At 58.4% G+C, this 458,396-nt stretch carries 426 protein-coding genes, 10 tRNA genes, 3 rRNA genes and 10 pseudogenes (2 of these 449 cut by a window edge); 233 read left to right on the top strand and 216 right to left on the bottom strand.

Going from position 1 to position 458,396, the window contains the following annotated elements; genetic code table 11:
• The 3 genes from P5706_RS20855 to P5706_RS20865 form a co-directional block, all read left to right on the top strand.
• A protein-coding gene (locus P5706_RS20855) for a PAS domain S-box protein (RefSeq protein WP_285681461.1) crosses the window boundary here: on the top strand, positions 1-1,124 show its 3' portion. Its footprint begins 373 nt before the window's first position; the window shows 1,124 of its 1,497 coding nt (coding positions 374-1,497); its start codon lies off the left edge, out of view; it ends in the stop codon at positions 1,122-1,124.
• Positions 1,125-1,256: 132 nt separating this feature from the next.
• Positions 1,257-1,508, top strand: a complete 252-nt coding sequence (locus tag P5706_RS20860) for a CsbD family protein (protein ID WP_285681464.1) — start codon at positions 1,257-1,259, stop codon at positions 1,506-1,508.
• 14 nt (positions 1,509-1,522) lie between these two features.
• The gene (locus tag P5706_RS20865) at positions 1,523-1,795 is read left to right on the top strand and encodes a DUF1652 domain-containing protein (protein ID WP_200434111.1); all 273 of its coding nucleotides are present in this window, start codon (positions 1,523-1,525) and stop codon (positions 1,793-1,795) included.
• 119 nt (positions 1,796-1,914) lie between these two features.
• Here the strand turns inward: P5706_RS20865 and P5706_RS20870 are convergent, their stop codons facing one another.
• Positions 1,915-2,223, bottom strand: coding sequence for an RcnB family protein (locus P5706_RS20870; RefSeq protein ID WP_200434110.1), 309 nt, complete (start codon positions 2,221-2,223; stop codon positions 1,915-1,917).
• A 221-nt stretch (positions 2,224-2,444) separates the two neighbouring features.
• A complete protein-coding gene (locus P5706_RS20875) occupies positions 2,445-2,903 on the bottom strand; it encodes an REP-associated tyrosine transposase (protein ID WP_200434118.1) in 459 nt (152 codons plus the stop codon).
• Between the two features lie 1,162 nt (positions 2,904-4,065).
• Between P5706_RS20875 and P5706_RS20880 the strand changes: the two genes are divergently transcribed.
• From P5706_RS20880 to P5706_RS20895, 4 genes are all read left to right on the top strand, one after another.
• Entirely contained in the window at positions 4,066-4,623 is a 558-nt protein-coding gene (locus P5706_RS20880; RefSeq protein WP_285681467.1) for a helix-turn-helix domain-containing protein, read from the top strand.
• 11 nt (positions 4,624-4,634) lie between these two features.
• Positions 4,635-5,981, top strand: coding sequence for a glutamine synthetase family protein (locus tag P5706_RS20885; protein ID WP_285681470.1), 1,347 nt, complete (start codon positions 4,635-4,637; stop codon positions 5,979-5,981).
• Between the two features lie 14 nt (positions 5,982-5,995).
• On the top strand, positions 5,996-7,096 hold the full coding sequence (locus tag P5706_RS20890; protein WP_285681472.1) for a DNA alkylation repair protein: 1,101 nt from the start codon (positions 5,996-5,998) through the stop codon (positions 7,094-7,096).
• Positions 7,097-7,252: 156 nt separating this feature from the next.
• Positions 7,253-9,112 (top strand): DUF3857 domain-containing transglutaminase family protein, encoded by a 1,860-nt coding sequence (locus P5706_RS20895; protein WP_285682793.1) that lies wholly within the window; start codon positions 7,253-7,255, stop codon positions 9,110-9,112.
• A gap of 135 nt (positions 9,113-9,247) precedes the next feature.
• On the opposite strand, the gene P5706_RS20900 is transcribed toward P5706_RS20895, so the two are convergent.
• Positions 9,248-10,141, bottom strand: a complete 894-nt coding sequence (locus P5706_RS20900; protein WP_285681473.1) for a LysR family transcriptional regulator — start codon at positions 10,139-10,141, stop codon at positions 9,248-9,250.
• 315 nt (positions 10,142-10,456) lie between these two features.
• On the opposite strand from P5706_RS20900, the gene P5706_RS20905 reads away from it, so the two are divergent.
• From P5706_RS20905 to P5706_RS20930, 6 genes are all read left to right on the top strand, one after another.
• Positions 10,457-12,103 carry a GMC family oxidoreductase gene (locus tag P5706_RS20905; RefSeq protein ID WP_285681474.1) on the top strand — a complete coding sequence of 549 codons (1,647 nt, stop codon included), beginning with the start codon at positions 10,457-10,459 and terminating at the stop codon, positions 12,101-12,103.
• 65 nt (positions 12,104-12,168) lie between these two features.
• Complete coding sequence (locus tag P5706_RS20910; RefSeq protein WP_017135018.1) at positions 12,169-13,791, top strand: MFS transporter; 1,623 nt, start codon at positions 12,169-12,171, stop codon at positions 13,789-13,791.
• A 221-nt stretch (positions 13,792-14,012) separates the two neighbouring features.
• A complete protein-coding gene (locus tag P5706_RS20915; protein WP_285681477.1) occupies positions 14,013-15,962 on the top strand; it encodes a DNA topoisomerase III in 1,950 nt (649 codons plus the stop codon).
• A gap of 132 nt (positions 15,963-16,094) precedes the next feature.
• Complete coding sequence (locus tag P5706_RS20920; RefSeq protein WP_285681479.1) at positions 16,095-16,535, top strand: CBS domain-containing protein; 441 nt, start codon at positions 16,095-16,097, stop codon at positions 16,533-16,535.
• Positions 16,536-16,543: 8 nt separating this feature from the next.
• Positions 16,544-17,392 (top strand): NAD-dependent protein deacetylase, encoded by an 849-nt coding sequence (locus P5706_RS20925; RefSeq protein WP_200434104.1) that lies wholly within the window; start codon positions 16,544-16,546, stop codon positions 17,390-17,392.
• Positions 17,393-17,994: 602 nt separating this feature from the next.
• Positions 17,995-18,324, top strand: coding sequence for a hypothetical protein (locus P5706_RS20930; RefSeq protein WP_138815508.1), 330 nt, complete (start codon positions 17,995-17,997; stop codon positions 18,322-18,324).
• Positions 18,325-18,446: 122 nt separating this feature from the next.
• On the opposite strand, the gene P5706_RS20935 is transcribed toward P5706_RS20930, so the two are convergent.
• Positions 18,447-19,349, bottom strand: coding sequence for a LysR family transcriptional regulator (locus P5706_RS20935; RefSeq protein WP_285681482.1), 903 nt, complete (start codon positions 19,347-19,349; stop codon positions 18,447-18,449).
• Between the two features lie 133 nt (positions 19,350-19,482).
• Here P5706_RS20935 and P5706_RS20940 point away from each other — a divergent pair, with 133 nt between their 5' ends.
• From P5706_RS20940 to P5706_RS20950, 3 genes are read left to right on the top strand one after another with little or no spacing between them, the layout of a single operon-like run.
• Positions 19,483-20,181, top strand: a complete 699-nt coding sequence (locus tag P5706_RS20940) for a CoA transferase subunit A (RefSeq protein WP_058420641.1) — start codon at positions 19,483-19,485, stop codon at positions 20,179-20,181.
• A 31-nt stretch (positions 20,182-20,212) separates the two neighbouring features.
• The gene (locus P5706_RS20945; RefSeq protein ID WP_017135011.1) at positions 20,213-20,872 is read left to right on the top strand and encodes a CoA transferase subunit B; all 660 of its coding nucleotides are present in this window, start codon (positions 20,213-20,215) and stop codon (positions 20,870-20,872) included.
• Between the two features lie 11 nt (positions 20,873-20,883).
• Entirely contained in the window at positions 20,884-22,065 is a 1,182-nt protein-coding gene (locus tag P5706_RS20950) for an acetyl-CoA C-acetyltransferase (RefSeq protein ID WP_285681485.1), read from the top strand.
• Positions 22,066-22,318: 253 nt separating this feature from the next.
• Here the strand turns inward: P5706_RS20950 and P5706_RS20955 are convergent, their stop codons facing one another.
• Complete coding sequence (locus P5706_RS20955; RefSeq protein ID WP_285681487.1) at positions 22,319-22,738, bottom strand: PaaI family thioesterase; 420 nt, start codon at positions 22,736-22,738, stop codon at positions 22,319-22,321.
• Between the two features lie 89 nt (positions 22,739-22,827).
• Positions 22,828-23,913 carry a DUF1615 domain-containing protein gene (locus tag P5706_RS20960; protein ID WP_285681489.1) on the bottom strand — a complete coding sequence of 362 codons (1,086 nt, stop codon included), beginning with the start codon at positions 23,911-23,913 and terminating at the stop codon, positions 22,828-22,830.
• Positions 23,914-24,249: 336 nt separating this feature from the next.
• On the opposite strand from P5706_RS20960, the gene P5706_RS20965 reads away from it, so the two are divergent.
• Together P5706_RS20965 and P5706_RS20970 are read left to right on the top strand one after the other, a co-directional pair.
• On the top strand, positions 24,250-28,902 hold the full coding sequence (locus P5706_RS20965) for an RHS repeat-associated core domain-containing protein (protein ID WP_285682795.1): 4,653 nt from the start codon (positions 24,250-24,252) through the stop codon (positions 28,900-28,902).
• On the top strand, positions 28,899-29,228 hold the full coding sequence (locus tag P5706_RS20970; RefSeq protein ID WP_200431671.1) for a hypothetical protein: 330 nt from the start codon (positions 28,899-28,901) through the stop codon (positions 29,226-29,228). The genes P5706_RS20965 and P5706_RS20970 overlap by 4 nt, the downstream gene beginning before the upstream one ends.
• 79 nt (positions 29,229-29,307) lie before the next feature.
• Here P5706_RS20970 and hemB read toward each other — a convergent pair whose 3' ends face one another.
• The 3 genes from hemB to P5706_RS20985 all read right to left on the bottom strand — a co-directional run bounded on the left by hemB (position 29,308) and on the right by P5706_RS20985 (position 31,944).
• On the bottom strand, positions 29,308-30,282 hold the full coding sequence (gene hemB, locus P5706_RS20975; RefSeq protein WP_069786976.1) for a porphobilinogen synthase: 975 nt from the start codon (positions 30,280-30,282) through the stop codon (positions 29,308-29,310).
• Positions 30,283-30,399: 117 nt separating this feature from the next.
• The gene (locus P5706_RS20980; RefSeq protein ID WP_285681493.1) at positions 30,400-31,242 is read right to left on the bottom strand and encodes a PhzF family phenazine biosynthesis protein; all 843 of its coding nucleotides are present in this window, start codon (positions 31,240-31,242) and stop codon (positions 30,400-30,402) included.
• 3 nt (positions 31,243-31,245) lie between these two features.
• Positions 31,246-31,944, bottom strand: coding sequence for a glutathione S-transferase N-terminal domain-containing protein (locus tag P5706_RS20985; RefSeq protein ID WP_017137779.1), 699 nt, complete (start codon positions 31,942-31,944; stop codon positions 31,246-31,248).
• 251 nt (positions 31,945-32,195) lie between these two features.
• Between P5706_RS20985 and P5706_RS20990 the strand changes: the two genes are divergently transcribed.
• The 3 genes and pseudogenes from P5706_RS20990 to P5706_RS21000 all read left to right on the top strand — a co-directional run bounded on the left by P5706_RS20990 (position 32,196) and on the right by P5706_RS21000 (position 35,503).
• Positions 32,196-32,897, top strand: coding sequence for a histidine phosphatase family protein (locus P5706_RS20990; RefSeq protein WP_200431669.1), 702 nt, complete (start codon positions 32,196-32,198; stop codon positions 32,895-32,897).
• Between the two features lie 199 nt (positions 32,898-33,096).
• Entirely contained in the window at positions 33,097-34,152 is a 1,056-nt protein-coding gene (locus P5706_RS20995) for a permease (protein ID WP_285681496.1), read from the top strand.
• 91 nt (positions 34,153-34,243) lie between these two features.
• Positions 34,244-35,503 (top strand): annotated as a pseudogene (locus P5706_RS21000) (IS256 family transposase).
• 148 nt (positions 35,504-35,651) lie between these two features.
• On the opposite strand, the gene mnmH reads toward P5706_RS21000, so the two are convergent.
• The 4 genes from mnmH to P5706_RS21020 form a co-directional block, all read right to left on the bottom strand.
• Positions 35,652-36,755, bottom strand: coding sequence for a tRNA 2-selenouridine(34) synthase MnmH (gene mnmH, locus P5706_RS21005; protein ID WP_285681498.1), 1,104 nt, complete (start codon positions 36,753-36,755; stop codon positions 35,652-35,654).
• A complete protein-coding gene (gene selD, locus P5706_RS21010) occupies positions 36,755-37,789 on the bottom strand; it encodes a selenide, water dikinase SelD (RefSeq protein WP_285681500.1) in 1,035 nt (344 codons plus the stop codon). Before selD ends, mnmH begins: the two co-directional genes overlap by 1 nt.
• A gap of 93 nt (positions 37,790-37,882) precedes the next feature.
• Positions 37,883-38,632: a TerC family protein gene (locus P5706_RS21015; protein ID WP_285681502.1), complete on the bottom strand. Its 750-nt coding sequence runs from the start codon at positions 38,630-38,632 to the stop codon at positions 37,883-37,885.
• Between the two features lie 28 nt (positions 38,633-38,660).
• On the bottom strand, positions 38,661-38,912 hold the full coding sequence (locus P5706_RS21020) for a hypothetical protein (protein WP_285682797.1): 252 nt from the start codon (positions 38,910-38,912) through the stop codon (positions 38,661-38,663).
• Positions 38,913-39,046: 134 nt separating this feature from the next.
• Between P5706_RS21020 and nhaR the strand changes: the two genes are divergently transcribed.
• The gene (gene nhaR, locus P5706_RS21025; protein WP_138815492.1) at positions 39,047-39,949 is read left to right on the top strand and encodes a transcriptional activator NhaR; all 903 of its coding nucleotides are present in this window, start codon (positions 39,047-39,049) and stop codon (positions 39,947-39,949) included.
• Positions 39,950-40,075: 126 nt separating this feature from the next.
• Here nhaR and P5706_RS21030 read toward each other — a convergent pair whose 3' ends face one another.
• Positions 40,076-41,233 (bottom strand): MFS transporter, encoded by a 1,158-nt coding sequence (locus P5706_RS21030; protein ID WP_200431664.1) that lies wholly within the window; start codon positions 41,231-41,233, stop codon positions 40,076-40,078.
• 242 nt (positions 41,234-41,475) lie between these two features.
• Between P5706_RS21030 and sstT the strand changes: the two genes are divergently transcribed.
• Positions 41,476-42,696: a serine/threonine transporter SstT gene (gene sstT / locus P5706_RS21035; protein ID WP_200431663.1), complete on the top strand. Its 1,221-nt coding sequence runs from the start codon at positions 41,476-41,478 to the stop codon at positions 42,694-42,696.
• 68 nt (positions 42,697-42,764) lie between these two features.
• Here sstT and P5706_RS21040 read toward each other — a convergent pair whose 3' ends face one another.
• A complete protein-coding gene (locus tag P5706_RS21040; RefSeq protein ID WP_083359185.1) occupies positions 42,765-43,274 on the bottom strand; it encodes a DUF1993 domain-containing protein in 510 nt (169 codons plus the stop codon).
• 117 nt (positions 43,275-43,391) lie between these two features.
• On the opposite strand from P5706_RS21040, the gene P5706_RS21045 reads away from it, so the two are divergent.
• Positions 43,392-44,042 (top strand): YceH family protein, encoded by a 651-nt coding sequence (locus P5706_RS21045; RefSeq protein WP_200431661.1) that lies wholly within the window; start codon positions 43,392-43,394, stop codon positions 44,040-44,042.
• A 120-nt stretch (positions 44,043-44,162) separates the two neighbouring features.
• Here P5706_RS21045 and P5706_RS21050 read toward each other — a convergent pair whose 3' ends face one another.
• On the bottom strand, positions 44,163-44,981 hold the full coding sequence (locus tag P5706_RS21050; RefSeq protein WP_285681508.1) for a shikimate 5-dehydrogenase: 819 nt from the start codon (positions 44,979-44,981) through the stop codon (positions 44,163-44,165).
• Positions 44,982-45,137: 156 nt separating this feature from the next.
• On the opposite strand from P5706_RS21050, the gene P5706_RS21055 reads away from it, so the two are divergent.
• The 3 genes from P5706_RS21055 (at position 45,138) to P5706_RS21065 (ending at position 46,232) form a co-directional block, all read left to right on the top strand.
• Entirely contained in the window at positions 45,138-45,491 is a 354-nt protein-coding gene (locus tag P5706_RS21055) for a hypothetical protein (RefSeq protein WP_078741781.1), read from the top strand.
• A 272-nt stretch (positions 45,492-45,763) separates the two neighbouring features.
• Positions 45,764-45,958, top strand: a complete 195-nt coding sequence (locus tag P5706_RS21060; protein WP_010211349.1) for a hypothetical protein — start codon at positions 45,764-45,766, stop codon at positions 45,956-45,958.
• Positions 45,959-46,049: 91 nt separating this feature from the next.
• The gene (locus P5706_RS21065) at positions 46,050-46,232 is read left to right on the top strand and encodes a hypothetical protein (protein WP_017135285.1); all 183 of its coding nucleotides are present in this window, start codon (positions 46,050-46,052) and stop codon (positions 46,230-46,232) included.
• A 17-nt stretch (positions 46,233-46,249) separates the two neighbouring features.
• Here the strand turns inward: P5706_RS21065 and P5706_RS21070 are convergent, their stop codons facing one another.
• Together P5706_RS21070 and P5706_RS21075 are read right to left on the bottom strand one after the other, a co-directional pair.
• Positions 46,250-47,317: an AI-2E family transporter gene (locus tag P5706_RS21070; protein ID WP_138815487.1), complete on the bottom strand. Its 1,068-nt coding sequence runs from the start codon at positions 47,315-47,317 to the stop codon at positions 46,250-46,252.
• A gap of 93 nt (positions 47,318-47,410) precedes the next feature.
• Positions 47,411-47,860 (bottom strand): annotated as a pseudogene (locus P5706_RS21075) (thioredoxin family protein); the annotation flags it as partial.
• Positions 47,861-48,135: 275 nt separating this feature from the next.
• Between P5706_RS21075 and trhP the strand changes: the two are divergent.
• On the top strand, positions 48,136-49,449 hold the full coding sequence (trhP, locus tag P5706_RS21080) for a prephenate-dependent tRNA uridine(34) hydroxylase TrhP (protein ID WP_285681513.1): 1,314 nt from the start codon (positions 48,136-48,138) through the stop codon (positions 49,447-49,449).
• Between the two features lie 26 nt (positions 49,450-49,475).
• Here trhP and P5706_RS21085 read toward each other — a convergent pair whose 3' ends face one another.
• From P5706_RS21085 to P5706_RS21105, 5 genes are all read right to left on the bottom strand, one after another.
• Entirely contained in the window at positions 49,476-50,849 is a 1,374-nt protein-coding gene (locus tag P5706_RS21085; RefSeq protein WP_285681515.1) for a pyridoxal phosphate-dependent aminotransferase, read from the bottom strand.
• A complete protein-coding gene (locus tag P5706_RS21090; RefSeq protein WP_285681517.1) occupies positions 50,846-51,505 on the bottom strand; it encodes an RraA family protein in 660 nt (219 codons plus the stop codon). Before P5706_RS21090 ends, P5706_RS21085 begins: the two co-directional genes overlap by 4 nt.
• Positions 51,502-52,170 (bottom strand): RraA family protein, encoded by a 669-nt coding sequence (locus tag P5706_RS21095; RefSeq protein WP_285681519.1) that lies wholly within the window; start codon positions 52,168-52,170, stop codon positions 51,502-51,504. The genes P5706_RS21090 and P5706_RS21095 overlap by 4 nt, the downstream gene beginning before the upstream one ends.
• Before the next feature lie 103 nt (positions 52,171-52,273).
• Positions 52,274-53,953: a methyl-accepting chemotaxis protein CtpM gene (gene ctpM / locus P5706_RS21100; RefSeq protein WP_200431655.1), complete on the bottom strand. Its 1,680-nt coding sequence runs from the start codon at positions 53,951-53,953 to the stop codon at positions 52,274-52,276.
• A gap of 247 nt (positions 53,954-54,200) precedes the next feature.
• Entirely contained in the window at positions 54,201-55,520 is a 1,320-nt protein-coding gene (locus tag P5706_RS21105; protein ID WP_285682798.1) for a Na+/H+ antiporter family protein, read from the bottom strand.
• Positions 55,521-55,853: 333 nt separating this feature from the next.
• Between P5706_RS21105 and P5706_RS21110 the strand changes: the two genes are divergently transcribed.
• Positions 55,854-58,001: a methyl-accepting chemotaxis protein gene (locus P5706_RS21110; RefSeq protein ID WP_285681521.1), complete on the top strand. Its 2,148-nt coding sequence runs from the start codon at positions 55,854-55,856 to the stop codon at positions 57,999-58,001.
• A 52-nt stretch (positions 58,002-58,053) separates the two neighbouring features.
• Here the strand turns inward: P5706_RS21110 and P5706_RS21115 are convergent, their stop codons facing one another.
• Genes P5706_RS21115 through P5706_RS21125 form a run of 3 tightly spaced genes read right to left on the bottom strand, consistent with a single transcriptional unit; the run spans position 58,054 to position 60,349 of the window.
• Entirely contained in the window at positions 58,054-59,361 is a 1,308-nt protein-coding gene (locus tag P5706_RS21115) for a sensor histidine kinase (protein WP_285681523.1), read from the bottom strand.
• Positions 59,358-60,026, bottom strand: a complete 669-nt coding sequence (locus tag P5706_RS21120) for a response regulator transcription factor (protein ID WP_017135293.1) — start codon at positions 60,024-60,026, stop codon at positions 59,358-59,360. Before P5706_RS21120 ends, P5706_RS21115 begins: the two co-directional genes overlap by 4 nt.
• A complete protein-coding gene (locus P5706_RS21125) occupies positions 60,026-60,349 on the bottom strand; it encodes a PepSY domain-containing protein (protein WP_138815476.1) in 324 nt (107 codons plus the stop codon). The genes P5706_RS21120 and P5706_RS21125 overlap by 1 nt, the downstream gene beginning before the upstream one ends.
• A gap of 171 nt (positions 60,350-60,520) precedes the next feature.
• Between P5706_RS21125 and P5706_RS21130 the strand changes: the two genes are divergently transcribed.
• From P5706_RS21130 to P5706_RS21140, 3 genes are all read left to right on the top strand, one after another.
• Positions 60,521-61,600, top strand: coding sequence for a patatin-like phospholipase domain-containing protein (locus tag P5706_RS21130; protein WP_200431652.1), 1,080 nt, complete (start codon positions 60,521-60,523; stop codon positions 61,598-61,600).
• Positions 61,601-61,858: 258 nt separating this feature from the next.
• Positions 61,859-63,043: a tyrosine-type recombinase/integrase gene (locus P5706_RS21135; RefSeq protein WP_285681526.1), complete on the top strand. Its 1,185-nt coding sequence runs from the start codon at positions 61,859-61,861 to the stop codon at positions 63,041-63,043.
• 79 nt (positions 63,044-63,122) lie between these two features.
• Positions 63,123-63,485: a hypothetical protein gene (locus tag P5706_RS21140; protein WP_285681528.1), complete on the top strand. Its 363-nt coding sequence runs from the start codon at positions 63,123-63,125 to the stop codon at positions 63,483-63,485.
• Here P5706_RS21140 and P5706_RS21145 read toward each other — a convergent pair.
• Both P5706_RS21145 and P5706_RS21150 read right to left on the bottom strand, forming a co-directional pair.
• Complete coding sequence (locus P5706_RS21145; RefSeq protein ID WP_285681529.1) at positions 63,466-63,993, bottom strand: lysis system i-spanin subunit Rz; 528 nt, start codon at positions 63,991-63,993, stop codon at positions 63,466-63,468. The two genes, P5706_RS21140 and P5706_RS21145, sit on opposite strands and share 20 nt — an antisense overlap.
• Entirely contained in the window at positions 63,990-64,523 is a 534-nt protein-coding gene (locus P5706_RS21150) for a glycoside hydrolase family 19 protein (protein ID WP_285681531.1), read from the bottom strand. The genes P5706_RS21145 and P5706_RS21150 overlap by 4 nt, the downstream gene beginning before the upstream one ends.
• Before the next feature lie 89 nt (positions 64,524-64,612).
• On the opposite strand from P5706_RS21150, the gene P5706_RS21155 reads away from it, so the two are divergent.
• Positions 64,613-65,836: an acyltransferase family protein gene (locus tag P5706_RS21155; RefSeq protein ID WP_285681533.1), complete on the top strand. Its 1,224-nt coding sequence runs from the start codon at positions 64,613-64,615 to the stop codon at positions 65,834-65,836.
• A gap of 2 nt (positions 65,837-65,838) precedes the next feature.
• Positions 65,839-66,318, top strand: a complete 480-nt coding sequence (locus tag P5706_RS21160) for a hypothetical protein (RefSeq protein WP_285681535.1) — start codon at positions 65,839-65,841, stop codon at positions 66,316-66,318.
• Between the two features lie 45 nt (positions 66,319-66,363).
• Here P5706_RS21160 and P5706_RS21165 read toward each other — a convergent pair whose 3' ends face one another.
• The 14 genes from P5706_RS21165 to P5706_RS21230 all read right to left on the bottom strand — a co-directional run bounded on the left by P5706_RS21165 (position 66,364) and on the right by P5706_RS21230 (position 80,738).
• A complete protein-coding gene (locus P5706_RS21165; RefSeq protein ID WP_285681537.1) occupies positions 66,364-68,802 on the bottom strand; it encodes an SGNH/GDSL hydrolase family protein in 2,439 nt (812 codons plus the stop codon).
• Positions 68,803-68,859: 57 nt separating this feature from the next.
• On the bottom strand, positions 68,860-71,871 hold the full coding sequence (locus tag P5706_RS21170; protein ID WP_285681539.1) for a host specificity factor TipJ family phage tail protein: 3,012 nt from the start codon (positions 71,869-71,871) through the stop codon (positions 68,860-68,862).
• A complete protein-coding gene (locus P5706_RS21175) occupies positions 71,868-72,248 on the bottom strand; it encodes a nitrite transporter (RefSeq protein WP_285681541.1) in 381 nt (126 codons plus the stop codon). Before P5706_RS21175 ends, P5706_RS21170 begins: the two co-directional genes overlap by 4 nt.
• Positions 72,248-72,730, bottom strand: a complete 483-nt coding sequence (locus P5706_RS21180; protein WP_285681543.1) for a DUF1833 family protein — start codon at positions 72,728-72,730, stop codon at positions 72,248-72,250. The genes P5706_RS21175 and P5706_RS21180 overlap by 1 nt, the downstream gene beginning before the upstream one ends.
• Positions 72,727-73,179, bottom strand: a complete 453-nt coding sequence (locus P5706_RS21185) for a hypothetical protein (RefSeq protein ID WP_285681545.1) — start codon at positions 73,177-73,179, stop codon at positions 72,727-72,729. Before P5706_RS21185 ends, P5706_RS21180 begins: the two co-directional genes overlap by 4 nt.
• Entirely contained in the window at positions 73,176-76,367 is a 3,192-nt protein-coding gene (locus P5706_RS21190; RefSeq protein ID WP_285681547.1) for a phage tail length tape measure family protein, read from the bottom strand. Before P5706_RS21190 ends, P5706_RS21185 begins: the two co-directional genes overlap by 4 nt.
• A gap of 35 nt (positions 76,368-76,402) precedes the next feature.
• On the bottom strand, positions 76,403-76,642 hold the full coding sequence (locus tag P5706_RS21195; RefSeq protein WP_047711305.1) for a hypothetical protein: 240 nt from the start codon (positions 76,640-76,642) through the stop codon (positions 76,403-76,405).
• 71 nt (positions 76,643-76,713) lie between these two features.
• Positions 76,714-77,127: a phage-derived protein YdaY family protein gene (locus P5706_RS21200; RefSeq protein ID WP_285681551.1), complete on the bottom strand. Its 414-nt coding sequence runs from the start codon at positions 77,125-77,127 to the stop codon at positions 76,714-76,716.
• A 79-nt stretch (positions 77,128-77,206) separates the two neighbouring features.
• Positions 77,207-78,370 (bottom strand): phage tail tube protein, encoded by a 1,164-nt coding sequence (locus P5706_RS21205; protein ID WP_285681553.1) that lies wholly within the window; start codon positions 78,368-78,370, stop codon positions 77,207-77,209.
• Between the two features lie 65 nt (positions 78,371-78,435).
• On the bottom strand, positions 78,436-78,831 hold the full coding sequence (locus P5706_RS21210) for a phage tail terminator-like protein (RefSeq protein ID WP_285681555.1): 396 nt from the start codon (positions 78,829-78,831) through the stop codon (positions 78,436-78,438).
• Positions 78,828-79,397 carry an HK97 gp10 family phage protein gene (locus P5706_RS21215; protein ID WP_285681557.1) on the bottom strand — a complete coding sequence of 190 codons (570 nt, stop codon included), beginning with the start codon at positions 79,395-79,397 and terminating at the stop codon, positions 78,828-78,830. The genes P5706_RS21210 and P5706_RS21215 overlap by 4 nt, the downstream gene beginning before the upstream one ends.
• The gene (locus P5706_RS21220; protein WP_285681559.1) at positions 79,397-79,756 is read right to left on the bottom strand and encodes a hypothetical protein; all 360 of its coding nucleotides are present in this window, start codon (positions 79,754-79,756) and stop codon (positions 79,397-79,399) included. Before P5706_RS21220 ends, P5706_RS21215 begins: the two co-directional genes overlap by 1 nt.
• Positions 79,757-79,759: 3 nt before the next feature.
• Positions 79,760-80,152 carry a protein singed gene (locus tag P5706_RS21225; RefSeq protein ID WP_285681561.1) on the bottom strand — a complete coding sequence of 131 codons (393 nt, stop codon included), beginning with the start codon at positions 80,150-80,152 and terminating at the stop codon, positions 79,760-79,762.
• Between the two features lie 40 nt (positions 80,153-80,192).
• Positions 80,193-80,738, bottom strand: a complete 546-nt coding sequence (locus tag P5706_RS21230; RefSeq protein ID WP_285681564.1) for a hypothetical protein — start codon at positions 80,736-80,738, stop codon at positions 80,193-80,195.
• 63 nt (positions 80,739-80,801) lie between these two features.
• Here P5706_RS21230 and P5706_RS21235 point away from each other — a divergent pair, with 63 nt between their 5' ends.
• Positions 80,802-80,975 (top strand): hypothetical protein, encoded by a 174-nt coding sequence (locus P5706_RS21235; protein WP_285681566.1) that lies wholly within the window; start codon positions 80,802-80,804, stop codon positions 80,973-80,975.
• Between the two features lie 54 nt (positions 80,976-81,029).
• Here the strand turns inward: P5706_RS21235 and P5706_RS21240 are convergent, their stop codons facing one another.
• The 8 genes from P5706_RS21240 to P5706_RS21270 all read right to left on the bottom strand — a co-directional run bounded on the left by P5706_RS21240 (position 81,030) and on the right by P5706_RS21270 (position 88,000).
• Positions 81,030-82,046, bottom strand: coding sequence for a hypothetical protein (locus P5706_RS21240; RefSeq protein WP_285681568.1), 1,017 nt, complete (start codon positions 82,044-82,046; stop codon positions 81,030-81,032).
• A 14-nt stretch (positions 82,047-82,060) separates the two neighbouring features.
• Positions 82,061-82,756: a hypothetical protein gene (locus tag P5706_RS21245; RefSeq protein WP_285681570.1), complete on the bottom strand. Its 696-nt coding sequence runs from the start codon at positions 82,754-82,756 to the stop codon at positions 82,061-82,063.
• A gap of 87 nt (positions 82,757-82,843) precedes the next feature.
• Positions 82,844-83,053, bottom strand: a complete 210-nt coding sequence (locus tag P5706_RS37045) for a Lar family restriction alleviation protein (protein WP_352231411.1) — start codon at positions 83,051-83,053, stop codon at positions 82,844-82,846.
• Positions 83,054-83,085: 32 nt separating this feature from the next.
• Positions 83,086-84,129 carry a putative phage head morphogenesis protein gene (locus P5706_RS21250; RefSeq protein WP_285681572.1) on the bottom strand — a complete coding sequence of 348 codons (1,044 nt, stop codon included), beginning with the start codon at positions 84,127-84,129 and terminating at the stop codon, positions 83,086-83,088.
• Complete coding sequence (locus tag P5706_RS21255; protein WP_285681573.1) at positions 84,122-85,588, bottom strand: DUF4055 domain-containing protein; 1,467 nt, start codon at positions 85,586-85,588, stop codon at positions 84,122-84,124. The genes P5706_RS21250 and P5706_RS21255 overlap by 8 nt, the downstream gene beginning before the upstream one ends.
• A 7-nt stretch (positions 85,589-85,595) precedes the next feature.
• Entirely contained in the window at positions 85,596-86,897 is a 1,302-nt protein-coding gene (locus tag P5706_RS21260) for a terminase large subunit domain-containing protein (protein ID WP_064453172.1), read from the bottom strand.
• Positions 86,884-87,345, bottom strand: coding sequence for a DUF2280 domain-containing protein (locus P5706_RS21265; RefSeq protein WP_285681576.1), 462 nt, complete (start codon positions 87,343-87,345; stop codon positions 86,884-86,886). Before P5706_RS21265 ends, P5706_RS21260 begins: the two co-directional genes overlap by 14 nt.
• Before the next feature lie 31 nt (positions 87,346-87,376).
• The gene (locus P5706_RS21270) at positions 87,377-88,000 is read right to left on the bottom strand and encodes a putative metallopeptidase (protein ID WP_285681578.1); all 624 of its coding nucleotides are present in this window, start codon (positions 87,998-88,000) and stop codon (positions 87,377-87,379) included.
• Between the two features lie 104 nt (positions 88,001-88,104).
• Here P5706_RS21270 and P5706_RS21275 point away from each other — a divergent pair, with 104 nt between their 5' ends.
• Complete coding sequence (locus P5706_RS21275) at positions 88,105-88,359, top strand: helix-hairpin-helix domain-containing protein (protein WP_169901785.1); 255 nt, start codon at positions 88,105-88,107, stop codon at positions 88,357-88,359.
• Between the two features lie 50 nt (positions 88,360-88,409).
• Here P5706_RS21275 and P5706_RS21280 read toward each other — a convergent pair whose 3' ends face one another.
• The 5 genes from P5706_RS21280 to P5706_RS21300 are packed head-to-tail and all read right to left on the bottom strand — an operon-like array spanning position 88,410 to position 89,939.
• A complete protein-coding gene (locus P5706_RS21280) occupies positions 88,410-88,661 on the bottom strand; it encodes a hypothetical protein (protein ID WP_008431846.1) in 252 nt (83 codons plus the stop codon).
• Entirely contained in the window at positions 88,658-88,849 is a 192-nt protein-coding gene (locus P5706_RS21285; RefSeq protein WP_285681581.1) for a hypothetical protein, read from the bottom strand. Before P5706_RS21285 ends, P5706_RS21280 begins: the two co-directional genes overlap by 4 nt.
• Positions 88,850-88,856: 7 nt before the next feature.
• On the bottom strand, positions 88,857-89,204 hold the full coding sequence (locus tag P5706_RS21290) for a crAss001_48 related protein (protein ID WP_285681583.1): 348 nt from the start codon (positions 89,202-89,204) through the stop codon (positions 88,857-88,859).
• Between the two features lie 55 nt (positions 89,205-89,259).
• Positions 89,260-89,604, bottom strand: coding sequence for a hypothetical protein (locus P5706_RS21295; RefSeq protein WP_285681585.1), 345 nt, complete (start codon positions 89,602-89,604; stop codon positions 89,260-89,262).
• On the bottom strand, positions 89,601-89,939 hold the full coding sequence (locus tag P5706_RS21300; protein ID WP_003175039.1) for a hypothetical protein: 339 nt from the start codon (positions 89,937-89,939) through the stop codon (positions 89,601-89,603). The genes P5706_RS21295 and P5706_RS21300 overlap by 4 nt, the downstream gene beginning before the upstream one ends.
• A 186-nt stretch (positions 89,940-90,125) precedes the next feature.
• Here P5706_RS21300 and P5706_RS21305 point away from each other — a divergent pair, with 186 nt between their 5' ends.
• Positions 90,126-90,308 carry a type II toxin-antitoxin system HicA family toxin gene (locus P5706_RS21305; protein WP_177026686.1) on the top strand — a complete coding sequence of 61 codons (183 nt, stop codon included), beginning with the start codon at positions 90,126-90,128 and terminating at the stop codon, positions 90,306-90,308.
• A 48-nt stretch (positions 90,309-90,356) separates the two neighbouring features.
• Positions 90,357-90,818 (top strand): type II toxin-antitoxin system HicB family antitoxin, encoded by a 462-nt coding sequence (locus P5706_RS21310; RefSeq protein ID WP_177026687.1) that lies wholly within the window; start codon positions 90,357-90,359, stop codon positions 90,816-90,818.
• Between the two features lie 115 nt (positions 90,819-90,933).
• Here the strand turns inward: P5706_RS21310 and P5706_RS21315 are convergent, their stop codons facing one another.
• The 12 genes from P5706_RS21315 to P5706_RS21370 all read right to left on the bottom strand — a co-directional run bounded on the left by P5706_RS21315 (position 90,934) and on the right by P5706_RS21370 (position 96,734).
• The gene (locus P5706_RS21315; protein WP_285681590.1) at positions 90,934-91,515 is read right to left on the bottom strand and encodes a hypothetical protein; all 582 of its coding nucleotides are present in this window, start codon (positions 91,513-91,515) and stop codon (positions 90,934-90,936) included.
• Entirely contained in the window at positions 91,512-92,096 is a 585-nt protein-coding gene (locus tag P5706_RS21320) for a recombination protein NinG (RefSeq protein ID WP_285681592.1), read from the bottom strand. Before P5706_RS21320 ends, P5706_RS21315 begins: the two co-directional genes overlap by 4 nt.
• The gene (locus tag P5706_RS21325; protein ID WP_285681594.1) at positions 92,093-92,260 is read right to left on the bottom strand and encodes a Z-ring associated ZapG family protein; all 168 of its coding nucleotides are present in this window, start codon (positions 92,258-92,260) and stop codon (positions 92,093-92,095) included. The genes P5706_RS21320 and P5706_RS21325 overlap by 4 nt, the downstream gene beginning before the upstream one ends.
• Complete coding sequence (locus tag P5706_RS21330; protein WP_285681596.1) at positions 92,260-92,676, bottom strand: recombination protein NinB; 417 nt, start codon at positions 92,674-92,676, stop codon at positions 92,260-92,262. The genes P5706_RS21325 and P5706_RS21330 overlap by 1 nt, the downstream gene beginning before the upstream one ends.
• Positions 92,673-93,413, bottom strand: coding sequence for a hypothetical protein (locus P5706_RS21335; protein WP_285681598.1), 741 nt, complete (start codon positions 93,411-93,413; stop codon positions 92,673-92,675). The genes P5706_RS21330 and P5706_RS21335 overlap by 4 nt, the downstream gene beginning before the upstream one ends.
• Positions 93,410-93,646 (bottom strand): hypothetical protein, encoded by a 237-nt coding sequence (locus tag P5706_RS21340; RefSeq protein ID WP_285681600.1) that lies wholly within the window; start codon positions 93,644-93,646, stop codon positions 93,410-93,412. Before P5706_RS21340 ends, P5706_RS21335 begins: the two co-directional genes overlap by 4 nt.
• On the bottom strand, positions 93,643-94,419 hold the full coding sequence (locus tag P5706_RS21345; protein WP_285681602.1) for a hypothetical protein: 777 nt from the start codon (positions 94,417-94,419) through the stop codon (positions 93,643-93,645). The genes P5706_RS21340 and P5706_RS21345 overlap by 4 nt, the downstream gene beginning before the upstream one ends.
• Entirely contained in the window at positions 94,394-95,314 is a 921-nt protein-coding gene (locus P5706_RS21350) for a hypothetical protein (RefSeq protein WP_285681604.1), read from the bottom strand. Before P5706_RS21350 ends, P5706_RS21345 begins: the two co-directional genes overlap by 26 nt.
• A complete protein-coding gene (locus tag P5706_RS21355; RefSeq protein ID WP_285681606.1) occupies positions 95,314-95,985 on the bottom strand; it encodes a GIY-YIG nuclease family protein in 672 nt (223 codons plus the stop codon). Before P5706_RS21355 ends, P5706_RS21350 begins: the two co-directional genes overlap by 1 nt.
• An 82-nt stretch (positions 95,986-96,067) precedes the next feature.
• Complete coding sequence (locus P5706_RS21360) at positions 96,068-96,280, bottom strand: hypothetical protein (RefSeq protein WP_047711330.1); 213 nt, start codon at positions 96,278-96,280, stop codon at positions 96,068-96,070.
• Between the two features lie 19 nt (positions 96,281-96,299).
• Positions 96,300-96,500: a hypothetical protein gene (locus P5706_RS21365; RefSeq protein ID WP_034120602.1), complete on the bottom strand. Its 201-nt coding sequence runs from the start codon at positions 96,498-96,500 to the stop codon at positions 96,300-96,302.
• A gap of 30 nt (positions 96,501-96,530) precedes the next feature.
• Positions 96,531-96,734: a helix-turn-helix domain-containing protein gene (locus tag P5706_RS21370; RefSeq protein WP_285681609.1), complete on the bottom strand. Its 204-nt coding sequence runs from the start codon at positions 96,732-96,734 to the stop codon at positions 96,531-96,533.
• A 99-nt stretch (positions 96,735-96,833) separates the two neighbouring features.
• Between P5706_RS21370 and P5706_RS21375 the strand changes: the two genes are divergently transcribed.
• The 14 genes from P5706_RS21375 to P5706_RS21440 all read left to right on the top strand — a co-directional run bounded on the left by P5706_RS21375 (position 96,834) and on the right by P5706_RS21440 (position 104,894).
• Positions 96,834-97,490, top strand: coding sequence for a LexA family protein (locus tag P5706_RS21375; protein WP_285681611.1), 657 nt, complete (start codon positions 96,834-96,836; stop codon positions 97,488-97,490).
• Positions 97,491-97,955: 465 nt separating this feature from the next.
• Positions 97,956-98,234 carry a hypothetical protein gene (locus tag P5706_RS21380; protein ID WP_285681613.1) on the top strand — a complete coding sequence of 93 codons (279 nt, stop codon included), beginning with the start codon at positions 97,956-97,958 and terminating at the stop codon, positions 98,232-98,234.
• Between the two features lie 684 nt (positions 98,235-98,918).
• Positions 98,919-99,155 (top strand): hypothetical protein, encoded by a 237-nt coding sequence (locus tag P5706_RS21385; RefSeq protein ID WP_285681615.1) that lies wholly within the window; start codon positions 98,919-98,921, stop codon positions 99,153-99,155.
• A gap of 21 nt (positions 99,156-99,176) precedes the next feature.
• Positions 99,177-99,428, top strand: a complete 252-nt coding sequence (locus tag P5706_RS21390; protein ID WP_285681616.1) for a DUF551 domain-containing protein — start codon at positions 99,177-99,179, stop codon at positions 99,426-99,428.
• Between the two features lie 19 nt (positions 99,429-99,447).
• Positions 99,448-99,870: a hypothetical protein gene (locus P5706_RS21395; RefSeq protein WP_285681618.1), complete on the top strand. Its 423-nt coding sequence runs from the start codon at positions 99,448-99,450 to the stop codon at positions 99,868-99,870.
• A complete protein-coding gene (locus tag P5706_RS21400) occupies positions 99,867-100,082 on the top strand; it encodes a hypothetical protein (protein WP_073842603.1) in 216 nt (71 codons plus the stop codon). Before P5706_RS21395 ends, P5706_RS21400 begins: the two co-directional genes overlap by 4 nt.
• Positions 100,079-100,249 carry a hypothetical protein gene (locus tag P5706_RS21405; protein ID WP_220382026.1) on the top strand — a complete coding sequence of 57 codons (171 nt, stop codon included), beginning with the start codon at positions 100,079-100,081 and terminating at the stop codon, positions 100,247-100,249. Before P5706_RS21400 ends, P5706_RS21405 begins: the two co-directional genes overlap by 4 nt.
• Positions 100,250-100,405: 156 nt before the next feature.
• A complete protein-coding gene (locus P5706_RS21410; protein WP_285681622.1) occupies positions 100,406-101,563 on the top strand; it encodes a coiled-coil domain-containing protein in 1,158 nt (385 codons plus the stop codon).
• Between the two features lie 7 nt (positions 101,564-101,570).
• Positions 101,571-102,515, top strand: coding sequence for a recombinase RecT (locus P5706_RS21415; RefSeq protein ID WP_285681624.1), 945 nt, complete (start codon positions 101,571-101,573; stop codon positions 102,513-102,515).
• The gene (locus P5706_RS21420; protein WP_285681626.1) at positions 102,502-103,131 is read left to right on the top strand and encodes a lambda exonuclease family protein; all 630 of its coding nucleotides are present in this window, start codon (positions 102,502-102,504) and stop codon (positions 103,129-103,131) included. Before P5706_RS21415 ends, P5706_RS21420 begins: the two co-directional genes overlap by 14 nt.
• Positions 103,128-103,727 (top strand): hypothetical protein, encoded by a 600-nt coding sequence (locus tag P5706_RS21425; RefSeq protein ID WP_285681628.1) that lies wholly within the window; start codon positions 103,128-103,130, stop codon positions 103,725-103,727. The genes P5706_RS21420 and P5706_RS21425 overlap by 4 nt, the downstream gene beginning before the upstream one ends.
• Before the next feature lie 69 nt (positions 103,728-103,796).
• Positions 103,797-104,108 (top strand): hypothetical protein, encoded by a 312-nt coding sequence (locus tag P5706_RS21430; protein ID WP_285681630.1) that lies wholly within the window; start codon positions 103,797-103,799, stop codon positions 104,106-104,108.
• 118 nt (positions 104,109-104,226) lie between these two features.
• The gene (locus P5706_RS21435) at positions 104,227-104,538 is read left to right on the top strand and encodes a DUF4406 domain-containing protein (protein ID WP_285681632.1); all 312 of its coding nucleotides are present in this window, start codon (positions 104,227-104,229) and stop codon (positions 104,536-104,538) included.
• Entirely contained in the window at positions 104,535-104,894 is a 360-nt protein-coding gene (locus P5706_RS21440) for a hypothetical protein (RefSeq protein WP_285681633.1), read from the top strand. The genes P5706_RS21435 and P5706_RS21440 overlap by 4 nt, the downstream gene beginning before the upstream one ends.
• Before the next feature lie 213 nt (positions 104,895-105,107).
• Here P5706_RS21440 and P5706_RS21445 read toward each other — a convergent pair whose 3' ends face one another.
• Positions 105,108-105,329 (bottom strand): hypothetical protein, encoded by a 222-nt coding sequence (locus P5706_RS21445; RefSeq protein ID WP_126588742.1) that lies wholly within the window; start codon positions 105,327-105,329, stop codon positions 105,108-105,110.
• 88 nt (positions 105,330-105,417) lie between these two features.
• On the opposite strand from P5706_RS21445, the gene P5706_RS21450 reads away from it, so the two are divergent.
• The 13 genes from P5706_RS21450 (at position 105,418) to codA (ending at position 113,463) form a co-directional block, all read left to right on the top strand.
• Complete coding sequence (locus P5706_RS21450; RefSeq protein WP_285681636.1) at positions 105,418-105,864, top strand: hypothetical protein; 447 nt, start codon at positions 105,418-105,420, stop codon at positions 105,862-105,864.
• Entirely contained in the window at positions 105,864-106,445 is a 582-nt protein-coding gene (locus tag P5706_RS21455) for a hypothetical protein (protein WP_285681638.1), read from the top strand. The genes P5706_RS21450 and P5706_RS21455 overlap by 1 nt, the downstream gene beginning before the upstream one ends.
• Positions 106,442-107,191, top strand: a complete 750-nt coding sequence (locus P5706_RS21460; RefSeq protein ID WP_285681640.1) for a hypothetical protein — start codon at positions 106,442-106,444, stop codon at positions 107,189-107,191. The genes P5706_RS21455 and P5706_RS21460 overlap by 4 nt, the downstream gene beginning before the upstream one ends.
• A gap of 49 nt (positions 107,192-107,240) precedes the next feature.
• Complete coding sequence (locus tag P5706_RS21465) at positions 107,241-107,699, top strand: hypothetical protein (protein ID WP_161547932.1); 459 nt, start codon at positions 107,241-107,243, stop codon at positions 107,697-107,699.
• 49 nt (positions 107,700-107,748) lie between these two features.
• A complete protein-coding gene (locus P5706_RS21470; protein WP_285681643.1) occupies positions 107,749-108,219 on the top strand; it encodes a class I SAM-dependent methyltransferase in 471 nt (156 codons plus the stop codon).
• Positions 108,220-108,281: 62 nt separating this feature from the next.
• Positions 108,282-108,494: a helix-turn-helix transcriptional regulator gene (locus P5706_RS21475; protein WP_081609232.1), complete on the top strand. Its 213-nt coding sequence runs from the start codon at positions 108,282-108,284 to the stop codon at positions 108,492-108,494.
• 63 nt (positions 108,495-108,557) lie between these two features.
• Complete coding sequence (gene queD, locus P5706_RS21480) at positions 108,558-108,914, top strand: 6-carboxytetrahydropterin synthase QueD (protein WP_003237990.1); 357 nt, start codon at positions 108,558-108,560, stop codon at positions 108,912-108,914.
• A 126-nt stretch (positions 108,915-109,040) separates the two neighbouring features.
• On the top strand, positions 109,041-109,415 hold the full coding sequence (locus tag P5706_RS21485; RefSeq protein WP_200431586.1) for a hypothetical protein: 375 nt from the start codon (positions 109,041-109,043) through the stop codon (positions 109,413-109,415).
• Complete coding sequence (locus P5706_RS21490; RefSeq protein WP_017135296.1) at positions 109,412-109,609, top strand: helix-turn-helix transcriptional regulator; 198 nt, start codon at positions 109,412-109,414, stop codon at positions 109,607-109,609. Before P5706_RS21485 ends, P5706_RS21490 begins: the two co-directional genes overlap by 4 nt.
• Positions 109,610-109,634: 25 nt before the next feature.
• Positions 109,635-110,075: a GNAT family N-acetyltransferase gene (locus tag P5706_RS21495; protein ID WP_200431585.1), complete on the top strand. Its 441-nt coding sequence runs from the start codon at positions 109,635-109,637 to the stop codon at positions 110,073-110,075.
• A 9-nt stretch (positions 110,076-110,084) separates the two neighbouring features.
• Positions 110,085-110,708, top strand: a complete 624-nt coding sequence (locus P5706_RS21500; protein WP_065912337.1) for an NUDIX hydrolase — start codon at positions 110,085-110,087, stop codon at positions 110,706-110,708.
• 152 nt (positions 110,709-110,860) lie between these two features.
• Positions 110,861-112,129 carry a cytosine permease gene (gene codB, locus P5706_RS21505; RefSeq protein ID WP_285681647.1) on the top strand — a complete coding sequence of 423 codons (1,269 nt, stop codon included), beginning with the start codon at positions 110,861-110,863 and terminating at the stop codon, positions 112,127-112,129.
• Between the two features lie 98 nt (positions 112,130-112,227).
• Positions 112,228-113,463: a cytosine deaminase gene (codA, locus tag P5706_RS21510; RefSeq protein WP_200431583.1), complete on the top strand. Its 1,236-nt coding sequence runs from the start codon at positions 112,228-112,230 to the stop codon at positions 113,461-113,463.
• Positions 113,464-113,487: 24 nt separating this feature from the next.
• Here codA and P5706_RS21515 read toward each other — a convergent pair whose 3' ends face one another.
• The 5 genes from P5706_RS21515 to P5706_RS21535 all read right to left on the bottom strand — a co-directional run bounded on the left by P5706_RS21515 (position 113,488) and on the right by P5706_RS21535 (position 120,580).
• Positions 113,488-115,644, bottom strand: coding sequence for a lipase family protein (locus P5706_RS21515; RefSeq protein WP_285681648.1), 2,157 nt, complete (start codon positions 115,642-115,644; stop codon positions 113,488-113,490).
• A gap of 14 nt (positions 115,645-115,658) precedes the next feature.
• Positions 115,659-116,444: a hypothetical protein gene (locus tag P5706_RS21520; RefSeq protein ID WP_285681649.1), complete on the bottom strand. Its 786-nt coding sequence runs from the start codon at positions 116,442-116,444 to the stop codon at positions 115,659-115,661.
• Positions 116,437-117,273, bottom strand: coding sequence for a DUF4123 domain-containing protein (locus P5706_RS21525; protein ID WP_285681650.1), 837 nt, complete (start codon positions 117,271-117,273; stop codon positions 116,437-116,439). The genes P5706_RS21520 and P5706_RS21525 overlap by 8 nt, the downstream gene beginning before the upstream one ends.
• Entirely contained in the window at positions 117,273-119,291 is a 2,019-nt protein-coding gene (gene tssI, locus P5706_RS21530) for a type VI secretion system tip protein TssI/VgrG (RefSeq protein WP_285681652.1), read from the bottom strand. Before tssI ends, P5706_RS21525 begins: the two co-directional genes overlap by 1 nt.
• A 302-nt stretch (positions 119,292-119,593) precedes the next feature.
• Positions 119,594-120,580: a diaminopimelate epimerase gene (locus P5706_RS21535; protein ID WP_285681653.1), complete on the bottom strand. Its 987-nt coding sequence runs from the start codon at positions 120,578-120,580 to the stop codon at positions 119,594-119,596.
• A gap of 357 nt (positions 120,581-120,937) precedes the next feature.
• On the opposite strand from P5706_RS21535, the gene P5706_RS21540 reads away from it, so the two are divergent.
• Positions 120,938-122,089, top strand: a complete 1,152-nt coding sequence (locus tag P5706_RS21540; RefSeq protein ID WP_285681655.1) for an MFS transporter — start codon at positions 120,938-120,940, stop codon at positions 122,087-122,089.
• Between the two features lie 26 nt (positions 122,090-122,115).
• Here the strand turns inward: P5706_RS21540 and P5706_RS21545 are convergent, their stop codons facing one another.
• The 15 genes from P5706_RS21545 to P5706_RS21615 all read right to left on the bottom strand — a co-directional run bounded on the left by P5706_RS21545 (position 122,116) and on the right by P5706_RS21615 (position 135,709).
• Positions 122,116-122,664 (bottom strand): type III secretion effector protein, encoded by a 549-nt coding sequence (locus P5706_RS21545; RefSeq protein WP_285681657.1) that lies wholly within the window; start codon positions 122,662-122,664, stop codon positions 122,116-122,118.
• A 1-nt stretch (position 122,665) separates the two neighbouring features.
• Positions 122,666-122,869 (bottom strand): hypothetical protein, encoded by a 204-nt coding sequence (locus P5706_RS21550; RefSeq protein WP_285681659.1) that lies wholly within the window; start codon positions 122,867-122,869, stop codon positions 122,666-122,668.
• 322 nt (positions 122,870-123,191) lie between these two features.
• Positions 123,192-123,518 carry a hypothetical protein gene (locus P5706_RS21555; RefSeq protein WP_285681661.1) on the bottom strand — a complete coding sequence of 109 codons (327 nt, stop codon included), beginning with the start codon at positions 123,516-123,518 and terminating at the stop codon, positions 123,192-123,194.
• Between the two features lie 178 nt (positions 123,519-123,696).
• On the bottom strand, positions 123,697-126,102 hold the full coding sequence (locus P5706_RS21560) for a TonB-dependent siderophore receptor (RefSeq protein ID WP_200431576.1): 2,406 nt from the start codon (positions 126,100-126,102) through the stop codon (positions 123,697-123,699).
• A 97-nt stretch (positions 126,103-126,199) separates the two neighbouring features.
• Positions 126,200-127,150: a FecR family protein gene (locus P5706_RS21565; protein WP_285681663.1), complete on the bottom strand. Its 951-nt coding sequence runs from the start codon at positions 127,148-127,150 to the stop codon at positions 126,200-126,202.
• A 32-nt stretch (positions 127,151-127,182) separates the two neighbouring features.
• Positions 127,183-127,683: a sigma-70 family RNA polymerase sigma factor gene (locus tag P5706_RS21570; RefSeq protein ID WP_200431574.1), complete on the bottom strand. Its 501-nt coding sequence runs from the start codon at positions 127,681-127,683 to the stop codon at positions 127,183-127,185.
• Positions 127,684-127,773: 90 nt separating this feature from the next.
• Entirely contained in the window at positions 127,774-128,418 is a 645-nt protein-coding gene (locus tag P5706_RS21575; RefSeq protein WP_285681666.1) for a CGNR zinc finger domain-containing protein, read from the bottom strand.
• Positions 128,419-128,513: 95 nt separating this feature from the next.
• Complete coding sequence (cysC, locus tag P5706_RS21580; RefSeq protein WP_285681668.1) at positions 128,514-129,128, bottom strand: adenylyl-sulfate kinase; 615 nt, start codon at positions 129,126-129,128, stop codon at positions 128,514-128,516.
• Entirely contained in the window at positions 129,125-130,354 is a 1,230-nt protein-coding gene (locus tag P5706_RS21585; protein ID WP_285682799.1) for an MFS transporter, read from the bottom strand. The genes cysC and P5706_RS21585 overlap by 4 nt, the downstream gene beginning before the upstream one ends.
• A gap of 10 nt (positions 130,355-130,364) precedes the next feature.
• On the bottom strand, positions 130,365-131,135 hold the full coding sequence (locus P5706_RS21590; protein ID WP_285681670.1) for a class I SAM-dependent methyltransferase: 771 nt from the start codon (positions 131,133-131,135) through the stop codon (positions 130,365-130,367).
• Positions 131,132-132,286, bottom strand: coding sequence for an SDR family oxidoreductase (locus tag P5706_RS21595; protein WP_285681702.1), 1,155 nt, complete (start codon positions 132,284-132,286; stop codon positions 131,132-131,134). Before P5706_RS21595 ends, P5706_RS21590 begins: the two co-directional genes overlap by 4 nt.
• The gene (locus P5706_RS21600; protein ID WP_285681704.1) at positions 132,283-133,008 is read right to left on the bottom strand and encodes an SDR family oxidoreductase; all 726 of its coding nucleotides are present in this window, start codon (positions 133,006-133,008) and stop codon (positions 132,283-132,285) included. Before P5706_RS21600 ends, P5706_RS21595 begins: the two co-directional genes overlap by 4 nt.
• 10 nt (positions 133,009-133,018) lie before the next feature.
• Entirely contained in the window at positions 133,019-133,747 is a 729-nt protein-coding gene (locus P5706_RS21605) for a sulfotransferase-like domain-containing protein (protein WP_285681706.1), read from the bottom strand.
• Complete coding sequence (locus tag P5706_RS21610) at positions 133,744-134,820, bottom strand: transaldolase family protein (protein WP_502945512.1); 1,077 nt, start codon at positions 134,818-134,820, stop codon at positions 133,744-133,746. Before P5706_RS21610 ends, P5706_RS21605 begins: the two co-directional genes overlap by 4 nt.
• A gap of 172 nt (positions 134,821-134,992) precedes the next feature.
• Entirely contained in the window at positions 134,993-135,709 is a 717-nt protein-coding gene (locus tag P5706_RS21615; protein ID WP_285681710.1) for an HAD family hydrolase, read from the bottom strand.
• Between the two features lie 256 nt (positions 135,710-135,965).
• On the opposite strand from P5706_RS21615, the gene P5706_RS21620 reads away from it, so the two are divergent.
• The 8 genes and pseudogenes from P5706_RS21620 to P5706_RS21655 all read left to right on the top strand — a co-directional run bounded on the left by P5706_RS21620 (position 135,966) and on the right by P5706_RS21655 (position 141,812).
• Positions 135,966-136,766, top strand: coding sequence for a glucose 1-dehydrogenase (locus tag P5706_RS21620; protein ID WP_285681712.1), 801 nt, complete (start codon positions 135,966-135,968; stop codon positions 136,764-136,766).
• Positions 136,759-138,585 (top strand): glycoside hydrolase family 15 protein, encoded by a 1,827-nt coding sequence (locus tag P5706_RS21625; RefSeq protein WP_285681714.1) that lies wholly within the window; start codon positions 136,759-136,761, stop codon positions 138,583-138,585. Before P5706_RS21620 ends, P5706_RS21625 begins: the two co-directional genes overlap by 8 nt.
• 63 nt (positions 138,586-138,648) lie before the next feature.
• Positions 138,649-138,768: pseudogene (locus P5706_RS21630) on the top strand (hydrolase); the annotation flags it as partial.
• Positions 138,725-139,216, top strand: a complete 492-nt coding sequence (locus P5706_RS21635; RefSeq protein ID WP_285681716.1) for a GNAT family N-acetyltransferase — start codon at positions 138,725-138,727, stop codon at positions 139,214-139,216. The pseudogene P5706_RS21630 and the gene P5706_RS21635, both read left to right, overlap by 44 nt.
• A 56-nt stretch (positions 139,217-139,272) precedes the next feature.
• On the top strand, positions 139,273-139,662 hold the full coding sequence (locus P5706_RS21640) for a hypothetical protein (protein WP_285681718.1): 390 nt from the start codon (positions 139,273-139,275) through the stop codon (positions 139,660-139,662).
• 12 nt (positions 139,663-139,674) lie between these two features.
• Entirely contained in the window at positions 139,675-140,307 is a 633-nt protein-coding gene (locus P5706_RS21645; RefSeq protein WP_285681720.1) for a BRCT domain-containing protein, read from the top strand.
• Entirely contained in the window at positions 140,304-140,657 is a 354-nt protein-coding gene (locus tag P5706_RS21650; RefSeq protein WP_200431560.1) for a VOC family protein, read from the top strand. Before P5706_RS21645 ends, P5706_RS21650 begins: the two co-directional genes overlap by 4 nt.
• Before the next feature lie 228 nt (positions 140,658-140,885).
• Positions 140,886-141,812 carry an alpha/beta fold hydrolase gene (locus P5706_RS21655; protein ID WP_200431559.1) on the top strand — a complete coding sequence of 309 codons (927 nt, stop codon included), beginning with the start codon at positions 140,886-140,888 and terminating at the stop codon, positions 141,810-141,812.
• Here P5706_RS21655 and P5706_RS21660 read toward each other — a convergent pair.
• Complete coding sequence (locus P5706_RS21660; RefSeq protein WP_285681722.1) at positions 141,782-142,750, bottom strand: GlxA family transcriptional regulator; 969 nt, start codon at positions 142,748-142,750, stop codon at positions 141,782-141,784. The genes P5706_RS21655 and P5706_RS21660 overlap by 31 nt on opposite strands.
• 90 nt (positions 142,751-142,840) lie before the next feature.
• Between P5706_RS21660 and inhA the strand changes: the two genes are divergently transcribed.
• The gene (inhA, locus tag P5706_RS21665; protein ID WP_285681724.1) at positions 142,841-143,521 is read left to right on the top strand and encodes an isonitrile hydratase; all 681 of its coding nucleotides are present in this window, start codon (positions 142,841-142,843) and stop codon (positions 143,519-143,521) included.
• Between the two features lie 50 nt (positions 143,522-143,571).
• On the opposite strand, the gene P5706_RS21670 is transcribed toward inhA, so the two are convergent.
• Positions 143,572-144,201 carry a LysE family translocator gene (locus P5706_RS21670; RefSeq protein ID WP_285681726.1) on the bottom strand — a complete coding sequence of 210 codons (630 nt, stop codon included), beginning with the start codon at positions 144,199-144,201 and terminating at the stop codon, positions 143,572-143,574.
• Between the two features lie 165 nt (positions 144,202-144,366).
• Between P5706_RS21670 and P5706_RS21675 the strand changes: the two genes are divergently transcribed.
• The 15 genes from P5706_RS21675 to P5706_RS21745 all read left to right on the top strand — a co-directional run bounded on the left by P5706_RS21675 (position 144,367) and on the right by P5706_RS21745 (position 164,211).
• Positions 144,367-144,888, top strand: a complete 522-nt coding sequence (locus P5706_RS21675) for a sigma-70 family RNA polymerase sigma factor (RefSeq protein ID WP_425540568.1) — start codon at positions 144,367-144,369, stop codon at positions 144,886-144,888.
• Positions 144,875-145,825, top strand: a complete 951-nt coding sequence (locus P5706_RS21680; RefSeq protein ID WP_285681728.1) for a FecR domain-containing protein — start codon at positions 144,875-144,877, stop codon at positions 145,823-145,825. Before P5706_RS21675 ends, P5706_RS21680 begins: the two co-directional genes overlap by 14 nt.
• A gap of 106 nt (positions 145,826-145,931) precedes the next feature.
• Positions 145,932-148,418 carry a TonB-dependent siderophore receptor gene (locus tag P5706_RS21685; RefSeq protein WP_285681730.1) on the top strand — a complete coding sequence of 829 codons (2,487 nt, stop codon included), beginning with the start codon at positions 145,932-145,934 and terminating at the stop codon, positions 148,416-148,418.
• 420 nt (positions 148,419-148,838) lie between these two features.
• Complete coding sequence (locus P5706_RS21690) at positions 148,839-150,278, top strand: undecaprenyl-phosphate glucose phosphotransferase (RefSeq protein ID WP_200431553.1); 1,440 nt, start codon at positions 148,839-148,841, stop codon at positions 150,276-150,278.
• On the top strand, positions 150,278-151,738 hold the full coding sequence (locus P5706_RS21695) for a mannose-1-phosphate guanylyltransferase/mannose-6-phosphate isomerase (protein WP_200431552.1): 1,461 nt from the start codon (positions 150,278-150,280) through the stop codon (positions 151,736-151,738). The genes P5706_RS21690 and P5706_RS21695 overlap by 1 nt, the downstream gene beginning before the upstream one ends.
• A gap of 1 nt (position 151,739) precedes the next feature.
• Entirely contained in the window at positions 151,740-152,651 is a 912-nt protein-coding gene (locus tag P5706_RS21700) for a glycosyltransferase family 2 protein (RefSeq protein ID WP_285681733.1), read from the top strand.
• Positions 152,652-152,680: 29 nt separating this feature from the next.
• The gene (locus tag P5706_RS21705) at positions 152,681-153,457 is read left to right on the top strand and encodes a polysaccharide biosynthesis/export family protein (RefSeq protein WP_058420822.1); all 777 of its coding nucleotides are present in this window, start codon (positions 152,681-152,683) and stop codon (positions 153,455-153,457) included.
• 14 nt (positions 153,458-153,471) lie between these two features.
• Positions 153,472-155,463, top strand: a complete 1,992-nt coding sequence (locus P5706_RS21710; RefSeq protein WP_285681736.1) for a GumC family protein — start codon at positions 153,472-153,474, stop codon at positions 155,461-155,463.
• Entirely contained in the window at positions 155,463-156,653 is a 1,191-nt protein-coding gene (locus P5706_RS21715) for a glycosyltransferase (RefSeq protein WP_285681737.1), read from the top strand. The genes P5706_RS21710 and P5706_RS21715 overlap by 1 nt, the downstream gene beginning before the upstream one ends.
• Positions 156,643-157,971 (top strand): GH39 family glycosyl hydrolase, encoded by a 1,329-nt coding sequence (locus P5706_RS21720; protein ID WP_285681739.1) that lies wholly within the window; start codon positions 156,643-156,645, stop codon positions 157,969-157,971. Before P5706_RS21715 ends, P5706_RS21720 begins: the two co-directional genes overlap by 11 nt.
• A gap of 8 nt (positions 157,972-157,979) precedes the next feature.
• Positions 157,980-159,197: a glycosyltransferase family 4 protein gene (locus P5706_RS21725; protein ID WP_200431547.1), complete on the top strand. Its 1,218-nt coding sequence runs from the start codon at positions 157,980-157,982 to the stop codon at positions 159,195-159,197.
• A complete protein-coding gene (locus P5706_RS21730; RefSeq protein WP_285681741.1) occupies positions 159,188-160,291 on the top strand; it encodes a glycosyltransferase family 4 protein in 1,104 nt (367 codons plus the stop codon). The genes P5706_RS21725 and P5706_RS21730 overlap by 10 nt, the downstream gene beginning before the upstream one ends.
• Entirely contained in the window at positions 160,288-161,721 is a 1,434-nt protein-coding gene (locus tag P5706_RS21735; protein WP_285681743.1) for an O-antigen ligase family protein, read from the top strand. The genes P5706_RS21730 and P5706_RS21735 overlap by 4 nt, the downstream gene beginning before the upstream one ends.
• A 2-nt stretch (positions 161,722-161,723) precedes the next feature.
• Positions 161,724-163,133 (top strand): lipid II flippase MurJ, encoded by a 1,410-nt coding sequence (locus P5706_RS21740; protein ID WP_285681745.1) that lies wholly within the window; start codon positions 161,724-161,726, stop codon positions 163,131-163,133.
• A gap of 22 nt (positions 163,134-163,155) precedes the next feature.
• Positions 163,156-164,211, top strand: coding sequence for an acyltransferase family protein (locus P5706_RS21745; RefSeq protein ID WP_200431543.1), 1,056 nt, complete (start codon positions 163,156-163,158; stop codon positions 164,209-164,211).
• Between the two features lie 153 nt (positions 164,212-164,364).
• Here P5706_RS21745 and P5706_RS21750 read toward each other — a convergent pair whose 3' ends face one another.
• The 6 genes from P5706_RS21750 to P5706_RS21775 form a co-directional block, all read right to left on the bottom strand.
• Positions 164,365-165,489 (bottom strand): IS481 family transposase, encoded by a 1,125-nt coding sequence (locus tag P5706_RS21750; protein WP_285679088.1) that lies wholly within the window; start codon positions 165,487-165,489, stop codon positions 164,365-164,367.
• A gap of 225 nt (positions 165,490-165,714) precedes the next feature.
• A complete protein-coding gene (locus P5706_RS21755; RefSeq protein WP_285681747.1) occupies positions 165,715-165,906 on the bottom strand; it encodes a hypothetical protein in 192 nt (63 codons plus the stop codon).
• Between the two features lie 576 nt (positions 165,907-166,482).
• Positions 166,483-167,070, bottom strand: coding sequence for a DUF4174 domain-containing protein (locus tag P5706_RS21760; RefSeq protein WP_200431542.1), 588 nt, complete (start codon positions 167,068-167,070; stop codon positions 166,483-166,485).
• A gap of 176 nt (positions 167,071-167,246) precedes the next feature.
• Positions 167,247-167,867 (bottom strand): glutathione S-transferase N-terminal domain-containing protein, encoded by a 621-nt coding sequence (locus P5706_RS21765; protein ID WP_200431541.1) that lies wholly within the window; start codon positions 167,865-167,867, stop codon positions 167,247-167,249.
• A gap of 13 nt (positions 167,868-167,880) precedes the next feature.
• Complete coding sequence (locus P5706_RS21770; RefSeq protein WP_285681750.1) at positions 167,881-168,459, bottom strand: GNAT family N-acetyltransferase; 579 nt, start codon at positions 168,457-168,459, stop codon at positions 167,881-167,883.
• Positions 168,460-168,532: 73 nt separating this feature from the next.
• On the bottom strand, positions 168,533-170,890 hold the full coding sequence (locus P5706_RS21775) for a DNA polymerase II (protein WP_285681751.1): 2,358 nt from the start codon (positions 170,888-170,890) through the stop codon (positions 168,533-168,535).
• A gap of 193 nt (positions 170,891-171,083) precedes the next feature.
• On the opposite strand from P5706_RS21775, the gene P5706_RS21780 reads away from it, so the two are divergent.
• Positions 171,084-171,956: an MBL fold metallo-hydrolase gene (locus tag P5706_RS21780; RefSeq protein WP_285681753.1), complete on the top strand. Its 873-nt coding sequence runs from the start codon at positions 171,084-171,086 to the stop codon at positions 171,954-171,956.
• Between the two features lies 1 nt (position 171,957).
• Here the strand turns inward: P5706_RS21780 and P5706_RS21785 are convergent, their stop codons facing one another.
• Positions 171,958-172,863 (bottom strand): LysR family transcriptional regulator, encoded by a 906-nt coding sequence (locus P5706_RS21785; RefSeq protein WP_200431537.1) that lies wholly within the window; start codon positions 172,861-172,863, stop codon positions 171,958-171,960.
• A gap of 217 nt (positions 172,864-173,080) precedes the next feature.
• On the opposite strand from P5706_RS21785, the gene P5706_RS21790 reads away from it, so the two are divergent.
• Both P5706_RS21790 and P5706_RS21795 read left to right on the top strand, forming a co-directional pair.
• Entirely contained in the window at positions 173,081-175,285 is a 2,205-nt protein-coding gene (locus tag P5706_RS21790; protein WP_285681755.1) for a TonB-dependent receptor, read from the top strand.
• Positions 175,286-175,372: 87 nt separating this feature from the next.
• Complete coding sequence (locus P5706_RS21795; protein ID WP_285681757.1) at positions 175,373-175,960, top strand: hypothetical protein; 588 nt, start codon at positions 175,373-175,375, stop codon at positions 175,958-175,960.
• Between the two features lie 39 nt (positions 175,961-175,999).
• On the opposite strand, the gene P5706_RS21800 is transcribed toward P5706_RS21795, so the two are convergent.
• Entirely contained in the window at positions 176,000-176,467 is a 468-nt protein-coding gene (locus P5706_RS21800; protein WP_200431534.1) for an SRPBCC family protein, read from the bottom strand.
• 100 nt (positions 176,468-176,567) lie between these two features.
• Here P5706_RS21800 and P5706_RS21805 point away from each other — a divergent pair, with 100 nt between their 5' ends.
• A complete protein-coding gene (locus P5706_RS21805) occupies positions 176,568-176,969 on the top strand; it encodes a GFA family protein (protein ID WP_200431533.1) in 402 nt (133 codons plus the stop codon).
• On the opposite strand, the gene mrdA is transcribed toward P5706_RS21805, so the two are convergent.
• The 6 genes from mrdA to P5706_RS21835 all read right to left on the bottom strand — a co-directional run bounded on the left by mrdA (position 176,970) and on the right by P5706_RS21835 (position 184,505).
• On the bottom strand, positions 176,970-178,862 hold the full coding sequence (gene mrdA / locus P5706_RS21810) for a penicillin-binding protein 2 (RefSeq protein ID WP_056858820.1): 1,893 nt from the start codon (positions 178,860-178,862) through the stop codon (positions 176,970-176,972). It abuts the gene before it with no gap.
• A 353-nt stretch (positions 178,863-179,215) separates the two neighbouring features.
• Positions 179,216-179,331 (bottom strand): 5S ribosomal RNA (gene rrf / locus P5706_RS21815).
• A gap of 156 nt (positions 179,332-179,487) precedes the next feature.
• Positions 179,488-182,378, bottom strand: a 23S ribosomal RNA gene (locus tag P5706_RS21820).
• Between the two features lie 247 nt (positions 182,379-182,625).
• Positions 182,626-182,701, bottom strand: a tRNA-Ala gene (locus P5706_RS21825).
• A gap of 30 nt (positions 182,702-182,731) precedes the next feature.
• Positions 182,732-182,808 (bottom strand) — tRNA-Ile (locus tag P5706_RS21830).
• Positions 182,809-182,969: 161 nt separating this feature from the next.
• A 16S ribosomal RNA gene (locus P5706_RS21835) occupies positions 182,970-184,505 on the bottom strand.
• The 16S, 23S and 5S rRNA genes sit together here with 2 tRNA genes alongside, the layout of an rRNA operon.
• Positions 184,506-185,141: 636 nt before the next feature.
• Between P5706_RS21835 and rhtA the strand changes: the two genes are divergently transcribed.
• The 4 genes from rhtA to P5706_RS21855 all read left to right on the top strand — a co-directional run bounded on the left by rhtA (position 185,142) and on the right by P5706_RS21855 (position 187,945).
• Positions 185,142-186,029, top strand: coding sequence for a threonine/homoserine exporter RhtA (gene rhtA / locus P5706_RS21840; protein ID WP_200434630.1), 888 nt, complete (start codon positions 185,142-185,144; stop codon positions 186,027-186,029).
• Positions 186,030-186,193: 164 nt separating this feature from the next.
• The gene (locus P5706_RS21845; protein WP_017136337.1) at positions 186,194-186,475 is read left to right on the top strand and encodes a hypothetical protein; all 282 of its coding nucleotides are present in this window, start codon (positions 186,194-186,196) and stop codon (positions 186,473-186,475) included.
• A gap of 99 nt (positions 186,476-186,574) precedes the next feature.
• The gene (locus P5706_RS21850; protein ID WP_285681762.1) at positions 186,575-187,306 is read left to right on the top strand and encodes an SDR family oxidoreductase; all 732 of its coding nucleotides are present in this window, start codon (positions 186,575-186,577) and stop codon (positions 187,304-187,306) included.
• Positions 187,307-187,354: 48 nt separating this feature from the next.
• Positions 187,355-187,945 (top strand): 2-hydroxychromene-2-carboxylate isomerase, encoded by a 591-nt coding sequence (locus P5706_RS21855; protein WP_200434628.1) that lies wholly within the window; start codon positions 187,355-187,357, stop codon positions 187,943-187,945.
• Here P5706_RS21855 and P5706_RS21860 read toward each other — a convergent pair.
• Positions 187,942-188,919 (bottom strand): zinc-dependent alcohol dehydrogenase family protein, encoded by a 978-nt coding sequence (locus P5706_RS21860; protein ID WP_285682801.1) that lies wholly within the window; start codon positions 188,917-188,919, stop codon positions 187,942-187,944. The genes P5706_RS21855 and P5706_RS21860 overlap by 4 nt on opposite strands.
• Positions 188,920-189,042: 123 nt before the next feature.
• Between P5706_RS21860 and P5706_RS21865 the strand changes: the two genes are divergently transcribed.
• On the top strand, positions 189,043-189,951 hold the full coding sequence (locus tag P5706_RS21865; protein WP_285681764.1) for a LysR family transcriptional regulator: 909 nt from the start codon (positions 189,043-189,045) through the stop codon (positions 189,949-189,951).
• Here the strand turns inward: P5706_RS21865 and P5706_RS21870 are convergent.
• From P5706_RS21870 to P5706_RS21880, 3 genes are all read right to left on the bottom strand, one after another.
• Positions 189,944-191,752 (bottom strand): aminopeptidase P family protein, encoded by a 1,809-nt coding sequence (locus tag P5706_RS21870; RefSeq protein WP_285681766.1) that lies wholly within the window; start codon positions 191,750-191,752, stop codon positions 189,944-189,946. The two genes, P5706_RS21865 and P5706_RS21870, sit on opposite strands and share 8 nt — an antisense overlap.
• Before the next feature lie 49 nt (positions 191,753-191,801).
• Positions 191,802-192,962, bottom strand: a complete 1,161-nt coding sequence (locus P5706_RS21875; RefSeq protein ID WP_200434625.1) for a cysteine desulfurase family protein — start codon at positions 192,960-192,962, stop codon at positions 191,802-191,804.
• A gap of 232 nt (positions 192,963-193,194) precedes the next feature.
• Positions 193,195-193,464 (bottom strand): hypothetical protein, encoded by a 270-nt coding sequence (locus P5706_RS21880; protein ID WP_200434624.1) that lies wholly within the window; start codon positions 193,462-193,464, stop codon positions 193,195-193,197.
• A 399-nt stretch (positions 193,465-193,863) separates the two neighbouring features.
• Here P5706_RS21880 and msuE point away from each other — a divergent pair, with 399 nt between their 5' ends.
• From msuE to P5706_RS21900, 4 genes are all read left to right on the top strand, one after another.
• Positions 193,864-194,427 (top strand): FMN reductase, encoded by a 564-nt coding sequence (gene msuE, locus P5706_RS21885; RefSeq protein WP_285681769.1) that lies wholly within the window; start codon positions 193,864-193,866, stop codon positions 194,425-194,427.
• 9 nt (positions 194,428-194,436) lie between these two features.
• Positions 194,437-195,579 (top strand): FMNH2-dependent alkanesulfonate monooxygenase, encoded by a 1,143-nt coding sequence (gene ssuD / locus P5706_RS21890; protein WP_285681771.1) that lies wholly within the window; start codon positions 194,437-194,439, stop codon positions 195,577-195,579.
• A 183-nt stretch (positions 195,580-195,762) separates the two neighbouring features.
• Positions 195,763-196,950 carry an acyl-CoA dehydrogenase family protein gene (locus P5706_RS21895; RefSeq protein WP_285681773.1) on the top strand — a complete coding sequence of 396 codons (1,188 nt, stop codon included), beginning with the start codon at positions 195,763-195,765 and terminating at the stop codon, positions 196,948-196,950.
• Positions 196,951-196,961: 11 nt separating this feature from the next.
• Positions 196,962-198,065 carry a sigma-54 interaction domain-containing protein gene (locus tag P5706_RS21900; protein WP_285681775.1) on the top strand — a complete coding sequence of 368 codons (1,104 nt, stop codon included), beginning with the start codon at positions 196,962-196,964 and terminating at the stop codon, positions 198,063-198,065.
• Here P5706_RS21900 and P5706_RS21905 read toward each other — a convergent pair.
• Positions 198,054-198,419: an antibiotic biosynthesis monooxygenase gene (locus tag P5706_RS21905; protein ID WP_056859702.1), complete on the bottom strand. Its 366-nt coding sequence runs from the start codon at positions 198,417-198,419 to the stop codon at positions 198,054-198,056. The genes P5706_RS21900 and P5706_RS21905 overlap by 12 nt on opposite strands.
• 100 nt (positions 198,420-198,519) lie before the next feature.
• On the opposite strand from P5706_RS21905, the gene soxR reads away from it, so the two are divergent.
• The 5 genes from soxR (at position 198,520) to P5706_RS21930 (ending at position 204,019) form a co-directional block, all read left to right on the top strand.
• Positions 198,520-198,969, top strand: coding sequence for a redox-sensitive transcriptional activator SoxR (gene soxR, locus P5706_RS21910; RefSeq protein ID WP_056859688.1), 450 nt, complete (start codon positions 198,520-198,522; stop codon positions 198,967-198,969).
• 165 nt (positions 198,970-199,134) lie between these two features.
• Positions 199,135-199,593: a VOC family protein gene (locus tag P5706_RS21915; RefSeq protein WP_200434619.1), complete on the top strand. Its 459-nt coding sequence runs from the start codon at positions 199,135-199,137 to the stop codon at positions 199,591-199,593.
• Between the two features lie 1,078 nt (positions 199,594-200,671).
• Positions 200,672-201,547: an alpha/beta fold hydrolase gene (locus tag P5706_RS21920; protein WP_200434541.1), complete on the top strand. Its 876-nt coding sequence runs from the start codon at positions 200,672-200,674 to the stop codon at positions 201,545-201,547.
• A 96-nt stretch (positions 201,548-201,643) separates the two neighbouring features.
• Complete coding sequence (locus tag P5706_RS21925; protein ID WP_200434543.1) at positions 201,644-202,948, top strand: dicarboxylate/amino acid:cation symporter; 1,305 nt, start codon at positions 201,644-201,646, stop codon at positions 202,946-202,948.
• Positions 202,949-203,104: 156 nt separating this feature from the next.
• Complete coding sequence (locus P5706_RS21930) at positions 203,105-204,019, top strand: LysR substrate-binding domain-containing protein (protein WP_285681780.1); 915 nt, start codon at positions 203,105-203,107, stop codon at positions 204,017-204,019.
• On the opposite strand, the gene P5706_RS21935 is transcribed toward P5706_RS21930, so the two are convergent.
• The 6 genes from P5706_RS21935 to leuC form a co-directional block, all read right to left on the bottom strand.
• Positions 204,000-205,232: an MFS transporter gene (locus P5706_RS21935; RefSeq protein ID WP_285681782.1), complete on the bottom strand. Its 1,233-nt coding sequence runs from the start codon at positions 205,230-205,232 to the stop codon at positions 204,000-204,002. The genes P5706_RS21930 and P5706_RS21935 overlap by 20 nt on opposite strands.
• Positions 205,229-205,969 (bottom strand): 2OG-Fe dioxygenase family protein, encoded by a 741-nt coding sequence (locus P5706_RS21940; protein WP_285681784.1) that lies wholly within the window; start codon positions 205,967-205,969, stop codon positions 205,229-205,231. The genes P5706_RS21935 and P5706_RS21940 overlap by 4 nt, the downstream gene beginning before the upstream one ends.
• Positions 205,970-205,973: 4 nt before the next feature.
• Positions 205,974-207,335: an ATP-grasp domain-containing protein gene (locus P5706_RS21945; protein WP_285681786.1), complete on the bottom strand. Its 1,362-nt coding sequence runs from the start codon at positions 207,333-207,335 to the stop codon at positions 205,974-205,976.
• Between the two features lie 29 nt (positions 207,336-207,364).
• Positions 207,365-208,519, bottom strand: coding sequence for a KamA family radical SAM protein (locus tag P5706_RS21950; RefSeq protein WP_285681788.1), 1,155 nt, complete (start codon positions 208,517-208,519; stop codon positions 207,365-207,367).
• 441 nt (positions 208,520-208,960) lie between these two features.
• Positions 208,961-209,575 carry a 3-isopropylmalate dehydratase small subunit gene (leuD, locus tag P5706_RS21955; protein WP_200434551.1) on the bottom strand — a complete coding sequence of 205 codons (615 nt, stop codon included), beginning with the start codon at positions 209,573-209,575 and terminating at the stop codon, positions 208,961-208,963.
• On the bottom strand, positions 209,572-210,990 hold the full coding sequence (gene leuC / locus P5706_RS21960; RefSeq protein WP_285681790.1) for a 3-isopropylmalate dehydratase large subunit: 1,419 nt from the start codon (positions 210,988-210,990) through the stop codon (positions 209,572-209,574). The genes leuD and leuC overlap by 4 nt, the downstream gene beginning before the upstream one ends.
• Before the next feature lie 268 nt (positions 210,991-211,258).
• Here leuC and P5706_RS21965 point away from each other — a divergent pair, with 268 nt between their 5' ends.
• From P5706_RS21965 to P5706_RS22000, 8 genes are read left to right on the top strand one after another with little or no spacing between them, the layout of a single operon-like run.
• Positions 211,259-212,458, top strand: a complete 1,200-nt coding sequence (locus P5706_RS21965) for a PepSY-associated TM helix domain-containing protein (RefSeq protein ID WP_285681792.1) — start codon at positions 211,259-211,261, stop codon at positions 212,456-212,458.
• Positions 212,458-212,997: a PA2404 family protein gene (locus tag P5706_RS21970; RefSeq protein WP_138815958.1), complete on the top strand. Its 540-nt coding sequence runs from the start codon at positions 212,458-212,460 to the stop codon at positions 212,995-212,997. The genes P5706_RS21965 and P5706_RS21970 overlap by 1 nt, the downstream gene beginning before the upstream one ends.
• Positions 212,994-213,317 carry a hypothetical protein gene (locus P5706_RS21975; RefSeq protein WP_099547881.1) on the top strand — a complete coding sequence of 108 codons (324 nt, stop codon included), beginning with the start codon at positions 212,994-212,996 and terminating at the stop codon, positions 213,315-213,317. Before P5706_RS21970 ends, P5706_RS21975 begins: the two co-directional genes overlap by 4 nt.
• The gene (locus tag P5706_RS21980; protein WP_138815959.1) at positions 213,314-213,874 is read left to right on the top strand and encodes a DUF6162 family protein; all 561 of its coding nucleotides are present in this window, start codon (positions 213,314-213,316) and stop codon (positions 213,872-213,874) included. The genes P5706_RS21975 and P5706_RS21980 overlap by 4 nt, the downstream gene beginning before the upstream one ends.
• A gap of 19 nt (positions 213,875-213,893) precedes the next feature.
• Positions 213,894-214,814 (top strand): metal ABC transporter substrate-binding protein, encoded by a 921-nt coding sequence (locus tag P5706_RS21985; protein ID WP_017136362.1) that lies wholly within the window; start codon positions 213,894-213,896, stop codon positions 214,812-214,814.
• Positions 214,811-215,554 carry a metal ABC transporter ATP-binding protein gene (locus P5706_RS21990; protein ID WP_285681798.1) on the top strand — a complete coding sequence of 248 codons (744 nt, stop codon included), beginning with the start codon at positions 214,811-214,813 and terminating at the stop codon, positions 215,552-215,554. Before P5706_RS21985 ends, P5706_RS21990 begins: the two co-directional genes overlap by 4 nt.
• Positions 215,554-216,453 (top strand): metal ABC transporter permease, encoded by a 900-nt coding sequence (locus P5706_RS21995; protein ID WP_056859671.1) that lies wholly within the window; start codon positions 215,554-215,556, stop codon positions 216,451-216,453. The genes P5706_RS21990 and P5706_RS21995 overlap by 1 nt, the downstream gene beginning before the upstream one ends.
• Positions 216,453-217,367 (top strand): metal ABC transporter solute-binding protein, Zn/Mn family, encoded by a 915-nt coding sequence (locus tag P5706_RS22000; RefSeq protein ID WP_285681800.1) that lies wholly within the window; start codon positions 216,453-216,455, stop codon positions 217,365-217,367. Before P5706_RS21995 ends, P5706_RS22000 begins: the two co-directional genes overlap by 1 nt.
• A gap of 1,067 nt (positions 217,368-218,434) precedes the next feature.
• Here P5706_RS22000 and P5706_RS22005 read toward each other — a convergent pair.
• Positions 218,435-219,148, bottom strand: a complete 714-nt coding sequence (locus P5706_RS22005) for a UTRA domain-containing protein (protein ID WP_138815962.1) — start codon at positions 219,146-219,148, stop codon at positions 218,435-218,437.
• Positions 219,149-219,499: 351 nt separating this feature from the next.
• Between P5706_RS22005 and P5706_RS22010 the strand changes: the two genes are divergently transcribed.
• The 6 genes from P5706_RS22010 to P5706_RS22035 all read left to right on the top strand — a co-directional run bounded on the left by P5706_RS22010 (position 219,500) and on the right by P5706_RS22035 (position 224,880).
• Positions 219,500-220,567: an ABC transporter substrate-binding protein gene (locus P5706_RS22010; protein WP_285681803.1), complete on the top strand. Its 1,068-nt coding sequence runs from the start codon at positions 219,500-219,502 to the stop codon at positions 220,565-220,567.
• Between the two features lie 207 nt (positions 220,568-220,774).
• Complete coding sequence (locus tag P5706_RS22015) at positions 220,775-221,581, top strand: alkaline phosphatase family protein (RefSeq protein ID WP_285681805.1); 807 nt, start codon at positions 220,775-220,777, stop codon at positions 221,579-221,581.
• A complete protein-coding gene (locus P5706_RS22020; protein WP_207161298.1) occupies positions 221,560-222,423 on the top strand; it encodes an ABC transporter permease in 864 nt (287 codons plus the stop codon). The genes P5706_RS22015 and P5706_RS22020 overlap by 22 nt, the downstream gene beginning before the upstream one ends.
• Positions 222,410-223,210, top strand: a complete 801-nt coding sequence (locus P5706_RS22025; protein ID WP_170040023.1) for an ABC transporter permease — start codon at positions 222,410-222,412, stop codon at positions 223,208-223,210. Before P5706_RS22020 ends, P5706_RS22025 begins: the two co-directional genes overlap by 14 nt.
• Positions 223,207-224,196: an ABC transporter ATP-binding protein gene (locus P5706_RS22030; RefSeq protein ID WP_200434498.1), complete on the top strand. Its 990-nt coding sequence runs from the start codon at positions 223,207-223,209 to the stop codon at positions 224,194-224,196. The genes P5706_RS22025 and P5706_RS22030 overlap by 4 nt, the downstream gene beginning before the upstream one ends.
• A 30-nt stretch (positions 224,197-224,226) precedes the next feature.
• Positions 224,227-224,880 carry an HAD family hydrolase gene (locus P5706_RS22035; RefSeq protein ID WP_285681810.1) on the top strand — a complete coding sequence of 218 codons (654 nt, stop codon included), beginning with the start codon at positions 224,227-224,229 and terminating at the stop codon, positions 224,878-224,880.
• A gap of 136 nt (positions 224,881-225,016) precedes the next feature.
• On the opposite strand, the gene P5706_RS22040 is transcribed toward P5706_RS22035, so the two are convergent.
• Positions 225,017-225,979: a zinc-binding dehydrogenase gene (locus P5706_RS22040; protein ID WP_200434500.1), complete on the bottom strand. Its 963-nt coding sequence runs from the start codon at positions 225,977-225,979 to the stop codon at positions 225,017-225,019.
• A 138-nt stretch (positions 225,980-226,117) separates the two neighbouring features.
• Here P5706_RS22040 and P5706_RS22045 point away from each other — a divergent pair, with 138 nt between their 5' ends.
• The 6 genes and pseudogenes from P5706_RS22045 to P5706_RS22070 form a co-directional block, all read left to right on the top strand.
• Positions 226,118-228,199, top strand: coding sequence for a carboxy terminal-processing peptidase (locus P5706_RS22045; protein ID WP_244657916.1), 2,082 nt, complete (start codon positions 226,118-226,120; stop codon positions 228,197-228,199).
• Positions 228,200-228,318: 119 nt separating this feature from the next.
• Positions 228,319-229,818: a GGDEF domain-containing protein gene (locus P5706_RS22050; protein ID WP_285681813.1), complete on the top strand. Its 1,500-nt coding sequence runs from the start codon at positions 228,319-228,321 to the stop codon at positions 229,816-229,818.
• A gap of 243 nt (positions 229,819-230,061) precedes the next feature.
• Positions 230,062-231,273, top strand: coding sequence for a hypothetical protein (locus tag P5706_RS22055; RefSeq protein WP_102618350.1), 1,212 nt, complete (start codon positions 230,062-230,064; stop codon positions 231,271-231,273).
• Entirely contained in the window at positions 231,260-233,035 is a 1,776-nt protein-coding gene (locus P5706_RS22060) for an ATP-binding protein (protein ID WP_102618351.1), read from the top strand. Before P5706_RS22055 ends, P5706_RS22060 begins: the two co-directional genes overlap by 14 nt.
• A 283-nt stretch (positions 233,036-233,318) precedes the next feature.
• Positions 233,319-234,281: an IS30-like element ISPsme1 family transposase gene (locus P5706_RS22065; RefSeq protein WP_017846754.1), complete on the top strand. Its 963-nt coding sequence runs from the start codon at positions 233,319-233,321 to the stop codon at positions 234,279-234,281.
• A gap of 76 nt (positions 234,282-234,357) precedes the next feature.
• Positions 234,358-234,801: pseudogene (locus P5706_RS22070) on the top strand (diguanylate cyclase domain-containing protein); the annotation flags it as partial.
• Here P5706_RS22070 and P5706_RS22075 read toward each other — a convergent pair.
• From P5706_RS22075 to bamJ, 4 genes are all read right to left on the bottom strand, one after another.
• The gene (locus P5706_RS22075; RefSeq protein ID WP_005786715.1) at positions 234,798-235,169 is read right to left on the bottom strand and encodes a hypothetical protein; all 372 of its coding nucleotides are present in this window, start codon (positions 235,167-235,169) and stop codon (positions 234,798-234,800) included. The pseudogene P5706_RS22070 and the gene P5706_RS22075 overlap by 4 nt on opposite strands.
• Entirely contained in the window at positions 235,166-235,504 is a 339-nt protein-coding gene (locus P5706_RS22080; RefSeq protein ID WP_285681819.1) for a helix-turn-helix domain-containing protein, read from the bottom strand. Before P5706_RS22080 ends, P5706_RS22075 begins: the two co-directional genes overlap by 4 nt.
• 96 nt (positions 235,505-235,600) lie before the next feature.
• Positions 235,601-236,056 carry a YkvA family protein gene (locus tag P5706_RS22085; protein WP_285681821.1) on the bottom strand — a complete coding sequence of 152 codons (456 nt, stop codon included), beginning with the start codon at positions 236,054-236,056 and terminating at the stop codon, positions 235,601-235,603.
• A gap of 447 nt (positions 236,057-236,503) precedes the next feature.
• On the bottom strand, positions 236,504-237,244 hold the full coding sequence (gene bamJ / locus P5706_RS22090; protein WP_017136377.1) for a BamJ family beta-barrel-assembly machinery protein: 741 nt from the start codon (positions 237,242-237,244) through the stop codon (positions 236,504-236,506).
• A gap of 258 nt (positions 237,245-237,502) precedes the next feature.
• Between bamJ and P5706_RS22095 the strand changes: the two genes are divergently transcribed.
• The 9 genes from P5706_RS22095 to P5706_RS22135 all read left to right on the top strand — a co-directional run bounded on the left by P5706_RS22095 (position 237,503) and on the right by P5706_RS22135 (position 251,670).
• The gene (locus P5706_RS22095; protein WP_285681824.1) at positions 237,503-239,314 is read left to right on the top strand and encodes a di-heme-cytochrome C peroxidase; all 1,812 of its coding nucleotides are present in this window, start codon (positions 237,503-237,505) and stop codon (positions 239,312-239,314) included.
• Complete coding sequence (locus tag P5706_RS22100) at positions 239,311-240,474, top strand: catalase family protein (RefSeq protein WP_285681826.1); 1,164 nt, start codon at positions 239,311-239,313, stop codon at positions 240,472-240,474. Before P5706_RS22095 ends, P5706_RS22100 begins: the two co-directional genes overlap by 4 nt.
• A gap of 1,499 nt (positions 240,475-241,973) precedes the next feature.
• A complete protein-coding gene (gene kdpF / locus P5706_RS22105) occupies positions 241,974-242,048 on the top strand; it encodes a K(+)-transporting ATPase subunit F (protein WP_256666301.1) in 75 nt (24 codons plus the stop codon).
• Positions 242,049-242,155: 107 nt separating this feature from the next.
• Positions 242,156-243,862, top strand: coding sequence for a potassium-transporting ATPase subunit KdpA (gene kdpA, locus P5706_RS22110; protein WP_285681828.1), 1,707 nt, complete (start codon positions 242,156-242,158; stop codon positions 243,860-243,862).
• 10 nt (positions 243,863-243,872) lie between these two features.
• Positions 243,873-244,520, top strand: coding sequence for a potassium-transporting ATPase subunit KdpC (gene kdpC / locus P5706_RS22115; protein WP_285681830.1), 648 nt, complete (start codon positions 243,873-243,875; stop codon positions 244,518-244,520).
• Positions 244,521-244,531: 11 nt separating this feature from the next.
• Positions 244,532-246,601 carry a potassium-transporting ATPase subunit KdpB gene (gene kdpB / locus P5706_RS22120; protein ID WP_285681832.1) on the top strand — a complete coding sequence of 690 codons (2,070 nt, stop codon included), beginning with the start codon at positions 244,532-244,534 and terminating at the stop codon, positions 246,599-246,601.
• A gap of 133 nt (positions 246,602-246,734) precedes the next feature.
• Positions 246,735-249,386, top strand: a complete 2,652-nt coding sequence (locus P5706_RS22125) for a DUF4118 domain-containing protein (RefSeq protein WP_285681834.1) — start codon at positions 246,735-246,737, stop codon at positions 249,384-249,386.
• Positions 249,383-250,078: a response regulator gene (locus tag P5706_RS22130; protein ID WP_200434597.1), complete on the top strand. Its 696-nt coding sequence runs from the start codon at positions 249,383-249,385 to the stop codon at positions 250,076-250,078. Before P5706_RS22125 ends, P5706_RS22130 begins: the two co-directional genes overlap by 4 nt.
• Positions 250,079-250,338: 260 nt before the next feature.
• Entirely contained in the window at positions 250,339-251,670 is a 1,332-nt protein-coding gene (locus tag P5706_RS22135; protein ID WP_285681836.1) for a M10 family metallopeptidase C-terminal domain-containing protein, read from the top strand.
• A 161-nt stretch (positions 251,671-251,831) separates the two neighbouring features.
• Here the strand turns inward: P5706_RS22135 and P5706_RS22140 are convergent.
• Both P5706_RS22140 and P5706_RS22145 read right to left on the bottom strand, forming a co-directional pair.
• Positions 251,832-251,908, bottom strand: a tRNA-Asp gene (locus tag P5706_RS22140).
• Positions 251,909-251,927: 19 nt separating this feature from the next.
• Positions 251,928-252,003, bottom strand: a tRNA-Val gene (locus P5706_RS22145).
• 200 nt (positions 252,004-252,203) lie between these two features.
• Here P5706_RS22145 and P5706_RS22150 point away from each other — a divergent pair.
• The 10 genes from P5706_RS22150 (at position 252,204) to P5706_RS22195 (ending at position 262,787) form a co-directional block, all read left to right on the top strand.
• Positions 252,204-252,722, top strand: a complete 519-nt coding sequence (locus tag P5706_RS22150; protein WP_285681838.1) for a sigma-70 family RNA polymerase sigma factor — start codon at positions 252,204-252,206, stop codon at positions 252,720-252,722.
• A gap of 7 nt (positions 252,723-252,729) precedes the next feature.
• On the top strand, positions 252,730-253,713 hold the full coding sequence (locus P5706_RS22155; protein ID WP_285681840.1) for a FecR family protein: 984 nt from the start codon (positions 252,730-252,732) through the stop codon (positions 253,711-253,713).
• A gap of 78 nt (positions 253,714-253,791) precedes the next feature.
• Positions 253,792-256,224 (top strand): TonB-dependent siderophore receptor, encoded by a 2,433-nt coding sequence (locus P5706_RS22160; protein ID WP_285681842.1) that lies wholly within the window; start codon positions 253,792-253,794, stop codon positions 256,222-256,224.
• A gap of 945 nt (positions 256,225-257,169) precedes the next feature.
• Positions 257,170-258,018, top strand: a complete 849-nt coding sequence (locus P5706_RS22165) for a transporter substrate-binding domain-containing protein (RefSeq protein ID WP_042558395.1) — start codon at positions 257,170-257,172, stop codon at positions 258,016-258,018.
• A 7-nt stretch (positions 258,019-258,025) separates the two neighbouring features.
• The gene (locus P5706_RS22170) at positions 258,026-258,685 is read left to right on the top strand and encodes an amino acid ABC transporter permease (protein WP_155717084.1); all 660 of its coding nucleotides are present in this window, start codon (positions 258,026-258,028) and stop codon (positions 258,683-258,685) included.
• Entirely contained in the window at positions 258,685-259,332 is a 648-nt protein-coding gene (locus P5706_RS22175; RefSeq protein ID WP_060766796.1) for an amino acid ABC transporter permease, read from the top strand. Before P5706_RS22170 ends, P5706_RS22175 begins: the two co-directional genes overlap by 1 nt.
• A 4-nt stretch (positions 259,333-259,336) precedes the next feature.
• Positions 259,337-260,143, top strand: coding sequence for an amino acid ABC transporter ATP-binding protein (locus P5706_RS22180; protein ID WP_060766795.1), 807 nt, complete (start codon positions 259,337-259,339; stop codon positions 260,141-260,143).
• Complete coding sequence (locus P5706_RS22185) at positions 260,140-261,372, top strand: M20 family metallo-hydrolase (protein ID WP_060766794.1); 1,233 nt, start codon at positions 260,140-260,142, stop codon at positions 261,370-261,372. Before P5706_RS22180 ends, P5706_RS22185 begins: the two co-directional genes overlap by 4 nt.
• A gap of 16 nt (positions 261,373-261,388) precedes the next feature.
• Complete coding sequence (locus tag P5706_RS22190) at positions 261,389-262,099, top strand: DUF1989 domain-containing protein (protein ID WP_060766793.1); 711 nt, start codon at positions 261,389-261,391, stop codon at positions 262,097-262,099.
• 82 nt (positions 262,100-262,181) lie between these two features.
• Positions 262,182-262,787 (top strand): cupin domain-containing protein, encoded by a 606-nt coding sequence (locus P5706_RS22195; RefSeq protein ID WP_060766792.1) that lies wholly within the window; start codon positions 262,182-262,184, stop codon positions 262,785-262,787.
• Between the two features lie 463 nt (positions 262,788-263,250).
• On the opposite strand, the gene P5706_RS22200 is transcribed toward P5706_RS22195, so the two are convergent.
• The 10 genes and pseudogenes from P5706_RS22200 to glyA form a co-directional block, all read right to left on the bottom strand.
• A complete protein-coding gene (locus P5706_RS22200; protein ID WP_060766791.1) occupies positions 263,251-264,243 on the bottom strand; it encodes a GlxA family transcriptional regulator in 993 nt (330 codons plus the stop codon).
• 25 nt (positions 264,244-264,268) lie between these two features.
• The gene (locus P5706_RS22205) at positions 264,269-265,645 is read right to left on the bottom strand and encodes an L-serine ammonia-lyase (RefSeq protein ID WP_060766790.1); all 1,377 of its coding nucleotides are present in this window, start codon (positions 265,643-265,645) and stop codon (positions 264,269-264,271) included.
• A 394-nt stretch (positions 265,646-266,039) separates the two neighbouring features.
• Positions 266,040-266,233, bottom strand: a pseudogene (locus P5706_RS22210) (hypothetical protein); the annotation flags it as partial.
• Between the two features lie 158 nt (positions 266,234-266,391).
• Complete coding sequence (locus P5706_RS22215; RefSeq protein ID WP_196492685.1) at positions 266,392-267,075, bottom strand: carboxyltransferase domain-containing protein; 684 nt, start codon at positions 267,073-267,075, stop codon at positions 266,392-266,394.
• A 24-nt stretch (positions 267,076-267,099) separates the two neighbouring features.
• Positions 267,100-267,957 carry a formyltetrahydrofolate deformylase gene (gene purU, locus P5706_RS22220; RefSeq protein WP_060766788.1) on the bottom strand — a complete coding sequence of 286 codons (858 nt, stop codon included), beginning with the start codon at positions 267,955-267,957 and terminating at the stop codon, positions 267,100-267,102.
• Positions 267,958-268,145: 188 nt separating this feature from the next.
• A complete protein-coding gene (locus P5706_RS22225) occupies positions 268,146-268,778 on the bottom strand; it encodes a sarcosine oxidase subunit gamma (protein WP_060766787.1) in 633 nt (210 codons plus the stop codon).
• Between the two features lie 136 nt (positions 268,779-268,914).
• Positions 268,915-271,932 carry a sarcosine oxidase subunit alpha gene (locus tag P5706_RS22230; RefSeq protein WP_060766786.1) on the bottom strand — a complete coding sequence of 1,006 codons (3,018 nt, stop codon included), beginning with the start codon at positions 271,930-271,932 and terminating at the stop codon, positions 268,915-268,917.
• A complete protein-coding gene (locus tag P5706_RS22235) occupies positions 271,929-272,255 on the bottom strand; it encodes a sarcosine oxidase subunit delta (RefSeq protein ID WP_060766785.1) in 327 nt (108 codons plus the stop codon). The genes P5706_RS22230 and P5706_RS22235 overlap by 4 nt, the downstream gene beginning before the upstream one ends.
• Positions 272,256-272,269: 14 nt before the next feature.
• Entirely contained in the window at positions 272,270-273,520 is a 1,251-nt protein-coding gene (locus P5706_RS22240; RefSeq protein ID WP_060766784.1) for a sarcosine oxidase subunit beta family protein, read from the bottom strand.
• A gap of 23 nt (positions 273,521-273,543) precedes the next feature.
• The gene (gene glyA, locus P5706_RS22245) at positions 273,544-274,797 is read right to left on the bottom strand and encodes a serine hydroxymethyltransferase (RefSeq protein ID WP_060766783.1); all 1,254 of its coding nucleotides are present in this window, start codon (positions 274,795-274,797) and stop codon (positions 273,544-273,546) included.
• Positions 274,798-275,101: 304 nt separating this feature from the next.
• Between glyA and cahR (P5706_RS22250) the strand changes: the two genes are divergently transcribed.
• Positions 275,102-276,121, top strand: coding sequence for a transcriptional regulator CahA (gene cahR / locus P5706_RS22250; RefSeq protein ID WP_285681856.1), 1,020 nt, complete (start codon positions 275,102-275,104; stop codon positions 276,119-276,121).
• A gap of 400 nt (positions 276,122-276,521) precedes the next feature.
• Here cahR (P5706_RS22250) and P5706_RS22255 read toward each other — a convergent pair whose 3' ends face one another.
• Positions 276,522-277,535 (bottom strand): GlxA family transcriptional regulator, encoded by a 1,014-nt coding sequence (locus tag P5706_RS22255; RefSeq protein ID WP_081088282.1) that lies wholly within the window; start codon positions 277,533-277,535, stop codon positions 276,522-276,524.
• A gap of 536 nt (positions 277,536-278,071) precedes the next feature.
• Entirely contained in the window at positions 278,072-278,284 is a 213-nt protein-coding gene (locus P5706_RS22260) for a HAMP domain-containing protein (RefSeq protein WP_060766780.1), read from the bottom strand.
• Between the two features lie 731 nt (positions 278,285-279,015).
• Between P5706_RS22260 and cahR (P5706_RS22265) the strand changes: the two genes are divergently transcribed.
• Entirely contained in the window at positions 279,016-280,035 is a 1,020-nt protein-coding gene (gene cahR, locus P5706_RS22265) for a transcriptional regulator CahA (protein ID WP_060766779.1), read from the top strand.
• Positions 280,036-280,121: 86 nt separating this feature from the next.
• Here the strand turns inward: cahR (P5706_RS22265) and P5706_RS22270 are convergent, their stop codons facing one another.
• The 4 genes and pseudogenes from P5706_RS22270 to P5706_RS22285 form a co-directional block, all read right to left on the bottom strand.
• The gene (locus tag P5706_RS22270) at positions 280,122-281,462 is read right to left on the bottom strand and encodes an MFS transporter (RefSeq protein ID WP_060766778.1); all 1,341 of its coding nucleotides are present in this window, start codon (positions 281,460-281,462) and stop codon (positions 280,122-280,124) included.
• Between the two features lie 297 nt (positions 281,463-281,759).
• On the bottom strand, positions 281,760-282,971 hold the full coding sequence (gene creA / locus P5706_RS22275; protein WP_060766777.1) for a creatinase: 1,212 nt from the start codon (positions 282,969-282,971) through the stop codon (positions 281,760-281,762).
• 506 nt (positions 282,972-283,477) lie between these two features.
• Positions 283,478-283,737, bottom strand: a pseudogene (locus P5706_RS22280) (type 1 glutamine amidotransferase family protein); the annotation flags it as partial.
• 252 nt (positions 283,738-283,989) lie between these two features.
• The gene (locus tag P5706_RS22285; protein WP_060766776.1) at positions 283,990-284,679 is read right to left on the bottom strand and encodes an isochorismatase family protein; all 690 of its coding nucleotides are present in this window, start codon (positions 284,677-284,679) and stop codon (positions 283,990-283,992) included.
• 120 nt (positions 284,680-284,799) lie between these two features.
• Here P5706_RS22285 and P5706_RS22290 point away from each other — a divergent pair, with 120 nt between their 5' ends.
• Positions 284,800-285,699 carry a LysR family transcriptional regulator gene (locus P5706_RS22290; protein WP_060766775.1) on the top strand — a complete coding sequence of 300 codons (900 nt, stop codon included), beginning with the start codon at positions 284,800-284,802 and terminating at the stop codon, positions 285,697-285,699.
• 147 nt (positions 285,700-285,846) lie between these two features.
• Here P5706_RS22290 and P5706_RS22295 read toward each other — a convergent pair whose 3' ends face one another.
• Complete coding sequence (locus P5706_RS22295) at positions 285,847-287,181, bottom strand: MFS transporter (RefSeq protein WP_060766774.1); 1,335 nt, start codon at positions 287,179-287,181, stop codon at positions 285,847-285,849.
• 162 nt (positions 287,182-287,343) lie between these two features.
• A complete protein-coding gene (locus tag P5706_RS22300; RefSeq protein WP_060766962.1) occupies positions 287,344-288,561 on the bottom strand; it encodes a beta-ketoacyl synthase N-terminal-like domain-containing protein in 1,218 nt (405 codons plus the stop codon).
• Positions 288,562-289,293: 732 nt separating this feature from the next.
• On the opposite strand from P5706_RS22300, the gene tnpB reads away from it, so the two are divergent.
• Both tnpB and tnpC read left to right on the top strand, forming a co-directional pair.
• Entirely contained in the window at positions 289,294-289,653 is a 360-nt protein-coding gene (tnpB, locus tag P5706_RS22305) for an IS66 family insertion sequence element accessory protein TnpB (RefSeq protein ID WP_060766773.1), read from the top strand.
• An 18-nt stretch (positions 289,654-289,671) separates the two neighbouring features.
• Entirely contained in the window at positions 289,672-291,204 is a 1,533-nt protein-coding gene (gene tnpC / locus P5706_RS22310; RefSeq protein ID WP_060766772.1) for an IS66 family transposase, read from the top strand.
• 260 nt (positions 291,205-291,464) lie between these two features.
• Here the strand turns inward: tnpC and P5706_RS22315 are convergent, their stop codons facing one another.
• The 5 genes from P5706_RS22315 to P5706_RS22335 form a co-directional block, all read right to left on the bottom strand.
• A complete protein-coding gene (locus P5706_RS22315; protein ID WP_155717083.1) occupies positions 291,465-292,097 on the bottom strand; it encodes a type 1 glutamine amidotransferase family protein in 633 nt (210 codons plus the stop codon).
• Between the two features lie 138 nt (positions 292,098-292,235).
• Positions 292,236-293,033, bottom strand: a complete 798-nt coding sequence (locus tag P5706_RS22320; protein ID WP_060766771.1) for an amino acid ABC transporter ATP-binding protein — start codon at positions 293,031-293,033, stop codon at positions 292,236-292,238.
• 8 nt (positions 293,034-293,041) lie between these two features.
• Positions 293,042-293,701, bottom strand: coding sequence for an amino acid ABC transporter permease (locus P5706_RS22325; protein ID WP_060766770.1), 660 nt, complete (start codon positions 293,699-293,701; stop codon positions 293,042-293,044).
• A gap of 9 nt (positions 293,702-293,710) precedes the next feature.
• Positions 293,711-294,361: an amino acid ABC transporter permease gene (locus P5706_RS22330; protein WP_060766769.1), complete on the bottom strand. Its 651-nt coding sequence runs from the start codon at positions 294,359-294,361 to the stop codon at positions 293,711-293,713.
• 30 nt (positions 294,362-294,391) lie between these two features.
• Positions 294,392-295,243, bottom strand: a complete 852-nt coding sequence (locus tag P5706_RS22335; RefSeq protein ID WP_155717082.1) for a transporter substrate-binding domain-containing protein — start codon at positions 295,241-295,243, stop codon at positions 294,392-294,394.
• Positions 295,244-295,421: 178 nt separating this feature from the next.
• On the opposite strand from P5706_RS22335, the gene P5706_RS22340 reads away from it, so the two are divergent.
• The 13 genes and pseudogenes from P5706_RS22340 (at position 295,422) to P5706_RS22395 (ending at position 307,703) form a co-directional block, all read left to right on the top strand.
• Complete coding sequence (locus P5706_RS22340) at positions 295,422-296,348, top strand: LysR substrate-binding domain-containing protein (RefSeq protein WP_060766768.1); 927 nt, start codon at positions 295,422-295,424, stop codon at positions 296,346-296,348.
• 114 nt (positions 296,349-296,462) lie between these two features.
• Positions 296,463-297,677, top strand: coding sequence for an aminopeptidase P family protein (locus tag P5706_RS22345; protein ID WP_060766767.1), 1,215 nt, complete (start codon positions 296,463-296,465; stop codon positions 297,675-297,677).
• Between the two features lie 319 nt (positions 297,678-297,996).
• Positions 297,997-298,746 (top strand): caspase family protein, encoded by a 750-nt coding sequence (locus P5706_RS22350; RefSeq protein ID WP_060766766.1) that lies wholly within the window; start codon positions 297,997-297,999, stop codon positions 298,744-298,746.
• Between the two features lie 115 nt (positions 298,747-298,861).
• The gene (locus P5706_RS22355; protein WP_042558377.1) at positions 298,862-299,086 is read left to right on the top strand and encodes an AlpA family transcriptional regulator; all 225 of its coding nucleotides are present in this window, start codon (positions 298,862-298,864) and stop codon (positions 299,084-299,086) included.
• Positions 299,087-299,091: 5 nt separating this feature from the next.
• Positions 299,092-299,937 (top strand): ParA family protein, encoded by an 846-nt coding sequence (locus P5706_RS22360; RefSeq protein ID WP_060766765.1) that lies wholly within the window; start codon positions 299,092-299,094, stop codon positions 299,935-299,937.
• 85 nt (positions 299,938-300,022) lie between these two features.
• Positions 300,023-300,232 carry a hypothetical protein gene (locus P5706_RS37050; protein ID WP_042558375.1) on the top strand — a complete coding sequence of 70 codons (210 nt, stop codon included), beginning with the start codon at positions 300,023-300,025 and terminating at the stop codon, positions 300,230-300,232.
• Between the two features lie 14 nt (positions 300,233-300,246).
• On the top strand, positions 300,247-301,833 hold the full coding sequence (locus P5706_RS22365; protein WP_285681871.1) for a ParB family protein: 1,587 nt from the start codon (positions 300,247-300,249) through the stop codon (positions 301,831-301,833).
• On the top strand, positions 301,830-302,378 hold the full coding sequence (locus P5706_RS22370) for a DUF2857 domain-containing protein (RefSeq protein WP_285681873.1): 549 nt from the start codon (positions 301,830-301,832) through the stop codon (positions 302,376-302,378). Before P5706_RS22365 ends, P5706_RS22370 begins: the two co-directional genes overlap by 4 nt.
• Positions 302,375-303,562 (top strand): STY4528 family pathogenicity island replication protein, encoded by a 1,188-nt coding sequence (locus P5706_RS22375; RefSeq protein WP_060766762.1) that lies wholly within the window; start codon positions 302,375-302,377, stop codon positions 303,560-303,562. Before P5706_RS22370 ends, P5706_RS22375 begins: the two co-directional genes overlap by 4 nt.
• A gap of 222 nt (positions 303,563-303,784) precedes the next feature.
• Positions 303,785-304,540 (top strand): annotated as a pseudogene (locus P5706_RS22380) (PFL_4669 family integrating conjugative element protein).
• Positions 304,537-305,055 carry a DUF3158 family protein gene (locus P5706_RS22385; protein WP_060766760.1) on the top strand — a complete coding sequence of 173 codons (519 nt, stop codon included), beginning with the start codon at positions 304,537-304,539 and terminating at the stop codon, positions 305,053-305,055. The pseudogene P5706_RS22380 and the gene P5706_RS22385 overlap by 4 nt, the downstream one beginning before the upstream one ends.
• Positions 305,052-305,507 (top strand): single-stranded DNA-binding protein, encoded by a 456-nt coding sequence (locus tag P5706_RS22390; RefSeq protein WP_060766759.1) that lies wholly within the window; start codon positions 305,052-305,054, stop codon positions 305,505-305,507. Before P5706_RS22385 ends, P5706_RS22390 begins: the two co-directional genes overlap by 4 nt.
• Positions 305,508-305,735: 228 nt before the next feature.
• Entirely contained in the window at positions 305,736-307,703 is a 1,968-nt protein-coding gene (locus P5706_RS22395) for a DNA topoisomerase III (protein WP_060766758.1), read from the top strand.
• A gap of 42 nt (positions 307,704-307,745) precedes the next feature.
• Here the strand turns inward: P5706_RS22395 and P5706_RS22400 are convergent, their stop codons facing one another.
• A complete protein-coding gene (locus P5706_RS22400) occupies positions 307,746-308,003 on the bottom strand; it encodes a hypothetical protein (RefSeq protein ID WP_060766757.1) in 258 nt (85 codons plus the stop codon).
• Positions 308,004-308,211: 208 nt separating this feature from the next.
• Here P5706_RS22400 and P5706_RS22405 point away from each other — a divergent pair, with 208 nt between their 5' ends.
• The 12 genes and pseudogenes from P5706_RS22405 to P5706_RS22460 all read left to right on the top strand — a co-directional run bounded on the left by P5706_RS22405 (position 308,212) and on the right by P5706_RS22460 (position 317,785).
• A complete protein-coding gene (locus P5706_RS22405) occupies positions 308,212-308,553 on the top strand; it encodes a helix-turn-helix domain-containing protein (protein ID WP_003235829.1) in 342 nt (113 codons plus the stop codon).
• A 902-nt stretch (positions 308,554-309,455) separates the two neighbouring features.
• The gene (locus tag P5706_RS22410) at positions 309,456-310,037 is read left to right on the top strand and encodes an STY4534 family ICE replication protein (RefSeq protein ID WP_060766756.1); all 582 of its coding nucleotides are present in this window, start codon (positions 309,456-309,458) and stop codon (positions 310,035-310,037) included.
• Positions 310,038-310,108: 71 nt separating this feature from the next.
• On the top strand, positions 310,109-310,366 hold the full coding sequence (locus P5706_RS22415; protein WP_080896004.1) for a hypothetical protein: 258 nt from the start codon (positions 310,109-310,111) through the stop codon (positions 310,364-310,366).
• A gap of 100 nt (positions 310,367-310,466) precedes the next feature.
• Positions 310,467-310,961, top strand: a complete 495-nt coding sequence (radC, locus tag P5706_RS22420; RefSeq protein ID WP_042558368.1) for a RadC family protein — start codon at positions 310,467-310,469, stop codon at positions 310,959-310,961.
• 52 nt (positions 310,962-311,013) lie between these two features.
• Positions 311,014-311,772: pseudogene (locus P5706_RS22425) on the top strand (DUF5983 family protein).
• Between the two features lie 93 nt (positions 311,773-311,865).
• A complete protein-coding gene (gene pilL2 / locus P5706_RS22430) occupies positions 311,866-312,408 on the top strand; it encodes a PFGI-1 class ICE element type IV pilus protein PilL2 (RefSeq protein ID WP_060766755.1) in 543 nt (180 codons plus the stop codon).
• A complete protein-coding gene (locus P5706_RS22435; protein ID WP_042558366.1) occupies positions 312,405-313,076 on the top strand; it encodes a tropomyosin in 672 nt (223 codons plus the stop codon). Before pilL2 ends, P5706_RS22435 begins: the two co-directional genes overlap by 4 nt.
• Before the next feature lie 9 nt (positions 313,077-313,085).
• Complete coding sequence (locus tag P5706_RS22440; protein WP_060766754.1) at positions 313,086-313,805, top strand: TIGR03759 family integrating conjugative element protein; 720 nt, start codon at positions 313,086-313,088, stop codon at positions 313,803-313,805.
• The gene (locus tag P5706_RS22445; protein WP_081088269.1) at positions 313,787-314,335 is read left to right on the top strand and encodes a lysozyme family protein; all 549 of its coding nucleotides are present in this window, start codon (positions 313,787-313,789) and stop codon (positions 314,333-314,335) included. The genes P5706_RS22440 and P5706_RS22445 overlap by 19 nt, the downstream gene beginning before the upstream one ends.
• Complete coding sequence (locus P5706_RS22450) at positions 314,332-314,847, top strand: integrating conjugative element protein (protein WP_060766753.1); 516 nt, start codon at positions 314,332-314,334, stop codon at positions 314,845-314,847. The genes P5706_RS22445 and P5706_RS22450 overlap by 4 nt, the downstream gene beginning before the upstream one ends.
• Positions 314,848-314,855: 8 nt before the next feature.
• Positions 314,856-316,961, top strand: a complete 2,106-nt coding sequence (gene traD, locus P5706_RS22455) for a type IV conjugative transfer system coupling protein TraD (protein ID WP_060766752.1) — start codon at positions 314,856-314,858, stop codon at positions 316,959-316,961.
• A gap of 92 nt (positions 316,962-317,053) precedes the next feature.
• Positions 317,054-317,785, top strand: coding sequence for a TIGR03747 family integrating conjugative element membrane protein (locus P5706_RS22460; RefSeq protein WP_060766751.1), 732 nt, complete (start codon positions 317,054-317,056; stop codon positions 317,783-317,785).
• A 78-nt stretch (positions 317,786-317,863) separates the two neighbouring features.
• On the opposite strand, the gene P5706_RS22465 is transcribed toward P5706_RS22460, so the two are convergent.
• On the bottom strand, positions 317,864-319,033 hold the full coding sequence (locus P5706_RS22465; protein ID WP_060766750.1) for a hypothetical protein: 1,170 nt from the start codon (positions 319,031-319,033) through the stop codon (positions 317,864-317,866).
• A gap of 210 nt (positions 319,034-319,243) precedes the next feature.
• Here P5706_RS22465 and P5706_RS22470 point away from each other — a divergent pair, with 210 nt between their 5' ends.
• The 9 genes from P5706_RS22470 to P5706_RS22510 are packed head-to-tail and all read left to right on the top strand — an operon-like array spanning position 319,244 to position 326,711.
• Entirely contained in the window at positions 319,244-319,579 is a 336-nt protein-coding gene (locus P5706_RS22470; protein WP_060766749.1) for an integrative conjugative element protein, RAQPRD family, read from the top strand.
• On the top strand, positions 319,576-319,815 hold the full coding sequence (locus tag P5706_RS22475) for a TIGR03758 family integrating conjugative element protein (RefSeq protein ID WP_060766748.1): 240 nt from the start codon (positions 319,576-319,578) through the stop codon (positions 319,813-319,815). Before P5706_RS22470 ends, P5706_RS22475 begins: the two co-directional genes overlap by 4 nt.
• Positions 319,816-319,832: 17 nt before the next feature.
• Complete coding sequence (locus P5706_RS22480) at positions 319,833-320,204, top strand: TIGR03745 family integrating conjugative element membrane protein (RefSeq protein ID WP_058426013.1); 372 nt, start codon at positions 319,833-319,835, stop codon at positions 320,202-320,204.
• A 7-nt stretch (positions 320,205-320,211) separates the two neighbouring features.
• Complete coding sequence (locus P5706_RS22485; RefSeq protein ID WP_285681885.1) at positions 320,212-320,625, top strand: TIGR03750 family conjugal transfer protein; 414 nt, start codon at positions 320,212-320,214, stop codon at positions 320,623-320,625.
• Positions 320,622-321,263: a PFL_4703 family integrating conjugative element protein gene (locus P5706_RS22490; protein ID WP_285681887.1), complete on the top strand. Its 642-nt coding sequence runs from the start codon at positions 320,622-320,624 to the stop codon at positions 321,261-321,263. Before P5706_RS22485 ends, P5706_RS22490 begins: the two co-directional genes overlap by 4 nt.
• The gene (locus P5706_RS22495) at positions 321,260-322,072 is read left to right on the top strand and encodes a TIGR03749 family integrating conjugative element protein (RefSeq protein ID WP_285681889.1); all 813 of its coding nucleotides are present in this window, start codon (positions 321,260-321,262) and stop codon (positions 322,070-322,072) included. The genes P5706_RS22490 and P5706_RS22495 overlap by 4 nt, the downstream gene beginning before the upstream one ends.
• Positions 322,062-323,579, top strand: a complete 1,518-nt coding sequence (locus P5706_RS22500) for a TIGR03752 family integrating conjugative element protein (protein WP_285681891.1) — start codon at positions 322,062-322,064, stop codon at positions 323,577-323,579. Before P5706_RS22495 ends, P5706_RS22500 begins: the two co-directional genes overlap by 11 nt.
• On the top strand, positions 323,542-323,958 hold the full coding sequence (locus tag P5706_RS22505; protein ID WP_285681893.1) for a TIGR03751 family conjugal transfer lipoprotein: 417 nt from the start codon (positions 323,542-323,544) through the stop codon (positions 323,956-323,958). The genes P5706_RS22500 and P5706_RS22505 overlap by 38 nt, the downstream gene beginning before the upstream one ends.
• Positions 323,958-326,711: a conjugative transfer ATPase gene (locus P5706_RS22510; RefSeq protein ID WP_150788071.1), complete on the top strand. Its 2,754-nt coding sequence runs from the start codon at positions 323,958-323,960 to the stop codon at positions 326,709-326,711. The genes P5706_RS22505 and P5706_RS22510 overlap by 1 nt, the downstream gene beginning before the upstream one ends.
• Before the next feature lie 37 nt (positions 326,712-326,748).
• On the opposite strand, the gene P5706_RS22515 is transcribed toward P5706_RS22510, so the two are convergent.
• Positions 326,749-327,006 (bottom strand): LasR-specific antiactivator QslA, encoded by a 258-nt coding sequence (locus P5706_RS22515; protein ID WP_150788070.1) that lies wholly within the window; start codon positions 327,004-327,006, stop codon positions 326,749-326,751.
• Positions 327,007-327,175: 169 nt separating this feature from the next.
• Here P5706_RS22515 and P5706_RS22520 point away from each other — a divergent pair, with 169 nt between their 5' ends.
• The 5 genes from P5706_RS22520 (at position 327,176) to P5706_RS22540 (ending at position 331,735) form a co-directional block, all read left to right on the top strand.
• Entirely contained in the window at positions 327,176-327,430 is a 255-nt protein-coding gene (locus P5706_RS22520; protein ID WP_150788069.1) for a helix-turn-helix domain-containing protein, read from the top strand.
• A gap of 105 nt (positions 327,431-327,535) precedes the next feature.
• A complete protein-coding gene (locus P5706_RS22525; RefSeq protein ID WP_285681898.1) occupies positions 327,536-328,492 on the top strand; it encodes a TIGR03756 family integrating conjugative element protein in 957 nt (318 codons plus the stop codon).
• Entirely contained in the window at positions 328,489-329,871 is a 1,383-nt protein-coding gene (locus tag P5706_RS22530; RefSeq protein ID WP_060766739.1) for an integrating conjugative element protein, read from the top strand. The genes P5706_RS22525 and P5706_RS22530 overlap by 4 nt, the downstream gene beginning before the upstream one ends.
• A gap of 3 nt (positions 329,872-329,874) precedes the next feature.
• Complete coding sequence (locus P5706_RS22535) at positions 329,875-330,183, top strand: hypothetical protein (protein WP_060766738.1); 309 nt, start codon at positions 329,875-329,877, stop codon at positions 330,181-330,183.
• A 10-nt stretch (positions 330,184-330,193) separates the two neighbouring features.
• The gene (locus tag P5706_RS22540) at positions 330,194-331,735 is read left to right on the top strand and encodes a conjugal transfer protein TraG N-terminal domain-containing protein (RefSeq protein ID WP_060766737.1); all 1,542 of its coding nucleotides are present in this window, start codon (positions 330,194-330,196) and stop codon (positions 331,733-331,735) included.
• Here P5706_RS22540 and P5706_RS22545 read toward each other — a convergent pair.
• Entirely contained in the window at positions 331,724-332,122 is a 399-nt protein-coding gene (locus P5706_RS22545; protein WP_060766736.1) for a DUF3742 family protein, read from the bottom strand. The two genes, P5706_RS22540 and P5706_RS22545, sit on opposite strands and share 12 nt — an antisense overlap.
• Before the next feature lie 455 nt (positions 332,123-332,577).
• On the opposite strand from P5706_RS22545, the gene P5706_RS22550 reads away from it, so the two are divergent.
• Complete coding sequence (locus tag P5706_RS22550; protein ID WP_060766735.1) at positions 332,578-332,907, top strand: hypothetical protein; 330 nt, start codon at positions 332,578-332,580, stop codon at positions 332,905-332,907.
• Positions 332,908-333,038: 131 nt separating this feature from the next.
• Positions 333,039-333,998 carry an ArdC family protein gene (locus P5706_RS22555; RefSeq protein WP_060766734.1) on the top strand — a complete coding sequence of 320 codons (960 nt, stop codon included), beginning with the start codon at positions 333,039-333,041 and terminating at the stop codon, positions 333,996-333,998.
• A 131-nt stretch (positions 333,999-334,129) separates the two neighbouring features.
• On the opposite strand, the gene P5706_RS22560 is transcribed toward P5706_RS22555, so the two are convergent.
• The gene (locus P5706_RS22560; RefSeq protein ID WP_046035945.1) at positions 334,130-334,327 is read right to left on the bottom strand and encodes a DUF7740 domain-containing protein; all 198 of its coding nucleotides are present in this window, start codon (positions 334,325-334,327) and stop codon (positions 334,130-334,132) included.
• A 221-nt stretch (positions 334,328-334,548) separates the two neighbouring features.
• Here P5706_RS22560 and mobH point away from each other — a divergent pair, with 221 nt between their 5' ends.
• Positions 334,549-336,273: a MobH family relaxase gene (mobH, locus tag P5706_RS22565; RefSeq protein ID WP_060766733.1), complete on the top strand. Its 1,725-nt coding sequence runs from the start codon at positions 334,549-334,551 to the stop codon at positions 336,271-336,273.
• 350 nt (positions 336,274-336,623) lie between these two features.
• Here mobH and P5706_RS22570 read toward each other — a convergent pair whose 3' ends face one another.
• Positions 336,624-339,599, bottom strand: coding sequence for a TrlF family AAA-like ATPase (locus P5706_RS22570; protein ID WP_060766732.1), 2,976 nt, complete (start codon positions 339,597-339,599; stop codon positions 336,624-336,626).
• Between the two features lie 601 nt (positions 339,600-340,200).
• On the opposite strand from P5706_RS22570, the gene P5706_RS22575 reads away from it, so the two are divergent.
• Both P5706_RS22575 and P5706_RS22580 read left to right on the top strand, forming a co-directional pair.
• Positions 340,201-341,361 carry an RNA-binding domain-containing protein gene (locus tag P5706_RS22575; RefSeq protein WP_060766731.1) on the top strand — a complete coding sequence of 387 codons (1,161 nt, stop codon included), beginning with the start codon at positions 340,201-340,203 and terminating at the stop codon, positions 341,359-341,361.
• A gap of 78 nt (positions 341,362-341,439) precedes the next feature.
• On the top strand, positions 341,440-342,837 hold the full coding sequence (locus P5706_RS22580) for a Shedu immune nuclease family protein (RefSeq protein WP_060766730.1): 1,398 nt from the start codon (positions 341,440-341,442) through the stop codon (positions 342,835-342,837).
• 395 nt (positions 342,838-343,232) lie between these two features.
• Here P5706_RS22580 and P5706_RS22585 read toward each other — a convergent pair whose 3' ends face one another.
• A complete protein-coding gene (locus P5706_RS22585) occupies positions 343,233-344,663 on the bottom strand; it encodes a UvrD-helicase domain-containing protein (RefSeq protein WP_060766728.1) in 1,431 nt (476 codons plus the stop codon).
• Complete coding sequence (locus P5706_RS22590) at positions 344,656-346,362, bottom strand: ATP-dependent nuclease (RefSeq protein WP_060766727.1); 1,707 nt, start codon at positions 346,360-346,362, stop codon at positions 344,656-344,658. Before P5706_RS22590 ends, P5706_RS22585 begins: the two co-directional genes overlap by 8 nt.
• A 766-nt stretch (positions 346,363-347,128) precedes the next feature.
• On the opposite strand from P5706_RS22590, the gene P5706_RS22595 reads away from it, so the two are divergent.
• The 3 genes from P5706_RS22595 to P5706_RS22605 all read left to right on the top strand — a co-directional run bounded on the left by P5706_RS22595 (position 347,129) and on the right by P5706_RS22605 (position 350,244).
• A complete protein-coding gene (locus P5706_RS22595; RefSeq protein WP_285681908.1) occupies positions 347,129-348,382 on the top strand; it encodes an IS256 family transposase in 1,254 nt (417 codons plus the stop codon).
• Positions 348,383-348,519: 137 nt separating this feature from the next.
• A complete protein-coding gene (locus tag P5706_RS22600) occupies positions 348,520-349,005 on the top strand; it encodes a hypothetical protein (protein WP_060766725.1) in 486 nt (161 codons plus the stop codon).
• 81 nt (positions 349,006-349,086) lie between these two features.
• Positions 349,087-350,244, top strand: a complete 1,158-nt coding sequence (locus P5706_RS22605; RefSeq protein WP_060766724.1) for a DUF3800 domain-containing protein — start codon at positions 349,087-349,089, stop codon at positions 350,242-350,244.
• A 428-nt stretch (positions 350,245-350,672) separates the two neighbouring features.
• Here the strand turns inward: P5706_RS22605 and P5706_RS22615 are convergent, their stop codons facing one another.
• From P5706_RS22615 to P5706_RS22625, 3 genes are all read right to left on the bottom strand, one after another.
• Positions 350,673-352,025 carry a tyrosine-type recombinase/integrase gene (locus P5706_RS22615; RefSeq protein ID WP_060766723.1) on the bottom strand — a complete coding sequence of 451 codons (1,353 nt, stop codon included), beginning with the start codon at positions 352,023-352,025 and terminating at the stop codon, positions 350,673-350,675.
• 233 nt (positions 352,026-352,258) lie between these two features.
• A tRNA-Asp gene (locus P5706_RS22620) sits at positions 352,259-352,335 on the bottom strand.
• Positions 352,336-352,354: 19 nt separating this feature from the next.
• Positions 352,355-352,430, bottom strand: a tRNA-Val gene (locus P5706_RS22625).
• 159 nt (positions 352,431-352,589) lie between these two features.
• Between P5706_RS22625 and rdgC the strand changes: the two genes are divergently transcribed.
• From rdgC to sugE, 3 genes are all read left to right on the top strand, one after another.
• A complete protein-coding gene (rdgC, locus tag P5706_RS22630) occupies positions 352,590-353,510 on the top strand; it encodes a recombination-associated protein RdgC (protein WP_003172886.1) in 921 nt (306 codons plus the stop codon).
• A gap of 165 nt (positions 353,511-353,675) precedes the next feature.
• Complete coding sequence (locus P5706_RS22635; protein WP_285681912.1) at positions 353,676-354,641, top strand: bile acid:sodium symporter family protein; 966 nt, start codon at positions 353,676-353,678, stop codon at positions 354,639-354,641.
• Between the two features lie 106 nt (positions 354,642-354,747).
• On the top strand, positions 354,748-355,062 hold the full coding sequence (gene sugE, locus P5706_RS22640) for a quaternary ammonium compound efflux SMR transporter SugE (protein WP_017136389.1): 315 nt from the start codon (positions 354,748-354,750) through the stop codon (positions 355,060-355,062).
• 151 nt (positions 355,063-355,213) lie between these two features.
• Here the strand turns inward: sugE and P5706_RS22645 are convergent, their stop codons facing one another.
• The 3 genes from P5706_RS22645 to P5706_RS22655 all read right to left on the bottom strand — a co-directional run bounded on the left by P5706_RS22645 (position 355,214) and on the right by P5706_RS22655 (position 359,617).
• Positions 355,214-357,088, bottom strand: a complete 1,875-nt coding sequence (locus tag P5706_RS22645) for an MFS transporter (RefSeq protein WP_285681915.1) — start codon at positions 357,086-357,088, stop codon at positions 355,214-355,216.
• A 65-nt stretch (positions 357,089-357,153) separates the two neighbouring features.
• The gene (locus P5706_RS22650; protein WP_200434844.1) at positions 357,154-358,317 is read right to left on the bottom strand and encodes a TDT family transporter; all 1,164 of its coding nucleotides are present in this window, start codon (positions 358,315-358,317) and stop codon (positions 357,154-357,156) included.
• Positions 358,318-358,426: 109 nt separating this feature from the next.
• Complete coding sequence (locus tag P5706_RS22655; RefSeq protein WP_200434845.1) at positions 358,427-359,617, bottom strand: MFS transporter; 1,191 nt, start codon at positions 359,615-359,617, stop codon at positions 358,427-358,429.
• Positions 359,618-359,708: 91 nt separating this feature from the next.
• Between P5706_RS22655 and P5706_RS22660 the strand changes: the two genes are divergently transcribed.
• Positions 359,709-360,248, top strand: coding sequence for a TetR/AcrR family transcriptional regulator (locus P5706_RS22660; RefSeq protein WP_200434846.1), 540 nt, complete (start codon positions 359,709-359,711; stop codon positions 360,246-360,248).
• Positions 360,249-361,269: 1,021 nt separating this feature from the next.
• Here the strand turns inward: P5706_RS22660 and P5706_RS22665 are convergent.
• The 4 genes from P5706_RS22665 to P5706_RS22680 form a co-directional block, all read right to left on the bottom strand.
• On the bottom strand, positions 361,270-362,049 hold the full coding sequence (locus tag P5706_RS22665; RefSeq protein WP_058420148.1) for an ABC transporter permease: 780 nt from the start codon (positions 362,047-362,049) through the stop codon (positions 361,270-361,272).
• Complete coding sequence (locus tag P5706_RS22670; RefSeq protein ID WP_056859647.1) at positions 362,046-362,978, bottom strand: ABC transporter ATP-binding protein; 933 nt, start codon at positions 362,976-362,978, stop codon at positions 362,046-362,048. The genes P5706_RS22665 and P5706_RS22670 overlap by 4 nt, the downstream gene beginning before the upstream one ends.
• A 134-nt stretch (positions 362,979-363,112) precedes the next feature.
• Positions 363,113-363,730: a glutathione S-transferase family protein gene (locus P5706_RS22675; RefSeq protein WP_285681919.1), complete on the bottom strand. Its 618-nt coding sequence runs from the start codon at positions 363,728-363,730 to the stop codon at positions 363,113-363,115.
• A gap of 56 nt (positions 363,731-363,786) precedes the next feature.
• Positions 363,787-364,458, bottom strand: a complete 672-nt coding sequence (locus P5706_RS22680; protein ID WP_285681921.1) for a transglutaminase-like domain-containing protein — start codon at positions 364,456-364,458, stop codon at positions 363,787-363,789.
• 178 nt (positions 364,459-364,636) lie between these two features.
• Between P5706_RS22680 and P5706_RS22685 the strand changes: the two genes are divergently transcribed.
• The gene (locus P5706_RS22685; RefSeq protein WP_058420152.1) at positions 364,637-367,084 is read left to right on the top strand and encodes an acyl-CoA dehydrogenase; all 2,448 of its coding nucleotides are present in this window, start codon (positions 364,637-364,639) and stop codon (positions 367,082-367,084) included.
• 75 nt (positions 367,085-367,159) lie between these two features.
• On the top strand, positions 367,160-367,567 hold the full coding sequence (locus P5706_RS22690) for a PA2817 family protein (protein WP_200434853.1): 408 nt from the start codon (positions 367,160-367,162) through the stop codon (positions 367,565-367,567).
• 1,006 nt (positions 367,568-368,573) lie between these two features.
• Here P5706_RS22690 and P5706_RS22695 read toward each other — a convergent pair.
• Entirely contained in the window at positions 368,574-369,506 is a 933-nt protein-coding gene (locus P5706_RS22695; protein WP_285681926.1) for a LysR family transcriptional regulator, read from the bottom strand.
• An 89-nt stretch (positions 369,507-369,595) separates the two neighbouring features.
• On the opposite strand from P5706_RS22695, the gene P5706_RS22700 reads away from it, so the two are divergent.
• Positions 369,596-370,222, top strand: coding sequence for an alanyl-tRNA editing protein (locus tag P5706_RS22700; RefSeq protein WP_285681928.1), 627 nt, complete (start codon positions 369,596-369,598; stop codon positions 370,220-370,222).
• Here the strand turns inward: P5706_RS22700 and P5706_RS22705 are convergent.
• From P5706_RS22705 to P5706_RS22715, 3 genes are all read right to left on the bottom strand, one after another.
• The gene (locus P5706_RS22705) at positions 370,207-371,592 is read right to left on the bottom strand and encodes an MATE family efflux transporter (protein ID WP_200434508.1); all 1,386 of its coding nucleotides are present in this window, start codon (positions 371,590-371,592) and stop codon (positions 370,207-370,209) included. The genes P5706_RS22700 and P5706_RS22705 overlap by 16 nt on opposite strands.
• Before the next feature lie 104 nt (positions 371,593-371,696).
• A complete protein-coding gene (locus tag P5706_RS22710) occupies positions 371,697-373,271 on the bottom strand; it encodes an alkaline phosphatase D family protein (RefSeq protein WP_285681930.1) in 1,575 nt (524 codons plus the stop codon).
• Positions 373,268-373,822: a GNAT family N-acetyltransferase gene (locus P5706_RS22715; RefSeq protein WP_285681932.1), complete on the bottom strand. Its 555-nt coding sequence runs from the start codon at positions 373,820-373,822 to the stop codon at positions 373,268-373,270. The genes P5706_RS22710 and P5706_RS22715 overlap by 4 nt, the downstream gene beginning before the upstream one ends.
• A 190-nt stretch (positions 373,823-374,012) precedes the next feature.
• Between P5706_RS22715 and P5706_RS22720 the strand changes: the two genes are divergently transcribed.
• From P5706_RS22720 to P5706_RS22745, 6 genes are all read left to right on the top strand, one after another.
• Positions 374,013-374,420, top strand: a complete 408-nt coding sequence (locus P5706_RS22720) for an ExbD/TolR family protein (protein ID WP_200434511.1) — start codon at positions 374,013-374,015, stop codon at positions 374,418-374,420.
• Between the two features lie 2 nt (positions 374,421-374,422).
• Entirely contained in the window at positions 374,423-375,157 is a 735-nt protein-coding gene (locus tag P5706_RS22725) for an energy transducer TonB family protein (protein WP_285681934.1), read from the top strand.
• A 24-nt stretch (positions 375,158-375,181) separates the two neighbouring features.
• A complete protein-coding gene (locus P5706_RS22730; RefSeq protein ID WP_285681936.1) occupies positions 375,182-377,467 on the top strand; it encodes a TonB-dependent receptor in 2,286 nt (761 codons plus the stop codon).
• Positions 377,468-377,492: 25 nt separating this feature from the next.
• Complete coding sequence (locus tag P5706_RS22735) at positions 377,493-378,140, top strand: MotA/TolQ/ExbB proton channel family protein (protein WP_285681938.1); 648 nt, start codon at positions 377,493-377,495, stop codon at positions 378,138-378,140.
• Between the two features lie 56 nt (positions 378,141-378,196).
• Entirely contained in the window at positions 378,197-379,414 is a 1,218-nt protein-coding gene (locus tag P5706_RS22740; protein WP_285681940.1) for a phospholipase D-like domain-containing protein, read from the top strand.
• Positions 379,415-379,699: 285 nt separating this feature from the next.
• Positions 379,700-381,439: a dipeptidase gene (locus tag P5706_RS22745; RefSeq protein ID WP_285681942.1), complete on the top strand. Its 1,740-nt coding sequence runs from the start codon at positions 379,700-379,702 to the stop codon at positions 381,437-381,439.
• Positions 381,440-381,511: 72 nt separating this feature from the next.
• On the opposite strand, the gene P5706_RS22750 is transcribed toward P5706_RS22745, so the two are convergent.
• The 3 genes from P5706_RS22750 to P5706_RS22760 all read right to left on the bottom strand — a co-directional run bounded on the left by P5706_RS22750 (position 381,512) and on the right by P5706_RS22760 (position 384,111).
• Positions 381,512-382,048 carry a hypothetical protein gene (locus P5706_RS22750; RefSeq protein WP_285681944.1) on the bottom strand — a complete coding sequence of 179 codons (537 nt, stop codon included), beginning with the start codon at positions 382,046-382,048 and terminating at the stop codon, positions 381,512-381,514.
• 20 nt (positions 382,049-382,068) lie between these two features.
• Positions 382,069-382,323 (bottom strand): hypothetical protein, encoded by a 255-nt coding sequence (locus P5706_RS22755; protein WP_285681946.1) that lies wholly within the window; start codon positions 382,321-382,323, stop codon positions 382,069-382,071.
• A gap of 126 nt (positions 382,324-382,449) precedes the next feature.
• Complete coding sequence (locus P5706_RS22760; RefSeq protein ID WP_285681947.1) at positions 382,450-384,111, bottom strand: NAD(P)H dependent flavin oxidoreductase family protein; 1,662 nt, start codon at positions 384,109-384,111, stop codon at positions 382,450-382,452.
• Positions 384,112-384,188: 77 nt separating this feature from the next.
• Here P5706_RS22760 and pdxR point away from each other — a divergent pair, with 77 nt between their 5' ends.
• Positions 384,189-385,670 (top strand): MocR-like pyridoxine biosynthesis transcription factor PdxR, encoded by a 1,482-nt coding sequence (pdxR, locus tag P5706_RS22765; RefSeq protein WP_285681949.1) that lies wholly within the window; start codon positions 384,189-384,191, stop codon positions 385,668-385,670.
• A gap of 947 nt (positions 385,671-386,617) precedes the next feature.
• Here the strand turns inward: pdxR and P5706_RS22770 are convergent.
• Entirely contained in the window at positions 386,618-386,869 is a 252-nt protein-coding gene (locus P5706_RS22770; protein WP_017136288.1) for a hypothetical protein, read from the bottom strand.
• Between the two features lie 55 nt (positions 386,870-386,924).
• On the bottom strand, positions 386,925-388,028 hold the full coding sequence (locus P5706_RS22775) for a polyamine ABC transporter substrate-binding protein (protein ID WP_200434847.1): 1,104 nt from the start codon (positions 388,026-388,028) through the stop codon (positions 386,925-386,927).
• A 138-nt stretch (positions 388,029-388,166) separates the two neighbouring features.
• Here P5706_RS22775 and P5706_RS22780 point away from each other — a divergent pair, with 138 nt between their 5' ends.
• Entirely contained in the window at positions 388,167-388,958 is a 792-nt protein-coding gene (locus P5706_RS22780; protein ID WP_200434848.1) for a response regulator transcription factor, read from the top strand.
• Between the two features lie 10 nt (positions 388,959-388,968).
• Here the strand turns inward: P5706_RS22780 and gltS are convergent, their stop codons facing one another.
• Complete coding sequence (gltS, locus tag P5706_RS22785) at positions 388,969-390,180, bottom strand: sodium/glutamate symporter (protein WP_200434849.1); 1,212 nt, start codon at positions 390,178-390,180, stop codon at positions 388,969-388,971.
• A 309-nt stretch (positions 390,181-390,489) separates the two neighbouring features.
• On the opposite strand from gltS, the gene P5706_RS22790 reads away from it, so the two are divergent.
• Positions 390,490-391,833 carry an MFS transporter gene (locus P5706_RS22790; protein ID WP_285681953.1) on the top strand — a complete coding sequence of 448 codons (1,344 nt, stop codon included), beginning with the start codon at positions 390,490-390,492 and terminating at the stop codon, positions 391,831-391,833.
• Positions 391,834-392,039: 206 nt separating this feature from the next.
• Here P5706_RS22790 and P5706_RS22795 read toward each other — a convergent pair.
• From P5706_RS22795 to P5706_RS22810, 4 genes are all read right to left on the bottom strand, one after another.
• A tRNA-Gly gene (locus P5706_RS22795) sits at positions 392,040-392,115 on the bottom strand.
• 4 nt (positions 392,116-392,119) lie between these two features.
• Positions 392,120-392,195 (bottom strand) — tRNA-Glu (locus P5706_RS22800).
• A 105-nt stretch (positions 392,196-392,300) separates the two neighbouring features.
• Positions 392,301-392,376: transfer RNA gene (locus tag P5706_RS22805), tRNA-Gly, on the bottom strand.
• Between the two features lie 3 nt (positions 392,377-392,379).
• Positions 392,380-392,455 (bottom strand) — tRNA-Glu (locus P5706_RS22810).
• Between the two features lie 371 nt (positions 392,456-392,826).
• On the opposite strand from P5706_RS22810, the gene P5706_RS22815 reads away from it, so the two are divergent.
• Both P5706_RS22815 and P5706_RS22820 read left to right on the top strand, forming a co-directional pair.
• The gene (locus P5706_RS22815) at positions 392,827-393,597 is read left to right on the top strand and encodes a hypothetical protein (RefSeq protein ID WP_200434852.1); all 771 of its coding nucleotides are present in this window, start codon (positions 392,827-392,829) and stop codon (positions 393,595-393,597) included.
• A 1,026-nt stretch (positions 393,598-394,623) separates the two neighbouring features.
• Positions 394,624-395,436 carry an alpha/beta fold hydrolase gene (locus P5706_RS22820; protein WP_200434248.1) on the top strand — a complete coding sequence of 271 codons (813 nt, stop codon included), beginning with the start codon at positions 394,624-394,626 and terminating at the stop codon, positions 395,434-395,436.
• Positions 395,437-395,463: 27 nt separating this feature from the next.
• Here P5706_RS22820 and P5706_RS37245 read toward each other — a convergent pair whose 3' ends face one another.
• From P5706_RS37245 to P5706_RS22835, 4 genes and pseudogenes are all read right to left on the bottom strand, one after another.
• Complete coding sequence (locus P5706_RS37245; RefSeq protein ID WP_425540636.1) at positions 395,464-396,345, bottom strand: methyl-accepting chemotaxis protein; 882 nt, start codon at positions 396,343-396,345, stop codon at positions 395,464-395,466.
• Positions 396,322-397,431 (bottom strand): annotated as a pseudogene (locus tag P5706_RS37250) (HAMP domain-containing protein); the annotation flags it as partial. The gene P5706_RS37245 and the pseudogene P5706_RS37250, both read right to left, overlap by 24 nt.
• 114 nt (positions 397,432-397,545) lie before the next feature.
• Positions 397,546-398,958 carry an aminotransferase-like domain-containing protein gene (locus P5706_RS22830; protein WP_285681957.1) on the bottom strand — a complete coding sequence of 471 codons (1,413 nt, stop codon included), beginning with the start codon at positions 398,956-398,958 and terminating at the stop codon, positions 397,546-397,548.
• A 203-nt stretch (positions 398,959-399,161) separates the two neighbouring features.
• Positions 399,162-399,923, bottom strand: coding sequence for an SDR family oxidoreductase (locus P5706_RS22835; protein ID WP_200434251.1), 762 nt, complete (start codon positions 399,921-399,923; stop codon positions 399,162-399,164).
• Between the two features lie 228 nt (positions 399,924-400,151).
• Between P5706_RS22835 and P5706_RS22840 the strand changes: the two genes are divergently transcribed.
• The gene (locus P5706_RS22840) at positions 400,152-401,159 is read left to right on the top strand and encodes an NADP-dependent oxidoreductase (protein WP_285681960.1); all 1,008 of its coding nucleotides are present in this window, start codon (positions 400,152-400,154) and stop codon (positions 401,157-401,159) included.
• Positions 401,160-401,282: 123 nt separating this feature from the next.
• Here the strand turns inward: P5706_RS22840 and pyrF are convergent, their stop codons facing one another.
• Positions 401,283-401,981, bottom strand: a complete 699-nt coding sequence (gene pyrF / locus P5706_RS22845) for an orotidine-5'-phosphate decarboxylase (RefSeq protein WP_200434253.1) — start codon at positions 401,979-401,981, stop codon at positions 401,283-401,285.
• Between the two features lie 261 nt (positions 401,982-402,242).
• Between pyrF and P5706_RS22850 the strand changes: the two genes are divergently transcribed.
• Both P5706_RS22850 and P5706_RS22855 read left to right on the top strand, forming a co-directional pair.
• Positions 402,243-403,007, top strand: a complete 765-nt coding sequence (locus tag P5706_RS22850; protein WP_056859738.1) for a response regulator — start codon at positions 402,243-402,245, stop codon at positions 403,005-403,007.
• A complete protein-coding gene (locus P5706_RS22855) occupies positions 403,007-404,041 on the top strand; it encodes a sensor histidine kinase (RefSeq protein ID WP_138449182.1) in 1,035 nt (344 codons plus the stop codon). Before P5706_RS22850 ends, P5706_RS22855 begins: the two co-directional genes overlap by 1 nt.
• On the opposite strand, the gene P5706_RS22860 is transcribed toward P5706_RS22855, so the two are convergent.
• The 9 genes from P5706_RS22860 to P5706_RS22900 form a co-directional block, all read right to left on the bottom strand.
• Positions 404,038-405,099 carry an AI-2E family transporter gene (locus P5706_RS22860; RefSeq protein WP_138816015.1) on the bottom strand — a complete coding sequence of 354 codons (1,062 nt, stop codon included), beginning with the start codon at positions 405,097-405,099 and terminating at the stop codon, positions 404,038-404,040. The genes P5706_RS22855 and P5706_RS22860 overlap by 4 nt on opposite strands.
• Before the next feature lie 73 nt (positions 405,100-405,172).
• Entirely contained in the window at positions 405,173-405,991 is an 819-nt protein-coding gene (locus P5706_RS22865; protein ID WP_200434254.1) for a DUF4892 domain-containing protein, read from the bottom strand.
• Between the two features lie 102 nt (positions 405,992-406,093).
• Positions 406,094-406,948: an alpha/beta hydrolase gene (locus P5706_RS22870; protein ID WP_200434255.1), complete on the bottom strand. Its 855-nt coding sequence runs from the start codon at positions 406,946-406,948 to the stop codon at positions 406,094-406,096.
• Positions 406,945-407,748 carry an alpha/beta fold hydrolase gene (locus tag P5706_RS22875; RefSeq protein ID WP_065929511.1) on the bottom strand — a complete coding sequence of 268 codons (804 nt, stop codon included), beginning with the start codon at positions 407,746-407,748 and terminating at the stop codon, positions 406,945-406,947. Before P5706_RS22875 ends, P5706_RS22870 begins: the two co-directional genes overlap by 4 nt.
• Positions 407,749-407,845: 97 nt before the next feature.
• Entirely contained in the window at positions 407,846-408,289 is a 444-nt protein-coding gene (locus P5706_RS22880; RefSeq protein WP_169985755.1) for a hotdog fold thioesterase, read from the bottom strand.
• Between the two features lie 30 nt (positions 408,290-408,319).
• The gene (locus P5706_RS22885) at positions 408,320-409,969 is read right to left on the bottom strand and encodes an AMP-binding protein (RefSeq protein WP_285681970.1); all 1,650 of its coding nucleotides are present in this window, start codon (positions 409,967-409,969) and stop codon (positions 408,320-408,322) included.
• Between the two features lie 86 nt (positions 409,970-410,055).
• A complete protein-coding gene (gene sixA, locus P5706_RS22890; RefSeq protein ID WP_176991173.1) occupies positions 410,056-410,505 on the bottom strand; it encodes a phosphohistidine phosphatase SixA in 450 nt (149 codons plus the stop codon).
• The gene (locus tag P5706_RS22895) at positions 410,502-410,849 is read right to left on the bottom strand and encodes a DUF4389 domain-containing protein (protein ID WP_200434257.1); all 348 of its coding nucleotides are present in this window, start codon (positions 410,847-410,849) and stop codon (positions 410,502-410,504) included. Before P5706_RS22895 ends, sixA begins: the two co-directional genes overlap by 4 nt.
• 11 nt (positions 410,850-410,860) lie before the next feature.
• A complete protein-coding gene (locus P5706_RS22900) occupies positions 410,861-411,886 on the bottom strand; it encodes an NAD(P)H-dependent glycerol-3-phosphate dehydrogenase (protein ID WP_200434258.1) in 1,026 nt (341 codons plus the stop codon).
• Positions 411,887-412,079: 193 nt separating this feature from the next.
• Between P5706_RS22900 and P5706_RS22905 the strand changes: the two genes are divergently transcribed.
• From P5706_RS22905 to fabB, 5 genes are all read left to right on the top strand, one after another.
• Positions 412,080-414,200 (top strand): TonB-dependent receptor plug domain-containing protein, encoded by a 2,121-nt coding sequence (locus P5706_RS22905; RefSeq protein WP_352231415.1) that lies wholly within the window; start codon positions 412,080-412,082, stop codon positions 414,198-414,200.
• A gap of 1 nt (position 414,201) precedes the next feature.
• A complete protein-coding gene (locus P5706_RS22910; protein ID WP_285681974.1) occupies positions 414,202-415,131 on the top strand; it encodes an ABC transporter substrate-binding protein in 930 nt (309 codons plus the stop codon).
• Positions 415,128-417,029: an ATP-binding protein gene (locus tag P5706_RS22915; protein WP_200434260.1), complete on the top strand. Its 1,902-nt coding sequence runs from the start codon at positions 415,128-415,130 to the stop codon at positions 417,027-417,029. Before P5706_RS22910 ends, P5706_RS22915 begins: the two co-directional genes overlap by 4 nt.
• Before the next feature lie 249 nt (positions 417,030-417,278).
• The gene (gene fabA, locus P5706_RS22920) at positions 417,279-417,794 is read left to right on the top strand and encodes a 3-hydroxyacyl-[acyl-carrier-protein] dehydratase FabA (RefSeq protein WP_003210552.1); all 516 of its coding nucleotides are present in this window, start codon (positions 417,279-417,281) and stop codon (positions 417,792-417,794) included.
• An 11-nt stretch (positions 417,795-417,805) separates the two neighbouring features.
• Entirely contained in the window at positions 417,806-419,026 is a 1,221-nt protein-coding gene (gene fabB / locus P5706_RS22925) for a beta-ketoacyl-ACP synthase I (RefSeq protein ID WP_012723103.1), read from the top strand.
• Positions 419,027-420,135: 1,109 nt separating this feature from the next.
• On the opposite strand, the gene P5706_RS37255 is transcribed toward fabB, so the two are convergent.
• Both P5706_RS37255 and P5706_RS37260 read right to left on the bottom strand, forming a co-directional pair.
• Positions 420,136-420,999, bottom strand: coding sequence for a methyl-accepting chemotaxis protein (locus P5706_RS37255; RefSeq protein WP_425540635.1), 864 nt, complete (start codon positions 420,997-420,999; stop codon positions 420,136-420,138).
• Positions 420,991-421,761 (bottom strand): annotated as a pseudogene (locus P5706_RS37260) (MCP four helix bundle domain-containing protein); the annotation flags it as partial. The gene P5706_RS37255 and the pseudogene P5706_RS37260, both read right to left, overlap by 9 nt.
• Positions 421,762-421,966: 205 nt before the next feature.
• Between P5706_RS37260 and P5706_RS22935 the strand changes: the two are divergent.
• Entirely contained in the window at positions 421,967-422,383 is a 417-nt protein-coding gene (locus tag P5706_RS22935) for an OsmC family protein (RefSeq protein ID WP_200433561.1), read from the top strand.
• A gap of 63 nt (positions 422,384-422,446) precedes the next feature.
• Positions 422,447-423,313 carry a pirin family protein gene (locus tag P5706_RS22940; protein ID WP_285681985.1) on the top strand — a complete coding sequence of 289 codons (867 nt, stop codon included), beginning with the start codon at positions 422,447-422,449 and terminating at the stop codon, positions 423,311-423,313.
• Between the two features lie 99 nt (positions 423,314-423,412).
• Here the strand turns inward: P5706_RS22940 and P5706_RS22945 are convergent, their stop codons facing one another.
• The 4 genes from P5706_RS22945 to P5706_RS22960 all read right to left on the bottom strand — a co-directional run bounded on the left by P5706_RS22945 (position 423,413) and on the right by P5706_RS22960 (position 427,127).
• The gene (locus P5706_RS22945; protein WP_200433559.1) at positions 423,413-424,141 is read right to left on the bottom strand and encodes a dienelactone hydrolase family protein; all 729 of its coding nucleotides are present in this window, start codon (positions 424,139-424,141) and stop codon (positions 423,413-423,415) included.
• Positions 424,142-424,207: 66 nt separating this feature from the next.
• Positions 424,208-426,112, bottom strand: coding sequence for a molecular chaperone HtpG (htpG, locus tag P5706_RS22950; protein ID WP_138816029.1), 1,905 nt, complete (start codon positions 426,110-426,112; stop codon positions 424,208-424,210).
• Between the two features lie 89 nt (positions 426,113-426,201).
• Positions 426,202-426,654, bottom strand: coding sequence for a PaaI family thioesterase (locus tag P5706_RS22955; RefSeq protein ID WP_285681988.1), 453 nt, complete (start codon positions 426,652-426,654; stop codon positions 426,202-426,204).
• The gene (locus P5706_RS22960) at positions 426,651-427,127 is read right to left on the bottom strand and encodes a PaaI family thioesterase (protein WP_285681990.1); all 477 of its coding nucleotides are present in this window, start codon (positions 427,125-427,127) and stop codon (positions 426,651-426,653) included. Before P5706_RS22960 ends, P5706_RS22955 begins: the two co-directional genes overlap by 4 nt.
• 157 nt (positions 427,128-427,284) lie before the next feature.
• Between P5706_RS22960 and P5706_RS22965 the strand changes: the two genes are divergently transcribed.
• Positions 427,285-427,542, top strand: coding sequence for a hypothetical protein (locus P5706_RS22965; protein ID WP_056859728.1), 258 nt, complete (start codon positions 427,285-427,287; stop codon positions 427,540-427,542).
• Positions 427,543-427,639: 97 nt separating this feature from the next.
• On the opposite strand, the gene P5706_RS22970 is transcribed toward P5706_RS22965, so the two are convergent.
• The 11 genes from P5706_RS22970 to sdhC all read right to left on the bottom strand — a co-directional run bounded on the left by P5706_RS22970 (position 427,640) and on the right by sdhC (position 441,732).
• Positions 427,640-428,380 carry a DUF599 domain-containing protein gene (locus P5706_RS22970; protein ID WP_200433556.1) on the bottom strand — a complete coding sequence of 247 codons (741 nt, stop codon included), beginning with the start codon at positions 428,378-428,380 and terminating at the stop codon, positions 427,640-427,642.
• Between the two features lie 233 nt (positions 428,381-428,613).
• Complete coding sequence (brnQ, locus tag P5706_RS22975; protein ID WP_285681993.1) at positions 428,614-429,927, bottom strand: branched-chain amino acid transport system II carrier protein; 1,314 nt, start codon at positions 429,925-429,927, stop codon at positions 428,614-428,616.
• A gap of 427 nt (positions 429,928-430,354) precedes the next feature.
• A complete protein-coding gene (gene sucD / locus P5706_RS22980) occupies positions 430,355-431,236 on the bottom strand; it encodes a succinate--CoA ligase subunit alpha (RefSeq protein ID WP_017134448.1) in 882 nt (293 codons plus the stop codon).
• Positions 431,236-432,402: an ADP-forming succinate--CoA ligase subunit beta gene (gene sucC / locus P5706_RS22985; RefSeq protein ID WP_016979559.1), complete on the bottom strand. Its 1,167-nt coding sequence runs from the start codon at positions 432,400-432,402 to the stop codon at positions 431,236-431,238. The genes sucD and sucC overlap by 1 nt, the downstream gene beginning before the upstream one ends.
• 204 nt (positions 432,403-432,606) lie before the next feature.
• On the bottom strand, positions 432,607-434,043 hold the full coding sequence (gene lpdA / locus P5706_RS22990) for a dihydrolipoyl dehydrogenase (RefSeq protein WP_056859732.1): 1,437 nt from the start codon (positions 434,041-434,043) through the stop codon (positions 432,607-432,609).
• Between the two features lie 99 nt (positions 434,044-434,142).
• Positions 434,143-435,366 (bottom strand): 2-oxoglutarate dehydrogenase complex dihydrolipoyllysine-residue succinyltransferase, encoded by a 1,224-nt coding sequence (gene odhB, locus P5706_RS22995; RefSeq protein ID WP_017134446.1) that lies wholly within the window; start codon positions 435,364-435,366, stop codon positions 434,143-434,145.
• Positions 435,367-435,410: 44 nt separating this feature from the next.
• Positions 435,411-438,242, bottom strand: a complete 2,832-nt coding sequence (locus P5706_RS23000) for a 2-oxoglutarate dehydrogenase E1 component (RefSeq protein WP_200433554.1) — start codon at positions 438,240-438,242, stop codon at positions 435,411-435,413.
• A gap of 261 nt (positions 438,243-438,503) precedes the next feature.
• On the bottom strand, positions 438,504-439,208 hold the full coding sequence (locus P5706_RS23005) for a succinate dehydrogenase iron-sulfur subunit (RefSeq protein ID WP_003172807.1): 705 nt from the start codon (positions 439,206-439,208) through the stop codon (positions 438,504-438,506).
• Between the two features lie 11 nt (positions 439,209-439,219).
• Positions 439,220-440,992 carry a succinate dehydrogenase flavoprotein subunit gene (gene sdhA, locus P5706_RS23010; RefSeq protein WP_017134444.1) on the bottom strand — a complete coding sequence of 591 codons (1,773 nt, stop codon included), beginning with the start codon at positions 440,990-440,992 and terminating at the stop codon, positions 439,220-439,222.
• A gap of 3 nt (positions 440,993-440,995) precedes the next feature.
• On the bottom strand, positions 440,996-441,364 hold the full coding sequence (gene sdhD, locus P5706_RS23015) for a succinate dehydrogenase, hydrophobic membrane anchor protein (protein ID WP_003172805.1): 369 nt from the start codon (positions 441,362-441,364) through the stop codon (positions 440,996-440,998).
• Entirely contained in the window at positions 441,358-441,732 is a 375-nt protein-coding gene (gene sdhC, locus P5706_RS23020) for a succinate dehydrogenase, cytochrome b556 subunit (protein WP_016979564.1), read from the bottom strand. Before sdhC ends, sdhD begins: the two co-directional genes overlap by 7 nt.
• A 364-nt stretch (positions 441,733-442,096) precedes the next feature.
• Here sdhC and gltA point away from each other — a divergent pair, with 364 nt between their 5' ends.
• The gene (gltA, locus tag P5706_RS23025; protein WP_003210575.1) at positions 442,097-443,386 is read left to right on the top strand and encodes a citrate synthase; all 1,290 of its coding nucleotides are present in this window, start codon (positions 442,097-442,099) and stop codon (positions 443,384-443,386) included.
• Positions 443,387-443,710: 324 nt separating this feature from the next.
• Here gltA and P5706_RS23030 read toward each other — a convergent pair whose 3' ends face one another.
• The 3 genes from P5706_RS23030 to P5706_RS23040 form a co-directional block, all read right to left on the bottom strand.
• The gene (locus tag P5706_RS23030) at positions 443,711-445,369 is read right to left on the bottom strand and encodes a cation acetate symporter (protein ID WP_200433553.1); all 1,659 of its coding nucleotides are present in this window, start codon (positions 445,367-445,369) and stop codon (positions 443,711-443,713) included.
• The gene (locus P5706_RS23035) at positions 445,366-445,677 is read right to left on the bottom strand and encodes a DUF485 domain-containing protein (RefSeq protein WP_110624991.1); all 312 of its coding nucleotides are present in this window, start codon (positions 445,675-445,677) and stop codon (positions 445,366-445,368) included. Before P5706_RS23035 ends, P5706_RS23030 begins: the two co-directional genes overlap by 4 nt.
• A gap of 324 nt (positions 445,678-446,001) precedes the next feature.
• Complete coding sequence (locus P5706_RS23040) at positions 446,002-446,853, bottom strand: glycine betaine ABC transporter substrate-binding protein (RefSeq protein ID WP_200433552.1); 852 nt, start codon at positions 446,851-446,853, stop codon at positions 446,002-446,004.
• A 332-nt stretch (positions 446,854-447,185) separates the two neighbouring features.
• Here P5706_RS23040 and P5706_RS23045 point away from each other — a divergent pair, with 332 nt between their 5' ends.
• The gene (locus P5706_RS23045; RefSeq protein WP_285682002.1) at positions 447,186-448,739 is read left to right on the top strand and encodes a glycoside hydrolase family 17 protein; all 1,554 of its coding nucleotides are present in this window, start codon (positions 447,186-447,188) and stop codon (positions 448,737-448,739) included.
• A 98-nt stretch (positions 448,740-448,837) separates the two neighbouring features.
• Here the strand turns inward: P5706_RS23045 and P5706_RS23050 are convergent, their stop codons facing one another.
• Positions 448,838-449,206, bottom strand: coding sequence for a hypothetical protein (locus P5706_RS23050; RefSeq protein ID WP_285682004.1), 369 nt, complete (start codon positions 449,204-449,206; stop codon positions 448,838-448,840).
• Positions 449,207-449,441: 235 nt separating this feature from the next.
• On the opposite strand from P5706_RS23050, the gene mlaY reads away from it, so the two are divergent.
• Both mlaY and P5706_RS23060 read left to right on the top strand, forming a co-directional pair.
• Positions 449,442-450,740, top strand: coding sequence for a lipid asymmetry maintenance lipase MlaY (gene mlaY, locus P5706_RS23055; protein WP_138816042.1), 1,299 nt, complete (start codon positions 449,442-449,444; stop codon positions 450,738-450,740).
• Complete coding sequence (locus P5706_RS23060) at positions 450,733-451,521, top strand: MlaA family lipoprotein (protein ID WP_056857109.1); 789 nt, start codon at positions 450,733-450,735, stop codon at positions 451,519-451,521. The genes mlaY and P5706_RS23060 overlap by 8 nt, the downstream gene beginning before the upstream one ends.
• A 35-nt stretch (positions 451,522-451,556) precedes the next feature.
• On the opposite strand, the gene P5706_RS23065 is transcribed toward P5706_RS23060, so the two are convergent.
• Positions 451,557-453,548: an FUSC family protein gene (locus tag P5706_RS23065; RefSeq protein WP_285682008.1), complete on the bottom strand. Its 1,992-nt coding sequence runs from the start codon at positions 453,546-453,548 to the stop codon at positions 451,557-451,559.
• A 221-nt stretch (positions 453,549-453,769) separates the two neighbouring features.
• Here P5706_RS23065 and P5706_RS23070 point away from each other — a divergent pair, with 221 nt between their 5' ends.
• Complete coding sequence (locus P5706_RS23070) at positions 453,770-454,729, top strand: hypothetical protein (protein WP_285682010.1); 960 nt, start codon at positions 453,770-453,772, stop codon at positions 454,727-454,729.
• A gap of 16 nt (positions 454,730-454,745) precedes the next feature.
• On the opposite strand, the gene P5706_RS23075 is transcribed toward P5706_RS23070, so the two are convergent.
• Together P5706_RS23075 and P5706_RS23080 are read right to left on the bottom strand one after the other, a co-directional pair.
• The gene (locus P5706_RS23075) at positions 454,746-456,167 is read right to left on the bottom strand and encodes an efflux transporter outer membrane subunit (RefSeq protein ID WP_200433547.1); all 1,422 of its coding nucleotides are present in this window, start codon (positions 456,165-456,167) and stop codon (positions 454,746-454,748) included.
• A protein-coding gene (locus P5706_RS23080) for an efflux RND transporter permease subunit (protein WP_285682012.1) crosses the window boundary here: on the bottom strand, positions 456,164-458,396 show its 3' portion. Its footprint extends 893 nt past the window's final position; the window shows 2,233 of its 3,126 coding nt (coding positions 894-3,126); the start codon falls outside the window, past its right edge; its stop codon occupies positions 456,164-456,166. The genes P5706_RS23075 and P5706_RS23080 overlap by 4 nt, the downstream gene beginning before the upstream one ends.

A 458,396-nucleotide genomic window follows, 5' to 3' on the forward strand; every position in this document is an offset into this window, starting at 1 on the left:
AGCTGTTGGTGCTGATCCTCAGCGACGCCACCGAATGGGCCAGCGCCGAGCAGCGCTTCGAAAAAACCTTCAACGCCAACCCGGCGCCTGCGGTGATCTGTCGCCTCAGCGACCTGCGCTACATCAAGGTCAACCAGGGCTTTTTGGAGATGACCGGCTACAACCGCGACCAGGTCATCGGCAAATCCGTGTATGAACTGGACGTGCTGGAACAGGCCGAACGCAAGGATCTGGCCATCCAGCGCTTGGGCGAAGGCGCAACCATCCCGCAGATGCAGGCCGAACTGCGCCTGCCCGAAGGCGGCAGCAAACTGGTGATCGTCGCCGGGCAGCCGTTGGACATGAACGAAGAAGACTGCATGCTGTTTTCCTTTACCGACCTTGAGCCACGGCGCAAGGCAGAAACCGCCCTGCGCCAGAGCGAAGAACGGTTCGCCAAATCTTTTCGCCTGACGCCGGTGCCGACCCTGGTGTGCAACGCCGCCAACCGGCAAGTGGTGGACATCAACGAAGCGTTCATGAGCATCACCGGCTACACGAGCGAAGAACTGATCGGCAAAAACATTGAGGACATCAACTTCATCGACAGCGCCCCGGCTGCAGCGCAGTTGTTCGCCACCCTGGAGAAGGCCGGCAACCTCGAAGGCCAGGACCTCAAGGTGCGCAAAAAAGGTAAAGAGGTGATCGACTGTGTGGTCTCCGCCGACACGGTGATCATCGAGGACGTGCCCTGCTACCTGCTGGTGCTGATGAACATCACCGAACGCAAACGCTCGGAGCTGGAACTGGTGGCGGCCATCGAGGAAGTGATGCAGGACGCCTCCTGGTTCAGCCAGACCCTGATCGAAAAACTGGCCAACGCCAAGAGCGTCAACAGCCCCAACCTGCCGAACGTGGCCTTCACCGACCTCACCGCCCGTGAGCGTGATGTACTGGGTTTGATCTGCGAAGGCCTGGCCGACAAGGAGATTGCCTCGCGCCTGAAGCTTGCACCCAACACCGTGCGTAACCATGTGGCCACGGTGTACTCCAAACTCGGTGTGCACAGCCGCAGCGCGGCCATTGTATGGGCCAGGGAGCGTGGCTTGTTTGCCGGCGAACTGCGCGTCAAAAGCAAACCGTAGAGTGCAAATGCACTAGTGCGACCAGTGCAAATTCGCCTTATTGCACGGGTGCATGCTGCTTAACCTTGAGGAGTGGGCGCAGGGCCTTTGGTCCCGCGCCGTAATGGTTTGATCTCTTCCAAGGAAAGCACGATGAAAAGCGAACAAGTCAAAGGCGCCGTAGAAAAGGTTGCCGGCAAGGCCCAGGGCTTTATCGGCGACCTCACCGGCGATGAACAATTACACGCTGAAGGTGTGGCGCGTCAGGCCGCAGGTCAACTGCAGCAAACGTACGGCGACGCGCTGGAGACTGTCGGTGATTTCGCCAAAAACAAACCTCTGACTACCGTGGCTGTCGTCGCCGGTATCGGACTGCTGATGGGCCTGTTGCTGCGTCGTCGTTGAGGAGGCAGAGGCCCATGTTTACCCTCTCTCAATTGCGCAATTGCATCGAAGAAGGTTTGTCACCGCTGACCTGCGAGTTCACCCTGTGCCGGGACGCGTCCCTGACCCTCAAGGTCTACGACGCCGAAACCGGCCGAGTTGATCTGGTGGTGACAGGCATCAGCACCAACCGTCTGCAAACCGCGCAAGAAGTGGCCAAGATGGTTGAAGAGTTGCGCTACGAACTGCAAAGCAACAACGTCGGCAAGCTCACGCTGGATGATTTGCCTTCAACAACGCCACAATGAATAGGAAAGCAGGCTGATATCCAAGCCGACCTGGGTGACGTCGAGGCCAAAGTGATGGGTGAGGTAACGCGACCGCTGTGGCCGCTTACCTCAACGCAGGCGCGAGGAAAACAGAGCGGTTATCGCTTGACGGGGGTGATCTCGAGAATGGTGCCGTTGGTGGTTTTGAGCAGCACAAACTTGTCACCCACCCGCGCCCATTGGCTGTCCGCCTCCGGCTGCTTGAGGCCGCGTTTTTTCCAATCGCTGACCGCTGATTCCTTGCGCATCAGGATATCCGGGGCGCGATCACCTTCTTTCAGATCCCGCGTATTGATGCTCGAAGGCTGCACGGTTTCCTGGGGTGTATCACCGGCCTGCACGACAAAGCTGGCGGTGGACAGGCCAGCGGTGAGCAGCAGGCAAGCGGCAAAAGTCTTGGACTTCATGGGTGCTCCTTCAATGAATGATGCGTACCCAGGTTCCGACCGCAGGCGCATGGAATCATTCAAGTTTGTATCTTTCCTGTGGCGAGGGAGCTTGCTCCCGCTGGGCTGCGCAGCAGCCCCAAAAAGGCTGGCCAAGTCATACCTGAACGAACGCGATGGATCGATTGGGGCCGCTTCGCTGCCCAGCGGGAGCAAGCTCCCTCGCCACAAGGGCTCTGAGCCTATAACCAGGCTGCGTCCCAGAGCGGATAATCGCCGATATGTTCCACCAGTCCCGCTCGCAGTGGGTTGCCAATGATGTAGCGTGCGATCTTAATAAGATCCTCCTCGGCGCGCGCCGCACGATCATGGTATCCGCTTTGCCAGAAAGCGCCCCGTGCATGGCAGGCTCGATTGATGGTCAACGTGCTGCGCGACTTCACCCGCTTCACCACTTGTGGCAACGTTGCGGTTCTTAGTTCAAACAACCAATGAAAATGGTCTGGCATGATGACCCAAGCCAAAGAATTGACCAGTTCGAGGTCATGAGCCTGTTTGAACTCTGCCACTAACAACCGCCCCAAGCGAAAATTGGCAAACACCGGGCGGCGCTGATAAACCACGGCAGTTACCAAATAAGCTCGGCCCGCCTCGGAATAACGACCACGTCGCAATAGATGAGAATTGGGTTTCTGAAGCAATCCTTTGCCCCCGATTGAATGAATGATCCATTCAATCTAGCAATCCACAGCAATACCTCCGTTCAATTCAGTTTCCCAATATGTCCCCCCTGTGGCGAGGGAGCTTGCTCCCGCTGGGCTGCGCAGCGGCCCCAAAAAGGCTGGCCGAGTACCACCTGAACCAACGCGGTGGGTCGATTGGGGCCGCTTCGCTGCCCAGCGGGAGCAAGCTCCCTCGCCACAAAAGCTTAGGCAGCGGGTGTGCCCTGATGAAACACACTTTGCCACTCGCCTAGGCCATTGAGTTTCCCAATATGTCACGCGCCCCTGTGGCGAGGGAGCTTGCTCCCGCTGGGCTGCGCAGCAGCCCCAAAAAGGCTGGCCGAGTACCACCTGAACCAACGCGGTGGGTCGATCGGGCCGCTTCGCTGCCCAGCGGAGCAAGCTCCCTCGCCACAAAAGCTTAGGCAGCGGGTGTGCCCTGATGAAACACACTTTGCCACTCGCCTGGGCCATTGAGTTTCCGAATATGTCACGCCCCCCTGTGGCGAGGGAGCTTGCTCCCGCTGGGCTGCGCAGCAGCCCCAAAAAGGCTGGCCGAGTACCACATGAACCAACGCGGTGGGTCGATTGGGGCCGCTTCGCAGCCCAGCGGGAGCAAGCTCCCTCGCCACAAAAGCTTAGGCTGCGTGTGTGCCCTGATGAAACACACTTTGCCACTCGCCTGGGCCATTGAGTCTCCCAATATGTCACGCGCCCCTGTGGCGAGGGAGCTTGCTCCCGCTGGGCTGCGCAGCAGCCCCAAAAAGGCTGGTCAAGTAATACCTGAAGGAACGCGGTGAATCGATTGGGGCCGCTTCGCTGCCCAGCGGGAGCAAGCTCCCTCGCCACAAAAGCTTAGGCAGCGTGTGGGCCCTGATGAAACACACTTTGCCACTCGCCTGGGCCATTGAGTTTCCCAATATGTCACGCGCCCCTGTGGCGAGGGAGCTTGCTCCCGCTGGGCTGCGCAGCAGCCCCAAAAAGGCTGGCCGAGTACCACCTGAACCAACGCGGTGGGTCGATTGGGGCCGCTTCGCTGCCCAGCGGGAGCAAGCTCCCTCGCCACAGAAGCTGTGCCACATCCATTGCCAGCGTGAAATAAATCCTGTAATTTTTCATGAAATTTCTCGACATAAATTTCATGAATCAACAACAAGAACTCGACGCCCTGGCCGTGCTCATCCACGATCTGCGCAAGCACAAGAAACTCACCCTCGCCCAACTCGCGCAAAAAATCGAGCGCTCGGTGGGCTTTTTGTCTCAAGTCGAACGCGGCTTGTCGCGCCCTACCGTGGCCGATCTCACTGCCATCAGCCACGCCCTCGATGTGCCCACCACCTACTTTTACAGCCTGCCCAAACCCAAGGCCGTCGACTGGGTCACGCGCCCCAATGAGCGGCGCACGGTGTATTACGCCAACGGCATCACCGACGTTCTGGTTTCGCCAAGCATGCACGGCGCCTTTTCGATGCTCGACAGCCTGTTGGCGCCCGGTGCCAACAGCGGCGAGCAGACCATGAGCGACCGCGCCGAGCAGGCCGGTTTTGTGCTGGAGGGCGAGTTGACGCTGTGGGTTGAAGGTGAGACTGACCCGGTCACCCTCGGCCCCGGCGACAGCTTCCACCTGGCCAGTTTTGCCCATTGCCGCTACGCCAACCTGACTGATCTGCCCGCCCGCGTATTGTGGGTTTACAACTAGGAGCAACACCCGTGAAAAGCCAATCCTCCACGTTGCTGGCCGAAGTACGGACCTTTCGCCAGAACCACCCCGAGGTGCGTTACGTCGACCTGATCGCCCTGGACATTCCCGGGCACTTCTACGGCAAGCGCTACCCGGTGGAGATGCTCGAAAAAGTCGCCGCCGGCAGCCCGCTGAAGCTGCCGCAAAATGCCGTGCTGCTGGGCGCTCAGGGCGGGCTGTTCAAGATTGGTGACTATTGCTTTCACGACGGCGACCCGGATGCCAACCGCCGCCTGGTGCCGGGCACGCTCAAGCCGGTGAGCTGGGAAGCGCAGCCGCTGGGGCAAATGCTGATCACCTCGGATGGCACTGACGCGCCCATCGAGTTTGAACCGCGTGAAGTGCTGGCCAAGGTGCTGGAGCGCCTGCAGCACAAGGGCATTCACCCGGTGGTAGCGTTTGAGCTGGAGTTTTACCTGTTCGATAAAAAACTCGACGATGGCCTGCCGCAATTCGCCCGCGACCCGTTGAATGATGACGCTGACGACCAGCCCAACCTGCACATCGAGCGGTTGTCGCGCTTCAGCGAAGTGCTCGACGACATGGCGCAAACCGCCCAGGCCCAAGGCATCGACATCACGGTAATCACCGCCGAACTCGGCCCTGGCCAGTTCGAGATCAACTTCGGCCACTGCGACGACGGCCTGCGCGCCGCCGACTGGGCCGCGCTGTTCTGCCGCAGCACGCGTGGCGTGGCACTCAAGCACGGCTACCGCGCCAGCTTTATGGCCAAGCCTTACCTGCAATTTCCCGGCAGCGGCATGCATGTGCATGTCAGCCTGTATGACGGCGCGGGCAATAATTTACTCGCGGCGCACCAGCAGCAACCGCTGCGCCATGCGGTGGCCGGTTGCCTGGAATTGTTGCCGCACTGCATGCCGATCTTCTCGCCCAACCACAACGCTTTCCGCCGCTTGGGTGGCACCGTGAACGCGGCTACTCGCGCCAGCTGGGGCTTTGAAGACCGCGACGCCTGCGTGCGTATTCCCGAGTCCGACCCGCGCAACCTACGCATCGAACACCGCCTGGCCAGTGCCGACGCCAACCCCTACCTGGTGCTGGCAGCGATCCTGGCAGGCTTGGAGCATGGCCTAGAAGCCAGGCAAGAACCCATCGCCCCGCTGAACGAGGACCGTAACAGCGGCGCCGACTTCCCCCTGGAAATGCTCGACGCCGTGCGTGCCATGCAGCATCAAGCGGTATTGCGCGATAAGCTGGGCGCCGAATTTATCGACGTGTACTGCGAAAACAAACGCCAGGACCACCTGGCCTTTCAACAAGAGATCAACGCGCGGGAATACCGCTGGTTTCTCTAGCCATGGAATCACCGATGACCGACCAAAGCGTCCCGGCCCTCAAGGAAATCTTCAACGTCGAACGCCTGCAACACATCGCCAGTGAAATGACGGCGGTGTACCCGGCGTTCGACGCCAAAGGCTTTCTAAAGCATGCCAAAGCCGGGCTGGCCGAGTTGTCGGTGATGCAGCGCATGGCGCGGGTCAGTGAGAGCCTGCATGCGGTAATCCCACTGGATTACGCGCAAACCCTCAAGCTGCTGCATGCGCTGGCTCCGCGCCTGAACAGTGCATTTGTGTGCCTGTTTCTGCCCCACTACGTGGCCAGTTACGGGCAAAGTGACTTCAAGCGCTCCATGGCCGCGCTCAAATACTTCACCCCATTCGGCTCGGCCGAATTCGCCATTCGCCCGTTCTTGTTGAACGACTTTGAACGCACCCTGGCCGTGATGCAGCAGTGGTCGCTGGACGCCAACGAACATGTGCGTCGCCTCGCCAGTGAAGGCTCGCGCCCTCGCCTGCCCTGGTCCTTTCGCTTGGCGGCGGTGCAGGCCAACCCGCAGCTGTGCGCCTCGATCCTGGATAACCTCAAGGCCGACAGTAGCCTGTACGTGCGCAAGTCGGTGGCCAACCACCTCAACGACATCACCAAGGACCACCCGGACTGGGTGCTCAGCCTGATCGAAGGCTGGAACCTGGACAACCCGCACACGGCCTGGATCGCCCGGCATGCCTTGCGCAGCCTGATCAAGCAAGGCAATACCCGCGCACTGACGCTCATGGGCGCCGGCGCCAAGGCCGAGGTGAGCATTAACCACTTCAACGTCACGCCCGCGGTGATCAACCTGGGCGAGCGGATCAACCTGTCGTTCAGCCTGCAATCCACTGGCGCCACTGCGCAGAAGCTGGTGGTCGACTACGCGATCGACTACGTAAAAAGCGCCGGCCACAGCGCGGCGAAAGTGTTCAAGCTCATGGCCTTTACCCTCGGCGCAGGCGAACATCAGACCCTGCGCCGCGAACAACATATCCGTGAGCTGACCACGCGCAAGCATTACGCGGGCAAGCATTGGGTGCATGTGCTGGTGAACGGCGAAAAGCTCGCGAGTGCCGAATTTGAACTGCTAAAACCCTGACACAAATCAAACAAAAGGCTCTAGTACGGGCCTTTCAGCCGCATTAATTGTCAGACAATCCTGGCTTTTGTTGTTGCGATCCATTATCATCCAGCGCCTTCTCACTACCCATCGGGTAGTTGTTCCACTGTGTCACCCGAGGCGCCCATGCACCGTTTGTATCGTTTTTCGTTTCACCGCCCCTTGCTTGCCCTGAGCCTGGGGCTGGTTTCCCACGGTGTCAGTGCCGCCCTGCAACCCTTGGCCGAAGCGCCGCTGGCCAGCGACACCGAGCTGCACTGCCACTTCAACCGCGACGCCAGCACCGACTGCACCACCACCCAGCACTACACCATCCTCAAGCCCAACGGGCGCGAAATGCTCTCGCGCATCGACTTCGATTACTCCGAAGGCGACACCTTTGAAGTGATCAGCGCGCAATCCATCCAACCAGGCGCCAAGCCGGTCGCGCTGGACGCCGCACAGATCGACACGCGCACCGCGCCCAACCCGGACCAGGGCTTCAGCCGCGACAAGCAAACTTCGCTGGCCTTCCCGAACCTGCGCGTAGGCACGCAAATTCGCTACACCGTGCGCGAACGTCGCGCCGCCAAACCGCTGGTGACCCAGTTTCACTATGCAATCATGTTCGGCCCCAGCGCGTTCCGGCGCGACCACGTCAAGGTGCGCTTCACCGCCGAGCGCCCGATCCAGTGGCGCAGCGAGTTGTTCGACGGCTTCAACGTGAAGGCATCCGCCAACGGCAAGACCCTGGACGTGGTGCAAAAAAAGCCGACCTATCTCAATTACATCAACGAATCCTCCAGCGCCGCGCTGCAACGCATCCCGCGCCTGGAAGTGGGCAGCGCCCTGGACCGCCAGGCGTATTTCGGTGATTTCGCCCAGCGTTACAATCAGATCCTCGGCGCCAACCTGCCGGCGCAAGCGGCCGCTGCCGTAGCCGCCGCACGCAACCTGGCGCCGGCACAACAGGTCGAAGCGCTGATGCAGCACATCAACGACCACTACCGCTACCTGGGCGATTGGCGCGCTACCGAGCGCGGTTATGTGCCGTTCAACCTGGCGGAAATCGAGCAGCATGGTTATGGCGATTGCAAAGACCTGGCGATCCTGCTGACCGCCATGCTCAAGGCCAGCGGCATCAAGGCCGAAACCGCCTGGGTCAGCCGTGGCGACGTGGCGTTCGCATTGCTGATCCCCGGCACCAATGCAGCGAACCACGCCATCGTGCGTGCCGAAGTCGATGGCCAGGTCTGGTGGCTCGACCCGACCAACCCGGTGTTCGCCCCCGGCCAGACCCTGCCCGACATCCAGGACCGCTGGGTACTGGTCAATGATGCTCAGGGCCAGGTACGCGAAGAACAGATCCCGCTGGAACGCCCGGAAACCACCCTGCGCCTGGACAAAAAAGTGCACTTCGACAAGCAAGGCAATGGCGCCACCCAGGCCACCATCACCTTCAGCCGCTTGCCGCTGATGCAAATGAGCGTCGCCGACCGCCAACAAGGCACCACCGCCAGCGACCAGAACATCTGCGGCAATTTCGGCAATGACATCAGCGACTGCAAAATCACCCGCCAACCCACCGCATTCGTGGTACACGACGGCTACACCGTCAACGCCAGCATGAACGACCAGCGTGCGTTGGAAAAGCTCGCGAACGACTACGTCTACACCGACGAGTCACTCAAAGGCCGCTGGGATGGTTTCATCAACTATCGCCGCCATGCTCAACAAGCCGATCTTTACCTGGGCAACCCGGAAACCTACGACTACCGCTTCACGCTGACCGGTGGGCAAATGGAAAAAGCCATTCCCGGCTGCCAGGTGCGTTCGCCCTGGTATGACCTGGATCTGGACGGCAAACGCACGGATGACGGCCTGCAGTATCACTATCGCCTGAGCCAGAAAATACGCTGGCTGACCCATGCGGAAGTTGCCAGTGAAGCGTTTGGCAAGATGATTGACGAGGCACGGGCGTGTGCTGAGCAGGTGCATCAGGTGGTGAAGCTCTAACCCCTGACTGACACAACACAAACCCAATGTGGGAGCTGGCTTGCCTGCGATTGCAGTGTGTCATTCAACAAATAAGTTGACTGACAGGGACTCATCGCAGGCAAGCCAGCTCCCACATTTTTTTATCCGGTTTCTTCAGTGGGGTTCGCCGAGCAGCAAGCCTTGCTCCCGCGCGCACAACTCCACCACATAATCCCACAACACCCGCAACCGCACCGACTTGTGCAGCTCCCGGCGCGAGCTGATCCAGTAGCTGCGCTGGATGCTTTCTGCCGGCAGCAATGGCACCAGGTCCGGGTCGCCAGCGGCCATGAAGCACGGTAGCACCGCAATGCCCAATCCCGAACGCGCCGCCTGGTGTTGAGCAATCACGCTGGTGCTGTGGAATACCACTTTGGGGTTGCGACAAAAGCTGCTGAGGAACTTGAGTTCCTGGCTGAACAACAGGTCATCCACGTAATCGATCCAGGCATGAGCGGCGAGGTCTTCGCGCTTTTCGATTGGCGGGTTGCGCGCAAGGTAGGCCCGGCTGGCGTAGAGCGCCAGGCGGTAGTCGGTGAGTTTGCGCGTGACGAGTTGGTCGACGCTGGGGCGTTCGAGGTGGATGCTGATTTCCGCTTCGCGGTTGAGAATGCTCACAAAGCGCGGCACCGCTACCAGTTCCACTTCCAGCCCCGGATAACGCTCGAACAGCCCGCCCATGCGGCTGGCGAGGAACATCACGCCCAAACCCTCGGCCACGCCAAGGCGAATCTTGCCCAGCGGCGCAGCGGAGTGGGTAAGTTCGTCTTCGGCCAGCAACGCGACGTTTTCCATGGCCTCGGCGTGCTTAAGCAGCGCTTCACCGGAAGGTGTCAACTCGTAGCCCTGGGCGTGCTGCACGAACAGCGCGGTGCCGAGGCTTTTCTCAATGGCCTCGATATGCCGGGCCACCGTGGCATGCGTGGTTTTCAGGCGCTGCGCAGCGGTGAGCAAGCGGCCGCTGCGTTGCAACTCAAGAAAAAACCGCAGGTCATTCCAGTCGAACATGTCGCCTCCCTTGGACAAAAGTACCTTCTAATGCCTGGCCTGGCACCTGTGGCTGGCGCTTACTGTGGCGAGCGAGCTTGCTCGCGCCGGGCTGTGCAGCGGGCCCAATGCCTGCCACTACACTTCATCTGAACCATCGCGCTTACTCTGATGGGGCCGCTTCGCGGCCCAGCGCGAGCAAGCTCGCTCGCCACATGCTTCGAGGTTTAAGTGCCGCTGTTTAAAAACGCACAGCAGCTGGGTAAAAACTAACATTTTTAAGACGAAAACTAACAACTAGGATGGGCCCAATAAGAAAAACAAGCGAGACCTCAGATGCCCATTGCAACTGCTGAATACGATTACATCGTCGTAGGCGCCGGCCCCGCAGGCTGCCTGCTGGCTAATCGATTGTCCGCCAACCCCGCCCACCGCGTGCTGCTGCTCGAAGCCGGTGGCCGCGACAATTACCCCTGGATCCACATCCCCGTCGGTTACCTGTTCTGCATCGGCAACCCGCGCACCGACTGGTGCTTCAAGACCGAAGCCCAGGAAGGCCTGCAAGGCCGTGCACTGAGTTACCCACGCGGCAAAGTGCTGGGAGGCTGCTCCTCCATCAACGGCATGATCTATATGCGTGGCCAAGCCCAGGACTACGACGGCTGGGCAGCGGCAGGCAACGCAGGTTGGGCCTGGAAAGACGTGCTGCCACTGTTTAAACAGAGCGAAAACCATTTTGCCGGCGGCTCGGAGTTTCACAGCGACGGCGGTGAATGGCGCGTGGAGCAACAGCGCCTGCACTGGCCGATCCTCGACGCCTTTCGCGATGCGGCGGCGCAGAGTGGTATCGCGCCGATCAGCGATTTCAACCAGGGCGACAATCAAGGCTGCGGCTACTTCCAGGTCAACCAAAAGGCCGGGGTGCGCTGGAACGCGGCGAAGGCGTTTCTCAAGCCGATCCGCCAGCGCCCCAACCTCACCGTGCTGACCGAAGTGGAAGTCGACCGTGTAGTGCTGGAAAACGGTCGCGCTTCGGCCGTGGTCGGGCGTCAACATGGGCAACAACTGAGCTGGAAGGCACGCAAGGAAATCGTCCTGTGCGCCGGTTCTGTTGGTTCGCCCGGTATTCTGCAGCGTTCGGGGATTGGCCCGTCCGCTGTGCTCAAGCCATTAGGCATCAACGTGCTGCATGAGCTGCCGGGTGTTGGCGGCAACCTGCAGGATCACCTGCAACTGCGCCTGATCTACAAGCTCGAAAACGCACGCACCTTGAACCAGATCGCCGGCACGCTGTGGGGCAAGATGGGCATGGGCCTGCGCTACCTGTATGACCGCAGCGGCCCATTGTCGATGGCCCCCAGCCAGCTCGGCGCCTTCGCCCGCTCCGGCCCGGAACAGACGTCGGCCAACCTTGAATACCATGTGCAACCGCTGTCATTGGAACGTTTTGGCGAGCCATTGCATGCGTTCCCGGCGTTTACCGCGTCGGTGTGCGACCTGCGCCCGCAAAGCCGTGGCCGCATTGATATTCGCTCCGCCAACCCGGCGGATGCACCCCTGATACGGCCCAACTACCTCAGCCATCCCGAAGATTTGCGCGTGGCCGCCGACGCGATCCGCCTGACCCGCCGAATCGTCGCCGCACCGGCCTTGAGCCAGTTCAAGCCGGTGGAATACCTGCCCGGCGATTCGCTGCAAACCGAAGAACAACTGCATGAAGCCGCCGCGCGTATCGGCACGACGATTTTTCACCCAGTGGGCACTTGCCGCATGGGCGATGACCAAGATGCAGTGGTCGATGCGCAACTGCGCGTACATGGCGTGCCGGGCCTGCGTATTGCCGATGCCTCGGTGATGCCACGCATTACATCCGGCAACACCTGCTCACCTACACTGATGATTGCGGAAAAGGCAGCGCAACTGATGCTTTCGCCGAACACAAGGAGTCTCGCCCCGCAGAGAGAAACGGTTCATGCAATCTGAATAGCGGCGCCGCACCCGGCGCCGACAGTGGAACAACAATAAATAATCACTGTGAGGGATACCCGATGTCAGAACATGCTCAACCCCTGGGCTCGGCCGTCAAGGCGAGCACCGGCAGCGAATCCAGAAAAGTCATCTTCGCCTCGTCTTTAGGGACGGTGTTCGAGTGGTACGACTTTTTCCTCTACGGCGCCCTGGCGGCGGTGATCAGCAAGCAATTCTTTGCCGGGGTGAATGACACCACGGCGTTTATCTTTGCCTTGATGGCCTTTGCCGCAGGCTTTGTGGTGCGGCCGTTCGGCGCGTTGGTGTTCGGCCGCCTGGGCGACATGATCGGGCGCAAGTACACGTTTTTGGTCACCATCATCCTGATGGGTGTCGCGACCTTCTGTGTCGGGCTATTGCCGACCTATGCCAGCATCGGCATTGCGGCGCCGATCATTCTGATCGTGCTGCGCATGCTGCAAGGCCTGGCGTTGGGCGGTGAATATGGCGGCGCAGCCACTTATGTGGCCGAGCACGCACCGGCCGGCAAACGCGGCCTGCACACCAGCTGGATTCAATCCACCGCCACCCTGGGCCTGCTGCTGTCGCTGCTGGTGGTGCTGGCGTGCCGTTACTTCACCGGCGACCAGTTCGAGGTGTGGGGCTGGCGCATTCCGTTCCTGTTCTCGATTGTGCTGCTGGGCATTTCCACCTGGATCCGCATGAGCCTGCATGAGTCGCCGGCATTCCTGAAGATGAAAGAGGAAGGCAAGGCGAGCAAGTCGCCGATCCGCGAATCCTTCGGCAAATGGGAAAACCTCAAGGTGGTGCTGATTGCGCTGTTCAGCATCAACGGCGGGCAGGCAGTGACCTTCTATGCGGCGCAGTTCTATGTGCTGTTCTTCCTCACGCAGTTCCTGAAGATGGACCCGGCCCTGGCCAATATGCTGTTGATTATCAGCGTAGTGATCGGCGCGCCGTTCTTCATCCTGTTTGGCTGGCTGTCGGACAAGGTTGGGCGCAAACCGGTGCTGATGCTCGGCTTGCTGCTGGCCACCGCGCTGTACTTTCCGATCTTCAAAGGGCTGGCGCACTACACCAACCCGGCGATGGACCAGGCCAGCCACCAGGCGCCGATTACCGTATTGGCCGACCCGGCCACCTGCACCTTCCAGTTCGACCCAGTGGGCAAGGCGCGTTTTGACAGCCCGTGCGACAAGGTCAAGACCTTCCTGGTCAAGCAAGGTCTGCCATACAGCAGCGCCGCCGCGCCAGCCGGCAGCCCGGTGCAGGTGAGCGTGGGTGATGTGCGCATCGACGGTTACGACGAAGCGGCCCTGCGCGGCGCGGTGACCCTCGCCGGCTACCCGACTTCGGCGGACGTGGCCCAGGTCAACAAGGTGATGGTGGTGGTGCTGATCGTGGTGCTGATTCTGATCGCCGCGATGTGCTACGGCCCGTTGGCAGCGCTGATGGTGGAACTGTTCCCGACGCGTATTCGCTACACCTCGATGTCGCTGCCCTACCACATCGGTAATGGCTGGTTTGGCGGGTTCCTGCCGACCGTGTCGTTTGCCTTGGTGGTGTACACCGGCGATATCTTCTACGGCTTGTGGTACCCGGTGGTGGTGACCGGCGTGAGCTTGATTGTGGGATTGTTCTGCCTGAAGGAAACCAAGAACGTAGACATCAATAACAACTGATCTTCAAAACGCTGCAGCCACCTGTGGGAGCTGGCTTGCCTGCGATTGCGTCACCTCGGCGTGTCAGATGTACCGAGTTGTGCGTATCGCAGGCAGGCCAGTGCTCTCATTTTGCTGAGTGCTGCCCACACAAATTGCTGTACATCCATACAGATAATGGTTGCTCAATTGCCTTTGACTGAGCATCCTGCAAGGCATCAACCCGATCTGATGTGATGACCATGCGGCTGTACCTCTGTGAAAAACCCTCCCAGGCCAAGGATATCGCGGCCGTACTCGGCGCCAGTCGGCGTGGCGACGGGTGCTGGCTGGGTAATGGGGTCACAGTCACCTGGTGCATCGGCCACCTGCTGGAAACCGCCCCACCCGACGCCTACGACGCTAAATACAAGCGCTGGGTGCTGGCCGACCTGCCAATCGTGCCGGAAAAATGGAAGATGCTGGTCAAGCCCAAGACCGCCAGCCAATTCAAGGCCGTCAAGCGTTTGCTCGGGGAAGCCCAGGAACTGGTGATCGCCACCGACGCCGACCGCGAAGGCGAGATGATCGCCCGTGAGTTGGTGGAGCATTGCCGCTATCGCGGACCGATCCAGCGCTTGTGGCTGTCGGCACTGGATGAAGCCTCCATTCGCAAAGCCCTCGCAGCCCTCAAACCCGGCGCCGAAACCTTCAGCCTTTACCACTCGGCCCTCGGCCGCTCACGCGCCGACTGGCTGATCGGCATGAACATGAGTCGCTTGTTTACCTTGCTCGGGCGTCAATCCGGGTATCAAGGCGTATTGCCGGTGGGCCGCGTGCAAACGCCGACCTTGCGCCTGGTGGTGGACCGCGACCGCAGCATCGCCGACTTTGTGCCAGTGGCTTACTGGGCCATTGATGTCGACTTGCGGCATGACCGCATGACCTTCACGGCTCAATGGCGCGCCGCTGAGGATGCCTGCGACGATCAAGGCCGCTGTCTTAACCCGCAACTGGCTCGCGATGCGGCCGATGCGATGACCAACGCCGCCAGCGCCCGGCTGGTCAAACTGCGTACCGAGCGCATGCGCGAAGTCGCGCCCCTGCCCTTCGACCTCGGCACGTTGCAGGAAATCTGTTCCAAGAAGCTCGGCCTGGGTGCCCAGGAAACCCTCGACATCGCGCAGTCCCTTTACGAAACCCACAAAGTCATCACCTACCCTCGCAGTGATTGCGGCTACCTGCCGCTCAGCCAACACAGTGATGCACCGAAGATCTTGGCCGCGCTGGCCCGCGCGGATACGGCAGTCAATGAGCTGATGCCGCACATCGACCCGCAACGCCGCTCGCGGGCCTGGAACGACGCCAAGGTCAGCGCGCACCACGGCATCATTCCTACGGGTGCCGGTAAGGACGTCGCGCAACTGGCCGGCAAACACCGTGCGGTCTACACGCTGATTCGCGCGCGCTACCTGGCGCAGTTCCTGCCCAACCATGAATACGACCGCACCCAGGCTGATTTCGACTGCGCCGGCCAAGCCTTGCGCGCGGTAGGCAAAGTCATCATCGAGCCGGGCTGGAAACGCGCCCTGCCCGAGGCGCTGGCGCCCGCCAAAGGCCGTGAAGCTCCCGCTCCGCAGGCCTTGCCGACCTTGGTGCAAGGCCAGGATTACGCGGTGGCCAAGGTCAACCTCAAGGACCTGTGGACCCAGCCGCCCAAGCCCTTCACCGAGGGCGACCTGATCAAGGCGATGAAAAACGTCGCCAAACTGGTGGAAGACCCGCTGCTCAAGCAAAAGCTCAAGGACACCACCGGCATCGGCACTGAAGCCACCCGTGCCGGAATTATCCAGGGCTTGCTCGACCGGGGTTATCTGGTCAAAAACGGCAAGGCACTGTCAGCCACTCCGGCGGCGTTCAGCCTGATCGACGCGGTGCCTCGGGCGATTGCCGACCCAGGCACCACCGCGATCTGGGAGCAGGCACTGGACATGGTGCAAAGCGGTGAAATGAGCCTGGAAGAATTCGTCGCCAAGCAGGCGGCCTGGATGAGCAAACAAGTGGCACGCTGCAATGGCATGCGCATGACCATCACCGGCCCAGCCAGCCCGGCAGGCCGAGGGGCTACGCCGTGGAAAAACAAACGCAAGGCCGCACCACGCAAGACAACAGGCGCTACAAAGCGGGCGAAAAAACCGAAAAGTGCCGGCTAAATCGCGAAATAATCCGGCGAATGACGTTTTTCGACGGGTTTAACGCCGCTTTGGGCCTTGCGGCGCTGTAGCCCGTCTAGGATTCTGTAGGGGACTCGCTGACTTCCTAACAACAACACCGGAGTGGCCGCCATGAAAACCGTTGCACAACTGCTCAAAGCCAAGGACCAGAAGAACCAGGACGTCCATACCATTCAATGGGACCACACGGTATTTGAGGCGCTGGTGCGGATGTCAGAGAAAAACGTCGGTGCCTTGCCGGTGGTCAAGGAAGGTTCGGTTGTCGGGATCATCAGCGAACGTGATTACGCGCGCAAACTCATCCTCAAGGGGCTCTCTTCGGTCACCACAAAAGTTCATGAGGTGATGAGTTCGCCGGTCATCACCGTGGATACCCATAAAAGTGTCGAAGAATGCATGAACATCATGACCGACAGTCACCTGCGCCACCTGCCCGTGGTCGAAGACGGCAAACTGCTGGGCCTGCTGTCCATCGGTGACTTGGTAAAAGAGGCCATTTCCGAACAGGCCGACCTGATCAAACAGCTGGAGCAATACATCCGCGGCGAATAGGGGAACCCATGCTCGATACGCTGGACCATCAAGAAGACCATCTCGACACCCTGTACCGGGCCATGGCTGAACGACGCTTTTTGGTCTTGACCGGTGCAGGTATCAGCACGTCATCGGGTATCCCGGACTATCGCGACAGCGAAGGCGTGCGCCGTGGCAAGGCACCGATGATGTACCAGGAATTCCTCGCCACCGCGCAAGCGCGTCGCCGCTATTGGGCACGCGCCATGCTGGGTTGGCCACGGGTGCGTATTGCGCAGCCGAACCAGGCTCATCTGGCACTGGCCACGCTGCAGCAGCGCGGCCGTATCAGCGGGCTGATCACGCAAAACGTCGACACCCTGCATGATCAGGCCGGCAGCCATGATGTAATCGAACTGCATGGCAGCCTGCATCGTGTGCTGTGCCTGGACTGCCAGCAGCGCAGTACCCGCGATGTGATTCAGCGGCAGATGGAAATCGACAATCCTTACCTGGTGCAGGTCCACGCGGTGCAGGCGCCCGACGGTGACACGCTGCTCGATCCGACCTTTGAAGAACGCTTCCAGGTGCCGCGCTGCCCCCATTGCAATGGCGAGCGCCTGAAGCCAGACGTTGTGTTTTTTGGCGAGAACGTGGCGCCGGCGACAGCAGCCAGGGCCATGGCCGCCGTGAAGCATGCAGACGGGCTGCTGGTGGTGGGTTCTTCACTGATGGCCTATTCGGCGTTTCGCCTGTGCAAAGCGATGGTGGAGCAAGGCAAGCCGGTAATAGCCATCAACCTGGGCAAGACCCGTGGGGATGAGCTGTTGCAGGTGAAGATCCAGGCGTCATGCGAGCGGTTGTTGCCTTTGCTGGCCGAGCGATTGCGTCAGTAGGCACACTGCAAATTCAATTGTGGAAGCTGGCTTGCCTGCGATAGCGGAGTATCAGTTAACAACGCTTTGGCTGACACACCGCTATCGCAGGCAAGCCAGCTCCCACAGGGTTTTCGCGTTGTATTGACTACCTGCCCACCGAGACCCACCGCACAAAAAATGACGCCCAAGTCACGTTCTCCCGCATTCTCCCGTCCCCACAGCAATTTATGTAGTGACTAAAAATAATCACTACATAACCGTTGACGTAACCTTTTTGTCCTTGCATTATCGAGACGTCTCCCGGATCGGGAGCGTTGGTAACACGCGTTTTGAACAAGCTCGTCTGACCGCCGAGCTGTTTTTTCCGGATGTGCACTGCCCACAAGGCAGATTGATGAAGCTGACCAGCCCGCAAGGATCGGTACAAGGAGCTCAAACGCTGCTTGTCTTCGTGATGAAACCATTACGTAGCCGCTCATCAGCAAGACTACATGCATCAGGTTCAAGACCCTGCCCGTATTCGGCAGACCGTTACTGACGCCCGGTTTTCGCAACCGGAGACAACTAAGCAGTTTTAACGAACCAACTGATAGATCGCCAACTGGTCAAGGGGCTTACACATGAATCTGAACAACCAACCAACTATCGATGAATTGGCTGAGATGTTCGCAGCGCAAAAAGACAAACTCGACGACCATATCCTGTGGATTGGCAAATCGGGCGAAGTCAAAATTGACTGCCTGGCGCCCCACACCGAAGAAGCCGAGTTCGACCGCACCCACCGTGAACTGGCGGCGCGCCTGAAGATGTACCGCCGCGGCCAGGGTTATGTCGGCAAGAAAGCGGCGGCCGATCGAAACTTTATTGAGCAAGTTTTCGACACACTTAACAATGCCTGGGCATCTTTCAAGGATAACTCGCAAGTTAAAGTGATCGACCGCTACTACTAAGTAAAGCTTGCCCACTGTGGGAGCTGGCTTGCCGGCGATAACGGTTTAACTGCCAACACTTTTGTTGAATGTTAACTGGCTATCGCCGGCAAGCCAGCTCCCACATTTGTTTTGTGGCACGCTCAAAAAGTCGGGAAACGTCCCTTCGCCGCTTCGTCGCGAAAAATATCAAATAACACCTGCGCCGCCGCCGAGAGTTCATGACCGGGCTTGGTGAGTACACCAATCGGCCGCTCGATGACCGGGGCACTCAAGGTGATGCAATGGGCGCCCGCCTCCTCCATCTGACGCGCGCACAGCGCAGGCACGGCGCTGACACCCAGGCCACTGGCAACCATCTTGCCGACCGTGGCCAATTGATGACTTTCCAACGCTACCGGCAATTTCATCTGCAAGGCCCCGAGATGCTCCTCCAGCATCACGCGCACCGTCGAGGGCCGTTGCAGGGTGATGAACGGGTGTTCCAACAGGGTTTTCCAGTCGACTTCGGTACATTGCGCCAAGGGCGAATCACCGGGCACCACCGCAATAAACCGGTCCAGGTATAAAGGCGTGAAGGCCAGTGACGAGCCTTCGGACGGCTCGAACGCCACGCCCAGTTCCACTTGGCGATCACGGACCATTTCCAGCACCTGTTCATTGATCAGGTCGTGCACCGTCACATTCACCTGCGGGTAACGTGCGCGGAATATCTTCAGGATCGGTGGCAGCAGGTTGCCCGCAAACGACGGCATCGCCGCCACCGTGACGCGACCACGCTGCAGGGTGAAACGCTGACGCAGTTCGTCTTCGGCATTGTCCCAATCGGCAATCAGCCGGCGCGCCAACGGCAGCAGCGATTCACCTTCAGGCGTCAGCGCAACGTTGCGGGTATTGCGGCTGAACAGGCGCCCACCCAGGCCCTCCTCCAAGCCCTTGATGGTCAGGCTCAGCGCCGACTGGGAAAGGTGCAGGCGCTCGCAGGCCGCGGCAAAACTCAGGCTTTGGGCCACGGCGAGAAAGGCACGCATCTGTTTGACGGTCATGAGGCTGCTCCGGGCGGCGATTGGACTATGCTGTTTTCTAAATCAATCAACCTTAAAAAACAACTTAACAAATCAATCCGTCGGCGCAACACTCAGTTCATTGGCTGGCCCACAAACAATAAAAGAGGTGCATATGGCAGGTTTCGATAAACGCGTGGCGTCCTATGAAGAAGCACTGGCAGGCCTGGAAGACGGCATGACCGTGCTCTCAGGTGGTTTTGGCCTGTGCGGCATTCCAGAAAACCTCATCGCCGAGATCAAGCGCAAAGGCACCCGCGACCTGACCGTGGTTTCCAACAACTGCGGCGTCGACGGGTTTGGCCTGGGCGTGTTGCTGGAAGAAAAGCAGATCAGCAAGGTAATCGCCTCCTACGTCGGTGAAAACGCCCTGTTCGAGAAGCAACTGCTCAGCGGCGAAATCGAAGTGGTGCTCACGCCCCAAGGCACCCTGGCCGAAAAAATGCGCGCAGGCGGCGCCGGCATCCCGGCGTTCTTCACCGCCACCGGCGTCGGCACTCCGGTCGCCGAAGGCAAGGAAACCCGCGAGTTCAACGGTCGCCCGTACCTGATGGAAGAGTCCATCACCGGCGACTTCGCCATTGTCAAAGGCTGGAAAGCCGACCACTTCGGCAACGTCATCTACCGCCATACCGCGCAGAACTTCAACCCGCTGGCGGCTACTGCGGGCAAGATCACCGTGGTCGAAGTGGAAGAAATCGTCGAACCGGGCGAGCTGGACCCGGCGCAGATCCACACCCCAGGCATCTACGTCGACCGAGTCATTTGCGGCACCTTCGAGAAGCGCATCGAACAGCGCACCGTCCGCAAATAATCCGCCAGCCCAAATAATAAGGAGACAACACATGGCTCTTACCCGCGAACAAATGGCTCAACGCGTCGCCCGCGAAATGCAGGACGGTTTCTACGTCAACCTCGGTATCGGTATCCCGACCCTGGTGGCCAACTACATCCCCGAAGGCATGGAAGTGATGCTGCAATCGGAAAACGGCCTGCTCGGCATGGGACCGTTTCCGACCGAAGAAACCATCGATGCCGACATGATCAACGCCGGCAAACAAACCGTGACCGCACGCATCGGCGCCTCGATCTTCTCCTCTGCCGAGTCCTTCGCAATGATTCGCGGCGGGCATGTCGACCTCACCGTGCTCGGCGCATTTGAAGTGGACGTGCAAGGCAACATCGCGTCGTGGATGATCCCCGGCAAGCTGGTCAAAGGCATGGGCGGCGCCATGGACCTGGTGGCCGGTGCAGAAAACATCATCGTGATCATGACCCACGCGTCCAAGGACGGTGAGTCCAAACTGCTCAGCCAATGCAGCCTGCCGCTGACCGGCGCCAAGTGCATCAAGCGCGTGCTGACAGACCTTGCGTACCTGGAAATCGAAAATGGCGCTTTTGTCCTCAAGGAACGCGCACCTGGCGTCAGCGTTGAAGAGATTGTGAGCAAGACCGCCGGTAAACTGATCGTCCCGGACCACGTTCCAGAAATGCACTTCCAGTGAGGACAGATTCCATGCAAGACGTCGTGATTGTTGCTGCCACCCGCACCGCCGTGGGCAGCTTTCAAGGAGCGCTGGCCAGCATTCCGGCACCGGAGTTGGGCGCGGCCGTGATCCGTCGCCTGCTGGAGCAGACCGGCCTGGATCCGGCTCAGGTCGATGAAGTGATCCTCGGCCAGGTACTGACCGCAGGCAGCGGCCAGAACCCGGCGCGCCAGGCCTCTATTCTGGCGGGTCTGCCCCATGCGGTGCCGGCTTTGACCCTGAACAAGGTCTGCGGCTCGGGCCTCAAAGCCCTGCACCTGGGCGCCCAAGCCATCCGTTGTGGCGACGCTGATGTGATCATCGCCGGCGGCATGGAGAACATGAGCCTGGCGCCGTACGTATTACCCGCTGCGCGCACCGGCTTGCGCATGGGCCACGCCAAGATGCTCGACAGCATGATCACTGACGGCCTGTGGGACGCGTTCAACGACTACCACATGGGCATCACCGCCGAGAACCTGGTGGACAAGTACGGCATCAGCCGTGAAGCCCAGGACGCCTTCGCCGCCGCCTCCCAGCAGAAAGCCGCCGCCGCTATCGAAGCCGGCCGGTTTGTCGATGAGATCACCCCGGTCCTGATCCCGCAGCGCAAGGGCGACCCGGTGGCCTTCGCCGTGGATGAGCAACCGCGCGTTGGTACCACAGCCGAGTCGCTGGCCAAGCTCAAGCCCGCGTTCAAGAAAGACGGCAGCGTGACCGCCGGCAACGCCTCCAGCCTCAATGACGGCGCCGCCGCCGTCTTGTTGATGAGCGCCGAAAAAGCCAAGGCCCTCGGCCTGCCGGTGCTAGCGCGTATCGCCAGCTACGCCAACGCTGGCGTGGACCCTGCGATCATGGGCATCGGCCCGGTCTCGGCGACCCGCCGCTGCCTGGACAAAGCCGGTTGGAGCCTGGGCGACCTGGACCTGATCGAAGCCAACGAAGCCTTCGCCGCGCAGTCTCTGGCGGTGGGCAAAGAGCTGGAATGGGATGCGAACAAGGTCAACGTCAACGGCGGCGCCATCGCCATCGGCCATCCGATCGGCGCCTCAGGCTGCCGCGTGCTGGTGACCCTGCTGCATGAAATGATCAAGCGCGACGCCAAGAAAGGCCTGGCCACCTTGTGCATCGGCGGCGGCCAAGGCGTAGCCCTGGCGCTCGAGCGCAGTTGATCTAAAGAGCAACAGGCTAATTGTGGCGAGGGAGCCTGCTCCCGTTGGGCTGCGCAGCAGCCCCAGTCAACAAGAGCAACACGAGAAAAGGCTCGATTCCACGAAAATCGGGCCTTTTCTTTGCCCGGGTTTCCGGAAAAAACACGATCTACATGTGGGAGCTGGCTTGCCTGCGATAGCGGCGTGTCAGCCAAGCAGTTGTTACCTGATACACCGCTATCGCAGGCAAGCCAGCTCCCACAGTTGATCGCGGTCATCCGTCGGTATGAGGCATCGCAAACACTGCATTCGCCCTTGCCACCACCTTGTCTCCCACTTGCAGGCTCACGGTGGCAAACGCCATCTGCCGGCCACGCTTGTGGTGCTCCAACCGCACCACAACCCACTCCCCCACCTGCACGGCACCCAGGTAATCCAGCGTCATGCTCGCGGTTATCAACGGTAACGGCGGCTCACTGGAAAACGCCATCGCATAGCCCATGCCGACATCCGCCAGGGTTGCCAACACACCACCGTGCACCGTGCCGCGTCCATTGGCGTGGCGGTTGTCGGCACGCAGGCCGATTTCCAGTTGCAACCCTTCACCCCGGCAATACGCCGGACCTAACAGGTCGAGCAACGGGCTGCTGCGTGGCAGCGAGACAAAGCCTTCGGGCACTGTGTGACTGATCATGGCAGTTCTTCCTTGGCCAAAACACGAGGTGTACCCCAGCCTCCCCAAGACCGCCATCAAGATCAGCCAAGCCAATGATCAACAATCAGCTAACGCTTCATGCAACGCTGATAGCGCTCATCCACACGCTTGGCAAACCACGCGGTGGTGAGGTTGCGGGTGATCTTCGGACTCTTGAGCACGATGCCCGGCAAAATCGCGCGCGGCACCGGCTTGCCGGCGGCCTTGTCGGCCAGGGCAAAGACGCGTTTGTAGAGGGTGGTGTCCTCGAAATCGAACTGCTCACCTTTTTCCAGCTGACTGCGGATGCTGGGGTTGCGCATATCCAGTTTCGCGCCCAGGGAACGCACCGCCAACTCGGTGGTGCCGGGCAGCAGTGAACCATAACGAATCAGATCCCCATCCAGTGCCAGCTCGGTGCCGCTGACTCGGCTGACAGCCGCCTGGAACGCGGCATTGCGGCTGGCATACCAGCCCGCGTTGAAATCGGCAAAGCGGTACAACGGCTGGTCGTAGCTCACCGGGTAACCAAGCAAATGCGTAATGCCAAAGTACATGCCGCCACGACGGGTGAAGACTTCGCGACGAATCGTGCCATCCACGGTGTAGGGATAATCGCGGGCGTGTTGCTGCGCAAAGTCGATGCTGACCTGCATGGGGCCCGCGGTGTGTACCGGGTTGAAGCCGCCGAACAAGGTATTACCCAAGGGCACCATGCTGATGAAATCGTCAAAAATGCCGCTCAAGTCCTTCTCCGTGCGTGCGGCACTGAGGCGCTCGGCGTAGGTCTTGCCGGTGGGCGAACGCAATTGCAGCGTGGTGCGCACCACAAAGGCCGGCACATGGACCTTGCCGGCGCGGCGCAGGATTTCATCCTGGGCGATCTTGCCCATGTTCGGCACGGGCGGGTCTACCTGATAGGTGGACTCTTGCTCGGTCACCGCCAGCACGGCGCAAATATTTTCGCTGCTGGGGTAGATTTTCTGAGTGTCGAAGGCGGTGTAAATGTCTTTGGCCCAGCCGTTGCGGTCCGCTACCGTGGCCGGCAACAGCCGCACAATTTGCGCCTTCACCTCGGCCTCGCTGCGCTCAGGCTGCTGCGGGCTGCGTGGGGTGGAGCAACCGGCCAGCACCAGCAACGTGGTGAGGCACAGGATCAGGCGGCTTGAATACATAAGGCTTCCTTGAATAACGACGGGCCGGGTTGTGCAAATATCGACAGGTAAGTCTAACCGGGGTTCGCCGACCTGCTGCATTTGTCAGTTACGACCAAACGTGACTGCCTGCTGTACGACAATCACATCACCACACCCGCCCGAACAGACGACAAAAACTACGGAAACATCCTACCAATCCGCCGGATAAGCACTGCTGCGCGCGTCTTAAAACCGCTGCAAAGTCCTTCGCCTGATCACACAGTGCGAGGGATTGCAGATGGTTTTGTTTGTTAGAGCCCGGGCCAAAGGGGCCAGCGCTTGAACCCGGCCATTGGCAGGCTGGCCCTGACCCCAATGGACATGAAGACGGTCGATGTTGAAAGCGTCTTCCGTGATTTTCGCGAATGCCTGAATACCTTTGACGACTGGGCGTCGAGCTTCTGGAGCTTCTCGGCGCTGGATATCGAGCAGGTGTTCAAGGTCGGGGATGAGGTGGCGCTGGTCGCCCCGATCAACCGCTCCATCATTCCCAGTAGCACCGTTGCCACGTGCCAGGCCAATGGCACGTTGACCCTGGTGCATATGTTCCAAAGCAAGCGCTTCGTGCCTATCGGCAATACGCCGGTGGTGCTGCAACGCGTCGATCCCAGCGGCGGCCCATTGGGCGAGCCGATCCACCACTCCATCGGCCCCAGCGGCATTCTCGAAATCACCGGGTGTGATCGTAATCAATCGTACCGAATCAGTTTTTACCCCGATGTTTCCAACGATCACGTCAAGGCACTGTACGCGTCTTATCAGACAGTGATTGCGGGGTTGGAAGAGCGCCTGCGTAAAGAGTGGAACGACACCTTCCAAGCGCAGTGGAGAATTTATACCGACGCCAAACCGCTTGACCAACGCAGGATGCTGGAGAAGGCGGCTCTCAATGGCATGGGCACGGCACTTTACGCCCTTTGGGACAACTTAACGCAGCTGTTTGACCTGTTGGCGGACATCAAGCCCAACAGCGAGAAGTTGCTCAAGTACATCTCCCAAGCCGAGCTTGATGAGCTGCTGACACTCAGCAACGACGCGATCGCCAACGGCCTGCTGGTCCTCAGCGATGAACCGCTGTTGTTCATTTACGTGTCGGTGATGGTCAGTTGGATGCGCCTGCTGCCGCCGCAAGACATGCAGGAGCTGATGGGCGAAATAACCGGCGAGGTGTTGATCAACTTGCTGTTGATTAGGGCAACGGCAGGCATGGGCGTGGCGGTACGCCTGGGCACTCAAGTCCTCGGGCACATCAAGTCCGGACGGGCGCGGAGTTTGCTCGAGTTGCTGGCCAAACAGCTCGTGGGGCCGACGTTGGAGCCACATGTAGCGGCGGTTAAACCTCTGTTGCTGGGCAGTGCCCCGACGCCGATCAAGACCGTACCGGTTGCGACGTTGAAGGCTGGGGATCAATTGGTTGCCAATCCCGTGCCGGCGGTGCGCGGCAAGACGCAGCAGACCGCGTTGGTGCGCCAGGAACACGTTGATGATGCGCCGGCTTCGGGCAAAAACCTCAATGGCGATGCAGCGGCACCTGCGGACAAAACCGTTACCAACGGTTGCCCTGTGTCGATGGTCACCGGCGAGGAATTGCTGACCCTTACCGATGGCACGCTGGACGGGGTTTTGCCGTTTGAGTGGACGCGGCTGTATCGCACCAGTGCGGTGGAAGTGGATGGCGGGTTGGGGTTTGGCTGGAGCCATTCGCTGGCGCATAGGCTTTGTGTTTACGGTGATTCGGTGGTGTGGACGGATCATGAGAATCGCCGTACCGAGTTTGTGCTGCCTACCGCTGCTCGACCGGCGATTACCAATAGCTTGGCCGAAGCGGCGATCTATTTGGGCGACTTGCCCGATGAACTGGTGCTGGCCCAGGCGTCGCGCTTTTATCACTTTCACGATGGCGTGCTGGTTGCCATCAGCGATGCGTATGACAACCGGCTGCGAGTTTTTCACGATCGTTTGGGGCGGGTTGAGCGGCTGGATAATGGTGTAGGTCGCTCCCTGTTTTTACGGTACGAGTCGGGCCGCATTGTGGCGCTGGACTATCAGGTTCATCGCGCCAAGGGGCACGAGCCGTTTGAATGGGTCACCGAGCAGAAGGTTGTTTCCTACGCCTATGACGACCTTGGCCGACTGGTTTCTGCGACCAATGCTGTAGGTGAAAGCGAGGTATATCGGTACGACGAGCAGCACGTCATTCTTGAACGCGGGTTGGCCGGTGGGGCGAGCTTCTTTTGGGAATGGGAACGGCCTGGCAAGGCGGCGCGGTGTGTTCGGCATTGGGCCAGCTTTTCGCAGATGGATACGCGGTATGCCTGGGGTGACGACGGCCGTGTCACGGTTAATAACGCTGATGGCAGCCGGGAAGTGTATGTCCACGATGACCGCGCACGCTTGGTGCAGCGCATTGATCCGGACGGTGCTGAACACTTCAAATCCTATGACGACAAGGGCCGGCTGACGGTCGAGCAGGATCCGCTTGGAGCGGTGACGGCGTACCAGTACGACGAAGCCGGACGCTTGGTGGCGTTGTTTCCGGGGGATGACGAGCCGACGTCCTACGAGCATGACAACGGGTTCGTACGGGTCGTAAGGCGTGGTCTCGCCGTCTGGAAATATGAGCGCAATGATCAGGGCGACGTCACGCGCAAGGCCGATCCTGACGGCAATATCACGGACTATAGCTACAACAAATATGGGCAACTGACGGGGGTTTGGTTTCCCGACAACAGTTGCCATCGGCTGGTCTGGAATGAGCTTGGGCAGTTGCTTGAGGAGCTGCTGCCTAATGGGGGTAGCAAGCGTTATCGCTATGACGACCTCGGACGACAGGTTGCCCGCGAGGATGAGCACGGCGGGCTCACGCAGTACCAATGGGACGCTGCCGGGCGCCTGCGAAAACTAACCCTTCCAGGCGGCGCGACGCGCGAATACAGCTACAACGCCTACGGAAAAATCACCGCCGAACACGACGAACTTGGCCACGTCACCCGCTACGAATACGCCGACGGCCTGCACCTGATCAGCCGCCGTATCAACGCCGATGGCACCTACGTTAAATACCGCTACGACAATGCGCGCCTGCTGCTGACCTCTATCGAAAACGAGGCAGGCGAAACCTACCAACTCGATTACCACCCCAACGGCCTGATCCAGCAGGAAATCGGCTTTGACGGCCAGCGCACCACTTACATGTATGACCTCAACGGCAACCTGGCGGAAAAAACCGAACACGGCGACGACGGCAGCCAGTTCGTTACACGCTATAAGCGAGACCACGCCGGGCGCCTAGTAAGAAAAACCCTGCCAGACGGCAATGTTGTCGACTATGCCTACGACCGCCAAGGCAATCTCCTTAGCGTCGACGACGGCCACTGGGCGCTGGCCTACGAATACGCCCCACAAAACCGCCTCACTGCCGAACACCAGGGCTGGGGTACCTTGCGTTACGGCTACGACGCCTGCGGCCAACTTAAAAACCTGCGCCTCCCGGACAACAACCGCCTCACCTTCAACCACGACAAAGGCGGCCACCTTTCCACCGTCGAGCTGAACGGCGAAACCCTCACCTCCCACCTGTTCAAAACCGGCCGCGAACACCAACGCCAGCAGGGCCAACTCCTCAGCCACTACCACTACGACGACCAGAACCGCCTGCACGCCCACGCCGTCAGCCAACAGCAACACACGCTTTACCAACGCCAATACGACTACGACACCGCCGGCAACCTCACCCGCCTGCTCGACACCCGCAAAGGCGAACACCACTACCACTACGACCCCCTCGCCCGCCTGACCCGCGCCGATCACTCACAAGACCTACAGGAACGCTTCGGCCACGACCCGGCTGGCAACCTGCTCGTGCAAGACCGCCCAGGCCCGGACATCGTGGCGGGGAACCGGTTGATGATCCAAGGCGATCATCACTACGACTACGACGCCTTCGGCAATTTGATCCGCCAGCGGCGTGGCAAGGGGCATAAGCTCGTTACCGAATACCGCTACGACTGCCAGCATCGGTTGATTGGGATCACACAACCGAACGGGCAAACCGCCAGCTATCGCTATGACCCGTTTGGGCGGCGGATCAGCAAGACGGTGGATGGGAAAACCACGGAGTTTTTCTGGCAAGGCGACAAGCTGGTGGCCGAACACCACGCGGATCGGCATCGCAGCTATATCTACGAGCCAGACAGTTTTAGGCCGCTGGCACTGCTGGAAGGTTTTGGCCCTCAAGACACCAAACCCTTCCACTACCAACTCGACCACCTGGGCACACCGCAGGAACTCACAAATCCCGAAGGCGAAATCGTCTGGTCCGCGCACTACCGCGCCTACGGAGAAATCGCCCGCCTAGACAAAAGAAAAATCGACAACCCGTTGCGTTTTCAGGGCCAATATTTCGATGCGGAAAGCGGGCTGCACTACAACCGCCATCGCTACTACAATCCAGATATTGGTCGTTACCTGACGCCGGATCCGGTGAGGCTGGCGGGTGGGATTAATGCGTACCGGTATGTGCCGAACCCTACGGGGTGGGTGGATCCGCTAGGACTCAGTAAATGTCCTGGTGAATGCGGTCCCTTTGAGGGCGTCGAAGATCCGGCTAGCAGTGCAATAGTAAAAGGCAGCCAGCCGACGCTGCCTGCGCCTGAAGAAATTGAGTGGACAGCTCATGGTTATAAACACAGCCCTTCAAAGAAAATGCCTTGGAAAGATATTCTGGCAACAACCAAGTCCGGTCCAGCCAAGTACAAGCCAGGCATAAATATTGAAAATCTGGAAAGAGAAGCCTATAAAAACGGCAGAGCGGCTACTAATGGAAAACCGTGGAAAGTGATGGAGTACCCTGAGAGCATTGGCGCCAGCGAGGGCGTATCCAGCCGTTGGATACGCATAGAATTGAGCGCAAAAACAATCCACGGCCATCCCATTTCAGAGCAAGAATTTCGGAGATTAACTAAATGATCTCGTTAGATTTCCTACAAGGCAAAGTTACTTACGACGAGCTCTCGATGTTGCAGGATTCAGGGATTGAGCATCAAGCCCATAACCTGAAAGAGGACATGCTTCAGGTGGAGTATCCGCACGGTTTCCTCATTGATGTAGGTTGGTATCCTTCATTCGACGCCAAAGGACACTTCCAAGTTAAGGTCGTTAAAGACTATGAATGGGAATCTCCCGCTCTAACGCTTACCGCGCAGTCAATTGGTACGCTAAGAGAACAAATGCTGCTCGCTCAAGTTTCGATTAACGCAGAACTTCAAAAAGCCGCCAATTCATTGATCACTTGATAGCATCTAATGGAGCGTGCTTCCCCAAACTCACACCTGTGACGAGCTAACTCGCTCGCCACAGAGTTACCCGATACCCTTAGATCCCAGCCAACGCCAAATCCATCGCAAAATACGTAAAAATCAAATCAGCGCCCGCCCGCTTGATCGACCCCAACGTCTCGCGCACCACCCGGGCCTCATCAATTGCGCCTGCCTGGGCGCCAAACTTGATCATCGCGTATTCGCCACTCACCTGATACGCCGCCACCGGCAAGCGCGAGGCTTCGCGAATGTCGCGGATGATGTCGAGGTAGGCGCCAGCCGGTTTGACCATCAGCGCATCGGCGCCTTCCTGTTCGTCGAGCAGGGACTCGCGTACGGCTTCGCGGCGGTTCATTGGGTTCATCTGGTAGCTTTTGCGGTCGCCTTTGAGGGCGCTGCCGCCGGCTTCGCGGAATGGGCCGTAGAGGGCCGAGGCAAATTTGGTCGAGTAGGCCATGATCGGGATATGGGTGAAGCCCGCGTCGTCCAAGGCGCGGCGGATGGCCTGGACCTGGCCGTCCATCGCGGCCGACGGTGCGATGACATCGGCGCCGGCACGGGCGGCGGCCACGGCTTGTTTGCCGAGGTTGACCAGGGTCGCGTCGTTGTCGACGTGGGCGCCGTGCATCACGCCGCAGTGGCCGTGGTCGGTGTATTCGCAGAAGCAAGTGTCGGACATCACGATCATGTCCGGCACGGCGTCCTTGATGATCGAGGACATGCGCGAGACCAGGCCGCGCTCTTTCCAGGTGTCGCTGCCGTTGGCGTCCAGGTGGTGGGACACGCCGAAGGTCATTACCGACTTGATCCCGGCACGGGCATAACGCTCGATTTCACCGGCCAGTTTTTTCTCAGGAATACGCACCACGCCCGGCATGCTGGTGATCGGCACGAAGTCGTCGATTTCTTCTTCGACGAAAATCGGCAGTACCAGGTCGTTGAGGGTGAATTCGGTTTCCTGGAACAGGCCACGCAGCTCCGGGGAGCGGCGCAGGCGGCGAGGACGGGCTTGGGGGAACTGGCTGGTCATGGCTTTCCTGGATAGCGAAAGAAAATAATTGGGGCAAAAGCTTATGCCCCTTGGCCCCCGCAGCACAAACGCCCAGGGACCAATAGTGTATTGCGTGGGCCGTAACAATATATTGATCTAGAGCTGGACTCGCCCTTCGATGCACGCCGCCACTGCGCCGCCCACCCAGATTTCATCGCCCTGGCGCTCTACGTGAATTCGCCCGGCACGCCCAATCGCGGTGCCCTGGCTGACCACATACCGCTCGGGCGCAAGGCCTTCGGCCAGCAACCATTGGGCAACACCGGCATTCAAACTGCCGGTGGCCGGGTCTTCCTGGGCGCCGTCACCGGCGATAAAAGCGCGCACTTCAAAGTGGCTGTCCACCTCGTCACGCGCCGGGTCACAGGGTGCGATGACGCCAATGGCCAAGCCATACAATTGCGCGTAATCGGGCTGCAAGGCCAACACTTGATCGCGGTCGGCCAGCATCAGCGCCAGCCAGCCAGCGCCATTATCCACCCACTGGCTGCGCACAATGGCCTCAGGTGCCAGGCCCAACCCCAGGCGCACGCGCTCCAGCAGGGGCGCTTCCACCGGCCCCGTGCGCAGCAACGGCGGTGCAATAAACGCCAGTTCATCGCCTTGGCGACGGACACGCACCAGGCCGATCTCGCACTCCTGGATAATCTCCTCACCCTTGGGCACGCCGCCTGCCTGCAGCCACGCATGGCAACTGCCCAGGGTCGGGTGTCCGGCGAACGGCAGCTCTTTAAGCGTGGTGAAAATTCTTACCCGATAATCCGCCCGAGGGTCACGCGGCGTCAGCAAAAACGTGGTCTCGCTGAGGTTGGTCCAGTTGGCGAAGTCGGCCATTTGCTGGTCGGTGAGGCTATCGGCGCCGAGCACGACCGCCAGGGGGTTGCCCTTGAGCGAAACCCGGCTGAACACATCCAGTTGCTTGAAATCGAAAGTCGGCATGTCTTAGCTCGGAATACTCAGGCCACGAATCACCGCCGGGCGGGCGACAAAACCGTCCAGTGCGCGCAACACATTAGGGAAATCAGCAATACCGACCAAGTCGCCGGACTCGTAGAAACCGATCAAGTTGCGGATCCACGGGAAGGTGGCAATGTCGGCGATGCTGTATTCATCACCCATGATCCAGGTGCGACCCAGCAAGTGTTTTTCCAGCACGCCGAGCAAACGCCGAGATTCGGCGGCGTAGCGATCACGTGGGCGTTTGTCTTCGTATGCTTTGCCGGCGAACTTGTTGAAGAACCCGACCTGGCCAAACATCGGGCCGATACCGGCCATCTGAAACATCAGCCACTGCAGGGTTTCGTAACGGGTGGCCGGGTCTTCGGAGAGTAACTGGCTGGTTTTTTCCGCCAGGTAAATCAGGATCGCGCCGGACTCGAACAACGCCAACGGTTGGCCGCTCGGGCCATTGGGGTCGATGATCGCGGGGATTTTGTTGTTGGGGTTCAGGGACATGAACTCCGGTGACAACTGGTCCTGGGTCTCGAAACTGACCTTATGTGCTTCATAAGGCAGGCCCAGTTCCTCCAGCATGATCGACACTTTGACCCCATTGGGCGTGGGCAGCGAATACAGCTGCAAGCGCTCCGGGTGCTGGGCGGGCCATTTGCTGTTGATCGGGAAAGCGGCAAGTGCGTTCATCGGGAAGTCCCCAGGCTCAAAGACCCCATGATAGCCACCTGCACGCCGTCCTGCATGGGTCATCATTGCGCAACATAGCCGCGCTATGGTGCGCACAGGCGAACCAAAGAGCCGATTCACACTCTTAACTGCGCCATGACGGTGAAAGGAGATACGCCGTAACAATCACAGGTTAAACCGCAGCACGCCGGATGCGTCGCTGGGGCCAGGCTTGCCCGCCTTAATCGCCGCACTGAAGACTCGAACCTCTAATGACAATCAAGCCTCTGTGCCTTGCGCAACGTCTTAAACGTTATGCCTACATCATGTTGCCGCTGTTGCTGGTGGGCGGCGCCGTCGGTCTGACCCTGGAGTCGCGAATCAGCCGCGCCGCGCCGGTGGACGGTGTGCAAACCCTGGTGTTCCTGCGCCACGGCGAAAAACCCGTCGGCGGCCTCGGCCAGCTCAATTGCCAGGGTTTGAACCGCGCGATGAACCTGGCCACCGTGCTGCCGGAAAAATTCGGCAAGGCCAACTACGTATTTGCGCCCAACCCGACGCGCAATGTCGAGGAAGGCGAGCACGACAACTCCTACAGCTACATTCGGCCCCTGATGACCATCAGCCCCAGCGCCATCAAGCTCGGCCTGCCGGTGAACATCAAGTTCTCCGCCAATGATACCCACGACCTCGCCGATGAGCTGGTGGAAGACAAGTACCACAACTCCATCATCTACACCGCCTGGTCCCACGGTTATCTGCCGGAGCTGATCAACCGGGTGGCCAGTGAAGCCTCGGGCGAAAAACACACCATCACCGACGATTGGTCCGGTGGCGACTATGACACCCTGTATGTGCTGACATTGACCTGGCACAACGGCAAGGCCTCGCTGCTGAGCCGCAACTACAAGCAAGGCCTGGATAACGGCGAGCAGACATGCCCGGCAGCAACCCAAGTGAGCGCGGATATCTGAAGCCCTGCAGATAGAACCCGCGCTCCCGCGTAGGAATTCACTCCGTAACGCTCAATTTTCACCCTGCACGAGGTTCAGGTGCTGGGGCCAGCGTCGCGACGCAGAGCGTCTCAGCCTGCATTCCCACGCAGGAGCGTGGGAACGATCGGTGGTAGGCGCGTATGATGCCCCGCTATTGAATCCTCTGCGGACCTGCACCATGCCCAACCTCATCTCCACCCAGCCCAACCGGGGCTGGTCGTTTTGGTGGAAACCAGCGCTGTTCATATTGGTGGCCTGCATCGGCCTCTATTACGTGAAGTGGTCGCCCTACTACCTCAAAGCCTTTGTCGCTGCGGATAACCACAGCATTGGCGCCTCGATTCTCAACGATCAGCAAAGCTCGCCCCTAGCCGCCGCGCTGGCGTATGCCCAGGTGTATTTTCTGGCGATCTGGAAAGCCGCCGTACTGGCGGTGATTCTGGGATCGCTGCTGCAAGTGCTGATCCCCCGTGACTGGCTGTTGCGCCTGTTTGGCCGCGCAGGGCTGGGTTCGACCGTGCGTGGCGGGCTGTTCGCCTTGCCGGGGATGATGTGCAGTTGCTGCGCGGCCCCGGTGGCAGCGGGCATGCGCCGTCAGCAGGTATCGGTGGGCGCGGCGCTGGCCTTCTGGATCGCCAACCCGGTGCTGAACCCGGCAACCTTAGTGTTCATGGGCTTTGTGCTGGGTTGGGGCTTTACTGCGCTGCGGCTGGTGGCGGGGATTGTGCTGGTGGTGGGCGTGTCGCTGGTCGCACAACGCATTGCCCGTCCCGATCACGTGCCGGAAGCGGCATTGGATGCCGTGGCTGACGTGAGTCAGACCGAGTCGCAGCCATTTTTGAGCCGGTGGCTGCGGACTCTGTGGCAGCTGTTCTGGAGTACGATCCCGATCTATATCGTCGCCGTGCTGATTCTGGGCGCCGCGCGGGTGTGGCTGTTTCCCCATGTCGACGGCGCCATGGCCAATAGCCTGGTGTGGCTGGTACCGCTGGCCATCGTCGGCACCCTGTTCGTCATTCCTACGGCAGCCGAGATTCCTATCGTACAAACCATGATGACATTGGGCATGGGCATCGGCCCGGCCGTGGCGTTGCTAATGACCTTGCCCAGCGTGAGCCTGCCGTCGCTGTTGATGCTGCGCAAGGACTTCGACGCGCGGGTGCTGGTGACGGTGGCCGGGCTGACCATGTTGGTGGGGGTGGTGTGTGGGCTGATCGGGGCGGTGATTCTTTAGGCTTTGTTGTGGGGCTTAGGGCCTAATCGCAGGCAAGCGGGACTGTCATAAATTTTGTGTTCGGGCATAACATGTTGATAGAGGTGCATGTATGCCGACCAAAAAGAAACCGGCCCGTGAGGCCCCGCGAGACCTTCCATCCATTCCCAGAGAGCTGATCGACCAGTTCGTCAGCGGCCCGATGAGTGCCGAAGCCATTCAGGATGCCTCGATGGCGTTCAAAAAAGCACTCATCGAGCGAGCCCTTGGTGCTGAGTTGAGCCACCATCTTGGCTACCCTCAGGGCGCGGAGCGCCCTGAGGAATCGAGCAACCAACGCAACGGCAAGAGTGGCAAAACGGTGCTGACCGATGACGGCCCGTTGCGTCTGGACATTCCCAGAGATCGCGATGGAAGCTTTGCCCCGATCTTGATCCCTAAGCATGAGCGCCGTTTTACCGGCTTTGATGACAAGATCATCGCGATGTATGCACGAGGTATGACGGTTCGCGAAATCCGTGCGTTTCTCTCTGAACAGTACGGAACAGACGTCTCCCACGACTTCATCAGTTCTGTCACTGACGCAGTTTTGGAGGAGGCTACCGCCTGGCAACAGCGACCGCTTGAACCGATGTACCCGGTAATTTTCTTCGATGCATTGCGAGTCAAAATTCGCGACGAAGGCCTGGTGCGCAACAAAGCGATCTACCTGGCACTGGGCGTATTGCCGGACGGAACCCGAGATATCCTGGGCATTTGGATTGAAACAACCGAAGGCGCCAAGTTTTGGATGAAGGTCTTTAACGACCTGAAAACCCGAGGCGTCGAAGACGTCTTGATCGCCGTAACTGACGGTCTCAAAGGCATGCCCGAAGCGCTGAGTGCTGTGTTTCCTGAAACGACGTTGCAGACCTGTATCGTCCACCTGATCCGTAACAGCCTCGATTACGCCCCGTGGGATAAGCGCCGTGAGCTAGCCAAGGCACTGAAGCCGATCTATCAAGCACTCAATGCTGACGCCGCAGAACAAGCGCTACTGGCTTTCGAAGCCGGGCCTTGGGGTAAGCAATATCCGACAGTCGTATCGGCTTGGAAACGTGCTTGAGATCGAGTTATACCGTTCTTCGTGTTCCCCCCGGCGATACGCAAAGTGATCTACACAACCAATGCCATCGAGAGTATCAATGCCCAGTTGCGCAAGGTCATCAAGACGCGAGGCCACTTCCCAACGGATGAGGCCGCGACAAAACTAATCTGGCTGGCATTACGAAATATCACCGCGAACTGGGGCAGTGCAGCTCATGATTGGAAGAGCGCGATGAATCAATTTGCGATTCTGTACGGAGATCGATTTATCAGGCCGACCTGGTAAAAATAAGGCCTGCCTGACGGCAGGCCGTAACCGGCCCGAACACAAAAAATCTGACACTCTCGGCAAGCCAGCTCCCACATGTTGATCTGTGAATGCAGTCAAATGTGGGAGCTGGCTTGCCTGCGATTAGGCCCTCTAACCCACTGCATTAACCCCGCCTGGCAACCCGCTCGCGCAAGTACTCCACCACCGCGCCCTGCTCCCCGGCAAACTCGATCCGCGCGCCTTTGCTTTCACGCTGGAACGCATACATCGGGTCGTAATACTCGCGCAACAAGCCTTCGATCCAGCCCCGGTGTAAATCCACAGCACCGCTGCGTGCCTGTTCCGTCAAAGCTTCCTGCAAGATCGCTTGCAAGCGCTGGAAGCGTTCGCCACCCAGGCGCTTGTGGATGTTGGCCAGGCTCTGGGTCAAGCGCTCGGCAAACAACGCCTGCCCGCCTTCGCCAAACACCGCGATAAATTCGGCGCAAAGATCCACCACGTAATCGCGCAGAATCCGTTCGACGCGGCCTTCAACACTGTCTTGCAGCCACACCATCGGGAAGGTCTGCATGCTCTTATGCAACGGCAACGGCAAAGCACAGCTGCCGATCATGCGGCTTTCGTCCTCGACCACAAACTGTTCGATACCGCCCGCGCGTTTCTTCAGCAGGTCCACCGCCAGGCGGTTTTCAAAGTCGATGTTCGACGGTTGCGCCGTGGCGCGCTTGCCGAAGCTGGAGCCGCGATGGTTGGCGTGCCCTTCAAGGTCCAAAGCATTGCGCAACTGGCTCAACACCTCGGTCTTGCCGGTCCCGGTCATGCCGCCGAGCAAGACGAAATCACACTCGGCCGTCGCTTGCTCCAGGGTTTCCAGCAGAAAGGTGCGCATGGCCTTGTAACCACCGCCGACGCGGGGATACTCGATACCCGCTTCGGTCTTCAACCATTGCTGCACGATCTGCGACCGCAGCCCGCCGCGAAAGCAGTACAGGTAGCCGTCGGGGTTGGCCTGGGCGAATTGCGCCCAATGCTCGATGCGCTCGGCCTTGATTGCCCCGGACACCAACGCATGCCCCAGCACGATGGCCGCTTGCTGGCCCTGCTGTTTGTAGCAGGTGCCGACCCGCTGGCGTTCGTCGTCGGTCATCAGCGGCAGGTTGACCACGCCGGGAAACGCGCCCTTGGTGAACTCGATCGGCGCGCGGGTATCCATCATCGGCCGGTCGTTGAGGAAGATGTCGCGGTAGTTGGTGATGTCAGTTGCCATCAAAACACCTCTACCGCGTGGGTCTGTCGCTCAACCAGTGCGCCGATTGGCTCAAGGCTCAGGCCCAGTTCTGCGGCCACAGTGTGAAACTCGGCGTCGCCCTCTGGGGTGACGGCAATCAACAGGCCGCCACTGGTCTGTGGGTCGCACAGCACACGCTTGTGCAGTTCCTGCAGACGCCCCAGCTTGCTTGAATAGCTGTCGAAATTGCGCAAGGTACCACCGGGCATGCAGCCCTGGTCCAGGTAGTCCTCGATCCCAGGCAGGAGTGGGACTCTGGCGTATTCGATGTGGGCCGTGAGACCACTGCCGTCAGCCATTTCCACCAGATGGCCCAACAGGCCGAAACCGGTGACATCGGTCATCGCGGTTACGCCGGCCAACTTGCCAAAACGACTGCCAGGCTTGTTGAGCGTACACATCCAGTCACGGGCCAGGCCGATATCCGCCTCGCGCAATTTACCCTTCTTCTCGGCGGTGGTAAGGATGCCGATGCCCAGCGGTTTGGTCAGGTACAGCTTGCAACCGGCGGTGGCGGTGTCGTTGCGCTTCATATGGCGCTTTTGCACGATGCCGGTCACGGCCAGGCCAAAAATCGGCTCCGGCGCGTCGATAGAGTGCCCGCCAGCCAGCGGTATGCCGGCGGCGTCACACACCGAGCGGCCGCCACGGATCACTTCGCGGGCGACTTCCGGCGCGAGCACATTCACTGGCCAGCCCAGAATCGCAATGGCCATCAGCGGGTCGCCGCCCATGGCGTAGATATCGCTGATCGCGTTGGTGGCGGCAATACGGCCGAAGTCGAAGGGGTCATCGACAATCGGCATGAAAAAGTCGGTGGTCGAGACCACGCCACGCTCGTCGTCGATGGCGTACACCGCCGCATCGTCACGCGAGGCGTTGCCCACCCACAGGTTGGGGTCGAGGTTCTGTGCGCCGCTGCCGGCGAGGATCACTTCCAGCACCTGGGGCGAAATCTTGCAGCCGCAACCCGCGCCGTGGCTGTACTGGGTGAGGCGAATCGGCTCGTTCATGGTGGACCTCAAGGTAACAAGTGGGCCGATTCTAACAGACAGCAAAAAGCCGGCTGGGCTCTTGTGAGCACAGCCGGCTTTTTGCTTCAGCGCTTACGGGCGGGCTGCGAGCAAGCGTTTGTGACGGTTACGCCGGGCAATGTTCAGGCATTCGATCACCGCCGAGAACGCCATGGCCGCATACACATAGCCTTTTGGCACATGGGCGCCGAAACCTTCGGCGATCAGCGTCATGCCGATCATGATCAAGAAGCCCAGGGCCAGCATCACCACCGTCGGGTTGTCGTTGATGAACTTGGCCAACGGTTCAGCCGCCACCAGCATCACGATCACCGAGACGACTACGGCGATGATCATGATCGGCAAGTGCTCGGTCATACCCACGGCGGTAATGATGCTGTCGATGGAGAATACCAGGTCGAGCAACAGGATCTGCCCAATCGCGGCGGCAAAGCCGATGGCCACGGTGTTGCTGACGCTGGCCTTCTCCTCGGGCTCCGGGTCCATGCTGTGGTGGATCTCGGTGGTGGCCTTCCACACCAGGAACAGGCCACCGGCGATCAGGATCATGTCCTTCCAGGAAAACGCCTGGCCAAGGATTTCAAATACCGGCGCGGTCAGCTGCACGATAAACGCGATGGTACTCAACAGGCCGAGGCGCAGGATCAATGCCATGCTGATGCCGATACGTCGCGCTTTGGCCCGGTGTTTTTCGGGCAATTTATTGGTAAGGATCGAGATGAAGATCAGGTTGTCGATGCCCAGCACGATTTCCATGACGATCAAGGTGGCCAGTGCGACCCAGGCGGTCGGGCTGGCGGCCAGTTGTAAAAGGTAGTCCATAGGTCAGTCCTGACGTTGTGCTGGGAAATTAAGCTTCTTTACGCTGGGTTTCAGATTCTTTTTCGGCCTGCTCAGCGTCTTTTTCAGGCTGGATCAAACCTTGGGTCGCTTCACTCAATGCCTGCTCGGCGGCCTTGTGGGTGTCATCGATGGCTTGTTTGGCCGATTCGGTGGCTTTGCCCAGCACCTGCTGCGCGCTCTTTTCGACTTGATCACAACCGCTGATCACCACCAATGAAAGCGCAAGGACGGACGCCGCGCCCAGGGAATTGAGTTTCATCATGTATTCCTCGTTAGAACCATTGGGTCCAAGTAGTGGCCCCTCGATAGCGAGGCATTCTATGCAGCTGAACAGTTCAGTAAAATTCGTATTTTTCTCACGTATACTTCGGTTTTTACGAAGTGTAGACCGCCATGCTCAATTATCGACAATTGCATTACTTCTGGGTGGTGGCCAAGACCGGCAGTATTGTGCGCGCCTGTGAGCAACTGAACCTCACACCGCAGACCATCAGCGGCCAGATCAGCCTGCTGGAGCAGACCTTTGGTATCGCGCTGTTTCAACGCGTCGGTCGCCAATTGGAACTCACCGAAGCCGGGCGACGGGCCTTGCCCTACGCCGAGCAGATGTTCCAGACCGGTAACGAGTTGGAAGCCATGTTGCGTGCAGCACCCGACGAACAGCAGATCCTGTTTCGGGTCGGCGTGGCGGATGTGGTGCCCAAATCCATCGTTTACCGGCTGATCGCGCCGACCATGGAACTGAGCGAGCCAATCCGCATCACCTGCCGCGAAGACAAACTCGAACGGTTATTGGCCGACCTGGCGATCCAGCGCCTGGACCTGGTGATCTCCGACAGCCCGATGCCCACGCACCTGGACATCAAAGGCTACAGCCAGAAACTGGGGGAATGCGGCATCAGCTTTTTCGCCACCCAGGCGTTGGCTGACCAGTATGGCGGCGATTTCCCACACTGCCTGCAGGGTGCGCCGTTGTTGATTCCGGGCGCAGAGACGGTGGTGCGCAGCCGCTTGCAGCGCTGGTTTGCCGAGCAGCAGATTCAGCCGAAGATCATCGGCGAGTTCGACGACAGCGCGTTGATGCAGGCGTTTGGGCAGTCGGGCAGCGGGATATTTATCGCCCCCAGCGTGATCGCCGATGAGGTGGTGCGCCAATATGGTGTGGCGCTGATCGGCCAGACCGATGCGGTCACCGAGTCGTTCTACGCGATCTCGGTGGAGCGCAAGATCAAACACCCCGGCATCGTGGCGATTACCGAAGGGGCGCGGCGCGAGCTGTTTACCGCCCTGCCCTGACGGCAAGGTGTGGGAGCTGGCTTGCCTGCGATAGCATCACCTCGGTCTCACTGATTCACTGAGGTGCCTGCATCGCGGGCAAGCCCGGCTCCCACATAAGCCTGATCCCGTCCAATCCAGACTGACTCAGGCGCTGGAAGCCATCGGCTGCTTGGCGGTCATCAACCACAGCGCCAGCAAAATCGACGCCAGAATAAACCCGGACGCCGCAAAGCCCAGGCTGGCAAGCCCCAAGGTGTCAATCACGTGCCCACCCACCATTGCCCCCAGGCCAATCCCCAGGTTGGCCCCGGCGATGTTCAACGACGCCGCAAAAGCCGGGGCGTGGGGCGCCGCTTTCATCAGGCGCACATGGCTGACCAGAAACATCGCCGCCTGGGTCACGCCCCACACCGCCATCGCCGCTGCCAAGCCGAGGGTGGAGTGAATTGCCGGAACCACCGCAACCATGCCGGCGATCATGAACCCGCAGAACACCATGGACGCTATCAACGGATGACGGTCCACCGCACGCCCGCCGAGGGCGTTGCCGATCAGGCCCACCGCGCCAAAACCCATCAGGCACCAGCCCACCAGCGTGCCGTCGAAGCCGGCCAGGCGCTCAAGGATGTCCGCCAGGTAGGTGTAAGCCGTAAACATGCCGCTGAACACCAGAATCGACAGCAGGATATGGCCCTGCATCAGCGGGTTGCGCAGGAGCTTGAACTGCGAGCGCAGGCTCACCTGATCGTTCTTCGGTGTGGTCACCGGCAAGTAGATAAACAGCAGCAAGGCCTTGGCCAACGCCACCACGGCGAGAATCGCAAACGCTGTGCGCCAGCCGAACATATCGGAGATCAAGGTGCCAACCGGAATGCCGAACACCGTGGCGCAGACAATCCCGAAACCGATTTTTTCAATGGCCCGGCCGGCAAACTCCGGCCCGACAATATCCACCGCTGTTTCACTCGCCAAGGCCCAAAACACCGGCAAACCCAGCGCCGGGATCAAGCGCGCCAAGGCCATGACCCAGATATTCGGCGCCAATGCCGCCACGGTATTAGCCACCGCGAACATGATCAGGATGCTGATAAACAGGCGTTTGCGCTGGAACCGAGCGAAGTACGCGGTCAGGAACGGCCCGAACGCCGCCACGGTAAACGCAAACAACGTCACCAGCAGCCCGGCCTGGGACACGCTGACATTCAGGTCCCGGGCGATCGACGGCAGCAGCCCGACAATGATGAATTCTGTAGTCAGCACGGTAAAACCGGCGGCCGACAGCAGCAGGATAGGGAACAACATGAAAACTCCAGAAACGACGACATCAACGACAGCCCGAAGGGCTCGCTGACGGAGAGAAAAAATAAGAGGTGGCTAGCTTAACAGAATAGGTCTGGGCCTGGCCAAACCCTACAGGTGCGGGTGACGGAATGCCGCACCGAAACGGGACGCTTCCTACAGCATGTTAGACTTTGGACCTGCTTCCTACGGCGCTATCTGCCTGCAATGCTGCGTCCTACTAAAAAAACTAGAGACAACTGTTTATGACTGCTGCCCCTTCCCTGCTGCAACGACTGATGCGCGTCAGCCTGGTCACCCAAATTGTCATCGGCCTGGTGGCCGGTATCCTGCTCGCCCTGTTCTTGCCCGAGGCCGCACGCGCCAGCGGGTTTATCGGCAAGGTATTTGTCACCGCACTGAAAGCCGTGGCGCCGATTCTGGTGTTTGTATTGGTCATGGCGTCTATCGCCAACCATAAACATGGCCAGGAAACCCATATCAAGCCGATCCTGTTCCTGTACCTGCTCGGCACCTTTGCCGCTGCCGTCGTCGCGGTGGTTGCCAGCATGCTGTTCCCGTCGTCTTTGGTGCTGGTCACCCATGACGTCGCCGTCAGCGCCCCCGGTGGCATCGGCGAGGTCCTGCAAAGCCTGCTGCTGAGCGTGGTGGATAACCCGGTGAGCGCGCTGATGAATGCCAACTTCATCGGTATCCTGGCCTGGGCCATCGGCATGGGCATCGCGATTCGCCATGCCGGTGCTACCACTCGCACGGTGCTGGATGACCTGTCCAATGGCGTCACGCTGATCGTGCGCGTGGTGATTCGCTTTGCCCCGCTGGGCATCTTCGGCCTGGTGGCCTCGACCCTGGCCACCTCCGGTTTCGGCGCCCTGCTCGGCTATGCCCACCTGCTGGTGGTGCTGATCGGCTGCATGCTGTTCGTCGCGCTGGTGATCAACCCGGCCATCGTGTTCTGGAAACTGCGCCGCAACCCTTACCCGCTGGTGCTGATGTGCTTGCGCGAAAGCGGCATCACCGCGTTCTTCACCCGCAGCTCGGCCGCGAATATTCCGGTGAACCTGGCGCTGAGCAAACGCCTGGGCCTGCATGAAGACACTTATTCGGTGTCGATCCCGCTGGGCGCCACCATCAATATGGCCGGCGCGGCGATTACCATCACCGTGTTGACCCTGGCCGCCGTGCACACGCTCGGTATTGCCGTGGACATGCCCACCGCCGTGCTGCTCAGCGTGGTCGCGGCGGTATGTGCCTGCGGCGCATCGGGTGTGGCCGGTGGCTCGTTGCTGCTGATTCCCTTGGCGTGCAGCCTGTTCGGCATTCCCAGCGAGATCGCCATGCAGGTGGTGGCGGTGGGTTTCATCATCGGTGTGCTGCAGGACTCGGCGGAAACCGCGCTCAACTCGTCCACTGATGTGCTGTTCACGGCAGCCGCCTGCCTGGGCAAGGAAGAGCAAACGGCTTAAACATGAGGCGTAAAAAAAGCCCGGGGCGTTCGACAAGAACGACCCCGGGCTTTTTTGTATCTGGATGCTTAGAAAGCGCCCATGTAATCGCGCTTGCCCACTTCCACACCGTTGTGGCGCAGCAAAGCGTAAGCGGTAGTGACGTGGAAGAAGAACTGCGGCAGGCCGTAGGTCAGCAGGTAGGACTGGCCGCTGAAGCGCTTCTCTTTCGGCGTGCCTGGACGGGTGATGATTTCGATGCCTTCCTTGCCGTCGACTTGCTCAGGCTTGATGGTGTCGACAAACGCCAGCACCTTGGCGATCAGCGCTTGCAGGTCGGCGAAAGTCACTTCGCTGTCTTCGTACTTGGGTACTTCGATTTCGGCCAGGCGCGCAGAAACGCCCTTGGCGAAGTCGACGGCGATCTGCACCTGGCGCACCAGCTGGAACATGTCCGGGAACAGACGCGCTTGCAGCAAGGCGTTGGGTTCGATGTTCTTGGCGGTGGCGTGGGCTTCGGCTTTGTTCAGTACATCACTCAGGGCGTTGAGCATTTGCTTGAAGACCGGGATGGAGGCGGCGTACAGGGAAATAGTCATGACAGTCTCACGGTAATGGCAGGGTTTGGAACCAGCGGCGATTATAGCCATGCCTGCAGCTTGTCTTTTATTTTTTCAGGATTAGGCTAGTGAGCTTCACTGCATAGGGAAAGCGCGATGACCGCCGAGCACGACACCGACACCCCTGAGCCGCGCCTGAACAGCACGGAAATCCGCGTCCTGGGCTGCCTGATCGAAAAACAGGCGACCAATCCGGAAACCTACCCCCTGACGCTCAATGCGCTGGTGCTGGCCTGCAACCAGAAGACCAGCCGGGAGCCGGTGACCAACTTGAGCCAGGGCCAGGTCGGCCAGAGCCTGCGGGTGCTCGAAGGCCAAGGCTTTACCCGCCTGGTGATGGGCAGCCGCGCCGACCGCTGGGAACATCGGGTGGACAAGGCGCTGGAGTTGGTGCCGGCCCAGGTGATCCTGATCGGGCTGCTGTTTCTGCGCGGGCCGCAGACCGTCAACGAACTGTTGACCCGTAGCGGGCGCATGCATGATTTTGAAGATGCCGAACAGGTCGTACACCAGCTCGAACGCCTGATTGCGCGCGGGCTGGCAGTACTGGTGCCGCGCCAGGCCGGGCAACGGGAAGACCGTTATACCCATTCGCTGGGGGATCCGGCGGATATTGAGGCGATTATCGCGGCGCGCGGCAGCCCGGTGGAGCGCTCGGCCGGTGGGGTTTCGGTGGAGCGTATTGAAGAGCTTGAAGCCCGAATTGCAGCATTGGAAGAGCGTTTGGCCCAACTGGAACAGGCTTAACTCGATTAAAAATGTGGGAGCGGGCTTGCCCGCGATTACGGTGGGTCAGTGACGTATAAGGCGGCTGACACGCCCTCATCGCGGGCAAGCCCGCTCCCACATTTGGATCTGCGCAGCGCTTCAGGTTCGGGCAAAGGCCACCGCCGCCTCAAACTGCTCTTGCGTCGGCCGCACACCGGTGTACAGCACAAACTGCTCCAATGCCTGGATTGCGATCACTTCCAACCCGGTAATCACCCGTTTGCCCTGGGCACGCCCGCGCACGATCAATGGCGTTTCGGCGGGGATCGCCACCACATCGAATACAGTGTCAGCGGCGTTCACAGCGTCAGCCGCAAAGGCCAACTGGTCCGCCTCTGCCCCACCGGTCATGCCGATTGGCGTCACGTTGACCAGCATCTGTGGGCGCAACTCGCCCAGCTCTGCTTGCCACTCATACCCCAGGCTCTGCGCCAACGCCCGGCCCGCCGCTTCATTGCGCGCCACAATCACGCCGTTGGCATAACCGCCGTCACGCAGGGCACTGGCCACCGCCTTGCCCATGCCACCGCTGCCACGCAGGGCAAAGGTCGAGTCTTTGGGCACCGCATGTTTTTTCAGCAGTTGTTCCACCGCAATGTAGTCGGTGTTGTAAGCCTTGAGATGGCCGTCGGTGTTAACGATGGTGTTGAGCGAAGTAATGGCCTTGACCGAGGCATCCAACTCATCGACCAGGGCGATGGCAGCTTCCTTGAACGGCATGGACACCCCGCAACCACGGATGCCCAGCGCTCGGATACCGCCGATCGCGCCGGGCAAATCCTGGCTGCTGAAGGCTTTATAGTAGAAGTTCAGCCCCAGCTGTTCGTACAGATGGTTGTGAAATCGCAAGCCAAAATTCCCGGGACGCGCCGACAATGACATGCACAGTTGGGTGTCCTTGTTGGGGTGCATCTGCATGAAAAACTCCTTTGAGTAAGCAAATCGGTACAGACCTTACACAACCTTTACCTAGCGGCTGTGCTGTTTTTCAGAAATACGTTGTCTTAAAAGTATCCCCGCGACAATCCTTGAGTCTATTGATTGCAGACCACAAGCGCAGGGGCTAACCGAGGAATGACCATGATTCGTAAAATCCCCAAAATCGCCTTGCTTATCGGCGCACTCGCTATGGCAGGCCAAGCCTCCGCCCACGGTGGTGGTTGGGGTGGCCCGGCCATATTGGGTGGTTTGATCGGCGCAGCCGTTGTTGGCTCCGTAGTTGCCAGCCAATCGCAACCGGTCTACGTGCAGCAACCGGTATATGTCCAGCCGCAACCGGTGTATGCCGCGCCGCCGCCGGTCTACTACGCACCGCCGCCACCGGTGTATGTGCAACAGCAGGTTTACTACCGCCCGGCGCCGGTCTATTACGGCCCACCGCGCGGCTACTACGGCCCTCCCCACGGTTATTATGGCCGCGGCTGGTAACAGGCAATCACGCTGTAAATGAACAGGCCCCGCCCACACGCGGGGTCTTTTTTTTAAGTGGCTTTTTTGCCTGACTTTTTTGTCTGAGTTTTTGTCAACAAGCCCGGTTTTATCATGCCAAGGTCGTTATGAGGACAATGCCCGAGCCGCAATCCCACATCATGACGATCAAATGTCCACTTGCTTGACTTGGGCCTGCGCTGTCATGTTTACGTCACCCAACAGTCTCACTATCGAGCGGTCCACCCAATAACAATTAAGGACGACTGACCATGCCCACGCAAAACCCGCACCGCACTGCTGGCCTGTGCACGTCCAGCAAGGTCTACAGCGCACTTACCGAACTCAAGCACCTTGAGGGCCACCGCAGCGCAAAGTTTCTCGCGTTGCTGGCAGAAAACCTGGTGCGCAAAGGCCTGCTCAGTGAACAGGAAGTGGTGAACATGCTCGATCAAGTGGTGGATTGACGCCTGGCGTTAATGTTGACTATCGAGATGGGTGATTTTTCCTACGCGCCATCAGCCCGTAAGGTGACCCCCATAGCAATTGGAGGTCCCTATGCCTACTGTTCAAATCATGTCCGTTGTCGGCAGTGCCGTCCCCGCCCCACTCCGGGAGCTTGGGTTGTTGGCCTGCTGGTATGTGGTACGCGATGGCGAAACCATCAGCGGCCCGCTCACCTCACTGTCCGCTGCGCAACAACAGCAACAGCAGGTGTCGAACTTCAGGCTCCATGCCTGAAGCCTCACGCCTAAAATCTAGGGCAATGGCAGCTTGACCCTTGGCTTGCTTTCAACAAACAACGCCCAGCTGGACATAAACAGCGCCGCCACCAGTGGCCCGATCACAAAGCCATTCAAGCCAAACACCGACAGACCGCCCAAGGTCGAGATCAGGATCAGGTAATCCGGCATCTTGGTGTCCTTGCCCACCAGGATCGGGCGCAGCACATTGTCCACCAGCCCGATCACGAACACGCCGAACAAGCCCAGCACCACGCCCTGCCAGATCGAACCGCTCAACAGGAAATAGGCGGCCACCGGCCCCCACACAATCCCCGCGCCGACCGCCGGCAACAACGACAGAAACGCCATCAGCACCGCCCAGAGCAACGCGCTGGGAATGTCCAGGAACCAGAAGATCAAACCGCCCAGCGCACCCTGGGTCACGGCGACCAGCACGTTGCCCTTGACGGTGGCGCGCACCACCCGATTGAACTTGAGTTGCAACCGGCGCTTTTGCGGCTCGGCCAACGGCACCGCCGTGCGTACCTTGCGCACCAGTTCCGGGCCGTCACGCAGCAGAAAAAACAGCAGGTACAGCATGATGAAAAAGCTCACCAGGAAATCAAACGTGCCCTGGCCGAAGCTGAACGCCTGGGTAGCAAAAAACTGGCTGCCCTGCATCGCGCTCTTGACGATCTTTTCGCGCAGGCCTTCCAGGTTGCCCATGCCGAAACGGTCGAGCAGGTGCTGGAAGTACGGTGGCAGGAAGTTCTTGAACTGTTCGATATACCCCGCCACGTCCAATTTGCCGCTTTCGATATTTTTGTAGAGGGTGGCGCCCTCTTGCACCAGCAGCACGCTGGTGATGATCACCGGCAAAATCGCAATCACCAGGCACACCGTCAGAGTCGCCAGCGATGTCAGGTTGCGGTTATAGCCAAAACGCAGCTGCAAGCGCCGTTGCATCGGGGCGAAGATAATGCCGAGGATGACTGCCCAGAACACCGCGCCGTAGAACGGCAGCAATATCCAGATAAAGGCGATGGTCACCAGGACCAGCAATAACAGCAAGGTTTTGAATTGAAGGTTGGTTTGGTTCATGTCCGGTCCATGTCAGAAAAGCAGAGGGCCTTCAGCGGCCCTGTTGCTTAGTCCGCGGCAAAACCTGGGAGTGCCCTCCAAGCATAGACCGCGTTATTGAATCGCCTTGACCTCACTCAGTAATGCCTCGATCACCTGCTCCTGGGCCTCGTAACGCCCCTCGCCGAAATGGCTGTAGCGCACTTGGCCTTTGGCATCGATCAAGTAGTGGGCTGGCCAATATTGGTTATCGAAGCTGCGCCAGATCGCGTAGTTATTGTCGATGGCCACCGGGTAACCAATGCCGAGCTTGCGCACCTGCTCTTTGACGTTGGCCGGAATGTGCTCAAACGCGTATTCGGGTGTGTGTACGCCAATCACCACCAAACCGTCTTTTTCGTAGCGTTTGGCCCAGCTATTGACGTAGGGCAGCGCGCGCCGGCAGTTGATGCAGTCATAGGTCCAGAAATCCACCAGCACCACTTTGCCTTTGAGCGCTTCAAGGCTCAGGGGCGGCGAATTGAGCCATTCAACCGCCCCCGCCAGCGACGGCATAGCGCCCGCAGGCTGTTTACTTTCGCCGCTGGCCGCCAGGCTTACGGTCAGGCTAGCGGTCAGGGCAAAAGCCAGCAGCAGGCTGGCAAACAGGAACGTGATAGGTCGCATGGGGATTACCTTGTCGAGTCGCAGAGTGCCTATTGGAACCCTTTGAGGTATCCCGCCTGTGTCGAGCAGCCTCCGCCGATACACGTCGATACAAAACCGGCAAAAGCCCGACCTGGATCAATAAATACCCGCGCCCACTGCTTTACCCTCGCGACCTTTTGCGACCTGAGCCCATGCCTCCCGTGATTGCCCCTGAATTGCTCGCCCCCGCCGGCACCCTGAAAAACATGCGTTACGCCTTTGCCTACGGCGCCGATGCGGTCTACGCCGGCCAGCCACGCTACAGCCTGCGGGTGCGCAATAACGAGTTCGACCACGCCAACCTCGCGCTCGGCATCCAGGAGGCGCATGCACTGGGCAAGCGCTTTTACGTGGTGGTCAATATTGCCCCGCACAATGCCAAGCTCAAGACCTTCCTCAAGGATTTAGCCCCGGTGATCGCCATGGGCCCGGACGCGTTGATCATGTCCGACCCAGGCTTGATCATGCTGGTACGCCGTCACTTCCCGTGCATGCCGATTCATTTATCGGTGCAGGCCAATACAGTGAACTGGGCCAGCGTCGAGTTCTGGCAGCAGCAAGGTATCGGCCGGGTGATTCTGTCGCGAGAGTTGTCACTGGAAGAAATCGGCGAAATCCGCCAACAGGTGCCCGCCATGGAGCTGGAAGTGTTTGTGCATGGCGCCCTGTGCATGGCCTATTCCGGGCGCTGCTTGTTGTCCGGCTATATGAACAAGCGCGATGCCAACCAAGGCACCTGCACCAACGCCTGCCGCTGGAAATACTCGGCCACGCCGGCGGTGGAGAACGCCACGGGCGACATCGTCCAGCACTGTGAACCGACCTTGGGGATCGGCGCGCCGACCGACCAGGTGTTTTTGCTGCAGGAAGCCAACCGCCCGGACGAGCAAATGCCAGCCTTCGAAGACGAACACGGCACCTACATCATGAACGCCAAGGACCTGCGCGCCGTGCAGCACGTGGAGCGCCTGACGCACATGGGCGTGCATTCGCTGAAGATCGAAGGCCGCACCAAGTCACACTTCTATTGCGCGCGCACCACCCAGGTGTATCGCCAGGCCATTGACGATGCGGTGGCTGGCCGGGCGTTTGACCGTAACCTGATGACTAACCTTGAGTCCCTGGCCCAACGCGGCTACACCGAAGGTTTCCTGCGTCGCCATGTACACGACGAATACCAGAACTACCAGAACGGCAGCTCGGTGTCGGAGCGCCAGCAGTTTGTCGGCGAATTGACCGGCGAACGCCGGGGCGAGCTGGCCGAGGTCAAGGTGAAGAACCGCTTTGCCGTGGGTAATCATCTGGAATTGATGACACCGGCCGGCAACTTTCACTTTGACCTGGCCAACCTGCACAACGCCAAGGGCGAGGCCATAGACGTGGCGCCGGGGGATGGACACACCGTGTATCTACCCCTGCCCGCGGAGATGGACCTGCGCTTCGGCCTGTTGATGCGTGACGTCTGACACGGCGCCGCACAAACAATCGCGCCTCACACCTGATCTCCAGGTCCAGCAATAAAACAGGCCAATGCAACCTGTGGCGAGGGAGCTTGCTCCCGTTGGACTGCGTAGCAGTCCCATTCTTTTAAAGCCAAGAGCGGGGCAGCTTCGCAGCCCAACGCAGGGCAAGCCTGCTCGCCACAGTGACAGTGTTCGTCGTTACAACGCGTCGCCGCACAGAACTGGCGGATCGCCTCGCACGCCTGTAACAGCGAGTCGTCGTCCAAGGCGTAGGCAATACGCAGGTACGGCGCCAAGCCAAATGCGCTGCCGTGTACCACGGCCACATTGGCTTCCTCGAGCAAGGCGTGGGCCACGTCTTCGTCGGTTTGCAGCAGTTTGCCGCCAGGCGTGGTGCGCCCCAGCAAACCCGCGCAGTTGGCGAAGGCGTAAAACGCGCCGGATGGGTTCGCGCATGCAAGGCCTGGGGTTTTATTGAGCAACGCCACCACCTGATCGCGGCGCTTCTCGAACACGGCACGCGACTGCCGGATAAAATCCTGCGGCCCGCGCAAGGCGGCGATGGCGGCGTGCTGGGAAATCGCACTGGCCCCCGATGTCTGCTGGCCCTGAAGTTTTTCCATCGCCTCCAGCAACCAGCGCGGTCCGGTGGCAAAACCGATGCGCCAGCCGGTCATGGCGTAGGCTTTGGAGACGCCGTTCATGGTCAGCACCCGTGGCGCCAGGCGCGGCTCGACTTGCGCCAGGGTATGAAAGGTTTGCCCGTCGAACAGCAGGTGTTCGTAAATATCGTCCGCCAGCACCAGCACCTGCGGATGCTCCAGCAGCACATTCGCCAGCGCCTGCAACTCTTGCCGGCTATACACCGCGCCGGTCGGGTTGGACGGTGAATTGAGGATCAGCCAGCGCGTGTTCGGCGTGATCGCCGCCGCCAGCGCCTCCGGCGTCAGCTTGAAACCCTGCTCGGCACTGCACGCCACAACCCTGGCGGTGCCACCGCACAGTTCCACCATCTCCGGGTAACTGACCCAGTACGGTGCGGGCACAATCACCTCGTCGCCTTCATTCAGGGTGGCGGCCAGGGCGTTGGAGATCACATGCTTGCCGCCGTTGCTCACCAGCGTGTCCTGCCAGGTCACGTCCAGGCCATTTTCGCGGCGGAATTTCTGCGCCACGGCCTCACGCAAGGCCCGTATACCCGCGACTTGGGTGTAGCGCGTGTGGCCGTTGCGGATCGCGTCGATACCGGCCTGGCGGATATGGTCCGGGGTGTCGAAATCCGGCTCGCCGGCACACAGCGAAATGATCTTCGCACCTTCGGCACGGCGTGCGGCCACGCGGTCGATGATGCGGTAAGTGGCCGAGGGCTTGGCCTGGGCCAGGCGCTTGTTCAGCGTATTCACGAGGTTTTCCTTTGCAGCGTGTGATAACCCAGGGCTTCACGCGCTTGTTTCAAGGTCTTGCCGGCCTCGAGCTGCGTACGGATCTGCGATTCCACTTCCTCAATCTGGCGTGCGGTACGCGCCACTTCTTCGGCACGGGCGCGCGGCACCACCAGCACGCCATTCGCGTCGGCCACCACAATGTCCCGCGAGCACACGCGGGCACCACTGATGGCCACCGGCTGGTTCACCGACGCTACCTGCACGCGGTCCTTGCCGGTGCGCATGTAACGGCCCTTGCTGAACATCGGGTAACCGTCGCCCAGCGCTTTGCTGACGTCGCGGCACACGCCGTCGATGACCGTCGCGGCGATCCCTCGACTGCCGGCGTACTGGGTCATGATGTCGCCCCACACGGTGCAATCGGTGCGACCGGCATTGGCGAGCACCACCACATCGCCCGGCAGCACGTCTTCGATAAAATCACCGACTGAACCCGGCGGCATGCTGGCCGGCATGTATTGCACGGTAAACGCCGGGCCGACCACGGTGCCACGGTAGTTATCCAGCGGCGCTATACCCAGGCACTGGCCGGCAATGCCCAGCTTGTCCATGGCATCCGAGACGCCGGGCGTGTCGAGCCCTGCAAACAGGGCCACCAGTTGTTGGTCATTCATTGGGCTGTCTCCACGCGGATGGCTTCAAATTGGCTGTCGTGCATCACATCAGCGACCGAGCGGCCACTGCGCACCGCATCGACCATGCCGGCTTCACGGGCGGCGATGCGCTCGCCCAGGTCCAGCACCTGTTCGATCACCGCTGCCGGGATAAACACGCTGCCGCAACGGTCGGCAATAACGAAGTCGTCTTGCGACACCTTCACGCCCGCCACATCAATGGTGACGCCGGAGGCGACCTGCACCACCCGATTGCGCGCGCTGATCATGGTCACGCCACGGCCATACACCGGGTAACCAATGGTCGCACTGCCGTCGATGTCACGGCTGAAGCCGTCGATCACCGAACCACGAATATTCTTGGCCACGGCGGCATTGGCGATGATGTCACCCCAGCACGAAATACCGTCGATGCCGCCGGCAATCACCAGCACGCGGTCGTCGGTGGTGATGGCGTCGATTACTGGGGAAATCAGATGCACGCCAGGCGCGGCGTCAGTCTTGGGCGCCAGTTGGATGGTGCTGGCCCGACCGACGATTTTGGGGCAGGCCCACAACGGGCGAATGCCGACGACGGCGCCGGGCAGCTGCAAGAAGTCCAGAGCGTCGGAAACCGTGTTGGTATCGAGTTCAGCCAGGCGCTGAAGCGGGTCGAGCAGTGGCATGGAGGTGAGCCCCTGTTGTAGTTGGGGCTCAAGTCTCACGCAGGGGCAGTGATCGGTATATTCGTATTAGCGTTAGGCACACATACGCTGAAGCTATGGCTGATCAGATCCTGAACTGCCCCACCAACTGCCCCAGGCGCTGGCCCAGGTCCGCCAGGCTGCGCGAGGTTTGCGCGCCCAACTGGGTTTCATCCGCCACGCTGTCCACCGCCACGGCAATCTGATGCACGCTGCGGTTGATCTCTTCGGCCACGGCGGTCTGCTCTTCGGCGGCGCTGGCGATTTGCGCGTTCATTGAGTTAATGGTGCCGATCAACTGTGCCATGGTGTCGAGCGAGGCGCCGGCTTGGTTGGCCTGGGCCGACGTGCCGTCACCGGCATCACTGGAGCGGCGCATGGCATCTACAGCAGCGACCGTGCCCTTTTGCAGGCGGTCGATCATGCCCTGGATTTCCTGCGTACTGGTTTGCGTGCGACTGGCCAGCGCGCGCACCTCGTCGGCGACCACCGCAAAACCGCGCCCGGCCTCGCCTGCCCGTGCGGCTTCGATGGCGGCGTTGAGGGCCAGCAGGTTGGTCTGCTCGGCAATTGAGCGGATCACGCCGAGCACGCTGACAATCGACGACACGTCCTGCTGCAAGCTGTCGAGGGACACACCGCTGCTGCGGATATCGTTCACCAGTGCATGGATCTGCGCGATGCTGCCATCCACCACCCGCTTGGCTGCCTGGCCTTCGGCGTCGGTCTGTTGCGCGGCGACGGCGGCGCCCTGGGCACTGCGCGCCACTTCGTGGGCCGCCGAGGACATTTGGTTGATGGCCGTCGCCACCTGATCGGTCTCGTGACGCTGGCGTTCCATGGCGGTTTCCGAGCGCTGGGCTTGCTCGGACACCTGGCTGACCAGCCCGGTGAGTTGCGCGGTCATCTCGGTGATCTGGCGCACCAGCCCGTGGATCTTGTCGACAAAGCGGTTGAACGCGCCAGCCAAGTCCCCCAGCTCATCCTGGCTGGTGATGGCCAGACGCCGGGTCAAGTCGCCCTCGCCCGCCGCGATATCGTCGAGGTTGGCTTTCATCAGGTTCAGTGGGCGCAAGATGGTATTGGCCACCAGCATGCCCACCGCAGCGATCACCAGCAGCACCACCACCGCCACGCCGAGGATGCTCAGCAGCACGCCTTCCATGCGTTTCTCGACCTTGGCCTCGACCACCGCCACCTGGGCTTCGATGCCATCGAGGTTAACCGACGTACCAATCACCATGTCCCACTTGGGCAGGTATTCGGTGTAGCCGAGCTTGGGCACCAACTCGGTCTGGCCGGGCTGGGTCGAGCTGTATTGCAGGTAGTGGGTGCCGTCCTTGCCGACCTTGACCAGGTCGCGGTTGACGTAGACACCGTTGGGGTCGCGGTTGTCCTTGAAGCTCTTGCCTACACCGTCCGGGCTGTTGCCCTTGAACAGGCGGATGGTCTCGGAGTCGTAGCCGAAGAAGTAGCCGTCCTTGCCATACGCCGTATTGGACAGCAGCTTGACCACCTGCGCGCGCGCCGCTGTATCGCCGGGAGCGGCCGCGTCGTAGAGCGGCTTGATGGTGGTCATCGCCACTTCCACATAACTTTGCAGCGTGGCCTTGGCGTCATTGAGCAGGCGCTGGCGGGTTTCATCCACCTCATTGCGCGCCTGGCCCTGCAGGATCCACACGGTGGTCAGGCTGATGACCACGGCAAACAACAACACCGGCACGACGGCCAGGGACAGGACTTTGGCCTTTAAACTCAGACGCATGGCTTTTCTCTCTTATTCGTGGCGACTTGAGAGGTTAACGGCCAGTGGCGAAATATCTGTAGGACACCTGAACTTAGTGGAGACTGGGACTGTTGTGGCGAGCAGGCTTGCCCTGCGTTGGGCTGCGTAGCAGCCCCCTTTTCAGGCGCCGTAACACGCCAGGTAGATCGAGGTGTCTGGATTCAGGACCGCTTCGCGCTCCAACGCAGGGCAAGCCTGCTCGCCACAATTGAGCCTGTTGCAGAGACTAGAGGGTCATCGCGGCAATCCAGCCAAACGCCAGCAACGGAATGTTGTAGTGCAGGAAGGTCGGCACCACGGTGTCCCAGATATGGTGATGCTGGCCGTCAATATTCAGGCCGGAAGTCGGGCCGAGCGTGGAGTCCGACGCTGGCGAACCGGCATCGCCCAATGCACCCGCCGTACCCACGATGCACACAATCGCCAACGGGCTGAAGCCCAACTGCACACACAACGGCACAAAAATCGCCGCCAGAATCGGCACGGTGGAAAATGACGAACCAATGCCCATGGTCACCAACAGCCCCACCAGTAACATCAGCAACGCGCCCACACCACGGCTGTGACCAATGAATGCCGCCGAGGCTTGCACCAGTGAGCGCACGTCACCGGTGGCCTTGAGCACTTCGGCAAACCCCGAGGAGGCGATCATGATGAAGCCGATCATCGCCATCATCTTCATGCCTTCGGTGAACAGGTCGTCGGTCTCGCGCCAGCGCACAATGCCCGACACCGAGAAGATCAGAAAGCCAGCCAGGGCGCCGATGATCATCGAATCCAGCCACAGCTGAATGATAAACGCCGAGGCAATTGCCAGGCCGGCCACCAGCAGGGTCAGTGGGTTGTATTGCACGGCTACTTGCTCGACGCGCTCGATTTTCTCCAGGTCATACACCCGCTTTTTGCGATAGCTGATAAACACCGCCACCAGCAGGCCGACCACCATGCCCAACGCGGGCAGGCCCATGGCATGGGTCACGTTGACCTGGCTGATGTCCACGCCGCTCTTGGCGACGTTGGCCAGCAGGATCTGATTAAGGAAAATATTGCCGAAGCCCACCGGCAGGAACATATACGGTGTGATCAGGCCGAAGGTCATCACGCAGGCGATCAGGCGGCGATCCAGTTGCAGCTTGGTCAGCACATAAAGCAGTGGCGGCACCAGCAGCGGAATAAACGCGATATGGATCGGCAGGATATTCTGCGAAGCAATCGCCACCACCCACAACAGGCCGATCAGCAGCCATTTGACATGACTGCCGCCGGTGGCTTCCTGGCGATCGACCAATAGCAGCGCCTTGTCCGCCAAGGCATGCGCCAGGCCGGACTTGGCAATCGCCACCGCGAACGCGCCGAGCAAGGCGTAGGACAACGCCACGGTCGCGCCGCCGCCCAAGCCTCCGTTAAAGGCCTTGAGCGTGGCCTCGATGCCCAACCCGCCGGTCAAGCCCCCGACCAGGGCGCCGACGATGATGGCGATGACCACATGCACACGGGACAAACTGAGCACCAGCATGGTGCCGACCGCGGCGATGACTGCGTTAATCATGGTTACCTCAAGCAAAAAACATAAAAAACAGACAGGCCTGCGACCGGGCGGCCATCAAGTGGCGTCCGTGTGCAGGCTTTAAGAGGTCTTATTAGAGGGCGCGCACTTTGCAGCAGGCGGGCGCGCATGTCAAAAACGGTGGCGAGGGAGCTTGCTCCCGCTGGGCTGCGCAGCAGCCCCAAAAAGCGCGACCAGGGCGCCTGCTTGGCAGTCGAACGGGAGCAAGCTACCTCTCCACAAAAGCAGCTTTAAATTGAACGTTTGAATAAAGAAATATCCGGGCGCGCCGATAACGAGGGTCTCTCTGTGTTTTCAGGTAAGGATGTCCCGATGTCGCTTAGACAGCTCTCCATTCAATGGAAAATCACCCTGCTCGCGGGCCTGTGCCTGCTGGGGATCGTGACCCTGCTGGTGGGTCTGTCGCTGTATCGCATGGAGCAGAGTTCACAGCAGGTCAAAGCCTCCAGCATGCAGATGCTCGACGCGTCCGCCCAGGCGCGCATCGAGGCCCAAGGTGAAGTGCAGGCGCTGGGCATTCGCCAGCAATTCATGGACGCCTATCAGTACGGCCATGGTTTTTCGCGCCAAGTGTTGTTTTTGCGTGAGCAGGCGGAAAAACGCTTCCTCGACGCCTTCGATACCCGCGAAGACCTGACCCGCCAAGTCAAGGCCGCCCTGCAAGCCAACCCCGATCTGCTCGGCCTGTCGTTGGTGTTTGAAGCCAATGCGCTGGACGGCAAGGACGAGTTGTTCGCCAATCAGGCAGAACTGGGCAGCAACGACAAAGGCCGCTTCGCCCTCTACTGGTCGCAGCCCACACCCGGCAAACTCACCTCCATGTCGCTGCCCGAAAGCGACATGGCCGACATCAGCGTCGGCCCCAGCGGCGAGAAGGCTAACGCCTGGTTCACCTGCCCACGTACCACGCTGAAACCCTGCGTGATCGAACCGTACTTTTATGTAATCGACGGGCAAAACGTGCTGATGACCAGCATCGTCTTCCCGCTGATGGTCAACGGCAAAGTCATCGCCTCGCTGTCGGTGGACATCAACCTCAACAGCTTGCAGGCCGTGAGCCAACAGGCCAGCCAGAAGCTGTATGACGGCCAGACCCAAGTCAGCATCCTCAGCCCCACCGGTTTGCTCGCCGGCTATAGCCCGGACGCCAGCAAACTCAGCCAGCGCCTGGATCAGGTCGACACCACCAGCGGCGCGCAATTGATCAGCGTGCTGGCCAGTAACCCCCAGACCAGCAGCCTGCGTACCGATCACCAACTCAAGGTGCTGGCGCCATTCGCGCCGATTCCCGGCGGCAAGCCGTGGGGCGTGTTGCTGGACGTGCCGGAAAAAGTCCTGGTTGGCCCCGCCGAAACGCTCAAGGCGCAGTTGGACGCGGACAACGCCCGCGGCACGCTGCTGGAGTTGAGCCTGGGCCTGCTGGCCGCCGTGGTCGGCTTGATACTGGTGTGGCTGATGGCCCGCAGCGTGACCCGGCCGATCCTTGGCGTAGCACGCATGCTTGAAGACATTGCCAGCGGCGAAGGCGACCTCACTCGCCGCCTGGCCTATGACAAACACGATGAGCTGGGCCAGTTGGCCGGCTGGTTCAACCGCTTCCTCGACAAGCTGCAACCGATCATTGCCCAAGTGAAACGCTCGGTGCAGGACGCCCGTGGCACTGCCGACCAGTCCGCCGCGATCGCCACGCAAACCAGCGCCGGCATGGAGCAGCAGTACCGCCAGGTCGATCAAGTGGCCACCGCCTCCCACGAAATGAGCGCCACCGCTCAGGACGTGGCGCGTAGCGCTGCCCAAGCAGCACACGCCGCACGCGATGCCGACCAGGCCACCCGCGACGGCTTGAGTGTGATCGACCGCACCACCACCAACATCGGCAACCTGGCAGCGGACATGAGTACGGCCATGGCCCAGGTCGAAGGCTTGGCGGCCAATAGCGAGAAGATCGGCTCAGTGCTGGAAGTGATTCGCGGCATCGCCGAGCAGACCAACTTGCTGGCGCTTAATGCCGCCATCGAAGCCGCCCGCGCCGGTGAGGCCGGGCGTGGCTTTGCGGTGGTCGCCGATGAAGTGCGCAACCTGGCGCGGCGCACCCAGGAATCGGTGGAAGAAACCCGCCTGGTGATCGAGCACCTGCAAAGTGGCACCACCGACGTGGTCGATTCCATGGGTAACAGCTATCGCCAGGCCCAGGGCAGTGTCGAGCAGGTTGGCCAGGCGGTCACCGCCCTGCGCCAGATCGGCGAAGCGGTCACGGTGATCAGCGACATGAACCTGCAAATCGCCAGCGCCGCCGAACAGCAAAGCGCCGTGGCCGAAGAGATCAACAGCAATGTGGCGACGATTCGGGATGTGACTGAATCGCTGTCGGAGCAAGCGAATGAATCGGCGCGGGTGAGCCAGGCGTTGAACAGCCAGGCGAATCAGCAGCAGGGGTTGATGGATCAGTTTAGGGTGTAACGGGACGCGGAGCGTCCAGGGCGGCGTTACCACGCAGAGCGTGGGAACGATCTTAACGCTTGGGTAATTCGATCAGCACCTTGAGCCCGCCCAGTTCGCTGTCCTGCAACTGCAACGTACCGCCCCACACCTCGACGATATCCCGCACGATCCCCAGCCCCAGGCCATGGCCGTGAATCTGCTCATCCAGCCGCGCACCGCGGCTGAGCACTTGCTCACGCTGGGCCTGCGGGATGCCGGGGCCGTCGTCTTCGACTGCCAGCAGAAAGCTGCCCGGGGTTTCGCTGACGGTCAAGCGCACGTCGGCATCCGCCCATTTGCAGGCGTTATCCAGCAGGTTGCCGAGCAGTTCCAGCAGGTCTTCGCGGTCCCAGGGCAATTGCAGACCGGGGTCGACGTGGTAGCTCAAGTCCAGGTGTTCACCGTGGATCATGCGCAAGGTGGCCAGCAGGCCGGGCAGTTCTTTTTCACAGTCGAACAGCGAACCCGGCAGGGTTTCGCCAGCCAGCCGGGCGCGGTTGAGTTCACGGTTGAGGCGTTGCTGCACCTGATCGAGTTGCTCGCGCAGCAGCTTGCCAAGTTCTGGGTGGTCCTTGAGCGCTTCGCTGGAGGCCGCACTCAATAGCACCGCCAGCGGGGTTTTCAGCGCATGGCCAAGGTTGCCCAAGGCATTGCGTGAGCGCTTGAGGCTGTCTTCGGTATGGGCCAACAGATGGTTGATCTGTGCCACCAGCGGCTCCAGTTCCAACGGCACTTGGGTATCGAGTTGCGAGCGCCGGCCCTGTTGCAGTTGGGCGATCTGGTTGCGTGCCGTCTCCAGCGGGCGCAAGGCGCGGCGCACGGTAACGCGTTGCAGAATCAGCACCAGCAACAGCGCCGCCAAGCCGATGATCAGACCAATCTGACGCATCAGGCGAAAGCTTTCGCGCACGGGCGTGTAATCCTGGGCCACGCTGATGGAGATCGACTGGCCGAAACGTTTGTAGTCCGAACGCAACACCAGCAGTTGCTGGCGTTCCGGCCCCAGTTGCAGGTTGCCCTTAAGCCCAGGTTCGGTCAGGCGCGGCAGTTCCTGGTCCCACAGCGAGCGGGAGCGCCAGTGGACGTCGGCAAAATCGATGCGGAAATAATGCCCGGAAAACGGCCGCTGGTAGGCCGGTGACAGACGCTGCTCATCCAACTGAACACCCTCAGGCCCGCGCACCAGTGCCACCAACAGGTTCTCGCTGTCGTTGCGCAGCCCGGCTTCCAGGTAGCGCTGCAAACCGGCCTCGAACAACCACAAACTGGTTTGCGCCAGCACCACGCCGACCACCACCATGACGCTGATCAGCCCCAGGCGCCGTTGAATCGACCTCATGCCGGAGCGGCGCCAAACCGGTAACCTTGGCCGCGCCGGGTTTCAATCACACTGCGCCCCAGCTTGCGGCGCAGGTGGTTGACGTGTACTTCCAGCACATTGGAGTCGCGCTCGGTCTCGCCGTCATACAGATGCTCGGCCAGATGGCTTTTCGACAGGATCTGTTCCGGATGCAGCATGAAGTAGCGCAGCAGGCGGAATTCGGCGGCGGTCAGTTGGATCTCGTCGCCATCGCGCAACACGCACTGGCGCCCTTCATCCAGGTGCAGGCCGGCGGCTTGCAGCGTCGGCTGGTTGGCCTGGCCGTGGGAACGACGCAACAGTGCCTGGATGCGCAGGTAGAGTTCTTCGGGGTGAAAGGGTTTGCTCAGGTAATCGTCGGCGCCGGCCTTGAGCCCTTCGATACGTTCGGCCCAGGAATCGCGTGCGGTCAGCACCAACACGGGCGTGGCCAAGGCCGCCGCGCGCCATTGCGCCAGCACCTCCAGACCGGGCAGGCCCGGCAAGCCAAGGTCGAGGATGATCAGGTCATAGGGTTCGCTGCGGCCTTGATACGCGGCATCGCGCCCATCGGCCAGCCAGTCGACCGCGTAGCCCTGGCGCTGCAGGCCGGCCAGCAATTCGTCAGCCAGCGGTACGTTGTCTTCCACCAGAAGCAGGCGCATCAATCGTCTTCCTTATCTTTGAGCAGCTTACCGGTACTGGCGTCGAGCTCGATTTCGCGCACCACACCCTCGACGGTCAACAACTCGATCTCGTAGATATAGCGCACCGGCCGATCCTTGTGCTCTTCAAGTTCGGCATCCAGCAACTTGGCACCCGGGTAGCGCTCCAGCGCCGGACCCAGCAACTGTTCCAACGGCGCGATGACACCTTCCTGACGCAGACGCAGGGCCTCATCCTGCCCAAGGTCATGGGCCGACAGGCTGGCGCTGCTCAGTAGCAACACCAGCGCCACCTGACTGCCTGCGCGTAGATTTACCTTCATTACGTATCCTGATGTTCCTTGAGGGCGGCCCGATGAGGGACATGGGCCACCACGGTACCCGTGACAACTTAACTGAAACTGAATTGCCACCATGGCAATTTTCAATCGGCATCCTTACCCATCGCTGCAAGAATTCTCTTATATTGCCTGTTCGCTGCAACCGAGACCTGTATGACTGCCATCCACATCAAATTTCCCGCCCTGACCCTCAAGGCCGGCAAACGCGCGTTCACCCGCATTCGCGAGCAAGGCCTTGCGCCCGCGGATGTCGGTATCCTACCCGGTGCGGCCGGTGGCCCCAAGGCACTGGGCATTCAAGGCCTGGACCTGGCGCTGTTCGGCGATTGGCTGCCGCGCGCGCCGCGTGCGCGCGCATTGATCGGCGCGTCCATCGGCTCCTGGCGCTTTGCCAGTGCGTGCCTGCCCGACCCGGTGCAAGGCCTGCTGGACCTCGGCCGCCTGTATAACGAGCAACGCTTCGCCAAGGGCGTGACCATGGCTGAAGTCAGCCACAGCTGCCAGCGCATGCTCGACGACCTGCTGGCTGGCCGTGATGCGCGGGTGTTGGACAACCCCGACTATCGCCTGAATATCATGGTGGTCAAGAGCCACGGCCTGCTCGCCGATGACCACCGTGGGCGACTGGGACTGGGCCTGTCGTCGGTGATTGCCGACAACCTGCGTGGTCGTGCGCGACTGTCGCGGCATTTTGAGCGGTTGATTATCCACGACCCGCGCCAAGCGCCACCGGTGCATGCCCTGACGGACTTTCCCTCGCGCTTCCTCGACCTGCAGGTGGGCAACCTGCGCCAGGCACTGTTGGCCTCAGGTTCCATCCCCATGGTGATGCAAGGCGTGCGCGACCTGCCCGGCGCAGGCACGGGCACTTACCGAGACGGTGGCCTGCTGGACTACCACCTCGACCTGCCCTACCACGGCGACGACATCGTGCTGTACCCGCACTTCACCGACCGGGTGATCCCCGGCTGGTTCGACAAGGGCTTGCCGTGGCGGCGCAGTAACCCGCAAGGCTTGCAGGATGTGCTGCTACTGGCGCCCTCCAAGGACTACCTGGCCCGCCTGCCCCACGGCAAATTGCCGGACCGCAGCGACTTCAAGCGCTATATGGGCGATGACTCGAGCCGCAACAAATACTGGCAAACCGCGATGAGCGAAAGCCGGCGGCTGGGGGATGAGTTTCTGCAATTAGCCGATAACGGCGAACTGGGCGAGCGACTGCAAGCTCTGTGACCCAGCGGTATGCGCGGCAAGGGGTCAAGCTGTTAAACTTGCCGCCTGCCAGATACCTGACCGAGCTGAAAATACTGTGGAAATCTTCAAAGATTCCACGGTAGCCTCCCGCCTGAAACCACCCCTTCCCAATTCCCTCCGTACAACCCAACAAACAAATGCATTTGAGTATCACCGCGTACCACACGATACCTTCCCAATGGCAATTAGTTAGTACATCATCCAGTACATTGAAAATGATTTTGAGAGGATGTACTAGTGGCACTCACGGACACAGCGGCCAGACAGGCCAAGCCGAAGGAAAAGGCATACACCCTCCCCGACTCCCTGGGTCTTTCGCTTTACGTGGCGAACAGTGGAATCAAAAGCTGGCACTTTCGGTTCACATGGCTTGGAAAACAGGCAAGGATTTCTTTTGGAACATACCCGGAAACGGGCCTGAAGGAAGCGCGCTCTCGCAGAGATGAGGCGCGGGAAGACATTGCGCGCGGCGTAGACCCGCGCGAATCAAGGAAGGAAAAGAAGGCAGGATTGATTGAGGCTGGCGGCCGGACATTCCGCCGCGTGTACGATGAGTGGCTGGCATTCAGGAAGGGCAGCATATCGCCGGGCACCTACCGGATCATCAGCAATTTGATGGAACTGGATGTGCTTCCAACATTTGGCGGGCGGCAGATCGAGGCCATCAAGCGCGCCGACGTGATCGGCCTGATACGGCGCATCGAAAAGCGCGGCTCTATAGTCACGGCGGTAAAGGTTCGGCAGCGGATGGGCCAGGTGTTCAGTTATGCGATCGCCACTGGACTGATTGAATCGAACCCTACAGCTGAGATGCACGCCGTCACCGAGAAAGGCGCGCAGAACAGGCCGCATCCATTCTTGCCGTTCAGCGAACTACCCAGGACCATCGCCACCATTCAGCAGTGCGTGTCAGGCCACCAGTTGCGGTCGGCGATTATGCTGATGATTTACACCGCATCACGCCCGGGCGAGGTCAGGCACGCAGAATGGTCGGAGATCGATCTTGACGCAGCCATTTGGACAACCCCGGCGCAAAAGATGAAGGCGCGACGTGAGCATGCCGTGCCGCTGCCGGACCAGGCCGTTGAGCTGCTGAAAAGCATGCTACCCATCACTGGCGGCCTTCGCTATGTGTTCACGAACCGCAGTGATCCAACGATGCCGATTGGCACGAACTACGCGAACAACGTCATGGATATCTGCGGGCTCACCGGCAAGCAGTCGCCACACGGCTTCAGGCATCTATTCTCAACTGAGATGAACGGGCGCGGTTACAACCGTGACTGGATCGAACGGCAACTCGCCCACGCGGACAGCAGTTTTATCCGCGACGTGTACAACCATGCCGCTTACCTTGAGCAGCGTCGAGAAATGATGCAGGAGTGGGCAGACCTCGTATCTGCTGGACCATCTTGCGAATAGATACAGCTCGTCGGCTCAAATCGCGCCAAGCTCAAACCTCGATTACTGTACGCACATACAGTATTTGAGTTTACCCACCATGCGCCCAATCGACAAAGACACCTGCGAGTGGCTTGGATGCCCTACGCCCCTGGAAATGTACCAGCACCAGTGCGCACTGCTCGAGGACGAGCTGACCGCGACCCAGAAGCGGCTGACCGAGGCGCGCCGCAACATTGCCGGACTGGTGCAGATGTGCGACCTGCTGGCCACCGGCAAGGCCTCAGCCGAGGCAGAACTCAAGAAGGCACTCGACAACATTGCGCGACTGAATCATGAAACGTGGGAATTGGACGGCAAGGTCCGTGCGCTCGATTCGGTTGCCGGCCAGCGGGATGACCTGTTCAGGGAGAATCAGCGGCTCTTGCTGGAACTGAGCGTGCTTAGGGGGCCACAGCCCTGACATACGCCTGGCACGCCCGCAAAGCGATTACGGCATTATCCCCGTCGTCGGTGATGGCGATAATTCTTTGAGCATGCGCTGGGTCAAGTTGGGCTCGACGGGCTGCATGAACCACGCTGGCGGCGCCGGGGGCGGCAGGCACGTTGCAGCCACTGGCTGGGTCCTCGGCAAGGAGGACTGACAGCCGGACATCAGCAGTAGCAAGCTGGTCACGCAGGCGAGCCTGGTTACGCTGGGCATCGGATAATTCCTTTGTGTGTTGTTGGTCGGCTGCGCTCGCTCTCTGCTCGGCGGCCAGGCGCTTGTCCTGCTCGGCCCGCTGCTGACCCCAAGCCTCGCCCGTGATTGCGTCCAGGTCTTTCTGGTGACTGGCGGATTGCTCTGACAGCTGCTCGGCGAGCCTCTTGCCCATGCGCCAGTCCTGCACCTCCCAGGCAACTCCGGCGGCGCCCGCCATCAGCACCAGGACCAGCAACACAAGCCCACCCAGCTTTTGCACCGGCGTCATGCCAGCACCTTCAGCGCCCTGTCGTACAGCGCCTGTCGATCGGCCTGGCCGGTGAGTCCGCCATTGATGCGCTTGGTGATCTTCGCGAATTCCTTCTGGTCTGCCAGCGTGTTCAGCCCACGCGTGGACCAGAACCACGCCGCCGACATTGCGGCGTGCTGTGGCTGCTCGAGCAGTTCAGGTTGGTTGATCAGGTCCAGGCCCAGCGCCTCGCCGCACGCAGCATAGTTCGCCCGGCCGGTGATCTGGATCAGGCCACGGCCACGGAACTTGGAGCCATCCCCCTTTACGGTGTTGCCCAGGTCGGCACGGCCTTCATAGCCGAGTTGCTGCGCCGTCGGCCCCCAGATCTCGCGCACGTAACGCAACTGTCCCGACTCATGCCCGACCTGGGCGATGAACGCAGACACGCGCGGCGTACCGACAATGCCATAGCGGCCCATGGCCGTATTCAGCGCAGAAACAAAAACGCCAGCGTTGCGGCCGGCGTTCGGGAGGATCTGCAGCAACTGCTGCTCAGTGATCGGCATGCTTTTCTCCAGGCACAAAAAAGCCCGCGCAGTGGCGGGCGGTACTCGGGCGGGTTACGATACGCGCCCCTTGAATTCAGGAATGAATCGTGATTGAAAAACGACAACTGGATGCGCTGACATCTCTCCGCTTTTTTGCGGCAGCGATGATAGTTCTGACGCATGCCCACCCTATATTTGGTTCTTTCGGATTAGCAGAAGCCGCTCCACTTGGTCAGGGGGTATCATTCTTTTTTGTTTTAAGCGGTTTTATTCTTGCTTATAACTACCGTGGCTTCTCAAAGGACGGCTCAATCGCGAGGTTTTTGGTTGCGCGCTTCGCCCGCGTATGGCCTCTACACTTCGTGACCTGCTTAATATGGATAGGACTAATATTCCACTTTGACAGGTATACTTATTTCGGCGGCGTAGTTGGCATGGAAAGGCTTTTAGCTAACCTAACGCTCGTTCAGTCATGGATACCACTTAAGCTATGGGCCTTATCATTCAACGGAGTAGCTTGGAGTATATCTAACGAGATGTTCTTCTACCTTCTGTTCCCGGTTTTTATTGGGCTGTGGAGCAAGCATTGGGCGAAAATGTTTTTCGCTGCAACGCTGGTAGTTATTGGCTTTATCTGGGCAGGTAACTCACTAGAGCTTAAATCGGCAGACTCATTTAACGGTGTTAGTTTGCTGGGCACGATTTACTTCAACCCACTTGTTCGTGTATTTGAGTTCATGTTCGGCATTTTCCTGGCTAAGGTTTTCATGACGCCACTGGTTCATGACTTCAAAACCAGCAAGCTGGGATGGTTTTACCTTGAGCTTATGGCGCTTGCACTGGTTGTCGCAGGCATGTTGCTAGCAGGAAACCCTGGTCGCATCGCCGACACATTCGGAACTGCTGCCGGATACTACTTTCAGCGTGAAGGAATATGGTTGCTGTGGGGTCTTTTGATCTTGGTTTTTGCTCTGAGCAAGGGACCAATCGGCGCTATTCTTTCTACCAAGCCGTTGGTTTTCTTGGGTGAGATAAGCTTTTCTCTGTATTTGGTACACGCAATTATCATTACGTTTATTGAGCCTCATGCTGAAGCGATCAAGCTTTACGGACTGACAGGTTATGCAGTTTTCTGGGCTGTCGCATTGATATCATCTGCTTTGCTTTACAAAGGCGTCGAAGATCCATGCAGACACCTGATCATGAACGCATGGGATCGTCGCCATAAATCACACATCGAAAACTTCAAGGCTAGCTACAAACCTGTAGCTATAGTAAGCGCATCTCTAATTGTAATTGCTGTTGCAATGATTCATCTAAACAGGATTTAAAAATGAAAAAGTATTGGCCAATTCCAGCTATTGCAGTGGCAGCAATTGCAACCATCATGATTTACTCGATGGCAAGCATTGAAAAACCGAGGGTTGTCGATGGCCGTGCAGTTTTTGCAGACGGCACAACCATTTCTCAGATTAAATTTGAGTCGTCTGACGCAGAGGACAAGCACAAGGTAGCGATACTGACTATCAAGCCAGGCGCAGAGAAAGGCCTGAGCTTTGCTGTTCACCTGAATGACTCTAGCAAAAAGATTTATTCAAATGTCGGTGACTTCCCTCTGGCGAAATACTGCAAGGGCGACACGACATTGGAATGCTCCATTCCTATTTCTCGCGAGGAATTCGATAAATCAGTAACCATGGGGATTGCTGCATACGTCACGCCAGGCCAGTTGATCGCGGTTACTGAAGGTCAGTCTGACTGGGACGGTCACCGCGCACTATTCCAGACCCTAGCTTATCACGGCGTTTATTGACTAACAGCTCGAATAGGCCCGCCGGTTGGCGGGCCTTTTTTTTGACTAACTTTTGAGTGCCCACTGTAGCGCGCTCATGTTGATGTAGACCAGATTGGCTACGGGTGCCTGAGTGTATACTGAGCCGTCAGGGTCAACTCTTAGAAGAACCTGCAGGCTGTAGCTCAAGCTCCCAGGGGTTCCGGAAGGCGCTCCAGCACACCAAGCGAATATTTGCTGCTGCGGCGCGTAGCACGTCGGCAATTTGAAAAGAACGGTGCCCAGGGGTGGACTGGCAGGTACGTTGAAATCATTGCCCATGTAAAACTGGTCCCCGCGAATACCGAACGCAGAATTTGCCAGGTTGCCGTAAGTCGATTGTTGCGCGGCAGGCGTCCAATCGCGATTGATTGAGCGGAAATCAATGTCCTTTCGAACTCTGGCAAAATATAAACCAGCAACAGCCTTGGCCCACCCCATACCAACCTGCTCACTACCAAAGTTGGAAAAATGAACGTTGTCATCTAGAACTGGGTTCAAGCGTGGGCTCGCAAGAGACGAGGGGAGGATTGCACCCATATCTTCAATGGTGAAGAAGTTCGACTGTAGACCCAGCTCGGAAAGTTTGCGAACCAGCTGAGTCCGGTAAGGAGCACCTCGGTCTTCATATGCGGAATCAAGCCCTATCTGCCCAAAAGGCGCAGCACTCGCACGACTGTAGTACATCGAGTGAAGTGCAAAAATTGGGATCATCCCGAAGAACTGGCAGCGAGCGTTGATATCAATGATTGCCTGGATGTAATCGGCTGGCAGAACGTTACCACCCTGATCATTGATGCCGGTAGCAATAAGGCAGATGTCCGCGCCACCCAATGCTTGAATATCTGTCTGGTTAAGGATGTCACGTTGCTGCAATGTAGTCTGACCAGCAACGGCCAAATTTATCATAGTCTTGATTTGGATCCCGCCAATGCCCGCGACAGCGCGCTCAAAGTGGTTTACAAATGAAAAGGAGTTGTTGAAATCAGCTGTCGAGTCGCCCAGGATTACGACTCGTCGCGGGGCAACACCGTAACTGCGCTTTGCGCGGACCCGATAGGGATATGAAACATAAGCAGTGCCTGCGGTAGAGTTTCCACCAGCACCCCAGCCAGCGCGCAAGATGTCGGATGTGAGGTTGTCCGGATCCATTCGGAAAATCTCGACATGGTTCAAAAGCAGGGAGAACGAACGCGGGCCGTGCACCTTGATGCCAATTTCGGACGCGGCCATTTTGTAAGCTGGGGCATCCGAAAACGGATCGCCAAGGGATACTGTCTGGATAGGGAAGCCCTTCAGGTATACGTAACGAGTGAAAGTCCCTCCTGAACCGTTTTGGGCGAACATCACCCAGCCCCCCTCGGTTTCGATATACGCCACGGAATTGATCTGCCCCGCTGTAAAGCCGGTCGACGTAACCTGCGCGTGCACTTCTTGACCGGGCCGGATGGGCGAGGATGCAACCACGTAGGTGCTCGCAGTCATACTGGAAAAGCTTGCAATGTTGCCGTCAGTGTTGGCGGTTGTGGAGGTCTTTGACCCGTCCGTCAAACTGATGCTCTGGAAGGACATCTGCAAAGCAGTAGAAGTTATGATGCGCTCGGTGATCGGGCTCTCGCCGTCATTGGCGCTCATTTTAACCGGCTTTCCTGCCAGAGGGCCGTAGCTCTGACTGCTGAAACGGCGCGTGAAGCCATCGAGGCTCATTCGCATGGAAACTGGCTTGTCGAACTTTAATCCTTTTCCCATTAGCGGGGAGCTTGTGCCAATTAGGTGAAAGCTCACGCCCTCGTCGAATTTGAATGTGAATCGGGACATATCAGCATCGCCGATGGTGCCATTGATCATGAACACGCCGGTGCCACCGACTGACTTTTTAAACCAAACGGTAGTGGTTCCAGTGAAATCCGCACGAATGCTGTTCAGGGGGCCAAAGTTATTGGTTCCTGAAGTTCCGTTCCAGTCGTCCTTACCGCCATAATCACTGAATAAAACTGTCTGCGCGTTAATGTCGTGCTGAGTCTGAAGTACGGCGCTTGGCGTTGACTTCTTTTCGCCAACCATGGATGCGCCTGCAGCCGTAAGAAGCGCTGCCCTCACGGATGCATCCCCTACAGCTGTGAGTTTCGGGGCGTCCGTTGCCCAGGTGCCGGTGAGCGAAAGCGGCAGGACGGCCTGATCGGTTACCCGAAAAAGTTCGCCGTTGCGCTGAACCAGTTGAGTGGCGCGATTTACCACAACGCCTGCGCCATATTGCAAGTAGACGGACTCAAACCCTGAGCGTAGCAGCAGGTCGGAGAAATCTTTTTCCATCCCCGCCCAGGTTTTGATGATCTTGCCAATTCTCCCTGCCCAGGTGAGCTCTGAGCCATTCACCAGCTTGTCGATGATTTGCGCGTTATCTTTGAGGTCGCGCGGGTCGGAGGAACCATTCGGTTCTACAGGATTTCCGGTGTTATAGGCCATGGTTTTCCCCGAGGCAAAAAAGCCCGCTCAGTGGCGGGCATTGAAAGGTTTTAATGTTCACGCCGCAGCGGGCGGATAGTTGTCATCGTCTGCGTAAAATACAGGCGAATATTCGGTCGCGGTGACGGCGCAGGACCCGTCCTGATTCGGGGTTATCTCGGTGATCATCGCCGGGTAGCCGACTTGCTCGCTTGGGCCGAACAGGAACCTTGCGGGCTCAATGCTCAGGTCGGTGACGATATCGAAGTCGATTGCAGTGAGTGGCACCAGCACCTGGTGAAAGCCAGCATCCTTCGGTTCAAAAAGGCTCGTGACTGTGCCGTCGTGCCGCCGGATAACGGCACGCGGCGCGGCCATCGACCAATCCATCTCTTCGCTAAGCGTGAGTAGGTACTGGCCTTCAAACGCTTCCACATCGGTGATGAGCGCGCTGCTGGTTGTGTTCGGGATGTCATCGGCCAGAGTGATGTGGTCGATATCGTCAAACACCAAAGCGTCCATCTCGGTGTCAACGCTGTAGCCCCAGCGCGAGAACTGATATTTGCGTAACTGCCTCATACCGATGCGCCAGGCGCGCGTCCTGTCCGATACTCCATCGAGTTGGATCTTGTCCACCTTGAGCCCAAGGCTTCCTTCTAACCGACATTTCACCGTTTCCTTACGGTTGGTGTATTGGTCGACGTACTCAACGTCCACCCCGTCGAAGTCGTCAGGGCTTGGCGCCGTAAAGCTGGACGTCAGTTCGCTGGTCATTTCGTGCGGAGTGATAACCCCGCGCGGCGGCTGTAGGCCTTCGCGCTTGACGCTGAGCAATCCATTGCCGCTGGAAAGGTGCGACATACCGGCGGTGAAAATGCCCTGCAAGACCTCCCTGACCGCCGCAGGCTTCTCATGTGACATGTCGTAGAGCTCGCTGCGCGGCGTCCAGTAGTCCTGGTCCACCGCATTTAGCGCGTCCATGTCGATCAGCGATTCATCGATCCCGAGCCCCTGACAAACGTGCAGCGCTGCCCCTTTGATGGAGCGCGCCGGAGCATTGTCGTAGATACGCGTGGGGACACAGTTGATCTGCCGTTCAGACTGGGCGCTGAGGCGGTCACCACCACGGATATCCATGGTGATGACAGTGATCCCCTCGTAAGAGCCTGGATCAGGTAACAGCGTGCGCAGACCGTACCATTGGATCGCGTCACGCACCTGGCCGCCCTCTACCGGCTGAACCCGTCGCATTTGAAACTCAGGGCGCAGCGGGTAAGGGAACACCACCCCATGGGTGAATCCGATCTGGTCTGGGGTTGCGTCGGTATATGTGTGGGTGATCGTCGTCCACGCACCGCCTACGGCTGAATCCCTCCACCGTACCTCGATGGACTTGGTGAGCATTTTTATATTGCCGGACTTGCTGTAGTAGCAGAGTCCCTGGCTCAGGAAGACATCGTATTCAGCCTGTGTTGCCAGTTCGTATTCTGGGCAGCCCATGAAGGAGCCGATCCAGTTACCGGCCCCGCCGCTACCCGACAACGAGAAATCGAGCAGGGTTCTGGCGGTGAATCCAGCCCAGGTATTGTCGACCACGCCCGCGTCAGTGAGTCGTTTAACCGTGGCGGTTAGGCCTGAGACCGATACGATCTGATACCTGTAGCCTCGGTAGGCAAGGGAAAGCCGTTGCTGGCCGGCAGCGACACCAGAGAAAGGCGTGCCGTTGTCAAAGCTCAGCGTGACGCTCGCAAGCTGTTCCGGCGTGCCACCGGTAGAGGCAGTACCGACGGTATAAGTCGGCCCGGTGCCAAAAATCGGTACCGGCGCACTGGTTTGCGAGATCGTGCCGCCTTTATAAGGACTGAGCGGCTCAATCAGGCGAAGTCGGCCGGAACTGTCTTGCGCCACAAGACCGGTGCCCGACAACTGGGACGTGATCGTCGATACAAGCCCGCTCATGTTCACATAGTTGGTGTTCAGGGATATGGTCTTGGTGACGCCCTGGAAGGTCACAGACCACACCACTGCGCCCGAAGTGAAGTCGTAGCCGGACGGCGACGCGCTGCCTGTAACCATAGACGGAGATCCACCAACTCCTGGGATTGGCGCGACATAAGGAGTCACGCTTGCCACCGTCAAATCGATCTCCGAATCGCTGCCCAGCGTCACCTTCATGCCTACGAACGGTGCAAGGTCGGACAAGGCGCCGGCGATTCGACTGTACGCGCCTGCGGTCGTTACCGTGAATGTGTCAGGCGTGACCAGTCGAACGACGGTGCCGGTGTCCCACGCATCAGGGAAGCTAGGGCTATTACCCAGCAGCGAAACGGTATTGCCGCTGATCAGCATTGAATCTGCCAACGCTGCCGACTCCGAGGGCGCGGTACTGGAAAGGTCAAGCCCGGCAGTGCCGGCATTCGTGCCGCCGACCTCAGTTACCGGATACCAGTTTCTGGCGCGCGAATCCCCAAAAAGTGATGCGCCCGGCTCGTAAATTTTGTAATTCAGGTCGGAACCAAACGCCGCGAATGGCGTGTCGCCAACCTTAAGCGTGCTTGGGGGAATAGAATTCCGCCCTCGGCCAACGGACATGGCCAGGGTTGTCACCATCGTCCTCTTGTTTACGAAGCGCGATACGGGCGGCACCAGCAGGTCTGGATAGACCTTTGCCATACCCAACACTTCACGAATGGGCGAGTTTAGCTTTGCGTGGTTGCCTGTTGCCGTAGCGGCATCAAGATTGTCGCCCTGCTGCTGCTTTGCATTGGCAGCCTTGGGCATCGTTAGGATCATGACAATCGAAATTGCAGCCAGGGCAATTGCAATGTACCCGATCGCCCCACCGACAAGACCAGCCACTGGGAATATCCTGACTTCGCTACTTTCCTTTATATCCGTTTCCCACCAGAAACTTGAATCAATGGCTATGCCATCGACCTCAATGCAAATTGGATGATGCTCACTCAAGCTAAAACCCTGAACATTGGCATATAGCCATTCCACCACGGTGATAGGCTGGTGGATCTGGTGGGTTTCGAGTGGGAGACAATCTGGAAACAGCTTAGGGGAGGATGGATAAATATTGATCACTTGTAATACTCCACCCGCACGAAGCGGCGCTTGAGCCTGTGCAAAGGCAGGCAGATTGTGCGTTGCTTTGGAGTGATCTCCATTGCCTCAAGCGATGCGCCGCAGCGAACCACGACGCCTACGTGACGCATCTCGCTGCCCTGGTAAAGCGCAATCAGCGCACCCTCTTCAGGCTCGCACGGCGTGAGCGTTGGGAACCACTTGCCAGCCACCTCGACCATTGAACCGTCGCCGGCGCGGATGTCCGCCCACTCCGGCCAATCCGGCAGGCCGAGGTCACGACGGACCTCTAAGACCAGCCCATAGCAGTCAACAAACGGCCATACTCTCCCGCCCTCGAGGTACCGGCCCGCGAGGTATTTGTCGTGATCGATCATTATTGGTACCGCATGCCAGGGAAAAGGGTGCCGGTGTAGTTGTAGCGAAGCCAGAGAGTTTCGAGCAGGTTGAAGTAGCCCGCCACGATCTGAGCCTCGGTTGCCGTTGCTGAGCCACTTTTGACGCTGTAGCGAAGGATTTTAGATGGGTAGGCAAAGTCGGTACTGACGTACTCCCTGTACACCATATTTATCTCTCGCCTGTCCTTCAGCGCCGCACGTAGAAAGCCAGAAACGCTGCCGTCGATATTGCACAAAGCAAACTTCAGATCTTGCTTTCCATCACTTCCGCGCTTTGGCAAAGCTACCGATATGCTGCAAGCGATAAATCGGGCCGGAACTCCGTTTTCGAGATAAACCTCTAAGTCCTCATAACCGTTGGTTAGGAAATGTCGAGCAGACCCGTCGGTAATCTCCAGTGTCGGGTGAATAATTTCCGTGCCGCCGCTCGAATAAAGACGATTGAGTAGTGGGCTCGTCATGATGGCCAATCCTTGTTCACAGCCAGGTCGATCAAGTTCATGTTCAGCAGATATTCAGGCGCGTAAATGGCCCAGCCGCCGGTGAGAATTGGTCGCTCCCACAACTGCAGCGTCGCGGTGAACATGAAGCGATCGACGCCAAAAAGTATTGGCCCTTCGTAGATGTCCTTGAAGTGGGCCTTGTAAGGGAGCAAGCCCTGAGGTGTTCTGAGCTCCACCTCAAACCACTGCGAGCCAGAGATCAGGACTTCTTCGAACCATGCCTCAAAGGCCTGAGCCTCCTGATCGCTCATGTTCCAGGTTGCTTTGACGTCCGTTGGCACCGAGGAATATTTCCTTCGGTACCGCGTGCGCCCGGTCTGCATGGCGGTTGACTTGAGGGGGCTGACAGGACTGAAGCCGTAGCCGTCTCGCAACGGATACGGCAGCCCAGCTGGATATTGGATCATCGTGCAGCCCTTCCCATGCCGAACATCTGCTGAATGGCTTTAGCGCCCTTTCCGTTGTCATTGATGTTTGCAACGAACTGATCAATGACCCAGCGCCCATCAACTTCGTGCGACTGGCTTTGGCCGGCCTTGCTGGCGTCTTCGATCACGTTGACGACTGGTGCCGCACCCACCTGCGAGCGGCTTGCATCAGGGCCTGTGCCTTTGGCGCCCGGGCGGATTGGCGAGACGTTGCCTTTGCGCAGCGCCTCAACTGCCGCCACGCCACCGTAGCGCTGGATGTCCTTCTGGCTCCACACCACTTCCCCCTTGTGCACCGTGCCAGCGGCCTCGTTAACCCCGCCCGAGCCGGTGTAGCCACCTGCGGAGAAGCCAATGCCTGCAATGTTCGCCACGTTGGCAGCAGTGGCCACGCCGACGGCGGCGGCTGCTGCGAAGTTGAAAGGCGGAGGAAATGCAGACAGAGCCTTCTGCACGGCAAGATAGCCGTCCATGGTGGCCTGGATGATTGCCGCCGCCTTGCCGATCGCGGCGAGCTTCTTGTTTCCGGACTGGCTGAGGCTGGCCATGTTGCCGAAGAAATCGGAAGCGCCCACCAGCAAAGCCTGGTTCTTGGCCTCTTCGATCTTTTGGCGGTTTTGCGTGGCCTGTTGATCGATGTTCGCCACGCGCGCGGCGTAGGTCTCTTCGTTGATTGCCTTCAGGTCGAGGTATGCAGCCTGCTTTTCAAGCTCGGTTGCGCGCCAGACCTCCAGCTTCTTCGCCGCCTCGTCGAGCCGGTCGATCTCACTGACCGGCCCGCCAACAGATGCGTCGAGGCCGGGGGCCGTTGGTGCCTGAGTGACACCCTCAACAGTCCCTGGCTTCTGTGCAGCCTTCAGGTTTATGTCGCGGATCTTGATCATCGTCTCAAGCCGCTTGGCGGCCTCGACGTTGCCCTGGCGCTCGTACTCGGCCATTTGCGCGGCATCATCCAAGGATGACTTCAGGCTGTTGGCTTCGCGGAGTTGCCCGGTGAGCGTAAGCAGCTGCACCTGATCCTTCTGCGCCTGCTGGATGCCTTTGCTGATCTCCGCTTCACGCTCAAGCGCAACGTTCTTCTTGAGCTGGGCGGTGATCAGGTCCTGGCTGGCCAGCAGCGACTTTTGATCGGCGGTGAGCGTCTTCTTGCCTTTGATGTCGGCGAGTTGCTGCTCCCACTTGATCAATGCCTGAGCCTGGACACCGACCTTCTCGGTGGCGATGCCCTGGGCGTTCAGCGAAGCGTTCTGCTGGAGCAGCACGGCCTGAGTTTGGCGCGCCGCGTCCAGCATCTTCATGCCTGCGTCTTCGGTGTAGGCTTTCGGTTTGGCTTGGCTCTTATCGAACTTGGCCTGAATGTTGGCGACTTCTTTGTCGATATCGGCCTGCGACTTACCGGCTTCAAGGCCTAGCTTTTTTGCCTCCTTGATGTCGTCCTCAAGCTTCGCTTGATCAAACAAGTTTTTCTTGTGGAGTTCATCCCACTTGCTTAGCGCTGCGATCCTTGATTGCTCCGCCTGACCAGCAGCACCGTCTGCCGTAGCAGACTGTTGTGATACAGCCAAACGTTCTTTTATCAGAGCAAGCTTTTTCTCAAGCGCTTCAGTCGAGTCCGTGTCCTTGATGCCCAGGGCTGAGTCAAACGCTGTGCTCGCCTTTCCCAGACCCGTGGACAGCGATCCGAGGATTCCACCATCCTTGCGAGTCTTGAGTACTCGCTCAATGAGGTCAGCCTCTTTCTGTAGGTCAGGAAAAAGCTCCGACTTTACCTTGCTGTATGCATTGCTTATCGCGGTACCGATCGCAATCCAGTCTCTCTGGACCTGAGAAAGAGATTCTCTATATTTTTCAAGCCTATGCTGGGCATTCTCATTTAGGGAGGAGCTCAGAACATCAAGTGCTTCTTGCTTCTTACCCTGGCGATCAAGCGCAGCAATTACTTCGTATTGAGCGCTTGTTAATAGCCCGTATTGGGAACTGATTTTCTCGGCCGCTTTTGTAGCGCTGTCTCCAACACTTGCGAGATCCTTAGCCACTTCTGCCGAACCCTTTCCGGTGTAGGCGGAAATGGCCGATGCTGCCTGCGCCAGATCAACAAACTGTGCCTTGCTAAGCTTGCTGCTCCCTGCAAGTGATATCACGGCATCGTTTGCTGATGAGATACTTCCGCTTAAGGCTGCTGCCGACTTCGCAATAGCTGCAAGCGACGATACAGTTTGGCCAGAGTTCGCGGCGCCCGAGAAGAGAGCCTGGTTAAAAGCACTTACCTGCTTCTCCGCGTCGTAAAATGCAAATCCAAGCCCTGCAAGCGCGGCAGCACCTAGCGCAACTGGATTTAGTACAGCGGACGCCATTCCTCCAAGCATTTTCAAGGCATTTCCAGTGCCGCCAGCGCTCACGCTGATCTGCTGGAAATTGCGAGTCACACCAGCCCAATCACCCGACTTTAGCGCATTCAAAAGCTGCGCAACGTCTCGCTGTGAGCCCTTGGTTGCAGTGCTGAAATTATTCAGCGCTGAGGCGTTATCGCCAATGATCGCAGAGAAGCGCTTGTAACCAGCTTCGTCGAGGTCGCCCTTCTTGAACGCCGCCGCCAGTTGCTTCTGCTGATTGACTAGGTCGAGTTGCTTAGCGCGAACTGGGTCCAGTTTTGCAAGGAGCTTTTCCAGTTCTTCGGAATAGGTCCCCATCGCTGAAGAAGTTTTCTTAACGGAATCTGCCTGTTTTGAATTGGAGCCGACATTCGCGTCAGACTCTTCGCGAAGGCGCTTTGCCAGATCCGCAAGACTCTTGGCTTTTCCGGCTGCTTCGTCGAAAGACCCGCCGGCCTTCACCGTGCTGGTGGACAGCGAGTTCAGGTAAGTGCTGGCGTCGAGAGACGACTTGGCTATCGCCTCAATTCGCGCGCGGGCTTCGGCATACGATTCACCGGCCTTCTTGCTTGACGCGCCAGCCTTGCTGGTGCTTTCAGACAGATCATCAACTGAGCCGACAGTTTTTGAAGAGCTCTTGCCGACGTCATCAATGCCGGAAGCGGCCTTCTTCATTGAGTTTTGCGTGGGTATCCCAGCCGACTCCAGCGCTTCAAGAGCCTTGCGGACGTCTGCCGCCTTCTGCTCAGCGTCGCGGCTGTCGATCTCAAGGACCAGACGTGAAGTTTGAGTCATGTTGCCTCCGGGCAAAATTGCCGCAGGGCGGCGGATCAGTCGTCTTCTTCGCTCAGGCAAATCACATCCAGCGCAAACATCACCTCATCCACCTCCCGACGATCCAGGGGGGATGGGTGAGCATCGAGCCAGTCGGAGATTTCGCGGGCAGACAGCGGCAGCGGGAAGGCTCCCACCATGGTTGTGATAAAGCGGCGGCCCCGGCAGACGCCGAAGAACGTGGCGAGCAGGTGCTTGGTGATGGGGTCGGTCGGCGGCTCTTCGGGAATTTCCATGCGCAGGCGCTCATAGATGGCCCGACGCTTGTCGGCCTGGCCGCCCCACTCCCTTTCCCACTCGAACCGGGTTACTGCTTTTCCACGGTTTCAGCCAGTTCTGCCCCGGCCTCGATCGTGGACTTGCTGCCTTCCTGCAAAACGAACAGGAAAAAGTCGATATTGGCTTCGAGCAGTTCGGTGCAGACGCCAACATCAAACTTGAGCGGGTTCCCTTGATCGTCCTGCACACCGTCCCAGTCCTTCACGATGAACTGTGCCAGGAGAGCGCAATGGCTCTGGTGCTCAGTCATCTCGCCAGCAACCACTCCAATTTCGTCTTGAGCGAAGGTCGCGTCGTTGCGCTGGATGCGCCGGCGGACTCGTTCAAGGGCAACCAGGTATTCCGGGTTATCGATGCCGCCCAGCTGAATCTTGGTTTCTTCGTCGAACTTGGCCCAGCGCAGATTGGTGACCGGGGCCTTCTTTCTCAGTGTAAGAGCCATGTTAAATCCTCAACGCCGCGCCATAAAAAAGGCCACCCAGGCAGGCGTTAGAGCCTGGGCAGCCAAAGGGGGAATCGTCTTACGCGGTGACCGTGATGGTCGACGTGCTGGTTTTGGTGCCGTCCGCAACGCTGGTGGCGGTGATGACGGATGTGCCAGTGGCAACGCCCGTGACCAGACCTGAACTGTTGACGGTGGCAACCGATGGGGTTGCACTGGTCCAGGTCACAGCCTGATTCGCTCCAGCCGGTGCGACGGTCGCCGTCAACTGGCGGGTGGCCGCGACAGCAATCGAGGCGGTGCCCGGCGCGACGGTCACGCCAGTAACCGCGGTCGGCGATGCCAGTCGGGTGATGGTCGGGCTGATCTTGGCGACGGTGTAGTTCAGCGTCACTTCGATCAGGTCACGCTTGCCGCCGCTCGGCAGTTCCCCGTCCACTTCCACCGCAGGGAAGTTGAAGGTGTACTTGTTGCCCAGTGCGTCGGTGATCGGGAACACCACGGAGATTGGCAGCCGGGTGAAGGTCTTCTTCCAAATCTCCCAGGCGCGCTTGGACCAGGCCAGCGTGATGGTGCCGGTGATGGCCGCCTCTGTAGCGATCTGCGCGCCCGGGCCAAGCTTGGTGTTGCCGATGCAGCGCTGGGCTTGAAGGCTGTTGTCCAGGCTGATGGTCATGGCCGATACGCAGGCCACGCCTTCGAGTGACTCGCCGTCTATCGAGATGGTGCCGACGTTGTTGTTCGACAGGAACGGCGTGGTGGTTGGTGCATTGGGCGACACCACAATCGGCGTATCGCTGTCAGCGTAATCCAGGCACGCCATGTTGAAGGTGGCCGTCACCTTGCCGTCGGACGGAATGTCGAGGGCAAACGTGGATACGTGGGCGCCCTTGAACACGCTGTACACGCCAACATCGCTGTAGCCCTTGGCGATGCTGAAGGTATTGCGCGTATCGCCCACAGACAGCACGTCGCCGGTCCAGGCGCCGTAGAAAGCGGCTTCCAACAGCTGATCGAACGAGCCGAACGAGAATTCAGCAGTCAGGTCGCCGCCGATGTCGGTGCTTGTGGCCACCGAGCCCTGGCTGATACGGGAATCGGTGATCTCGTCACTGACTGCGGTGTTAACGGTTGGGGTCAATGCGTTGCCGGTCAGGCGCAGCGTGTCCCAGGTGCCGGTGGGGGTAACGCCGGGCGTCACCTCCTTGATGATGTGCGAAACGACTTTTGCGCCGGAACTCATGGGTGAGTCTCCTATCTGCGGGCATAAAAAAACCCGCTCAATGCGGGTGGATGGTGTTGCCTGGCTCAGCCGGCGCGGAACCGGATGTTCACGTTGATCTGGTAGAAGCCTTCGAACTCACCGGCTACAACCTGGCTGGCCTCCATGCATTCGAGGCCGCCGGACAACCAGTAGGCGAAGTGCGCTTCGAGCGCGTCGGCCAGTTCGTTGATGGCCTTTGTGCCGGTATTGAGGCGAGCGAAGCACTGGATGCTGACTTGTCCGGGCTTGCGCGTGTAGGGCTTGTCGGCCATGCCAGCCATGAAGGCGGTGGCGTACTGCAAGTTGAAGCGGCACCAAAGACCGGCGGCTGGTGGCGTGAATACGGTCGGCTGGTTGGGGTAGTCAATCCGCGCTTGGTCAATGCCGGTGAAAGCGGCCATCCGCGCAGTGAGCGCCGCCCTGATTTGCTCGTAGGTCATTTGTAGGCCTCGCTCACGCCGATAAAGGCCAGTCCGTATACGCCACTGGGGGCCTGGGTCGAATGCCCATTCTCCAGCGCCTCTGCATACGGCAGGTTGGTCTGGATATAGATAACCGGGAACAGCCCGGCCGACTGGATGGCGCTTGTGCCATCCGAAATAGTTGCAGTTCCGTCTGCGTCGACGCGATCCGTCACGGTGAAATCTGGCGCCCCAATGGAAACGATGTGGCTGCCCCGGAATGTCCCGCCAATGTAGCCCTTGCCAGTGGCTCGATCATCAACGTAGAAATTTTCCTTCCTTTCCCGCTGCGTGAGCTTCTTGAACTTTTTACCTGCTTTTGACGCATTGCGCGCATCGACATTGGCGTCATAAGCGTCTGCCAGCGAGACATTCTTCGCCTTGCGCTGGATGTTTGCCTGCCACAGGTCAGGCCTGCCAACAGGTGACCGAACCACCACTTCCTGCAGCATGGCCTGGGCAATTACCCTGGCCATCTGGCTGATGTCTTCTGAGGCTTTATCCACGAAGTCGGTGAGGTTGGTACTCCATCCAGTCGTTGCCATCAGACTTTCCTCAGCTGGATCTCGTAGTGAGCGATCGCCGGGTCAGTCTGCACGTTGATCACGTCGAAATCGTTGATCTTGTGGCCGATGTCCGGCGTGCCCCCGATTGTTTCGTTGGTCAGCGCGATCAGCAGTTGGTCGGTGGCGCGGATGTTTACGCCGTCCACCCTGTCCACCTTGAAGGCGTCGAAAACGCCTCGGCCGGTGTAAGCAATGACCACTGGCGGGCCAGCAGCCTCTGTAACGGGGTCCCAGGTGCCGGGCAGCGTCACGCCGCCGGCGAATGGCTGCACAGCATCAGCCAGGTCAGTGTCGAACGCCTCGGCCAAGTCCTTCTGGATATCTTCGCGAAGGCCCATGGGTCACCCCCTGTCTACGCGGAAAGAAAACGGGCTTGAGCGCCAGGGAGAAAGCATCGCCAGCGCGAACTGCACGTCGCCGGGCTGGGCAATGATCTTGCTACTGTCCAGCGAGGCAAACGTCTTGCTGGTGCTGACCGATCCGGCCTTGACCGTCTTGGCCTCAAGAGACCCCTCGGTCTGCTGCTGGTACAGCTTGCCCTGGGCAGCGACTGACGCCAGTTCGGCGCCTGCCTGCTTAACCTCATCAGGGATGTCGTTCATATCGACGCCAACGAGGTTCAGGGAGGTCAGATAGGCATTCGCCTGCAACACTGCGCGGGCTTTCTTGTCATCTGGCGCCCAGTTGGTGCCGAGGATGGCGTCAACGTCCGCCACGGTGATGTAGGTAGCCATCCGGCCTCCGCTTGAATGAGTGGGGCAGAAGCCCCGGGTGTTACTGAGCTGCTTTCAGCAGTGCCAGCAGTTCAGACTTCAGATCGCCCGACTTGTAGGTGATGCCCTTGGCGTCCAGCTGCTCCTTGAGTTGGGCGGCGGTCAATTCGGCGAGCGGATCGGACGCAGCGACCAGTCGATCTTTCTCGGCCTGAGCCAGCAGGTCGTCGACCTGTTTTTGCAGTTGGGCGGCTTTATCGACCGCCTCATCGCGGCTTTGGGCCAGTCGCTGATTGCTTTCCTGAATGCCACTCAGGGCTGCATGAAGCCGTGCGGCAGCGCCATCACCTTCAACCGGATTCAGTACGCCCGATTCCAGGCCGGCGGCGAGAAGGTTCACGGCGTCGAGTTCGAGCGCCTGGCGAGTCGCTTCAGCGCCGCCACCATTGTTGTGGGCGGCACCCCCTTCGACTCGCGAGAGTGCGTGCTCAACACCACCGGTTTCACCGACAGTCTCGGCACCCACGGTGACATTGCCAGGCGCTCCAGAAAATCCCCAGCGGGCCTTCAGATTAGGGTCAATGTGGTTGTCTTTTTGGATAGTCATGTTTTCTCCTACGCCCCAGGAACGGTAAGCGTAAATGTCGTGTTATCGACACGAGTGAAAGTGATGACGTTACCAGCAATGGTCGCGCCCTTGATGGCCGTGGTCAGCCTGGCGTCGTTGCCAGCCGTCGCGGTGACAGCGGTGGTGCCGACGGTCGGCGGGAAAGTTGTAGGCTTCCCAGTGATGGCCGGCCACGCCACCGCAGCGGCGCCCACATTGGCATCGAGCCAGTCGTAAAGCTTCTTGAGCGTAAAGCGCAAGTTATCCCGTGGTGATGGCATGGAGCCCCCGTTAAGCCGATACGGTGGAAGTGATGAACGCCAGCGGAACCTGCTTGCGAGCGAACTTGCGCTCCCAGTTGGTTGCCAGCGCCAGGTCCGCCCAGTTCGCCGAGATAGGGCGAGTGGTGGTCGGCGTGCCGGTGATGGTCGCCGACAGGAAGCTGTAGCCCAGCGGATGCACAACAAAGTTGCGACGGGTCCACAGGGTTTCAGCACCACCACCATTGCCGCGATCCGGTGCGCGCTCGTATTCCAGGCCGTCTTCGCCTTCTGGTTGCTGCTCGGCATAACCGATAGCGCCTGGGCCGAAGATAACGGACAGGTACTTGTTCGGCGTGCCAGTGATCACCGGCATGGAGTCGTCGACCACAACGCGCATGCCCTGGAAGCGACCAAACTCTGGGATCTGGTCAGCCAGCGGGGTGAAGTCGATCAGGTTGAGGATCTGCAGTTCAGCCTGAACGGCCGAGTGCATTGCAATAACGCTCAGACCGCCCAACTGACCGGAGTAGTCACCCATGGTCGCCTTGGCGCGGATGATGGCCGCTGCGTTGATGGTGCCGCCCGCGTCTACCACCATGTCGCTGCCGTTGCTGGCAACGTTGTCGTTGTAGATGCCGATCGTGGTTGCGATGGTGCGGCGCTGTGCCACTCGCTGCCAGTAGGAGATCAGGCGACCTGCTACAAACTCCAGCGGGTCCTGCTTGGTGATGTTCTTCACCAAGTTCATAGCGTTCCAGCCTTCGTTGAGGTAGGCGGCGCGAGCCTGCATGCTGGCGGTGTGCACGGACAGCGGCACTGCGATATCGGTGTACACGTCGTTCGAGTAGTTCGACTCGATGGACGCATCCAGGTCAACCCACCACGGAATGGTGAAGGTGTTGGATGGGCTGGCCAGCAACTGGGTCATGTCCGAGTTGGTGGTCAGGATGCCCGACTCGAAGAACGCGGTGCGCTCGACGGTGTTTACGCTGATGTAGTCGCGCAGTTCGTCGCGGAAGACGACATCGGAGAGAATGGTAGGCATTGCGGTAGTTCCTTTTACTTGGCCTCAGCAGCGGCTTTCATGCGCGCATGCTCGGCGGGGTTGGTTCGGCGGAGCTCAACGCGCTCCATACCGGTCATTTGGTCCCACGTTTTGGTGGCCCCGCCACCCTTACCCCCGGCAGCCCCGCCGCCGTTCGCTTGCGTGCCGCGTACCAGTGAGGCGTAGCGCGGCGCTTGCTGGAATTCTTTTGCCAGGTCATCGAGTGTTGCGATGGTCAGGTTGCCGGAGGCGTCCGTGACCTTGACCTGGCCTTCTACGATCTTCAGGCGGCGCTGGACGAACTCAGCCAGGATCTCGGCGTTCTCGCCGTCGGCGATACCGGTGGCGATCTTGCTGGCCGCTGAGGTTAGGTCGCGCCGTTCGATGCTGGTGGTCAGTTCAGCCAGGCGAGCGCGCTCAGCCGCAAGGGCCTGCTCGCTGCTGGCATACAGCTGTTCGAAGTCGCCCTTTGCCTTGGCAGCGTCGAGCTTTTCGCGCTCGAGCTTCTCGTCAGCCTCGCGGCGCAGGCGCTTTGCCTCCTTGGCTTCATCCAGAAGCGTCTGGTTCTGGCGCTTCAGGCCTTCCAGGTCTTCGCTACCACTCGGCAGCCCTTCCACGGCCAGGACATAGCTTTCGCCCTGGGCCTTGTAGAAGGCTTGCAGGGAGGGTTCGAGTGCGTCGTATGCAGCCTTGTCGATCAGGTATTTCATGTCATCCCCCGGATGATTTGCCGTTGGCTCAGCCGCGGGCGTAAAAAAACCCCGCATGTGCGAGGCTGTTCAGATTCAGTGGAAATGCTATGTAGACGTATTTCGTCGGTTCCAGGCAGTCATTGCCTCCATTTTGTAATCCGGATTACCCCAGTCCGCGAAGGATGGCCCCCTTGCCTTGCATGAGCACTCCACGTAGGCATAGATGATGCCTGAGCCAGGCATTCCACCATCCTCCTTTTCGATGAGCCTTGGCTTGTCGGCCGAACCGCAAAAAGGGCAACTCTGAATGTCCATGGCTTATCTCGCAATCTACTGATAAAGGCGGATCATAATCCTGCACGCTCGAAGGCCAGCGGTTCAAGGTCTTTCAGTTGCTGAAGGGTCAGGGTTTTGCCGTTGTCGTCGACGAACTTGTCGAGGGTCAGCTCTCCCTTGCTGAATAGCGCGTAGCGGTTCGGTCCAAGGATATCCCGCTGGAAGGCTGCCGGCTGGCGTGACAGCCAGTCCTGATAGCTCGTCTTGCTCGACACCATGGCAACACCGTCAGGGCCGATTGAGGGCCGGGTAGAGCCTGGTATCTCGCGGGCAAACTCATCTTTGAGGACCGGCACCAGCGTTGTGCGGCACCCCCAGTGATACGGAGGCTTTGGCCCATCCAGCGGGATGATCGTCTGATCTATGCCCATGCAGTACAGCGTGGTGCTGGAGTCGAGCGTGGCGATCCGCCGCATCCCCTTGAGGATGTCGTCGTTGGCCTTGAGCGTTTCCACGCGCGCCGTGCTGGCAATGTGGTTGGTCATGGTGCGGACCAGCGACGTAGCCTGATCCTGGTGTAGCTGGTGGATGCTGGTGAGGCGCCGCCCTATCTGCTGGCTGGTCTCGCCCAGGCTTGAGCCAATCTGGATCTCACCGATGATCTCGGCCGCCTTCTTGGTGCCGAACTGGTCGAGCGCGCCGCTGATGCTGATGCGCTGAATGCCCTTGCGAGCCTCCAGCAGCAGAGGGTCAGCCAGCGCCGCAGCGCTCACCATCTCCGCCGACGGCACGTTGAGCTGAACAATGGCCTTGATGACCTTGCCCAGCATCTTCCCGTTGAATTCAGCCTCATAGGCGGCGAACTCGCCAAGGTCCAGCTGTGCGCGGCCCTTCAAGTCGTCGTAGATGCCTCTCAAATCGCCCTGGAGCGTTTCTATCTGCGATGTGTAACGGCGAGTGCCGTAATCACTCAGCCCGCCCGTGACTCGATCCTTGGCAGTTTTGATGGCCTTGCTGATGAATGCCGCCACCCGCTTCAGGTTCCCGCCCGCGTATCGCTGGACGTAGATCTGGTGCCTAGTGGTGGCGTCCGTCAGATAGCCTTCGCTACTCATCGATCACCTCGGGCTTCTTGTAGGGCGGCACAACCGGCTCTGGCTCACTGCCAACCACCGGCGCCTCATCCTCGCGGTCGCCGTCGATATCGTCGTCAGTCCGATCCGAATCCAGCACGCCGGACTGGCGCAGATTGATGCGGAAGTCTTTCTTGGCGATGATTCCCTGCTGCCACAACTGCATCTGGGCCAGGATCATCTGCGCATCCATGACTTCATCGAAGAACTCTTGGTTGAGCCAGAAGACAGTGCCCTTTTCGTCAACCTTGTCCGCCATGAAGCGCTGGGCGTCGAAAAGAGCGTTGCGCATGGCCTCCGACACGTTACCGGCGATGGTGCCCAGCACGCTGTTGTCGGAGCTGTACCGAATGCGCACGGCTTCGGCAGTCTCGGCGCCGCTGCCCTGCTGGACGATGCGGGCGCCGATCATGAGCATCTGCTGCTCTTTGTCCTTCATCAGCTCGCGGGCCAGCTGGGTTTCCTTAGCCTGCACAAGCGTTGCCGAGCCTTGGGCGCCAAGGTTGTGCCCCCGGCGTGATCCGATATGCATGCCGTTCGGGTTGAGCTTGACGAACTCGTCAGGGCTGATACTGGTGGTGATGAACAGACTTGGCTGCGACGTGATGAAGCCCGCCTCTTCCACCGTGGCACTGTTGCCGTAGTGGAGGATGTTCACCTCAGCCAGGTCTTCCAGCGGCGCCTTGTCGATGCTGGCGTCGTTGTTCTCAGAGCCGAAGAAGTGGAACGGGATGTGGTCGAATGGCTTGCCTGCCTTGTCGGTCGGCTCGGTTTCCTTACCTTCAGGGTCGTCAGCGCTGTACACGGCCTGCACATACCGGCCGCCGCGCATCATCAGCGCCCGGTATTGATCCTTGGCCGTGAACTCGAAACCGTCCTCCGAAGGCTGATTGATCTTTTCGTGCAGCACCACCAGCGTGAGTCGGCGCACACCATCGATCACGTCTTCACGCCAGTTAACGATGCTCTCTGCGCAGTAGAGGTGGATGTAGGCCCGCGCATTGGCGGCCTGGGCAACCGTCAGTGCCGTCTGGCCTTCTGGAAGCTCAACCTTAGGGAAGTCCGTCAGGAAGCCGCCGCGCCCTGTGTCCAGGCACTCGCCTGTCGATTCCTTGCTGACCTGCTCCAGACTGGCACCGTTGCCGCTGAGGTTCTCGATCAGGTACTCAATGGCCGACGGCAACTCGATCTCCGCCGTCTTACGGAACACCGCGCCGAGCAATCCAGTGCGAGTGCGGCCCACCACGTTCAAGAACATGGCGCGCTTCTTGAGCTGCTCATACCGCGCCAGGTTCTCTGCCGACAGGTTGAGCGGGTCAGGCATTGGCAGGTATTCGTTATGCTTGCGGATCTCTCGCGGGCCGGCTACGCAACGCTTGACCAGCTGCCAACCGGGCAAGGCATCGCTGTACTCCTGCCTGATGGCGCTGTAGTTGGGCATATGGGCCTCAGAATGTGAATGTGACGGGGATGTGGGTCATCGGCTTGATGATCGGGTAGTCGTGGTGGATGAAATAGCCACCGGCGTCGTTCGCGTGGTCTACCCCTGACTTCTTGTCTGGCTCGCCATTGGGCGCCCACACCTGCTGCTCAAGGCCGTCCGCGTATGTCGGGCAACGCAGGGGGTTGATCAGATATCGGCGCTCGCCAAGTGCGTTGCAGAACATCGCGTTCATGGCGTTGATGCGGTCTTTCACTGGCGGGTTCGCATCCGGCGCGATGACACTGAACCCGGCCTGTCGAAGGATGGCGATATCCGTCTCGCTGGCATTCACCGACTTGCGAGATCCCCCCGAGGCGTCCGGATAAATACGGATCTCGCAGGTTTTCTCGTAGTCCTTGCCGTTGTAGCGCCAGTAGCGCTCCTTGATACGCCGGATCATGTCGGGGGTGTCGAAGCCATCGATAAGTTCGTCGACCGCCCGAGGCTTGTCATCGGCGCGCTTGACGTGCGTGATAGCCGCCATCTTGCCGACGTTGAAGTCCATGCCGATGAAGAGCGGTTCGCCTGGCTCAACCGCGTCGAAGCAGCCATTCAGCTTTCGGTCATACGCGTGGTAGATCGAACCGGCATTCAGGTTTACGAACTGCCCATTGAGGTAGGCAAGGATCAACTGAGGCGGGTAGGACTCCATCAGCGACGGAATGTAGTCTGGCGGAAGGTTAAGCTCGTTATCGAACGTGCTGGCCTGCACCAAGCCGTACATACCTTGCATGCCGGGCTTTTCGCGCAATTGCTTCACGAACTGCTGGTAGACGAACTTGAAGCCCTCAGGTGTCGTGGTCACGTCCACGCCGTTCTTCAGCCCGGGCGCGTTGTAACGCATCCGCGCGATGATCTTGCGCCAAGCGTGCTCAGCCTTGAGCGCGGGCAACACATCCAGCTCATCCACCAGCGCGTGACCGATCTTGAAGCCGACGATGGTCTGGGGCTTCTCCATCGATCGGCAGATGGTGGTGCTGCGGTACTGCCCGCCGCTGTAGAACTCGACCTCCTTGTCGCTTTCCTTGGTCTTGACCTTCAGCCCCCAATCAAAGGCCACCTCTTCAATCGTCGGGAAGAAGATGTCGCGGATCTGCGGATAAGTCGGGGCGAAGTATCCAGAGTTGATTCGAGGCCATTCCCACACATGCTTGCAGATGCCAGCACAGCCCACCCAAGTCTTGCCAGAGCCAAACCCAGCCACAAAGCCGCGGAACTTGTTATCCATTTGGAGGAACTTGGCCTGGGGGACGTTAAGCGTCGGCATCAGGCTTCCTCGCGTCCACCACGTCTACCTGCACCCGAGTAGGCGCAAGATTGTCGTGTGGGTTTTCATTCTTGGTCTGTCGGTTGACGTAAACGTCGCCAACCTCTTTGGCCGCCTGCTCCAGCAACTGAGCAGTAAGGGCCATGTTCTTTGAGTTCTCGGCCTTTACAGCCATGCGTCCAAGCGCGCGCAAGCGATAGGCGCGGTTGGCGATTGGTATCTCAGCAGTATCTTCGCGGAACCGCTTGCGGGTGTCATGGAACAGCGTCACCCACTTGACCGCCAAGTTCACCCCGGCGCGCTTGGTGGGATCGTGCGACTCACACAGTTGGCGAGATATCTCAACGCCGAATTCCTGTTTGACCTGCTCCACCACCTGGGAGGGAGTGTCAAAACACGCCAACGCCTGAACGATGAAGCCTTTCACCTCATTTTTCAGGGCTGCCATAGGTTGAATTCCGTCTAATGCCTGTCAAAAATCAGGCCGACTTGAGCAGACAGGTTCCGCAGGCCCTCGATATGTTCAATTTCCCCACCTCAGCAGGACTGTTTGCAGCATCCACCAACGCTTGAACGTCAGGGCTTGCACCGTAGCGGCGGACCACACCGACGAACTCCTCGACGTCGTGGCCGCGCATCTCAAGCTTTGGTGCGCCGTCCTTAGTGAAGGCTGGCTGGCCGTACTTATCAGTGGCGTGGGCGATGTGGTACAGCTCGTGCTCTACCAGGGCGCAGAAGTCGGTGTCACTGCACTCGGCGCAGTAGTCGGCAGCCAACGTGATGATGAAGGCCGGCACATCGCCGAACCAATCCAGCATCTGTTGCTCCATCCGGGCCTTCTGCCAACCACCGGCGCGGAACGCTACCTGTTCGGCCTGGCCCAGGACTGTCCTGCCCTGCTTCTCGAAGCTCGACGACGCCCACATGATCCGGATGTCTGCATCCAGCAGGTGAGCATGGTCTTCGTTGTGAATGGTTCCGGTGTCGGCGAGGATCTCGGCCTGAAGCCACTCCCACACCTCTGGCGCTGGAGTCAGGCGCATACCGAAGTCGGAAAGCTCAGACAGCTCAAGCAGTGATGCCGGCGGCACTGGTCTGTTCACAGGCCCTCCTTGGAAATTCTCAAAACGAGCACGCCGGGCTATTGAGGCACGCTCTAGCGTCGGGCACACTTACGTGGACTCATCGCCAAAAAAAGGAATTTACGATGCCGTTTTCATCAGATGAAAGAACCGCTTTGCTCGCGCTCAAAGGTGTAGGGCCAACCGTCATTACTCGGCTTGAGCAAATGGGCATCGAATCGCTCGTAGAACTCCGAAAATCAGATGTTGGCGACATCCTGACTCAAGCATCCGCGGCGTTAGGCTCGACTTGCTGGAAGAACAGCCCTCAGGCCAGAGCGGCCATCACCGCTGCAGTGGAGCTTGCGAAGAGCTCTGCAGAGCAAACCCCGGCCCGGTAGGCACGTTCGATCGCCTCCAAGTCGGGTTGCTTGGTCGTCATAGGGAATCCTTAGTCTTGGCTGTCCAGCAGCACATCAATCAGCTTCTGCTCGCCCAGGCGCATGGCACCGAGGCATTGCAGGTCGTCGCACTTGGGCCCGAGACCGAACACGGTCACCTCTCCCTTCGCGCCGATCAGGGTCAAGGCGCCTACAGTGCACTCGGGGTGCTCGCCCGCGTCGAGGTCATCGGCGATCTTGCGCAGGGTCTTGGCGGCATCGCGCCAGTCTTCCCGCTTGAACTCCAGAACCTTGACGGTCATTCGGTCACCATTTGGTGCGTCTGTGCATGGGCGTGGCCGTGGAGCAGTCCAACGATCAGGCCCTGAGGCAGCCCGGCAGCCTTGGCGGCGTCCACGGCATCGGCAATGGCCTTGTCGAGAGCGCTTACCGCGGCGTTGATATCCTGACTCAATGGAAGCGCATGGCGCAGTCGGGTGACGTTGCTCATGCGTTCCTCAAAGAGCGATGCGCTCGGCCAGAATTTCGGATAGCTCACCCATCGCACCGGCTTGAGTCGTCAGCAACTCTTGCGACTTGGAACTCAGCTCGCGGAAGCCTGGGGTTTTGATGAAGGCGGTCAGCTTGGCCAGGCGATCATCGTTCTGCGCCTTCTCGCCGATCATCCGCTGGACGTGCGGCGGAAGCTGCTTAACTTGGCCGATCCCGATGTAGGCCTTCTCGAAGACATCCTTCGGGCTCCAACTGGTGTAGCCGTCTTCATACTGAACCTTGTAGCCTTCCTCCCCGTCTTTCGGGAATGGCCAGCCAGTGATCTGCTTGGTGCCAATGTATTCTTGGGACATGCCGATTCCTCATGATTGCGCGCCACGATTTGGCGCATTCGAAAACGTGGCGCGGTTACTGCTTGCCTTGGTCGATTCCTTCAGGCGCCTTCGGGCAACCCATGCAGTGCTCGCAGTTCAAGGCACGGCACAGCCAAGCCTTAACCCGCTGCCAGTACGTGACCATGAAGATGTGGCGGGCACCAGCCAGGGCCAGGGACACATGCAGCGTCAGCCCGGCACTGCTCGGGCCGAAGAAGATGTTCTGGCTGCGCGCCATAACGACAAAACCGCTGATGGCGATGGCCGAGTAGATCAGCTTCCCGAGGATGCCGTCCCTCACCTTCCCGCTCAGTACACACCAGGCAGCCCACAGCGCGATAAGGCCGCAGGCGATGGAGTTGATCAGTTCAAGATTCATGGTGGATTGCCTCCCCCGAACCGCTGGCGAATGAGCGCCCAGAGGTCAGCGGCTTTGATGGCTCGGTTGATTGCTGCCAGGAGCGAGCCGCCGAAGGTACCCAGGAGGAAACCAATCCCGGCGACGATCTTTGGCTCAGTGACATTCAGGTAGGCGCTCACCATGCTCGTCAGGTACAGCGAGCAGGCAACGCCGGTAACCAAAAACACCATCCAGGCGCGCCAGTCGGACAAGTCATCCTTGTGCCACCAGCTCGCAACAACGGCCCCAATGAGGCCCGCAATCAATAATTCGAACCTGTCGATCTTGTCGAGCAGGCGCTGTAGATACTCCATGCGCTCGACTCCGTGGGGCATGTTTTGAATAGGTTGGCTCCAACAGCACTCCCAGCCATAGCGATGGGTGTGGTGGAGCCGGAAATAGGTGCTTTTCAGGGCCAAAATGAATTTATATAAACATATGTGTTTACATGAAACACATATGTTTATATAATAACCCCATCAACACACACAGGAGGGCTGATGAAGTACAGCGAGTTCAGGAGGTGGTTAGAGGCCCAAGGGGTCGAGTTTTCGAAGTCAGCAAATGGAAGCCACTTCAAGATTCGCTACAAGGGCCGCCAAACGATCTTCCCAAGCCACGGATCAAAAGAGATAGGTGAAGGGCTTAGGAAGGACATAATCAAACAACTGGGCCTCAAGTGAGGCCCCAACCACCTGAACGAGCGACAAGTCAGCCCCAAGAGAGGAATCATGTTCGACTACAAAATCGTGGCTCACGAGGAAAACGGCCATTACTGGTCATCCTGCCCTGACATCCCAGAAGCTCACAGCGTCGGGGACACCCTGGAAGAGCTGGTCGCAAACGCTGAAGAAGGCATAGCTCTGGCTATGTCGATTTACGTGGAGCGCCGAAAGCCGATACCGGAGTCATCTGACCGAGGCGACCTACACGTTCGGCTACCTGGCGTGATAGTCGCCAAGGCCCTGTTGTGGAATCTGCTTGTGCGCGACGGAAAGACCCGTGGGGATCTGGCGGAAATGCTCAAGATCTCTCCAACTGCCGCGGGGCGCTTGATTGACTTTGAGCATGCGTCGAAGCTGGAAAGCATCGAAAACGCGCTGGCCCTATTCGGGTTGCGCCTGCATATCACCAGCGTGGATGCTTATGCAGTCGGTACTGTTGCCCGCCCACGGATGGGCGTGGAGGTATAACGAAAAAGCCCGGCGCAATGGCCGGGCTTTATTGGATCAGCGAGTAAGTTGCCGAAGGCAAAACTCTAACAGTGGCGAAATCATGCCATGAGCCGCACGGGAACGCAATAGGCCCTCATGCGGCCTCGCGCATTTCATAAATTACCGCTGCAACGGGGCTCAGCGCGCGCCGATCCAGATCCTCGCAGCATTCGAAGATCAGCTGCAGCACACCACCCCAATCCCGCTCCCAGTTGCACGACTCCAGGCGAACGCCGTAGAACTGCCACATCCACGCCCGGAACTTCTCTGCGTTGGCGAACGGGTCTTCGTTGGCCGACTGGCCGCCTTGGTGCATGTGCCGGTACCGGCGCATCACGCCCTTCACCACAAACTCCAGCTTCTCCCGCTTGGCTGCCGTCATGCGTGGCGATTTGCCGACCACCATCAGGAATACGACCTCTTCCGCCGCCTCGCGGATATCGTCGCTCTGCTCAGCGGCGTACATGAAGTCACCAAATACACGGATCTGCGGGTGTAGCCGGGCGATTGCCGACTGGATATGCCCAGCCAGGGCGCCGTGCACCGCGTAATTTGCGGTTGGCCCGCGCTCGGTGGTCTGCACCACCACGCCCAGCTGCACCACATCAGAGGTCTGGCCGGGGGCCGGGTTGTACTTGCAGTCATGCCACGCTTGACGTGCTGAGTTGATTTTCATGCTGCCTGCCCCTTCTTCAGTTCTCTGGTCTTTTCCCGGTAGTCGGCGGTCATCGCCTTCAGCTCACCCACGGTGTACTTCTTGGGCTCATGAGGGCCTTCGAGCCACTCGACAGCCTCGGCACCGATACGCTTCACCAGCTCAATGCGATAATTCACGATGTTCCCGGAAAGCCGGGTGTTGCACGGTGAACACTGGCGGTGGCAGTTCATTGGCTCGAAGCGCAATGCAGGATTGCTCCCCACTGTCCGGTAATGGCCAGCGTCATACTTGCCCTGGTGGTGCCGACCACAGCTGACGCATGGCAGGTCCGCATCACGGGCGCGCACCCAGGCATTGAATGCCTGCTGCGTGTCCTTGAGGTGATCCGCCCGGGTCTTCAGCTTCTCCTTGCGGACCTTGATGTCCTTGCGTTCGATATCGGCCAGGGCCTTGCGCGCCTTCGGCTCATGCCTTGGCGCGTCGATCATTGCGCACGCCGGACTGCAAACCGCCTGACCCATCCGCGAAGGGACGAATGAGGCCCTGCACGTAGCAACGCGGCATTTCTTCGGCTTGGCCGGCTTCCGTTCGATGGTCATAGGATCTTCCTTGCGGAGCGATCTATTTCGGCCTTTCGTTCTCGGCGCTTTCGCTCGAAGTCCTCAATTGACCGTTGGCGACGCTTGTCGATGAAGCGCCCAGCAATCACGCCAATGACGACGGCGAAGAAAATCACAATCCAGAATTGTTCTGTCGCGCTCATCAGTAGCGCCCTCCCCAATTGTCCTTTTGAGTCCAGCGCACCTGGTGCTCGGCGCCGAAGGCATGCACCCACTCGATCAACTCACCGCACTGCCTCACGGTGAGCTTGCTGGTGCGCTCGTAGATGACGTCGAAGCCGTTGCCGTCTACCGCCGGGATCATCTGCGGCTGGTCGCCGGACTCACGCAGCCAGGCGGCGGTCAACAGGCGTTTCCAGATCAGGACATCCCACTTCTTCCCGGCGTGCTCGACCTGGGCGGCGATATCGGACAGGGCCGCGTGCAGGGCCTTGTTCTGCTCCCCGCTGCGGTCCACTTCGGTGATGGCAAGCTTCTTGGGCTTGCTCAGGTCCAGGCTGGCGATATGACCCATGGCCCTGTTGCGGTCTGATTCGTTGCGGATCTGGAGGTTTGTCATGACTGCTCTCCATTGGCCATGGCGGCGTCGATTGCTTCGTCCGCGAATTTCCCAAGGAAAAGGTTTGTGCGCTCACTCCATACGGCGAAAGGAGAGCCGGTGGCCGTAGGGTTGCGAACGAACCTCCAGCGCTCTGCATCCTTGCGCATCGATTCTTGGCTATGGATGGTGTTTATCAGCCCTTCGATCCGCTCGTTTAACTGGCTATTGGCTTCCTCGTAGGCATCGTTTTCCTTGCTCCGGACTTCCACGCCGAGCATCGAGCCAAGCAAGTCAGCCATTTCCGGAACATCGGCGAGCACGTAATGGTCATCTGACTCGCGGACATACTCGAAACCGCGCTTGAGACATTCGGCCTGCCAGTCAGTCTGATCCTTGCGCAGCGCCTCGTTCTCGGCCTTGAGCTGGTCGAGCTCGCTGGCAGCGTTAATCAACTTGGCTGCATTGCAGTCGCATTGGCCACGCCATTCGCCGACGATGTCATGCACGTCACCGGTATCGCCGCAACTCCAGCAGGACGGGCCGTTCCGCCAAACTTCGAGCTCTTGCGCGAGATCACGCTCGGTTGTGCTACGCAACGTCTTCAGCCGCTCGTTCTCGGCGATCAGGGCGGAGATAGTTTCAACCGTGCACACGTCGAACAGTGCTTCGACGGCCTTGCGGAACTCACGTGGACCATCGCAATTTTCTGCGCGGCAGGCCTCGAGCAATGGTTTCAGTTCGGTGTATTCGGTCATAGCGCGTCCCCCGGGCTTTCAAGCAACGCAAGGTTGTCCGCTTTCAGCTGGGCGCACTCTTTGCGTAGGAGCTCGTTTTCGGACAGCAGCTCCAGCGCCACCTCCCCCACGGTCTTCTCACCAAGGAACTCATCCAGCGCCTCGGTGTTGCGTTTCCAGTCAGCACAGCCGGCCCGGTATGACGCGGCTTCGGCCCAGAGCAGTTTCTGGAGTTGTTGCTTGTCGATGGTCATGCTCGTGACTCCAATTCCTGTGCCTGCTTGATCAGCAACGCCCGGCGATCCGCCAACTCGTTGGCCGCTTCAATGCGCATTTCAAGCTTTCGTTCTTCGCTGGCCCGACGCATTTCCATCATTGAGTTCTTCACCAGCTCCAGCTTCTTGCGCAGCACCGGCGCAGGCTGAGTCACAGCACCAGTGAGCAGGCCGGCAATGGCGCGTCCATCCTCAGTGATCGGAACAACGCTCAAGTCAGCCAGATACTTCTGGCCGTGTTCTCGGGGAATGCGCTTCAGCTCCACCGCCTTGGTGACGGCCTGGATGCGGCGGCTTGCGTCGAAACCCACAGACACGTGCCAGTTAACCGGCTTGGCGTCATCACGGGATTGGGCGACAAACCGCTCGTACGCGCTGATGAAGGCCATCCGTGCGCCGATCTTGTCGCCAGCGTCGAGGACGGGCTTTGCAGCGGCCAAGGCCAGCTGGATTTCGTCAGTCAGCACCACGGTTTCAAATTCGTCGTTCGTGGTCATGGCGATTGCCCACGCTTCATCCTTGCCTGGGCGCCCGTCAGCGGCCTGGACGCGCTGAAGGATCGAGGCCAGCGTCAGCTTGCCCGTCAGCTCCCGCCGGCAGGACCAGAGCGCGTTGGCGATAACGTCCATTGGATGTTCTGCAAGATCCTCGGCCATCAGCTTGGCAGCCGGAGCGCTCAGCACTTGCCCAAGGGTTTCAGCGGTGGCGCAGATGGCCATGCTCAGTTCAGCGGTTTCGGCGTAGGAAAGCATTGCTGTTCCCTCCTTCCAAAATGCTGCGGCTGGCTTCCTGGGCAGCGCTGACGTTCGCCTGCGTGTTCTCCATCTGGCGGGCGGTCACGGCATTCACTTGGCGCCCTGTGAGCCACTGCGTGCGTATGCCCTCGGCGCGCGCCACCAGCAATCCGAACTCGTGAGAGGCGCGGATGAAGAACGAATCGTTGATGGAAACGTAGAACGCGGCGACACCCGGGGCCTCATCAGCCCCCAGCCGTTGAACAAGCTGGGCAACTTGGCCATTGACCTTCGCGTTACGCACAGGCTCTACGCCATACCGCTCAAGGTAGGCGATGGTGTAAGAGTCCCAGGTATTGGTATTGGCGATCTGCGCTTCGGTCTTTTGCTTCGGCTTGGGATTCAGCACCTTGACGTTCGACGGCGCCGGAGCCTCGGCGACTGGCAAGGGTTTTGAATCCGGGTTCAGGACATCAGGAATCAGTGAATCAGGAATCAGAAGATCAGAATCAGAAGAGAGGGAATCAGCCCGAGTCGTACCGATAATTTCGGAACGAGTACCGAGAAAATCGGAAGTGACACAACCCTCTGAAATTGAAGGGATTTCTGATTCCTTCTCGTTCTTGTGAGGGTTCTGGTGCTTGGTGAAGTTGCACACCTCGATGAACGCCTTGCCGGAAGCGCTGTAGCGGACGATGAAGCCTTTGTGGGCCAACCAGTGCAGCATCGCGTCAACGTCAGCTTCACGATAGGGGAAGATTTCTGCCTTGATACGCAGCGGACGGTCCTCAAGGCGCCCCTCCCTGTCTGCGAGCAACCACAAGCCCTGGAACAGCAGCGTGCACAGTGGATGGCCTACCCCGAGGATCTCATTGGTAAACAGCGCGGGTTTTATATTGCGAGCACGGGCCATTACACAGCCTCCTGTGTATTTGCACAAGAACTGATGAGGCCGTCTACATCCTCAAACCATTCACCATGACGACGAAGCGCGGCAAAGCGCTTGTGAAGCTCTTGCTCAATATCTGCCGGGATTATTGCCAGGGTGGCGAGAATGGCTCCGGCCCCAGTTTGCAAAGACTTGATTCGTCCTTGAACGTCGCTAGTGCGCCCGATCTTGATCATTCCCGTGATTGGATGGCGAACGATATAGGTCTTGGTAGAAGAGACTTTTTGGTCGAGGAAAGACTTGTTGCACTGGATGTAGAACGGTATGAGGGTCGCCTCAGCGTAAAACAGCGCGCTGCAATGAAACCGCATGGTCTCCACAATGTATGGGTACTTTTCAAAGAGCGGAGCTATGCCTCTCAAGTGATCTCGGCCAGTTTCTATTTCGTCGAGCGCAGCCCTGGCCTGCTCTCTATCCATATGATCCAAGTCGCCCAGATTAATTGATCCGACCTTCTGGCTCGCGAGGGACATGAACTTAAACGCCCACTCGTATGCAACAGCCAAGGTGGCTGTGCCGGCTTGAATCGCGAGAATGTCTTCCGAGATGGTTTCTTTACGCGCCACGTTTTCAGTAATCGAAAAACGTGGCGCGGAATTGATTGGGGTATTGATCGTTTCTGTTGGATGGTGCATGATTTGCTCCACAACGCGTTGAAGAGAGCCGGGTCACTACCCCGGCTTTTTTTTGCCTTGAATTTGGCAGAGGCCCTCTGGATTACCCTGAAGAGTCCCTGCCAGAGGCCCTCATTGGGGTAACCAACTGAAGGACCTTTGCCTTCTTCCTGCCGACCTCTGAAAGCGCCCCGCTTGCGATTGATGTTTCCATCATTGCGTTGATGGCCTGGGCAAAACTCCACCCGTTCTGGCGCATCAACCCCTCCACTGCTTGCCGCGTTTTAGGCGGCAACTTTTCAAGCTCAATGCTCATTCGGGCCTCCAAAAGGCCTCTAGCCCGCGATATCTTCTTGTTTGTCCTGCATGAGCTCTTCGATGACACCGTTGGAAACTGCCCACTCGATGATTTCGTAGAGATACGTGGCGTGCTGCATACGGGTTTTGCTTGCGGCTTTACGCAGAATCCGATCAAGCACTGGTTCGAAACGAACCTTCACCGGGATGGCGCGCTTTTGATTGGGGTCCATGTACATACTTCGATGCTCCTGGCTGATGAATTGGGTTTAAGCGGCTTGAATCTGGTTGTTCTTGGCGGTCTCTTCGCGCTCAGCAAGCAACAGCTCAATGGCTTTGCCGGTGCTGTAGCCGACCATCGTCCCGCTGGTTGCGCGGGAGATCGTGGCCTGCGTGGTGCCGCAGTGTTCCGCTACTTCTGTCTGCGACAGCCCGAGCTGGAAAAGGCGATTCAACATCTCTTGAACTGTCATGACTGGAATCCTATGAGGTTTTGCATGAAGAATCATACGAATATGCATTGCCCCATGCAATAGAATTCTCATAATCCGCATTCGTATATTTGGTGAGTAATGGATATCGCTGGGCGCATACGCGCAAAAATGGCTGACGCCGGGCTTAACGAAACACAGCTCGGGAAGCGCTCTGGAGTGCCTCAGCCAACCATCAACCGGATTTTGTCTGGTGAGAGTGCGAGCCCGCGCATGCCGACAATTGCCAAGCTGGCAAGAGCCCTAAGGGTTTCTCCTGAGTGGCTGATGTACGGCACCGGTGATGAGGCTTTCGATTCAAACGTTGAGGCGGCTCCTGGGCCGAACCGATATTACGAATACCCGGAAATAAGCTGGGTGCAGGCTGGAGTGGCAGCTGAAGCAATGGATTTGTTCAATGTGGGTGACTTCGAGGCAATGCATCCGTCTGATGCCTGGGCCGGGCCGAATGGCTTCTGGCTGAAGGTCCGCGGACCATCAATGACCTCGTCGAACGGAATGAGTTTTAGCGAGGGAATGCTGATCCTGGTGGCGCCAGGTGGCGATGTGGAGAATGGTCAGTATGTTGTGGCCAAGCTGATCGACACCAACGAAGCCACGTTCAAGCAATTCATATGGGATTCAGGCAGGGCTTACCTAAAGCCCCTGAACCCGGCCTTCCCCACTGTAGAGGTAGACGATACCTGGTCCGTTGTGGGCAGAGTGGTTGATGCGAAGTGGCCTAGATCCGTCCTATAGCTGAGCGTTAGAGGCAAAAACCGGCCCGACCCTGTTCGGGCTTTTTTGCGCCCATGAAAAATATTATGCAAAAACGTATTGACCGATATTATGAGGATTCGTATAGTCACTCCATCGCAGCGACTCAAGAGGGGCTGCGAAGGGCCTCACAGCCCGCCGCTCTTTAAAAACCTGAAGACGTAGACCCAGGCGCCGAGTGAATCCGGCCATTGAGTTCTGGGAACAGTACGCATCACGGCTTGCTTCCGTGTCCGGTAATTCGGCGCGCAAGGTTTGCTGAGCAGTACCGAATTCAACTGCTGCGCCCGGCATGCCGTCGCAGCGGTCAACACGACATAGCAACTGCCGAGGAATTCTCGGTGGTTGGATTTAAACCCAGGCCGTCGCCAGTAGCGGGCTCGGGCACCACAGATTTACTGATGCCGCTTCTATGAGGCGGCATTGGAAATCAACGGAGGCAAGACGATGCGTTCCAGACAGTACTACCTCACCCATGACTGCCCGCACTGCGGTGCCAAGGATGCCCAAGACGAATGGGGCGGCGCGCGCATGAGCAGTTCGGCATGGGGACACAGCTTCAGTTGCTGTAGTGACGAATGCGGATTCGCCTTGGCGAAAACGGTAATTCCCGACCAAGAAACCAAGGCCGGGCGCAAGCGCCTCAAAGCGCTTTGGGAGAAGTTGGCCGGACAAGCCCAGCACGGGCTTTCGGGCGAGCCGTACCCTGGATATCCATGGCGATGACTATCTGAACAACCAGCGCCACGACAGCCTGTCGTTAACTGCCCGATCCTCTCTATGAGAGCGCATCGGAGGTGATCTTCAGTCCCGAAAGGGTCTAAGGGCGTCGAGCTGAAAGGTAATGCCACGCGGTCCTACGGGGCGACACATGCGGCGTGGTTCCTGATCGGGCGGTATGAACCCTGCGCGACGGAAAGGCGGACCTGGCCTCAGCACTGAAGATCACCTCCGATGCGGACGAAACTGCGGCCTATAACCGCCCACCTGCATCACCGCAACAAGCAGATGAATGCCCAGGCTGATGGGCAATAACTGACTGGCACCCATACCGACATTGCTTCCAGTCGGACAGGAGCGTGGCGATCACGGCTCAGGCTCTGATCAAGGTCAGGACAATCGAAACCCGGAGATCAGCACCGGGCATCTGCATCACCCAACTGCCAGGGCGCACCGCCGCAGTTGAACCGCAGCACGGAGGATTGGCAGCCATGTGAACTCACTCAGCCGGCGCTCACCGCCACCCCAGCGTCACGTAGGGAGGTCTATGTGTCGCACCGAAAGCCCGGGCAATGTTCGGGCTTTTTTACGCGCCTCTATTACGTCAGCACTCCTCCCCCGCGCCCATCGGCAACCAGCGGGAGGCATGAGGGCTGACGAATACAGGTGAACCAACGAATGGAGAGAGTGATGAGCAAAGACAACAGCGAGCCAGCTTTCCCGGCTCCAGAAGCGTCAATGGAGCATTACGGCAAAGCTGACGGATACACCGGCATGAGCCTGCGCGACTACTTCGCGGCCAAGGCCATGCAGGGGTTTTCAGCAAGTCCCAGCATGATCGACAGCAACGATTCTCGCGCAATTGCTTACGTGGCCGCTGCGTCCTATGCGATGGCCGACGCCATGCTCGCCGCCCGTTCCGCCTAACCCCAAACACTGGAGGTCGCCATGAGCGATTGGAAGGAAATTGCGAGTGCGCCGCGTGATGGCACCGAAATCATTCTGCGCAAAGGCGACCGGGTAACAGCTGGGGCCTGGATTGAATGGACCAAATCAGAAGCAGAGTTCCACTCAAATGGCACTTACTTGGGCAATTACGAGTATGACTCCGGCGCGTCTTGGTCGTCATGGGACGGCGGCTTCTGCGATGACGACGAGCCCACACATTGGCAGCCACTCCCCGCCCCGCCCACCGAATAACGCCACCCTGGAGGCGACCATGAACGCAGCATTGAAGATTTGTCAGGCGATGTACGACGCCGGGTTGCCGCCTCCAGTGAGCGAGTCTGCGGTAGAGATTGCCCGCAAGGAGTGGATCGACAACGCGGTGGAAACGCTGGTTGATCGGCGCAGCGACGTGCAGTTCAAGCGCCGACTGCATTCAGCTCAGGGCGTGACGTTCAAGACCTTCGCCGCCGAGGTCGAGCAGTTCGCGATCAACAGTGACAGCAAGAGTCCATGCGCCATTGGCGAAATGGTCATTGCTGGGTTGCTTGGTGATCGCTTCCTGGCCCGCGACGGCGCCGAGGACCTGCTGGCGGTAGCCGATCCCAAAGAACAGCTCAGGATCATCGCTCAGCGCCTTGTTGAGCCGTTGGCAGACGATGCAATGGCCGCCCAGGTCGAGGACGACGAACTATGAACACGCCAACCGCCCTCGCCCGCCTGGGCCTGGAAATCGCCAAGATGAAGAAGTCGTGCACGCCGGTACCGGACCGCACCTTCGTCATGGGCATGATCGAAATGGCGGAGTTCGCCGATCTGGTCGACTCCCCTACCGCCAACCGTTACCGCGATGCGCTGGACGCCAAGTTCGTCGAGCGCAATGCAGAGCTTAAGAGGGCCGCAGCATGACTACCGCGCCGGTTAAATCGCTGATCGACAGCCAGCTGGAAGAGATCGAGCGTAGCCTGACCATCCTCGGCGCCGGCCTGCCGCGCGACCTACCGGTATCGGCACTGCCGCCCAAGCTTGCTGCTGCAATCAAGGGTGGGCGAATTGCGGTGAGGGTTCGACCGTGACCACCCGCCAGCGCACCCGGCGCCTACTCATCTGGCGCGGCTCTTTCTCTGCTCTTTCCGTCTGCACCGTCCTGATGTTGCTCAGCGCCCTCGCTGATCGAATCACTCAATAACCAACCCCTTCAATCGCTGCGAGCATCGCGGCAGGGAGTCACCGTGTCCGCACAACAGCAAGTCATCACTATCGACGACATCAGCGCCGACAACGCGCCGGCTATCTACGTAGCTGGCGGCCTGGGCCAGTTCTTCGAGGCGGTAAAAGCAGAAGTCACCGGCGAGGTGCCCGACCTGACTACGGTGAAAGGTCGCGCTCGAATTGCATCCTTGGCCGCAACGGTAAGCAAGTCAAAAAAGGCAGTCGAGACACCTGGTCGCGACTACCTGAAACGCCTGAAGGAAATGCCCAAGGTGGTCGAGGCTGAACTGCGCGAGTTCGTCACCAAGATGGACAACCTGCGCGACTCCACCCGCCAGCCCCTGACGGACTGGGAAGATGCCGATCAAGCCCGCAAAGACAAGCACGTCGATGGCATCCGGGCCATGAAGGACTTTCTAATTTTCGAAGGCACGCCGAGTGCCGATCAGGTGGGCCACATCATTGCCACCCTTGAGTTGGTTGCGATCAATGACAGCTGGGAAGAGTTTTTGCCCGAGGCCGCCCAGGTGAAGGACGAAACGCTGGTCAAGCTGCGCACCCTGCACGCCGAGCGCACTCAGTACGAGGCCGAACAGGAAGAGCTGGCCCGCCTGCGTGCTGCCGCAGAAGCCCAGGCCCAGCGCGACCGCGATGCAGAGATTGCCAGGGTAGCCGCCGAGCAGGCCCGGCTCCAAGCCGAGCAGCAAGCCCAGGCCGAGCGCGAAGCTGCCGCACGACGTGAGCAGGAACTGTTGGACCAGGCCGCTGCCACTCAGCGCGCCGCCGCGCAGGCAGCGCTGGACGCCGAGTCAGCCGCCGAACGCCAGCGCCTGCAACTGGAACTACAGGCCGAACAGTCCCGCGCATCAGCGGCACAAGCCGAGGCGAACCGGATCGCCGCCGAGCAGCGCGCCGAGCAAGAACGCGTCGCCGCCATTCGCCGCCAAGAAGAAGCTGCCGAGCAGGCCCGTCAAGATGAGCGCCGAAGAGCTGATGCGGCCGCTGCCGAAATCGTCCGCCAGCAGGAGATCCGCGAGCGCGACGAGGCGCATCGCCGCGCCATCAATCGTACCGCCTTGGAAGCCTTCATCGCTGGTGGCATGCCAGAGGAATGCGCCAAGCAGGCAGTAAAGTTGATTGCCCAGCGCAAGATCCCAGCTATCACCATTTCCTACTGAGGTCACCATGAGCCAGGCCGTCGCAACAATCACTCAGGACATCTACGGTGCACGCAATCAGTTCGCCAACGTCCTGACCGACCGCTCGCTGAACTTCGAGCGCGAGGCTGAATTCGCCATTCAGGTCATCACCTCCAGCGAGTACGCCACCAAGATTGCCGTGCAGAACCGGCAATCGGTGGTCAACGCAATCACCAACATCGCGGCCATAGGTATCAGCCTGAACCCAGCCAAAAAGCAGGCCTATCTGGTCCCGCGCGATGGAAAGATCTGTCTCGACATTAGCTACATCGGCCTCATGGATCTGGCCATGGCTACCGGTGCGATTAGGTGGGCACAGGCCGAGCTGGTCTACACGGCGGATTCGTTCGCGCTCAACGGCTTCGACAAGCCACCGACTCACTCCTACAACCCGTTTGCAAAAGAGCGTGGTGAGGCTGTCGGTGTGTATGTGGTGGTAAAGACGGCCGACGGAGACTACCTAACCGAGACAATGAGCATTGACGACGTGAACTCCATCCGCGACCGCTCTAGCGCCTGGAAGGCGTGGATCAGCAAGAAGTCATCCTGCCCATGGGTTACCTACCCTGGCGAGATGGCAAAAAAGACTGTTGTGAAACGCGGGTACAAGTACTGGCCGAAGACCGAGCGCCTGGAGCAGGCAATTCACCACCTGAACACCGACGGCGGCGAGGGCCTTTCATCAATTCAAGGATCGGCACCAACCGATCCAGAGATGGTTAACGACTGGATTGATCTTGCGATGCGCGCCGGCAGCCTGGAAGCGCTCGCTGAGGTTTACCACAACGCCACAGCAGCCATGAAACAAGCCAAAGATGCTGCCGGCCACGCCCGCTTCAAGGCGGAAGTGACCAAGCGCAGCGAAGCCCTGAAAGCAGCAGCCGAGCCAATCGATGGCGAAGCTGAGGAGGTGTTAGATGGAGCAGCGTAGTTCTGAATGGTTTGCGGCCAGACTGGGCAACGTCACGGCCAGCAGGGTCAAGGATGTGATGGCCAGCGGGCGCGGCGGCGCGCCCTCTGCCACACGAAAAAACTACATGATGGAGTTGCTGTGCGAGCGCCTTACCGGCCAGCAAGGCGGTAGCGACCTTTCGCGTAATGCGGCGGTACAGCGCGGCGTCGAGCTTGAGCCGTTCGCTTGCATGGCGTACGAGGCTGATAAGGGCGTGATAGTGGCCGAAACCGGCCTGGTCATGCATCCGAAAATTCCAGGCTTTGGGGCGTCACCAGACGGGCTTGCTGGTGATGATGGAGTGCTTGAGATCAAGTGCCCGAACACCGCCACTCACATCGCCACAATGCAATCAGGCAAGCATGACCCTCAGTACGAGTGGCAGATGCTAGCCCAGATGGCTTGCACCGGCCGCAAGTGGGCTGACTTTGTGAGCTATGACGACCGGCTGCCCGAAGAGCTGCAGTACGTGTGCTTTCGGTATGAGTTCGATTTCAAGCGAGCCCGTGAGATGGAAGCGGAAATCACGGCTTTTCTTGAAGAACTGGCCGACCTTGAGAAGGAAATGCGGGAGCGGATGAGGAGTGCAGCATGATTTACGTTAGCAACCACCTCAGCATGGTCGAGCAACTTCGACCGGCCTCGGACGAACTGGCCGCCCAGGTCGAGCAGTACCTGGCTGCCGGCGGCCAGATCGAAGAAGCGGCGCCCATCGGTTACAAACCCAAGCCCATCACCTACAGCAACCAGATGCCGCCGACGCCGAAGCCGTTTGTTCGCCGTCGGGTTGAAGCGGCTCCCCTGCCCTACGCACCAATTAACGCGCGCGCCGAGAAGCGCACAAAGCTGATTGAGAAGGTGGCAGAACTGGCAGCAACTCACAACCAAAGCGAAGTTGCTCAGTTGCTCAAGGTCAGCCGCAGAACACTCTGCGGCATCACGCAAGAGTTCGGGATCAAGTTCAAGAAGGCCGTGCGCGGCGGCAATCAAGACCCTGAACGCCAAAAGCAGATGGAAGAGCGCGACGCTCAGTTCGCCAAGCGCATCAAGGCGTTCATGGAGCTCGGCATTACGCGGCGCCAGTGCTGCGGGAGGCTCGCTATCAGCAACAAGGCCTTAGAGCGGATCATCGCCGCCCACGGCATCGACTACCCCAAAGCGCGCCAGGGCAGCACTTCATGCGCCGCATAGCCCGCCCCCAGCAACGCAAACGACAAACCTGGCTCGCACTGCCGGCCAGCGGTATAGAAGAGGTAGGCTATGGCCATGGATCAAAAGACGCGATCTGCAAAGAGCGCGGCGAAACGCAAGGAGCTTGGCGAGGAAGAGCTTCGGCACCGGGTGCGGGCAGGCGAAAAGCGGATGCTCGCCGACCTCATGGTCTGGACTGAAGACACTGAGCAAGCCTCGGTAATGGCTGGCTCCCTTCGCTATGTCCACTCACTCGGCCGCGAGGGTGCGCGAGAAGCGCTCCGTTCGCGCCACAAAATAGAAGTTAACGAAAACGTGGCGTCAGAACTCTACGCCATAGGTCAGCGCCAAGCATCACGGCTCGACGCCGAAGAAGCATAACCGCCTGATCCGGCTCCATGCCGATCACCCGTAATACCCCATATCAACGAATCACGCCAGCCGGCGCCGCGCAACTCCCTCACTCCACCTCCCGGGCATGGCCCGGCAAGGACTCCCCGTGAAACGAATTTACCTCAGCGGCCCCATGACCGGCCTGCCCGACCTCAACTTCCCGGCCTTCGCCACTATGACCAACAGCCTGCGGGCAGGCGGCCACACAGTTACCAATCCCGCCGAGCTCAACCCTGACGGCGGCAGTTGGAACGACTGCATGCGCCGCGATATTGCCGCCCTGATGGACTGCGACACCGTGGCCACCCTGCCCGGCTGGGAGAATTCAAAGGGCGCAAGACTGGAAGTCCTGATCGCCGAACGCCTCGGCATGACGGTTGTGAATGCCCATGATCTGGTAACCAGGGAGATTGCATGATGAGCAACATACAACAATCGATTGAAGATCTGGACGCCGTCCTGCACTGGCGCGGCAAACACGCTCAGGCAGTCCGCGAGCGTGACGCCTTGCAACAGCGCCTGGCCGCAGCGGATGAGCTGGCGGATACCATGGAAGGGTTGTTGCGACTGGCGCGCGGCGCAATTGGCGAGAATCAATGGACTCTTCTGACCAAAGACATTGACACGATGCTGTCGCAGGATGCCCAGCGGACCAATAACAGCAGGAACGCGCACTGCCCGCATGACGGCATCTGTCATACCAGTGAAGAAACATGCGCTGATGCTCAGGAGCGTATCGCATCACTCACAGCGCCAGCGGGCGCAGGACAATGAATATCCCGACCTTTAACCCGAAAGGTATTCGGCCTTGGATGATCAAGTATCGCCTTGCCGCTCGGATCTTCTGCTTGGTGATGCTGCCTATCGCGCCCTTCGTTTTCGCAGCTGCGATCCTGTGGGCGAACCGTAGCGACTTCTCTGAAATGAAGATGCTCGTCAAGGCAGCGTTTCTTCCATGGCAATCTATCCCGGCACCAAGCGCCCCGCCTAACCCTGGCTCGGGCGATCGCGCAAAACCCTCATAGCACTTTCCAGTTCGTCGGCAGCGCCGGCTACGTGGTCAGCTGTGACCCAGCGCCACGATGTATTGCCGATAAGGCCGCCAATCGCCAGCTTGTACAGCCGGTCAATATCGACGCCCTGCTGTTCAGCCTGCTGAAGCACCGCCAGCAACGCCTGCTCAAGATGAAACACCCTTTCGACGGACATGGCCAAGCCCTCAAGAAGTGAGGCGCCAAGTCTAGTCTGTAACCCCTCCCCCTTCAAAGTCAGCCGCTATTGCGGTGAGGACGAAGTCATGCCTGAAGAAATCAACAAAGCGTGGCCGGACCACTTCCGTTACATCGACACAATCGGCCCCGAAGGCCTTGAGGTGCACTGCATCACCTATCAGGTGATCGGCGAAACCGCGCAGTGCTATTACATCGGCGACACCCACACCTGCAACCTGATCAAGGGCCCGCAATACAGCTGGACCGCTGAGGAGGTGAAGAAACGCAGAAAGCGCGTGCTGAAAGAAGGTGGCACCTGGGGCCGACGATTCGCCTACACCGACAAGGCGCTGGCACTGCGCTCGTACAAGACACGCAAGGCCTGGCAGCTGCGACACGCTCGCCTGTCAATGGAGCGAGCCCAGGCCGCTATCGGATACTTCGGCGATGGCCAGGCCGAAAGCGAGATACCTGACGCGGTCGTGACAATCCCGAACGAATACATCCAGGGCTTGAACTGGGAGGATTACTGATGATCATCGACGACGTAATGACCGACAAGATCACCCTGCACGGCCTGGGCTTTGTGCAGGTCCAGCTGGAAGGCAATCAGCGCCTGCATGTCTGGCACCCCGAACTGCCCCGCCGTGCGTGTTTCGAGCACTCATCAATTCACAATCATCGCTTTGATTTTGACTCATTGGTGCTAGTGGGCACCCAGATCAATGTCGATTTCGCCGAATTGCCGCAAGCATCTGCGTGCTTCAAGTGCGCTACTCACCAACTTTATATTCACGAAGGCGCTCGCAGCGCCCGGGGCGGTCGTCCTTGGGTTCAAAATGGAACTGTGGAGATGCTGCAAACTGGCCGCCAAGTCGTTGCCGCCGGATCGGCTTATCGCATGCGGGCGTATGACTTCCATCGCACAGAGCCGGGTGGTGATGGAAAAGTGGCGACGATCCTGAGAAAGGGCTGGGAGGGTCAGCAAGGCGCACAGTCGAGCTGCGAGATCGGCAAAGAACCGGACGGCGATTTCGACAGGTACCAGTGGTCACCGGCACAGCTCTGGGAAATTGTCGCCGACGTGATGCTCCGCCAGCGGGTGAGCCCATGATCGCTATTAAAGAACGCCCCATCCTGTTCGCGGCGCCGATGGTGCGCGCCATCCTGGAAGACCGGAAAACAGTCACGCGTCGCGCCGTGAAAGTGCAGCCCTTCGATCTGAGCTGGTCTCGGCGTGATCACCGGTTCGAATACTTGACCGGCCGAGCTGAAAACGGCGATGAGATTGACGGGTTTCACGCTTACTCAACCCGACATGGTGGTGTGTGGAGCGCTAAGTGCCCATACGGGCAGCCCGGCGACCGGCTGTGGGTGCGTGAAACCTGGTCAGATGTGAATTTGCAGGGTGCACCAGGCATCGCGTATCGAGCAGACGGCGACGTGCGCGACTTGATGGAGGATGCCAGTTTCCTCGATGAAGATGGTGCATTCAACTATGACGATCCGCGCTCGAAGCCCTTCAACTTTGCCTGCTGGTCAGAGGATTTGCTCGGCGGCAAAGAAGGCCGATGGCGCCCATCCATCCATATCCCGCGCTGGGCCAGCCGCATCCTGTTGGAAATTACAGCCGTGCGCGTCGAGCGGTTGCAGGATATCAGCGAGGATCAGGCCAAGGCCGAAGGCGTCCGGCTTTACACAGATCATGCCGGACTCGGTGAATGGTGGCACGTCGACGGGATCGATACCTACAGCGCTGACCCGCGCAAATCGTTCGAGCTGCTCTGGTCATCAGTCGGCGGTGACTGGGTTGCAAACCCGTGGGTCTGGGTGGTCGAGTTCAAGCGGGTGACGCCATGATCGCCGCCCTCTGGTTCGCCTACGTCTTCATCTATCGAGGGCCCAGGCCATGAGCGATGTTCCAATTGAGCCACAGGACTATCTATACGGCGTGAAGGTTGTGCAGATCGAAGACCTTCGGGTTGCTCGGGGCATGACGCGGCGCCCGGCCAGCAGTTGCCAACACAAGAAGCTGGTGTATGACGAGAAGGAGCGCCGCGTCTGGTGCAGCGACTGCGAATCCGAGGTCGAGCCCTTCGACGCATTCGTTGGCCTTGTCGGGGTTTTCAGCGGCGGGATGAACTCGCTGAAGCGACGGCAGCGCGAATTGGCAGAGGCCGAAACTTTCCAGATGCGCAGCCGCGCCGCGAAGGTAATGGACGAGGCCTGGCGCAGTACGAAGATGGCACCGCTCTGCCCTCATTGCATGACCGCGATTCTCCCGGAAGACGTCGCGGGCGGCGTCGCCAGTACATCGAAAGCTCTGGTAATCGCGGCACGCAAGCGAAAAGCCGAAGCAAAACCCTAACCCCAATCCCCCTACATTCCTGCCGGTGAGCGGCGGGCGGAGCTATGCCATGAATGCACAAATCCTGGACCCATGTAGCGCCAGTCGCATGATGTGGTTCGACAAGGGCGACCAGCGCGCCCTGTTCGGCGACATCCGCGATGAAGAGCATGTGCTGTGTGATGGCCGGGTGTTGAAGGTTGAACCGGATGTGATCATGGATTTCCGGCACCTGCCCTTCCCCGATGCCAGCTTCAACATGGTGGTGTTCGATCCACCGCACCTGGTGCGCGCCGGCCGGGAGAGTTGGCTGCGGTTGAAATACGGAATCCTCACCGACGACTGGCGCGACGATCTGCGCAAAGGCTTCGCGGAGTGCTTCCGTGTGCTGCGGCCTGGCCAGTTCCTGATCTTCAAGTGGAACGAAACCCAGATTCGGGTCAGCGAGATTCTTGCACTCACCGAAGAACAACCTCTGTTTGGCCACAAGTCCGGCAAGCGCGAGAAAACGCACTGGATCACCTTCATGAAGAAAACCTAACCCACCTTATGCCGCCCAGCGCGGCTCATTGACTCACGCCGCCCGCGGCACGGAGAATCAACATGGCAGCAGCAGAGAAAATTGATCGCTTCCTTCGCCTCGACGAGGTGCTTTACACCACAGGCCTGGGCCGCAATACAGTTTATCGGCGGATCAGGGAAGGCACATTCCCAAAACAGGTTAGAATAGGCCCCAATTCGGTCGCTTGGCGCCAGTCGGCAATTGCTGAATGGATGACATCAACAACGCCCAGCAACGACCAATCAGTACATTGATCAGTACACCAGTTACTGGCAATACTCCACAAGCCATGCAACACAAGCCCTACAGGTCACACCGTGGAAATCTTCAAAGAGTTTACCTTCGAGTCCGCCCACCGCCTGCCACACGTACCGGAAGGCCACAAATGCGGGCGCCTGCACGGGCATTCGTTCAAGGTGGCGATCCACCTCAGCGGCGACCTGGATCCCCATACCGGCTGGATTCGCGACTTCTCGGAAATCAAGGCGATTTTCAAGCCGCTCTACGAACGCCTCGACCATAACTACCTCAATGACATCCCAGGCCTGGAAAACCCGACCAGCGAAGTGCTGGCCAAGTGGATCTGGACCGAACTCAAACCCCTGTTGCCGGAACTCAGCGCGATTCGCATCCATGAGACTTGCACCAGCGGTTGCATCTATCGCGGCGAGTAAGCGGTTGAGTGTTTAAAACCACCTGAGGGTGGTTTTTTTACGCCTGGCCAATACCAATGTAAAGCAAGCTTGACATGGAAAACCTTAAGACCTAGTGTAAAGCACCCTTTACTCATGGAGAGAGTCATGTCGACCAAACGCTTCCTGGTGGAATTTATCGTCATTCTGTTGGTGTACATTTGCTGCGTGGTGGTTTCCAGCTCATCTGTACGCTCCATGCCTGACGGCGCCGCCAAAATCGCCTTGGCATTGCTGCCGGTTATTCCGATGGTCGCGATGGCGGTGTCGATCATCCGCCGGCTGAACAGCATGGATGAGTTAGGCCGCAAGATTCAGTTGGAAGCGCTCGCGGTGGCGTTTGTATGCACCGCCCTCACCACCTTCAGCTACGGTTTCCTGGAAACCGCCGGCCTGCCGCGCCTGTCGGCCTTCATGGTCTGGCCGATCATGGGCGGCATCTGGTGTGTGGCCACGATCATTGGCACAAGGCGTTATCAATGAATAATCAACTGCGCCAGTTACGCGCAGAACTGGGTTGGTCCCAGGCTGATCTGGCGCAGCGCCTGGGTGTATCGCGCCAGACCATCAACGCCATCGAGACCGGCCGCTACGACCCGAGCTTGCCGCTGGCGTTCAAGATCGCCAAGGTGTTCGAACGGCCCATCGAGGCGATCTTCGAAGCGCCAGTTGACTGAGCCTTTATGACAGGAGCACGCCAAAATGATGCGCCCCGCCATTGCCGATGACAGTGCCGCTATCGAAGCCATCGTCCAGGCTGCCTATGCGCCCTACATTGAGCGCATCGGCCGAAAGCCCGGGCCGATGCTGGAGGACTACTCGCAGTTGGTCAAAGACGGGGGCGTACATGTGCTGGACCACGCGGGGCAGGTTCAAGGCTTTGTTATCCTGAGGCACACCGACACGGCGTTGCTGTTGGATAACCTCGCCGTTGCCCCGCACGCCCAAGGCCTTGGTTTCGGGCGACAACTGATGGATTTTGCCGAACAGCAGGCCCTTGATGCCGGCTACAGAGCCATCCGCCTGTACACCAATGAGGTGATGACTGAGAACCTCGCGCTGTACCGTCGCCGTGGCTATGTGCAAACCCATCGCGCCGAGGAACACGGCCTGCGCCGCGTGTACATGATCAAACATCTCTAGGAGCACCCCATGGAAAACCTCTGGCTGGCCCAGGCCAAACGCTTGCAGGCACTGGCGTCCACGGGCCTGCATTTTTGCACCGATGACTTCGAGCGTGAGCGCCTCGAGGAAATTGCCGAGATTGCCCACAGCATGCTCGCGCAACTGGCAGATGTGCCGCTTGCACGCATCACCGGGCTGGTGCCGGATTTTGCCAAGCGTTATTCAACCCCGATGATTGACGTACGCGGCGCGGTGATCGAAGGCGACCGTATACTGCTGGTGCGCGAATTGACCGACGGCTGCTGGGCGCTGCCCGGTGGCTATGCCGATATCGGCTTGTCGGCGGCGGAAAACATCGTCAAGGAGATTCGCGAGGAAGCCGGGTTGAGCGTCACGGCACGCGCGCTGTACAGCGTCACGCACAAAGCCAAGGGCTTGTATCGCCCGGATGTGCGGGACTTCTACAAGCTGTACTTCCTGTGCGAGCGGGTCGACCAACTGGCGCCAGCGGCCGGGTTTGAAACCACCGAAGTGGGCTTTTTCACCCTCGACGACCTGCCGCCGCTGTCCCGTGGGCGCACCATCGAAAGCGATCTTGAAGCGGCGTTTGCGTTTCATCGTGGCGAGACCACCCAGACGCTGTTCGACTGATCCACTTTGTCTCACCGCTGCACTGTTTTCGTGCCTGCCTGATGTCGGTGGCAGACACGCTCAACATCGCTGCCTGGCTATAAATACGCCGCGTCGCCGGTTTGGCACGCGCAGTGCAACAGCACGGCGTCAGTCATCCAGGGAGCAAGGCCATGACGCAGCAAGAACCGGGTAACGATTACCCCCTCAGCGAAGTGCCGATGCATGCGCGCAAGGGCCTTGCGTCCACCGCCATGGTGTTGCTGGGCTTCACCTTCTTCACCGCGACCATGTTCGCCGGCGGCAAGCTGGGCGTGGCGTTCAGTTTTACCGACATGCTCGGTGTCGTGGCGTTGGGTAACCTGTTGCTGGGTATTTACGCCGCAGGCCTGGGCTACATCGCGTTCAAGAGCGGCTTGAATTCGGTCCTGATGGGCCGCTTCTGCTTTGGCGAAGTGGGCAGCAAACTCAGCGACTTGATCCTCGGCTTCACCCAGATCGGCTGGTACGCCTGGGGCACCGCCACCGCGGCTGTGGTGCTGGGCAAATATTTCGAATTGAACCAAGGCACGGTGCTGGCACTGATGGTGCTGTTTGGCCTGCTGTTCTGCGCCACCGCGTATGTGGGCTATCGCGGGCTGGAGATTCTTTCCTACATCGCGGTGCCGGCCATGGGCATCCTGCTGTTGCTGTCGATGTGGGTCGCCACCGTCAAAGTCGGCGGCCTGGAGGGTCTTATGGCGGTGGTGCCAACGGCGGAACTGGACGTGTCCACCGCCATAACGCTGGTATTCGGCACCTTTGTCAGCGGCGCCACCCAAGCGACCAACTGGACGCGCTTTTCTCGTTCGGCCAAGGTCGCGGTGCTGGCCAGCCTGATCGGCTTTTTTATCGGCAATGGCTTGATGGTGTTGATCGGTGCCTATGGCGCCATCGTCTATCAGCAACCCGATGTGGTCGAGGTACTGCTGCTGCAAGGTTTCGCCATGGCGGCGATGGCCATGTTGCTGCTCAACATCTGGAGCACGCAGGACAACACCATCTACAACTTCGCGGTGGCCGGCTGCAACCTGCTGCGTACTCGGCGGCGCAAAACCGTGACCCTGGCCGGCGCGGTGATCGGTACATTGCTGGCACTGCTTGGCATGTACGACTTGCTGGTGCCTTATCTGATTCTGCTGGGCACCGTGATCCCGCCGATTGGCGGGGTCATCATGGCGGATTTCTTCTACCGCTATCGCGGCCAGTACCCGCGTCTGGCCGATGTACGCCTGCCGGCGTTCAATTGGCCGGGACTGGTAGCGTATGCCGTAGGCACCGTGCTGGCGTTTCACTCACCGTGGGTGGCGCCGTTGGTGGGGATTGTGGCTGCGTCCCTGGCCTACATCGCGCTCACCGCAGCTCTGCGTGTGCGCGCACCTTTGACTGACGTACAGGCCTGAACCCGCCTGTTGCCATGAGGATGGTAACCTTGTGGCTGATAACCCTGATGACCTGGCGGCTGCCTGCCTGATTATCCAAAGCCAAGAGGAACTTGCCCATGCATATCATCAATGCCCGCCTGCGCAACCGTGAAGGCCTGCATGATCTGCACCTGGAACACGGCCGGATCGCCCGCATTACTGCGCAAACCGTGACGCCGACATTAACAGCTGGCGACCTCGACGCCGCTGGCAACTTGGTCATACCGCCGTTCGTGGAGCCCCATATCCACCTGGATGCGACGCTGACCGCCGGCGAGCCGCGCTGGAACATGAGCGGTACCTTGTTCGAGGGCATTGAGTGCTGGGGCGAACGCAAAGCCACCATCACCCAGGAAGACACCAAAGCACGCGCCAAGAAAACCATTCAGGCCCTGGCCGCCCATGGCATCCAGCATGTGCGCACCCACGTTGATGTCACCGACCCTGACCTCACCGCGCTCAAAGCCATGTTGGAGGTGCGCGAAGAAAGCACGCACCTGATCGACCTGCAAATCGTCGCCTTCCCGCAGGAAGGCATCGAGTCTTACCGCAACGGCCGCGAACTGATGCAAGAAGCCATTCGCCTGGGCGCTGATGTGGTCGGCGGTATTCCGCACTTTGAATACACCCGCGACCAAGGGGTTAGCTCGGTGAAGTTCCTGATGGACCTGGCCGAACGCACTGGCTGCCTGGTGGACGTGCACTGCGACGAAACCGATGACCCGCACTCGCGCTTTCTCGAAGTACTCGCCGAAGAAGCCCGCAGCCGCGGCATGGGCGAGCGCGTCACCGCCAGCCACACTACGGCGATGGGTTCGTATGACAATGCCTACTGCGCCAAACTGTTTCGCCTGCTGGGGCACTCGGGCATCAACTTCGTCTCCTGCCCTACCGAAAGCATTCACCTGCAGGGCCGCTTCGACAGTTTCCCGAAACGCCGAGGCGTCACCCGCGTCAATGAACTGCTCGAGGCCGGCATGAATGTCTGCTTCGGCCAGGACTCCATCGTCGATCCATGGTACCCGCTGGGCAACGGCAACATCCTGCGCGTGCTGGAAGCCGGCCTGCACATCTGCCACATGCTCGGCTACCGCAACCTGCAAAGCGCCCTGGACCTGGTCACCGACAATAGTGCCAAGGCCATGGCCCTGGGTGACCGGTACGGCCTGGAACCCGGTCGCCCGGCCAACCTGCTGGTGCTTTCAGCAGACAGTGACTACGAGGTAATCCGCAGCCAAGGCCTGCCGTTATATTCGATCCGCAATGGCAAGGTACTGATGCAGCGTAGACCGGCACAGGTGGAGTTTTTGTAAGCAGCAGGGTCATAAGTAGCAGAGTCAGGCAATTGAATCGATATCCAGTGGCTGCACTCGGCCGGCGCTGTCCTGGAGTGGCGCAGGAATACTGGCGATTTGCGCCAACTTGCGGTTTTCACGATGGCGCAACCAGCGCTTCAAGCTGGGCTGCAAGCGAGTGGAGTCGCAGTGGCTGCCATACACGTCACGCAGGTCCAGACGGCGCCAGCGTAACGACTCCAATCGACGTCGGCTGCTGCGCAAGCGGTCGACTTCAGCGTTCAGTGCCTGGTTATGCGCATGCCCATAATCGCGTTGGTTCGGTGGGCGACGACGCTCGAGCTCGCGGTTCTTGTCGCGCAGTTGTTGCGTCATGGTGTCGAGCGCCAGGTCTATCAACTCAAACTCCCTGGCTGTGATCAAAGGCCCCTGGCACTCCACGGTTTGCTGCCAACGGCGCAGAGTGGCCCACGCTGCTGGAATGTAACTGGCGGTCATGAAGTGCTGACTGGCCTGAAACAGTTGTTTCAACAGGTTGGCACGCTCGGGCATATCGCCATTCAGTTGCAGCACCCGGTTGCATCCAGCCTCGAGAATAGACTCACAACCGGGCGTCCATAACACCGAGGAGTGCGTGCCGTCCGGCAGCTTGATAGGCATGAAGTGCTGTTGTTCGCCATGGTGCTGGTAAGGGTTACCGCCGACGCGCACAAGGCCGGCGGCGAACAGCAGGCCACCCGCACCGGGTGCGGCAAAAAGCGTGATGGCGCCCGGCACCCAGAGTTTGGCGGTGGTATTCATCCACGTGGCAGGAACACTGGGAACCGGGTCGTTGTGGTTGACGATGCGGTGATGGATGAGGGCCGAGGCGCCGTCGGTAAACTCGGAGTCTGCGGCGCGGGGAGCGCCGTAGGTGTAGAGGAGAATGTTGTACTTCACGCGGGTAACTCGGCGTAACCCCTCTGCCAGGAGCAACGCGATGGCGCCACCGAGGCTGTGGCCACAAATCACAATGCGCTGGCCACTGTGGAATTGATCAAGGTAGTGCAGAACAAAATCGCGCATCGCTCGATATGCCTGGTAAAAACCCTCATGGGCTTTGCCGACACCTTCGGTAAATGGCACTTGGTGGGCATTCGCATCTCGCAAAGCATCGGCACCACTGGCGGTACCTCGTACAGCGATCAGAATCACCTCGTTGTGATGGCTGATAAACGCCTGGGTATCCGTACCGATGGCTTCATCGTCGAAAAAGTGCAGGCTAGCTGGATGTTCCTGTTTATCTTCAAGCTCCGGGCGATTTTGTGGATACAACTCAGGATCGAAAGGCAAAATCTCAAAACGCAGGGAGTATGGAACCTCTTCGTACAGCGGGTAAAAGCGCTGAGCCTGATCACGATCGACCTTCCAGGCTTCTTGAAACCCCGAGAGTTTTTCCGCGAACAGATTTCCTGCGCTGGGATCCAGGGGGAAACTGACGTTTTCCACTGGCGACTTTGGAGGTTGCTGGCCAAAATCGCAGTAACTCAATGTGGACATCAACGCCAATTGATACAGGTTCAACGCACATAACTGATCGTCGGTCGATAACATCGGGCGCAGGGCTCGCAAAGGCCGAACTTCCAACACCGTGTGCAGGTTGGGGAACAGCACGACGCCTGACAATACGGGCTGCGGCGGACCAAACCCCAGCTCGGCCATCATTTTCAGCGCATGCCTTGGGGGGTGATAGGTACTGGAGGCAAACGGCGGCAGGTGGGCAATATGCCGAACCAGATCGCGCACCTCTACCTGGTAAAACCGGTCTGCTTGGCGTTGTGCAGGGTTGCCGTCGATACGTTGGCCATCAGCCGCGGAAAATCGGGTATGCTCGGCGCGGGCTTGAAGCTCGGTGATAGGTAACGGGTAAGTCTTGCGCTTCCTCAATTTGGCATATGGCTCGCCGCCGCCTGAATACTGCGTATCCAAAGAAAGTATGACAGGGCCGCGATAAAACCCTTCCACCTTGGCGTATCCCTCTCCATTCAACCGTCCTTTGTAGAGTCGCCCTGTAGTGTCCTGGATCGTATAGACCAGCCCGCCATAAGCCTTCCCACTGCCTGTTTCATCAACCAGAGAAACGCTTGCCCAATGCCCTTTCAACGGGCAAGCAGGCATCTTGCTACTGAAAAAAGGTTGCTTCCATGCTGCCTGTTTCATGATTCATCTCCTTGTTAATTGCACGTTGGATAAACATCGCAAACACGTCCATCCGGCATCGTTATAGGTTTAAAGTCCGTGGTGTTACTGCCGCAGTATCCGGACAGATCTTCAAAGCTTTTGCCCCGGCAGCGCCTCCACCCTCCCGGTACAGCTAGCCAGGTGTCCTGAAAGGCGGGAGCCTCCTCGTCTGTAACGCTCAACGTCAGCCTTACTTTTTTCCCTGGGAGCAACGCTCTCTGCACCACGCCACCCGGGCGCGTTTCTTGCCTTTTGCCCTTCGTGTCCAATGCGTTACATTCCAACAGTTTTCTGATCGCATGCTCTGGGCCGGCCGTCCGGAAAAACCACATGCATTCTCCAGAAAACGCCTGCACACCCGACTCGGGCATCGCTGCTACGCGTTCAGACTCAATAGGATCTGCGAAGGAAATTGCCGCGGAACTGCCACCGACATCAGTGTCGAGTTCGCCCCACTTCGCATAAAGAGTGAACTGCACGCTACGCAACACCGACGGGCACCCCTCAATGGTTTCAGTCAGCGGGAACTCATAGCTCACCCGTTCGGCCTGGGGTTTGTAATTGCCAATAAAGATCTTGCGTTCAGGCCTTTTGCCTCGACGCTGCGGCAAGGTGCAGAGTTCATACCTGGCAGGACGGTAATTAGCGGCACCGATAAATCGAAACTGCGCGGGTAGATCCAACTCCAGCGTAAAACGATCAACCGGCGGTGCCACCGCACAACCCGAGAGCCATCCGGCGCCTAGTGCGACCAACACGCTGCGCATCCACTTACTCATGTTTTTTCCCCAAACTGCGCGATTCTCGTGACACCCGCTCAAAATGCTCTCCAGGCGCCTCGCCCTCTATCGGCAGCCACCGAATCGCGCAGCCTTGCGTCGCCTCCTCCAACCGGCGCACGACCAGAAATTCGAGCTGTTGGGGGCTTCGCCATTGCCAGACTCGGGCCTGCTCGATAACCTGCGCCAGCCAAATGCCGGGGTCCTGAAACCCGACCAAACCGGCGAGACTTTCGCTGTGTTCAGTCAATAGATAACGCAGGATATTGGCGTGCAGAATCACTTCGGCCTGAGGGTTCGGCGTGTTCAGCCAGGGCGCAGGCACAGGCACCGGATACTCACCGGGCATTGGATTTTCACTCTGACGCCAACGGCCTTCATGCCAATAGCACACACTGAACAGTGGGCCGAGCAACACTGGCCGATGCTCGCTCTGTAGATGGCTCAGCGCGCGCGCCAAGGTGCGGTTATCGTGAAAACGATACAGCGCTTGGCTTCCCTGGTGCCCTACCAACAGGCGCTCGCGCCAATGCCGAACCACGCCAGCCAGATCCTCATCGGGCAGGCTGCCCAGCCAGCCCCAATTCGCCTCGGGGCACTGCAGCAGGTCGACCAGCCCCGGTTCATCCGCCTGCTCCACCAGCACAATCACCGGGCCTGCGGCTGCCAACTCGAACAGGGCAGTCTCAGCGTACAGGCTGCAATACTGCGACAGCTGACGCACAGACAACAGCCGCTGACGTGCATCCTGATGCCCCTCGAGGATCAAGCACACTCGGCGGCCCGCTTGGTGCTGTTGGGCCATCCACAGACCTGGCTCACTCGGCATCAGGCCGCCCTCCGCATAAGGGAGCACTGGCCTTCACGGCACGCCTCGCATACCGGACAGAAGTCCGCGCCCAACTGCCGAGCCGCGTCCAGAAGGGTACCTTGCGCCGTCGAGAGGCTCGGCGCATCCACTGTCGGCAAAAGGCTCGCTGACGGCGTAAGGGGCGGCAAGCCGCCGAGGGTGACAGGCCGACTGCTGAAAATGCCGCCCGCCTGGATAATCAGGTGTTCCCCCCCAGCCTTGAGGCTCAATTGTGCGCCCGCATCGATGACCAGACTGGCGCCGGCCTTGAGGACGATCTGCTGCCCGGCCTGGATAACCATCGACTGACCGATATGTGTCTGGCTGTCACCCTGGACATCCAGCCGATCGTTCGTGCCAAGCACGATTGTGCGGTCTGCGCTGATGTGCCGCTGCTCGCCGCCGTCCAAGTGAACCGTGCTTAACCCACGAATGATCTCACGCCGTTCTCCCGCTACCTCCAGGCGGCTGTCATGGCCGACCCACTGTTCCAGATCCCGTTGGGCGCGCAGGTAGATGAGTTCCTCGCCATGCAGGTCCTCAAGGTGCAGCTCGTTGGCACCCGCGCCCCCCAGGACACTGCGGCTTCGCAGCACACTGCGTGTCTTGTGTTGCGGCAAGGGGTAAGCCGGCATGTGCAGCGCATTGGGCAGACAGCCGTTGATCAACGGCCGGTCCGGGTCGCCTTCCAGGAAGGTCACAAGCACCTCCATGCCCACCCGTGGAATCAACATGGCGCCAAAGCCATCGCCCGCCCAACCGGAGGCTACCCGTACCCAATAACTGCTTTTGTCATCGGTGGGATCCAGACGGTCCCAATGAAAGCGTACCTTCACTCGGCCGGAGGCGTCGCAGTGCACTTCTTCGCCTGCGGGCCCCGTCACAATGGCGGTCTGGCTGCCATTGAGGGTCGGTTTCGGGTGTTTGAGAGGCGGTCGATGCACGGCGCGCCAGGGTGTTGCGGTAAACCGGTTGCGGTAGCCGTGGAATGTGCCAAGCACGGGTGCCGCTTCCTCCAGCACCTGCGGCTGATAGCCCTCGTGATGCACCGACGTGAGTAACCAAAGGTCGTTGCAGGCCGGATCCGGGTGATCACACAACTCAAGAAAATGGCCGCTGCCCAGCGCCGGTTGGTCACTTTTGCCCACGGCACGATGGCGGTCGCGCTGATGTCGCTCCAGGGCCCGGCGCGCCAACTGCCGACCTCGCACATGGTCACCGAAACCACCAGGGTAATGGTAATCCTCAAGGAACTGCGTCGATGCAGGCCCGGCTTTATCTTCCATGCGCAGCGACGGATGCTGGAAGTCATGATCACGGCGCACCGTCAGCTGGGTACGGATCTCCAGGCGCATGTCGAACTGCCGGATAGCGCTGGTGTTGGCGGCCAGTTCCTGCGTCGGGCAAAAATGCTGTGCGCCCAGGCGCCGAAACACAGTCTGATCATCGCCAAATACCAGCAGGTGATTATTCGGGCTATGACGAAAGTGGTAATGAATGCCCTCCTCTTCGCACAACCGCTGGATAAAATGCAGGTCGGTTTCTACGTACTGCACGCAGAACGGCCGGGGTGGGTAGACCACGGGGCCAAGCTCGAAAGCATAAGCGTCCGCCAGGATGCCGTGGTGTTCAAGGACCGTCGCGATAATCTGCGGCACGCTGCGTTGTTGGAAAACCCGCTGGTTGCGCCGATGGGCAAGGCACGCCAGGCGCGGTGCCAGGGTGATGCGATATCGAGTGAGTCGAATGCCCGGATCATCACGGCCGATGGCGTAGACCTGCCCATGCAGCCCCGCATCGGCTCCGCCGAAGTCTAGATAGGCTGGCTGGTGAAGCAGCGCTTCCAGATCCAGAGAAGGATTTTCGCTGACTAATTGCACGGTGATGAAGTAAGGCTGATCAAGGACTTCGCGGCCTTTAAAAGCGAGTACCTGAAAGTCATTGGTTATTTCTGTAAGTATCAACTTGAATCGTGGCGCGGCAGTTGTTTCAACCATCCTTAAGTTACCTGTCATCAACTATTTGACTGAAAGGCTCCCCCCCATCGGGCGTTGATTGAACTGCTGGGAAAAAGCGCCTTAACCCAATAGATATTAGCGACTCCAGGCGAAATCTGACCCTTTGAAAATAAAAAAGACGTTTCGCACAGCGTGGTAGGACGTGTCTTTTACAAAATAATAAATTCGCACAATTAAGTAATACTCAACAACAAGAAACTTCCCACACAAACTTGACCTATACAACTAACTAACAAAGAAACAGCTGACACGCATTCAAGACATCAGCCACTTCCACGCATTCAGGCTTGCACGCATGCAGTCCCGAACAGACTGACGCTCAGCAGAGTTTCGGCCTGGCACTGTAAACGCACCGGCACAGTGCCACCCGGCATGACCACGGCCACCTCTCCGGGCTCAACCCAACCCGCCCGCCATGCAGCGCAGGCAACTGCACTCGCACTGGTACCCGAGGACGCAGTAGGCCCTTCTCCCCGCTCAAACACCCGCGCGAGAACCCGATTGCCCGAAGAATGTGCAGCCCATTGCAGATTGATCCCCGCCAAACAAGGTTGGCCGCGCCCGCCCGGCGGTGCAAAAGCAATCGCCTGCAACGGCTCAAACAGTGCGGGTTGGTGCAGCGACTGGTGGTCCGGCAAGGCCTGGGCATGCTCAACGAGCGTCACACAGTGTGGATTGCCCACACGCACAAACTGGCTGACGACCCACTGCGGGTCGATCGCCACCAGTGCGGCCACATGGCTGAACTCACGTTGCCCCCGTGTGACCGCGCCAATACCGGTAGCGGCCACCGCTGCCGGCCCGAACTGCGGTCGCCCCAAAGCCAGCCAGAAGCCAGCAACCTGTTCAAAGGTCGCCGGCTGCGAATAGGTCGCCACCGGAGAGGCTGCATCGTGCTTGTCGTGATGCACGAGCAACTCACACCCTTGGGTCATCAAGCCTTGATCCGTCAGCGCCTGGGAAAAAATCGTCAACCCGTTACCACTGCGCTCGGCGAGCGTGCCATCGGTATTGACGATCAACACGTCAAACGGCGGCGCAGCCTGGAACGGCCCCACCAGCAAACCATCGCAGCGGTGTGCCTTGGCATTGACCGCACGCGGTAACGTGCCCCATTCACATTCCGACGCGATCGCCATGGCTGCCCACTCTTTTCGAGTGCTGGCAGCCAGATCGGCACACTCAGGTACCGCAATGCCCCTGCTGCGTAGGTAGCCGGGGCTGGCCACAGCGTAAATATTGCCCCGTGCGTCATAGAACTGAGTCATAGCGACACCTTCCAAAGAATCATCATCGGCGTATTTGGCTGACTGCCTGCACACTTGGCAGCAGCGTATTACAGAAGGCGGCGCAGTAGGAGGTGGACTGCAAGGCGGTAATCCAACGTAAAGGCCTGGGGGTTCATGCGTTCTCACGCAGATTACGCACCTTCCAGGCCGCCGCCGATACATTCGACAGCCTCTGTGTGGTCGCCCCCTGCCTGGGCGTTCCGCGCCTGTAAGCATAAACCCGCAGCCTGCGCGCCCGCCCCTCTCTTGAAGGGAACCCGGCTCGCTCCACAGGGCCTGATGTGCAAGGATGTCGCGCAGGACATCGTTCATAGAACGCAAAACCAAGGATTTTTCATGACTGCCATCTCCACCCCAGCGCCCGTGGTTCCCGGACGGCTGGAACAAATGTCGACCCGCATCGCCTTTTTCATCGCCGGCTTCGGTATCGCGGCCTGGGCGCCGCTGGTGCCCTACGCCAAGGCACGGGCAAACCTCAATGAGGGCACGCTGGGCCTGTTGCTGTTATGCCTGGGCGTCGGATCGATCATCGCCATGCCGATGGCTGGCGCCCTGGCTTCACGCTTCGGCTGCCGCCGGGTGCTGACCGCCGGCACGATCATGATCTGCCTGGCACTGCCGATGCTCGCCACCGTCAGTTCAATCCCCTTGCTGATGGCCGGGCTGTTCCTGTTTGGTGGGGGCCTGGGCACTGTGGATTCGACGGTCAACCTGCAGGCGGTGATTGTTGAGCGTGCCAGCGGCAAAACCATGATGTCGGGCTTCCACGGGTTGTTCAGCCTTGGCGGTATCGTCGGCGCAGCAGGGGTTGCCGGGTTGCTGGGGTTGGGCTTGTCGCCGTTGCAGGCAACCCTGGTGGTGATCGTCGTCATGGCGCTGGCATTGATCAAAGCCGGGCCGCATCTGCTGCCTTACGGCAGCGAAAGCTCTGGCCCCGCGTTTGCCGTTCCGCACGGTGTGGTGCTGTTTATCGGCTGCCTGTGTTGCATCGTGTTCCTGGCCGAAGGCGCCGTGCTGGATTGGAGCGCGGTGTTCCTGAGCGCCGAGCGCGGCCTTGATGAAACTTACGCCGGCTTGGGTTACGCGGCATTTGCCTTGACCATGACCGCAGGGCGCTTGACCGGTGATGCGATTGTGCGCCGCCTGGGTGCCACCCGTGTGATCGTGATTGGCGGCGCGCTGGCCACCGCAGGCATGTTGCTGGCGACGTTATTGCCGGCCTGGGAAACAGCGCTGCTGGGGTATGCCTTGGTGGGCGCCGGTTGCTCGAATATCGTGCCGGTGCTGTACACCGCCGTCGGTAAGCAAACGGTCATGCCGGAGCATATCGCCGTGCCGGCCATCACCACACTGGGGTATGCCGGCATTCTCGCCGGGCCAGCCGTTATCGGCTTTATCGCCCACGGCAGCAGTCTGAGCACCGCCTTTGTGCTGATTGCGCTGCTGCTGGCGGGGGTCGCCATCAGCGGCAAAATTCTCAAGGTATAAAGCACTCACCGCACACAGCCAGGGCATTACCTGGCTTTGTGGGTTTCATAGTGTTCCAGCCAACGCTCCAGGCTTTTGTTGCAAAGAAAGCCCTCGTGCCTGGGGCGTCCCAACAAACGCATATTGTTGTCGCGCTCCAATGAACGCAGCAGGCCCGGGCGTTCAATAATGTTCTTGGCGGTATACACGCAGTGTTCACTGTACTTCTTCCTGGGTAGCCCGGTGGCGGGCTCCAGCAGGGGCAGTCCTTGCGCGTCCAGGTCATCGGGGTCGCTCATCACGATTTTGAGCTGGTTGATGTCCAGGTATTCAAGCGCCTCAAAAAATACTGCGCTGTCTTTGGGGATATCCCTCAGTTGCTTGAAATAGCCTTGCAGTGCCTTTACGACCTGAGCATTGCCCTGATCATGAAAAGGGTCCTGGCTGAAGGCGCTGGGGGAGCTGTTACCTTGCAGCGCCGCAGCGGCCGCGTTGAGGCTGTCGCGGGTGATGTACCCCGCGCAGTCGATGATCGCATCGTTGAGCAGGGGGCGATTGAGAATTTCCCTGACCAGCAGAATCATACGGTCGCGCACCCTACTCTCCACTCAATGTTTGAGCGGCGATCTGACGCAATGACGACTGCGTCAAGCGTCCATCTTTCAGAAAACCATGCAGTTCGCCGAAGTGTTTCTCCAGCTCACCGGCCAATTGACTGTCCGTAGAGTTCGGGCCAGGCGGCGTGGTGTCGGTACGCACTGAGGGGGGATTCTGCAGTGCCTGCTGACGCAGCGAAGACAAGCCTCCCCGCCACAGCATAGGCCGCTGCGACGGCAAGTCCCGCGTGGCAAACGGCTCATCGTTCGGCAGTTGGAAAACGCGCGGCGGTGAAGCCCAAGACACCTCTGGCCCGCCCACGCCCAATGGCTGTGCGCGCGGTATTGCACCCTCAATCTTCATGCGTCATCTCTCGCTTTTTGCAGATCTATGCTTGCCTGAAAGTCAGTACCGAGAGTACCGAATCATCGGTTCACCCCCGGGCAGCAAGCATCCGATATGTGGTTAGCGCCACGCGATAGTTCCGGGCGACAGAAGAATCCCAATAACAGCATGTAACACGGGCTTACCCGGCTGCTGGCCCACGCCATCGGGTGGTGAGGTAATTGATCAGCGTGGCCCACCGGAAAGTGGGTTGCCTAAAGCTCTGGGTGTCAGGGTGGCTGGCAGGCTGTGGCGCGAGCAGGCCACGGGCAAAATCATCGGCCACGGGCGCCTGGAATTTGTGCTGGCCCACAAAGGTTTTCATGCGCATCGTTTCGGCGGCGTACAGCGTCGACAAGGCTGGGCAGTTGCCCTCCTCGCCAACCGACGTTGAGCGGGCAACCTTGCGTATACCCTCAAAGGTGCCCCGGCCATCGGCGTGACCGGATTGAAACGAAGTTGAAGTCATGTCTGGCTCCTGCTCGGCGTTTGAAAGCAACCCGTACGATCAAAGTCGCTGTTACAACCTGTGTGGCAAACGCGCGAAAACAGTTCCTGCCCTGGCGTGGACCGTGCAGTGAGCACTGGAAAAACAGGCAAAAAAAAATCGCAGCCTTCAGGCTGCGATTTTTCTCATCACCGGCCGGTCAGAAGCCAACGCTGGCCTGCACGAAGAAGGTGCGGGGCTGGCCCAGGTACAACCCGGCATTGTTATCACTGGAGCGCGTGTAGTGCTGTTGATCGAAGACGTTCTTCACGCCCACCCCCAGTTTCAGGTTCGACAGTTGCGCGCCGAAGTCATACCCGCTGCGCACGTTGACCGAGACATAACCAGGGATATCGCCGTATTGGCCATCGGCGGTGCCCTGTGTGATGTAGGTGGTGCCAGTGCCCGGCGCACGTTGCCCGGATTGGGCATAGACGTCCAGGTTATGGGTCCAGTGGTTGATGTCGTAGCGCAGGCCCGCTGTCAGCACTTCACGGGAGTAGAGCGGCAGGTCGCGGCCCTTGAACGGCACATCACCCTCGGCAGTCGCCTTGGTGTAGGTAAAGCCGGCGTTGGCGGTCAGGCCATCGAGGCGTGGGTCCAGGTTCGACAGATCGTAGTGGGCCGAGGTTTCGATCCCCTGGTGCTTGGTAGCGCCGAGGTTGGTCCAGCCCACGTCATTGCTCACATATTGCAACTCATCCGAGAAGTCGATGTAGAACAGCGTCACTTCGCCGCCCCAGACGCTGTCGTTGTAGCGTGTGCCGATCTCGTAGGTCTTGGCCTTTTCCGGGTTCAGGCCGTCAGCCGTCTGGTTGACGCGACCGCCCTGCCCGATCTGCGCGTACTGCAGGCTGCCGAAGGAGGTTTCGTAGTTGGCGAAGACTTTCCAGGCATCGGAAATGTGGTACATCACACTCAACGCTGGCAACGGCTCATTACTATTGATCTTGCGATTCTTTTCCACGGTGCGCACACCGTTCAGAGCGACCACCGGGCGGTCATGCCAAGTGGTCTCGATGTTTTCGAAGCGGATACCCGGCGTGACGGTCCACTTGCCGATATCGATCTTGTTGTCGATGTAGAACGCGTTGGCGACGGTGCCGCCGGTGCGGTCCTGGTAAACATGCCCGTCATTTTGCCCGCCCGGCGTCGGGACGTTGTTGACCAGATTCAGGCTGCTGGCCTGTTCATGCATGCCTTCTTTGAGGTAGCGATAACCGACGCTGACTTCCTGGGTACTCGGGCCCACGTCGAACACATGGGACACCCGTGGCTCGATGCCGAAGGTGTAGTAGCTGCGCGGGTAGGAACCTATGGTCTTGAGGTCGCGGTTGGCAATGTTGCTGCCACGGAAGCTGTCGATGTAATAGGTCAGCACTTCGGCCTGGGTACGGTCGTCGATCTGGCGGATGTACTTGAAGGATATGTCCTTGCGACGGCCGCTGAAATTATCCCAATCACGCACTGACTGGTACGGGTTGGCGTCAAACTGCTTTTGGGTCAGGCCGCCGGGCATATCGGCGTTGGCGTTGTAATAATGAAGATTGAGCGAGAAATCGTCTTGATCGGTCGGTGCCCAGTGGGTCTTGAGGATCACGTCGTCGATGTCGTTGGAGTTGTTGCTGTTGCGGTAGCCGTTGCCATTCACCCCGGTATACAGCAACGCCACGCCCATGCCGTTATCGGCAGTGCCGCCGACAAAAGCGTTGTCGACGTGTTTCCAGCCGCCGTGGGCGGAGGTTTCCAGGGTGGTGCCGACTTCACCCGAGGCCTGCTCGGGAATCGCGCGGGTCACGAAGTTGATCACCCCACCGACGTTCTGCGGCCCATAACGCACGGAACCGGCGCCGCGTACCACGTCGATGCTGTCCAGGTTACCGGCAGAAATCGGCGCCATCGACAGTTGCGGCTGACCATAGGGGGCGAACGCCGCCGGTACGCCGTCGATCAATACGGTGGAGCGTGGCGACAGCCGCGAGGTCAGGCCACGTACGCCGACGTTGAGGGAAATATCACTGCCGCCCGTGCCGTTGGCCTCTTGCACCTGCACGCCAGGGACGCGGCGCAGCACATCACTGACATTCATCGCCCCCTGCTCCACCATGGCTTCACGGCGGATCACGGTACGTGCGCCCGGATGGTTCTGCACCACTTCGGCATTGGCATCGCCCAGCCAGTCGCCCACCACTTTGATATCCGTGACGCCCAGCTCCAGCGGCGAGCCGGCTTCCCCCGTGCCGCTGCGCTGTGGGCGAAGGGTCACGGAACCGGCATCGATCTGGTAATCCAGGCCGCTGCCCTGGAGCAATTGGCGCAGGGCTTGTTCGGGAGAAAGGTTGCCGTCCACTGCGGGCGCTTGCTTGCCCGCGACCATGTCAGGGCTGAAGAACACTTGCAGGGAAGTCTGCTGGCCCAGTTGGCTCAGCGCAGCGCCCAGCGGCTGCGAGCGAATATGGATGCCGTCGGCCGCATAGGCCGCAGGCAGCGCGGCACTGACCGAAAGTGCCAGCGCCAGAGGCGCCCAGCGGGAGACTTTATTGTTGTTACCGACAAGTTTTTTCACGTCGAACCTAGTCCTGTGATCGCAAGAGTGTGCGGCTGTTAATGCAAACCAGTTGCAGTTGCAGAAGAAGACGAAGAACTCGAAAAAAACCTGAATGTCAGCGTGAAATAATTTCCTGGCTGCCGTCCGGCAAGACGCGCACGGCCACTGGCAGGATGTGTGGCAGGGCTTTGAGCAAGGCGTCGGTGTCACTGGATTTGAACACGCTGGTCAGCCGCAAATTGCTCACCGCCGCCGTATTGACCCGCAACGGCTGCTCGCGATAGCGCGATACTTCCCGCGCCACTTCACCGAGGGTGGCGTTGTTGAACACCAACTTGCCGGTGCGCCAGGCTGTCAGCTCATCGGCATTCACCGCATACGCCGTAACGACTTGCCCGGCAGAATCGACATGCGTGCCGAGCCCTGCCGTAAGCATCACGATCTGATCCGACGCTCGCCCCTGCACCTTGACCGTGCCGGCCTCGACTACTACGCGGGTCTGGTCGTCATCGCGGCGCACATCAAAACGCGTGCCGGTGACCGTGACCTGCCCTGCCCCGGCGGCCACGACAAACGGCCGGCTGGTGTCGTGCTCGACGCTGAACATGGCTTCGCCCTGTTTGATTTCTACACCGCGCCGACCCTTTTCATAGTGCACCGCCACCACGCTGCGGCTGTTCAGGTCCATCACCGAACCGTCGGGCAATGCCACTTGGCGATGCTCGCCCAAGCGCGTGCTGAACTCAGCACTGTAGGGTTTTGGATGATCCAGCCCGCTGAACAGGCCAAGCCCCAAGGCAATGGCCACCACGCTGGCAGCCACGGCGTAACGCACAATGGCGCGACGTTTGGGGCGTTCGACCGGGGCCTCGCACAGCGCTTGCAAACGCGCCGTGGGCACAAGGTCGGCGGCGCTCCATAGGCCTTGCAGCACTTCAAATTCGTATTGATGCTCAGGCTGCTCGGCACACCACGCCTCAAAACGCTGTTGCTCTGCGGGGCTCAACTCGGCGTCTTGCAGGCGTACAAACCATTGCGCGGCTTCGTCGCGAGCACGGCTATCCATCGTGGAAGATCCTGTTTCAAAACGGGCAGAGTTCATGGGGCCATAGCGTCCAGGCGGTCGCGCAGATGCCGCAAGGTGCGGATCATATACTTTTCCACCATGTTTTTAGACAGCCCCAGGCGCACGGCGATTTCCTGCTGGGTCAGCCCCTCGATTTTCTGCCAGATAAATATCTTGCGACAGTTGAGTGGCAGTTCGGCCAAGGCTCGCTCAATGGAATCGGCCAACTGGATCGCGTGCATGAAATGCTCCGGGTCGCCGTTGTGGGGCGAACGCTGATCAAAGGCGTCCAATGCCAGCGCCTCACGCCGGTCTTCGCGACGATAAGCGTCCACCGCAATGTTGCGCGCCGTTTGATGCAGATAGGCGCGCGGTTGCTCAACGTCGCTCGAACGCGACTCAAGCACGCGTACAAAGGTGTCGTGAGCCAGGTCTTCAGCCTGCTGACGGTTTCTCAGGCGGCGTGTCCAGGTTCCGATCAACTCTTCGTAATGCTCGAAAAAGCCTGTTCTGCGGGGCGGCTGAGGAATCATCGCGTGAGCACTGGGAGGCGGGGCGTGAATAGTAATGCTTCCTATTAAGCGGAGCAATTGCTTCGCGTCGCTCACCTGATTGCGTTGCAACTAAAGATGACTGGCCGCCTGTTTGAGTCGGCTCAATTTCTCTCGGCTGCCACACACACTCATCTGGCACCACTTGCGTTGTTTACTTTTGGAGAGATCGAGAAATATCCAATCGCAATCCGTGCAGCTGCAGCACCTCAATGCGTGAAGCTGGCTCGATACCAGCAGTTGCGTCGCGTCTGTTGCCAGGCGCGCTATCAGCATCGACGTCAACTCCTGCGCAGCGCCGCAGGTGCGCCAAGTCCACGCGGGCATCCCGTCAACGGAGCGCAATACTCGCCATGACGCGCCTTGCTGGTAGTGCAGATTGATCTGCTGTAATGCCTCATCGGTGACATTCTGGCGTAATGACAGGTTGTGGAAGACGCCGTACAGAAGCTCTCGGAATGCAATGACAGCATCCAGGTCTGGCTGGAAGGATATGGGCGAGTCAAACACCATAGGCGAATAGGCAGCGTACTCTTGCTCAGAGAGCAAAGAGGCGTGTAATGCCCACTCAATGAAGAACTTGAAACTGGTGAGTCGCTCTTCCATCACCTTAAGGTTGGAATACGGCCTGCGCCCATTAGTGGTATTGATAAAGTCCAATACCCGGGCGCCGCCGATCAGCCGGATTGATTTTGCAGTGCCCGTGAAATGTGTCATTCCAACTCCCGAAAAAACCCGCACGCTCTGCCCTGGCAGAGAATACCTTGTTTCGTGGAGTCGAAGGCGCCGCCCCGCGGCGAGAAGACCAATGGCTAATCGGGGTCCGCTGCACGCGCCATCCAATCAAGAATCCTCTCGACCGATTGTTCAACCGAAAACACGTGGGTCTGCACATGCACTTCAGGAAACAGCGGAGTGTCGTAGTTCGAATCAATCCCGGTAAAGTTCTTAAGCAGCCCCGATCGCGCCTTTTTATACAAACCTTTCGGATCCCGCTGTTCGGCAATTGCCAGAGGGGCATCCACGTGGACTTCTACAAAATGCTCGTTACCAATGATCGAGCGCGCGTAATGCCGACTGGCCGATGACGGCGAGATCAGCGCGACAATGACAATAAGTCCCGCCTCCACCATCAAACCCGCTACCTCAGCGACCCGCCGAATGTTTTCATCGCGGTCACTGTCGGTAAAGCCCAAGTCACGACACAGCCCACTGCGTACCGAATCGCCGTCAATGATGCAGGTAAACCGGCCTTTGGCCCTTAAGGCTACATCCAGCGCATTGGCAATGGTCGATTTCCCGGAGCCAGAGAGGCCAGTCATCCAGATGACCCTAGGTTTTTGCCTCATAAGCGACGGGTCGGCACGCACGTGGCTGAACGCAAATGCATGCAAGTTTTGTTGTTGCCCCTGCGCAAAGTAACTCATGGCCGTTCTCCCTCCGTCAGCGAAACAGGCTGTTTGCCCAACATGAACACCATCACGCATTGCAAGAACAGAAGCAGCGAAACTACCCAATAGACGGTCGCGAATGACCCTGTCAGGTCTTTGGACAGCCCGCCCAGGAAGTTACCGCACACTCCCCCCAGGCCAATCAGCACATTGGCAATGCCAAATGCCTGCGTCAGCCGGTTGACCGGAACGATTTGCCCGATATAACTGGGGACCAACCCAAAAATGGGATAAAACGCCAGCGCAAACAAAAAAGCCGCCAAATAGAACAACGCGAGCGTGTTAAAACTGAACACCAGCATGGCTGCCAGCCCCGCGCTCAAAAAGCACATGGCCAAGGCCGTCCTGGCACCTACTTTGTCTGCAACCCATCCCACCAAAAAGCCTGAAGCCATCCCTACGGCGCCGATCGTCGTCCAGATAAACCCTGCGTCTTGTACCGAAACGCCTAACTCATCACGCAGGTAAGGTGCCAGGTAAGTTTGAAACGGCAGCAGTGCCATCCCATTGAGAAAGGCGATGGCCCAAATCAGATACAACGAACGGCTCATCCATGGCGTGTGGCCATCGAGAGACGGCGAGCGCTTATCGGAAAAACCCGTTGCCTGGTCCGCTCCCATGTTACGCAATAGAAACCAGGCCACGAAACACAGACCCAATGACACAAGGCCGGCGGTCAGCCAGATGGAGCGCCAGCCACCCTGCAAGGTGAGAAACGACACCAACAGCCCGTTAATAAACACACCGTAGCTGGTGCCACTGGAAATCAGCCCCATGACGCGCGAGCGATTACCTGGGTTAAAACCCTTGGTGACGATTTCTGCCAGCGGGATGTAAACCGAAGCGGAGCAGCCTCCCAGCAATATCAACAACCCACCCGACACCCCAATATTGTCGCTGACGCTCAAGCCCAGCAGGGCCAGAGACGTCACTACGGTGGACACCAGGCTGATTTTCCAACCTTCGAAAAAACGGCTGATGTAACTGGTGACCGACGAAAACAGCAGGAAACCTATCTGTGCGCCCCCGGTGATCAAGCCCACGGTGGTGTAGTCAAAGCCGAGATCTCGACGCATATCAACCACCAGGTTGGCGAACAAGTAGACGCCAAACCCATAGGTACTGGCCACAAACCCGGTCAGTACGACTGCCAGCACCACGCTGTCCAGCGCGCGAGGATGATTCTGTACGAGTGTGCTCATCATGACTCCCTCACACGGCGTGAGCGGTGTGGATGACAAAATCACAATTCATCCTGTCGAAGTTACGCTGAAAATCACCGTAATCCTCATGGGCAAAGAAGCCGCTGGCCTGAATCTCGGTAGCCAGTTCTGCGGGCAATAACGGATACACTTTCAGGCTGTAGCGTTGTTTATCTTCAAAGTCGTAAATGAACTCGCACACCTGTGCATCGACCCTTCCGAGGCTGACCGACGCGCTGGCGCCGCAGTAATAATAATTGCCGCTGGATTTGAAGTTGCCCGCGCGAATAGCAAAAAAATTACGCTGATCAACAATCAACACACCACCTGGCTTGAGCAATGCCCTGAACCTGCGCAGCACGCTCATGCGGTCGTGCGCCTCAAACACATGGCACAGTGAACTGCCCAGGCACACGACGGCATCGAACGTGCCCAGCACGTCCGGGTCCAGGTCAAGCCACTCCATATGGTGGGATTCAATATCCAATTCACGGTCAAGGAAGTTTTGCCGGGCTTTTTTCAGCATCGTGCCGCTACCGTCCGTAGCAACTACCTTGAAACCTGCCTGCTTGAGTTGCACGGCATGAAAACCACTGCCCGTGGATACATCAAGCACCGATTTCACCGCGTGCCTTTCCAGCAGCCGTTCAAAGAAACCATTCTCGCCGGCCTTTCTTTTTTCCCAATCAATCAACGCGTCCCAGCGCTCGACAAAGTCTGGCGAATATTGCGCGGAATAACCGGCTACTTCCTCGTGTTTATTGCGCGGATTTTGACTCATGCCGCACCGCTCCCTACCAAGGTTGAATGCTTGAAAGACAGGTACTTTGTTGCCAGCTCATGAGCACAATCGGCGGACTGTTGAACCGACATGATTGACTTGGAGTACCCCAGCATCGTCTGCATGATTGCCATGCACCTGGGGTTGAAGGTGACCGAGCCGTCACAATGGATTTCGTCGATACCATCGTGGCTTTGGCAAATGCTATTGAGGCGCACCGCGTCGTCGTATGGGCAGTCGTCGGAGAACTGCACATTGATGCGTCCGTCCTGAAGCCACACCGGATAGCCACCCGGAAGCCCCAGGGGGCCGGGCGCGTGCACCAGGACCGGCGTCGGAGAAAAAAGCCCTTCGATCACGGTGACCGCAGAACACGCGGTCAGGAACTGCCCATCAACCCCGCCCAAGCGACGAAACTCGTCTTTCACCGTAGAAAAAATCAACTCATCCGACAGACGAGCGACCGCACGCTGGCCGCGAACTTCATACAACAAGCGGTAGCTGGCACGCGGGGGCAGGCCGCCCCGTGGCACGTAGTGACTGAAATAATGCTGGGCATACAGCATCACCTCCACGTCCGCGGCAGAGCACTTCAGCAACCGCGCGATGGACAAACGCACGGCCGGAATCAGGTTGGCGACATTACCCACCCCTATATCAGGCGCCAGACCGACCCTGGCCAGGATCGGGTTGACGGCATCGGGAAAGGCCGCATTGACGGTCAAGGTCGCGATACCTGAAGCCTTCACGGCTTGCATCAAGTCATGCATCAGTGTCAGGTGCATGGGTAGCCAGGGGCCGAACTGTGCCTGGTCAAGTTGTTCGAACGAGCGTTTGGGCAACCCGGTGATCACTCGCCAGGATTGCAACGAGGCGCAGTTCACGATGATGTCCGGCGCGTGTTCGCGCAGCACTTGGGTAACGCTGCCGATATCCGTCACGTCCGCGATCACCGGCGAGATAGCAACATACTGCTGCAGTTGTGCGCACGACAGCGTCACCAGGTTGCACAGCCGGATGGTCGCTTCTTCGTTGCGCCCCAGCACGACAAACTCGAACTTATTCCTGGGCGCCAGAATCTTGAGAATTTGCAGGCACAAATTACCCGCGCCCACCAACAGCAACTTTTTCTTCGGTATGGGCTGGCTCATCGTGGGTAGGCTCCGTTATCAACCGGGACAACCTTGCCGGTCATATGACGAAAACCTTCACCCACCAACAGCAAAATGACCTCGGCAACACCACTGGGCTGGATGGGGTCTTTGAGAATTTCCTGGCGCGCGTACTCGGCCCGCCGATACTCAGGAATAGTGTCGTAGATGGAGGTGTTGTGAATCAGTGCCGGAGACACTGCGTTTACCCGCACAAAAGGGGCGAAGTTCCAGGCATTGGCCTTGGTCAAGCCGATCACTGCAGCCTTCGTGGCGCCGTACAAGGCATCACAACTGCCCACTTCCCCTGCCACTGAGGTGATATTGACGATGCTGCGCGGCGCTTCGTGCTTCATTTCGCGCTCGGCGAAGTCTTTGGAAAGATAAACCAAGGCTTTGAGGTTAACGTTAAGCATTTCATCCACTTCGTTATCGGAATAGGCGTAAATGCTTTTGCCGTGATACACCCCAGCATTATTAATTAACCCATAGATACTGGCATGCCGCTCATACAGGCTTGGAATAAAGCCCTTGATCACAGCGTCATTGGAAAGATCGGCAACTTGCGTCTCCAACACACTCGCGTCGTAAGTGTGTTGCAGGGTGCTGAGGGCGTCCACGTCCTTATCGACGGCAATAACAAAGTAACCATCGACAATTGCCTGCTCTACGGTCGCCCGACCAATTCCATTAGCGGCACCGGTAATAATCAACTTTCTCATGCCCTATTCCCTATTGACAAAATTCGTTCATGCGCGCGTAAAAAACCCGGTGATACTCATACATTGCTTTTAACGCAGGGGTGTTATCGAGCACTTCTTTATCGGGGTGAGGTTGACTCGGCGAAACAATGCATTGACTGTTTTCTGCGGCGATGTGCCAACTTCTCCAGGTTTTCCATTGGGGTGGGCACTCGCGTTTCCACCTCATGGCTTGCGGCAGGAATTCAATACCCAAGTAGTCACATAGTTTACCAATCACCCGTTCCGGCGCTGCCGCCAGGTCATCAGCATTAATCACATAGGGCAGTTTGCCGGTGAGTTTAGTGACCACACAAAAGATCTCATACAACGCTTTATGCCCAATGGCTTGCAAGGGCATGTTGGGGTGCACGCGATAATGCGAAAGAATGCTGCTGGCGGGTTCCCGAATAAGAAAGATATTGTCTTGCTGTGCCAAAAAGTCCACGTCTACTTTCAAGTCGTCGAGGCAGTGATAACACATGTCTTTGTGAAATACGTTGGCCGTTTCCCTGGCCTTCAGCAGCCGTTGTTTTATTGCCTGATAGGTGATTGGAAAACTGTGATCCCATTCATCCGACGGAATTGCAGAGTCGGCAGAAAATGCCATATGTGCAAATGGCTCGTGGAAAACTTCAAAGTCTTTGCGCTCGATAAACACGCGTTCCAACACCGTGGACCGAGAACGTGGGTGCGCCCATAACCCAACCATCTTGTTCATACGAGCACCCCGTATTCGGCCGCCATGATCGCACTGAGCGAGCGGCTGAAAGCGTGCGTAGGGGGGCAGAGTCGAGTGCAAAAATCGGCCAGGCGCCGGTGCGCACTGTTGGCCTCATTGCAGGTGTTGATAAATGCCTCATGATTGCAGAAGTCATAAGGTTCGATGCCGTCCAGGCAGTAGGCTTCGCAGAAATACGGAATGCGAAACAACTTCGCGAGCGTCGAAGCCGGTGGTTTTAAGGGCTCCACCGCAGGAAATACAGGTTTACCGCGACTTTCGCGCTCAATCAAAAACTCAACCACCTGCGGCGTCAGCGTGTAGCACGTTGCCAACAAGCCGGTCTTCTCCAAGTGCCAGCTGTGCTTGTTGCCACGCTCGTCAATATCGACTTTTATACTGGAAAGCAGGGTCTTGACCGGAACCGAAGACGCCGAAACCAGCGCCTGTATCTGCTCATAAACCAGCAACTCGGCCCAGCGCAGGTCCTCTGGACTCAGGGTCAGGCCACGCTCTGCCGCTTGTAACGCAAACTCGGGCTGACAAGCGAAGCGGCCGATCATGAAGGTGATCACATACTTGCAATGGCGTGTGTCGATGCCCTTGCTGCGCGCAGCCACCCTCCCACGCTCTATGGCCTGGATGCCTGCCTGAAATTGCGCAACAGTGAAGCAGAAGGTGATATTGAGAGAACTTCCTTGCGCCACTAAGTGCTCGACAGTCGTAAGGCCCTCCAGGCTTGCGGGTACCTTCACCATCACATTCGCAGCCAACTGACGCAGCGCTACCCCCCTGGCGGTCATGCGTTCAGCGCAGCGCACATCGACAGGATCGACTTGTGCGCACATCCAACCTTCACGCTGGCCAGATCGGACCCAGCGTTGCTTCAGGTCCGAAGCCCCCTGCACGATCACTTCGTCGTAGAGCTTGCGGCGCAACTCTTGGGGCGCCAGCTTGGCAAGATTAAACCGCGACAACCAATACTCGCGTTTTTCAAGAATCACCGCAGTAACCAGACGGGGGTTTGTGGTCACATTGCTGAACCCGCCGGGCTGCGAAAACGTGTCTGGCATTAACTGTTCTATGCAACTGAAGGCGGCCGGGTACTTTTCAAGCAAGTGCTTCTTATAAGGTGCATAGACGGCAGGCGAAGAGTCCCACCACACTTCAGAACATGGGTCATTACTTTTCAGTCGTTCGATATAATCTGATGTCGTCACAACGCCTCCTCCTTGAGTGGTCATATCACTGTAGAATCGTGAGTAATTCACGCATATCGGAAAACGGTAACGCCCCCGCATCGACCAATAATGAATGCCGGGCCTCCGGGCCAAAACCCAATACTTTGATGTTCGCCGCAATCGCCGCCTGAATACCGGCGACACTGTCTTCAATCACTACTACATCCCGGCTATCGACGTTATAAGTGGCGCATGCCGTCACGAACACCAAAGGATCTGGTTTCCAACGACCTAACTCATAACAACTGAATATGTGCCCCTCAAAATAAGAGAACAGTCCGGTGAGGCGTAAACAGTGTTCTATTTTATGACGGGGCGCACTCGAGGCGACGCAAAAAGGAATACTCAGGCTCTCGAGTACCTCTTTGATACCCTCAGTAGGTTTTAAATCCGACGTTAAAGCGACCCGCGCACGCTGGCGAAAAGTTTCTTCAAACTGACTGTCCAGGCAAATATTCAATACCTGTTCGGCTTCACGTAAGCAGTCGGCAATCTTGCGCCCACGAAATCGCTCAGTGAATTCCAATAAGTCAAGACCCGTGGCCTCATGCGTATCGCGATGTGCGTGTTGATTCAGCAGGGAAATCAATACAGACAGGGTGATTTCTTCGCTTTGTACGAGTACACCGTCGCAATCGAAGATCACTAACTTAGGCACACCCACACGGATGGGCGCTGCCTCCTGACCTGATAGTTCCCCTATAAAAGCCAATGAGTGCATAGGCATCTCTTATAGGTATATCCGCGATGACTTCTGAACTACCAGCGGAGCGCATTGAGGTGTGCCTATAAGACGCCCGCAGAAAAATCCTGTCAAACGATTTTTGGTGGATTATTAATTACTTTTAATTATTTGTAATGACTTTTTTATTCTATTAAACGCATTACGCCCAGCAGAAAACCCGCTTGAGATAGCTGAACTTCTACCGGCGCGTATCAGTCAGCACAAAGGACTCTCATAAAACGGCGGGTGGGCAATGCAGATCTCCTTGCAGCAACAAGTGGCCCTGGTCACCGGCGCCAGCTCCGGCATCGGCGCTGGCGCGGCCAAGGCGTTGGCCGAGGCCGGGGCGGCGGTGGTGCTCAACTACAATTCCCAGGCGGCGCCGGCGCAAGCCCTCGCCGCGCAGATCAACGCAGGCGGCGGGCGGGCAATTGCCATCGGTGGTGACGTGTCCAAAGAAGCCGACGTGGAGCGCCTGTTCGCCCAGACCCTTGAAGCCTTCGGTCACCTGGACATTCTGGTGGCCAACTCGGGCCTGCAAAAAGACGCGAACCTGGTCGACATGACCCTCAATGACTGGAACACCGTGATCGGCGTCAACCTCACCGGCCAGTTTCTGTGCGCCCGCGCCGCCGTGCGAATCTTCAATCGCCAAGGCCTGCGCGACGGCGTATCGCGGGCGGCCGGCAAAATCATCCACATGAGTTCGGTGCACCAGATCATCCCGTGGGCCGGGCATGTGAATTACGCAGCGTCCAAGGGCGGCGTGGAGATGCTGATGCGCACCCTCGCCCAGGAAGTCAGTGAACAGCGCATCCGCATCAATGGCATCGCGCCAGGGGCGATCCGCACCGCAATCAACCGTGCGGCCACTGAAGGCGCGGCTGAAAAAGAACTGCTCAAGTTGATTCCCTACGGCCGCGTAGGCGATGTGGAAGACGTGGCCAACGCGGTGGTCTGGCTGGCCAGTGATGCCTCCGACTACGTGGTGGGCAGCACCTTGTTTATTGATGGCGGCATGAGCCTTTATTCGGAGTTTCGTGGCAATGGTTGATTTCAAGAACGAACCGCAAAGCGCCATTGATGCCCACGGCATCATTGGCGATATGCGCAGCGCAGCGCTGGTGAACGACAAAGGCAGCATCGATTTTTTCTGCTGGCCGGAATTCGACAGCCCATCGATCTTCTGCTCGCTGCTGGACACGCCACAAGCCGGTGCTTTCCAACTCACCCCTGACCTGCCCAACGCACGTCGCGAGCAAATCTACCTGCCCGACACCAATGTGCTGCAAACCCGCTGGCTGAGTGATGAAGCGGTGGTGGAAATCACCGACCTGCTGACCGTCAGCGAAGACGTTGACGAGCTGCCGTTGCTGATTCGCCGTGTGCGCGTGGTCAGTGGCAAAGCGACCCTTCACCTGCGTTGCGCCGTGCGCCATGACTACGCCCGCGCACAAACCCAGGCGATGGCCGATAACGGTGGCGTGCTGTTTACGGCTGACGGCCAGCCCGGCCTGCGCCTGATCGGCAGCCACCCGTTGAGCCTCGAAGACCACGCGGCAGTCGCCAGCTTTAGCCTGAGCCAGGAGCAAGGCGCAGAATTTGTCCTCGGTGGCGCCGACGACCCACGCGTCACCAACGACTGCACCGACCTGTACCTGGAACGCACCCTGAAGTTCTGGCGCGGCTGGATCGCGCAGTCCAATTACCGTGGACGCTGGCGCGAAATGGTCAACCGCTCGGCGCTGGCCTTGAAGCTTTTGACCTCACGCAAACACGGCGCAATCATCGCCGCCGCCACCTTCGGCCTGCCCGAGTCGCCCGGCGGCGAACGCAACTGGGACTACCGCTACACTTGGATCCGCGACGCTTCGTTCACCGTTTACGCGTTTATGCGCCTGGGCTTTATCGAGGAAGCCAACAGCTACATGCGCTGGCTCAAAGGCCGGGTCAGCGACTGCTGCGGCCAGCCGACCAAAATCAATATCCTCTACGGCATCGATGGGCGCCAGGAGCTACCGGAAACCACACTCGATCACTTGACCGGGCACGGCGACGCCAAACCCATACGCGTGGGCAATGAGGCGTTCGACCAGATCCAGTTGGATATCTACGGCGAGCTGATGGACGCGGTGTACCTGGTCAACAAATACGGCGAGGCGATTTCCCACGAAGGCTGGAAACACACGGTGGAAGTGGCCGACCAGGTCTGCGAAATCTGGAACCAGAAAGACGTGGGCATCTGGGAGATGCGCGGCGAGCAACATCACTTCCTGCATTCGCGGCTGATGTGTTGGGTGGCGCTGGACCGCGCGATCCGCCTGGCCTCCAAACGTTCGCTGCCGGCCCCATTCGCACGCTGGGACCAGACCCGCCAGGCCATTTACGCGGACATCTGGAGCAATTTCTGGAACGAAGAGCGCGGCCACTTTGTGCAACATATCGGCAGCACCGCATTGGATGGCTCGATGCTGCTGATGCCGCTGGTGCGCTTCGTCGCGGCCACCGACCCACGCTGGCTGTCGACCCTGGAAGCGATCCAGAAAAGCCTGGTGCGTGACGGCATGGTCTATCGCTACCGCAACGACGACAGCCAGATCGACGGCCTGCAAGGTACTGAAGGCGCCTTTACGGCTTGCTCGTTCTGGTACGTCGAATGCCTGGCCCGCGCCGGCCAAGTGGAGAAAGCCCACCTGGAATTCGAACAGCTGCTGCGTTACGCCAACCCGTTGGGCCTGTACGCCGAAGAATTCGACAGCCAGGCCCGTCATCTGGGCAATACGCCCCAGGCACTGAGCCACCTGGCATTGATCAGCGCGGCGACTTTTTTGGACCGTAAGCTCAGTGGGGAAAAGACCGTGTGGCAACCCTGAGGTGGGCTGTGCACAATGGGCAGCCCTCGGACCGTCATCAGGAACGCCATGCGCCAGGTACTGCTGATCAGTGATTTGACCGTGGGCTCATCGCTGGATCGCTCGGGGAAATTGGGCGTGGACTTGTGGCGGCATCATTTTGCAAAAGTCGTTGATCGCGCCCACGTCCTGGCGACGACATGAACACGTTTCCAACCCTCTCGACCCAATGACCGACCTCGCCCAGGCCCACGCCCTGATCGACACCTTCGCCCAGTGGCGCACCCACCCCAACCCAGGCACACGTTGGGGCCTTGAACACCAAGGCAAATTGTTCGGCAGTTGCGGCCTGTTCAAGTGGAACCGCGCCTGGAACAGCTGCGCTTTGTCCTGCGAACTGGCACCTGCGGCTCGCGGGCAAGGCTTGATGCGCGAAGCCTTGCAGGCCATGCTCGATTGGGGCTTTGAGCATATGCAGTTGCATCGCGTAGAAGCCTTGGTGCATCCGCAGAACAACGCGTCACACGCACTGCTGGAACGACTCGGTTTTAAAGCTGAAGGCACATTGCGAGAGGCCGGGTTCTGGAATGGCCAGCGGCATGACCTGAGGGTGCTGGGGTTATTGGCGCAAGCGTGTATAGACAAAAAATGAGAGGCATATAACGATACCGATGCCACTCAACGCGCCCTGATATTCAAGGAATGAATATGATCCTACGTGTAGAAAGAAATGTAAGCACACCGATCCGACCTACATTGAGCTGGAGCGAAACGTGGGAAAGCTACGATAAAGGCTTGATCAAATGTTGGGAGGTTGGTCGAGAACTGGCAATGAAGCGCTCCGATCTCGTACAGGCCACTCTCAACGATGAATTACCTGCGCTTGGCTGGAAAGGGGGTGTCAGCCGTAGCCTCAAAAAGCTCGAAAAGTTCGGCTCGCTGAGTTATCTAGCCCAATGGCAGGGACTGCGGGGTGAACACCTGGATATTGATCCTGCGCAGGAGGTGCTTAAAACGTGCTCGCGTACTCACATGATGGTTACGTTCACGCCCGACAAAGCGAAGTACATCAATCAGACCACGGAATCTGAAGATTAAGGAGCAGGATGCATGGTTGATCTTCATAAGGAATTCGAGCAAAGCATTTTCTTTCACCAAGCACGTATTGACCGACGCTCTGCCGATGCATTGGTCGGGATTACCGCCGGCTTGACGGCTGATGGAAAAATCAACCAGAGGGAAGCCGAGTTTCTCAAAACTTGGATAGAGACCCATCTGATACAACTTGAAGATCCGGTCGTTAACATTCTTTATCAACGTCTCGCCAATATGCTGAGCGACGGTGTGCTCGATGAAGATGAGTCGAACGAGCTATTGGAAATGCTGCATCAATTTTCGGGCCTTCCAATTGGGGCACCTCAGCGCACGACAGGCTTTAGCAGCCTACCTCTGAACGATCCGGCTCCCGAGTTGGATTGGCAGGACAGGGTTTTCCTGTTTACAGGGGTCATGGCATACGGCCCTCGCAAAGACTGCGAGCCGCTCGTACGCGAACGAGGCGGCGTGATCGGAAACTCTGTTAGTAAAAAAGTCCATTTCCTGGTGGTGGGCAGCATTGGCAATGAGCAGTGGCTCCACAGTTCCTACGGTACGAAGATCAAGAAAGCAGTGGAGTTGCGAAACAGCGGCGCTCCCATCGCAATCATCAGCGAAACCCACTGGCAACAGGTGGTGTTCGGTTGAATCCCATCGTTTCCATCCTCATTCACGCCCCCGACTGGCGCACCGCAACCGAGTGGTACACCGCCGCCTTCCCAACAGCGACACGTATTTACCATCAGCCCGATGACTTCGGTCATCTGGACGTAAACGGCGTGGCGCTCGAAATCGTCAACGCCGATAACAAAGTCGGCTGCGGCGCCGCAGGTTCGGTGGTGTATTGGCGGGTGGATGATTTGCAACACAGGCTACAAGCGTTGCAAGCCATCGGCGCTACTCTCTATCGCGGCCCCATGCAGATTGAAGGCGCAGACTGGATGTGCCAGGTGCGCGACCCATGGGGCAATTGCATCGGCTTGCGCCAGGCGGGTTAGACAAGTCAGGCAACTGACTTCAAGCGTGCGATGCCCCGTCATCGGTTTGAGCTAGAGTTCCAGCAACGTAGGCCTGCACTTACCCTGTGGCGAGGGAGCTTGCTCCCGTTGGGTCGCGAAGCGGCCCGTTATGTGTTCAAAGGGCTGGGACTGCGACGCAGTCCAGCGCGAGCAGGCTCGCTCGCCACAGGTATCTATTGATCGATAAATCAATTGGCATTATCTACCATGACCCCACTCGCTCCACTGCTCTACGTGCGCACCTCCATGCTTGATGTGGCCTATGAAGCCCACGGCCCCGAAAGCGGTGCGCCGATTATCCTGCTGCACGGTTTCCCCTACGACCCGCGTGGCTACGATGACATCGCGCCGGTGCTGGCCGAGCGTGGCTACCGTGTGCTGGTGCCGTACCTGCGTGGTTACGGCCCGACGCGGTTTATCAACGAGCAGGTCATGCGCTCCGGGCAACAGGCGGCGTTGGCCAAGGATCTGCTGGACTTCATGGATGCCCTGCACATCCCGCAAGCCACCTTGGCGGGTTTTGACTGGGGTGGCCGCGCCGCGTGTATCGTCGCCGCGCTGTGGCCCGAACGGGTACGTGGGTTGGTGACGGGGGATGGCTACAACATTCAGGACATCGCCAAGTCCCTCAAGCCGCGTGCGCCCGAAACAGAGCATCGCCTGTGGTATCAGTTCTATTTTCACACCCAACGGGGTGTAGACGGTTTGACTGCCAACCGCCGCGAGCTGTGCGAGCTGCTGTGGACGCAGTGGTCGCCGACCTGGGCCGAAGGGCCGAGCCTCTACGCCAAGACCGCGCCGTCGTTTGATAACCCGGATTTTGTCGAGGTGGTCATTCACTCCTATCGCCATCGCTTCATGTACGCGCCTGGCGACCCGGCGCTGGAAGCGATCGAACAGGCACTGGCGCCGCAACCGCCGATTTCGGTGCCGAGCATTTCGCTGTGCGGTGCCGATGATGGCGTCGGCCCGCCCCCGGTCGAGGACGACGATGTGGAATGCTTCAGCGGCGTGTATCGGCGCCAGGTGTTGCCGGGCGTTGGTCACAATGTGTTCCAGGAAGCGCCGCAGGTAACTCTTGAGGCGTTGTTTGAACTACTCGCTCACGACACCGGCGAAAAGCGTTCGCGGTAAGCCTGGGGCGTCACCGATAACGCGCGCAGGAAGCTGCGCCGCAGGGTTTCCTCACAGCCAAAACCGCACTGCACCGCAATGCGTTTGATCGATGCCGTGCTGTCGGCCAACTGCCGCCGCGCCGTTTCCACGCGGATCAGCTCGACGGCGCGTGCCGGGGTCTGGCCGGTTTCGGTGCGGTAGTGGCGCACAAAACTGCGCTCGCTCATGCCGGCCTGGGCGGCCAAGGTGGCGATGTTCAAATCCAGGGTGAGGTTGTCGGCCATCCAGGCGTGCAAGTCGGCAAAACGGCTGTCGCCCTTTTGCAGCGATAACGTCGCGCTGAATTGCGCTTGCCCGCCCGGGCGTTTAAGGAACACCACCAGGTGCCGCGCCACTTCCAGGGCGACGGCGCGGCCCAAGTCTTCTTCCACCAGCGCCAGGCACAGGTCGATGCCGGCGGTGACACCGGCGGAGGTCCACACCGCACCTTGCTGGATAAAGATCGGGTTGGGCTCCACCGTCAGCGCGGGAAACTTGCGCGCCAGCTCTTCGCAGCGGGTCCAGTGGGTGGCCACGCGACAGCCGTCGAGCAAGCCGCTGGCGGCGAGCAAAAAAGCCCCGGTGCACACCGACGTCATGCGCCGGGTGTGGCTGGCCTTTTCGCGCACCCATTGCACCAACGCGGGGTCTTCGGCGGCGCCGTAAACGCCCCAGCCGCCAGCGATCACCAGCGTGTCGCAGGGTGTATCCGGCGCGGGCAGCGGCTCAGCCACCAACGCCAGGCCGGCGGAGGTCATCACCGGCGAGTCCTGCGCGGCGACCACCGAGACCGCGTAAGGCAATGGCAGGCCGCGCTGGCGCGCCAGGTCATTGGTCGAGGCAAACACCTGCAACGGCCCGGTCACGTCGAGCACCTGGGCATTTTCAAAAGCGAGAACGTGGATGATCCGGGTCATGATTGGCGTGATTTGTGGGTTCAATGGCGTATTCGCCAAAGCCTAGGCCTCTACAGTGAAGCCGTCCACCCCTTTAGCGGAGCTTGATTCATGACCTTGCAGATCGGCTTTCTGTTGTTCCCCGGCATCCAGCAGCTTGACCTTACCGGCCCCTATGACGTGCTGGGTTCGCTGCCGGATGTGCAGCTGCACCTGATGTGGAAAGACTTGGCACCGATCACCTCCAGCACCGGGCTGGTGTTCACCCCGACCATGACCTATGCCGACTGCCCGCGCCTGGATGTAATATGCGTGCCCGGCGGTTCCGGCGTCGGCGCCTTGATGGAAGACCCGCAAACCCTCGATTTCCTCAAGGCCCAGGCACAGACCGCCCGCTACGTGACCTCGGTATGCACCGGCTCACTGGTGCTCGGCGCGGCCGGTTTGCTGCGCGGCCGCAAGGCCACCACCCACTGGGCCTACCACGACCTGCTCGCCCCGCTGGGCGCCATCCCGGTGCAAGCGCGCGTGGTGCGTGACGGCAACTTGTTCACGGGTGGCGGGATTACTGCGGGGATCGATTTCGCACTGACCCTGGCCGCCGAGCTGTACAGCGAAGCCGCCGCACAGCTTGTGCAGTTGCAGATCGAATACGCGCCGGCACCGCCGTTTGATGCGGGCAGCCCGAGCACCGCGCCTGAACATGTGCTGGAGGAAGCCCACAAGCGCACGGCGGAATCGCGTCGGGTGCGCGGTGAAATTGTGGCGCGGGCGGCGGCGCGGTTGGGCTGATGGCACCTGCGCAGCAAATTCTGTAGCGGTAGTGCTGTTATGGCGGTGGGTCAGGCAGGTCTGGACATCACCGCTAACCGCGTCGCCAATAGCATCAGCACGCTCGCCAGGCCCCATTTCTGTAGCCTGGCGCTGTGGCTACTGCCCGCAAACACTCGCCTGATCGCCCCGCCAAAAATCCCCAGCAAGGCGTGGAAAACCCCGGCGATCAGGGTTAGAACGCCGCCCAACACCCACAGTTGCACAGCGATGGAGCCGGCCTCTGGCTTAACGAATTGGGGCAGAAATACCATGAAAAACAGCAACGCCTTAGGGTTGAGCAAACTGTTGAGCATGGCCTGCGCAAATACATGCCGCAAACGCACGCGACGGACTTGGGTCATGTCCAGGCCGATGTTTTTTTGCAAGGTCTTGAACACCAGCCACAGCAGGTAGATCACCCCGGCGTAACGAATCAAATCAAACCCCGGCGGCCAACTGACGACCAAGGCAGTCACACCGCTGGCCGTCAAGGCGGTCAGCAGCAAATCCGCCACGCAGATCCCCAGGCTTGAAGCCACGCCACCGCGCCAGCCATAACTCACGCCATGACTGATCACAAACGCCATGTTCGGCCCCGGCGACAGCAGCAACAGCAAAACAGCGCCGGAAAACACCGCGAGGGTTGCGAGGTCGATCATGCTCAAGCCATCCACCAGAGAAAGCCTGCAGATTAAACGGCGCGCCGTGCGGCAACAAAAAATTGTGCTGGATACATTCTTCGCCAACGGTCATGTCGGGTGATTGCTCATTGCCATAACCAACGATTAGAATGCGAAACATTATCAATAATACCCTGCGTCAGGATGCCCCTGTTGAGCGACCATCCCCTGGACTCCGCCGCCATCGGCCAGCTCTACCATGCCCATTCTTCCTGGTTGCGCGGCTGGTTGAGCCGGCGCACGGGCTGCCGTGAACATGCCGCTGATCTGGCGCAGGAAACCTTTGTGCGTCTGCTCAACATGCGCAAACAACAGACCTTGCACCAACCGCGCGCTTACCTGAGCAGCATTGCCCGCAGCCTGATGATCGACCAGTACCGGCGCCGCGAGCTGGAGCGCGCCTACCTTGAAAGCCTGGCGCACTTTCCGGCACTGGAAGTGCCGTCGGAAGAAACTCGCTTGCTGATCCTCGACAGCCTGGAGCGCATCGACCGCTTGCTCGATCAACTTAAGCCGCGGGTGCGCGAAGCGTTTTTGCTGGCGCAACTGGACGGCCTGACCTGCGCACAAATCGCCCTGCGTTTGGGCGTCTCCAAGGCCACGGTGGAGCGCGACCTGGCCAAAGCCCTGCATGCCTGCTACCGGTTACGTTATGCAGAACTTTGACCCACGCCTGGTCGACCAGGCCATCCAGTGGATGATCCGGCTGCGTTTCAACGTTGCCGATGACGTCAGCACCGCCGCGTTCGAACAGTGGCTGCAAAGCAGCCCCGAACACCCGTTGGTGTGGCAACGGGTGGCAACCATGAGCGATGAGCTCAGCCACGTGCCCGCCGGTGCCGGGCGCCATGCCCTCAACGGCGCACGCCAGCGCATCAGCCGCCGTGACACCTTGAAGATGCTGGGTCTGTGTGCCGGGGCCGCTGGTCTCACCTGGCTCGGGCGCGACTACACGCCTCTGCCTGAGTTGATGGCTGACTACCGCACCGCCACCGGTGAGCGACGTTGGGTGACGCTCAACGATGGCAGCCAGATCCAGCTCAATAGCGCCAGTGCGATCGACGTTGCGCTCAGTACCGAACGGCGCCGGGTACACCTGCGCCAGGGTGAAATGCTGATCAACACCGGCGCCGACAGTCGACCATTCTGGGTGCAAACCCGTGACGGCTACCTGCGTGCCCTCGGTACGCGCTTTCTGGTGCGCGAAGAAAGCCAAGGCACGTTGCTCGCCGTGCAACAAGGCAGCGTGGCGGTGTATGCCGACCTGCACGACAGCAGCGCGCGCCAGCTGATCAACCCCGGCGAACAGGTGCTGTTTGACCGCAGCCACCTGCGCCCACCGATCGCCAACGGCCTGGACCCCTGGGCCTGGAGTGACGGTGTTATCAGCGCCCATGACATGCGCCTAGATGACTTTCTCGCCGAACTGAGCCGCTACCGCAACGGCTTGGTGCGCTGCAGCGAGACCGTGGCCGGGTTGCGCGTGTCGGGCACTTACCAGTTGGATGACACCGACCAAGTGCTCAATCTGGTGGCGCAGTCGCTGGCGGTGAACGTCACCTATCGCAGCCGTTATTGGGTCACGGTCACGCCCCGCGTTTAAGGCTTCAAAAATAAATGAGGTTATTTCTCATTGCCGCTCGACCTGTAAGGAAAGGCCGATCAACAGGCCGGTTCTGTTCACTTCCTTAAAGGAGCATCCCGCGGTCATGCAAGCGTTCCCTTCCCGTAGTTCCCCCCTCAAGCGCGCGGTGCAGGCCGCCCTGCTGGGCGCCTGCCTGAGCGGCGGCGCCCTGCCGCTGGCCGTGATGGCCGAAACACTCGCCAACGACACCCAGGCACGCGATTGGCAGGTTGCCCCAGGCGCGCTGGCCAACGTGCTGGACCAGTTCGCCCGCCAGGCCGGTATCAGCCTGTCCTACGACGCTACCAGCGTCGCCAACAAGTCCAGCCCAGGCTTGAACGGGCACTTTGACCGCGCCCAAGCCTTGGGCGAACTCTTGCGTGGCCAGGGCTTACAGGCACAACGTCAAGGCGCTAGCACCTGGCTGCTATTGCCTTACATGGCCGATAGCGGCGCGCTGAACCTCGGTGCCACCACGGTAACGGGCGAGCGTCTGGGTGCTACCACCGACGGTACCGGTTCCTACACCACAGGCGCAGTCACCATCGGTAAAGGCCAACACAGCCTGCGTGAAACCCCGCAATCGGTCAGTGTGATGACCCGCCAATTGCTCGACGACCAGAACCTCACCACCATCGAAGACGTGATGGAACACACCCCGGGGATCACGGCCTACGCATCGCCCATGGGCGGCAAATACTTCTATTCCCGTGGCTTCAAGATGCTCGGCCAGTACCTGTACGACGGCGTACCGCTGGACATGGGCAAAGACTACGTACAGGCCGACAGTTTCAGCGCCAACATGGCGATCTACGACCGCGTTGAAGTGCTCAAGGGCGCGGCCGGCATGCTCAAGGGGGCCGGCACCGCCAGTGGCGCGGTCAACTTTGTACGTAAAAGACCCCAGGCCAAGCCGACCTCCAGCCTGTCGCTGGCCGCCGGCACCTGGGACAACTACCGCGCCGACGTCGACACCGGCGGCCCCCTGAATGACAGTGGCACGGTGCGCGGCCGCGCAGCGTTCAGCCAGCAGGATCGCGGCTCCTACATGGACATTTCCAAACGCAAGGACCAGGCCTTCTACGCCGCGCTGGATGTCGACCTCAACCCCGACACCACCCTGGGGCTGGGCGCCAGCTACGAAGACATCGACGCCAGCCCGTGCTGGGGCGGAGTGCCGCGCTACAAGGATGGCAAGAGCGCCAAACTGAGCCGCTCCACCTGCCTTGGCCAATCCTGGAACGACTGGCAAAGCCAGCGCGCCACCTTCTTCGCCGACCTCACCCACCACTTCAACGACGACTGGCAACTCAAGGTCGCGGCTGTGCATAGCCGCAACCTGCAAGACACTAAGTACGCCGCCAGCGAAGGCACTATCGCCTATGGGGACCCTGCGCCCACTGCCAATTCCTACGCCGCGCTGATGGACTACGATCACAGGGACTTCGGCCTCGACGCCTACCTGGACGGCAAGTTCGAAGCCTTCGGCCTGGAGCATGAACTGATCATCGGCGCCAACGGCAGTCGTGGCACCCAGGACGACGTCTACGCGATCCGGAACCTGCCGATGCGCCAGAGCATCTACCAACCCGACCACCACTTCCCGGAGCCGGCCAACGACACCTTCTGGCCGAATATGTACCGTGGCGGTACGGTCAAGGAAACCGCCACCCAGTACGGCACCTATGCCACCTTGCGCCTGCGCCTGGCCGAGCCGTTGATGTTTATCGTCGGTAGCCGGGTAAGCTGGTACCAGAACCGCCGTCAATCCAATAACCTGGCCTGGGGCGAATGGGCCGTGCAGGATGCACGCACCAAAGAAACCGGCGAGATCACGCCGTTTGCCGCGCTGATCTACGACCTCGACGATCACCTGTCGGTGTACGCCAGCTACGCCGATATCTTCCAGCCGCAAAGCTCGTATGCCACCGTGGATGGCGCGGCCCTCAAGCCCCTGATCGGTGAAAACTACGAGCTGGGCATCAAGGGCGAATGGTTCGACGGGCGCCTCAACAGCTCCCTGGCGCTGTTCCGTGCCGTGCAGAAAAACGCCGCCGAAACCGACTACCTCAGCTTCTGCCCGACCTCCTCCGATGGCTATTGCTACTCCGACAGCGGCAAGACCCGCGCCCAGGGCGTCGAGGCCGAAGTGAGCGGCGAACTGCTGGAGCGCTTGCAGGTGTCCGGCGGCTACACCTATACCCAGACCAAATCCCTGAAAAACATCGACAGTGCCATCGAAGGTGGCGTAGGCAACAGCTACGTGCCACGGCACATGCTGCGGATGTGGGCCGACTACCAACTCGACGGCGCGCTGTCGAAATGGAGCGTGGGCACTGGGGTCAACGCCCAGAGCAGCAACTATCGCGTGCAGGGCATCAAGCTCGAACAACCCGGCTACGCCCTGTGGAGTGCGCGGCTGGCCTACCGGGTGGATGACACCTGGACCGTGGCGCTTAATGGCAACAACCTGTTCGACAAACACTATTACCAAACCGTCGGCACTGCCGCCTGGGGCAATTTTTACGGCGAACCGCGCAATTTCACCGTGAGTTTGAAAGGCAACTTCTAACCCCTGCACACCCCGCAGGCAGGGCGCTGAGGGCGCCCTGCCAACCTCCCGTTGTCCCCTTTTCCTACCTCCCTTCGAAAAAGGTTTTCCTGTTGAACAGGAAAATTCCCATATTTGTTCCTACACTCAAAATCACACCCCAAGACCGAGTGCACGAACAAGGAAAGTCAACAACATGGCACATAAAAACACCAACCAACGTGCCTGGAATACCACCTTCGCTCCACGGTCAACTTTTTGACTAAGCCAATAAAAGGAAAAATCCTTTAGTCACTGCCCCTGCCAATTTCCTCCTTGGACGGTTGCACTTGGATGAAATAGTTGCGTTTTACCCAGCATAGCCGTCGTTCGATTTGCCTTCTTATCAAGCAGGTTGAAGTAGCCGAACAGAAAGTCTGGAGTGCAATGAGGGATGTTGTTATGCGAGAAAAGTCGTCAGTCGATAGCCTGTTTCTGACCCGTGCTGGATTTGTTGAGTTTTTTGTTGTTTTCGTCAAGTTGGTCCATGGCCTGACTGCGATTTTGCCACCTTTGGTGCTGGTGTTGTTCCTTGACCCGTTGGCCCCCGAGCTGCGTTCCCATTTTCTCGGCCTGCTGCTGTTTTTTGCAGTCCTGAGCATTATTCTGTTTCAGGCTCTGGGGATTTACTCCGAAGAGCTGTTCAGCAATCGCCTGCGCCTGCGCACCAGCATCGTGGCCTGGTCTGCGGCGTTCTGCATCTTGTTGTTCATGTACCAGATACTGCAGTTTTTCCCGCAATTGACCCCGCGCAACCTGGTGGTCTGGTACATCGCCAGCCTGGCTTTGTTCTGCGTTGAACGCCTGGTGATGCTGCGCCTGTATCGCAACCTGATGCGCAAGGGCAAGTACCTGCAACGCACGGTAATCCTGGGTTTTACCGACACCGCCGTGCATGTGGCCGACCATCTGCAACGCAATGGCGATATCCGCTCCGGCCTGATCGGTTTCATTGACGACCGCACCGAGCGCATTCCCAAGGAATTGAGCAACCTGCCGTTGCTGGGCAATACCCGTGACCTGGAAAAACTGATCCGTGCCGAGCAGGTCAACCAGGTGATGATCTGCCTGCCGTGGGCCGCCGAGCAGCGCATTCATGGGCTGGTCAACCGCCTGCGGCAGATGTCGGTGAACGTGATGCTGGTGCCCGACATGGCCGCCCTGCGCTACGGCCACAGCCGCATCACCGACGTGGGCGGCATCCTGATGTTCAATACCTCGCAGTTGCCCTTGCGCGGCTGGTCGCCCTTTATCAAGCGCTGTGAAGACTTACTGCTGGCCAGCCTGGCCCTGGTGGCGCTGTCGCCGGTGATGCTGTGCACGGCCATCGCCATCAAGCTCGACTCCAAGGGCCCGGTGCTGTTTCGCCAGAACCGCTATGGCTACAACGACAACGAGATTCGCGTGTTCAAGTTCCGCTCGATGTTCACCGACCAGAGCGACTTCACCGCCGAACAACAGACCACCCGCAAAGACCCGCGCATCACCCGCGTGGGCCGCATCATTCGCAAGACCAGCATCGATGAGCTACCGCAGCTGTTTAATGTGCTGCTGGGCAATATGTCCATGGTCGGCCCGCGCCCGCATGCCACGGCCACCAAAGCCGCAGGCATTCCGTTCGAAGTGGCGGTAAGCGAGTACAGTTCGCGCCATCGCGTCAAGCCAGGCATCACCGGCTGGGCGCAGATCAACGGCTATCGGGGCGAGACCGATACCTTGTTCAAAATCCAGAAACGTGTCGAGTACGACCTGGAGTACATCTCCAAGTGGTCGGTGTGGTTTGACTTGTACATCGTCTTCATGACGGTCCCGGCCGTCCTCTCCACCAAGGAAGTCTATTGATGAACACCCTCAACGGATTAATTCCCTGCATCATTTCCGGTGGTTCGGGCACGCGGCTGTGGCCGGTCTCGCGACAGAACATGCCCAAGCCCTTCATGCGCATGCGTGACGGTCAGAGCCTGTTGCAAAAGACTTTCCAGCGCGCGGCCAAGTTGCCCGGCGTGGAAAGCGTGCTCACGGTGACCAACCGCGACCTGCTGTTTCGCACCCTGGATGACTACCGTGGGGTCAACAAGGCCCACCTGCCGCTGGACCTGCTGCTCGAACCCTTCGGGCGCAACACCGCAGCGGCAATTGCCGTGGCGGCGCTGCATGTGCAGGAGCATTTCGGCGACGACGCACAGTTACTGGTGATGCCCGCCGACCATCTGATCCTCAATGAAGTCGCGTTCGCCGACGCGGTGACCCAGGCGCGCGACCTGGCTGAAGCCGGCTACCTAGTGACCTTCGGCATCCAGCCCGATCACCCGGAAACCGGTTTTGGCTATATCGAAAAAGGTGACGCGCTGGGCACCGGCAACCGGGTCAAACGCTTTGTCGAGAAGCCCGACCTGGCCACCGCGCAAGCCTACCTCGACGGCGGCAAGCACCTGTGGAACGCCGGCATGTTCTGCTTCAAGGCCAGCACCCTGGTGGACGAACTGGCTGCCCATGCCCCCGAGGTGCTGACCGCTGCCAGAGCGGCCCTGGAACACAGCCATGGCCTGCAAAACAAAACCTCGCGCCAGCGCGAACTCGATGCGGATGCGTTCGGCAGCGCGCCGGACATTTCCATCGACGTGGCCTTGATGGAGAAGTCCAAGCAAGTCGCCGTGGTGCCCTGCGACATCGGCTGGAGCGATATCGGCTCCTGGGAAGCACTGCGCCAGCTCACGCCCAGCGATGCGCATGGCAACCAGGTCAATGGCGAAGCGATTTTGCATGACGTGCATAACTGCTACATCGACTCGCCCAAGCGCGTACTCGGCGCCGTCGGCGTGCGCGACCTGATCATCGTCGACACCCCCGACGCATTGCTGATCGCCGACGCCAACCGCAGCCAGGACGTGCGCTACATCGTCGCCGAACTCAAGCGCCAGAACCATCCGGCGTTCAGCTTGCACCGCACCGTCACCCGGCCGTGGGGTACCTACACGGTGCTGGAGGAAAGCAGCCGCTTCAAGATCAAGCGCATCGTGGTCAAGCCCCAGGCCTCGCTGTCGTTGCAGATGCACCATCACCGCAGCGAGCACTGGGTGGTGGTCAGTGGCGCCGCGCAGATCACCAATGGCGAGCGTGAGTTTTTGATCAATGCCAACGAATCCACCTACATCCCCGCCGGGCACAAGCACCGCCTGACCAACCCCGGCATCATCGACCTGGTGATGATCGAGGTGCAGAGCGGCGAGTACCTGGGCGAGGACGACATCGTGCGCTTTGACGATATCTATGGGCGTGCGCCGGCAGAAGTGAAGAAGTGACATGCGCACCTCGTTGATCATCCCGACCCGCAACGCGTCCAGCCACCTGGCGCGACTGCTGCCTGCGCTGAACATGCAGACGCTGCAACCGGACGAGATGCTGGTGGTCGACAGCGCGTCCAGCGATGACACCGTGGCGCGCTTTCGCGAATTCGGCGCCCGGGTCGAGGTGATCGATGCACGTGATTTCAACCATGGCGGTACACGCCGCTGGGCCAGTGAGCAAGTAAGCGGTGACGCCCTGATCGTGATGACCCAGGACGCGATCCCCGCCGATGCCGAGACCTTCGCCAACCTGCTCGATGAACTGCAGAAAGACCCGCTTACCGGCGTGGCCTACGGCCGCCAACTGCCGCACCCCGGCGCCGGCATACTGGGCGCGCAGTCGCGGCACTTCAATTACCCGGACCAGAGCCGCACCAAGCGCATGGCCGACGCGCCCACGCTCGGGATCAAAACCTGCTTCAGCTCCGACTCGTTTTCCGTGTACCGACGCAGTGCCTTGCAGGCCGTCGGCGGCTTCCCCGCCGATGTGATCGGCAGCGAAGACGCCTACGTCGCCGCGCGCATGCTGCTCGAAGGCTACACCGTGCGCTACGCCGCCACTGCGCGGGTGTACCACTCCCACGATTACCGACTCATGGATGAGTTTCACCGCTACTTCGACATTGGCGTGTTCTACGGTCGCGAGCCGTGGATCCGCCAGGCGTTTGGCGATGCCGGCGGTGAAGGTAAACGCTATGTACTGGCTGAGCTCGCGGCATTGCGCGCAGCCGGTGCATTGCACCGCGTGCCCGAAGTACTGGTGCGCAGCGCGTTCAAGTTGCTCGGCTACCGGCTGGGCCATCTGGAACGCCGGCTACCCCTCGCCCTCAAGCGGCGAATCAGCATGTTCCCCGGTTATTGGAGGTGAGCATCATGACCTACAGGAAGTCCCCCTTGATGAAACGAACCTTGCTCGTCCTGGCCATGATGGCGTTGGCCGCCTGCAATACGCCCGCACGCATCGTCCCGCCGGACGACCAGACCGTTGAAGACGGCAAACGCGCCCTCGACCAGCTTGCGCAACTGCCGCCGGCGGTGGAGCGCATCCGCATCGGCGACCAGTTGCGCATCGTGCGTGATGCCGGGGAAATGCCGACGCTGTCGGCGTTCAACGTCAGCACTATCTATGAGCTGACGCTGTACACGGTGCAGACCGACGGCAAGATCAATTACCCGTTCCTGGGGCCGATCCAGGTCGCTGGGCGCCAGCCCTCGGAGCTCGCCACCGAGCTGAGCAACAAGCTCGCGCCGGTGTATCGCGAACCACGGGTGACGGTGAACATCAACCAGGCACCGGGCAACTCGGTGATCGTCGGCGGCGCGGTGAATAACCCCACCGCCGTGCAGCTGGGCACGGCCAACACCCTGGAGCAAGCCATCGTCGGCGCCGGTGGGGTCAACCCCTCGGGCAACGCGAGCATGGTCGCGCTGCTGCGCGAAGATGCCCAGGGCGCCTATCACGCCTACTTCCTGGATTTCAGCCAATACCTCAAGCCCGGCCCCAACGGGCGTAAACCGGTGCACCTGCAACGCGGCGACGTGGTGTTCGTGCCCAAATCCAACGTCGGCGAGCGCATCCAAGGGGTGGATACCTACTTGAACCAACTGATCCCGTTCACCAAGTCGATCGGGGTTGGCTACAACTACACCCGAACCAGCGGCGGCAATAACTGAAGGAGCGACATCCCATGATCGAGATCCGTTCTTTTCGTGATCTTCTGCGCCTGTTCTTCATCTTTCGGCACGAGTTCAAACTGGCGGCCATCGCGGCGCTGGTGATCATCTTGCTGGGGGCCTTTTTGCTGCCGGCCAAGTACGAATCCACCGCGCGCCTGCTGGTCAAGCCGGGGCGTGATTCGACCTTGCCGATCGAGATCAGCAACCGCCAGGCAATCGTGATGCCCAGCACCCAGCGCGACCCGATCGTGGACGAGGAGCGCCTCCTGACCGGGCGGCCGATTGTGCGCACGGTGGCCGAGCATTACCTGGAAGTGATCGCCAACGCACCGCCGCCGGAAGGCTTCTGGAAGCGCACCAAGTACTACCTCAAGGAAGGTGTGGGCGCGGTGTTCGATGGGGTTCGCGTGGTACTGGAAACCGTCGGCATCCTGGAAAAAACCACCCCCGTGGAACGCCTGGCCGCCAGCCTTGAGAAAAACTTCGAGGTCAGCCACGCCGTGGGATCCACGGTGATGGATATCAGCTTTCGCTGGGGTGACCCGGAGATCGCCCAGCAGGTGGTCAAGGACTGGGTTGAGACCTACATCACCGAACGCACCCAGGCACTGGGCCGCAAGAGCCTGTATGCCTTCTATGAAGGCCAGGTGAACACCAGCGCCACCGAGATCAAAAGCTACAAGGAGCAGATCCTCAAGCACTTGAACGAGATCGGTGCGGCGAGCATCACCGACCGCCTGGAAGACTTGTCCGAGCGCATCAATGTGCTGCGTGGCGAGACCTTCAACACCACGCGCCTGATCGCCTCTTCCGACAGCGCGATCCAGAGCACCCGCGACCAACTCAAGGGCCAACCCAAGGAAGTCACCACGGTGCGCCAGATCGCACTGAACCCGCAGCAACAGGATTTGCGTCGCCTGCTCAACCAGAAGCTGCTGGAAAAGGCCGACATGATGCGCACCTACACCGATAACGCGCCGCCGGTCAAAGCCCTGGATGCGTCGATTCGGGCGATGGAAGCGCAGGTGGCCGGTGAAAGCAACACGGTGCAAAGCTCGGAAAACCGCGCGCCGAACACCCTCGAAATTCACTTGCAGCGGGTGCTGCTGGATGAGTCGAGCAACAACCTGGCGCTGCGCACCCAACTGGTTCAGCAGCAGAAACAATTGGTGAACCTTGAGGCACAACGCAAGGAGGCGCTGGAGATTGAACCGGAACTGACCCGCCTCTCTCGTGAACTGAGCGCCACCGAGCGCAACTACGCGCTGTACGTGGACAACCTGGAAAAATCGCGCATCGACCGTGAGCTGGACAAGAGCCAGATCAGCAACATTGCCGTGATCGAAGAAGCCACCCTGAACCCAGGCCGGATCTTCCCGAAAACCTTGCTGATGTTGCTGTTGGCGATTCCGTTCTCGATCGTCGTCGGCCTGCTGGTGATCTACCTGTGCTACCTGCTGGACCAGCGCATTCACGACGGTGGGTTGGTGGAGCGCAAGTTCGGCCTGCCGCTATGGACCACCCTGCCGGAGCTGGACACCAGCACCGCGCAGAGTACCAACGCGTTCAATGCGAGCATTTACCGCCTGTATGGCTTGCTGCAATTGGACCGCATTGCCGAGCGCGGCATGACCCTGGGGCTGACCTCGGCACGCCATGGCGAGGGCGTGACCTTTGTGGTCGAACAACTGCGCCAATTGCTGCAAGAGAACGGCATCAACGTGCGGGTCGGCGGCGCGCAACCGGCGGCACCTGGCGAATTGGTACTGCTGGATGCCTCGGCATTGCTGGATAACCGCGACGCCTTTATCAACCTGCGCCGCGCCGACCTGATTGCCCTGGTGGTGGAAGCGCAGAAAAGCACGGTGCCGGTGGTGGAACACGCGCTGTCGATCCTCAACACTGCGTTCGGCAAGGTGGACGGCATCATCATCAACCGGCGCAAATTTGAAGTGCCGGCCAAGGTGCTCAAAACCATCGCCAAATACCGGGGAGCGTTCTGATGCGCATCGCCCTGCTCGCGCCTTTGCCGCCGGAAAAAAACGGGATCGCCGATTACGCGAACCATTTCAAGACGGCCTTGGAGCAGTTGGGCGTGACGGTGGCGACACCGTTGAGCGGCGTGGAAGGCAGCACTGCTGCAATCCAGCAGGCCATCGCCGGGTTCGACTGGCAACGCGTGGACCTGGTCCACGCCGAGCTGGGTGGCGGGCGGCTGGGGGAGTTCCTGGCCCTGCGCGAGTTGCGCAAGGCCCATCCCAAACTGCCGCTGACCGCCACCGTGCATGACCCGGAACGCATGGTCTGGCGGCGGGAGCACCTGCCCTTTCCACTGAACCTGCTGGAGCGTCTGCCCAGCCCATTGCCGCAAGCGGCCGTGGTGCTGGCCGACCCGTTGACCTTGCGTGAAGAACGCCAAGTCGCCCAGGGCCTGACGCGGCTGGTGACGCTCACCCGCCTGGGCGCCGACTGCCTGTCCCAGCGCATGCAACTGCCGGCCGGCAAAGTGGCGGTGATCAACCACGCCAACCTGGCGATTGCGCCGGCACCGTTGCCGTCGCTGGAGACCTTGCACCTGCTGTATTTCGGCTTTATCTACCGTGGCAAAGGCATTGAAGACCTGTTGCAGGCGTTGGCCGATGCCTTCAAGCAGGCCCCCGAATTGCGTGAGCGTGTGCGCCTGACCCTGGCCGGTGGCACCGCCGCCGAAATGGCGTTTGGCGCGGGCGGCAATTACCTGGAGCAGTTGAACAGCCAGATCGCCGACCTCGGCCTGGCGGGCTCCATCGACTGGCGGCTTAACTTGCCGGCGGGCGAGATTGCGCAGACGATCCAGGCGCACCATGTGATGGTGCTGCCGTACCGCGAATCAAAAAAACTCGGCCTGCTGGGACGCCAACGCGGCACCAGTGGCGCGCTGTCCTGGGCGGCGGCGTGCGGGCGCGGGGCGATCACTTCGGATGCGCGCGCGTTTGCCGAAGAAGTCGCCAGCGGCAATGGTGCGATCTATCCCCAAGGCGATGTGGCAGCCTTGAGTGCACAGCTGCTGCGCCTGGCACGCACACCGACCCTGGCCCGCGACTGGGCCGAACGCGCCGCAGAAATCGGCCGCGAGCGCCTGTGGCCATTGACGGCGCAGCAGTTCAAGCAGCTCTTTGAACAGGCCATTGCAGGAGCATCTTATGGCACCTAGACGCACGTGGTTAGCCACCCTGGCCGTGGTCGCGGCAATCGGTCTCAGCGCCTTTATGTGGGGGCGTCAGGCCGACGCCGAAAACCATGTGCTCAAGGGCAACAAGGTGGTGGTGTGGAAGGACTTTCTGGGGGTGAACGCGCAGTTCCTGTGGTTCAGCCCTACGCTGTATCAACTGCAGATCGACCGTCTCAAGGCCCTGGGCTTGCAATGGGTCCGCCTGGATCTGCATTGGGACCAACTGGAGCCTGCCGAGGGCCAGTATCAGGTCGCGACCCTGGATCAGTTGGTCGCCAACCTGCAAACCAATCAGCTCAAGTCGGTGTTCTACCTGGTAGGTTCGGCACCCTTCGCCACCACCGCGCCGGTCGGTGCGCCGTATCAGGACCAGTACCCGCCCAAGGACCCGAATGTGTTCGCCAACCGCATGGCGCTGTTGTCCCAACGCTACCCCAGCGTAGACGCGTGGCAGGTGTGGAACGAGCCTAACCTGCTCGGCTTCTGGCGCCCGGCCGCCGACCCGGCGGGTTATGCCAACTTGCTCACCGTCACCGCCGCCGCCTTGCGCGCAGTCGATGCGAACAAACCGGTGGTGGCCGCCGGCATGGCGTTCTTCAGCGAGATGCCCAACGGCCAGACCATGCTCTCGGCCCTTGGCGCGCTGGGCGTGGCCAGTTTGAACACGGTGATTTCCTATCACCCTTACACCCAACTGCCCGAAGGCAACGACCCGGCGAACCTGGACTTTATCGCCAAGACCACGGCGCTCAACCAGTCCCTGCGCGCCGCTGGCGTGCACACCCTGTGGAGCACCGAGTGGGGCTGGTCGACCTACCCCGGCCCCAAAGACGCTCAAGACCTGATTACCCTGCAGGGCCAGGCCGATTATGTAGTGCGCCGCGTGGCGTTGATGAGCGCGATGGATTTCGACAGGATCTTCCTGTTCACCTTGAGCGACCTCGACCAGCGCGCCAGCGTGCGTGACCAGTCTTACGGCCTGCTCGACATCGACGCCAACCCCAAGCCGGTCTACACCGCCTTGAAGAACTTTCTCGACGTCAGCGGGCCGCAGCTCACACCCGGCGACCCGCCCACCGCCGATCAATTGCCGGACGGTTTGTTCAGCATCGGCTGGACCCGTGCCGACGGCCACAAACTCTGGTATTTCTGGTCGGCCCAGGGCGGCAACGCGCACTTGCCCGGCCTGACCGGCGCGACCCTGTACGACCCGCTGCGCGGCACGCAAACCCCGCTGAGTGGCACCGACGGCCTGACTGTACCGGTCAAGTCGAACCTGCAAATTCTGTTATGGGATTGAGGCCTGCCATGCGCATTTTATGGATCCTGCCCTACTCACCCTGGCCCGCCACCAGTGGCGGCAAGACCCGCCAGTTCCACCTCCTGCGCAGCCTGGCGGCGCGTGGGCATCGGATCACCCTGCTGCTGCATGACAAACACCCGGTGTCGCTGACCGACCGCCAGGTGCTGGAAGCTTTCCTAGAGCAAGTGATCATCCTGCCGCGCCGCCCGCTGCGCAGCCTCAAGACCCTGGTGGCGGGGCTGTTGGCGCCCTACCCGCTGCTGGCGAGTGTGAATGGGCTGTCGGCGGGTTTGCAGGACACCTTCCACCAATTGCTCAACGAGCATTGGGACGTGGTGCAGATCGAGCACACCTATACCTTCCAACCCTATGAAGATGCGCTGGCACGTAAATCCCAGCCATTCGTGCTGACCGAACACAACGTGGAGTCGGCGTTGGGCGCCGCCACCTACGATCGCCTGCCGCGCTGGGCGCTGCCGTTCATTCGCTACGATCAATGGCGCTACAGCCGCTGGGAGCACCGGGTGATGCGCCAGGCGGCGCAGGTGGTGGCCGTTACCGAAGCCGACGCGCAAGTGCTGGCCAAAATCGCCGGCAAACCGGTGCCGGTGGTGGTCAATGGCGTGGACTGCGATCACTTCGCCGCCGCCCACCCCGACCCGTCGACTCAGCGCGTGTTGTTCCTCGGTAACTATGAGTACGCGCCCAACGTGGACGCCATCGAGTGGGCGCTGGATGAGATCCTGCCCAAAGTCTGGGAGCGTTGCCCGCAGGCGCGCATGAGTGTGTGCGGGTTCGGCATGCCTGGCAGTTGGCGCGAGCGTTGGAAAGACCCGCGCATTGAGTGGCAAGGGTTTGTGCCGAACCTGTTGAACCTGCAATCGAGCTGTTCGGTGTTCCTGGCGCCCTTGCGCCATGGCGGCGGCTCCAAATTGAAAGTGCTCGAAGCGCTGGCCGCCGGGTTGCCTTTGGCGAGCACCGAGCAAGGTGTGTCGGGCCTGGACCTGGTGGAAGGGTTGGATTACCTCGGCGGGCAAAGTGCCGAGAGCCTGGCGGACGCCGTGGTGCGCCTGCTGCAATTTCCCGAGGCCGCCGCGCCCATGGGTGAAGCCGGCCGCGCCTATGTGCGCCGTGCCCATGACTGGAGCGTTGCCGCCAGCCAGCTGGAGCGGGTGTATGACTCACTGACACCGCTCAATCAAAAGGAGCCCGTATGCGTGTAGGCCTGGATTACCGCACCGTCGGCACCTCACCGCAATCGGGCATCAGCCGCCAGGTGTATGCGCTGGAAGCAGCCTTGCGCAGCTTGCCCGGCATCGAGCTTGAGCGCTTCACCGTGGCACCGCTGGGCGATGAAACACGCTTGCAGGCCCACTGCCCGGCCTGGGGCTGTGCGAAAACGGCCATGCACCAGCCACACAATCGCCTGCGCTTCGAGGCCGGCTTTTTGCCGCAGGCCTTGCGCGAACAACGCATCGACCTGTACATCAGCACCTTCAACATGGGCCTGCCGCTGCCCCCCAAACCCAAAGGCTTGCGCACCGTGGTGCTGCTGCACGACCTGTTCCAGATCACGTTGAACAACTACCACGCCAACCGTTTGAAGGCGTTGATCTACAAAACCAGCGATCGCCTGTCGATCAGCTATGCGGTGCACAGCGCCGACCGGGTGTGGACGCCCTCGCAGTACAGTGCGGATGAAACCACGCGGTTGTTTCCCAAGGCCGCCGGCAAGGTGCGCGTGTTGCCCAATCAGGTCGATGGCTTTATCGAACTGGCGGCGGACCTCACCGCGCGCCAGCTGCCGCCGCGCTACTGGCTGTTGGTCGGCACCCGCGAATTGCGCAAGAACGTGCCGTTTCTGGTGGACGCCTGGCAGCAGGCGCGTCGGCTCTCGCCTACCGTGCCGGAACTGGTATTAGTCGGCAGCCTCGACCACCTGCCCGACGCCCAGCGCAGCCTGCCGGGGATTCGCGCCCTGAGCGGTGTGTCGGATGCCGAGTTGCACGCTTTGTACCGCCAGGCCTCAAGGCTGTGGCAGCCGTCCTATGCCGAAGGTTTTGGCTTGCCGGTGATCGAAGCGCTGAGCGTCGGCACGCCGGTGGCGGTGGCCAGCGGCACCTCGCTGGATGAAATCACCCCGCCGTCGGCGCCGCGTTTTTCGCCCACCGATGGCCCGGCGCTGGTGCAATTGATGCTGAGCCTGAGCGATCAGGCGGATGAAGACTCACCCGAACAACACCGCCAGTGGGCAGAGCGTTTCAATCAGCATGCCTATCGCCAACGCCTGGCCGAACTGATCGAGGAATTCAAATGAGATTCTCCCTGGCAAGCCTCGTCGCCATTCTGTTCGGCCTGTTGTTTGGTGCCCTCGCCTTGATGCTGTCACCGGCCAAGGCGTTTCTCGCGGTGATCGGCCTGGCCGCTGCCGTGACCATTTTGCGCTTCCCGTTCTGGGGCTTGCTGCTGTTCGCCGGGATGGCAACCTTTATGCCCTACTCCACGCTCAATCTGGGTATTCGCAGTACGGTCAGCGAAGCGATCCTGGCGCTGACCTGGGGCGCGGTGCTGTGGCACAGCTTTCTGGCCCGCGTGCCAGCCACGCCGAGCCTTACACGCCGCCCCACCGACCAGATGCTGCTATGGCTGATGCTGTTCAGCGTGTTCCCGTTTATCGTCGGCCAGGTCACCATTCACGCCGACAGCAGTGGCGTGGCGAACTGGCTGCGTTGGTTGCTGAACCTGTCGGGGGTGTTTCTGGCCGCCAAGCTGCTGGTCGACCACAAGCACCGCGAATCGTTGGTGATTGCCCTGTTGCTGGGCACCCTGGCGATGCTGGTGCTGTCGATTGCGGTGTTCGTGCGCACCCGCTCGGGCGCCGGCATTGCGCCGGTGCTGGCGCTGTTCAATTACGGCAACTTCGACACCCTAAAATTCGGCCTGGAGGCGATGTCATCGCGCATGGGCTCGCCGTGGATGCACCCGAATGCCATCGGCGGGATCATGGCCCTGCTGCTGCCCTTGGCCTTCTGCTTCGGCATGACCGAACAGGGCTGGAAGCGCGGGTTGGGCCTGGGCGTGGCGTGCCTGGGAGCAGCTGCATTGCTGCTGGCCAGTAGCCGTGGGGCGATGGTAAGCCTCGCGTTGGTGCTGATCTGGATGGCCACGCGCCGCGTGCCCTACACCGGCCGCTTGTTGATGATCGGTGCGGCGCTGACCGTGGCGCTGGTGATGGCTTACCCGCCATTGCAGGACCGACTGGCGACGATTTTCTCGTCGGATAACGCCAGTACCGAAATCCGTTTCGACGAATACCGCATGTTCCCACAGGCGGTGGCAGCCTACCCGTTCGGCATCGGCTTCAAGGTCGACCCGCCGGTGCCGGGCACGCATTTTCTGGGGATCTCCAACCTGTGGCTGAACTACGTCTACAAGATCGGCATTGTCGGCATGCTGTTGTTTATTGCCGTGACAGTGCGCTGGTGGCGTGAGGCGCGCCCGGAAAAAGGCCCGATCCGCCTGACCAAAGACAACGCACTGTGGCTGGGCAGCACGGCCGGAATTCTGGCGGCACTGGTCAGCGGCCTGTTTGACCACTACTTCAGTTTTGCCGTGGTGATGGTGTCGCTGTTCTGGCTGATGGTCGGCATCAATGTGCTGGAGGCCCGCCGACTGTTTCCGGCGCGCCTGCCGCAGATCAAGACCGTGGTGTACCGCAAGCCGCTGCTTGACGGCGTGCGGCCTTAACCATGCTCGGCTCTGCCGTCTGGCTGACGCTTGCGACCTTGCTGGGCCTGTGCCTGGGGTTCGCCCGCGAGTGGTTGCTGGTGGCTGCGTGGGGTGCCGGAGAGCGCAGCGATGCGTTCCTCATCGCGCTGTTTTTGCCCGAGGCGTTGCGCATGTCGTTGGCCGGTGGCGTACTGAGCGCCGCCGCGCTGCCGTTGTACCTGGCACGTAAGGACGGCGAACGCCTGGACTGGCTGGCAGTGCTGTTCCCGGCCTTGATGCTGATCGCGCTGGTCACCAGCCTGGTGCTGACGTTGCTGGCGCCGTGGCTGGTGCAATTGCTCGGCCCAGGGTTGGCGGCCAGTGCCACGGCGCTGGCCGGCAGCAACCTGCAAATCGTCGCCTGGTGCGTACCCGGCTTGATGCTGCATGCGCTGTTCAGTATTCCGTTGCAGGCCAGCGAGCGGTTTGTGCTGGCGGGGTTGGGCTCGTTGCTGTTCAACCTGCCGCCGGTGACCTACCTGGCGTTGGCGGGCACGGCCACGCAACCGCATTCCCTCGCCTTGGCGTGCCTGGCCGGCAGCCTGTTGATGCCGCTGGCGTTGCTGCCGTCGATCTGGCGCCAGGGCTGGCGGCCGTGGCGCTGGCAACTGTCCTTTGCGCCGCTGCGCGAGCTGGGCCAGCGCATCGGGCCGCTGTTACTGAGCAATGGCGCCAGCCAGGGCTTGGCCTTGATCGAACGGCTGGTGGCGTCGCTGCTCGGCGAAGGCGCGGTGACCTGGGTCAACCTCGCCCGCAAGCTGATGAACCTGCCGCTGATTGCGCTGATGAGCCTCAACCAGGTGCTGCTGGGCATGATGAGCCGACGCCAGGGCGATGAGCGCCTGGCCCTGCTCAAGCGCGGGCTGGAAACCGCCAGCGTGCTGACCTTGCCGGCCGGCGTTGGCCTGGTGGCGGCGGCGCCGAGCCTGGTGGCCCTGCTGCTGCCCAAACAATCGGCGGACTCACCGTTGCCGCTGCTGCTGGCCTGGTTTGCCGTGCCGCTGGTATTCGGCGCCTGGAACGCCTTACTCGCGCGTTATGCGTATGCCGCGGGCGATACGCGCCAGCCGCTGCGTTGCGAACTGCTCGGCAGCCTGGTCAATGTGCTGTTGCTGGGCGTGCTGCCGTTTGTGTTTGGCCTGGCGGGTATTCCCTTGGCCGCACTGGCAGGCGTGATCTGCACCGCCCTGCTGCTGATGCAGCGCCAGGCATTGCAAGGCGCGCTGCCCTGGGCACGGCACTGGCTGCTCAGTGCGCTGGTGATGGGCCTGGCGGCGCTGCTGCTGTTTCCAATTCAAGGCGTGTGGCTGCAACTGGGGTTAAGCACCCTGGCCGGCGCCGTGGTGTTGCTGGGCATGGGGCTGTGGCTCAAGCCATGGCGCAAGGCATGATCGATCGATCGGGGACAGTCGGATGAAACATCGTTGGATTCAAATGGACATTGCCAAGGGCATCGGCATCCTGTTGATCGTGTACGGCCACAGCTGGTTCGTGGCCAACTCCCTGGAGTTGCAGTATCCGATCATTGCTTCGTTCATCTTGCCGCTGTTCTTTTTCCTCTCCGGGGTGTTCTTCAAGCCCGAGCAACCCTTTGTGGAAATGGCAGTGCGCAAGGCCGACGGCCTGCTCAAGCCGTTTTTCTTCACCATGCTGGTGTACGTGCTGGTGCGCGATGTACTGCGCGGCCAACCGCTGCTGCCGGATGTCGGCGGCGTGCTGTATGCCTCGGTGGACACCATTCCCTGGCAGGCGCTGTGGTTTCTGCCGCACTTCTGGGTGGCGATTCTGTTCAGTTGGCTGATGTTGCGCCTGATCCAGCGCCTGAAGCTGTCACTGCCGGTGAGTTGCCTGCTGATTGCGGTGCAACTGCTGATCGGCATCTGGGTATTGCCGTGGTTCTGGCAAATACCGGTGACGGTTGGCGGGCAGACCTGGACGCTGCCTGGCTTACCCTTCAGCCTTGAGATAACCCTGATCAGCAGCACTTACTTCATCTACGGCTACCTGCTGCGCGATTGGTTGCGTCGGCATGAAGGGTCGCTACTGACGCTGGTGATTTCGGTAGCGTTGTTCGCCGCAGTGTTCCTGTACAGCCACGACACCATGGACCTGGCGCAGCGGCGCTACGACCATTGGCTGTGGACGAGCTTGCTGGCGGTGATCGGTGTGTACGCGAGCTGGTCACTGGCGCGGGTGCTGATGGCGTCGGCCGTCATCACGCGGGTGATGACGTACATCGGGCAGTCCACTTTGATTCTGCTGATCTTTCATGGGGAGATTCAGCATAAGACTGTTGACCTGATGGAGCGTGTGGGCCTGCATCCGTTGCTGTCGGCGTGCATTGGATTGGTGGTGGCGGTGGTGGTGCCGTTGCTGATCGGGGAAGTGATCAAGCGGGTGGCGTTTTTGCGGTTTTTCTATTTTCCGTTTCCGGTGCGGAAGGTGGCAAAACCTTTGGAACAGCGCTGAATCAATGTGTCTGTGATGGCGGCTTGTTGGTGTACATATCCGTTGCTGCGGTAACGGCGGCCTATGGTTCCGCTCTTACAGCGGGTCACTTTTGCAAGGACGTGTACGGACCGGACACATGGTGGACACATGTGCGGGGACATGGTGGACACATTATTGACCATAATCAGGCTTACTAACTTCGATAGTTCGCAAAAAATGATGGCAGAAATAGACATCGAACAGACCATCGCTTTCAGGGTTAGGGCGGATTGCTATGTGTTGCCCTGCCAGGCCTTTTGCGATGCTGAAATAGCTTTTCTGAAAGCGAAAACGGCTGTGATAAACCTTGGCTAATACGTCATCTGGTCCGTATTCAAACTCCGGTAGTTGCTGCGGATAATCCCAAGAACTGCTGCGATAACGGTCCATTGGCACCTTGTATTCCAGCGCCTGATGGGGACGTTGCAGGTTGTATATTTCACGCCATTGATCGAAAGCTAGCTGGGCATCTGCCAGTGTAGAAAAGTGACGTCCGTTAAGGACTTCTGCCTTGAGTGATCGATGGAAACGCTCGATTTTCCCATTTGTTTGCGGATGGTAGGGACGACTGAAACTTATCCGAATTCCCAAACGCACCAGCCAAATGCTCAACTCGGTGATCTCGCCAGGATTACGCGGTGAGCCCCAAGGCGCGCCATTGTCGACGTTGATACGTGCTGGTAAACCGTAAATTTCAAATACCTTGCTCATCTTCTCTTTTACGGTGGTACCTCGCTCGTTATCACACGCTTGGATGGCCAGATTGAACCGCGAATGATCGTCCAGGATGGTCAGGGGGTGGCATCGGCCTTGCTGCATTGCAAAGTGGCCTTTGAAATCCATCTGCCAAAGATCGTTGGGCTCAGGATGTTCAAATCTCAGCAGGGCCCCTGGTTCTTTATCTGAGGGTTTAATCAAGCTATGCCGGTGCAAGACATTCGTGACAGTACTGGGGGCAATTCGCTTGTCCAGCATGCTGCTAATTGTTCGTCCGCCCCATGCCGGATGATCTTGGCGAAGTGCAATAACCTCAGCCTCCAGCTCGGCCTGGGTCAGCTTGGGGCTGCTGACGGGCTTACGTGACTTCTCTTGCAGGCCTGCAGAACCGCCGGCCTCGTAGCGTTTTAGCCACTTGTAGGCTGTCTGCGGACTTATGCCGAATCGTCGGCACAGCTCTCGCTTATTACTGCCGGGTTTCTTTGCTAAGGAAACAAACTCTTCTTTTAGGCTCATGGCGTCTCTCGAGTTCCAGGGCATGATGGCCTCCCGGCGCAGTTAGCTTGCCGAGAAGTGTCCACCATGTCCCCGCACACCCGTCAACCATGTGTCCGGTCCGTACACAAGGACGCAAAAGTAACCAAAAGGTCCTCGCCCCAACACTCGGTGCCTCGCTATGGCTCGGCATGCCCGCAATCCGACAGTGATTTGGGGGGCGATTTCAGATCAGGATCAAAAGCGCAGATCAAAAGACCGCTGACTTCGTCATCGAAAAGGATGTAAGGGCCAGAGCAACAGCAACAGCAACAGCAACAGCAACAGCAACAGCAACAGCAACAGCAACAGCAACAGCAACAGCAACAGCAACAGCAACAGCAACAGCAACAGCAACAGCAACAGCAACAGCAACAGCAACAGCAACAGCAACAGCAACAGCAACAGCAACAGCAACAGCAAACAGCAACAGCAAAGCCATACTCGGTCAACTGTGGGAGCTGGCTTGTCGAATCGTCGCACCGCTGCGATGGCATCAACTCTGTGTACCTGAAACACCGAGGTGTCTGCATCGCAGGCAAGCCAGCTCCCACAGAAAAGCAGCTCTTCAGTGTATTCAGATAGGCTTTTGCTTCGCACTTGATCTGGCTTTTGCTTCAACCACTCAGGTCGGCTTTCAGGCCGCCGTGCTGTAGATCTTGATCTTGATCTGCTTTTGATCTGAGACGCCCCGTTAACCACGATGGCCGAACGCAGGCTTGAATCCGTGGGTAACCCGGCAGGACGCCGGGTTAGCCGCGCTGGGCCAAGGATGGCCCATCGCGGCGGCCCACGGATTCAAGCCGGAGTGAGGGCACACCGAGCCTAAGCGAGGTGCCGAGTGGTGGGGCAAAGACCTTTTGGTTACTTTTGGGGCGTTTGCCAAAAGTGACCCGCTGTAAGAGCGGAACCCTACTCAGCCGTTACCGCAGCAACGGATATACACACCGACAGCCCGCCACAGCAGGCAACCCAGCTCCCACATTGGCTTATGTACATTCAATCATCGAGTTGTGAAGCGGCGGGCTTGCTACCAGCTTTAGCGGGCTTGGCAGGTTTACCATTCTTGGCTGGCGCAGCTACAGCAGCAGGCTCAGGCTCGGCCGGTGCAGCGAGGTCTTTTTCAGCCTGGGGCATCTGGTCGATGGCGCTGAAGAACTCCTTCAAGTCGAGAGTATCCGGCGGTACGGTCTTCTCAAGCTTCTTCTCACCGTCTTTACCCACCAGAATCACCTTGGTGCCACTACCAGCGCCCAGCTTGAGGGCACGGATCAACGCATTGGTTTCCGGCGGTGTGAGCTTCTTGTTGTCCTTGGCATCCTTGGCAAACTTCTCACCCTCGGCGCCGATACTGCCGAACTTCACGGTGTAGAACACCATGCTGCGTTCTTCAAAGGACTGCTTGTTGGCAGGCTCGTCCAGCTGTTTCTTGAGGGTCGCCAATGTTTCATTGCCGGAATCAAGTTCCACCACCACCAGCGGTCGGGACTTATTCAAGTCCTGCTTGAGTGGGTTGATATCATCCGCGGCCAACAGCGGCCCCGTAAAAGCCATCAAGGTAGCCAGGGTCAGCGACCGGATGAGCATGCGCACCTCCTTTGAATTCCATGCAGGGTTCTTGAGTTTCATGTCTGCGACAGTCAATTTCAAGGATGATTCCTACACCTCGTTAAGAAGCGTAGGTCAGGAAGCCTGCCACGCAAGGGCTCGAATGGGGTTATCAGTGATTGTTTCTTCTGATTGCGGAACCATAACGAGGCGTTCTATTGCGGCCAATGCCGCGCAAACACCGGCGCCACCACTGGGTCGGCATCCACCTGCGCCAGCGTCTGGGCAAAGCCTGGAGCAAGGTTGTTCAACACCTCCCGCGCCGCGTCCCAACGCGATACCGCGGCAGCCATAATGCCCAGCGCGTTCGGCACATTGCCGGGAGCGAACAACTGGTCGGCAAACTGCTCGGCAAACACCACCCAGGCTTGGTGCAGGTAACGGCGCGTGCCGCTGACCAGTTGCGCCTGTGCGGCGTCATCCACATTACCGAGCCAGCGTTGCGGGTAGTCGATGATGCCGACCGCCGAATAGCAATTGGCGGCGATGTATACCAGCCCACGCAAGATCTGCGCACGGTTGCCGCCGAGCAGGTCGGAGGCGGGAAATTCCAGGCCCAGGTGGATCAGGATCGCGGCGCTTTCGGTCAGCACCTGGCCCTCGGGCGTCACCAAGGTAGGGATTTGTTTAAGTGGGTTGATCCGGGCCAGGGCGTCACTGCCTTCGCTGTCTTCCCAGGAACTGGCGTCGATTCGCCGCCACGGCACCGCGCAACGCTGCAGGGCGATTTCGATCATGCAGGAACCGGATTCGTCGATGCCGTAGAGCGTGTACATGGGCGGTATCTCCTTAGCGCCGCAGTCTGGCCTGCAAGCCGGCCTTCACCTGCGGCCATTCCGAATCGATGATGCTGAACCGCACCGAATTGCGCTTGCGCCCGTCGGGCATGATGCGTTCGTGGCGCACAATGCCCTCTTGCACAGCGCCGAGGCGCAGGATCGCGGCGCGGGATTTTTCGTTGAGTTCGTCGGTGGTGAATTGCACCCGTACGCAGTCGAGCACTTCGAAAGCGTAGGTCAGCAGCAAGAGCTTGGCTTCGGTGTTGATGCCGGTTTTTTGCGTGGACTCGGCCAACCAGGTGTGGCCGATTTCCAGCTTGCGATTAACCCGATCGACCTTCCAGAACCGCGTGCTGCCCACCACCTGGCCAGTGCCTGCGCGCACCAGGGTGAAGGGGATCACGCTGCCCGCATCACGGCCGGCCAAGGCCGTGTCGATGTAGGTGTCGATGGTGTCCGGGCCTGGCACGTTGGTGACCTTGAGATTCCACAATTGGCCGTCGGCAGCCGCTTCAAGCAAGGCGGCCTTGTGTTCGCGTTGCAGGGGCTGGAGTTCGACCGTGCTGCCGGTCAACCTGATCTGAGTCATGGGAAGCTGCGCCGTCTGAGCGTGGTCGTCAAAGGCCAAGAGTGCAGGCTCGCCCCACGTGCAGGCAAGCGTTTTAAAACAGGCCCATTTGCCCGCCGAACAGCGTGCCGAAATCATCATTTACGAACGGCAGGATCGCATCGGCCACCGGCTGTAATTGCCGGGTGACGTAGTGGTCGTAGTCGATGGGTGCCTGGCGTACTTCCAGCGGCTGCGGACCGTTGACCGTAATCACGTAGCTGATCCAACCGCCGCGCTGGTACTGGCGCGGGCGCCCCAGACGGTCGTTGTATTCATCCGCCAGGCGTGCGGCGCGCACATGCGGCGGCACGTTGCGCTCGTAGTCGTCGAGTGGGCGGCGCAGGCGTTTGCGGTAGATCAGCAGGTCGTCGAGTTCGCCGCTCAAGGTACGCCGCACATAGTCGCGCACATAGTCCTGATGGGGCTGGCGATGGAAGATGCGCTGGTAGAGTTCCTGCTGGAATTGCCGGGCCAGCGGTGACCAGTCGCTGCGTACGGTTTCCAGGCCTTTGTAGACCATTTCTTCGCTGCCGTCGGCGCGTATCACCAAGCCGGCGTAGCGCTTTTTGCTGCCCTCCTCCGCACCGCGAATGGTCGGCATGAGGAAGCGGCTAAAGTGGGTTTCGTATTGCAGTTCCAAGGCGCTTTGCAGGCCGAATTCGTTGTGCAGATGCGCGCGCCACCAGTCGTTGACGTGCTGCACCAAGTCGCGGCCGATGCGGCTGGCGTCATCGGCAGAATGCGCGCTGCCGAGCCAGACGAAGGTAGAGTCGGTGTCGCCGTAGATCACGTCATAACCCTTGGCTTCGACCAGCTCGCGGGTCTGGCGCATGATCTGGTGCCCACGCATCGTGATCGAGGACGCCAGCCGTGTATCAAAGAAGCGACAGCCGCTGGAACCGAGTACGCCGTAAAACGCGTTCATGATGATTTTAAGGGCTTGGGACAGTGGCGCGTTGTGTTCACGCTTGGCCACTTCGCGGCCTTCGGAAACCCGCGCGACAATCGAGGGCAGGCAGTGCCGGGTGCGGGAAAAACGCGCACCGCGAAAGCCCTCTACCGACTCGCTGTCGTCCGGGTGCTTGAGGCCTTCGATCAGGCCCACCGGGTCGATAAGAAAACTGCGGATGATCGACGGGTAAAGGCTTTTGTAGTCCAGCACCAACACCGATTCATAGAGGCCGGGCCGCGAGTCCATCACGAACCCGCCGGGGCTGGCCTGGGGCGGTTTGTCGCCCAGGTTCGGCGCGACGAAGCCTTGGCGGTGCATCAGCGGCATATACAGGTGCGTGAACGCCGCCACGGAGCCGCCGTTACGGTCGGCCGGCAGCCCGGTGACGCTGGCGCGTTCGAGCAGGAACTTGAGCAGCTCGGTCTTGGCGAAAATCCGCGTGACCAACTCGCAGTCCTTGAGGTTGTAGCGCGCCAATGCCGGTTTGTCCTCGGCGAACATGCGGTTGATTTCGTCCATGCGCTGGTACGGCGTGGAGATGTCCTTGCCTTCGCCGAGCAGGGTTTGCGCGACGTTTTCCAGGCTGAAGGATTCGAAACTCCAGGTCGCCGAACGCAGGGCTTCGATGCCATCGATGATCAGCCGCCCGGCCGCGGCGGCGAAATAGTGGTTGCGGCTGCCATGTTCACGCCAGGCCATGGCCTCGCCGCCACGCCCCAGCAAGAGCGGCACGTTGAGACGCTGGGCATGTTCGTGCAATACGCGCAGGTCGAACTGCACCAGGTTCCAGCCGATGATTGCATCGGGGTCGTGGGTGGCCAGCCATTGGTTGAGGCGTTCGAGCAATTGGGCGCGGGTATCGCAATAGTCGAGTTTGAAGTCCACCGCATCGGCTTTGTTGGGCGGGCCGAGCATGTACACCTGGCGCTCGCCGCAGCCTTCGAGGGCGATGGAATACAGGTCGCCTTGGGCGGTGGTCTCGATGTCCAGGGACAACAGTTTGAGCGGCGGGCGGTAGTCCGGCGCGGGTTTCAACTGCGCGTCGAGCAAGGTGCCGCTGGCATCCGGCGTGCCGCCAAACCACACGGGCGCAGTGATGAAGCGTTCCATCATGTAGCGCTCGGGCGGGCGCACGTCACCTTCGTAAACGTCGACACCGGCGGCGCGCAAGCGCTTTTCCAGGTCCATCAGCTGGCGGTGCTGGCGGGTGTAGAGGCCGAGGACAGGGCGATGATGGAAGTCGCACAACTGCAACGGGCGCAGTTCAATCTCGCGCTCGCCCTTGAGCAGCCAGTCGAGCGGCTTGCGATGCGCTTCCGGAATAAACATCACCGAGGTTTGCACGGGTAGGCGCACGCACCGTGGGCCTTGGTCGGTGGCCAGCCAGAAACTGACCTCCGTGCCCGCCGCCGTGTCGCGCCAATGCCGGGTCAGGACAAAACCCTGCTGTAAATCCACCGTACCGCACCTCAGGAATCGCTCTCAGGGCGTGATTCTACTCGGCATCCGGGCAAACGCGATGGGCGATGGCATTTATCCGGCTTATACCTCCTATGCTGAATGTGGATTTCACTGTGCCGCCCCAGCGCTTTAGCCTGCTCGGCGCATCCCGAACCCCGCCCCATAACCTGAGAGCCCGAGAACCCGACCGATGATTAAACACCTGACCTTAGCATTTGTACTCAGCGCCTGTTCCATCGCCCTTGCCCAGGCGGCCGAAGACGTGCCCGCCGCACGCACCTTTCACTTCGGCCCGTTGCAGGTGACGGCGCTGCACGACAAGACCAATGACATCCCCAATGACGGCAAGGTCTTCGGCGCCAATGTCGGGCCAGAGGCCGTTGCCGGCGTGCTCGCCGCCGCTGGTGCGCCGACCGACAAGGTCAGCCTGGATGTGGACGCATTGCTGGTGAAGGACGGCAAAAAAACCATCCTCATCGACACCGGTTTGGGCCCCAACGTGCAAGGCTTGCTGATGCAGAGCCTGGCGCAGGCCGGCGTTGCGCCTGAGCAGATCACGGATGTGCTGATCACCCATGTGCACGGCGACCATATTGGCGGGCTGGTCACGGCCGAGGGCACGCAGGCGTTTCCCAAGGCAGTGGTGAAGATCTCCAAGCCGGACTGGCAATGGCTGCAAGGCCAGGCCAACATGGCGGCGCTGATCAAAGTGATTACGCCGCAGGTGAAGACCTTTGCACCGGGCGATAAAGTCGCACCGGGTATCAACTCTGTACCGCTCAAGGGCCATACGCCTGGTCATGTGGGCTATCAGATTGTCTCAGGGCAATCGCGCTTGCTGGATGTAGGTGATCTGGTCCACAGCTCGATTGTGTCCCTGGCTCAGCCTGAATGGGCGATCACTTTTGACAATGACCGTGATGAAGGCATCGCCACGCGCCGCGCAGAGCTGAAGAAACTGGCCGACAGCCATGAGACGATTTTCGCCCCGCACTTCCCGTTCCCGGGCATTGGCCAGATCAAGGCCGAGGGTGATCACTTCATCTGGATGCCGGCAAAATAAGCTACGCCGCCGCGCATTGGCTAAGCATGCTGCGCAGCCAGGCGTGGGCGGGATCCTGATCAAAACGTGAATGCCAGGCCGCGTAGAGGTTGTAGCGCTGTACTTCAAGCGGCAGGGCAGACGATTGCAGCGTGCCGGCGTAGCGTTCAAGAAACTGCGCGGGCAAGGTACAGACCAGATCGGTGGTCTGCAGGATCAACGGCACCAGGCTGTAGTACTGCACCGAAACCCCAACCCGCCGCGCCAGCCCTTTGCGCGCCAACGCCTCATCCATAAAGCCGTAGAATCCGCCGCCATCGCCAGACACCAGCACGTGTTCCAACTGGGTGTACGCCGCCAGCGTCACCGGCCCAGTGCCGCGTGGGTGGCCGATGCGCTGGCCCAAGCGAAACTCTTCCTCGAGCAGTAACAGTTGCGAGGCTTTGTCGACGGCGTCTTTACCGGTCAGGGCGAGGTCGATGTCGCCGCTTTCCATCTGCTCGGGCAGCCTGTTTCTGTCGATGCCGCGAAAGGCAAAGCGAATGCCTTGGATGCCCATCGCGCGCGTCAACGCGATCAGGCGCGGCGCCATGATGGCACTGGCATTGTCATTCGCCGCCAGGCTGAACACACGTTGGGCACTGAACGGGTCGAACAGGGGCGTGTGGTTGATGACGTCTTCGAGCACTTGCAGGGCTTGGCGCAACGGCTGTTGCAGGTGTTCGCCGCGAGGCGTCAGCACCATGCCCTTGCCGGACAGCGCGGGGGTGAGCAATGGGTCGCCGAACAAGTCACGCAAGCGCGCCAATTGTGCCGAGAGCGCGGGCTGGCTGATGGACAGGCGTTCGGCGGCGCGGGTGACATTACGCTCATCCAGCAAGGTGCTGAGTGAGGCCAGCAACGCCAGGTTATGGCCGGTGAGGTTCATGCCGCCAGTGCCTTGAGTGCAGTAAGGGAGAGGCTATATAGCACCTTTGCGGCCGCTGGTCGGCAGATCCCGCGCGTGCGGACAACAATTTCACAAACTTGTTGCGGAATATTAATGACAATTACTATCATTCGCGCCGGAGTCGTATCCGCGCAGTGAGGAAGCGCAACGTTGTTGCCCTTTTTCCTCACATGACGGTTCGCCGTCAGGATCGACCATGCCCACCTGCTCCCGACTTGTTGTGCCCTTTCGCCCTACCCTGCTCGCCCTTTGCTGCTCCATAAGCTTTGCCGCTTATGCGGCAAGCCCGGACGGCAACACACTGGAATTGGGTGCCACCACTATCAGCGCCGACGCCCCTGCACCGAACGCATTGCCGCCGGTTTACGCGGGCGGCCAAGTGGCGCGCGGCGGCCAGTTAGGTGTGCTGGGCAACCAGGACATCATGGACGCGCCGTTCAGCATGTCCTCCTACACCGAGAAGTTGATCCGCGAGCAGCACGCGCAAACCGTCGGCGATGTGCTGCTCAATGACTCGTCCGTGCGCCAGGCATCAGGCTATGCGAACCAGGCCCAGGCCTTCGTGATTCGTGGCCTGCCGCTCAATGGTGACGATATCTCGTTCAACGGTTTGTACGGCATCCTGCCGCGCCAGATCATGTCCACCGACGCGCTGGAACGGGTTGAAGTGTTCAAAGGCCCCAACGCCTTCATCAACGGCGTGACGCCGAGCGGTTCCGGTATCGGCGGCGGCGTTAATCTGCAACCCAAGCGCGCCGATGATGTGCCGTTGCGCCGTTTTAGCACCGATATCAGCAGTGACGGGCGGGTTGGCGAGCACCTGGACATCGGCCAGCGCTTCGGTGAAGACAACCGTTTTGGCGCGCGGGTGAATATTTCCCAGCGCGAAGGCGACACTGCCATCGACGACGAAAGCCAGCGCTCGAAGCTGTTCTCGGTCGGCCTGGATTATCGCGGTGACGCCCTGCGCGTGTCCGGCGATTTTGTTTATCAGAAGCAGCAGGTCAATGGCGGGCGTAACTCGGTGTTGCTCGGCAACGGGCTGACTCACATCCCGAATGCGCCGTCGGCCGACACCAACTACGCGCCGAACTGGGGCACCACCAGCCTGGAAGACACCTTCGGCATGTTGCGCGGTGAGTACGACCTCAATGACAACTGGACCGCCTACATCGCCGGCGGCGCCAAGCACACCAACGAGCTGGGCCGCTATTCTTCGGTCACCCTCAGGGACACGCTGGGCAATGCCACGGTCAGCGGCTCGAACATTGCGCATCAGGAAGATAACACCAGCCTGATGGCCGGCCTGAACGGCAAGTTCCAGACCGGCGCGGTCAGCCACAAATTGAACCTCGGCTTGACCGGCATCTGGACCCAGACCCGCAACGCCTTTGACTTTGCCTCCGGCACCCAGCCGACCAATATTTACAACCCGGCTGATGTGACTGCTCCAGCCAAAGGAGGCTTCACCTCCGGCAGCGACCTGAACGACCCTGGCATCACCGCCAAGACCTTCGCCCGCAGCGCGGCGGTGTCGGATACCTTCGGTTTTATGGATGACCGCTTGCTGTTCACCGCCGGCTTGCGTCGCCAGGAGCTGGTGGTTCAGGGCTACGCCTATGGCACCGGCACACGCACTGCCAATTACGCCAAGGGCATTACCACGCCGGTGTATGGCCTGGTGTTCAAACCCTGGGAGCATGTGTCGCTTTACGCCAACCACATCGAAGGCCTGGCGTCAGGACCAACTGCCCCCTCCACCTTCAGCAGCGCCATCGTGACCAACGCCAACCAGACCTTTGCACCCGCACGCTCGAAACAGACCGAGGCTGGCGTCAAGGTCGACATGGGCACCTATGGCGCAACGCTGGGTGTGTACCGAATCGAACAGCCGACCCAAGGTTTTTCCCAGCTTAATGCAGACGGCACTGCGACCTTTGTCTTCGAAGGCGAGCAAGTCAACAAAGGTGTAGAGCTGAATGTCTTCGGCGAACCGGTCAGCGGCTTACGCCTGCTGGGCGGCGCGACCATCATCCACACCGAAGTCAACGGCACGGCTAACGGCGCCAACGACGGCAACCGCGCCATTGGCGTACCGTCCTTCCAACTTAACGCTGGCGTGGATTGGGATGTGCCGGGCCTGCAAGGCGTGAGCGTCAACGGCCGTATGCTGCGTACCGGCGGCCAGTACGCCGATGCGGCGAACAACCTCAGCCTGCCGGCCTGGAACCGCTTCGACGTGGGCGCCCGCTACAACTTCAAGGTGGCCCAGCGTGATGTGAGCCTGGGCGCGACGGTGGAGAACGTGGCGAATACCAAGTACTGGGAATCGGCGTTGGGCGGTTATCTGACCCAAGGTGATCCGCGGGTGGCCAAGTTCTCGGCGACGGTGGACTTCTAAACACGTTGTAACCTGGCGAGTCAGCGGATTTGCGCATCGCTGACTCACCACTAGACTCAGGGCTTCTCTCACATGGAAGTCCTACCAATGAATGTATCCCGCTCCCTGCGCCAGGCCATTGCGCTGGTGACCCTCCTGTCTGCCGGCAACCTAGCCGTTTACGCTGCCGATATCCCACTGTCCAAATCCCTCGAAGCCGATGAAGTCACCACCAAAGTGCTGTCGGTCGATGCCGCCAACCACCAGGTGGTGCTGGCAGGTGCCCAGGGTAACCCGGTGCATGTGCAACTCAGTGATGAGGCCAAGGATCTGGGCAACCTCAAGGTGGGCGATCAGGTGAAGGTGCTGACCACCCATTCGGTGGCTGCCGTGCTCGACACCGACGTGGACAAGAGCCCGCCGGATGCCAGCGAGAAAACCGGCGTGGTCCGCGCCACTGCCGATAACCCCAACCCTGGCGGCGCAGCGTTCCGCCAAGTGCAGGTGCAACTGAAGATCACCCATATCGATCTGAAGAAAAACCAGGTCACCCTGGAAAACCCGACGGGCGCGACCAAAGTACTGAACGTTGAAAAACCGGAAATTCGTGCCGGCCTCAAAGACCTGAAAGTCGGCCAGAGTGTGTTGGTGACCTTCACCGACACCCTGGAAATCACCACGGCTCACGAAGGCTGACAGCAATGAAAACGGGCATCTTCACGATGCCCGTTTGGGTCAGGCGCTGCGCGCCTGGTTCAGGTAATTTTCGATGTTGCCCATTTGCTCATCCCAACCTCGGGAGTTCATCTTGAAGGCTTTCTGGCGACGCGCTTCGGGCACAGCGTCAAAACCGGATTCGACTACCCGCAGCAGGATGCCGGGCGCGCGGTCGTCGAGGGTGAACTCCACCAGGGTCGGTGTTTCCTGGTCGTAGTCGACGCCCTTTTCGACAGCGTAAGGGTGCCATCTGAATGAGAACAGGGTTTGGGGCAGGATGCGCACGATTTCTGCCTTCCACACCACATGTTCGTAGCCTGGGTAAGTGATCGGCGCCTCGATGGTTTTTCCAGCGGTAAAGGTTTCACCCTTGAGGGCGATGCCAAACCACTGGCCAAATTGCTCGGCATTGGTGAGCGCGTCCCAGATTTGTTTGCGCGGTACGTTGAGCAGGACTTTTCGTTCGATGCGATCTAACACGTGCATAAGTCACCTCCTCCATTGAAAGTAGGCGACAACAAACAATGCGCAACCTCAGGTTGTAAGCAATGATGATTGTCCCCGTCCTTGATCAGGCAATACGTGTATGACTGACCCGCTGAATGGAAGTTGCTTCTGCAAAGCCGTGCGCTATCAAATCGACAGCTTGGACATGCCCATCAGCCACTGCCATTGCGACAGTTGCCGCAAAGTGCATGCAGCCGCATTCGTGGCCACGGCCGGGGTGCTGCGCGAGCACTTTCGCTGGACGCAGGGGCAGGCGCTGTTGTCGTCGTTTGAATCTTCGCCGGGCAAGCTCAGGCATTTCTGCTCGCGCTGCGGCTCACACCTGATGGCTGAGCGTGGGCATCAGCCCCATGTGATTGTGCGGGTGGCGACGCTGGATGATGACCCTGGCGTGCGGCCCACCTCGCACATCTGGACGGCCCATGATGTGCCCTGGCTTGCTTACGCAGGCGTAGAGCACTGGGATGAGTGGAAGACCTGACTAGACGTGCGGGTCACCGGGCGCCTTGGCGGGCGTCGCGTATTGCGGCTTGAGATGGCCTTCCTGGTCAAGCAGCCAGGCATCCATGATCTGCCGCACCACCGGGCCTGCCACGCGGCCACCGGCTTCGCCGTTTTCGATCATCACCGAGATCACGATTTTCGGATGTTCGGCCGGCGCAAAGCCGACGAACAAGGCGTTGTCGCGATGGCGCTCCAGCGTCTTGTTGCGGTTATAGCGCTCACCCTGCTTGATCGCCACCACCTGCGCAGTACCACTCTTGCCGGCGATCCGGTATTGAGCACCGGCCGCTGCCGCACGCGCGATACCGCGAGGGTCGTGCATCACCAACTGCATGCCATGGTTGACTTGCTCCCAATCTCGCGGGTCCTTGAGCACCACGTTAGGCATCGGGTTTTCGTCCACCGGCGGTACACCGTTGATGGTCTTGGCAAGGTGCGGTCGGTTCCACACACCTTTGTTGGCGATCAGCGCTGTGGCTTGGGCCAACTGCAACGGCGTGACCTGCATATAGCCCTGGCCAATGCCGAGGATCACGGTTTCGCCCGGGAACCAGGGTTGGCGCCGCGTCGCGCGCTTCCAGGCCTGGGAAGGCATCAGGCCGGCTGATTCTTCGAACATGTCGAGGGAGACTTTCTGACCGAGACCGAATTCGGCCAGGTAGTCGTGCAGTCGATCGATACCCAGCTTATGGGCCAGGTCGTAAAAGTAGGTGTCATTGGAGCGCATGATCGCCGCATCCATGTCTACCCAGCCGTCACCGCTGTGGTTCCAGTTGCGGTATTTATGGTCAAAATCGGGCAATTGGTAATAACCGGGGTCGAACACTCGGGTTTGCGCGGTCACTACACCACTGTCGAGACCAGCGATGGCCACTTCCGGCTTGATGGTCGAGCCGGGCGCGTAAAGCCCGCGCAGCACGCGGTTAAACAGCGGCCGATCGATAGAATCGTGCAGCGCGGCATATTCCTTGAAGCTGATGCCGGTGACGAACAGGTTCGGGTCAAAGCTCGGCTTGCTGACCATGGCCAGCACTTCGCCGGTCTGCGGGTCGAGCGCCACCACCGAACCACGGCGATCACCCAGGGCCTCTTCTGCCGCTTCCTGGAGTTTGACGTCGAGGCTCAGCACGATGTTTTTGCCGGGGATCGGGTCGGTATGCTTGAGTACGCGCAACACGCGGCCCTGGGCGTTGGTCTCGACCTCTTCATAGCCGACATGGCCGTGCAGCTCGGACTCGTAGAAACGCTCGATACCGGTCTTGCCGATGGACTGGGTACCGCGGTACTCCACCGAATCGAGGGCTTTGGATTCTTTTTCGTTGATTCGGCCAACATAGCCAATCGAGTGGGCAAAATGCGCGCCCAACGGGTAATGCCGCACGAACTGCGGTTCAACATCGACGCCCGGCAAGCGGAACTCGTTAACAGCCAGCACGGCAATCTGCTCTTCGGTCAATTCGTAGAACAGCGTTACCGGCACAAACGGATGGCGGGCTTGTTTCAATGCCTTGTCGAACACCGCGCGGTCTTCTGCGGGTAAGTGCAACAGGCTGACGATAGCGTCCAGCTCGCCCTTGAGGTCGGTGGTGCGCTCACGGGTGATAGTCAGGTTGTAGCTTGGACGGTTGTCGGCCAGCACCACGCCATTGCGGTCATAAATCAGCCCGCGCGTGGGCGTGATCGGCAGTACATGGACCCGGTTGTTCTCGGAAATCGTCGAGTGATAGTCGTACTGCACCACCTGCAGGAAATACATGCGCCCGACCAAGGCGCAAGTAATACCAATCACCAACAGTGCGCAGGCGAGCAAGCGCTTGTTGACCAGGCGGTTTTCTTTTTCGTGATCCTTGATCGGTATCGGTTCAGGCATTTCTACAGCATCTCGTTGAAGAAGGTGGACGCCGCATCCTGCGGATGAAAGATCAATCCTTGTGAAAATGTGCTGCACCATACCAAAAATGCAGAAACACTTTGCATCGATTTCCCCAACGGCATGCTGTTTTGTCAGACAGGGACGGATTTTGGCTGCAAAAAGGCCTCAATCACGCAAGTGCGATCAATCAGATGCCCCTCCAGCTATGTGCAGGGTGAGAGTGAGGATGCCGATCTTGATGATGCCGATTCAGCTGCTCAAAGCGCAGAGGTTTTGAAGTGAACTATGGTTTTCGACCGCCCAAAACAAAACCCCTGATTGCGTTAGCAATCAGGGGTTTCGGAATTTAATCTTGACGATGACCTACTCTCACATGGGGAAACCCCACACTACCATCGGCGATGCATCGTTTCACTACTGAGTTCGGGATGGGATCAGGTGGTTCCAATGCTCTATGGTCGTCAAGAAATTCGGGTACTGAGTCGTAGCCAGCTGGCTTCGCTTCAGCAAATTGGGTATGTGACAGCTTTCGGTGTTTTGTGAGCGTCGAACTTTCGGTTCATCTCGTCTTCACACACCGCAATCTGATGCTCTCTCGAGAAACAAATTGCTTGGGTGTTATATGGTCAAGCCTCACGGGCAATTAGTATTGGTTAGCTCAACGCCTCACAGCGCTTACACACCCAACCTATCAACGTCGTAGTCTTCGACGGCCCTTCAGGGGACTCAAGGTCCCAGTGAGATCTCATCTTGAGGCTAGTTTCCCGCTTAGATGCTTTCAGCGGTTATCTATTCCGAACATAGCTACCCGGCAATGCCACTGGCGTGACAACCGGAACACCAGAGGTTCGTCCACTCCGGTCCTCTCGTACTAGGAGCAGCCCCTCTCAAATCTCAAACGTCCACGGCAGATAGGGACCGAACTGTCTCACGACGTTCTAAACCCAGCTCGCGTACCACTTTAAATGGCGAACAGCCATACCCTTGGGACCGGCTTCAGCCCCAGGATGTGATGAGCCGACATCGAGGTGCCAAACACCGCCGTCGATATGAACTCTTGGGCGGTATCAGCCTGTTATCCCCGGAGTACCTTTTATCCGTTGAGCGATGGCCCTTCCATACAGAACCACCGGATCACTAAGACCTACTTTCGTACCTGCTCGACGTGTCTGTCTCGCAGTCAAGCGCGCTTTTGCCTTTATACTCTACGACCGATTTCCGACCGGTCTGAGCGCACCTTCGTACTCCTCCGTTACTCTTTAGGAGGAGACCGCCCCAGTCAAACTACCCACCATACACTGTCCTCGATCCGGATAACGGACCTGAGTTAGAACCTCAAAGTTGCCAGGGTGGTATTTCAAGGTTGGCTCCACGCAGACTGGCGTCCACGCTTCAAAGCCTCCCACCTATCCTACACAAGCAAATTCAAAGTCCAGTGCAAAGCTATAGTAAAGGTTCACGGGGTCTTTCCGTCTAGCCGCGGATACACTGCATCTTCACAGCGATTTCAATTTCACTGAGTCTCGGGTGGAGACAGCGCCGCCATCGTTACGCCATTCGTGCAGGTCGGAACTTACCCGACAAGGAATTTCGCTACCTTAGGACCGTTATAGTTACGGCCGCCGTTTACCGGGGCTTCGATCAAGAGCTTCGCGTTAGCTAACCCCATCAATTAACCTTCCGGCACCGGGCAGGCGTCACACCCTATACGTCCACTTTCGTGTTTGCAGAGTGCTGTGTTTTTAATAAACAGTCGCAGCGGCCTGGTATCTTCGACCGGCATGAGCTTACGGAGCAAGTCCTTCACCCTCACCGGCGCACCTTCTCCCGAAGTTACGGTGCCATTTTGCCTAGTTCCTTCACCCGAGTTCTCTCAAGCGCCTTGGTATTCTCTACCCAACCACCTGTGTCGGTTTGGGGTACGGTTCCTGGTTACCTGAAGCTTAGAAGCTTTTCTTGGAAGCATGGCATCAACCACTTCGTTAACTAAAAGTTAACTCGTCATCAGCTCTCGGCCTTAGAATCCCGGATTTACCTAAGATTCCAGCCTACCACCTTAAACTTGGACAACCAACGCCAAGCTGGCCTAGCCTTCTCCGTCCCTCCATCGCAATAACCAGAAGTACAGGAATATTAACCTGTTTTCCATCGACTACGCTTTTCAGCCTCGCCTTAGGGACCGACTAACCCTGCGTCGATTAACGTTGCGCAGGAAACCTTGGTCTTTCGGCGTGGGTGTTTTTCACACCCATTGTCGTTACTCATGTCAGCATTCGCACTTCTGATACCTCCAGCAAGCTTCTCAACTCACCTTCACAGGCTTACAGAACGCTCCTCTACCGCATCACTTACGTGATACCCGTAGCTTCGGTGTATGGTTTGAGCCCCGTTACATCTTCCGCGCAGGCCGACTCGACTAGTGAGCTATTACGCTTTCTTTAAAGGGTGGCTGCTTCTAAGCCAACCTCCTAGCTGTCTAAGCCTTCCCACATCGTTTCCCACTTAACCATAACTTTGGGACCTTAGCTGACGGTCTGGGTTGTTTCCCTTTTCACGACGGACGTTAGCACCCGCCGTGTGTCTCCCATGCTCGGCACTTGTAGGTATTCGGAGTTTGCATCGGTTTGGTAAGTCGGGATGACCCCCTAGCCGAAACAGTGCTCTACCCCCTACAGTGATACATGAGGCGCTACCTAAATAGCTTTCGAGGAGAACCAGCTATCTCCGAGCTTGATTAGCCTTTCACTCCGATCCACAGGTCATCCGCTAACTTTTCAACGGTAGTCGGTTCGGTCCTCCAGTTAGTGTTACCCAACCTTCAACCTGCCCATGGATAGATCGCCCGGTTTCGGGTCTATTCCCAGCGACTAGACGCCCTATTAAGACTCGCTTTCGCTACGCCTCCCCTATTCGGTTAAGCTCGCCACTGAAAATAAGTCGCTGACCCATTATACAAAAGGTACGCAGTCACCCAACAAAGTGGGCTCCCACTGCTTGTACGCATACGGTTTCAGGATCTATTTCACTCCCCTCTCCGGGGTTCTTTTCGCCTTTCCCTCACGGTACTAGTTCACTATCGGTCAGTCAGTAGTATTTAGCCTTGGAGGATGGTCCCCCATATTCAGACAAAGTTTCTCGTGCTCCGTCCTACTCGATTTCATGACTAAGAGATTTTCGCGTACAGGGCTATCACCCACTATGGCCGTACTTTCCAGAACGTTCCGCTAATCTCAAAGCCACTTAAGGGCTAGTCCCCGTTCGCTCGCCACTACTAAGGGAATCTCGGTTGATTTCTTTTCCTCAGGGTACTTAGATGTTTCAGTTCCCCTGGTTCGCCTCTTACGCCTATGTATTCAGCGTAAGATAACCATCTTATGATGGCTGGGTTCCCCCATTCAGACATCTCCGGATCAAAGTCTGTTTGCCGACTCCCCGAAGCTTTTCGCAGGCTACCACGTCTTTCATCGCCTCTGACTGCCAAGGCATCCACCGTATGCGCTTCTTCACTTGACCATATAACCCCAAGCAATCTGGTTATACTGTGAAGACAACATTCGCCGAAAATTCGAATTTCTCAATTAAGAGAACTCACAAATTTTACCTTAGCCTGATCCGTTACCAGTGAAAGTAACGTTCAGTCTATCTTTCTATCACATACCCAAATTTTTAAAGAACGATCTAATCAAAGACTAGAAATCAACATTCATCATCAACCTGATGGAATGCTCATTTCTAAGCTTTCATAACGTAGAAGCAGTAGTGGTGGAGCCAAACGGGATCGAACCGTTGACCTCCTGCGTGCAAGGCAGGCGCTCTCCCAGCTGAGCTATGGCCCCGTATTTCTACAGGCGTTTCCCACACAAAATTGGTGGGTCTGGGCAGATTCGAACTGCCGACCTCACCCTTATCAGGGGTGCGCTCTAACCAACTGAGCTACAGACCCAATTTCGAGCTGCTAAGGCCGACCTCACCCTGCTCTTTACCACAGAGCATGGGGTGCGCTCTAACCAACTAAGCTACAACCCTTTAGGCTGCTTCTTATCGTCTTCTTCAATGAATCAAGCAATTCGTGTGGGAACTTATGGAGCAGCTGATGTCGTCGATTAAGGAGGTGATCCAGCCGCAGGTTCCCCTACGGCTACCTTGTTACGACTTCACCCCAGTCATGAATCACACCGTGGTAACCGTCCTCCCGAAGGTTAGACTAGCTACTTCTGGTGCAACCCACTCCCATGGTGTGACGGGCGGTGTGTACAAGGCCCGGGAACGTATTCACCGCGACATTCTGATTCGCGATTACTAGCGATTCCGACTTCACGCAGTCGAGTTGCAGACTGCGATCCGGACTACGATCGGTTTTGTGGGATTAGCTCCACCTCGCGGCTTGGCAACCCTCTGTACCGACCATTGTAGCACGTGTGTAGCCCAGGCCGTAAGGGCCATGATGACTTGACGTCATCCCCACCTTCCTCCGGTTTGTCACCGGCAGTCTCCTTAGAGTGCCCACCATTACGTGCTGGTAACTAAGGACAAGGGTTGCGCTCGTTACGGGACTTAACCCAACATCTCACGACACGAGCTGACGACAGCCATGCAGCACCTGTCTCAATGTTCCCGAAGGCACCAATCTATCTCTAGAAAGTTCATTGGATGTCAAGGCCTGGTAAGGTTCTTCGCGTTGCTTCGAATTAAACCACATGCTCCACCGCTTGTGCGGGCCCCGTCAATTCATTTGAGTTTTAACCTTGCGGCCGTACTCCCCAGGCGGTCAACTTAATGCGTTAGCTGCGCCACTAAAAGCTCAAGGCTTCCAACGGCTAGTTGACATCGTTTACGGCGTGGACTACCAGGGTATCTAATCCTGTTTGCTCCCCACGCTTTCGCACCTCAGTGTCAGTATTAGTCCAGGTGGTCGCCTTCGCCACTGGTGTTCCTTCCTATATCTACGCATTTCACCGCTACACAGGAAATTCCACCACCCTCTACCATACTCTAGTCAGTCAGTTTTGAATGCAGTTCCCAGGTTGAGCCCGGGGATTTCACATCCAACTTAACAAACCACCTACGCGCGCTTTACGCCCAGTAATTCCGATTAACGCTTGCACCCTCTGTATTACCGCGGCTGCTGGCACAGAGTTAGCCGGTGCTTATTCTGTCGGTAACGTCAAAACAGCAAAGTATTAATTTACTGCCCTTCCTCCCAACTTAAAGTGCTTTACAATCCGAAGACCTTCTTCACACACGCGGCATGGCTGGATCAGGCTTTCGCCCATTGTCCAATATTCCCCACTGCTGCCTCCCGTAGGAGTCTGGACCGTGTCTCAGTTCCAGTGTGACTGATCATCCTCTCAGACCAGTTACGGATCGTCGCCTTGGTGAGCCATTACCTCACCAACTAGCTAATCCGACCTAGGCTCATCTGATAGCGCAAGGCCCGAAGGTCCCCTGCTTTCTCCCGTAGGACGTATGCGGTATTAGCGTCCGTTTCCGAACGTTATCCCCCACTACCAGGCAGATTCCTAGGCATTACTCACCCGTCCGCCGCTCTCAAGAGGAGCAAGCTCCTCTCTACCGCTCGACTTGCATGTGTTAGGCCTGCCGCCAGCGTTCAATCTGAGCCATGATCAAACTCTTCAGTTCAAACATCTTTGGGTTTTTAAGAAACCCTAAACTTGGCTCAGCAATCGTTGGTTACATCTTTGATTTCTCGCGGAGTAACTTGTGATGCTGATAATCTTGTTGACTATCAGTCTGACTCCACAAGCACCCACACGAATTGCTTGATTCAGTTGTTAAAGAGCGGTTGGTTAAGATCTTTCGTCTCAACCGAGGCGCGCATTCTACAGCAGCCTCATTTGCTGTCAAGTGATTATTTTCAGAAGTTTTCGAAGAATTCTTCAACAACTTCAACCACTTGCGCTTACGATCTCTCGTTAGCGGGAGGCGAATTCTACAGCGTTACACGCTGCTGTCAACACCTCTTTTTCAACTCCCTTTTGGCTTCGATGAACTGAAGCAACCTGCTGCCGAAAACTTCGTAACCCATTGTTTACCAAAGAGTTTTACGTTTCGACTGCGCCGGAAGTGGGACGAATTATAGACAGATATAAATCCCCGTCAACACTTAATTTAGATTTTCTATCAAACCGTCCAAAAAGCCGCACTCCCTTCTATATAAGCAGCATCGCAACCAAAATTGAGCAATATATTGCTCAAAGCCCGGCAGTTAAGCATCATAGGCGTTCTGCCCTTTTATGACTTCGGACACCCGCCCCAATGACCACTCCACCTCGCAGCCTGGCCTCGGCATTGTTTCCGGTCGGTCTGCTGTTGATCGCCATGGCCTCCATCCAGTCGGGTGCCTCGCTGGCCAAGAGCATGTTCCCCATCGTCGGCGCACAGGGCACTACCACGCTGCGCCTGATTTTCGCCAGTGTGATCATGCTGCTGCTATTACGCCCATGGCGCGCCAAGCTCACGGCCAAGTCCCTGCGCACGGTCGTTGTCTATGGCATGGCACTGGGCGGCATGAACTTCCTCTTCTATATGTCATTGCGCACAGTGCCCCTGGGCATCGCAGTAGCGCTGGAATTCACCGGCCCGCTCGCCGTGGCTATCTATGCCTCGCGCCGGGCGGTGGATTTTGTATGGATCGGCCTCGCGATCGCGGGCCTGCTGTTATTGATCCCCATCGGAGAAACCAGCAGCGGCATCGACTTGACCGGCGCCGCCTACGCACTGGGTGCCGGCGTGTGCTGGGCGCTCTACATCCTGTTTGGCCAAAAAGCCGGCAACGACAACGGCGTGCAAACTGCCGCCCTGGGCGTGATGATCGCCGCTTTGTTTGTAGCACCAATCGGCATCGTCCATGCCGGCGCCGCATTGCTGACGCCCTCGCTGATTCCCGTTGCCATCGGTGTCGCCATCCTGTCCACCGCTTTGCCCTATACCTTGGAAATGGTCGCGCTCACTCGCCTGCCCGCTCGCACCTTCGGCACCTTGATGAGCATTGAGCCGGCGTTCGGCGCCCTCTCCGGTCTGTTTTTCCTGCAAGAGCACTTGTCCCTCGCGCAATGGCTGGCGATCACCTGCATTATCTTCGCCTCCGTAGGTGCCACACTGACGATGCGCAATGAATCCAAACCGTTGGTGCCGGCCGATTGATTCTGATCGCAGGTAGCTCTGGTATTTGCCGTTCATTTAGGCCATGTTTAGGCCGTAAACGAATGTCTTTCATGGAGAATTTCGACAGGGACTGCTGAACGCTACAATCGAGAGCGAGTAAAGCCTGCATCGAGCCTTTTTGCGACGCGGCTATAAGGATAGTAATGAAACGAATTTTGATACTGTTACTGGTCGTGGGCATTGCTGGCTGTGCTGCGACCACCAAGACAGAAGTGAAACGGGGCAAAAAAGGCATGCACATCAACTGTTCCGGCCTGTCCTCCTCCTGGGACCAGTGCTACACCAGTGCAGCCAACTCATGCGGCGCCAAGGGCTACCGGGTTATCGCCAAATCCGGTGACAATTCCGAGGAGCCTGGGGACTATCCTTTCGGCATCAACCCTGCCGGTTACACCAGCCGCAGCATGATCGTCATCTGTAAATGACCGCCCGAGCAGTCCACTTCCGGCTGCTCCTCCTTCTTGACATGCCCTTCGCCCTGCTGCGGCTACACTCCTGCTCGACATTCGAGCAACGGAGTTCCCATGACACCCAACAAGAAAATCGTATTGGTGGTTGGTGCCGGTGATGCAACCGGTGGCGCCATTGCCCGGCGCTTTGCCCGCGAAGGCTATGTAGCCTGCGTCACCCGTCGCAGTGCCGATAAACTGCAGCCCTTGGTCGAAAGCATCCAGGCAGCGGGCGGCCAAGCCCACGGTTTTGCCTGTGATGCGCGTAAAGAAGACGACGTGATCGCGCTGGTTGAACAGATAGAGACCGAATTGGGCCCCATTGAAGCCTTCGTCTTCAATATCGGCGCCAATGTGCCGTGCAGCATCCTCGAAGAAACCGCGCGCAAATACTTCAAAATCTGGGAGATGGCTTGCTTCTCCGGGTTCCTGAACGCTCGCGAAGTCGCCAAACGCATGGTCACCCGCGAACGCGGCACTATCTTGTTCACCGGTGCCACTGCCGGGTTGCGCGGCGGTGCAGGGTTTGCCGCATTCGCCGGCGCCAAACACGGCATCCGTGCGCTCGCGCAAAGCATGGCACGGGAGCTGGGGCCGCGGAACATCCATGTGGCCCACGTAGTAGTCGACGGCGCCATCGACACCGACTTTATTCGCGACAATTTTCCGCAGAAATACGCGCAGAAAGACCAGGACGGCATCCTTAACCCTGAACACATCGCCGACAACTATTGGTACCTGCACAGCCAACCACGGGACGCCTGGACCTTCGAACTGGACCTGCGCCCCTGGAACGAACCCTGGTAAACACGTCCCATCCTAATCAAGAACAACAATAAGCAGTGAGAATCGACCATGAGTAAAACCCTGGAATTCTTTTTCGACCTCGGCAGCCCGGCCACTTACCTGGCCTACACGCAATTGCCAGCGCTGTGTGCCGAGACTGGTGCGCAACTGGTGTATCAACCCATGCTGCTGGGTGGTGTATTCAAAGCTACCGGCAACGCTTCGCCCATCACTGTGCCCGCCAAAGGGCGTTACATGTTTAATGACTTGGCGCGATACGCCAAACGCTACAACGTACCGCTCAAATTCAACCCGCACTTCCCCATCAACACCCTGATGCTGATGCGCGCCGTCATGGGTATCCAGATACGCGAACCCGAGCGCTTCCAGGCCTTCATCGATTGCCTGTTTCGCGCCCTCTGGGTCGAAGGTCGCCACTTGGGCGATCCCGTCGTGGTGGCCTCCGTGCTGAGTGACGCCGGTTTCGACCCAGAGGAAGTCCTGAACCTGGCCAACGATGAAAAGGTAAAAGCCGCCCTCAAGGACAAAACCGAACAGGCTGTGCAGCGCGGGGTATTCGGTGCACCCAGTATGTTTGTAGGTAATGAGCTGTTCTTCGGTCAGGACCGTCTGGAGTTTGTGCGCGAAGCGCTACGCTAAAACTCGATTGCCAAGCGCCCTTGAGCGCCGCTTGCGAGCAAATCGTAAGCGGCGTTTACCGTATGCCGATCAAAGCGCCGCGGGTCCATGATCGGCGTGAGTTTGCCGGCATCGATCAAACAGGCGGCGTCAGAGAGTATCCGCCCGTGATGCTCACGCCCCTTGCCCGTCAACAACGGCAACAATGTGAACACCCCGGAATAGGTCGCCCCGCGAAATGACAAAGGCGCCAGGCTATGTTGCCCCCAGCCCAGGCAGCTCACTACATGCCCGTGATACACCTTGGCGGCCCGGAAAGACGCATCCAGCGTCGCGCCGCCAACGGTGTCATACACAATGTCGAAACCTTCACCCGCCGTGTGCGACGCCACATAATCTTCGACCGTATGCTGCTGATAGTCGATGAACGTGGCGCCCAATCCTTCAATGGTTGCGCGGTGCCGCGCCGAGCCCGTCGCATACACCCGCGCGCCGTAGGCAATCGCCAATTGCACTGCGACATGCCCTACACCGCCAGCGCCACCCTGGATCAACACCGTGTGCCCCACGCCCACCCGCGCTCGGTCCACCAGCCCCTCCCATGCAGTGATCAATACCAGCGGCAACACCGCCGCTTCGCGCATGCTCAACCGTTCAGGCTTTCGCGCCAGCAGGCGCGCATCAACCGCCACATATTCTGCTAACGCCCCCTGAGTACCGCCGATCCCGGCTCCGAGCGCATAGACCTCATCGCCGACTTGCCAATCACCCGCCAATGGGCCGACGGCCTCGAGGGTGCCCGCCAGGTCCATGCCAATAACGGCAGGCAGAGACTGTTGCGCATGGGCAGCCTGGCCCGCGCGGATTTTCGCGTCCAACGGGTTAAGGCCACTGGCCTTGACCCGGACCAGCACCTGCCCGGCGCCCGCCACAGGCTTGGGGATCGTGGCCAAACGGAACGGCGCGTCTGCGGCGTCTACTACCAAAGCGTGCATGTCAGTCATATCGGCGATCTCGATGGGTGGGTTGATAAAACCATGATCCGCCGCCGCACTCATGCCGATAAGACGCTAAAAAGCTATAGTGCCCATGCGCATTTGGCATGAATGAGGCAACCGATGGACAAGCTCAACGCAATGGCGATTTTCGTGCGGGTCATCGAACGCGGTAGCTTTTCCGCCGTCGCCCGAGAGATGCAGACCACCCAGCCGACCATCAGCAAAGTGCTGCGGGCGCTGGAAACCGAATTGGGCGGCAAGCTGATTGCCCGCAGCACTCGGCATTTGTCTCTGACGGACGAAGGTCAGCGCTACTACAGCCATTGCCGCGAAATCCTGGCGGCCGTAGATGCCGCGGAACACAGTTTCCAGACGGGCAAGGAAACCATCGCCGGCCCACTGCGCATAGGCTCGTCAGTCAGCTTTGGCCGCCTGCACATCGCCTCGCGTTTGCACGGTTTCCTGCAGCAATACCCGGACGTGCACATTGACCTGCAACTCTACGACCACCTCCAGGACCTGGTCAGTGAAGGCCTGGATGTGACGTTGCGTATCGGCGAATTACCCGACAGCGGCCTGATTGCGCGACAGATCGGCACCACCCACCGCGTCACCGTGGCGAGCCCTGCCTACATTGCCAGGCACTGCGCCCCACACACCCCGCAAGATCTCACGCAGCACAACTGCCTGCTCTTCAACTTGCTGAGCAGCCAGAACCAGTGGATTTACGAAAAGGACGCCAAACGACACGCGGTGCGCATCACCGGCAACGCCCAGAGTAATAACTCCGAGGCGGTGCGGGAGATGGTGCTGACGGGACTCGGCATTGCGCTGTCGCCCCTGTGGCTGTTTGCCGATGACCTCAAAGCCGGCCGCGTGGTTGCACTGTTACAGGATTACACCCCGCAATCGCTGCCGATCCATGCGGTGTCGGCGCCCAATCGGCGCCAGTCAGCCAGGGTCAAGGCGTTCGTCGACTACCTCGCCGACGCCTTGGCCAATGCTCCTGAACTGCAACCGATCAGATAGCGGCGGTACGCACCTGCAGCCATTCCAAGGCTGCACCGCTGAGCAGCGGGCTCAGGCGTTCACGCACCTCGGCGTGGTACCCGTTAAACCATTCGCGCTCATCCGCCGTCAGCAATGACGGCTGCAGGCAACGGGTGTCGATCGGGCACAGGGTCAGGGTTTCAAACTTGAGGAACTCACCAAACTCGGTTTTGCCCGCTTCGCGGTTCAACACCAGGTTCTCGATGCGCACACCCCAACGACCCGGGCGATAGGTACCTGGCTCAATCGAAGTAATCATCCCCGGCTGCATCGCGGTCTGCGGTGCCGCGGCAGCCTGGTAGGCGATCACTTGCGGGCCTTCGTGCACATTCAGGAAATAGCCTACGCCGTGACCTGTACCGTGGCCGTAGTCCACGCCTTCGGCCCAGATCGGCGCACGGGCGATGGCATCCAGCAGTGGTGACAAAATGCCCTTGGGGAAATGCGCACGCGACAAGGCAATCACACCCTTGAGCACGCGCGTGCAGTCGCGCTTCTGCTCGTCACTCGGCGTGCCGATCGGCACCATCCGTGTGATATCCGTGGTGCCGCCCAGGTACTGGCCGCCGGAGTCGATCAGCAACAGGCCATCGCCTTCGATCAACGCATGCTCTTCTTCGGTGGCGTGATAATGCGGCATCGCACCGTTGGCGTTGAACGCCGCGATGGTGTTGAAGCTCAGCGACACATAATCGGGGCGACGGGTACGTGCAGCGGTCAAATGTTCGTCGATGGTCAGTTCGGTGATGCGCTCGCGGCCCAATGCACTGTCCAGCCAGGCGAAGAATTCGCACAGCGCCGCGCCGTCCTGCTCCATGGCTTGGCGGATATGTTCGGCGTCCGCCAGGCTTTTGCGCGACTTGGCCAGCGTGGTCGGGTTCAAGCCCTCGACCAGCTTGACACCGGCATCGAGGTTTTCCAGCAAACCAGTGGTGACGCGTGCCGGATCAACTTGCAGGCTGACACCCGCCGGTACTGCACGCAGCGCATCCGCCACTTCGCTGTAGTCGCGCAAGGTCACGCCGTCCCGCTCCAGTACCGCGCGCAGCTCGGCATCGACCTTGCTCAGCGCAACAAACAGCGTGGCCTGCTGTTGATTGATCAAGGCAAACGACACAAACACCGGGTTGAACGACACATCACCGCCGCGTAGGTTGAACAACCAGGCGATGTCATCCAGGGTCGCGATGAAGTGCCAATCGGCACCCTTCTCTTTCAAGCTGGCACGCAGGGCGGCGAGTTTATCGCCACGGCTGACAGTCGCCTGCGGCGGCAGGTGTGGGTAGATCGGCTGGTTCGGCAAGGCCGGGCGGTCTTGCCAGACTTCATTCAACAGGTCGATATCGGTACGCAGGCGAGCGCCGCGCTCGGCCAGCTTGCCGCCCAGGGTACGTGCCGAGGCCACGGCCATTACTGCGCCGTCCACTGCGACCACGCCGCCCTCCGGGGTTTGCTCGGCCAGCCACTCCAGCGGGCCGGGTTGGCCTGGCTGCAGTTTCACCAGTTCGATGCCGCTGCCCTTGAGTTCCTTGGTGGCCTGCTCCCAGTAACGGCTGTCGGCCCACACGCCGGCAAAATCCGCGGTCACAATCAGCGTACCTACCGAGCCATAAAACCCCGACAGCCATTGCCGCCCCTGCCAGTAACCCGGCAAGTACTCGGACAGATGCGGGTCGGCCGACGGCACCAACAGGGCATGAATGCCCTCGCGGCGCATCAGTTCGCGGGTATGCGCCAGGCGCTGGGGAACCGTTCCATGGGTCAAAGGCTGCGTACTCATCATGTCTCCTGCTAACCACTCATAATTATTATGTGTTGTGACTGAAAAATCAGACCGCCCAGAATGCCGGCGCACTGGCCAGTGCAGCCTTGATCAACTGCACGGCCGCGTCGATATCCTGCTCGGTGGTAAACCGGCCCAGGCTCAAGCGAATAGTCCGACCGGCGCTGCGTGCGTCATGGCCCAAAGCCAGAAGCACGTGTGACGGCGCATTACTCGCCGAATTGCACGCCGAGGTGGCCGAAAACGCGATGCCTGCGCTCAGTGCGGCGGAATTGAACTCGCCCTCTGTGAACGTGAGGCTCAGTGTATGGGGAATGCGCTGGGTGGCGCTGCCATTGAGGCGCACGCCGGCAATGGTTTCCAACTGATCGAGCAGGCGCTGACGCAACGCGACGATGGCGGCTTTTTCTTCAGCAAAGGATTGCGCCGCCAAGGCGAAGGCAGTGCCCATGCCGGCAATCTGGTGAGTCGCCAGGGTGCCGGAGCGCAACCCACCTTCGTGGCCGCCGCCGTGAATCTGCGCCAGCACCTTCTGCTGCGCGCGCGGGCCCACATACAGCGCGCCAATGCCCTTGGGGCCGTACAGCTTGTGCGCCGAAAACGACATCAGGTCCACCGGCCAGTCAGCCAGGTCGATCGCGACCTTGCCCGCTCCCTGCGCCGCATCCACATGCAGCAGCGCACCGTGTTCACGCACCCGCGTGCCAATGGCTTGGATGTCATTGAGGGTGCCCAGCTCGTTGTTCACCAACATCAGCGACACCAGGAACGTATCTTCGCGCAACGCCTCACTGACTGACTCGGCGCTGATCAAGCCTTCAGCATCCGGCACCAGGTAAGTGACGGCCACGCCGGCTTCCTGCAACTGCCGCGCCGTGTCCAGCGTAGCCTTGTGTTCGATCTGGCTGGTGATGATATGCCCACCTGCCACACCTCGCGCCTGGGCCACGCCCTTGATCGCCAGATTGTTGGATTCTGTGGCACCGGAGGTCCAGACGATTTGCTCAGGCTGGGCACCGACCAGCTCGGCCACCTGGCGCCGCGCCTGCTCGACCGTGTGCCGGGCCGCCTGGCCGAACGCATGGGAGCTGGACGCAGGGTTACCGAAGTTGGCATTGAAGCCCAGACACTCGACCATTACTTGAATGACCCGCTCATCCACCGGCGTGGTGGCGGCGTAGTCGAAATACAACGGACGTTTATTCATGACGTTAAGACTCGCAGAGCGTATTCCCCAGGACAGCGCCTCGGGTGGCATCGACCGGAACAGAGGTCGTCAGGTTTAACCCGTCGGATGCCATAAAAGAAGACCACTTTATGTAAATGTGCGTAGGAACGCTCCTGAAATTCAGCTTAACAGGCTGAAGTATCCCAATGGCAAACAAAAAGCCCGAGGTTCCTTAAGGGAATCCTCGGGCTTTTTGCCACGTCGCGCCGGCTCAACTGGGGCGACCGTGCATCACCACACTGCGTTCAGCGTTCATTTCGCCCTGGTGGTCAAAGCCGAATGGCTTGTGTGGCTGGCCGGTCAACGCGGCGCGCTGCTGTTGATATTCATCAAACGACAGGCCACGACGGCTCAAGGCTTCAAGGGCCAATTGCTTGGTTTCTTCGGCGGTGTAAGGACGCGACTCAGGCGAAGGATGGGTCGCACATCCGGCAAGGACAGCGCTTACAACTATTAAGGAAACAGCTAGGAAGTGGTTCATGGTGAAGGCCCTGCGAAGGAGGTGTGTAGTCAATGAACACAGGCTACTCCCGCCCTTGCGCAGTGAAAAATCATCCCCCGTGATAGTCGCTATCAACCGTTGCGGCACCTTCGATAGCGAGCCATCCATATTCATTTACGTTCTATAAATATGGAAATCAGTTCGTTTACGGAATAAACCTAACCTTCTATAAATAGCGCTATTGCGAACCGACACTGTTCGCCACGCAACTGTTGCCCAGGCAACAGCCATTCAACAAAACCGCAGTCAGGCAACAGCACCTTTTTCAGCAGGACCTCTGCAGCCCACGCCAATCAAGGCTTGCAGCCCTTGGTACAGCTCTTGCTCAACAGGGTCCACTTCACCTGCTATCAACCACTGTTGAAAAAGGAACTGTTCATGACCCGTCCCCTGAATGTCGTTGCCCTCTCCGGCGGAACCTGGCGCCCATCGCGCACCTTGGTCTTGACCCAGGCCGTGCTGGCCGAACTGGCCACCTTGCTGCCGATCCAGACCACCCTGATCGAGTTGGGTGACATTGCCCGGCCCTTGGGCGGTGCACTCTCACGCGATGAACTGCCGGCCGAGGTCGAAACGCAATTGTTGGCCATCGAACAGGCCGACCTGCTGATCGTTGCCTCGCCGGTGTATCGCGGCTCTTATCCTGGCCTGCTCAAGCACCTGTTTGACCTGGTTGGCCTCAACGCCTTGATCAACACTCCGGTGTTGCTCGCGGCCACCGGCGGCAGCGAACGCCATGCGTTGGTCCTCGATCACCAGTTGCGCCCGCTGTTCAGCTTCTTCCAGGCCTTGACTCTGCCGATCGGCGTGTACGCCACCGAAGCTGACTTCACCGACTACCAAATAACCAGCGAGTTATTAAAAGCCCGCATTCAACTGGCCGCAGAACGCGCAGCGCCGCTGTTTGCCGCGCACTCCCCTTCTCTGCTGAAAATCGCTTAAGGATTTGTCATGGATGTTTTCTGGTTTCTGCCCACACATGGCGACGGCCATTTCCTCGGCACCACCCAAGGTGCGCGCCCGGTCACGCTCAATTATCTGAAGCAGGTGGCGCAAGCGGCTGACAGCCTCGGTTACTTCGGTGTGCTGATTCCTACCGGGCGCTCGTGTGAAGATTCCTGGGTAATCGCCTCGGCGCTGGTGCCGCTGACCGAACGCCTGCGTTACCTGGTGGCGATTCGCCCAGGGATCATCTCGCCCACGGTGTCGGCGCGCATGGCCGCGACCCTGGACCGCCTGTCCAACGGCCGATTGCTGATCAACGTGGTCACCGGTGGCGACCCCGACGAAAACCGTGGCGACGGCAGCTTCCTCGACCACAGTGAACGCTACGAGGTTTCCGACGAATTCCTGCAGATCTGGCGCCGTGTGTTGCAGGGCGAGTCGGTGGATTTTGAAGGCAAACACCTGCGTGTGCAGAACGCCAAGGCCCTTTACCCACCGGTGCAGAAGCCGTATCCGCCGCTGTACTTCGGCGGTTCTTCCGATGCTGCCCACGACCTGGCCGCCGAACAGGTCGACGTGTACCTGACCTGGGGTGAGCCGCCTGCCGCCGTTGCGCAAAAACTTGCCGACGTGCGTGAACGCGCAGCGCGCCATGGGCGCACGGTCAAGTTCGGCATTCGCCTGCATGTGATCGTGCGCGAAACCGAAGAAGACGCCTGGAAAGCCGCCGACAAACTGATCGAACACATCAGCGATGAAACCATCGCCGCCGCGCAAAAATCTTTCTCGCGCTTTGATTCCGAAGGCCAGCGGCGCATGGCGGCTTTGCATGACGGGCGCCGCGACAACCTGGAAATCGCCCCCAACTTGTGGGCCGGCGTCGGCCTGGTACGCGGCGGTGCCGGCACCGCATTGGTGGGCAACCCGCAGCAAGTGGCCGAGCGCATTCAGCAATACGCTGACCTTGGCATCGAGAGCTTTATCTTCTCCGGTTACCCGCACCTGGAAGAAGCCTATCGCTTTGCCGAACTGGTGTTCCCGTTGTTGCCGGAGCCTTACGCCAGCCTCGCCGGACGTGGCATCACCAACCTCACGGGGCCGTTTGGCGAAATGATTGCCAATGATGTGCTGCCGAACACGAAAGCCTGAGTGCGCTGAGTTCGGCTTCAGGTGGGAACGCGCTTGTTGTGGCGAGGGAGCTTGCTCCCGCTGGGGTGCGAAGCGCCGCCAAAAGCCGGCGACTGCTGCGCAGCCGAACGGGAGCAAGCTCCCTCGCCACAGGTAATCACCCACTGAGCCATCGTTGCCAGACAAAAAATTGAGGAACCCCGTGTGACAGCCAAACCCCACAGCGTCCTGCCTTCACCCTTGCAGACCGCCAAACTGCTGGCCGCCGAATTTGCCCTCACCGCCGTTGAACGCGATGAGCGCGGCGGCACGCCCAAGGCCGAACGTGATGCGCTGCGCCAAAGCGGCCTGCTGGCCCTGAGCATCCCTACGCAATACGGCGGCCTCGGCGCGCGCTGGAGTGAAACCCTGGGCATCGTGCGCGAGTTCGCCAAGGTCGACAGCTCAATCGCCCATGTCTTCGGCTTTCACCACCTGATGCTCGCCACCGTGCGCCTGTTTGCGCGCCCGGACCAATGGCAGCCGTGGTTCGAACAAACCGCGCGCAAAAACTGGTTCTGGGGCAATGCCCTCAACCCGCTGGACACCCGCACGGTGGTCAAGGATTTCGGCGGCTGGCGCGAATTTTCCGGCAAGAAGAGCTTCTGCTCCGGCGCCAGCGATTCGGAGATGCTCATCGCCTCCGCCGTGGACGAGAGCGCCGGCGGCAAGCTGCTGATCGCCGCGATTCCCAGCGGGCGCAGCGGCATTACCTTGCACAACGACTGGAACAACATCGGCCAGCGCCAGACCGACAGCGGCAGCGCCAGCTTTGAACGGGTGCGCGTCGAAGAGTCGGAATTGCTGCTCGATCCCGGCCCATTGAGCACGCCCTTCGCCTGCCTGCGCCCGCTGATCGCGCAGTTGACGTTCACGTATATGTTTCTCGGGATTGCCGAAGGCGCCTTTGAAGAAGCACGCAACTACACCCTCACCGAAACCCGTGCGTGGCATAAATCCTCGGCGGGCGATGTGCGCCAGGACCCTTACGTGCTGCACCATTACGGCGAATTCTGGGTGGCGCTGGAAGGCGTGCGCCTGTTGGTCGAACGCGCGGGCGAATTGCTCGACCAGGCCTGGGCCAAAGGTGCCAGTCTCAGCGAACAGCAACGCGGCGAACTGGCGATTGCAATCGCCACTGCCAAAGTCGCCGCCACCCGCCAAGGCCTGGACCTGTGCAGCCGCCTGTTTGAAGTTACCGGCGCGCGCTCGACCCATGCCTCGCTGCGCCTGGACCGCCACTGGCGCAACTTGCGCACGCAAACCCTGCACGACCCGGTGGATTACAAACTCCACGAACTGGGGGACTGGGCGTTGAACCAGTCCCTGCCGATACCGACGTTCTACTCCTGAGAGAGGTGCCCATGCAGCTGTTAACCTTACCGCCCTCGCCCGCCCTCGCGACCTCGATTCGCGCCACGGCCCAGGTCTTCGAAGACCCCAAATCCCAGGCGTTGCTCGACCATATCCAGCAAGTGGCGCCCAGCGAAGCGAGTGTGCTGATCATCGGCGAGACCGGCACCGGCAAAGAGCTGGTGGCGCGCCATATTCATAACCTCAGTGCGCGGCGTAACCGGCCCTTTGTGGCAGTTAACTGCGGCGCGTTTTCCGAATCGCTGGTGGAAGCCGAATTGTTCGGGCATGAAAAAGGTGCGTTTACCGGCGCCCTCAGTGCCAAGGCCGGCTGGTTCGAAGAGGCCGACGGCGGCACCTTGTTCCTCGATGAGATCGGCGATTTGCCGATGGCGATCCAGGTCAAATTGTTGCGCGTTCTACAGGAACGCGAAGTCGTGCGCCTGGGTTCGCGCAAGAGCATTGCGATTGATGTGCGCGTGCTGGCGGCCACCAACGTGCAGCTGGAAAAAGCCATCAACGCGGGGCACTTTCGCGAAGACCTCTACTACCGCCTGGATGTGGTCAGCCTGGAACTCAGCCCACTGCGCGAGCGCCCCGGCGATATCCTGCCGCTGACCCGGCATTTTATCGAAGCCTATAGCCAGCGCCTGGGCTACGGCCCGATCACCATCAGCCGTGAGGCCGAGCACAAGCTCAAAAGCTACAGTTGGCCGGGCAATATCCGCGAGCTGGAAAACGTGATTCACCACACGTTGCTGATCTGCCGTAATGGCCTGATCGAGCGTGATGATCTGCGCCTGTCGAACATGCGCATCGAACGTCAGGACGACAGCCAGCACGGCACCGACAACAGCGCCGAAGCCTTGCTGGCCCGCGCCTTTCAAAAGCTCTTCGAAGAACAGGCCGGCGCCCTGCATGAAAAGGTCGAAGACGCGCTATTGCGCGCCGCTTACCGTTTCAGCCATTACAACCAGGTACACACCGCCAACCTGCTGGGTTTGAGCCGCAACGTCACGCGCACACGCCTGATCAAGATCGGCGAGCTGGCGGTGAACAAACGCCGCCCCGGCGAAAACGTGCAGGGCGAGCGCATGTTGCATTTATCCATTTAGGCGGCAGTGCAAGGCGTTGTCATGGCTGCGCTCGAAACTGCGCAGCACTTGAAATGAACCGAAGGTCACCGCCGTGGCCTGGTGGGCGCGAATCAGCGTCCAGAAGTCTTCCTCGCCGTGCTCAAAACACTTGAACGCCGCCTCGCCGTCCTCACGCGAGCGCCATTGCAGGTAATTGAGCACCCGCCGCCCGTCGTCGCTGACTTGCACACTGGCATTGATAAAGCCGCCATGGCCCTGGGCCAGGCGTTCGCTCTGGGTGGACAAGGCGGCCACTAGGGCAAATTGCTGCTGAGGTTCGATCTGAAACTCGATCAACTGAGTGAAGCTGCGATTTTTCTCTGATACCTGCATGAACACTCCCCTCTCTCTGTAGGCAGAATCTTGCGATTCGATGCCACGCAGGGTAAAACCTCTAGTTAAGTCAAGGTCAAGCGCTTATCTGGAGTTTTTTATGCTTACCAAGGAACTCACCGTTGGCCAACTCGCCGCTCGCAGTGGCGTGGCGGTTACGGCGCTGCACTTTTATGAGTCCAAGGGGTTGATCAAGAGCAACCGCAACGCCGGTAACCAACGGCGCTACCCACGGGATGTGTTGCGGCGCGTGGTGGTGATCAAAATCGCACAACGTTTGGGGATTCCACTGGCGACCATTGGCGAGGCGTTGCAGACCTTGCCGGATGGGCGCACGCCCACAGCACAGGATTGGGAACGCTTGTCGGCGTTGTGGCGCGAGGATCTGGATCAGCGCATCAACAAGCTGATGCTGCTGCGCGACAAACTCAGCGGCTGTATTGGTTGCGGGTGTTTGTCGCTGGAGGCGTGTCCGTTGCGTAATCAGGATGATCAGTTAGGTGAGCATGGGCCCGGCGCCCAGTTACTGGAGCCCACCACACCCGCCTGAGTTGGCAATGCAATCAATGTGGGAGCTGGCTTGCCTGCGATGCAGACAACCCGGCCTGTCAGTTAAACCGAGTTGCCAACACCTCGTCGGTTACCTGCAGGCCACGGCGGGCGTGGCCTATAGTGAAAAGGTCGGACCTTCACAACCCCACCTGAGGAGAACGATATGAGCGTTAAGCCAATCCCTGAGGGTTATCACAGCATCACGCCGTATATGGGCATCGATAACGCCGCCGAGGCTATTGAGTTCTACCAGAAAGCCTTTGGCGCTACCCAGGTCATGCGCCTGGACATGCCCGATGGCAAGGTTGGGCACGCCGAGCTGCGCATCGGTGACTCGGCGATCATGCTCGGCTCGCCTTGCGCCGACATGGCGCTGCGTAATCCCACTGAACACACCAGCGTTGGTTTGCACCTGTATGTGAACGATGTGGATGCGCAGTACCAACAGGCCATTGAGGCAGGCGCCCTTTCGGTGTCCGAGCCCAAAGATCAGTTTTACGGTGACCGCTCGGCGAGTGTGAAGGATCCCTTTGGCCACCTGTGGTTTTTGGCTACGCGCAAGGAGGACCTGACTGAAGCGCAGATTCGCGAGCGGGCTATGGCGATGTTCGAGCAAGGCTGAAGTTTTAATAACTCTGCATATCTAATGTGGGAGCTGGCTTGTCTGCGATGGCGGCTTGTTGGTGGTGTACATATCCGTTGCTGCGGTAACGGCGGCTTAGGGTTCCGCCCTTACGGCGGCTCACTTTTGGAAAGACCCAAAAGTAAGCAAAAGGTCTTCGCCCCAACACTCGGTGCCTCGCTTAGGCTCGGCATGCCCGTAATCCGACAGTGATTTGGGGGGTCGCCGCGATGGGCCATCCTTGGCCCAGCGCGGCTAAACCGGCATCCCTGCCGGTTTACCCCCCAAATCACTGTCAGATTCCGGCCATCGTGTTTGACGGGGCGATTTCAGATCAAGATCAAAAGCGCAGATCAAAAGACCGCTGACTTCGTCATCGAAAAGGATGTAAGAGCCGGAGCAACAGCAACAGCAACAGCAACAGCAACAGCAACAGCAACAGCAAAGCCATACTCGGTCTAATGTGGGAGCTGGCTTGTCGAATCGTCGCACCGCTGCGATGGCATCAACTCTGTGTACCTGACACACCGAGGTGCCTGCATCGCAGGCAAGCCAGCTCCCACAGAAAATCAGCTCTTCAGTGTATTCAGATAGGCTTTTGCTTTGCACTTGATCTGGCTTTTGATTCAACCACTCAGGTCGGCTTTCAGGCCGCCGTGCTGTAGATTTTGATCTTGATCTGCTTTTGATCTGAGACGCCCCGTTAACCACGATGGCCGAACGCAGGCTTGAATCCGTGGGTAACCCGGCAGGACGCCGGGTTAGCCGCGCTGGGCCAAGGATGGCCCATCGCGGCGGCCCACGGATTCAAGCCGGAGTGAGGGCATGCCGAGCCTAGGCGAGGCACCGAGTGGTGGGGCGAGGACCTTTTGGTTACTTTTGCGTCCTTGCAAAAGTGACCCGCTGTAAGAGCGGAACCATAGGTAGCCGTGACCGCAACAACGGATATGTACCCCGAAAAACCACCATAGCGACCAACCCCGCAACACACTTCATGAACAACCCCTACACGCTTTCCCCCTTGCCCCAAACCCCGCGTGATTCCACGATGCGAGCAATTATAAAGAGGAGTCATCCCATGTTCGCCGGATTCCAAAAAGACCAGTGCCACGTCAACGGCGTGGACATCAGTTACCGCAAAGGCGGTACAGGTCCCGGTCTGCTCCTGCTGCACGGGCACCCGCAAACCCACGTCATCTGGCACAAAATCGCCGAACAGCTGGCCCAGCACTTCACCGTGGTCGCCGCCGACCTGCGCGGCTATGGCGACAGCAGCAAACCACCCGCCAACGACCATCACACCAACTACTCCAAACGCGAAATGGCCCGCGACGGCGTCGAGCTGATGCAAGCCCTGGGCTTCGAGAGTTTCTCGGTACTGGCCCACGACCGTGGCGCTCGCGTTGCCCATCGCCTAGCCCTGGACCACCCCGCCGCCGTGCAACGCATGGTGCTGCTGGACATCGCCCCAACCTTGTCGATGTACGCACAGACCGACGAAGCTTTCGCCCGCGCCTACTGGCACTGGTTCTTCCTGATCCGCCCGGCGCCCTTGCCTGAAGCCCTGATCGAGAGCAACCCCGAGTTGTACCTGCGCAGCGTCATGGGCAGCCGCAGTGCCGGGCTCAAACCGTTCACCGATGAAGCCTTCGCCGAATACCTGCGCTGCCTGCAACTGCCCGGCACCGCTCGCGGTATCTGCGAGGACTACCGTGCCGCCGCCGGTATAGACCTTGAGCACGACCAGGCCGACATCGACGCAGGCAACCACCTGAACCTGCCGTTGCTGGTGATGTGGGGCGCCGAAGGCACTGTCGGCCGCTGCTTCGAGCCGCTCAAGGAATGGCAGAAAGTCGCCACCGACGTGCGTGGCAAGGCGCTGCCGGCCGGGCACTACATTGCCGAAGAAGCCCCTGAGTTGTTGCTTGGCGAAGTCCTGGCCTTCCTTCGCTGAATGCACTGACAGCGTGATCTGAAACACCCGCCTCGCAGGCTGCCAATGGCCTGCGACGGGTTCGCTTTGCCCAAAAAACATCCCGAGATAATAAAAATGACAATCCGAAAACTGCTGGGAACCCTGTATGTCCAGGTGCTCATCGCCATCGCGCTGGGTGTGTTGATCGGCCATGTCTGGCCGCAAATCGGTATCGACCTCAAGCCCCTGGGCGACGGGTTTATCAAACTGATCAAGATGATCATCGGCCCGATCATCTTCTGCACGGTGGTCTCCGGCATCACCAGCATGCACGATGTGAAACAGGTGGGCCGGGTCGGCGGCAAGGCGCTGCTGTACTTCGAAATCGTTTCCACCATCGCCCTGCTGATCGGCATCCTCGCCGCGCACCTGCTGCAACCGGGCGTGGGTTTCAACATTGATGTGAAGACCCTCGACAGCTCGGCCATCGCCGGCTTCGTCGGCCAGGCCGAACATGGCGAAGGCATCACCGGGTTCCTGCTGCACGTGATCCCCACCACGTTTTTTGATGCCTTCTCCAAGGGCGAAATCCTGCCGGTGCTGTTTGTCTCGGTACTGTTCGGCATCGGCCTGGTGATGGTCGGGGAAAAAGGCCGGCCACTGGTGGGCGTGATCAACCAGGCCAGCGAAGTGTTCTTTCGCATCGTCGGCATCATCAGCCGAGTGGCGCCGATCGGGGCGTTTGGGGCAATTGCCTTCACTATCGGCAAATACGGTGTGGGTTCATTGCTGCCGCTGCTGAAGTTGGTGGGTACGTTCTACCTCACCGCGTTTTTCTTTGTGGCCGTGGTGCTGGGCAGCATCGCGCGCTACGCCGGCTTCAGCATTTTCAAGCTGATGGGCTATATCAAGTCGGAACTGTTGATTGTGCTAGGCACCAGCTCGTCGGAGTCGGCACTGCCGCAATTGATCCAGAAACTCGAAAGCCTGGGTGCGTCCAAAGGCGTGGTGGGCATCGTGGTGCCGACCGGCTACACCTTCAACCTCGACGGCACCAATATCTACATGACCCTGGCGGTGTTGTTCCTGGCGCAAGCCACCAATATCCACCTGCCGCTGGAGCAACAACTGACCTTGCTGGCGGTGGCCATGCTCACCTCCAAGGGCGCCGGTGCGGTGGTCGGTGCAGGTTTTGTGGCGCTGGCCGCGAGCCTGGCGGTGGTGCCGACCGTGCCGGTGGCGGCGATGGTGCTGATCCTGGGTGTCGACCGTTTTATGGCCGAGTGCCGCTCGCTGACCAATATCATCGGCAATGCCGTCGCGGCATTGGTGGTAGCCGCCTGGGAGGGTGAGTTGGACCGCGAAAAAATGGCCCCTATCGCCCTCAAGCATGGCCGCCATGCTCGGGCTGCCGCGCAGGCGAAGATCGCCGCCGAATAAGCCTTAAAGACAATCATCTTGTGGCGAGGGAGCTTGCTCCCGCTGGGCTGCGCAACAGCCGCAGAATCCTGGGCACACCCACCAGGTCCAGCGGCAGCAAGCTCCCTCGCCACACCGGTGCTATTCTGGCGGTTCATGCCGCCACGTCTGTTTCTGATGACCCATAAGAAAGATACCGTGCCCCTACCCGAAGACCTGCGGGTGTTCCTCACCGTGATCCGCAAGGCCGGCTTCGCTGCCGCCGCCGATGAGCTGGGGCTGTCGCCTGCGTATGTGAGCAAGCGCATTCAGATCCTCGAAACCACCCTGGCCACGCGCCTGCTGCACCGCACCAGCCGCCGCATCGCCCTGACCGAAGACGGCGAGCGGGTACAACGCTGGGCTGTGCGCATCCTTGAAGATTTCCAGCAACTGTCCGATGAGTTGAGCGACGCCCACGACAGCCCGCGCGGGCATCTGCACCTGTGCAGCAGCTTCGGTTTCGGCCGCAACCATGTGGCGCCGGCCCTGTCGTTGCTGGCCGAGCAGTACCCGGACCTGGAAATCCGCCTGGACCTGTTCGACCGCGTGGTGGATATCGTCAGTGAAGGGTTTGACCTGGAGATTCGCGTCGGCGATGACATCCCCGGCCAGCACATCGGCAGGCGGCTGGTGAGCAACCGTCGCGTGCTGTGCGCAGCGCCAGCCTACCTGCAACGCAAAGGCACACCGCAACAGTTGAGCGACCTGGAGCAGCACGACTGCCTGGTGCTCAAGGAGCGCGACAACGCCTTCGGCATCTGGAACCTGGAGCATGACGGCGCCCCCGAAAGCGTGCGCGTGCGCGGGCCGCTTTCTTCAAACAATGGCGAAATCGTGTTGCAGTGGGCCCTGGACGGGCGCGGTGTGTTACTGCGCTCGATGTGGGACGTAAAACCGCTGCTGGAACAGGGCAAGTTGGTGCAGGTGCTGCACGCCTACACCCAAAGCGCCAACGTGTGGGCGGTGTACCCGACACGTTTGGCCTACTCCGGCAAATTGCGCGCCTGCGTGGAATTTTTGCAGGAGCACTTCAAGGGGTTGTCGATCTGACGCCCCGCGTGGCGCTGACACCCAGCCATACCGTCATGATCACCAGGGCGGTCAATGGCAACCCATGGAACAGCACGATCACCTGGGCCGGCGTCCACGTCAGGTAGAACGGCCCCACCACCAGCATGCCCACACCAAAGCCGGCCATCTGGATCAGCGTCAACAGGCTGAACAGCGGCAGGCGCAAGCTATCGGGTTCGCTTTGCGCGCGGGAAACCAGCGCCACCTCGGAGATGCCGTCGCCCAGCCCGGCCCACACCACCAACAGCAGCGCCAGCCACAGTTCAGTTTGCTGGAAGGTCAGGATAAAGCCGCTGGACATCAGCGCCACACCCGCCATGAACCAGCGCTCCATGCCTTGGGTGCCACGGCCCTTGAGCAACGCACTGGCCAGGCGCGCGCCGATGAACTTGCCACAGGCCCACACCGCCAGCAGGTAGCCCATGACGGTTTTCGCGGTGTCCGGCGAAATGTATTGCGACAATACCGGCCAGCCGACGTTATGTGCAGCACTGCCGAGGGTGTCGAGCATGCTGATCAACAACATCGCCGCCAACACCGGCGCGCCGCGCAAGCCTTTGGTCAACTCATGCCATTCGGCCGCGAGCCCTCGATGCGCGGCGACGGCAACTGAATACAAGGCGCGCAACGGCAGGATCAGGCAAGCCGCTATCACGTAAGTGCCGATGTTGACGGCAAACACCGCCTCGAATCCGCTTGTGGCGATCAGCACACCGGAGAGCAGGCTGCCAAACACCGCACCGGTCGCCGCCGCCGAAGTGATCCAGGCATTGGTGCTCACCCGCTGTTCAAGCGCCACCCAAGTCGGCAACTGGCTATTGAGGCCAATGGCAAACAGCGAATTGCACAGGCCGATGCCGAACGCGATAAACGGCAGCACGTTGAGTTGATGCGCCGGGATCAGCACCAGCAGCGGCACCAGTAACAGCGCGCGGGCCAGGTCCAGCCCGGCCAAGGTACTGCGCCCCGGGAAACGCCGGAAAAACGGGATGCCAAACAAGCTGGCGACAATCCCGCCCGTCACCCGGCACGCCAGGAACACACTGACAAACACCACGCTTTGGCTGAGCCAGTAAACGTAGGTCGAGAGCGCCACCATGTTGAGGAATGCGCCGAAGTCCGAAACGCCCCGCGCAAAGATGATCAAGCGGGCGTTGCGGGTCGACAGGCCCAAGGGCTGAACGTCGCTCATGCCGGTTGTACCTCGTCTTCTACCCGTGCGTCATCAGCCGCCACGCCGCGCAGGCTCACCAGCAGCACATCGCGCCAGGCCGGTGCCGAATCGGTCTGCGGCCGTACAGCGCCGGCGCGGTGATACAGCCCACGGTCGTTGATCACGATGGTTTCCAGGAACTGCTCCATCGCCAGGTTCAGCACGCGGCTGTGCTCCGCCTCAGCGGTAAACACCTCGGACACCACCGGCACCGTGTTGCTCTGGCCAATGAAGTGCATGAACACCCAATCCAGGCCGTCCTGGTGAATACCCGAGGTGGTCGGGCTGGCCGATGGCCCCTCTGCACGCACGCGAAACTGGTGGATATCAATGGTGTAGGCATACGGGCCCAGGTGCGGTTCGATCACCGCCAGGTCGGTGGCGAGCAATTTCTGCATCAATGGGTGCTCGATAAAGCCCTCCTCGCTGTAGCTCAAGTGGTTGACGCCCTGGCGATAGTTGACCGCATAGGTGACCGGCGACTTGAACGCGGTCGTGCGGTCGATCTGCAACTGCCGCGTCGCTGACAAACGATAGCGCAGGATCCGCCGTTCGCGATGCGTGTATGCCTTGAACGCCTCGTCGCGCACCAGGTTCGCCCAGTAGGCGCGAAAGCTTTGCTCCTCACCGGGCTCGACCCTGAGCAACTGGCGAAAATCGCGACGGTGACAATAGTGGTGCTCGCGCAAGTGCGCGCCAATCTGTGGGATATCCATATCGCTAGACCTTACTGTCGATAATCACGCGCAGGTTGTGCCGGATCGCATCATGCACGGCGTGGGCGTGGGCAGCATCGTCGACCTTGGCCCAGCACTTGAGCAAATAGTGCTCCTCGATATCTGCATCGATGCAGTTGCCGGGTTCCTGCTGGCAATACTCCAGCACCGCTGGGTGCTCATCGAGGAACTGCATCCCCTCGATGCCCCTGAACTGACCACTGTGTTCCGGGTAGATTGCCAGCATCGAGTAATGCTGAGAGGCACCGGCGATTTTGTGCGCAGCGCCTTGCAACCGGGCGTTCAGGTCCGGCTCACCCAACAGCAGGGACAGATAAAGGTCGTACGGGTCGATCCCGGCCAGGTCACGGAACGCCGCATTGACGTACAGCCCGCCGACACGTGGGTTGATCTCGATCACCACCGGCCCCGCGTCCGTCATGCGGAACTCGAAGTGCACCACGGCATTGGTCAGGCCCACCGCGCGCAGGCACTCCACGGCGTACTGGCGGATCTGCTCACACTGGGCGTCGGTAAAGGACGTCGGCGGTGAAATCAGCAGGTTCTCCAGGACGGTGCCACTGCGCTCGGTCAACATCAGTTTTTCATTGATCAACAGCGCGTGAACCTGCTCACCCGCCACCACACACTCCACGCTGCCTTCAATACCTGGGATAAACCCTTCAAGCAGCAGGCTGCGTCCTGGCAGGTATTCACGGCGCTGCCCGCCCTCTTCCGGCAGCGTGTGGGCGCAGCCGTAGAAGTCCGCGTAGGCTGCGCTGGCATGATCGGCCAGAAAGTGCGCGTAATGGCTGCGCAACTGCGTCCAATCAGAGCATTTCTTGATAAATGCCGACGCGCCACCAAAGGGTGGCTTGGCGATCAGCGGGTAACCCACGTGCTCGGCACCTTCGCGCAGTTGCTGTTCGTTGTTGCACAGCGCAAACGGCACCGAACGCACGCCGTGTGTTTTCAGCGCACGGCGCATCAGGAACTTGTTGTTACACGCAGCGATGGCGAGTGGGTCGCTATGCACCAGGCCCAGCCGCCGACAGGCCTGCGCCACGATGCAGCCGACTTCGCCCTGCGCAGACGGGTGGCCGGCCTGACAGAAGATTGCGCGGATCTGATAGCGCCCATCCAGTTCGCCCACCAAGTCGAGAATCGCCGCTTCGCTGAGTGTATCGAGCAGGAAGACTTCATCACTGTCATCCTGCAGCCGTTGCAGGTGCTTGCGCCCCGCCAGACCTGCAGTTAAACACACCAGGCCTTTGGTCCGGGCCGCAACAAAGTGCGGCTCGCGGTAGCTATAGCGAATGGAAGCACTGTCATCGACATCAATAAAAAGAATGGCATCTTGTTTCATGATTAATACCGCCTCATGCGTCAATAACTTCAGGCATCCTGCCAACTGCACCACTGCCCTTCCCAATTACGGAAACGGTAATGACGTTGCCCATCGCGCACTTCAAAGTGCGGCAAGTCTTGTGGTTTTTCAACGTCCAGCAGCGGCACGGTAAACTTGCCTTGTGCATGCGGCAGTACATATTCCGGCATGGCAATATTGGACACACGCCGTTTGAGGCGATCCATAATAGCGATGGCGTGGCTTATCGATGCTTTATATTCCGATGCGCCGGGTGAAAACGGCATGAAGTGATACAAGTAATACGGTTTTACGCCCAATCGATACAGGTCGATAAACAGTTTATGCAAGGTCGCTTCATCGTCATTCACGCCGCGCAACAGCGGCATGTTGGAGAACACAATCGGCACCACACTCTGGATACGTTTAACCGCCACGGCAAAGTCCGCACTCAATTCCAGCGGGTGGCACACATGCACGCCAAACGCATTGACCTTGTACTTTTCCAGCATGGCCAATAACTCATCGGTCACGCGAAACGGGTTAAAGCTCAAGGCCCGAGTGTGCAGGCGAATCAGCAGGTCGTCGCGAATGCCACGCAGGGCGGCGAGGTTCTCTTCGAGCTTGCGGTCGGCGAGCATCAACGGGTCACCGCCGCTGAGAATCACCTCTTCGATGGCCGGGTTGTTGCGGATGTATTCGAGCGAGTCCTTGAACGAGTCGGCGCTGGCATTCGCCTTCTCGGTGCCGACCTGCAAGGTGCGCAGCGCTTCAAAGCAGAACTGGCAATAGGCATTACAGGTGTTGGTCATGCGCAGGATCACGCGGTTGTCGTACTTGTGCTGGCAAATCGGGGTTTTCATCTCGTGGCCGAGTTCCCAGTTCTCCGAGGAGCCGTCGTAATCGCCAGCGACCTGCTCGCTCCAGTAGGGCACCACTTGGCGCCACAGCGGATGGTCCATCACCTCGCCATCGGTGAGGGAGCGCTTGATCAGGTCAATGTAATAAGGCGTTATCTGCAGTTTGCGGTCGCGCAAGTTGTGTTCGATATGCGCGCTGGTTTCCTCATTCCAGCCACCGCACGCGGCACGCAGTGCCGGTTCGTCGCGGATGGCATTCTTCTGCTGCCAACGCCAATCCTGCCACTGCACCGAACGATGGATTGCTTGATCAAAAATCGACATGAGTTTGAACTCTCTGTGTTCTGAACGGATGTTAAGGCATAGGCTTACGTGTCTTTTCACAGTGGAAAAAACAGTGGTAACCGCAACAATGACAACTGGTTTAGAGGTGGCAGAACGCGATCAGGTTACAAACTTGATCGCCGAAACCAGAGAGGTATAAAAGCCAACTAATTCATCGGTCATGGTTTAACTTCCTTTCTTATAATGTGCGACTTTCCAAGTCAGCACCCACTTAAGCCGATGACCTACAAGGTGTCAACAACATACCCTTATATTTTTTCAGGGTTTAATCCGCCACCTCGACACCGCCCTTGTAATCACTGAGGTTGCGCGCGGCAACTCGCATTATTTGAAAAGTAAATAGCCAAAAAAAAAACGCCCTCCAATAACAGGAGGGCGTTTGCTCTACTTATATGACTACGTAGTTAAATTATTGAGGCTTTAACCCAGCCAGGGGTTAGCCGCCAAATGCTGGCGCTCGAACGTTTTGATCTGCTCACTGCGCTGCAACGTGCTGCCAATTGCATCCAGGCCGAGCAACAACGCGGTCTTGCGCAAGGTGTCGATCTGGAAGGGGATCACCTGGCCATCGGCCAAGCGAATCTGCTGTGCCTCAAGGTCCACGCTGATCTGCGCCTGCGCAGGCTGGCTGACCGTCTGCCCGAGTGTGTGCAGCACCGCCTCGTCCAAGGTAATCAACAACACCCCGTTGCGCTGGCAGTTGTCATAGAAAATCCCGGCAAAGCTGCTGCCGATCAGCGCGCGAATGCCCATCTGCTTCAAGCCCCACACCGCGTGTTCGCGGCTCGATCCACAGCCGAAGTTGGGCCCCACCACCATAAAACTTGCGCCCTGCCAGGCTGGCTGGTTCAACACGAATTCGGGGTTGGGCGCGCCATTGGGCAAAAAGCGCAGGTCGAAGAACAGCCCACGGTCGAGGCCGGCGCGGTCGATGCCTTTGAGAAATTGCTTGGGCATGATCACGTCAGTGTCGATATTTGCTGCCAGCATCGGCGCGGCCTGGCCGGTGACTTGGGTGAACGGTTGCAGGCTCATGGGCGGTCCCCAAAGTGACGGATATCGGTAAGGCGGCCGGTGATGGCAGCGGCGGCGACCATCGCCGGGCTCATCAAGTGGGTACGCGCCCCGGCGCCCTGGCGGCCTTCGAAGTTGCGGTTGGTGCTGGAGGCGCAGCGGTCGCCGGGGGCCAGCACGTCATCGTTCATCGCCAGGCACATCGAGCAGCCCGACTGGCGCCATTCGAAACCGGCGTCGATAAAAATCGCCGCCAGCCCTTCGGCTTCGGCCTGGTCGCGTACCTCGGTGGAGCCCGGCACGATCATCGCCCGCACATGCTCGGCCACGTGTTTGCCGCGCACCACACTGGCGGCGTCGCGCAGGTCTTCGATGCGCGCGTTGGTGCAAGAGCCAATAAAGGCATGGCTGATCACAATGTCGCTGAGCGGCATGCCCGCTTCCAGGCCCATGTAGTTGAGGGCGCGGCGCATGTCCTGGCGCAGGATCAGGTCGCTGACGTCTTGCGGGTCCGGCACGCGGGCGCCGATGGGCGCGGCCTGGTCGGGGCTGGTGCCCCAGGTGACCATGGGTTCCAGGGTGCTGGCGTCCAGGTGCACTTCCTGGTCGAACACCGCGTCGGCGTCGGTGTGCAACGTGCGCCATTGCACCAGGGCTTGTTCCCACAACTCGCCCTTGGGCGCACGCGGCTTGCCTTTGAGGTAGGCGAAGACTTTTTCGTCGGGTGCCATAAACGCGCCACGCGCGCCAGCTTCCACCGCCATGTTGCAAATGGTCATGCGCGCTTCGACGCTCAGCGCATCGATGGTGGCGCCGCGAAATTCGATGGCGTAACCGGTGGCACCGGACGCGCCGATCTTGCCGATCAGCGCCATGATCACGTCCTTGGAAGTCAGGCCGTTGCCCAAGCTGCCGTCAACTGTCACGCGCATGCTTTTCAGACGCTTGTACACCAGGGTCTGCGAGGCCAGCAGGTGCTCGATTTCCGAGGTGCCGATGCCAAAGCCGAAGGCGCCGAGGGCACCGTAGGTGGTGGTGTGACTGTCGCCGGCGGCGATCACCATGCCCGGCAGGATAAAGCCCTGCTCCGGGGCAATCACGTGTTCGATGCCTTGGCGTTTGTCGAGGATGTCCAGCAGCTCGATGCCGAAGTCCTGGCAGTTTTCTGCCAGGTACGAGACTTGCCGCGCGCCGCCTGCGTCGGGCATTGCGGCGATGCGCGTGGGCGTAGTGGGGTTTACGTGGTCGACCACCGCCAGCGCGGTGCCGGGGCGCCATACCCCACGCTTGGCTTCGCGCAGGCCGCTGAAGGCCTGGGGGCTGGTGTATTCGTTGATCACCTGGCGGTCTATATAAAGCAGCACATGCCCCTGGTCATCCAGGGCGCACACCGTGTGGGAGTCGATGTGTTTGTCGTAGAGGGTTCTGGCAGTCATTTTTGTGGACTCACTTTTATAAGCACTCGCTCAACGGTATGACCCCATCCTACGCAGCCCCCCGGCCCCATCAATGGCACCTGGGTGATGGCTTGGAACATGTTTCGTGTTCAATCCGGCAGCGCTGAAACATTTTCTTTCATATCCCGCTTAGGGATTTCTCATTCTCATCCGTCTTAACTTAGATACAGCCCGTCGCGTCAGCAAAAGCTACGACCGGCCTTTTCCGGGCCTCCTTTGCCCTCCTCCGATCAAGACCCGCATTCTCATGTCGAAGAAGTCACGCTCAAAACTCTGGTTTCTGCTTCATAGCTGGCTGGCGTTGCCCATCTGGTTTTTTGTACTGATCGTCTGCGTCACCGGCACCCTGGCGGTGGTCAGCCAGGAAATCGTCTGGCTGGCCAACCCGGACATCCGCGCCAGCAAGCCGTCGGACGATGCCGAACTGCTGAGTTACGACCAGGTCATCGGCGCCATCAAGCGCAACGAACCCCAGGCGATCGTGCAGTCGATCATCCGCCCGGACGAGTCGCACTTTGCGCTGAGTGTCGACCTCAGTTATCCCGATGGGCGCTCGGTGGAGGTCTACGTCAACCCGTATACCGGTGTGATCCAGGGCATCAGCCCGGCCTTCAACTTCCAGCAATTTACCCGTGCGTTGCACGGTTGGTGGCTGGTGCCGTTTACCAATGGCTACAGCTGGGGCTGGTACCTGGTGTCGGCACTTGGCATACCGCTGCTGGCATCGCTGGTCACCGGGCTGGTGGTGTACAAGCGTTTCTGGAAGGGGTTTCTGCGCCCGACCCTGCGAATCCGCCATGGCGCGCGGATCTTCTGGGGTGACTTCCATCGTTTGAGCGGCATCTGGTCGATCTGGTTTATCGCGGTGATTTCCATCACCGGCATCTGGTTCCTGATCCGGGCAATCCTGGGCGACAACCAGATCTCCATCTCCAGTGAGCCCATCGTGCCGGTGATTGCACGGGAGAAAGTGCCTGTGTCGGCACCGGGTGTACCGGCACCGATGATCCCGATCGATCGGGCCATCGAGATTGCCACGCAGCGCATCCCCGGGCTGGAGGCCAGCTTTGTGTTCCTGCCCAGCAACGCCTATAGCCACCTGCAGATCGGCGGGCGCGGCTGGTACCCGTTGATGTTCCAGACGGCGCAGCTCAACCCGTACGACGGTGAAATTGCCGTGTCGCACCTGCTGTCCGACCGCTCGACACTGGAGTTCGTCACCGAATCCATGCGCCCGCTGCACACCGGCGACTTTGGCGGCCTGTGGATCAAGCTGATCTGGGCATTCTTCGGCCTGATCATGAGCATGATGGTGTTGAGCGGTCTGCTGATCTGGACCAAACGCACCGCGCTGGCCACGCTCAACGCCCTCAAGCGCGAAGCCAAGACACAACGCGCACCGGCCCCTGCCACGGCCATGCAGGCTGAAACCTCGGAGGCCAACTGATGAGCAAACGTGCGACCACCACACCGCCTTCGCCGCTGCGGGCCTTTTGGCTCAAATGGCGATTCCACATCAATGTCCTGCTATTGCTGGTGCCCCTGGGGTTCATGCCCAAGTACTTTGCCGACGCCGCGCTGTTTCGCGGTGACACCGGCATTGGCGAGCGAGTGGCCGGCGAGGTGCAGGTGGGGCCGTGGAGCCTGACCCTCGCAGAGTTTCGCAACGAAGGCCCGCGTCCGGACCCGGCCGGCCCGATGAAATTTTTCAACGCCGCCCTGTGCGATACCTGCGCCGAGCAGGTCAAGGCCACTTACCTGCGTATCGGCAAACCGCGCAGCCTGCGCGCGGCCGGGGTGATTTTCTTCGGCACGCCGTACCGCATGGGTGCAGTGCTGCCGGTGCCGGAACGCACACCCGTGGATGCCGAAGTATGGGTGACCATGGAAGGCTGGGACGGCTCGATGCACCAGGGTTCCATCCCGCTGAGCCAGGCCTCGCCTGCCACCATTGCCTGGTTGAACAAGCAAGGAGTTAAACCATGACGTTAATGCGCCTGACTCGCGCCGCTTTATTACTCTGCGCCGGCTTCAGTGGCGTCGCCCTGGCCCATAACCCGATGTGCGAATGCAAGGAAATCCCCGGCGAGCAGATCCAGTGCACCGGTGGTTTTTCCGACGGCAGCGGCGCGCCGGGCGTGACCCTGGATGTGATCGGCTACGACGAAACCATCCTGCTGCCCGGCAAGCTTGGCCAGGACTCGACCCTGACGTTCAAAAAGCCTTCGGCCGAGTTCTATGTGCTGTTTGATGCAGGCCCCGGCCACGTGGTGGAAATCGACCAAGCGGATATCCAGCCCCAATGAGCACCACACAGGTTGTACGCCCCGCCGGGGCCGGCCACGAAACCCTCTACGTGTTGCTGCTGTGCCTGATCATCCTTGCGGTGGCTGGCACGGTGGTGGCGCTGCACGGTGAAACCCAGGAGGTCGCCGCCGTGCCCAGCCACCAGCTGGACGCACGCCGTGACCTGAGCGCTGCCGAACAAGGCATCTACGCCGACCTGCGCGTGACCCTGGATGAAATCCAGCTGTTGCAGCAGGAGCAAAACGCCCTGCCGACGCCTGAGCAACTGGCCGAAGAAGGCTTCGCGCCGTTTGCCCAGGACGCCAGTTCGGTGAGCCGTGGCGACCATCGCTGGCAGTTGCTCGAGCCTGCGGCCTACCTGGGTTTGAGCCAAGCGCCGAGCACCAGCGGCTCGGTGCTGATGCGCGTACAAGGCGACGAGCCGGATGTGTGGCTCAACCGCCAGGCCAACCTCGCCGCCCCTGCCGACCTCACCGACGCAGCGCTGATCGCCGCCGGCTGGCGCCAGGTGGTCACGCAATTCGATGCCGGCGTGACCCGCCAGCACCGTCACTGAACCAGAAGACCGAGTGCCCATGTCTATTTCATCGCCCCTGTTACGCCTGTTGCTGGTTGGCCTGTTCAGCCTGATGCTTGCCCCGCTCGCGAATGCCGAAGCGGCCAAGCGCCTGCGCATCGGCATCACCCTGCACCCGTATTACAGCTACGTGGCCAATATCGTCGGCGACAAGGCCGAGGTGGTGCCGCTGATTCCGGCCGGTTTCAACCCCCACGCCTACGAACCGCGCGCCGAAGACATCAAGCGCATCGGCACCCTCGACGTGATCGTGCTCAACGGTGTCGGCCATGATGATTTTGCCGACCGCATGATCGCCACCAGCGAGCGCCCGGACATCCCGGTGATCGAAGCCAACGCCAACGTGCCATTGCTGGCCGCCACCGGTAATGCCGCGCGCGGTGCGGGCAAGGTGGTCAACCCGCACACCTTCCTGTCAATCAGTGCATCGATTGCCCAGGTCAACAACATTGCCCGCGAACTGGGCAAGCTCGACCCGGACAACGCCAAGACCTACACCCAGAACGCCCGTGCCTACGGCAAGCGCCTGCGCCAGATGCGCGCCGATGCCCTCGCCAAGCTGACCAGCGCGCCGAACCCGGACCTGCGTGTAGCCACCGTGCATGCGGCCTACGACTACCTGCTGCGCGAATTCGGCCTGGAAGTTACCGCCGTGGTCGAGCCCGCCCATGGCATCGAACCCAGCCCCAGCCAGTTGAAAAAGACCATCGATGAACTGCGCGCACTGGATGTGAAGGTGATCTTCTCGGAGATGGATTTCCCGTCCACCTACGTCGAGACCATCCAACGTGAATCCGGGGTCAAGCTGTACCCGCTGTCGCATATTTCCTACGGCGAATACACGCCAGAGAAATACGAAGTGGAAATGACCGGCAACCTCAACACCGTGGTGCGGGCGATTCAGGAGTCGGGGGCATGACGGCAGCGCAGCAATTGAAGGTGGCAAGCATTGGCCCGACCCTTGAGTTCGACAAGGTCTCGCTGACGTTGGGCCGCACGGTGATTCTTGACGCGGTGAGTTTTGAGGTCGAACCGGGCAGCATCCACGCCTTGGTCGGCCCGAACGGCGGCGGCAAAAGCTCGCTGATCAAGACCTTGTTGGGGCAGACGCCGCACCAGGGCCAGTTGCGCCTGCACTGGCCGAACACCCAGGGCACGGTCGGCTATGTGCCCCAGGCGCTGGAGTTCGATCGGGGCTTGCCGATGACCGTCGACGACTTCATGGCCGCCATGTGCCAGCGGCGCCCGGCGTTTCTGGGCCTGTCCCGGCATTACGCCGTCGCGATTGGCGAAGCACTGGAACGGGTCGGCATGCAGGACAAACGCAAGCGCCGCATGGGCGCGTTGTCCGGCGGTGAGCGTCAGCGCGTACTGTTGGCCCAAGGCCTGATCCCGACGCCGCAGTTGCTGGTGCTGGATGAACCGATGTCGGCGCTCGATGAAGCCGGTATCCAGGTGTTCGAACGGCTGCTTAATGACTGGCGCCTGGCCGGGATCACCGTGCTGTGGATCGAGCATGACCTGGAAGCCGTGGGCCGCCTGGCCGACCGCGTCACCGGCCTGAACCGCCGCGTGCTGTTCGATGCCACACCGAAAGAGGCGCTGACCCCGGACCGCCTGCTGACCCTGTTTTCCACCCACCCGCGGAGCCCGGCGTGATGAGTTATGAAGCCTTTCGTTTGATGGTCCAGGGCTGGGCTTCATCCGGCTACCTGCCGGAAGCACTGGCCTATGGGTTTGTGGTCAACGCCTTGCTCGCCGGCTTGCTGATCGGGCCGGTGCTGGGCGGCCTGGGCACGCTGGTGGTGGTCAAGCGCTTTGCGTTCTTCTCTGAAGCCGTCGGGCATGCCGCGTTGACCGGCGTGGCCGTGGGCATCCTGCTCGGCGAACCCTATACCGGGCCATACGGCAGCCTGTTCGGCTACTGCCTGTTGTTCGGCATCCTGCTCAACTACCTGCGCAACCGCACGGGTTTGGCGCCGGACACCCTGATCGGCGTGTTCCTCTCGGTGTCCCTGGCGCTGGGTGCGAGCCTGCTGCTGATTCTGGCGGGCAAGATCAACGTGCATATCCTCGAAAACGTATTGTTCGGCTCGGTGCTGACGGTTAACGGCAATGACCTGCTGGTGTTGGCGGTCGTCGGCTCACTGGTGATGGCCCTGGCGCTGCCACTGTACAACCGCATCATGCTGGCCAGCTTCAACCCGCAATTGGCCGCCGTGCGCGGCGTGGCAGTGAAGACCCTGGATTACCTGTTCGTGATCCTGGTGACCTTGATCACCGTGGCGGCGGTCAAGGTGATCGGTGCCATTTTGGTCGGTGCTCTGCTGGTGATTCCGGCGGCGGCGGCGCGTTTGCTGAGCCAGTCGCTCAAGGGGTTTTTCTGGGTCTCGGTAGTGATCGCCACGCTCAGCACGCTGTGCGGCATTCTGCTGCCGATCATCTTCGACCTGCCCATCCCGTCCGGTGCCGCGATCATTCTGGTGGCCGGTATCGCCTTCGCCTTTGCCGCCATCGCGCGCGGCACCGTGCCCAGCCTCAAAGGGAATCTTGGATAATGCGCCCTGTTTTTCATCCGCTGGCTTTGGCCATTGCCTGTTTATTCACTGCGCCGTTGATGGCTGCTGAAGCTGCAAAACCTGCGATTCACGCCGCCAAACCGGTGAAAGTGCTGGCCTCGCTGCCCATCACCTACGGCCTGGCCGAAGTGCTGCTCAAAGGCACCGATGTACAGCTTGAGCGCGCAGCACCGGCCAACCTGCCCGGTTCGCGGCAAGTGTCCTATTTCACCGGCCGGGGTGCGCCAGCCTTGAATACGCTGGCGCTGGACGCCGACGCCGCCATCGGCCTGCGCTCGCTGTGGGCGGATGATCCGCTCTACCCGGTGGCGCGGCGCAGCAATATCCGTATTGTCGAAGTGGACGCCGCGCGCCCGGTGGACGGCGGCTTGCCGGGTATTGCCGTGCAGCCGGGCGGCGCCGATGGCCTGAACAGCCAGCCATGGCAGTCGAGCAACAATATGGGGCGCATGGCCGATGTGATGGCCGCCGACCTGAGCCGCCTGGCGCCCGCAGCCAAACCCAAGATCGACGCCAACCTCGCGGCGCTCAAACAGCGCCTGCTCAAACTCAGCGCCGACAGCGAGGCGCGGCTGGCCAAGGCGGATAATCTGAGCGTGGTCAGCTTGAGTGATCACTTTGCTTACCTGGTCAGCAGCTTGAACCTGGAGGTGTTGAGCACCGATGCCCGGCCGGACGCGGACTGGACGCCTGAGGCATTGCACACACTCAGTGCTGACTTGAAGACCAATGACGTGGCCATAGTGCTGCACCACCGCCAACCGAGTGAGGCGGTTAAAACAGCGGTGACGGCGGGCGGTGCGCAACTGTTGGTATTGAATGTCGACGGGGCCGACCCGGTGGCGGAGTTGGAAGGCAATGTGGATCAGGTGATCAAGGCGCTGACGCCCTGAATGTGGGAACTGGGTTGGCTGCGATGTGCATGGGTATCTAGACAAATATTGGCGTCTGGGGGGTTGGGGTGTTTTATCGTCGCAGTGGGGTGTATATCCGTTATTTGGGTAACGGCTTCTATTGGTTCCGCTCTTACAGCGGGTCACTTTTGGCAAACGCCCCAAAAGTAACCAAAAGGTCTGTGCCCCACCACTCGGCACCTCGCTTAGGCTCGGTGTGCCCTCACTCCGGCTTGAATCCGTGGGCCGCCGCGATGGGCCATCCTTGGCCCAGCGCGGCTAACCCGGCGTCCTGCCGGGTTACCCACGGATTCAAGCCTGCGTTCGGCCATCGTGGTTAACGGGGCGTCTCAGATCAAAAGCAGATCAAGATCTACAGCACGGCGGCCTGAAAGCCGACCTGAGTGGTTGAAGCAAGAGCCAGATCAAGTGCAAGGCAAAAGCCTATCTGAATACACTGAAGAGCTGCTTTTCTGTGGGAGCTGGCTTGCCTGCGATGCAGACACCTCGGTACATCAGGTACACCCAGTTGATGCCATCGCAGCGGTGCGACGATTCGACAAGCCAGCTCCCACCTTTGACCGAGTATGGCTTTGCTGTTGCTTTGCTGTTGCTCCGGCCCTTACATCCTTTTCGATGACGAAGTCAGCGGTCTTTTGATCTGCGCTTTTGATCTTGATCTGAAATCGCCCCGTTAAACACGATGGCCGGAATCTGACAGTGATTTGGGGGGTAAACCGGCAGGACGCCGGTTTAGCCGCGCTGGGCCAAGGATGGCCCATCGCGGCGGCCCCCCAAATCACTGGCGGATTGCGGGCATGCCGAGCCATAGCGAGGCACCGAATGTTGGGGCGAAGACTTTTTGGTTACTTTTGTGTCTTTACAAAAGTGACCCGCCGTAAGGGCGGAACCCTAAGTAGCCGTTACCGCAGCAACGGATATGTACACCAACAACCCCACTGCAGCGATGCGCGCACCTCGGTATCACTGTCAGATCGCGGTGATACCATCGCAGGCAAGCCAGCTCCCACATTCAGCATGCGATGCATCCGTTGAATCTCCGGCGGTCAAACCACATCCACCCCCACATGAATCGCATCATGACGCCAGAACTCCAGGTCGCAGTCGATCAAACGCTCATGCTGGTCATAATTGACCCGGGCGATCCGCAAGCCCGGGCTGCCCACCGACACACGCAATGCAGCGGCGGCCTCCACCGGCAGTGAAGTCGGAACAATCTCGAAACGCACGCGGCCGTAATGCAGGTCGTACTTGCGTGCATACAGCTCGGTCATCGACTGGTTCAGGTCGCACGCCAGAATCCCCGGGAAATACTGCGGGTTCAGGTAATGCTCCACATACAGCACCAAACGCCCATCGATCCGCCGGCCCCGGCAGATCTGGATCACACTCGACAACGCCGGCAACTGCAACCACGCACACACCGCTGCCGATGCCGGCTGCAGCCGCGCCGAAATCACTTCGGTGGAGGCTACGCGCCCTTGTTCACTGACCATTGCGTGAAAGTGGCTGCGTTGCATCAGGTTATAAGCCAGGCGCGGGGGCGAGACGAACCAGCCACGCCGCTCTTCGCGATAGATCTGGCCCTGGGCCTCCAGTTGTAACAAGGCTTCCCGCACCGTAATGCGGGTGGTACCAAACAACTCGCTGAGCTTGCGCTCAGCGGGCAGTTTGCTCGCCGGTGGCAACAGCCCATGGCCGATCTGCTCTTGCAGCGCCAGGCCAATGGATGTCACCGCCTTGATTGCCTCATCACGCATCAACGTTACCTATCTGGACTAGACCAGCACCGTTCAAGTGCACAAACCGCGCGGTATTCGGGCGTCTGCCGTTAACTGCAAGCCTAGGCATTACAGATGACCGACAGATGACAGTCCCTGCTCATCCCCTGCCCCACACCCTGCAATACATCGGCCAAGTCCAGGGCCTGCGGGCACTTGGGCATGGTCTACGCTGAGTCTGAAGTCAGCGACATAAACGCTTTAAAAACGACAACGACATGAAACTGTCATGCACCGAGCCTAAATTGGCTCAGGTATTGCTGACCTAGACCAACACCACCGCAAACGTCGATAAAAACGCAGCGTTGAAAACGCCCAAAGGAGCTTCGGATGAAACAGCTTTTCCTGGCATCACTGTTAGGCTCGACCATTGCCATGTGCACCGCCGCCATGGCTGCTGATACCGATCTAAAAACTCTGGAAGCCGCCGCGAAAGCGGAAGGCGCCGTCAACAGCGTCGGCATGCCCGATGACTGGGCCAACTGGAAAGGCACCTGGGACGACCTGGCCAAGACCTATGGCCTCAAGCACATCGACACCGATATGAGCTCGGCCCAGGAAATCGCCAAGTTCGCCGCCGAAAAAGACAACGCCAGCGCCGATATCGGTGACGTCGGCGCCGCCTTCGGCCCGATTGCGGTGAAACAGGGCGTGGCACAGCCGTACAAACCGACCACTTGGGCACAAGTTCCGGATTGGGCCAAAGATAAAGACGGCAACTGGGCCCTGGCCTACACCGGCACCATCGCCTTTATCGTCAACAAAAAACTGCTGCACGGCTCTGAAGCGCCAAAAAGCTGGGCTGATCTTAAAACCGGTAAATACAAAGTCTCTATTGGTGATGTGAGCACCGCCGCCCAAGCCGCCAATGGCGTGCTGGCTGCTGCGCTGGCCAACGGTGGCGACGAGAAAAACATCCAGCCTGCGCTGCTGATGTTTGCCGAGATCGCCAAGCAAGGTCGCCTGTCGCTGACCAACCCGACCATCGCCACCATGGAAAAGGGCGAAGTCGAAGTGGGCGTGGTCTGGGACTTCAACGGCCTGAGCTACAAAGCCAAGATGGCTAACCCGGATGACTACGTGGTGCTGATCCCGTCGGACGGCTCGGTGATTTCCGGCTACACCACCATCATCAACAAATACGCCAAGCACCCGAACGCCGCCAAGCTGACCCGCGAATACATCTTCAGCGACGCCGGCCAGACCAACCTGGCACGCGGCAACGCACGTCCGATCCGTGCCGAGCACCTGACCTTGCCGGCCGATGTACAGGCCAAGCTGCTGCCGAACGAGCAGTACAAAAAAGTCACGCCGATCAAAGATGCCGACGCTTGGGAGAAAACCTCCAAGGCACTGCCGCAGAAGTGGCAGGAAGAAGTCATCATCAATATGCAGTAAGGCTCCCGGGTCTTATTTAGACCCAGAGCTGTGAAAGCGGTCAGTGTGGGAGCTGGCTTGCCTGCGATGCAGACGACTCGGTTTGTCATGAACCGAGGTGATGCTATCGCAGGCAAGCCAGCTCCCACACAATCCCGCTCCCACAGTTTTGACCCCGTTCCCCAAGTGAAATTGAGTCAAGCCTATCGTCGCGGAGCGTCTCCCCCTATGAAGCACAACGTCATCCTTGTGGTGCTCGACGGCCTGAACTACGAGGTTGCCCGACATGCCATGGGGCATCTCCAGGCCTATATCGGCGCAGGACGCGCAGCGCTTTACAAACTGGAATGTGAATTGCCGGCCCTGTCCCGGCCCTTGTATGAATGCATCCTCACCGGCGTGCCGCCGATCGACAGTGGCATCGTCCACAACCATGTCTCGCGCCTGTCCAACCAGCGCAGCATTTTCCATTACGCCACCGACGCGGGCCTCACTACAGCGGCGGCGGCTTATCACTGGGTCAGCGAGTTGTATAACCGCACGCCCTTTGAAGCCGCGCGTGATCGTCATACCGACGACAAGGCGCTGGCGATCCAGCACGGGCATTTCTACTGGAATGACCACTACCCGGATTCCCATCTGTTCGCCGACGCCGAAAGCCTGCGTCGCAAACACGCGCCGAATTTCCTGGTGGTACACCCGATGAACATTGATGACGCTGGCCACAAGCATGGCCTGGATACCGCGCAATACCGCAACAGCGCGCGCTCGGCCGACATCATCCTTGCCGACTACCTGCAAACCTGGCTCGACGCCGGCTACCAGGTGCTGGTGACTGCCGATCACGGCATGAACAACGACCGCTCCCATAACGGTGTGCTGCCGGAAGAACGCGAAGTGCCGTTGTTCGTACTCGGCTCGGCCTTCACCTTCGACCCTGGCGCCACCCCGAAGCAAACCGACCTGTGCGGCACCGTCTGCGAACTGCTCGGTGTGCCCCACGACAAACCTGTATGCCGGGAGCTGCTGAAGTGAATTCCATAACCCGTGGCAAATGGCTGGCGATCCTGTGCCTGGTGCCGTTTGCGCTGTTTTTTATCGTGTTTGAAATCGCCCCGCTGGTGTGGGTGATGATCAACAGCCTGCAGTCGGAGGAGTTCGGCTGGGGCCTGGCCAACTTCACCAAGATCTTCAGTTCGAAGTTCTACCTGCAAGCCATCCAGTACAGCCTGGAAATCAGCTTCTACTCCAGCGTGTTCGGGATCATCATCTCGGTGCTCGGCAGCTACTCATTGCGCCGCGTGGATGGGCCACTGCGTAACTTCGTGACAGCCTTCGCCAACATGACCAGCAACTTTGCCGGCGTGCCCCTGGCCTTCGCCTTCATCATTTTGCTGGGCTTTAACGGCAGCATCACGATCATGCTCAAGCAGGCGGGGATCATTCAGGACTTCAACCTGTACTCCAAGACTGGCCTGATCATTCTATACACCTACTTCCAGATTCCCCTGGGCGTGCTGCTGCTCTACCCGGCCTTCGATGCCTTGCGCGAAGACTGGCGCGAATCGGCCTCGTTGCTCGGCGCCAGCAGTTGGCAGTTCTGGCGGCACATCGGCCTGCCGGTGCTCACTCCTGCGCTGCTTGGCACTTTCGTGATCCTGCTGGCCAACGCCCTCGGCGCCTATGCCACGGTGTATGCATTGACCACCGGCAACTTCAACGTGCTGCCCATTCGTATCGCGGCAATGGTCTCCGGCGACATCTCCCTGGACCCGAACATGGCCAGCGCCCTGGCCGTGGTGCTGGTGGCACTGATGACGGTGGTCACCGTCGTCCATCAACTGCTGCTCAAGAGGAGCTACCATGTCTCGCGCTGAAGCCGGCTCGGCCTCCCTCTACCATCGGGTAGTGGTGTACCTGTTATTTGCGATCCTGGTATTGCCGCTGGTGGGCACCTTTGTCTACTCCATTGCCAGCAGTTGGTCGGCCACCATCCTGCCCGCCGGTTTTACCCTGAAGTGGTACGTGCAGCTGTGGAGTGACCCGCGCTTTCTGGCCGCCTTCGGTCAGTCACTGCTGGTGTGCGTCGGTGCGCTGATCCTGTCGGTGGTACTGATTCTGCCGCTGCTGTTCGTGGTGCATTACCACTTCCCCAAGCTCGACGCGCTGATGAACATCTTGATCCTGCTGCCCTTCGCGGTGCCGCCGGTGGTGTCATCGGTGGGCTTGTTGCAACTTTACGGTTCCGGGCCGTTTGCGATGGTGGGCACGCCGTGGATCCTGATCGGCTGCTACTTCACCGTGGCCCTGCCGTTCATGTACCGCGCGATCACCAACAACCTGCAAGCGATCAACCTGCGTGACCTGATGGACGCTTCGCAGTTGCTGGGTGCCAGCACCTGGCAAGCGGCGATTTTTGTCGTGCTGCCGAACCTGCGCAAAGGCCTCATGGTAGCGCTGCTGCTGTCGTTCTCGTTTCTGTTCGGTGAGTTCGTGTTTGCCAACATTCTGGTGGGCACTCGCTACGAGACCCTGCAGGTGTACCTCAACAACATGCGCAACACGAGCGGCCACTTCACCAGTGCCATCGTCATTTCCTATTTCTTCTTTGTGCTGGTGCTGACCTGGGCCGCCAATATCTTGAACAAGGACAAAAGCCAATGAGCTTCGTCAGCGTCCAACACCTGCAAAAAGGCTACGCCGGCACACCGGTTTTCAGTGACATAAACTGCGAAATCGCCAAGGGTGAATTCGTCACCCTGCTCGGCCCGTCCGGTTGCGGCAAGTCGACCCTGCTGCGGTGCATCGCCGGGCTGACCTCGGTGGACAGCGGCAAAATCCTCCTGGATGGCCAGGACATCGTGCCCTTGAGCCCGCAGAAACGGCACATCGGCATGGTGTTCCAGAGCTACGCGCTGTTCCCCAACATGACCGTGGAACAGAACGTCGCGTTTGGCCTGCGCATGCAAAAGGTCAACGCTGACGACAGCCACAAGCGCGTGCAGGAAGTGCTGCAACTGGTGGAGCTCAAAGACCTCGCTGGCCGCTACCCGCACCAGATGTCCGGCGGCCAATGCCAGCGTGTAGCCCTCGCCCGCTCGCTGGTGACGCGTCCGCGCCTGTTGCTGCTGGATGAACCGCTGTCGGCGCTGGATGCACGGATTCGCAAGCACCTGCGCGAGCAGATCCGCCAGATCCAGCGCGAGCTGGGCCTGACCACGATTTTCGTGACCCATGACCAGGAAGAAGCACTGACCATGTCGGACCGCATTTTCCTCATGAACCAGGGCAAGATCGTACAAAGCGGCGATGCCGAGACGCTTTACACTGCGCCCGTGGATGTATTTGCCGCCGGTTTTATCGGCAACTACAACCTGCTCGACGCCGACAAGGCCAGCCAGTTGCTGCAACGGCCTATCAGCGGGCGCATCGCGATTCGCCCGGAAGCCATCGAGCTGAGCCGCAGCGGCGACCTCGACGCGCTGGTCCGCAGCCATAGCTTGTTGGGCAACGTAATCCGCTATCGCATCGAAGCGCGTGGCGTGGAGTTGGTGGTGGACGTGCTCAACCGCTCGGCCGACGATCTGCACCCGGATGGCCAGCGCCTGGCACTTTCCATCGACCCCAGTGCGTTGTGTGAAGTAGCCTGACACAACGATTCATTTGAGAGAGCGTGACAGATGGCATTGGTAATTTTTGATCTGGACGACACCTTGATCCATGGCGACTGCGCCACCTTGTGGAGCGAACAGATGGGCCGCCTGGGCTGGGTCGACCCGGAGTCGTTCATGCGCCAGAACGACGAACTCATGGCCGCCTACAGCCGCGGCGAGCTGGCCATGGAAGACTTCATGGACTTCAGCCTGGAGCCGATGATCGGGCGCACGCCGGAAGAGATCGCGCATCTGGTCGAACCGTGGGTAGAGGACGTCATCGAGCCGCTGATCTACAGCGACGCCACCAAGACCATCGCCCGCCACCGCGCGAACGGTGACCGGATCCTGGTGATCTCTGCCTCGGGTACGCACCTGGTCACGCCGATTGCGGCACGCATTGGTATTGATGAAGTGCTGGGCATTGACCTGGACCTCAGCCATGGCGTCTACAACGGCAAGACCGTGGGTGTGCTGACTTACCGTGAAGGCAAGATCACGCGGTTGCTGGCGTGGTTGGAGCAGGAAGGTGAAAGCCTGCAGGGCGCGTATTTCTACTCGGATTCGCGCAATGATTTGCCGCTGTTGCTGAAGGTGGATCATCCGCAGGTCGTGAACCCGGATCCGGTGTTGCGCGAGCATGCTGAAAAGGCTGGCTGGCCGATTCATCATTGGGTCTGACAGTTTGAATTGAAACCCAATCAACGGTGGGAGCTGGCTTGCCTGCGATAGCGGTGTATCAGATGAAACATTCTTCATTGATGCACCGCTATCGCAGGCAAGCCAGCTCCCACAGTGACTGTATTTCAACCAGAGATCAGACCAGGGTCTCGTCAATCACCAACACCAACTTGCCGGAAATCTGGTTGGTCGCCAGCTCAGCAAATGCTGCCTCGGCATCCTTGATCGCAAAAGTCCTGGCCAGTTGCGGGCTCAAGCGCCCTTCAACAAACAGCGGCCACACATGCTGGCTCAAGTCGCTGAACAGGTCTGCCTTGAACTGATCGCTGCGGCTGCGCAGGGTCGAACCCAGCAGCTGGATGCGCTTGCCCAGCACCTGCGCCAGGTCCAGTTGTGCATCCCGGCCGCCCATCAAGCCGATTAATACCCAGCGCCCATCCAGGGCCAGCAGCTTCAGATCCATCGCCGCATAATTGCCGCCGACCGGGTCGAGGATCACGTCGAACGGCCCGAAATCGCGCAGCCCTTCAATGCCGTCGGTACGCACGACGCCGCCCTGGGCGCCGAGTTCTTCGCAGTACGCCAGGCGTTCTGCCGAGCCGACGCTGACCCAGCACGGGCTGCCAAACGCCTTGCACAGTTGGATCGCTGCCGAGCCCACACCGCTGGCGCCGGCATGCAGTAGGACTTTTTCCCCGGGTTTAAGGCCCGCCAATTGGAACAGATTCAGCCAGGCTGTGCTGTACACCTCAGGCAGCGCCGCCGCTTCGATCAACGACAAACCTTCCGGCACCGGCAGCACATGACGGGCATCCGCCACCACTTCTTCGGCCATGCCGCCGCCGGCCAGCAACGCGCAGACGCGGTCGCCGACTTGCCAGGAAGAACCCGCGCCCACCTCGCTGATCACCCCGGAACACTCCAGGCCCAACACGTGGCTGGCGCCTGGAGGCGGTGGATAGAGCCCCGCACGTTGCAGTAGATCGGCGCGATTAAGGCCAGCGGCCGCCACACGAATGCGAACTTGGCCTACATCGCAGGTAGGACTGGGCTCTTCTATCCACTCCACATGACCTTCAACGCCTTGCAATGCTTTCACAGTGCCTCCATAGTGAGTCTGGACTGAGCCCGTAGCTGTAGCGCCGGGCTTTTTGCATTATGCGACCGGATCATATGGAACCGGCTCCCTCAAAGACGGCCTAATATGCGTTATCAATTGCCCCCGCGTCGAATCAGCATGAAGCATTTGTTCCCCAGTACCGCCCTCGCTTTTTTCATTGGTCTCGGCTTTGCGTCGATGTCGACCAATACGTTCGCAGCCAACAGCTGGGACAATCTTCAGCCTGATCGCGATGAGGTGATTGCCAGCCTTAACGTCGTCGAGTTGCTCAAGCGCCATCACTACAGCAAGCCGCCGCTGGACGACGCGCGCTCGGTGATCATCTACGACAGCTACCTCAAGCTGCTGGACCCATCGCGCAGCTACTTCCTGGCCAGCGATATCGCTGAGTTCGACAAGTGGAAGACCCAGTTCGACGACTTTCTCAAGAGCGGCGACCTGCAGCCGGGTTTCACCATCTACAAGCGCTACCTGGATCGCGTCAAAGCGCGTCTGGACTTCGCCTTGGGTGAGCTGAACAAAGGCGTCGACAAGCTCGACTTCACCCAGAAGGAAACCCTTCTGGTGGATCGCAAGGACGCGCCTTGGCTGACCAGCACCGCCGCCCTCGACGACCTGTGGCGCAAACGCGTCAAGGACGAAGTGCTGCGCTTGAAGATCGCCGGCAAAGAGCCCAAGGCCATTCAAGAGCTGTTGACCAAGCGCTACAAGAATCAGCTGGCACGTCTGGATCAGACCCGTGCCGAAGATATCTTCCAGGCCTACATCAACACCTTCGCGATGTCCTACGACCCGCACACCAATTATCTGTCGCCAGATAATGCCGAGAACTTTGATATCAACATGAGTCTGTCGCTGGAAGGCATCGGTGCCGTCCTGCAAAGCGACAATGACCAGGTCAAGATCGTGCGTCTGGTGCCGGCAGGTCCGGCCGACAAGACCAAGCAGGTTGCTCCGGCCGACAAGATCATCGGCGTCGCCCAGGGTGACAAAGAGATGGTCGACGTGGTCGGCTGGCGCCTGGACGAAGTGGTCAAGCTGATCCGTGGGCCGAAAGGCAGCGTGGTGCGCCTGGAAGTGATTCCGCACACCAATGCGCCGAACGACCAGACCAGCAAGATCGTGTCCATCACCCGTGAAGCGGTGAAACTCGAAGACCAGGCCGTTCAGAAACAAGTCCTCAACCTCAAGCAGGATGGCAAGGACTACAAACTGGGCGTGGTGGTGATTCCTGCGTTCTACCTGGACTTCAAAGCGTTCCGCGCCGGTGACCCGGACTACAAGTCCACCACCCGTGACGTTAAGAAAATCCTGACAGAACTGCAGAAAGAGAAAGTCGACGGTGTGGTCATCGACCTGCGCAACAACGGCGGCGGTTCCCTGCAGGAAGCCACCGAGCTGACCAGCCTGTTTATCGATAAAGGCCCGACCGTGTTGGTTCGCAACGCAGATGGCCGTGTCGACGTGCTGGAAGACGAGAACCCAGGCGCATTCTACAAAGGCCCGATGGCGTTGCTGGTCAACCGCCTCTCGGCCTCGGCTTCGGAGATTTTCGCCGGTGCCATGCAGGACTACCACCGCGCGTTGATCGTCGGCGGCCAGACCTTCGGTAAGGGCACCGTGCAGACCATTCAGCCGCTCAACCATGGCGAACTGAAGCTGACCATTGCCAAGTTCTACCGGGTTTCCGGGCAGAGCACCCAGCACCAGGGCGTATTGCCGGATGTGGATTTCCCGTCGATCATCGACACCAAGGAAATCGGCGAGAGCGCGCTGCCTGAGGCAATGCCATGGGACACCATCCGCCCTGCGATCAAGCCGGCTTCGGACCCGTTCAAGCCGTATCTGACGCAGTTGAAGGCTGACCACGAGACCCGCTCCGCCAAGGATGCCGAGTTCGTGTTTATCCGCGACAAACTGGCCCTGGCCAAGAAGCTGATGGAAGAAAAAACCGTCAGCCTCAACGAAGTCGATCGTCGTGCTCAGCACACCAGCATCGAAAATCAGCAGCTTGTGCTGGAAAACGCCCGCCGCAAGGCCAAAGGCGAAGACCCGCTCAAAGAACTGAAGAAAGAAGATGAAGATGCGCTGCCGGCCGAGCCGGAAAAAACCAAGCCGGAAGACGACGCCTACCTGTCCGAGACAGGCCGGGTGCTGCTGGACTACCTGAAAATCAGCAAGCAGGTGGCCAAGCAGTAAATGATGGCAATTTAATGTGAGCGCTCCCCGGAGTGTCATCATATAGACATCATTCTGTCGTGAAATGAAGGGACCGCAGGCGTTAAGCCTGCGGTCCTTTTTTTTCGATCGAGATCGCCATGACCATGACCGAACAGCTGAATGCATTGGGCTCAATCCTGGCTCAAGGCAGTTTACACAGCCTGTTCCAACCGATCATTTGCCTGTCCGAACGACGTATCCTCGGCTACGAAGCGCTTAGCCGTGGCCCGTCCAACAGCCCCTTGCACTCCCCCGTCGCCCTGTTCAGCGTGGCCAGCCATGCCGGGCGCCTCAGCGAACTGGAAATGGCCTGCCGCGAAAGTGCCTGCCGACGCTTCAGCGAGCAGAAGCTGCCGGGCAAGCTGTTCCTGAATATCTCCCCGGAGTCCTTGATGGAGACGGCGCATCAACCGGGCCGCACTCTGCAGTTGTTGCGCGACTTCGGCATCCCGCCAAGCCAGGTGGTGATCGAACTCACCGAGCAAACGCCCACCGACGACTTCGACCTGCTGCAAACCGCACTGCATCATTACCGCGACATGGGTTTTGCCATCGCCCTGGATGACTTGGGCGCCGGGTATTCCAGCCTGCGTTTATGGTCGGAGCTACGCCCGGACTACGTGAAAATCGACCGGCACTTTATCGACGGCATCCATCAGGATGCGCTCAAGCGCGAGTTCGTCGGCTCTATCCTGCAAATCGCCAAGGCATCCCGTGCCCAGGTGATTGCCGAAGGTATCGAGCTGCCGGAGGAGTTGGCGGTGTTGACCGAAATGGGCGTTGATCTGGTCCAGGGCTACCTGCTTTGCCGCCCCCAGGAACAACCGCCCCAAGAAGCGCGCGTGATGCTGCCTAAGCAGGACCACACCAACATCACCCTAAGCGAAGAAGGCAGCGACCTCAGCGCCTTGCTCAACGAGCAACCGGCGGTGGATCAGGACACCGCCACCGCCCAGGTACTTGAATCCTTCCGCCGTCAGGCCAACCTCAACTCGCTGGCCGTGCTGGATGAGCGCGGTCACCCAGTCGGCATCGTGCACCGGCATTCGTTGTCGGACGCACTGCTCAAGCCATTCGCCACCGACCTGTTCGCGCGTAAACCCATCAGCCGCTTGATGAGCGATGACTTCCTGGCGGTGGAGTTGAGCCAATCCTTGCAGCAGGTCAGCCGCCTGCTCACCAGCCGTGCGCGGCAACGCATCGAAGAAGACTTCATCATCACCCTCAACGGTGACTACCTGGGCCTCGGTCGGGTGATAGATGTGCTCAAGTTGATCACTGAGCTGAAGATCCAGCAGGCGCGTTATGCCAACCCGCTGACGCTGCTGCCGGGCAACGTGCCGATTCAGCAATGCCTGACGCGGTTGCTGCAACAACAGCGCGAGTCGGTGATCTGCTACGTGGATATCGACAGCTTCAAGCCGTTCAACGACCTAAAGGGATTTCACTGTTTGAATTTTATTGACGTGCCTCGGCCTTCGTCTTCCCAAGACAGCGAGCAAGGAGCCATCCCGGACAATTCAACACAGGTCAGGATCACAATTGACTTTCCTCCCGCCTCATACACGGACGGTGAGCTCTCTCCTGAAAATAGGTAGATGACAACGAACTGGTGCTAACAGGCACATAACGGAGCCTTGTTTCAGGCGTATGGATAAGGAATAAACTGTTCGGATATACAGTCTTTAAAAGTATCAGCCAAGCATACCTGTTCAGAAACTTACCATCCCCACTAACGCTGACTTTGAATTATGCTATTACAGATAGATGGCAAATCGACACCTCAGAAAAACTCAGGTAAAGTCAAAATCTGTCGAAAATAGCTAGGGAGGGGCTGTCGAATGTCAAGGGCCGCAGATTATACAATTCAAGGCTTTCTGTATCAGTTCAATAAAACACTTGTTGAAATACTTAAAGCACCTGACGATGCAGTAATCCATATAGAAGGCATAGTTGAGGATATTGAGATCCAAACAGCAACAGGTTTGGAGGCAATACAATGTAAATATCATGAAACACAAGAAAAATTTGCATTAAGCATTTTATATAAACCACTTCTACAGATGATGCATCACTTCCACTTAAACAATGACCAAACAATAAAATACAAATTATTTTGTCATTTTCCCATGGACACAGAACACCCAGAAATAACAATAACAAAGTCGGATATTGAAGCGACCCTAAAAACAAAAAACCTAACACTTCAAAAATACACAACAGCACTTAACGGCTTTATAAATGTAGAAAAATTTCTAAACCAGTTCTCCATTGAAATTGGAGATTCACTGGACAATATGACCAAAGAAATCTACTCGCTTCTAGGTACTAATGGCATACCGAGCGAAGACATAGATATTTTGGCCTATCCTAATGCTATACAGTATATTGCTGATCTGAGCATAAAACACAACTCAGATCAACGCACAACCACAAAAAAAGAGACCATTCAACTCCTTCGAGCCATAAAAAGAACAGCAATATCAAGATGGACTCTCTCGTTAAAATCAAGAAAAGAAATACTCAAAGAAAGAAGAAGCCAGCTAAAGTCCAATCTTGATAAAAATGTCAGGCTACGATACCTAATTATCGACCCAGAACAAATTGACAGCTTTGAAGAAAATTTTGTTATTTTCATTCAAGACTTCCAAGAAAAATATCACTTCAAGCAATCTCACACTTGCACACCAATGCTATGTTTAATGACGCAAAAGGAGCAAGCACGGCAGATCCAGCTAAGACTAGAGCTTAAAGGTGTGATCTGTAACGACGGAGTAATTGCCGGAATTCAATTTGACGAAAGTCGATTCTTTAAAGAGCCTATAGTCAAAAAACCCAGAGGATCAGAAGCCCAAAGAGAATTCGACATTAGAATAATCTGTTGGGCAGACGCTATCCCAACGATAAATAATAAAAAAGCAGACGACATTTTCATATTCGCGGCATCTATACCAGACGAACTAGACACAAGAGACATAAACATAGAGCTTCTTTCAACACGTTCCTTAACAGAAATAAAATATGTCATGGGGATTAGCAATGTCTTTGAATAAAATCGGCCAAGTTCTTTCATGCTCACCAAGCACAATAACAATCACAATCACTGATTTAAAAACTTTTGAAGAACACAAAAAAGAATTACAAATCGGAAGATTACTAAAAATATCCCAAGGCAATAACGACTTTACAATTGCCACTATTAGAAACGTTAAGGGGATTGATACCCAGCATGGCGAGGGTTCCACGCATTGGCAGTTCCAAGTAGAATGTCAGGCAATTGGAACAATAGACCTAGATGGAGCATTTGACAGAGGCAGTCTATTATTACCAGTCCCTACAGAACCAGTCTATATTGCAGACCATGACACCATTGAAAAGCTTTTTGCCGCAGATAATGAACATGACTTCCCACTAGGACAGCTTTCATTAAATAAAGATATAACGCTTAAAATAAACGGCAACCGCTTCTTCAGCAAACATATAGCAATCGTAGGCTCAACGGGATCAGGAAAGTCCTGTACTGTTGCGAGAATACTGCAAGACGCAGTAGGAATCTCAGATTCGAAAAATCAAAGCATCTCAACTCAAAACAACTCTCACTTGGTGATATTTGATATTCATGACGAATACACCGCAGCATTCGATCTACACAAAGATGAAAAGTTCTCTTTAAATCGACTTGACATTGATTCACTCCAACTTCCCTACTGGTTGATGAATTCGGAAGAGTTGGAGAGCATGTTCATTGAGAGCAACGAATCCAACTCGCACAATCAGGTAAGCCAATTCAAAAATGCCGTAACCCTCAATAAGGAAAGGCACAATCCGAAAATTGAAGGTATAACCTATGACACACCTGCGTATTTTTCGATAAGAGAAGTTTACCAATACATAGAAAATCTCAACCGAGAAATTATTGGCAGACTTGATGGAGAAGATTGCCCCAAATTTTTAGATGGAACCTTAGTAAGCGATAGAACCAATCACTATTTCAATAAGAAATGTTTATTTGTCCCGCAATCTACAGCAAATGCTACGAAAGCTGGGAACGGCCCATTTCATGGAGAGTTTAATCGATTTGTTTCAAGACTAGAAACAAAACTATCCGACAAGAGATTAAAATTTCTCTTGAACGCCGAGAAAGCAGACGGCTCGCCCTACAACACTGAAGACTTTCAAGACCTAATGAAGCAATTCATTGGTTACATTAACAAATCTAACGTAACAATAATTGACCTTAGCGGCATTCCGTTTGAAGTACTCAGCATCACTGTAAGCTTAGTCTCTAGACTTATCTTTGACTTTTGCTTTCACTATTCAAAATTACAACATGCTAAAAAGTCCCTAAACGACATTCCGGTTATGATTGTTTGTGAAGAAGCTCATAACTACGTCCCTAGAAATAATGATGTAGCATATAGATCCTCCAAAAAATCTCTAGAAAGAATTGCTAAGGAAGGACGGAAATACGGATTAAGTTTGATGATTGTTAGTCAGCGACCTTCTGAGGTTTCAGAAACTATTTTCGCACAATGCAATAACTTCCTATCACTTAGACTTACAAACGACGCAGACCAAAACTACGTCAAACGTCTTTTTCCGGATAATGCAAACTCTATTACGGACATACTTCCAAATCTATCTCCCGGTGAATGTATAGCTGTAGGAGACGCGATATTACTACCAGCCGTAATCAAGATGCCATTACCATCTCCAGAACCTCATTCCAAAAGTGTAAAAGTTCACAAGGAATGGAGAGAGTCATGGAGAGAAATAAGCTTTGAAGATGTAATCAAACGCTGGAGGAAAGAATAGCAATAATTACAAGCTGGGTGTTAGGCACTTCAAATGCCTGACACCAATCAGCTTTCTCTATCCTTGGTAAACACCTTGTTTAAATGACCTACCTGCTGAATCATACTTTATTACTAAATATCGCTCACAATCTTCTTTCATACCGCCTCGCCGCTGACCAATGTACAGCTTATAAATTTCCTCGCCTCCTGAATTCATAGAATAAGTGCAACGTTTGAAACGATAGGCAGAGAGTCAGCCACCGGTAGAATCCAGGCTCTCACACCGAAGGATTCAAGCGCAGATGACTACGCATTACCGGCAGCTGACTCAGGGCCAACGTTACCAGATTGAGGCCGGTCTGAGCGCCGGAAAAAGCCAGGCAAGCATCGCGAAACAGGTTGGCGTACATCCCTCGACGATCAGTCGTGAGGTTCGCCGCAACAGCTCCCAGAAGACCTACAAAGCGGTTGCTGCGACCCATGAAAGTGATGCCCGTCGAGCGCAGGCGCGCAAGCACTGCAAGCCATTAACGTGGTTCAGCCATTATCTGCCGCTCTGGCTAAAACACGGTATGAGCCCGGAGCAGATTGCTCAGCGCCTGAAGCAAGAGCAGCCGGAGCGCGCGGTCAGTCACGAGTGGATTTATCGGTTTATCGCCACCGACAAACACGCAGGTGGCGAGTTATACAAGTATTTGCGGCACCGCAGGAAGCTGTACCGAAAACGCTACGGAAGCCACGACCGGCGCGGACAGTTGCGTAATCGCGTATCGATAACCGAGCGCCCTGCTGAGGTCGAAGCCCGCGAGCGTCTAGGTGATTGGGAGGGTGACACGGTGCATGGCGTAGGCGGCAATCTGGTCACGCTGGTTGATCGTAAAAGCGGCTACCTGAGCGCCTATCCGGTCAAGCGCAGGACGCGCCGGCAGGTAACGCGGGCGATCAATCTGTTGCTCAAGGGGCATGCTGTTCACACGCTGACGCTGGATAACGGGAAGGAGTTTGCCGGGCATGAACGCATTGCGCATCGGAGCCAGTGCCAAGTCTTTTTTGCAGAACCCTATTCATCCTGGCAGCGAGGCACTAATGAAAATACCAACGGCCTGCTCCGGCAGTATTTTCCCAAGGGCGGCGACTTCAGCAAGCTGACCGTCGAGGCGGTCAGTCGCGTGGTAACGAAGATCAATTTACGCCCGCGAAAACGCCTGGGCTGGAAGACGCCGTACGAAGTTTATGCAGGGGTGAGCGTTGCACTTATGTGTTGAATTCAGGCCTCTATTGCTCCATTTACTTCACCAGCATCTGGTCAACCCAAAGTTCTCAGTTTACTTTCACAAAACGGTCCCATTCAACGATATCTACGGCTATGGACGTGGGGATGAGGTGTTGTTGTGCCTGGCGCAGTGCCTGAACGATCGGGTTGACCCCAGCCGCGACTTTGTCGGGCATATCGGCGGTGATGATTTTTTGCTGGTGCTCGGCCCGCAGGATTGGCGCAAGCGGCTCAACCAGTTGCTGGATGACTTCCACACCCAATGCCGACGCTTCTACCGCGCCGAACACTTGGACGCCGGTTGCTTCGTGGCATTGAACCGCCAAGGCGTGCGCCAGGAATTCGCCTTGCTGTCGTTGTCGATCGGCGTGGTGCATTTATATCCACAGGCCTGTGCACAACTGGATGCCAGCCAGTTGGCGGAGCTGGCCTCGCAAGCCAAGCACCACGCCAAAGACATCGCCGGCTACAGCATCCATGTGATCGACAGCATGGACTGCCTGCCCGTTTAGGCCTCGGCGGACTCCGGGTACTCGTACTCGAACACCCGCACCACTTCCGAAGCATGCCAGGACGCAGCAGCCACACCATCGGACGGCCCGCTGAACCGCCCCAGACGCTCCACACATTCAAAGAAACCGGTACGCGGCAAGCGGCTGGCGCCCTGGCTGATCACCAGCGAGCTGCGCAACGGTTGCTCGGCCTTGGCGTCCAGCGCGGCCAGATGCTCAAGGGCTGCGGCCAGGGTTTGCATCGCCGGCGTGGGAAATTGCAGGCGCTCCAGCAGCGCGCGGTAGGTGAGCAAATGGCGTTGACGGCGCGCCTGATCCAGTTCGTTGAGTAACCCATCCCAGTGTTGACGACTGATTCGTAGACTCAAGATTCATCCCTCCAACCTGCAACGCCCAATTCCCAGGCCAGGCTGCGGCGGATGGCGGCATCCGGCTGGCGTTCACCACTTTCAATCAATCCGAGATACGAAGGGCTGATGCCCACGGTGCGGGCCAGGCTTTCAATGGCCAAGCCTTTGACCTCACGTAGCCCGCGCAGGTCCGCGAGCGGGCGCAAAGCCTGATCGGGCGTGACCTGAGCGGTAGAAGAAGGAGTGGCGACAGGCTGTTGCTGACCGGCAGCTTTTAGTAGCGCCTGGTACTGGTCCCATGGCAGCACCGCATACTCGGGTGCGCCATCGCGTGAAATTATCTGAATATCCATGACTGCCCCGTAGGATAACAACACTTACTAAGTAAGTTCTTTCCTTAGAAGTGTAATCCTAACAGCCACAAAGGTCGCAGGGGGATATAAGCGAGTTCAGTTTTTTTGCGGATTTTCCTGGGCCAGCAGCGCAGGCGTCGCAGGCAGCCGCTCAACCACCGCGAGTTTTTCCGGGCGCTGGGCGTCGCGCCACGCGCGAAACGCGCTCAGTTCGTCATCCAGGGTCTTCATGACCCATGCCAGCACGGCAATGTCATCGAGCATGCCGAATACCGGGATAAAGTCCGGGATCGCGTCAATCGGGCTGAGGAAGTACATCAGCCCCGCCACTACCGAGATCAGCGCCTTGGGGCTGATGGCCCGGTACTCACCGCGCCAGTAAGCCAGGCACAAGGCCTGGAGCAATTTGAGATCATCCTTGAGTTTACCCAGCCGGCTGCCCTGGCTTGAGCCTTTGGCGGCCACGGCAAACAACAGGGTCGGCAACCGCCCACGGCCGAGCAAGCGTGCGGCCATGGGCAGGAAACGGGTGAAATTGAAGGGTGGTTTCATCGGTCACTCCAGTTCCAGGCGACATAAAAGGTTATCCACACAAATTGTGGATAACCTTGTGAACAGAGCCTGTTTTATCGGCTGAAAGCCTTGATTTACAAGGCTTGCAGTCAGATCGGGCGTTTTTTGCGCACATAAAAAAAACCCAAGAATTCATTGACTTGGCATTGATGTGCGGCTACCCGTGCTCGAGTCTTATATCAGACTGTGACAGTTTCCAGGGGTTCGGTCGGATTTGCGATCGTTCCCACGCGCAGCAAAGGAATGCCGCCCCGGACGCTCCGCGTCCCGAACCGCGCAAATTTCCACCCTAGGCGAATGTGACGCAGAGCGTCACCGGATGTATTCCCACGCAGAGCGTGGGAACAATCAGTACGGGCGCAGATCTGCAAACGCCAGAAACAACAACGCCCTGTAAAAACGGGGCGTTGTGTGTTCAGCTGCCGATTACTTCTTGGCAGCTGGCGCCGCAGGTGCGTCAGGGGCTTCAGCCTTGGCTGGGTCCTTGATGGCCAGCAGCTCCAGGTCGAATACCAGCACGGAGTTGGCTGGAATCGCTGGGCTCGGGCTCTGTGCGCCGTAGGCCAGGTCGGACGGGATGTACAACTCGACCTTCTCGCCCACGTGCATCAGTTGCAGGCCTTCGACCCAACCCGGGATCACGCCGCTGACCGGCAGGTCAATCGGGCTGCCGCGATCTACGGAGCTGTCAAAGGTGGTGCCGTTGGTGAGCTTGCCGGTGTAGTGAACAGTCACTACGTCGGTCGGCTTAGGCTGAGCGCCGTCGGCCTTCTTCACGATCTTGTATTGCAGACCGGAAGCGGTGGTGACTACGCCGTCTTTCTTGGCGTTGTCTTCGAGGAATTTCTTGCCGGCGGCTGCCGATTCTTCGCTCATTTTGGTCATGCGTTCTTCAGCACGCTTTTGCAGTGCGGCAAACGCTTCAACCAGCTCGTCGTCTTTGAGCTTCTGTTCTTTCTTGCCGACGGCATCTTCGATGCCTTGGGCTACCGCTTTGGAGTCCAGGTCATCCATGCCTTCTTGAGCAAGGCTTTTGCCCATGTTCAGGCCAATGCCGTAGGAAGCTTTCTGCGCCGGGGTTTTCAGCTCTACGCTGGTCTGCGAATCACAACCCGCAAGTACCAGGCTAACCAGGGCCACCGCCGCCGCCAACCGATGCTGTTTCATGCTATTTCCTTGTTCGTGCGCCAAAAGGGCATTCGAGTAAAGTCGCGAGCTTATCAGGCGGCCACGACCAATGGCTACCGGCATCTGAGCAGGAAACTTCTGATAAGTTCACGTGTTTAAAAGCATTTTCATTCATTATGGAGGCCCGCGAAGGATCGCGGGACCATTCGCAACCAGGCTGCTGGCCACTTGCCGCACCTGTGACGCAATGGCATAAGAACGCTACAACTCGACAAGGCCGAGACAAGGATAGCCATCTTGCGCATTTTTTCCCGTGTTTTACTTCTGATATTGCTCGCCCTGGGTTTGCTGCTGGGCGTGGTGCTCTATTACACCCTCAACCCCAAGCTGCCGGACTACGTGCCCGTGGAGCAGGTGCACTATCAGGAACAATGGAGCGAAGCCGATCGCCAGACCTACTACTTCACGCCCCAGGGCACCCAAGTAAAGGGCCTGCATTACGACTGGTTCACCACCCTGGAGCTGCCGTTCTCGGACCAGCGTTTTGCCACGCCCGACTACCTGGCGCGCTTCGGCTTTCTGGTCGACCCCAAGCAGGTGCCCAGCGCACAAAACCCCGGCAACCTGCCGGTGGGGTTCGCCCGGCACCAGAACGCCGGCAGCCAGGTGCAGTACCTGGACATCACCTGCGCCGCCTGCCACACCGGCGAACTGCACTTCAAAAACCAGGCGCTGCGCATCGACGGCGGCTCGGCCCAGCATGTGCTGCCGTCCAGCGTACCGACCTTGCGCGGTGGCAGCTTCGGCCAGGCCTTGGTTGCCAGCCTCGCCGCCACCTATTACCTGCCCTGGAAGTTCGATCGCTTCGCCCACAACGTGCTCGGCCACGACTATGACGATCACAACAAGCAACAGCTGCGTCAGGACTTCAAGCAGTCGCTGAACCAGTTCCTTAAAGTCGCCTGGAACGACACGCACCGCGGCCTCTACCCTACCGAAGAAGGCCCGGGCCGCACTGACGCGTTTGGTCGCATCGCCAATGCCAGCTTTGGCGACGCCATCTCGCCGGCTAACTACCGGGTCGCCAATGCGCCGGTGGACTACCCGCACCTGTGGGACATCTGGACCTTCGACTGGGTGCAATGGAACGGCTCGGCCCAGCAGCCCATGGCGCGCAACATCGGCGAGGCGTTGGGCGTGGGCGCCACCCTGAACTTTTTCGACGCGGCCGGCCAACCCCTTCAGGGCGATGCCCGCTACCCTTCCAGCGTGCGCGTGCGCGACCTCAACCGGATCGAAGAAACCCTGCAACGCCTCAAGCCGCCGACCTGGCCGCAAGACCTGTTCGGTGCCATCGACAAGCCTCTCGCCGCTCAAGGCCGTGCGCTGTTCGCCGAGAATTGCGCCGGTTGCCATGTGCCGGCAGTCACGCAGGAAAACGGCCGCCCGGTGCAGCAACTGAAGATGCTGCCCGTGGACTACATCGGTACCGACCCAGGCACGGCCAATAACATCGCCGACCAGCGCTATGACCTCAGCGCCCTGCAGTGGGACCCGGCGGAACTGGCCAAGCTCAATGTCGAACTGCACCCCACGCCCACCGCACCGCTGGACCCACACAACCTGTCCGTGGCCCAAGGCCTGGCCTACGTCACTGCTTTCGTCGAAGCACACGCCTACCGTGCCGCCGGTGTAACCCCGGCCGAACGCCCAGGCCTGGATGGTTTTGGCCTGCCCATCGGCGTGCGTGAACTGCGCGCCTACAAGGCCCGACCGCTGGCCGGCGTATGGGCCACACCGCCATTCCTGCACAACGGCTCGGTGCCGACGATCTATCAATTGCTCTCGCCCCAGGACGAACGCAGCACCACCTTCTACAAAGGCACGTTCAACTACGACCCACGTCACCTGGGCTTTGAAACGAGTGCGTTCAAAAACGCGTTTTTGTTCGATACAAAAATCACCGGCAACCACAACAGCGGTCACGAATTCCGTGATGGCAAGCGTGGCAATGGCGTGATCGGCCGTGGCCTGCTGCCGCAGGAACGCTGGGCGCTGCTGGAATACCTCAAAGTGCTGGGCGGCCCGCTGGAGCAAACACTGCCATGATTATCCGATCTCAATACAACCAACGTTCGCTGCTCGCACGCCTCTGGCTGCGCCTGGGTGCCTTTCTCGGTAAAACCCTGCTATGGCTGGTAGGTTTGGGGCTGCTGGGCTGGCTGATCGCCACGGCCTGGTTCGCCTGGCAACATAGCGGCCCAGTGTCGCCGGATGAACAGATCCCGCCCGGCGAAACCGCCATGACCCAAGGCATCATCCAGACGGCCGTACGTATCGTCGATCAGCATCGCGAAGGCACGCGCTACCTGCGTGACGCGCATGCCAAGGCCCACGGCTGTGTGAAGGCGGAAGTCAGCGTGCTCGCCGACCTCGACCCGGCGCTGCGCCAAGGTGTATTCGCTGAACCGGGCAAGACCTGGCAGGCGCAGATGCGCCTGTCCAACGGCAACGCCTACCCGCAGTTCGACAGCATCCGCGATGCGCGGGGCATGGCGATCAAGCTGCTGGATGTGCCAGGCAAACAATTGATGGCCGACCAACAGACGCGCACCGAACAAGACTTTGTGATGTTCAGCCACGCGAACTTTTTTGTCAGTGATGTGGCCGAATACGCGCAGAACATCGGTGCCCAGGCTGACGGCAAAAAGGTGTTGGCGTTCTTCCCTAAAGCCGACCCGCGCAGTTGGCAGGTGCGCCACCTGTTTATCGCCCTGGCCACCCTGGCACCCGCACCGGCGAGCCCGACGCAGACGACGTACTTTTCGGTTTCCCCCTACAAATTTGGCGCGGCAAATGCCAAGTTTCGTGTAGCACCCGACCCGCAGAGTTGCCCGGAATATGTATTGCCCAAGCAGAATCAGGACCTGCCGAACTTTCTGCGCAGTGCACTCAACCAGCAGCTGTCCACCGACCGCGTGCCCGCGTGTTTTGTGTTGCAGATTCAGCGGCAAAATCCGCAGAAATTCATGCCGATTGAAGACACCAGCATCGAATGGAAGGAAAGCGATGCAACCTATGAGACGGTGGCCAAGGTGCGGATTCCTGCGCAGGACTTTGATACGCCCGCGCTGAATCTTGCCTGTGATAACCAGTCGTTCAACCCATGGTTCGGGCTGGAGGAGCATCGGCCGATTGGGGGGATTAACCGGTTGCGCAAGGCGGTGTATGAGGCGGTGAGCGACTATCGGCATAGTCGGAATTTGTAAGCAGAGAGGCTGCCGCCAGTCGCTCTGACCATTGAAAGCAACACTCGGTCAACAGGTTGGAGCTGGATTGCCTGCGATGGCGGTGTTTCGGTGTACATATCCGTTGCTGCGGTTATGGCTTCTATTGGTTCCGCTCTTACAGCGGGTCACTTTTGGCAAACGCCCGGAATGCCGGCCCAGCCAAAAGTAATCAAAAGGTCTGTGCCCCACCACTCGGCCCCTCGCTTAGGCTCGGTGTGCCCTCACTCCGGCTTGAATCCGTGGGCCGCCGCGATGGGCCATCCTTGGCCCAGCGCGGCTAACCCGGCGTCCTGCCGGGTTACCCACGGATTCAAGCCTGCGTTCGGCCATCGTGGTTAACGGGGCGTCTCAGATCAAAAGCAGATCAAGATCAAGATCTACAGCACGGCGGCCTGAAAGCCGACCTGAGTGGTTAGATCAAAAGCGAAAAGCGAAAATCGGATTTGCATACACTGAAGAGCTGCTTTTCTGTGGGAGCTGGCTTGCCTGCGATGCACACACCTCGGTACATCAGGCACACTGAGTTGATGCCATCGCAGGCAAGCCAGCTCCCACCTTTGACCGAGTATGGCTCTGCTGTTGCTGTTGCTGTTGCTCTGGCCCTTACATCCTTTTCGATGACGAAGTCAGCGGTCTTTTGATCTGCGCTTGTGATCTTGATCTTGATCTGAAATCGCCCCGTCAAACACGATGGCCGGAATTCGACAGGGATTTGGGGGGTAAACCGGCAGGGATGCCGGTTTAGCCGCCCCGCGCCATGGATGGCGCGTGGCGGCGGCCCCCCAAATCACTGTCGGATTGCGGGCATGCCGAGCCATAGCGAGGCACCGAGTGTTGGGGCGAAGACTTTTTGGTTACTTTTGTGTCTTTACAAAAGTGACCCGCTGTAAGAGCGGAACCATAGGCCGCCGTTACCTAAATAACGGATATGCCCCCCGACCGCCCAGCCCAACAAGACCGCCTCAACGTTAACGTTGTGGAGGTCCCCATGCACATCGCAAGCAAGTCTGCCCCCACAGAAAAGCCAGTCACCGTAAAGAATCCGTATAAATCCCAAGTTCCCCATAACGATTACGTCGCCTCTATTGAACAACTAATCCCCAAAATCTACCGTCACTTCCTACCCCCAAAACCCGTAGGAAGTCATCGTGGAAAGTTCAACTTTAGGCATGGTCGTCCTGTCAATGATTGCGCTCTTCGGCACCGCCGCGTTTTGTTTCGAACACCTCGCCACCCGCAGCGAAAAGAAAAAGAAAGCCAAATAAGCTGATCAACGAAATCAGCAGAACCCCAGACTTTCAAGGGATCAGCCACCTGCGGGCTATCCCTTGTTTTCGTGCGCCCAGATTAAAACCTTCTATATACCGTCTTAATACCGCCCGCCGTAATCAGTGCCTGAGCTTGATACAAGAGCGCCTAACCTCCCCGGCTTACTCAACAAGGGGAGTTACACCGTGCTGACACTAACCTTCATTTACGTGGCCAGCGGCGTTTGCGCCGTGGGGCTGTTCGCTTACTTGGGCTACGCCCTCATTCGCGCTGAAAAGTTCTAGGGAGCCCGCCATGTACGACGTGATGTTTATGGGCCTCTCCCTGGTGTTTTTTATTGCGACTGCCATGGCCATTGTCGCCATGGGCAAGCTTTGAACGGAGCCACGACATGCTAAGCACTTTGCTGGAATTTGCGTTGGTCCTGGGGTTGATGACCGCGCTTGCCGTGCTCATGGGCAAATGGCTGACCCGGGTATTCACCGGGAACCGCCATGCCTTGCCGGAACGTTTTACCTACCGCCTGCTGGGCATCAACCCATTGGAAACCATGAGCTGGGGCCGCTACGGTTCAGCGCTGCTGCTGTCGAACGCGGCGATGATGCTGTTGGGCTACATCATCCTGCGCCTGCAGGCGGTAACGCCGATTAACCCACTGGGGCTGGCTGCGCAAACCCCGGACCTGGCGTTCAACACCGCCGCGTCCTTTATCACCAACACCAACTGGCAGGCGTATTCAGGCGAAACCAGCCTGTCGAACTTCAGCCAGATGGCGGTCATCACCTTTTTGATGTTTGTCGGTGCCACGTCCGGCGTGGTGGCAGCCGCTGGCTTTATTCGCGGTTTGAGCCGCTCAAGCTCGGCCGATATCGGCAACTTCTGGGTCGACTTCACCCGCACGCTCTACCGCGTGATGCTGCCGCTGTGCGTGGGCATGGCGCTGGTATATGTGTGGCAAGGCATGCCGCAAACCTTCGCCTCCCAGGCCCTGACGACAACGTTGGAAGGCGCGCAACAACAGTTGATCGTCGGCGCGGTTGCCAGCTTTGAATCGATCAAGCATATCGGCACCAACGGTGGCGGTTTCTTCAGCATGAACGCCGCGCACCCGTTCGAAAACCCGACGCCGCTGACCAACATCCTGCACATCCTCAGCATGCTGTTGATCCCCTCGGCGCTGACCTACACCTTTGGCAGCATGCTGTTGCAACGCCGTCAGGGTTGGGTGTTTTTCGGCACCTTCCTGGTGATGTTTATCGGCTTTCTTGCGCTGGTGTATGGCGCCGAGCAAACCGGCAACCCGTTGCTGACTCAAGCCGGCGCCAACCAGGCGCTGTCGATCGAGCAAAGTGGCGGCAATATGGAAGGCAAGGAACTGCGATTTGGCATTGCCGACAGTAGCCTGTTTATCGCCACCACCACGGCAGCCACCACCGGCTCGGTCAATACCATGCACGACTCGCTGACGCCCATGGGCGGCTTCGTGCCCCTGGCGCAGATGATGCTCAACTGCGTGTTCGGCGGTGACGGCGTGGGCTTTATCAACCTGATCCAGTACGCACTGCTTACGGTGTTCCTGGTGGGCATGATGATCGGCCGCAGCCCGGAATTTCTCGGCAAGAAAATCGAGGCCCGCGAGATGAAACTGGTAATGCTCTCAGTGCTCGCGCACCCGATCAGCATCCTCGGTTTCACCGCCCTCGCCGCCCTGTGGCCGGACACCCTGGCCAGCCTCAACAACCTCGGCCCGCACGGTTTCAGCGAGGTGCTGTACGCCTACACCTCAGGCACCGCCAACAACGGTTCGGCGTTCGCCGGGCTGAATGCCAACACCCCGTTTTTTAACACCACCATTGGCCTTGCGATGCTGATCGGGCGCTTCTTCACGATGCTGCCGATGCTCGCCGTGGCCGGTTCTCTGGCGATGAAAAAAACCGTGCCGGCCGGCGCCGGCACCATCCCCACCGCCACCGCGCTGTTCATGTTGCTGGTGGTGTTCGTGGTGCTGGTGGTCGGTGGCCTGACCTTCTTGCCCGCGCTCGCGCTTGGCCCGCTGGTGGAGCAACTGCAGTTGCTGTCCGGCCAGACCTACAACTAAGGACATGTTGATGACCACTCAATCAATCTTCAAAGGGCTGCTGCGCCCGGTGCTGGTGTCGGCGGTGTTTTTTATGCTGCTGACCGGGCTGGCTTACCCGGCGTTCACCACCGTGGCCGCGCAACTGCTGTTCCCGTTCCAGGCTCAAGGCTCGCTGATTGAACGCGATGGCCGGGTCATCGGCTCCACGCTGATAGGCCAGAACTTCACCAAGCCCGAGTACTTCCAAGGCCGCCCGAGCATGACCCTCGGCGCTGATCCGCAAGACCCGAGCAAAAGCGTGCCGCAGCCCTACAACGCAGGCGCAAGCGGCGCCAGCAACCTCGGTCCCACCAGTCAAAAACTGCTCGACCAGGTGGCCGCACGCGCCAAAACCTATCGCCAGGATAACGGCCTGGCCGCTGACGCCCCGGTGCCGGTGGACGCGGTTACCGCCTCCGCTTCCGGCCTCGACCCGCATATCTCGGTGGCCAACGCCCGGCTGCAGTTGGCACGGGTGGCGCGCTTGCGGCACATCGCCGAACCCGAACTGCTGCAACTGCTCAACGACCACACCGCCGCACGCACCTTCGGCCTGCTCGGCGAGCCCCGGGTGAATGTGCTGCAACTCAACGTGGCGCTGGATGCGCGTCAGCCCTCTATTGCGCTCAGTGAGTAAGAGATTCCTCCATGAAAAATCCTCGTTTACCTCTGTTTGACCGGCGCATCGTGCTGACTGCCGGCGTCGATGCACTGAAGAAATTGCTGCCCCAGGCCCAGTGGAAAAACCCGGTGATGTTCGTGGTGTACCTGGGCAGCCTGCTCACCACCTTGCTGTGGTTCCAGTCTTTGGGCGGCAAGGGTGAGGCGCCCAGCGGTTTTATCCTCAGCATCACCTTGTGGCTGTGGTTTACCGTGCTGTTCGCCAACTTCGCCGAGGCTCTGGCCGAAGGTCGCAGCCGTGCCCAGGCCGCGAGCCTGCGCGGCATGAAGCGCCAGACCCTGGCCAAGTTGCTGCAGCAACCGCGCCACGGTGCGGCCTGGCTGCCGCTGGAGGCCAGCCTGCTGCGCAAGGACAACGTGGTGCTGATCGAAGCCGGTGATCTGGTGCCGCTGGACGGCGTGGTGATTGAAGGCGTGGCCTCGGTGGATGAAAGCGCAATTACCGGCGAATCGGCGCCGGTGATCCGCGAGGCCGGTGGCGACTTTTCCTCGGTTACCGGCGGCACGCGGGTGCTGTCGGACTGGCTGGTGGTGCGCATCAGCGTCAACCCCGGCGAATCGTTCCTGGACCGCATGATCTCGATGGTCGAATCGGCCAAGCGCCAGAAGACCCCGAATGAAGTTGCGCTGACGATTCTGCTGGTGGGCCTGACCCTGTTGTTCCTGCTGGTGATCGCCACGCTGAGCCCCTACTCGATCTTCGCCGTGGCCATGAGCGGCAGTGGCAGCGTGATCAGCGCCACGGTATTGGTGGCGTTGCTGGTGTGCCTGATCCCCACCACTATCGGCGGCCTGCTCTCGGCCATCGGCGTGGCGGGCATGAGCCGCATGATGTCGGCCAATGTGATTGCCACCTCCGGCCGTGCCGTCGAGGCGGCGGGTGATGTCGACGTGTTGCTGCTGGACAAGACCGGCACCATTACCTTGGGCAATCGCCAGGCCAGCAGCTTTTTGCCGGCTCCGGGCGTAAAGGAAGCCGAACTGGCTGACGCTGCGCAGCTCGCCTCACTGGCGGACGAAACCCCGGAAGGCCGCAGCATTGTGGTGCTGGCCAAGCAGAAATTCGACATCCGCGCGCGCGACATCAACGCCCTCGGCGCACGCTTTGTGCACTTCACCGCGCAAACCCGCATGAGCGGCGTCGACCTGGCCGAAGGCCGGGCCATTCGCAAAGGCGCGGCGGATGCGATTCGCAGCCATATCGAAGCCCTGGGCGGGAGTTTCCCGGCGGCGTTGCAGGCCAAGGTCGATGAAGTCTCGCGGCGCGGCAGCACACCGCTGGTGGTCAGCGACGGTGCCAAAGCCTTGGGCGTGGTTGAGCTTAAGGACGTGGTGAAAGGCGGCATCAAGGAGCGCTTCGCCGAGTTGCGGCGCATGGGCATCAAGACCGTGATGATCACCGGCGACAACCGCCTGACCGCCGCCGCGATTGCGGTGGAAGCCGGTGTCGATGACTTCCTCGCCGAAGCCCGCCCTGAAGACAAGCTGCAACTGATCCGCGACTACCAGGCCCAGGGCAAGCTGGTGGCCATGACCGGCGACGGTACCAACGACGCACCCGCGCTGGCCCAGGCCGATGTGGCCGTGGCAATGAACAGTGGCACCCAGGCGGCCAAAGAGGCCGGCAACATGGTCGACCTCGACAGCAACCCGACCAAGCTGATCGAAGTGGTCGAGGTCGGCAAACAGATGCTCATGACCCGTGGCGCGCTCACCACGTTCAGCGTGGCCAATGATGTAGCCAAGTACTTTGCAATCATCCCGGCGGCGTTTGTCGCCACCTACCCACAGCTTGGCGCCTTGAACGTGATGCACCTGAGCAGCCCCAATTCGGCAATTTTAAGCGCGGTGATTTTTAACGCGCTGATCATTGTCGCGTTGATTCCGCTGGCGTTACGCGGTGTGAAGTACCGGGCCATCGGCGCGGCGGCGTTGCTTAACCGCAACCTGTTGATCTACGGCCTGGGCGGCGTACTGGTGCCGTTTGCGGGGATCAAGGTGATCGACATGCTGCTGAGTGGATTGGGCTTGGTGTAACACCACAAACCCAATGTGGGAGCTGGCTTGCCTGCGATAACGATGGGCCAGCCAAGAAAGTTTCAACTGACACACCGCCATCACAAGCAAGCCAGCTCCCACAGTTAATTGTGTTGTATTGATCAGGAAGAACATGCCCGCACTCAACCACGCACGCCCCGACCCCGACGCCCTGCTCGCGCGGGTACAGCTCGAAGAACAAGCCGCCTTGCGCGGCAAATTGCGTATCTACTTCGGCTCAAATGCCGGGGTGGGCAAGACCTGCGCCATGCTCGCGGCGGCGCAACGCGCAGTCGCCCTGGGCCGTGATGTGCTTGCCGGCGTAGTCGAAACCCACGGCCGCACGGAGACTGCCGAGCGGCTCGACGGCCTGGAGCAACTGCCCCGCGCGGCCTTGCTGCACCACGATTTTGCGCTCAGCGAATTCGACCTCGACGCCGCGTTGCGCAGGCAGCCCGCCGTATTGCTGGTGGACGAGTTGGCCCACAGCAACGCGCCTGGCTCGCGGCATCCCAAACGCTGGCAAGACGTCGAAGAACTGCTCAGCGCCGGTATCGACGTATGGACCACGCTCAACGTCCAGCACCTGGAAAGCCTGAATGATCTGGTCAGCGGCATCATCGGCATTCGCGTGCGCGAAACCGTGCCGGACCATGTGTTTGATAACGCCCATGACGTGGTGGTGATCGACCTGCCGCCCGACGACTTGCTGCAACGCTTGAAGGACGGCAAGGTCTATCTCGGCCCGCAAGCGGAGCGCGCCGCAGAACATTTTTTCCGCAAGGGCAACCTGTTGGCCCTGCGCGAGCTGGCGCTACGGCGTACGGCGGATCGGGTCGACGCGCAAATGCGCGTATACCGTCGCGAACAGTCGATCAAAGCCTTGTGGCCGGCCCGCGAACGCTTGCTGGTGGGGGTGGCGGGCGACGCCGGTGATGAACGCCTGGTGCGCGAAGCTGCACGATTGGCGCAAAAGCTCGAGGCTGACTGGATCGTCGTGCATGTCGCAACAGCCCAAGGCAACGGCGCCAAGCGTTACCTCACCGCGATGAAAACCCTGAGCCTGGCCAGTGAGTTCGGCGCCGATACCGCGACGCTGCCGGGCATGGACGTCGCCGAAGCCCTGGCCGCCTGCGCCCGCGAACACAACGCCAATCGTCTGGTGCTCGGCCATCATCCACGTCGGGCCTGGCGGTTCTGGCATCAGTCGGTCAGCGACCGGATCAGCCGCCATCACCCGCAAATCGATCAGATCGTGATTGCCCACGGCCTGTTGCCGGGGCCTGCGCCGGTCAGCGAAAAACCGACGCCGACGCCCGGCCGCGCCTTGGCGTATCTGTCGGCCACACTCGCCTGTTTCGCCGCCAGCGCCGTTGCAGCCTTGCTCCTGCAAGTGTTCGACCTGGCCAACGTGGTCATGCTGTTTTTGCTCACCGTGGTGCTGGTGGCCCTGCGTTATGGACGCGGCCCCGGCGTGTGGGCGGCAATGCTGGCGGTGCTGTGTTTTGACTTCTTTTTCGTACAGCCGCGCTACTCGTTCACCGTCAATGACACTCAGTATTTCTTCACCTTTGCGCTGATGCTCGGCATCGCCTTGATCACCGGGCAACTCACCGCCCGCCTGCGCCATGAAGCACGCACGGCGGCCGCGCGCGAACGGCGCGCTACCTCTTTGGCGCGGCTGGCTCGCGACTTGTCGGCGGCACTGACCGTAGAGCACATCAGCGAAGTCGCGCTGCGCACCTTCAGTGGCGTGTTCGAGGCACGGGTCGGCCTGGCGCTGCCGGACGCCGCCGATGGCGTACACAGCGTGAGTGCAAGCGGCTTGCCGATTGACGACAGCATCGCCCAATGGACTTACGACCACGGCCAAGCCGCAGGCCATGGCACCGATACCTTGTCGGCAGCCAAAGGTTGCTACTTACCACTTAAAGCGCCGATGCGCGTGCGCGGCGTGCTGGTATTGGAACTGGCCCAAAGCGAACGTCTGAGCGACCCGCAGGAACGCCGCCTGCTGGAAGCCTGCATGAGCCAATTGGCGATTGCGCTGGAGCGCGTGCATTTCGTCGAAGTGGCGCAAAGCACGCTGGTGCAGATGGAAGGCGAGAAGATGCGCAACACCCTGCTCGCGGCGATTTCCCACGACTTGCGCACGCCCTTGACCACCCTGATCGGCGCCACCGACACCGCCCTGCCCCACGCCCCGCCAGGCCCGCTGACCGAATTGCTGCACGGCATCCATGAACAAGCTACATCGATGCAGCGGCTGATCGAAAACCTGCTCGACATGGCGCGCATGCAAGAGCGCGGCGTGCGCCTGAACCGGCAGTGGCATTCGCTGGAAGAAATCGTCGGCAGCGCCTTGCGTCAGTTGCGTGAGCCGTTGGCACACCACAGTGTGCAAACCCTATTGGATTCGCAGTTGCCGCTGGTGGACATCGACGCACTGCTGATCGAGCGAGTGCTGGTCAACCTGCTGGATAACGCCGCCAAGTACACACCGGCGGGCACCCTCATAACCGTCGCCGCCCGCCAGGTTTCGGACTGCATTGTGCTGGAGGTCAGCGACAACGGCCCAGGCCAGGCTCCCGCCAACCTGTTCGAACCTTTCGCGCGCGGCCAACAGGAATCGTCCGTGACCGGCATCGGCCTGGGCCTGGCATTGGCCAAACGTATCGTTGAAGCCCATGGCGGGCATATCCACACCCACCCGCTTGAGACGTGCGGCATGCACTTCATCATCACCTTACCGGCCGGCACCCCGCCGCCCATGGAAACCCTATGAGCACTGCACGCATTTTGATTGTTGAAGACGAAGCCAACATCCGCCGCTTTGTCGGGATCGCCCTGCAAGATGAAGGTTTTCAGGTGTTCGAAGCCGACAGCGTCAAACGCGCGCTGATCCATGCCGCCAGCCGTCAACCGGACCTGGTGATCGTCGACCTCGGTTTACCCGATGGCGATGGCAAGCAACTGATCAGTGAGTTGCGGGGCTGGCTGGCGGTGCCGATTCTGGTGTTGTCGGCGCGCGATCGGGAAGAAGAAAAAGTCGCCGCCCTGGACGCGGGTGCCGATGATTACCTGACCAAGCCGTTCGGCGTGCCCGAATTGCTCGCACGCATCCGCGCACAATTGCGCAGGCACGCGCAGACCGGCGCCGTAGCGGCGACCAGCAAGGTGGCGTTTGGTGAAATTGAAGTGGACCTGTCGACCCACGAAGTGTGGCGCCAGGGCCAGCCGGTGCACCTCACTCCCATTGAGTACCGCCTGCTATGCGCGATGATTCGCGGCCAGAGCCGGGTGCTCACCCATCGGCAGTTATTGCTGGAGGTGTGGGGGCTGGATTACATCGACCGCCCGCACTATTTGCGCGTGCACATGGCGCACTTGCGGCAAAAACTGGAGGCGGACCCGGCACAGCCGCAGTACTTTATTACCGAGTTGCAGGTGGGGTATCGGTTGATGGGTGTCAACTGATGATGGGCACCGCCTTATTCCAAACTTAACAAAAGTCACTGACAAAAATACTCACACTATTTGAACCTAAACTTACGCGCGTTAAACATAGGAAATCTCTCAAACCAGCGCTCCAACTTACCGAATCTATTGCTTGAAAAGTGCGCCTCCGCGAAGAAATACTCTCTAACGATTCGAATCTTCCATAACGCCAAATACTCCTCATAGACTGGATGTGTTCAGCCAAACTACCGTATACCGCTAGCTGCCAGGTGATCACTATGAAGGTCAATCCCTCTGTTCCAATGCTGCCCCCGACTGCGACTCAGGTAGAGAATTTACCCACTCTGCAAACTGATCCGGATACGCGTACTGCCGCTGATACCTACTGGAGCGGTGTCGATAATTTGTCCTCGCGCTCTTCGCGCTGGATAGACAAGGATGGCAATGGAAAAATAGATATCGAAGTGGACTTTTCCGCCGGCCCGGACAACTACTTCAGGAAACTTGGACTTACCGGTCACTCAGCACTGAGCGCTGAGCAGAAAAAGGAACTGATTGATCAAATGACGGAAATCAGCCTCGAAACAAACCTGGTATTCCATGAAAAAGGTACACTGGAAAAACCCGATGGCCGAATAAATTTCGGCAACTTCGCCCCGGTTCCATCCAACGGGAAAAACTTGGTTCAGGTTAACTTTCCAGAAAACCCTAGCACTCCACACACTCCGGATTCGCCGGACGAACCTGCCGAAGCCTACATCAGGGGCGATGCACGGAATTTAAAAGCCAACGGCCGTAACCGTGGAGGCCACGCCCTTGCTCACGCGCTACTGCATGCGCTGGGCTTGCCTCATCCGAATCCTGACGATAAGAGTAATAAGCCTGCCAATCCTACAGACTCTTTAGGTTACAGCCTTCTCAGCACTGTCCCGGAAACAGCAACGGGCCACGACTTTCACGGCAATTACGTCACGCGCGCCCAGCTGCATGATATGGGCGCACTAACGCTAAGGTACGGCACAAACAGTGAGAGCAGGAATAAATTACTGGAAATAGACTACGATGCAAACACTATCCTTCAAAGTGACAAGCCCGTCACAATGACAATAGCCAGCGGGGACACAAATAAAGAAACCCTATTGGCACACAAAGACACACACGATCAACACATCAACTTAAACCATGGCACATTCTCTAGCCTTGGTGGGTTCACCAATAACGTCGCCATTGCGCGAGGCACGCACATTGAAAATATTGAAACCGGTACCGGTACTAATACGATTATTGCGAACACCGTCACTAATTCAATCGTTTTAGGCAGCGGCAAAAACACGGTTATTTTTAATAACCCATGGGACTCTACGCCCAAAAATACCGACACCCTCCATAACTTTAAAAGCGGTATAGATAAGGTGGATATCAGCGGCTTTGCCTCGACGGGTTATGAAGGAACGTTCACTGACCATGCGCCCTACTTTGACATTCAAACTATCGATAATCAATCCTATGTGAGGTATTGGTCCGTGTACAACAGTGCCCATCCTTCTGAGCCGAATTTTAAAGTGCGTGCGGACGGCATCCAAATGAGCGACATCATCACAAAGAAATAAGAATGGGCGGAAAACCTGCAAATAACTTCATCTTGCTGACGTAGCGTTAAGCGAAAACCAGAGAGACTGGAGAATTAACTAAAATTTTTGCAAAAAAAAGCCCGCTCAGTGAGCGGGCTTCTAGCGGTGACCTGGCGTTCAGTGTTCCAGGTAACCAAATATGGCGCAGCGGACGGGACTCGAACCCGCGACCCCCGGCGTGACAGGCCGGTATTCTAACCGACTGAACTACCGCTGCGCGTAACACTTGAAACGAATGGTGGGTGATGACGGGATCGAACCGCCGACATTCTGCTTGTAAGGCAGACGCTCTCCCAGCTGAGCTAATCACCCTTCGCTTCGGTGTGGGCGGCATAATACACCAAAAATCTGCAATGTCTTGATTTAAATGCAATTTATTTAAAATAATTTCTGCAACGCCCTCCGCGCCCCGAAAAACGGGGCTTCAAGCCGCCAAATGCGACTCTATTGCGTTTATACACTGCTTGGCGGCACAATTAAAAACCATTCTCAATAACACCTGAGCCGCGCCTATGTCTGTGGGTGAACCGCCATTCCAACGGGAAATAACCCTGCTCTACAGTGAGCATCACGGCTGGCTGCTCGGTTGGTTGCGGCGCAAACTCGGTTGCCGCCAGAACGCAGCCGACCTGGCGCAGGACACTTTTGCGCGAATTCTCAATACCCGAGAATCCGTGGCAAGCATTCGTGAACCGCGTGCTTATTTAAGTACCACGGCGCGGCGCCTGCTCATCGATCAGGCGCGGCGTAAACAGATTGAGCAGGCTTACCTGCAAGAGTTGGCGCTCACGGTGGACGCGCTGGAGGGTTTCCAGTCGCCGGAGCAAATCCACACCACCCTCGAAGCGCTCGAGCACATCGCATTTATTCTGGAAGGCATGCACGAATACTCGCGACAGGCGTTTGTGCTGTATTACCTGGAAGAAATGACCCAGCAACAAATCGCCCGCCAGCTCAAGCTGTCGGAACGCACCGTGCGCAAATACCTGATCCAGGCACTGGTGCATTGCAGCCATAGCATGGACACCTGACCCGCGCATGCCTGACACCCTCCAACAGATCGAAGAACAAGCAGCGCAATGGTTGCTGCGCCTGCACGAAGGTGACGTGAGCGAAGCCCAGCGCACGGCGTTCGAGCGCTGGAAGCAACAAGGGCCGCAATACACCGCAGCCGCTGCGCGCATGGAAGCCGTGATTGCGCGGATGCAGGCGTTGCGCGCAAAAAAATCACCCGCGCGGGCGGCACTCAACGCAGCATTTGCTCAGCACAAATCGGGGCGCGGAAAAAACACGGTACGCGCCCTGCTGCTGGCATGCAGCCTCGCAATTCCTGCGGCGGCGTTGCTTGTCAGCCCTTATCCGCAACAGTGGATGGCCGATGTGCGTAACGGCCCAGGTCAGTGGCAAACCCTGCAACTGGCGGACGGCTCGACGCTCACCTTGAACGGCATCAGCGCGGCGAACCTGCATTTCGATCAGCAACAGCGCCGGATTGAATTGCTGCAAGGCGAGATCCTGGTGGAAGTCGCCCATGACAGCGCACGGCCCTTTATCGTGCAAACGCCGCAAGGCACGCTGCGTGCGCTGGGCACGCGGTTTGTGGTCAAGCGTGAGGGGGATGTCACCGTACTGAGCATGTTGCAGTCGCGCGTGGCGGCGCACAGCACGAATGCCCAGGAGACAGTGGAAGTGGACGCCGGCGCGCAGGCGCTGATGAGTTCGAACGAAGTGCGCCTGAGCGGCCGTATCGACCCGGCCAGCGTCAACGAAGCCTGGCGCCGCCATCAGTTAGTGGTGGAAAACCGACCGTTGCCCGAAGTGCTGGATGAAATCGCCCGCCATAGGGCCGGCTATCTGCAATTTGATCGCGCCAGCCTGCAACACCTGCGGGTATCGGCGGTCATCCCGCTGGATGACAGCGATCAAGCCCTGCAATTGCTGGCGCAAACCTTGCCGATCAAGGTTCGCCACTTCACACCTTGGTTGATGGTTGTGAGCCCTGAACCAGCGCCCTATAAATAATTATTCGCATTTGCTTCCGGTTTTTTCGGGGTTGCCCGTCAAGCAAGGTAATTCGACACGTAAAGGATTGCCCTGACCATGCACACCCCTTCTGACCCACGCGGGCGCTTTGGCCTGCTCAAAAGTGCGCCGCTTTCCCTGGCTATATTTGCCGCGACTACCCTGAGCACTCATCTGGCGCAGGCGGATACGGTCAACGTCGCCGCCCAAGCCTACGACATTCCCGCCGGGCCGCTGGGCACTTCGCTCAACCGCTTTGCCCAGCAGGCCGCCGTGGCGATTGTGTTCCAGCCCCAGGCACTTGAAGGCCTGCAAAGCCCCGGTTTGAAGGGCAACTTTGCCACACAGGATGGCTTTGATCAGTTGCTGCAAGGCAGTGGCTACCGCGCCGTCAAGGTTAACCAAGGGTACACACTGCAGGCCATAACGACGGCGAGCAGCGGCACCATGGAGCTAGGCCCCACCGAGGTGACTGCCACCCAACTGGGTAACGTCACCGAAGGCACCGGCTCCTACACGCCCGGTACGATCGCCACCTCGACGCGGCTGATACTGACGCCGAAACAAACCCCACAATCGGTGAGTGTGGTCACCCGCCAGCACATGGATGACTTTGGCCTGAACAACGTCGACGACGTGATGCGCCATACCCCAGGCATCACCGTGTCGGCATTCGACACCGAACGCAGCAACTATTACGCGCGCGGCTTTTCGATCAATAACTTCCAGTACGACGGCATTCCTTCGACCGCGCGCAACGTCGCCTACTCGGCGGGCAACACCCTCAGCGACATGGCGATCTACGACCGCGTGGAAGTGCTCAAAGGCGCCACCGGTCTGCTCACCGGCGCCGGCTCACTGGGAGCGACGATCAACCTGGTGCGCAAAAAACCCACCGCCGACTTTCAGGGCCACGCTACCCTCGGTGCCGGCTCATGGGACAACTACCGCAGCGAACTGGACGTTAGCGGCCCAATGACCGACAGCGGCAATGTGCGCGGACGGGCTGTCGCGGCCTATCAAGACAAGCGCTCGTTCATGGACCGCTACTCGCGCAAGAGCCCGACGTACTACGGCATCATGGAGTTCGACCTGTCACCCGACACCCTGCTGACCGTGGGCGGCGACTATCAGGACACGTTGCCGACCGCCTCGTCATGGTCCGGCAGCTTCCCGCTGATCAACTCCCAAGGCGAGCGCAACAGCGTCAAGCGCTCGTTCAACAACGCCGCCAATTGGAGCAGTTGGGAGCAATACACCCGCACCGTGTTCGCCATGCTGGAGCATGACCTGGGTGATGGCTGGGTCGGCAAGCTGCAACTCGATCACAAGATCAATGGCTACCACGCGCTGATGGGCTCGATCCAGGGCGACCAGCCACAGCCCGACGGCACGGCCAACCTCACCTCCGGCAAATACACCGGTGACACCGTCAGCGACTCGGCCGACCTGTATGTAAGCGGCCCGTTCAGCCTCGGCGGTCGCGAGCATGAATTGGTACTGGGCGGTTCCATCAGCGCATCGGAGTGGAAAGGCAAGGGTTACTGGAACCTGGCCCCCAATACCGTCGACTTCAACCACTGGCGCGGCCACGCCACGATGCCGGATTGGGGCAGCGCGCAATCACTGATCGACGACACCGTGCGCCAGACCGGCGCTTATGTCACCACACGCTTGAACCTCGCCGACGACCTCAAGCTGCTGCTGGGCGGGCGCGTGGTCAACTACCAGGTCACCGGCAACAACCCGAGCTACCGCGAGTCCGGGCGGTTCGTGCCGTATGTGGGCGCCATTTATGACCTGAACGACACCTACTCGGTGTACGCCAGCTACACCGATATCTTCATGCCGCAGGAAAACTACAACCGCGACCGCGAGAACAAACTGCTTGAACCGGACGAGGGCCAGAACTGGGAGTTTGGCCTGAAAGCCGACTTCCTCGACGGCCGCCTCAACGCCAGCGCCGCCTACTTTGAAATCCACGAATCCAACCGTGCGCTCTCCGACGACGAGTACAACAACCAGACGCCGATACCGTCCAACTACGCTTATAAAAGCAGCAAAGCGGTGACCAAGGGCTACGAAGTGGAAGTGTCCGGCGAGATCGCCCCAGGCTGGCAGTTACAGGCCGGGTACACCCACAAGGTTGTGCGCGATGACAAGGGCGTGAAAATTTCCACCTTCGAGCCCGAGGACCAGGTCAAGCTGTACACCACCTATAAACTCAAGGGCAACCTGGACAAGCTCACCGTCGGCGGCGGTGTGCGCTGGCAGAGCGTGGGCTGGCAGGATATCTACAACAACCCGCACAAGGGTTATGAAGAGTTCTCCCAGGACGCTTATTGGCTGGTTGACCTGATGACCCGCTACCAGGTGACCAAGAACGTGTCGGCGACGCTGAACCTCAACAATATCTTCGACAAGTCCTACTACACCAATATCGGCTTCTATAACTCCGCCGCGTATGGCGAGCCGCGCAACGTGATGGTGACAACACGTTGGGATTTCTGACCCACCCATAAAAAACGCCGCCGATCATCGGAAATGATCGGCGGCGTTTTTTTGGTTTTACAAACCCCGGACAGCAAAAAGCCCGCTCAATGAGCGGGCTTTCTGTGGTGACCTGGCGTTCAGTGTTCCAGGTTACCGAATATGGCGCAGCGGACGGGATCATAACTCATCCTCTAAATCATTGAAAGCTTCAGCTTTCTGTCGCTCAGCATACCGCTGATGGACTTGATTATGTACTCATTATTTCAAGTTGGGAATTACGATGCTCAGCGACTCTCTGAATGGCCCGAATAGATTACTTTGGACAAGCTTGACGTTCGCGAGCAACTGATACGTCTTGGTAACGTCAAAACCTCGGAGCCGGAACCCAGTCGCTATGTAGTGGTCGACTGATCCCAGCCAGATGTAGCATTGCCCATTACCGTTGCAGCGGCTCTACGTAAAGCAGTTGACTAAAGCCAGAAATCGGCCAATTGCGGACATTCCGTCCTAATCACTGTAGGTCAATGATCATGCGTTCGGTTTCAATCGAATGCCTCGCAATCGTAGCCTGCCGTCTCAGAGTTCAAACTTCCGTCTCTCTCTCCAACCCTGCAAAGCGTGCCAAGGCGTTCAAGCAGACCAAAGCTGCCATTAGTGACCGACTGCTTTCGAGCTCTGAATAGTTACTCGTTAGGGCATATGTAAGCACTGCGTCTTCCCCCCGCCCCACGAACAAGCACCCGAGCAGCGCCGGCACATCCAAGCACTACAGACACCAACCACACACTGCGCACCACATCAATGCGTAACACCTGCTATCGCACGCAATTAGCGCACCTCTCCCGACTTCCCATCCTCTCCTACGCCCCTATTCGCGCAAGCTAACTCCTGGCACGCTTCATGCTCTTGTATTATTATTCAAGTTACTTGAATAACATTTTGAGGAATTCAAGGGGAATACCAATGACGCGTTTCACTCTAAAAGCACTCTCGCTGTCGCTCGTCACGCTGTGCAGTATTTCTCTAGCGCACGCAGACGATTTGCTGCAGCGCATCAAGCAGAAAAACGAGATAGTCGTTGCCACCGAGGCGCGTTTCGCGCCGTTCGAGTCGGTAGAAAATGGCAAGATTGTCGGCTATGGCGCAGACCTGATGCATTACGTACTGGATGCTGACTTGCCCGGCGTTAAGGTGCGCCAGCTCGATCTACCGTTCCAGGGGATTTTGCCAGGCTTGGATACCCGTAAATTCGACTTCGTCGTGACATCAGTGACAGTCAATAAAGCGCGTTTTGAGCAATTCGCCTTTACCGTCCCCATTGCCGAGTCCACCGTTGCATTGCTCAAGCGCGCCGACGATAACAATATCAAGGCATTGACCGACTTGAACGGTCGGGTGATTGGCTCTCAGGCAGGTTCCGGCCAGCTGGCAGTGCTACAAGCACTGGACACCAAGCTCAAAGCTGAAGGCCAACCGGGCCTCAAGCGGATCAAAGAGTATGTGAGCTTCGATGAAGCTTATGCGGATCTGGCCAATGGTCGTCTCGATGGCGTGGCACAGTCGCTTTCCAACCTCGGCCCATTGATGAAAGCTCGTCCAGGGCTGTTCACAACGTTGCCGGAGATGGTCGGTCCAGTGACGTATTTCGGCTGGGTCGGTCGCAAGGATGCTGACAGCGCAAGCCTGGTGAAGCTATTTAGCGAGGGCATTGCCCGTGCAGGAAAAGATGGCACCTTAAAGACGCTGCAAGATAAGTGGTTTGGTTTCACCATGGACTTGCCTGCTGATGCTATGCCAGTACCGAGCATCTGAGCCGCTGATGATGAATGATTTCAGCAGCCGTCTCGCGCTCTATTGGCCTGCCTTGATCGACGGTGCAACAACCACATTGTGGTTGTGCGCCATCGGCATGCTGCTGGGTTTCATTCTCGGCGTAGTAATTCATCTGATTGCCAATGGTCGCAGCCCTGCCGGCAGAGCATTCACCCGGGTGTATGTCAGTTTCTTTCGTGGCACGCCCATGCTGGCGCAGCTGCTGCTTCTGTTCTATCTCCCATCAGCCCTGGGCCTGGATGTGCCACCCATGGTGGCTGCTGCTGTAGCCCTAGCGCTGAACACGGCGGCTTATCAGTCGCAGATTCTGAGCAGCGGTTTCGCCGCAATCCCCAAGGGCCAGATGGAAGCGGCGGCCGTGTTTGCCATCGGCAAATACAACACGCTTTTTCATATCCAACTGCCACAAGTGTTGCGCCTCACCTCACCCGCGCTGATCTCCGAGTTGATCGATGTGATCAAGGTTTCAGCCGTGGTTTCGGTCATTTCCATCACTGATTTGATGCGCGTCAGCCAGCAGCTGGTTTCGCAGACTTACCGCCCGCTTGAGGTGTATCTGGTGGCGGGTTTGTTTTATCTCGTGCTGACAAGCCTGTTGAGCGTGCTGGGCAGCCTGCTAGAACGTCGCTGGCAGGAGCTCAAGTGATGCAAGAATTATTGAGTTATCTACCGGATTTTGCCGATGCACTGCTGATCACGCTAGGTATTAGCTTGACTGCTGCTGCCATGGGTTTACTGCTGGGCTTCGGGCTCAACGCATTGCGCATTGCGGTCCCGGGATTTCTGGCGATCTATCGCGTTTATGTATGGCTGATCCGCGGGACGCCGTTTCTCGCGCAACTCGCGGTTATTTATTTCGGGCTGCCAGTCATCGGTCTGCGGCTGGAAGCCGTCGAGGCAAGCATCCTCTCGCTGGCGTTATACAGCGCTGCTTATTTTGCTGAGCTGTTCCGCTCTGCCTGGGCCAGTGTGCCCAGCGGTCAAGTAGAAGCAGCGCGGGTGCATGGCATTTCGCGCAGCCGGGTGTTCTGGCACATACAAGCGCCGCAAGCGCTGGCATTCGCCCTCCCGCTATTGGGCAATCAGGTGATCCTGACCATCAAGGAAAGCGCCATCACCTCGATCATTACCGTGCCAGAGCTGACCATGACTGCCGGACGCATCGTATCAACTACCTTTTCCTACGTATTGCCATACGCCCTGCTGGTGTTGAGCTACTGGCTGCTGACCTCGTCGGTCGCGGCTGTCGCCAGCGCACTGGGGCGGCGCATGACACGCCATCTACGAGGCTGAACAGATGAATACCCTTCCGCTTCTCAACTTGCGTGGCGTTGGCAAATCCTATGGCTCGCACCGCGTGCTCAGTGAGTTTGACCTGAGCGTACAAGCCGGTGAAATCGTGTCTTTGATCGGGCCTTCAGGGTCAGGAAAAACCACCGCCCTGCGCTGTATGAATTTCCTTGAGCGCTATGACGAGGGAGATATATGGATCGATGGTCAACTGCTGGGCTACAGCGGGCCGGGCAGACGTGAAGCCGACCGCGACAGCGAAGCCAAGATCGATGAGGTGCGCAACCCGCTGTCCATGGTGTTCCAGCAATTCAATTTGTGGCCGCACATGACCGTGCGCGAAAACGTCATGGCGCCTTTGGTACTCGGCAAGAAAATCGCCAAGGCCGAGGCGCGCAACCTGGCTGATCAGGCACTGGCACGTGTCGGCCTGAGCGCCAAGGCGGACGCGTACCCCGCTCGCCTTTCCGGTGGACAACAGCAACGAGTCGGCATTGCCCGGGCACTGGCGGTAAAACCGCGGTTGATGCTGCTCGATGAACCGACCTCGGCGCTGGACCCTGAACTGGTTGAGGAAGTGCTGCAGGTCATTCGCAGCCTCGCGAACGATGGCATGACCATGGTGATGGTGACCCATGAAATGAGCTTCGCTGCACAGATATCCAGTCAGGTGGTGTTTATGGAAGCAGGAAAAATAATTGAAACCGGTACTCCGCAGGCACTGTTCCAGGCACCAAAGACGGAACGCTTACAGCAGTTTCTCAGCCCCTGGTTTAACCGCAGCCTCACTCCACGCGTGCAGGTGACCCCATGATTGCCGATCAAGTGATGCAAGCCGTTTCATCGGAACGATTGCAGCGTTTGTTGGAGACCCTGGCAACCTTCGGGCCCGGCATCGATGGCGGAATGAACCGTCAAGCGTTGTCCGAAGAGGACTTCCTGGCCCGCGCCTGGCTGATTGAAAAAGCCCAAAAGCTGGACTGCAAGGTGTGGACGGACGCCAGTGCCAATCTGTTCATCCGCCGCGAAGGCCGTGAAGACTTACCGCCAGTGATGACCGGTAGCCACATAGACACCCAACCCACAGGCGGCAAGCTTGACGGGTGTTACGGGGTGATGGCCGGGCTTGAATGCCTGTATGCGTTGGCAGAACTCAACGTCAGCACCCGTCGCCCGATCGAAGTGGTGGTCTGGACTAACGAAGAAGGCAGCCGCTTCAGTCCAGGAGCGATGGGCTCCAGCGCCTACGTGGACCCGGTACGACTGGAGACTTATAGAAAAAACCTTGACGCCGCGGGTATCTCGGTAGGAGAGGCACTGGACGCTCACGCCCTGCGCTTTGCCGATCTGCCGCAGCGCGAGAAAATCGCCACACACGCCTTTGTCGAGTTGCACATTGAGCAAGGCCCGGTATTGGAGCAAGCCAATGTCCCGCTGGGAGTGGTTTCCGGTATTCAGGGCGTGCGCTGGTATCAAGTGCGCTGCAAGGGTGCTTCGGCACACGCAGGAACCACGCCGACTCACATGCGGCACGATGCGTTGTTGCTTGCCATGGAATCCCTCGGCCGCATCGACGCGCTGGCCGAAAGACTGGCCGGTGACGACAAGCGCCTGACATTCGGACGCTGGAACGTCTCGCCCAATGCAATTAATACGATTGCCGGTGAAGCCATCTTCAGCATCGACTTCCGCCACGCCGATCCGGCGGTACTCGACGCCTTCGACAATGCCCTGAGTGCCTGCCTGCCTGCCGACGCCGAACTGACCAGCCTGTTCAGCCACAGCCCGACCGCGTTCGATCATCAGGTCATCAATGTGTTGGAGAACGCCTGCGAAGCCACAGGACTGACTTGGCAATCGATACGTTCTGGCGCCTTCCACGACGCCATGTATCTGGCGGAGCACTGTCCTACAGCAATGCTTTTTGTACCCAGCCGGGACGGCATAAGCCACAACCCGAAGGAATTCACAGATCCCGCGCAATTGAAAGCAGGCGCCCAGGCATTGGCCTGGAGCCTGGTTGCACTTGCAGAACAACCCTGAACCCATAGGAACTCATATGACCAACATCACCCATAGCCACGACTATCCAGCCTGCTGCCAGCCCGACAACGGCTCCTCGCTGGGCATCAACGCCACGTTGAAAGAGCCGATCTCGACCGATGGCACTCCAGTCCTGAGCGAGAGCTACACAGTGCCTGCCCGTTGTGGTCGCGCTGTTCGCTTGAAAGCTGGCCAAGTCATCAAAATCGTCAACACCCACGGCACCCAAGTCTGTGACACCTGGCTGTTCAACAGCGAAGACATGAGCGAATTTCTGTCGATGGAACATGCTCGCGCTCATTGCAACAGCATCATCCCCAAAGCCGGCGACGCCCTGTTCAGTAACCGCCGCCGCACGATCGGCACCTTGTTGACTGACACCTCACCCGGCATTCACGACACCTTGATGGCTGCGTGTGATCTGCACCGCTACACCAACCTGGGAGTCGAGGGTTATCACGATAGCTGCGCGGATAACATGCGTCTGGCCTTGCAGGCTATTGGTCTGCGCTCCCATGAAGTTCCGCAGCCTTTCAATCTGTGGATGAATATTCCGGTCAAGCCTGATTACACTGTTGAATGGCTGCCGCCGGTATCCAAAGCAGGGGACTACGTTGAAATCCGTGCAGACATGGACGTTATCGTGGTGATGTCTGCCTGCCCTCAGGACATCGTGCCTATCAATGACCTTAACCCGGTGGAAGTTACCTTCTCGGTTCACGGCTGATCGTCAATATCCCAGTAGACGACAGGCCTCCGTAACCCTAGGATGCCTGTCGCTCACTTCGTACATACTTTTCGAGGGATGCATGTCCACACCCAGCAAAACGCCAGTAGCCAAATCCCAGCATTCCGATGGTCTGCCGAGTTTGAGCGTTCGCCTTCGCCATGCGCGCAAGGTGGCAGGCCTGACTCTCAAGCAAGTTGCCCAAGCTGCCAACTGCTCAGAAAGCCTGATCTCCAAACTGGAAAACGACGCCGCATCGCCCTCACTGGCCATGCTGCACCGGCTGGCACTCGCGCTTGGCAGCAACGTGTCCGAGCTGACATCCGAAGACTGGGAGTCTGAAGAGCCCGTGCTGCGCGCCGGCGGTCGACAAGTGAGTCGTTTCGCACAAGGCACCGCGAAGGGCTATATCGATCTGGAACGCATCACCCATCTGCAAAAAGGCGGGCTGCTGCAAGGCGATATTCATATCGTTTCCCCAGGCATGGTCAGCGACATGATTGAGCATGCGGGTGAAGAGATGGGTTACGTGATCGAGGGCAGCCTCGACCTGACTCTCGGCGAGACAACCTACACGCTGAACGCTGGCGATTCTTTTCACTTCCCCAGCAACGTACCCCATGGCTATCGCAATTCGACCAAGAGTGTCGTCCGTATACTCTGGATCAACACGCCCGCAACCTTCTAATAATCTGCTGTCGGTAAATGGCAACGTCCGGCCATTGATCGCGCACCAATAGCAGCGCCTACCCTTCCCTGGAATAAACTGCTGCTGCCTCGACGCCTCGGCAACAATGTTCTTAAATCAACGGTATGGCGGGGATGTGCGTGAAAATTATCAAGCGTGTCTACGTCTCTCACACTGCCAAACCGGGTCGAGGAACAGTGTTGCGTAACCCAGCAATGGCGTGCGAACAATGCAACGAGCGGCTTCCCCATAGCGCATTAAATATTGCTCGCCAGTGGAGTTCACCCGCGAACTAGATGCACCAAATTCTCGGAAGTGGTTCGCCTGACTCATGCAGGCATGAATTCTTCTGGGTACTGGTCCTGAGGTTGCTTGAACTCAGGAATTGGTGGTTAGCCACTGATTTTTCTTGTTTATAGTCAGAGTCGGCATTACCGCCTCCGAGCTAAACATAAAAGCGAGCTTACTCGCGGTTAAGTGAAAAGGATGCTAGTGGTTGGCCTCCTATCGCAAGCAAGTTCACTCCTACGTGGTCGCGCGGGTGTACGCCGAAGTAATGGCGATAGCAGCGAATAAAATGTTGCACCGAGACAAACCCGCAATCGCGAGCGACATCCGGCATTTGACGTTGCCCGCCCTGCAATAGCTGATTCGCCTGTTGCAGACGCAAGTCAAGGTAATGCCGCGAGGGCGAACACCCCAGATTTTTTTTGAATAGTCGCTCCAGATGTCGACAAGAAATACCTATCGCTTTGGCCATTTCGTCGATCGGTAGCGTGCGGGTCAGGTGCTCGCTCATCAACGTCAGCGTCTCCTGCAATTTGGCTGGGGCATTATGCGTCCGCTGCAGAGGTCTGACCTGCCGGGCGACGTGCTTTTCCATTCCCAGAATCAGACCACGACCGTGGGAGCGGGCGAGCAGCTCGTGCATCAATCCTTTAACCGCCAGCGGGCCAACGCAGGTCAAACGTTGCCGATCAACGCAGAACGGCGCGGCCACCAGCGTCAACTCATTGAAGGCACCCAACGACGACGGTTCGGGTTCTGGCAAACTACAGCGGTAACCGTCCAGCGCGCCTACTTGCGCTAGCAACCAACCGGCGTTACCCATTGCACCGAGCCTAATAGGCTTCTTGGCCCAGCGATGCAGATGATGATGAAAGTCTGGAAGATCCATTTGAGTATGCAGGTTCTCGCCACCACAGACGATCAGCGCATCTAGCGGTTGTGCCTGATCTAATCGTTTGGTGGCGGTAGTAATGCCGTTGCTGGCGTTTAGTGACTGGCCTTCTAGGCTGAGAATTTGCCAGTGACAAACACTGCGTCCAGCAACTTGATTGGCCAGGCGCAGGGGCTCCAACGCATTGGCCAGAGTATAAAAGTCGAAGGCTTCCAATAACCAGAAGCCAATACGCAACGCCGGCGGTTGTGGATAGAAAGATTCGTTCAATTGCATGTCTCCTCCTATGAGCCAAGGTGGCTTAGCACTCGATGGAGCTCACGGCCAGCCCGCCACGGGAGGTCTCTTTGTATTTGTCATGCATGTCGGCGCCAGTATCGCGCATGGTGCGGATTACCCGATCCAGCGAGATGAAGTGCGTACCATCACCGCGCAACGCCATCTGTGCGGCATTAATTGCCTTCACCGCTGCTATGGCATTACGCTCGATGCACGGTACCTGCACCAACCCGCCGACTGGATCGCAGGTCAGACCGAGGTTGTGTTCCAACCCTATTTCCGCCGCGTTCTCCACTTGCTCGGGAGTGGCCCCGAGAATTTCTGCAAGGCCTGCAGCGGCCATAGCGCAGGCTGAACCAACTTCGCCCTGGCAGCCGACTTCCGCCCCTGAGATTGAGGCATTGCGTTTGCACAGAATGCCGACAGCGGCGGCAGCCAGGAAATAATCCACCACGTCGCTATCCTTGGCCTCAGGGCAGAATTTCATGTAGTACTGCAAGACGGCTGGAATGATCCCTGCCGCGCCGTTAGTGGGAGCAGTGACCATGCGACCGCCAGCGGCATTTTCCTCGTTAACGGCCAGGGCGAATAGGTTCACCCATTCCATGGCACTTAAGGTCGAGCCGATGACATTAGGCTTGCCAATTTCCAACAGGCTGCGGTGCAGCCGTGCCGCGCGGCGCTGTACATTCAATCCGCCAGGTAATACACCTTCATGCTTGAGCCCGCTATCCACACAGGTGCGCATGGCTTGCCAAATTTTCGCCAACCCCTGGCGGATCTCTTCTTCGCTGCGCCACTCCCTTTCATTCTCCAGCATCAGCTGGGAAATCCGCAGGCCATGGTTTTTACATTGGCTCAGCAACTGCGCGGCGGTATCAAATTTGTAAGGCAGTTCGGTGAGATCCTGATCTAGTTGGCCACTCGCTGCCTGCTGCTGATCGACGACGAACCCACCACCGATGGAGTAGTAGGTTTCGCCTAGCAGGAGGTGATCTTCGGCAAATGCGCTTACGGTCATGGCGTTGGGATGGTAGGGCAGGTTTTCTTCTAGCAGCCGCATGTCCCGCTGCCAGATAAACGGCACACGGTATTCACCGGCCAACAGCAGGCATTGCGTCTCGCGCAGATCCAGCAAGCGTGGCTCGATCAGTAATGGGTCGACTTTATCTGGCCACTCCCCCATTAGCCCCATGATCACCGCTTTATCAGTACCATGTCCGATCCCCGTGGCCGACAGAGAACCATAAAGCCTTACCTCGATGCGTCGCACCTGCGCCAACATTTCCCGCTCACGCAAGGCCTCGATAAACAGAGCCCCGGCACGCATTGGGCCGACGGTGTGGGAACTGGACGGGCCGACTCCAATCTTGAACAAGTCAAAAACACTGATAGCCATAGTTGATCTCCGCGCCGCTTTAAGGTTGTCAGGAACTCCCCCGATTGTCGGCGCCAGTGATCATCAAGACGTGTCAGATATCGACTCCTAAGTGTTCACTAATACCAATTGCAAGCTGGCCGAGTTGATGCATGCTGACCTCGCGCCAGCAACTGCGGTGGTTAGGCAATTCGCCACGTCTATTCGATTCCGTCTAGAACCATGACATCAAGTCTGATTGAAAGCGCACGCTCTCAGAATTTGAGCCATCACCGGGAATGGCCACCCGAATGGGAATTCTGGCGATCGCGGATACATTCTAAAGAAGTTCAGACATACGTTTTCAGTGTGCAAAGGTTGCCCTAGAAACCATCCAGCGACCTGTCCGGGCGTAACGTCAAACCCGCCTAACGTAATCGAAGGGCTGGCCGTACTCCACCAAGGTTAAAACTCTTCAACGGAATGCATGGGGCGGATGCGGACATATCCCAACTGATTCAACATCCGCTCGATTTTCATTCGACGGAAATGCTGGTCGACGGCGATCAAAAATACCTCATGCTTTATTCGACATCTTCGGCAACCCTGACAATGACGTCTAACAGGCATCTCAACAAAGCACGTACCACGCGGGCCCCTTTTTCTTGAGGCTCAGATAATTCCACCGGATATCTACCCGATAAGAGTAACAGGCCGGTAACTATCGGTTGATATTGATCCTCGTGGCATCTGTAAACTGGCGGGCTTGATTAAGAACCACCTCTAGACTACGTGGCTGAATCGAGCGAAGAGAATTTGACCCTGTCGCCTGGCTGCAACAGTGCCGGCTCACCTGAAAAAGCAAAACGAGGCATACCGGCCTGGCCAATCACCGCCCATCCGAACGGTAAGGTGGCAGCTGCGATGCTTGTCTGCAAGCCATTGACCGCTATTGCTCCGGGCGCAATGCGAGAGGGTGGCGACACAGATGCTGGGAATCTGAGCACGCCATCTGCCAGTCCATCTAGATACAAAACACCAGGATGCGCTCCCAAAGAAGCGACCGTATAGCTATCTGCAACATGCTGCGCGACCCACTCTTGAACACTCAGTGCTGCTTCGGCGGCAATCCATGGCAAGTCAGGCCCCGCTCCTCCGCCATAGCGAACATCGATGATGATTTCTGCGACTTGACGTTCCTGCGCATGCCTCAGACATTCGTCCCATATGACCAGCAGCCGATCATGCCCTTGCAGGCGATTACCGACTGTATCGAAAACAATAACCAAACCACTAGCACCCGGTACGGTTTCCTTGAAGCCTGGCCACCCCATACTGATACCATCGATCTGCCAGAAAATATGCTGGGTGATATGGTCTGCGCGCTCTCGCGCAGACTCGATCAGCAACCCACGCTCACCTAGGCTGCTTACCCTGATATGGCGATTGGGGTTTATCTTTTTTTGTTGCACGTAAAGCACCTTCTTTTACGGCCTTTACAAAATCACTGTTCGGTTGGCATCAAGAAACACCCTCCGCTCGATGTGATACCCAACCGCCCTTGCCAATGTCAGTCCTTCGATGTCACGCCCTTTGGCGATCAAGTCTTCAGGGTAGTGGCTGTGATCCACCGCTTCCACGCCTTGGGCGATGATCGGGCCTTCGTCCAGGTCGTTATTGATGTAGTGCGCCGTCGCGCCGACTAGTTTCACGCCATTGTTGTAGGCCTGATGGTAAGGCTTGGCGCCTTTGAACCCCGGCAGCAAGGAGTGATGAATGTTGATCGCCTTGCCGTCGAGTTTGCGGCACAGCTCCGGCGACAGCACTTGCATGTAGCGGGCAAGGACCACCAGTTCAGCACCGGACTCTTCTATGACTTGCCACACCTGACGCTCCTGGGATGGCTTGTCATTCGGGTCCAACGGGAAATAGTAGTAGGGAATCTGGTGCCAATCCGCCAAGGACCTGAGGTCCGGGTGGTTCGAGATCACCGCAACCACATCCATGGACAGCTGGCCGATGCGCTGGCGATAGAGCAAGTCGTTAAGGCAATGATCCGCCTTAGAGACCATGATCACCACTTTTGGCCGGTGGTGCGGCGGTGTCAGCTCGAAGGTCATGCCGAACGCATTGGTCCGTTCGGCCAAACCAGCGCGGAACGCCTCTTCGTCGAAGTCGTTGGGCTGACGGAACTCGACACGAATGAAGAAACGGCCGGAAAGCCGATCATCGAAAGAATGGTGCTCGGTGACGTAGCAAGCCTGTTCGAACAGAAAACGGGTCACCGCATCCACCGTGCCCAAAACGCTTGAGCAATCGGAAGTCAAAATCCATGTGTCTGGGGCGCGGCTCATAGTGTGGTGACTCCTGTTGGTTGATGACCCGCAAAGCAGCTTTTCGTAGCAGTTGCCGGTAGGCTAAGTTCGGCGGCGAAGCAGTCGCAATCCGATCATCCCGTTATCGATTCAGAACCGGGGACACGGGTTTACGACTGCCGCGCGGCCGAACCCAGCCTTCGGCAGCTGCTACGCGAGATCAGCTTTTAGGCCTGCACGCTCAAACCATACTCAGCCGCGGCATCCTGCAACCACAGCCACCAGTAATCGGAGAAACTGCGGCGGATCACCAGTTCCCAGGTATCTTCGGCGGTGTGGCGGATTATTAGCTGCGACTTGGCGAACACGGTGCCGACAGCTTTACCCACCGGGAAGTTATTGGGGTGCACGTCGTAGCTGGTGGATTTCATCAACACTTCGCGTACTTTCGGGCCGCTCAGTTCGAGAAGCTGTTGGCCACCGCTGACGTTAACGATGGAGATGTGAAGAGCACCCAGCGCTTCACGCAGCTTTTTCTCGGCAGCAAACTCTTCGCCAGTTGGCACGATCAGCAGCCATTCGTCCGGGCCCAACCATTGCAGGCTGGTTTCGCCCTTGGCGACGACGGTCAGGGCCATTGGCAACTCCAGGCCCAGAGCCTTGTGCACACCGCCAGCGAAAGCTGGGTCATGGCCGTTACCACGAATGGTCAGGTGACCAAGGAGTTTCCTTTCACGCACGGTGACACTGGCGTTTTTGCAGCCCTTGCCCACCAGGCTGGCGAGATCGGCATGATGCAGCGACGACTCGCTCTTTGCGCCGGTGGCTGGGCGTTGTTGGTAAACATTGGCTGCGGTCATAAAGCACCTGTCTTGAATTCTGTTGTGCAGCTCGCTAATCATTCCCACGCTCTGCGTGGGAATGCATCTCGTGACGCTCCGCGTTTCATGCGGAGCGCCCATGACGGCGTTCCCATGCGGATCAGGTAGCGATCAATTACACGTTCTGTTGTTCGCCTTTCGGATCGAAGAACACCGAAGAAACGATTTCCGCTTCGATCACACTGCCGTCGGCCAGAGGTGCGAAAACACGCTCGCCCATACGCTTAAGGCCGCCTTTGACCACACCTAGGGCAAATGAGTAGCCCAACGTACCGCAGGTGTAGCTGGATGTGACGTGACCGACCATGCTCATCGGAATGGCTCGGTTGGTGTTGAACACCAATTGCGCGCCTTCAGGTAGCCATTTGGTCGGGTCGATCGGCTTGAGGCCAACCAACTGTTTACGTTGATCACGTACGCAGTCTTCGCGGTTCATACCGCGCCAGCCGAGCCACGAGAACGGTTTGGTCCGGCCGACACACCAGCCCATGTTCAGGTCGTCCGGGGTCATCGAGCTGTCGGTGTCTTGACCGACGATGATGAAGCCCTTCTCGGCCCGCAGTACGTGCATGGTTTCGGTGCCATACGGCGTCAGGTTGTACTGCTTGCCCGCTTCGACGATTTTTTCCAGAACGCCCATGGCGTAGTCGGCCTGCACGTTGACTTCGTACGACAGTTCTCCAGTGAACGAGATACGGAAAACCCGCGCCGGCACACCGCCGACCAAACCTTCTTTCCAGGTCATGAACGGGAAGCCGTCCCTGTCCAGGTCGATGTCGGTGACTTCGCTGAGCAGCTTGCGGCTGTTCGGCCCGGACAAGGTCATGGTCGCCCAGTGGTCGGTGACCGAAGTGAAGTACACCTTCAGGTCTGGCCACTCGGTCTGCTGGTAGATTTCCAGCCATTGCAGCACGCGTGCAGCGCCGCCAGTGGTAGTGGTCATCACGAAATGGTTGTCCGCAAGACAAGCCGTTACGCCGTCGTCGAAAACCATGCCGTCCTCTTTGCACATCAGGCCGTAACGCGCCTTGCCCACATCGAGCTTGGTCCAGGCGTTGGTGTAGATGCGGTTGAGGAACTCTCGTGCATCCGGGCCCTGGATATCGATCTTACCGAGTGTCGAGGCATCGAGCAGGCCAACGCTGTCGCGCACGGCTTTGCATTCGCGATTGACGGCGGCATGCATGTCCTCACCTTTCTTCGGGAAGTACCATGGACGCTTCCATTGGCCGACGTCTTCGAACTCGGCGCCGTTCTTCACGTGCCAGGCTTGCAGAGCGGTGTAACGCACCGGCTCAAAGATATGCCCACAGTGGCGACCGGCTACTGCGCCGAAGGTCACCGGCGTGTAGTTCGGGCGGAACATGGTGGTGCCCATTTCCGGGATGGTCACGTTCAGTGAACGCGCCGCGATGGCCAGACCGTTGACGTTACCCAACTTGCCCTGATCGGTGCCGAAGCCCAGCGCGGTGTAGCGTTTGACGTGCTCGACCGACTCGAAGCCCTCGCGGGTCGCTAGCTCGATGGCGGCAGCGGTGACATCGTTTTGCAGGTCGACGAATTGCTTCGGCGCGCGAGCAGTCGGTTTGTCGTGCGGCACCTGAAACAGCGCCAGTGTTGGCTCTTCAGCGCGGCTCAGGGCTTTGGGCAAGATGCCTTCGACGACTTTGAAACCAGCTTCGCTGGCTGCGCGTACGCCACCTTCAAAGCCATCGGCCAGCGCGTCGCCCAAGGCGTAGACGCCATTGACGCCGCCGACGCAGACGCGCTTCTGTGGCGCTTCACCCGGTACGAAACCGAGGATGTCTTCACGCCAGACCGGCTTGCCGCCCAAGTGCGAAGCCAGGTGAACGATAGGGCTGTAGCCACCTGAACTGGCGATCAAGTCGCAGTCGAGCCATTCGCCGGAGCTGGTGACGCGATGACCTTCAACGTCGATGGCTGCAACACGAGCTGCGGTGACGTGCTTGCTGCCGCGGGCTTCGATCACAGAGCTACCAGTCAGAATCCGAATGCCTTTGGCACGAGCTTCTTCCACCAGCGCGCCGCGTGCACTGCTCCGTACGTCTGAGATGGCCACCACTTGCAGGCCTGCGTCGAGCCAGTCCAGCGCCACGCGGTAGGCGTGATCGTTGTTGGTGGAAAGCACGAGTTTCTTACCCGGAGCTACGCCGTAACGGCGCACGTAAGTCGAGACTGCGCCGGCCAGCATGTTGCCCGGCACATCATTGTTGCCGTAGACCAGTGGACGCTCATGGGTACCGGTGGCCAGCACCACACGCTTGGCGCGAACCCGATTTATACGCTGACGTACTTGGCCAACCGGAGCGCGGTCGCCGAGGTGATCGGTGAGGCGTTCGTGAATGGTCAGGAAGTTATGGTCGTGGTAGCCGTTGACCGTGGCGCGCGGCAATAGCACCACGTCCGGCAGAGATTTCAGTTCGGTGATAACGCTGGCCACCCATTCGCTGGATGGTTTGCCGTCGAGGCTTTCGCGGGAGTCGAGCAAACTGCCACCGAACTCTTCCTGTTCATCCGCCAGAATTACCCGGGCGCCGCTGCGCGCAGCCGCCAAAGCAGCCGCCAGGCCAGCAGGACCACCGCCGACGATCAGCACGTCGCAGTGACGGTTCATGTAGTCGTAGGTATCCGGATCGTTCTCGATCGGCGAACGACCAAGACCTGCGGCCTTACGAATGTACTTCTCGTAGGTCATCCAGAACGATTGCGGGTACATGAAGGTTTTGTAGTAGAAACCCGGTGGCATGAGCTTGCCGCCGACTTTGCCAAGAATCCCCATCACGTCATTGTTGACGCTTGGCCAGCCGTTGGTGCTGGTGGCGACCAGGCCCGAATACAAGGCCTGTTGCGTGGCGCGGACGTTGGGGATTTGGGTCGCTTCGGTGGCGCCGATCTGCAAGACCGCATTCGGCTCTTCGGAGCCTGCGGCGAAGATCCCACGCGGGCGGGAATACTTGAAGCTGCGACCAATCACATCCACGCCATTGGCCAGCAGAGCAGCGGCCAGGGTGTCGCCTTCGAAGCCCTGATAAGTCTGACCGTTGAAGGTGAAGTTCAACACCTTGCTGCGGTCGATGCGGCCGCCATTGGACAGACGATTGATCTGACTCATACCTTCTCTCCCAGACCAGTGGCGACTTTCTTCGTCTCTGTCTTACCGGTGAATTGCGGCTTGGCGCCGATCTTGTAGGTTTCGAGAATTTCGTAAGTCACGGTGTCACGGGTGGCATTGAAATACTGACGGCAACCGGCCACGTGATCCCAAAGTTCATGGTGCAACCCGCGTGGGTTGTCACGGAAGAACATGTAGTCGCCCCACTCCTCGTCGGTGCAGGCAGCCGGGTCTAGTGGACGCGGGATGTGAGCCTGGCCGGATGCGTGGAATTCCTCTTCGGAGCGCAGTTCGCCACAGTGAGGACAGAAGATATGCAACATAGAGATTTCTCCTGTTAGTGGGCGACAGCCGCTGCGCCGTGTTCATCGATCAACGCACCGTTGTGGAAACGGTCGATGGAGAAAGGTTTTGCCAGCGGGTGCATTTCGCCCTTGGCGAGGCTGGCGGCAAACACGTTGCCCGAGCCCGGCGTGGCCTTGAAGCCGCCGGTGCCCCAACCGCAGTTGAAGAACATGTTCGGCACTGGCGTCTTGGAAATGATCGGGCAAGCGTCCGGCGTGGTGTCGACGATGCCGCCCCACTGACGGTTCATGCGCACGCGGGACAGCACCGGGAACATCTCGACGATGGCCTGCACGGTGTGTTCGATCACCGGATAAGAGCCGCGCTGGCCATAACCGTTGTAGCCGTCGATGCCGGCGCCGATCACCAGGTCGCCCTTGTCGGACTGGCTGATATAACCGTGTACGGCGTTGGACATGATCACGCTGTCGATAATCGGCTTGATCGGCTCGGACACCAGCGCTTGCAGCGGGTGGGATTCGATCGGCAAACGGAAGCCCGCCAGTTTCGCCATGTGCCCGGAGTTACCGGCCGTTACCACGCCGACGCGCTTGGCGCCGATGAAGCCTTTATTGGTTTCCACGCCGACACATACGCCGTTTTCCTTGCGGAAGCCGATCACTTCGGTCTGCTGGATCAAGTCCACGCCCAAGGCATCGGCTGCACGGGCAAAGCCCCAAGCCACGGCGTCGTGACGGGCCACGCCGCCGCGCCGCTGCACGGTTGCGCCGATGATCGGGTAACGCGTGTTTTTCGAGCAGTCCAGGTACGGGATTTCGTCTGCGACCTGTTTTCCGTTGAGCAATTCGCCGTCCACGCCATTGAGGCGGTTGGCGCTGACCCGACGCTCGGAGTCACGCATGTCCTGCAAGGTGTGGCACAGGTTGTACACGCCGCGCTGGGAGAACATCACGTTGTAGTTCAGGTCCTGGGACAGGCCTTCCCACAGTTTCATCGCGTGTTCGTACAAGTGCGCCGACTCGTCCCACAGGTAGTTGGAACGCACAATGGTGGTGTTGCGCGCCGTGTTGCCGCCGCCCAGCCAGCCTTTCTCGACCACGGCCACGTTAGTGATGCCGTGCTCTTTAGCCAAGTAATAAGCCGTGGCCAGACCATGCCCGCCGCCGCCGACGATAACCACGTCGTAGACCTTTTTCGGGGTCGGCGTGCGCCACATCTTCTGCCAGTTTTCATGGTGGCTGAGGGAGTGCTTGAAGAGGCCGAAGCCCGAGTAGCGTTGCATAGTCATTTACTCCAAAACTGCTCTCAGCGGTAAACCGGGAAGTCCGTGCACAGGGCTGCCACACTCTTCGCCACATCCGCCTCGACATCTGCGTCACCGAGGTTATCGAGGATGTCGCAGATCCAGCTGGCAAGCTCAACGCACTGGCTGACCTTAAAGCCGCGAGTGGTGACCGCCGGGGTGCCGATACGCAGGCCCGAAGTCACGAATGGGGATTGCGGATCGTTAGGCACCGAGTTCTTGTTGACGGTGATGTGTGCACGGCCCAGAGCGGCGTCGGCATCTTTGCCGGTCAGGCCCTGACGAATCAGACTGACCAGAAACAAATGGTTGTCGGTACCACCGGAAACTACGTCGTAGCCGCGGTCGATGAACACTTGCGCCATGGCTTGAGCGTTATCGATCACTTGCTGTTGATAAGCGACGAAGCCAGGCTCCATGGCTTCCTTGAAACACACGGCCTTGGCCGCGATCACATGCATCAACGGGCCACCCTGACCGCCGGGGAAGACTGCCGAGTTGAGCTTCTTCTCGATCTCTTCGTTGGCCTTGGCCAGGATCAGGCCGCCACGTGGGCCGCGCAGGGTTTTGTGGGTCGTTGTCGTGACAACGTCGGCGTACGGCAGCGGGTTCGGGTACAGACCGGCAGCGACCAGGCCAGCCACGTGGGCCATGTCGACAAACAGGTAAGCGCCGACTTTGTCAGCGATTGCCCGGAAGCGTGGAAAGTCGAGGGTTTTCGAGTAGGCCGAGAAACCGGCGATGATCATTTTCGGCTGGCATTCAACGGCGATACGCTCGACTTCGTCGTAATCGATCAGGCCGGTAGCGGTGTCGATGCCGTACTGCACGGCGTTGTAGAGCTTGCCGGAAAAGCTGACTTTCGCACCGTGAGTCAGGTGACCGCCGTGGGCCAGGCTCATACCCAGCACGGTGTCGCCCGCTTGCAGCAACGCCAGATAAACCGCCGCATTGGCCGAGCTGCCGGAGTGCGGTTGAACGTTGGCGTAATCAGCGCCGAACAGTTGCTTGGCGCGGTCGATGGCCAGTTGCTCGACTTTATCCACATGCTCACAGCCGCCGTAGTAGCGCTTTCCCGGATAGCCTTCGGCGTATTTGTTGGTCAGGCCGCTACCTTGCGCTTCCATGACGCGTTTACTGGTGTAGTTCTCCGACGCGATCAGCTCGATGTGATCTTCCTGACGTAGCTCTTCGGCATTCATCGCCGCCAGCAGTGCATCGTCATAACCCTGGATTTGGTCGTTTTTCTTGAACATGGGTGCTCTCCCGATGACGGCGTTGCTCCGTCGTTATTGTTTTGGTTTCGGCAATCCGTGTATCTGAAGCAGGCGTTATGGCTACCGAAGGATGTGAACCGATTGTGCAAAATCGCCCTACGCCTGATTTGTCTGTTTCCGACATCAAAATGCCCACCTACACTCGGCAAGAGAATTACTTTGAACACGCCAATAGGTGTAGGATTGAAAATTAGGAGATGTAATAACAATAAGAAAAACGCTTAAAGCGACGCCCTGCTACCCTTGTTGAACCGGGTCTTGGCATGCTGAGGAAAATTCGGAAATGTCGAAGACTTATACAAAAAAAAACGCGACAGCAAGCTCGAGCAAACCGCAACCGCCGATTCAGACCATAGGCTTTCTGGTATTGCCCAACTTCACAACGATCGGCTTTGCTTCAGCTATAGAAACACTTCGAATGGCGAATATGGCCGCCCACCAGATGCTGTATAAAACCGTGATCATTGCAGCCAGTCACGATCCGGTGACCGCAAGCAGCGGTATGCGAATCCTGCCTGATTATTCCATCGATGACGCTCCACAACTGGACACGGTGTTCGTAGTTGGCACCAATCCGATCATATCCAATCATGGCAGCCGGGTGCTGATCAATTGGCTACGCAAGTTGGCTCACCAACGCGTGCCTTTAGGCGGCATCTGCACAGGAAGCCATTTGCTCGCGCGCGCCGATCTACTCAAAGGATATCGCTGCACTATTCACTGGGAAGATATCGAAGCGCTGAAAGAGCGTTTTCCCGGAATCATCATTTCCAATCAATTGTTCGAGCTGGACCGAGACCGCTACACTTGTTCTGGTGGCGTTGCCTCTATGGACATGACCTTACAATTGGTCGCACGCGAATCTGGCGGGACCGCGATTGCAGCCCGCGCTGCCGAACTGCTGTTGTGTGACCGAGTTAGAGGTGAGCGAGAGCAACAGCGTGTGCCATTGCGAATGATCCTAGGCTCCACGCAGCCCAAGCTGAGCCAGGTGGTTGCAATCATGGAGGCAAATCTTGAAGAGACGATTGGGCTGGATGAACTGGCGAGTTTGAACGAGTTATCGGTACGCCAGCTGGAGCGTCTGTTTCACAAATATCTTCAGCGCACTCCAAGCCAATATTACTTGGAACTGCGCCTGTCACGTGCTCGACAATTGCTGCTACGCAGTGAATCGCAAGTGCGAGATATCGCACTGTCCTGCGGATTTGCCTCGCCTGCGCATTTTTCAAAATGCTATAGCCGTTACTTCGGGGTTTCACCAATGGGGGAGCGCAAACAAGGTTCGCTGCATTGCACCTGATTGTAAAGGCGTCACTCCTTCGCAGTATTAGGACTCAGTCCTGCAGGACCTTGTAAGCCGTTCCCCGACAGGCAAGTATCGAAAAATATTTTGGCAATCCGCGCACCAAGGCGAGTCATCACATACTTGTCAGACGACTTGATCATATGCATGCGCTTGCACAGCGCTGCAATGTCGACGAGCTGTGTTTGCGGATAGTGCGCAGCGAGTTTCTAGTGGTCTTGTGGGTTAAAGTAATTGAGTTCAATATGATGCGCCCCGCTTTAGGCTGCACCTGCTTGATTGCAAAATTTAGAGTTAAACTGTACGTCGCTCTAGGATTTTCGCCTAAAAAATATTCGAACAGATCGCTCATGTTTCTGTTGTATTTGCCTGGAATTGTTCGAATCCAGTAGGTATCTCATGGATTTATCCGCAGGCTGGTGTGTCGAGCGCGCTCCGCGCCTGGTGCCCTGCCATACTGCTCACGATAACGTTTATTGAAATGCGGGGTCGAAACAAACCCGCACTCATGAGCGACCTGCTTCACAGACATCAACGTCTGCTTTAACAACTTTCGGGCCCGTATCAATCGCAATTTTTGGTAGTAACGCGAAGGCGCACAATGCAGATACTTCAGAAACAAGCGCTCCAGATGGCGTCTGGACACACTCAAATAGCCTGCCAGTTCATCGAGTTCAAGTGGCTCACGCAGGTTGTTCTCCATCAACGCGACCACCTCCTGCAACATCGGGTGTGACGAGCCCAGGATGTGCTTGATCGGTAGCCGTTGGTGTATTGTTGCATTGCATTGATTTTCGATAGTGAGCGCTTCGCAAATCTGCGTCACCAATTCATGCCCGTGCCGGTCGCCAATCAACCGCAGGGTCATTTCCAAAGATGCAGTGCCGCCTGATGCAGTATAGCGATTGCGATCAATCACAAACAGCTGCGGGCTGACGAGCACACCCGGAAAGTCTTTCTGCATATCAAGCCAAAAAGCCCAATCTATACTACATTCATAACCCTCGAGAAGACCAGCAGCGGCCAACGCCCAACTGCCAGAACATAATCCACCCAAACACACACCCTGCGCCGCCTGTGACCGCAGCCAAGCAGACTGCTGTTCGGTACACCTTAGCTGTATATCCTTACCGCCACAGACGAACACCGCATCCATCGCCGGAGACGTCGTTCCAACAGCATCGGGTGAAACTTTCAAACCGTTGCTGGCCAAGACAGGCCGGCCATCCAGGGTTAAAGTATGCCAGCTATAAAGTTTCTGGCCGGACAATTGATTTGCCAGCCGCAACGATTCGATAGCTGCTGCCATTGCAATCAACGTGAAATTATTGACCAACAAAAATCCTACCGACTCGATGGTGCGTACAGGGTGCGAACGAAGATTTCCGTCAACGCTCAACGCGATGTTCATAATAGATGCCAACCATATCAGGGTCAGGATGGGGCGCATGTGCGCATTGGCTTAGATTATCAATTTGAAATGATTACCTACGCTTGCCTGGATTCGACCTTGAATTGTGTGTTAGCCCCTCTTCGATGTCGGAGGAAGACCCAAACTGCTGTTAAATAATCAAACTCAATAAAAACTAAAGATGGAGCCAAAATAATAATTTCGCAATAGAAAATCTGCAAAAACCTTTATCAAAAAAATCCTAAAAATATTGTAATGACTTCGCTTGAATATCACAAATACAGAATTAACTAACATATAAAGAGCAAATAGCACCCAGGCGTGGGGAGGGGTTAAGCGAGACCAGGCTGTCGCCAGTATCGGTTTCCTCATTGATGGCGTTGGCAGCCAGGGCCGCTGCTTGAGCATTGCATGCGACGTCCTCCGCGGTGATTGCCATCTCCTGAATGGCCGTAGCCAAATGATCAACTCCTGCAGTTGCTGCTGAAGGGGGTGGCGGTTTGACTCGCTTCGCTGGAGGTAACATGGCTTCTGACTCAAACTTGCTGCGAGCTGCTCATCACGTCGCTAATTAACCCCTGCAGGCTTTTCAGAAAGCAACTGAATTCCTCCCCAACCTGGGCGATTTCATCGTTGCCCTGGATAGGCAGGCGCCGGGGCAGGTCACCCTGACCGCCGTTAAGTTGATGCAGCGAATTTCTTAGCCGCAACACGCGCCGCATCAGTAAGCTGAGCACCAACAGAGTCAACACCACACCTATAGCGGTATCGGCCGCCGCACGCCAACGGAGGCGTTGGCTTCAGTCAGTAGGAACGCATAGCTGGCTCCATTAAAGGTAAATGTATCAACAGAGTCAGAGATGCTCTTAAGGCTGATGTCGCACCCATAAGCGGCTTAAACTGACTTTGATCACTGAACTTGGCGACGGCCGAGATCAAGACTTTTGTAAGGGCACGACCCAAAACTGATCGAATCAGGAACTCATTCTGCCAAATGCCAGACATGAAAAGCCGATATCGAGGGCATCGGGGAAGGTTTCGTTTTGCCGGGTAATGCTAGGGGACGACACCTAGATCACTGACCGCTGCAGGAAGCAATCGACGCCTCCGAGCAAGCTCGTCTTTGGACCAACCCACAAATTTTCTCCCGGTATCACTTGGCGATGGGCCGGGGTGAGAAATGATGCATCATTCCGCATACACTGCTAGACGTTTGGCCCTACCGGCGGCGGGATTTGAAGGTAATTGCATACATGCGATGGACATTAGCGTCCGTAGCCATTTGGTCGGATCGACCTGCTTCAAATTGACCCCAAGACAAATCTTGCGTGCAGCAGGTATCGCTTTGTCTATTGATCGGACACTCGGAGTAAGATCCAAAGACTGAAAGCAGGGTTAACCCTCGTAGAAAAAAATGATGTTGCGAACGTCGGCAGATTGCCGAAGAGCGCGTCACTTATGCAGTTGAGGAGTGCTAACAATGGCGAAACTCCAGGCGGCGCTCCCCCCCGATGCGGGACGTTCGGCTCATGAACCACGGCCAGTGAAAACCGTAGGTTTTCTGGTCATACCAAATTTCACCACTATCGGCTTCGCCTCCGCCGTGGAAACATTGCGCATAGCCAATATGGCGGCGCGTCAACCGATGTTTCGCACGGTTATCATCGCAGCCAACATGGAGCCGGTCACGGCCAGCAACGGCATGCGCATCCTGCCCGACTACACGATCACCGATGCACCAAAACTGGATATTCTGTTTGTTGTCGGATCAAACCCGATCGTCTCCAATCACAGCAGTCAACCGTTACTCAATTGGCTACGTAAGCTAGCGCACGATCAGGTGCCACTAGGCGGGATTTGCACTGGAAGCCACTTATTGGCGCGCGCCAATTTGCTCAAGGGTTATCGCTGCACGATTCACTGGGAAGATATCGAAGCATTGAAGGAGCGGTTCCCGGGGATCATTATTTCCAACCAGTTATTCGAGCTCGATCGCGATCGCTACACCTGCTCCGGTGGCGTGGCCTCTATGGACATGACACTACAGTTGATTGCCCGCGAACCCGGTGGTCGGGACATCGCAGCCCATGCGGCCGAGTTGCTACTGTGTGATCGGGTACGGGGCGCGCAGGAACAACAACGTGTCCCATTACGACAGAAACTGGGCACGTCCCAACCTAAGCTCAGCCAGATGGTGGCAATCATGGAAGCCAATCTCGATGAGCCATTGAGCCTTGAGGAGCTCGCGCGGTTGAACGAAGTATCGGTGCGGCAATTGGAACGCCTATTTCACAAGCACCTGCAACGCACACCGAGTCAGTATTACCTGGAGCTGCGTTTGTCGCGAGCGCGGCAATTGCTATTGCGCAGCGAGTCGCAAGTGCGCGACATTGCCCTAGCTTGCGGATTTGTCTCCCCAGCGCACTTCTCCAAATGCTACAGCCGTTTCTTCGGCATATCGCCCATAAGTGAACGAAAAAAAGTGGCTGCCGTGCATTAATTGTAGGAGCCGAGCCTGTTCGTCACGGCGACCTCAAGGACGCGATCAGAGCAAGCTCGGCTTCTACAGGGTAGTGATGGTGCTGGTCAATCCTGCAAGGCTTTATGCGCGGTCTCGCGACTGGCGAGCATGGCAATCAAAGCAACGGCAGCGGCCGCCAGTAGATACCAGGCTGGCGCCATTTTGTTACCGGTCAATTGAATCAGCCAGGTCGCAATAAAGGGCGCAGTGCCGCCGAAAACCGCATTGGCGATATTGAAGCTAAAGGCAAAACCACTGAAGCGCACGCGGGTCGGGAATATCTCGGCGAGGAAGCACGGCAAGGTGCCATCATTCATCGCCAGGATCGCGCCAAAAGCGATCTGGATCATTAGAATGACGACCAGCGGCTGGTTGTTCAGCATGCCAAACAGCGGCCATGTAAGCGCTAGGAACAGCACCGAAGCGGTCAGCAACATGGTCTTTCGTCCGAACAGATCCGACAGTTTGCCCATCAGGAAAATCAGCCCGATATAGGTCGCCAACGATACCGTTGACGCCATGAACGAATCACTCTCGCTCATGCCCATCTCGGTGGACAGGTAGGTCGGCATATAACTCAGCAACAGGTAGAACGCCACCGCATTCAGGCATGTCACACCGATCCCGATAATCACGCTACGCCGGTGTAAGGTCAAAAGTTCGCGAACCGGAGCGTGGGTCGCGCATTCCTTGGCCTCGAGGCGTTTTTCCATCTCCAGAAATTTGGGTGTGTCTTGCAAACTCATGCGAATGTAACGCCCGACTAGACCGAACGGTGCCGCCAGCAGGAAGGGCAAACGCCAGCCCCAGCTGTGCAGATCCTCAACGCTCATCCACGAATGCAGACCGGCCACGAACACTGCTCCGAACAACAAGCCGGCAGCAGTACTCGCAGGCACGATGCTGGTATACAAACCGCGTTTACCCTCGGGGGCATACTCGGCCAGAAAGGCTGATGCACCGGCGTACTCTCCGGAAGCGGAAAAGCCCTGAAACAAGCGGATTAGTAACAACAGAGCCGGTGCCCACAGACCAATATGGTTGTAAGTCGGCAGGATACCGATGCAGAAGGTCGAGACTGACATGATCAGAATCGACCAGGACAATGCGCTGCGCCGCCCGTATTTGTCTCCGAAGTGCCCCCAGACTAGCCCTCCCAGCGGTCGGACGATAAACGAAAGCGCAAACACCGCGAAGGTTGCCAGCAGGCCGGTCGCCTTGTCGGTCTGAGGAAAAAACGTCAGTGCAATAACGGTTGCCAGATAGCCGTAGGCTGCGTAGTCGAACCATTCGACGAAGTTGCCCATGAAACTGGCACTGGCCGCGCGCCGCAGTGCCTTGCGCTCGGACACCTGTTCAAGCTGCTGGTCCAGAATCGACGTCAGACTTGCGCTTCGGGTGCTCATTGCGCACCTCCGGTGGTAGAGGTGCTTTTATCGGAATGAAGAGGCAACGCTGTATCGCTACCTGAAGCGGTATGGAAATTGGTTTGGTTCGAGCCAGTGGCCGGAATCGTGACGTAGAACATGACAAATACCCTCTATTGTTTTACTTGGCAGGGTTTAGGGTCAGTAAATGATGCGCGATATTATCGTGCATGCGTTGTTTTTTCCGTTTAACTCAGCCGCCGGGACGGTTTTTTTCTACACGTTTGCCACTAATGAAAGAGAACGCCGCACAGGTTCACTGTGCGGCGCGTAATCTCACTTCTTGATGATGTTGTGTTCCGGGCCATACGGGAACTTGGTGATGTTCTCCCCGCCCTGCTCGTTGACGATCAATATGTCGTGTTCGCGGTAACCGCCCGCTCCCGGAAGGCCTTCAGGCAGCATGATCATCGGCTCAATAGAAACCACCATCCCCGGCTCCAATACCGTGTCGATGTCCTCGCGCAGTTCCAGCCCAGCTTCGCGGCCATAGTAATGGCTCAGCGTACCGAAGGAGTGGCCGTAGCCGAAAGTGCGGTATTGCAGAAGATCGTGCTCAAGGAAAATCTCGTTAAGTTGCAGGGCGATATCGCAGCAGCGCATGCCCGGCTTGATTAGTTTCAGGCCGGCCTCGTGCACTTTAACGTTCACTTCCCACAAACGCAGATGCTCGTCGGAGCAATGGTCCAGGAACATTGTGCGTTCCAGCGCAGTGTAATAACCAGCGATCATCGGGAAGCAATTGAGGCTCAGGATGTCGCCCTTGTTAACCTTGCGCGAGGTCACCGGGTTATGTGCACCGTCGGTGTTGATGCCAGACTGGAACCAGGTCCAGGTGTCCATCAGTTCGGAGTCCGGGAAGGTGCGGGCAATTTCTCGCACCATTGCCTGGGTAGCATGCAGGGCGACTTCATACTCCGGCACCTGATCACGCAAGGCTTCCACGATTGCTGCGCCACCGATGTCTGCCACGCGGGCACCATGGCGAATGATTGCATGCTCTTCGGCGGATTTGATCATGCGCATACGCATGCAAGGTGCGCCGATATCCACCAATTCGGCCTGCGGGTAACGACTGGCAAGTTTGTCGCGATTGAGCAGGTTCAGATGGTCAAATTCGATGCCAATGCGCCCAGCTTTCGGCAATGCTTGCTGGATCGCGACGAAATAATTGTCGCGCTGCCAGTCGGTGTAAACGATGTTTTCAGTGCCCACGGTGCGGCGCCAAGGCTGACCGCCATCGATGTTGGCGCTGATAGTAACGGCACTGTCTTGGGTGACGACCAGCGCGTACGGGCGGCCGAAAGAGCAAAACAGGAAATCGCTGTAGTAGTTTATGTTGTGATAGGACGTGAATACTGCCGCATCAATATTGTTTTGCGCTAGATACGCTCGCAATTTGGCCTGTCGATTGGCGTATTCCTCAACCGAAAACGTCGATTTCACTTTTTCGCCGTTCTTGATCTGGATGGTTTTAGGCATTTGCATGTCATTTATCCTTGTCGTTGATTGAGCGACGTAAGACGCCACTCTGGCTGGCCGCTGAAGATCATTCGAACAGATGCGACGTAGGATTTTTTGTGCGAATCCGACCTGTAATTGACCAGACCCGCTATTTTCGAAGGGGAACTCAGGGCTAATCAAAAAAGCGCTACACAGCGCGATGTTTTGGATGACATATGTCCATCAGCGCTCAGCACGTCGCGCGTGAGGCTGGCGCCGGACAGGTTGTGCTGGCTATTCGATGCTAGGTAACGCTAGTCAAATCTCAAGCAACTACGTCGTAATCTCGATACGTTGAGCTAGCGCGGCAACGGCAGACTTATGGAGGTCGGCGATCGAACGCCGCTGATTTCTGACGTCAGCCTGGCTGATTTCGCGGGCGCCTTGATTACCAAATAGCACCTTCATCAGCCGCACTTACGCCAGGTGTAGATAGCTCTACTTCCAGCAGACAGGCCTATCGGAGTTGTCTGGACCGGCCGAGAGGGCTAACCACCGCATACAACCAGCAAATCCAGATCCTGAATGTCCGCCAGCCTGATACGAGCGCGGGTCTGATAATCACCCCCAAATCGCTTACGACTTCCCCGTCTTGCAAACCAAAGGTATGTGAAGCAAACAATTCAGGACACAACAGATTAGCAGTGACAATAATGTCCAGTGCCTAGGTGAAAGCGGGAAGCGATAAATGCTCGAGCAGCAAATACCCTGCTCTAGCCTGGGTTGAAGGCGCTCGAAGTTCATCATCCACTTAACGCAGATTCTTTCCCTTCACGCAGCAGCTGAATTTACGTCGTTCGACCATATCGTCTCACTGTATTCCGAAGACCAAACCAGTGGCGCCCCCCCTAATTGATCGGCCACCACCCCATCAGATCGTCCTGAAAAAGGCGGCGCCGATGGATGCACAAGACAGGAAAAGAAAAAGGGCCGTAAAGCGTAAGCGCTCGGCCCTTTTATTCCGCTGGGTCCTTACCCTACGGATCGCATCATTCACTCACCGTTACTTCTGACCTGCAGTGGTCAAGTAATCCAGACATGTGTCGACTGTCTCCACGTCAGCGAATTTGGCGTCGATATCAAACAAGTTCCAAGCCACCGCTCCCGGTACTCGATCACCGATACATTCTTTCACTGCAATCGTACGGAAGCCTTCGGCCAGGCCGTCACACAGCGTGGTGCGGACACAGGCTGAAGCCGTGACACCTGTGACCAGAATAGTGTCGACACCGGCTGAACGCAGATAGCCTGCCAGTGATGTTCCGCTGAACGAACTGGCGCGCTTTTTAATAAGGACGAATTCACCGTCAATAGGGGCTATACGTGAGTCAATGGCCCAGAGGCTTTCGTCACTCTGGTTGACCACATCCACGGGTATCTTGTTGTGCCACTGCCCCATGTCGGTATTCGGGTCATTTCGATCCGTGTTCTGGTAGCAAGTCGTCACGTGGACGATTGGAAAGCCCTTAGCGCGAAACTCTTTCATAAGGCGCTGGACGCCCGGAATTATTTCGTCGTCAATTTTATCGCAGGTGAATGGATTTCCCGGACGGGTCCAGGCGTTGGCCAGGTCTACGTTAATCAACGCTGGGCGTTTACCGAAACCAATCCGGCGCTGAAAACCTCGCTCCTTGTAGAGCTTGGTGGATTCTTCAAAAGCGCGCTCCAGCATAATCATCAGTTCTTGCGACATAGTGAGTCTCTCCGACCTAAGTAATAACGGTTGGCATTTGGGTTTGCCTTGACCTAGAGCTCAAGATAATCTGGGGAATAAATTCCATCCAATTCATTATTTCCCACTATTGATACCAATATGAACATCAATATCCGCTTCGATCTCAAGCAAATGAAAGCCTTTATGGCGGTGGCGGAACATCTGCATTTCAAGCGTGCGGCTGACGGGTTATTCATTACGCAACCGGCACTGAGCCGCTTGATCAAAGGGCTGGAGGAAGAGCTTGGAGCGGAATTATTCCAGCGCACCACCCGGCAAGTTGCGCTTACTGAGGCAGGTCGTTTGTTTCTGCATGAGTGTCAGCAGGTATTTCGCCACATAGCGAGAGGCATCGAACTTGCGCGTAGTGCAGCGGCGGGTGATGTTGGTCATCTGACAGTCGCCTATAACGACTTCGCCATCAACGGTGCCCTGCCCGCGATACTTGAGCGCTTCAAGGATCTGCATCCCAACGTCTTGGTAGAGTTGCTCTACATGCCGTCACACGAACAGTACAAAGCAATTGATGATTGCCTGATCGACGTGGGTTTTCTGCTGGGGCCGGTGTCAATGCCGGGGATCGAATCTTTACCTGTTTCGCGAGAAAGAATGGTCGCCATTCTCCCAGCCAAGCATCCCATGGCCAACAAGGCCAGCATCAAAGTCGAACAACTCAAAGACGAGCGCTTCATCTTCGGTGCGGCGAGCGGCTGGAGTCTGTTTCGGGACCAGTCATTTCGACTCTGCCAGCGCTTTGGCTTTACGCCAAACATCGTTCAGGAGGCGACGACCAGCATAGGTATCTTTGGGTTGGTGGCCGCCAATATGGGGGTGTCGATCTATTCGGAATGCGCCTACAAGATCCAGCGCGAAGGAGTGGTCATTCTACCCTTGAAAAACGATCACGCTTGGGTGCAAACCATAGCCGCCTGGAACGAGGAGTACGAAACGCCCACGGCCGCCAGATTCAAGGCGTTGTTGCGAGACCTGACCGCCTAACGGCTTAGCTCAGATGGCTACTGCTGAATGTGCCGCGAATGCCTCAGACGCCCAGTCTGAGGCATTCAGGATAATGCAGGAACATTATGGTATGGCACGCATCGACCTGGTGTGGGTTCTATCTGGGAAGCCTCAATGATCGAACGATCAGACTAAGGGCTTAAACCTGGGCTGTTGCGTAGCCACGTCTCTATCTAGTGAACGTCCGCAGGTCTCCGGCAGAGACAAACCACCGGCCAGAGCAAAGAGTGCAATGCCGGCGAGGTAGAACGCAGGGGCCATGGAACTTCCGGTCTGCTCGATCAACCAGGTCGCCATGAACGGCGCGGTGCCGCCAAAGATCGTGTAAGCCATGTTGTAAGTAATGGCCGAAGCGGTGTACCGCGTATGGGTCGGAAAAACTTCGGATAAAAGCACAGCCGTAACGACCCCGCAGAGCACTGCGCCGACGGCTAGTAGGCATGCGCCGATTAGACTCGCTACGAAAGTGCCAGAACTGGCCAGCAGAAAAGCCGGATAAATCGTCACTAGCAGCCATAAGGCGGCGGTCAGCATGGTGCGCCGCCGGCCAATGTAGTCTGAGTAAGCGCCGGCCAGCGGGCAGAGCCCGGCGGCGAATACCAGCGTGAGTACGGAAATCAACAGTGCAGTAGGCCGAGGCAAGCCACCCTGAAGCTGCAGATAGGTTACAAAATAGGTGGTGCAGATATAGAAGGACAATGCTGTCAACGAGATGAATGCACCTAGGCAGCACATCGCGCCAGCCTGCTCACGCAACGTTTCTCTGAGCGGCGCATGCACACCGCGTTCGGTTGCTGCGATGACCTTAAATGCCGGGGTTTCGTCCAGCTGCCAGCGCAGATACAAACCTACCAAGCCTAGGGGGGCAGCAATCAGAAACGGTAGACGCCAACCATAGCTGAGCATCTCCTCGGTGCTTAGGAAAGTATTGAGCAGATAAGTGACCACGGCTGCGGCGGCGAACGAGGCAAACGTTGAAACCAGAGCAGCACTGCCGTAGCGAGCACGTTTGTGGGACGGGGCGTGCTCGATCAAATAGATACAGGCGCCAGCGTACTCACCTCCGGCGGAAAAGCCTTGTACGCAGCGAATAAGCGTCAGCAGCACCGGAGCCATCAAGCCAATGCTCGCATAGGTAGGTAAAAGGCCGATCAGAGTCGTTGCGCCGGCCATTAACAGGATAGTCAGCGAGAGTACACGGCGTCGCCCCAGCCGATCCCCCAACATGCCAAAGACGAGGCCGCCCAGCGGGCGGAAGGCGAAGGCAACGGCAAATACTGCGAACGTCTTGAGCAGTGCGGTCGTCGTGTCGCCGCTGGGGAAGAATATCTGCGCAATCGTAGTCGCAAGAAAGCCGTAAATCGCGAAATCAAACCATTCGACAAAGTTGCCGATGGAAGCCGCCCAGACTACTTTTTTCAACTCCACTGGATGCTGGGGCGTGTGCGTATTAGTTGTCATATCCACCTCACTGTCAGTTGTCGGAACAAGCGATGGGCAGTAGCTAACTAAATAAAAAGGCAGAGGCGCTGTTAGTCTCTGGCGGACCTTGGTTGCCGCTCGCAATGACCCGACTATTACCGGCCAAGTCGCAGCGATTTCACTCCAGTCGATTTCCCCGGATCACGCGTCGAGTGCGCGTTTGCTAAAAATAAGGCTGGCGTTTGCCCCCCCGAAACCGAAGCTGTTACTCATGACGCAATTTACGAGCTGGTTAAGGCGCGTAGTGCGGATGATTGGCAACGTTTCAACTTCCGGGTCCAACTGCTCGATGTTGTGGGATGCCGCGAGAAATCCGTGCTGCATCATCAACAGCGAAAAGATAGCTTCATGAACACCCGCAGCGCCCAGTGCATGACCTGTCAATGATTTGGTTGAACTGAACGGCGGCAACTTGCCATCGAACGCCAGTGAGGCAGCCCGCAACTCAACCAGATCGCCCGCCTGAGTGCTGGTGCCGTGGGTATTGAGGTAATCAACAGTTTCATCGCAATGAATCAATGCGGCCTGCATGGCACGAAGTGCGCCGTCGCCGCTGGGCGATACCATGTCCTGGCCATCGGAAGCGGTGCCATAACCAATCACCTCTGCATAGATTGTTGCACCGCGTTCAAGTGCATGACCCAGTTCTTCTAGAACCAGCACCCCACCGCCTCCGCTTATCACGAAACCATCGCGTGCAACATCGTATGGCCGGCTTGCCCGGGTCGGCACATCATTGTAGCCCGTCGAAAAAGCCCCCATGGCGTCGAACATACAGCTTTGGCTGACATGTTCGGCCTCGGCTCCCCCGGCGAATACAACATCCTGTTTGCCGAACTGGATCTGCTCGTACGCATGACCGATGCAGTGGGCACTGGTCGCGCAAGCCGAAGCGATGGAGTAGTTGAGTCCTTTGATGGCAAAAAAACTGGCCATACAGGCCGACACCGTACTGGTCATGGTCCGCGGCACTCGATAAGGACCGACCTTGCGAATGCCCTGTTCGAGCAACTGGTTAGCCTGGACGATATCTTCGCTGGAGCCGCCGCCCGACCCCATCACGCAGCCCGTTCGGGGATTAGACACCTGCTCTGGCTTAAGCCCCGCGTCAGCTATTGCATCGCGCATCGCAAGATAGGCATAGGCAGCGGCATCGCCCATGAAGCGGCGCTGGCGGCGGTCAATTTGTTCCAGATCCACGGTCAGCAGACCGCTGACGTGGCTACGCAGTCCTGCTTTGGCGTAGGTCGGGTTAAAGCCAATTCCCGAGCGCCCTTCACGCAATGCCTGCACAACCTCCGCCTGGCTATTGCCCAGGCTGGATACCAAGCCCATCCCGGTCACAACTACGCGCCGCAGGCCTGTGGTGTACTTGGATGCCTCGTGTGTTTGCAAAACGTAACTCCTTTCTCTTTTCGCAACGTGAAAATGCGGCGATGAGGTCGAGTCTAGTGGGGATTTTTCATTCTGATAATTCGTATTAGGACACCGTTTATTACCTAAAAACGCATTAATAGAGGTGAGACATGGACAATCCCGACCGTCGAGACCGAGCCAAAAACGCAGCTTAGATGCTGGCGATAGGTGACCAGCGCACCGAAGCGAGCGAGCTCGAGTGCATGGTTCTTCTCTGGGTGAGGCGAGCGGTGATGCGGGGAGGAGAAGCAACATTTACTGACACAGACGGTTCAACCGGAGAATAACTCCACGCGCCGAGCTGCGCTGCATCAGGACTCTGCTTTGTAGAGCAACATCAGATTATTACGTAGTCGCCTGGGGCTGACAGGATCAAACATTAGCAGGTCGCCTGACCGCTAGCCTGTAGGGGTCTGCCAAGTGCAGCGTATTTGCGCTGTTATCGGTAATCAGAGCGAAAAAGCGCATGAGTTCCGAGTAGCCCAACACATCTCAGATGTGCAGACCGGCTTCCAGAATGGGCAGAGGGATGCGATTCATCAGCGGATATCATGATATCGACGATAACATCCTTGCCGAGGCAGATCTTCAGTATCCGCTCCACGAACCCCACATTCCAAACGAATAGCTGACAGCTGATGCTGTGCTCCCGATTTCCCTCAGGAGCCCGCAACCATGATGCGTCCCGACGCCAAGGTCGAAAAAGTCTATCTCTACCCCAAACCTGTCGACTTCCGAAAATCCATCGACGGCCTCGCCGCCTTGGTCGAATTGGATATCAAAGTGGCGGTGTTCGACCCCGTGCTTTTTGTTTTTCTGAATCGCCCCCGTAATCGGGTGAAAATACTTTATTGGGAGCGCAACGGCTTCTGCCTTTGGCTCAAGCGCCTCGAATCCGAACGATTCAAAACGTCCCCTGACGATACGGATGAAGCCATTGTCCTGACGGTTCAGGAACTGAACTGGCTGCTCGACGGTTTTGATCTCTGGCGCAACCGTCCGCATCAGGTTTTGACGCCGCGATTCGTCGCTTGATTGGGTATAATCCGGGCCATGATTTCCATGCCCGACGACCTCCCCGATGATCCGGTTCTGCTCAAGCAAATGCTTGTGCAGATGCTCAGTGAGCGTCAGGTGGACAAAGACCAGATTGTTGATCTGAAAGAACAGATCCGGCTATGGCGTGAACGTTTTTTCGGGCGTAAATCAGAACAAACCGTCGATCCGCAGACGCCACAGCTCGCGCTCTTTAATGAACCTGAAAGTCTCGCTGTTCCGGTCTGCGACGAGTCTGACGAAGAAGCCGTTGCGCCTACCAAGCGCCGTGGCAAGCGCAAGCCGTTGTCGACTGACTTGCCGCGCATCGAAGTTATCCACGAACTTCCAGAGCACGAACTGACCTGCGCCTGCGGCTGTCGCAAACACGTCATTGGCGAAGAAACCAGCGAACAGCTGGAGATCGTGCCGATGCAGATCCGCGTACTCAAACACATCCGCAAAGTGTACGGTTGCCGCAGTTGTGAAACCGCGCCGGTCACCGCTGACAAACCCGCTCAGATAATCGAAAAGAGCATGGCCAGCCCCAGTGTGCTGGCGATGTTGTTGACCACCAAGTATGTCGATGGTCTGCCGCTGCATCGTTTTGAAAGTGTACTGAGTCGACACGGCGTCGATATTCCACGGCAAACCCTGGCGCGTTGGGTGATCCAGTGCAGTGAACACTTTCAGCCACTGCTGAACCTGATGCGTGATCGATTACTGGAAAGTCCGGTGATCCACTGCGACGAAACCCGCGTCCAGGTACTCAAGGAACCGGATCGAGACCCGACCAGCCAATCCTGGATGTGGGTGCAAGCCAGCGGCCCGCCAGAGCGGCCAGTGATCCTTTTTGACTACACCACCAGCCGAGCGCAGGAGGTGCCGTTGCGCCTGCTCGGCGACTATCGCGGCTACGTGATGACCGATGATTATGCGGGTTACAACGCATTGGCGTTGCAACCCGGAGTTGAGCGTTTGGCGTGTATGGTCCATGCGCGACGCAAGTTCGTCGAAGCGCAGAAGGTACAGCCCAAGGGCAAGACCGGTCGCGCCGATATCGTGCTGGCGATGATGAGCAAGTTGTATGGCATCGAACGCGAGCTCAAGGATGCTTGCGATGAACAGCGGTTTATCGGTCGGCAGGAGAGAAGCTTGCCGGTACTCGCCGAGTTGAAAAGTTGGCTGGAGAAAACACAGTCCCAAGTCACGCCGCAAAGTGTGCTGGGCAAGGCGGTGAATTACCTGGCGAACAACTGGAGCCGGTTGGAGCGCTATGTGGAGGCCGGCCATTTGCCGATCGATAACAACTTGGCGGAGCGTGCGATAAAGCCGTTTGTTATTGGGCGCAAGGCGTGGCTGTTCAGTGACACGCCTAAAGGCGCCACGGCCAGTGCGCAGATCTACAGTTTGGTCGAGACAGCCAAGGTCAACGGCCAAGAGCCCTATACGTGGCTGCGCCACGTACTGGAGCGATTGCCGCACGCCTCGTCAGTAGAAGATTACGAAGCGCTGCTGCCGTGGAACTGCTCGCCACAGATGCCACGGTAAACCGAGGTTACATCTTGTGGTAGGTGGGGTTTGTGGATCGCACTCGATCTTCATGCTAGCCCGATCAATCTCGGGACAAGGGTATGGCCACGGTGGTAGAGAGATTACCGAAACTAGCTTGGCGATGGATAATTTCGGTCGGGAAGTAAATAACATTGATATGCGAACGGTTGAGCACTTTCGAATCGGCCACACAAGAAAACCAGGGCTCTGTCTCTTAAATTTACATCGATAAGCCCGTTCATAACGGTTATCTGGATTTAAGTTCGGACGTGAGGGTTCCTACCACGTGCGCCTGATTTAACTGCCAGATTCTTTTCAACTTCTAACATAATATATCCGCCATACTCTTGTGCTAGAAATTCGCACATGAGCCCTTGAACAGCTTGGCGGCCAATACATGTTAGGCGTCCACGGTCGACACAGAATGGCGCAGTAACAAATTTGATGTCTTTGTAAACACCGAGGTGCTGGGAGTAACCTATTTCAGGAAGGCTGCAACGAAAACCATTTAGCGCGCCACTCATTGCCAACAACCAGCCCGCACCGCCGAAGGCCCCCAGATCAACAGGCTCGGTGGTCCAATTGTCCAGCCGCTGCCTGATAACATCGTAATCCGTATCGAAATGTATATTCTCGGCGGTACACAGGATCAACACATTAAATAACTGCGCATGGTCCAGCCGAGTAGTTTCGGTAGCTATGCCGCTGCTTGCGTTAAGCGTGCCCCCTTCTAAACTGAGGATTTGCCATTCACAAAGCTGAAATCCTGCTACATGATTAGCGGATCGTAATGGCTGTATAGCATTCGCTAATGAATATAGGTCAAACCCCTCAGTGAGCAAGAACCCAACTTTCACAATATGCAAGTCACTACCAGGAATTCTAGGCACTTTTCTGCATCCTCAGTACCATGCTCAAACGCGACACCGCGCAATATAACATTTAGCACCTAATGTTTAAGGAAAGAGATCAGATGATAGCTTGATCACAAAGCAAGACCATATTAATGCAATGCAATGCAATTCAATTCAATTCACACTGCCACCATTCTGCCGCTCATTCCATGAAGTAAGGAACTGAAGTAAACGAGGGCTGGTGGGAGCCCCAAATATCTGGCTAGGAGGTCCCTGCTCCTCTACGCGACCATCAGCGAGAAAGACGACTTTATCCGATACCTTTGCCGCAAATCCCATCTCATGCGTCACGATAACTAATGTCATACCTTCACTCGCAACGTCCTTAATGACATTGAGCACCTCTCCTACTAATTCGGGGTCTAAAGCTGAGGTAGGCTCATCAAACAGCATAATGCTGGGTTCCATCGCCAACGCTCTGGCTATTGCAACCCGTTGCTGTTGACCTCCGGAGAGTTGACTCGGGTAGCTGGAAGCCTTATGAGCGAGACCGACCTTTTCAAGCTGGGCCTCCGCCATTGCATATGCCGCAAGTTTCGGAATTTTTTTTACAAGCCTCAGGGGGGTGGCAATATTATCAAGAACACGCATATGCGGCCATAAATTGAACTGTTGAAAAACCATGCACACCTTGCGAAGCGAACTCTGGATTGTGTTTTCGGGCAATTGGTACAAACCTCCAGTAACAGAGCTTCCGTAACCAATAAGGCGGTTATTTACCAATACCTCACCACCGTCATATTCTTCAAGAAAATTTATACATCTCAGCAACGTTGATTTACCAGATCCAGAACCTCCGATGATGCTAACAACCTCGCCTTTTGCGACGGTGAGTGAAATGCCTTTGAGCACTTCATGCTGACCATAGCTTTTTTGCAAATCACGAATTTCTATAGCGTATGAATTCGACATGCATAACCTCAGCGCTGCAGATAATTTTTAAAATGCCGCTCAGCTCTGGAACCAATGCCAGCTAGTACAATGGCAATAGCCCAATACGTCAACGCCAATATCGTATATGGCTCCAGCATGGAGTAGCTCTGAACAGCAATTGTCATCGCCACATTAGTTAACTCAGCGACTGTTATAATCGACAAAACAGACGACTCTTTTAGTAGAATTATCGTCTGCCCGACAACTGCTGGTACGCACCGAGCCATCATCTGCGGCCACAGCACAACGCGAAATACCTGAGTACCTGTCAGTCCCAGATCTCTTGCAGCTTCGAGTTGACCTTGTGGAATTGACTCACGTCCGGCACGAAATATCTCAGCAAAATAGGCTGCACCATACAACCCTAGACCTATCAATCCTACGGTTTCTGCAGTCCAGTCAATACCTATGTATGGTCCCCCATAGAAAACCAAAAATAATTGTAGAAGAAGCGGAGTACCCCGAAAAATGTTTAAATACAGCTTATATAAAAAGGCAGCTGGCTTGTTATCTGGCTTGTAAAAACTCTGTAACACCAGGCCTAAAACCATCCCCAGCGCAATTCCCCCAATACTCATTTTCAGCGTAACGCAAATCCCAGCTAGGATTGAGCTACCGTACTCGTCAAACAGACCAATGCCGATCAAAGGCACCTCCTACGCAATTTTTAGCCTAGCTTCCAGCCAGTTACCCACCCGTCCAGTCGCCATTGTTAGGGCCAAGTAAAGCAGACCAGTCACGATAAAGAATTCGATGGGGCGGTAGGTAGTTGAGGCAAGGGTTTGAGCTGTCCTCATAAGCTCATGTACAGCGACAGCAGAAATCAATGAGGAATTTTTAATGATATCGATAGTTTCGTTTACAAGAGCAGGCAACATGGCCTTCAACACCTGGGGTGTTTTAATATAAATCAATGCTTGCCAGCGCGACAGACCAAGATCTCTGGCCGCCTCAGTTTGACCGTATGGCAGAAGCTGGAAACCGGAGCGCAATATTTCACCCTGAAAGGCTCCACTATTCAAAGTTAATGCGACAATCGCGGCGGCCAGTGGAGGTAAACTTATTCCGATAGAAGGCAGTGCATAAAATACTAGAACAAGCTGTACCAACAAAGGCGTGCCTCGAAAGAAGCTTACATAAGCAGCGCAGAACATCCGGAGCCACCTACGCTCACCCATCAGACCAAGGCAAACAGCCCAGCCCATCACCAGCCCTAACGCAATAGCGGTCAAAGATACCCATAGTGTGGTAAACAGGCCTGCCAAAAGCTGTGGCAAATAGTGGGCTGTAGCTGTTAAATCAAACATACCTAATTTTCCCGACTAGCATTACTGCATTCAGTTTATCGGTGCTGGAACAGCATCAGTAGGTAGAGGCATTTCGAAGCCGAACCATTTGCGCTGAAGCTTGGCTAACTCACCGCTTGCGTTCAGCTTTGCAATACCGTCACTAAAGAATTTAACAAGAGAGGCGCTGTCAGCATCTTTACGACCGGCCCACGCATAGTATGTCGGCGGTCCGAAGGGAGGCTGTACAATTTCAAATACATCTCCACGCTCCTTGATTAAAGGCGCGAGATTGGGTAGGGATTGAACTACTGCATCGACGCGACGGGAGGCCAAAGCCGCATAAGCCTCATTATAGTCCATAAATGCCTTGATTTCTTTCACGCCCGAGTTCTTAGTCGGCTGCAGTACAGTCCGCTCATACTCCTTGAGCACGTCGATTTGTGGTGCCCCGGCCTGACTTCCTACTACCATGCCAATCAAATCTTCGGCACTATTGATCCGGGCGTCCCCTTTACGCTTCAATACTGCCACACTAGCAGTGGAGAAAGGCAAGGTAAAAGCAAAACTTTCTGCGCGCGCCTTAGTGATAGTAAGTGACGTGGCAACGAAGTCGAATCTTTTGCTGGATAATCCAGGAAGTATACCCTGAAATGGAACATCTAATTGTTTAAGTTTAACCCCGGGCAAATCGAGCATAATCGCGTCAAGCAAGTCTTTCCCGTACCCGACAATTTTACCGTCCTCGATCATCTCAAAAGGCGCATAACGTGCTTCGGTTGCGACGACAATCTCGCCACGCCCCTTGATGTCAGAAAGTAAATCAGCCTTAGCCTCAATAGCTGCAAAGGACACTAAAGTGCCAACTAACAATGGGGTCAGCAGCGAATACAGTGGTCTCATGACGCGATCCTTTCGATGAGTTACGAGTAGAAGTGGGCGAACCGGTTGGCGTTCACACAGCATGTCCACAACCGAAATCATGAACAAACGGCTATTTTTAACGTCGACTCATTAGGTTTACTAATGTCGGCATGACTCATGCTTGTACTGGTAAAATCCCAACAGCTGGAGCCTCGTCATGTCTCGTGCCCTACCTTCTCTTGAGGGATTGCGCTACTTCGATGCTGCTGCACGGCACTTGAGCTTCACTCGCGCATCAAAAGACCTGTTCCTTACACAAAGCGCTGTAAGCCAGAAGATTCAAGCGCTTGAGCAGGAACTGGGCTATGAGCTTTTTTATCGCCTGCCTCGGGGTTTGAGGCTTACGCACCGCGGTGAACGGCTGCACGTCGGAGTCGACCAAGCGTTGAGGCTTTTAGGAACGACCTTGCACCAAATTGGAGATGAAGAGCTAAGTGGCACGCTAAAAGTGCGCGTTATGCCCTCCTTCGCTAGCAAGTGGTTGCTGCCGCGGATGCCATCCTTCAATCAAGCCTACCCTGGCATACAGTTGGAGGTAGAAGCAGATCTGAGTACCCCTAATTTCAATAGCGACGGCGTCGACTTGGCAATCAGCTGCGCTTGGACTGACAATGCCAAACTCTCTCAGCTACATCTATTCGATGACCTCGTTTATCCAGTAGCCAGCGCGGATTTGTTGGCACGAGTAGAAATCAAAGATTATGGTGATTTGTGCCAGACGATCTTGTTACATGACTCTATGCCTCACGCTGCCTACAGCACCAACTGGGACGCTTTTTTCTCCCGGCACAGCCGCTACGATATCAATACCCGTGGTGGCTGCTCATTTTCACGGGCAGACCTTGTTTTGCAGGCGGCTTGTGATGGTCAAGGGGTCGCGTTAATGCGGCATTCGCTGTGTGCAAAAGAGATAGCAAGCGGTACCTTGGTCAGGCCGTTCCCTGAGGTAATGCAAGATGGCCAAGTATGGCTAGTGCACCCGAGCATCCATGAAGACCGCCCTCGGGTTCAGGCGCTGAAGAAGTGGATTAAGAGCGAGGTGGAGCAGCACCTGTCGCAGCGGCGCTTGAACCTGGGCAGCTAGATATCTGTCTCAGCCATAAGCTCTGCTAATGGTACGGAATTAAAAATCGTCATTTGTTCCTATTGGGCGTGAAGGAGATGCTACGCGCTGCCTTCACTAGATAGGAACCTCGGCATGAGCATGCCTAATTACATTACACTTCAAAATGGACCTAAAACACGGTCTACTTTCAGTGTGAAGGAAATGTCCCGACGCCTTCAGTTATTACGTCAGCATATGACCAGCACCAGTTTGGACGCCATTGTATTGAGCTCAATACACAACATAAACTATTTTGGCGACTTCCTGTTCTGCGAGTTTGGGCGTAGCTACGCATTAGTAGTAACGCACGATAGCTCCATTCTTATCACGACCAATATTGATGGAGGCCAAGGTTATCGCCGCAGCTGGGGAGATAATCTTGTCTATACAGACTGGAAGCGTGATAACTATTTCGTTGCTCTACGTAAAGCAATCCCATTAAAATCTCGCCGTATAGGCGTAGAGTTCGATCATCTATCCCTCGATAAATTTCGCAAGATCGAAGCCGCTCTTGACAATGCGGAACTGGTTGACATCGCGCCTGGCACCAACCGTATTCGCATGTTCAAGTCAACCGAAGAAATCCAGCTGATTCGTATTGGTGCAGCGGTAGCGGACGTAGGAGGTGCGGCTTGTTTAGACGCGATATCTGAAGGTGTGCCTGAGTACGAGGTAGCCATTGCGGGGACGTCTGCAATGACTAGGGAAATTGCTAGGCGTATGCCTTACTGCGAGTTACGCGACACGTGGACGTGGTTTCAATCCGGTCTGAACACTGATGGTGCACACAATCCCGTTACCAGTCGTCGAGTTAAATCCGGGGATATACTTTCAGTTAACTGTTTTCCGATGATCGCAGGCTATTTTTCTTCATTAGAACGAACGGCTTTTTTGGGTGAGCCAAATACCCAGCAACGTCGCATATGGGAAATCAACTGCAAAGTACACCAACGCGGGCAGGAGTTAATCAGACCAGGGGTTCGTTGCTGCGATATTGCCGCAGAGCTAAATGAAATCTATCTACAAGCGGATCTGCTCAAATATCGCACATTCGGTTACGGTCACTCAAATGGAGTCCTCTGCCACTATTACGGACGGGAGGCTGGGCTCGAATTACGCGAAGATATCGAGACGGTGCTAGAACCGGGCATGGTGGTATCGATGACACCTATGGTAATGCTACCGGAAGGTACGCCAGGTGCTGGGGGATATCGAGAGGGCAGCGTGCTCATTGTAAATGACAGGGGTGCGGAAAATATTACGAAATTAGGCTCTGGGCCTCAGCACAATATAATCAATCTTCCCTAGCTATTAACATCCAGAGTGGTTCAACTGATCAAGAAGTTCCAAACATCAAGAATCTGCATCATTGATTAATGATATCTGCACCTCTGGGTCATGTGGAGGATACCTAATCAGAACCCGATTTTTTTGTTAAGAGACCGAGATCGTGGCTCTGGATCGCGTAAAAAATCGATTGCTACTCGGGTATTGCTTTCTGGTAGCACTCGAAATTAAATGACCTCACCGATTTGGTCGATGGAGGAAACAGCTAGCATGAATCGCTAGTTTGAATATTGATAGTCGGTGAGAGGCCTATCCATTAGGAATGGAGGTCCGTCACGCTATGGCTATTAATGTTTTTAATTCGCATAGCAAAAGCTTCTATCGCCCTATAGATGCAGCATTGCGCTGGTGCAATCTCACTCGCTACGAAGCCCAAATTATGCAGGCGGATTGGTCTCGTCCTGAGAACCTTGCAACCCTCTTTCCCCAATGGCCCAATCTTCACATCGCTGTCGAAAGGATTTTAGACGCCATACGCAATGGAGAACTGCCGTACGGCTGCCTCGGCGTTTCTGTTCCTTTGGGAAGCTACGTAGAGCCCTATCAGCTGACCATACGCCATTCAGACTTACGCCGCTGGATGGAAATTCATTATCCCGACCATAAGCCCAGCTTTTTATTCGAGTCCGGTGAGGATACATCTGCAAAGGTCAGTCTCGGAACGTTTCTTTCAGTGAAAGCAGATCGAGACGAGTTATCGAGAGCGTTGAAAGCGCAACAGCAACACGTTCAAGAAATCTTGGGAGAACTCCAGTCGATTGGACTTGAAAGAGATGATCTCAAAGCCTTGGCCAAAACGAATGGTCAACTCAGCGAGCGTAGTGAACTGACCTATCACAATATGATCGGGGCATTGGTCAGCCTTCTTTTGGACCATTCGCCCGCCGGAAAACCTCTTTCGGTATTCACGAATCAAGCAGCCATCGTCGACGCCATTGTCGCCCGTCACAAAGATGTGCCCGGCCTCAGCAAGCGGACGCTGGATGAAAAGTTTGCCGTGGCCAATCGTAGCCTCAAGAAAAACAACTGATCCAGTCAATTGCGTTGCAATGGGCTTGATTGCAGTGCAATGACTCAGCCGCGTTAGTGCGATTCAATCCAAGTCACTTCCCACCACGCGCCAACAGGCGCCAGGAGTGACTAGCATGTCCAACCCATCGGTACCCGCACTCGAAGCACCTCAACCCCAACGGCACATCATGCGACGTGACGAGGTTGAACTAAAAACCGGCTTCAAACGTGCGCATATTTACAACCTGATGAAGGAAGGCAAGTTCCCGCGGGCGAAGCGTATCGGGCTGCGCGCAGTCGGCTGGGACTCTCTGGAAATCGAACACTGGATTGCAGAACGCCTTTCACAACAGGAGTGAAGGTGATGCACGTGGTCTCGGTGGTTTCCACCAAGGGTGGTGTAGGCAAAACTACAGTAGCGGCGAACCTCGGCGGCCTGTTGGCCGATGCTGGTCTCAGTGTTCTGCTCTTGGATCTGGATAGCCAACCCACCCTCTCCAGTTATTATTCATTGAGCCAGAAAGCGCAGGCAGGTGCGTACGAGCTCATTGCACTCAATCTAACAATACCTGAACGAATAATTTCTAGGACTGCAGTCGTCGGTCTCGACCTGATTTTCTCTAATGACGATCAAGGTCGACTGAGCACTTTGTTGCTACATGCCCCTGACGGACGACTACGCCTACACAATTTGCTCAACGATTTGCATCTCAATTATGACCTGCTTTTGATTGATACTCAGGGAGCCCGCGGTGTGCTGTTGGAAATGGCCATCTTGGCCTCCGATCTCGCCCTCTCTCCCATCACGCCGGAAATGCTCGCTGCCCGCGAAATGCGTCGGGGCACCTTAAAACTACTGAGTGAGCTCGAACCGTTTCGTCATCTAGGCATCGACCCGCCGCCGTTGCGGCTCTTACTGAACCAAGTGAACGTCAATCGAGTGGACACCCGGATGATCATCCGAAGCCTGCGCGAGAATTTCGCAGAGGCTACCAATATCTCGGTTCTAGACACCGTAATCCCGGACCGGGTGGCGTACCTCAATGCCGCCTCCCTCGGCTTACCGGTCCACCGAATAGATGCTCGCCCGTCGAGTAAACGCCGACGCTCGCAGTCTGCGCTAGAAGTAATGCAAGCGCTGGCAATCGAATTATTCCCGGAATGGCGCGAAGCGATCTCATCGGTAATGAGGTGTGCGGAGTCTCGATAAACCAAATCGCCCAATTAGCTTTTTCACCGAATTATTTTTGTTTGATCGACCTTGAAGCCATCAGGGCTTGGTAAGGAGTTTTCTAATGTTGGATCAGTTTCCTATCGTCGTTCAGCCTTCCATTCGACCACACGACGCGGCTTGCGGGGAGTGCTGCACTTTGGTTTTTCGTTTGCAAGGGGGGCGCTCGGCCATGTTGTGGTTCCTCGCAGAACTCTCCCAACATTTCGAAGGTTCAGGGACTGCCGAAATCGTGAAATTCGAGGTCGGTGACCATTTGCGTAGCCGGCGTTAACCGAGGCGGTTCAGATGAAGAAGCTCAGTCAGGAGGAAATTACCGACAAGCTGCACCAGGACCACTTCACTCAAGGTCCTGGACTGGAGCGACTGTCCGATCCCGTCATCGACACTCCCATGCTGGTCACTCTGGAACAGTTACGTCCCTACGAACACAACCCACGCTTCATTCGTAACCCGCTTTATGACGATATCAAGGCGTCGATCCGTGAACGCGGGCTGGATCAACCGCCACCGATAACCCGCCGCCCGGGTGAAACCTCTTTCATCATCCGCAACGGCGGTAATACGCGCTTAGCCATTCTCGGCGAACTGTGGCAGGAAACTCGCGACGAGCGTTTCTTTCGGATCCACTGCCTGTTCCGACCTTGGGGCAATGAAATCACCGCCCTACTCGGCCATTTGGCGGAAAGCGACCTGCACGGTCAACTCACGTTCATCGAACGGGCGCTGGCAGTAGCCAAACTCAAAACCATGCTTGAGTCCGATGGCGCAGATCTATCACAAAGGGAACTGGCTCGACGTCTTGCCGCTGGAGGCTATCCGATTTCGCAGTCGCATATCAGCCGTATGCTGGACACCCTCGAACACTTATTGCCCGCCATTCCACAAACTCTGTATGCCGGATTGGGTAAGCCTCAGATAGAGCGCCTGATCGGTCTACGTAGTCAGGCTGAGCGAACCTGGAATCGTTATCCAACCGCTGCCGTTTCATTTGCAGAGTTCTGGCTAGAAACCATGGGCTACTTCGATAGCGATCCTGAATCCTTTGATCTTGAGCAGATCCAGGACGAATTGCTCGAACGCATGAGCCACTTGCTCGGACAGTCCTACCGTATGCTGGCCCTGGAGCTGAGCGATACCCAACGGGTCGCCTCCACGCCTGGGGCTGTCACCACCACGACCTCAGAAAGCAGCCATCGGCCAAGCGTGCATGAAACTGCGGCAGAGTTGCCCTCCTCCTACACTGAACCCGAATCAACTGATGCCAAGAGCAAGGTAGAGCCAAATCCAGAAGAACTGCTCAGAGCACCCGAAACAAATGCTTCACCTGCGGTCAGCCCTCTACCACGCGTTCAACAGATTCGTGAGCAAATCAATCGCGAGATATCCAGCGAGGCGACGTCTCCAGTCGAAACCTGCCCAATCGACGACCTCTGGATCATCACACCACCGCTGGATACGCCCGAACAACTGCGTTTAGCCATTGCTGGACTGGCTCGGGAAATGGCGGCCTATGCCGGAGATGCCGAGAGCATCATTGATCAAAAGCTTGGTTTGGGCTTCACCCTAGACATTGAGCGACTTGATCTTTCAGCGCCTCGCTCGACCGGCGTTCACCTAATGCTCCTGGCCCTGTTAAGGGCTCAAGACGAGGTTAACTGGGAGGACCGCAAGCAAATCCCCTCTGCACTGTTCGGGCAGTTGCTGCTGGGGGTCTATCAACTCCCTCTACCAGATAGACCAGTCACGGACGTGGGGCTGGAGCGACTGCCTGACAGTCTGTTAATCAAACTGTATCGTCTCATCCGCTTGGCCCGCCGCCTGATCGACTTAACGCTTACCCCTGAAGACAACTTACCGAAGGAGCTGCCATGAGCCTGTCCATCAATGTGCTCAATCAGGCCATGCTGACTCAGGTGCTGCATGAGCTGCGCCTGGGTAACCTGCAACGCTGCAAGGCACTCGGACTGAGTGAGGAAGACATCTACTTGTTGCAATCCTTACCGCCCACCACGCTGTCGCGCCTGGCACATGCCACAGTGTCTTGGGTCGAGGTCAAGATTGACTCGCCGGTGCTGCATCGGTTGATCGTGCAAGCCGAACGCGACGAGCAGAACGAGCGCTTGATCAACCGAGCGCTCAAGCTGGGCGCCAGCAGCACCATCATGTACCAGTGCTTCGGCTTGGCGCATTCGGAAACCGCCCTGCGCCGACGTCTGCTCAAGATAGAAACCCGTAAGGGCCGCCCCCAGCATTTGAGCGAAGCGCAGGAGCATGCGTTGTGGCAACGTTGGTGCCAAATACGAACAGAGGACGGCACCGAGGATAAACTCGACGCTATGATGATGCTTGCCGAAGAACAGCAGATCAGCTTGACCATCGTTTGGCAGCAAATCGACCAGTACAGCAACAAAACATGAATGCTGTTCCTTCCAGCCGCTGGCAACGTGTCCTGCAGCAATGCACACAGCAGCTGCATGAGCGCTGGCCAGCACGCTCTACCACTGAAAAGCCCTCCAATCAGGCTCTACAGGCTGGCTTTCTGTTTAGCGGCCAATCCCACGAAATCGTGCCACGCCGGCTGCTGTTGGATAATCGGCTGACGCCATTGGAGCGAAATGCCTGGCAGGTATTTCGGCTCATGCTGCAAGGCCAGGGCGTGGTCACGCCGCGCTATGAGGATTTGCAGCCTTACCTCTCGAGCGTGCCCTACGGTGCGTCAGCCTCGCGTGAAACCATTGCACGCGTGTTGACGATGCTCAGGCTCACTCGTTGGCTCAGCTTGGTTAGCCGCGGTCGCGATCAAATCAGCGGGCAGCTACAAGGTTCTTTGTACGTTCTGCACGATGAGCCGTTAACCCCCGCCGAAGCCATGGAGCTCGATCAGGATTACCTAGAACTGGTCGGACATGCCCTCGGACATGCGACAAAGGCGGTGCGTATTGTCGCTCAGCACATTGTGGAGGAGGTCCGACAGGACACGAATATCGATCAGGGTCGGTTACCGACGCGGCTGGACAGTTGGGGCGAACAGTGGGCGCAGCAAGGCTTGGATCAGCCACCCGGTGATGCATTTCACGATGCCGAACATGGGGAAGATCACCGCGTTCGGAATCGTGCAGGCCCTCGTTCGGATTCCGAATCAGGCTCGAACCCTAACGTTTCCAGCACCGTTCGGAATCCGAACGCCGCCTGTACTGTATTAAAAGAAAGTAAATGTACAGTACCGCGCGCGACCTCTACTGTGGATAACCTGCGCTGGCCCACTGCGCTGCACCTGAGTCCCAGCGAACGTCAGGCCGTCGCGGTGGCGCTGATCAAGCTTAACCCAGCGGATCAGCAGGCTGTGCTCAACGAGGCGGGGGCACGCTGTAAGGCCGGCGGTATCCGCAAACCAGCGGCCTATCTGATGGGCCTGATCCAGCGTGCGCTGAAAGGCGACTTTCGTCCTTGGGCAAGTCAGGCCGAACCATCACCCATCGCAGAACCGCCCCCAACCGCCCCCTCGCGGCCATCTCGAAAAAAGGGCGAACCTGCATCAGCCCTCGCCCAAGCGTGCCTAAATGAGCTGCGCCAACTGCGTGGAGGCAGTGGACGTCAGTAGATTTGATGCCAGTGGCATCAAATCCATAGCGTTCCAATCTACGAAAATATCGGACCGAACCATGGAGCGTTTGGGGAAACGCCTGGGCGTAGTTCCAATAACCGTAGACGTCAGGCATTTGCCCTCTCTCACCAAACCGAACAGACGGCATTCAGTTTTTTGGCTGTCCTTGACCCTCATCTGTCGCAACGTTCCCGTCCAAGCCTTTGCGAGGACAACACCGTGGCCGATCACTACCAACTCAACCTGGGTTCATTGCGCAGCAGCATCACCCTGACCCTGCACACCCACCACGCCGCCCGTATCTGGCACGGTCGAGCCGCACGCGAAGGCGTCCACTCGATCATGGGCATGGCCGGCTACATCAGTGTCACCAACCTGATCAAACAAACCGCGGCCCAGGACGATCCCTATGCCGACTGGGCCATCGTGCAACTCGAAGAAAAACTGATGCAGGCCAAGGCTGGAATGCTGGAACTGACTCAACAGTTAGACCGAATAAGACAGGACCTGCCGACACAGATCGACATGGGGGACAACCTCAACATCCACCCCGTTACTTTGCCATTGTACATCGGTAGTCAGCTGGGTTTTCTAGCCGTCTACCTGCTGACCGATTACGACACGCTGGTACGCCATACCCTATTGGCCCATCACACCGCCTTGATCGGCCGAAGAGACATGGAAGCCTGGATCGACGACGGTGCTCACCTGTTACGCAGCCTGTTCGGTCAGGCACAACGTTATTGACATGCCGGCGTTACACGCGATGATATGGCCGCAAATAATGCCCGCGCCCTGGCGGCCGTGGAGAAGTATGGATTGCCCCCGATGGACATCCTTGAGGGTCATCGCCGTTCTCAGTTTGCACCGCCGATCATTCGCCGTGGTGCTGTAGCAGTGGATGACGCTGACGCTTTGGCAGAGGTAGTGGACGGTCCGTCTGCGAGCGTAGATGAGTCGGAGGCTGATGCATGAATCCCATGATCCCGATTCACCCAATGCCCTTCGAAGCGTTGACACCGGATGCCTATCGGCAGCTCGAACACGCTGCCTCCCTAAAAGGCCTTTTAAAACCTTTTAAGGGTAAGGGGGAGTTGGAGCACCTGGCGCAGGTGGCGAGGGAAATCGAGGCGCAGTTGTGTCGCCTGATGGAGGCTGTCGTGCAGCAAGCCGGGCAGCCGCCGTACTCGCTATTGAAGATACGATTGGTGCTGCAGAAGACCAGTGCGGGCAGCACCTTTTTGCGTTGGCGCACCCGTGATTTTTCTCGCATGGGTGTGGAGGTTTGGGAACGTCAGATCTCCAACAAAGCATTGCCGCAGATCGTACGAGAGGAATTGCACCGTTTCGAATGCGCGCGTATCGCACTAAACCTTCAGATGAGTGTGGTGCATTCGCTCTACCGCCAGGCCACGACCTGCGCGATCAAAATGGCCAGTGCCGAACAGTTGCTGCGCCAGTTCACACCCGCAGTGGAGAAAACACGATGAGTACTTTTTTCGTCGGCGAAGGCAATATCGGCAGTGCACCAGAGTTCCAGAAGTTCGCCTCAGGCAATGACGAGCCACGGCGTTTGCTACGGCTGAATGTGTACTTCGACAACCCCATACCACGCGAGGGCAGCTATGAAGATCGGGGCGGCTATTGGGCACCGGTTGAGCTCTGGCACCGTGAGGCTGAACACTGGAGCACGCTGTACCAGAAAGGCATGCGCGTGTTGGTCGAAGGTCGTACGGTGCGCGATGAGTGGGAGGACAGCGAAGACAATGCACGGGTGACCTTCAAGATCGAGGCCCGTCGAGTCGGAATCCTGCCTCACAGGGTAAACAGCGTGGTCATGCGGGAACGCTCCAGTGAACCGACGGCCGCTCAAAATACTGAGCAGGCCAGCTCGCCGACGTCGAAACCCAAGAAACACAGAGGGCAATCACCTAAGGCCTGAACGACTTCAGGCATAAAAATTGCGCCTTTGCGCGAGGTTCCAGGCCTGCCATTGCTCGCTGCTCATGAAGCCCCCCACCCAGCTACGAACGCTCCAATAAGGTAACAGCTTCAGCTCATTCAAGGCCGCCCTCACCGACTAATATGAGGAACCTGCCATTCAGGTTTCTCATATCTCGCCCCTGCTAATTCGAACAACGCTGCTCCGAACTCAATCCGGAGTAGTTATATGCGCCTCTTCTTCTGCGAAAAACCTTCCCAGGGTCGTGACATCGCCAAGGTTCTCGGAGCCACTCGGCGTGGCGATGGTTGCCTGATCGGCCCCGAGACAACTGTCACATGGTGTATCGGCCACCTACTGGAGACGGCCCCGCCTGAAGCCTACGGCACTCAATACAAGAACTGGTCGTTGGATCATCTACCGATCATTCCGGCGCAGTGGCAAGTGGAGGTCAAACCCAAGACTGCCGCGCAGTTCAAAATCATCAAACGCCTGCTCAGCGAAGCCACCACCGTTGTCATCGCAACCGACGCCGACCGCGAAGGTGAGATGATTGCCCGCGAATTATTGGAGCTCTGCCAGTACCGAGGCACTGTTCAGCGCCTCTGGCTGTCCGCACTCAACGAAGCATCGATTCGCAGGGCACTGACCTCGCTGAAGTCTGGTCAGGAGACCTTCCCGCTCTATCACTCGGCCCTCGCCCGTAGCCGGGCCGACTGGCTGATCGGCATGAACCTCAGTCGTTTGTTTACCCTTCTTGGTCGGCGGGCAGGCTACGACGGCGTTTTGTCAGTGGGGCGCGTCCAGACACCCACCTTACGTCTGGTGGTCGATAGGGATCGTGCGATTGCCGGCTTCGTCCCGGTGCCTTACTGGAACATTGAGGTACACCTATCGTCGATGGGCCAGCGATTCATCGCGTCGTGGTTACCGCCATGCTCAGGACGGGACGAGTCGGGGCGTTGCCTACAACAAGTGCTTGCCCATCACGCGGTCCAAACAATCACCGACGAGAAGTCCGCCACGGTACTCTCGTTACATACTGAGCATTTCCGAGAACCGCCGCCCCTGCCCTACGACCTAAGCACGTTGCAGGAAGTCTGCTCGCGTAAGCTGGGGCTCGGCGTCCAGGAAACCCTGAACATCGCCCAAGCCCTGTATGAAACCCACAAAGCCACCACCTACCCGCGCAGCGATTGCCGCTATTTGCCAGAGAATATGTTCAACGAGGCTTCCGCGGTACTCGACGCCCTGCTCAAAACGGATCCTGCACTCAGACCTGCATTCGAGGACCTCGATCAATCATTGCGCTCCCGCGCATGGAACAATGCCAAGGTCACTGCGCACCACGGCATCATCCCCACCACCGAACCGGCAAACTTGGTGCGGATGTCCGAACAAGAACGCCATGTCTACGAACTGATCCGTAGCCACTACCTAGCGCAGTTTCTTCCGCATCACGAGTTTGATCGGACCCAGGTCGAATTGGCGTGTGGCGAAGAACGATTGACCGCTGTGGGCAAACTGATCTTAGTCCAGGGCTGGAAAAGCTCGCTCTCCGAAAACACCGAGGAGGATGAGCCCAGTCACAAATCCCAAGTCTTACCCATCTTGCAACAGGGCACGCAGTGCGCAGTGGAAAATGTCGAACTCAAATCCATGCGAACTGCCGCTCCTAAACCTCTCACCGAGGGTGATCTGATCAAGGCGATGAAAAACGTCGCCAAGCTTGTCAACGACCCACGCCTGAAACAGAAACTTCGGGACACCACCGGTATCGGAACCGAAGCCACACGAGCCGGCATTATCAAAGGGTTAATTGATCGCGGTTATTTGCTGAAGAAAAAACGCGCCTTAATGGCAACGGCGGCGGCCCATACCCTGATCGAGGCGGTGCCCGCTGCAGTTGCGGATCCTGGCATGACTGCGATTTGGGAGCAGGCTCTTGACGAAATCGAAGCGGGACGCCTGACCTTGGATGCGTTCGTCGCAAAGCAGGCGAAATGGATTTCGCAGCTGGTCGAACATTGTGGTGCGCTCACCTTGTCGATAACGGACAAAGCCGGACCAACCTGCCACATTTGCAATGCCTCAATGATCAAGCGGAAGGGCAAATCTGGGCCGTTCTGGTCATGCTCGCAGTATCCGAACTGCAAGGGCACTACGCAGTTCAGAAAAGAGACGCGCCGCCCATGACAGTTCGATTGAGATCAACATGAAGTTAGGGTGGTGCACAGCTCAGTGCATCATCAGCGGCGCCTGATCCCGCTCCAAGTCGATCAAAGGTTGTCCGACTTCACGGGCCAAAGCGATGCCTGTCGAAATCCATATCTGCCCCAGTTCGTTGAAGGCTTTTAGGTGGGCAGGATCTTCGTTGAGCCAATGAACAAGTCGTTCGAAGTATTCGGGATTATCCGGGCAATCATGAATCTTGATGAACAGCTCCAGTGTTCGATCCCAAATTAAATCCATGACGTCCTTTCTCTCATCTTCCATGCTCAACCATCCCTCAACTTGGTCCTGTCAGACCGTCGTTCTTAATAACCACTCTGGACTCTGATCCCTGGAGGGACAGAAACCACGTCGCGATATAAAGCTGTTTCAGTCACTATAACAACCCAATGAGTCGATACTCAACCCTTAAGGATGTTCATGTCAACGGGTCTTTGCTCAACCATTCGGGTTGAACTGGAGAACTCATCACTTGGCACATAAACATCCAACCCAAGCCCAAATCGGGCGCATGATCGCGAAGCACCGCAGCGAGCGTAATCTGACCCAGGAAGAGGTGGCTGAACGTTTAGGGATCGGTAGCGAAGCCATCTCGCGCCTGGAGCGGGGTGTAGTGGAGCTTTCAGTGGTCAAGCTGATGCAACTGGCTGATATTTTCGATTGCCGGATGGACGAACTCCTGACGGCCTCGAGTAATCGCCCCAATGACCAGGGTCAGATGATCGCGGGTCTGCTGAGTGGACTGAAGGAAAGCGACCGTGCCTTTATCTTGGCAACCGTCGAACAATTAGCCGCACATCTCGGCAGTAAGTAACCTCTTTCATCGGGTTCAACGTAGCGTCTTATGAAGGGGGCCTGCAGGCTTGACGTCGTGTTGACCTCTCTGCTGTAGTAGCTTTGGATAACCGCCAACGGCGACCCAAGACCGATTAGCTCCGGGCAGTTCGGTCAAACTCTTCGAGTTCGGAGCCTTCTATTCTGCGGAATTTAATTCCGGTTTTTTGCTCGACCTGATTGTGGTGGCGGATGACCACTGTTGCCTCTATCTGGCAATAGCGGTCATCCGCTTCTACGATCGTATTCAGTCCCGGAGCCCACCGGGGAACCAAGGGGCACCCTTTGTGCGCGGATGCGTGCCAACACGTTCCGACCCAGGCCACGACAAGGGTCGGTTGACGAATCATTACGCAGTTCAACCAAGTTTTGCGAGGAGCTTGACGACTGCGTAAGACCGTCAGAGGTGGCTTTTCTGTTCCTCGCCTGACGCCCCGTCGGGCCTACTCTTCATTTTGTTCATGCCAGTGAATACCACTGTAATCCAGGCGTAAAAAATCGGGTTGCAGCGTCTTGACGCTCCCCTGTGACAGGCTTATACAAAGGGCGTGGTTCGCTGTCGTTGACAGCCCAGCCCAGGTAGCCAAAACCTTCAAGGCTACGCCACGTTCGTGGTGGTTTACCCAAGTGCGATTAGCGTTCGGAAGCTCGCGCGGTTGCCGCTTCAGCGGTGATGAATGCCGACTACTCCATGCTTGCGGATTACCACCGCAGACGTTCCTCTGCTACACAGCTATTCCCCCAGAAGCATCATTCTGATGGTCATCGGCTTGCCGGTGACGAGTCGTTCATAACTCGCCTTCATCTTACCCACCCTGACGGGGCTCACTTCCCTGTCAGGGAATGTGCGTCGCCGTTTTCCCTTGAAACAGGAGAACCACCATGGCCTACGCCAACCAACCCCAAGAAGCGACCTCTTACTTCAACCTGCACACCGTCGGTATCGGCTACCTCAACCGTGTTCGTGAAGTACAGGTCCGCCGCGGCCAGCCATTCATGGCCTGCGATATCGCAGCCTTGCATGGTGCCTCCGATGCAGTGGAGTACACCCGCTTTGATTGCAAAGTCGCTGGTGGCGAAGCTGACCGCTTGATTCGTCTCTATATGGACGCCGTCAAAGCCGAGAAAAAGGTCTTGCTGTCGTTCCGTATTGGTGACCTGTGGATCGACCCATTTCTCTATGAGAAAGGCGATAAACAAGGCCAACCTGGCGCCAGCCTGAAAGGTCGTTTGCTGTTCATCGACTGGATCAAGGTCAATGGCAAGTTCGAATACAAAGCGCCCGCCAGGCAGGAAGCAACAGCACCTGCTGAGCAAGCGCCAAACCGTGAGCCGTCCCCAACTTCGGCTGATGCCGAAGCTGAGGATACCGACAACCCTACAGACTCCAGGATTGAACCGGAATCTCCAACCACTCCCCGCACGGCCCGCCGTGTCGCCACACGTGCTGTTCAGTCCGCCTGAACAATCCCTGATGTTTTACATCAAGGCGCTCAATCGAGCGCCTTTTCTTCAACCAGCACAGGAGAACCTATATGGAATCCTTCTGGCTTTGCGACGACTGCCTGTTCGGTGCGGCTTACGAGGACTACAGCACGTTATCGCTGTATTACTCGCCAGATGAGACCGAACAACGTATCGCCGCGATACACCGGGGGCTGGTTCGCTTATTGCCCATCAGTGCCGACTTCGATCCCGAAACCGGCTGGGGAATAAGATCCTTTTCTCCATTGCCTTGCGACGGTTGTGGTTCACCTCTGCACGGTCAACGCCACCGATACACTCGGCTGTAAACCCTACATCACCTGCAAACGCCTGCAACTCCACACCCACCCTGGGGAAACCACTCCCCTCGGGCGTGTACCCCTGATTATTCCATTCGGAGGTAGCGCCATGAACACCCCACTCACACTGATTGAGACCTCGGATTTCGAGGCTGATCGCATTATCCAAGAAAACCAGCTGATCGACGAAGCGCTGCATATTCTGGATCGTCGACTGTTCAACCGCGGTCCTAAACTGACGTCACCTGAAACCGTGACCTCTTACCTAAAACTGCAGCTTACACAACAAGAACATGAAGTCTTTGGTGTGATTTTTTTTGACGCCCAGCACCGGGTGCTGGCGTTTGAAATCCTCTTTCACGGCAGCATTGATAGCGCCAGCGTTTACCCCCGCCAAGTCGTTAAGCGTTCCCTCGCGCATAACGCTGCAGCCGTCATTTTTGTTCACAACCACCCCTCAGGGTGTACAGAGCCCAGCCAGGCGGACCGTGTTTTGACCGTACGGCTGAAAGAGGCCTTGGCCTTGATCGACGTGTGCGTACTGGATCACTTTATCGTAGGTGAAGGTCGCCCGCTCTCCCTTGCCGAATACGGATGGCTTTAAACCTCACAGGCGCCTACGGGCGCCTCGTTTATTTTCATTCTGGAGCACGCTCATGAACCCCACACACCAAGCACCCACCCTGCTGATCGCCTCAAATCCATTTACTCGGGGCTACGACAAACTTTATATCGAACGGTTGTTACTGATCTTCTACGAGGATGGCTGTCCTCCCTGCTTTCGGCCTATGCACGACTCCCAGGAGCATCTGTCCGACGATACGTTGCAACTGGTCCCCTGCATCTTCAATGATGATTTCGCCTTGATCAGCGAAGGCCAATCCATTCTGAATGAATTGGATGGTTGCTGCCCGTCCAACGGACTAGTGCACTAGGTGGTCTATGCCGTAATAGGCTAAGTGTTCAACGCGCAGTGCCACGTCGCGGACTTTGACTCCTTGGAAGAAGCCAAGTCCGTGGTCCATCGTTTGAGTTTCGAGACTGGACGCTACAGCCGAGCTTGGGAGATCAGTACCGCACACCTCACTGAAGAAGCATTGCGCTACTTGGAACGCGGGGCGGACTATTTCGACTCTAGCCCAACCGGGCTGCTGTTCGAACCCTTTGTCCTGAAAGACTGCAATGGCGTCGGGTGTAAGCTGATCGGCACGCCCTGGACAGACGATAACCTGATAAAAATCGAGGGCTGTTCTTACTCATCGCTGAGGCAAGAGCAACTCGATGCTAGTACGCCGGCAGCCTTGGTCAACGTACTGTATATGGCGGCATTGGCGGATGTGCGATTGTTGATCTTCGACCCCGACGCTGCTGTCTTGGATGGACTAGCTATCTATGATGCAGAGCAAAGTATTTAGCGTTAACACGACCTGCCATAAATCGGATTTCTCACTGAATCGATCCTTCACCTCATGTCAGGTTCTGTACTGAATCTGACATGAGGTTTTTTTATGGAGCGTTTTTTTACGCCTGTCTGCCTGCTGTTTTTTTTGAGTGCCTGCAGCGCGCAAATTTCCACCCCATTGCCGACTAATCCAAAGATCGACAGTGGCTCCAATCGGACCCAATTATCAAGGAGCCCGGCCGAAGCAAACCATCCGGCGGAGATCCGTTATGGTCGCTATACCCTGGTGAGCACAGAGCCCACTACGGAGCAACGTGATCTTCTCGCTCAAATAATTGATTTGAGCATACCGTCCAACCTTAATCCCTCGGTAGAGGAGGCGATGCATTACGTGCTGCAGCGCTCGGGTTATTCGCTCTGCCCTACCACCGAACCAGTAAAGACACTTTTCACTCGGCCTCTGCCTGCAGCCCATTACCGACTCGGCCCGATTGCGTTACGCAGCGCACTACAGGTACTGGCTGGCTCCTCCTGGCAACTCACGACCGATGAGGTCAGCCGTTCGGTCTGCTTCGAACAGCAGAAAGCTGATGTCGGCATCGTGCGGGCTACACCAGACTCGTCCCATCAGGCGGAGGCACGTCCATGAAAGCCTCGACGTTTCAAACCATAATTGTTGGCTTACTTTGCCTGGCAGTCGCCGGGCTGAGCGGCGGTTTGTTTAACCAGTATCAGCGCATGGCCGAGCTACAGAGTACGAACACCCAGCGCTTCCAAACTTTGGACACCTTGCAACGTGATTTAAGCGCGCTCAGGGACGCACAGGAGAAACTGCAGTACTCGCTGAAAGACCTGAAGCAGATGGTCGATACAGGTGAGCAACAGGCCAATACCCTCGATCCGATGCTGGATCAGTGGGCGCAAGAGATACAGGAGATGCGCGACGGTCTGGCAGAGCGCGCCACAGTGAAAGATCTGACAGCTCTAAGCGGACGCTTTGAGCACGTCGAACAGCAGCTACTGGAGCTCAAGACTCAGCCTTCCCTACCACCGCCAACCTCTTCCGCGAACAAGCCGAAAAAGACGGCTCCCCCAAAACCCGTCCCACTATCGCCACCGTTCTCGGTGTTGGGTGTCGAGTCCCGCGGAGGTGAGCGCTTTTTGGCAGTCGCACCTCATGACAGTAGCTCTCTCATAGATGTTCGGCTGCTGCATGCCGGCGAGCAGTTCGGAGCCTGGCACCTGAAAGTGCTGGAGCCGCACTCAGCCATCTTCTCGGTGGTCGCTCAGCCAGACCAGACCGTGCAACTCCCTTGAGAAGCGATCATGAACAGAGCGCCACTACTCCCCGTCGTCTGTCTCGCGTCGCTGCTGGCCATAGGCGATGCGATGGGCACGCCTGTCACGACACCGTCGCGGATCCAGGACACACAATCCATTCCGCTGGGACGCTTGCACGCTGAACAGGCTGCAAGCTGGGGTCTGACGGAGCAGGAGTGGACGCGCTTCGAGCAGATCCAAACCGGCCCACGTGGTTTCTGGAGCCCGAAGCTCGATCCCTTGACCGCCCTAGGGGTTGAGGCCCAGACCGACCAAGAGCGCCAGCGCTATGCTGAATTACAGGTAGCACTGGAAGCCAAACGCGCCGAGCGTGAATTGGCCTACCAAAACGCTTACACCGCGGCCTGGACCAAGCTGTTTCCTGGCCAGCTACCGATCCAGGGCATGGCATCTTCTTCCCCTACCAGCTCATCAGTCGCCCCGCGCCCAGCCCTTTTTGTAGAGGACCACTGCCCTGCATGCACCGCTGAAGCACAACGTTTGCAGAACAGTGACACGGCGTTCGATATCTACCTAGTGGGCAGCCAAGGCCAAGATGAACGCGTCCGCAGTTGGGCTCGGCAAGCGGACATCGATCCGGCTAAGGTTCAACGCGGGCAGATCACCCTGAACCATGACCGTGGTCGATGGTTCAGCCTGGGGGCTCCGGGGCCATTGCCCGCCACATTTCAACAGGTGAATGGACAATGGCAACGTCTCGATTGATTTCTATTGCGCTCCTGCTGACGGTGCACACGGTTCGGGCTAACGAACTTCCGCCTCCGGCTTATCAACTGGCGGCGCATGACGCCAACATCCCTTCTACGGTGTTGTTCGCGATTGCCTTACAGGAGAGCGGTATTCGCGTCCGTGGTCGACTGCTGCCGTGGCCTTGGACCCTAAATATCGCCGGAACACCCTACCGTTTCCCCACTCGCCAGGCCGCATGTCACGCCTTGCTCCAGGCGCTCACACAATATGACGCTAAACGGGTCGACGCCGGACTTGGGCAAACCAACCTGGGTTATCACGGACAACGTTTTTCCAGTCCCTGCGAAGCTCTCGAACCCTACCGCAATCTAGCTGTGACTGCCGCCCTGCTGCAAGAGCATCACGCCGTCACCGGTGACTGGGTTTCAGCCGCTGGGCGTTATCACCGCCCTGCGGGAGGTTTACCCGCCGCGCGCTACCGCGATGGATTCTCCCGGCAACTCGCACGGCTACAAGCTTCCGCTGAACAAGGCACACCACCATGAAACGAATTCCTACTGCCTATTACTTCTCCCTGCTCTTGGCTGCTTTCGCCCAGTCGAAACAATCCGTTGCAGAGGACCAGTTTGGCGGCTTCACCCGTCCCCATCTTCAAGTTGCTAGGCCGCCCATAAACAGCAATCTCCAGCCTGGTCGCGCCATGCATGCGGACTTGTCCACATTTGCCGATGAAACCTGGATATTACCCGTTCGCAGCTCCCTCTTGAGCCCCGGCCAAATCACGTCTCGCGCCCTAAACATGCCGGGCTTACGGCCATTTTTCCTGGTGGGTGAGGATACCCAATCACTGGCTTGGTTGCGTCAACGCGCGACTGAGCTGCAGGAAATCGGCGCGGCTGGCCTTGCCGTCGAAGTGGCCGATACCGGAGCCTTGGCTCGGATCCGAGCAGCCGCTCCTAGTGTCACCATCCTACCGGTCAACGGTAACGACATCGCCACCCGCCTGCAGATTGAGCATTACCCTGTCTTGATCACTGCCACATCATTGGAGCAGTGAGTAAGGTCATGGCCGAGCATACGATGGAGTCCAAGCTCCGTCCCGCGGTAGAGCTTTACACGGTAGCAATTTGCATCGCTGCCGCAGTACTGTGCGTGTACTCGCCCTGGGCTGTGGCCCTGTCACCCGAGATCGGGCTGGTTGCGGCGCTGGCCTATACCCTATTCGGCCTGATCCGCCTGCGACAAGCATGGGAGGTGTTGCGCTACCGGCGCAATATCCGTCGGCTATCCCGCTACGAGCTGACCAGTCGGCAGATTCCGGTCAGTTGTAAGCGTCTGTTCATGGGCCGCGGGTTTCGCTGGACCCGCCTGCATACCCAGCGCTTGGTCGAGGCTCAGGATCCAGCGGTCGCACGTTATGTCGACCAACCGACCCGCTATCGTATGGCCCGTGGACTCGAACGGTCCCTTGAGCATGCACCGTTTCCGCTCTCGATATTGTCCCGTGTCACCGCCTGGGACAGTGCCTTCAATCCGTTGCGCCCTTTACCACCGGTAGGAGGCTCGCCACTGCTGCATGGGGTCGAGCCCGATGAAACGGAAGTCAGTCTGCCTCTGGGCGAACGGGTCGGTCACACCCTGGTGCTGGGCACGACCCGCGTCGGCAAGACGCGACTCGCCGAGGTGTACATCACCCAGGACATTCACCGCATTGAACATGAGGTAGTGATTGTCTTCGACCCGAAGGGCGATGCCGACTTGCTCAAGCGCATGTACGTCGAAGCCAAACGTGCCGGACGGGAGAAAGAGTTTTATGTCTTCCATCTGGGCTGGCCAGAAATCTCCGCCCGCTACAACGCGGTGGGACGTTTCGGACGTATTTCTGAGGTGGCATCTCGCATTGCTGGGCAGCTCAGTGGTGAAGGTAACTCCGCGGCCTTCCGTGAGTTCGCCTGGCGTTTCGTCAACATCATTGCCCGGGCTTTGATCGAATTGGGCCGGCGTCCGGACTACCTGCAGATCCAGCGGCATGTGGTCAACATCGATGCGCTGTTCATCGAATACGCCCAGCAGTTTTTCGCCAAGACCGAACCGAAGGCGTGGGAAGTGATCGTCCAGCTCGAAGGCAAGCTCACCGAGAAGAACATTCCCCGGCATATGATAGGACGCGAAAAGCGGGTGGTGGCCATCGAGCAATACCTGGCGGTGAAGCGTGTATTTGATCCGGTAATGGACGGACTGCGTTCAGCGGTGCGCTACGACCGCACTTACTTCGACAAAATCGTGGCCTCGCTACTGCCGCTGCTGGAGAAACTCACCACCGGCAAGACCGCTCAGTTACTGGCTCCCAACTACACCGACCTGGATGACCCGCGGCCGATCTTCGACTGGATGCAGATCATCCGAAAACGCGGAATCGTCTACGTTGGCCTGGATGCGCTGACTGATGCCGAAGTGGCCGCCGCCGTGGGCAATTCAATGTTCGCCGACTTGGTCTCGGTCGCGGGTCATATCTACAAGCATGGCATTGACCATGGGCTGCCTCAATCTGGCAACGCTGGTGACAAACTGCCAATCAACCTGCATGCCGATGAGTTCAACGAGTTGATGGGCGATGAGTTCATTCCGCTGATCAACAAAGGGGGCGGTGCCGGTATCCAGGTAACCGCCTACACCCAAACCCTCAGCGATATCGAAGCACGTATAGGCAACCGCGCCAAGGCCGGCCAGGTGGTGGGCAATTTCAACACCCTACAGATGCTGCGGGTGCGCGAAACCGCAACCGCGGAACTGCTCACCCAGCAGTTGCCCAAGGTTAATGTGCTGACCAAGACCCTGGTCTCGGGCGCGACCGACACCTCCGATCCGGAGGCCAACACGGACTTCACCTCGTCCTCACAGGACCGTGTCAGCAGCACCAGCGTGCCGCTGATCGAGCCTGCTCACATCGTCAGTTTGCCCAAGGGGCAAATGTTCTCCTTCCAGGCCGGGGGCCAACTCTGGAAAGTCCGCATGCCCTTACCTAAGCCCTCCAACGACGATGCCATGCCCAATGACCTGAAGGAGCTTACCCAGCGGATGCGGGCAACTTACAACGAACAGCCGGGCCAATGGTGGAGTGCGAGCGGTGGCGGTCCAACAACAAACTGCGATCTGGATCAGGTTAAGTAACCCGGCCCTGTCATAGGTTTCGATTCAGCAAACACGTATTCGGCAGGCGTCGTGCCCACATCAACTATGCAACTCGCAATATGGAGTGAACGATGGCGACTTCCGCCCAGAACACGTCGCCACAACCGATCCAGCGCCCGGGATTAATCGTCTCGGCAATCGGCTTGGTTTTACGCATCATCGGTATGCTGATCGCCTCGTTGCTGTTTTCGATCCTCGTCGAATTCGCCGGTTTGCTGCTGTTCTGGGGTGATCAGGGTTGGCGGCACAGCCAAGCCATGCTGACCAACGAACTAGGTTGGCTGAGCGAGCACTTCAAATCGTCACTCATCCTCCAACAACCCGGACAGACGATTGTCCAGTGGCTGGATCTCCTCAATCAGTGGCTGCTGGTCAAGACTGGCTTTGCGGATTTTGCCCAGCTGGCGCGGGTATCGAGCCAGGGCAACGGCTTCTGGAGCTGGATCAACCAGATCTACGTAAGCATTGAGGACTTCGTACTGGCCGCAGTTTATGTGATCTTTACCTTCGTGGTGCGCCTGACCATTCTGGTCCTGGCCGCCCCCCTGTTTCTGATGGCCATGTTTACTGGTTTTATCGATGGTCTGATACGCCGCGACCTGCGCAAATTTGGCGCAGGTCGGGAAAGTAGTTTTATTTATCACCGTGCAAAACGGACTGTGGTACCGCTATTGACTCTACCCTGGATCGTTTACCTATCATTACCCATTACACTCAATCCGCCGGCCGTTTTTATCCCTTGCGCCGTGATACTCGGGGCAGCCACCGCATTGACAACAACCACATTCAAAAAATACATCTAAACAAATCACCTGAAGCTCAACCAAGGAACTAGAAGAATTCCTATCCAAGAGAGCCAAAAAGCTAGAATGATATGCCACTTAGCAAGCTCTCAGCTTTATGAGAAACCAGCATTTAAAAAATATTACTCTCATTGCGCGCAACAACCACGAGCGCGACTTCATGTTACCCTCTCCTATTATTGATAATGACGCTGTTGCGGCCTTGCCGCCCGCAAGAAAAGAAATAATACAAAAGAGAAAATACTTCAAATTTTCGTGCTCGCGACTCAGCTTAACCTTATCCACTAACCTTCCAAGTTTTTCATAGAGCTTACGTACACGCTCCCCATGGGCAGTCAGTGGAATGTAATCTTTGCTCCCAAACTCCTGACTATTTATCATTAGATGAGAAGGTGTTTCATGGCACGCGCCGCTATTATTGGCACGAGAGCAAAAATAAGCATTTATCCTGGCTATGGCATCGGGGCCTGGTAATGATTGCAACCAGGAATCTCCGTAGCGTCTCAATTCCGGTTCATCTCCGACGCTATTGATCGATAATATCGAATACACTTTGACAGCGGATTTGCAGACTGCATTTTCAGCCCCTGAAAATGAGGTATCGGTTAGACAGCTCTCCTTCAAATCTTGATACCGATCTTTATAAAACCGCAAATAGTCACCCAGCAATTTATTAGTATCTACCATTTGGTCACGATCAAACTTTGCTTGGGAGTCAACCACCAAATACATGCATCCCACCAGGCTTAGCATGCACCACAGATGGTCATAGCCATGCTTAAACTTCGGACTCTTAAAAAAATTCGCAAAAATTAAAATAATCGACCAACCCAAGACAAATGCAATTAAAAAATTTATTCCACTGCTCCAAAAGCCACCTATATAACCCGCCCCCAGATTAAAGTCCTCAGGAATAAGCAACCACCAACTCGGTGCGAACCCGACCAGTGATAAAAACCCAGGAAAAAGCACGATCAACAATCCCGCCGTGCCCGGCTTACGCCCTAGAACATAAGCCCCTCTGACAAATACAAGGCCCACCAAAACAAGAAACATAAAAAAAAACAAAGAAATTATTTTTACGCCCGCAACAGGACTAAGATTCAACAGCGGGTACGGTATACCTGGCTCGTATATATCATTAAAATAACCAAACCAACCGATTCCTTCTAGGTTCTGTGCCACCCCGTAAGAGGCAATGAAAGATATCCAATAATATGGTTTTATAAACAGATAAAGCCATTGCATAAAAACTGCTCCCTAAAAAACAACCTCATGTTCAAAACTGAGGGGGTAGCCCCTCGGTGTAACCCTACCGTCGGCGCATGTGGACCGCGCCAATCAAGAATACCCAAGAGGTCAATCGCCCTCAAAAACGATTGTCTCTGCTTCAATTTTCCTAGGGATTTAACTGGTCATTTTCACAATCCTGAACGTGAGAATCCAGAGCTGATCGCCATGCTTACGCACTTCATCCCCCGCCTTCTGATTTCCATATTGTTGGTAGCGTGCAGCTGCGCCAACGCAACACCCAGTCAAGAACCGGTTGATATGGAGCTCATCCAAAAACAGCTTGAGGTTACTGAGCACATCGCGAATCGCGCAAATACAACCAATACGCCAGAGACGTCCATACGATATCGCTTTGACTATCTCCGTCTAATTCATGACATCCAGCGTATCCGCCACGGTGTACAGGATTATCTCTCCCCTTCTCGCGCTCAACCCCGCGACCCCACTGAATTAGTCGGCAATTATCGCCTCGACACCTCGTCCGAGAAACCCTCGCCATGAGCATGACGGACGCGCAGACCGCTGCCTTCCAAAACGCCTCCGGCTTTTCGGCGCAAGGCAGTTCGATGCTTTGGATCTCCATGGTTTTGGTCCTGGCTTTGCTCTGGTGTGCCTGGGTGATGTGGACGGCTTACCGGGGCTGGGCGACAGGAAGCGTGCGCTTTGGTGCCTTTGGCGGCAGCGTTGCGCGCGTACTGCTCACCTTGCTGATTTTGATGTTCTTCACCCTGTCCTAATATCGGAGATCGCCATCATGCTCAAGTGCCTTGTCCCCCTTAAAAACAACCTGCGTGATCGTGCAAGCCAACGCTTAATAGGTCTGCTGCTTGTCCTTGGTCCAGGCCTAGCTTTTGCCGAGCTACCGACCATGGAGGCGCCGTCCCGAGGCGAAGGTTCCGGATTGATCGAGACGATCAAAAACTACGCCTACGACGGCGGCATTCTGCTCGGTCTACTGATTGCCCTGCTCGCGTTTCTCGGCGTGGCTTGGCATTCCCTGACTGTATTCGCCGATGTCCAAAACCAGCGCAAGACCTGGAAAGACCTCGGCGCGGTAGTCGGTATCGGCGCCCTGTTGGTGGTGATCATCATCTGGTTTCTCACCAAGGCTGCCGCGATTCTGTGAGGTTGGCATGAACGACGCTATCGAACGCCTTGCCGACGGCACCTTGGTTTTTCTACCAGAGCGACTCAATCGTGATCCTGCCGTATTGCGTGGTTTGACCAATGATGAGATGTGGGTGGCGCTCGGTGCCGGCGCACTTGTCGGCCTGGTACTGGGTGTACCTCTGGCGATCGCAACCGTCTCCATTGCCGTGGCGCCAACCAGCATGATCGCAGGCATGGCGGTGGTGCTATTTGCCGGTGGCACACTACTGCGTCGGGCCAAACGGGCCCGGCCCGAGACCTGGTTGTACCGCAAACTCGAATGGGTACTGGCCAGCCGTTGGCGCCTGGGTCGCGGCAGTTTGATCCTGCACTCCGGCGCCTGGACGGCTCGCCGTTCGCGTCGACTGCGCCCTGCCCTGTCCCGGTGGCAGCCATGAGCCGATTTCGGAACAAGGTGGATGCCCAACAGGCCCACATCTTCAGCCTGCGTCTGGCGGTAGTGATTCTGGCCCTGGTCTGCGCCGGGCTCTGGTATGGCTGGCGTTCGGCACCGACCGATCTGACCGTGCATGTACCCCCGGATCTGCGCTCGGGCAGCACGCGTAAGTGGTGGGATGTCCCCCCAGAGAATGTGTATGCCTTTGCCCTATACATCTTTGGTCAGCTCAACCGCTGGCCCTCAGATGGAGAGCAGGACTATCGCCGCGCCATCTATGGCTTGCAGTCCTACCTGACACCCTCCTGCAAGGCCTTCCTCGATGGCGACTACGAGTACCGCCAGGCCGCCGGCGAACTGCGCCAGCGGGTGCGTGGGGTCTACGAAATTCTGGGACGAGGCTACAGCGAAGATCCGGAACTCAGGGTCAAGCAACTCGACCGTGACAGCTGGCTGGTCAAGCTCGACCTCAACGCCGATGAATATTACGCCGCCGAACCGGTGAAACGGGTGGTGGTGCGTTATCCATTGCGCGTGGTGCGTTTTGACCTGGATCCCGAGCGCAACAAGTGGGGGCTGGCGCTGGATTGCTATCAGGGCACGCCGCAAAAAATCTCCCTGCCTGGAGGTGAGCCATGAAGCGGATTTCGACCCTGGGACTCACCGTCGCACTGATGCTATGGGGAGCTGCAGCGCAGGCCGTCGAGCTGATGCACTGGGAACGCCTACCCCTCGCCGTCCCACTGGTGATCAATCAGGAGCGGGTGGTCTTTGTCGATGAGGCTGTTCGAGTCGGTGTGCCCTCAACGCTGACAGGCAAGCTGCGCGTGCAATCAACCGGCGGCACGCTGTACCTGCGCGCGTCAGAAGCCATTGCACCGACCCGACTGCAACTGCAATCAGTCACGACGGGCGAGATCATCCTTCTGGATATCGCGGCCACTCCCGGCGATCAACCGCTGGAGCCCGTGCGCATTCTCAAGAATGCTCAGGTGCAAACTACCGAGGCTGAATCCAGTACCGTCCCTGTTCCAGAACGCACACCAATCCCGGTCGCGTTGACGCGTTACGCCGCGCAAAGCCTGTACGCGCCGCTGCGCACCGTGGAGTCCCTGCCCGGTGTCCGTCGCGCCCCGCTCAAGCTGCGCACCGAACTGCCAACCCTGCTGCCCACCGAAAACGTGTCCAGCACGCCCATCGCCTCCTGGCGACTCGGTGACTACTGGGTGACGGCGGTGAAGTTGCGCAATCGTGGTTCAGAGACGGTACAACTTGATCCGCGTCGGCTTCAGGCCAAGCTGTTCGCCGCTGCTTTCCAGCATGCTTTCCTCGGGTCTGTCGGCAGCGCTGAAGACACCACGATCGCCTACCTTGTCACCCGCGGTGCCGGCCTCGAGCAAGCCGTGCTGCTCCCGCCCGTTGCGCGAGGTGCTGACGATGAAAGCTAACGCATTGCTCAAATGGCTGGTACCGGCTGCGCTGCTGGCCGTGGTGTTGATCATCCTAAAAAGCTGGGTCGCGGGTGGCAGCACGCCCTCTCCAGAGAACCCAGTTGATCAGGGCAATATTCAGTTATCCGCCGAGCAAGCCAAGTCGCTCGGCATTGCTGGCGATACCCCACGCGACACCGTCGCCACCCTGGTCGGACAGGTGAAGGCCATGCGCAGCGATATGCTCGGTTTGAAGAAACACAACGATTCGCTGCAGAGGGAAAACAACCGCCTGCGCGAACGGGAGAACAGTGTCGATTCGCGCATCCAAGCCGCGCTTGGCAGTGTGACCCAGCAAGTTGATGAAGGCCGTCGACAAGCCAACGAGGCCCGGCTCAAAGCAGAACAAGACAGCCGCCAGGCCCGTGGTCTGCTGACGCAATTGCAGGACCAGTTGTCGGGGCTGACCGGCAAAGGTAAGGACATGCCAATCGGATTGGGGCTTGAGCCCGGCGATGGTGCTCAGTTCGAAGGGCAGCATTCTGCCAATGATACGATGCAGTGGATTGAACCTTCAGATGCTCGGCCCACCGACGCCCGAGACAAAACCAAGACCTCCTCCGCATTGAGTCTGCCTACCGCCTTCAACTCACTGGAAGGCTTGAAAGATAACGCTATTGATCGTAGCCAGAAACAGCTACGTGCAGTCACCAAGGGTGAGCGTGACCTGACGCAATCCGTTGATCGTACCGAAGGCGCGAAGCCGGTCTACACCATTCCTGAAAACGCGACATTGATGGGCTCGGTCGCCATGACCGCGCTGATCGGCCGAGTCCCGGTGGACGGCACAGTGAATGATCCCTATCCCTTCAAGGTGCTGGTCGGCCCGGAGAACCTGACTGCCAACGGCATCGACCTGCCGGACGTTGCGGGTGCCGTGATGAGCGGCACGGCGTCCGGTGACTGGACCCTGTCTTGCGTACGCGGACAGGTCGAGTCAATCACCTTTGTGTTTATCGATGGCACCATCCGCACGGTCCCTCAGCCGAAGGCGGTAGCCGGTCGCAATGCCTCCACCACCCAGAGCTCAAACACCGACAAGATCCGTGGTGGACTCGGTTACCTGTCCGATCCGTATGGCATTCCGTGCATTGCCGGCGAGCGCCGTTCGAATGCCCAGCAATACCTCGGCAGCCAGAGCTTGATCACTGCCGCCGGTGCCGGTGTCGCAGCGCTGCTCGGGGATGAGCGGAACAACAGCAGCGTGATCAGTTCGGGCGGCAGTACGCTCGGAGTCACCAGCAGCAGTGGCAATAGCGCACTGAATTCAATTCTCAGTGGTGGGGTCAGCGACATCCGCGAGTGGGTGAACAAACTGTATGGCGAAGCCTTTGCTGCCGTGTACGTACCACCTGCAGCACAGGTCGCACTGCACCTCGACCATGAGATCACCATCGACTACGAGCCCAAGGGCCGGAGCGTTCGCCATGAAAAAGACCATGCTTCTCTGCCTGACCTGGATTAGCTTGCTCTGCTGGGTCCTGACGGGGTGTTCCACCGACAAGGAGACGCTGCTGCCCCATGGCGAGCAAACCATGCTGGACATCTGGAACGGCGCCGGTTCGCAAGGCACGCAGCAGCAACTGCTGGATGCTCGACAGCAGTTACGCCGCCCGCTGGCTCAGGCAGATGTCTCCGCGGCTCTCCAGGAACCGTACACGCGCACCGCGGCGAACGAGATCCGCAACCTGTTCCCGCGCCTGCCCAATCCCGATCTGGTGCTGTACGTGTATCCGCATTTGATTGGTACCGAGCAGGCACCGGTTCCGGGTTACTCGACCGTCTTTCCGTTCTACCAACGGGTGCAGTACGCATTGCCGGGTGAACGTCAGGAAGACTTGTAGTGCGTAGCGGCGATTCGGGCAACCACACTTCTGCATGGAAAGCCTGGCGCAACCCATTGCGCCCTCGCGCCACCTTGGCCGATGAAGCTGCGCTCTATGCGCACAATCCCAGCTTCACCGATCATCTGCCGTGGGTCGAATACCTCGACCCCGAACAGTGTTTTCTGCTCGATGACAATCGCTCGGTGGGTGCGGTGTTCGAGTTGCTGCCTATCGGCACCGAAGGGCGCGAACCCGATTGGTTGATGGCGGCCCGCGATGCCCTTGAGGATGCCCTGCAGGACAGCTTTGACGAGTTGGATCAAGCGCCTTGGGTGGCGCAGTTTTTCTGCCAGGACGACAACGACTTCACCCCCTACCTGACCCGGCTCACCGATTATATTCAGGACAGGGCGCGAGGCACGGTGTTCACCGAAGCATACCTGGAACTTACTCGCCGCCATCTGAATGCCATCGCCAAGCCGGGAGGGCTGTTCGAGGACAAGGCCGTCACGCGCCTGCCCTGGCGTGGCAATAACCGCCGGGTGCGCCTGGTAGTCTATCGCTGGCTTGAGTCTGGCGCTGAGGAGCCGGGACTCACCCCGGTGCAATCCCTGCAGCAGGCTTGCGAACGGATCGCGGCTTCGTTACAGGCGTGCGGGGTGCAATCGGCGCGAGTCGATGGCCGCAGTCTGTATGCCTGGTTATTGCCCTGGTTCAATCCGGCACCCAGGCTCACCGATGAAGCGCCCGGGGACTTCTACCGCCGTGTGGGCTATCCGGAGTCGGGCGACGGTGAGTCGCTGGAACTACCTTTCGATCACGACTTCTCCGAAGGGCTATTTTTCAATGAGCCGCGTTCGGATGTGCAGCGCGGACTCTGGTACTTCGATGGTCAGCCCCATCGGGTCATGGTGGTGGACAAACTGCGTCGGGCACCATCGATTGGTCAACTCACCGGCGAAACCCGCAAGGGCGACGCGGTGAATGCGCTATTTGATCAGTTGCCTGAAGGCACGGTGATGAACCTGACGCTAGTGGTCAAGCCGCAGGACGTGCTCGAGGATCAGTTAAACCGCCTGGCTCGCAAAGCCATCGGTGAAAACCTGGCCTCGACCCAGACCCGCCAAGATGTTGAAGAGGCTCGTGGAATCATCGGTCGCCAGCACAAGCTGTACCGCGGCACCCTGGCGTTCTACCTGCGCGGTAACGATGAACAGCAATTGCACCAGCGCTCGGTCAGCCTGGCTAACGCACTACTGGGTGCGGACCTACAACCGGTACGCGAAGGCGATGAAGTCGCCGCCTGCAACAGTTACCTGCGTTGGTTACCGATGGCTTACAACCCGGCCCGCGACACGCGCAACTGGTACACCCGCCTGATGTTTGCCCAGCACCTGGCAAATCTGATTCCGGTGTGGGGCCGCAGCAACGGCACCGGCCACCCAGGTATCACCCTGTTCAATCGTGGTGGTTCGCCGTTGAGTTTTGATCCGTTATCACGCCTGGACCGAGCCATGAATGGTCATCTGCTGTTGTTCGGCCCCACCGGAGCCGGCAAGTCGGCCACTCTGGTCACCCTATTGATGCAGGTCATGGCCGTGTACCGCCCTCGCCTGTTTATCGTCGAGGCCGGCAACTCATTCGGCTTGCAGGGCGACTACTTCGCGACACAGGGCCTGTCGGTCAACAAGGTCCAATTGAAACCTGGCGCCTCGGTCAGCCTCGCACCGTTCGCCGACGCTTGGCGCCTGGTCGAGCAGCCAGATCAGGTAGCGAGTCTGTCGATCGATGAGCTGGACGATGAGGTGGTAACCAGTCGCGAAGACCAGCGCGATGTTCTCGGCGAACTGGAAATCACCGCCCGCCTGATGATCACCGGCGGCGAGGCCAAGGAAGATGCGCGCCTGAGTCGAGCCGATCGCAGTTTGATCCGCGAGTGCATTCTCGATGCGGCACAGACGTGTGTCGCGGTGGGTCGGCAGGTACTGACCCGAGACGTGCGCGACGCGTTGCTGCGCGTCGCCGCTGACCCGCATTTGCCGGAGAAGCGTCGTGAGCGTGCCCAGGAAATGGGCGAGTCCATTGATCTGTTCTGCCAGGGTTTCGAGGGTGAACTGTTCGATCGCGAGGGCACTCCTTGGCCCGAGAGCGATGTGACCATTGTCGATCTCGCCACTTACGCTCGCGAAGGCTATGAGGCACAAATGTCCATCAGCTACATCAGCCTGATGAACACCGTGAACAACCTCGCCGAGCGCGACCAGTACCTAGGCCGACCGATCATCATGGTCACCGACGAGGGTCATATCATCACCAAGAACCCGCTGCTGGCGCCCTTCGTGGTCAAGGGGACGAAGATGTGGCGCAAGCTCGGCGCTTGGTTCTGGCTGGCGACGCAAAACCTTGCCGACTTTCCCACTGCCGCGCAGACCATGCTCAACATGATCGAATGGTGGATTTGTTTGAATATGCCGCCTGCGGAAATCGAAGAGATCGCACGGTTCAAGAAACTCACGCCGGCACAGAAAGCCTTGCTGCTCTCCGCCAGTAAGGAGCCGGGTAAATACACTGAGGGGATCGTGCTATCGAAGAAGCTCGAAACGCTGTTTCGGGCCGTGCCGCCGAGTCTTTATCTCGCCCTGGCCATGACGGAGCCCGAGGAAAAAGCCGAGCGCTGGACACTGATGCAAGAGAACGGCTGCTCAGAACTGGAAGCGGCGTATAGGGTAGCTGAACGGATAGATATAGCGCGAGGAATAGAACCCGCATAGGGGAATCTATTCCTCCCGCTCTAAAGCGAGTGACCGGTTATTGCGGTACGCCCCGGAGCCGCTGCTGAATCCTCAACAGGAATCCGGCTTCGAAGGCATCCTGGCAGTCACCGACAGGAAAGGTCTTGCGGGTTTGCGCCAGCTCCCACCACAGGGGAATCTCGCCGGGCGTATCAAGCCAAGCCTGAGCACATTGCACGCCACGCTCGATCATCGGAGCAAATTCGTTGCCCCAAGGGGTCTGAAGACTTGGACAACCATCCGCCGCGGGAATTGAAATGTAGTTTTCGTCCATATACACCCTAGACTTCTGATTTTATTGTTAGACGCTGGACCCAGCCTCGAAATCTTAACGACACCAAATGAACGCTTGATAATAGGCATAAGCCTCAAATGTCGTAGATCAATACCAATGTAGACTATATCCCGTGGATTGAGAGTCCCTCTAGGCGCAATTTGCGCGCATGACTCAAGACTACGAACAGCTTCGTCTGCAGTTGGCGGAGAACATCCGCTTGATGCGACGCGTGAAAAACCTTACCCAAGAGCAGCTCGCGCTCATGGCCGAGGTGGATCGCACGTACGTCAGTCAAATCGAACGATGCACGGGCAATCCGTCGCTGTTGGTCCTGTGCAAGCTCGCCAATATTTTCGAAGTTACCGCAGATCAGTTACTTGTGGAACCCGATCTCCTGCGCAGCACCCTTCACGTCAAATAATAGTCTCACGGCTCACAAACCCGATAGATCCGCCTTCATAATTTCCACTGACAGTCTTCCGCTCGCAATCAAATCTACCCAGGCCGCACACCAAGAGCCTGGATCATGCCTGTTGCCTGCCCGTTATTTTCGCCCACAAAGCTACGGCCCTTGGCGCTGAGCGTCCTGCTGGCGTGCGGTCCAAGCGTGGCGTTGGACACCGGCAGCATCACGTCCTCCGTGCTTTCGCCAGACTGCCTCGCATACAGGGTCGTCGGCATTTGCTTCTGGTTGCTCTGCACGCCGTTCGGCTGCACAGTCAAAACCTCGACCAAGGTTCGTCATTTCATTCCTGAACTGGTGGTCTCAAGCTACACCGCCACGGGCAATAACCCCTGGACCGAGATGGCCACCCTTTCCTCTCCCATCAGCGGTGCGGAAGGTGGCGGCAACCTGATCACCCCGAACACCCACCGCGACAACCTGCCCCGCTTCAAGAACGTTGATGGTATCGGCCACCCTGGTGGCTGGGTCGCCACACAACTGGCTTCTCAGTCCGGTTATGCCTGCGCCAGCGGTGCAACTGCGTTCATGCCCTACTACCTGAGCACCCTGGACTCCCTGGCCTGGCGCCATGGCATCCCGGAAAGTTTCTACCCAGAGTCACTTGTGCCCGGAGTCCGCGAAGTCGGTAGTCAAGTTTTAGGAAACATGTGGGGCAACGTTTATCCCAGGCAGGGTTTTCTGGTACAGCCCGACGATTTCGAGGCAGCCGCAGTCATGGCACAACGGGCCGGTGATGTGGTTACCCGAAACTGGCAGCCGCATGTGTATGTACCACTCACACCAGCCAGACACGACGGCTACTGGCCGCCTGGCCCTATCATCGAAAACGACGCTTCGACCCACAAATGGCAATTGCTCTCCCCCCAAATTCAACCCACGTGCGCCATCTTCCCCAGCAATCCAGTCCAGAGCGCGGATGGCGGCTACGCCTGGTCGCTTTGGCGTCCCTATAGCTGCTGCAAACGTGAGGGGCAAACCTTTCTGTTCAGCATCGACTTTGAAGGAGGTGCTTCATGAGTCAGCTTCTCGCAAGACCATGGTTGGGCACGATGAGTCTGTTGTTCTGTGGACTGCTCACCATGGCCACGCATGCCCACGCCGCCGAAGGCGATTATCGCCTTGGCACTCAAGGCGAAGTGCTCGATGACCGCGTGATGTACACCATTGGTGGCGGCTCGGCAGTAGGCTCACCGAGTTCGCTCTATCGGCCCAGTGGTCTCGGTGTCGGCGGATCATGGCGAGCGAACATGATGTGCGGAAAAATGAGCCTCACCAACACCCTGCAAAACCAACTGAACGGCGTCACTGAAGGTTTCCAGCAAATCATGGGCAGCATCGTGCAGAACGCGACCCAAGCCGTTATGTCGCTGCCTGCCTTGATCATACAGCGCGCCAACCCAGGTCTCTATGAGTTGCTCAGTAACGGGGTGATGCAGGGGCGCATCGACTTCGACCGCTCCAAGCTGACCTGCCAGGCCATGGCCGAAAAGATGGCGGACAAGGTCGGTCAGGCCGGCTGGGGCGCGCTGGCCAAAAACGAGGAGATGCAGGGCAACCTGGAGCAAACCGGTGGTGATGCGGTGGCCGCGGTGAAAAATACCGAGACCCGTAACGGCAACAATGGGGTGTCCTGGGTCGGCGGCTCGAAGGCTGGAGGCAATGGGCAGACGCCCATTCGGGTGACCGCCGACGTGGTGCGCGCGGGTTATAACCTGCTGCATAACCGTTCGGTGGATGACAGCGCCTCGATCAGTAGCGGTGATTGTCTGGGTGGGGCTATTTGCCAGACATGGACCTCGCCCCAAGAGGAATCCGAATGGGCCGTTCGCGTGTTGGGCGAGAGCGAAGTCTCGACCTGCGACAGCTGCGAAACCCTTCGTGCGACCGCTGGCAGCGGATTGACTCCGCTGATTCAGGAGGCCTACAGCGAACACCTCAAAGCACTACAAGGGTTGCTGTCCGGCTCGCTGCCGCCTACTTCTGACAATCTGGCTAAGGCCTCCAGCCCGATGTTACTGGTGACCCGAGGTGTGGTTGAAGCCCTGCGTGACGATCCCGACCAGGATCTGCTGGCACGGCGTTTGGCCAGTGAGACAGCCCTATCCAGCGTACTCCACAAGGCGTTGCTGCTACTGCGTACGCTGCTGGCGGGCAGTCAAGAACCGAACATCGCCTCCGCCGAGCCGGCCCAAATCGCATTGACGAAAAACATCGACGCGCTGGAGCGCGAAATACGCCTGCTGCAGGCCGAACTGCAGGTTCGGCAAATGTTGGCTACCAACACCGCCAGCCTCGTGCTCGATCGACATGCAGGTGGTGCCGATGCTTCGCGCACCGTCGAGCAAGGTGACCCTGAGCCAGGTCGACTCAATGATGCTGACGCCAGGCGCAAGTGAGCCATGAAACGCTCACCGCTATTCACTTTGCTTTCGAGTCTGGGGATGGTTGCGGTGATGATCCTGACCGCCGCACTGGTCGCTTGGATAGGTAGTACCGCGCTGGGTAGTTTCGACGCCTGGCAGCAGGCATTCGAATCCGTACGGCCCAATCTGCGATGGTGGCGTGCCCTGCTCTACGGCGCTCTCTTTGCACTCTGGTGGGATCTGCTTCGGCGCTACCGACATCGACCACAGGATCGACGGCGCATAAAACGCATCGGGACAGTAGGGTTCCTGCTCTTTATCTGCGTCGAGCTCACCCGACTGTGAGGTCATTACCATGCTCATGAGCACCAACAGTTACTTGGAGTTTTACCTCTCTCTCCTGGCCTGGATCATCAACAACGGCCTCTGGAGTGTCCTGTCCGACACAGGGCTGTTCGCCGCGCCCTTTGGTGCAATCATCTTGCAGGAATGGTTGTCTGCCCGTCAGCAAGGTGCGGATGAGGGCAACAAGGGACTGCTCTCGGTGCCACGGATCGAGAACCGGTTGTGGCTGGCCTACATCGTCGTGTTGTTCGGCTGCGCGCCGGTCTTTCCGTTGAGCCTCTCGTCAATGACGTTCGATGATGCGGCGAGTCAGCGCTGCGGCGTAAGTGTGACCAAGCCAGCGGAAACTGCCTGGGGGACGACGTTCAATACCATCGGCGGGCGCTCCGCCAATGTGCCGATCTGGTGGTTTCTGGTGCATGCTTTGAGCAAAGGCGTGACTGCGGCAGCCACCGCCTCCATCCCTTGCGCACCGGATATCCGACAAATGCGCATGGAGATCGACAGTTCGCGCATCGATAATCAGGTCCTGCTGCAGGAAGTCGCCGACTTCACTCGCGACTGCTATGGCTATTCCCGTTCTCGGCTGTTCACCAACCGTCCGCAGTTGGATAAAGCACAAAGCCACGACGCAGCGTGGATCGGGTCAAGCTATTTTCTCGACACACCCGGCTACTACGATACGGATCGCTCACGTACACCGAGAGTCAGCTGGCCGTATGACGACAACCGCGATGTTTCCTTGCCGCGGCTGGAGAATGGCGCGGGCTACCCCACCTGTAAGCAGTGGTGGAGCGACCGTGGTGTCGGGCTACGCGAACGCTTGATCGAGCAGGTTAATCCCTCTTTGCTGACTCAGTTGAAAGGTTGGTTGACTGGGCGTTCGAGCAACGAGATCGAAGATGCCACCCTTCGCGAGCTGGTTAGCCCGCGCCAGCAATCGATGTCCATGTCGCCCGGACAGGTGTATCAGGACTACGGCTCCAGCGCTCGTGGCGGTTCGATCAATCAGGGGCTCAATAACCTGGCCACCAACACCGGGTTGGCCCTCGGTTCCTTCAGCAACTTCCCGGCAATGAATGCACTACGCGCAGCATTGCCGATGGTGCAGGCGTTCCTGATCATGGGCGTCATCATCAGCTTGCCGCTGATCCTGCTTGTCAGTACCTACCAGCTGAAGACCGTCATGACGGTAACGTTTGCGCTGTTCACCTTACACATGCTGAGCTTCTGGTGGGAACTGGCGCGCTGGGTCGACTCCAGCATGCTCGATACCCTGTACAACCAGGTTTCGGCTTCCAATCAGGTGCTGTTGTCGCTGCCCACATCCGGCCTCATGGATGGAACCGTCACAGCGCAGGTGATCGAGTATGTGATGGGGGCGATGTTCATCGTGCTACCAATGCTATTTCTAGGCGCCATGAGCTGGGCAGGATATTCAGTCGGCAGCGGTATTCAAGGCATGTTGGCGAACGGTAGCAAAGCTGCAAGTGATTCAGCGAGCAAAGGTACGGATCAAATATTGGGTGCTGCTAAGCGCTCAATTAGATGACTTGCTGTCGCCTATGTAATGCCCATTGTCGTCGAAGTCGCCGATGTAGAGATCAGCACCTAGATAGTCTGCCCCTGGATTTTTATCTTCGCGATCGGCACCAATAAAAGTCCTGAGCCATAGCAAAGTGATGACAGCCAGCATCATCACAATGAAAGTAACCAGCCAAACACTGACAAACAGTAATCCTCCGATCAATGCCAGTTTGGCAATCAGAAAACTCCCGCGAACAAGAAATCTACCTGCGGGCACACCTGCGGTCTCCGCACGCTCAAACACATGGGATTCAAAAGCTTTCAACCTACGGTAACCACGCTTCACCGACAGACCACAGGAATACGCCCAGCGGTGGGCACGTGAATTCTGAACAGGTTGTTGAGTCGGCATGGTCTCGCCCTCTTCTGAGCGTTTTCATGGTTAAGCCTAGAGGAATAGGCTACTACTGAAAACGGCCCATGCCTGACCGTTTATCAGTTTCCCCGGCCGAAAAATCCTCATTGGAAGCCAGAAGACAAGCTCTGCGAAACATCGTCTCTACAGCGATTGACCCAGATAAATCGTCCGGCTAAATACAAGGTGCGGATCGCTGTTATCGACAGCACTTTCCCAGGTAGCCAGAACCTTCAAGGCTACGTCACTTCGATGATGGTTCCCCCCAAGTGCGATTAGCGTTCGGTGGCTCGCACGGTGACCGTTTCTACGGTAATGAACGCCTACTGCTCTTATGAGCGCCTTTCGAGCTCTGCTCGTGAGGTAAGCCCTCTTGATTTTCTTCAACCCACTGCGGGGAAATCTTTCTCCGCACGGGACAGGTTTCTTCGCGTTTTCAACGGAGACATACCATGCCCGACTCACTTACACCGGAAACACTGAACACCCTTCGGCTGCCCATCGTGTTCACTCCTGGCGCGTGGCAACGCGCAGTACTGCTCAATCAATCCGATCACGCTGAGAAGCTGCAGGTCGATCGGTTGAGCCACGTATTGCGCGCAGCCTTCGAGGCCCACCTGGCCTTTCCACACAAGCCTTACGTGCTGTTCGAGGTAATGCATATTGAAACAGCCGATCACTTAGACCCCGAGCCGTTGCTCCAATTGAGTCTGAGCCTACTCCAAGAGCCGGGTCAGCCTAGCGCCTTGCTGATAGCGCTTGTAGGAGAACACCATCGCTAAGCGCAATTAGCGGCGTTCAACTCCACATTCGAACAACATGCAAGACCTGCATCAATCCAGCACATCACCCAACCGGGGAACCCTCCCCGACGGGCACGGCGTTCCTCCGTTTTTCTCTCGAGGAAATTGCCATGCGTGATATCTACCAAGACGTAACTGACAAGATCATTACTGCGTTAGACCAAGGCGTTGCACCCTGGATCAAACCCTGGTCCTCAAGTGGCTCCGCTCACATCGGTCATCAACCCTACCCCGTCAACGCCATCACGCGACGTCCGTATTCGGGCATCAATTTACCGCTGCTCTGGGCCGAGGCCAGGTTGCAGGGGTTCACTCAAGATCGTTGGCTGACTTTCAATCAAGCCAAAAAAGCTGGCGGGCACATTCGTAAGGGTGAGCACAGCACTCTGGCGGTACTCTACAAGCCGATGGAGCGCGAGGAACAGACCGAGTCAGGCCAACCAGTACTCGATGAAAACGGTCAACCTAAGATCGCTCACTTCGGCATTCTCAGGACGCATTTTCTGTTCAACATCGAGCAAACGGAGGGGCTCGAAATGCTCAATGACACCCTGCTCGAGACTGAACAGAGTGATCCCTTCCAGCCCAACAGCGCCGCGGAAAATCTGCTGTTAAGTTCAGGTGCACGCATCGTTCATCGGCCTGCCGACGAAGCCTTTTACCACCCGATCAGGGATCTCATCCAACTGCCGACAAAAGCACAATTTCACGATGAAGGCGGGTACTACGCCACGGCACTGCATGAGCTGACGCACTGGACCGGGCATCACACTCGGTTGCAGCGCGAAGGCGTGACGTCAGCCTGTCCATTCGGCTCGCCAGGCTACGCGTTTGAGGAGTTGATCGCCGAGATGGGCGCTGCTTTTTTATGTGCCTACGCAGGTATACAGGGGGAGCTGCGGCACGAGGGCTACATCGACTCCTGGCTTGGCCTGCTCAAGGCTGACAAACGCGCGATCTTTCGCGCCAGTGGTCTGGCCCGAAGCGCCTCGGAGTACGTACTGAACTTGGAGCAGCAACGGAAGCAGATGGTAATGGATGACTCACGATGCATGAACGATGGAGTTTGATCATTACCTCACCGCTGCAATCGCATCAAAGGGCCCAACGCAAGTTGGGCCCTTTTTTTCTGCGCCCAGAAAACCCCATGCCGCTGGGCTTTAATTCAAAGAGTCAGGGATGGGCACATCCCCACAGCCTGTCATTCCTCATCCAGGTTCTGCGCCAGATAATCCACCAGCTCGAGGGGACTTCGGCTGTCGATCACCTTGTAAATCAGATCACGCTTACTGCGCGGCAACTTCTTGACCACGCTCTTCGCCGAGGCTCTGACAGCTTCGTCGGTTCCATGGATACGTGCCGCGAGCAGCAGCACGAGCGTGGCGTCAGTGAGGTTCATGGCAAGACCCAAAAAATATACACCGCAGTGTACCGACTCTTTTCTTGCCCATACTACCCCCAACAAAACGATGCCTAGCCGTATCCATATTCCAATTGCCATGCAAAGGGATGCGAGCCAAAAGGACGGATAAGGGTTGGAAGGGAATGGGTGCTCAAGGGTAAGAGCTCTATCCGAAAAGGCTAAAAGGCCACTGCCCCAGACACTTCACGGAGATCACGATGTTCAGCCTATTTCGCCGCAAAAGGCGGAAGCCCCCTCCGCCACCGACCGTCAACGTCGCCGAAGGCTACCTGCCCATCGAATCGGCTCACAGCTTGTTAGCCGCGGAGCACCGCCGCCAGCTGCTCGATCGCATCTGGCAGTACACCGCCCTCTCCCACGCGCAGTTCATCCAGCTCTACTTAAATCCGATCCATCGCTACGCCGAACGGGTCCAGCAACTCCCGGCCAGCGAGACGCACCACCACGCTTATCTCGGAGGCATGCTCGACCATGGACTGGAACTGGTCGCCTGCAGTTTGAAACTGCGTCAGTCGTATCTGCTTCCCACCGGTGCCGCACCCGAAGACCAAGCCGCTCAGACCGATGCTTGGTCGGCTGGCATCGCCTATGGCGCCCTGCTGCATGACATCGGCAAGATCGCCGTGGACCTGCAGGTTGAACGCCAAGACGGCCGTCTTTGGCACCCTTGGCAGGGTCCGCTGGATCAGCCCTACCGTTTTCGTTACATCAAGGGTCGCGACTATCACTTGCATGGCGCCGCTGCAGGTTTGCTCTACACGCAGATTCTCGACCGCCCAATCCTCGATTGGCTAAGCGGATTTCCAGCACTGTGGGCCAGTTTGCTGTATGTCCTGGCGGGCCAGTACGAACGTGCCGGCGTGCTCGGTGAGTTAGTGACAAAGGCCGACCGCGTCTCCACCGCACAGAACATCGGTGGTAACCCCAGCAAGGCGCTGCAAGCGCCGATTCATTCGCTGCAACATCACTTGATCAGCGGACTGCGTCACCTGGTTCAGCACGAGCTGAAACTCAATCAGCCGGGTGCCGCGGGTTGGCTGACCCAGGACGCACTCTGGCTGGTAAGCAAGACGGTCACGGACAAGCTGCGGGCCTATTTGCTGTCGCAGTCGATTGAAGGTATTCCTTCATCCAACATAGCCGTGTTCGACGAACTGCAATCGCATGGACTGGTCGAGTCTACCCTAGAAGGCAAAGCCATCTGGAGCGCTCTTGTCACGCAGGGCGACTGGCAGCAGAGTTTCACTTTTCTGCGCCTTCAACCCGCGTTGATCTGGGGGAACGAAGACCGCCCCGAAAATTTCAGCGGAACGGTGAGCATTGCAGTGCATGACAACTCAACTGACACCCCGGTACCAACACCAGCGGCCGAGACAGTCCGTGCAAGATCAAGTCAAAGCCAACCGCAGCCGGATCCCATGGCGCTGGAGGATGCCGACTACCTCGGCACGTTGCTGGACATGTTCGAGTTGGAAAAGCCTGAGACCAGTGAGGCACCGTCAGAAAACGCTCTTGAAACTTCAACCCTACCTTCGGATAACCCTGGCTACGTATTCTTGAATTGGGTCAAGGAAGGCATCCTAAGCCACAAGCTAGTCATCAACGATAACAAGGCCAAAATCCACACGGTGAGTGGCAGCGTATTTCTGGTCACGCCTGGTATCTTCCAACGCTACGCGCAGGAGTTTCCTGGTCTCTCTCAGGGGACCGATCAACAACTTGAAGAATGGCGTTGGGTACAGAAGCAGTTCGAGAAACTGAAGGTCCACAGAAAGCGAGACAACGGCCTAAACATCTGGGCATGCCAAGTGCAGGGCCCTAGGAAGAGAACCACCTTGAAGGGGTACTTGATTGAGGATCCGAAGCATTTTTTTGAATTGATACCACCTGACAATCCTTTTCTTAAAATCGCAGAACCTTAATACATGGTATGAGGGCGTCATCCGACGTAAGGCTTGGTGAGTTTGTTCCTATGAACGCCTTAGACCTTGGGAGGAAGCCCCCGTGATGATGACTTGTGCTCCCGCATAACACACGCATGCTTTTCTGGGGCGACGACATTTAACGCTCGGCATCGAGATGTCCAAGTTCGACCGGCGCGCAGCCCCCCCTATCGTCGAAACGTCGTCGAGCTTTTGATCCTGTTGTCCGGTGCTCAGGTCCGGTCGCGCAGGATGAAGCAGGATCAAGCGCTTGAGTCTCACAATAAGAAGGAGCATCGCGCCAACCGACCATTGGAGGTTGGCGCGCCCCCTGCTAAGCCATTCAAGCCTCATCTCTCCAAACGAACACGAAGACGTCTTGCGCGCTCTCGGAATGCCGACTCTCCGCCTTCCAAAATGTCACAAACCGATTTGCGAATATCCGAATTCTCCAAGCCGCCTGCACGATAGGAAATTGGAGGGAGCCCTCCTGATTGATGCGGCCCGGCCTCTGCAACAATGATCTGATCGGCATCGGTGTTGATCACAAGGTTGGCGTTGTGAGTCACCATGATGACCTGCCGCTTAGATTTGGCATCGATAAACAGCGATACTAGCTCATCAAAGACAGACTTTGGATCAAGGTTCTCTTCTGGTTGATCAATGATAAGGGGCCGGTCGTCCGACTCATCTAGAGCCAGATAAAGCAGCAAGAGAACAATCCCCCTGGTCCCTGGCGACAGCTTTCGAATATCAAGCCCGTCGTACACAATTTCATACTGCACAGAAATGTGATCCGTCCCAAATAACCAATGCGCGAACTGCCGTGACCACGCTCGAAACTCAGCTTGCTGAACTGGAGCGTACGGTGCATGGGCAAACAGATCCTTTCTGTAGCGCAAAATGAAATCTGTCATTGCTGCCTGAACGTCTGCTGCGCTGCCACTCTCCCAAGCAGGCTTGAGCATTTTTTCTGCAAGAGATATCAGCGAGCCTCTCCCATTGAAGGGACCAGCTTTACGGCGATCAAGGAGATTTTCCTCGGCAACAGTGCCCCACTGATTAACATCAACAATTCTCCGGACCGCAAAACCTAGCTTACGTAGAGTTCCAGAAGATGCAGTAAGCCGAGCCATAAGGGGGGCATAAAGCTCACTTAGGGCGTTCTGCTGATTGATAATTGCCTCAAACACTCGTCCATACGAATTATCACGTTCTTCCTGCAGAATCTTCCTCCGAGCACCAGCGCCCTGCGCATCTGCAAGCTTGGTTTCCAACACTTTGAGCGCGGCTCTCTCTTGCCCAATACGCTTGGTCAATGCTGTGTACTGCGCACTCACAACCTTGTCAGCACTAACCAACAGTTCAAGCCGCGTCATTTCAGCGACGATGGTCGACAGACTCAGCGTTTGAAGATCGACGCCATCCGCGATGATAGGGGTATTTGGATCCCCAGGCTGCAACGGCTGCCCTGTTAGTTCGGCAATGTGCTTATCAGCCCACGTGACATAATTCGAGAGGCTCCCGTCTACATTACCCTTGTAAACAAGAAGGAATTCGTCCCACTGATCGTCGGAGAGCCCACTTTGGGCATGCCGTTCTCTGGCCTGCCGAAGCAGTTCCGGCGCCCTTGTGGCACGGGTACTGGTTACCTCATCTTGAAGCGCTAGGAATGTGCGACGTTGGTTGGTGAATGATTGAACCTTGGTCCTAACCCCTTCCGCAGCCTCACTGAGCAACGAATGGCGTTTGACCTGCGACTCTGTGCCTTTAATTACTAACTTGGCCAGATCCGCATTGTAATCCTTGATCAACGTTGACTTCTGAGCAATCTGCGCCGTCAGCGAAGCAACCAAGCTCTCTTTCTCGTGCTCGGCGGAAATTCGTTCAGAAATGTCAGATATCGCCTCAGCTTCACGATCTCGTGCCTGCCGATATCTGCTTGTTCTATGTTCTCTAAACTCAGGAAAATCGATGGCACCCTCACGCTCATCGACTGGATGCGCCTCTAAAATCACGCGCTCTATTTCCTCGATAAGCCCGTCGGACATGCCATTTGAAGAGCAAAGCTCCTCCACGAACTGCTGCGACAAATACCGGGCGCGGGGAAATGAAAGATGTCCGTTCGCATCTCGACCGTCCAGGGCCCGCGTCGTTGTGCTGCCGCCTCCCCAAGTCAAGGTAACTGAAGCACTTCCGAGGACTGGTCTGGCACGAACCAAAAAGGATGGGCTGGCGTTCTCATGTGCACGCCAGACCATAGGAGATATCGCATCGCAACCCGCTGCAATCATATCTGCAAGGGCTGTCTTTCCTGACCCGCGAGCACCTACGATCGCAACCAGGCCCGGATTTAGGGGGATTTCTGGGTTTTGCGCCCAAGCCGCATTGGTGATCGATACATGGGATATAACCTGTGATGGCATCGCGGAACGCGGCGGCTCAGTGCCGACGAACGCACGTCCTTCAGGGTCGATACATGCCTGACGCAGAGCGTCGAACTCCAAACCACCTTTGATCCATGAGAAGCGATCCTCGACAGGCTGGCCAACCGTCTTCAAATCATGGGAATCGCTGCCGTGGAGACACGGCTTACAGCCATTATATCGCTCGCGTAGCGCGTCAACAGTGACACCTCGCTTCCCAAGCCAGAATTCACGCTGGGCAACGTTACTTGAAAAGATGATGTGCGCAAACTTCTCAATTTCTTGTCGCATGGTCGTATCTGCCGCCTGGCGCACACCCGACGTTCCGTCTCCCGCCCCGCCTGCCACAGCAATGAGAATGTTCTTCTTGGCCCAGTCGCTCTCAAAAAACACTTTGCGCAGTTGGTCAAAATTGACCTTGAATTGAGTGGCCCCATGCTCTAAGGCGGCACGATCATCACAGATGCTTGGCTCAGCGCGCTTCCCCAACGCTATAAGGTCGTTCTTTGTGCAATCAAAGCGATCGCCATGAGCATGGAACTGAAGTCGCGTCAGAATTCTGCGCAGCTGATTGACATGATCCGGATCTTCGGGGCTAACGAGGAGATGAACATTAACAAAGCCTGACTTGGCCGCAACATCCAACCGAAGCTCGACATTGGGAAATATCAGTTGAACCTCAGGAAGCCTCCCCGCAGCTTTATGCTTAAGCACTTCCTCGTACGTATCCGTTACGTAGTAGTCAGTAACAGCAATCGCCTCTACCTTTGGGGACAGCCCCTCAAGCTTCGCTAGATACGTCTCCCAGGAGTCACCGCCACCAAACTGATTGTTAAGTACCGTCCCAGGTGCGTGAATATGAGGTTCCCAGCGCTTCCATTGCGACCCGCGACTTATCATGCCCCACTCCTTGAATTCTCAGCTCTACTACGTCGAATCTAGATAGCTATCGATCTATCCAATAATCATCAGTAGAAAAAATGGCCATGAATCGGCCCCTCGTACACACCTTCACACTCGCGGCTTCCGCCCACCTTACAACGAGTCATGGCCACTTAGCATCAGTGATGCCCTCAAATCCGTTGCGTATCCTTGTGCCAGAGTCACTACGCCCAAGCACGCCAGCGCGTAGCAGCCGCTTCACGTGCAGGCCGTCGACCACTGTCAGCAACACCTCGAATTATTCCCCTCTATGTCGGCCTCGGCATGCTCACCTCTTGTGCCAGCGCAATGGGCTGGGTTACGCCCATCACCTGGCATCCGACGATGATGCCTTTGTCACGGCTATGGATCAGTTTTTTGGGGGGGGCATGCGTGCCAAACCACTGTAGCCGTGGACTTTGATCATTGGTTCACAGGCTGTATAAATGGACAATGCCAGCAGTTAGCAGCAGCATTCAGTGGCATCTGCCTGATGAACTGCACTGATATCTGAACTGTGGAAGGCTTCAAACATGCGGCCACGAATTAAACAAACAGCAAATAATCCACGGAAAATTGAATGGCAACTGAGAGCGATGTGAGCATCGGCGGAACGTACCTTGGCGGCACAGCAAAACGAATCGGAGACCACCAGGCATCGCTGTTCAACGCCTCCGATCTAGTCGCAATCGGTGGTATTACGGATGACTCGTTTTTTCGGGCTTACCAGATCACAGTTGGAGAGCTACGCCGCAGACTCGAAGCGCTAGGCTATTCGCTCAGTCGTGTACGTGAGGAAGTCGTTAGGACCCTACAAAAGGGCTATGCAGAGTTAAGTGAAAACGACGCACCTCAATGCAAATCCTTCCTAGACTACGGATGTTCAATTACTGTCGAGCAGCTTATCGAGATAGCACGGCAATGGGAAATCGAAGACAAAAATAACTATGATTACATGGCGCAGTTTGACCTAAACAACTATCCGAGCACTATGCTGGACTTCATCAGAGGCAGTAGCTCTGAGCTTTTACTGCCATCTCAAAATATATGGATTCATGGCCACCACCTCGAGCGCCTACTCTGCGAAATCCATTCAGATGAAGAAATGTTTAAAATAGACTTCACTCGGCTTATCCAGGCAGGATACTACAAGCCTGACGACAAACCCATTACAAATGAGTTCGACAGATCACTCTCCCAATTCAATCCGCTTTCATTCAAACTGATGGAGAAACTTGCAGAGGAAGAGTCTGAAACACTTGAATTCAAAACGGTGATATCGGGTAACCCCAGCAAGACAATCGCCCAGCAGTCACCAAAATACCTCGTCGTTTTTTTGAATAGCAAAGGAGGGCGGATTCTTTACGGCGTGACCGATGAGGGTATCGTCGAAGGCGTCATGCTAAATCGCGAAGAGCGAGACAAATTACAGAGAAATATCGCTGCTGCTGTTTCCTCAATAACCCCTAATTTTCCACAAAGCGCAGTCCAAATCACCCTTCGACCATTGATCAGCGTTGGTATGGAAGTAGAAGATAGGTTCGTCGTAGAGGTCAGCGTACCGAGGGGCAAACCCAATGAAATGTACTTCACACACAGTGGTGACACATGGGTTCGCCACGGGACATCAACTTCAGCTCTGAAAGGCCATCAGCTATTCGTCCACATCTGCGTTCGCTACAGTTCTGCTGACGACCTACTTAGCGTTGCTAAAGCAGAGCCGAATCGCGCTGAGAATTGATATTCGAAATCGAAATTTCCGGACTGTACCAGGACATACCAATTCCTAAATTTTTAACAACAGCATGGAGCTATCAAAATGTCAAAGCCTACTGATCCCAAGCCGGAAGAAAGACAAGGTGATATAGAGCTCAAGGTCATAAAGAACAATCAGTTTGACGGTATTTATAAGCCCAGAAAAAAAATGGCTGAACTGGCAGGCCTAAAGTTAGGCATATCAGCTAAAATGATCCACGTAAACCTATCTAAACAAACCCTCACAATTTATCCGTTAGTAACGTGGCCGGACCACACTGACTTTCTTAAGTCAAAATACAAAAAAATAGAACGCATCTGTTTCCCTATCGAAGAGTCCCTCTGCGATTTTTTCAGAAAAAAATCTCCTTTCGAAGCCGACGATCTGCTCATGCTGCTTCGAGATGTTTTACTACCAGGCTTCACTCAAGACCCGGACTATGGTTTAGGGATCGCCCGAGAATTCAAGGATGTAATCGATGCGATTGAAGAGCATTCGGACTGCATTGAGATTCGATTTTCCGAAGCTGATGAAACCTCAATCGGTGACAAAACCAAAGTATTCACTCTGAATATAGATGATTACGAAGAAGCCAAAAGAAAAATTAGAAATATCACTAGTCTCGGACAGAAAGCTGCAGCCGAGGTTAAGGACGGTACAATTTACAATCTTCTAGCGTCGAGATTAGGAAAACCCCCAACAACAATCGCAACTGGAAGAAGTCCAGTAAGACGCCTGATTACCGCTGCCGCCCAAGGTAAACCACCATTGACAGCGGGCGACCAAGATAGTGTTATAAATATACTAAAAACCAATAGCAAACAGATCGCCGAAACAAAGCCCGAGGCTCTCGCAAAGCTACAAGATGAAATAGAACTCGTCACCTTGGAAGTTCTAATTAAACGATATGAAGAACAGCTATTAAAAAACACCGTCGAAAGCGACTGGCAACGCTTCTTCGAAGCAAACAAATTTATTCTGACAATGGCGTTCGGCTATCCGATAATTGAGATTCTTGAACAAGCTTCAGTTGGCGGCGGCCAGTTAACCGGTGGCGGAAGCAAATTCGCTGATTTCATATCTAAAAACAGCCAGACTAATAATGCTGCAATCTTTGAGATCAAGACCCCAAAAACACCGCTTTTAAATAAAACTGCATTTCGAGGAAAGGTATTTTCCGCAACAACAGAGTTTTCAGGTTCCATTGTTCAGATTCTAGATCAAAAATATCAACTAGGAAAGAGTCTTCCTTATCTGAAAAGCAATGACCGCAACCTAAATCTCGAAGCTTATGCAGTTCATTGTTGCCTAATAATTGGCACCACCCCTACCGGTTTAGACGAGCAAAAATCATTTGAGTTGTTCCGCAGAAACTCTCGAGAGGTCGAGATAATCACATTCGACGAACTCTTAGGAAAGCTGAAGCAACTTCACTCATTTCTGTCATCAAAGAGTAAATAGACGCCGTCTACATAATAGGATGCCCACATATCCCGCTGGGTGTGTTCCAGTAGCTCCTCACAACGCGATACAGCGTCACTATGGTGTGTTCGCCATCCGCTTACACAGGGCAAGCTTTACCTGCTGTAATGCAGTTACCCCTTTTTCTTTTTCCATGAATCCTTTAACAAGTAGAGAAGCATAGAGCAAGCAAGCTGCAATCGAGACGAAATGACGCAAAGGAGCGATGCGAGGAGGAAGCACACCTGTAAGCAACTAGGCACGAAACTCAATCTAGAGAAGAGGCGGAATACCCTGATCAGCATTGAGCAGAGCTTCTGGCGGAAAAGCGCCCCCTCACTCGTCCGGTGGAGCGATGAGGCGCTTGAGAATGTCGCTGTTGGGCCAGGAAGAGCCTAAGCTGGCAAGTGTCTGGATGTCCCGATGACGGTGAGCGATTTTGACCCTCGGGTCATCGCCACGTACAAGTCCTTCGCGTCCAGTGCATCCGCATTGAGAATGACGGCATGGTCGTATTCAAGGCCCTTGACCAGCAGCGTTGTCCCGATGAGCTTTTGGTGACTGATAGGCCGCCCCGTATGCCTCATCTCGCGCTGGTACCTGACGCCGGCCTCGACAAGCGTCGCACCCTCACCATCAACATGCATCTTGAGCACGCAGAGGAAGCGATACAGCAGATCACGGCGATAGGCAGACGTCTCTGGGTTGGTCTTCAGAACCAGAAAGAACGCTTTGAGATGGGTGCTCGTAGGATTGTTCAGGTAGTCATTCGCTGCCTGCAGCACCAGAGGGTATTTCGTACCTTTGCGAAGATTAGCCACCTCGCCGCGTTTGGTGCCCGCAGTCAGAGCGTCAGCGACACCCGTGAAGCATTTTTTTGCGAACTCAATTGCCAGGAGAAATCCTGCCTGAACCGTCTTAGCAGCCCCAAGCTTCTTAAGAAAGGCATGCAGGTCTTTGCCTTCAACCTCCTCGATCGAGGAAAAGCGGCCAGCCATGGTGCGGGCTAAACGGTGAGTTTTGTTTTTGGACTGCTGATCGCCGCCATGTAGAGCAATTACACTCTCAGCATGATTGAGCAATCCACAGAGTGACGAATACTGCTTAGTCTCGAGGTATTCTTGAGCGGTGTGAACACGAACCACACTCGGCGGCCGCTCGCCCAGCAAGTCAATCTGTTGGCCTAGCTCTATCTTTCGTCTTGCCTCTTTGAGCCAGGCGCCGAGAGCCGGATTTTTCGCCTTTACCCATCGCCAGGGCGTCTCCAGCTGCCCCAGGCAGTCAAATTTGGGGTAGATGCTCACCTCCCAGTCCACAGGCTTGCCCTCGTCAAAGTCAAAGATGGCCTGCATGGGGTCACCTAAGATCCGACTAGGAAGGAAGTCAGCCAAAGCGCAGACCAACGCGTGCTGTAAGTCCGAGCAGTCTTGATACTCGTCCACATAGACGCCGACGTAGCTGGCCGACACGGCCTGCCGAATGAACCCCTTAGCTAGCAGACCAGAGCAGCACTCATAGAGCTTGTTCCATTGCTTGCTGGTCGGGTTTTCAATTTTCCACCCTGACGTTTTGGGGTAGGCCAGGCAAAGTCGCAGCGCCCAGCTGGCGATCGTGTCCACCTGATATTGAGAGGAGCGAACACCTAAGTTGGTCATCTTCGTCTTGATGGAGTTCACCCCGGCAAAGGTATGCGTCAGGATCAGTTGTCTGCCACTGGAAGCTTTCACTGCCAACGCGATGAGGTGTGTCTTTCCATACCCCGCAGGTGCGAGTACATACCCCTTAGTAGCGCAGTCGTTGAGCTTGATCGCCAACTCTTCAGACATGCTCGGCCCACTCCCAAAGTTTTCCGAGCTCAAGCGCAAGGTTCTTTTTGCCGAAGGCGGCATCTTGGAAGGCCGGGCATATTTCCTTGAACCATAGGTCACCTCTAGTGGTGTCCTTGAACCAGCCAGATTTTTTCGCGGCAACGCCGATAGCAACACGCAGCTCAGGACTTTCCCCCCACACGGCACAATCTTTGTCTAAGGGGCCGGCAAATTTGGATAGCACCTGGTCACGCACAGGGAATCCCAGCTTACCTTGAGCAAGCTTCAAGCTCGCCAACACCGCGGGCCATGGCAGATCTTGGAAAGCCCGCTCTTCAAGTGAAAGATTCTCGCTCCATACAAAAGTCGGAATGCCCATTTTGCGAAGCTCAGCTTCATCTGCAATGGAAAACTGATCTTGCGCGTCGGCATCAGCCAAAACGGATACGTCATAGCAGAGTGATTTGAAGGCCTTGGCAAGTGCCTTTACCTTGTTCCCACTCTTTGCGTCCAACAGCGCTACACCGTGAAAGGAAAACGGATCCTTTGCGTTGTCTATCTGGTAGTCGTCAAAACCTCTCAGGAAGCCGACTTCGGTAGCGCCCTCGCACACCACGACTTTCTTCGCCAGAAATGCTTCAGTGCTCGAGCGAATCTTTCCCTGAACCTCGTGCTCTTCAAGTCCCTGCTCACCAGCGGAGATGATCGTAACCGTCCCGCCTCTGCTGTGGACGATATGAAGGTCCTGTACGGTGAGTTCGCGAAGCACCATGGGCGAATGCGTAGTCAGGAAATATTGCCCGCGGTTGTCTTCCCTAATGTGCTTAATGAGACGTGTGATTCTGTGCGGCTCCAAGCCGAATTCCAGCTCATCGAACAGAGTGATGTGGCCTTCGTCCAACCCCGCCCTTTGGATTCCGCACTGAAGCATGCGGCGAGATCCGAGCCCCAACTGACGCAACGGTATTTCGCCGTCATGCAGGGCAAGTCCACCTACCCGCAGGTTGATGGAAGCCAAGTCGAGGTGAGCCTTGAAGGCATCTGATACGGGAACACCAAGCAGCTTCGCAATATCCTGAGATTTGATCGCTGCAGCATCAAAATTTGTAAGGGTGACAGGCCGGTCAATATCCAACGAGTTTCTGGCGGTTCTTGACGCATTGGCTAACAGCTCGCTCAAGCTCTGTGCTGCGGTCAGCTTGGCAAGTGCGGTTCCGTTCGCCCAGGAAAGCTCTCTCTCGCTGTATACACCGATGAGGCCCACTCCTACCTTGGTTCTGTCGGCTTGCTTGAAAGGGACACCCTCTGGATTCCGGTCACAGACCACTGTCCATTTCGGTTCTAAGTCCTTCTCGACCGTCAGCCTGACAGTTAGCACGCTTTCCAGATGGTCATCGGGCTCATCCTCGAGTTTCCGAGTTGTCGCATCCCAACCCCGTAGATGCAGACCGTACTTGTTGAGCGCGCAGAAATCCTCATGCAAATTGCCGATCGTGATTTCGATGTTTATGCAGTCAGCAATCCGGCACTGATAGAAATCAGAATCGCTGAAGGCGAGATTCCATTGGGGGTGAAACGTGTAGCGGATGGCTTCCAAGATTGTGGACTTGGACGAGTCACCTTTCCCTATGAGGCAGATGATATCGCCCGCTGGTAGGTTCCATTCAAGCTCTTTCACTCCACGAAAGTTCTTGATCACTATCTTTCTGATTTTCACCGACCAGTATCCTTCTGAGCATCGACTATGAGAGCGAGCAAAATCCTTCGGTACCGCCTCGGCCGGCGCTCCCGAGCACAGCAACAAATTGAGATTAACCGTGCCCCATCATAGATATATCCAGTGGCTTGGGGAACTAGTGTGCGACCGGATGCGGTTTCGTACTAGCTCACGGATTCGACGAAGACCAGATCTACATATTTGATTTTTTGTGGGCTGTCTTGATTGCATCGAGCTCAGCCGGAAGGGTACTTAACATGTGTGCTTCATGGATGTCCGCGCACCTCGGGCTGATACACTTAGCGTGACTCCCCTTGAAGAGCTGGGAGCTGGCAGGATCACTCTGCTATTCGTCGAAGCACCGCTGCGTTAGCACATTCGATAATCTGTCTGCGGAGCTGGGGATGGCAGAAGCCTCGTCCCCCACCTCTCAATTGGTTTGGATAAGTTGCAATGGCGCAGGGCCAGTGAGGCGATGTCAAGCACCTACCTGTCGGTATGCTTGCGAAATTCAAGGGGGGCGCGGGACTATGTGGGTTTGGCGAGAAGCAAGGGAAAAGTGGTTACTGGCAGGGGCCGTAGGCGTCCTAGTTATTATTGTCCTGATTAACCTGAAGCTGTCACTCTGGCCTTGGCTGGATGATAGTCAGGTTGCAGTATTCCTTCGTGCTGATGCAACTAGCAGTGTAAGCAGTGACCTGGAGGGTGTAATTAGTTTTGTGTAAACGGTCATTTGGCAGGAGACTGCCTACCCCAAGGAAATCCGATGACCGAGCCAAAACCCAAGCGCGCCAAACGAGTCAAGCCTGATCCTGAACTGGTTAAACTGGCCGACAGTTTATTGGCCAATTACAAAAAGCCCGAAGATCTCATCGGCGAAAATGGCCTGCTCAAACAGCTCACCATGCTGGTTGAGCGGGCCCTTGAAGCCGAAATGACCGAACACCTGGGGCATGATAAAAGTGCAGCGATCACCAACATCGCCGCCAATGCGCGCAACGGCCACAGCGGTAAAACCCTAAAAGGCGACTTCGGCGAACTGCCGCTCGACATCCCACGCGACCGCCAGGCGTCCTTCGAGCCACAGCTGGTGGCCAAGCATCAAACCCGCTGGACGGGCTTCGATGACAAAGTCATCTCTCTCTACGCTCGCGGTTTGAGTGTCAGAGAAATTCAGGCTCACTTGCAGGAAATGTACGGCACAGAGGTCTCTCCTAGCCTCATCTCGGCGATTACCGACGCGGTGAGTGACGAGGTCAAGCTCTGGCAGGCCCGACCGCTGGACGCGCTTTACCCGATCCTCTATCTGGACTGCATTCACGTCAAAGTGCGCGATGCCGGCGCCGTGCGCAACAAGGCGGTTTACCTGGCCATCGGCGTTAACATGGCCGGTCACAAGGAAGTGCTGGGCTTGTGGATCGCTCAAACCGAAGGTGCCAAATTCTGGCTGCAAGTGGTCACCGAACTGAAGAATCGTGGCGTGCAAGACATCTTCATCGCCTGCGTGGACGGCCTCAAAGGCTTCCCAGAGGCGATTGAAACGGTTTACCCAAAAGCCGTCGTTCAGCTGTGCATCGTGCACATGGTGCGCAACAGTTTGAACTTCGTATCGTGGAAACGGCAGAGGGAAGTGGCGGCTGACCTCAAGCTGATTTACACCTCGTCCACCGCCGAACTGGCTGAACAACGGCTCTGCGAATTTGAAGTCAAATGGGACGCCGAGTACCAATCGATTAGCCTGTCATGGCGACGAAACTGGGCTCGGGTGATCCCGTTTTTTGACTATCCCGCCGAAATTCGCAAGGTGATCTACACGACCAACGCCATCGAATCGATCAACATGAGCTTGCGCAAAGTGATCAAAACGCGCGCCTCTTTTCCGACCGATGAAGCGGTGATGAAACTGTTTTATCTGGCGCTGAACAACATCAGCAAGAAGTGGACGATGCCGATCCGGGACTGGAAAGCAGCTTTGAATCGCTTCAGTATCCAATTCGAAAATCGCCTGTTAACGGTTTAATAGAAATCCCGTTTACACAAAATCTAGGACACCCTCGTGACCTGTTGGTCGGTCTCTTCTCTGCGTATGTATTCTACGTGATCGTCGAGCTTATGCCTCGCCACCGGAGAGAGCAGCTGACATTGAGGCCCCTAAACATGATTGTCGCGGCAGTGATCGACGCATACGAGCGCTCCAGGGTTTTTGGGCATGAGACCCCCATCACTTCAATCGACTTGGCCGTGCTTGATATAGAAAAGCTTAAGGTTCACAAAAGCGAGCTGGTGACCAAGAGGGATCTGCTGAGGGTGAAGTTCGCGATGGAGACTGGGCATTCCAGGTACCCCGACTTCCAGCACGCCCTGGCAATGGCAGCTTCAATCTCGCCAGAACACGCATTGAGCTGGCTCGTGCTGACTGACAAGGTTCGTTTGCTTGCCGAGCAGTATGAGCTATGGCCAGTGAACCCATTCGTTGACAACTATCTCGGCCAACCGACTGTCGAGCAGCGTGGGGATACAAAGCTCATGGAGGTGTACGTCCACTACCAGAAAGATATGGTATCGATTGAAGGCACGCTGCGCCTCAGGGTTACTGAGGTTATCGAAGCCACAATTTTCTGGTTGGAGCTGCAGGTCACATAGCCCTTGATCTCCCCCCATACTTTGCGTTGCCATATCTGCATAGGTGCTCCACCCACCCCCAAATCTACCAAGCACGACGCTATGAACAATGAGAAGCCCGAAGATTCCTCCATCGACATCAACTGCTTCAGGCCCACTTGGCTCAGCTTCATGCCAAACATCCACAAGCGGTACACGCTGTACTACGACGAGACGAACAACATCCGTCGTCTAACGATCACGGACACCGGGCTGCTGAATCACGACTCTCTGGACTGTTTTGTCCTAGGCGGCATTGCCTTAGAGCAGGGAGCGGTGCTTCCTGACATCGCGGCGCTCAGAGCGCAGCTACGAATTCAGCCGTCTGCGCCGGAGTTGAAGCTCAGGCACCTCGTACAAGGAGATTACGCAGCTTGCCTCGGCTCGCGAAAGGTTGAGCACTTCCTCACCTGGGTCCTGGAGGCCCCGGTTTACACCCACTACTCCAACTTCAGCGTCTTGAACTGGTCCATCGTAGACCTGATTGATTCACTCATTGTCCACGAGCGCTTTAGACATCTGGGAGCGGTGCACGACAAACTGAAAAACGAACTGCACACACTCGTCCGGCTTGACCCACTCAGTTACTTCCGCCTACTCCAGACCTTCGACTACCCCAGCGTGTCCGTCGAACGGGTTCCGGAATTCGTGAGAGCCGTTCGCGCTTTTTTGTTTCGCAAAGGATTCGTGTTCAGAAACTTCGCGACAATGACTCTGTGCGATCTGCTGCAAGACGCCGCGGACGATACAACACTCGACTTTTTGGTCGGCAACGACTCGGGCGTTCTGGTGGACAGCTTCGATACCGTGTTCCTCAATCGGCTGGCCACATTTACGAACGCCGTTCACGTGTTTGACGAAGAACCTCAGATCCGCGCGCGCTTGGAGCAGCGACGAATCGTCTGCCGCGACCAACCCATCGTGTACCGTTTTGCCAACTCGAGGAGCGAGCCTGCCATCCAGGTTTCGGACGTTCTATGCGGTATTCTGGGTAAGCATTTCAGTTGCATGGAAAAGCTTAGCATTGAACAACTTGAATCTTGGAAAATGAACCTTTCAGAGCAACAGCGCCGTAACGTCGCCTTGCTGGCCAAGTTAACCGACAAGGCGGACGAAGAATGCCCCGCCTTGATCTTCAACCAAGCGCCTAACGACAGCAAAGCCAAGAGTTTGTGGTTCCTGCATGGGATCGAGTACCCGGAGGACTACCGGGACTGTTGAGCGTCGAGCCGAACGCACTGTGAGGCGAGGTCTGGAAGCGTCCTGTTGCATGTCCATCTACGCAGTCCGCCTTGCAGCAGGGAGAGGAGGACAGCGAATGTCTCTTCAAGCCGAGAGCTGCCGGCCCTGCTCGGTCCGGCCTAGGATACCAAGTCCGAAGGTGACTTAGCCGGACGCTTACTCACTATGTCGTTGAGGAGCTCGACAGGGCAGCCAAGGATTGCATGAGATAGAGCTCTGAACGGCTTACAAAAACTTCAACGTGGTATTCATCAGGAGGGATAAACGAAATGAGGCGACCGATCTAGATGTTGCTCCCCCCAGATTGGTCGCTCCTTCTACTTCAGAGTCGAAACGCCTTTAACGTAAGCCTGTAAGGCTGCTAGACCGATCAGCCCTAGATCGCCATGATCGGTGATGCCGAAAATTCAAAGTGATTCGGCCGTTAGGCCTCTAGCACCCATGCTGTTATCACCAGATTCCTGCTGCATGCTCAGAAAATCCATTGAACGTCGGCCGCTCTGCGCCATGTATGCTTCGGGCTTAGGCGGAGAAACGCCGACCTCTAGCGCGTCTAATAAATCCGCCCAATATTGCATCATCCTACGTCTCGGCTCGACGTATTCCGCATGATTGTATGCAGCCCGAACTTGATTGGCATCCGCATGGGAAAGCTGCGCCTCAATCCATTCTTCTACAAAGCCAACCTCGTTGAGCGCCGTAGAGATGGTGCCTCTGATGCCATGACCAGTGAGCCTTCCTTTGTAACCCATCCGGCTGATCGCGGTGTTGAGGGTATTTTCGCTGATCATTTCCTGCGGTTCGTATCGGTGAACCAGCAGATACCGTGCACCGCGCGCCCTCAACTGCATCAGCCGATGCACAATTGCAATTGCTTGAATAGAAAGCGGAATCACATAAGGTGGGATCTCATTCCCCTGCGTTCGCACACGACTCCGGAGCTGCTTCACACCCTCTGGCGGCACCAACCAGATCCCCTTGTCGAAGTCGAATTGATCTGGAGTCGCCGCCCGTAGCTCTCCTGTGCGCACGCCCGTCAGCAATAATAGACGAATACCGAGTCGTGTCTTTTCTGCACATTCATAATTGGTGACGGTCCTTAGCAATCCTGGAAGTTCATTTACTTGGAGGAAGGGATTATGGCGAACTGGCCGAGGCATCTCGGCAACGATATCAAGGTCTGCCGCAGGGTTTACATCAACGAGCCCTTCCGCCATAGCAAAACGAAAGATCTGGTTGAGCCAGGTGCGTACCTTTCGAGCGGAGACCAGCGCCCCTCTGCGCTCAATTCGCCTAATGAGCTCCAGCACGTCACCACGAGAAATATCCGCGATCGGAAGATCGCCCAAACACGGCAGCATGTCCTTCTTCAGGTATTTGCTAGCTTGCCCTGCACTACCCTTCTTACTTTTCGTCAGTTTTTTACTTCGGAACTCATGCCAGCGATCAGAAACCGCTTCAAACGTGTTGTTGGCGGCGTGAGAGGCTTTCTGCCTCTCGGCACGACGATGCGATCGGGGATCGATATTGTTGGCCACCAGCGCACGCGCAGCCTCTCTCCGCCGACGAGCCTCCTTGAGACCCACGTCGGGATAGGTGCCGAGGGAAATACGCAATTGCTTGTCATGCCAATAGAAACGGAAATGCCAGCGCTTCGAACCAGTCGTAGGCACCTGCAGAGATAAGCCATCCCCATCAGTTAACGTATAAGGCTTGTTGGTGGGCTTGGCTTGCTTGATCGCTGTATCTGTCAGAGCCATCAGACACCTCCTTTTAGATCAAGGAGGGGAATACAACCCAGCGGTAGACGAACCAATACGAAAATTGATGCGCAAGAAATCGTAAAAGGTTGTGCCAGCGGTGTACTTAAATGTGTACTTAAAAACCGTGGCTGGAGATGGATTCCAGTGGAATTCAGAAAACGAAAAAAGCGGCACAAGGCCGCTATTTCCGTGGCTTCCAGGCGTTCAGTGGGCCTTAGTGGAAGCAAATATGGCGCAGCGGACGGGACTCGAACCCGCGACCCCCGGCGTGACAGGCCGGTATTCTAACCGACTGAACTACCGCTGCGCGTAACACTTGAAACGAATGGTGGGTGATGACGGGATCGAACCGCCGACATTCTGCTTGTAAGGCAGACGCTCTCCCAGCTGAGCTAATCACCCTTCGCTTCGGTGTGGCGCGCATTCTACGGAGCGACCTTAAGTCTGGCAAGCACTTTCTTAAATCTTTTTTTTCAGCCCTTCCAATGGCTTAGGCAGGGTTGGCCTCAGCCCGGATCAAGAGAATAATGCCCCCCTTTGTATAAAGGAGAGACTCACCCCATGTGGTTCAAGAACCTGCTTATCTATCGCCTGACCCAAGATCTGCCTGTTGATGCCGAGGCGTTGGAAGCGGCCATGGCCACCAAACTGGCGCGCCCATGTGCAAGCCAGGAGTTGACCACTTACGGTTTCGTCGCGCCTTTTGGTAAAGGTGAAGACGCTCCCCTGGTGCATGTCAGCGGTGACTTCCTGCTGATCGCTGCACGCAAGGAAGAACGCATCCTGCCGGGTAGCGTGGTGCGTGACGCGCTTAAAGAGAAAGTCGAAGAGATTGAGGCCGAGCAAATGCGCAAGGTCTATAAGAAGGAACGCGACCAGATCAAGGATGAAATCATCCAGGCCTTCCTGCCGCGCGCCTTTATCCGTCGCTCGTCGACTTTCGCCGCCATTGCGCCGAAACAGGGCCTGATCCTGGTCAACTCGGCCAGCCCGAAACGCGCTGAAGACTTGCTGTCGACCCTGCGCGAAGTGATCGGCACCCTGCCGGTACGCCCGCTGACGGTTAAAACCGCACCAACGGCGATCATGACCGACTGGGTCACCACGCAGAAGCCGGCCGATGACTTCTTCGTCCTCGACGAATGCGAACTGCGTGACACCCACGAAGACGGCGGCATCGTGCGTTGCAAGCGCCAGGACCTGACCGGCGAAGAGATCCAACTGCACCTGACCACCGGCAAAGTCGTGACGCAATTGTCCCTGGCCTGGCAGGACAAGTTGTCCTTCATGCTCGACGACAAAATGACCGTCAAGCGCCTGAAGTTCGAAGACCTGCTGCAAGACCAGGCTGAACAGGACGGCGGCGACGAGGCATTGGGCCAACTGGATGCCAGCTTTACCCTGATGATGCTGACGTTTGGCGAGTTCCTGCCGGCGCTGGTTGAGGCACTCGGCGGCGAAGAAACTCCACAGGGCATCTAAGCTACACCCGCCATAAAGGGAGCACAGTCAGTGTGGGAGCTGGCTTGCCTGCGATGCAGACACCTCGGTCTATCAGTCATACCGAGTTGATGCTATCGCAGGCAAGCCAGCTCCCACATTTGATTACATTTGCACTTCCGAAATCTGATAACAAGGACATCCCCCATGCGCGCACTCGCCGCCTTGAGCCGCTTCGTTGGCAATACCTTCGCCTACTGGGTGTTGATTTTCGCGGTGCTCGCCTTTCTTGAGCCCGGTTGGTTCATTGGCCTTAAAGGCGCCATCGTGCCGCTGTTGGGCCTGGTAATGTTCGGCATGGGGCTGACCTTGAAACTGGAAGACTTCGCCGAAGTCGCTCGCCACCCCTGGCGCGTGGCCCTCGGCGTGGTCGCGCATTTTGTGATCATGCCGGGCGTGGCCTGGCTGCTGTGCCAGGCGTTCCACCTGCCGCCGGAAATCGCCGTCGGCGTGATCCTGGTCGGGTGCTGCCCAAGCGGCACTTCGTCCAACGTCATGACCTGGCTGGCCCGGGGCGACCTGGCGCTGTCGGTGGCCATCGCCGCCGTCACCACCCTCCTCGCCCCGCTGCTGACGCCCGCGTTGATCTGGCTGCTGGCCTCGGCCTGGCTGCCGGTGTCATTCATGGAGTTGTTCTGGTCGATCCTGCAAGTGGTGTTACTGCCGATCGTGCTGGGCGTGGTGGCGCAACGCGTACTGGGTGAGCGCGTCCGCCATGCGGTAGACGTGCTGCCGTTGGTGTCGGTGGTGAGCATTGTGATCATCGTCGCTGCAGTGGTTGCGGCGAGCCAGGCGAAGATCGCCGAATCCGGCCTGTTGATCATGGCCGTAGTCATGCTGCACAACAGCTTCGGTTATCTGCTCGGCTACTTCACCGGCCGCGTGTTCAAACTGCCGTTGGCGCAGCGTAAATCCCTGGCGCTGGAAGTGGGCATGCAGAACTCCGGGCTGGGCGCCGCGCTGGCCAGTGCGCACTTTTCACCCTTGGCGGCGGTGCCGAGTGCGCTGTTCAGCGTGTGGCACAATATTTCCGGGGCATTGCTGTCGACGTACTTTCGCAGAATGAGCGAAAAGGAAGACCGCCGTGCTATGGAGAACACGCCACAAACTTGATCGTCCTATCAATTTTCGGCAAGCTACCGGGCTTCGCGAGGACGACCTCGCGACGCTTTCAAGCGCTTAATCCGGGGACGACCCCAGTTATAAAGGGGAGATCAACATGTCCTGGATCATTCTGTTTTTTGCCGGACTGTTTGAGGTCGGCTGGGCGGTCGGCCTGAAGTACACCGACGGTTTCAGCAAGCCGCTGCCGACAGCCCTGACGATTGCCGCCATGGCCATCAGCCTCGGCCTGCTGGGCCTGGCCATGAAGGAGCTGCCGTTGGGCACCGCCTATGCCATCTGGACCGGTGTGGGTGCGGTGGGCACGGTGATCGCCGGGATCATCCTGTTTGGCGAGTCCATGGCGTTGTTTCGGCTGGCGAGTGTGGCGTTGATTATTTGCGGGCTGGTTGGGCTCAAGATCAGCGCCTGAGCCACTACCGCTATCGCAGGCAAGCCAGCTCCCACATGATCGTTCCCACGCTCCGCGTGGGAATGCATCCTGTGACGCTCCGCGTTGCGCCTTTAGAAGCGGACGCGGAGCGTCCAGGGCGGCGTTCCCACGCAGAGCGTGGGAACGATCACTACCTGACACTCCCGCGCAACACGCCTACCTGCGCCTGCAACTGCTCAGGCGTCGCGCCCTCTACAGCAACCGGCTCACCGGCCACCAACACCACCCGCGACCAGATCCGATGAAAGATCCCCTTGTTCGGATCGCGACTGAAAAAGCTCCCCCACAACCCTTGCAACGCCATCGGAATCACCGGCACCGGAGTCTCCTCCAGAATCCGCGTCAGCCCGCCACGGAACTCATTCATCTCGCCATCGGCGGTCAGCTTGCCTTCGGGGAAGATGCACACCAATTCCCCTTCCTTCAGGTACTGGGCAATCCGTGTGAAGGCTTTTTCGTAGATCTGGATATCTTCATGGCGCCCGGCAATCGGAATCGCCCCGGCCGTACGGAAAATGAAGTTGAGCACCGGTAAACGGTAGATTTTGTAGTACATCACAAAGCGAATCGGCCGACGCACCGCGCCGCCAATCAACAGTGCATCGACAAACGACACGTGGTTGCACACCAGCAACGCCGCGCCTTCATCGGGAATGCGTTCCAGGTTGCGATGCTCCACGCGGTACATGGAATGGCTGAGCAGCCAGATCATGAAACGCATGGTGAACTCGGGGACGATTTTGAAGATGTAAGTGTTGACCGCGATGTTGAGCAGCGACACCACCAGAAACAACTCCGGGATCGACAGCTTGGCCACGCTCAGCAGCAGGATCGAGACGATGGCCGAGACCACCATGAACAACGCATTGAGAATATTGTTGGCCGCGATGACCCGCGCGCGCTCGTTCTCGGCCGTGCGTGACTGGATTAGCGCGTAGAGCGGCACGATATAGAAGCCACCGAACACACCCAGGCCAAGGATATCGAACAACACCCACCACGCCTGTCCGTAGCTGAGTACCGCCAGCCAGCTATGCTCCTCGGCCGATTGCGGGAAACCGCCCGAGTGCCACCACAGCAGCAGGCCGAAGACCGTCAGGCCAAACGAGCCAAACGGCACCAGGCCGATCTCGACCTTACGCCCGGAGAGCTTTTCGCAGAGCATCGAACCGACGGCGATGCCCACCGAAAACACCGTGAGGATCAGCGTCACCACCGTTTCATCGCCGTACAACCATTCCTTGGCGTAGGCCGGGATCTGCGTGAGGTAGATCGCGCCGACAAACCAGAACCACGAGTTGCCGACAATCGAGCGCGACACTGCCGGCGTCTGCCCCAGGCCCAGGCGCAAGGTCGCCCAGGATTCGCTGAAGATATTCCAGTTCAGGCGCAGCTCGGGCGTGGACGCCGCCGCCCGCGGAATACTGCGGCTGGCCAGGTAGCCGAGCACCGCCACGCCGACAATCGCTACCGCCACCAGGGGCGCGTAATTGCTCGACGACATGATGATCCCGGCGCCAATGGTGCCGGCCAGGATCGCCAGAAACGTGCCCATTTCCACCAGCCCGTTGCCGCCCACCAGTTCATCGTCGTGCAGCGCCTGGGGCATGATCGAGTACTTCACCGGGCCGAACAGCGCCGAATGCGTGCCCATGGCAAACAGCGCCAGCAACATCAGTTCCAGGTGGTTGAACAGAAAGCCCGTGGCGCCCACGGCCATGATCACGATCTCGCCGATCTTGATCGCACGGATCAGCGCGTCCTTGTTGAATTTCTCGCCAAACTGCCCGGCCAGCGCCGAGAACAGGAAGAATGGCAGGATAAACAACAAGGCGCACAGGTTGACCCAGATGGAGCGGTCGCCCTCGATGGTGAGCTTGTAGAGAATCGCCAGGATCAGCGATTGCTTGAAGATGTTGTCGTTGAATGCGCCCAGCAACTGGGTAATGAAAAACGGCAGAAAGCGCCGTGTGCGCAGCAAGGTGAATTGTGAGGGGTGGCTCATCGTCCGTGTTCCTGCGTGGCCTGAAGGCTTGTAGTTTCTCAGGCCACGACTTTACCTAATCGCGCTTATTTATTCGCTAGTCCTGCAATGCATGGCGAAACAAAAAGCTCACCTTTATAGGCGCCCTGCACGGTGCGCTTGGCCACGATCAGCCACATCAGCGCCAATGCCAGCACCAGCACGCTGCCAAAGACGCTGAAAAAGCTCAGGTGCAGCAGGCTCGCCAGCTTCAGCGTGGCCAACGCGTAAACCCCCAGCGGGAAGGTAAACCCCCACCAGCCGAGGTTGAACGGTATGCCGGCGCGCAGGTAACGCAGGGTGATCAGCACCGCGATCAGCATCCACCACAAACCGAAGCCCCACAGGGTGATACCCGCCACCACGCCCAGGCCATTGGCCATTTCGCCCACACCCGGCAAACCATTGGCGGCGAAGATCGCCGGGGCGTCACCGCCCAACAGCAACATGCCCAGCGCGCCGGTGCCGATGGGGCCAAGGGCCAGCCAGCTCGACGCGGCCATATTGGCAGGTGGCAGTTTATGCAGGGCCATGCGCAACATCAGGATGGTCAGGATGCTGAACGCCACCGGCAGCGAAAACGCCCACAACACGTAGCTGGTCACCAGCATCACCAGTTGCGAATGGGCGTCGGCCAAGTGCGGCGCCAGCAGGCCACCGCTGGCGGCGGCGACTTCGGCAGCAACCACCGGCAACAGCCAGACGGCGGTCATCTGGTCGATGCTGTGTTCCTGACGGGTGAACATCATGAACGGGATCAACACGCCGCAGGCCAGGGCCATCGCCACGTCCAACCACCACAAGGCTTCAGCCAGCGGGATCACTTCGCTGCCCCAGCGCGGCAGGCCAAACAGCAGCAAACCGTTGAGAATCGTCGCCAGGCCCATGGGAATGGTGCCGAAGAACATCGACACCGTGGAGTGCCCGAAGATGCGTCGCGCTTCGTGGAAAAACATCACCCAACGTGCCGCATACAACAGGCTGAACAGCACAAACAGGCCAATGGTGAACAACCACAGCCCTTCGGCAATGACGTGCAAACCTGGCAGGTTGAACGGCAGTTGCGCCAAGGCCAGGGCCAGCACGCCGGTGCCCATGGTCGCGGCAAACCAGTTGGGGGTGAACTGGCGAATCACTTCCCGTGGGCGGGTCAGATGACTCAAGGGTTTGTAGCTGGGGGTTTTGCAGTTGGGAGTCGTCGAGCAGGTCATGATGGTAATCCTCTTCCTCGCATGAGGTTGAAGCCATCATAGAACCTGATCGAATATCTATATAACGGGTAATATCTCTATCTGTTATCTACTTTACCAATATACAGCATCATTCTATCGCCGCCTTGGCCTGCACCGAGTTCTGCAGGACCAAACCGACCAAGGCACTCAGGGCCAGCACCATCAGCGCGGCCCCATAGCCTTCAGTGGTGACGATAAGGCCGTAAACATGGCTCAGGTAACCCGCCAACAGCGCCGGCAGACAGAACGCCAAGTAGCTCAAGACATAGAACGCCGACATCAAACCGGCCCTTTCATGGGGTAACGCCAGCCCGACGATACTGCGCACACTGCCCATGAAGCCGCCGCCAAAACCGAAACCTGCAATCACACTGGCGACAAAGAACAGCCACAAAATACCCAGGTGCACGGCCACCAGCAGCAGCGCGACGCCCACAGCCAACAGCCCTGCCGACAGCCGCATGATTTTATCGGCCGGGCGCTCGCGCACGCTGTAGATCATCACCGCACCACTCAAGGTCACCACCGCTACGAGAACCCCGCCGATCAAGTGCGACGTGGAACCTGTGGCAGCCTTGACCAGCGACGGCGCCAGGGATGAGAAGAACCCGCCCAACGCCCACACCGCCACATTCAGCGGCATCACCAGCCATAAGGCCCGGCGCGCTTGCCGCGGCACATGCAGGGTTGGCGCCAGCGACTTCAAGGCCCCCGGAATACGGCTGACGGTTTCCGCCAGGCGCCACACATACACCGCCTGCAATACCATCAACCCCAACAGCGTGAAGTAAATCAACTGGGTAGGACGCGGCGCGAACTCGACCAACAGGCCGCTGCCCAGCCCACCACTGGCCATGCCCAGCAGTGGCGCCAGGCTATTGAGCATCGGGCCACGCACGCGGTCAGTGTCGAGCAGGGTCGCACTCAGCACCGCCGTGGCCATGCCGGTGGCGAAACCTTGCAACGCGCGGGCGACAATCAGGTGCGCGGTGCTGTCGGCGTTGATAAACAACACCATCGCCGCAATATTGAGCAGCAATGCGACGAAAATCACCGGCTTGCGCCCCAGGTGATCCGACAGCGAACCCACGGTCAGCAACGCCGCCAGCAGGCTGACGGCATACACGCCGAAAATCACCGTGAGCATCGCTGCGGAGAAGTGCAGGTTTTCCTGATACACCTGATACAGCGGCGTCGGCGCGCTGGACGCGGCGAGGAAGGTCAACACAGTGATGACCAGGAACGCCAGGCTGGACCGTTGAGAAATAACGCGAGACATGGGCACACTCCGCTAAAGCTAATACTTTGCTTTTGCGCAGTGTGCTACCAGTGCGCGCTTAAAGCAAATTCTTTGTGTTAAGGTTTTACGCATGGCGATAAAAGAAGGCCTTCGCCCGGGAGGCCGCAGTGCCCGGGTCCAAGAATCAGTGCATTCGGCGGTGCGTGAGCTGCTCGAAGCCCATGAGCGCTCCAGCGTTACCGTGCCGATGATTGCGACACGCGCGGGCGTCACGCCCTCGACCATCTACCGGCGCTGGGGCGACTTATCGGTGCTGTTGGCCGATGTGGCCCTGGCCCGCATGCGCCCCGACAGCGAGCCGGCGAATACCGGCAGCCTGCGCGGCGACCTGCAGGCCTGGGCTGAGCAATACCTGGATGAAATGAACTCGGAGCCTGGGCGCAACATGATGCGTGACCTGCAGAGCATGATCACGCCGGGTTATTGCGTGAGCATTCTGAGTGGGCAGTTTCAGACGATTATCGATCGCTACCCACAGAGTACGCCGCCGAGCGTGGACCATTTGATCAACCTGCTGGCGGCGCCGACGGTGTTTCGCATTTTGTTTTCGACCGAACCGCTGACGGTGCAAGAGCTGCATGGACTGATCGAGCTGGCACTCAGAAGGTAACGGCCTGATGCATAGCCAATGGGGGAGCTGGCTTGCCTGCGATGGTTATCTTGCGTCGGGCCGAGTACATATCCATTGCTGCGGTAACGGCTGAGTAGGGTTCCGCTCTTACAGCGGGTCACTTTTGTAAAGACACAAAAGTAACCAAAAAGTCTTCGCCCCAACACTCGGTGCCTCGCTATGGCTCGGCATGCCCGCAATCCGCCAGTGATTTGGGGGGCCGCCGCGATGGGCCATCCTTGGCCCAGCGCGGCTAAACCGGCATCCCTGCCGGTTTACCCCCCAAATCACTGTCGAATTCCGGCCATCGTGTTTAACGGGGCGATTTCAGATCAAGATCAAGATCAAAAGCGCAGATCAAAAGACCGCTGACTTCGTCATCGAAAAGGATGTAAGGGCCGGAGCAACAGCAACAGCAACAGCAGAGCCATACTCGGTCAAAGGTGGGAGCTGGCTTGTCGAATCGTCGCACCGCTGCGATGGCATCAACTCGGTGTGCCTGATACACCAAGGTGTCTGCATCGCAGGCAAGCCAGCTCCCACAGAAAAGCAGCTCTTCAGTGCATGCAAATCCGCTTTTGCTTTTGATTCAACCACTCAGGTCGGCTTTCAGGCCGCCGTGCTGTAGATCTTGATCTTGATCTGCTTTTGATCTGAGACGCCCCGTTAACCACGATGGCCGAACGCAGGCTTGAATCCGTGGGTAACCCGGCAGGACGCCGGGTTAGCCGCGCTGGGCCAAGGATGGCCCATCGCGGCGGCCCACGGATTCAAGCCGGAGTGCGGGCATGCCGAGCCTAGGCGAGGCACCGAGTGGTGGGGCGAGGACCTTTTGGTTACTTTTGCGTCCTTGCAAAAGTGACCCGCTGTAAGAGCGGAACCATAGGTAGCCGTTACCGCAGAAATGGATATGTACACCAAAAGACCGCCATCGCAGGCAAGCCAGCTCCCACATAGGCCCTGCCTACAGTCAATAAAAAACGGCCTCACTGGGAGGCCGTTTTTTATTGCAGCTAACTGCTTAGGTACGCATCCCGCGCCCACTCACCAGCAACCGCGCGCATCCCACATACAGCACCACCGTCGCCACCAGCATAAAGGTAATCGCCACGCTGATCTTGATATCCGACACGCCCAGAATGCCGTAGCGAAAGGCGTTAACCATGTGCAACACCGGGTTGGCCAGCGACACGGTCTGCCAGAACGGTGGCAGCAAGGTAATGGAGTAGAACACCCCGCCCAGATAGGTCAGCGGCGTCAGCACAAACGTCGGGATGATCGAAATATCATCGAAGTTACGTGCAAACACAGCGTTGATAAAGCCCAGCAGCGAGAAGATCGTCGCCGTCAATACCACCACCAAAATGGTGACCCCCAGGTGATGTACCTGCAGATGGGTGAAGAACAGCGACAGCAAGGTCACGATCACCCCGACCATCAAACCGCGCAGCACGCCGCCCAGGGTGTAGCCGATCAGAATGGTGTGCGGCGACACCGGCGAGACCATCAATTCTTCGATGGAACGCTGGAACTTGCTGCCGAAAAAGCTCGAGACCACGTTGCCGTAAGAGTTGGTGATCACCGACATCATGATCAGGCCCGGCACGATGTACTCCATGTAAGTGAAGCCACCCATGTCGCCGATCTGGCGGCCGATCAGGTTACCGAAGATCACGAAGTACAAGACCATGGTGATCGCCGGCGGCAGCAGGGTCTGCGGCCAGATCCGGGTAAAGCGCTTCACTTCGCGGTAAACGATGGTCTGCAGCGCGACAAGGTTGGGTTGCAGTTCGGAACTCATACCGCCACCTTCGCCAGATTTTTCTCCACCAGGGACACAAACAACTCCTCAAGGCGATTGGTTTTGTTACGCAGGCTCAGCACTTCGATGCTCTGGGCCGCCAACTGGGTGAACAACGCGGTGATGCCCATGGCCTTGTCCACCTGGACTTCCAGGGTGTGGCCATCCACCAGGCGGCTTGGGTAGCCGAGCAGTTGTGGTGCCACCGACAGGTTGTTTTTCAGGTCGAGCAGGAAGGTTTCCACATGCAACTGGCCCAGCAGGTTACGCATGCTGGTGTTCTCGACAATGGTGCCGTGGTCGATGATGCCGATGTTGCGGCACAACTGCTCAGCCTCTTCCAGGTAATGGGTGGTGAGGATGATGGTGATGCCCTTCTCGTTCAGCTCGGTGAGGAAGGTCCACATCGAACGGCGCAGCTCGATGTCCACACCCGCGGTCGGCTCATCGAGGATCAGCAGGCGCGGTTCATGCACCAGCGCGCGAGCAATCATCAGGCGGCGCTTCATGCCGCCGGACAACGAACGCGACGGCACGTCACGCTTGTCCCACAAGCCCAACTGAGTCAGGTACTGCTCGGCGCGCTCCTTGGCGATTTTCGCCGGGATGCCGTAGTAACCAGCCTGGGTCACGACAATGTCGAAGGTCTTTTCAAACTGGTTGAAGTTGAATTCCTGGGGCACCACACCGATGGAGCGCTTGAGCGCCGCCGGGGATTTGTCCAGGTCATGGCCAAAGATATTCACCGAGCCGCTGGTTTTGTTGACCAGGGTGGAGAGGATGCCGATGGTGGTGGATTTGCCGGCACCGTTGGGGCCGAGCAAGGCGAAGAAGTCACCTTCGGCAACGTCCAGATCGATACCACTCAGGGCCTGGAAACCGTTGCCGTAGGTTTTGGTTAGCTGCCGGATGGACAGAGCGGAACTCATATCGGATTACGCACCAGAGAAGGGAATAGAAAGAGTAGATAAGCGCGCAGCGCACGTAGTTCAACGGCGGCGCATGACAAGCATGGTGCTTGGCCGCGCCGCACAAGTACAGTCACCTGTATTAATAGTCGGTATTAAGTCAACGCGGTCATCACGGCCTTGCGGTAGGCCGGGCGGTCTTTGAGGCGCTGGTACCAGGCCTCTAGATGGGGCATTGCCGGGCGCTCGATGGGCATCTCGAACCAGGCGTAGGCAAAGCAACCCAAGGGGATGTCGCCCATGCCGAAATGCTCGCCGGACAGGTAGGGTTGCTCGGCGAGTGCCTGGTCGACGGTGTTAAGCGCATCGATGCAGGCTTGGCGACCGGCATTGATGCTGTCCCAGTTCTGTTTTTCTGCCGGGGTGCGCAGGATGCCCCAAAACACAGCCTTGAACGGATCGGCGAGCGTGGACGTGGTCCAGTCCATCCACTTCTCGGCGCTGGCACGGGCTTGCAGGTCATTTGGGTAAAAATCCGACGCGTTCTTGGCGCACAGATAACGCACGATGGTGTTGGATTCCCACAACACAAAGTCGCCGTCTTCGATCATTGGCACCCGGCCATTGGGGTTCAACGCCCGATATTGCGGGGTGTCGACCACACCAAAAGCCCCGCCCGCATCAATTGCCTCATAGTCCAGGCCGAGTTCCTCGGCGCACCACAGTGCCTTCCTGACGTTTGATGAATTTTTACGACCCCATATTTTCAGCATGACCGCGCCTTATCGTTGATGAACATGGCTTGATGAACGCAGCAGCATACGCCGGTTCACACGCGGCTTAAATCGCTCTGCATGTCGCCCTGCATGTCCTTGAGCAAGAGCGGCATGTCGTCGGCAAACAGGTGCGGGTAACACTGCTGAATATGCGCGAAGAAAAACGCTTCGGGCACATCGCTGAACTGCCCGTGGTCCAGCACATACTCCATCGAGCGCTGGCCTTGGCGGTTGAAGGCGTGGAACACGCTGTCGTTGACCCCGTCGAACTCCAACGGCGGCACGTCGAACAACTCGCACAGTTGGCTGTTGAACGCCGGCGTGGCCTTGACCCAGCGACCGTGCAGGTACAACTCGGTATAGCCGTGCATGGCGAACACATCACTTTTGAGCAGCGCGAGCAGGCGCGGTGTCGATAAATGATTGCGCACATCCGCCAGGCCAATGCGCGCCGGGATCCCGCAATGGCGGGCGCAGGCGGCCAATAAGGTGGCCTTGGGCACACAGTAGCTCTCGCCGGTGGCCAGGGCAAAGCTGGCACTGAGGGTATTGGGGTCCCGGCTGAAGGTGTACGGGTTGTAGCGAATCGCCTCACGCACGGCGTAGTAGAGACTGACCGCCTGGTCACTTAAATCCGGGCGGGTTCCGCGATGTTTTTCGGCGAACTCCACCACCGCAGGGTGGTCACTATCGATGAAGCGGCTGGGATTCAAGTACGTATCCATGAGCTTTATCTCCTAGGGAAGCCTTGAGTCTAACGACAGGCCTGCCGTGGAGATAACGACGATTCGGCCAAATGTCGGCGTGCGCCAGCACAACTCGTTACACCCTCGCCACCGCGCTTTTTCGGATGCCGACTAAGCTCCATGGTGGTTTCGCCCTTGGTTTCACGGAGGATTGAATATGCTGTTGTTGTGGATACTGGTTCTGGTGGTCGGCATTGCCTACCTGGCACACCGCCGCACCGCGCCCCTGCCCGCGCTGGGCGTGGTCGCCGTCTACCTGCTGGCGATGGGCGCCTGGAGCCATGCACCGGGTTGGCTGCTGGTCATCTTCTGGGTGCTGATCGCCGCCGTGGCCGTGCCCCTGTTGTTGCCCGACCTGCGCCGCCAATACTTCACCAAGCCGCTGTTCAGCTGGTTCCAGAAAGTCCTGCCGCCGATGTCCGAGACCGAGCGCGACGCCATCGATGCCGGCACCGTGTGGTGGGACGGCGAACTGTTCAGCGGCCGCCCCGATTGGGACAAGTTGCTGGCCTACCCCAAGGCGCAACTGACCGAAGAAGAACAAGCGTTCATCGACGGCCCTACCGAAGAACTTTGCGCGATGGTCAGCGACTGGGAAATCGGCCAGGCCATGGACCTGCCGCCGGCTGCCTGGGAGCACATCAAGACCCACGGCTTCTTCGCCCTGATCATCCCCAAGGAATATGGCGGCAAGGGCTTCTCGGCCTACGCCCACTCCCAGGTCGCGATGAAACTCGCCACCCGCAGCGGCGACCTCGCGTCCACCGTGATGGTGCCTAACTCCCTCGGCCCGGCCGAGCTGCTGCTGCATTACGGCACCGACGAACAACGCAATCACTACCTGCCACGCCTGGCCCGTGGTGACGATATCCCCTGCTTCGCCCTCACCGGCCCACTGGCGGGCTCCGACGCCGGCGCCATGCCCGACACCGGCGTTATCTGCAAAGGTGAATGGGAAGGCAAGGAAACCCTGGGCCTGCGCCTGAACTGGGAAAAACGCTACATCACCCTCGGCCCGGTCGCCACCTTGCTCGGCCTGGCCTTCAAGGCCCATGACCCGGACCACTTGTTGGGTGAGGAAGAAGACCTGGGCATCAGCCTGGCGCTGATTCCCACCGACACCCCAGGCGTCGAAATCGGCCGTCGTCATTTGCCGCTGGGCGCCGCGTTCATGAACGGCCCCAACTCCGGCAAGGACGTATTCATCCCCCTGGAATTCCTTATCGGTGGCCAGGAAATGCTCGGCAAGGGCTGGATGATGCTGATGAACTGCCTGTCGGTTGGCCGTTCGATCTCCCTGCCTGCGGTTGGCACCGGCGCGGCCAAGTTCACCAGTTTAGTGACCGGCCAATACGCTCAAGTTCGTGAGCAGTTCAACGTGCCGCTGTCGGCCTTCGAAGGTATCCAGGAAGCCCTGGCACGCATCGGCGGCAACGCCTGGCTGATGGACAGCGCGCGCATGCTCACCGCCAATGCCGTCGACCTGGGCGAAAAACCCTCGGTGTTGTCGGCGATCCTCAAGTACCACCTCACCGAGCGCGGCCGCGAGTGCATCAGCCACGCCATGGATGTGCATGGCGGCAAGGGCATCATCATGGGCCCCAACAACTACCTGGGCCGCAACTGGCAAGGCGCGCCGATCTTCATCACGGTGGAGGGCGCGAATATCCTGTCGCGCAACCTGATGATCTTTGGCCAGGGCGCAATCCGCTGCCATCCGTTTGTGCTCAAGGAGATGGCGCTGGCCGGCCGTGAAGACCATGACCAGGCGCTCAAGGAATTTGATGGCCTGCTGATGCAACATATCGGCTTCGCCGTCAGTAACGCTGCCAGCACGTTGGTGCTGAACCTCGGCATCGGGCACTTTGAAAAAGCCCCGGGCAACCGTTTGAGCCAGGGTTATTTCCGTGCATTGAACCGTCAGGCCGCAGCGTTCGCCCTGCTCGCCGACTTGAGCATGATGTTGCTCGGCGGCGAGCTGAAACGCCGCGAACGCCTGTCGGCGCGCCTGGGTGATGTGCTGAGCCATATGTACCTGGCCTCGGCGGCGCTCAAGCGTTATCACGACCTGGATTCGCCGGATCACCTGGAGCCGCTGTTTGCCTGGGCCATGGAAGAAAGCCTCGGCGAATCGGAACGTGCACTGGATGAACTGCTGAGCAACTTCCCGAACAAGGTCCTCGGTTGCCTGCTGCGAGTGATTGTGTTCCCGTTCGGCCGTCGCCACACCGGGCCGTCCGATGCGCTGGACGCCGAAGTGGCTGCGGTGATTGGCCGCGCCAAAGGCGACCCGACCCTGGAAGAGTTGCTGGCGGGTTGCTATCGCCCGCAATCGGCAGAAGACCCGGTGGGCGCCCTGCAACATGCCTACGACCTGCTGGGTGCCAGCCACCCCTTGCAGAAAAAACTCCACACGGCGCTCAAAAGCGGCCAGGTCAAACCGGCCGCCGGCGAACATGCCATCGACGCGGCGCTGCACGCGGGCGTGTTGCAACCGGCCGAGGCGCAAACCCTGCGCGACGCCGAAGCCGCGCGCCGCAAGGTGATCGATGTGGATGATTTCAGCAAGGAAGAGCTGACCCAGGCTGAGGGTAAAATCCGCTGAGTCAGGCGGTCATATAAAAACGGGCGCGTGAGCTATATACTCTCGCGCCCGTTTTTGCTTTAGAGGACTTATCTCGTGTCCAACGTCGTTGCCGATCATCTCGTCTTGCTCGACCACTTGCGCAGCATCCTGGTTGCCGTCGGCGAAGCCGAACAGGTGCCCGAGGAAAGCCATACCCTGTTCCTGGAGCGCTTCGACGAATTGCGCGCCCTGCTGCCGATCGACCCGATCGAGAGCCAATACCTGGGCCAGGACCTGATGAGCCAGGTCATCCTGCGCTACCCGCAAATCGCCCACCTGGTGCCCCGCGATCTGCTGTGGTTCTTTGGCGGTGATTGCCTGCACTTCATGCCCGATGAAGAACTGGACCTGTACCAGGCCCTGGAAGAACGTCGCTTTGAAGCCGAACAGAATGACGAACCGTTCGACTGGGACCAGGAAAAGCAGCTGCTGGCCATGCCGTTGGATCAGAGCAAGCACTGAACAAATATTGGCGTCTGGGGTGTATATCCGTTGCTGCGGTAACGGCTGCCTAGGGTTCCGCTCTTACAGCGGGTCACTTTTGGCAAACGCCCGGAATGCCGGCCCAGCCAAAAGTAACCAAAAGGTCTGTGCCCCACCACTCGGCACCTCGCTTAGGCTCGGTGTGCCAGAACGAAGGCTTGAATCCGTGGGCCGCCGCGATGGGCCATCCCTGGCCCAGCGCGGCTAACCCGGCGTCCTGCCGGGTTACCCACGGATTCAAGCCTGCGTTCGGCCATCGTGGTTAACGGGGCGCCTCAGATCAAAATCAAAATCTACAGCACGGCGGCCTGAAAGCCGACCTGAGTGGTTGAAGCAAGAGCCAGATCAAGTGCAAGGCAAAAGCCTGTCTGAATACACTGAAGAGCTGCTTTTCTGTGGGAGCTGGCTTGCCTGCGATGCAGACACCTCGGTGTATCAGGCACACCGAGTTGATGCCATCGCAGGCAAGCCAGCTCCCACCTTTGACCGAGTATGGCTTTGCTGTTGCTGTTGCTGTTGCTCCGGCCCTTACATCCTTTTCGCTGGCGAAGTCAGCGGTCTTTTGATCTGCGCTTTTGATCTTGATCTTGATCTGAAATCGCCCCGTCAAACACGATGGCCGCAATCCGACAGTGATTTGGGGGGTAAACCGGCAGGACGCCGGTTTAGCCGCGCTGGGCCAAGGATGGCCCATCGCGGCGGCCCCCCAAATCACTGTCGGATTGCGGGCATGCCGAGCCTAAGCGAGGCACCGAGTGTTGGGGCGAAGACTTTTTGGTTACTTTTGTGTCTTTACAAAAGTGACCCGCTGTAAGAGCGGAACCCTAGGCAGCCGTTACCTAAATAACGGATATGTCCACAACCGAAGAACGCCCAGCGCAGCAATACCCATGCTGCGATGGCATACCTGATGTACCGAGGTACCTACATCGCAGGCAAGCCAGCTCCCACATTAAGCTAGCTCCCACACACGCCAGCTCCCGCATCAGCGGCGACGCAGTGTCGGCTCCCTCGCCATACACTCCACCAGATAATCAATAAACACCCGCAACTTCGGCGGCAAATACCGTGTAGGCGAATGCAGCAACCACGCCTCGCCATGGTAGGACGCAATAAAATCCCACTCCGGCAATACCTGCACCAAACTCCCCGCCGCCAACGCATGCCGTGCCGTGAAGTACGGCAAACTGCCAATCCCCACGTGTTGCAGCACCGCATCCAGCCGCACTCCGGTATGGTTCGCCGCATAACGCCCGCGCACGCCCACCGTTACCGCCTTGCCGCCCTGGCGAAACTTCCAGCGTGAGTCCCCCGGCGTTTCACCCAGGTAGATGCAGCTGTGCGCCAGCAAGTCATGGGGATGGTTCGGCGTGCCGTGCTCGGCCAGGTACTGCGGCGTGGCGCACAGCAAGTGCTCGATAGGCAATAACTGGCGGCCCACCAAGCCGGGTGGCGGGCTGTCGGTGATGCGGATGCTCAGGTCGACATTGTCGTCGATAAGGTCCACATGCCGATCTTCAAGGATCAGTTGCACATCCACCTTGGGATAGCGCCGCAAAAATTCGGGCATATGGGGATGCACCACAAACCGCCCCACTGCCTTGGGCACGCTGACCCGCACCAGGCCCTCAGCCTCATGGGTGAACTGGCCGCTGATCTCCATGACTGAGCGGGCTGCGTTGACCATTTCCTGGCAGCGCTTGAACACTTCTTCACCGCCCTCGCTCAAACGCAGCTTGCGCGTGGTGCGTTGCAGCAAACGTGTGGCCAGGGCCTGTTCGAGGCGCGAAATACTGCGGCTTACCGCCGAGGGCGAAACGTTTAGCTGTCGCGCCGCTTCGGAAAAGCTGCCGGTTTCGACCACTTTGACGAAAATCGCCATTTCACCCAGCAGCGGTAAAGGGAGATTGATGCTCATGACGCACAGGTCCATTGATAATTGAACGGATTATCACCCATCCGCGCACTATTTATACTGCCCGTAGAACCTTGATGCGGATGTAGATAATGACCGAGCGCCTGTTTTTTACCCACGACCACCTGACTGCCGAGCTTGAAGTGCTGAGCTGTACCCCACAAGAAGGCTTGTTTGCGGTCACCTTGCTGTCGACGATTTTTCATCCTCAGGGCGGCGGCCAACCGTTCGACACCGGTTGGCTAGGCGACAGCCAGGTAGTGCGCGTCACCCAGGAAGCCGAGCGCGTGCTGCACTATGTCGACCAGCCTGTGGAGCCCGGCCCGATTACTGCGCGGGTCGATGCGCAACGCCGCGCGCTCTTTACGCGCTTGCATTCCGCCGGGCATTTGATTGGCAATGCCGGCGAAAGCCTAGGCTGGATGCCCATCAAGGCCCATCACTGGCCGGGCGAATGCAAGATCACCTTTGTGCGTGGTGAAGCCGCGCAGGACGTGGACGCGCAAGCGTTTCAAACGCGAATCGACCAGTGGATCGCCGCCGACTACCCGCGCCATATGACCCTACAGGACAACACCCGCGAAGTGGGGTTTGGCGAGCTGCCGGCTTATGCCTGTGGTGGCACCCACGTGCAGGCGTTGAGCGAGTTGGGCAAGGTGACGATCCTCACGCTGTCGGAGAAAAAAGGGGCGCTGTCGGTGCGCTACAGTATCGACTGAGCGACCGGCGCAGCCGCTACCGGCATACGTGGGCTGCTGTGAAAGCGCCAGACCATCAACACCGTCGCCATACTCAGCGCGGTGATCAGCCCCACCCACATCCCTTGCGGCCCCCAGCCGAGCCCCAAACCCAGCCAGGCGCCCAAGGGCATACCGATTCCCCAGTAGGCGAACACTGCGATCATCATCGGCACACGGGTGTCCTGCAGCCCTCGCAGCGCTCCGGACGCGAGCATTTGCAAACCGTCAGGCAGTTGTAACAGCGCAGCATAGAGCAGCAAGGAAGAGGCCAACGCAATAACCGCGGCATCACCGGTGTACAACTGCGCGATGCCGACATGGGCGAACAGCAACAAGCTTGCAGAAACCAACTGGGTGACACAGACGATGCCATAACCGGCCATCGTTGCACGGCGTACACCCGTTCGGTCACCACGCCCCAGCGCATGCCCTACCCGCACCGTCGTCGCTTCGGCCACCGCCACCGGCACCATGAAGCAGACCTGCGCGACGTTGACTGCAATCTGATGCGCCGCAAGCGGTATGGCGCCCAATTGGCCAATCAACAATGAAGTGGCGATAAACAAGCCGCCCTGCATCAGAATCGCGACACCGATCGGTAACCCGACGCTCAGCAACCCTCTTAGCTGCGCAAGATTTGGCCATTCAAAACACTCAAACAGCTGCAGGTGCGCAAACCGTGGCGTAAGCCACAAGTAGAGTGCAAAGAGGATCGCTTGCAGCCACATCATGGTGGCCGAGGCGATACCCAGGCCCTGCGCGCCCAGCTCGGGGAAGCCCCACTTGCCATGGGTCAACCCATACCCCAGCGGTGCCAACACACACAACCCACCAAAACCGAACACCATGGTCGGGCGCATCCAGCGCATGCCTTCACTCAAATAGCGCATGCAAAAAAATACGCTCAGCGCAGGGCTGCCCCAGCGCACGGCAGACAAAAACGCCTGCGTCTGCGGTACCACTTCAGCTGCGATACCGGCAGGCTCCAGCCAATGCGGCGCCAGGCTGAGGAACAGGAACATCAGCCCGCCCATGCCCAACGCCAGCCACAATGCCTGACGGAACACGGCGCCGATTTCAGCTTCACGCCCTGCGCCGGACAACTTCGCGACTTGGGCCGTCAGCGCGATCAGCGTGCCGATGGGAACCAGCATCGGCAACCACAGGATGGCGGTCCCCAAGGTCACCGCAGCGAGGGTGACCGTCGCGTGATGGCCGGCGATCACGTTGTCGACCAAGGCAATCAACCCGACCGATACATGCCCCACCAATAACGGCAGCACCAACCTGGCAGTGGTGCTCACTTCTTGAAAATACGCACGATGGAACGTACTACGTTTGGCCGACATAAAAACCGGACTTCCTTGCAGGGTCTTGAGAGGCGAGCATTTATCAATGCGTACCCGACACTCGGCAAGTCAGACGCTTCCGGTTCTGCCCGATGAAATATCCCTTACAGTGCAATCGCCCCCGCCCGCCCCGGTTCCACCACAAACGATTTAAGCGTCGACACCGTCGCTGCCGGGTCACGTGGGTCGGTAATCACCCGGAAGTTCGTCAGCATCGTGTGCTCGTCCACGTTCACCGACACATACCCACGCTGGCGACTGTCGAAGAATTTCACATGGGGGTTGAGCGGCAGAATCCGGCTGAACGCCTCAAAGGGCGGGCCGTCGGAGGTCACAGAACTGCCGACAAACTCGGTGGCCACGATGCGTGAATCCGGGTTGTTGGCATCGGCATGCAGGTCGGTGGTCCAGAACGAATGGATATCACCGCCCCAGAACACCGGGTTTTTCAGCTGATGACGCTCGATCGACGCGAGCATGCGTGATCGGTTGGCCACGTAGCCGTCCCAACCATCGGTCCAATGCCCCACCTGGTGGTTGCTGAGGTCGCGCTGGAGCAAGGGCGCCACCAGCAAGTCCTGGGCGATCACATTCCACTGCGCCTTTGATTGGGCGAAACCTTGGTCCAGCCAAGCCTCCTGTTGCCAGCCGAGCATAGTCCGGCCCAGGTCACGCAATTCGCTGCAGGTGTTGGCAGCGATATGCCCCTGATGGCTGCCATTGGCCTGAATGCACGGCTGTTCGGAACGATACTGGCGGCCATCCAACACATGAAAACGCGCCAGGCGGCCGTAATCCAGGCGTCGGTAAATACGCATGTCCGGCCCCTTCGGCACACTGCTGGCGCGCAGCGGCATGTGTTCGTAAAACGCCTGGTACGCCGCCGCCCGCTGCTGGAGAAATTGCGCCACGGGAATCTTCGGGTCCTGGGACCAGCGGTTGGCGTAGTCATTCTGCACTTCGTGGTCATCCCAGGTCGCCACGCTGGGGGCGGCCGCGTGCAGGGCTTGCAGGTCCGGATCGGTTTTGTACAGGGCGTAGCGGTTGCGGTAGTCGCTCAAACTCTTGGCGTTGCCGCTGCCATGGGACCGAATGACTTTTCCCGAGTCGGCTGCGTAAGAGCTGTCGTAGATGTAGTCCCCGAGAAAAAACACCAGGTCGGGTTGCTCCGCCGCCAGATGGCGATAGGCGCTGAAGTATCCACGCTCCCAATGCGAGCACGAGACAAACCCCAAGCGCGCCGACGACATCGCATGCAAGGGTGGTGTGGTAAGTGCCTGGCCCACCGGGCTCTGCGCGCCAAGGCCTTCGAACTGGTACCAATACGGCCGGCCTGCCGCAAGCCCGGCCACTTCAACATGCACCGAATGGGCGAACCGCTCAGTCGCCAAGACTTCGCCCTGCTTCACGATGCGCGTCATCGCCGCATCACTGGCCACCCGCCAACGCACCGGTACGGCGCGGCTCAAGCCGCCCTGCCCATCGGCTGCATTGAACAACGGCGCCAGGCGTGTCCAGATCACGAAACCATCCGGCAGCGGGTCGCCTGAGGCCACGCCGAGGGTGAACGGGTAATCCACCCCGGCACTGCGCGCGAACGGGCTGAGGATTGAAAACGCAGTGGCGACCGCCAGCCCGCTGAGGACGCGGCGCCGGCCGTGGTCCACTGCGCCAGTCACAACGCGCGCTCCCAGTCCTCACGCACGGTGGCAAAGCCCAGCAGGTCTTCATACACGCCATTCTTGAGAAACGCATGGCGCAGACAACCCTCGTAGCGCAGGCCGATTTTCTGCATGACTCGCGCCGATTCCTTGTTGCGGCCAAAGCATTGGCTGCCGACACGCTGCAACCCCAGCTCAGTGAACCCGAAGTCCATCACCGCACTCGCCGCTTCTGCCGCATACCCCTGATTGCGCGCGTGCGCCCCCACCCAATACCCCAAGTGCCCCGCGTGATGACGAACCGAGACACGCAGGCTGATCATGCCGATCAATTCGCCGGTTTCCCGTACATGCATGCCCAGGTTCAACAACTCGCCGGTGCGGTATTTTTCTGCGGCACCGGCGATAAAACTCTGCGCGATTTCCAAGGTATAGGGCGAAGGAATATTCGCCGTGTTATCCGCGATGACAGGCTCGTTGACGAGGCCGAAGAGCACCTCGGCCTGGTCCATTTCCAGCGCCCGCAATAGTAGTCGCGGGGTCGACAATTGAGGCAGTGCAGTGGTCATACGCGGCAGCTCTTCAAGTAAATTCTCCCAGAGTGTACCGCCTTCGTGTCAATTGCATTACGTCATGAAACCGTCAGGTAAAAACTCTGAAAGATGCGTCCTAGAGCCTTTAAAACGTCAATTAAAGTTAACCATTCGGTCATTTTTGGTTGTTAGCGTGTCGCCCCTAATTCAACGACGGGGTAACAGAATGAGAACCTGGGATGAACCCAAGAAACGCAAGGCACACATCGAGTTGATCCCCATGATCGACGTGATGATGTTCCTCCTGGTGTTTTTCGTACTGGTGAGTTTGAACGTGATCCCGGCACTCGGCATGAAGACCCAACTGCCGAGTGCCAGCAGCTCGCAGCAACTCAAGCCGCAGAATAAATTCATTCTGACCCTGGGCCTGCAAGGCCAGCTGCAACTGGACGGCAAGGACCTCACGGTCGATGCGTTGGTGCCGGCGCTCAAGGCAGCAGAAAAGCCTGATACCAAGTCGACCATCATCGTCAACAGCGACAAAGGCGTAGAGGTTTCGCGCCTGGTGGAAGTCATGGACACCCTGCGTCTGGGTGGCTTTACCTCCGTGTCCATTGCCACGCGTAAGTCTTGATCATGTATGCACTGTTTCGTGCGCGTCAGCTGCTGGGCAGTGTCCCGGCCCTGATCGCCCTGGTGCTGATTGCACTGGGTATCCAGTCCCAACCGTTGAAAATCCAGCCGCAGTACGACGAGTCGGCGGTCGAGCTGGCCCTGGTCGAGCCCGAACCCGAAGTGGTTCCTGAGCCTGTGGTCGAGCAAGAGCCACCACCGCCGGTGATCGAGGACGAAGAGGCCGAACCGGCCCCGCCGCCGCCACCTCCAAAGCCACTGCCAAAACCTGAGCCCAAGCCCAAGCCGGTGCCCAAACCCAAGCCCGTGGTGGCTGCCAAACCGACTCCGACTCCAGCGCCAGTCGCACCGGTCGCGGCCAAGCCGGTACAGGCCGCCGTCGCGCCAACACCGGCGCCGCCCGCGCCACCGGCACCGCCCAAAGTGGACGGCCAGGCACTGGAAGGCGGTTACCTCAAGGGTCTGCGCAACGAGCTGGACACGTACAAGCAATACCCCACCGGGCGCCAGGCGTCCCTCGAGCGCCCCAGTGGCGAGGTGGTGGTGTGGTTGATGGTGGATCGACAAGGCCGCGTCCTTGATGCCGGGATCCAGACCCCGGCGCCGAGCATGCTGCTCAATCGGGCCGCTACCAATAGCTTGCGCCGCATCAAGCAGGTCAAGCCGTTCCCCGAACAAGCCTTCGGTGGACGTAACGAACAACGCTTCACCGCCACCTTCAACTACAGCGTGCAATAAGCACCCGACACCAGGACGACAGTGATGAGGTTCACACGTATTCATCTGGCACTCGTTGCCGCGACAAGCATGACCCATGGAGTGGTTATGGCTGATACCAGTGACAGTGACGTCGGCACGATTGGAGTTCAGGGAGGCAAGGCGACCGCGGGGGGCGGTTACATGGTCCAGGAAGAGAGTGCCAAGGGCCGCTCGACCATCACCAAGGAAGCGTTGGACAAGCAAACCGCCACCGGCAACGCCATCGACAAGCTCAAGTACACGCCGGGCCTGAACATCTCCAGTGAGGACAACACCGGTCTGTCGGGCTTTCGCTTCACCATGCGCGGCATGAACTCCGACCAGGTCGGTATGTCGGTGGATGGCATGCCGATCAACGACTCCGGTAACTACGCGCTGTACTCCAACCTGCTCGGCGACCCGGAAAACATCGACCAGATTTTCGTCACCCAGGGCTCGTCGGAAGCTGACGGCCCGCACATCGGTTCCAGTGGCGGCAACATCGGTATCGTGACGATTCGCCCGACCAAGGAAACCGGTGCGTTCGTTAAACAAGTGGTGGGCAGCAACGCCACCCGCAAGACCTTCGCGCGCCTCAATACCGGCGAAGTCAACGGCCTGAGCAACTGGCTGTCGGCCTCCCACACCGAAGGCCAGATGTGGCGCGGCTCGGGCGCGGTGCGTGCGGACAAGGTGGAGTGGAACAGCTTTTTCGACGCGGGCAACGGCAACACCGCCAACCTGATCCTCAAGTACCACGAGCAGGACAACAACAGTTACAGCCAGCTGACCAAGGCGCAGTTCCAGCAGTTCGGCCGCAAGTACGACCCGTACCCGGCCAAGCCGGCGCTGGGTTCCAACGGCAAGATCAGCAGCTATTACGACCTGGCACAGAACCCGTTTCAGACCTTCACCGCCGTGCTCAACACCCAGTACAAGCTGAGCGATAACCTGTCGCTCTCGGTGATCCCGTATTACTACTACGGCAACGGCAGTGGCGTGGGCTCTTCCGCCTATGCGCTCAACAGCGGTTCCAACAAAGGCGGCGTATTCAACCTCGGCAACCTGCCGACGCAGGCCCAATACAACGCCGACGGCTCCGCGACGACGGGCGTCTATTACCGCCCTTCGCGCACCCAGACCTGGCGCCCAGGCATCACCACCAAACTGAACTGGGACCTGGGCGACCACAGCCTGCAATTCGGCTACTGGTACGAACGCGCGCGCCAAAGCCAGACCCAACCGTTCATTGCCCTCAAGAACAGCGGCAAGCCCAGCGACACTTGGCCGGACGCCAGCTCCGTGGTCGACGCCAATGGCAACACCGTACAAGGTCGCGACCGCTACACCGTGACCCCAGCGCAAAAAGTCTGGGCGCAAGACACCTGGTACATCAACTCGGACTGGACCCTGATCGCCGGCCTGGCCTACATGAATGTCGAGCGTGAAGGCACCAACCACGGCAGCCTCACCGAACAACCGGGCAAGGCCAACCAGACCTACAACAAGTTGCTGCCCAACGCCGGCCTGAAATACCAGCTCGACGAGCGTGACCAGTTGTTCTACAGCCTTTCGCGCAACATGCGTATCCCGCAGAACTACGTGCTGTACGACAAAGGCGTGGGCTCCCTGGACTCCAAGCCGGAACTGAGCTGGAACCAGGAGCTGGGCTGGCGCTACACCGGCGAAGACATGACCCTCGCCGCCACCCTGTTCTACATGCAGTTCAAGAACCGCCAGCTCACGTCCCTGGACAGCAACGGCGATTCGGCCGACATCAACGCCGGTACCGTGATCAACAAAGGCCTGGAACTGGAGTGGAGCGGCAAGCTGCCGCACAACTTCAACTACTACACCTCCTACACCTATACCAGTTCCAAGCAGCAGGATGACCTGACCGTCTTCAGCGCCGGCAAACCGATCGTATTGCCCACCAGCGGCAAGCAGTTCGCCAACGTGCCGACCAACATGCTGGCGGCCAACATCGGCTACGACGACGGGCGCTTCTACGGCACCTTCGGCGGCAAGTTCACCAGCAAGCTCTACGGTGACCTGACCAACGACGAAGCCATCTCGGCGCGCACCATTTTCAACCTCGGCGCCGGTATCTATCTGCCGGTCGACAAGAAGGTAGTCAAGGACGCCACCCTGCGCCTGAACGTCGACAATCTGTTTGACAAGAAGTACCTGGACGGCGTGTACACCACCAAGACCAACGCGGCGAGCTACAGCGGTTTCCGCGATGGCGACCCGGCTTACATCGTCGGCCTGGACCGTACCGTCACGGTTTCCCTGGAAGCGAATTTCTGATTAATCACCTGAGAGGAACACACTCATGGACATGGACCTGCTGCACCAAATCACCTTCTATGTGATGTACGCCGCGATGGCGATTGCGATCTTCATCACCATCGAACGGGGCATCTACTTCGCCTACGTGCGCCGCCAGGCCCGCGCCCTGACCGACGTGCTCGGCGCCAACGTACACAGCGAGCGCGACCTGCCGCAAAGCCTCACCCACCGCGACAGCCTGCCCTTGAACATGGTGCTGCCGATCCTCGCGCAGAAGGCGTCCAACGGCTCGCGCAAGGACCTGGACGACGAAATCGAAACCCAGTACCTCAAGACCCGCGCGCCGCTGTCGCGCAGCCTGTGGATCATCGAGACCATCACCACCGCCGCGCCATTGCTGGGCCTGCTGGGCACCATCCTCGGCATCATCGACACCTTCAAGGCGTTGGCCAGTGCCGGCGTGTCCGACCCAGGCCAGATCTCCGGTGGCATCGGTACGGCCTTGTTCGCCACCGGCTTGGGTATCGCCATCGCGCTGTTCTGCGTGGTGTTCCACAACTTTTTCCAGGACAGCCTGGAGCGCATCAACGACCAGCTGAAAATCCTGCTGATCCGCGCTGCCACCGGCGCCCGTGTTCAGGGTGAAGTGCCGCACCTGGTGCCGACCCCGTTGCACACCCGCACGGCATGACCTTCAGGGCGGGCGCGTGGTGCGCCCGCCTTTCTTTTTTGCCCGATGAGACGCCTATGTCCCTCTCGATGAAATTGCGTATCGCCGGCCTGACCGGCCTTCTTTTGAGTCCGCTTGCCCAGGCGGACTTTTCAATTCCAGGGTTTGAACTGGTACACACCGTGCCGGTGGACACCGCGCTGGGCACTGCCGACCTGCGCCAGCCGGGGCCGGTGTGGATCGAGTTGTTTGACGGCGCCAAAAGCAGCATTGATATCGGCCAGTTCTACGCCGCCGACCATCCCGGTTCGGTGATGGACAAGGTCATTGAGCACCTGGAAGCTGCCGGAAAACGGGGTGTGAAAATTCGCTTTCTGCTGGAGGAAAAAGGCATTCGGCTGTCGGAGGCGTCTACCCTGGAACGCCTGCGGGCGATTCCCAACCTGACCTTTCGCGTACTGGCCTATGGGCAATTGAGCGGTGGGATCATCCACGCCAAGTACATGGTGGTGGACGGCAAGCAGGCGTTTGTCGGCAGCCAGAATTTCGATTGGCGCTCGCTGGAACATATCCACGAGACCGGCTTGCGCATCAGCGATGCCACGGTAGTCAGCCAGGTGCAGGCGATCTTCAACCAGGACTGGCAGGCCCAGGCCGCACTCGCGGATAAACAACCGGTGCCGCTGCCTGCCGCAAGCCCTGAGCCTGCGCGCACCGGCAACTACTTGGTGGCCAGCCCGCAGCGCTACAACCCGCCCGGCGTGGGCGACTCACAACTGGAACTGCCGCGCCTGCTGAGCGAAGCCCAGAAAGAAGTGCGCGTGCAATTGCTCGACTACGCGCCACTGTCTTACGGGCCGGACCGAACCCGCCCCTACTACGCAGTGATCGACAACGCCGTGCGCGCCGCGGCTGCGCGTGGGGTATCGGTCAAGCTGATGGTGTCCGACTGGAACACCGACAAGCTGGAACTGCCCTACCTCAAAAGCCTGGCCGTGCTGCCCAACGTCGAGGTCAAGATCGTCACCCTGCCCGAGGCCAAACAAGGGTTTATTCCGTATGCGCGGGTGATCCACAGCAAGACCATGGAGATCGACGGGCAAACGGCCTGGGTAGGCACCAGCAATTGGCTGGGCGGGTACCTGGATAACTCGCGCAATTTGGAAGTGGTGATGCACGACGCGGCGATGGCCAAGCGCATCGGCGAGTTGCACGAGCAGTTGTGGGATGGGCCGTATGCCAAGGCATTGGACGTGATGGCAGCGTATCCGGAGCCACATCCGGGTAAGCCCTGATCATCCATTTCAAACATCATCCTATTCCCCTGTGGGAACCGGCTTGTGTGGGAGCTGGCTTGCCTGCGATGGTGGACTGTCAGTCGCCAACTTCATTGCTGATCCACCGCTATCGCAGGCAAGCCAGCTCCCACATTGGTTACTGGGCAACCCTGTTACTTGAGTAGGATGTTTCCCACACTCAAGCTCCCTATCCCGGCCTTGGTGGTGGTAGTGTGTGAAAATGTTTCTGACAGATCGATCAGAAACCCCTTACTCACTGCCTGCAAAGGAATGCCTCTAACCATGCACTTTCCACTCAAGAAACTGGTGGCTGCCACCCTGTTCGCCGCCAGCTTCGCGGCCGTCGCCACGCCTGCGTCCGCCAACATCAGCGTTGAACAAAGCACAGCCATCATCAAGCACTTTGGCGAAACCCCGGCCACCGATTTCCGTGGTTTCCTCGCTACCCTGGCCAAGGGCGACCTGGCAAAAACCGACGACGTTGGCCCGGCCATCAGCGCCTTCCTCGCCAACAAAACCCTGAGCGCCGACCAGCAGAACGAGATCAATCGCCTGTTGGGGATTTACACCCGAGTGAAGTACGGCAAGGCCGCGCTGGAAACCCTGCGCGAGCTGGTAGAAATCCCGACGTTCAACATCGACGGCCTGCCGCAGTACAAGAACCCGGAATTCCTCAAGATCGCCGACAAGATCCAGGGCCTGGCCAAAGCCTTCAACCTGAACTTCCGTAACGTCGATAATCGCGTGTACGAAATCTCCCTGGAAGGCAGCGGCGACGAAGTGGTCGGCATCCACGCCCACGCCGATGTGGTGCCAGTGACGCCGGAAAACTGGGTGCTCAAGGACGGCACCCAACTTGACCCGTTCAAGGTCACCCTGATCGGCGACCGCATGTACGGCCGTGGCACCGAGGATGACAAGAACGGCATCGTGGTGACGATGTATGCGATGAAGGTCATCAAGGAAGAAAAGCTGCCACTGGCGCGCAATTTCAAGCTGCTGGTGGACACCACCGAGGAAACCTCGGGCGATGCAATCCCTTACTACTTCGAGCATAACCCGACGCCGCAATACAACCTGGCGCTCGATGGCGGCTACCCGGTGGTGATTGCCGAGAAAGGCTACGGCACCGTCATGGCAAGCTTCCCGGTACGCAAAGGTGAAGGCAAAGGCGCAGAAATCATCGCCATGACCGGCGGCGCGGCCACCAACCAGATTCCTTCGGTGTCGGTGGCCACTCTGCTCAGCGACAAGCCCGCCGAACTCGCAGCCAGCCTGCAAAAAGCCGGCGATGAATACGCCAAAAATAATGGCGGTGACTTCACCGTGGCGGCCAAGGTGGTGGGTAAAGAGGTCAAGCTGACGGTCACCGGTGTATCCGCGCACTCGTCGGAACCTGAAACCGGCGTGAACCCGGTCGCACGCATGCTGGAGCTGATCCACAGCGTCGACGGCAAGATCGCCCTCAAGCACAACCACATCACTGACGCCGCGAAATATGCCGCCGACAACTGGGGCCTGGATTACCTGGGCGGCAAGTTGGGCGTGGGCTTCTCCGATGCGTTCATGGGGCCGCTGACTACTTCGCTGACTTTTGTTGGCCAGGACGCCAAAGCCTTCAAGCTGGCGGTGAACCTGCGCATTCCCAAGGGCAAGGCACCGGAAAAACTCAAGGCCGAGATCGAAGAGAAAATCAGCGCCTGGGACAAGCACACCAAAGTGGCGATGAACGTCACTTACTCGGTGGCCGAGCCGATGTATCGCAACCCGGAAGGTGAGTGGGTCAAAGCGCTGTTGGCCGTGGCCAGCGAAAACCTCGGCATGGAGCACAAGTTCGGCACCTCAGCCGGCGCGACCTCCGTGCATGAGCTGCCCAATGGTGTGCAATTCGGCCTGGCAAAGCCGGACGTGAAGTACACCGGGCACACCGACGGTGAGTTCAAGACCGTCGAGCAGTTCCTGCTGGACCTGCAGATCGTCACGGAAATGATCGGCCGTGTGGGGCAACTGCCGAAGCTCTGATAAGCGCAGGTAAAAACCACAACGCCGATCAATGTTGATCGGCGTTGTGGTTAAACCGGTTTGGCTTGCGGCCTAAAACATATCCATCGCATTGCACAGCTTGGCCTTCTGCACCGGCACGTTCTGCGGCTTCCCCGTCGGGTTCAGGTGCTGCAACGCAATCAGGCACTGGCCACCGTCCAGCAGGATCAGTTCGTAATCTTGCCCGGCCTTAGGGGTGAAGTAAAAGCTTTGCTTGCAGCTGTAGGAATGACTGCCCTCACTCTGGAAGTTCATGGCGAAAGGCTTGTCCGCCGGCACTTTCAATTCGCTACGCGCCAACGCTTGCGCCTCCACCCGGCGGTTGCTCTCGGGCATACCCAGGCTGCGATCATTATTCTGCCCCGCAAAGCCCGACTCGGACACGGCCATTACCCCGGCGCCGGGAACGCGCCAGTCGATGCAATCGCGGCCCGGCACGCCGCGCGCCATGCCATTGGTGATCACGCGCACGCGCGCGGTATCGCCCGCTGCGGGTTCAACATAGGCCGTGTTGTAAGCACGGATATTGGAAATATTGCCGCAGCCACTCACGGCCACGGCCAGGCCTGCTATCAGAAACGCTCTCATACAAATCCTTTTTTTGAGGCTTAACGGCAGTGATAAGGGCTTTCGCTACGCAGTTCCTCACCGGTCCGGGCATCGCGGATGATCACCGTCGCCCCCGGCGCATTGAGGCAGAACGCGTTGCGTATGGGATAGATGTTATGGCCCTGGGCGGTGAACGTGCCGAGCTTGGTTAACGGCGCGCCGGAGGCGTCCTGAGCCGTCACGGTGTATTCACCCGACATAGTCAGACAGCCACTCAGCAACAGCAGCAAGGTGGCACAGATTGCATATTTCACAGGTGATGTCCCTATCGCACAGAAATAGTTGCCTTGATTGGCAATGCCTGTATGAGCGGACTTGGCTCATATAGTTCAGGGAAAACCGGGAAACCTCCTGCAAAACACCTAGAGTGCCTCAGCCCTTCAAGCTTCAAGCATCAGGATATCTTCAAAGAACCCACCGACCGGCTCGGTGGGGTGGCAGATTTGGATCTCCAGGACCCACACCATTTCGCTCGGCGTGATCTCAAGATCGGCCAGTTCCTTGTTGCCGAACAAGGCGTGGGGGAAATCCGCAATACGGTGGCCTGCCAGGTTGCGCGACAGCCGCCAGCCCTTGGTAACGGCGCACGCCTCGGCAAAGTCATAGAGTTCACAGCCGGTCATGCCACGCTTCCAGGCCTCGCGGGTTTCGTCGAACACTGCATGCAAGACCTTGAAGCAATCGTGGTGCAGCGCTGAGTCGCCGAAGACGAAGGTGTCGCCATAGTCGCCCTCGTAGCCGTCCCACACCGGGCCGAGGTCGACCACCACGATATCGGTGGCGCGCAGCGTACGCAGTGGGTCAATGCCTTCTCTCGGCGGGCGAACCGTGTCGTCGCCAAAACGGATGTACGTCGGGTGCCAGGTGTGGGAGGCGCCCATGGCCTGCAATTGCTCGGCGGCCATGTCGAGGGCTGCCCCGGTGGTCATGCCGACTTTGAGCTGGCTGGCAATCGCCGCCAGGGCGCGGATGGTTTTTTCACGGGCGGCGAGCATGCCGTCCAGCGAATACCTCGGGCCGACCTTTTCCCAAGTGTCATCCAGGCTCTTGAGCAGCGCGTCGGCGCTCGACTGGCCACTGGGCACAAAGGCTTCGGCGATAAACCGATGGCTGGGTAAACCCGCTTCCAGGCACTCGGCACGCGCCTGGCTGATCATGCCGCCGTTACCGCAGGCATACACCTGCGCTGCTTCCCAGCGGTGCCCGTGGCTTAGCGCGACTTCCTGCACCTTGCCCTGGGAGGCCAAGACCGGGTGCCAGTGAAAACGCGGGTGGTCGAGAACCGCCTGGTCCAGAAAGACGCGGTCGTAAAAATCGGTTGCCTGCGCGCCGCCCCAGTAAAACGTCACGTCCACATCCCGCTTCAAGGCGGTCAGCAGGATCGGCTTGATACCCGCATAGCCGGTGCCGGTAGCGAACAACACCACCGGCGCAGCGTCATCGTCCTGCCAGGTGCAGGCACCAAAAGGCCCTTCCAGTTGCAATAGATCGCCGGCCTCCAGGCTGCCCAGCAGGGTCTCGGAAAAAAGCCCGCCGCTCACCCGGCGAATCTGCAACACCAGGCGCCCATCGCCTTCGGCCGGCAGGTTGGCGATCGAGAAACAGCGCGAATCGCCATCGACCAGGCGGACCTTGAGGTACTGGCCCGCCCGCACGGCCAAGGGCATGTCCGGCATTACCACCAATTCGATGATATCGGGGCTCAGTGCGCGCTTGCTCAATACCGTCGACTCGACGACCAGCGCGGGTGTGTCCAGCGACCAGCCGGGAATTTCCAGGCGCATATCGGCGCAGGCATGGCTTTGGCACAGCAGCATTTCATTGGCGGCCAATGGGTAACTGGGCGCGGGTGCGCCTGGGGCCAACTGCTTGGCGCGGTATTCACCTTGGGTGACCACCACCTTGCACGACCCACACGCACCGCGTCGGCACGAGAACGGTACCGACAAGCCACTGGCGAGCATGGCGTCCAGCAACAGCTCGTCACCGGCTTCAAAGGTTTTCCCCGAGGGAGAGAGTTCGATTACATGGCGTGTGTTCATAAAGACCTCGGGGTGAGTGAGGTCTGATTGTTGCGCTAGACTAGGCCCATTAAAACCTCCAGTTTTGGATACTTCAGATGGTCCAGATGCGTAAATGGCGCCCCTTGCTCAAGCTTGACGAGGGTTCCAGCCAAGCGTCCTATCGCAAGATTGCCGAAGGCCTCGTCGCGGCGATCCTCGAAGGGCGCTTGCCGCCCGGCACCCTGCTGCCGGGCACTCGGGAGATGGCGCAGTTGCTCGACGTCAACCGCAAGACCGTGATCCTGGCCTACGAGGAGGCCATGACCAAAGGCTGGCTGATCAGCGAGCCGCGCCGTGGCACCTTCGTCAATGCGCAACTGGCGCCCACGCCCGCGCCCAGTCGCTCGCAGCCGGCTTTCGCCCCAGCGCTGGTGCCGCAGGCGGTCGTGCCCTACTTCACCCAGAACGCCCAGGTGATTGCCCTGGAGCATCGGCATGACGCGCTGTTTTTCGATAACGGCGCCTGTGATCACCGCTTGCTGCCGCAAGCCGTCCTGCATCGCTACTACCGCAACGCCTTGCGCAGCAGCTTTACCACCAACACGGTGCGCTACGGCAGCGAAAGCACTGGCTATTACCTGCGCTGCGCGCTGGCCGACATGCTGCGCAACAATCGTGGGCTGATGATCAGCGCCGAGAATATCTGCCTCACGCCAGGCACCCAGGTGTCGCTGTACCTCACGGCCAGCTTGCTGATCCAACCCGGTGACGTGGTGTTGGTGGAGCGCCTGAGTTACCCACCGGCGTGGGAGATTTTCCGCAAGCTCGGTGCGCGTTTGATCACGGTCGATATGGACGATGAAGGCTGCCGCACCGACCATATCGAGCAACTCTGCCAAGCGCATAAAGTGCGCATGATCTATCTCACCCCGCACCATCAATTTCCCACTACCGTGAGCCTGCATGCGGCACGTCGGCAACAGTTGCTGGCCTTGGCGGCGCTGCATGATTTTTGCGTGATCGAAGAAGACTACGACCACGAGTATCACTTTAACGGGCGGCCCTATTTGCCGCTGGCCAGTGACAGCTCGCAACGCCATGTGATCTACATCGGCTCGCTTTCAAAGGCATTGGGATCGACGTTCCGGTGCAGCTATGTGGTGGCGCCTGCCCATGTGATTGAAGTGCTGCAAAAGAGCGCCGCACTGGTGGTGGGCGACACCGATGCCGTCGCGCAGAAGATGTTGGCAGACCTGATCAATGAGGGTGAATTGAAGAAACACTTGCGCCGTGTTTCGAAAGAATACGCCGCGCGGCGGGAAGTGTTGCAGAGCTGTCTGCACGAGGCGTTCGGCGAGCGTATCCACGTGCGCACGCCCGAGGGCGGGCTGGCGCTCTGGGTGCGTTTCCAGGATGAGACCGATGTTGACCGGTTAGTGGAGAATGCCCTGGGCCAGGGGGTCGTGGTGCGTAGTGCGCGTCAGTTTTCGCCTGAGGGCTTGGCGGAGAATGCGTTGCGCCTGGGGTTTGCTTCGCTCAATCGGGATGAGATACGCCAAGGTACGTTGCGCTTGGCGCGGGCCCTGAAGATGTGTTGAACACAGGCCGAACGCTCTGTGTGGGGGGTGGGTTGTTGAGTACATATCCGTTGCTGCGGTAACGGCTGATATTGGTTCCGCTCTTACAGCGGGTCACTTTTGTAAAGACACAAAAGTAACCAAAAAGTCTTCGCCCCAACACTCGGTGCCTCGCTATGGCTCGGCATGCCCGTAATCCGACAGTGATTTGGGGGGCCGCCGCGATGGGCCATCCTTGGCCCAGCGCGGCTAAACCGGCATCCCTGCCGGTTTACCCCCCAAATCACTGTCAGATTCCGGCCATCGTGTTTGACGGGGCGATTTCAGATCAAGATCAAAAGCGCAGATCAAAAGACCGCTGACTTCGTCATCGAAAAGGATGTAAGAGCCGGAGCAACAGCAACAGCAACAGCAACAGCAGAGCCATACTCGGTCTAATGTGGGAGCTGGCTTGCCTGCGATGGCATCAACTCGGTGTACCTGACACACCGAGGTGTCTGCATCGCAGGCAAGCCAGCTCCCACAGAAAAGCAGTTCTTCAGTGTATTCAGATAGGCTTTGGCTTTGCACTTGATCTGGATCTTGCTTCAACCACTCAGGTCGGCTTTCAGGCCGCCGTGCTGTAGATCTTGATCTTGATCTGATTTTGATCTGAGACGCCCCGTTAACCACGATGGCCGAACGCAGGCTTGAATCCGTGGGTAACCCGGCAGGACGCCGGGTTAGCCGCGCTGGGCCAAGGATGGCCCATCGCGGCGGCCCACGGATTCAAGCCGGAGTGAGGGCACACCGAGCCTAAGCGAGGGGCCGAGGGGTGGGGCACAGACCTTTTGGTTACTTTTGGGGCGTTTGCCAAAAGTGACCCGCTGTAAGAGCGGAACCAATAGCAGCCGTTACCGCAGCAACGGATATTCACCCAAAACCAACGCCCCCAAGACCGCCTCAAAAGACCTGAAAAAGCACCACACTCAAAGAGGCAGCATCAAACGAGACCGCTCTTGCACCCGCGCCAACTCAGGAAACTCCAGCAGCAGCGCCCGATTACCCCTGCCGATATGCTCCATGACCGCCCGCGTAACGTGTTCACGCACCATCCCGGTCGAGACGTAATACATGGCCCAGGCTTGCTCCGGCGTACAGTGACCGATCTGCTCCTCAATCTCCTTGTACGCCTGATAATCGTCCGATTTCACGTCGCACGGGTCATCACGTCGGGCCATGATTCATCTCCCTCTCTGGGATCTCTGCGAAAGCACCTGAGCCTCATTCAGCCAGTCACGTACCGCTTTTCACCTTGGTCCACACACGTGTACGGATACGTTCCAGCTTCAACGGCAACGGCTCAAGCGGCACCAGCGTGGCGATGGTTGCTTTGGATGGATAGATCCACGGGTTATCGCGCAGCTTCTGCTCAACCAGCACGGTGGCGTCCTTGTTGGCATTCGGGTACAGCGTGTGGTTGGAGCTCTTGGCAATCACATCGGGCTCAAGCATGTAATTGATAAACGCCAAGCCGGCCTTGGCGTTCGGTGCATCCTTGAGCAACACAAAGTTTTCCGACCAGACCAGCCCACCCTCGCGCGGCAAGCTATAGGCGATCTTGCGGCCAGTGTGGTTTTTCTCATTGATCGCCTGGGCCGTCAGCGCCCCGCTCGCCCAGCCCACGACCACACAGATATTGCCATCGGCAAAGTCGGCGTCGGTTCTGGAGGAATCGAAGTAGAGGACATAAGGGCGGATTTTCAGCAGCAGCGCCTGGGCCTTCTGGTAATCCTCAGGGTTCTGGCTGTTGCTCGGCAGGCCAAGGTAATGCAAGGCGATGGAGATGATTTCACTCGGCGAGTCGAGCATCGCCACGCCGCAGGACTTGAGCTTGCTGATGTTTTCTTCTTTGAAGATCAAGTCCCAGCTGTCCACCGGGGCGTTGTCACCCAGTGCCGCCTTGACCTTATCCACGTCATAGCCGATGCCGGTGGTGCCCCACAGGTACGGAATCGCGTATTGGTTACCCGGATCGTTAGTGGCGAGCAAGGCCAGCATTTCTGGGTCGATGTGGCCGTAGTTGCTCAGTTGGCTGCGATCCAACGGGGCCAGCACACCCGCCTGGATCAAGCTAGGCAACACGTTGGAGGTAGCGACGACGACGTCATACCCGGTGCGCCCGGCCATGGCCTTGCTTTGCATGACCTCGGCACTGTCGAAGGTATCGATGTGCATCTTGGTGCCGGTTTTTTGCTCGAATTCCTTCGGCGTTTCTGGCGCGATCAACCCGAACCAGTTGTACAGGTTAACCCGGGGTTCTGCCGCCGCTGCAGGCGCGCTGGCCCCGACACAGACAAGCGAGGCTAAAAAAAGGGCTCGCAAATGTGATTTATTCATATAACTATCCTTGTCAAAAACGACAGGCCTTCATGGCCATCAGCGCTGGTTGGTGAATATACCCGGCGTCGTCGAATAGTAAATACCTACAAATACTTAGCTCAGCCGCCTGAATCCCTAACCCTAAAGGGGTAGTCCATGTCACTCGACCTTCACAACCTCGCCTGGCACCGGTCAGCCGGCAAACTCATCATGGAGCTGAACCGCCCAGCCTTCTGGAGCTCACTGGTTCGCGTGTTGAATGAGTATGTGCAGATCGACAATTGGGTGGTCCTGGTATTCAGCGACCAGCAAGTCAATGTCGTCAGTGTGACCGAGGTAGCGGATGCCGACGAAGTCGACGCCCTGACGCAACTGTATGTAAAAGGCCTTTATCTGCTCGACCCGTTTTACATTGCCAACCGTGAAAACCCGCAGAGCGGCTTTTTCCATCTGTCAGACATTGCCCCCGAGCACTTCCTGACCACCGAGTACTACCATCAGTATTTCGCCCGGTACGTGTCCGTCGATGAGGTGCAGTACAACGTCCAGCTCGATGCGGATCGAACCCTGTGCATTTCATTTGGCAGTAACACGCGCTATACCCCGGAGCAGATCACCACGCTGGATATCATCAAGCCGTGGGTTATGGCATTGATGCATCAACGCATGTGCTTTGAAGTGGATGAAGAAAAACACCTCAGTGAGCCGCCGCCCTGGTCTGAAACGATTATGCAGTTGGGCACGCAGATCACCACGCGCGAGAAAGATGTGCTCAAGTTGCTGCTCAGTGGTTTTTCCAATAAAGAGATCGCCGGCAAACTGGCGCTGTCGACCGAGACCATCAAGGTGCACCGGCGCAATATTTACAACAAGCTCAACATCAAGTCGCAGTCCGAACTCTTTTCGCGTTTTTTCATGCCTAAACAGGACGTTCACACGCTCAACTGAGTTCGCCGCACTACCCCGCCGCCCCCAGGAAAGGCAGCGCCAGGTACAGCTTGATCACCACCGCATTGGTAATGTCTATAAAAAACGCCCCGACCATCGGCACCACCAGAAACGCAATCGGCGATGGCCCGAAGCGCTGCGTCACTGCTTGCATATTGGCAATGGCGGTCGGCGTGGCCCCCAAGCCAAAACCGCAATGCCCCGCCGCCAGCACGGCCGCGTCGTAGTTGCGGCCCATAACCCGGAATGTCACGAAGATGGCGAAAAGGGCCATCAGCAATGCCTGGGCCGCCAACAGAATCACGATCGGCAAAGCCAGCGCCGCCAGATCCCAGAGCTTGAGCGACATCAGCGCAATCGCCAGGAACAACGACAAGCTGACATTCCCCAACAGCGACACTTCACGCTCAAACACCTGATGCCAGCCCAGCGCCGACAAGCCATTGCGCAACACCACGCCCACAAATAGCACGCATACGAATGTGGGTAATTCGAAAGCCGTACCTTTGATAAAGCCATACAGGAATGTGCCGATCTGCAAGCTGATCGCCAATAACGCCAGCGTCTCGATAAATGAAAACGAGGTGATCATGCGTTCCTGGTTGGGCTGCTCAAAGCCTTTGGGCTGGGGCGGCTGCGCCAGCTCGACGCCAGGCACCTGCACACGCTTGATCAGCAAGCGGGCAACCGGGCCACCTATCAGCCCACCCAGCACCAAGCCGAAGGTCGCCGAGGCAATCGCCAGTTCGGACGCCGAGGCCACGCCATATTTTTCGCTGAACACCGCGCCCCAGGCTGCGCCAGTGCCGTGTCCGCCGGACAAGGTGACGGAACCTGCCAACAGTCCCATCAACGGGTCGAGCCCCAGCGCCTTGGCCAGGGCGATGCCCATGGCATTTTGCACCACTAGCAGCGCCGTCACGACCAGCAGGAAGATGCCGAGGATGCGCCCGCCTTTCTTCAGGCTGGCAAAGTCCGCATTCAGGCCGATGGTGGCAAAGAACGCCAGCATCAAGGGGGCTTGCAATGAAACGTCGAATCGAACTTCGATGTCCGTCAATGCGCGCAGCAATAGCAGCAGTGCAGCCACCAATAAGCCGCCGACCACCGGTTCCGGAATACTGTAGGCGCGCAAAAAACCAATGCGGGCGACCAGCCAGCGCCCCAACAGCAGCACCAGGGAAGCGGCGACCAGGGTGGAGTAAAAGTCGAGTTGGAACATCTGGGCAGTTCTCCGAAGTGAACAGGCACACTGGGCTGGGCAGAGTAGAGACAGCAGGACAAGTACACACCAACCCGCCATTAACTACAGACTATTCCTACGCACTTAACCACAAGACCTACGTATTTGAGATTTTCACTCGCTGCAAACCGCCCGCCACGGCACAGATCCGCCGCTTAATCACCTCGAGGGGTAAACCTCTAAAACCACTAAAAGTGATGGAAGCGGGTGAGTTTTTGTCGCTTTTTTTTGACTGTGCGTCCGCTCTAAATTAAGCCCAAATACCCACAACAATAAGAAGGTCGCACCATGGCTAACTCAAAGCCTGCCCAGCCTGTCGCGCGCAGCCGCTATCGCTGGGCGGTCGCCGGATTGATTTTCGTCATCTACACCATTGCAGCGGCCGACCGCGCCAACCTCGGTGTGGCGATGCCGTTTATTCGCAAAGAGTTCGACATGAGCAACGCCGAGGCAGGCGGCCTGATGAGCCTGTTCCTGCTCGCTTATGCCTTGGCGCAAATTCCTGCGGGCTTTGCCTTCGCCCGCATCGGTGTGAGCAAAATCCTGCCTTCGGCCATGATCCTGACCTCGGTGCTGACCGGGCTGGTGGGCACCGCAGGCTCACTGCTGATGCTGAAGATCTATCGGTTTGGCCTGGGGCTGGCAGAAGGCCCACTGCCGATCAGCATGACGGCTACCATCAACAACTGGTTCCCTGCCAAAGAGAAGGGCATTGCCTCGGGGATCTTCCTGTCCGCGGTGAAGTTTGGCCCGGTCATCGTCCCGCCCCTGTGCGCAATCATCATTTCGGTCTGGGGCTGGCGCGAGATTTTCATCTTCTTCGCCATTCCCGGCATTCTGCTGTCGATCGCCTGGTACGTGCTGGTCGCCGACCACCCGTCGAAGAGTCGTTTCGTCAATAAGGCCGAACTCGATTACATACTGGATCAGCCCGACCCGGCGCAACCCGCTGTGGCGGTGGCCACCAAACCTGTGGCGAGCTGGCTGAACAGGCTCGATGTGCTGATCAAACGCCGTGCTGAACCCGCGCTCACCTCGAGCCGCCAGGTGTTCAAATCGTGGAATATCTGGGGCTGTGCGACCAGTTACTGCTTCCAGTTGGGCGTGTCCAGCGTGCTGCTGACGTGGATTCCCACTTACCTGATCACGGTCAAGCACTTCTCGATCATGAACATGGGCCTGGTATCTGCGGCGCCCTGGGTCGGCGCGGTGCTGGGCAACCTGCTGGGCGGCTACTGTTCCGATCGCTTTCTGGGGGGGCGGCGTAAACCCGGCATGCTGCTATCGGCCCTGGGCACTTCGCTGATGATGTACCTGCTGATCAACTCGCCCGCAGAGCCGATCGCGTATGGGTTGCTGCTGATGCTGACCGGCGTGGTGCTGAGCCTGGGCTTTTCATCTTATATGTCCTACCCCATGGGGCTGGCGTCGAAGGCCAGTTTTCCCATCGCCAATGCCATTGTGAACATGGTCGGGCAGCTGGGCGCTGCGGCAACCCCGTTCTTGACCGGCCTGCTGCTCGACAGCCTGGGTTGGAATTATGTGTTCATTTTCCTCGCCGTTGGCTCCTTCACCAGCTTCGTGCTGTTGCTGTCCATCGCCGAGCCCATTCCCCACACAGCACATGCCTAGCACTGTCACCAAGCGCCCCACGCAAAGGAATCATCGTGAATAAAACGCTCAACGCAGACCGCTTGACGATTGGCAAAACGGTGTGGCTGGGCTGCTGGCCGTCATGTCGGCGGTTACGGTGGGCCTGGGTATGTTCCTGACCCGGCTGATTAAAATCAGCGCAAACAAAAACGCCGATCATTGCTGATCGGCGTTTTTGTTGAATATGGAGCGGGAAACGAGACTCGAACTCGCGACCCCGACCTTGGCAAGGTCGTGCTCTACCAACTGAGCTATTCCCGCAAAATGGCGTCCCCTAGGGGACTCGAACCCCTGTTACCGCCGTGAAAGGGCGGTGTCCTAGGCCACTAGACGAAGGGGACACACAACTGAAACACATGGTGTGTATTTCAGTGCCCAGAGGTTAAATCCGAAGATTATGCCCTGGTTTCACTCAATGCCGCCCGAAGGCCACATTGCTTGTAAATTGGAGCGGGAAACGAGACTCGAACTCGCGACCCCGACCTTGGCAAGGTCGTGCTCTACCAACTGAGCTATTCCCGCATATGGCGTCCCCTAGGGGACTCGAACCCCTGTTACCGCCGTGAAAGGGCGGTGTCCTAGGCCACTAGACGAAGGGGACACACGTACAACATTCACTCCCTACCGCGTTTCGCTGTGTGCTTTACGCTGTAAGTGGCGCGCATTCTATGGATGGATTGAAAGGTCGTCAACCCCCAAGGATAAATTTATTTAAATCAATGACTTCGCCCTGCTTTCCAGGCCTTGGCGGGCATTCTGCCCGTCCGAGCTTTGACGCCTATATTCTGGCGCCCGACAAGGCGCTATAGTTCGCCCAAGCAAATGATGGCAATGTGCATCCATGCAGGGAGCCCGCCCGGCAATGCTTACCTATATAGAAGAAACTACCTGGGCAACTGGTCGAACAGTCCTATCCGCCGGATGGTCCAGTCACTACACTCCACAGCAAACCCTATAAAAGAGGTCACACCGGTGACACCACTCATGATCACCCTGCTGGTAATAGCCGGGATCGTAATACTGATCGCCATTGGCTACATGAACCACGTGGTGGAAAACAATAAGCTGGAAAAGAAACGTACCGAGATCGAGCTCAATGATCGGCTGCGTCGGTGCGGAGAAATCACCGAGACCTTTCCTGGCCAATTGATGACCCCGGCGCTCAAGCTGCTGCTCACCCGCCTTGAGCTCAACGTCAACCAGCGTCTGCTGCACCTCAATAAGTCCAGCGCAGCACTCAAGGCGCGTATCAGTGAGTTGAATGCGCTGATCGCCCAGGGCGAATCGATTCCGGTGACCAATCCACCGGCGCCGATCCAGACTGAAGCCAAGGCCAAGGATGTGCGTTTCCTCCTTGAAGCCCTGCATGGTCAAGTAACTCGCGCGGCGCAGGACGGTTTTTTGCCGACCAACGAGGCTAAGCACTGGATCAAGGAAATTCGCCATATCCTGGTGCTGCTGCACATTGAGTTTTTCAATAACCTTGGCCAGCATGCGCTGCAACAGAATCAACCTGGTCAGGCACGCTTGGCGTTCGAGCGCGGCGTGCAGTATCTGCGTAAACAGCCGGAGCCGGTGCTCTATAGTGCGCAGTTGCAATTGCTGGAGAATCAATTGGCCCGTGCTAATTCGACGGTACTGACTAACAGCAAGCCGGCTGAGGATGAGGTCAATGAGTTGACTGAAGGGCTTAAAGTTGTGGATGCGGATGCGGAGTGGAAGAAGAAAGCTATTTACGATTGATCGTTTGGGGGGCGCGCGCGGTGGATGGGTTGGTGGTGTGTATATCCGTTGCTGCGGTAACGGCCGCCTAGGGTTCCGCTCTTACAGCGGGTCACTTTTGCAAGGACCGGAATGCCGGCCCAGTCAAAAGTAACCAAAAGGTCCTCGCCCCACCACTCGGCACCTCGCTTAGGCTCGGTGTGCCAGAACGAAGGCTTGAATCCGTGGGCCGCCGCGATGGGCCATCCTTGGCCCAGCGCGGCTAACCCGGCGTCCTGCCGGGTTACCCACGGATTCAAGCCTGCGTTCGGCCAGCGTGGTTAACGGGGCGTCTCAGATCAAAATCAAGATCAAGATCTACAGCACGGCGGCCTGAAAGCCGACCTGAGTGGTTGAGGCAAAAGCCAGGTCAAGTGCAAAGCAAAAGCCTGTCTACCTGATACAACGCGGTCTAAATGTGGGAGCGGGCTTGCCTGCGATGCAGACACCTCGGTACATCAGCCACACCGAGTTGATGCCATCGCAGGCAAGCCAGCTCCCACAGTTGACCGAGTATGGCTTTGCTGTTGCTGTTGCTCCGGCCCTTACATCCTTTTCGATGACGAAGTCAGCGGTCTTTTGATCTGCGCTTTTGATCGTGATCTTGATCTGAAATCGCCCCGTCAAACACGATGGCCGCAATCTGACAGTGATTTGGGGGGTAAACCGGCAGGGATGCCGGTTTAGCCGCGCTGGGCCAAGGATGGCCCATCGCGGCGGCCCCCCAAATCACTGGCGGATTGCGGGCATGCCGAGCCTAAGCGAGGCACCGAGTGTTGGGGCGAAGACTTTTTGGTTACTTTTGTGTCTTTACAAAAGTGACCCGCTGTAAGAGCGGAACCATAGGTCGCCGTTACCTAAATAACGGATATTCACCCAACCCCAACCTAACCCCAACCTAACCCCAACCCACCACGCCACAACAAAGTGCCATCACTTTGCACCTATCCCCCCGCCCCCGACTAGCGTAAAAAAGTGCCCCTAACTCCGTGAAGTCAGAGGCCTGCTATGCCTGTCGCCGTCATTGATGGACAACCGCTGCACTACGTCGACCAGGGCACCGGCCCGGTCGTTCTGCTGGGCTCAAGCTACCTGTGGGACCGCCACATGTGGGCGCCGCAAATCGAAGCGCTGTCGCAACAGTACCGCGTGATCGTCCCCGAACTTTGGGGCCATGGTGAATCCGGCGCGCTACCGGCCCAAACCCAGTCCCTGGACGACCTGGCGCGTCAGACCCTGGCCCTGCTGGACCATCTGGACATTGCACAAATCAACCTGGTGGGCCTGTCGGTCGGCGGCATGTGGGGCGCACGTCTGGCATTGCTGGCGCCGCAGCGCATCAACAGCCTGGTGCTGATGGACACCTACCTCGGCGCCGAGCCCGAGGCCACGCGTCAGTATTATTTCTCGCTGTTCAAGATGATCGAAGACGCCGGTGCCATCCCTGAGCCGTTGCTGGATGTGATCGCACCGATCTTCTTCCGGCCAGGCATCGACCGCGAGTCGGCGCTGTACCAGGATTTCCGCCAGTCGCTGCAAACCTTCTCCAAAGAGCGTTTGCTGGACAGCATCGTGCCATTGGGCCGTCAGATATTCAGCCGCGCCGATATCCTCGACCAACTGCACCGCCTGGACACCGACACCACCCTGATCATGTGCGGTGAGCAGGACAAGCCACGCCCACCCGCCGAGTCCAAGGAAATGGCTGAGTTGATCGGTTGCAGCCTGACCCTGATTCCAGACGCCGGGCACATCTCCAGCCGCGAAAACCCGGACTTCGTCAACGAAGCCCTGCTGACCTTTCTCGCCAACAACGCCTGATCGCGCGGTTCCGCCTTTGCTCACTGATCAAAGGCGGAAGTGCCCCACCATGCCCTTGAGTTCAGCCCCCAACTGCGCCAACTGAATACTCGACGCGGCGTTGCCTTGCATGCTCAGCGCCGATTGGTCGGCACTCGCGCGGATACTGGTGACACTGCGATTGATCTCTTCGGCCACCGAACTTTGCTCCTCGGCGGCGGCGGCAATCTGCTGGTTCATCTGTTGGATCAGGGACACAGCTGCGGCGATGCTGCCCAACGCGCTCTCGGTTTCCAACGCATCGCTGACGGCCAGTTTCACCAGCTCGCCGCTTTGCTGAATCTGCTGCACCGATGACTGCGCCGCACTGCGCAACGTACTCACCAACCGCTCGATCTCCTCGGTCGATTGCTGAGTACGCTTGGCCAGCGCCCTCACCTCATCGGCCACCACCGCAAAACCTCGGCCTTGCTCGCCGGCACGGGCGGCCTCGATGGCTGCGTTAAGGGCCAGCAGGTTGGTTTGCTCGGCGACACTTTTGATCACCCCCAACACCGTGCCGATGTGCTGGATTTCGGCACTGAGGCTGTCGATGCTGGCGCTGGCACTGGTGCTGGAGGACGCCAGCAATTCAATGCGCTGCAGGCTCTGACGTACCACCTGTTGGCCGCTGTCGACCTTGGCATCGGCGGTTTGCGCCGCTTGCGCGGCCTCTTCGGCGTTGCGCGCTACGTCATGCACGGTGGCGGTCATCTGGTTCATCGCCGTGGCGACCTGTTCGGTCTCCTCCTTCTGGCTGCTGACCTCTACATTGGTTTGTTCGGTGACGCTGGAAAGTGATTGCGCAGAGCTGGCCAATTGCTCGATGCCGGCCTGCAGGCCGCTGACCATCTGGCTCAAGCCAGTGCTCATCTGTTGCATCGCTTGCATCAACTGGCCGATTTCATCACGCCGACTGACCTCCATCCGCCCACTCAGGTCTCCGGCCGCAATCTGCTGGGCCACTGCGATCACACTGCGCAGCGGCGCCACGATCAGGCGGGTAATCAGCCAGGCGGCAATCAGCCCCACCAACAACGCCAACGCCGAGGAGCCGATGATCAACAGTGTGCTTTTCCTTAATTGCGCCTGCATCGACTGGTCTTCGGCGGCATATGCCTGGTTGACCCGGCTGACCACTTGGTCGGCGCGCTCATGCAATTGCTTGTAGACGATTTTTTCCTGAGCCAGCAAACCAGTGTACTCACCGAGTTTTTCGCTGAAGGCGGCAATATGCCCGGACACCTCATTGAGCACGGTCTGGTAACCCGCGTCCTTGACCGAGGTTTTCAACTGCTCAACCTGCGCCAGTGCCTGGTCGGCCTGTTCGATCTTGCCCTGTTCGGCGTTGTCGGCATCCGCCTTGCGGCTCTGGTCCAGGCGCACCCGCGCCTCGTTCATGGCTTGCAGCATCAAGCGCGACACCTGGCTGACCTGCCCGGCCTGCTCGATAAACTCGGCGCCCTCCTTGCCCTGGCTTTCCTTGAGGCCATAGGCGCCATCGTCGGCCAGGCCGGCTTGCAGCACATCGAGGTTATTGGCCACGCTGGAGACCGACCAACTGGCCATCTCCAGCGCCAGGTCCTTGGTCTGGGTCAACTCGACAAATTCATCGAACGCCTTGCGATACGCGGCCAACGCCTGTTCAACGTCGCCCATCACCGGCACATTGGCAGCAGACTGGGCCTTGAGCGTGGCCGCCAGGGCAGCCAGGGCATCGACGCTTTCATGCAAAGCATCGACGGCTTTGGGGTCGGCATGCAAAGCGTAGTCTTGCTCGATCAAGCGCACCTTGAGCAAGCCGCTGTTGAGCGAGGACATGGCATTGAGGCCCTCGAAACGCAGGCCAACGGTTTGCAGCGACCACACGCCAATGGCCGCCACCAGCGCCGTCAGCAGCAGCACCAGGGAGAAGCCCAAGCCCAGTTTTTTTGCCATACCGAGGTTGGCGAAACGTCGTTGCACGGCCGAAATCATTGCACTTGAATCCTCTTGCACGGGCAGATGCCAGCAAGCCTGGTTGCCATGCAGCGAGATTCGCAACGACACGCCATTGGCACAAGACGTTGGCGTCACAATAATGGCAAAAAGCTACATGCTCGTCGTTTTCAGAATGGTCGAGGTCGATCTGGCAGGCCCCATGGCGCGGAACAACGCCAACGCCCGCTGATCAGCAGCATTGGCCACATTGATGCGCAGCCAGTCACTGGGTTCGCCCCGGGGAGTAAACAGCGCCCCGCCCGACAGCAGGATGCCAAGTCGACTCGCGCACGCCTGCAACCGTGAATGATCGCCCAGGCCCGGCCGCGCCCACACAAACATACCGCCAGCAGGCACGGCAAATACCTCCCACTCCTCATCCTCCAGTACCTGCAAGGTTGCCGCCATTTGCAGGTTCAAACGCTTGCGCAGGCGTTGCACCCACTTACGATAGTTGCCATTGGCCAGCAGCGTGGCGACGACTGCTTCGGCAAACCGCGAGGTGCCGATACCGGTCAGGGTCTTGAGGCTGGCCATTTGCGCAACGATGGCCGTGCTGGCACTGACGTAGCCCACGCGCAAGGCACTGCTCAGGGTCTTGGAAAAGCTTGATATGTAGATCACCCGGTCATCATGGGGCAATGCCGACAGTCGCGTGCAACTGGCGTGCTGCAGGTCGCCATAAACGTCCTCTTCAATGATCAGGAAGCCATCGCGTCGCGAAAGCTCCAGCAACCGCTCGGCCACGGCACGGCACAGGCTGGTGCCGGTGGGGTTGTGGTAGAGGCAGTTGATGAACAGGCACTTGGGGCGGTGCCGTTGCAGCAGTTGCTCAAGCACCGGCATGTCCGGGCCGCCCACGATGCGCGGGACCTCCAGCAACGTGACGCCATGGCGCTCCAACTGTCGATAGAGGTTGGCGTAGCCCGGCGTCTCGACCATCACCGTATCGCCGGCCTTGAGCAACGAGCGTATCAGCAGGTCCTGTGCATGGCTAGCGCCATGGGTGGTGAGAATGCGATCCAGGCAGGTGGCCACTTTTATCTGGGTCAGCCGCTTGAGCAGTTGCTCGCGCAGTACTGGCAGGCCCAGTGGCGTGCTGTAGTTGAAGAGGCCGGGCGTGTCGGTGCGGCTGATTTCACGTATTGCGTAGCATAAATCATCGCTCTCACGCCACGCGTCCGGCAGCCAGCCGCAACCCAGTTTCAACTCGCCCAACGGGCCATCGACATAGGTGCCCCACTCCAGTTCTGCACCTTCATACCAGTGGTTTTCATGGCAAACAGGGGGCTGGGCGACTACAAATCCCGAGCCTTGCCTAGACGCCAACAACCCCTGGGCCACCATTCGCTCGAAAGCCTCGATCACGCTGGACTGGCTGAGCAGGTTGTCGAGGGCCAGTTGCCGAATGGATGGCAAGCGCGTGCCGGGGCTCGCGCCGCTCTCGCGTATCCATTGCGCCACGGCGCTGACGATTTGCTGCACCACCGGTACAAGGGCTTGTCGATCGATCCCTAAATCCATGAGCCACTCACTTCAACTGTCTGTTATTCAACCCCAAACAGTTAAGCACAGAAGTTCGCTGAAGCCGGGCGCAAACACTTATTAAAGTATTGATTTTATTGACTTATTTACCTACTGATACACATTCTGACGAGGCCTTGTGCCAGCCGTGGAAACGCCCCACAGCGGCCCCATCCTTTTCCAAGAGTGCGTGGCGTTGAGTCCTAGATAGCCGTTGCGCCACCGTCCACTGCCAAGGCTTGCCCTGTGGTAAACGCCGCCCCATCACTGCACAGGTACAGCACGGCACTGGCGATCTCCTCGACCTTGCCGATGCGCCCAACCGGGTGCATGGCGGCGGCGAACTCGGCTTTGCGCGGGTCTGCTTCATAGGCACGGCGGAACATATCGGTGTCGATCACCGCAGGGCACACCGCATTCACACGGATTTTCTTCTTCGCATACTCAATGGCGGCCGATTTGGTCAGGCCGATCACGGCGTGCTTGGACGCCGCATAAATGCTCATCTTCGGCGCAGCGCCCAACCCGGCTACCGAGGCGGTGTTGACGATCGCGCCACCGCCCTGGGCCAGCAACAGCGGCAGTTGATACTTCATGCACAACCATACGCCCTTGACGTTAACGCCCATGATTGCATCGAACTCATCCAGACTGCCGTCGGCCAGTTTGCCCTTCTCGATCTCGATGCCGGCATTGTTGAAGGCATAGTCCAGGCGCCCATAGGCGGCGATGGTCTGTGCCATCAATTGCTGTACGTCGGCATCCAGCGTGACATTGCAACGCACGAACAGCGCTTCGCCGCCCGCCTGTTGAATCAACGCAACCGTGCCCTCGCCGCCCGCCACATCCAGGTCGGCAACCACTACTTTCAAGCCTTCTGCGGCAAATGCCAGCGCGGTGGCGCGGCCAATACCGGCGGCAGCGCCGGTCACCAGGGCCACCTGGCCGGAAAACGTCATGCTCATGGAGGATGTCCTATGCGAGAAATAGCCGTGGGCCGAGTCTAGCCAAGCGCACGGCGGGCGCGTCAGCACTATCATATGGCCGGTTGTGGCTGCATGAATCGCAGTGATAAGACGCCAGGGCCAACTATCAGCCCAACCTATTGGCGGGCATTCGCAGCCACCCTTAACCTTGCCCCCAGGCCGCTGAAGGGCTATCACTCAGGGTTCACTTCTAACAGAGTCCCTGCCATGACTGCCCAGACCAACCGCCAATTCCTGCTCGCCAAACGCCCGGTCGGCGCGGCCACGCGGGAGACCTTCACCTACCAGGAAGTGCCGGTGGGCACGCCAGCGGATGGGCAAGTGCTGGTGCGCAATGAATACCTGTCCCTGGACCCGGCCATGCGTGGCTGGATGAACGAGGGCAAATCCTACATACCACCGGTCGGCATCGGTGAAGTCATGCGGGCGCTGGGCGTGGGCAAGGTGATTGCTTCGAACAACCCGAAATTTGCCGTGGGTGATTATGTGAACGGCGCACTGGGGGTGCAGGACTACTTCCTGGGCGAGCCGCGCGGCTTTTATAAGGTCGACCCGAAACTGGCGCCGCTGCCACGCTACCTGTCAGCGCTGGGCATGACCGGCATGACCGCCTACTTCGCCCTGCTCGATACCGGCGCGCCCAAGGCTGGCGATACCGTGGTGATCTCCGGCGCCGCTGGCGCGGTGGGCAGCATTGCCGGGCAGATTGCCAAGCTCAAGGGCTGCCGCGTGGTGGGCATTGCCGGAGGCGCAGACAAGTGCAAGTTCCTCATTGATGAACTGGGCTTTGACGCAGCCATCGACTACAAAAGCGAAGACGTGCCCGCCGCGCTCAAGCGCGAATGCCCCAAAGGCGTGGACGTGTATTTCGACAACGTTGGCGGCGATATTCTTGACGCCGTGCTCAGCCGCCTGGCCTTGAAGGCACGGGTGGTGATCTGCGGCGCCATCAGCCAGTACAACAATAAAGAAGCGGTGAAAGGCCCGGCCAACTATTTGTCGTTGCTGGTCAATCGTGCGCGCATGGAAGGGTTTGTGGTGATGGACCACGCGGCGAACTTCGCGGCCGCCGGCATGGAGATGGCCGGCTGGATGGCTCAGGGCAAGCTCAAGAGCAAGGAAGATATTGTCGAGGGGCTGGAGACGTTCCCGGAGACGTTGATGAAGTTGTTCAACGGCGAAAACTTTGGGAAATTGGTGCTTAAAGTCAGCTGACCCACCGCAGAACCTGGTGTGAGCACTGTCAATGTAGGAGCTGGCTTGCCTGCGATAGCATCAACTCGGTATGGCTGAAAGACCGAGTTGCCCGCATCGCAGGCAAGCCAGCTCCCACAGGTATCAGGCGATTTCGGCGACGACTGCGGCCAGTGCCTTCGCTGGGTCTGCCGCCTGGCTGATCGGGCGACCGATCACCAGGTAGTCCGAGCCGGCATCCAGCGCCTGACGCGGCGTCAGGATACGGCGCTGGTCATCCTGGGCACTGCCCGCCGGACGAATCCCCGGGGTCACCAGTTGCAGCGACGGGTGCGCGTTCTTCAGCGCCTGGGCTTCCAGCGCCGAACACACCAGGCCATCCAGGCCAGCCTTCTGCGCCAAGGCTGCGAGGCGCAATACCTGCTCCTGCGGCTCGATGTCCAGGCCGATGCCGGCCAGGTCTTCGCGCTCCATGCTGGTGAGCACGGTCACACCGATCAGCAAGGGTTTCGGGCCGCTGCGCTGCTCGAGCACTTCGCGGCAGGCGTTCATCATGCGCAGGCCGCCGGAGCAATGCACATTGACCATCCACACGCCCATTTCGGCGGCGGCTTTAACCGCCATCGCGGTGGTGTTGGGGATATCGTGGAATTTCAGGTCGAGGAACACTTCGAAGCCTTTGTCACGCAGGGTGCCGACGATTTCGGCGGCGCAGCTGGTAAACAGTTCCTTGCCGACCTTGACCCGGCAAAGCGTGGGGTCCAACTGGTCAGCCAGCTTCAGTGCGGCGTCACGAGTGGGGTAATCCAGGGCGACGATGATAGGAGTCTGGCAGACGGACATTGGAATGGGCTCTCAGGCAAGTCGAAATCGGCGCGGATTGTAGCGCAAGCAGCGCCGTTACGGGATCCGATGATCGGTAAAATGCTGATCAAGCGCGCATAACCAAGGATTTCGAGCAATTGTGTCAAGACTGATACATTCCCGACATGCCCTCAACACGCCCCGCGACTAGCCTCGCGCACATGACCGCCCGTCCAGCACTTCCAGCCTTGGAGCTGGGCGCCTATGCTCACCGTAACAACCCAGGCAGATGATCGCACTATGCATACCCCTACCGTCTCTGTAAACGAAGAGCAAAAAGGCGCGGTGATCGCCGAAGACAAGCGGTGGAACACCCGCGCGCTGATCGTCGATGACGACCTGCCGATCCGTGAACTGCTGATCGACTACCTGGCCCGGTTCAATATTCTTGCCACCGGCGTCACCGACGGCACGGCAATGCGCACCGCCATGCAAGCCGAAACCTTTGACGTGGTGGTGCTAGACCTGATGCTGCCGGGCGAAGACGGCCTGTCGCTGTGCCGTTGGTTGCGCACTGAATCGGACATCCCGATTTTGATGCTCACGGCACGCTGCGAACCCACCGACCGCATCATCGGCCTGGAACTGGGCGCCGATGACTATATGTCCAAGCCGTTCGAACCGCGCGAGCTGGTGGCGCGTATCCAGACCATCCTGCGCCGGGTGCGCGATGACCGCACCGAGCAGCGCGCCAACATCCGCTTCGACAACTGGCGACTCAACAGCGTATTGCGCCAGCTGGTGGCCGACGATGGCCTGGTGGTGCCGCTGTCCAACGCGGAATTTCGCTTGCTGTGGGTGTTTATCGAGCGCCCGCGCCGTGTGTTGAGCCGCGAACAATTGCTGGATGCTGCCCGTGGCCGCTCCATCGAAGCCTTTGACCGCAGCATCGATCTACTCGTATCGCGCCTGCGCCAGAAGCTTGGGGATGACCCGAAAGCACCGCAACTGATCAAGACCGTACGCGGCGAAGGCTACCTGTTCGACGCCCGGGATATCGGTTGATGCGCGCCACCTTCAATACGCTGTTTGGCAGGCTGTTCGGCGTATTGCTGGTGGCTATTGTGCTCGCTCATGTACTGGCCATTTTCTGGTTCCGCCACTACGGCCCGCCACCACCACCGCCCCAGGAAACCTTCGTCGAGCAACCAGACGGCACGATGAAGCCTTTGGCTCGTCATCACCGGCCCTGGTACGGCGGCCCCGTGGTGCCGCTGACCTTCCAGTTTATCTCGCTGATCATCGCCGCCTGGTATGGCGCCAAACTGCTGAGCCGGCCGATCCAGCGCCTGAGCGCAGCGGCCGAACGCTTGAGCCTTGACCTCGACAGCCCACCACTCGACGAATCCGGGCCACGGGAAGCACGCCAGGCGGCATCGACCTTCAACCTGATGCAAAAACGCATCCGCGAACAAGTCAGCCAGCGCGCGCGCATGCTCGGCGCCGTCTCCCATGACCTGCGCACGCCGCTGTCACGCCTCAAACTGCGCCTGGAGCAGATCGAAGACACCAAGCTGCAAGGCCAAATGCGCCAGGACCTGGACGACATGATCGGCATGCTCGACGCCACCCTGAGCTACCTGCACGAACAACGCACCAGCGAGACCCGGCACTGGCTCGATGTGCAGGCGCTGGTCGAGTCCCTCAGCGAAAACGCCCAGGACCAAGGTTCGGACGTACAGTTCTCCGGCACGTGCGTACCGTTGCAGGTGCAACCGATGGCGCTGCGTTCATGCCTCAACAACTTGATCGACAACGCCCTGCGGTATGCCGGCACGGCGCGTATTGAGTTGGCGGACAGTCGTGGCGCCCTGGTGATCCGCGTGATCGACCACGGGCCAGGGATCGCAGCCGATAAACGCGAGGCGGTGTTCGAGCCGTTCTTTCGCCTTGAGGGCTCGCGCAACCGCAACTCCGGTGGCGTTGGCCTGGGCATGACGATTTCCAAGGAAGCCGTGGAACGCCTCGGCGGTCACCTCAGCCTGGAGGAAACCCCAGGCGGCGGCCTGACCGCCGTGATGTGGTTGCCGAGGGCCTAAAGGGCTTTGTCTTCGCGACGCTCCTGCGCCTGGGTCGCACTCCAATCCGTGAGCAAGCTGTAGGCCACCGCCAACAAGGTCGGGCCGATAAACAGACCGATAAAACCGAAGGCAATCAAGCCGCCAAACACGCCCAACAGCACGATCACCAGCGGCAAGTTGCCGCCTCGGCTGATCAGGTACGGCTTGAGCACGTTGTCCACGCCACTGATGATGAACGTACCCCATACACCGAGGAACACCGCATAGGTGTAGTCGCCCTTCCATGCCAGCCAAGCCGTGGCGGGGATCCACACCAGCGGCGGCCCCATGGGGATCAGGCTGAGCAGGAAAGTCACGATACCCAGCACCAGCGCGCCCGGCACACCTGCAATCAGGAAGCCGATCAGCGCCAGCAGGGCCTGGGCCGCCGCCGTACCAATCACACCGTTGACCACGCGCTGCACGGTGCCGGCCACCAGTTCGATGTAGTAACCGGCGCGCTCGCCGATCAGGCGTTCCAACAGGCGATGCACAAACACCGCCAGCCGCGGCCCATCCCGATAAAAGAAGAACACGAACACCAGGCTCAAGGTCAGTTCGAGAATACCGCCGCCAATTTGCGCACTGCGCGCCAGCAGCCAGTTACCCACCTGCCCCAGATACGGCTTGATGCTGACCATCAACGCCGCGCCCTGTTGGTCGATGCTGTCCCAGGTCGCCACCAGGCGCTCGCCGACAAACGGGATCGAACCCAGCCAAGTCGGCGCGGCCGGCAAACCGTCCACCTGGATATCCTTGATCAAGCCCACCGCATCGCGCACATGGTCGGCCAGGTTGAACCCCAGCCACACCAGCGGCACCGCCACCAGCAACATCCAGCCCAACGTGAGGATGCCCGCCGCCAGGGATTCGCGGCCACCCAGCCAGCGCGTGAGCAAACGCATCAGCGGCCAACTGGCAAACGCCAGCACCGCGCCCCAGAACAGCGCCGACCAGAACGGCGCCATTACCCAGAAGCTGGCACCAAACAACACCAGCAGCAGGATTTGCACCAGTAGGCGATCGTTATTGAGCATCGGGTATCTCGAGAATAAGGCTGTAGGAAGAGAGCTTAGGCGAACGGCGCGGGTCCGTTCGCCTTGATAACGGTCAGCGTATCAGATGCAGGTGCAAACCCTTAGCCTCACCGCTGCCGGTTTCCAGGCGGGCGGCACGCACACCGCTGTCGATCAGGCCCTGGCGCCAGGCTTCGGCAGTTGGCCCGGTGAGGCTGACGCGCAAGGTGGCGTCGAGGTTCAAGCCACGGGAAATCAAGGTTAGCCAAGTGGCGTCAGGTTCGTTGCCGAGCGTGGGGAAGTCCAGCTCGCCGGTGCTTTTCAGCTCGCGCAGCAAGGTCGCCGAGGTGGGCAGCAAGTCGCCCAAAGGCGCACTGGCGTCCAGTTGTTCTACATGCAGATAAGCACGGCGGTTGCCGCGCGTAATGCCATATAGCGCCACCAGCGAATTGTCTTGCGGGGCGGCCAGGCGCAGCAGCAGGTATTCCTGCTGGCCGTCGGCGCCGACCAGCTTCGCATTGCCGAACACTTCATTGGCCCACAGGCTGCTTTCGCCGCAATCACGTGCCTGGCACCAGAACAACAGTTGCGCGCCCTTGGCCTGCAGCGCTTCGCGCGTCGCCGTAAATGCGGCGCTGGACGTGTGTTCGGCGGGCAGCTCATAGGTGATGGCCGTGGCTTGGCCGCGGGCCGTGGCCTGGCCTTCGTAGCGCAGCTGGCCGCTGATCTTGCGGATCGCGCCCAGCGGGTAGATGCGTTCTTTTTCTTCAGCGGGGCGGTAATCGACGATTTGCGCGTCGACCTGACGGGCCACGGCGGGTAGATCCTGGCTGCCCGGCAGGTCGGCGGCGAACACCAAGGGGCTCAAACAGCACAGCCCAAGGGCACGGAGACATCCTTTACGCAGGCTCATCGGATGGTTGAGCCCTGGCCATTAGTGGTCGCAGCGGTATTCATAGCGTTCATGGTTGACTCCCTTTCAATCCGCCCAGCCTCGGCAGTTGACCCCGCCAAGTCAAGGCGTGGAGAAGAACCGATTGAAACAGTCTGCAACAAGGATCGCTCCAGGCTCGTCATTCAGGTGTAAATGATGGCCGCCCGGCAGTGTGTTCACGGTAAAAGGTAGCTGAGAAAGCAATTCGGAATGTTTCGCCAGCATGCCGTCAGCCGCGACGACCAATTGTGTAGGGCAACCTACACGCCGCACGAAAGCCATCGCCTGCTCATCGGTCAGGCGCATCGGCGATGCCAGGGTCAAACGCGCGTCGGTGCGCCAAGTATAGCCGCCCGGCACGGGCATCAAACCGCGCTGGGCCAGCAGTTCAGCGGCCTCACGGCTGACCGCCACCACGCCTTTCATGCGCGCTTCAACGGCCCGATCCAAGGTGCTGTAGACCGGTTTGCGCTTGTCTTGCAGACTCAATTGCGCCTGCAACGCCATGCCGAGGCGCTCGGCGGCGTTCTCGCCGGCGGCGGTCGGTGGAATCACACCGTCGATCAACCCCAGGTGGGTGACGCGTTCCGGCAGCGCTCCGGCGAACACCAGGGAAACAATGGCGCCTAGGGAATGGCCAAGTAATGCAAAACGTTTCCAGCCCAGTTGTTCAGCCACTTGCAGCACATCAGACACGTAATCCCATAAGGCATAACCGGCCCCGGCAGGTCTATGGGCAGAGTGCCCATGCCCGGCCATGTCCAGCGCAACGATGCGCAAACCCGCAAGCTTGGGTGCCAGCCGCGCAAAGCTGTTGGCGTTGTCGAGCCAGCCATGCAGGGCGATCACCGGCAGGCCGTCTTCAGGCCCGAACAGATGCGCGGCCAATTCGATATGCGGCAGGCTCAGGCGCACTTCTTCGACCGGGTTGCTCATGCGCAGCTGCGCTCGCGGGCTTGCCAGCGGGAAAACAGGTTCTTGATCAAGGTCGCGGTGTCCTGGGGGCGTTCGAGGGGAAACATGTGGCCGCCGGGCATGGTGAGCATTTCGCCCATCGGCAGGCGGTCGACACCGCTGGCATGGTGACGCATCACCACCCGGCTCTGGCGTCCGCGCACCACCGCCAGCGGCACCTTCAGTTGGCGAACCTGGCCTGGGCTGGTGTGGGGCACGCCTCGGTAGATACTGATCTCGGTGGCCGGGTCAAAGCGCAAGCGCAGGCGATCGCCCACCTGTTGCAGGCCGTGTTGCAGGTACGCGTCAAAGCATTCCGGGTCGAAGCCGCGAAACAGCGTCTTGCCGGCGAAGTAGCTGCGTGCGGCAGCCAGGTCGCTGAATTCTTCACGCCGACCCAAGGTACGCCCGGCGGGAGTCAGGCGGTCGATAAAACCAAAACGTTTGGCGGCGCGAATCACCCAGCGGTCAGCGCGGGTCAACACCGGCGAATCAAGCATCACCACGCCACGGTACAGCTGCGGGCAGCGCATGGCCGCATGCAAGTGCAGCACGCCGCCCAAGGAATGGCCCACGCCCCACACCGGCTCCGGTTGCTGTTCCAAATGGTGGATCAGCTCATCCACCAGGTTCTGCCAGTTGTCGTCCACTGGAAACCTGGGGTCGTGACCGTGCTGCGGCAAATGCGCCACCGCGTATTCCGGGGCCAGGGCGGCAAACAACTTGCCGTAGGTGGCCGAAGGAAAGCCATTGGCATGGGCAAAAAACACGTGCTGCGACATACAGGATCCATCTACGGGAACAGAAGTGAATTGTCACCAGCCTTGAGCCGCACAGCAATGACTGTAACCGCCAGGAATGATGACACTCACGCCACGCCTATCGTGCCGGCGGGTTCTCGCCCAACGGCACCACGGCCATGGTCAGGCGCGACACGCAGCTGGCCTTGCCATCGTCGCTGGTCAAGCGAATGTCCCACACCTGAGTGGTACGGCCGATATGAATCGCCCGTGCCACCGCCGTCACTCGCCCGCTGCGCACACCACGCAAGTGGTTGGCGTTGACCTCAAGGCCCACGCAATAGAACTTGCTGGCATCAATGCACAGGTAAGCCGCCATGGAGCCGACGCTTTCGGCCAGCACCACCGACGCGCCACCGTGCAGCAGGCCGTACGGCTGGTGGGTGCGATGGTCGACCACCATGCTTGCGGTCAACGACTCGTCGTCGAAGCTTTCGAAACGGATATCCAGCAATTCACCGATGGTGTTTTTCTGGATGGCGTTGAGTTGCTCGATATTCGGTTGGGTGCGCCACAAGCTCATGAAGTTGTCCTTATTGGTTTTATTACGACCCTAATCCTGCCACACAATCGTTTCGCTGCGTTCGCTCCAGGGCGAAAATTGTGCACCGTAAGTCGACTCGATCACGTTGCGTTTTATCTTCAAGGTCGGCGTCAGAAAGCCGTTCTCTACCGCCCAACTGTCTTTCACTATTACTAGTTGGCGTAAGCGCTCGTGCTTGTCCAACGCGCCGTTGACCTGTTCCAGCCAGCGCTCCAGGCTGCTGCGCAGCGCCTGCCGGTCCTGGCTGCCGGCTGACAGCACGCACAAGCCCATCGGCGCCAACAGGCCATCGCCAACCACACAGACTTGTTCGATGCGTGCATGTTCAGCCAGGCGGTTTTCGATCGGCGCCGGGGCTACGTATTTGCCCTTGCTGGTCTTGAAGATCTCCTTGAGCCGCCCGGTCAGACGCAGGCGGCCGTCGGCGTCCTGCTCGCCCTTGTCGCCGGTGCGCAGGAAGCCATCGTCGGTGAGGGTTTCGGCAGTTTTCTGCGGGTCCTTGAAGTAGCCGAGCATCGTGGCGCCGCTGCGCACCTGCACTTCGCCCGCCGGGTCGATGCGCACTTCGACGCCAGGGCATGGCAGGCCGATCCAGCCAAGCGTTTGCTGGCCAGGGCGGGACACGTGGGAATAGCCGCAGCTTTCGGTCATGCCATACACCTCCAGCACGTCCAGGCCCAGGCGTTGATACCAGCGCAACAGCGCCTCGGGCACCGGCGCTGCGCCGGACAGCGCGATGCGCAGGGCATCCAGGCCCAGCCCGGCCAACACTTTATGGCCGACGCGCTTGCCGATAAAAGGCAGACGCAACAGGGTATCGAGGCGTTTTTCCGGCACTTTGGCGTAGACGCCCATCTGGAACTTGGTCCAGATACGCGGTACGCCGAACAAGGCCGTGGGGCGCGCCCGGCGCAGGTCGGTCAGAAAGGTGTCGAGGCTTTCGGCGAAAAACACGGTTTGCCCGGTATAAATTGCAGCCAGCTCGACAAACATGCGCTCTGCCACATGGCACAGCGGCAGGTAGGACAGCAGCCGGTCGTCCTCGCCCAAGCCAAAGATCTGCGTGCCGCGCGTGGCGGCAAAACCCAAGGCGCCGAAGGTTTGCATCACGCCTTTGGGCAAGCCGGTGGTGCCGGAGGTGTAAACAATGGTGGCCAGGTTCGCGGCCTCTGGCAGAGGGTTGTCCTGGATCGGCGAACAGCCTTGCAGGTCTGACCAGCTGAAATCAAAGTCGCCGGCCGGGCACAACGGCAAGCTGATGGTCGGCAACCCGGTTGGGATGCCGGGCGCCATGGCGGGCCAGTCATCCAGCTTGCCGATCAACACCAGCGCCGCCTCCGAATGCGTGAGCACATGGTTGACGGAGTCCGCCGTGAGGTTGGGGTACAACGGCACCGAGACATGCCCGGCCATCCAGATCGCCAGGTCGGCAATGATCCAGTGCGCGCAGTTTTTCGAGATCAGGGCAATGTGCGAGCCTTGGGGCAATGCCCGGGCGCGCAGCCAATGCGCGGCGCAACGGGCCTGATGGCCGACATCGCCCCAGGTGAGCGTCTGCACCTCGCCGCCGCCGATGGGTTGCACCAGAAAGGGTTTGCGCGGGTGTCGCGCTTCACGTTCGAAGAAGACCTGCAACGGCAAACGAAAAGCGACAGGCATGGGACGCGCTCCTTTGTGATCCGATGATAGCCAACCAAGCACTTGCTTGGTTGACTATATAGCACACAAAGTCGCGATTGCTTTTGCTACGGATGCTTCACACTGACCAGGCTCATCAGCCCCGCCAGCGGAAAATCGCCTTCCAGCTCCGCCAGGCTGGCAGTGTGCATCGGCTCCGGCTGGCGCTGGTGGCCATGCTGCAAAAAGCTGATCAGGCTGCCAACCAAGGGTTGGTGGCTGACCAGCAGTACGTTGTCATCGGTGTCGAGCTTTTCCAGCACTTGCAGCGGGTTGCCGTCGGGTGTCAGCCACGGCACGGTGCGGATCTGCGGCTCAAACCCCAGCGCGTCACGCACCAACTGCGCGGTCTGCTGCGCGCGCACATAAGGGCTGGCGATAATGGCACTGATGGGCTGGCCAATCAGGTGCGCGGCACTGCGCAAGACTTCGCCACGGCCATGCTCGGTGAGGTTGCGCTCGGCGTCGGTACGCGCATGCCCTTCGGCTTCACCGTGACGCAAAATCCATAGCTTCACAGCTTTGGCTCCTCATCTCGCGCCGGGTGCGGCGCGGGCGGCACGCTGTGGGCGGCTTCGCCTTCGGGGGCGCGTGGGGTTGGCCAATCGGCAAACGGCCAGGGTTTCTGCTCGGTGTGAAAGCTGCCGAAACGGCCGATCTGCGCCAGGAACTGGCTGAGGCTGTCGCCAAAGTTCATCAGGCCCAGGTTCGGCGCGCCATAGATCAGGCGATAAATCAGTTGCACCACCACCAGCGCTCCGAGCAGGAACTGCGCCACTTGCCACACCAGGGCAAACACCAGCATCCACAGGATGCGCAGCAGGATGGACTCGTATTTTGGGCTGTCTTTCGGATCGTTCATGTGCGCGTTCCTCAGTTGAAACCGCTGGTGGAAATAAAGTCGACGTCGGTTTTGGGCTCGGCGCGCATCAGCAACTCGATCACCTGGTTCAAGGTGCGCCCTTCAAACAGGATCGCGTGCAGCCCGGCGACCAGTGGCATATACACACCGACTTCCTGGGCCTTGGCCTTCAATACCTTGAGGGTGTTGACGCCTTCGGCGACTTCGCCCAGGCGCGTGACCGCATCTTCCAGGCTCAGGCCCTGGCCGAGGGCGAAACCGACTTGATAGTTGCGGCTTTTGGGCGACGAGCAGGTCACGATCAAGTCGCCCACGCCGGCCAGACCGAGGAAGGTCATCGGGTTGGCGCCCTGGTTCACGGCAAAACGGGTCATTTCCGCCAGCGCGCGGGTAATCAGCATGCTCTTGGTGTTCTCGCCCATGCCCAGCGCCACGGCCATACCGGCGATGATCGCGTAGACGTTTTTCAACGCACCGCCCAGTTCGACGCCGAAGCGGTCGCCACTGGCGTAGACGCGGAAGGTGCGGCCATGCAGCACGGCCTGGACGCGTTCGCAGAGTGCTTCGTCTTCGCTGGCAACCACTGTGGCGGTCAGCGCGTGCTCGGCGACTTCCCGCGCCAGGTTCGGCCCGGACAGCACGCCGATGCGCGCCTGCGGGGCGATCTCTGCAAGGATTTCGCTCATCAGCTTGAAGGTGTGCGCCTCAATGCCTTTGGTCAGGCTGACAAGCAGCTTGCCGGCCAGGCGTTCAGCGTGAGGCGCCAGCACCGAGCGCAAGGCGCTGGATGGCAGCGCGACAAAGCACAGGTCACAGTCGGTCAGCGTAGCCAACAAGTCGGTGACCGGCTCCACTGCCGGATGAATCTTGATGCCTTTAAGGTAACGGGGGTTTTCCCGATGCACGCGAATGGCCTCGGCCTGCTCGGGATCGCGCATCCACTGGCGCACCGCGTGGCCGTTTTCAGCCAGCAGGTTAGCCACGGCGGTACCAAAACTTCCGCCTCCCAGGACCGCAATAGGGCGCTGTTCAGTCATATGCAATCCGTTAATCCTTACATGGCGATGGCGGCATTATACGGGGCGACCCGCTTGCGGCCAGCCCCCGCGTCAATTCGTGCGCTTGTCGGAAAATGCCACAATTGTGTGAAGTAATTGCAAGTCCCACGACTGGCAAATGGCCCCACCTCAGTTAACATGGGCGGCTATCCGCAATTATCAAGGCTGCACCGTGTATCTGGGCCCTCCTCCTCGCTCATCTCTGTTGCTGATGTTGCTGTGCAGCACACCTGCGCTGGCTGATGACCTGTTCCTCGACAGCCAGCCACTGCCGCAAGTGTTGACCGCCACACGCCTCAAGCAATCGGCCGCGGCCGTGCCCGGCAGCATGACGGTGATCGACAGCGAGCTGATCAAGGCCAGCGGCGCACGCGACATCGCCGAGCTGCTGCGGCTGGTGCCGGGGATGATGGTCGGCTACACCACCGGCAACCAGGCGGCGGTGAACTACCACGGCACCAGCGCCAGTGACGCGCGACGCATGCAGGTGTTGATCGACGGGCGTTCGGTGTACCGCGCGGGCCTGGCCACCGTGGACTGGAGCGACATTCCGGTGGCCATGGAAGATATCGAGCGCATCGAGGTATTCCGTGGCCCCAACACCGTCAGCTACGGCGCCAACGCGCTGATGGCGGTGGTCAATATTCTTACGCGCTCACCGGCCAACAGCCACGGCTCGCGGATTAAAGTCATCCGTGGCCAGCGCGGCATCAACGACTACTACGCCAGCCAGGGCGTGGGTTGGGAAACCGGTGACTTGCGCCTGTCCTTGTCCGGCCAGCAGGACGATGGCTTTGACAGCAACGCCGTCGGCGCCGACCGGCGCGACAGCCGCCGCCTCAACCGCTTCAGCCTGGCGGTGAGCCAGGCCCTGAACGCGCAGCAGAGTCTCGATTGGCAATTTGACGCCAAGGAAGGCACCAACCAGCGTCCTTATACCTACATGCCGGTGTTTGCCGGGATTACCGAAGGCGGTACCAATTCCGATGTCGTCGCCAAGGACTATGCCGGGTCCTTGCGCTGGAACTTCGATTTCAACCCCGAACACAGCTTGTACATTCAGGGCTCGGCCCAGCAATGGGACCGCCAGCAAGTCTGGAAAGCCTGTGACGCCAAGGTCTCGTTCAGCCCGGAGCTGACCCGGCTGTGGCAGTTGAACCCCAACTATGCCGAACAGCTGGCGCGGCACATGGACACCTACAGCCAGGGCGTCGCACCACCCGGCAGTGCCGCCGAACAAACGCTGGGCAACCAGGTACTGGACCAGTGGCGCAACGGCGCCAACCAGAGCGTCTGTGGCGACATCGACCAAAGCACCCGCGAAAGCCGCTACGACCTGGAGATCCAAGACACCCTGAGCCTGTCCGATAGCCTGCGCCTGGTCAGCGGCATGAACTACCGTTACGACCGCGCCGACTCCGACACCTACTTCAACGGCACCCTCGACGACACCACCTGGCGCTTGTTCGGCCACCTGGAATGGCGCGCCAGCGAGCACTGGCTGCTGCAAGGCGGCGCCATGTACGAAGACACCCACCTGAGCGGCAACTCGCTGACACCGCGGGTGGCGGTCAACTACCTGATCAACCCGCGCCACGGCCTGCGGGCGGTGTACTCCGAGGCGATTCGCTCGCCGGACATGTTCGAGAACAACGTCAACTGGAGCTATCGCGTCACCAATTTGAGCTCCCCGGCCTACGGGCAGAACTCCGGGCAATATTTTGTGGTAACGCGGGGCCCCGGCAACCTCGATAAAGAGTTGATGCGTTCACGAGAGCTGGGCTACAACGGCTTCTTTGCCGACTTCGGGTTGAATGTCGACGTGAAACTGTTCTACGACGAAATCACCGAGATGATCAGCTCGCCGCTGCGCAACAACCAATACATTGCCAGCAACGCCAACAGCGCGCGGTTCACCGGCGCCGAATCGCAGTTCGATTGGCGCATGAGCAATACCGACCGCCTGCGCCTGACCTATGCTTACGTCGACGCCGAATCCAGCAACCCGCTGGACAAGGCGCAAACCGCGCGCAACAGCGGCTCGGCCGGTTGGCTGCGCGAGTGGGGCCACGGCTGGTCCAGTGCGCTGTTCTACTATGGCGACGATGCGCTCAACCAATATCGCTTCGAACGGGTCGACCTGCGGGTGGCCAAGCGCATTGCCCTGGGCAAAGCCAATGTGGAGCTGGCCGGCATGTTGCAACAACGCCTCGATAACCAGCCCACCACCTGGGCCGACAACAACTACGACAGTCGCCATGTTCTCTACTTCAGCGCGGAGCTGGAATTCTGACATGGGCGCTCAGTCACGGATGACCCCCTTCTTTATCTTTCGGCTCTGGCGGCGCGCCTTGCTGCTGGTGTGCCTGTTGCTGACCGCGCCGGCGTGGAGCGCCGATATCCTGTTGACCGCCGCCGAAGACGGTGCTGGTGTTCAGGCATTTACCCAAGCCCTCGCCCAGCAGCGCCCCGCCGACCACGTGAGCTTTGTCGCGCTCAAAGACTTGCCCGCGCCGAGCCAGTTACCGCCCAGCACACGCCTGATCCTGCTGGACTTGCCCGGCCTCGATTGGCGCCTGCAGGATGACCAGGGCCCGCCGACCCTGGTGTTGCGTATCAGCCGCCTGCAAGCACGCCAGCGCCTGGGCACCACCCACCTGGCAAAAATCAGCCTGTTGTGGAGCGACCCGCCGCTGGCGCGCCAGCTCAGTCTGATCGCCAACATCCTGCCGCAGGCCCAACGCGTCGGTGTGCTCTATGGCGCCGACAGTGAATTTCTACTGCCGCAGTTGCGCGAGTATGCAGCGCCCATGGGCCTGGAAATCGTGGCGCAACGCTGGGACAACATCAACGACAGCCGCCCGTTGCAAAACCTGCTCAAGAACAGTGACGTGCTGCTCGGCCTCGACGACCCGCAGTTGTACAACCCGAAAACCGTGAAGAACCTGTTGCTCAGCAGCTACGCCCAGCAACTGCCGCTGGTGGGGCCCAACGCTGGGTTCGTCAAGGCCGGCAGCCTGGCCAGTACCTACAGCGACCAGGCCGACTGGCTGGCGGTGCTCGACCGTCTGCTGGATCATCCGCCAGCCAGCTGGCCACGCAGCCTGTACCCGCAACAGTTCAAAGTCGTGGGCAACCCGCAGGTCGCGCGCTCACTGGGGATCGAACAGGTGGACGAAACCGCCGTCGCCGCCCGCTTGGCCGAAGGAGAAAAACGCCCATGACCTTGCGCCGTCGTTGGGACATCAACACCCGCACCCAGCTCATCACCCTGGGCCCGGCGCTGTTGCTGACCTTGCTGTTGATCAGCTTCTTTACCTTCGTGCGTATCCAGGACTTGCGCCAGGAACTCGACCACACCGGCCAGTTGATCGCCAACCAGTTGGCCCCGGCCACCGAATACGGGGTGATTTCGGGTAACAACGACGTGCTCGAAAGCCTGCTGCGTGCCACGCTGGCCACCCCGCATGTGCGCTTTCTGGAGATTCAGGACAGCACTGAGAACATCCTGGTATACGTCGAGCAACCTTCGGAGAAACACGACCGTTCGCTGTCGGTGAAAGTGTTCCAGGCGCCCATTCGCTTGCAGCATATCCAGTTGGGCAATGACTTTTTCCAGGACAACCTCAACGAACCCAAGGCGCCGCGTGCCGATTACCTGGGCCGGGTGATCGTCGGCATGTCCAACGACGCGTTCAGCCAGCGCCAGCAGGAGATTCTGTTCAAGGCCGGGATTCTTGCGCTGTTCGCCCTGCTGTTTACCTTCCTGCTCGCACGGCGCCTGGCCGCCAGCCTGTCGCAACCGATCAGCGCCATGGGCCACGCGGTAAAAGCCATCCAGCAAGGCGACTACAAGACGCCGCTGCCGATTGTCGATGACTCCGAGCTGGGCGACTTGTCGCGGCACATCAACAACCTTGCCGAAGGCCTTAACCAGGCCAGCCGCGAACAGCATCAGGCCATGGCCCAGTTGATCCAGACCCGCGAAGAAGCCGAACGGGCCAACAATGCCAAGTCGGACTTCCTGGCGATGATGAGCCACGAGCTGCGCACGCCCATGAATGGCGTGCTGGGCATGCTGCAACTGCTGGAAACCACCGAGATGACCGAGGAGCAGACCGAGTACGCGGCGCTGGCTTCGGAGTCCACCGAGCACCTGCTTAAAGTCATCAACGACATCCTCGACTTCTCACGTATCGAACGCGCCGCGCTGGAGCTCGAACACATCCCCTTCAACCTCGCGGACTTGATCAGCAGTTGCGCCCAGGCCTTCCAGCACAGCGCCCAACAGCGCGGGCTGAGCCTGGAATTGCCGATCCCGCTGGGCATGGACGCCCTGCGCGTGCAGGGTGACCCGACGCGTATCCGCCAAATTCTGGTGAACCTGATCGGTAACGCGCTCAAGTTCACCGAGCACGGCAGCGTTACTGTCGAGCCGCATTGGCAAACCCTCGACCATGAACTGGTGTGGTTCACCTGCACGGTGCGCGACAGCGGCATCGGGATTTCCGCCGAACGCCTGGAGCTGATGTTCGATGCGTTTCAGCAGGCTGACAGTTCCATTTCAAGACGTTACGGCGGCACCGGCCTGGGCCTGCCCATTGCCCGCACGCTGGCCGAACGCATGGGCGGTACGCTGCGCGCGCAAAGCCAGGAAGGCCGTGGCTCGGTGTTTACCTTGGAAATTCCACTGGCCATCGACCAGCACAGCGGGCCGACGATCGCCCTGGATGCCGAGGGCAAAGCCAGCGCGGGGGATGGCCGCCATGTGTTGCTGGTGGAGGACAACCCGGTCAACCGCACCGTGGTCGAAGCCATGTTGCGCAGCCTAGGGTTTGAAGTAAGCCTGGCTACCGACGGCGCCGAGGCGATCCGCAGCGCCGAGAGCCTGATTTTTACCGCAATCTTGATGGATTGCCGCCTGCCGTTGATTGATGGCTACGAAGCCACTCGCCAGATTCGCCAACTGCCCGGCTGCGCTGACCTGCCGATCATCGCGCTGACGGCCAACGCGTTGCAAGGCGATCGCGAAGCCTGCCTGGCAGCCGGAATGAACGATTACCTGGCCAAGCCGTTCAAACGCACGGATTTGCAACAAATCCTACAACGCTGGGTGCAATAGTGCCGCACCTTCAACCAACTCCGACTGGCGTGAAACACGAAAGTGCGGCAGTCTTAGGCACCCAAACGGGCCGATAAACAGGCTCGGTTTAAAATTTCAGTGAACAAGTGTACATTGAGTGCCTTGACGCTGTGACTTTCACTACAACGCAATAGTCTATGTGTAGGCTGCCGGTATGAGGCATGAACGCTTCATTCGGTTCGGGAAGATTTACCCTGCCCTGCCGCATGGGATTATTGAGGAGCTCGCATGACCAAACAAAACGCCTTTACTCGGGAAGACCTGCTGCGCTGCAGTCGCGGTGAGCTGTTCGGCCCAGGTAACGCGCAACTGCCCGCCCCGAACATGCTGATGGTGGATCGCATCACCCATATCAGCGAAGAGGGTGGCAAGTACGGCAAAGGTGAATTGGTCGCCGAGCTGGATATCACCCCTGACCTGTGGTTCTTCGCCTGCCATTTCGAAGGCGACCCTGTCATGCCGGGCTGCCTGGGCCTTGACGCCATGTGGCAACTGGTCGGCTTCTACCTGGGCTGGCAAGGCCTGCCAGGTCGCGGTCGTGCCCTGGGTTCGGGCGAAGTGAAGTTCTTTGGCCAGGTCCTGCCGACCGCCAAGAAAGTCACCTACAACATTCAAATCAAGCGCGTCCTCAAGGGCAAGCTGAACCTCGCTATCGCCGACGGTTCGGTGACTGTCGACGGTCGCGAGATCTATACTGCCGAAGGCCTTCGGGTCGGCGTATTCACTTCCACTGACAACTTTTAAGGGTTATCCGCATGCGCCGCGTCGTTATCACTGGTCTGGGCATTGTTTCTTGCCTGGGCAATGACAAAGAGACCGTCACCGCTAACCTGCGTGCAAGTCGCCCTGGCATCCGCTTCAACCCGGAATATGCCGAAATGGGTCTGCGTAGCCAGGTTTCCGGCTCCATCGACCTGCCCCTCGAAGAACTGATCGATCGCAAGATCTATCGCTTCGTCGGCCACGCTGCCGCCTACGCCTACCTGGCCATGAAAGACGCCATCGCCGACTCCGGGCTGAGCGAAGACCAGGTTTCGAACGTACGCACCGGCCTGATCGCCGGCTCCGGCGGCGCATCGACCCTCAACCAGATGGAAGCGCTGGACATCCTGCGCGAAAAAGGCGTGAAGCGCGTTGGCCCGTACCGTGTAACACGGACCATGGGCAGCACCGTTTCGGCCTGCCTGGCCACACCGTTTGCGATCAAGGGCGTGAACTACTCGATCTCCTCCGCCTGCGCCACCAGTGCTCACTGCATCGGTACTGCGGTTGAGCAGATCCAATTGGGCAAGCAGGACATCGTCTTCGCCGGCGGCGGCGAAGAAGAACATTGGAGCCAGTCGTTCCTGTTCGACGCCATGGGCGCGCTGTCCACCCAGTACAACGAAACCCCGGAAAAGGCCTCCCGCGCCTACGACGCCAAGCGTGACGGTTTCGTCATCGCTGGCGGTGGCGGCATGGTGGTGGTCGAGGAGCTGGAACACGCTCTGGCCCGTGGTGCAAAAATCTACGCGGAAATCGTCGGCTACGGCGCTACTTCCGACGGCTACGACATGGTTGCGCCAAGCGGCGAAGGCGCCATCCGTTGCATGCAGATGGCCATGTCCACCGTCGACACCCCAATCGACTACCTGAACACCCACGGCACTTCGACTCCGGTCGGCGATGCCAAGGAAATGGAAGGTGTGCGTGCGGTATTCGGTGACAAGGCTCCGGCCATCAGCTCCACCAAGAGCCTGTCGGGTCACTCCCTGGGCGCCGCCGGCGTTCACGAAGCGATCTACTGCCTGCTGATGATGGAAGGCAACTTCATGGCCGGCTCGGCCAACATCGACGAGATCGACCCGGTCGTCGCCGATATGCCGATCCTGACCAAGACCGTTGAAAACGCAAAAATCGATACCGTGATGAGCAACAGCTTCGGCTTTGGTGGCACCAACGCCACCCTGGTACTGAAACGCTGGCAGGGCAAGTAAGCCCCGCAGGTTGATCACCTGAAAAAGCCCCGACTGGTTCGGGGCTTTTTTATGGGCAATGGAATGAGACCGAGCCGCCCTTATCGCAGCGTGGGTATCTATACAATGTTAACGGGCTGACCTGGAGGGTGGCCGGTCGGGCGCGGGGGCATATCCGTTGCTGCGGTAACGGCTGAGTAGGGTTCCGCTCTTACAGCGGGTCACTTTTGCAAGGACCGGAATGCCGGCCCAGTCAAAAGTAACCAAAAGGTCCTCGCCCCAACACTCGGTGCCTCGCTTAGGCTCGGCATGCCCGCAATCCGACAGTGATTTGGGGGGCCGCCGCGATGGGCCATCCTTGGCCCAGCGCGGCTAAACCGGCATCCCTGCCGGTTTACCCCCCAAATCACTGTCAGATTCCGGCCATCGTGTTTGACGGGGCGATTTCAGATCAAGATCACGATCAAAAGCGCAGATCAAAAGACCGCTGACTTCGTCATCGAAAAGGATGTAAGGGCCGGAGCAACAGCAACAGCAACAGCAACAGCAACAGCAACAGCAGAGCCAAACTCGGTCTAATGTGGGAGCTGGCTTGCCTGCGATGGCATCAACTCGGTGTACCTGATGTACCGAGGTGTTTGCATCGCAGGCAAGCCAGCTCCCACAGAAAAGCAACTCTTCAGTGTATTCAGATAGGCTTTTGCCTTGCACTTGATCTGGCTCTTGCTTCAACCACTCAGGTCGGCTTTCAGGCCGCCGTGCTGTAGATCTTGATCTTGATTTTGATCTGAGACGCCCCGTTAACCACGATGGCCGAACGCAGGCTTGAATCCGTGGGTAACCCGGCAGGACGCCGGGTTAGCCGCGCTGGGCCAAGGATGGCCCATCGCGGCGGCCCACGGATTCAAGCCGGAGTGAGGGCACACCGAGCCTAAGCGAGGTGCCGAGTGGTGGGGCGAGGACCTTTTGGTTACTTTTGCGTCCTTGCAAAAGTGACCCGCTGTAAGAGCGGAACCCTACTCAGCCATCACCTAAATAACGGATATGCCCCCCCAAGATAAAACACCCCAACACCACAAACGCCAATATTTATGTAGATGCCTGCAACAGCCTCACCCAGGTCTCAAACCCTACACCGAAAACCGCGCCACCATGGTATTCAGGTCCACCGCCAAGCGTGACAGCTCCTGGCTTGCCGCACTGGTCTGGTTAGCGCCCGTCGACGTCTGATGCGCCAAATCGCGAATATTCATCAAATTGCGATCCACCTCCCGCGCCACCGCCGCCTGCTGCTCCGAGGCACTCGCAATCACCAAGTTGCGCTCGTTGATCAAGGTAAAGGCCGACGCAATCTCCTCCAACGCCGTGCCCGCCGACTTGGCGATATCCAACGTAGAGCGCGCCCGCGTATTGCTCTGCTGCATCGAACTGACAGCTTGATCGGTGCCTTGCTGGATCCCGCTGATCATCAACTCGATTTCCTGGGTCGACTGCTGCGTGCGATGGGCCAAGGCCCGCACCTCATCGGCCACCACCGCAAAGCCACGCCCGGCATCGCCTGCGCGTGCCGCCTCAATCGCGGCATTCAGCGCCAGCAAGTTGGTCTGCTCGGCAATCGAGCGAATCACATCCAGCACCTTGCTGATGCCATAGACCTTCTGCGCCAGGTCCTCGACCTGGGTCGCATTGGAGGTGACGTCATCGGCCAGCGCTTCGATCGACACCACCGTCTGATGCACCTGCTCGCGCCCATGCTGGGCAATACGATCAGACTCGCGGGAGGCCTGGGACGTGGCCACCGCATTGCTCGCCACCTCCTCCACCGCTGCGGTCATCTGGTTGACCGCCGTGGCAGCCTGTTCGATTTCCTGGTTCTGCTGGTGCAAGCCACGGGTCGCGTCTTCAGTCACGCAACTGAGCTCTTCAGAAGCCGAAGCCAATTGGTTCGAAGACTCGGCAATCCGTCGGATGGTGTCGCGCAGGTTTTCCTGCATGCCCTTGAGCGCCTGCTGCAAGCGCGCGGGCTCATCGTTGCCGGTTACGTTGATCTCTCCGGTGAGGTCGCCGCCCGCTACGCCCTGGGCGACTTTCAGCGACTGCGCCAACGGCAGCACGATGCTGCGGGTCAGCCAGACCGCCAGGCCAATGGTGATCATTGCCGTGAGCACGATCATGCCGACCACCCACGTACGCGATTGCGTGAATACGCTCTGCGCCAGGTTCGCGGCCTGGTTGGCACTGGCCTTGTTCAAGGCGACCAGGTCGTGCAAGGTCGCGGCCAACTCATCGGCCAGTTGATTCATCTCACCGTTGACGATCCTGATCGCGTCCTCCAACTGGTTGGCCTTGGAAAACGCCATCACCTGCTCCTGGCGTTGCAGGTATTGCTGTTCCTGGTTCTTGAAGCGATCAAACAGTGCACGCTCTTCGGGCAGCACGATCAGCCCTTCGTAGAGCGCCTGCGCCCGGTGCAGGCCGTTTTTCAGGTCGGTGAGTTTCTGCTCGTTTTGCGCCAGCGCCTGCGGGTCGCGATTGACCAGCAGGCGCAAGGTGAGGGCACGCACCCGCAGCAGGTCCTGGCTCATCTCCCCCACCGCCATCACGCTGGGCAGCCAGTTGTTCTCCACCTGGTCGGACTGCTGGCGCATATTGGCCATTTGCAGCAGGGCGAAGCCGCCCAGGGCAAACACCATCAACGCCAGCACACCAAAGCCTAAGCCCGCGCGCGGGGCGATATTCAAACTACGGATACTCATGCCAGGATTCCTTCCGAATGCGCTGCATCCACCTGCAGCAGGTCTCCTGAAAGGTATCGGCCCTTTGCTCGGTTTGCGTAAGACGAAAACGCGATATCAACGCGCATTGCAATCGCGCGAACAGCCATTGGAAAAAACGCGGAACACTGAGGTGCCAGCATGCTCTATAACTGCATGACCTTTTCCTGCCCTCGTGAGGTTTGCCATGCCTGTTACCGTCAATACCCTGAACCACGATAACTTTCGCCATAGCGTGAACATCAACAACCACGAGCTGTTCACCGACCTGCCCAAAAGCCTGGGCGGTGACGACTCGGCGCCCTCGCCCCACGATTATTTCGACGCCGCCCTGGCCTCGTGCAAGGCGCTGACCGTGAAGCTCTACGCGCAGAAAAAAGACATCCCGCTCACTGGCGTCACCGTGGAAGTCACCCACGACAGCACCGAGGAGCAAAAAGGCAAATACAAGCTCAACGTCAAGCTGACGCTCAAGGGCGTACTCACCGACGCACAGCGCGAAGAGCTGCATCGCGTCGCCGATAAGTGCCCGGTACACAAGCTGATGACCACCGCCGAAGTCAGCATCGAGACCAAGCTCGCCGAAGGCGCTTTCAGCCAATAGCGCCAACCTCCCGTCGAGCGGGTTATGCTCAGGCTATCTAACCCGCTCAGACAGGGACGCCCCATGACCACCCTTACCATGATCCGCCCGCGCGTCGAAGACGTCGAAGGCCAGCCGATCCTGCGACCACTGCCGTCACGCGAATGCCGCAGCGTCGGGCCTTTTGTGTTTTTCGACCATATGTTGTCGACCCGCTATGCACCCGGCACCGGCATGAATATCCGCCAGCACCCGCATATCGGGCTATCCACCCTCACCTATCTGTTCGAAGGCGCCTTGCAGCACAAGGACAGCCTGGGCTCGGACCAAGTGGTGCAAGCCGGCGACGTCAGCTGGATGACCGCCGGCAGCGCAATTGCCCACGTCGAGCGCACGCCCGAAGCCCTCAAGGCCAGTGGTTTCAGCCTGCACGGCCTGCAGGTGTGGCTGGCCTCGCCCAAGGACCATGAAACCGGGCCGGGCCACTACAGCCATCACCCGGCGGCAAGCCTGCCGGTGAGCGACAACCTGGGCGTGCAGATTCGCCTGATCGCAGGCTCAGGCTTCTGCCTTAAATCGCCGGTGCCGGTGCTATCGCCTACGCTGTACGCCGAGGTGCAGATGCACACGGCCACGACGCTGCTGATCCCGGATGAGCATGAGGAACGCGCAGTGTATGTGCTGGACGGCGAGGTGCAGTTGGACGGTGAGACAGTGGAGGCGCATAGCCTGGTGGTGTTGCCAAGCGGGCTGGAAATGACCTTGTTTGCCGAAAGCGATTGCCACGTGGTGGTGTTCGGCGGCGCGCCGCTGGATGGGCCACGGCGGATCAATTGGAATTTTGTCGCGAGCGATCCGGCGGTGATTGAACAGGCCAGGCAGCGTTGGGCGGCCGGGGATTGGCCGACGGTGCCGGGTGAATCAGAAAGAATCGAGTTGCCGGTCAGATAGCTATCGCAGGCAAGCCAGCTCCCACATGTCGACTGTTTTCACAGTTCAAAGTGTGGGAGCTGGCTTGCCTGCGATGAGGCCGGAACAGGCGCTAAAGCTTTAGCCCTTGAACACTTCATCCAGCAAGTTATGCATCGACTGGAACGCACGCTTGGCCGTCTTCGCGTCGTACATCATCTTGCCCGGCACATTGGCATGCGGGTCAGTAAAGGAATGCACCGCACCGCCGTAGCTCAGCAACTGCCAATCCACACCGGCGGCGTTCATTTCTTGCTCAAACGCCGGCAGTTGCTCTTTTGGCACCAATGGATCGGAGGCGCCGTGCAGCACCAGCACCGAACCCTTGACGTGCTTTGCACCGGCCGGGTTTTGTGTGTCGATGGTGCCGTGGAACGACACGGCAGCCTTCAACGGCGCACCGGTACGTGCCAGTTCCAGCGAGCAGAAACCGCCAAAGCAGAAACCGAAGGTCGCCAGCTTCGAGGTATCAACCGCCGCTTCTGTCTGGCTCTGCAATTGCTCAAAAGCCGCCTGCATGCGCTTGAGCAGCACAGGGTTGTCATTCTTCAACGGCATCATCGCAGCGCCGGCTTCATCGCCATTCGTCGGGCGCACAGTTTGCCCGTACAGGTCGGCGATCAACACCACGTAACCTTTGCTGGCCACGCTCTTGGCGATTTCCTCGGCACCCGCACTCACACCCATCCAGTTCGGCGCCATCAGCAGGCCCGGCAGCGGCCCCTTGTGGCTGGCGTCGAACGCCAGGCGGCTTTCATAAGACTGGCCATCAATCTGATAGACCACGGAACGTACAGTGACTTGGCTCATCATTTACTCCAGTTGAGGTGCGTTAGAACGAAAAAACCCGCCGAAGCGGGTTTTTCTACAACGGTGTTAAACCGACAGTTCAACCAACAGCTTGTTCAGGCGGCGCACGTAAGCGGCCGGGTCTTTGAGGCTGTCACCGGCGGCCAGGGCTGCCTGGTCGAAGAGGATGTGCGACAGGTCGCCAAAACGCTCTTCGCTCTGCTCGCCATCGAGTTTCTCGATCAGCGGGTGAGCCGGGTTGAATTCGAAGATCGGCTTGGAATCCGGCACCTTCTGACCGCTGGCTTCGAGGATCTGACGCATCTGCATGCCCAGGTCCTGCTCGCCGATGGCCAGAATCGCCGGGGAATCGGTCAGACGGTGGGAAACCCGCACTTCGCTGACGGCATCGCCCAGCGCAGTCTTGATCCGCTCAACCAGGCCTTCTTTAGCCTTGGCGACCTCTTCGGCTTCCTTCTTCTCTTCTTCGGAGTCCAGGTTACCCAGGTCCAGGTCACCACGGGCCACGTCGACGAAGGTCTTGCCGTCGAACTCGCTGAGGTAGCTCATCAGCCACTCGTCGATACGGTCGGTCAACAGCAGCACTTCGATGCCTTTCTTGCGGAAGACTTCCAGGTGCGGGCTGTTCTTGACCTGGGCGTAGGTTTCGCCGGTCAGGTAGTAGATCTTGTCCTGACCTTCCTTGGCGCGTGCCAGGTACTCGGCCAGCGACACAACCTGCTCGCCGTCGTCACCCTGAGTCGAGGCGAAACGCAGCAGGCCAGCGATTTTTTCCTTGTTGGCGAAATCTTCTGCCGGGCCTTCTTTCATGACCTGGCCAAAGTTTTTCCAGAAGCCCTTGTATTGCTCAGGCTCGTTCTTCGCCAGTTTTTCGAGCATGTCGAGCACGCGCTTGGTCAGCGCCGACTTCATCGAGTCGATGATCGGGTCTTTCTGCAGGATTTCCCGCGACACGTTCAGCGACAGGTCGTTGGAGTCGACCACACCTTTGATGAAACGCAGGTACAGCGGCAGGAACGATTCCGCCTGGTCCATCACGAACACGCGCTGCACGTATAGCTTCAGGCCTTTAGGCGCTTCACGCTGGTACAGGTCGAACGGAGCGCGGGCCGGGACGTAGAGCAGCGAGCTGTATTCCAGCTTGCCTTCGACCTTGTTGTGGCTCCAGCTCAGCGGGTTCTCGTAGTCGTGCGCGATGTGCTTGTAGAACTCCTGGTATTCCTCGTCTTTGACTTCGGTACGAGGGCGGGTCCACAAGGCGCTGGCACGGTTGACCACTTCCCATTCCTGGGCAGGTTTTTCTTCACCCTCGACAGCCGCTTGTTCTTTCGGCAGTTCGATCGGCAAAGCGATGTGGTCGGAGTATTTCTTGATGATATTGCGCAGGCGGTAGCCGTCGGCGAATTCATCTTCAGCAGCTTTGAGATGCAGCACGATACGCGTGCCACGATCAGCCTTGTCGATAGTGGCGATTTCAAACTCGCCCTCACCTTTGGAGGCCCAGTGCACGCCTTCGCTGGCGTCAAGGCCGGCACGGCGGCTGAACACTTCAACCTTGTCGGCGACGATGAAGGCCGAGTAGAAGCCCACGCCGAACTGGCCGATCAGGTGCGAATCTTTCTTCTGGTCGCCCGACAGGTTCTTCATGAAGTCTGCGGTACCGGATTTGGCGATAGTACCCAGATGGGTAATCGCGTCTTCACGGCTCATGCCGATGCCGTTGTCTTCGAGGGTGACGGTCTTGGCGTCCTTGTCGAAGCTCACACGGATTTTCAGTTCGGCGCCACCTTCCAGCAACTCAGGCTTGGACAGGGCTTCGAAACGTAATTTGTCGACAGCGTCAGAGGCGTTCGAGATCAATTCGCGAAGGAAGATTTCCTTGTTGGAATACAGCGAATGGATCATGAGGTGCAGCAGTTGCTTCACCTCGGTCTGGAAGCCCAGGGTTTCCTTTTGAGTTTCCACACTCATGGTCATCAAACTCCAATTGGATGGCAGTGGCCGCGCCCAAAAGGGTTGGCGGCGGGTTGTCATCAAAGTTGGGGGCTAAGACCAGAATTTCAAGGGCGCACCAATTCCTCAATTTTGAAATGTGCGCGGGCGGTGGCAATCGGCTCGGCTGCGGTGCTTTGCCAGGCGGTGATCGCCACATTCGCCACCCGTCGGCCTTGGCGCCACACCTGGCATTTGGCGTAGGTGTCGCGAAACTGCCCGGCGCGCAGGTAATCCAGGGAAAAATCGATGATTTTCGGCAAGCCCGGCGCGCCGGTAAATACCAGCAAATGTAACGCCGCCGACAGCTCCATAAAACCTGCGATCACACCGCCGTGCAGCGCTGGCAATATCGGGTTACCAATGTTGTCCTTGTTGGCCGGCAGGCGAAACAGCAGTTCATCCCCCAGCTTTGAGCATTCAATGCCGATCAGCTTGGCGTAGGGCACCAGGTTGAGCAGCGCCTCATAGTCACCGCGCTCATGGGCCTGTTCGAGGCGGGTCTTGAATCGGTGCGTCATGCCTGGTCTCCCTTGATCGAATTGCCGAGTCCTTGCGTGCCCTTGAGGCGCTTGCCCATGCGCATGAAGGTGCCCACCACATGGGCGATGGGTTGCTGAGGATCATCCTGGTAGGCAAAGCCGCGGGTGAAGATCACGTCGGTGGTCACCCGGTAGCATTGTGCAAAGCCATACACCGGCTTATGCGGCTCGGCGGGATGCATGTAGTCGACGCGCAAATCCAGGGTCGGGCACACCTCGAATTCCGGCAGCACGCACAGCGTGGCCATGCCGCAGGCGGTGTCCATCAATGAGGTCAGCGCGCCGCCGTGAATCACGCCGGTCTGAGGGTCGCCGACGATATGCAGGCCGTAAGGCAGGGCCAGCGTCATGCCCTCCTGGCTGGCGGCATGCACGATGATGCCCAGCACCTGACAATGGCGCAGAGCCGACACAAAGCGTGTAGCACGCTCTAAAAGGGGGTTTTCGGTCATGTGTGCAGACTCTTATTAGTGTGGGTTTTCACGGTACGGGTGTGGGCGCAAAAGTTCCTGGGTGACGGTGTTTTATATATCTTTGAAACAAAAGGAACTAATGCTGGCGGTCTAAGCTCGAAAGGCCAGTAGATATATCCATAAGGAGAAACACCCCATGCGCAAGACTTTAGCTATTTCCATGATGTTGGCCGCTGCCCTCGGTCTCGCTGCCTGCGATAAGAAATCCGAAGACAAAGCCCAAGATGCTCAATCGCATGCTGAGCAAGCTCAGAAAGACATGGCCAAAGCACAGGATAAAGTGAACGACGCTGCAAAAGAAAACGCCGATGCTGCCAAAGCTCAGGCTGATGCGAACGCTGAAAAAGCCAAAGAAGACGGCACCGCTACTCCAACAGCACCTGCCAAGCCTTAATAGCCTGGTCTTTGCTGCAAAAAGAAAGCCCGCTTATAGATCGGGCTTTTCTTTGTCTGCGGTTTAATAAAAGCCGGACTAACACCGGTGCGTCCAGTTAAGACACTGCGTCTTTAGCCGGCTCCGCCACCGGCATATCGGTCGGCGTATAAACCATCACCTGCAGTACGTCGGAATGAAACTCGCGGCGATACAGCACCAGCACCACCCCAGTGCTCATCAACATGAACAACCAGGGGCTGACAAACCAGGCCAGCATGGTCATGCCGAAGTAATACGCCCGCAGGCCAAAGTTGAACTGGTTGGCCGCCATCGAAATCACCCGCGCCGCCCGCAGGGCAAACGCTTTGCGTTCCTGCTCCGACACATGCCGCTCACCGATCATCGGCGCCGAGCCCACCAGCACGGCGGCAAAGTTGTATTGGCGCATGCACCAACTGAACGTGAAGAACGCGTAGACGAACACCAGTGCCAGGCACAGCAGCTTGATTTCCGACATGCCCTGGGAAACCTGCTGCACCATGGGAATGTCTGCCAGCAAGGATACCGCCCGTTCTGACGCGCCAAGCACAGTAAGAATACCGGCGAGAATGATCAACGTACTGGACGCGAAGAACGAGGCGTTGCGCTCCAGGTTACCGATCACACTGGCGTCGGCAATCCGGTTATCGCGCAACAGCATGCGGCGCATCCAGTCTTCGCGATACAGGTGCAGCACGCTGGCGAGGCAGGCGGTGTCTCGGGCTTTCCAACTGGCATAGCGGGTGTAGCCACCCCAGCACAGGGCAAACCAGAAGGCGGCCAGCAGGTGGATTTGATTGGTTTCGATGAACGACATGCAGGGCCTTGTATACGATGATTAAAGATAAACACGGTTAAACATGTGGGAGCTGGCTTGCCTGAGATGGCGGTGGATCAGGCGACACAGCACTGACTGAACCGACGCCATCGCAGGCAAGCCAGCTCCCACATTGAGCGAACTCCAACTTTAGAGCGTTGTGGTCTTGCAGGCATAAAAAATGCCCCGTATCGATTGATACGGGGCATTTCAGTACAGCGTGAAACCGTGGGTCAGGCGATGGCTTCGCTACGCTTGCCGAGCATACGGTCAACCACTACCGCCACCCCCAGCGTAATCACCGATGGCACCAGCCAGGCCAAACCTTGCTCGCTCAGCGGCAGGTGCCCCAACTGCGCAGGCATCCAATCGGCAAAGCCAGCGCCTTTAAGCGCATCGATGCAACCAAAGATGAACGACACCAGCATCACCGGGCCAACAATGCGGCCCTGCTCCTGCCAGAAGTCTTTGCAGAAGCTCAGGGCCACCAGCACGATGCACGGCGGGTAGATCGCGGTGAGCACCGGGATCGAGAAGGCAATCAGCTTGGTCAGGCCCAGGTTGGACACGAACAGCGAGAACAGCGCCAGGATCACCACCAGCGTCTTGTAAGACAGTGGCAGCACTTTGCTGAAGTACTCGGCACAAGCGCAGGTCAGGCCCACGGCGGTGACCAGGCACGCCAGGGAGATCAGCACGGCGAGGAAGCCACTGCCCAGGGAGCCGAAGGTGTGTTGCACGTAGGCGTGCAGCACGGCTGCGCCATTGCTGGCACCGGCCGCCACCGCGTGGCTGCCCGAACCCAGGCGGAACAGGCTGATGTACACCAGCGCCAGGCCCACGCCGGCAATCAGCCCGGCAATAATCGCATAGCGAGTGATCAGCGTTGGCGACTCAACACCACGGGAGCGAATCGCGTTGACGATGACGATGCCGAATACCAACGCGCCGAGGGTATCCATGGTCAGGTAACCATTGATAAAGCCCTGTGAGAACGGTGCAGCGACGTATTCCGGGGTGGCGACACCGACATCGCCGGCCGGCAAGGCAAACGCAGCGATGCCCAGCACGGCCAGGGCGATGATCTTCAACGGTGCGAGGAAACGCCCTACGGTGTCCAGCAGACGCCCTGGGTACAGGGAAATGAAGAACACCAGCAGGAAATACACCGAGCTGTAGAGGAACAGCGCCAGCGGGCTCTCGCCTGTCAGCGGTGCCAGGCCGACTTCAAACGAAACGGTCGCGGTGCGCGGGGTGGCGAACAGCGGGCCTACCGCCAGGTACGCCGCCGCCGCCAGCAAGCCACCGGCGATCTTGCCGATCGGGCTGCTCAATGCGTCCATGCCGCCGCCGACTTTGGCCAGCGCGATCACGGTGACCACCGGCAAACCGACTGCGGTGATCAGGAAGCCCAGCGCTGCCATCCAGACGTGAGGCCCGGACTGCAAACCAACGATAGGCGGGAAGATGATGTTGCCGGCGCCCACGAACAGGGCAAAAGTCATAAAGCCTAACGCCAGGATGTCCTGGCTTTTCAACACTTTCATTTCAGGAAATACCACACTACTGAATCGGAATTTAGAGAGGGATTCCCTGTGGATGAGGGAACTGCTGCCGACCCTGATGGGGGCCGACCGGTCTAGCGCGCGGCTTCCTTTTGGGAGGCGGACGCATAAAGAGGCGGCTAGGGTACAGAATTAAGCCGACAAACGCACTGTTGCGGGGCGTACTGTCCGATAAGCGACATTCAAATGTCGCGTTTTCGTACTTAATTTGGCAATTCCGCCCAGGTAGGAACTGGCTTGCCTGCGATGCAGACAGCTCGGTGCATCTGCCAAAACGCGTCGGTGCCATCGCAGGCAAGCCAGCTCCCACATAGAACCGGGTAAATTTGCCAAAATGGTTATACCCAGAATGCACAAAGGCCACCCGAAGGTGGCCTTTGTGTGGTGAAGCGTCAGCTAAGCGCGAGGCTTACTTGACAGCCCAACCGGTCAGCTCGGACAAAGCCTTGCCGATATCTGCCAGCGAACGCACGGTTTTAACGCCTGCGTCTTCCAGGGCAGCAAACTTCTCGTCTGCAGTGCCCTTGCCGCCAGAGATGATTGCGCCAGCATGGCCCATGCGCTTGCCTGCAGGGGCAGTCACACCAGCGATGTAGGAAACAACCGGCTTGGTCACGTGTGCCTTGATGTAGGCAGCCGCTTCTTCTTCAGCCGAACCGCCGATCTCACCGATCATCACGATCGCTTCGGTCTTCGGGTCTTCCTGGAACAGTTTCAGGATGTCGATGAAGTTCGAACCTGGGATCGGGTCACCGCCGATGCCGACGCAAGTCGACTGACCGAAACCGGCGTCAGTAGTCTGCTTGACAGCTTCGTAAGTCAGGGTGCCGGAACGCGAAACGATACCGACTTTACCTGGCAAGTGAATGTGACCAGGCATGATGCCGATCTTGCATTCGCCTGGGGTGATCACGCCTGGGCAGTTAGGGCCGATCAGGGTAACACCCAGCTCGTCGCACTTAACTTTAGCGTCCAGCATGTCCAGGGTAGGAATGCCTTCGGTGATGCAAACGATCAGCTTGATGCCGCCGAAGGCTGCTTCCAGGATCGAGTCTTTGCAGAAAGGAGCTGGAACGTAGATAACGCTGGCGGTGGCGCCAGTTTTTTCTACAGCATCTTTCACAGTGTTGAACACTGGCAGGCCCAGGTGCTCGGTGCCGCCTTTACCAGGAGTAACGCCACCAACCATCTTGGTGCCGTATTCGATGGCTTGCTGGGTGTGGAAACTACCTTGCGAACCGGTAATACCCTGGCAGATAACTTTGGTGTCTTTATTGATCAGGACGCTCATTATTTGCCCTCCGCAGCTTTGACAACTTGTTGAGCAGCGTCGGTCAGGCTGGTAGCCGCGATGATGTTCAAACCGCTTTCTGCCAGTACTTTAGCGCCCAGTTCAGCGTTGTTACCTTCAAGGCGAACAACAACCGGGATTTTAACGCCAACTTCTTTCACTGCACCGATGATGCCTTCGGCAATCATGTCGCAACGAACGATGCCGCCGAAGATGTTGACCAAAACTGCTGCGACGTTGGAGTCGGACAGAATGATCTTGAACGCTTCGGTAACGCGTTCTTTGGTAGCACCGCCGCCCACGTCGAGGAAGTTGGCTGGTTTGCCGCCATGCAGGTTGACGATGTCCATGGTACCCATGGCCAGGCCAGCACCGTTGACCATGCAACCGATGTTACCTTCCAGGGCTACGTAGTTCAGTTCGAACTTGGCAGCGTGCGCTTCGCGCGGATCGTCTTGCGACGGATCGTGGAAAGTTTTCAGCTTAGGCTGACGGTACATGGCGTTGGCGTCGATGTTGATCTTGGCGTCGAGGCAGTGCAGATCGCCGTCAGCCTTGATCACCAGCGGGTTCACTTCCAGCAGGGCCAGATCGTGATCCTGGAACAGTTTGGCCAGACCTACGAAGATCTTGGCGAACTGGGCAACTTGCTTGCCTTCCAGGCCCAGCTGGAAAGCCAGCTCGCGACCCTGGAATGGCTGAGCGCCAACCAGTGGATCGATAGTGGCTTTCAGAATTTTTTCTGGGGTTTCTTCGGCGATCTTCTCAATGTCCACGCCACCTTCGGTGGAAGCCATGAACACGATGCGACGGCTCGAACGGTCAACGACAGCGCCCAGGTACAGCTCTTTAGCGATATCAGTGCACGATTCAACCAGGATCTTGGTGACTGGTTGGCCATTGGCATCAGTCTGGTAAGTCACCAGACGCTTGCCCAGCCACTGCTGTGCGAAGGCCTTGGCGTCTTCTTTGCTGCGAACCAGCTTAACGCCGCCCGCTTTACCGCGACCACCGGCGTGGACCTGGGCTTTGACAACCCACTCACTGCCACCGATTTTGTCGCAAGCTTCTGCTGCTGCTTCCGGGGTGTCTACTGCGTAGCCCTTGGATACTGGCAGGCCGTATTCAGCGAACAGCTGCTTACCCTGATACTCGTGAAGATTCATGCTTTTTACCGTCTTCGTTAGGTACTGCGCATTCGGCGCTGCGCTCATTATGAGTGCCGCGCCACCTGTGACTGCTGCTTGCACACCTTGCGGGGCTTATCGCCCGTAAAGCTGTGCAAGGCTGCGTCCATCGGATATTCCGCGGTGAGCTTTGCGCGCAAGGCTCACGACGGGCAACTCCGCCGTGGTTTCTTATTATCTCGCTTAGCGCTTCTTGCGGTTGGCGATGTGGATGGCGCCGCCATTCACTGCCAACGCTGCTTCGTGCAACGCTTCGGACAGGGTCGGATGGGAGAAGACCATCATGCCCAGGTCTTCGGCACTGGTGCCGAATTCCATACCGATCGCGCCTTGCTGAACCAGTTCTGCAGCGCTTGGGCCAATCACGTGGACGCCCAATACGCGGTCAGTCTTGGCATCAGCGATGACTTTGACAAAACCACCGGTGTCGTTAGCTGCCATGGCACGGCCAGAAGCGGCAAACGGGAAGGTGCCGACGTTAACTTCAACGCCTTCAGCTTTCAACTGCTGTTCGTTTTTACCGACCCATGCAATTTCCGGATGGGTGTAGATAACCGATGGGATCAGGTCGTAGTTCATCTGGGTTTTGTGGCCCTTGATGCGCTCGACAACCATGATGCCTTCTTCGGAAGCCTTGTGCGCCAGCATCATGCCGCGCACCACGTCGCCAATGGCGTACACGCCTGGCACGGTGGTAGCGCAGTGATCGTCAACGTGGATGAAGCCACGCTCGTCGATGTTCACGCCGCTGTCGGAAGCCAGCAGGTCGGTGGTCACTGGACGGCGACCCACGGCTACGATCAGCTTGTCGAAGGTGATGGTCTGCTCGCCTTCTTTATCGGTGTAGGTCACAACGACTTCTTCGCCGTTGACCTTGGAACCGGTAACACGGGCGCCCAACTTGATGTCCAGACCTTGTTTGGTCAGGGTTTTCAGCGCTTCTTTGGACACTGCGGTGTCGGCAGCCAGCAGGAACGTGTCCAGGGCTTCCAGCACAGTCACTTCAGAACCCAGGCGCGACCATACCGAACCCAGTTCCAGGCCGATTACGCCAGCGCCGATCACGCCCAGACGCTTAGGAACCGATTGGAATTCCAGGGCGCCGGTCGAATCAACGATCACGTTCTGGTCAACAGGAGCAGGCGGAATGTCGATTGGACGCGAACCTGGTGCCAGGATCACGTTCTCGGCTTCGATGACTTCAACCGAGCCGTCCGGCTTGGTGATTTCAACTTTCTTGCCGGCCAGCAGCTTGCCGTGGCCTTGCAGGGAAGTGACGCCGTTGGCCTTGAACAGGGTGGCAACGCCGGAAGTCAGGCCTTTAACAATGTTGGCTTTACGGCCGACCATTGCTGGCACGTCCATGGTCACGCCAGCATGGTTGATGCCGTGGATCGCGAAACCGTCTTGGGCTTCGTGGAATTTCCAGGAGCTGTCCAGCAGCGCCTTGGAAGGAATGCAACCAACGTTCAGGCAAGTACCGCCCAGCGCCAGTTTGCCTTCCTTGTCGGTGTATTTTTCGATGCAAGCAGTCGAGAGGCCCAGTTGTGCGGCCTTGATGGCGGCAACGTAGCCGCCAGGACCTGCACCAATCACTACAACGTCAAATTTCTGTGTCATGAAAATAGATCCTCTATTTGCGACAAGCTTCTAGCCACACGTTGCAAGCCAAGCTGCTTGTTCCTACAGCTTGTAGCTCGCAACGTGAAGCTGCTTCTATCAGATATCCAGCAGCAGACGAGCCGGGTCTTCCAGCAGGTTCTTGATGGTTACCAGGAAAGTCACGGCTTCTTTACCATCGATCAGGCGGTGATCGTACGACAGCGCCAGGTACATCATCGGGCGGATCACGACTTGGCCGTTGATGGCCATCGGACGCTGGATGATGTTGTGCATGCCCAGGATCGCAGCTTGCGGCGGGTTGACGATCGGGGTCGACATCATCGAACCGAAGGTACCACCGTTAGTGATGGTGAAGGTACCGCCGGTCATCTCGTCGATGGTCAGCTTGCCGTCACGGGCTTTCTTGCCGAAGCCGGCGATGCCGCCTTCGATTTCAGCCAGGCTCATCAGCTCGGCGTTACGCAGAACCGGTACTACCAGGCCACGGTCGCTGGACACGGCAACGCCGACGTCTGCATAGCCGTGGTAAACGATGTCGCTGCCGTCGATGGAAGCATTGACTGCCGGGAAGCGTTTCAGCGCTTCGGTGGCCGCTTTCACGAAGAACGACATGAAGCCCAGGCGCACGCCATTATGGGACTTCTCGAACAGATCCTTGTACTTCGAACGCAGGGCCATGACTTCGGTCATGTCGACTTCGTTGAAGGTGGTCAGCATCGCCATGTTCGACTGTGCTTCAACCAGACGCTTGGCCACGGTGGCACGTACGCGGGTCATCGGCACGCGCTTCTCGGTGCGGTCGCCAGCAGCGAACACAGGCGCGGCAGCAGCGGGTGCTGCAGCCTTGGCCGGTGCGGCAGCCGGAGCGTTTTTCTTGGCTTCAACAGCAGCAACCACGTCTTCCTTGGTCACACGGCCGTCTTTGCCGGTGCCTTTGAGGGACGCCAGGTTGATGCCGTTTTCTTCAGCCAGCTGACGCGCAGCCGGTGCAGCGATTGGGTCTTCACCACCCGCAGCCGGAGCGGCAGCGGCAGGTGCGGCAGCTGGAGCAGCAGCGGCAGCCGGAGCAGGTGCAGCAGCGCCGCCCGCTTCGATCGAGCCCAGGATCTGGTTCGACAGGACGGTAGCGCCCTCTTCAGCCACGATCGCGCCCAGCACGCCGTCAGCTTCGGCCAACACTTCCAGAACGACTTTGTCGGTCTCGATGTCGACGATCAGGTCGTCACGCTTTACAGCGTCGCCTGGTTTCTTGTGCCAGGTGGCAACGGTGCCATCGGCAACCGATTCCGGGAATGACGGGGCTTTGATTTCGATAGCCATTATCTGTGGGTCCTTAAAATTCGGTTTCAGTCAGCGCGAAGGCGTTAAACAGTGAAAGCATCTTGCAGCAGTTTTTCCTGCTGCTCGGCGTGCATCGACGCATAACCACACGCAGGTGCAGCAGAAGCATCACGACCGGCGTACTCCAGGCCCAGGCCTGTTTTGTGGTTACCGATACTGCGACGCAAATGATGCTGGCTGCTGTACCACGCGCCCTGGTTCATCGGTTCTTCCTGGCACCACACGGCATTCGTGAGGTTGGTGTAAGGCGCGATGGCCTCCATCAGGTCGTCTTCCGGGAACGGGTAAAGCTGCTCGATACGCACGATGGCGATGTCTTCGCGGCCTTCGGCACGGCGTTTTTCCAGCAAGTCGTAGTAAACCTTGCCGCTGCACAGGATCAGGCGAGTGACCTTGGCTGCGTCCAGGGTGTCGATTTCTGGAATCACGGTCTGGAACGAACCGTCGGCCAGATCTTCCAGGGTCGAGATGGCCAATTTGTGACGCAACAGCGATTTCGGGGTCAGCACTACCAGCGGCTTGCGCAGCGGGCGGATCACCTGGCGACGCAGCAAGTGGTAGATCTGGGCCGGGGTAGTCGGCACGCACACCTGGATGTTGTGCTCGGCGCACAGCTGCAGGTAACGCTCCAGACGGGCCGAGGAGTGCTCCGGACCCTGACCTTCATAACCGTGTGGCAGCAGCATGGTCAGACCGCACAGACGGCCCCACTTGTGCTCGCCGCTGGTGATGAACTGGTCGATAACCACCTGGGCACCGTTGGCGAAGTCGCCGAACTGGGCTTCCCAGATCACCAGCGCCTGTGGCGTGGTGGTCGAGTAACCGTATTCGAACGCCAGTACGGCTTCTTCGGACAGGAACGAATCGTACAGGTCGAAACGTGGCTGGCCTTCGTACAGGTTCTGCAACGGGATGTAGGTGCCCGCGTCTTTCTGGTTGTGCAACACAGCATGACGGTGCGAGAACGTACCGCGGCCGATGTCCTGGCCGGTCATGCGGATCGGGTGACCTTCGAACGCCAGGGTCGCGTACGCCATGGTTTCGGCGTAACCCCAGTTGATCGGCAGGCCGCCGGCTTGCATTTTCTGACGGTCTTCGTAGATCTTCGCAACCTGGCGCTGCACCACGAAACCATCTGGAATCTCCAGCAGCTTGGCGGACAGTTCCTGCAGGGTCTTGAGGTCGAACGAGGTGTCGTGACGCGCCGTCCAGGCGTGGCCCAGGTATGGGCGCCAGTCCACGAACAGCTCTTTGTTCGGCTCTTTAACCAGGCTTTTCACTACATGCAGGCCGTTGTCCAGCGCGTTGCGGTATTCATCGATTTTCGCCTGAACACGCGCATCGTCAACCACGCCAGCCGTAATCAGGCTGTCAGCGTACAGTTCACGAGTGGTGCGCTGCTTGGTGATCTGCTGGTACATCAACGGCTGGGTGCCGCTCGGCTCATCCGCTTCGTTGTGACCGCGACGGCGGTAGCAAACCAGGTCGATGACCACGTCACGCTTGAACTGCATGCGGTAGTCGATGGCGAGCTGGGTCACGAACAACACGGCTTCCGGATCATCCCCATTCACATGGAGGATCGGCGCCTGGATCATCTTGGCAACGTCGGTCGCGTACTCGGTAGAGCGCGCGTCCAGTGGGTTGCTGATGGTGAAACCGACTTGGTTGTTGATGACGATGTGAACTGTACCGCCGGTCTTGAAGCCGCGGGTCTGCGACATCTGGAACGTTTCCAGGACCACGCCTTGACCGGCGAAAGCCGCGTCACCGTGGATGGAAATCGGCAGGACTTTCTCACCGGTGGAATCGTTACGACGATCCTGACGGGCACGCACCGAACCCTCGACCACTGGAGAAACGATTTCCAGGTGGGACGGGTTGAAGGCCATGGCCAGGTGAACTTCACCGCCGGTGGTCATTACGTTGGACGAGAAGCCCTGGTGATACTTAACGTCACCGGAACCCAGCTCGACCTTCTTCTTGCCTTCGAACTCGTCGAACAGTTCACGCGGGTTCTTGCCGAAAGTGTTGACCAACACGTTCAGGCGACCACGGTGAGCCATGCCGATCACGATTTCCTTGGTGCCGTAGGAACCGGAACGCTGGATCAGCTCGTCGAGCATTGGAATCAGGCTTTCGCCGCCTTCCAGGCCGAAACGCTTGGTGCCCGGGTATTTGGTACCCAGGTATTTCTCGAGACCTTCGGCCGCGGTCACGCGCTCCAGCAAGTGGCTGCGCACGTCGGCGGACAATACCGGACGGCCACGCACACCTTCCAGACGATGCTGGAACCAGTGGCGCTGCTCGGAATCGGTGATGTGCGTAAATTCAGCGCCGATGGTGCGGCAATATGTCTGCTGCAACGCTTCGTGAATTTCGCGTAGGCTCGCTTCCTCTTTGCCGATGAACAGGTCGCCGGCACGGAAGGTCGTATCAAGATCGGCATTGGTCAAGCCGTAATGATTGATCGACAGGTCAGCAGGTGCAGGACGCTTCCAGAGCCCCAGCGGGTCAAGCTGGGCCGCCTGGTGGCCACGCATCCGGTAAGCCTGGATCAGTCGCAATACTTCAACTTGCTTCTTCTCATGCTCGCTGCTCACGCTACCGGCGGAAACCGGTTGGGCGCGGCGCTGGTTCTTTGCCAGCAGCACAAATTGATCGCGAATTGTTGCGTGCGATACATCGGTGGCAGCGTTGCCGTCTGAAGACAACGTCTGAAATTTGGTGCGCCATTCTTCTGGCACAGCGTTAGGGTCGTGCAGGTAGAGCTCATAAAGCTCTTCCACATAGGCAGCGTTACCACCTGAAAGATAGCCGCTGTTCCACATGCGCTGCATCACGCTTTCTTGCATGCTTGGTCACCCTCGATTTGGGGACACCACCGGCGAAAACACCGAGTTTGCTTGCAAAAGGCCAAGTGCAGCGACCAAAACAAGCCACTTAGGATCACGCTGATAGTTCGGGTACCAACCCGAATGCCCCTGCTTGTCTCATTTCTTCAAAATAAGAGCTGCGGCTTTGTAAGTCGCTGCTCAAGTTAAAACTACGGCGCCGGTTGAAGCCTGCGCCGTAGCATTTACGGGCACAACGGTCCTGCTTTGCTACAACGTCGCTTACACGCCGCTTTGCAGCAGCATGTTACGGATGTGACCAATGGCCTTAGTCGGGTTCAGGCCTTTGGGACATACGTTGACGCAGTTCATGATCCCGCGGCAGCGGAATACGCTGAACGGGTCATCCAGTGAAGCCAGACGCTCGGACGTCTTGGTGTCACGGCTGTCTGCCAGGAAGCGGTACGCTTGCAGCAGGGCAGCTGGACCCAGGAACTTGTCCGGGTTCCACCAGAAGGACGGGCACGAGGTCGAGCAGCAAGCGCACAGGATGCACTCGTACAGACCGTCGAGCTTTTCACGCTCTTCTGGGGACTGCAGACGCTCGATGGCCGGAGCCGGCGTGTCGTTCTGCAGGAACGGCTTAACTTTTTCGTATTGCTTGTAGAAGATGCTCATATCAACGACCAGGTCACGGATAACCGGCAAACCTGGCAGTGGACGAACGATCAGCTTGTTACCTTTGACAACAGCAGACAGCGGCGTGATGCACGCCAGGCCGTTTTTGCCGTTGATATTCATGCCGTCGGAGCCACACACACCCTCACGACAAGAGCGACGATAGGAGAAACCTTCATCCTGCTCTTTGATCAGTGCCAGAACATCCAGCACCATCAGGTCTTTACCACCGGTATCGACCTGGAATTCCTGCATGAACGGCGCGGCGTCCTGATCAGGGTTGTAGCGGTAAACACTGACTTTCAACATGGCAGCCACCCTTAGTAAGTCCGAATCTTCGGTTCAAACGTCGGCACCGTCTTCGGCGAGAAGTTCACGGCACGCTTGGTTACGCGCTTGTCACCCGGGAAGTACAGGGTGTGGCACAACCAGTTTTCGTCGTCGCGATCTTCAAAGTCTTCACGAGCGTGAGCACCACGGGATTCTTTACGAACCTCGGCAGCAATCGCGGTCGCTTCAGCCACTTCCAGCAGGTTTTGCAGCTCAAGGGCTTCGATACGAGCGGTGTTGAACGCCTGGCTCTTATCGTTGATCTTGACGTTGGCGATGCGCGTGCGCAGGTCAGCCAGCTGGGCAATACCCTTCTGCATGTATTCGCCGGTACGGAATACACCGAAGTAGTTCTGCATGCAGCTTTGCAGCTCGCGACGCAGGGTTGCCACGTCTTCGCCATCGGTACGCTCGTTCAGAGCGTTCAGGCGCGCCAGGGCGGCCTCGATGTTGGCGTCGGTGGCGTCATCGTATTCGATGCCGTCGGTCAGGGCTTTTTCCAGGTGCAGGCCGGCCGCGCGGCCGAATACCACCAGGTCGAGCAGCGAGTTGCCGCCCAGGCGGTTGGCGCCGTGAACCGATACACAGGCCACTTCGCCTACAGCGAACAGACCGTGGATGATCTCGTCCACGCCTTCGGCGTTCTGGGTGATCGCCTGGCCATGAATGTTGGTCGGTACGCCGCCCATCATGTAGTGGCAGGTTGGAACAACCGGTACCGGAGCAACCACCGGGTCAACGTGAGCAAAAGTCTTGGACAGCTCGCAGATGCCTGGCAGGCGGCTGTGCAGGACTTCTTCACCGAGGTGATCGAGTTTCAGCAGTACGTGGTCGCCGTTCGGGCCACAGCCGTTGCCGGCGATGATTTCTTTAACCATCGAGCGAGCAACTACGTCACGACCGGCAAGGTCTTTGGCGTTCGGAGCATAACGCTCCATGAAACGCTCGCCGTGCTTGTTGATCAGGTAACCACCTTCACCACGGCAACCTTCTGTAACCAGTACACCGGCGCCGGCGATGCCGGTTGGGTGGAACTGCCACATTTCGATGTCTTGTACCGGCACGCCTGCACGCAGGGCCATGCCGACGCCGTCACCGGTGTTGATCAGGGCGTTGGTAGTCGACGCGTAGATACGACCTGCACCACCGGTTGCCAGCACAGTAGCCTTGGCGCGGATGTAGGTGGTTTCACCGGTTTCGATGCAGATGGCGATCACACCAACGAAGGCGCCGTCGGCGTTCTTCACCAGGTCAACCGCGTAGTACTCGTTCAGGAACGTGGTGCCGGCTTTCAGGTTGCCCTGATAAAGGGTGTGCAACAGCGCGTGACCGGTACGGTCGGAAGCGGCGCACGTACGGGCAGCCTGCCCGCCTTTACCGTAATCCTTCGACTGGCCGCCGAATGGACGCTGGTAGATACGACCTTGCTCAGTACGCGAGAACGGCAGACCCATGTGGTCCAGCTCGAACACGGCGGCCGGGCCTTCCTGACACATGTATTCGATAGCGTCCTGGTCACCGATGTAGTCGGAACCCTTGACGGTATCGTACATGTGCCAGCGCCAGTCATCGTTCGGGTCGGCGGAGGCGATGGCGCAGGTGATGCCACCCTGGGCCGATACGGTATGGGAACGGGTCGGGAACACCTTGGTGATCACGGCAGTCTTGTGACCGCCCTGGGCCAGCTGCAGCGCTGCGCGCATGCCGGCACCGCCGCCACCAATAATGATGGCGTCGAAGGAAATAGTAGGAATGTTAGCCATGAATCAGATACCCCAAAGAATCTGCACACCCCAGACGAAGTAAGCGAACATCGCGACGCCGCAGACTGCCTGGAAGAGAAAACGTACTGCAGTCGCGGACTTGCCCAGCGCCATCGGCGTCAGGTAGTCGGTCGCGATGGTCCACATGCCGACCCAGGCGTGAGCGCCCAGGGCTACAAGGGCCAGCAGACTGAAGATTCGCATCGCATTGTGGGAAAACAGGCCGTGCCATTGCTCATAGCCGATGCCCGGGTTTGCGACGAGGTATCCGATCAGGAAAATGAAATAAGCCGCGAGAACGACCGCAGACACACGCTGCGCCATCCAGTCATAGAGGCCCGAACGCGAAAGGTTCGTAACGCTGGTTACCATATCCAAACTCCTGCCAGAACGATCAGCACCACGGAAATGGCGATGATGATTTTCGAGCCCAGGCGGCCGCCTTCCAGCGTCTCACCGATACCCGCATCCATGATCAAGTGGCGCACACCGGCTACCAGGTGATACAGCAGAGCGGACAGGAGGCCCCATGCTACGAACTTGGCCAGCGGGCTGGTCAAGCATGCCTTCACCTCGGCGTATCCTTCCTCGGAACCCAGGGATTTGCTCAATGCATAAAGCATGATGCCCAAGCCCAGGAACAGGATGATGCCGGAAACACGGTGCAGGAACGACGTAACGCCGGTGATGGGGAGTTTGATGGTCCTTAGGTCTAGGTTTACAGGTCGTTGGCTATTCACGGCTTTTTTTCACACTGAAGAGCCCCTAACAATCAGGGCAAAGTTGTTGGGGAGTGCACTGGTCAGGTAAGCACCACCCAGGGAGTGCGACCCCCAATGAAAGCAAGCCCAAAAGCCCTTGGCGGTCGGTGGCCGAGTATAGACAGTTAGGTTACTAATGACAACGCGCACTCCTCACCCTAATAGCGGATTGCGCTGGCGGTATAAAAGGCGTAAATGGCAGTCAATTTCGACGAAAAAGTATGGTTAAAGCCTTCTGGAGCAAGACTTTAGGCAAATTGACATCTGGATTTATATCAATATAGTGGTGCGGGCCCTGCGTGGGGGGTCTGTCTGATGATTTGAAGCATAAATAGGAGGCCACATGGCTGACAAAAAAGCGCAGTTGATCATCGAGGGCGCAGCCCCCGTCGAGCTGCCCATTTTAACCGGCACCGTTGGTCCCGATGTTATCGACGTACGGGGCCTGACGGCCACGGGCCGTTTCACATTCGACCCAGGCTTCATGTCGACCGCCTCTTGCGAGTCGAAGATCACCTACATCGATGGTGATAATGGCATTCTGCTGCACCGCGGCTACCCGATCGAACAGCTTGCTGAACAGTCGGACTACCTGGAAACCTGCTACCTGCTGCTAAATGGCGAATTGCCAACAGCCGAGCAGAAAGCCCAGTTCGTCAGCACCGTGAAGAACCACACCATGGTTCACGAGCAGTTGAAGACCTTCTTCAACGGCTTCCGTCGCGACGCCCACCCGATGGCCGTCATGTGCGGTGTAGTCGGCGCCCTGTCGGCCTTCTATCACGACTCCCTGGACATCAATAACCCGCAGCATCGCGAAATTTCCGCGATCCGCCTGGTTGCCAAGATGCCCACCCTGGCCGCAATGGTTTACAAGTACTCCATGGGTCAACCCATGATGTACCCGCGCAACGACCTGACGTACGCGGAAAACTTCCTGCACATGATGTTCAACACCCCGTGCGAGATCAAACCGATCAGCCCGGTGCTGGCCGCTGCGATGGACAAGATCTTCATCCTCCACGCCGACCACGAACAGAACGCCTCCACCTCTACCGTGCGTCTGGCCGGCTCTTCGGGTGCCAACCCGTTCGCCTGTATTGCCGCCGGTATCGCCGCACTGTGGGGCCCTGCCCACGGCGGTGCGAACGAGGCCGTGTTGACCATGCTGGATGAAATTGGCGATGTCTCGAACATCGACAAATTCATCGCCAAGGCCAAGGACAAGAACGACCCGTTCAAGCTGATGGGCTTCGGTCACCGCGTTTACAAGAACCGTGACCCACGCGCCACCGTGATGAAAAAGACCTGCGACGAAGTGTTGAAGGAACTGGGCATCAAGAACGATCCGCAACTCGAACTGGCCATGCGCCTGGAAGAGATCGCCTTGACTGACCCGTACTTCATCGAGCGCTCGCTGTACCCGAACGTCGACTTCTACTCGGGGATCATCCTCAAGGCGATCGGTATTCCAACCAGCATGTTCACCGTGATCTTCGCCCTGGCACGTACTGTCGGCTGGATCTCGCACTGGAAAGAAATGCTCTCCAGCCCGTACAAGATTGGCCGTCCGCGCCAGCTGTACACCGGCTACGAGTCGCGTGATATCACCAAACTGGAAGATCGCAAGTAAGCATCTGATGGCTTGGTAATAAAAAGCGGCCTCCTTATCTAAGGAGGCCGTTTTTATTTGTGCAGCATAATGATCATTCCATGCTCCGCGTGGGAATGCCTCCCGTGACGCTCCGCGTAACGCTGCGCAAGACTTGAGGCCTATGCCAACCGGGACGCAGAGCGTCCGTGGCTGCATTCCCACGCAGAGCGTGGGAACGATCGGCTTAGAGGCACTTTATTGATGCAAGAGTTGAGAAACTGTTTTGTGAAATCCGTTACTAATAAAAGCAAAAAAATGCCCCGATCTCACGACCGGGGCATTTTTTTGTAACCGTTACAAATCTTAGTGGTTAACCGCCCCACTTGCCCCCAGGCCAGTCTGCGAACGCACAAACTGCGGGAAGTACAGCGCACGCTCTTTCTCTGCCGCCGCCGACTTGTCGGTGATGGAGAAGAACCAGATGCCGACGAACGCAATGATCATCGAGAACAGCGCCGGGTATTCGTAAGGGAAGATGGCTTTTTCATGGTGCAGGATCGACACCCAGATGGTCGGGCCCAGGATCATCAGGCCAACGGCACTGATCAAGCCCAGCCAGCCGCCAATCATGGCGCCACGGGTGGTGAGGTTTTTCCAGTACATGGAAAGCAGCAGCACCGGGAAGTTACAGCTGGCAGCAATCGAGAACGCCAGGCCGACCATGAACGCGATGTTCTGGCTTTCGAACAGGATACCCAGGCCGATCGCCAACACGCCCAACGCCACGGTGGTGATCTTCGACACGCGAATCTCATCTTTCTCGTTGGCCTTGCCCTTCTTGATCACACTGGCGTACAGGTCATGGGACACCGCCGAAGCACCGGCCAGGGTCAAACCGGCAACCACTGCCAGGATGGTGGCAAACGCCACGGCCGAGATGAAGCCGAGGAAAATACTGCCACCCACCGCATTGGCCAGGTGCACCGCCGCCATGTTGTTACCGCCCAGCAAGGCGCCTGCAGCATCTTTGAACGCCGGGTTGGTACTCACCAGCAGGATCGCGCCAAAGCCGATGATGAACGTCAGGATGTAGAAGTAGCCAATGAAGCCGGTGGCATACAACACGCTCTTACGCGCTTCCTTGGCGTCGCTGACGGTGAAGAAGCGCATCAGGATGTGCGGCAGGCCCGCGGTGCCGAACATCAGCGCCAGGCCCAACGAGAATGCCGAGATCGGATCTTTCACCAAGCCGCCGGGGCTCATGATCGCCTCACCTTTAGGGTGAACCTTGATCGCCTCGGCAAACAGCGTGTTGAAGTCGAAGTTGACGTGCTTCATCACCATCAGCGCCATGAATGAGGCACCGGACAGCAACAGCACCGCCTTGATGATCTGCACCCAAGTGGTCGCCAGCATGCCGCCGAACAGCACGTACAGGCACATCAGGATACCCACCAGGATCACCGCGACGTGGTAGTCCAGGCCGAACAGCAGCTGGATCAGCTTGCCCGCACCCACCATCTGCGCGATCAGGTAGAACGCCACCACCACCAGCGAACCACAAGCCGACAGGCTGCGGATCTGGGTTTGCCCGAGGCGATAGGACGCCACGTCGGCAAAGGTGTACTTGCCCAGGTTACGCAGGCGCTCGGCGATCAGGAACAGAATGATCGGCCAGCCCACCAGAAAACCGATCGAGTAGATCAGGCCATCGTAGCCGGAGGTGAACACCAGCGCGGAAATCCCCAGAAAGGACGCCGCCGACATATAGTCACCGGCAATCGCCAGGCCGTTCTGGAAACCGGTGATCTTGCCACCGGCCGCATAGTAGTCCGCCGCCGACTTGTTGCGCTTGGACGCCCAGTAAGTGATGCACAGCGTGGCGCCGACAAACGCGACAAACATCACGATAGCGGAGACGTTCAGCGGTTGTTTGTGCACTTCACCGGTCAATGCATCCGCCGCCCAAACGGCCGGAGCAAACAGCGAAGCGCCGAATATAGCCAATAGACGCCGGATCATTGCGCAGCCTCCTTGAGAATCGCATTGTTCAGGTCGTCAAATTCGCCATTGGCCCGACGCACATAGATCGCGGTCAGGATGAATGCGGACACAATCAGTCCGACGCCCAGGGGAATACCCCAGGTAATCGAAGACCCAGGGCTGAGCTTGGCGCCCAGCACTTGTGGCCCGTAGGCAATCAACAGGATGAAAGCGGAGTAAAGCCCTAGCATGATCGCCGAGAGAATCCAGGCGAACCTTTCCCTTTTTCTGACCAGCTCCTTGAAACGCGGGCTGTTTTGAATCGAGAGGTAAATGCTGTCGTTCATTGTTTTTATCCTCGCAGCACAGCTTTTTATTATTTTGGAACATATCCACTGTATGCGGCTGCGGAACAGGTTCCAGACGACCTTAGTAGTAGATCGAGATAGCCACTTAGCAAGTTTTGCGGTCAACAAATAAACAACAGCCTGAATACAGGCAAAAAAATGTGGGAGCGGGCTTGCTGTGGCGAGCAAGCTTGCTTGCGCTGGGGTGCGAAGCGCCCCCAAAAAGCCGGAGACGGCTGCGCAGTCAGCGGGAGCAAGCTCCCTCGCCACAGCAAGCCCGCTCCCACATTAGGGTTGTGGTGGGGCTTCTAAAGAGTTAGTGCTTTATTTGGCGGTCCACTCGGCCACACGTTCAGGGTGCTTGGCGACCCAATCCTTGGCCGCAGCATCAGGCTTGGCGCCCTCTTGAATCGCCAGCATGACTTCGCCGATTTCGTCCTTGGAGGCCCACTGGAATTTCTTCAGGAAAGCGGCGACTTCCGGCGCTTTCTTCTCCAGGCCCTTGCTGCCGATGCTGTTGACGGTCTCAGCAGCACCATAAATCCCTTTTGGGTCGTCGAGGAAACGCAGTTTCCACTTGGCGAACATCCAGTGCGGCACCCAGCCGGTGACGGCAATGGATTCCTGCTTGTCTTCGGCGCGGGTCAGTTCGGCAATCATCGCCGCACCCGAGCTGGCTTGCAGTTTGTAGTCCAGGCCATAGGCCTTGATCGCTTCGTCGGTCTTGAGCATTACACCTGAACCGGCGTCGATGCCGACGATCTTGTTCTTGAAGGTGGTGTCGGTCTTGAGGTCTTCGATGGACTTGGCCTTGACGTACTCCGGCACGATCAAGCCGATCTTCGCATCCTTGAAGTTGGGGCCATAGTCGACCACTTTGTCCTTGTTCTTGGCCCAATACTCACCGTGGGTCACAGGCAGCCAGGCGGAGAGCATGGCGTCGAGTTTGCCGGTGGCCACGCCTTGCCACATGATCCCGGTGGCGACAGCCTGCAGTTTCACGTCGTAACCGAGCTTTTGCTTGATCACCTCTGCCGCCACATGGGTGGTGGCTACGCTGTCGGACCAGCCATCTACATAGCCGATGCTCAGGGTTTTGCTGTCGGCGCTGGCCAGTGTGGAGCCCATCGCAACTACCAGAGTGGCAGCTGCGCCCAAGAGTCGTCGCATCTTCATAATACTTCCCCGAAAGTGCTGCGCCCGACGGATGCCGAGCGACGTCAACCTGTTGTTATAGGGTGCATCGCGCCCCCTTCACGCGCGTCGATCACGGTGGTGCGCCGCCAGTGGAGTGCTGACACTTCGATCATCAACCTGCCGAGGCCTTGGACCTGCTCTGTCAGCGACCTCGGGTAAGCAAGAAACGACATCACATCGCCAGCAGGACAGTTCCTAGGACTTGGCGTCAATTTCCCGCCCGAACTTTGCATGTCTAAATTATGCAGCCCCACTGGGACGGGCTAAATCCGGGTAAGATGCGCGCCTTTGCTCCCCCAGATAAGCTGACCATGCCCGCGACTGCCCGCTTCCCTGCCCTGCCCTATTTCTGCGCCTTGATCCTCGGCGTGCTTACCCTTGTCGGCTACTGGTACGGCCTCGGCCGGCCGGTGGTGCTGCCGGATGTGGCCAGTGCCAGCCACAAGATGCAATGCGCGTCCTACACGCCGTTCGACAAGGACCAGTCGCCGTTCGACCAGCCGTTCAAACTGCGCCCCGAGCGCATGGACGCTGACCTGGCGTTGCTGGCAACCCGTTTTGAATGCATCCGCACTTATTCCATGACGGGCCTGGAAGACCTGCCCGGTATGGCGCGCAAGCATGGTTTGAAGGTGATGGCAGGCGCCTGGGTCAGCAGTGACCCGGTGGCCACCCACAAGGAAATCAACGAGCTGATTGCTGCCGCCAATGCCAACCCTGATGTGGTTACCTCGGTGATCGTCGGTAACGAGGCGCTGCTGCGCAAGGAAGTCACTGCCAAGCAGCTGGTAACGCTGATCCACCAGGTCAAAAGCCAGATCAAGCAACCGGTCACTTATGCCGATGTATGGGAGTTCTGGTTGCAACACCCGGAAATCGCCCCGGCGGTGGATTTCCTCACCATTCACCTGCTGCCCTATTGGGAAGATGACCCGTCGGGCATCGATCAAGCCCTCAAGCATGTGGGTGATGTGCGCCAGACCTTCGGCAACAAATTCGCGCCTAAAGATGTGCTGATCGGCGAGACCGGCTGGCCCAGCGAAGGCCGCCAGCGCGAAACCGCGGTGCCAAGCCGGGTCAACGAGGCCAAGTTCATGCGCGGCTTTGTGGCCATGGCCGAGGCCAATGGCTGGCGCTATAACCTGATCGAAGCGTTTGACCAGCCGTGGAAACGCGCCAGTGAAGGCGCCGTTGGTGGTTACTGGGGCTTGTTTGACGCCGACCGCCAGGACAAGGGCATCCTTGCCGGGCCGGTGAGCAACGTGCCGTATTGGCCGCTGTGGCTGGGCGTCGGCGGCCTGATCCTGCTGGGCACTCTGGCACTGGGCGGCCGGGTGCGCAGCGCGCGTGCCGCATTCATGCTGCCATTGCTCGGCGCAGTCGCCGCCTGCTCCATTGGCACCTGGGCCGAGCTGACCCGTGTCACTGCGCGTTTCAACGATGAATGGGTGTGGGCTGGCTTGCTGGTGGTGTTGAACCTGTTAGTACTGGCTCATGCCGCGCTGGCTCTAAGCGCTCGGGACGCTTGGCGGGAACGCGCCTTCAACTGGCTGGAGCAACACGCAGGTTGGCTGGTGGCAATTGCCGGGTTCGCTGGGGCGGTGATGATGCTGGCGCTGGTGTTCGACCCGCGCTATCGCAGCTTCCCAAGTGCGGCGCTGGTGTTGCCAGCCCTGGTTTACCTGGTTCGCCCGGTCACCGGCCCGCGTCGGGAGATTGCGCTGCTGGCCTTCATTATTGGCGCCGGCATTGCGCCGCAGCTGTATCGCGAAGGCTTGCTGAACCAGCAGGCGTGGGGTTGGGCGCTGGTGAGCGGGTTGATGGTGGTGGCTTTGTGGCGGTGCTTGCGGGTGCGTAAGGCATAAGACCGCTTTCGCGAGCAAGCCCGCTCCCACATTCGAGCGCATTCCAAGGGATGCATCCAATCTAATGTGGGAGCGGGCTTGCTCGCGAAGAGGCCCTATCAGACAACCCGAGGCTTCCTGACCAACCGCAACCCCGCAATCACCACCGCAAATACCGCAAACGTGGTGTTATACAACGCCAGTGCCGGCAACCCGAACACCATCCCCAACACCGCCAACCCCCAACCCGCTCGCCCCGGCACAAAAAACCCCAGCACCGAGGTGGCCAATGCGGCCCAGCCCAATACCTTGAAGTGAATCATCAGCCCCAGGTTCGAGCGCAGTTGGCATTCCCAGCGGCTGGCCTCGTCAACGCAGATCCCCACCCACTGGCCGTCTTCCATAAAACCGTAACGGGCGCCATAACTGGCGGCCAGCCATAACGGCAAGGCGATAAGCAGCAGAATAAGTGGCAAACGACGGGACATGGCGAACTCCGATAGGCAAAAACGGCGCTCAGCTTAATCCCACGGCGGCCGTTAGCAAGGTGTGTACGCAGATAACTGTTCATCAAGGCGCTGCAAAGTGTATCTTCTGGCTACTATTACCCCGATTCCGTGGTTTTTTTCCGACTTTTAGTGCCGAGGGCTGGCACTTCGGTGGCAACGCGGTGGTCATAGCCTGCGAACTTCATTCAGCACGTTTCCTCTTAGGGATTAAGTCATGCTCCGTTCCTTGCGCTGCGCTGCCTTGCTGGGCAGCCTATTTTTGAGTGCGTCAGCACTGGCCGTCGATGTCGACCAGGCCACTTATGGCTTCCCTTTGACGAACCCGTTCGAGGCGACCATTGCCACCACCCCGCCGGACCTGCGGCCTAAATTGCCCAGCAACGACGAGATCAACCAGTCCGATTACACCCTCAACATGCGCCCAGAGCGTGAATTCAGCCTGCCGGACAACTTCTGGGCAGTGAAGAAACTCACCTACCGCATCGCCAAACAGGACCACGCTGCGCCGCTGATCTTCCTGATCGCAGGCACGGGCGCCCGGTTTGACAGCAGCATCAACGAATACCTGAAAAAACTCTATTACCAGGCCGGCTACCACGTGGTGCAGCTGTCATCGCCCACCAGCTTCGACTTCATCAGCGCCGCCTCGCGCTTCGCCACGCCGGGTATCACCCAGGAAGACGCCGAAGACATGTACCGCGTGATGCAAGCGGTGCGCGCGCAGAACGCCTCGCTGCCGGTGACCGACTTCTACCTCACCGGCTACAGCCTCGGCGCCCTGGATGCGGCGTTTGTCAGCAAGCTCGACGAGACCCGCCGCAGCTTTAACTTCAAAAAAGTGCTGCTGCTCAACCCGCCGGTCAACCTCTACACCTCGATCACCAACCTGGACAAGCTGGTACAGACCGAGGTCAAGGGCATCAACAACACCACGACCTTCTATGAGCTGGTGCTGGCCAAACTGACGCGCTACTTTCAGCAAAAGGGCTACATCGACCTCAATGACGCCCTGCTCTACGACTTCCAGAACTCCAAGCAGCACCTGACCAACGAACAGATGGCCATGCTGATCGGCACCTCGTTCCGCTTCTCGGCGGCCGACATTGCCTTTACCTCGGACTTGATCAACCGTCGTGGCCTGATCATTCCGCCGAAATACCCGATCACCGAAGGCACCAGCCTCACGCCGTTCCTCAAGCGTGCCCTGCAATGCGACTTCGACTGCTACCTCACCGAACAAGTGATCCCGATGTGGCGTGCCCGCTCCGACGGCGGCAGCCTGCTGCAACTGGTTGACCAGGTCAGCCTGTACGCACTCAAGGACTACCTGCACGACAGCCCGAAAATTGCGGTCATGCACAACGCCGACGACGTGATTCTCGGCCCTGGCGACCTCGGTTTCCTGCGTAAAACCTTCGGCGATCGCTTGACCGTCTACCCGCTGGGCGGCCATTGCGGCAACCTTAATTACCGCGTCAACGCCGACGCCATGCTGGAGTTCTTCCGTGGCTAAATATCTTCTGCTGCTCGCCGCGCTGATGTGCGCAGGCGTCGCCAATGCCGACAACAGCAAGGCCCACGAGCCGGTCAAGGTTGACTCCGATGGCTTCAAGGAGCCGTTGACCAAACTCAAGTTCAACCCAGGCCTGGACCAGCGTGAGTTCGAGCGTTCATCGCTGACGGCACTTAACGTCTATGACCCGCTGGAGTCGTGGAACCGCCGCGTGTACCACTTCAACTACCGGTTCGACCAATGGGTGTTCCTGCCGGTGGTCAACGGCTACACCTACGTCACCCCAAGTTTCCTGCGCACCGGCGTGAGCAACTTCTTCAACAACCTGGGCGATGTGCCCAACCTGTTGAACAGCCTGCTGCAACTCAAGGGCCACCGCTCCCTGGAAACCACCGGGCGCCTGCTGCTCAACACCACCATCGGCATCGCCGGCCTGTGGGACCCGGCTACCGCCATGGGCCTGCCACGCCAGAGCGAAGACTTCGGCCAGACCCTGGGCTTCTACGGCGTGCCTGGCGGCGCCTACCTGGTGCTGCCGATCTTCGGGCCCTCGAACCTGCGTGACACTACCGGCCTGATCGTCGACTACGGCGCCGAGACCGAGATCAACTTCCTCAACGTCTCCAAAGTCAGCGAAAACCACCCGGAAATCTGGGCCTTGCGCGCCGTCGACAAGCGCTACCAGACCAGCTTCCGCTACGGTCAGATGAACTCGCCGTTTGAATATGAAAAGGTGCGCTACATCTATACCGAGTCGCGCAAGTTGCAGATCGCCGAGTAACCTCCCTGCAGGAGCTGGTTCGCCAGCTCCTGCTGCTATATGCCCCGCTGACACCACTTGCGCCAGGTAAACCGCAACTGCAGCACCGCCGCCCTGGCCATCTCCCGATCCTGCTCCGTCAACCCCGACGGCTGCTCAAGTGCTTGAAGCAGTGCAGCACTTGGCCCATCCAGCAGCCCCGCCGTTGCCGAGCCTGGCCCCGCGTGCCTGAGTATCACCGCCAACTGCCGCAAATAATCATCACGCTCGCCAGCCAAGGCGCCCTGGCTGCCCGCAAGGCTTGCACGCAACTCCAGCAACTCATCACCCAGGTCCAACCCGAGCAGGCCATTGTCCCAATGGGTACGACGCTCGGCGGGCAAGGTTTGGCTGTAGCGTGACAGACGGATCAAGCGATCGGCCATGCGCCCGCCAAACCAGCTCTCGGCTTGCTCCAGAGGGCGCGAAGTCAACTGCGCCAAATCGAACAATGAAGCCTTGAACATACGCCGGTAGTGTCGCTCGCCAGGGTTGAGCTGAATCAGGCGAAACACCATCACCGCAATCCCGACGCCCACCAAAGTCGCGATGGCCTTGTTGAGAAAGGCAGCAATGTCGTAACTCATCAGGTTGCTCGGCCCGACGTTGTTGACGAAGAAGATACAAAACGCCGAAGCGGTGGCCACAAGTTTTGCCCGGCTCATGCACAGCGAGGCGAAAAACAACGGCACGCCCAACGCCACGCATAACAGCGCGAAAGCATCAAACCCGGGCAACAAGGCAAAGCGCACAAAGCCGGCTATCGGGATCGACAGCGCAATGCCCTTGAGAAAATTGAGGCCCGACGCAGAAGGGTTTTCCCGTGCGGCAAACAGGCTCAAGACCACGCCGCTGATCGACACTGCGCCCAGGCCCGACGGCCAGTCGGTAAAAATCCAGAATGCCGCAACGGCCAGAAACGCCAAGGCACTGCGCAGTCCACCGAGCACGCCTTGCTCGATATCCCGATGCCAGGACAGGGCGCCTGGCGCACCGGGCGGCACCCTGCCGGCTTCGACGGCCGCCAGGGTCACGGTGCCCACGTCAATCAAGCGCAGCACCTCGGCCAATTGCACCAGGCAAAAGTGCGCCTCCGCGCTCAAATCTGGATCACCCAGCGCCAACCTCAGGCGCTGCGAGAGTGCAGGCAGCGCATCGGGCCGCTCTTGCTGTAGCGTCGCCGCCACCTCGTCCACCCAAGGCGCCACGCGGGTCGTATCTTCCAGCATCAATCGCTGCCGTGCCACGCCGCGGGCCGCGCGCAAGAGTCCCAGCAAGTCCCGGCTCAGCACCCGCAGCGCCTGGGATCTGCGCCGGCCCTTGGGGCCTTCGAACCAGGCATGGTCACGCTGGGCATCAACTGCAACCAAACGGCCCAGTGCTTCGAGCAACCCCTTGCGCTGATCGGTGCCCAGCAGCTCCGACGCCGCGGCGCGCAGGCCGGCCTGCCAGGCCGCACGGCCTTGAACCGCCAGCGTCTGCTCAACCCGGCGCGGCCATAAAATCGTGCTCGCGATCGATGCGCAGAGAATCCCCAGGCTGATTTCCTGGCAACGGGCTACCGCCTCATCGAATACCCCAAGCGGCGCCGCAGTCGCAGGCAGCGCGATAATCGCCGTGGTGTAGCCCGCCAACACAAACCCATAAGAGGCGTGATTGCGCAGCAACGACGCGCCTGTGGTGCAAAACGCCAACCACAACGCCATGCACAGTAGAAACAACAAAGGCGCTTGGCCGAAGACAGCAATCATCACCACCGAAGCCGCCGCGCCCACAAACGTGCCCAGTAACCGATAGGCACCCTTGGCCAAGACCATGCCGCTGGTGGACTGGCCGACGATAAATACCGTGGTCAGCGCCCATTGCGGCTGCTGCAGGTCCAAGCAAAAGGCCAAATACAACGCGACCCCGCCGGCGATCATATTGCGCAGGGCAAACAACAGATCGGCCCGCGAGGGCGCCAGCGTGGCTTGCCAAAAGTCAGGCAGTTGAAAGGTCGGCGGCTTCATTCGGTGCGCACATAGATAGCAAGCTAATGATTAGCATCGTATCTATATTTACGACAAATGCCAATCCGCCTCACCAGTCAGATTGATAGCGCTGCATTCATCCCTGGCAATACAAAGCACCTGCCGGGCAAGGAACCACAGGCAAAACCGCAGCCAATCACCACCACGGCCGCTCGCTCAGTGCAACTCAAGCGCCATAACCTCAACAACCGGGAATCCTGATGAACATCACACCACCCGTTACTCCGCTGATACCCCCCCTGATGGGCGAACAGCCTGCCGGCGCCAAGGCAGACCAATCCCACGGGGCAAAGCAGCGCCCGTCGTGGATTCAGAGTGAAAAAGACATCTTTTTTGCACCCTACCAGGCAACCGGGCGCCCCCGTGGTGATCGCAGAACAGCAGACGAGATAATCAACGCAAACCCGATTTTCAAACACCTGCCCCTGTCGATCCCCGCGGAAAATCTCTCCCGGCATCTGGGCGATTGGACAAACGCCAACCCAAACCCGCAAAGCCGCGCGGACGCGGCCTATAACGCTGCACGCGTATTCAACTATATCGATGGAATCAACGTGAAGGAGTCGGCCCGTGGTGATAACACTAAGGGAAACGCCAGGATTGAGGGCGAATACCAGTCACCTTTACCGCCACCGTTTGATGACGCAGAGATCATCGACGGTGACGGCTCAGAGGCAGCCTTGCTGAAAAAATTCAGCCAGGAAGGCTACACAGCGCTCGACGATCACGGCACACCGCTGCCTTGGGATAATGAAAAAATCACCATTACCAAACCGACTGTCTCCATCGGTAGGCCAAGAGGTGACAGGCGCAGTGCAGAGCAAATTCTCAGCGCCAACCCGATCGTTGAGCGGTTTGCCAAATCCTTGGCGGATCATCCCTTGCGCGACAGTACTTTAAACAACCTCAAGGCACTAACGGGCGATTGGACCGAGCACAATAAAAACCCCGATGCTCGCGCCGACGCAGCCTATAACATTTCAAAAGTTGCCAACTATCTCGATGCCCATCCCGACTTTCACAGGTTGGACGAAGGCTTCAACGACACAGGCCCCGGTTTTTTGACCGGGTTCGACCAAACGGGTGAGGCCTTCCCGTGCACAGAAGCCAGCGCATTCATGGCCTTTAGTGAAAAAGGCTACTCAACACTGCCAGACTAAGCCAACTGCACGTCGCTCAGCGCCCGGCGGGTTGCCAGCCGCCACCCAGACTCTGGATCAACGCCACACTGCCCTGGCTCAACTGCCCCTGCGTATCGCGCAGATTCTGCTCGGCTTGCAATAGCACAAGCTGTTGAGTCAGCACCGCCTCCCGGCTGACCGTACCCGCCCGCAACTGCGCCTCCTGGCTGCCGAACAGTTGTTGATTGCGCTGGTAGACCTGCTGGAAGGCATCGGCCTGGGTGTGCAGATGATTGATCGCCGACAGATTGTCCTCGACGTTCTGCAAGGCACTGAGCACCGTCCCGCGATAGGTTGCGGCAATCTGGTCATAACTGGCCTCTGCCTGCTTCACCGCCGCCTCTCGCGCGCCACCGTCAAAGATGGTCTGCGCCAACGCCGGCCCCAAGGTCCAGATGCGATTCGGTAAAGAGAACAACCCACCCAACGCACTGCCGCGATAGCCCAGCTCGGCGGTCAAATCCAGGGAAGGAAAGAACGCCGCCTGGGCCACGCCGATCTTGGCGTTGGCCGCCGCTGCCGAACGTTCTGCCGCCACCACATCCGGGCGACGTTGCAGCAAGGTCGAAGGCAAGGTCAGCGGTGGCCGTGGCACCACGAAGGTGAAGTCCGTACGCGGCGCCACGCTGAACTCGCTGGGCGCCACGCCTACCAGCACCGCCAGCGCATGCTCGTATTGCTCACGGTCTCGCTGCGAGGTCTGCAGGTCGGCAATCGAGGTGGTCAGTTGATCCTGGGCCACCAGCAACTGGTCGTTGGTGGCAACCCCTTGGGTGAACTGCGCCTGGATCATGTCGAGCAATTGCTGGTTGATCGTCTGTTGCTGTTGCAGCAGGCGCACATCGATGTCCATCTGGCGTAATGCCAGGTAATTACTCGCCACACTGGCACTGATCGACAAGCGCACCCCAGCCAACAATGCATCCGATTGCTGCGCCGTGGCCTGGCTCGACTCGATGCCCCGGCGCACTTGGCCCCACAGGTCCGGCTCCCAACTGGCGGTCAGGGTGGCGCTGACACTGTTCTTCACGCCGGTCGATGCAGTGCTGCTGGAGCTGGAGCTGGTGCCGTCACCGCCCTCGCCACGCGAACCCGACAGCCCTACGCCCACCGTCGGCCACAACCCGGCGCGGCTCGACGCCACTTGCGCCTGCGCCAACCGATACGCCGCCTCAGCCGCAATGATCGACTGGTTGGCCTTGGCCGAACGCGCGACCAAGTCGTTCAGCACCGGATCCTGATAGGCCAGCCACCACTGACTGTCCATCGCGCCCTGCGGGTTGGACACCGCACGCTGCCACTGCGCACCTTCCTTGAACGACTGCGGCAACGCCATCGCAGGCTTCTGGTAATCCGGCCCCACCATACAGCCGCCAAGGGCCAGGCTGATCAACAGCACGCTAATTCTGAGTTTCATGACCTTGCTTCCTTGTGCCGTCCCAGGCGTTGGGACGCCCGGTCGAGCCAGAGGTAAATCACCGGAGTGGTGTAGAGCGTCAGCACCTGGCTGAACAGCAGCCCACCAATAATCGAAATCCCCAAGGGCCGGCGCAGTTCCGAGCCGTAGCCTGAGCCGAGCACCAGCGGCAGCGCGCCGAGAATCGCCGCCAAGGTGGTCATCATGATCGGCCGAAAGCGAATCAGGCACGCACGGCGAATCGCTTCCTTGGCGCTGAGGCCGAACTCACGGCGCTCGGTAATCGCGAAGTCGATCATCATGATCGCGTTTTTCTTCACGATACCAATCAACAGAATCACGCCCACCAGCGCGATGATCGACAGCTCGGTGTCGGTCAGCAGCAAGGCGATCAACGCGCCGACACCCGCCGAGGGCAAGGTCGAGAGGATGGTCAGCGGGTGCATCAGGTTTTCATACAAAATGCCCAGCACGATGTACACCGACAGCAACGCGGCGACGATCAGCAGCGGCTCGCTGGCCACCGACGACTGGAACACCTGGGCCGTACCGGCAAACTGGCCAGTCACGCTGGCCGGCATGCGTAGCTGCTTCACGGCATCCTCCACCTGCTCAGTGGCCTGGCCGATGGACGTGCCGGGCGCCAGGTTGAACGACACCGTCACCGCCGGGAACGTGCTTTGGTGGCTGATAGAGATAGCGGTGCGCGAAACGCCGTTATCCGCCAAGGCCGACAGCGGCACCAGCGCAGGCGGGTTGGCCAGGTTCGGCGCAGCGGTGGTGCCTTTGGCGGCCGCCGCCGCATTGCCCGTGGGTACGTAAATGCCTTTGAGCGCCGAAGGATCAGTCCAGTATTGCGGCGCGATTTCCATCACCACATGGTACTGGTTGGCCGCACGATAAAGCGTCGAGACCTGGCGCTGGCCAAAGGCGTCGTAAAGCGTCTGGTCCACCGCCGACATACCCACGCCGAGCCGCGCTGCCGTGTCGCGGTTGATATTCACGTTGGCCAGCAGGCTGTTGTCCTGCTGGTCGGTATTAAGGTCGGTGAGTTGCGGCAGCTTGTGCAACACGGCCACCACCTTGGGCACCCACTCATCCAGGGATTGCTGGTCATCGGCGGTCAGGGTGTATTGGTATTGCGCGCCGCTTTGCCGCCCGCCCACGGTGATGTCTTGAGCCGCCTGTAAAAACAGCTTGGTGCCGGGCATATCACCGAGGGTGCGACGGATCTGCCCGATCACATCGGTGGCGCTGTCTTTGCGCTGATCGATGGGCTTGAGCAAGACAAACAGCTGGGCACTGTTGACCGCCCCGCCGCCACCGCCCCCGCCGCCGACAAACCCGGCAGCGGTTTCCACATTGGGGTTTTGCATCACCTTGTGGTTGATCGCGGTGAAGTCTTTTTGCATCGCCCCGTAGGAAATACTCTGCGCGGCAATGATGCTGCCTTGCAGGCGCCCGGTGTCTTCCTGCGGGAAGAAGCCCTTGGGCACCAGCACATACAGCACGCCTGCGAGCACGATCACCAGCACGGTGACCAGGCCCATCAGAATCGAATGATCAATCACCCAGCCCAAGGTGCGGTCGTAGAAACGGTGAAAGCGTGAATCCGGGTGTTCGTTGCCTTCATGGACTGCCTTCGGCGCACGCAGCAACACACTGGCGAGCATTGGCGTGACGGTCAGCGAGATCACCATCGAGATAACGATGGCCACCGACAGTGACACCGAAAACTCGCGAAACAGCCGCCCGACGATCCCGCCCATCAGCAGCAGCGGAATAAACACCGCCACCAGCGACACACTGATGGTCAGCACGGTAAAGCCGACTTCCTGCGCCCCGGCCAACGCGGCCTCCACCCGCGTTTTGCCGCGCTCCAGGTGGCGCATGATGTTTTCCACCACCACGATGGCGTCGTCCACCACAAAACCGGTGGAAATGGTCAGCGCCATCAGCGACAGGTTATTCAGACTGTAGCCAAGGAAGTACATGGCGCCAAAGGTGCCCAGCAACGACAACGGCACCACCACCGCAGGCACCAGCGTGCTGCGCCAGTCACGGAAGAAACCGAAGGTCACCAGCGTCACCAGCAGGATCGAGGCCAGCAACGTCACTTCCACGTCATGCAGCGACGAGCGAATGGTGGTGGTGCGGTCCATCAGCAGGTTGAGCTTGATCGACGCCGGGATCGAGCTTTGCAAAAACGGCAGCGAGGCTTTCACGGCG

This window comes from Pseudomonas sp. ChxA, assembly GCF_030263855.1.
Classification (GTDB): Bacteria; Pseudomonadota; Gammaproteobacteria; order Pseudomonadales; family Pseudomonadaceae; genus Aquipseudomonas; species Aquipseudomonas fluorescens_CB.

Excerpts from the sequence above, each read along its gene's own strand:
- P5706_RS22580 (WP_060766730.1), top strand. The coding sequence starts at position 341,440 with ATGTCAAAGCCTACTGATCCCAAGCCGGAAGAAAGACAAGGTGATATA.
- P5706_RS22045 (WP_244657916.1), top strand. The coding sequence starts at position 226,118 with ATGAAGCATTTGTTCCCCAGTACCGCCCTCGCTTTTTTCATTGGTCTC.
- P5706_RS20880 (WP_285681467.1), top strand. The coding sequence starts at position 4,066 with ATGAATCAACAACAAGAACTCGACGCCCTGGCCGTGCTCATCCACGAT.
- P5706_RS22655 (WP_200434845.1), bottom strand. The coding sequence starts at position 359,617 with ATGTCTCGCGTTATTTCTCAACGGTCCAGCCTGGCGTTCCTGGTCATC.
- hemB (WP_069786976.1), bottom strand. The coding sequence starts at position 30,282 with ATGACCAGCCAGTTCCCCCAAGCCCGTCCTCGCCGCCTGCGCCGCTCC.
- radC (WP_042558368.1), top strand. The coding sequence starts at position 310,467 with ATGAACACCCCACTCACACTGATTGAGACCTCGGATTTCGAGGCTGAT.
- P5706_RS21120 (WP_017135293.1), bottom strand. The coding sequence starts at position 60,026 with ATGCGCCTGCTTCTGGTGGAAGACAACGTACCGCTGGCTGACGAATTG.
- P5706_RS20945 (WP_017135011.1), top strand. The coding sequence starts at position 20,213 with ATGGCTCTTACCCGCGAACAAATGGCTCAACGCGTCGCCCGCGAAATG.
- mnmH (WP_285681498.1), bottom strand. The coding sequence starts at position 36,755 with ATGGCAACTGACATCACCAACTACCGCGACATCTTCCTCAACGACCGG.
- P5706_RS22475 (WP_060766748.1), top strand. The coding sequence starts at position 319,576 with ATGAGCATGACGGACGCGCAGACCGCTGCCTTCCAAAACGCCTCCGGC.
- P5706_RS23005 (WP_003172807.1), bottom strand. The coding sequence starts at position 439,208 with ATGTTGAAAGTCAGTGTTTACCGCTACAACCCTGATCAGGACGCCGCG.
- cahR (WP_285681856.1), top strand. The coding sequence starts at position 275,102 with ATGTCGAAGACTTATACAAAAAAAAACGCGACAGCAAGCTCGAGCAAA.
- P5706_RS21240 (WP_285681568.1), bottom strand. The coding sequence starts at position 82,046 with ATGCCTACCATTCTCTCCGATGTCGTCTTCCGCGACGAACTGCGCGAC.
- P5706_RS22360 (WP_060766765.1), top strand. The coding sequence starts at position 299,092 with ATGCACGTGGTCTCGGTGGTTTCCACCAAGGGTGGTGTAGGCAAAACT.
- P5706_RS21225 (WP_285681561.1), bottom strand. The coding sequence starts at position 80,152 with ATGGCTACCTACATCACCGTGGCGGACGTTGACGCCATCCTCGGCACC.
- P5706_RS21340 (WP_285681600.1), bottom strand. The coding sequence starts at position 93,646 with ATGACCATCGACAAGCAACAACTCCAGAAACTGCTCTGGGCCGAAGCC.
- P5706_RS22885 (WP_285681970.1), bottom strand. The coding sequence starts at position 409,969 with ATGCCTGTCGCTTTTCGTTTGCCGTTGCAGGTCTTCTTCGAACGTGAA.
- brnQ (WP_285681993.1), bottom strand. The coding sequence starts at position 429,927 with ATGAAAGTGTTGAAAAGCCAGGACATCCTGGCGTTAGGCTTTATGACT.
- nhaR (WP_138815492.1), top strand. The coding sequence starts at position 39,047 with ATGCTCAATTATCGACAATTGCATTACTTCTGGGTGGTGGCCAAGACC.
- P5706_RS22005 (WP_138815962.1), bottom strand. The coding sequence starts at position 219,148 with ATGCGTGATGAGGCAATCAAGGCGGTGACATCCATTGGCCTGGCGCTG.
- P5706_RS21360 (WP_047711330.1), bottom strand. The coding sequence starts at position 96,280 with ATGAGCATTGAGCTTGAAAAGTTGCCGCCTAAAACGCGGCAAGCAGTG.
- kdpB (WP_285681832.1), top strand. The coding sequence starts at position 244,532 with ATGAAAAATCCTCGTTTACCTCTGTTTGACCGGCGCATCGTGCTGACT.
- P5706_RS22465 (WP_060766750.1), bottom strand. The coding sequence starts at position 319,033 with ATGCAATGGCTTTATCTGTTTATAAAACCATATTATTGGATATCTTTC.
- P5706_RS21700 (WP_285681733.1), top strand. The coding sequence starts at position 151,740 with ATGCGCACCTCGTTGATCATCCCGACCCGCAACGCGTCCAGCCACCTG.
- P5706_RS22320 (WP_060766771.1), bottom strand. The coding sequence starts at position 293,033 with ATGTCGAATTCATACGCTATAGAAATTCGTGATTTGCAAAAAAGCTAT.
- P5706_RS21095 (WP_285681519.1), bottom strand. The coding sequence starts at position 52,170 with ATGCCACTGCTCGACCCGCTTCAGCGCCTGGCTGAACTCGATACCAAC.
- glyA (WP_060766783.1), bottom strand. The coding sequence starts at position 274,797 with ATGTTCAAGAAAAACGACCAAATCCAGGGTTATGACGATGCACTGCTG.
- P5706_RS22365 (WP_285681871.1), top strand. The coding sequence starts at position 300,247 with ATGAAGAAGCTCAGTCAGGAGGAAATTACCGACAAGCTGCACCAGGAC.
- P5706_RS21315 (WP_285681590.1), bottom strand. The coding sequence starts at position 91,515 with ATGAAAATCAACTCAGCACGTCAAGCGTGGCATGACTGCAAGTACAAC.
- P5706_RS22030 (WP_200434498.1), top strand. The coding sequence starts at position 223,207 with ATGAGCTTCGTCAGCGTCCAACACCTGCAAAAAGGCTACGCCGGCACA.
- P5706_RS21860 (WP_285682801.1), bottom strand. The coding sequence starts at position 188,919 with ATGCACGCTTTGGTAGTAGACGCCGCAGACGCGCCGTTCCGTTTGGCC.
- P5706_RS21970 (WP_138815958.1), top strand. The coding sequence starts at position 212,458 with ATGAGCAAACGTGCGACCACCACACCGCCTTCGCCGCTGCGGGCCTTT.
- P5706_RS22175 (WP_060766796.1), top strand. The coding sequence starts at position 258,685 with ATGCAAGAATTATTGAGTTATCTACCGGATTTTGCCGATGCACTGCTG.
- P5706_RS21600 (WP_285681704.1), bottom strand. The coding sequence starts at position 133,008 with ATGAGAAAGTTGATTATTACCGGTGCCGCTAATGGAATTGGTCGGGCG.
- P5706_RS21055 (WP_078741781.1), top strand. The coding sequence starts at position 45,138 with ATGACCATGATTCGTAAAATCCCCAAAATCGCCTTGCTTATCGGCGCA.
- P5706_RS21740 (WP_285681745.1), top strand. The coding sequence starts at position 161,724 with ATGCTCGGCTCTGCCGTCTGGCTGACGCTTGCGACCTTGCTGGGCCTG.
- P5706_RS21255 (WP_285681573.1), bottom strand. The coding sequence starts at position 85,588 with ATGCCCAACTACAGCGCCATCAGGCAGGAGTACAGCGATGCCTTGCCC.
- P5706_RS22080 (WP_285681819.1), bottom strand. The coding sequence starts at position 235,504 with ATGGATATTCAGATAATTTCACGCGATGGCGCACCCGAGTATGCGGTG.
- P5706_RS22055 (WP_102618350.1), top strand. The coding sequence starts at position 230,062 with ATGTCAAGGGCCGCAGATTATACAATTCAAGGCTTTCTGTATCAGTTC.
- P5706_RS22540 (WP_060766737.1), top strand. The coding sequence starts at position 330,194 with ATGCTCATGAGCACCAACAGTTACTTGGAGTTTTACCTCTCTCTCCTG.
- P5706_RS23035 (WP_110624991.1), bottom strand. The coding sequence starts at position 445,677 with ATGAACGACAGCATTTACCTCTCGATTCAAAACAGCCCGCGTTTCAAG.
- P5706_RS21390 (WP_285681616.1), top strand. The coding sequence starts at position 99,177 with ATGAGCGATTGGAAGGAAATTGCGAGTGCGCCGCGTGATGGCACCGAA.
- odhB (WP_017134446.1), bottom strand. The coding sequence starts at position 435,366 with ATGGCTATCGAAATCAAAGCCCCGTCATTCCCGGAATCGGTTGCCGAT.
- cahR (WP_060766779.1), top strand. The coding sequence starts at position 279,016 with ATGGCGAAACTCCAGGCGGCGCTCCCCCCCGATGCGGGACGTTCGGCT.
- P5706_RS22515 (WP_150788070.1), bottom strand. The coding sequence starts at position 327,006 with ATGGACGAAAACTACATTTCAATTCCCGCGGCGGATGGTTGTCCAAGT.
- P5706_RS21875 (WP_200434625.1), bottom strand. The coding sequence starts at position 192,962 with ATGAATAAACGTCCGTTGTATTTCGACTACGCCGCCACCACGCCGGTG.
- pdxR (WP_285681949.1), top strand. The coding sequence starts at position 384,189 with ATGGTCCAGATGCGTAAATGGCGCCCCTTGCTCAAGCTTGACGAGGGT.
- P5706_RS22915 (WP_200434260.1), top strand. The coding sequence starts at position 415,128 with ATGACCTTGCGCCGTCGTTGGGACATCAACACCCGCACCCAGCTCATC.
- P5706_RS21610 (WP_502945512.1), bottom strand. The coding sequence starts at position 134,820 with ATGCCAGACACGTTTTCGCAGCCCGGCGGGTTCAGCAATGTGACCACA.
- P5706_RS21855 (WP_200434628.1), top strand. The coding sequence starts at position 187,355 with ATGAGTAAAACCCTGGAATTCTTTTTCGACCTCGGCAGCCCGGCCACT.
- P5706_RS22440 (WP_060766754.1), top strand. The coding sequence starts at position 313,086 with ATGAACAGAGCGCCACTACTCCCCGTCGTCTGTCTCGCGTCGCTGCTG.
- P5706_RS22575 (WP_060766731.1), top strand. The coding sequence starts at position 340,201 with ATGGCAACTGAGAGCGATGTGAGCATCGGCGGAACGTACCTTGGCGGC.
- P5706_RS21320 (WP_285681592.1), bottom strand. The coding sequence starts at position 92,096 with ATGACCATCGAACGGAAGCCGGCCAAGCCGAAGAAATGCCGCGTTGCT.
- P5706_RS21150 (WP_285681531.1), bottom strand. The coding sequence starts at position 64,523 with ATGCCGATCACTGAGCAGCAGTTGCTGCAGATCCTCCCGAACGCCGGC.
- tnpB (WP_060766773.1), top strand. The coding sequence starts at position 289,294 with ATGATGCGTCCCGACGCCAAGGTCGAAAAAGTCTATCTCTACCCCAAA.
- mobH (WP_060766733.1), top strand. The coding sequence starts at position 334,549 with ATGTTCAGCCTATTTCGCCGCAAAAGGCGGAAGCCCCCTCCGCCACCG.
- P5706_RS22165 (WP_042558395.1), top strand. The coding sequence starts at position 257,170 with ATGACGCGTTTCACTCTAAAAGCACTCTCGCTGTCGCTCGTCACGCTG.
- bamJ (WP_017136377.1), bottom strand. The coding sequence starts at position 237,244 with ATGAAACAGCATCGGTTGGCGGCGGCGGTGGCCCTGGTTAGCCTGGTA.
- P5706_RS22180 (WP_060766795.1), top strand. The coding sequence starts at position 259,337 with ATGAATACCCTTCCGCTTCTCAACTTGCGTGGCGTTGGCAAATCCTAT.
- P5706_RS21045 (WP_200431661.1), top strand. The coding sequence starts at position 43,392 with ATGACCGCCGAGCACGACACCGACACCCCTGAGCCGCGCCTGAACAGC.
- P5706_RS22600 (WP_060766725.1), top strand. The coding sequence starts at position 348,520 with ATGATTGTCGCGGCAGTGATCGACGCATACGAGCGCTCCAGGGTTTTT.
- htpG (WP_138816029.1), bottom strand. The coding sequence starts at position 426,112 with ATGAGTGTGGAAACTCAAAAGGAAACCCTGGGCTTCCAGACCGAGGTG.
- P5706_RS22680 (WP_285681921.1), bottom strand. The coding sequence starts at position 364,458 with ATGGATACGTACTTGAATCCCAGCCGCTTCATCGATAGTGACCACCCT.
- traD (WP_060766752.1), top strand. The coding sequence starts at position 314,856 with ATGGCCGAGCATACGATGGAGTCCAAGCTCCGTCCCGCGGTAGAGCTT.
- P5706_RS22670 (WP_056859647.1), bottom strand. The coding sequence starts at position 362,978 with ATGAGTTCCGCTCTGTCCATCCGGCAGCTAACCAAAACCTACGGCAAC.
- P5706_RS22585 (WP_060766728.1), bottom strand. The coding sequence starts at position 344,663 with ATGTCTGAAGAGTTGGCGATCAAGCTCAACGACTGCGCTACTAAGGGG.
- P5706_RS21015 (WP_285681502.1), bottom strand. The coding sequence starts at position 38,632 with ATGGACTACCTTTTACAACTGGCCGCCAGCCCGACCGCCTGGGTCGCA.
- P5706_RS22880 (WP_169985755.1), bottom strand. The coding sequence starts at position 408,289 with ATGAGCTTGTGGCGCACCCAACCGAATATCGAGCAACTCAACGCCATC.
- P5706_RS21430 (WP_285681630.1), top strand. The coding sequence starts at position 103,797 with ATGGCCATGGATCAAAAGACGCGATCTGCAAAGAGCGCGGCGAAACGC.
- P5706_RS22955 (WP_285681988.1), bottom strand. The coding sequence starts at position 426,654 with ATGACGCACCGATTCAAGACCCGCCTCGAACAGGCCCATGAGCGCGGT.
- P5706_RS21930 (WP_285681780.1), top strand. The coding sequence starts at position 203,105 with ATGACCCATAAGAAAGATACCGTGCCCCTACCCGAAGACCTGCGGGTG.
- P5706_RS21490 (WP_017135296.1), top strand. The coding sequence starts at position 109,412 with ATGAATAATCAACTGCGCCAGTTACGCGCAGAACTGGGTTGGTCCCAG.
- P5706_RS22205 (WP_060766790.1), bottom strand. The coding sequence starts at position 265,645 with ATGGCTATCAGTGTTTTTGACTTGTTCAAGATTGGAGTCGGCCCGTCC.
- P5706_RS21520 (WP_285681649.1), bottom strand. The coding sequence starts at position 116,444 with ATGAGTAAGTGGATGCGCAGCGTGTTGGTCGCACTAGGCGCCGGATGG.
- P5706_RS22035 (WP_285681810.1), top strand. The coding sequence starts at position 224,227 with ATGGCATTGGTAATTTTTGATCTGGACGACACCTTGATCCATGGCGAC.
- P5706_RS21070 (WP_138815487.1), bottom strand. The coding sequence starts at position 47,317 with ATGAACCAAACCAACCTTCAATTCAAAACCTTGCTGTTATTGCTGGTC.
- P5706_RS21760 (WP_200431542.1), bottom strand. The coding sequence starts at position 167,070 with ATGCTCATCCGGTCGCTGACCCTGGCTACCTTGATGGCTTTTACGGGG.
- soxR (WP_056859688.1), top strand. The coding sequence starts at position 198,520 with ATGCTTACCAAGGAACTCACCGTTGGCCAACTCGCCGCTCGCAGTGGC.
- P5706_RS21945 (WP_285681786.1), bottom strand. The coding sequence starts at position 207,335 with ATGAAACAAGATGCCATTCTTTTTATTGATGTCGATGACAGTGCTTCC.
- P5706_RS21985 (WP_017136362.1), top strand. The coding sequence starts at position 213,894 with ATGTCTATTTCATCGCCCCTGTTACGCCTGTTGCTGGTTGGCCTGTTC.
- P5706_RS22940 (WP_285681985.1), top strand. The coding sequence starts at position 422,447 with ATGACCACCCTTACCATGATCCGCCCGCGCGTCGAAGACGTCGAAGGC.
- P5706_RS21280 (WP_008431846.1), bottom strand. The coding sequence starts at position 88,661 with ATGACCGTCAAGGTTCTGGAGTTCAAGCGGGAAGACTGGCGCGATGCC.
- P5706_RS22725 (WP_285681934.1), top strand. The coding sequence starts at position 374,423 with ATGTATGCACTGTTTCGTGCGCGTCAGCTGCTGGGCAGTGTCCCGGCC.
- P5706_RS22225 (WP_060766787.1), bottom strand. The coding sequence starts at position 268,778 with ATGACCGCAGCCAATGTTTACCAACAACGCCCAGCCACCGGCGCAAAG.
- P5706_RS20970 (WP_200431671.1), top strand. The coding sequence starts at position 28,899 with ATGATCTCGTTAGATTTCCTACAAGGCAAAGTTACTTACGACGAGCTC.
- leuC (WP_285681790.1), bottom strand. The coding sequence starts at position 210,990 with ATGACTGCCAGAACCCTCTACGACAAACACATCGACTCCCACACGGTG.
- P5706_RS22495 (WP_285681889.1), top strand. The coding sequence starts at position 321,260 with ATGAAGCGGATTTCGACCCTGGGACTCACCGTCGCACTGATGCTATGG.
- tnpC (WP_060766772.1), top strand. The coding sequence starts at position 289,672 with ATGATTTCCATGCCCGACGACCTCCCCGATGATCCGGTTCTGCTCAAG.
- P5706_RS22195 (WP_060766792.1), top strand. The coding sequence starts at position 262,182 with ATGTCCACACCCAGCAAAACGCCAGTAGCCAAATCCCAGCATTCCGAT.
- P5706_RS22500 (WP_285681891.1), top strand. The coding sequence starts at position 322,062 with ATGAAAGCTAACGCATTGCTCAAATGGCTGGTACCGGCTGCGCTGCTG.
- P5706_RS22730 (WP_285681936.1), top strand. The coding sequence starts at position 375,182 with ATGAGGTTCACACGTATTCATCTGGCACTCGTTGCCGCGACAAGCATG.
- P5706_RS22895 (WP_200434257.1), bottom strand. The coding sequence starts at position 410,849 with ATGAACGATCCGAAAGACAGCCCAAAATACGAGTCCATCCTGCTGCGC.
- mlaY (WP_138816042.1), top strand. The coding sequence starts at position 449,442 with ATGCTCCGTTCCTTGCGCTGCGCTGCCTTGCTGGGCAGCCTATTTTTG.
- trhP (WP_285681513.1), top strand. The coding sequence starts at position 48,136 with ATGCCTCCCGTGATTGCCCCTGAATTGCTCGCCCCCGCCGGCACCCTG.
- P5706_RS21670 (WP_285681726.1), bottom strand. The coding sequence starts at position 144,201 with ATGATCGACCTCGCAACCCTCGCGGTGTTTTCCGGCGCTGTTTTGCTG.
- P5706_RS22910 (WP_285681974.1), top strand. The coding sequence starts at position 414,202 with ATGGGCGCTCAGTCACGGATGACCCCCTTCTTTATCTTTCGGCTCTGG.
- P5706_RS22650 (WP_200434844.1), bottom strand. The coding sequence starts at position 358,317 with ATGACCTGCTCGACGACTCCCAACTGCAAAACCCCCAGCTACAAACCC.
- P5706_RS22660 (WP_200434846.1), top strand. The coding sequence starts at position 359,709 with ATGGCGATAAAAGAAGGCCTTCGCCCGGGAGGCCGCAGTGCCCGGGTC.
- sstT (WP_200431663.1), top strand. The coding sequence starts at position 41,476 with ATGACTGCTGCCCCTTCCCTGCTGCAACGACTGATGCGCGTCAGCCTG.
- P5706_RS21465 (WP_161547932.1), top strand. The coding sequence starts at position 107,241 with ATGAGCGATGTTCCAATTGAGCCACAGGACTATCTATACGGCGTGAAG.
- P5706_RS20965 (WP_285682795.1), top strand. The coding sequence starts at position 24,250 with ATGGACATGAAGACGGTCGATGTTGAAAGCGTCTTCCGTGATTTTCGC.
- P5706_RS21205 (WP_285681553.1), bottom strand. The coding sequence starts at position 78,370 with ATGAGTTCCGGCGCAAAAGTCGTTTCGCACATCATCAAGGAGGTGACG.
- P5706_RS22665 (WP_058420148.1), bottom strand. The coding sequence starts at position 362,049 with ATGAGTTCCGAACTGCAACCCAACCTTGTCGCGCTGCAGACCATCGTT.
- P5706_RS21190 (WP_285681547.1), bottom strand. The coding sequence starts at position 76,367 with ATGACTCAAACTTCACGTCTGGTCCTTGAGATCGACAGCCGCGACGCT.
- P5706_RS22135 (WP_285681836.1), top strand. The coding sequence starts at position 250,339 with ATGAAGGTCAATCCCTCTGTTCCAATGCTGCCCCCGACTGCGACTCAG.
- P5706_RS20860 (WP_285681464.1), top strand. The coding sequence starts at position 1,257 with ATGAAAAGCGAACAAGTCAAAGGCGCCGTAGAAAAGGTTGCCGGCAAG.
- P5706_RS21975 (WP_099547881.1), top strand. The coding sequence starts at position 212,994 with ATGACGTTAATGCGCCTGACTCGCGCCGCTTTATTACTCTGCGCCGGC.
- P5706_RS20910 (WP_017135018.1), top strand. The coding sequence starts at position 12,169 with ATGTCAGAACATGCTCAACCCCTGGGCTCGGCCGTCAAGGCGAGCACC.
- P5706_RS21995 (WP_056859671.1), top strand. The coding sequence starts at position 215,554 with ATGAGTTATGAAGCCTTTCGTTTGATGGTCCAGGGCTGGGCTTCATCC.
- P5706_RS22400 (WP_060766757.1), bottom strand. The coding sequence starts at position 308,003 with ATGGAAGATGAGAGAAAGGACGTCATGGATTTAATTTGGGATCGAACA.
- P5706_RS22240 (WP_060766784.1), bottom strand. The coding sequence starts at position 273,520 with ATGCAACGCTACTCGGGCTTCGGCCTCTTCAAGCACTCCCTCAGCCAC.
- sdhA (WP_017134444.1), bottom strand. The coding sequence starts at position 440,992 with ATGGCTAACATTCCTACTATTTCCTTCGACGCCATCATTATTGGTGGC.
- P5706_RS21485 (WP_200431586.1), top strand. The coding sequence starts at position 109,041 with ATGTCGACCAAACGCTTCCTGGTGGAATTTATCGTCATTCTGTTGGTG.
- P5706_RS21920 (WP_200434541.1), top strand. The coding sequence starts at position 200,672 with ATGTTCGCCGGATTCCAAAAAGACCAGTGCCACGTCAACGGCGTGGAC.
- tssI (WP_285681652.1), bottom strand. The coding sequence starts at position 119,291 with ATGGTTGAAACAACTGCCGCGCCACGATTCAAGTTGATACTTACAGAA.
- P5706_RS21625 (WP_285681714.1), top strand. The coding sequence starts at position 136,759 with ATGGTTGATTTCAAGAACGAACCGCAAAGCGCCATTGATGCCCACGGC.
- P5706_RS21230 (WP_285681564.1), bottom strand. The coding sequence starts at position 80,738 with ATGACTATCCAAAAAGACAACCACATTGACCCTAATCTGAAGGCCCGC.
- P5706_RS21765 (WP_200431541.1), bottom strand. The coding sequence starts at position 167,867 with ATGTACACGCTCTACGGCATCGACGAATCCGGTTCCTGCATGATCGAA.
- P5706_RS22740 (WP_285681940.1), top strand. The coding sequence starts at position 378,197 with ATGTCCCTCTCGATGAAATTGCGTATCGCCGGCCTGACCGGCCTTCTT.
- P5706_RS20985 (WP_017137779.1), bottom strand. The coding sequence starts at position 31,944 with ATGAACGCACTTGCCGCTTTCCCGATCAACAGCAAATGGCCCGCCCAG.
- P5706_RS22935 (WP_200433561.1), top strand. The coding sequence starts at position 421,967 with ATGCCTGTTACCGTCAATACCCTGAACCACGATAACTTTCGCCATAGC.
- P5706_RS20995 (WP_285681496.1), top strand. The coding sequence starts at position 33,097 with ATGCCCAACCTCATCTCCACCCAGCCCAACCGGGGCTGGTCGTTTTGG.
- sdhD (WP_003172805.1), bottom strand. The coding sequence starts at position 441,364 with ATGGTAACCAGCGTTACGAACCTTTCGCGTTCGGGCCTCTATGACTGG.
- P5706_RS21690 (WP_200431553.1), top strand. The coding sequence starts at position 148,839 with ATGCGAGAAAAGTCGTCAGTCGATAGCCTGTTTCTGACCCGTGCTGGA.
- P5706_RS22605 (WP_060766724.1), top strand. The coding sequence starts at position 349,087 with ATGAACAATGAGAAGCCCGAAGATTCCTCCATCGACATCAACTGCTTC.
- msuE (WP_285681769.1), top strand. The coding sequence starts at position 193,864 with ATGACCCGTCCCCTGAATGTCGTTGCCCTCTCCGGCGGAACCTGGCGC.
- P5706_RS22520 (WP_150788069.1), top strand. The coding sequence starts at position 327,176 with ATGACTCAAGACTACGAACAGCTTCGTCTGCAGTTGGCGGAGAACATC.
- P5706_RS21595 (WP_285681702.1), bottom strand. The coding sequence starts at position 132,286 with ATGAGCCAGCCCATACCGAAGAAAAAGTTGCTGTTGGTGGGCGCGGGT.
- P5706_RS21250 (WP_285681572.1), bottom strand. The coding sequence starts at position 84,129 with ATGAGTAGCGAAGGCTATCTGACGGACGCCACCACTAGGCACCAGATC.
- P5706_RS22555 (WP_060766734.1), top strand. The coding sequence starts at position 333,039 with ATGCGTGATATCTACCAAGACGTAACTGACAAGATCATTACTGCGTTA.
- P5706_RS22720 (WP_200434511.1), top strand. The coding sequence starts at position 374,013 with ATGAGAACCTGGGATGAACCCAAGAAACGCAAGGCACACATCGAGTTG.
- P5706_RS21030 (WP_200431664.1), bottom strand. The coding sequence starts at position 41,233 with ATGTTGTTCCCTATCCTGCTGCTGTCGGCCGCCGGTTTTACCGTGCTG.
- P5706_RS20980 (WP_285681493.1), bottom strand. The coding sequence starts at position 31,242 with ATGCCGACTTTCGATTTCAAGCAACTGGATGTGTTCAGCCGGGTTTCG.
- P5706_RS21685 (WP_285681730.1), top strand. The coding sequence starts at position 145,932 with ATGCAAGCGTTCCCTTCCCGTAGTTCCCCCCTCAAGCGCGCGGTGCAG.
- P5706_RS21440 (WP_285681633.1), top strand. The coding sequence starts at position 104,535 with ATGATGAGCAACATACAACAATCGATTGAAGATCTGGACGCCGTCCTG.
- rhtA (WP_200434630.1), top strand. The coding sequence starts at position 185,142 with ATGACCACTCCACCTCGCAGCCTGGCCTCGGCATTGTTTCCGGTCGGT.
- P5706_RS23045 (WP_285682002.1), top strand. The coding sequence starts at position 447,186 with ATGCCCGCGACTGCCCGCTTCCCTGCCCTGCCCTATTTCTGCGCCTTG.
- P5706_RS22860 (WP_138816015.1), bottom strand. The coding sequence starts at position 405,099 with ATGCTCAATAACGATCGCCTACTGGTGCAAATCCTGCTGCTGGTGTTG.
- P5706_RS22715 (WP_285681932.1), bottom strand. The coding sequence starts at position 373,822 with ATGACCACTGCACTGCCTCAATTGTCGACCCCGCGACTACTATTGCGG.
- P5706_RS21795 (WP_285681757.1), top strand. The coding sequence starts at position 175,373 with ATGAATGTATCCCGCTCCCTGCGCCAGGCCATTGCGCTGGTGACCCTC.
- P5706_RS21500 (WP_065912337.1), top strand. The coding sequence starts at position 110,085 with ATGGAAAACCTCTGGCTGGCCCAGGCCAAACGCTTGCAGGCACTGGCG.
- P5706_RS22285 (WP_060766776.1), bottom strand. The coding sequence starts at position 284,679 with ATGTCGCAAGAACTGATGATTATGCTGGAGCGCGCTTTTGAAGAATCC.
- P5706_RS22830 (WP_285681957.1), bottom strand. The coding sequence starts at position 398,958 with ATGGATTTAGGGATCGATCGACAAGCCCTTGTACCGGTGGTGCAGCAA.
- P5706_RS21365 (WP_034120602.1), bottom strand. The coding sequence starts at position 96,500 with ATGTACATGGACCCCAATCAAAAGCGCGCCATCCCGGTGAAGGTTCGT.
- P5706_RS21110 (WP_285681521.1), top strand. The coding sequence starts at position 55,854 with ATGTCGCTTAGACAGCTCTCCATTCAATGGAAAATCACCCTGCTCGCG.
- P5706_RS21415 (WP_285681624.1), top strand. The coding sequence starts at position 101,571 with ATGAGCCAGGCCGTCGCAACAATCACTCAGGACATCTACGGTGCACGC.
- P5706_RS21310 (WP_177026687.1), top strand. The coding sequence starts at position 90,357 with ATGTTCGACTACAAAATCGTGGCTCACGAGGAAAACGGCCATTACTGG.
- P5706_RS21445 (WP_126588742.1), bottom strand. The coding sequence starts at position 105,329 with ATGTCCGTCGAAAGGGTGTTTCATCTTGAGCAGGCGTTGCTGGCGGTG.
- P5706_RS21735 (WP_285681743.1), top strand. The coding sequence starts at position 160,288 with ATGAGATTCTCCCTGGCAAGCCTCGTCGCCATTCTGTTCGGCCTGTTG.
- P5706_RS23065 (WP_285682008.1), bottom strand. The coding sequence starts at position 453,548 with ATGAAGCCGCCGACCTTTCAACTGCCTGACTTTTGGCAAGCCACGCTG.
- P5706_RS21275 (WP_169901785.1), top strand. The coding sequence starts at position 88,105 with ATGCCGTTTTCATCAGATGAAAGAACCGCTTTGCTCGCGCTCAAAGGT.
- P5706_RS22190 (WP_060766793.1), top strand. The coding sequence starts at position 261,389 with ATGACCAACATCACCCATAGCCACGACTATCCAGCCTGCTGCCAGCCC.
- P5706_RS22000 (WP_285681800.1), top strand. The coding sequence starts at position 216,453 with ATGCGCCCTGTTTTTCATCCGCTGGCTTTGGCCATTGCCTGTTTATTC.
- purU (WP_060766788.1), bottom strand. The coding sequence starts at position 267,957 with ATGAGCCGCGCCCCAGACACATGGATTTTGACTTCCGATTGCTCAAGC.
- P5706_RS20905 (WP_285681474.1), top strand. The coding sequence starts at position 10,457 with ATGCCCATTGCAACTGCTGAATACGATTACATCGTCGTAGGCGCCGGC.
- P5706_RS22790 (WP_285681953.1), top strand. The coding sequence starts at position 390,490 with ATGGCTAACTCAAAGCCTGCCCAGCCTGTCGCGCGCAGCCGCTATCGC.
- P5706_RS21785 (WP_200431537.1), bottom strand. The coding sequence starts at position 172,863 with ATGAACCTCACCGGCCATAACCTGGCGTTGCTGGCCTCACTCAGCACC.
- P5706_RS21125 (WP_138815476.1), bottom strand. The coding sequence starts at position 60,349 with ATGAAGGTAAATCTACGCGCAGGCAGTCAGGTGGCGCTGGTGTTGCTA.
- P5706_RS21305 (WP_177026686.1), top strand. The coding sequence starts at position 90,126 with ATGAAGTACAGCGAGTTCAGGAGGTGGTTAGAGGCCCAAGGGGTCGAG.
- P5706_RS22355 (WP_042558377.1), top strand. The coding sequence starts at position 298,862 with ATGTCCAACCCATCGGTACCCGCACTCGAAGCACCTCAACCCCAACGG.
- P5706_RS21325 (WP_285681594.1), bottom strand. The coding sequence starts at position 92,260 with ATGAGCGCGACAGAACAATTCTGGATTGTGATTTTCTTCGCCGTCGTC.
- P5706_RS22535 (WP_060766738.1), top strand. The coding sequence starts at position 329,875 with ATGAAACGCTCACCGCTATTCACTTTGCTTTCGAGTCTGGGGATGGTT.
- P5706_RS20950 (WP_285681485.1), top strand. The coding sequence starts at position 20,884 with ATGCAAGACGTCGTGATTGTTGCTGCCACCCGCACCGCCGTGGGCAGC.
- P5706_RS21745 (WP_200431543.1), top strand. The coding sequence starts at position 163,156 with ATGAAACATCGTTGGATTCAAATGGACATTGCCAAGGGCATCGGCATC.
- P5706_RS21655 (WP_200431559.1), top strand. The coding sequence starts at position 140,886 with ATGACCCCACTCGCTCCACTGCTCTACGTGCGCACCTCCATGCTTGAT.
- P5706_RS21175 (WP_285681541.1), bottom strand. The coding sequence starts at position 72,248 with ATGATCGATCACGACAAATACCTCGCGGGCCGGTACCTCGAGGGCGGG.
- P5706_RS21400 (WP_073842603.1), top strand. The coding sequence starts at position 99,867 with ATGAACACGCCAACCGCCCTCGCCCGCCTGGGCCTGGAAATCGCCAAG.
- fabB (WP_012723103.1), top strand. The coding sequence starts at position 417,806 with ATGCGCCGCGTCGTTATCACTGGTCTGGGCATTGTTTCTTGCCTGGGC.
- gltA (WP_003210575.1), top strand. The coding sequence starts at position 442,097 with ATGGCTGACAAAAAAGCGCAGTTGATCATCGAGGGCGCAGCCCCCGTC.
- P5706_RS22065 (WP_017846754.1), top strand. The coding sequence starts at position 233,319 with ATGACTACGCATTACCGGCAGCTGACTCAGGGCCAACGTTACCAGATT.
- P5706_RS21090 (WP_285681517.1), bottom strand. The coding sequence starts at position 51,505 with ATGAATGACCAACAACTGGTGGCCCTGTTTGCAGGGCTCGACACGCCC.
- P5706_RS22835 (WP_200434251.1), bottom strand. The coding sequence starts at position 399,923 with ATGAGCATGACGTTTTCCGGCCAGGTGGCCCTGGTGACCGGCGCTGCC.
- P5706_RS22385 (WP_060766760.1), top strand. The coding sequence starts at position 304,537 with ATGAATCCCATGATCCCGATTCACCCAATGCCCTTCGAAGCGTTGACA.
- P5706_RS22235 (WP_060766785.1), bottom strand. The coding sequence starts at position 272,255 with ATGTTGCATATCTTCTGTCCTCACTGTGGCGAACTGCGCTCCGAAGAG.
- P5706_RS21575 (WP_285681666.1), bottom strand. The coding sequence starts at position 128,418 with ATGACACATTTCACGGGCACTGCAAAATCAATCCGGCTGATCGGCGGC.
- P5706_RS22350 (WP_060766766.1), top strand. The coding sequence starts at position 297,997 with ATGGCTATTAATGTTTTTAATTCGCATAGCAAAAGCTTCTATCGCCCT.
- P5706_RS21900 (WP_285681775.1), top strand. The coding sequence starts at position 196,962 with ATGCAGCTGTTAACCTTACCGCCCTCGCCCGCCCTCGCGACCTCGATT.
- P5706_RS22570 (WP_060766732.1), bottom strand. The coding sequence starts at position 339,599 with ATGATAAGTCGCGGGTCGCAATGGAAGCGCTGGGAACCTCATATTCAC.
- P5706_RS22375 (WP_060766762.1), top strand. The coding sequence starts at position 302,375 with ATGAATGCTGTTCCTTCCAGCCGCTGGCAACGTGTCCTGCAGCAATGC.
- P5706_RS21710 (WP_285681736.1), top strand. The coding sequence starts at position 153,472 with ATGATCGAGATCCGTTCTTTTCGTGATCTTCTGCGCCTGTTCTTCATC.
- P5706_RS37050 (WP_042558375.1), top strand. The coding sequence starts at position 300,023 with ATGTTGGATCAGTTTCCTATCGTCGTTCAGCCTTCCATTCGACCACAC.
- P5706_RS21645 (WP_285681720.1), top strand. The coding sequence starts at position 139,675 with ATGGTTGATCTTCATAAGGAATTCGAGCAAAGCATTTTCTTTCACCAA.
- P5706_RS22855 (WP_138449182.1), top strand. The coding sequence starts at position 403,007 with ATGCGCGCCACCTTCAATACGCTGTTTGGCAGGCTGTTCGGCGTATTG.
- P5706_RS21915 (WP_200434619.1), top strand. The coding sequence starts at position 199,135 with ATGAGCGTTAAGCCAATCCCTGAGGGTTATCACAGCATCACGCCGTAT.
- P5706_RS21845 (WP_017136337.1), top strand. The coding sequence starts at position 186,194 with ATGAAACGAATTTTGATACTGTTACTGGTCGTGGGCATTGCTGGCTGT.
- P5706_RS21330 (WP_285681596.1), bottom strand. The coding sequence starts at position 92,676 with ATGACAAACCTCCAGATCCGCAACGAATCAGACCGCAACAGGGCCATG.
- P5706_RS21040 (WP_083359185.1), bottom strand. The coding sequence starts at position 43,274 with ATGACTATTTCCCTGTACGCCGCCTCCATCCCGGTCTTCAAGCAAATG.
- P5706_RS21450 (WP_285681636.1), top strand. The coding sequence starts at position 105,418 with ATGCCTGAAGAAATCAACAAAGCGTGGCCGGACCACTTCCGTTACATC.
- P5706_RS21370 (WP_285681609.1), bottom strand. The coding sequence starts at position 96,734 with ATGACAGTTCAAGAGATGTTGAATCGCCTTTTCCAGCTCGGGCTGTCG.
- P5706_RS22295 (WP_060766774.1), bottom strand. The coding sequence starts at position 287,181 with ATGACAACTAATACGCACACGCCCCAGCATCCAGTGGAGTTGAAAAAA.
- P5706_RS22160 (WP_285681842.1), top strand. The coding sequence starts at position 253,792 with ATGCACACCCCTTCTGACCCACGCGGGCGCTTTGGCCTGCTCAAAAGT.
- P5706_RS21160 (WP_285681535.1), top strand. The coding sequence starts at position 65,839 with ATGAAAAAGTATTGGCCAATTCCAGCTATTGCAGTGGCAGCAATTGCA.
- P5706_RS22330 (WP_060766769.1), bottom strand. The coding sequence starts at position 294,361 with ATGTTTGATTTAACAGCTACAGCCCACTATTTGCCACAGCTTTTGGCA.
- P5706_RS22200 (WP_060766791.1), bottom strand. The coding sequence starts at position 264,243 with ATGCAATTGAACGAATCTTTCTATCCACAACCGCCGGCGTTGCGTATT.
- P5706_RS22410 (WP_060766756.1), top strand. The coding sequence starts at position 309,456 with ATGGCCTACGCCAACCAACCCCAAGAAGCGACCTCTTACTTCAACCTG.
- P5706_RS21195 (WP_047711305.1), bottom strand. The coding sequence starts at position 76,642 with ATGGAAATTCCCGAAGAGCCGCCGACCGACCCCATCACCAAGCACCTG.
- P5706_RS37245 (WP_425540636.1), bottom strand. The coding sequence starts at position 396,345 with ATGCAAGCGATGCAACAGATGAGCACTGGCTTGAGCCAGATGGTCAGC.
- P5706_RS21675 (WP_425540568.1), top strand. The coding sequence starts at position 144,367 with ATGCCCCTGTTGAGCGACCATCCCCTGGACTCCGCCGCCATCGGCCAG.
- sucC (WP_016979559.1), bottom strand. The coding sequence starts at position 432,402 with ATGAATCTTCACGAGTATCAGGGTAAGCAGCTGTTCGCTGAATACGGC.
- P5706_RS21880 (WP_200434624.1), bottom strand. The coding sequence starts at position 193,464 with ATGAACCACTTCCTAGCTGTTTCCTTAATAGTTGTAAGCGCTGTCCTT.
- P5706_RS22965 (WP_056859728.1), top strand. The coding sequence starts at position 427,285 with ATGCGCAAGACTTTAGCTATTTCCATGATGTTGGCCGCTGCCCTCGGT.
- P5706_RS22010 (WP_285681803.1), top strand. The coding sequence starts at position 219,500 with ATGAAACAGCTTTTCCTGGCATCACTGTTAGGCTCGACCATTGCCATG.
- P5706_RS21680 (WP_285681728.1), top strand. The coding sequence starts at position 144,875 with ATGCAGAACTTTGACCCACGCCTGGTCGACCAGGCCATCCAGTGGATG.
- P5706_RS23075 (WP_200433547.1), bottom strand. The coding sequence starts at position 456,167 with ATGAAACTCAGAATTAGCGTGCTGTTGATCAGCCTGGCCCTTGGCGGC.
- P5706_RS22435 (WP_042558366.1), top strand. The coding sequence starts at position 312,405 with ATGAAAGCCTCGACGTTTCAAACCATAATTGTTGGCTTACTTTGCCTG.
- P5706_RS20930 (WP_138815508.1), top strand. The coding sequence starts at position 17,995 with ATGAATCTGAACAACCAACCAACTATCGATGAATTGGCTGAGATGTTC.
- P5706_RS22335 (WP_155717082.1), bottom strand. The coding sequence starts at position 295,243 with ATGAGACCACTGTATTCGCTGCTGACCCCATTGTTAGTTGGCACTTTA.
- P5706_RS21720 (WP_285681739.1), top strand. The coding sequence starts at position 156,643 with ATGGCACCTAGACGCACGTGGTTAGCCACCCTGGCCGTGGTCGCGGCA.
- P5706_RS21695 (WP_200431552.1), top strand. The coding sequence starts at position 150,278 with ATGAACACCCTCAACGGATTAATTCCCTGCATCATTTCCGGTGGTTCG.
- P5706_RS22705 (WP_200434508.1), bottom strand. The coding sequence starts at position 371,592 with ATGTCGGCCAAACGTAGTACGTTCCATCGTGCGTATTTTCAAGAAGTG.
- P5706_RS21570 (WP_200431574.1), bottom strand. The coding sequence starts at position 127,683 with ATGATTCCTCAGCCGCCCCGCAGAACAGGCTTTTTCGAGCATTACGAA.
- P5706_RS21750 (WP_285679088.1), bottom strand. The coding sequence starts at position 165,489 with ATGCCCTGGAACTCGAGAGACGCCATGAGCCTAAAAGAAGAGTTTGTT.
- P5706_RS22490 (WP_285681887.1), top strand. The coding sequence starts at position 320,622 with ATGAGCCGATTTCGGAACAAGGTGGATGCCCAACAGGCCCACATCTTC.
- P5706_RS21245 (WP_285681570.1), bottom strand. The coding sequence starts at position 82,756 with ATGAAATACCTGATCGACAAGGCTGCATACGACGCACTCGAACCCTCC.
- P5706_RS22125 (WP_285681834.1), top strand. The coding sequence starts at position 246,735 with ATGCCCGCACTCAACCACGCACGCCCCGACCCCGACGCCCTGCTCGCG.
- P5706_RS37255 (WP_425540635.1), bottom strand. The coding sequence starts at position 420,999 with ATGCAGGAAAACCTGCGCGACACCATCCGACGGATTGCCGAGTCTTCG.
- P5706_RS21565 (WP_285681663.1), bottom strand. The coding sequence starts at position 127,150 with ATGGATAGCCGTGCTCGCGACGAAGCCGCGCAATGGTTTGTACGCCTG.
- P5706_RS21210 (WP_285681555.1), bottom strand. The coding sequence starts at position 78,831 with ATGACCTACGAGCAAATCAGGGCGGCGCTCACTGCGCGGATGGCCGCT.
- P5706_RS22870 (WP_200434255.1), bottom strand. The coding sequence starts at position 406,948 with ATGAGCAACCCGGTCGAAGAAGTGCGCCTGAGCCTGCCGCATATCGAA.
- P5706_RS20990 (WP_200431669.1), top strand. The coding sequence starts at position 32,196 with ATGACAATCAAGCCTCTGTGCCTTGCGCAACGTCTTAAACGTTATGCC.
- P5706_RS21535 (WP_285681653.1), bottom strand. The coding sequence starts at position 120,580 with ATGACTCAGTTCTATGACGCACGGGGCAATATTTACGCTGTGGCCAGC.
- P5706_RS21350 (WP_285681604.1), bottom strand. The coding sequence starts at position 95,314 with ATGGCCCGTGCTCGCAATATAAAACCCGCGCTGTTTACCAATGAGATC.
- P5706_RS21220 (WP_285681559.1), bottom strand. The coding sequence starts at position 79,756 with ATGGGCCTTCGCGAAGATATCCAGAAGGACTTGGCCGAGGCGTTCGAC.
- P5706_RS21935 (WP_285681782.1), bottom strand. The coding sequence starts at position 205,232 with ATGAGCGACGTTCAGCCCTTGGGCCTGTCGACCCGCAACGCCCGCTTG.
- ctpM (WP_200431655.1), bottom strand. The coding sequence starts at position 53,953 with ATGCGTCTGAGTTTAAAGGCCAAAGTCCTGTCCCTGGCCGTCGTGCCG.
- P5706_RS22635 (WP_285681912.1), top strand. The coding sequence starts at position 353,676 with ATGCGCGCACTCGCCGCCTTGAGCCGCTTCGTTGGCAATACCTTCGCC.
- P5706_RS21455 (WP_285681638.1), top strand. The coding sequence starts at position 105,864 with ATGATCATCGACGACGTAATGACCGACAAGATCACCCTGCACGGCCTG.
- P5706_RS22530 (WP_060766739.1), top strand. The coding sequence starts at position 328,489 with ATGAGTCAGCTTCTCGCAAGACCATGGTTGGGCACGATGAGTCTGTTG.
- P5706_RS22505 (WP_285681893.1), top strand. The coding sequence starts at position 323,542 with ATGAAAAAGACCATGCTTCTCTGCCTGACCTGGATTAGCTTGCTCTGC.
- leuD (WP_200434551.1), bottom strand. The coding sequence starts at position 209,575 with ATGAGCCTGCAACCGTTCACCCAAGTCACCGGCCAGGCCGCGCCGATG.
- P5706_RS21495 (WP_200431585.1), top strand. The coding sequence starts at position 109,635 with ATGATGCGCCCCGCCATTGCCGATGACAGTGCCGCTATCGAAGCCATC.
- P5706_RS21620 (WP_285681712.1), top strand. The coding sequence starts at position 135,966 with ATGCAGATCTCCTTGCAGCAACAAGTGGCCCTGGTCACCGGCGCCAGC.
- P5706_RS21950 (WP_285681788.1), bottom strand. The coding sequence starts at position 208,519 with ATGTCGATTTTTGATCAAGCAATCCATCGTTCGGTGCAGTGGCAGGAT.
- P5706_RS22460 (WP_060766751.1), top strand. The coding sequence starts at position 317,054 with ATGGCGACTTCCGCCCAGAACACGTCGCCACAACCGATCCAGCGCCCG.
- P5706_RS22290 (WP_060766775.1), top strand. The coding sequence starts at position 284,800 with ATGAACATCAATATCCGCTTCGATCTCAAGCAAATGAAAGCCTTTATG.
- P5706_RS22770 (WP_017136288.1), bottom strand. The coding sequence starts at position 386,869 with ATGGCCCGACGTGATGACCCGTGCGACGTGAAATCGGACGATTATCAG.
- P5706_RS22550 (WP_060766735.1), top strand. The coding sequence starts at position 332,578 with ATGCCCGACTCACTTACACCGGAAACACTGAACACCCTTCGGCTGCCC.
- P5706_RS21380 (WP_285681613.1), top strand. The coding sequence starts at position 97,956 with ATGCGTTCCAGACAGTACTACCTCACCCATGACTGCCCGCACTGCGGT.
- P5706_RS20900 (WP_285681473.1), bottom strand. The coding sequence starts at position 10,141 with ATGTTCGACTGGAATGACCTGCGGTTTTTTCTTGAGTTGCAACGCAGC.
- P5706_RS22370 (WP_285681873.1), top strand. The coding sequence starts at position 301,830 with ATGAGCCTGTCCATCAATGTGCTCAATCAGGCCATGCTGACTCAGGTG.
- P5706_RS22340 (WP_060766768.1), top strand. The coding sequence starts at position 295,422 with ATGTCTCGTGCCCTACCTTCTCTTGAGGGATTGCGCTACTTCGATGCT.
- P5706_RS21940 (WP_285681784.1), bottom strand. The coding sequence starts at position 205,969 with ATGGATATCCCACAGATTGGCGCGCACTTGCGCGAGCACCACTATTGT.
- mrdA (WP_056858820.1), bottom strand. The coding sequence starts at position 178,862 with ATGCCTGAACCGATACCGATCAAGGATCACGAAAAAGAAAACCGCCTG.
- P5706_RS22750 (WP_285681944.1), bottom strand. The coding sequence starts at position 382,048 with ATGAGAGCGTTTCTGATAGCAGGCCTGGCCGTGGCCGTGAGTGGCTGC.
- P5706_RS21790 (WP_285681755.1), top strand. The coding sequence starts at position 173,081 with ATGCCCACCTGCTCCCGACTTGTTGTGCCCTTTCGCCCTACCCTGCTC.
- P5706_RS20940 (WP_058420641.1), top strand. The coding sequence starts at position 19,483 with ATGGCAGGTTTCGATAAACGCGTGGCGTCCTATGAAGAAGCACTGGCA.
- P5706_RS21865 (WP_285681764.1), top strand. The coding sequence starts at position 189,043 with ATGGACAAGCTCAACGCAATGGCGATTTTCGTGCGGGTCATCGAACGC.
- P5706_RS22525 (WP_285681898.1), top strand. The coding sequence starts at position 327,536 with ATGCCTGTTGCCTGCCCGTTATTTTCGCCCACAAAGCTACGGCCCTTG.
- P5706_RS21980 (WP_138815959.1), top strand. The coding sequence starts at position 213,314 with ATGAGCACCACACAGGTTGTACGCCCCGCCGGGGCCGGCCACGAAACC.
- P5706_RS22775 (WP_200434847.1), bottom strand. The coding sequence starts at position 388,028 with ATGAATAAATCACATTTGCGAGCCCTTTTTTTAGCCTCGCTTGTCTGT.
- P5706_RS20960 (WP_285681489.1), bottom strand. The coding sequence starts at position 23,913 with ATGTATTCAAGCCGCCTGATCCTGTGCCTCACCACGTTGCTGGTGCTG.
- P5706_RS20865 (WP_200434111.1), top strand. The coding sequence starts at position 1,523 with ATGTTTACCCTCTCTCAATTGCGCAATTGCATCGAAGAAGGTTTGTCA.
- P5706_RS22760 (WP_285681947.1), bottom strand. The coding sequence starts at position 384,111 with ATGAACACACGCCATGTAATCGAACTCTCTCCCTCGGGGAAAACCTTT.
- P5706_RS21990 (WP_285681798.1), top strand. The coding sequence starts at position 214,811 with ATGACGGCAGCGCAGCAATTGAAGGTGGCAAGCATTGGCCCGACCCTT.
- P5706_RS21905 (WP_056859702.1), bottom strand. The coding sequence starts at position 198,419 with ATGCAGGTATCAGAGAAAAATCGCAGCTTCACTCAGTTGATCGAGTTT.
- P5706_RS21515 (WP_285681648.1), bottom strand. The coding sequence starts at position 115,644 with ATGAAACAGGCAGCATGGAAGCAACCTTTTTTCAGTAGCAAGATGCCT.
- P5706_RS21640 (WP_285681718.1), top strand. The coding sequence starts at position 139,273 with ATGATCCTACGTGTAGAAAGAAATGTAAGCACACCGATCCGACCTACA.
- P5706_RS21020 (WP_285682797.1), bottom strand. The coding sequence starts at position 38,912 with ATGAAACTCAATTCCCTGGGCGCGGCGTCCGTCCTTGCGCTTTCATTG.
- P5706_RS21335 (WP_285681598.1), bottom strand. The coding sequence starts at position 93,413 with ATGACCGAATACACCGAACTGAAACCATTGCTCGAGGCCTGCCGCGCA.
- P5706_RS21475 (WP_081609232.1), top strand. The coding sequence starts at position 108,282 with ATGGCAGCAGCAGAGAAAATTGATCGCTTCCTTCGCCTCGACGAGGTG.
- P5706_RS22230 (WP_060766786.1), bottom strand. The coding sequence starts at position 271,932 with ATGAGTCAGATCAATCGTCTGTCCAATGGCGGCCGCATCGACCGCAGC.
- P5706_RS21730 (WP_285681741.1), top strand. The coding sequence starts at position 159,188 with ATGCGTGTAGGCCTGGATTACCGCACCGTCGGCACCTCACCGCAATCG.
- P5706_RS22735 (WP_285681938.1), top strand. The coding sequence starts at position 377,493 with ATGGACATGGACCTGCTGCACCAAATCACCTTCTATGTGATGTACGCC.
- P5706_RS22615 (WP_060766723.1), bottom strand. The coding sequence starts at position 352,025 with ATGGCTCTGACAGATACAGCGATCAAGCAAGCCAAGCCCACCAACAAG.
- P5706_RS21265 (WP_285681576.1), bottom strand. The coding sequence starts at position 87,345 with ATGGCAGCCCTGAAAAATGAGGTGAAAGGCTTCATCGTTCAGGCGTTG.
- P5706_RS20935 (WP_285681482.1), bottom strand. The coding sequence starts at position 19,349 with ATGACCGTCAAACAGATGCGTGCCTTTCTCGCCGTGGCCCAAAGCCTG.
- P5706_RS22185 (WP_060766794.1), top strand. The coding sequence starts at position 260,140 with ATGATTGCCGATCAAGTGATGCAAGCCGTTTCATCGGAACGATTGCAG.
- P5706_RS23040 (WP_200433552.1), bottom strand. The coding sequence starts at position 446,853 with ATGAAGATGCGACGACTCTTGGGCGCAGCTGCCACTCTGGTAGTTGCG.
- P5706_RS37045 (WP_352231411.1), bottom strand. The coding sequence starts at position 83,053 with ATGGACATTCAGAGTTGCCCTTTTTGCGGTTCGGCCGACAAGCCAAGG.
- P5706_RS21375 (WP_285681611.1), top strand. The coding sequence starts at position 96,834 with ATGGATATCGCTGGGCGCATACGCGCAAAAATGGCTGACGCCGGGCTT.
- P5706_RS20925 (WP_200434104.1), top strand. The coding sequence starts at position 16,544 with ATGCTCGATACGCTGGACCATCAAGAAGACCATCTCGACACCCTGTAC.
- P5706_RS22470 (WP_060766749.1), top strand. The coding sequence starts at position 319,244 with ATGCTTACGCACTTCATCCCCCGCCTTCTGATTTCCATATTGTTGGTA.
- P5706_RS22155 (WP_285681840.1), top strand. The coding sequence starts at position 252,730 with ATGCCTGACACCCTCCAACAGATCGAAGAACAAGCAGCGCAATGGTTG.
- P5706_RS21615 (WP_285681710.1), bottom strand. The coding sequence starts at position 135,709 with ATGCACTCATTGGCTTTTATAGGGGAACTATCAGGTCAGGAGGCAGCG.
- P5706_RS21870 (WP_285681766.1), bottom strand. The coding sequence starts at position 191,752 with ATGAGTACGCAGCCTTTGACCCATGGAACGGTTCCCCAGCGCCTGGCG.
- codA (WP_200431583.1), top strand. The coding sequence starts at position 112,228 with ATGCATATCATCAATGCCCGCCTGCGCAACCGTGAAGGCCTGCATGAT.
- P5706_RS21540 (WP_285681655.1), top strand. The coding sequence starts at position 120,938 with ATGACTGCCATCTCCACCCCAGCGCCCGTGGTTCCCGGACGGCTGGAA.
- P5706_RS21140 (WP_285681528.1), top strand. The coding sequence starts at position 63,123 with ATGCGCCCAATCGACAAAGACACCTGCGAGTGGCTTGGATGCCCTACG.
- sugE (WP_017136389.1), top strand. The coding sequence starts at position 354,748 with ATGTCCTGGATCATTCTGTTTTTTGCCGGACTGTTTGAGGTCGGCTGG.
- P5706_RS23000 (WP_200433554.1), bottom strand. The coding sequence starts at position 438,242 with ATGCAAGAAAGCGTGATGCAGCGCATGTGGAACAGCGGCTATCTTTCA.
- P5706_RS22015 (WP_285681805.1), top strand. The coding sequence starts at position 220,775 with ATGAAGCACAACGTCATCCTTGTGGTGCTCGACGGCCTGAACTACGAG.
- P5706_RS21405 (WP_220382026.1), top strand. The coding sequence starts at position 100,079 with ATGACTACCGCGCCGGTTAAATCGCTGATCGACAGCCAGCTGGAAGAG.
- P5706_RS22345 (WP_060766767.1), top strand. The coding sequence starts at position 296,463 with ATGAGCATGCCTAATTACATTACACTTCAAAATGGACCTAAAACACGG.
- P5706_RS21660 (WP_285681722.1), bottom strand. The coding sequence starts at position 142,750 with ATGACCCGGATCATCCACGTTCTCGCTTTTGAAAATGCCCAGGTGCTC.
- P5706_RS22415 (WP_080896004.1), top strand. The coding sequence starts at position 310,109 with ATGGAATCCTTCTGGCTTTGCGACGACTGCCTGTTCGGTGCGGCTTAC.
- P5706_RS21715 (WP_285681737.1), top strand. The coding sequence starts at position 155,463 with ATGCGCATCGCCCTGCTCGCGCCTTTGCCGCCGGAAAAAAACGGGATC.
- P5706_RS20920 (WP_285681479.1), top strand. The coding sequence starts at position 16,095 with ATGAAAACCGTTGCACAACTGCTCAAAGCCAAGGACCAGAAGAACCAG.
- P5706_RS21235 (WP_285681566.1), top strand. The coding sequence starts at position 80,802 with ATGACGTTACCAGCAATGGTCGCGCCCTTGATGGCCGTGGTCAGCCTG.
- P5706_RS21060 (WP_010211349.1), top strand. The coding sequence starts at position 45,764 with ATGCCCACGCAAAACCCGCACCGCACTGCTGGCCTGTGCACGTCCAGC.
- P5706_RS23050 (WP_285682004.1), bottom strand. The coding sequence starts at position 449,206 with ATGTCCCGTCGTTTGCCACTTATTCTGCTGCTTATCGCCTTGCCGTTA.
- P5706_RS22695 (WP_285681926.1), bottom strand. The coding sequence starts at position 369,506 with ATGAGCATCAATCTCCCTTTACCGCTGCTGGGTGAAATGGCGATTTTC.
- P5706_RS21145 (WP_285681529.1), bottom strand. The coding sequence starts at position 63,993 with ATGACGCCGGTGCAAAAGCTGGGTGGGCTTGTGTTGCTGGTCCTGGTG.
- P5706_RS22685 (WP_058420152.1), top strand. The coding sequence starts at position 364,637 with ATGCTGTTGTTGTGGATACTGGTTCTGGTGGTCGGCATTGCCTACCTG.
- P5706_RS21590 (WP_285681670.1), bottom strand. The coding sequence starts at position 131,135 with ATGAGTCAAAATCCGCGCAATAAACACGAGGAAGTAGCCGGTTATTCC.
- P5706_RS22395 (WP_060766758.1), top strand. The coding sequence starts at position 305,736 with ATGCGCCTCTTCTTCTGCGAAAAACCTTCCCAGGGTCGTGACATCGCC.
- P5706_RS21925 (WP_200434543.1), top strand. The coding sequence starts at position 201,644 with ATGACAATCCGAAAACTGCTGGGAACCCTGTATGTCCAGGTGCTCATC.
- P5706_RS21065 (WP_017135285.1), top strand. The coding sequence starts at position 46,050 with ATGCCTACTGTTCAAATCATGTCCGTTGTCGGCAGTGCCGTCCCCGCC.
- P5706_RS21180 (WP_285681543.1), bottom strand. The coding sequence starts at position 72,730 with ATGACGAGCCCACTACTCAATCGTCTTTATTCGAGCGGCGGCACGGAA.
- P5706_RS22085 (WP_285681821.1), bottom strand. The coding sequence starts at position 236,056 with ATGAAACCACCCTTCAATTTCACCCGTTTCCTGCCCATGGCCGCACGC.
- P5706_RS21585 (WP_285682799.1), bottom strand. The coding sequence starts at position 130,354 with ATGAGCACACTCGTACAGAATCATCCTCGCGCGCTGGACAGCGTGGTG.
- P5706_RS21215 (WP_285681557.1), bottom strand. The coding sequence starts at position 79,397 with ATGGCAACGACTGGATGGAGTACCAACCTCACCGACTTCGTGGATAAA.
- ssuD (WP_285681771.1), top strand. The coding sequence starts at position 194,437 with ATGGATGTTTTCTGGTTTCTGCCCACACATGGCGACGGCCATTTCCTC.
- P5706_RS21260 (WP_064453172.1), bottom strand. The coding sequence starts at position 86,897 with ATGCCGACGCTTAACGTCCCCCAGGCCAAGTTCCTCCAAATGGATAAC.
- gltS (WP_200434849.1), bottom strand. The coding sequence starts at position 390,180 with ATGTTCCAACTCGACTTTTACTCCACCCTGGTCGCCGCTTCCCTGGTG.
- P5706_RS22820 (WP_200434248.1), top strand. The coding sequence starts at position 394,624 with ATGCCTGTCGCCGTCATTGATGGACAACCGCTGCACTACGTCGACCAG.
- P5706_RS20890 (WP_285681472.1), top strand. The coding sequence starts at position 5,996 with ATGACCGACCAAAGCGTCCCGGCCCTCAAGGAAATCTTCAACGTCGAA.
- P5706_RS21300 (WP_003175039.1), bottom strand. The coding sequence starts at position 89,939 with ATGGAGTATCTACAGCGCCTGCTCGACAAGATCGACAGGTTCGAATTA.
- P5706_RS22150 (WP_285681838.1), top strand. The coding sequence starts at position 252,204 with ATGTCTGTGGGTGAACCGCCATTCCAACGGGAAATAACCCTGCTCTAC.
- P5706_RS22970 (WP_200433556.1), bottom strand. The coding sequence starts at position 428,380 with ATGTCGTTCATCGAAACCAATCAAATCCACCTGCTGGCCGCCTTCTGG.
- P5706_RS22270 (WP_060766778.1), bottom strand. The coding sequence starts at position 281,462 with ATGAGCACCCGAAGCGCAAGTCTGACGTCGATTCTGGACCAGCAGCTT.
- P5706_RS22020 (WP_207161298.1), top strand. The coding sequence starts at position 221,560 with ATGCCGGGAGCTGCTGAAGTGAATTCCATAACCCGTGGCAAATGGCTG.
- P5706_RS21965 (WP_285681792.1), top strand. The coding sequence starts at position 211,259 with ATGTCGAAGAAGTCACGCTCAAAACTCTGGTTTCTGCTTCATAGCTGG.
- P5706_RS21285 (WP_285681581.1), bottom strand. The coding sequence starts at position 88,849 with ATGAGCAACGTCACCCGACTGCGCCATGCGCTTCCATTGAGTCAGGAT.
- P5706_RS22865 (WP_200434254.1), bottom strand. The coding sequence starts at position 405,991 with ATGAGCCTGCGTAAAGGATGTCTCCGTGCCCTTGGGCTGTGCTGTTTG.
- P5706_RS22130 (WP_200434597.1), top strand. The coding sequence starts at position 249,383 with ATGAGCACTGCACGCATTTTGATTGTTGAAGACGAAGCCAACATCCGC.
- P5706_RS22545 (WP_060766736.1), bottom strand. The coding sequence starts at position 332,122 with ATGCCGACTCAACAACCTGTTCAGAATTCACGTGCCCACCGCTGGGCG.
- inhA (WP_285681724.1), top strand. The coding sequence starts at position 142,841 with ATGACCTTGCAGATCGGCTTTCTGTTGTTCCCCGGCATCCAGCAGCTT.
- P5706_RS20915 (WP_285681477.1), top strand. The coding sequence starts at position 14,013 with ATGCGGCTGTACCTCTGTGAAAAACCCTCCCAGGCCAAGGATATCGCG.
- P5706_RS22100 (WP_285681826.1), top strand. The coding sequence starts at position 239,311 with ATGATTATCCGATCTCAATACAACCAACGTTCGCTGCTCGCACGCCTC.
- P5706_RS22595 (WP_285681908.1), top strand. The coding sequence starts at position 347,129 with ATGACCGAGCCAAAACCCAAGCGCGCCAAACGAGTCAAGCCTGATCCT.
- P5706_RS22945 (WP_200433559.1), bottom strand. The coding sequence starts at position 424,141 with ATGAGCCAAGTCACTGTACGTTCCGTGGTCTATCAGATTGATGGCCAG.
- P5706_RS21295 (WP_285681585.1), bottom strand. The coding sequence starts at position 89,604 with ATGAATCTTGAACTGATCAACTCCATCGCCTGCGGCCTTATCGCGCTG.
- P5706_RS21185 (WP_285681545.1), bottom strand. The coding sequence starts at position 73,179 with ATGATCCAATATCCAGCTGGGCTGCCGTATCCGTTGCGAGACGGCTAC.
- P5706_RS21725 (WP_200431547.1), top strand. The coding sequence starts at position 157,980 with ATGCGCATTTTATGGATCCTGCCCTACTCACCCTGGCCCGCCACCAGT.
- kdpA (WP_285681828.1), top strand. The coding sequence starts at position 242,156 with ATGCTAAGCACTTTGCTGGAATTTGCGTTGGTCCTGGGGTTGATGACC.
- P5706_RS21780 (WP_285681753.1), top strand. The coding sequence starts at position 171,084 with ATGATTAAACACCTGACCTTAGCATTTGTACTCAGCGCCTGTTCCATC.
- P5706_RS22170 (WP_155717084.1), top strand. The coding sequence starts at position 258,026 with ATGATGAATGATTTCAGCAGCCGTCTCGCGCTCTATTGGCCTGCCTTG.
- sucD (WP_017134448.1), bottom strand. The coding sequence starts at position 431,236 with ATGAGCGTCCTGATCAATAAAGACACCAAAGTTATCTGCCAGGGTATT.
- P5706_RS21705 (WP_058420822.1), top strand. The coding sequence starts at position 152,681 with ATGAAACGAACCTTGCTCGTCCTGGCCATGATGGCGTTGGCCGCCTGC.
- P5706_RS21605 (WP_285681706.1), bottom strand. The coding sequence starts at position 133,747 with ATGAACAAGATGGTTGGGTTATGGGCGCACCCACGTTCTCGGTCCACG.
- P5706_RS22560 (WP_046035945.1), bottom strand. The coding sequence starts at position 334,327 with ATGAACCTCACTGACGCCACGCTCGTGCTGCTGCTCGCGGCACGTATC.
- P5706_RS22875 (WP_065929511.1), bottom strand. The coding sequence starts at position 407,748 with ATGTCGCAGCACGTGTTTTTTGCCCATGCCAATGGCTTTCCTTCGGCC.
- P5706_RS22850 (WP_056859738.1), top strand. The coding sequence starts at position 402,243 with ATGCATACCCCTACCGTCTCTGTAAACGAAGAGCAAAAAGGCGCGGTG.
- P5706_RS21395 (WP_285681618.1), top strand. The coding sequence starts at position 99,448 with ATGAACGCAGCATTGAAGATTTGTCAGGCGATGTACGACGCCGGGTTG.
- rdgC (WP_003172886.1), top strand. The coding sequence starts at position 352,590 with ATGTGGTTCAAGAACCTGCTTATCTATCGCCTGACCCAAGATCTGCCT.
- P5706_RS22480 (WP_058426013.1), top strand. The coding sequence starts at position 319,833 with ATGCTCAAGTGCCTTGTCCCCCTTAAAAACAACCTGCGTGATCGTGCA.
- codB (WP_285681647.1), top strand. The coding sequence starts at position 110,861 with ATGACGCAGCAAGAACCGGGTAACGATTACCCCCTCAGCGAAGTGCCG.
- P5706_RS20955 (WP_285681487.1), bottom strand. The coding sequence starts at position 22,738 with ATGATCAGTCACACAGTGCCCGAAGGCTTTGTCTCGCTGCCACGCAGC.
- P5706_RS21460 (WP_285681640.1), top strand. The coding sequence starts at position 106,442 with ATGATCGCTATTAAAGAACGCCCCATCCTGTTCGCGGCGCCGATGGTG.
- P5706_RS21130 (WP_200431652.1), top strand. The coding sequence starts at position 60,521 with ATGACTGCCATCCACATCAAATTTCCCGCCCTGACCCTCAAGGCCGGC.
- P5706_RS21290 (WP_285681583.1), bottom strand. The coding sequence starts at position 89,204 with ATGTCCCAAGAATACATTGGCACCAAGCAGATCACTGGCTGGCCATTC.
- P5706_RS21525 (WP_285681650.1), bottom strand. The coding sequence starts at position 117,273 with ATGCCGAGTGAGCCAGGTCTGTGGATGGCCCAACAGCACCAAGCGGGC.
- P5706_RS23070 (WP_285682010.1), top strand. The coding sequence starts at position 453,770 with ATGAACATCACACCACCCGTTACTCCGCTGATACCCCCCCTGATGGGC.
- P5706_RS21200 (WP_285681551.1), bottom strand. The coding sequence starts at position 77,127 with ATGGCTCTTACACTGAGAAAGAAGGCCCCGGTCACCAATCTGCGCTGG.
- P5706_RS22025 (WP_170040023.1), top strand. The coding sequence starts at position 222,410 with ATGTCTCGCGCTGAAGCCGGCTCGGCCTCCCTCTACCATCGGGTAGTG.
- P5706_RS22255 (WP_081088282.1), bottom strand. The coding sequence starts at position 277,535 with ATGAACATCGCGTTGAGCGTTGACGGAAATCTTCGTTCGCACCCTGTA.
- P5706_RS22900 (WP_200434258.1), bottom strand. The coding sequence starts at position 411,886 with ATGACTGAACAGCGCCCTATTGCGGTCCTGGGAGGCGGAAGTTTTGGT.
- P5706_RS21425 (WP_285681628.1), top strand. The coding sequence starts at position 103,128 with ATGATTTACGTTAGCAACCACCTCAGCATGGTCGAGCAACTTCGACCG.
- P5706_RS22960 (WP_285681990.1), bottom strand. The coding sequence starts at position 427,127 with ATGACCGAAAACCCCCTTTTAGAGCGTGCTACACGCTTTGTGTCGGCT.
- P5706_RS21420 (WP_285681626.1), top strand. The coding sequence starts at position 102,502 with ATGGAGCAGCGTAGTTCTGAATGGTTTGCGGCCAGACTGGGCAACGTC.
- P5706_RS22780 (WP_200434848.1), top strand. The coding sequence starts at position 388,167 with ATGTCACTCGACCTTCACAACCTCGCCTGGCACCGGTCAGCCGGCAAA.
- P5706_RS22060 (WP_102618351.1), top strand. The coding sequence starts at position 231,260 with ATGTCTTTGAATAAAATCGGCCAAGTTCTTTCATGCTCACCAAGCACA.
- fabA (WP_003210552.1), top strand. The coding sequence starts at position 417,279 with ATGACCAAACAAAACGCCTTTACTCGGGAAGACCTGCTGCGCTGCAGT.
- P5706_RS21355 (WP_285681606.1), bottom strand. The coding sequence starts at position 95,985 with ATGCACCATCCAACAGAAACGATCAATACCCCAATCAATTCCGCGCCA.
- P5706_RS21165 (WP_285681537.1), bottom strand. The coding sequence starts at position 68,802 with ATGGCCTATAACACCGGAAATCCTGTAGAACCGAATGGTTCCTCCGAC.
- P5706_RS22450 (WP_060766753.1), top strand. The coding sequence starts at position 314,332 with ATGAAACGAATTCCTACTGCCTATTACTTCTCCCTGCTCTTGGCTGCT.
- kdpC (WP_285681830.1), top strand. The coding sequence starts at position 243,873 with ATGACCACTCAATCAATCTTCAAAGGGCTGCTGCGCCCGGTGCTGGTG.
- lpdA (WP_056859732.1), bottom strand. The coding sequence starts at position 434,043 with ATGACACAGAAATTTGACGTTGTAGTGATTGGTGCAGGTCCTGGCGGC.
- P5706_RS21850 (WP_285681762.1), top strand. The coding sequence starts at position 186,575 with ATGACACCCAACAAGAAAATCGTATTGGTGGTTGGTGCCGGTGATGCA.
- pilL2 (WP_060766755.1), top strand. The coding sequence starts at position 311,866 with ATGGAGCGTTTTTTTACGCCTGTCTGCCTGCTGTTTTTTTTGAGTGCC.
- P5706_RS22050 (WP_285681813.1), top strand. The coding sequence starts at position 228,319 with ATGACCATGACCGAACAGCTGAATGCATTGGGCTCAATCCTGGCTCAA.
- P5706_RS22485 (WP_285681885.1), top strand. The coding sequence starts at position 320,212 with ATGAACGACGCTATCGAACGCCTTGCCGACGGCACCTTGGTTTTTCTA.
- P5706_RS21770 (WP_285681750.1), bottom strand. The coding sequence starts at position 168,459 with ATGACTCAGATCAGGTTGACCGGCAGCACGGTCGAACTCCAGCCCCTG.
- P5706_RS21345 (WP_285681602.1), bottom strand. The coding sequence starts at position 94,419 with ATGCTTTCCTACGCCGAAACCGCTGAACTGAGCATGGCCATCTGCGCC.
- creA (WP_060766777.1), bottom strand. The coding sequence starts at position 282,971 with ATGCAAATGCCTAAAACCATCCAGATCAAGAACGGCGAAAAAGTGAAA.
- P5706_RS22445 (WP_081088269.1), top strand. The coding sequence starts at position 313,787 with ATGGCAACGTCTCGATTGATTTCTATTGCGCTCCTGCTGACGGTGCAC.
- cysC (WP_285681668.1), bottom strand. The coding sequence starts at position 129,128 with ATGAGTTACTTTGCGCAGGGGCAACAACAAAACTTGCATGCATTTGCG.
- P5706_RS21050 (WP_285681508.1), bottom strand. The coding sequence starts at position 44,981 with ATGCAGATGCACCCCAACAAGGACACCCAACTGTGCATGTCATTGTCG.
- P5706_RS20870 (WP_200434110.1), bottom strand. The coding sequence starts at position 2,223 with ATGAAGTCCAAGACTTTTGCCGCTTGCCTGCTGCTCACCGCTGGCCTG.
- P5706_RS21800 (WP_200431534.1), bottom strand. The coding sequence starts at position 176,467 with ATGCACGTGTTAGATCGCATCGAACGAAAAGTCCTGCTCAACGTACCG.
- P5706_RS22745 (WP_285681942.1), top strand. The coding sequence starts at position 379,700 with ATGCACTTTCCACTCAAGAAACTGGTGGCTGCCACCCTGTTCGCCGCC.
- P5706_RS23030 (WP_200433553.1), bottom strand. The coding sequence starts at position 445,369 with ATGATCCGGCGTCTATTGGCTATATTCGGCGCTTCGCTGTTTGCTCCG.
- P5706_RS21115 (WP_285681523.1), bottom strand. The coding sequence starts at position 59,361 with ATGAGGTCGATTCAACGGCGCCTGGGGCTGATCAGCGTCATGGTGGTG.
- P5706_RS21470 (WP_285681643.1), top strand. The coding sequence starts at position 107,749 with ATGAATGCACAAATCCTGGACCCATGTAGCGCCAGTCGCATGATGTGG.
- P5706_RS22840 (WP_285681960.1), top strand. The coding sequence starts at position 400,152 with ATGACTGCCCAGACCAACCGCCAATTCCTGCTCGCCAAACGCCCGGTC.
- P5706_RS22390 (WP_060766759.1), top strand. The coding sequence starts at position 305,052 with ATGAGTACTTTTTTCGTCGGCGAAGGCAATATCGGCAGTGCACCAGAG.
- P5706_RS22645 (WP_285681915.1), bottom strand. The coding sequence starts at position 357,088 with ATGAGCCACCCCTCACAATTCACCTTGCTGCGCACACGGCGCTTTCTG.
- P5706_RS21805 (WP_200431533.1), top strand. The coding sequence starts at position 176,568 with ATGACTGACCCGCTGAATGGAAGTTGCTTCTGCAAAGCCGTGCGCTAT.
- P5706_RS21385 (WP_285681615.1), top strand. The coding sequence starts at position 98,919 with ATGAGCAAAGACAACAGCGAGCCAGCTTTCCCGGCTCCAGAAGCGTCA.
- selD (WP_285681500.1), bottom strand. The coding sequence starts at position 37,789 with ATGAACGAGCCGATTCGCCTCACCCAGTACAGCCACGGCGCGGGTTGC.
- pyrF (WP_200434253.1), bottom strand. The coding sequence starts at position 401,981 with ATGTCCGTCTGCCAGACTCCTATCATCGTCGCCCTGGATTACCCCACT.
- P5706_RS22675 (WP_285681919.1), bottom strand. The coding sequence starts at position 363,730 with ATGCTGAAAATATGGGGTCGTAAAAATTCATCAAACGTCAGGAAGGCA.
- P5706_RS22700 (WP_285681928.1), top strand. The coding sequence starts at position 369,596 with ATGACCGAGCGCCTGTTTTTTACCCACGACCACCTGACTGCCGAGCTT.
- P5706_RS21555 (WP_285681661.1), bottom strand. The coding sequence starts at position 123,518 with ATGACTTCAACTTCGTTTCAATCCGGTCACGCCGATGGCCGGGGCACC.